Genomic DNA, 347,777 nt, shown 5'->3' on the forward strand with positions numbered 1-347,777 from the left:
TGTTCGGAATCATGTCGTTCATGCGGTTGAGGGTCCGCAGCAGCGTCGACTTGCCGCAGCCGGACGGACCGATGAAGGCGGTGATCGCTTTCTCCGGAATGTCCATGGTGACGCTCTTCAGCGCCTGGAAGTTCCCGTAGTACAGGTTCAATTTATGAATGTCGATCAAGGTTTGCGAAGCGATGGATTGCATACCGTTCTCCTCCGTATCGGTGGTGGACGTTCGTCCTTTAAGACCAAAGGCTGAAGCCGTTTCGCCGCCCGAAGGCGGACGCGTCCGGCGAAGAGGCCGGACTTCCCGTTAATCGTAGCCGCGAATTGTAAATCGCGGATAGTCGTTTTGTTAACGCCATGTAAAAATTCTTGCAAACGCGCAAAGGATCGTTACGAACGGCCCTGCATGTCCCCGATCAGCGCATCGATGCGCTCCGTGACCTGCTGCGCGTGTTCGTAGGCTTCGTTCGACAGCCGGCCGATCTCGGCGGCGCTGCCGCTGTTGCCCGACGCGGCGTGGAACAACTGCTGGAACACGCCGGCCGCTTCGTTGACGTACGTCTGGCTGGATTCGGCTTCCGTACGGCCGAGCCCGACGAGACGGACGGTTTCCTTGACCGCCTCGAGGATGGACCCGATCAGCCGGTTGATGTCGTCCGCGGACGCCTTCGTCTGCGTCGCCAGCTGCCGCACCTCGTTGGCCACGACCGCGAAGCCGCGGCCGTGATCGCCCGCGCGCGCCGCTTCGATCGTCGCGTTCACCGCCAGCAGGTTGCACTGGTCGGCCAGCTCGCGGATCAGCTTCGAGACCGTGCCGATCGAGCCGGCGCGCTCCTGCAGCTCGCCGATTTGATGCTCTTGTATGTTCGTCCGCCGCGACATGCTGTCGATGGCGGCGGAGACTTTGTCGAGTTCGTTCTTGCCTTTCAGCGTCAGGTCCAGCATCTCCCGCGACATCGTTTCGCCCTTGGCCGAGGCGTCGTGCACCTCTTGAACCGAACGGTCGATGTCCCGGATCATGCCCTGCGCGCCTTGCATGATCGCGATCTGCGCCTGCACCGTCCGCTGCTGCAGCAGGCGGGACATCTTCAGCAGGTCGGACATCGTCAGAATGCCCATGAAGCGCCGGTCCTCCGTCACGATGACGCAGTCGTACAGCGTCTTGTCTTCGCGGCCGAGCGCGAGATCGAGCAGCTCCTGCGGCGAAATGTCACGGTCGACGATCAGCGGCTGCTTGTCCATCAGCCTGGCGATCGAACGGCCGTAGTAGATTTCCCGGCCGAAGCGGTGCGTCTGGATGATGGTCAGCCTGTTCTTCATGACGAGTCCCAGGGGCCGGTCGTCCGCATCGCAGACGACGACGCATTCATGGTCCGGTGCCGACGCGAACCGGCCGATCACTTCTTCGCACGTGTGGGCGGTCGCGACGATCGTCGTCTTGCGGACGAACGGCAGCATCAGATCATGATTGTCATCGTGCCGTGCCGGTTTCGCCGCACCTCCAGGCCCGATTCCTTTCGATTCCACCACAGCAACGCTCATGCTCAGCACTCCCTCTCGTCTAGCTATCTATTGTAGCTATACTATAGGACTTAAGCATTATCGCATATGCCGGATATTGTTAGTTGAGTGTTAAAATTCCGGGTATTTAGACATAATCCGACTTGATATCAACGCATCTTGCGCGCGTTCATCCAGAGCGGAACCCGGAACACGATGTTGATCAGCAGGACGATAAACACGAGCACCGCCGCGGATTTCTCGGCGATCAGCTGCGCGTCCGGCACGATCGCTTCGGACTGGACGTACCATAGGTGAACGGCAAGCGTCGCGCCAGGGGACAGCGGATTAAAGTCCCACATGACGCCCGACGACGTCACGCCGCCGGTCAGAATGATGACGGCGCTCTCGCCGAACGCGCGGCCCGCCACGAGGCAGATCCCCGTCACGATGCCGTTCAGCGCGACCGGAATCAGGACGCGGCGAATCGTCTGCAGATGCGTGCTGCCGAGCGCGAACGAAGCGTTCTTCATCTCCGTCGGCACGGCGCGGATCGCTTCCTCGGTCACCCGCGTCAAGACGGGCAAATTCAGGAACGCGAGGCTGACCGCCGCCCCGAGAATCGTCAAGCCCAGATCGAGCGTCTCGACGAAGAGGACGATCCCGAACAAGCCGAAAATGATCGACGGCACGGACGCCAGGCCTTCGACGCAAATGCGGATGAACGCGATAAATTTATTCGCCGGCGCGAATTCCGCGAGATAGATGCCGGAAGCCATGCCGAGCGGAATGGAAATGATCAGCGAGATGATCAGCACGTAAAACGAGTTGAAGAGGAGCGGTCCGATGCCCCCGCCTTCCATGATCTCGCTCGGTTCGCCGTACAGGAAGCCGAGGCTGAGCTTCGGCATCCCCTTCTGGAGAATCGTGAACAGCAGCGCGATGATGAACAGCACGGTGAGGATGCCCACGGCCCAGACGATGCCCGTGAACAGCTTGTCGTTGAACCGGTTCAAGCCGCGGCGGGAGGAAAAGGGACTCGCGGCCGTCGTGGATTTCTCTGCGCTCATGATTTCACTCCTTTGCCTTGAAGCAGACGCACGGCCACGATCATGATGAGGGAGATCACGAGCAGAATGAAGCCCATCATATACAGCGCGTAGTTCCACGTGGAATCGAACGGCACGTTCGGAATTTGCATGACGATGTTGCTCGTCAGCACGGACGTCGGCTTGAACAGCGCGTCGGCCAGCTGCGGCGTGTTGCCGATGACCATGACGACCGCCATCGTTTCGCCGATGGCGCGGGCCATGCCGAGAATGACGGCATACATGATGCCGCTCTTGGCGGCGGGAATAACGACGCGGATAATCGTCTGGAACCGCGTGGAGCCGAGCGCGTAGGACGCGTCGCGGTACTTCTTAGGCACGGCAACGATGGAGTCGTCCGTGATGCGGCTGATCGTCGGTAGCACCATGATCGTAAGCACGATGCCGGCAGCCAATATGCCATCGCCCAGGTTGGTGCCCGTCAGCGAGCGCAGCATCGGAATCAGAACCGTCATGCCCAGAAAGCCATAGACGACGGAAGGAATGCCGACGAGCAGGTCGAGTACGGGACGCAGCGCGTTTTTCAGCCAAGAGGGCGTCATTTCCGATAGGAAGACGGCGATGATCACCGACAACGGCACCGAGATGACCATTGTCAGCAACGTAAGGGCAACCGTGCCGAAAATAAAGACGAACGCGCCGTACTGTTCGTTCTCCGGCACCCAATCCGTGGAAAAGAAGAAGGTTTTCAGCGAGACGGTTTCAAACGTCAATACGCCGGTGCGGCCCATCAAAAGCAAAATCGAAAACAAAATCAAACAGACGAATACCGCGCTCGCGATGCACGCGATCTTGAACGCGCGGTTGTAGAACGACAGCCGCGCTTTGCGGCCGAACGCCTTGCCGGACGAGCTTTCCAGGCTCCGGCCGAGTTCATGCCCTGAGTAAACGGTGCCGGAGTTCGGCACTTCCATCATACTCATATCCAACCCTTCTCCTCTCGTGTCATAAAGAGAAGCCAGCTTCGCGCCGAATGTGCAGAAGCTGGCTTCGCTTGTTCCTCTTATTCAAGCCGTGAAGATGAGGTCGTGCTGCGTTATTTTTTCATTGCCGCGAGCGGGATGAATTTCAATTTTTTCAGGGAGCCGTTTTGGAACTTCGTGCTTTGCACGTAGTCGATGAACGCTTTAACGGCGCCGGTCGGTTGACCTTTCGTCATGTAGTAGCCGTACGACCATACTTTGTACGAGCCGTTGATGACGTTGGCTTCCGTCGGAGCGACGTTGTTGATGCTGACGGCTTTCATTTTGCTGCCCGATACGTAGACAAGGTCGATGTAGCCGATCGCGCCCGGCGTCGTTTCGATGGCCGTTTTCATGTCGCCGCTCGATTTAACTTCTTTGTAGTATTTGCCCTTCGTCATGAAGTCCGTGCCGTTCAGAGCTTTCAGTTGGAAGTTGACGCGCGTGCCGGAACCGAATGCGCGGTTGACCACGACGATGTCCGCGTCTTTGCCGCCGACTTCTTTCCAGTTCGTGATTTTGCCGGAGAAGATACCGGACAGCTGGCTGTTCGTCAGGCTGGATACGCCGACATCGCTGTTCGTAACGGCCGCGAACGGAATAACCGCGACTTTATTGGCTACTTGACCCGTGAATTTGCTGAAGCCCGGCACGTCGGTCGAAGCGTCCCAGTCGCAAGCGCCGATGTCGGCGATGCCTTTGCGCACGGATTGCGGGCCCGTTACGGAGCCTGCCGCCGATGCGGAGATTTTCACTTTCGGATTCAGCTTCTTGAACTCGTTGGCAGCTTGCAGCGTAAGCGGGAGCAGTGCCGAAGAACCGTTGATGACGATGCGGCCGCTCAGTTTGCTTGCCGCGCTTGCGGCGGATACGCTGCCGAACGTAAGGGAAACCGCCATCACGGCGAGACCGACATTTCTAAACCATTTTGCTTTCATTGTTGTTATTCTCCTCTCGATATGGAACGAAAATGGATGTTGGGATTACTTCGAGATGCGCTTCAGGCTGCCGTCTTGCACGACGAACGTTTGGTCGTCGACGATGACCGCTACCGAACCGTTAGGAGCCGCTACGACTTCGGTTACGTTGCCTTCCAGGTTGCCGATTGCCTTTACCGTGCCGGATGCGTCAACCGAGCTCAGCGTCGTTTTGTCGCCTGCGTCCGTCAGGGCGTAGATCGTGTCGCCCGCGATCGTCGCCGCGAGCACGTCTTTGTCGCCGATGACTTTCGCGACGGTTTTGTCCTTCGCGACCGATACCAGCGAAGAAGGCTGGCCGTCCGTGATGCTGACGAAGAATGCCTTGGAGCCGTCTTCCGCCGCGCCCACGAAAATTTTGTCGTCCGTCGACGTCGTCAGCTTCACCGGCGCCGCGTCCTTCACGGATGCGTCGAAGAAGTAGACTTGCGGTTCCGTGCCCGTCGTGTCGATCGCGACGTCGTCTTGGTCGACCGGCTTGTCGGGAGCCGTCACGGCGCCCGGCTTCGTCACGGTGTAGTAGAACTTCGTGCCGTCCTTGGACACGCTCAGGTTCGCTTTGTAGTCGACCTTGTCGTCGAGCACTTTCGCGATCGTGCCGTCCGCGACGTTCAGCTTTTGAATGACCGTGCCTTTGTCGCCTTGCAGGAAGTAGATCGCGCTGCCGTCTGCCGACCATACGAGCTCGGGCTTGATGTTGGCGTCCGCGGATACTTGCTTACTCGTGAACGTCGGGCTCGTCAGGTCGATCACGTTGACGGAGCCGTCTTCGTTCGTGTAAGCCGCTTTCGTGCCGTCCGGGGATACCGTCAGCTCGGAAGCCGTGTCGGAGCTCAGCACTTGCTTGTACGCGCCCGTCTTGGCGTCGACGATATAGTCGATGCGGCCTTCTTCGGTAAGCGACGAAGCGAGCAATTGGTTCGCGTTGATCCATGCGATGCTGTCCGCGTGAATCCGCTGGACGGAGTCGATCCAGATTTGGCCGGCGTCGTCTTGCTCGGCGTCGACGCTGAACAGACCGACGAAGTCCGCGACCGAGATATAGTAAGATCCGTTGACGTTCGCGACCGCTTGCTCCAGTTCAACCGGCTGGCCGTCGACCGTCGCCGCTTTCGAATCGGCGTGCAGCTCGATCGCGTGACCTTGGAAGTAAGCCGTTACGCCGGCTTTCACGTTGACGACGAACAGGGCGCCCGTTGCCGAACCGAGGTCGCGCAGCGATACCAGCGTAGCGCCGTTCGATTGAATCGAGCGAATCGTGATCGATGCGTCGTTCACCATTACGTTAAACGAAGCAGGTGCGGTTACCTGCGTCGTTGCGGCGGAAGCCACGCCGATGACGGACGTGCTGATCGCGGCTGCAAGCGCGGAAATCAAAAGCGTTTTTTTCATGGACATTGACTGTGATCACCCTTCTGGAATAGGTTTTGGCCTTCGTCTTTATGTACAAGACTGATTATAGGAAGGCATTGTTAAACGGCCGTCAATAGAATTCCAAGTATTGTTAAGTGACCGTTAATCTATTATGGAGAGATTGTTAATATTCTCCACATGGCGAGATTGATAGAGCAGCGTTATCTGAATAATCGCGAAATTAGGCACAAAGACGCGCGGATTCGCGGCATAGGTTCCATTGACGGTTCGGACTGCCGTACCGGTCGCCGCCGGCGAAACGAGCGGATTCGCCTATTTTCGCGCCCCGCCGCGCCCGAAACGAAGCGTTCCGTCAGCCGCCTGCGCGCCGTTCCTGATTCCTCGAACACGGGCCGAAAGCATGAAAAAAAGCCCGGCGCCGAGCGCAGGGCTTGGGTCATCGGGCTTATATTCCTCCGCTCGCCCGGTCCCGCTAGGGACGACGGCGTGCGGATCGATTAATGCGACGATGGCGTATAATCCGCGTGTTCCATCTCGCTCAGCTTGGAGCGGCCCATGAAGAAGGCGAAGAACAGGGCGAGCGCGGAAGGAATGATCGCCCACGCGAAGGTGTGGGTAATCGAATCCGACAGGCCGGACGTGATCTTGTCGAGAATGTCCGCCGGAATGTGCTTCCGCATCTCGGGCGCCAGAATCGCGCGCGGATCGCTCAGGTTGACGCCCTGGGGCATCTGGCTCGTCTCCTCGGCCGTGAACAGCGACGCGAATTTGTTCATCATCGTGTGGCTTTGGATGATGCCGAACACGGTGATGCCGATCGTCATGCCGAGCGACCGGAGGAAGTTCAGCGTCGCGCTGGCCGTCCCGCGCTCCTGCGGCGGGAAGGAGAAGATGGCGGCGTTGCTGAGCACGGAGAACGAAGCGCCGATGCCGAGACCGACCAGAATCATGAAGATGACGACCGTATACCTGTGCGACTCCACGCCGAGCGTCGTGAGCAAAATGTTGCCCACCGTCAGCAGCGCGAGCGTCGGAATCATGAGCGAGCGGAACGTCGTCTTCATCATGAGCGCCCCGCCGAAGGAAGCCGTCACGACGGACCCGAGCATCATCGGCAGCAGCACGAGGCCGGAATCGGTGGATTTGCCCCCGAACACGCCTTGAATGTAGATCGGAATGTAGATCGACGCCGTGACGAACGCCGCCCCGCTGAACATCGCGATCGCGTTGCTGCTCCAGTAGAGCCGGTCGCGGAACATGCTGAACTTGATGATCGGCTCCTGCGCGGCGCGCTCGAGGAAGACGAACGCGACGAGGAGCACCGCGAAGCCGGCGAACAAGCCGAGTATCACGGCGGAATCCCAGGCGTACTGCTTGCCGCCGAGCTCGAGCGCGAACATGAGGCAGACGACCCCGCCGACGAGCGTGACCGCGCCGCCCCAGTCGATGCGCTGCTTGCTGTGCTGCACGGACTCTTTATAGAAGAACGCGATCATGATGAAGGCGATCAGGCCGAGCGGCAGATTAATGTAGAAGACCCATTCCCATTGGATATAGTCGGTAATGTAGGCGCCGAGCAGCGGCCCGAAAATGCTCGACATGCCGAAGACGGCGCCGAACAAGCCGCCGAGCTTGCCCCGGCTCTCCGGCGGCACGGCGTCGAACATGATCGTGAAGGCGATCGGCACGAGCGCCCCGCCGCCGATGCCTTGAATCGCGCGGTAAATGCTCAGCTGCACGATCGAATCCGCGGTTCCGCACAGGATCGAACCCAGCATGAAAACCAAAATCCCGAATACGAAAAATTTCTTCCGGCCGTACATGTCGGACAGCTTGCCGAAAATCGGCATGCCCGCCATCTCGGCGACCATGTAAGCCGACGTCACCCAGACGAATTTGTCGAGGCCGCCAAGCTCCCCGACGATCGTGCCCATCGCCGTGGCGACGATCGTGTTGTCCATCGACGCCATCAGGATGCCGAGCAGCAGGCCGGCGACGACGATGCCCACGTTCTTGCGTTGTGCACTCATTGTTTGTTTCCCTCCAACAGGTTCTTTTTAAAGCAGCTGCAAATCTTCGCCCTCCGGCACCGTCATGTGCCACCGCGTCTCGCCGTCCGACCGTTCCGTCAGGACGCCGCCGCGGATGTCCTCCTTGAACGCCAGCAGCCATTGCAGCTCGGCTTCCAGCTGGTGGACGACGAATTCCGACTCCACGACGAAGATGCGCGACAGCCCCTGCGACCTCGCGAGCTCGATGCCCGCGCGCCGTTCGACGATCGTCTTCCGAAGAAAGCCAATGCGCCGTTCGACGAGCTCGGCGGTCTCGAGCGGCGGGATGTGCCCGATGAACGCCAAGGCCGCCGGAAAGCGCGGATACTCCATCGCCGGCTCGTACACGAGCTCGCGGAGCCAGTCGTGGAAGCCCGTCCGGCCCTCCCCGGTCGGCGCGTAGATCGTCCGTTCCGGATGCCGGCCTTCGCGCTGCGTCTCGAGCGGCACGATCCACCCTTGCTTCAGCAGCCCCTCCACGACGGAATACAGCGAGCCGTTGTTCAGCTTGATGACGTCGGGGATGCCCCGCTGCTTCATCGTTGCGGAGATCTCGTACGGATGCATCGGTTTCTCATGGAGCAGCGAAAGGACGGCGAGCGCCAGCATGTTGTTCACTCTTCGTTTGGCCATCGGATCCGGACTCCTTCGAAACGAAATTGACATCGCATAGTCAAGTTCGACTATACGGAATGGAATGAGCGCTGTCATCGGTCTGGAGACGTAACCGTCAAAAGGAGCGCGATCCCCGTCGATGATGCGGCGCGCAAAAAAGGCCTCCGCCGCGGGCGGAAGCCTCGATTGCTGCCGGTCGTTCGTTCACTCGACAAGTTGGCCCGCATGGATCGCCGCAGGCCCGGCGGCATGCGGACGGGTGCCGGCGCGAGGCGAGCGGTCAATCCTTCAGCTTGTAGAACGCCGCCGCATTGCCGCCGTATAGGGCCGCGAGCTGGGCGTCCGTCAGCCCTTCCGGCAGCGCCGACACCAGCACGGTCCGCACGTCCGCGTAGCTGCCGGCCAGCAGGCACACCGGCCAATCGCTGCCGAACAGGACGCGCTCCGTGCCGAAACACGCGACGACATGCCGCACGTACGCGGTGAATTGCTCCGGCCGCCACGACGCATGGTCCGCTTCCGTCAGCATGCCCGATAATTTGCAGTACACGCCGGGATGCGCTTCGGCGATCGCCTGCATCCGGCTCGCCCACGGCTCGAGGACTCCTTCGCCGATCCGCGGCTTCGCGATATGGTCGATGACGGCGTGCAGATCCGGCACGCGCTTCAACAGCTCGATCGTCTCCGGCAGCTGATGCTCCAGCAGGAGCAGGTCGACGGGCAGCCCGATCTCGGCCAAATACCGCAGCGCCTGCAGGCTGTGCGGCTCGAGCGCCTCGGAGGCGTCCTTCATTTCCTGCAGCATGACGCGGATGCCGACGAACTTCGGATGGGCCCGGAAGATGCTCAGCACGTCGCGCCAGTTCGAATCGCGGAAATCCAGCCAGCCCACGACGCCCGCGATCGACGGCGTCCGTTCGGCGAGCTCCAGCATGTACGCGGTCTCCGCATGCGTCCGCGCCGCCTGCACGAGAATCGTCCCGCTCACGCCAGCGCGCGCCAGCTCCGGCTCCAGATCGGCCGGCCCGTAATCGCGGTACAGCACCGGTCCCGCCTCCGGCGTCAGCCATCCGTAGTCGCCGCGGTCCAGCGCCCAATAATGCTGGTGCGCATCGATGATTCGGCTCATAATCGGCACCTCGTTCTTCTAAATTATTAATCGGACTCGAACCGATCCTCGGAGCGTAGTCGACATGTAGAAAAAGCCCGCCGCCGGCATGCATCGGCAGCGGCGGGCGGGCGAATCGAACGGGTGCGCGTCAGACCGTTTCGGCCACGAAGCGGTTCGTCAGCTTGCCCAGCTTCTCGATTTCGATCGTCACTTCGTCACCCGGCTTCAGGTATACCTGCTCCGCTTCGGGCAGCCCGAGCACGACGCCTTCCGGCGTGCCGGTCAGAATAATGTCCCCCGGCACGAGCGTCATGTGCTGCGAGATATAGCTGACGATCTCGTCGCAGCGGAAGATCATGTCGGAGGTGTTCGAATTTTGCCGCACGTCGCCGTTCACGACGGCTTTGATCGCCAGGTCGTTCGGATCGCCGACTTCGTCCGCCGTCACGAGGTAAGGTCCGAGCGGGCTGAAGCCGTCGCACGACTTGCCGAGCAGCCATTGATGCGTGCGCAGCTGCAGGTCGCGGGCCGACAGGTCGTTGACCGCGCAGTAGCCGAAGACGTGGCCGAGCGCGTCTTCCTTCGAGACGTATTTGGCGTCCTTGCCGATGACGATGACGAGCTCGGCCTCGTAATCGAGCTTGGACGTCACTTTCGGCACGGCGATGTCTTTCAGATGACCCGTAAGCGTGTTGTTGAATTTGTTGAACAGGATCGGGAACTGAGGAATCGGCGCGTTCGTCTCTTCCGCGTGTTTGCGGTAGTTGAGGCCGACGCAAATGATCTTGTTCGGCGCCGTCACGCAAGGCGCCCAGTCGATCTCCTCTTCGCTGCGGATGTAGGCGTCGCCGCCCGTCGCGGGCAGCGATTCGATGAAGCCGCGAAGCGTGGAGAGCGCGCTGTCGCCGCCGTTAATGACCGCCATGACGTCGGTCGGAAGAACCGATGCCGCCCGCGAGCCTTCGGCCGCCAGCGCCAGCTCGACGTCGATGACGCCGCGGTCCGTGACGACGCCCAGCGTGCTGCGCCCCTGCTTCGAAATGCTGATCAATTTCATGTCGATAATCCCTCCCGGATAATTGTAAGGCTTAGGATGACGGTGCTTGCTTGCACGACCGCAGCCGGATTCCGGCTGCGATTGCTAGGCGTTCTTGCCGGATACGACGCCGCCGTCCACGTACAGCGGAGCGCCCATGACGAACGTGGATTCGTCGGACGCGAGGAACAGCGCGGCTTTCGCCACGTCCTCCGGCAGGCCTAGCTCTTCGCTCAGCTGACGCTTCTTGAGGCCGGCGATCGCCTCTTCCGGATTGTCGTACGACGTCTTCAGGTAGTTCTCCACGAACGGCGTCATGATCGTGCCCGGCAGCAGCGCGTTGACGCGGATGCGGTACGGCGCGTAATCGACCTGCATCGACTTCGTCAGCGCCAGCACGGCGCCCTTCGTCGCGGCGTACGACGCGCGGCGGGCCAGACCTACCTCCGCGATGCACGACGACATGTTGATGATGGAGCCCTTGCGGCGTTCCATCATGTGCGGAATGACGTACTTGCTCGGCAGGAAGACGCCCCGGATGTTGACGTTCATGACCCGGTCCCACGCTTCCGGCTCGATCTCGTGCAGAACGCCGACGCCGCTGATGCCGGCGTTATTGAACAGGACGTCGATGACGCCGTATTCGGCGATGATCGCGTCGACCATCGCGGACACGTCCGCCGGGTTCGTGACGTCCGCGCGGATGAAGATCGCTTCGCCGCCCGCCGCTTCGATCTCCTGCACCGTCTGGGTGCCGTTCGGCTCGGACAGGTCGTTGACGACCACCTTCGCCCCTTCGCTAGCGAACAGCAGCGCGGTGCTCTTGCCGATGCCGGACCCCGAGCCCGTGATGAGAATGACTTTGTCTTTCAACCGCATCGTATACTCCTCCTCGTTATGAACGCGCTTCGGACAATCGGCGGGCCAGCGCCGTGATCTCCGCCCGCGCGTCTTCGCCTTTCGTTTCCCATTGATGCAGCAGCATGGAACAGCTCACCGCGGCCGGCGCCTGGCCGGCCCCGCCCGGGATGACCGCGGCGACGCACCGGAAGCCCATGACGGACTCCTGGTCGTCGAACGCGCAGCCCTGCGCCCGGATTTCGCGGAGCTGCCGAAACAGCGCCTCGCGGTCCGTGAACGTATGCGGCGTCAGCGCAGGCAGCGCCCGCTCCGGGAACAGCCGCAGCAGCTCGTCCTCGCCGAGCTGCGCGAGCATCGCCTTGCCGAGCGCCGTCGCGTGCGCCGGCAGCAGCATGCCCGGCTCGGACTGCAGCCGGACCGGCGAGACCGCTTCCGCTTTGCCCAAGTACAGCACCTGATTGCCCTCCAGCCTGGCCAGCTGGATCGTCTCCCGCAGGCGGTCCCGCGCGGCTGCCGCTTCCGCCTGGAACGACCGGTTCAGGTCGTAATTCTTCGCGTACGCGGAGCCGTAAGCGGCGAACGCGCTGCCGAGCGCATACGTGTCGCCCTCGCCCCGCTTCACCCACTGCAGCGCTTCCAACGTCGTCAGCAGCGAAAACATCGAGCTCTTGTTGATTTCCAGCCGCTTGGACAAATCGATCAGCTTGTGCCGGGACGGCTCTGCCGCAAGCATCGCAAGCACTTTATCGGCTTTCTCCAGCGCCGGAACCCAATACTTGCGTTCCTCCGGCATGCCGCCAACCTCGCTTTCATTGGTTTCGTATGCTAAACCAACTTTAATATAATAAACCTGCTGATCTAACTATAGCTCGCCCCCGCCGCATTGACAAGACAAAATTGAAGCGCCTTCAACCTCCGGGCTATAATGGGTACAGGCCGCGGCGGCGAAGACGTTCGCCGGCGGCCGGACGCGAAAAGGAGGAAGCCGCCATGAACGAGGAACGGGACAGCTGGCCTTACGTGCATGTCGTCGGGGACATCATCGTCGGCAAAGGCACCACGCTCGGCCCGCGCAGCATCCACGACTACGAGCTCGTCTACTTCCCCGAGGCGACGGGCACCGTCTACGAATGGGAGGGCGTGCCGCACGAACTCGGCTATCCGTGCTTCGTCTTCACGCGGCCCGGCGAAAGCCACCGCTACCTGTTCGATCGCGAGCGGACGACCCGCCACCTGTTCGTCCACTTCGACTACGGCGCGCTGCGCGGTCGCGACGAGCGGTTCGCCGGCATGCTGCAGCCCGGCTTCCACGTCGTGCCCGCCCGGTACGGCAGCCTCGTCGCCGGCATCATGCAGCAGATCATCGTAGCCGCCGGCTATCAGGCGCATCATTGGAAGCGGCGCCTCTCCGCGCTCGTGGCCGCCGCGATGGAAGAGCTCGCCGCGTATGCCGCGAACACGCCCGAATTCGCGTCCGCGAGCTACCCCGTGCAGATCTCGCGGGGCATCGCCTACATCGAGGAGCATCTGACCGAACCGGTCACGATCGAACAGATCGCCCGGCAATCCGGCTGGTCGCACGAGCATTTTACGCGGATGTTCGTCGCCGCCGTCGGGATATCGCCGAAGCGGATGCTGCTCGAGCGGCGCATCAATCTGGCCGAGGAGCTCATGATGATGGGCGGGAGCACGGTGAAGCAGATTGCCTTCCAGTGCGGCTTCGGGGACGAGCATCATTTCTCAAAAATATACAAACGCATCCGCGGCATCACCGCCACGGAATACATGGACCGGTGCAAGGAGCCCGTCTTCCGCTACGCCGCGATCGCCGTGGACCCGGGACGCACCTTCGCCAACCGGCATATCCTCGTCAACCCCGAGATCAAATAAAGACATCGATTATCGTCTTCCATCCATTGAAACCGCTGTCGCGAATCCGCGAAAATAAGAGTATAACGACACGTCAATGGAGGCTTGAAATCATATGGCAACTCACTACACGCCCAAGTCCCGGGCCAGGGATGACCGCTACCTCGTCGGCGTCGAGGATTACGTGCACTACCAGCGCAACGGCTATCTGATCGTCAAAGGCCTGCTGTCAAACGAAGACATCGCCGAGCTTTACGGGCTCGCGGAGCAAACGCGGCTGAAAACGGAGAAGCCCGATCAGTCGTACAAGCCGGGCGAACGGGATCCGTTAAAGGAAGAATTCAAAGCGGCCACCCGCATCCATATGCTGTCCCGCGTCGAGCCCGCCGCGGAGCGCGGCATGCTGCATCCCCGCATCCTCGACGTCACGGAAGCGCTCATCGGCCCCGACGTCTACGCCGTGCAGTCGATGATGTTCCTGAACCCGCCGGGCCGCGGCGGTCAAGGCTGGCACCAAGACTCCTGCTACATTAAGACGCATCCGGACACGCTGATCGGCGCCTGGATCGCGCTCGAGCAGGCCGACGAAGAGAACGGCTGCCTCTGGGTCGTGCCGGGCTCCAACCACGAGCCGGTCTATCCGCCGGCCGAGATCGGCGGCGGCAACGTGCACGCGCTCGACGCCTTCGCCGACTTGAACGGCGTCAGCAACGTCAGCCACCTCGACGACGAGGTGAACACGCTGTCCCGCATGGTCGCCAAGTATCCGCCGCCGATCCCGGTGCCGCTGCAGCCGGGCGACGTGCTGTTCTTCCACTCCCACCTGTTCCACCGGTCGTTCCCGAACAAGACCGCGGACCGGTTCCGCCGCTCGTATGTCTGCCACTACTGCAACGCCCGCTCCTGGGTGCCGTGGGATCATGACGGCTACGAAGGCGATTCCGGCAATTACCGCCAGATCCTGGCCCGCGGCAATACGCATCTGCCCTACGCGGAGCCCGCGTTCGGGACGGAAGTGTACTTGTACGAAGGCGCGGATTCGGACGGCAGCGTCAGCATGATGGGCATGGACAACGGCATGATGATGCCGGTCGTGCAGAAGAAATAAGCGCGGCGGCGAACGGATCGAGCCGGACGCGCATACGGTCCGGCCGCCTCTCGTAACCGAGAGGCGGCCGTTTTTGCATGCGCCGGAACATGCTCGGGAACAACTTTTGCGGATGGTGTTGACAAACGGCCGAACGCCGGTTATGATTATCTTAAATTTAAGATTATCGATTTCAAGATGTCTTCATCGAATTCCAATTGGAGGTGCGGTGTCATGTAGAACACGGCCCGATCGCATGCGGTACGAAGTCGCCCGGCGATCTCGATTATACTCGCTGCAGTCATGAATGATTGTCGTCCTGTCGCTTTCTTTTTAGCTCCAATATCTTAAATTAAAGATTATTAAATTAAAACCATAATTAAAGGAGAATGATACTCATGATGGATTTGGGATTGTTGTTGATTCGCATCGTAATCGGGCTGCTGTTCGTCGGACACGGGGCGCAGAAGCTGTTCGGCTGGTTCGGCGGCTACGGGCCGAAGGGCACCGGCGGCTGGATGGAATCCGTCGGCATCAAGCCGGGCGTCGCGATGGCGGTCGTCTCCGGCCTGATGGAACTGGTTGGCGGCCTGCTGTTCGGCGCCGGCCTGCTGACGACCGTCGGCGCGGTGCTGATCGCGCTCACCATGCTCGGCGCGATCGCGAAGGTGCACGGCAAGAACGGCATCTGGTCCACCGCCAACGGCTATGAATATCCGCTCGTCGTCCTTGTCGTCGTCATCGGCGTTGCCCTTGTCGGCGCCGGCTCGTACTCGATCGGTTAAGCAGCGCCTGACCGCACGGTTGCCAGAGCAGACGTTCCCGCGGTAAAATTTCCCCGGCACGGCCGGGCCACACCAATCCAGGAGGGATTTCACATGACTTATCAAACAGCCGGTATTCACCACATTACGTCTTTCGTTCGCCATCCGCAGGACAACGTCGATTTTTACGCCGGCCTTCTCGGCCTGCGTCTCGTGAAAAAAACGATTAACTTCGATGCGCCGGACGTCTACCATCTGTATTTCGGCAACGAGATCGGCGGACCGGGCACGATCATGACGTTCTTCCCTTCGGAAGGCGCGCGCCTCGGTAAAGTCGGGGGCGGCCAGGTCGGCTATACGACCTTCGCCGTACCGGCGGGAGCGCTGCCGTTCTGGGCGGAGCGCCTGACCCGGTTCGGCGTCGCCTTCGAGCGGACGTCGCGCTTCGGGGAAACGTACCTGCAGTTCAAAGACCGCGACGGCCTGCAGCTGGAGCTCGTCGAACGCGAAGAAGGCGCGCCGAGCAAATGGACGTTCGACGGCATCCCGCTCGATAAAGCGATCAAAGGCTTCGGCGGCGCGATTCTGTACAGCGTCCGTCCGGACCGTACGCGGGATACGCTCGAGAACGTGATGGGACTGACGAAGGTCGCGGAAGAAAACGGCCTCGTCCGCTACCGGGCGGGCGGCGATATCGGCAACGTCATCGACATCAACGCCGATCCGATGCCTTGGGGCGATCCCGGCGCCGGCACCGTGCATCATATCGCTTGGCGCGCGGCAAGCTACGAAGACCATGCGAAATGGCGCGACCACGTCATCGCGAACGGCTTCCACGCGACGGACATCATCGACCGCCAATACTTCAACGCGATCTATTACCGCGAAGCCGGCGGCATCCTGTTCGAAATCGCGACCGACGCGCCCGGCTTCCAGCGCGACGAGCCGTACGAGACGCTCGGCGAGAAGCTGATGCTCCCATCGTGGTACGAGCCGAAACGCGGCCTCATCGAGCAGAACCTGTTCCCGATCCAAGTCCGCGAATTGGAGGCGAACGAACGATGAGACATCTCTACCAACCCGGCACCGATCCGAACGCGCCCGTGCTGCTGCTGCTGCACGGGACGGGCGGCACGGAGCATGACCTGCTTCCGCTCGCGGAGCAGCTCTCCCCTTCCTCGTCCGTGCTGAGCGTGCGGGGGAACGTCTCGGAGAACGGCATGCCCCGCTTCTTCCGCCGGCTCGCCGAAGGCGTGTTCGACGAGGAAGACCTGCGCTTCCGCACGAAGGAGCTCGCCGACTTCTTCGACGAAGCGGCCGCGAAATACGGCTTCCGCCGCGACGGCATCGTCGCGGTCGGCTACTCCAACGGCGCCAACATCGCGGGCAGCCTGCTCTTCCATTACGCCGACGCCTTGAAGGGCGCGGTGCTCCATCACCCGATGGTGCCGCTGCGCGGCATGGCGCTGCCGGATCTGGCCGGCGTGCCGGTCTTCGTCGGCGCCGGGACGAACGACCCGATCTGTTCCGCCTCCGAAACGGAGGAGCTGACGGGGCTGCTGCGGGGCGCGGGCGCCGACGTGACGGTGCATTGGGAGAACAACGGGCACCGGCTGTCAGGAACCGAAGCGCGGCAAGCCGCCGCATGGTTCGCAGCGGCTTTTCCATCCTAACCCCGGAGGGAGGCTGCGACTTATGGTGACCATCGATCCGGCCGCCTTGAGCGAGCGGGACAATTACAAGCTAATGATCGGGAGCATCATCCCGCGCCCGATCGCGTGGGTGACGACGCTGACGCCGTCCGGCACTGTCAACGCCGCGCCGTTCAGCTACTTCAATATCGTGACGGCGAATCCGCCGCTCGTCTCGGTCTCCGTCGGCCGCCGCGACGGCGCGAGGAAGGACACGTCCCGCAACGCGGCGGCGCTCGGCGAGTTCGTCGTGCACATCCCCGACGAGCGGAACGTCGGAGCGATGAACCGGACCGCCGCGACGCTCGGTCCCGAGGAGAGCGAGCTCGAGGCCGCCGGCTTGACGGCGGTGCCGAGCGAGGCGGTCCGCGTGCCGGGCATCGCGGAAGCCGCGGCGCGGCTGGAATGCGTGCTCGAGCGCATCGTGCCGCTCGGCGGTACGGAGGAATCGCCGGCCTGCGATCTCTTGATCGGCCGGATCGTCCGCTACCACTTCCGCGACGACGTGTACGACGCCGGCCATATCGACCCTGCCGCGCTGCGGCCCGTCAGCCGGCTGGCCGGCACGGGCTACGCCAAGCTCGGCGAGATCTTTCACCTGGAACGCCCGTGATGCTTAACGCTTGACCATTCCGCAAGCTGCGCGCGCCGGCCGGGACCGCGCCGGCCGCCGCTACGTTCGCAAGCCCGCGATTTCGCGGGCTTTTTGCGCGTTCAGGTTGCGGTTTGCGTTCATTCGGGGTACTATCGTAACATTGAAACGAATGGGGCTGGTCCCCGATTCCCCCAATGAGAGGAATGGAACGAATCGCCATGATCATTAAACCAAGAACGCGCGGCTTCATCTGCACGACCGCGCACCCGATCGGCTGCGCCGCGCAGGTGCAGGAGCAAATCGACTACATACAGGCGCGCCCGGCCGTCCAAGGCCCGCGCAACGTGCTCGTCATCGGCGCGTCCGCCGGCTACGGGCTCGCGGCCCGCATCGCGGCCGCGTTCGGCGCGAACGCGAACACGGTCGGCGTGTACCGGCCGAGCGAAGGCAAACCCGGCCGTACCGCGTCCGCGGGCTGGTACAACTCCGCCGCGTTCGAGCGCGCCGCCCTGGCGGCCGGCCTGAAATCGTTCAGCGTGACGGGCGACGCCTTCTCGGCCGAGACGAAAGCGAAGGCCGTCGAAGTGATCCGGCGCGAGCTCGGCCAAGTCGATCTCGTCGTCTACAGCGTCGCGTCGGCGCGCCGGACGGATCCCGAGACGGGCGAGACGTACAACTCCGTCTTGAAGCCGCTCGGCGGCGCGTACACGAACAAGACGGTCAACTTCCACACCGGCGAAGTCAGCATGGTCACCCTCGAGCCGGGCAGCGAGCAGGACGTGAAGGAGACGGTCGCCGTCATGGGCGGCGACGACTGGCAGCTGTGGATCGACGCGCTGCGCGCCGGCGGCGTCCTCGCCGATAACGCGACGACGATCTCCTACTCGTACATCGGCTCGCGCATCACGCAGCCGATCTACCGCGAAGGCACGATCGGCCAGGCGAAAGACCACCTCGAGGCGACGGCGAAGCGCTTGAACGGGCAGCTCGGCGAGACCGGCGGCCGCGCGTTCGTCACGGTCAGCAAGGCGCTGGTCACGCAGTCCAGCTCCGCGATTCCCGTCGTGCCGCTGTACATCTCCGCGCTCTATAAGGTGATGAAGGAGAAAGGCATTCACGAGGGCTGCATCGAGCAGACGTACCGCCTGTTCGCGGAGCGCCTCTACGCCGGCGGCGACGTGCCCGTCGACGAGGAAGGCCGCATCCGCATCGACGATTGGGAGATGCGTCCGGACGTCCAGGACGAGGTCGCGCGGCTGTGGGAGGAAGTCACCACCGACAGCATCGCGCAATTGACGGATCTGGAAGGCTACCGCAAGGAATTTTTCCAGCTGTTCGGCTTCGAAACCGATGGCGTCGACTACGAAGCGGACGTCGATCCGATCGTGGACGTGCCGAACGTCAATTAACGGACAGACCGAAGGCCGGATTCCCGTCGAGGGAATCCGGCCTTTTCGTTGAGACCCGCAGCGCATGTGCGTTCAGGATCGGACGGCGTTCAAGCTAGACGGCGTCCCGGCACTTGCGCAGCGCTTCGACCGTATAATCCAGCTCCTCGCGCGTATGCCGGGCGGTCACGATGAACCGGACGCGGCCCTTGTCCGCCGCGACGGTCGGATAGACGATGCCCTGCGCGAACACGCCTTCCGCCAGCAGCAGATCGGAGAAGCGCATCGTCTCCGCCGGGCTGCCCACGATGACCGGCACGATCGGCGTCTCGCTCGCGCCGGTATCGAAGCCGAGCGCCTGCACCCGCGAGCGGAAATACGCCGCGTTCTCCCACAGCTTCGCGATCAGTTCCCCGCTCTGCCCGAGCACCTCGATCGCCGCCAGGCACGAAGCCGCGACGGCCGGCGTCTGCGACGTGCTGAACAGAAACGGGCGCGCCTTGTGGATCAAGTAATCCTTGAGCAGCTGGTCGCACGCCACGTAGCCGCCGACGACGCCGACCGCCTTGGACAGCGTGCCCACTTGAATGTGGACGCGGCCTTGCAGGCCGAAGTGGTCCGTCGTGCCTTTGCCGTTCTTGCCCAGCACCCCGCTCGCGTGGGCATCGTCGACATACACGAACGCGTCGTACCGTTCCGCCAGCTCCACGATGGCCGGCAGCGGCGCGATATCCCCGTCCATGCTGAACACGCCGTCCGTCACGACGACCCGTTTGGCGCAGCCCGCGCTCTCCTTGAGCGCCGTTTCCAGCTGCGCCATGTCCTTATGGGCGTAAATCTTGCGATGCGCCTTCGTCAGCCGGATGCCGTCGATGATGCTGGCATGGTTCAGCTCGTCGCTGATAACGACGTCGTCCGGCCCGAGGATGGAGGACAGAACGCCTTGGTTCGTCGTGAAGCCGGACTGGAAGACGAGCGCCGCCTCCGTCCCTTTGAACCGCGCCAGCTCGCGCTCCAGCCGGTCGTGGATGTCGAGCGTGCCGGTAATCGTCCGCACCGAGCCGCTGCCGGCGCCGTACCGCTCCGTCGCTTCGACGGCCGCCCGAATCAGCGCCGGATGATCCGTCAGGCCGAGATAATTGTTCGAGGACATCTGAAGCAGCGAGCGGCCGTTCAGCTCCATCCGCGTGCCCGATCCCCCGGTCCACACGTTCAGCGGACGATAGCGCCCTTCCCGCTTCAACTGCCGCAATTCTTCACCTAACGCCGTTTCCCACTTCGCCACGGTCGGCACGCTCCTTATCGGTCAGCTCGGATGCAGCCGCATCCTGCGTAAATACGATCTTGCCGCATTGCCCCGACATCATCAGCCCGAACGCTTCCTCGTAATCCCGCAAGGCGAAGCGGTGGGTGATGAGCGGGCTTAAGTCGATGCGCTTCCGGTCGAGCAGCCCTTTCAGCTGGTACCACGTTTGGTACATGCGGCGCCCCGTAATGCCTTCGACGCGCAGTCCTTTGAAGATGATATGGCGGGACAAATCGAGCGACACCTCGCGCGACGGAATGCCCAGCAGCGACACCCGCGCCGCCGGCGCGGCGGCTTCGAAGCCCGCCCGGATCGCGTCGGGATGGCCGGACATTTCGAGCACGACCTCGGCTCCCTCGCCGCCGGTATGCGCCATGATCGCTTCGACCAACGAAGTATCCCGGTTGTTGACGACGATTTCCGCGCCCATCCGCTTCGCCAGCTCGAGCCGGTACGGATTGACGTCGATCGCGATGACGGCGCCGGCTCCGCACGCTTTCGCGACGGCGACGGCCATCAGCCCGATCGGCCCCATGCCGACGATCGCGACGGACTTGCCGACGATATCGCCGGACAGCACCGTCTGCACCGCGTTGCCGAGCGGATCCTGCAGGCAGGCGAGCTCGAACGGCATATCCGGGGGATTCGGGATGACGTTGGACGCCTTCACAAGCGCGTAATCCGCGAAGCAGCCGGGAGCCGAGATGCCGAAGCTGACCGTGTTCGGGCAGACGTGCGCGTTGCCGGTCCGGCACGCCTTGCAGCGTCCGCAGACGATATGCCCTTCCGCCGACACATGATCGCCGACGCGGACGTCCTTCACGTCGCGGCCGACCCGCTCCACGATGCCGGCGAATTCATGCCCGAACACGTTCGGCGTCACGACGGCGCTTTCCGCCCAGGCGTCCCACTTGTAGATATGCACGTCCGTTCCGCAAATCGAAGACGCTTTCACCCGAACCAGCACCTCGTCCGGCCCGCAGACCGGAACGGGCACCTCCCGCAGAACCGCGCCCGCCGCCCGCGTCTCCTTCACCAATCCCATCATCGTCGCCGCCAAGCTTCATCCCACCCGCGTGTAAGATATAATCCATTTGTGCGCTATCTTGTATATGTTATATTATACAGACGTATGCGATGATGTACACCATTTTTTTCTAACGGGCTGTCCGCCGCCGCGATTTTCGTTATAATGAGGAACAGCAACCATCGCGAGGAGGCCCCATGGAGCAGGAACAAATCCATAAGAAAATCGGCAAAAACCTTCAAGCCATCCGCAAAGCGAGAGGGCTAAGCCTCGACCAGGTCGCCGATTTGACCGGCGTCAGCAAGGCGATGCTCGGCCAGATCGAGCGCGGCGACTCCAACCCGACGATCTCGATCATCTGGAAAATCGTCAACGGGCTGCACATCTCCTTCACGTCCCTCATCGAGGAGACCAAGGCAAGCGTCAGCTACATCCGGTTCGCGGAGCTCGAGCCGTTCTCCGAGGAAGACGGCAATTACCGCTCCTATCCGCTCATCCCGTTCGAGCAGGGCAAGAAATTCGAGATTTACACCGTCGAGCTGGAGCCGGGCTGCATGCACGCTTCGGAAGCCCACTACGAGGGCGTCGAGGAGTATATTCTGATGGTGCGGGGAACGCTGCGGCTGACCGTCCGGGACGATGTCTACGAGCTGCAAGCGGGCGACGCGCTGCACTTCAACGCCGATCAGCCCCATTCGTACGAAAACGCGACCGAGGCGAAAATCGTCTATTACACGCTGATTCATTATCCGACCTGAGCAAACCGCCGATTTCGCGGCGCCGGATCGCATGACAAAAGCCCCCTTGGCTCGCTCGCCAAGGGGCTTTTGCATGTTCCGAATCACGATGCGGGCTTGCTCTCCGACTGTTCTCCGCTCGCTACTGGTCGTAAATCTCGAACTCGTAAATAATCGGCGCGTAGCTCGTGCCGGACGTGAAATGGATCCGCGTCTTGCCGCCCGTCACCGCCGGGAACGCGATCGTCTTCGGCACATACGAGGCGCCGATGCTCGAGCCCGTATGCGCCGTCTCCCACGCCGAGCCGTTCCAATATTCGATCCGGTAGCCCGTCGTCCGGCTGCCGGAGACGGGCGTCTACCGCCGTTCGCCGCCGTTCGCCGGCTCGGCCGGCAGCTCGATCCGGAACGCGTACAGCCCGTCCCGGTGCTTCAGGTTCAACGAGCCCCCGTGACGCTCGACGATCTCCTTCGCGATCGACAGCCCGAGACCCGACCCGTCGCTTGCCTGCGCCCGGGCGGCGTCGGCCTTGTAGAACCGGTCGAACAGCTGCTCCTCCTGCTCCGGCGACACCGGCCGGCCGCGATTCTCGATCTCGACGTACAGCGTGCCTTCGCCGCCCGCCCCCGCCCGGACGACGATGTCGCCCGGAACGTCGGAGAATTTCATCGCGTTCATCAGCAAATTATCGACCGCCCGGACGAGCTTCTCGCTGTCCGCCCGCAGCGGCAGGGCGTCCGCGGCGAGCTCCGGCTTGACGGCGAGGCCGCGCTCCTGCGCGATCGGCTCGTACTCCGCGATCAGTTGGCGGAGCAGCTCCGCCAGGTCGAGCGGCTGCAGCCGCAGCTGCGGGTCGCCGGAGGTGAGCCGCGTGTAGTCGAACAGGTCGTCGATCAGCTTCTTCAGCTGCAGCGTCTTGCTGTACGCGTTGCGGACGAACCGGTCGCGCTCCTCGTCGTCCGCGTACGCGCGCTTCTGCAGCAAATCGAGGTAGCCGACGACGCTCGTAAGCGGCGTGCGCAGATCGTGGGACACGCCCGTGATGAGCGCCATTTTGGACCGCTCGAGCTTGCGCTCCTTCGCCAGCTGGCGCTGCAGATTCTCCGCCATCGCGTTGATGTTCTTGGAGACGACGCCGAGCTCGTCCCGGTCCCGCGTGCTCAAGCGGACGTCCAGGTTGCCCTTGGCGATCTCGGCCAGCTGGCGGTCGATGAGCTGGATCTTCTTCGTCTTGCGAGAGGCGAACCAATAGAAGCAGACGATGAAGATGAGCAGGAACAACATGACGTTCTTGGCCGGCTGGTCCCGGATCATGTAGGCGAGCTCGCCTTTCAAGCGGCCTTCGGCGACGAGGTACACCGGCTTCCCCTCCCAGGCGCCGGCCTCGATCCGCGCGTACGGCTTGCCTTCGTAATCCCCGGTCTCGTCGGGACGGGACGCGAAGTAGCCGATAATGTTCAGCTGCGTCTTGTCCGCGCCCGCGGAGCGGAACAGCACGTTGCCGGATTCGTCCGCCACGTAGACGTCCACCTGCCCCCCGTCGCTCGCTTCGTCCACGGCGGCCTGCAGCGAATACCGGTTGACGCGCCCGGGCAGCTCGTCGGCCAAATACGTCAAACGGGCTTCGATCCGGTTTTTGCCGGCTTCGTAGCTGGTGAAAGAAATCTTGAACGCCGAGCGCGTGAACATGTTGAACGCGGCGACGACCAGGATGCTGGCGACGAGGCTGGCGACGATCGTGGCGATCAGCTGCGTGCGGATGGTCAACCAGGGCTTCCTACTCAATTTTGTATCCCACTCCCCATACCGTCTTGATGTAGACCGGCTCGCGCGGATTGGCCTCCAGCTTCTCCCGGAGGTTCCGGATATGCACCATGACGGTGTTGTCGGAGTAGCCGACCTGCTCCTTCCAGACGGTCCGGTAGATCCGGTCGGCGCTGAACACCTGGCCGCGGTTGGCGGCGAGCAGCTTCAGAATCGCGAATTCCAGCGGCGTGAGCGCGACCTCGCCGCCGTTCGCCGTGACCCGGTGCCGGTCCGGCTCGATCGTGAGCTCCCCGATCGCGATGATTGACGATTCCTGCCGCTTCGCGCCGAGCGCGTCCATTCGCCTCAGCTGGGCTTTGACTCTCGCCAGCAGCTCCAGCGGATTGAACGGCTTCGTCACGTAGTCGTCGGCGCCGGTCGTCAGGCCGGTGATTTTGTCCAGATCCTCGCTCTTGGCCGACAGCATGATGATCGGCACGTCCGATCGTTCGCGCACGGCGAGGCAGACGGCCATGCCGTCCATGCCGGGCATCATCACGTCGAGGATGACGAGCCGGATCGCGTCCCCCTCCTCCTTCAGCGCGTCCAGCGCCGCTCGGCCGTTCTCCGCTTCGAGCACGCGATAGCCTTCGTTGCGCAAGTAGATCCGCACGATATGGCGAATATCCGGATCGTCGTCGACGACCAATACGGTTCGTTGGTTCATGGTTCCTCTCCCGTTCTATGCGGCGTTGGAAGTAGTATACAACAATTCAGCCCGCTTGGCGCTTGCGGGATCTGCGTCCCGGCGCCGCCGCGTCCGGCGTATGCGCGCCTTCGCGGGCGGTTCCCCGGCGCGCCGTCAAGCGGCTCTGGATCCGTCCGCAGGCGAAGTAGGCCAGCTCGGCGGTCGCGATGCCGGCGGCGACGTCCGCGATCACGTGCTGCTTCATGAACAAGGTGGAGCACATGATCAGGACGGCCATGATCCGGATGCCGACGCGAAGCGGGAGACGGTAGGACGAAGCCGCGCGAAGCATCAGATAACTCGTCAGGACGTGAATGCTCGGAAAGCAGTTGAACGGCGCGTCGTTCGCGTACACGGCGCGCATGAGCGATTGGAACAATCCGTCTCCGTCGACCGCCGGCCGGTCGACCGTCGTCTGGAAGCAGGCGTAGACCAGGTAGCAGATGACGAGGCCAAGGCACAGCGCGCCCAGCGTCCGATAATACGCGCGGCGATCTTTCAGGAAGAGGCCGACCAGCGTCAGCGCGACGAACGGGTACCAAAGCAGGTACGGCACCGAGAACGCGGGAACGACGGGCAGCGCCCGGTCGAACGCCGTCTCGAGGCGATGCACCTGCCCGCCGGGACGATTGAGCAGCACGTAGAAGAGATTGAGGAACGGAAGGAGCAGCATCCACAGCAAGGGCAGCCACGCCTTCAAACGGCGCCGGGAGGCGCCGGACGCGGAAGATCGGGTCGCGTGATTCATGGACAGGATTCCACCTTTGGCTTCGAATTTCCCGGAACCGCGCGCGGCGCTTCCGGACTGTCCTCATCTTAGCCCGCAAATCTGTAGTCCCCCTCGCGGAAATGCTGAAGATTTTCTGAAGAGGTTCTGAAGAAGAGTCGGAGGAACGCGTTCGGAGGGCGGGGTTCGAAGGGCGAGGTTCGGAGGATGACGTTCGGAAGATGAGGGTCGGAAGCGCTCGGACCATCTCGAAGCCAACCGCGGACAAAAAAAGAACCCGTCCCCCGGGACGGGCTCTTGCGGCGGCGCTACAGCATAATCTTCTGCCCGGTGCGCGCGCTCTCGACGGCGCCGAACACCATGGCCACGCTCTTGATGTTGTCGAGGCAGTCGGTCTCGGCCGGCCGCCCTTCCTCGAGCGCCGCGAACATCTCGTCGAGGCAGCCCCAGTGGCCTTCGCGCCCGTTCCACGACTCCGCGCCTTCGATGCGCGCCAGTTCGCGGATGAAGCCTTCCGCCTTCTCCGGATCGACGACCTCGCCGTACGGCATCGACGCGCCGTCCCAGCGGGCGCCGCCTTTGCTGCCGGTGACGCGCCAATCGGATTCCCACGACGTGTTGAGGCCGTCCGCGCACCACGATCCGCGGTACGAGAAGACCGAGCCGTCGCTCATCTCGTAGATGCAGATCGCGGAGGCGTTGCCCTTGTACCACGATCCCGGCGGGTTGAACTCGTGGCAGTAGACGGAGACGGGATCCGTGCCCGTAATGAAGCGCGCCTGGTCGAACGTATGGATCGCCATGTCGATGATGAGCGGATTATCCATGACGTCGCGGAAGCCGCCGAAATGCGCGCCGAGGAAGAAATCGGCGTGAATCGAGCCCGGCGTGCCGATCGCCCCGGAGGCGACCATGTCGCGGAAGGAGCGGATCTGCTTCAAATAGCGGCGGTTCTGCATGACGGAGTACCGTTTGCCCGTCGCTTGGCTGACGGCGACGATCTCCTGCGCGTCCGCGTACGATTCCGCCATCGGCTTCTCGCCGAACACGTTGCAGCCGGCTTGCATGGCCGTTATCGCGATTTGCTTGTGGCTTGCCGGAATCGTGACGTCGAAGACGAGCGTGGCGCCCGTTGCCGACAGCGCGTCGCTCAAATTCGCGAACGTCGGCACGTTCAGCCCTTTCTTGGCGGCCATCGCTTTCGCGCTTTCCTCGTAAATATCGACCAAGCCGACGATCTCGGCGTTGTCCCGCTGAAGGGCGTAATCCACCCAGGTGTTGGCCATGCCGCCGCAGCCGGCGACGACGATTTTATGCGTCATATCGGTTTATGCTCCTTTTGGGTAAAGTAAAGAAAAGGAAAGCCATTCGAGTTGGAATTTCTTTCGATCAAACACCCGGTTCCGTCCCGGCTTATTCCGCCGGATTCGGCACGAAGTCGCCGCCGCGGCAGCGCTTCAGGTAGTTCAAGGCATGCACCTGGCCCGTCATCTCGAGCTCGCCCTTATAGACAGGATCGTGCCAGCCTTCGATGTCGATGCTGCCGGCATAGCCGCCCTGGCGCAGGATCGAGATGATGTCCGTCCAGTTGGAATCGCCGAAGCCCGGCGTCCGGTGCCAGACGAACTCGCGCGGCCCGTGAATGCCGTGCTCGCGAACGACGTCCCACGCGATCGTCGCGTCCTTGCCGTGCACGTTGAAAATCTTCCCGGTACTCACCCATTTGCGCAGCTGAGGGATCGGATCGATGAGACTGACCATCTGGTGGCAGGGCTCCCACTGCAGGCCGATGCTGTCGCTCGGCACCGCGTTGAACATCAGCTCCCAGGCCGTCGGGTTATGCGCGATGTTCCATTCGCCGCTTCCCCACGTGCCGCCCATGTCGCAATTCTCGAACGCGAGGCGCACGCCGCGCGCTTCCGCCCGCTTGGCGAGCTCGCCGAACACCTCCGCGAAGCGCGGCAGCGATTGGTCGATGCTCCCCGGCATGCGGCCGGTGAAGCCGTTCACGAGATTCGTGCCGAACGCTTCCGCGGCGTCGATGAGCCGCTCCCAGCTGGCCAGCGTGTCGGCATTGTCGCCGGCGCCCGTCAGCGGATTGCCGAAGACGCCGATCGCCGAGATGACGATGTCGCGCCCTTCGACGGCTTCGCGGACGCGCTTCGCGAGCTCGTACAGATCCGCGCCGCGGGTGGATTGCCAGAACGTGAGCGCGAACGACTCGAAGCCGTGGGGAATCAATTGAGGGATGATCTTGTCGGCGTTGCCGCCGCCGACCAGCGTACCGATGCGGATGGATTTCATGAGAACGATGTCATCACCTTTCAGCGCTTTATGGAAACTGACCTAATCGTACTGAAAGATTTTCGTTGAGACTAGCCACGAATTTGTGTTATATTCGTACAATCTTACGTTTATCCGTTGACAGTAAACCGGTATCATCCGCGGAATGAATCCTTTAGGCCGTAATATCGTGCGCAAGCGCGAGAAGGAGGCGCCCATGACCGTCAGCCCGCTGAAAGAAAACACGTTCATTCCCGACCGCACGTTCCCCATCAACGTCTTCGTCGTGACCGGGGAGATCCGGACGCATTGGCACGATCACCTCGAATGGATCTACGTCCGGGACGGACAGGCGCGCATTCAGGTGGACGGCGCCTTCGAGCAGCTCGGCCAGGGCGAGCTCGCCTTCGTCAACGCGAAGCAGCTGCACAGCGCGGTCAAGCTCGCGCCGGAAACGGAGCTGATCTGCATCGTGTTCAACGAAGCGCTCGTGCGCGGCAGCGGGCTCGACATTACGGAACCGCACTACTTCGTCCCGTACCTGAACCGCCGGGTCAAGTGGCCCAGCTGGATGCGGACCGACGCCCCGTTCATCGAAGAGATGAACGCCGCCTTCTCGCGCCTGCTCGTGGAATTCACGGGCAAGCAGGCCGGCTACGAGCTGCTCGTGAAGGCCGAGCTGCTGCGCATCTTCGGCTTGTATTTCCGCTACGCCGAGCAGAACGCGGCCCCGGCCCCGGCGCGCGCGCAGAAGCCGTACGATTTTACGAGCCTGCTTCTGACGCTGAGGGAGCGCTACCAGGAGACGATCAGCGTCGGCGAAGCGGCGCGCCTGGTGAACCTGAGCCCCAACCACTTCTGCAAAATATTCAAAAGCGTCACCGGCAAAACGCTGATCGAATATATGCACGTGCTGCGCGTCCAGGAGGCGGAACGGCTGCTGCTGGACACCGACTATCCCGTAACCGAAATCGCCGGCCTCGTCGGCTTCTCGAACATGACGTATTTCGGCCGGGTATTCAAAAAAGTGCGCAGCAAGGCGCCCTCCGCGATACGCAAAAGCCGTTCCTCTCCGCCGCGGGCGGACGGGCATTGAACGGACCTACCTAGACGAAGAAAGGGGTGATCGCATGCGGCTGCTGTACCGGATAACGGACCGCGACGTGCGCGGCGGCGAGCCGGACCTGCTCCCGCATGTCTCCCGCTCCGCCTCCCGCGGCGTGCTGCTGGACGCCGACGCGAACGTGGCCATGATGTATATCGCGAAGTCGGCGATCTATAAGCTGCCCGGCGGCGGCATCGAGAAGAAGGAAACGCCGGAGCAGGCGTTCCTGCGCGAGGTGCGCGAAGAGACGGGCTACGACGCGGCGATCGTCCGCCGTCTCGGCTATATCGAGGAGCACAAGAAGAAGAACGGCTTCCTGCAGGTCTCCTACTGCTTCGTCGCGACGGCGAAGGAAGCGCACGAGGCCCGGCTGACCGAGCACGAGAAGAAGCTCGGCCTGTCGCTGAAATGGATGTCCATGCCGCAGGCGGTGCGGGCCGTCGAGGCCTCGCTGACGGCGACGGGCGATTACTCCACCGTCTTCATGCTGATGCGGGACAAGCGGATCCTCGAGGAAGCCGCCAAACGGATGCGGATGCCCGTCACCGAATAGCCCCGCGCCGTCAGGCCCTCGAACGGCCGCCTGCCGGATGCCGGCAAACGCGCGCATACGAAAAAGTCCGCAGCCCGCGGCCGCTTCCGCGAAGGAAGACGGCCGCACGGCTGCGGACTTTTTTGCGTGCGTTTCGCTCGCTATTTCACGTAGATCCGCGCGCGCTCCTGCCAGATCTCGCCCGGCGCGAGGCTGAACAGGCCGATCTCGTCGGCCGGCTTGTCCGTGTTCGGCGCGTTGACGAGGCTCACCTGCGGCTCCGGGCAGAAGAAGCCTTCCGTCGCCCCGTTGTTCCAAATCATCCATTCCTTGTACGACGTGCCGGCGTCGTAGACGAGCGTGAGGCCCGCTTTCGTATCCGTCAGCTCCATCCGGTTGCGGCCGTTTTGCGGCACGGCGGTATAATGGTTGTCGAGCGACTCGAAGAACGGATAGACGCCTTCGCCCTTCATCGCTTCCTCGTTCGGCGACAGCGGCTGGAATTCGCCCGTCGGCAGCATCCGCTCGCTCATGTGCCAGCGCTCGCCGATCGTCAGCTTGAGCCGGTAATCCTTCGCCGAGCTGCCCGGTACGAACGGCGCGTTCACGGACGTGTGGAACGCGAATAGGCACGGCATCGTCTCCTCGCCGTCATTGACGACCGTGAACTGCTGCTCCAGCCCGTTCTCGCCGATCGCGTAGCGCAGGCGAAGCGTGAATCGGAACGGCAGGTACTTGTACACCTCGCTGCGCTCGTCGACCTTGAGCGCGGCGACGACGTAGCTTTCGGTCGCGGTCGCGCCGAAATCCTCGACCTCGAACGTCTCGCTGTGCACGAAGCCGTGGAGGTGGTTGCCCGTCGCCGGCTCGTTGACCGGAAATTCCAGCGTGCGGCCGTTCCACGGGAATTTGCCGTCCTCGAACCGGTTCGGCGGGAACAGGACCGGGATGCCGTGAATGAACGGTCTCGCCTTGAAGGCGGGCATTTCCTCCGCCGTCGGCTCGTGCAGGAACGCATAACCGTTCTCGGTATCGCGGAAGGCGATCAGGTTGCCGCCGACCTCGGGAAGCAGGACGGCTTCGTAACGGCCGAACTTCAGCCATACGGCCGGCTCGCCTTGATAGGTGTCTCGATACGCTTGATTGCTGCTCATAGTGGCTCGACGCTCCTTTGGTATGGATAAACGTTAATATGCATTGCGAATCTATAATACCACTGTTCGCCCGCGGGAAGGAACCGCTTTCGGACCCGAACCGACAAAATCCTCCCCCGCCGGGCGGGAGAGGATCGATCCGGCTTGCGCGCGCGGCCTCCGCTTCGCTAGAAGCCGATGCGCTTCAGCCATTCGCCGCAGACCGCCGTCCAGGTGGACACGTGCGGATCGCCTTCGGCGAGGCCCATGCCGTGCGGGCCTTTCTCGTAGACGTGCAGGTCGAACGGCACGCCCGCCCGCCGCAGCGCGGAAGCGAACAACAGCGCGTTCTCGACCGGCACGACGTCGTCGTCCGACGTGTGCCAGAGGAACGCCGGCGGCGTATCCGGCGTCACCTGCAGCTCGGCGCTCAACCGCTCGATCAGCGCCGCTTCGGGCTCGGGGCCGAGCAAATTGGCGCGCGAGCCCGCGTGGCCGTCCGGTCCCATCGAGATGACCGGGTAGCACAGGACCGCGGCGTTCGGCCGGCTCGACTGCCGCTCGGCCGGATCGTCCGCGTCCGGCCGGCCGGCCTCGTGCAGCGTCGCCGCCGACGCCGCGAGATGGCCGCCGGCGGAGAAGCCGAGGATGCCGATTTTCTGCGGATCGATGCCGTATTCCGCGGCATGCAGGCGCACGTAGCGAATCGCCCGTTGCGCGTCCAGCAGCGGACTCGGGTGCTTGTACGGCGCGACCCGGTAGCGCAGGACGAAGGCGGCGATGCCGATGCCGTTCAGCCACCGCGCGATCGGTTCGCCCTCATGCGCGGCGCGCACGCCGTAGCCGCCGCCGGGACAGACGATGACGGCGCTTTTGGCGCCCGCGACGGGATACGGCGTCAGGGCCGGCCGGTCCTCGTCGGCGCCGCCGGCGGCGAACGGCGCGCCTTCCGGCCACAATTCGATCAGCGCGTTCTCAGATCGAGCCATTTGATTTCCTCCGGCGTCAGCGGGATGGTCGTCGCTTCGAGACATGATTTCATCTCCGCCTCGTTGCGCGGGCCGATGATGGCGCCCGTCGGGAACGACTGGTTCAGCACGTAGGCCAGCGCGATCTGAATCGTGGAGAAGCCCTTCTGCTTGCCGAGCTCCTCGGCGCGGCGATAACGCTCCCAATTGTCGTCGTTATAGAAGACGCGCACGAGATCGGCGTCGGAGCGGTCCTCCGGCGTGAAGCGGCCGGTGAAGAAGCCGCGCGCCTGCGAGGACCAGGAGAAGATCGGCAGGCCGGTCTCTTCGTGCCACGCCAAGATCTCGCCGTCCACGCTGATGCAGTCGGCCCAGTACGGCTCCTGCGCTTTCGCGAGGCTCAGGTTCGGGCTGCTGAAGTCGAAGCCGCGCAGGCCGTGGGCCGCCGCGTATTCGTTCGCTTCCTGCAGCCGCGCCGTCGTCCAGTTGGAGCCGCCGAACGCGCGGATGCGTCCCGCTTCGACGTGCCCGTTCAAGATCTCCACGATCTCGCCGACCGGCACGTTCGTGTCGTCGCGGTGCAGCGCGTAGACGTCGATGTAGTCCGTGCGCAGCCGCTCGAGGCTCGTCATCAATTCGTCGTGAATGGCCTGCTTGTTGACCTGCGGCACGCCGTGGTGCGGATGTCCGCCCTTCGTCCAGACGTTGATGGCTTCGCGGTTGCCCCGCTCCTCCAGCCACATGCCGATCGCCTGCTCGCTCTTGCCGCCGGCATAGATGTACGCGGTGTCGATCGTGTTGCCGCCGATGGCGACGAACGCGTCCAGGTTGGCGCTGACGAGCTCGTACACGTCGGGCGAGAAATAATCGGAGCCCATGATCAATTGGGATACGCCTTGCTTTAAGCCGGGAAGCTGAATATGTTTCATAAACGGTTGACTCCCTTCGCGATTGGATTTACAGGGTGACGCGCATGCGGGCGTAGGCGGATTCCAGGCAGGCGTCGATGACGCGCATGTTGGCGACCGCGTCGGACGGCGCGAACCGGACCGGCTGCTCGTTCCAGACGTTGCGGGCGAAGGCGTCGGCTTGCAGCGCGTATTGGTTCAGCTCCGGCTGCTTCACTTCGCGTTTGCCGTCCTTCGAGTGCACGTAATACGTCGCGTCGCCGATGTACGCCGACGGCACCTCGATCCGGCCGTCCGTGCCGAGAATTTCGAGCGTGTTGCGGAACGCCGCCCACATGCCGCAGTCGAACGTCAGCGCGACGCCGTTCGGGAATTCCAGGATGCCGGACGCCATCATGTCGACGTTGTCGTGGTCCGGGGAGATGAGCGCGTGCACCGTGGCCGCTTCGGGCTCGGCGCCGGTAATGAGGCGCGCCGCGCTGAGGGGATAGCAGCCGACGTCGTAGATGGAGCCGCCGCCCCAGTCCCTGCGGTAGCGGACGTTCTTGGCGTCGCCGGCGTTATTGAACGTGAACGTGCCGTGGATGCCGCGGAGTTCGCCGATTTCGCCGGACGCGACGATCTTCGCGATCTCCTCGTAACGCGGGTGATGGCGGTACATGAACGCCTCCGCCAGGTGGACGCCTTGCTTCGCGGCGACGTCGGCCATGCGCTGCGCCTCTTCGGCGTTCATCGCGATCGGCTTCTCGCAAAGCACGTGCTTGCCGGCTTCCATCGCGCGGATCGACCATTCCATGTGCAAATGGTTCGGCAGCGGAACGTAGATCGCGTCGATATCGGGGGCGGCTACGATTTCTTCATAGCTGCCGTAGGCTTTCGGAATGCCGAGCTTGGCCGCCGTCTCTTCGGCTTTGGCGAGGTCTCGGCTTGCAATCGCTGTCAATTCTCCGGTTTCGGAAGCCTGAATGCCCGGGATGACGGAACGAACGGCGATGCCGGCAGTGCCGACGACGCCCCAACGCAATTTTCGGGTCACGAGGATAGCCACCTTTGTCGATAAAATGAATTCGTCCCTAGTATAGTCCATTCCGATATGGGAAGAAATATAAAACAACAACATTTTCATATAACATTCGTGTCGCGCTCGCTTGTCTTCCTTGCGCTCATCGGGTACATTCATATCACTACCTCGGAAAGTAGGCTGCCCCCGTGGAACATGTCCTGGAGCTGCTGATCGCACGCTACGGTTATATCGGCTTGTCGCTCGCCCTGTCGCTCGGCATCGTCGGCGTCCCCGTTCCCGACGAAGCGCTGCTCACGTATGCCGGCTATCTCGTCGGCAACAGCACCCTGCTGGCGCCGCTCGTCGTGCTCGGCGCCTTCGCCGGCGCGGCCGTCGGCATCACGGCCAGCTACGCGATCGGCAACCGGCTCGGCCTGCCGTTCCTGCTGAAGTACGGCCCCCGCCTGCATCTGTCTTCCGCCAAAATCGAACGCGCCCAATGCTGGATGAACCGCTACGGCAAGCTGCTGCTGTTCGTCGGCTTCTTCATTCCCGGCTTCCGCCACGTGACGGCCTACATGGCCGGGATGTCGCGCTTCAAAATCCGCGACTTCCTGCTGTACGCGTACGCGGGCGCGCTCGTCTGGAGCACCACGTTCGTCTACGTCGGGTTCCTGCTCGGCGAGCGCTGGGAGACGGTCAAGCTCTACGTCCGCCACAACGGCCGCACGCTGCTATTCATTGTCTGCTGCCTCGCGTTTTGCGCGATCTGCTATCGCGCGATCGCCGCGGCGCGCAAGGTGAAGGCGTAGCGCCGCCAGCCGCCGCCGAACGCGCCAAAGCCCCGGTTTCCGCGGTAACGGAGGCCGAGGCTTTTTTTGTTGTCCGCATGGCCGGCGGACGCGCCGACTTTATTCCTTGCCCTGCGGCGCCTCCGCCTCCGGGATGTCAATCCCGAAGTACATCTTCAGCGCCGCGGCGTACTCCGCTTTCGTCGGGGGCGTCAGCACCGTCACCTCGCCGCCGCGGAACAGGCGGATTTCCTCGCCCGCGCCGGTATTCCGGCCCTCCGGCGTGCAGATCGCCAGCAGCGCTCCCGCGCGGAACGGCGATTCAGGGGCGTGCTGGCACCAGAAGCTCGCGAACGCGTAATCGTCCTTCAGCTGCGGCTCCTCCGTGAAGGAATAGACCCGTCCCCACTCGCCCCGCTTCCGCTCGCTCAGAAACCAGCCGAACGCCGCGTCCCGGTCGAGCCGGTAGCATTCCCCGCCCTGCTCCTGCTCCAGTCCGTCCTGCAGCAGCGGCGGACGCCGAGGCACCGCCCCGCCGACGCCGACGTCGCACAGGTAGAAGGCGCCTTCCGCTTCCACCTTGAGCACGTGATGGCGCCGCTTCGGCGGCAGCGCCGTCTCGTCGCGCCAAAACCGCGCCACGTAGTCCGTCACGGGGTACCCCAGCTCCCGCAGCAGCCAGCCGAACAGCGCGTTCAGCTCGAAGCAGTAGCCGCCGCGGCGCCGGCGGACGATTTTATCCCACAGCGCCTCGGGATCGAGCGACAGCGGAACTCCGTTCAAAATATCCAAATTCTCGTACGGCACCGCCATCAGATGCGCCCGCTGCAGCCCCGCCAGCGCTTCGGCGCTCCCGTCCAGCGGCCCCTCGTAGCGGATCCGTTTCAAATAAGCCTCGACTTGCGGATGGATCTCCCGGTTCGGCATGACGACCGCTCCCCTTTCTGACTTCGGTTCCTAGTGTTCGCTCATGGACACGCCGGCCGCGCCGTGCCATAATCAGGCTACGCGCAAACCGGACGAAGGATGTGGCCGATCATGACGATGTTCAAAGGCGACGAATTTTTCAAACTGGACGATTTTCCGTTCTATATCGATCGCTACACGATCGAGAAGAACGAGACCATCCCCTCGCATACCCACGACTTCATCGAGCTCGTGTTCGTCGTGGAAGGCAGCGCCGTGCACGAAATGTCCGGCCATACGTACCGCCTGGCGGCCGGCGACGTCTTCGTGATCGAACCGAACGTCTATCACAGCTACGTCTGCGCCGCGGACCGGGAGACGGTCGTCTACAACGTGCTCTTCGACGCCGCGTTCCTTCAGCGCGAGATGGAAGTGCTGCAGCAGATGCCGTCGTTCATCAATTTCTTCTACCTGGTCCCGTTCCTGCGCAAGAACCACGCGTTCGTGCCGTACCATCCCCTCCAGCCCGCGCAGAAGGTGCATATCCAATCGCATCTGCAGGCGGTCTTCGAGGAATTCGCGCAGCGCCGGGACGGCTACCAGCTCGTGATCAAGACCCGGCTCATCGAATGCCTCGTCTGGCTGAGCCGGTATCATCAGGAGAACCGGGAAGCCGGGCAGCGGCCGAGCGTCAGCGACCGCGACTGGATGGACTCCATCGTTCATTTCGTCGACCGGCATTATTACCAGCCGCTGACCCTGCAGCAGCTGAGCCGGCTGAGCGGCATGAGCGTCTCGTCGTTCACCGCCAAATTCAAGGAAGCGGCCGGCATGAGCCTGCTTGATTACAAGCATACCGTCCAAATTCGCCATGCGTCTACCCTCTTGCGGACCACCGACAAAAAAGTGCTCGACATCGCGCATGAAACCGGCTTCGGCGACATCAGCTTCTTCAACCGGGTGTTCCGCAAGCATACCGGCTGCTCGCCGCGGGAATACCGCTCCGGCGCTCATCTGCGCTAGCCGCCCGCGTTCGGTTCCGCTTCGCTACCGCCGGCCGGATTCGCGGAGCCTGTCCGCGCTCATGCGAACGGCCGAGACGAAGTAACCGATCAGAACCGCGATGAACAGATTGTACAGGCTCGGCATCGCCGCGAGGCCCAAGTAAAGGCAGCAGGGCAGCGACCAGACCCATGCCGCCCACATCAGGAACCGGGCGCGAAAGAGCGCGGCGGCCATGCCCAGACATGCGGGCGCGGCGATCATGACGAGCAGGATGCGCACGGTATCCCGCCCGATCGGCGGGTCCGCATGCGCGTTCGAATACAAGAATGCCGCGCATAACGCCGCGCTGCCGGCCGCGGCCAGAAAACCGATCTTTTCCACGTCAACCCCTCCGATTCCCGGCTCGTTCTTTTCCCATTCTCCGATCCGCAAGATGCCCGTCATTCACGTTCTCTCCTATTTCAAGCCGAGACGCGCGAACTCCTGCCATCGGCCGGAAACGAAAGAAAGCCGCCGTGCGTGACGGCAGCTTCGCGTTCGTTTTTTCTGATTCTCGTCGTATTCGTTCGCGTTGCCCGGCGTCGACCGGTCTCGTCAGGAACCCGTGGAGCGGTAATGCCGCACGCCGAACTGCCACACCAGGATGCAAGGCAGGAGGAAGAGGAAGCCCGCTAGGGGCGATAGCATGTAGAGGATGTCGTGGCCGCCCGCCCTGTCCAGGAGATAGAGCAGCGGCAAGTAATTGACGCAGCCGAACGGAATGACGAAGGTGAAGAACATCACGACCCATTTCTGATAGATATGCAGCGGGTACTGCGCCATCTCCCGGCCCCCGTCCGTGAAGATATTCGCGACCTCCAGCCCTTCGATCGTCCAGAAGCACAAGGTTGCGGCCAGCATGAAGATGCCCGTGAATACCGCGATGCCGCTTGCGATCATGAGCAGCAGCGTCGCCGCCTTCATCGCGGTCCACGCGATGGGCAGATGGGCGAGCGCCAGCGCGAGCACGAGGCAGCTTTGGGCCAGCCGGCCGAAACGGGTAAATTCGAACTTCGAGCCAAGCACCTGCAGCGCCGTGGTTCGGGGACGGACGAGCAGCCGGTCGAAATCGCCGCTGCCGACCAGGCTGGAGAAGGCGTCGAAGCCGCGCGAGAAGCATTCGCTGAACGAGAACGACAGATGGATGACGGCGAAGCACAGCGCGACCTCGTAGAAGTTCCAGCCCTGCACCTGGCCGAACCGTTCGAACATGAAGTACAAGCCGGCGAACACCGAGAACGGGATGAAGAATTGGCCCAGGGTCAGCAGCCAGAACGACGTCCGGTACTGCAGCTGCGATTTGAACTGCATGCTCAAGTAGCGATAGTATAAGCGCATCTCGTTAACCTCCCTGCACGACGACTTGACGCAGCGCCCGGTTCAAGGCCCATCTGCCGAATCCGAGCAGCACCGCGAGCCAGCCGAGCTGAATGAGAATCCCCCAGAGCGCTTCGGCCCGCGGAATTTGCTCGGAGTAGACGCGGAACGGGAAATCCGCCGACCACCGGAAAGGAAGCGCGCTCGCGACCTGCTGCAGCCAAGCCGGCATCAGCGGGACCGGAATGACGAGCCCGGCGAAAAACTCGCCGACCACGGCGAAGAGCAGCGTCGATCCGGTAGGCGACATCGTCCAGAACACGGAGATGTAGATCAGCATCGAAATGGACACGATGATCAGGAGGCCTAGGACCAGCGCCGCCAGAAACAGCGCGCCCGTTCCGAGCGAAGGCGGCAGCCGAAGCTGATAAGCCTTGGGAAGCAGGAAGGCGATGAGCAAGATCGGAACGGCGCGCAGCGCCGCGCTGGACACGCGCTGGGCGAGGAGCTTGGCGAACCAGAATTCGTAGATCCCGCATGGCCGGCACAGCTCGTAGGCGATGTTGCCCCCGGTAATCAACTGGAAAATTTCGTTGTCGCGGAACCAGAGCATGATGAATGACAGAAACACCTGCTGCAGCCAAATATAAGAGACGACGTCCTGCAGGGACATGGGCTGGTCCTGCGCGCCGTTCCGATAGAACGCCACGAAGATCATGATGAAGACGAGACCGAAGAACAGCTGGGTCACCATGCCCGCGTACGCGGCGGCGCGGTACTGCAAGCCGGTGATGAAGCGAAGCTTCCAAATCGACAAGTACGCGTTCATACCCGGTGCTCCTTATACAGCTCGACGATCAGTTCGTCGACCGGCTTCGTCTCGATCGCCACGTCCACCAGCTCGACCTGTTCGGATAACCGCGAGATGACTTGCGCCATGAGGACGCGCTCGGTATCTACGCTGAGCACCGCCCGCTCCGGCGACCAGGACAGCAGGGACGCGCCGGGAATCTCCAGCGGGCTCGAATTCGGATGGTAATCGACCGTCACCGTCCGATGGGTGCCGAACCTGCCGCGCAGCTCCGCCAAATTGCCGTCGTAGAGCAGCGTGCCCTTGCCGATCATGAGGATCCGGTCGGCCAGGGCCTCGATATCGCTCATGTCGTGCGTCGTCAGGATGACGGTGACCCCCTTCTCTTTATTGATGGTTTTGATGAATTGCCGGACCGCGATCTTGCTGACCGCGTCCAATCCGATCGTCGGTTCGTCCAGAAACAGGATTTTGGGGCCGTGCAGCAGCGAAGCCGCGATTTCGCAGCGCATCCGCTGCCCGAGGCTCAGCTGCCTGACCGGGGTATGAAGCAAGCCGCCAAGTTCCAGCGTTTCCGTCAGCAGGCTGAGATTCGCGGCGTACAAGCCGCGCGGAATCGCGTAAATGTCGCGCAGGAGCTCGAACGAATCGATGACCGGCACGTCCCACCACAGCTGCGAGCGCTGGCCGAAGACGACGCCGATGTTGCCCACGTACGCCTTGCGTTCCTGCCACGGCGTGTAGCCCATGACGGAGCACGTTCCGCGGTCGGGCACCATAATGCCGCTCATGACCTTGATCGTCGTGGATTTGCCCGCTCCGTTCGGGCCGATATACCCGACGATCTCCCCTTCCCCGATGGTGAACGAGATGTCCCGGAGCGCGTCGACGACGGTATGCTCGCGAACGAACAGCGCTTTCGCGGCCTGCCGCAAGCCCGCGGACCGCTTCGCCACCTTGAACGATTTGCTGATGCCTTCCAGCGTAATCATGGATTTCAACCTCCTCTTTTTAGCCGCCCGAAAAATATATCCAAAATCCAAAAAAAAGTATAGACTTATAAAAAATCATCGTTTATAATACTATTATAGAGGCCAAGGACATCAATTTCGTACCCAAAAATTCAAAAAAATGAAATTTTCAACGAGAGCTTCGTTGATATTCTATTTGAATCGTATATTTAAATAAAAGATAACCTACCAGGCGCCGGTTGCTATTTGCAACCGGCCCTTTTTAATTCTCTTGCTTTCCGGGTCTGACGAACCGTTCGCGCGTTCCGTCGTCCGCGCGAACGAGCGGAGAAGGCCAAGAAGACCCGCAGCCTTAGGCTGCGGGTCTTCTTGCGTCACGCGTTATGGATATCGACGTTGCAGGGTAACGTGTTCCGTACGTCTAGTCGACGACATCCGCTTCGTCCCGTTAATCCTCCTGCCGGAACTGCCCGTACCAGGCGAGGACCGCCTCCCGCAGCTCCCGCGTCTTCTCGGGATAATCCCGGCACCGATTGATCCGTTCGCCGGGGTCCTCCGCCAGATTGGACAAATGCACGTCCTCGGACGCTTCCCGGCCGAAGTCCAGCTTGCCGTTCAGCACCAGCTTCCAGGCGCCGTCGCGGACGGCCAGCTGGTTCTCGTACGCCCAGAACAGGCGGCGCTCCGCCGGCGGCGCATCCGGAGCGCTCCCGCGCAGCAGCAGGCTCGCGGCGCTGCGGCCGTCCAGCTGCCGATCCGCCGGCTCGATGCCGGCCAGCTCCAGGAGGGTCGGGAGCACGTCCGTCATGACGCGCGGCTCGTCCTCCGCCCGGCCGGGGGCCGCCGCGGCCGGAACGCGCCAAATCGCGGGTTCGCGAATCCCGCCGTCGAACAGGCTGCCTTTATGCCCGCGGAAGATCCCCGCCGAGCCCCCGTAATACAGGTCCTCCGTGCCGTCCAAATAATTGCGCGATTCCGTCGACGGCCCGTTGTCGCTGGAGAAGAAGATCACCGTGTTCTCCAGCTGCCCCGTCCGCCGAAGCGCCTCGACGATCTCGCCGACGCCGTCGTCCACCGCGGCGATCATGGCCGCCATGATCCGCTTGTCCGGCGGCAAGTCCGGGAAGCGGTCGAGGTATTCCCGCGGCGCATGCATCGGATAATGCGGCGCGTTGTACGCCACGTACGCGAAGAACGGCTGCTCCCGCTCCGTCTCGATGAAGTCGACGGTCTTCGCCGTGATCAGCTCCGTCAGGTAATCGCCGTTGCTCCACACTTCCCGGTCGTTATGCCAGAGGTCATGAACGGGATTCACGCCTCCGCCCTGCTCCCAATAGAAAATGTGGGAGTAATAATCCACGCAGCCGGCCATGAAGCCGTAAAACTCGTCGAAGCCGTGCGCGTTCGGATTTTGCTCCGGCGTCACGCCCAGATGCCATTTGCCGAACAAGCCCGTCCGGTAGCCGTGCGGCTTCAGCCAAGCCGCGATCGTCCGTTCTTCCCGCGGGAGCCCGGCGGTCCCCCGCTTGCCGCCGAGGATCCGCTCGACGCCCGTCCGGGCCGGATCGCGTCCCGTTAACAGCGATGCCCGGGACGGCGAGCAGACCGGCGAGTTGGAATACCAGTTCGTGAACCGGACGCCCTCTTCCGCAAGCCGGTCGAGATGCGGGGTCCGAATGTCCGGCGAGCCGTAACAACCCAAGTCCCCGTAGCCTAGATCGTCGCAGTAAAAGACGATAAAATTCGGCCGCTGCGGCCGGTTGTTCGTATCTTGCATCGTGACTGCCTCCGTTTCTTGAAGTCGCGCTTCCTTAAGCATGCTTCCTGTCAGGCTGCGTGTTCAGGCGCCGCCTTCCTGCGGCTCGATCGTGACCCGCCGTTTCTCGCGCGCGGACGTCAGGCTGGCTTCGATGACCCGCAGGTTGCGAACGCCGTCCCAAGGGCCGATCGCTTCCGGCTCTCCGAGAAGCACCGCCCGCGCAAACCCGTCCAGCAGCGCCTGCTGCTGGTTGCCGCGCTCGAACGGCTCCGTCCGCGTCTCGCCGTTCGCGGTCACCTGAATGTCGGGGCTTAGATCGCCGCGCAGCGAGAAGGCCGACGGCAGCCGGATCGTGCCGCGCGTGCCCCGAATTTCCAGCGTGTTGGCGAAGTCCGCCCACAAGCCGCACTGGTACGTCAACGCCGCGTCGCCCGGAAATTCCACAAGGCCGGACGCCATCATATCGACGCCGCCATGGTCCGGCGAGAAGAACGCCTGCGCCGTCGCCGCCACCGGTTCCGTCTCCAGCAAGTAGCGGGCCGCGCTGAACAAGTAGCAGCCGATATCGTACAGACTGCCGCCCCCCATCTCCCTTACGAAGCGAATATCGCCCGCCAGGGCGGAACGGTCCGACGTGAAGACGCCGTGCACGCCCCGAATCGTGCCGATCTCGCCGGAACGGAGGATGTCCTTGATCCGGTCGTAGCGCGGATGGCAGCGATACATGACGTTTTCCTGCAGATGCACCCCGAACCGCTCGCAAGCTTCGACCATGGCGGCCGCATCGCTCGCCGTCACCGCCATCGGCTTCTCGACCAGCACGTGCTTGCCTGCCCGGGCGGCTTCGATCGTCCATTCCCGGTGCAGATGGTTGGGCAGCGGAATATAGACCGCGTCGATGTTCGGATCGGTCAGCAGGTCTTGGTAGCTCCCGTAAGCGCCCGGTATGCCGTGCGTATCCGCATACGAGCGGGCTTTCGCTTCGTCGCGGCTGGCAACGGCCGCGATCGCTTGCATGTCCGACACGCGGACGGACGGAATAAACGCCTTCGCGGCGATTTGAGCGCACCCCATAATGCCCCAACGCAGCTTCTTCATCGGCTCTCCTCCTAACGGGTGGTCCGTGAAATCATAAAATTGACGTCAGCGGCCCGAATTGTCTCGGAAATAACGAAATCAGCCGCATTTTCTTTCCTGTTCCCGCGAATGTATACGCTTTAGCAACGCTGAAGTTGCGTCGAACGACCCGCCGGCCGCGAACGAAAAAGGAGCAGCCGCCTCAGGCGCGCCGCTCCAAAACGATTCCGACAAGACAATGGCCTCTTATGTCAGAGCCGAACGCCGTACAATAAACTCCCGTCAAGCAGGTACCATGCCAGCAGCCGGTATTCCCTGCCTTCCTGGCCGGCTGCGACATGCTCCCGGTATTCCAGCTCTCCGGATTCCTGGAAAGCAGCGATCATCTTGCCTGCTTGCGACGCGTACACGTACGTCGTATTTTGATACGCATAGACAATCATGCCGTCCGGCGCCAACTGCTTGATCGCTATCGGCTTGTCTTTCCACGAAGCGCCTTTGGGGCCGGCGTACACGTGCTTGGTCATGCCTTCCGGCGTGCGAACGTCCAAGCGCCATTGCCCGGCGCTCTCGTCATAGGTCCGGTAGGCGATCCATCCGTTCTTGATCCGGTAGGATTGCCTTGGATCCGCCGCATAATCGGCGGCATCGAACGGATAAGCCGCGATCGTCGTCACTCGGCCGTCCGCGCCGCGCAAGCGCAGCGATCGCCTGGCTTGCCCGCCGTTATCTTGGGTTACCGCGTTGTAGAGCAGATCGGTTCCGTCCATCATGACCCCGAAGTACGTGTAGTCGCCGGGCGTTAGACCGATCGTCTTCATCGTACCGTCCGGCAGCGACACGTAGATTTCCGATGGATGCTCGTTCAACGTATACGCGACCGTTCCGTCGGGGCATAAATCAAAACGGATGTGCATATCTCGATAAAATTTGGCATTCGGCAAGGAACGCGATGCGCCTGTCGTTAGATCGACGACGCTATCGCCCACTACCGCGAAGTTTCCGTTCGCATCGTAGAGGTACGTTCCCTCCCAACTCCTTCGAACCGCGCCGTCCTTCCAATACGACGTCTTCCGTCCGTCGGTATATACCACGCCATCCGCGGACAGCTCCGCACGAGTCAAATGGTAAATGCTCTCGGCCTCGGCCACTTTGATTTGGGCGTGAGTCGCACGGTCGTACAACCACAGCAACTCGCCATAGTAAAACAAGACCCGGGTTGCGTCGAAGTCGAGAATCGGTCCGGCCAATCGATAAAGAAGGGTTTCAGGGCTTTGCCGGTCTAATCCTTGAACCTTGACGGGGGTAACACGGTCCGCTGCGCTCCCGTCTCCGAGTTGTCCCCCTCGATTATCCCCCCACCCCCAAGCGGTACCATCGCTTCGGAGCGCCAAGCTATGATTATCTCCGGCGGCCAGCGCGGTCACGCTATCGAGACCTTGCACCTGTGCCGGGGTCAAGCGCCGCGACGTACCCCCGTCGCCAAGCTGACCCGATCGATTGTCTCCCCATGCCCAGACGGTGCCGTCGCCTTCGAGCGCCAAGTTATGATCATCGCCGGCTGACAGACTGACCACGTTGGCAAGGTCGTGGAGCTGAACGGGAACGGAACGAAGCGCCGTGGTTCCATCGCCGAGCTGCCCTTTGTCATTGTGGCCCCACGCCCAGACGGTTCCGTCGCTTTCGAGCGCCAAGCTATGTTGGAGACCGGCTGCCAGTCCGGTCACGCTATCGAGGCCTTTTACCCGAACCGGCGTCGGGCGCGGCGCCAGGTTTTCATCGTCGTCGTAGACGCTCCCCCATTCCCAGACGGTGCCGTCGCTCTTGAGCGCCAAACTAAACGTACCGCCAGCGGCAACGGCAACGACCGAATCCAGCCCGTTCACCTGCGACGGCGAATAATGGTAGTAATAAAAGTCGGACACGGTACCGTCGCCAAGCTGACCCGCATCGTTCCTGCCCCATGCCCAGACGGTTCCGTCTCGCTTGAGCGCCAGATAATGCCCCCTGCCCGCAGAGATGGCGATGACCGAATCGAACGCCAGCCCGGAATCGTCTTTCACTTGAATCGGAGTCGGGCCGGGATACGGATAGGCATCGCTTGCGGAAGGAATGGTAACTCCCCACGTCCACACCGTGCCGTCGCCAAGCAGCGCCATACTGTTGCAATCACGGGCCGCGATGCCGCTTACCTCTTTGAGGCTCTTGACCGGCACCGGCGCGCCATGGGAAGTCGTGGTCCCATCCCCGAGCTCGCCCCAATCATTATCTCCCCACGACCAGACCGTGCCGTCGCTGCGCAGCGCCAAGCTGTGCAGACACCCTCCTGCCAGCGAAACCGCTTTTGCGGCGCCGGGTGTCCGATCCGCCGGCCCCTTGTCAGCCTGAGCCCGAACCGTACCCTCGCTTTCCGAAGAGGCAGCCGCCATTTGGGAAAAGGCTACAAACGCAAACATAACGCAAAAGATGCCCGAAAACCAGCGCAAACGCTTATTCATCGCCAAAGTTCCCTCCCGATCTTCCTTCGTCTCCACTGCCAGGCTATCGTTCCGGGCAGCGGGCCATCGGTTCCATGAATCGTATTGGCTTATCGCGAATCAAGAATTCTCTATTGTGTTTGCCATGAATCGTAATGCATGTTTTCGGCCGAGAACATCACCTCGTTCTTCATGATGTGCACAAGCTTCCATCTCCTAAATTTTACCTAAACCTGTCTGTTCCCATCTATCACTCCAGCGTATGTCTTTTGCTTAGCTAATCGCAGTACGTACGGCTACTACGCTCCCGGCGAATGCCTTCGCTGATCAGCCGTTCGCCGGGAACGTGAACACGAAATAAAGAGCCGCTGCTCCATGGCAGCGGCTCCTTATTTCGTGTTACGATCATCCCTGAAACGCAAGAGGTCCAAGCCCCGCGCGATATCAGACCGTATACGCATGAGTCCCGTATTGACGTTAACGCTTTTCCAATACGGTAAACATGCCCGTCATATGCGAGGCATGGTTCTGAATCCCGAAGGCTTCATAGAAGGCTTCCTTGCCTTCCGATGCGAACAAGCCGACAAACGCGATGCCGTTCTCGTAACGGCGTTTCTCTATATAGGCAAGCAGGCGGTTCATGATTTCCTTCCCCAGTCCATGTCCTTGATAGACAGGAAGAATCGCCACGTCTTGGATGTAAAAATACATGCTGTCGTCGCCGACGATGCGCCCCATGCCCACGGGAGCGTCATCGACCGTCACGACGACCCCGTAAAGGGAGTTTCGCAGCGAGCCTGCCGCCATCTCCGCATCGACGCTTCCCCAGCCGACGGCTTCCCAGAGCAGCCGATGCTCCGCGACGGTCGGAAGGCGATCGTGAATCATGTAGGTCATGTCTGACAAGTGAACCACCGTCTTTCTACTAAAATATGGGGACGGCTAACCTTATACTTGCCGCCAGGCTATCCCTCGTTGACGGGCGCCGCCTTCATTACGGCCTTTCGTCCGATGTCATACACGTTATTCGGCATGTCTCAAGGACACGCCTGCCGGTCTGTTGAATTGCGAATGACTATCTGTCGGACCTTCTTTTACTTCACCGCTTTCCGTTTAACGACTTCCAAAACGTCGATACGGAGTTTCTCCCGTTCATCCAGAAGCGACTTGCTCTCTCCTATCACATTCGGGCCAGGCTGACGCAAACCTGCCAATCGGCGTAAAAAAGAAACGTGCGTACTTCGTATTTACAACAGTAATTCATAGGTTTCTTCCCGGTGCCGAACGCCCCATGCCTCGTTTGCATGCTCGCCGATCTTCGTAAATCCCGCCTTCGTATACATGGCGATCGCCGTACGCTGGTCGTCCGTCGTCGCCAAGACCACGCGCCGAAACCCTTTCTCCCTGCAGTAGCGCAGCGCTTCTTGGAATAGTCTCTTCCCGTAGCCGGCCCCTCTGTACTCCGGACGGAGGATGAACCACCTCAACTGCGCATCGCTTTCGGAAAGTCCGGCAATGGCGATGGCGCCGATCATGCCCTCCTCGGATTCCGCGAACCAGAACCGATCTTTATCCGGGCTGTACTGCCGGAAAAAATCGACGAAGGTCTGGCATACGTACGCTTCGAACGCGTGATTATAGCCGCATTCCTCCGCATACAGCCAGCCGTGCAGATGAATCAGGCTCCCGACGTCTCCGGGTCTGAGCTCGTTGCGGATCCGAACCTCCGGCGGAAATTGCGGATCGTCGCCTGACAGGATCCGTTCGATCGCCGTCATATGCGTCGTGACCCGATGCCGCGCTTGTTCGGCCAACGGCTCCATCATCAGCCGGATCTGTTCGTCGGAGCGCCGGTTCAGGTCCGCGAGCGTTCGCTTCCCGTTCTCGCTCAGGCACAGATAATAAAGCCGTCCGTCTTCGCCGGATTGCTCGCGATGCACGAGATCCAGCTTGGCGAACCGTTTCAGCATGCGGCTTAAGTAACCGGCGTCCAGCCTCAACCGGTCGATGAGCATCGTGGCGGTGCAGCGTTCCGTACTGCCGATCTCAAACAAAACCCGTGCTTCCGACAGCGAAAATTCGCTATCCAGCATATGCCGATCCAGCAGCCCAAGAACGTTCGTATAGAATCGGTTAAACTTCCGGACGACGTTGACGACGGATTCCACATCGCATATCCCCTCTCGCAGACCGATGGCGCGTTCGGCCGATAATTATTGACTAAGTCAACTAATTGCATTATGCTGCAAACAGTTGCTTAAGTCAACTATTGATCCAAGGTTGGTTGCGAGAAACTCTATCTCGCTCATCCGTTCCATTAATCCGCATCCAGAAAGGAAGATCGTCATGGAAGTCATTCGCGTCGCGTCGCCGGAGAATTTGCAGGCTTGCTTGCGCGTGCGGCATCAAGTATTCGTGTTGGAACAACATATCCCGGCAAGCATCGAGGTCGACGGGAAGGACGTCCTCCGAGGAGAGAGCCATCACCTGCTGTTGGCCGACGAGGGAAAACCGGTCGCAACCGGCAGGTGGTATTTTCAGGAAGAGGGGGTCGCGAAATTCCAGCGGATTGCCGTGCTGGAAACGCATCGGAACCGCGGGCTCGGGAAACGAATCATGGACGAGATGGAGCGGCAAGCGATGGAGCTGGGAGCTGCGAGCGTCGTCTTGGACGCGCAGCTATCGGCGAAGCGCTTCTACGACAGACTCGGCTACGCCGCGATTTCCGGGCCGTTCCGTGAGGCGGGAATCGAACATCTGCGCATGAAAAAGCCGCTGTAGCGAATCCGCCCGCGACGCGGGAGCGGAAACCGGCGGAAGCGGACGCAAGCGGGCGCATGCCATCGTGCCTCTGCGTGCCGGCGTTCAAGCCGCGGCGCCGGGACGGCGCAACGGCATGGCGCGCATCGGTGCAAGACGCCCCGCTCAGCGAGCCGCTTCATCGGGCGAAGATCCCCGGTCTCTCGGCGCGAAGCCCGGCTCCAGCGCGATTTCCGCGAACCCGGCCATCGCCTTCGGGTCATAGGCCAACGGATGGGCGCTGCCGGCCAGCAGCATGTTCCGCTGCTCCGACGGCTCCTTCCCCGGCAGCGTGAACGCCATCTTATGCGGGAAGACCTCCGCCAGCGCGGTGTGGATCGCCCGCACGCGTTTGTCCCCCGCTCCCTTGCCCATCAGATTGAGCAGCATTAGGCCCGGCTCGCGGAGCTTGTCCCGCGCCAGCCGCATAAATTCCAGCGTGCTCAGATGATGCGGCGTCCCTTCCTTGGTGAAGGCGTCCAGCACAAGGCTGTCGAGCCGCCCGTCGGCCTGCTCCGCCAGCAGCTGCCGGCCGTCTCCGATCAGGACGTTGTCCCGGCGGTAGCGGAAGTACGTCCGGCTAAGCTCCACGACCTGCCCGTCGATCTCCGCGACGATCACCTCCCGGTCCGCATAGTGCGCCGCAATCGTCCCGATGCCGTGGCCGATCATGAAGAGCCGCCGGAAATGCGGCGCGTTGCGGTCGATCAGATGGATGAGCGCCCGCGGGTACTCGAGCACGATCCGCTCGGGCCGACGCAGGTCGATCGCGCCTTGTACCGCGTCGTCCGCAAACCGCAAATAGCGGAACCGCCCCGTTTCGCCATAGAGCTCGTTGGCCTCGCACACTTCCATCCGCTGCAGGGCGCTCGTCACGTTCGCCAGCTGGATCACGTCTTCGCCTCACCTTCGTCCGCTCCGATGCCGGAAGCACCGATTTTCTAACCCGATTGTACAACCAATTGAGCGGGCAGGAAAGCGATTCGAAGGCGGAACGGTTCGATCGTGCCGCTCCGTTGAGCCGAGCCGCGGTCTTTACCGCTTTTCGAGCGGGCGAGCGGGCGGGCGGACGGGCGCTCGGACGGGCGCTCGGGCGGGCGGCATTAAGCCTCACGTTATTTCCCAAGAAATAATCGCTTATGGCGTAATAACGACCCTGCGTGCCCGGACACGGCATGGACGCGTTAAACGAGCTTGCGAAGCGCGGCCCGGGTCGGACTGCCGTCGGCCAGCGCGAGCGGCAGCGGAAGCGCGGCAAGCTCGTAGCGCCCGGGCTCGACATGATCCAGAACAAGTCCCTCGAGGATGTGGATGCCGTGCGCCGCCAGCGCGTGATGCGCGGGCAGCTCCTTGCTGTCCAGCGGATCGACCGACGGCAGATCGAGCCCGAGCAGGCGAACGCCGCGCACCGCCAGATACGCCGCCAGCTCCGGCTCGACGGGCGGAATCCACGCCGGGAACGCGCGCCGGTCCGGCCAGGCGTCCGTGCGAAGGAGCAGACGGGCCGCCTGCCCCAGTTCGGCCCCGCTCAGGTCGCCGATTCCGATCGCTCGGGCGCCCGGCACATGCACGACGACGGCCTCGCCCAGATAAACGTCCAGCTCCAGGTCGATCGCCTTGGCGCCCGCATCGTCGAAATGGTACGGCGCGTCGATATGCGTGCCCGTATGCAGGCTCATGCGGATCCGCCCGACGTTGACGGACCCGGTGTCTTCCTTCCGCCAGGCACGCTCGTAAACGAACGGCGTGTCTCCCGGCCAGCCGGCCGTCCGCTCGTCGAGCGGCTGGGAGATATCGATCCATTTGTTCGCGTTCACCCCCGCCCGCCTCCCCTTCGCTTCCATGTCCGTCTTCACAGCTTGGTTCGCAGGCTCCACAGCTCCGGGAAGAACGGCTGCTCCAGCACCCGCTTCAAATACGTCACGCCCGACGAGCCGCCCGTCCCCTGCTTATGGCCGATGATGCGCTCGACCGTCGACAGATGGTGGAACCGCCAGGCCTGCTGCTGGCTGCCGATATCGGCCAGCTTCTCCGCCAGTTCGTACAAATCCCAGTACCCCTCCACATCGCGGTAGACGGTCAGCCATGCGTCCTCCACGCTCGCATTGGGCGCGTACGGCTGCGACCAATCCCGGTCCAGCGCCGCTTCGTCGACGGGCAGCCCGCGCGCGGCGAGCGCCCCGATGGCCGCATCGTACAGACTCGGCTCGCGCAGCGCTTCCTGCATGACCGCGTCCAGCTCCGGGCGGTGCCGGAATACCGTCAGCGTCTCGGCCTTCTTCTGGCCCAGCGCGAATTCGATCAGCCGGTTCTGATGGGATTGAAAGCCGGACGCGCTGCCCAGCTTATCGCGGAAGCCCATATATTCGGCCGGCGTCAGCGTCGAGAGAATGGACCACGACTGCGTGAGCTGCTGCTGGATCCGCGAGACGCGCGCCAGCATTTTGAACGAGGGCTCGAGCTCGCCGGCACGGATGCTTCGCATCGCGGCGTTCAGCTCGTGGAGGATGAGCTTCATCCAGAGCTCGCTCGTCTGGTGGATGACGATGAACAGCATCTCGTCATGATGGCCGGAGCGGCGGTTTTGGCTGCCTAGAATCCGGTCGAGCCGGAGATAATCTCCGTACGACATCGAGCCGCTGAAGTCCGTCCGAATGTCTTTTTCCATTCGCGCTGCCCCTCTCCTTGGCGTCTGGCTGCGGCCCCGTGCCCCGCCGGTCCGGCGGAGCCGGCCGCTTCCGCTTAAGCGACGATGTCGCGTTCGTTCGGATAGGCCTTGAACGCTTGCTTCTCCATGATGTCCCGGAGGACCTGAACGACGTCCCAGACCTCCCGATAAGACGTGTACAGCGCGGCGGGAGCCAGACGGATCATGTTCGGCGCGCGGAAGTCCGGGACGTTGCCGCGTTCCTTCAAGGCTTTGCAGATCCGCGCCGCTTCGTCGTGCTCGAGGCCGACATGCCCGCCGCGCCGGGCATCCTCCACCGGGCTGCCGATCCGGAAGCCGAAGCCGGCCAGCTCCTGCCCGATCAGCCCCATCAGGTAACGGGTAAGGCCGAGCGACTTCCGGCGAATCGCCTCGATCCCCGCTTCCCCGACCAGCCCCAACGCCCCGATCAGCGGAGCCAGGCTCAGGACATGCGGCGTGCCGATCTGATACGCGCCCGCCGACTCCGCCGGCGTCAGCGAGGAGGCCATATCGAACTGGCGGTCCTTGCGCGAACCGAACCAGCCCGCCAGCCCGGGGCGCGTCCCGAGATGGCGGCGGTTCACGTACAGGCCGCCGGGGCAGCCGGGCCCGCCGTTCAGATGCTTGTAGCTGCACCAGAACGCGAAATCCACGCCCCAGGCGTCGAACGCATGCGGCACCGCGCCTACGGAATGGCAGCAGTCGAACCCGATCGGAATGCCCCGCCGGCGGGCATCCGCCGTCAACCGTTCCATATCCAGCAGCTGCCCGCTCCGATAGAGGACGGACGGCAGCACGATCAGCGCGATCTCCTCCGTCATCGCCTCGATGATCGCGTCTTCGTCCAGGAACCGCCCGTCCGGGCTCTTCACGCAAACCAGGCTGCCGTCAGGATCGAAGCCGCGGACGGCCAGCTGGCTCTGCAGCGCGTAGAGGTCCGAAGGAAAGTTCAGCTCGTCGGCCAGCAGCTTCGTTCTCGCGCCATGCGGCCGGTAAAACGTCGCGACGAGCTGATGCAGATTGACGGTGGCCGAGCCCGTCACGATCACCTCGTCCGCGTCGGCGCCCACAAGCCCCGCCATCATGCCGCCCAGCCGTTCCGACAGCGCGAACCATGGATGCCGGCCCCGCGTCCAGCCGTCGATTCCGTATTCCTTCCAGTCCTCCAGCGCTTCCAGGAAGGTCCGTTCCGCCGGCTTCGACAGCAGCCCCAGCGAATTCCCGTCCATATAGACCGTGCCCGGCTTCAGATAGAACGCCTCCCGAAACCGCGCCAATCCGTCGGCTCGGTCCTGCCGTTCCGCATAGGCCAAGGTCGGCTCCGCGGCTTCGTCGAACATCGCGCCACCCCCTGCTCAGGAATTGCCTACCGGCTTCTCGCGGCCTGCCCGCTCAGGACTCCGGGCAAAAATAGGCTCTACCCTATGCTATGCGGGTATTCCGCCCCGCTTGCCGAAGATCCGAGGTTCGCGCGGACGGGGCGAATCGGGCATGCAAAAAGCTCGCCTCCGAAGAAGGCGAGCCGAACCGGCACGTTAGCCGAAACAAGGGATTCAAAAACAAGAGCGCAGGAAGCAAGAAAATCAGAACCAAGCGAATCAGAACCAAGAGAATCAGAACCAAGAGAATCAGAACCAAGCGAATCAGAACCAATAGAGTCAAAACAGTTAATCGCAATCAGAATTCCAACCGGAACGCTCAGTCCAACCTGCCCTCGATTGCGGCGATGTCTTTCCCGTATCGCATGCTTGCCATGGCGGCGATCTCGATGGCGTTTACCATGTGTTCCAGGCTCATGCTCGGCGTCGGCGCGCGCCCGATCGTTTGCGCCGGCAAAAAGGGCACGTGAAGGAAGCCGCCCCGGCAGGCCGTAAACTCGGTGGCAATCAGATGCCGAAGCCCGTAGAAGAGATGGTTGCAGACGAACGAGCCCGCGGACAGCGAGACGGAGGCCGGAATGCCGGCTTCGCGGATCCCGGCCGCGATCGCCTTGACCGGCAAGGTGGACCAATAGGCAGCCGGCCCGTCCTCCGAGATGGGCAGATCGAGCGGCTGCTCGCCGTCATTGTCGGGAATGCGGGCATCATCGAGATTGATCGCCACCCGCTCGACCGCGATATCGCTCCGGCCGCCCGCTTGCCCGACGCCGATGACCACGTTTGGCCGGACCTCCAGCATCGCCTGCCGCAGCACGCGGAGCGACGTCCGGAACACGGTCGGCACTTGCCGGACCTCTACCTCGAAGCCCTCATAGCGCCTGCCGCGCAGCCGGGCGACCGCCTCCCACGCGGGATTCGTCGTTTCTCCGCCGAACGGGTCGAACCCGGTCAACAATACTTTTTTCATGCGATGTCCTCCGTTCTATGGCGTCCGATTGGCTTTCGCGTGCTTCAGCTGCGCCACGATGATGACGCTGATGATGACGAGCAGGAACCACGAGCTGATCTTCCCGAAGCTCACCAGCCGCCATGCCTCATGCTGATCGGGATATTTCCAGGCATTGAAGAACGTCGCGATGTTTTCGGCCAGCCAGATGAAGAAACCGACCAGGAAAAAGGCGACCGTCAACGGCATCCGATACGTACGGCTCCGGACCCGATAGACGATCCGCGTCTTCCAAAAGACGAGCACCACCAGCGCCGTCAGCCACCAGCGGACGTCCGGGATGAAATGATGCGTGAAGAAGTTCAAGTAAATGGCGCCGCCCAGCGCCAGCGCGGGAACAAGCCCCGGCCATCCGGTCATGTCCATCCTCAGCCGGCGCCACACCTGGCACATGTAGCTGGCGACGCTCGCGTACATGAATCCGCTGTAGAGCGGCACGCCGAGCAGCTTCGTATACCCCGGCTCCGGGTACGACCACGACCCCATCCCGACCTTGTAGATTTCGAGCAGCAGCCCGATCACGTGGAAGACGCAGATGACTTTGATTTCGTCGAGCGTCTCGAGGCCGCTGCGGTACATCAGGTATTGCACGGCAAGCAGCGCGAGGAGGATCAGATCGTACCGGTGAACGAACGGCGCTTGGACAAGGCTGGACAACGCCAGCGTACCGAAGATCGCCACGGGGAAGATGCAGCTCATCGCCTGATGATACCCGAATACCAAGAGCTGCGCCAGCGGCCGCGCGAACTTGGCTTCACCCCCGCGGCGCCGGGCAACGGGATCGAAGCTACCCATCTTGCGGGCCTTCGTCCGGCCGGTATTCCAGCAGGTCCCCGGGCTGGCAGTCGAGCGCCTTGCAGATCGCTTCCAGCGTCGACAGGCGGATCGCTTTCGCCTTCCCGTTCTTCAGAATCGACAGGTTGGCCATCGTGATGCCGATCCGCTCCGACAGCTCGGTCACGCTCATTTTCCGTTTCGCCAGCATTACGTCAATATGAATAATCATCGCCATGGGATCACCTCAGACCGTGAAATCGAGTTCCGATTTAAAATCGACGGCGGATTTCAGCAGCTGCTGCAGCACCGCGGCGAAGACCGCGATGACCAGCGAAGCGAACGCGATGACCAGGCCGATCACGATGAGCCCCGGAGCGTCGTCCTTCTCCGCCATGAGATACAGGAACGGCAGGCTGGCCGCGTACAAGGCGCAGATGGCGAAGCCGCAATATTTGACGCGCTTCAGCGCCTGCACGGAGCGTTCGGAGAACGCGTGGTTCCGGTCGATGAAACGTAACAGCCGCAAAGCCTGATACAAGGCATAAAAAAACGGAATCGCCGACGCGTACGCGATTATCAAGACGGGCAAGAGCATATACGCCGGAAACGTATCGGCCAAGTCGCCGATGACGAGCGGCAGCCCCCACGCGCAGATCGCCAAGATCGCCAATCCGATCGCGACCACCGTCGCCCTCAGGAAGAAGGTCGTTCCTCGTTCCATTCCATGCACCTCGTTTCGATTGATCGCTTTGAATGTACCATACCATTTATCGTTTTACAATATATTATTACTGTTAGTCATTGAATTATGATGGTTTCGCTTGTTCTTACGGCGCGCGCTGCCCCTTCGCGCGGCTTACACCGATCGCCGGTCGCATTTCGCCGCGGCAAAAAAGGCTGCCGAAGGGTCGGCAGCCTAATAAGAAAAGAAGGAGAGCGTCGATTGAGTCCGTTTGCGCCGAGTATCAGCCGCAGGCGGCTACAGCGACACGCCCAAGAAGCCGCGGGTGAATTGGAAATCCACGTTGCCCTGCCGGTAGAGGCGCGGCGTGAACTCGTGCTGCAAGGTCCGCTTGCTCAGTTCGAGGATGCGCGCACCCCATGTCTCCGGATTTCCGTCCAGGAGCAGATCCAAATCCTGCGCATACGGCAGCGAATCGGCCGATTCCGGCGCGAGCTGCAGCATCGGAATGAACGGATGCGTCTGCATCGGGCGCCGTCCGGCCAGCGCGAGGATCAGCTCGACGCCCGTGCCGCCGAGGCCCGTCGCCGTCTCCACCCAATGCTCGGTCGGCGTCTCCATGACGTGGAAGCCGCGCCGGCGGACTTGCTCGCCGTAGGCCAGGGAAGGCATGACGCCGGAGCCGGCGAACAATCGGCCGCCGTACGCCTCCGAAGCCAGCAGGCCGCTGTTCTGCGGCACGACGACCACGCCGCCCGCGCCGATGATCAGCCGAGTCAGCATCGCCAGCTGCTCGCCCGCTTCTTCCGCGACCGGACCGTCGCTCATGAGGCCGACCCGCAGCCCTTCCAGGCCGACCGTCGCCTTCGCGGCCGGTTCGTCCGCCGCCGCCCGTTCGGCGAACCATTCCTCGACCTTGCGCGTCACGCTCGCGATGCCGCCGTCGAGCTGTATGCTGGCGTAGCCGAGCCGGCTCGCGTCCACGCCGGTCTCCTCCATCCGATGGCGCATGAAGTCGTTATGGGTCTTCTCGCAGCCATGCTCGAGCAGCAGGCAATGCCTCACCATCGGATGCGTCATGTAGCCGATCATCGTGCGCGCGTACAGCTCCTCGGCCTGTCCGCCCGAATTGCCGCAGCCTTCCGTATGCGCCAGCGCCACGTAGCGCGACACCTCGGGCTGGCCGACGCCCGCTTGATTCAGCCGCTGCGCGATCATCTGGGCGACCTGGCCGGCGCACAGGCTCGTCGGCAAGATCAAGCCGATGGCATCGCTGGACGTCCCTTCCGCGCTGCGCGTGAAGTCAAACGTGACGTTAGCGGAAGCCGGCGACGAGGCATCCGCCCGGATGGCGATCGGTTCTCCCGTCGGCGCGGAGGGATGGAGCAGGGCTTCGAGCCGGCTCGCGTCGTTCTGCTGCCAGTTGCGCCAGATCTGCACTTGGGCATGGCCCGCCTGTTCGCCGACGCTGCGCTGCCCGGAAGCGATGCGAACAGTGTGCTCGAACACCTCTTGGCCGAGCTCCTCCATCGGCGTCCCTTCCAAGTAACGGCCCGCGTTCACGTCCATATCGCCCGCCAGCAGCCGGAAGCGGGCCGTCGTCGTGACGACCTTGACCGTCGGCACGTACGGGAAGTTGGTGATCGAGCCGTTGCCCGTCGTGAAGAAAATCAGGTTGCAGCCGGCCGCCACCTGCCCGGCGATGCTCTCGAGGTCGTTGCCGGGGCTGTCCATGAAATAAAAGCCGCCTTCCGTCATCCGCTCCCCGTATTCCGTGGCGAAGTCGAGCCGGGTGACGGGATCCTTTTTGCGGGCCGCGCCGATGGACTTCAGATAAATGTTATATAGGCCGCGGTACATATTGCCCCCGGACGGATTGCCTTCCGCGCTCGCCCCGTGCCAGGACGCGCGCTCCTTGAAGCGGTCCGCGAGCGCCAAAAACTTGCGGGCGGTCTCCACGCTGCTCACCTTCGACAGCACGTACGGTTCCGCTCCGATCAATTCGTCGGTCTCGGCCAAGCTGGCGGCGCCGCCATGGCGCACCAATTCTTCCGAGAGCCAGCCCAGCAGCGGATTGGCGGAAATGCCGGAAAACGCATCCGAGCCGCCGCACTGCAGGCCGATCTTCAAGTGGCGGATGGATTCCGGCGTGCGCTCGGTCGCGTTGACCGCCGGCAGCCAGCCGCGCACGATCTCTTCGCCCGCCGCCAAATCCGCTTCGAACCCGCTCCGGAGCGAAAGGAAACGGTGCGGCACGTCGTCGATCGGATAACGATGCTCCCGCATGTACCGCTCCACCATGGCGTTGGTGACGGGCTCCCGCTCGTAATCCACGACCAGCACCGCGCCGACGTTGGGGTTGACGATAAATCCGGCGAGCGTCCGCAGCAGCACGTCGAGATTGTTCGGGTTCTCGGTGCCGCCCTCCGTATGGGCCGCCGGGACGATGCCGTCGATATGGGGATACGATTTCAGGTCCGCTTGCAGACGGGCGGCGAGCTGCTTCACGAAGCTGCCCGTGCGGGAGGTGGCGCCGAGCAGGACCACGTGGTTGCGCGTGCCCACGCCGCGGGCTTCGCTGCGGCGATAGCCCATGAACGTCCGCGTATCGGGGTAGGACGGCGCCGCCGGAGCGGGCCGGAAGCCGGCTTCGTCCAGCACGTACGGCGCGACGCGGTCCGCGAAATTCGGCGCCGCCGGCAGCGCGAACTTCAGCTGGCGCACGCCAAGCGCCTCCAATACCGTTTCGTTGATGACATATTGGCCGGGCCGAATCGGCAGCAGCGCCGCGCCGAACGGCAATTCCCAAGACAACAGTTCCTCGCCGGCCGCGATCGGCTTCACCGCGAAGCGGTGGCCCTCCATCACCGTATAATCCAAGGTCATGGTCCCGCCTTCGTGCTCCAAGACAGTGCCGGCGTCGAGCCGGCGAATCGCGACGGCGCAGTTGTCCCCGGGCAGAGGAAGTCTCGCGACGTCGTCGAACGCGTACTTGGCATTCATTCCATTCACGCTCCTTGTTGATGACCATTCCGAGATGGCGTTCGGGGTAAGCGTTTGCAATCTTCCGATCGCGATGTCACCGGTCCCCTGTTAGTTCCGATTATATACCAGGTTCACGCGGCGACGATACAGGCATGTCGAGGATTGTTTCCGGCGTCGGCTTGCCAGAACAAATATTCCACTTTTATCCCGCTGAAACGCCGCTCGCCTAAGGATGAAACTTCGAACGGAATGGAATATAAATTCCGATTCTGGATTAGCTGCATGAAAACCCTCCCGCCAAACGCGGAAAGGGACTCCATTCCGTCTGACGACGGAATGGAATCCCCTTTGGATACCCTATGGGAAACGTCCGGCGATTCGCGCCTTAACCGTTACGGTTGGCTTAACCGCGCTTCATGCCTTTGCATGCTCGAACGTTTTGACGACTTCGTACTTGCCGGGCTCGAACGCGGCGATCTTCATCGCTTCCTGCAGGTACGGAAGCGGCTTCGGGTCGTCCCGCATCGCCTGGTAATGCTCTTCGCTCTTCCACTGCGCGTACATGGTTACTTTCGTTCCGTCCAAGCTGCGGTGGAGGCTGCATGAAATAAACCCGTCCGCGTACCGGACCGACACGTCCGTCGCCGAAATGAGCAGTTCGACCAGGCGGTCCTGATTCGCGGGTTCGACCGTGAACACGTTGATTAGCGTAAGCACTTGATTATCCGCGGAGATCTGCGTCATCGATGGAACTCCTTCCCGTTATATCCGGTTTTGTTGTGGTTCGCTTGGCCGTACGGAACTGCCGCTTGGCTTAGGATGGACGTTCCGCCGGCCGAATATGCGCGGCTTCGCCGTTCAAGGCAAGGCTTCATCCTTGTTCGTTGAACTCGTCGTACATGCGCGTTACGGCCGGATCCAGCGTCTTCGCCGCGAAATCGGTCGAACGGCTGAGCGGCTCCCACCGCTTCGTTTCGGCCAATTTGCCCGTATCCACGGCATTCGCGATGTCCACGGCGTCGCTGCCGAGCAGGAGGCGGAGCGGCGGATTCGCTTCGTCCGCGATCGCGAGGATCGCTTGGGCCGCTTTGTCCGGATCGCCGTTCTCCTTGCCGGTCGCGTCGCGCAGATGCTTCAGCAAGCCGCCGACGGTGTCGCGGTACGCTTCGCCGGGCTCGACGTGCCGCATGGAGGTGCCGGCCCAGTCGGTGCGGAAGCCGCCCGGCTCGATCAGCGTTACCTTCAGGCCGAGCGGAGCGACTTCCTTGGCCAGCACCTCGGAGAAGCCTTCCACCGCCCACTTCGCCGCCTGGTAAGGCGCGAGGCCCGGCGCGCCCGTGCGGCCGCCGATGGACGAGAATTGGACGATGTGGCCGAAGCCCTGCTCCCGCAGCGACGGCAGCGCGGCTTTCGTGACGTTCACGACGCCCCATAAGTTCGTCTCCACTTGCGCGCGGAAGTCGTCCAGCGACGTTTCTTCGATGGCGGATACGTTGCCGTAACCGGCGTTATTGACCAGGACGTCCAGGCGTCCGAACGTTTCGAACGCGGCATTGACGGCGGCCTCGGCCTGCTCGTACCGCGTCACGTCCAGCTGCACGACCCGAACCCGGCTGCCGTAGCGTGCCGCCAGGTCGGCGATTTGATCCGTGTTGCGGGCCGTCGCGACGAGCCGGTCGCCTTTCGCCAGCACCGCTTCCGCAAGACTTCGTCCGAAACCGCGCGAGCTTCCCGTAATCAGCCATACCTTCGACATATCATGATGCCTCCTTAAGAATGTTTGGAATGTTTGTTCCATAGTCAGTATAGTCCGGTTCTTATCGAGCGTCAAGCTGTTTCGGAATGTTTATTCCATCCAATCCAAACAAATAGCCCTCCGGGACGAGCGGTTCCCAGAGGGCCTTCTATAATAAAAGTCGCGGTCACTTCGTCTCGATGAACCTGCAGACGTGATTGGGTCCCGTGAGCGGAAGCGGCTCCCGGTTCAGCTTCAGCTCGATCAGGGTCGTCGTGAACGGATAGAAAAACTTGACCTCCCGTTCGCCCAGCAAGCCGGATAGATCCAGCTCGGCCTGCCAGGTTCCTTCGTTCCCTGGCTCCGCCGCCGCCGCGTCCGCGCTCACGTATCCGTAGTACGCGACGAGCGAGGAGCCGGAGGAGGCTATCACCTTCAGCGACAGGCTCTGCAGCGACTCGGGGTCCAGTTCGTCCAGATTGACGTGGAAATTCCGCAGGCTGGCGTCGCCGCCATAGGTATGCACGTCCAAATCGAACGATTCCAACGCTTCGGCCCGCCCTTGCTTGCGCCTGCCCTCCAATTGAATGAAATAATCCCGAATGGGGTCGCCCCGCTCGTCCCGGGCCCGAATGACGAACTGCTGCCATCGGGTCAGCCCGTTCAAGACGTCGCGGGTCCGGCGATCGGCGTCCTTCGTCCAGTCCGCGAGCGCCTGCCCGTCCTCGGCGCCCAAGGCGGCATGCACCATGTCGACCAGCCCTTCCGTCGGCTTGGACAGGATCGAACCGTGATCCAAGCCCGCGACGGGCACCATCGGAATATCTGCGTTGCTCCACGCCGAAAAGGCGATTCGCTGCTCCGGCGCGCTCAAAGTCAGGTCCACTTTGATCTTCCGGACGTTCAGCCCGCAGCCCGCCCGGCGCACGGTTCCGTCCGTCCCCGGCTCGCTGATCAGCTTCTTGATGCCGCCGTATCCCTCGGTCCCGCAGAAAATAAACACGTACAGGGTATCCCCGTGCGGACCATAGTACGGCACGCCGCCGAACAAATCTTTTTCGGCCAGGTCCCAAGTAAACCGGCTTCCCAGCTCAAGGGCATCCAGCACAAGGTCGCCGGCCTCGAGAAAATCAGGCCCCATCTCCTTGCGTCCCTTGAATACGCCGCCCAGCCAGCTTCTGCCCTTATGGGCCAGAGGCGAGCCGAACGTGGCGGGCGCCAGCCCGACCAGATGCTTCAGCCGGTCTCGCCGTGTCGCGTACACCGTCAGCCAAGAACGGAGCACGAGCATCCCCGTGGAATGCACGATCGCGTCGAACGGCTCGTCCGCCTTCAGGCCGATCCGCTCCCGGAGCGCCCGGTCGAACGCCTCGGCAATGTCCGGAATCGTCACCTCGTTGGTCAGCGTCTCGTAGGAACAGACATGCACCGCCTGCCGGTCATAACCGCGCGCGATCAGCTTATCGACCCACGCGCGAAAGGATTCGCCATTCCCCGAATAGCCGTGTATCAAGACGATTGGACGGCGCGCCATAGGTACCCTCCCAAGAGGCTTGCCGCCTCTCAAAATATCTTTCCCGCAGGCTATTCGCGAGTCCCCCTACCATTCCCTTCTTCAAGCATGAGATCCAATTTATGGATTTTGTAAATTCGATGCGACTAGTTTCACTCACGGGGGCGGGGGGATCTATGCTACCCATTCGTAGACGGACTTGGCCAAATAAGGCTTGATGATTGTCCTTCGCTCGTCTACGATCATAGAAGCGGAATACGAATTTTTCCAAAGGCGGGTATGCAATCGTGAAGCTGGAACGCTTGTTATCCATCATCTACAGGCTGCTGAATCACGAGGTGGTGTCGGCGGCGGAATTGGCGGACAGATACGGCGTCTCGCAACGGACGATCTACCGGGACATCGAGGCGATCTGCGCGGCGGGCATTCCCGTCGTCTCCTATCAAGGCGCGAACGGCGGCTACGGGATCATGAAAGAATACAAGATGGACAAGAGTCTGCTCGGCTCCGACGACATCGCCTCCTTGATCACCCTGCTCGACAGCGCGTCGACCGTCTTCCAGGACGAGCGGGCGCAGGAGACGATTCAGCGTCTGAAGACCGTGCAGACCGACAACGGCCGAGCTCCGAGCCTCCGGATGGATCTCGGCAGCTGGAGAGCCTATGTCGCGCTTCTCCGCGCGATTCGCGCTTCCATAAACGCCGGCCGCGTCGTCCGCTTCCGGTATATGAACGCCAAGGACGAGCATCAGGACCGGACCGTCGAACCGGTCAGCCTGGTGATGAAGTACGGCACGTGGTACTTGTACGGCTACTGTCGGACGCGCCGCGACTATCGGGTGTTCAAGCTCACGAGAATGTCGGAGCTGGCCGAGCTGCCCGACGTCTTCGAGCCGCACCCGGAAACCCGCATGGATGAGATGTTCCCCGGCGGCGGGTTCGGGCATGAGCAGGTCGAGCATGCCGTCATCCGCTTCGCGGCCGGGTCGTCCGCCCGGGTGCTGGACGAATTTTACGTGGACGAGAAGACGTTTCACGAAGACGGGACGCTTACGCTCACCATCGTCGAACCGATCGATGCCGAGTGGCTGATCGAGAAGCTGCTCTGCTTCGGCGAGTACGCGGTCGTGCTCGAACCGCCGTCGCTGCGGCAGCGGATGAAAAAGAAAATAGCGGCCATGCTGGGCCGCTACGAGGAAGTATGACACGCTGCTGTCATACTTCTTTTTTTATAATGAATCACGTTCGAACGGCTGTCCGTTCAAGTACGGCGACACGAAAGGAACGTGAGGCGCATGATGAATCATCCCTATTGGCACGAGAAACAGATAGCCTTCAAAAATCGGGAGCTTCGGGAATTCGATAAACACGCGTGGAAATGGACGCAGGCAGCAGCTATACCGAAGAAGCGCTCGTCCTTATTCGCGATCCTCCTGCTCCCGCTGCGGGCGTTAGGCATGGCTCCGCAAGCGAAAGAGCCCCCTTCCGGCGAACAGCGGGCGGCGCGGCGGCCCGAGTAAAGCCACGAACGGAATCGCGGCGCCGCTTGGCTTCAGCTGCCACCTGACCCCGGACCCGACTCCGGACCCGGCTACCGCCGCCACCCGGCATCAGCCGCCGACCGGCAGCCAGATGTCGATTCGCGTGCCTTCGCCGACCTTGCTCCGGTAGGCGATGCGGCCATGATACTGCTTGATGATCTTATGGCTGATCATGAGGCCGAGCCCCGTCCCCTTCTCTTTCAAGCTGTAGAAGGGCTGCCCCAGCCGCTGCAGATGCTCCTCCGGAATGCCGCAGCCTTGATCCTCGATCGAGACGAGGCACTCCCCGTTCTCCTCCAGCCGTAGGCCGATGCGGATGTCTCCGCCGCCCGGCATGGATTCGATCGCGTTCTTCAAGATATTGAGGAACACCTGCTTTAATTGATTCGTCGCGCACGTCACCGGAAAATGCTCCCCCCGGTAATCGCGGATGAACGCGATGTTGTGCAATAGCGTCTGCGGCGTCAAGAATTCGAGCGTTTGCTCGATGACGTCCCTGACGTTCGCGACCGTGTACGCGGCGGCCTGCGGCTTGGCCATCGAGAGCAGCTCGCTCGTAATGATCTCGATGCGTTCCAATTCGTCCCGGAGCAGATCGCCGTATTTCATCGCGGGGTTCTCGAGCTTGTACAGATGAAGAAACCCTTTGATCGTCGTCAGCGGATTGCGGATTTCGTGGGCGATGCCCGCCGCCAGCTCTCCGACGATGGACAGCTTCTCGGACTGCAGCAAGAACGCCTCCGCTTTTTTGCGCTCCGAGATGTCCCGGCTGATAATGACGATATGCTCGATCCGTCCGCCTTTCCCCTCGACCGGCTTGCATAGGGAATCGAACGGGATCAGATGCCCGTCCCGGTGCCGGAACCGGATTTCCATCGACTGCGCCGTCTTCCGCGCCAGGATGCGGCCGACGGTCTGGTTGAACATCTTCGCGTCCTCGGGGTTGATGACCCGGTTGAGCGTCGCGCAATCCTGCGTCAGATCGGGATAGCCCAGCACGAAAGCATGCGAAGGCGAGAGATACCGGATCGCGCGGTCGGGATCCAGCACCATAATAAGATCGGACGTATGCTCGGCAATGAGCCGGTATTGGTACTCGCTCGCGTTCAGCGACGCTTCCATGTCGCTTCGTTCGGCCATGATCCGGCGCAGCCGCTCATGCGATTCGATCAGCACTCCGCCCAGCAGGACGCCTAGGATGACGAACCATAAATACTGCACGTGAAAAAGCGGCTTGTTCACCAAAATCCGGAACGTCGCCACGGTACACAAGTACAGCACGACGTACGCGCCGGACAGGACCAGGCTCCGCTTGAACGGGGCCAGCCGGCGCCGGGACAAGTACGCGTGCAGCAGGGTGAAGACCGTCATGATGAACACCCAGCCGCCGATGGCGGGGAACCAGTTTCCGCTGGTCAGCAATCGGATGGACAAGGCGAACAGCGCGGTAATCAAGCCCGACACCGGGCCGAGATAAGCAAACGTCAAAATGACGGGGGCATAGCGGATATCGTAAACGTAGCCTTGCTGCTTCACGGCCAGCAGAACGAGCACGATTGCGACGGCGCCTCCGTAGAGGCCGATCCATATGTGCGGATGCTTCAGCGGCCTGAGATTGATGAACGAGCGGATCACGAACGGCGCGCTGACCAAGAGCGAAAAAATCGAAAGATTCACGATGTAGTCAAACAGAAACAAAAATGATCACCCACGTCTCTTAGTCTAGCGTCACGCTGCTCTCCACGGCTGCCGCGATTAATTCTTCTGCGTAATTGAATACGAGATTCCGGGTGGAAATCCCTGTCTGTTCCGGGCAAAAGTTTTTATTCTTTTGTTTGTTGACGCTTCTTCGGGCGCAGAAGTTGCGGGGCCTCGGCGTGAACCTCGCATCGCGAACGAACGCGGCGCATCGACGTACGCGGAGCTCCGCCATGACAAAGGGCAGCCGAGGGATGATCGCTCGGCTGCCCTTGTTTCTTGCGTTTCTTGCCCGTCGTTATGAACAAGGCATTACAGGTTCCTTATTCATTTACAAAAGTTCAACGTACCCCTCGGTGCCATGCACGCGGATGCGCTGTCCGTCTGGAATCCGTTTGGTCGCGTTCTCCACGTTGACCACCGCCGGCAAGCCGTATTCGCGCGCGATGACGGCTCCGTGCGTCATCACGCCGCCGACTTCGGTGACGAGGCCTTTAATGGAGACGAACAAGGGCGTCCAGCTCGGATCCGTGAAGGCGGTCACCAGGATGTCGCCTTCCTCCAGGTCGGCCTCTTCCATGCGGAGCAGGACGCGCGCGCGTCCTTCGATAACGCCCGAAGACACGGGCAAGCCCGCGAGCGCGCCGGCCGGGAGGTTAGCGCGTTGGTACGTGCCCGCGATGATTTCGCCGTCGGAGGTCATGACGCGCGGCGGCGTGAGCTTGGCATAGGCTTCGTACTCGTCCTTTCGTCTGCCGATGAGCCCGCGATCGGCTTGCCGGGTACGCACGGCCTCGCGGAGCTCTTCGAACGTCAGGTCGAAAATATCTTCCCGATCCTGAATGACGCCCGCTTGCGCGAGCCGGCCGGCTTCTTCCAGCAGGGCCTGCTTATAGACGTATAGGCGGCTCACCATGCCGTATTTGGGATATTCCCGATACCCGATGAAATTCCGAACGAGCGCGATCATCCGTTTGGTTTCGGCCGCTTTCCGCTCGCCGTCCGGCAGGGTCTTCAAGCGTTCGATCAGCTCTTGCTCTTTATTCGACGCCTCCCGAAGCCCTTGCTCGAATCTCCGCCGGCTCTCATGCGGCTCGAAGTGCTTGACGTTCGCGAGAATCAGCGGGACGAGGGCGAGCGGCTTCTCCCCCCAGCGCGTCCGCGCGATATCGATCTCTCCGGCGCAGCGCATGCCGTAGCGATCCAGGTACGCCTCGATCGCCTCACGGGCTTCCGGCCCGCCTTCGAGCTTCGGCAGCGCCGACAGGAAGCGGTCGTCTTTCGTCTGCCGCAAATAAGCGACGACGTCCGGGTAAGGACGGATCGCGTCGGCGACGTCCAACAGCGCCAAGCCCATCTCCGACGTGATATTGTCGGGGACGGATTGCGAGATCGGATCCGCCGCGTTCTTCTCGCCCAGCCACTTCTCCATGTGCTCGTTGATCCAGAACGACGCGTTCATCGCGGCCATGAACACGGCCGTGCTTTGCGGATCGAACAGAACCCGCTTCAGCTCCCGGATGTCGTCCAAAATAAAGTCCAGCAGCTCCGAACCGGATTTCGCGCGGATGGCTTGCTTAAGCGCTTCGATCGACGTTCGGCTGCGGCTCATCAATTCGGCGACGATGCCCGGATCGTTCTCGAACGGAGGCGGCTGAAACCCTTCCGGCGATTCGCTTTTCGCGCGCGCGCCCGGACCCGGTTCTGTGGCGTCGGCCGGCGGCGACGGAATAAAATCGCCCCGCTCGAGCAGGCTTGTAAGCGCGTCTTTAATCAGCGGATCGGCCTGGCCCCACGTCTTTAAGACCGATTCGCGGGTGGCGGGCGAAGCCAGTATCGGCGTCGCGTCGACGTACAGCCTGCCCGCGGCTTTGCGCATGGGGGCCGGCGTAATGAGCAGGTAGAAAGACAAGCCGAGCGGCTTGATGGGGTCCGTCATCATTTGTTGATGCCCGACGGAGAGATACACGCGATTCGCGCGATCGGACTCTTCGGGAATCGGGAATAACGTCGTGATCGGCCGGCTCTGGACGATATGGAAGGCATCGTCGGCCAGGCACCATTCGATGTCTTGCGGACAGCCGAAGTAAGCTTCGATCTCTCTTCCGAGGCGCGCCAGCCGTACGATCTGATCGTCCGTCAGCACCTGCGTCCCCTGCAGCCCGGGCTCGATCGGCCGGGTCTCCGTGCCGCCTTCCGGTCGTCCATGGATCGCCAGCGCCTTGGTCGCGATTCGTTTGTCGACGATATGGTCGTCCCGTACCGTATACCCGTCGGCGGATACCAACCCGGAGACCAGCGCTTCGCCCAGCCCGAAGCCGGCGTCGATCGATGCCATCTTCCGGTTCGACGTGATCGGATCGGCGGTAAATAAGATCCCGGATGCCTCCGGAAAGACCATCCGCTGCACGACGACGGCCACGTGCACGTGACGGTGGCCGAAGCCGTTTTGAATCCGGTAGATGACCGCGCGGTCCGTGAATAGGGACGCCCAGCATTTGCGAATATGAGCCAGGATCGACTCCGTGCCGATAATATTCAAATACGTATCCTGCTGGCCGGCAAACGAAGCGTGCGGCAAATCTTCGGCCGTCGCGCTGGAACGCACCGCGTACGCGCGCGCCTCCCCGAACCGGGAGAGACGGCGGGCGACGGCCTCCGCGATGTCGGAAGGCATGTCGGCTTCCTGAATGAACTGCCGGAGCTGACGGCTGACGTCGGCGATTCCCTTCCGATCCTCCGCTTTCAGCCCGGTTAGCCGGTCCAGCAAGGCCGCATACGCGTCGCGTCGGGCAACGGCTTGTCGGAACGCAGCCGTCGTGACGCAAAATCCTTCTGGCACCCGGATGCCCGGAAGCGCCGATAATTCCCCCAAATGCAGCCCTTTTCCGCCAACGAGCATCCGCTGGTTTTTGTCCGTTTCCCGGAAATCGAGAACCAAGGCGTTCATTCGACATCTCTCCTCAGCATGAAGAATAGTGAGAAAACAATCGGTTGACAGGAGTTTTAGCGGCATGGTACAATTAACTTGTAAGATGCATGAACTATGACTTTACTTATAAAATCAGTCGTACACTGATTTTATCATTGCGCCTATATACTTGCAATAGGAAGAACCTGGACGGCCGTCCAGGTTCTTTTTTTCATCCTCGGGCAATAAACCTCTCCGGCCCGCCCGCGGTCCTCCATCTCCCCGCCTAACAAAAAAAGCGCCGCATCGGCGCTTATGGATGATTCGCATAGTAAGCGGTCAAGGTCTCCTCGATCGTTTCTTTGCAGGTCGGGCATAGAACGACCGGGTACGTATCGGGACCCATCGATTCGTCGCGTTCCGGACAGGCCGCGAACCGTCTGAGCGTACGGCATACGGGGCAGTAGGCTTCCGCCGGGAGTTTTTGCACGTTCATCCTCCTCTTTTTTTTGAACTTCTATAAGATGCATATGCGGCAAAATTAGTTCGGTATACGATATAAACAAGCGAAAAATTTAATCGCGTCAGCCCGAAATCGCATTCGCCCGCTTGAGCCGAGGCGGTTGCCGATCTTTCGCAAGTCGTTGAACAAGAGTCGCGTGCAGCCAGACGAATTCACATCCGCTCGCCGCCTGCCAAGGGCATAGCCTTGGACCGTCGTTACTTTGTTGTTACTTTCTCGTTACCGATTTGTAACGAACTTCGCGCGCGTCCCGGGTAATATGAGCATGTAAGCAGCGAGATCCTTGTCCGGCAACCGCGAAGACGCGATGATCGCCGGCCGATCCAACATTCGGCGTTAAGACAGCAGGCAGGCAACAAACAAACTTACGATCAAGCGGACCCGATCCGCTCACTATGAGGAGGAATAAATCATGAAACTCTTGACATCCGCGAAAAAAACGGCGATCGCCGCGGTGGCCGCCGGCACGTTGGCACTCTCCGCCGTCGGCGCCGCCCCTTCTTACGCGGCAGCCGGTACCGCCGCGCCGATTGACGCGCATATGAAGGCTTTCGAAACGCTGATGAGCTTCTACAAGCCGGCACTCCAAGGCCAGTTCCCGAACTTCCACAGCTTCACGCTCGGTTCGACCACGCATGAGACGGTCATCAAGACGATCGGCGAAGCCGAATCCCCGGCTACGGACGCCGACGGCTTCGACGTCTATCACGCGGAGATGGGCCACCCCGGCTACGCCATCAACTACAAGCTCGGTAAAATCCGGGAAATGCGCTACTTCGGGACGAACGTCGAGCGCCAGACGAACATCGGCGGCATTACCGTCCGCATGCTGGTCCAGCACTGGGGCGCCCCGAACGCGTCGACCTTGATCAAAGCGGGCAAGACCGTCCAAAAGAAACTCACGTACGTGCGCGGCAAGTACGAGCTGGAATTCATCTTCAACGGCACGAGCGGCACGGGGCTGGACCACATCAACCTCGTGAACAAGCCGGTCAAGTAACGCCCGCTCCGTCCGCGATTTTCTCTTTTCGATGAAGCTTTCATTCAATGATGCTTTCATTCGATGATGCTTCCCCTCGCACGATGAATAAGCCCGACTCGCCGTATGGCGAGCCGGGCTTTTGCTCATGCTATTCCATGCTCCATCTATGCGTCCCGTTGGTAATTGGCATAGATTTGCCTTCCCAGCTCTTTGATCTTGTCCGCGACGGCTGGCGGCTCTACGACTTGTACGTCCGGCCCGTAGCTCAATAGCATGCCGTACATCCAGGAATTGTCCGGATAGCTGGCTCGGACCAGCAGCGTTCCGTCCTCTTGGCGCTCGACCTTGTCCAGCCCGAAAGCCTCCTCGACCCGAACGCGCAGGCGGGAATCGAATCGGAGCGCAAGCTCCACCATGGGGCCGGACTCCTTGCTGCCCCATCGCGCATCCAGCTCCTCCATGCGAACCCCGCGGCTCGCGAAATGCTCCGTCCGTATGCGCAGGCCGCTTATTCTCGAGAGCCGAAAGGTCCGATAGTCGCTTCGCAGCCTGCAGTACGCGTACAAGTACCACGCGTAGCCCTTCCACGCTAATCCGATCGGCTCCGCTTCCCGCTGCTCGACGATGCCGTCCGTATTGGTATAATCGAACGATGCCACGTACCGATTCTTCGCGGCTTGGCGAAGGGCGCCAAGAATGGACTTATCCTTCAATCCGCCGCCGTGCCACAGATTCGTATCGAACATCAGCGTCTCCCCGAGTTCTTCCATACGGTTCCGTTCCGATCTCGCGATCAAGGCCTTGATCTTGGTCAAGAGGCCGTCCATTTCCTTGTCGTCCAACGAGGCCTGCACGCCTCGTAACGCAACCAGTATCGACTGCAGATCTTCGAAGGTCACGATTTGCCGATCGATGCGGAACTGCTCCATAATTTCGTAGCCTCCGTCCGTTCCGGTGAAGGACACGATGGGAATGCCTGCCGTATTGATGGTCTCGACGTCGCGGTAAATCGTCCGCAGGGATACCTCGAACTTATCCGCCAAGGTCTGGGCGTTCACCCGGCGCTGGCTTAATAAGGCCATCGTGATGCCAAGCAGACGCTGTATTTTCAATGCGCCGCGCTCCTTCCGCTGCCGAATGACAGATGTAGAGCTGTCATTTCGAATGATCTTGTTCAACGTCTCCGCGTTCTTGACAGACTGTTGTCAGGAACGGACGGCTACAATAAGGAAGACACCACACATCGTCGCGAGGTGACATTGTATACTGCATACGATGGACCTCCGAAACGAAACGACGGGAGGCTGCGAAATGAGCGCATCGAACGGCACGCGAAACCATCTCTCGGGAGGCGACATCAACACGGGCGAAGTTCTTGATGCCCGCGCCTTGAATCGCGCTTTGCTCGCGCGGCAAATGCTGCTCCGCCGCGAGAAGCTGCCCGTTTTGGAGGCCGTCGAGCGCTTGATCGGCCTGCAAGCGCAAGCGCCGAACGCGCCGTACTTCGCGTTGTGGGCCCGGTTGGAGGACTTTCGGCAGGAAGGGCTGTCGCGGCTCCTCCTGGATAAGAAGGCGGTACGCATGGCGCTTATGCGCGCCACCTTGCACTTGGTTTCCGCTTCCGACGCCATGCCGCTGCGGTCGACGCTGCAAAGCGTTATGGAACGGAGCTTAAAAGGCGCCTTCGGCCGGCAGCTTAAGGGCGCGGATCCGGCGCAGCTGGCAGCGTTCGGCCGCAGCCTGGTGGAGGACCGGCCAAGCACGTTCGGCGAATTGGGGCGGCATATGCGCGAACGCTGGCCCGCCCTTCAGAGTGAAGCGCTGGCGGCCGCCGTTCGGAACTTGGTACCGCTCGTCCAGCTTCCGCCGCGAGGGATATGGGGCGAGAGCGGGCAAGCCGTCCATACCTCGGCCGAACGATGGCTCGGACAATCGCGCAGCGCCGAGCCGGATACGGAGCTGCTGATCCGGCGGTATTTGGCGGCGTTCGGTCCGGCTACGGCGAAAGACGTGCAGGCATGGTCGGGACTGACCGGGCTGAGCAAAGCGATGGAACGGCTTCGCCCCGAACTGGTAACGTTTCGAAATCCGGCGGGCGACGCATTATTCGATCTGCCTGACGCTCCGCGGCCCGACTCGGATACGCCTGCCGAGCCGAGATTTCTCGGCGAATTCGACAATACCCTGTTGTCCCATGCGGACCGCGGCCGAATACTCCCGGACGAATACCGCAGCCAAGTCTGCACGGCGAACGGCATCGTCCGCTCAACGATCCTCATCGACGGATACGTCGCCGGGACCTGGAAGTTAACGCGCGAACGAGGGAAAGCCATCCTGTGCATCGATCCCTTCGCCGCCCTTTCCTCTCCCGATTCCGACGCGTTACGGCTGGAAGGAGCCCGTCTGCTTCAATTTGCCGCGGAGGATCATTCCCATGAAGTCATTATTCGGCAAGGGGGAAGCTAGGAGCGTTGTCGCGGCTTTTTGGCGGTTCTCAAATCAACTGACTGAACAACAGCTTCATCCCCTCGATGCCGAGAAAAGCAATCAGGGCGAAATAAACGGCGGTCAGCACGAAAAACGCATAGGAGAGCGGGATCATCAAGCCGTCGCGCAGCAAGTAGCCGAGGGATATGAAGAAGATGACATAGGCGGGCAGTGAATTCGAGAACGGGATCGGCAACGGCAGGAGCAGCAAAATACCGGTGACGAGCATGAGCACGGCATGAAGCACGCGCAGCCGTTGCGACTCCAGCAGACGGTCATAACGCGGCCTCGACCAACGCTCCAGCTTCCGGAACAAGGCGATCGCTCCCCGAAACAGCACCCTTACGCCCTTCGGGGGCATTTGAAAAGCATGGACGCGCCTCGGAATCGCGACCTCCCGGCTGCCTAGAATGCCAAGCGAGAGCATGGCGATCAGAATGCCGAACGGCGTGCTTACCCCGGGCAGGGCAACCGGTTGAAGGAACGGCACGGACAAGATCGTAAGCATGAAGAACGGTCCTTGATCCTTCAGCGCCGCGAGCAGGTCTCCAAGCTTCAGCTGCTTTCCTTCCAGGCTTACGAGCAATTGCTGCAACACATCGGATATACTGCGATCTTCCATACGCTGCTTCTCAGACAAAGCCATGCTCCTCCAACAAGATAGTTGTCTCCCGACTGGGGCTTGCGGTATCGCTTCAACCCCATCTTATCATACCAAGCTTACGAAAAACCGCCCGTTCTATCGAAGGAAGGCAGCCGATCGCTGGAGACCGGCTGCCTTCCTGTCGGGTTAAACCCTTGCGTGGCGCGAGTACGCCGGACAAAGCACGGTCGACGCTGGCCGAGTCCCTTTTCTTGAAGTTTTTGTTAACCCGGCACCTTTAACTGTCTTGCCGCCATTAGGCCGCTTTCCGATTATAGACGCGCATCGCGAAGAGATAAGCCGCGAGCATGATGCCGACGCACCACGCGAGCGCGATCCAGATTTCATTGCCCGCAGGCTGACCCGACAGCAGCGCGCGGATGGCTTCCACGATTGACGTCACCGGCTGGTTGTCGGCGAAGGCGCGGACGACCTTCGGCATCGAGTCGGTCGGCACGAAGGCCGAGCTGACGAACGGCAGGAAGATCAGCGGATACGAAAACGCGCTTGCGCCTTCCACCGTTTTACCGGTCAACCCGGCAATCGCCGCAACCCACGTCAAAGCCAGCGTAAACAGCACGAGGATACCGATTACGGCAAGCCATGGCAGAACCCCTGCCGACGAGCGAAAGCCCATAAGGAGCGCTACGAGAATGATGACCGCCAGCGATAGGAGGTTGGATGCCAGCGAGGTCAGCACATGCCCCCACAGCAAGGCGGATCGCGCGATCGGCATGGAGTGGAACCGCTCGATAATGCCCCGCTGCTTATCCATAAACAGGCGGTAAGCCGTATAAGAGATGCCGCTTGCAATCGCGATCAGCAGGATGCCGGGCAGCAGATAGTTCACATAGTGATCCGTTCCGGTATGGATGGCGCCGCCTAACACGTAGACGAACAGCAGCATCATCGCGATCGGCGTGATGCAGACCGTGATGATGGTGTCCATGCTGCGGAACACATGACGCATGGACCGTCCGAGCATGACGCGCATATCGCTGAAAAAGTAACGGTGCATGGCTATTTCACCTCCCTGTTACCGATGATGGCGAGGAAAATCTCTTCCAATGAAGGTTGTTTTTCCACATACTCCGTCTTTGCGGGCGGAAACCGCTTCTTCAGGTCCTGCAGCGTGCCGTCGGCAATAATGCGGCCTTCATGCAAAATGGCGATTCGATCGGCAAGTTGTTCGGCCTCTTCCAGGTACTGCGTGGTCAGGAAGACCGTCGTGCCCCCGTCGGCAAGCTCCTTGACGATCCGCCAAGCCTCGATGCGCGCCTCGGGGTCAAGTCCCGTGGTCGGCTCGTCGAGGAAGATGACCTGCGGATTGCCGATCAGGCTCATGGCGATGTCGAGCCTGCGGCGCATGCCCCCCGAATAAGCGGACGCCTTGCGGTCGGCGGCGCCGTGCAAGCCGAAGCGATTCAACAATTCATCCGCCACCCGGCGCGGATGCTCAAGGTGCCGCAGTTTGGCGATCATGAGCAAGTTCTCCCGTCCGGTCAGAATCTCGTCCACGGCGGCAAACTGCCCGGTCAGGCTAATCGATTGACGGACGCGGTCGGGCTTTGACGCGACGTCATGGCCGGTTACGCGGGCGGTGCCTCCGTCCTGCTTGAGCAGCGTGGCGAGGATTCTGACAACCGTCGTCTTGCCCGCGCCGTTGGAGCCGAGCAGGGCGAAAATCTCGCCCCGCTTCACTTCGAAATCGACGCCTTTCAGGACTTCGGCGTCCTTGAAAGATTTGCGCAAGCCTTTCACTTCGATCGCCGCTTCCATCCGGATCCCTCCTTTACTTTGTTTGATCCGTATTCTTGTTCATGGCCTTGTGGCCTTCTTGGACGATGGATGCTTGATAGAGGTCGGCGTACGTCTTGGAATCCTTGATCAGCTCGTCGCAGAACGCCGCCACGTCGCGGCCCGTCACTTCGAGCACGCCTTTCCCCGAAGCGGCGCCCTCCTCGAAGAGATCGACGATCCCCGAGAGCAACCCCGTCCCGGCGGTTAGCTCCACGGGGCCGACTTTGAAGAGATATTTTTGCAGCTCGCGATAGACGATCTGGTAATCCTTCGGGAGCGCTTTGACGCGCGCCACGTGCGCGCGCCACTCTTTTTTGCCTTGGATGATAGCTTGAATGCTCATGTTATCCCTCCGATTGGCCTAATTTTTTGGCGATCGTATTGTTGAGCTGATTGCGCCACTTGTCGCGATAGGACTTTGCCCCTTCTTCGCCGGCCAGCGCCGAACAGAAGCCTTGGATATCGTCGCCCAGTACCTCCCGAACCGTCTGACCGTCCGCGGACGTTTCCTCGAACAGGCCGAGCACGCCGTCAAGAATCGGCATGAGGTTGCGGCCGGTGAAATCCGAGTGCGGCCAAAGACGGGCGTTAATTTCTCCCCATGCCGCCCGATAATCGGCCGGCAGCGTTTTGATTCGCGCTTCAAAGCTTTTCATTTCCTTCGTCATGTCGCTGCCGGTGATTTTTTCCCAAAAGTTCATGATCGCCGCTCCTTTAACTCGCTCATTTTTGAGGATACGAACTCCCATTTCTCCCAGAACCTCCGCAGCTCCTCGCGTCCCGCATCGTTGATCGCGAAGAACTTCCGCGGCGGTCCCATGTCGGAAGGCTTCTTGGTAATCTCCACCAGCTTGTTCTTCTCAAGCCGGATGAGGATCGTGTACACCGTCCCCTCCACAACGTCCGCGAAGCCGAGGGCGTTCAGCCGCCGCGTGATCTCGTAGCCGTAGGTTTCGTTGCGGCTTATAATTTCAAGGACGCTGCCCTCAAGCACCCCTTTAAGCATTTCCGTCAGGTTTTCCAGCACGATCACCTCTCGCTAATCAGTACGACTGGTATCAAGTATCACTTACTACTACTATAAAGTAACACGTAGTAGCCGAGGTGTCAATACGCGCGCGCCAAAATTTTCCTTGTCTTGTCCGCTTGGTTGTGGCGTCGTCGGCGTCCCCGGGCAAATAAAAAAAGCCCAGGTGCCGGGGCTTTCTTCGCGTTAGTAGCGGTCCTGGTCGTCATGCTCGTCCTTCTCGGCTCTTTATACGCTTTTGCCAAGCTTGCTGCAGCGTTTTTGTGCGCGATCAGCGCTGCCCGACGGCACCTGCATGCAACCCTGTTGAATCAAGGCCCCGCGATGATAAAGACAAACACGTCATGCGAGGTTGGGAACTCGGGGATTTCCAGGGTCGCTTCGCTCGACAGGCCCATCGGACTGACCTCGATGCCGGCAACCGTTCCGATTTTCAAACCGGGCCGGTACCTGGAGGTGTCGCCGCCCAACGTTTCGATGACATCCCCCTTCTTGATCAAGGCATCGGGAGGAATTTTTTTTATCGCCAAGCGCTCCGCGTTCGCATCGTATTCGGCGATGCCGAAGGTGGACGCTTTGTTTGTGGCGCGAATCGCGATGCCCTTATTTGTCATGTACGACTCCGTGTTCAGGAGTCCGACCGTCGCGGAATGCTTCTCCACCGCGGTGACCATCCCCACGAAATATTGATCGAGCGAGAGTACGGCGTCGTTCTGCTTCACGCCGTCCAGACTCCCTAAGTCGAGCTGGATCGTGTCCGCGCCGGCGTCGGCAATTCTGGCTACTTTGTAGGCGTAGGTCGCCGGCAATTGTTTCTTCGCCGCTTTGGCTTTGTTCAACTCGGCAATGTCGGTCTCCGTTTGCCACATCCTGATCGCCCGAATACCGGCCTGATTCGCGATTTTCTTCAACTGCTTGTTTTCCTGGTAAGTCGCATACAACGCCGACAGCCCTTGATGCGTGTTCGCGACGTAAGCCATCAACTCCGCGCGATACGCAGCTCCGACAAGCGCCGCGCCGACTACGCCGATCAGGCTCGCCATTACCAGTCTTCTGAGTCTGACGTTTCGAGATCTCATGAAGGTTCCTGCCCCGCTTACCCCTAGTTTAGATACGGCCTTTCAGTGAAAAGACGATTCTGGGCGCGGCAAAGTTACAGGCCTGCGGCTCGGACGGCGCCGGCAATTCGCGTACCGCGACGCCTCGCCGGTAGCTGAGAATGTAAAAGGAGCTATCCGGAACGATGAGTGGTTTGCCGGATCGGGACCAGGGCGGGAGCGCCGCTTGACTATCCTCCCGGTCGTTATCCTGGAGGAAAAAAAGAACCGTCTCCTCGCGCTTGGCGGAGGATTCGGTTCTTCCTAAGTCGTGCTTCGAGATGCGCTTCCTATCAAGCAGCGCGCTAGATCGCAAACCCTTCTTGATTGCCGCTTCCCGGATGTCTGCCCAGCACGCGATTCAACAAGCCGCTCTCGTAGTGGATAAAGCCGCCGTCCTTCTCGCGCGGCCGCGCCAGCGCGATGGCGATGTCCTGCGAGATCGCGCCGTTCTCCACCAGCACGACGCGGTCGGCCAGCGCCACGGCTTCGCTCACGTCGTGGGTCACGAGCACGCCGGTGAACCGCCGCTCCAGCCACAACCGCTCGATGAGCTGCTGCATCTCGATGCGGGTCAACGCGTCGAGCGCGCCGAGCGGCTCGTCGAACAGCAGCAAGCTCGGATCGCTGACGAGCGCCCGTGCCAGCGCGACCCGCTGCCGCTGCCCGCCCGACAGCACGGACGGCCACTCCTTTGCCCGGTCGGCCAAGCCCACAAGCTCCAGCGCCTCCAGCGCCTGGCCGCGGTCACCGCCCTCCGCGCCGATTCGGACGTTGTCGAGCACCGTTTTCCACGGGAGCAGCCGGGCGTCCTGGAACATCACCCGCACGTCGGACCGCAACCCGGCCGCCTCCGACCCGCCGATGGCTACCGTGCCTTTCGACGCCTGCTCCAAGCCGGCCAACAAGCGAAGCAGCGTGCTTTTGCCGCAGCCGCTTCGTCCGACGACCGCCAAAAACTGCCCCGCCGGAACCGTCAGCTCCAGCTCCCGCAGCACGGTCAGATCGCCGAACCGGACGACCGCGTCCCGTACGTCGACCGTCAATCCCCGGGCCGGAGCTTCGTTCGCGGATGCCGCTTGCGGCGTCTGGATTATTTCCCTTGCCGATAATGCGGATGCCATTTCAGCCAACTCCTCTCCATGAGCTTCGCCACCCAATCCGACAGCTTGCCGAGCAGCGCGTAGATAACGATGCTAAGCACGACGACGTCCATTTGGAAGAACTCCCGCGCGTTCATCGCCATATAGCCGATGCCGCTGTTGGCCGAAATCGTCTCCGAGACGATCAGCGTGATCCACATGATGCCGAGCGCAAACCGAAGGCCGACCAGAATCGACGGCAGCGCGCCGGGGAAAATAATCGTCCGGAAGAGGGCGAATCCCCTCAGCCCGTACGTGCGGCCCATCTCGATCAAGCCCGTGTCGACGGACCGGATGCCGTGCAGCGTGTTCAAGTAGATCGGAAACGCGACCCCGAGCGCGACGAGAAAGATTTTGCCCTGCTCGCCGATGCCGAACCACGCGATGATCAGCGGGATCAGCGACAAATGCGGAATCGTGCGAATCATTTGGATCGACGAGTCGGTCAGCTTCTCCGCGAGCGGCAGCAAGCCGTTCAGGATTGCCAGCGCGAAGCCGATGCCGCCGCCGATCGCGAAGCCGATGAGCGCCCGCTCCGTGCTGTCGCCGATATAGCGGAAGAGATCGCCGCTCCGAATCAGCTTGATGCCGGCTTCCACGACGGACGCGGGCGTCGGCAGGATCCGCTCCGAGATCCACCCCATGCTGCCGAACCATTGCCAGAGCGCGACGATCAGAATCGGGATCAGCCATTCAAGTCCGATCGATAACGTGCCGGTTTTCCAGTTACGCGCGAATGGACGCTTCATTCTTGTCTCCTCCTATCGGGCGGCCGCCCGCTCCGCGGGCTTGATCGCATTGGCGATGAGCTCGCCGAACGGGCTCGTCGAGGACGGGCCGCCCGCCGGCCGCACGCCGTTCAGCGGAAGCAGCGGGAAGACGAGATCGGCGAATTGGTACGCTTCTTCCAAGTGCGGATAGCCGGATAAAATAAACGTGTCGATCCCGAGGGCCGCATACTCCTTCATCAGGCCGGCCACCTCCTCGGGATTGCCGACGAGGGCCGTGCCGGCGCCGCCCCGGACGAGGCCGACGCCCGCCCACAGGTTCGGATAGATTTCGAGCTGGCTCCGGTCGCCGCCGTTCAGGTTCGACATCCGCTTCTGCCCTTCCGAATCGTAGCGCGCGAATACCTTCCGGGCCGCCGCGATCGCGGCGTCGTCGACCTTGCTGATCAGCCGGTCCGCTTCCCGCCATGCCGCTTCGGACGTCTCGCGGACGATGACGTGCAGCCGGATGCCGAACCGGACCGTCCTGCCCCGATCGGCCGCCATGCGGCGTACATGGTCGATCTTCTTCGCCACCTCTTGCGGCGGTTCGCCCCAAGTCAGATAGACGTCGATATGGTCCGCCGCCACCTCTTGGCCGGCCGGGGACGATCCTCCGAAATAGAGCGGCGGGTACGGCTTCTGCACCGGCGGGTAGAGCACTTTGCCGTCCTTCACCTTCAAGTGCTTGCCTTCGTAATCGACGTGCTCGCCGCTCAGCTCCCGGCGCCAAATATCGAGAAACTCGCTCGTCAGCTCGTAACGCTCGTCATGCGCGAGGAATACGCCCTCGCTCTCGAGCTCGACCGGGTCTCCTCCGGTGACGACGTTAACGAGCAGCCGCCCGTTCGAGAGGCGGTCGAACGTCGCCGCCATTCTTGCGGACAGCGTCGGCGACATCAGTCCCGGGCGCAGCGCGACCAGAAACTTCAGCCGCTCCGTCACCGGGATGAGCGAAGAAGCCGCAACCCACGCATCCTCGCACGAGGTTCCCGTCGGCAGCAGCACGCCGCCATAGCCGAGGCGGTCGGCCGCCTGCGCGATTTGCTGCATATAGGTAGCATCGACGACGCGCGCGCCTTCGGCGCTGCCCAGATAACGTCCGTCGCCATGCGTCGGTATAAACCAGAATACTTCCATTGTCATACACCCTTCCGTTGTCGGATATTATGGCCCTGCGAGTCGATGCCGAATAACACGCGAGACCCGTTTTATTTTAACGTCGCGTCCTTCACCTGAATGGACTCCGGAATGAGCTTCAGGTTCAAGAACGTATCGGCGATCTTCTGTTGGGCGTCGATGATGGCATCGTCGATCGGCAGCAGCCCGTAGCCTCTGCGCTTGGCCGCCAGCTCCAGCGAAGGCACGTCGATGCCGAGCTGCGGGGACAGCAGCGCCGCGACATCCTTTTGATTCGCCTCGGCCCATTTGTCGATTTTGTCCAGCTCTTCCTTGAAGATATCGATGACCGGCCCGTTCGCTTCGGCGAACTTGCGGGACGCGAGATAGAACTCCACGTTCGACACGAGATCCTTGCCGTCGGTCAGCAGCTTGCCGTCCGTCGCGGTTTGCGCCGCCGCCAGGAACGGATCCCAAATCACCCACGCGTCCACGGTGCCGTTCTCGAAGGCGACCCTGGCGTCGCCCGGAGGCAGGAACACCGTCGTGATGTCGTTGTAGTCGACGCCCGCTTTCTCAAGCGCTTTGACGAGCAAATAGTGGACGTTGGAGCCTTTGTTGAGCGCGATCTTCTTGCCCTTCAGATCGGCAAGCGAGGCAATCTTCGAATCCTTCGGCACGAGGATGCCTTCGCTGTTGGGGCTTGCCGGCTCATGCGCCAGGTAGACAAGCGGCGCTTTGGCCGCCTGCGCGAAGATCGGCGGGGCTTCGCCGGTATGGCCGATGTCGATGCTGCCGACGTTCAATGCCTCCAGCAGCTGCGGTCCTCCGGGAAACTCGGTCCACGTCACGTTGTAGCCTTCCGCTTCCAACCGTTTATCCAGCGTGCCTTTGGCTTTCAGAATATTAACGGTGCCGTACTTCTGGTAGCCGATGCGGATTTCTTTGCCGCCGGCGTCCCCCGAGGTTGGCTTGGCATTCGCGTCCGCGGCCGCGTTCTCCGATGGACCGGCATTCGCCGCGTGATTCGCGTTGTTCGAGCCGCAGCCGGCCAATACAAAGGTCATGCTAAGCAAAGCGATGAGGAACACGGATAAGTTGCGGTAAGCAGGAAATCGTCTCTTCATGATAACCACCCCGATCGAGTAATTCGGACAACGCAAAAACCGGAAGTTTCCCTGTGCAAAGCTCCTTCGTAGGAGAATGAGCAAGAGGAAACTTCCGGCGGTCCGGTAAGTTCATGGAATCTGATGGATTTATCATAAATTGATTATTCCTATAAGTCAACTATGAATTAAAACATTCTCGCGTTCCTCGGCTTCCTATCGCCACCCGAACCTGATCACCGCCATCGTTTTCATTCAAATCGTCAGCTCATTTTCCGACTATCCGAAGGGCATGAAACTCGGAGGGTCGACCTTGAACAAGCCTGCAACAAGGTTCCAGTTCCGGATACGTTCGCCCGTCGTCCCCCGTTACGTCACTGCCTGCAGCAGCGCTCCCGCGAGGCCGCGAAGCGACGTTAACGTACCCGCGTCCGTCACGCTGCCGTCAGCCCCCAGCTTCCTGCTCGCGAACGGGACGGCGAGAATCGCGTTGTCCGGAATCGTCGCGCTCATCATCTTAAGCGTCTGCACTAACGAGCCTAGCGCCGTCGCGCCGCCTTCGGGATGCGGGGATACGCTGATAACCGCCGTCGGCATCGCCATAAACTCACCCGAGGAGACGACCCAATCGAGCGCGTTTTTGAGCGAGCCCGGCACGCCGCGCGCGTATTCCGGCGTACAAATGACGACCGCGTCCGCCGAACGCAGCGTTTGCCGCCATTCCGCCACCGCTTCGGGCGGTTCGGCATCGTCCGGGTCCAGGTCGGGATTGAACGCCGGCAGGCTCGCCACCCCCTCGTACGTCCGAAATGCAGCGCCCGCAGGCAGCATCCCCTCCACGGACGCGAGAATCCGTGAATTCGCCGATAGGCTGCGAAGGCTTCCGGATATTCCCACTACGATCAGAGGCCGCTGATTCATATCGTTCACCAACTCTTCCATTTGATCTCGCAAGTATACCCCCTGACGCCAATGTCAGGGTCAATAGGTCCACATCGGCAACCGGCCGCCGATCAGCCTAAATTAGCTAACACCGAAATGGAATCACGATTGCACCAGCTTGGTCCATCCTTGAAGAGCAGGGCGTATTCCAATGCGGTCACGTTTTCAAAAACCCGGTCCGTTAGCTCGTCCCAGCCTCCTTTCGGATGACGGATCGTTGCCCGGACCTCCGGGTCGGCTCCGCGGTCCAACAGGAATCGCGTCCGTATATCCGTCGGCGATAGGACGGCCGCCACGGCATGAAACAACGGCGTATGTCCCCCATAGCCATCGGTGTCGACAGCCGCGCGCGCGTTGATGTCCGCGCCATGGTCGAGCAGCCAATTCGCGATGTCGAACTCGTCGTATTCCAACGCTAGATGAAGCAGGGTCGTTCCTTCAATGGGCGTCAGGGCCATTGCCATATCGAAGCCCGACTCCGGACGATAGATGTCTTCCGATTGAAAGCGCCGCCGAACAAGATCCGGATCGCAGCGCACGTGTTCTTCCAGCAAATCGATGCGTCCGCGATGAAACGCCATCAATGGCGTGTCCTCGAGCGGCACGCCGGCGTTGAAGAGCACTTCGAGACAGGCGTGTTTATGGCGAGGATTCCGGGCATACGCGCCCAATATGAACCCGAGCGGAGAGTGAAGACGTCCCTGGCTTGTCCGATGCCGAACGTCGGGATCCGCGCCGAGATCGATCATCAATCGGATGCCGTCCGGGTTCAACGCTTCGCAAGCCGCTAAGATCACCGGTCCGTAATCGATGGCCGTATCGGAATACAAGCCGTTCGGATCGGCTCCTTGCTCGACGAGGTATTCGGCTGCCTCGCGATGAGCGCGCATCGAAGCGCGGGATAGCGCTTGCTGAACGTCTCTTGGACCGTAGGGCATAAGCATCTTGACCATGTCCAGATCGTTGCCCTGCGCCGCCAAGCTGAGCGCTGCCCCTCCGTCCACGCCAGGCAAAGACGCATGCAACAATTCCGGACGCTGCGCAAGGATGGACCGGACGGCTCCGGTATCCCGCTTGCGAATCCCTTCGATCAATCGATCCTTCGGCTCCCGCGCGTCGATCTCCATGATTTCACTCCTTCATGAATCGCGAATGATAGATTTCTTCGCGAGAAGAACGCGGAATCCCTTTATCTCCCCGGTCAACCCGCGATTCTGCTCCTAATTCCCGATTCTGCCTCATTGGCGTAAAAAAGGACGATAAGCGAGTCAGGCCTCCGCTCATCGTCCTTCCCTCTAGCCTGCCATTCGACCGATCACCCTTCGCTCGGATACCGAAGTCCCCATGGCTCCCGGACCCGGTCCAGCGTCTCCATGATGCGCACCGTCTCGTCGACGGTCAAGACTTCGCTCTCCTTGCGGCCCGCGCGCAGACATTCCATCGCTTCGATCGCCTGGTAGAAATGGCCGGACGGCTCGAGCTCTTGCTTGAAGGCTACCGGCTCCTCCCCGTTCACGTACAGCGTCGCGGCCTTGGCGAACAAGAAGCCCGGCACTTCGATCCGCCCTTTCGTGCCGTAGATGACGGCCTCGTTGGTCATGAATAGACGGATCGAGCCGTGCAGGGAAGCGGTGCGGCCGCCGTCGTATTCGAACAACAGCGAGAATTGCTCGTCCACGCCCGTCTCGCCGATCACCACGGAGCTCGCGATCTTGGAAGGCTGCTCCCCGCCGTAGATCATCGACGCGAACGATACCGGGTAAATACCGGCGTCAAGCAGCGTGCCGCCGCCCTTTTCCTTGTTCAGCAGCCGGCCTTCGGGATGCCAGCCCGCATCGAAGCCGAATTCGGCCTTCACGATGCGCACCTCGCCGATCGCGCCGCTGTCCAGCCATTCCCGCACCTTGACGATCGCGGGCAAGTACCGCGTCCACATCGCTTCCATGACGAACAGGCCCTTCTCGCGGGCCAGGTCCGCGATCTCCCGCGCCTCGGCCGCGTTGATCGTGAAGGGCTTCTCGCAGAGCACGGACTTGCCGCCGCGCAAGAGCGTCAGCGCGTTCTCCTTGTGGATCGGATGCAGCGTGCCGATGTAGACGATCTCGACGTCCGGATCGGCCGCGAGCTCCTCGCAGCTGCCGTAAGCGCGCGGGATGCCGAATTTCCCGGCGAATGCCTGCGCCTTGTCGAGCGAACGTCCCGCGACGGCGACGAGCTCCGCGCCCGGCGCGTGCGGCAGCTCCGTCGCAAAGTTGTCCGAGATGCCTCCCGGTCCCATAATGCCCCATTTCACAATGCGTTGTTCCGCCATGATCAAGTCTCCTTTACCTCTCGGATAACTCTACCTTAACCCATCTGGAGGCGCTTGCAAAGACCGCTTGGCCGATATTGCCAGAATTCTTGTCCGTGTCCGTTAACGCCATGCAGGCAGGTCCGGCGGAAGCCCGAGCAACGACGGCCCTAACCAACCCTATGCGTTCTTTTCCTCTTTCTCTGAGCCGAAGCGAAACCAAACGCTCCGTCCTGGAGGACGGAGCTCGTTTATCGGTCGCGAATTTACGGCCGCGTCTCCGTCTCATAACCCAACCAATCGAAATACGCCGGCGTTACCGAGCGCGTGCCGCTGCCCGTCGCATACATGGCGATGAACACGCCCGTGAAACCGCCCGCTACTTCCGTGGCCAGCATGCTGCATTCCCCTTGACCGAACCGGACGGGAGCTCTGTCCTCGTTTTCTGCGAAGCCGAAGCGATACGCGTTTGTATCGGCATGGACGCTCAATACGATCGAGTCGGCCGGCCATGGCATCTCGTGCTCCACCTTCCACAGCGTGCCGAGCCTTCTGCGGAAGAGGAGCTTGCGCGCTCCCGCCTGCCGCGCGACCGCGATTTCGTAGTGGAAGCGCTCGTTCATATACACGACGAGTCCCGCTTCTTCGCCGTCCCGCTCGGGCGCAAAGGTTAAGCGCGCGCTTGCCCGAAACGAAAAGTGCTGCTGTCTGCGCCCGACGAAGGCCGCGACGCCCGTGTCGTTCAACGTCGCCTCCGAGCCGAAGAGCGTTAGGCATCCCGGCTTCGCGGTAAGCGACCAATTCCGCGGATCCGGCGAACGCAGGAAATTCCAACAAGGGGCAAGCGCCGCCCGATCGAAGCCTTCCGTTGTCGTCCCCTCCGTCTTCGGCCGCAACGGGAGATTGCCCGCCGGCATCGTCTCTCCGATCGTTCCGTCGTCGCCGATGACGGGCCATCCCTCTTCCGTCCACGTCACGGGAGCCAAGAACGTCTCCCGGCCCAGATGATGGCGAGCGGGATAACCGGCGGGACGGATACCCAGGAACACGGCCCACCAGCTGCCATCCGGTCCCTGAACGAGGTCGGCGTGGCCCGTGGCATGAATCGGCTTCAAGCGGCTGCGATGGGTCAGGATCGGATTATGCGGACAAGCGACGAAGGGACCGTCCGGCCTCGCGCTTCTCGCAACGGTCACCATGTGCCCGTACTCCGTGCCGCCTTCCGAGAGCATGAGATAGTACCAATCGCCGATGCGATAGAGATGCGGGGCCTCGGGATATTGACCGCCGGTTCCCTGCCAAAGCAAGCTGACGCCGGATAATCGCTTCCCCGTCCGGATATCGATTCGGCTCTGATAAGCGCCTTGCCCCTTCGCGTCATGGGACGTCGTATAGTACACGGAACCGTCCTCGTCGAAGAACAGGTCGGGATCGATGCCCGGCTGATCCACGAAGATCGGATCCGACCACTCGCCTCTCGGGTCATCCGCGCAGACGTAGAAATTCCCCCCGCCGGACACGTTGGTCGTGGTCATGTAGAACAAGCCGTTCCGATACCGGATCGTCGGCGCATAGATGCCGCCGGAGCTTCCGGCCCGGCTTAAATCCAGCTGTCCCTCCCGCGTCAAGACATGCCCGATTTGCTCCCAATGCACCAGATCCTTGCTGTGGAATAAGGGCACGCCCGGGAAATATTCAAACGAGCTGGTCACCAGATAATAGTCTTCGCCGACGCGGCAAACGCTGGGATCCGGGTGGAATCCGCTGATAACGGGATTGTGATAATGCATGCGATGATCGCTCTCCTACTCGATTTAGTCCTGACTCCGGCGCCGCGGTCCGGTACTTCTCGTGACGGCTTATTCGTTCCAGAGCTTCACGACATTTTGGACGTACGCCGTAAAACCCTTCTCCATCTTCTCCACGCCCGCATCCAGCAGGGCTTGCTGATACTTGTCCCAGAGCCGGTCGAAGTCTTCCGGCTTCGCCATGACGGCCTGCGGGATTTGCTTCCAGGTGATGTCTTTCATTTTATTGCCGAGAATGGTGACTTCGTCGTCGCCCGGTACGGCGATGTTCCAGGCCGCGCCCCATGCTTTCACCGGGAACTCGTCCTCTTGCGGGAACAGGTCCTTCCACGTCGCGGCGTGATACGCCTTCAGCGTTTCCTTATCGGCGCTCGTATAGGTGCTGACGATTTGTTCGGGGAAATTCTTCGTGTAATAGTTGCCCGTCGCATCCAGCACGCCGTCCCCGTAGTGCGCGCCGAGGTTGGAATAGAAGCCGATGCCGGATTCCTGGCTGAACGCCGTATTATCGTTGATAATGCGGTTCTGAACCTCCTCGGGCACGACGCGCTTACCGTCCTGAACCGTATAATGCTTGCCTTCGATGCCCCAGTTGTCGAGAATCTGGCCTTGCTCCGATGCCAGGTAATCCAGGAACTTGATGGCCCTGACCGGGTCCTTGCAAGCCGTCGTAATCCCGACGCCCCAGCCGGCCATAAAGCCCGTCGACTGAAAGCGGTTGTCCTTGTAGGCATCCGACAGCATGACCGAATAATGCCCGTAGGTTTGGTCCAGCTTGTTGGCCGTCTTCAGCGATTTCTCCCCGTCCGCATACCCCCAGTCGGCGTCGATCAGACCGATGACCCGCCCGGACGCGATCTTGGCCACGTACTGATCATTCTTCTGCACGAAGCTCTCTTTATCCAGCAAACCGCCGTTGTACATATGGTTCAGCCATTTAAAGTACTCCTTCTCGCCTTCCGTGCGATAATGGTAGGTCGCTTCATACGTCTTCGGATCGATCACGTATTCGCCGTCGCCCGACTTGCCGGTCGTTTCCGCCGCCGGGTTCGTGACGGATATAAACATATGCCAGTCGTCCGCGTTGAGCGTGAGTCCGATATTCTTATTGCCGTTCTCGTCCGTCGGATGCTTGTCCAAGTAGGATTGAATTACGCGCTCGTAATCCTGCAGCGTTTTGACCGGAGGATAGCCCGCTTCCTTCACCGCGCGATGCTGCAGCTCGAATCCGCCGCCCGCCACGAGCGTCTTGCCGTCGACGGCCGAATACGTCGGGATGACATAGATCGCGTGATCGTCGTTGCTGTAGCGCAAGCGGTTCAGCTGATCGCCGAACAGCTTCTTCAAATTCGGGGCGTATTGCTCGATCAGATCCGTAGATCGAGCATCGCGCCCGCGTCGACCAATTTGTTCAGATCCCCTTTCGGGCTGATCAGATCGGGATAATCGCCGCCGGTGGCGATAAGCGCGACTTTCTGGGACGGGTCGCCGACCGCGAATTCGGCATCCAGCGTAACGCCCGTTTGCTTCGTGATGGCTTTTCCGACGTCGTCCTGCATGTCCCGCCAGTTCGGGTTCGCGTCTTCGCTGAAGAACGAGAAGGTGATCGGAGACGTATCGCTTCCCGGCTCCTTCCCCGCGTTATCGCTTGCATGGCCGCCGTCATTCCCTCCGCACCCGGCCAGCACGCCTGCCGCGAGCGCGATTACCAAGCCTGCCTTCGGCAGATTCCAACCCTTTCTCATGCGTATATCCCCCCATTGAACTTGAATTCGATTAGCTTTTCACCGCGCCAAGCGTCATTCCGGTGACGAAATACCGTTGAAGAAACGGATAGACCAGCAGAATCGGCACCGTCACGATAACGGTGATCGCCATCTTGACCGATTCCGGGGAGATCCGGTTCATGAGTTGATTCATGTTCATGCCGTTCACCGCTTGACCGCCGCCGCCCGCCTGCGTGCTCTGCAGCACCTTCATGAGCTCGAACTGCAAGGTGGTCAGACGTTCGTTCGAACCGTTGTACAAATACGTATCGAACCACGCATTCCATTGGCCCACCGCCAGGAACAGCGCGACCGTGGCCAGCGCCGGCGTCAATAGCGGCAGGATGACGCGCCGGTAGATCGTAAAATCGTTCGCCCCGTCCAATTTCGCCGATTCTTGCAGGGCATAGGGCAGCCCGTCGATGAAGGATCGAATGACGAATACGTTGAATGCGCTTACGAGCCCGGGCAGCACATAGACCCAGAACGTTCCGATAAGCTGCATGTCGCGCATCAACAAGTACGACGGAATAAGGCCGCCGGATACGTACATCGTCATGGCCAGGAATACGGACAGCCATTTGCGACCGTCAAAGTCGGCCCGGCTTAGCACGTAAGCCAGCATGGACGAGCTCAGGAGACCCGCGATCGTGCCGGCTACCGTCCGCAGCACCGATATTTTGAGCCCGGTCAGCAGTCCTCCGAACGAGAAGATCAGGGAATAATTCTTGAACGTCAGATGACGGGGGTAAATCGTAATGCCTCCCCTTACCGAGTCGGTCGAATCGTTCAGCGAGATCGCCAGCACGTTCAGAAACGGATACAGGGTACAGACCGCCACCAGTAATATGGCCAGGTACACGATCAGATCGAAGAGCCGATCCGACGGCGAAATACGACCTTTCACTTCTCCACGACCTCCTTACAGAATGCTCTCTTTGGTGATTTTCTTGAAAAGTCCGTTCGCCGCGAACAGCAGCACCAGACTGACGACGGAGTTGAAGATGTTAATCGCCGTGCCGAACGAGTAGCGCCCCATGCCGAGGCCGTAATTGAGGGCATATAAGTCCAGCACCTCGGATTTCTCTTGAACGAGATTGTTGCCGAGGAGAAACTGCTTCTCGAAGCCGATGCTGATCAGATGGCCGATGGACATGATCAGCAAAATAATGAGGGTCGTGCGGATCCCCGGCAGCGTGATATGCCAAATTTGCCGCACGCGGCTCGCACCGTCGACGCGGGCCGCTTCGTAAAGCTCCGGACCGATCCCCGCGATGGCGGCCAAGTAGATAATGGCGTTCCAACCCGTTTCTTTCCACATGTCGGCGCTCGTCACCACGTACCAGAACAAATTCTCCTTCGCCATAAACTGAACCGGCGCTTGAAGGAGATGGAGCTTGACCAAGATTTGATTCACGACGCCGTTCTCCGCCGATAGCATCTTCGTCACGATCCCCGCCACGACCACCCAGGAGACGAAATGAGGCAGATAAGATACCGTCTGAACAAACCGCTTCAGAAAGGAAAGACGAACCTCGTTCAACAGCACGGCGAATAGAATCGGGATCGTGAAGCTGGCCAGAAGCCCGAGCACGCTCATCGCCAAGGTATTTCTCAGCGCATGATAGAATTGCTCGTCTTGAAGCAACAGGCGGAAGTTATCGAAGCCGACCCATTTCTGATCCCAGAAGGACTTGCCGACTCTAAATTGCTGAAACGCCATCGTCCAGCCCCATAACGGCAAATAGCTGAAAACCAAAACAAATAGGACGAAAGGGACCGACATGTAATAAAGATATCGCTGCCGGACGATGCGCTGCCACATACTCATGAAGGACAAATCTGTACCACTCCTCTGCCTGTGCGTTTTCGCGTTCATTTAGCATTATAGTGGAAGCCATTCGCCCTTATCCTTGATTTTCGGGTCTAAAACTAGCATGATTAGGACATCCATACCCAGTTGTCTTGTCAGGAGAAGGGAGTCGTATGAGAAGCGTTCATCTGCATTGGTTCACGTCCGACCAGCAATTTCTGTTCTACATCGGGTACGGCGGGCATGACGAAGACATGTATCTCCACGATCACGTGGATTTCTCGGAGCTCGTCATTGTCTTGAACGGGCATGCCACGCATATCGTGAATACGGAGGCTTCGTTCATCAAGAAGGGGGACGTCTTCGTGATCGACGGCGCCACCTCGCATGCATACAAGGATCCGCATGATTTTCGAATCTGCAATATCATGTACCGCCCGGACATCATGACCTCCGCCGGTTCCGACCTCCGAACGTCCATCGGCTATCAGGCGCTGTTCGTGTTGGAACCGTTTTACCGGCACATCCAGCCGTTCAACAGCAAGCTCAGCTTGCCGGTCTCCAGTCTGGAATACGTCGCCTCCTTGGCCGCCATCATGATCGAGGAATATACGGACAAGCTTCAAGGCTATCAGACCATGCTGCGCTCCCGATTCATGGAACTCGTCGTGTATCTGTCGAGGCAGTACCAGAATCAAGACCGTCACGGCATTCAAGGGAATCTCATGCATGTGGCGAAAGCCCTCTCCTTCCTGGAGGATCACTACCTCGAGCCGCTAACGCGGGAACAGATCGCGGGCAAATCCGGCATATCCGAACGCCATTTGAACCGGATATTTCAATCCTATTACCAGACGACGCCCTTCGCTTATCTGCTTCGGCTCCGCTTGGAGCATGCATGCCATTTGCTAAGGACGACGAAGGGGCCGATTACGGAGGTTTCGTATAAAAGCGGCTTTAATGACAGCAATTATTTCACCCGTCAGTTCAACAAAGTATACGGCATGTCCCCTAAGACGTATCGTCAGCAGCTGTAGCAGACCTGAATCGAACCGCTGCTCGGCTCAAATCAAAAACCATCATTCAACATGAATGATGGTTTTTGATGTTCCCGGCGTAACGCCGGCAACCGGTCGTTCTAAAGCCGCCTGTCGGCGAGCTGGTTTTGATCTGATGTGTCCCGATCACTTAATGATTACAACCGATCGGGCAACCCATGAAGATACATCTGTATGCAGTCGTTGTTATTTTTTAACGCATCGAGGGTCCTCCTAAACGTCTTGCGATTCGCAGATCAGATTCATTACAACCCCGCCTTCTACTAAAAGTTGCGTGTTGTCCGACACGGAGTATCGGCTAAGAGGATCATTTCAAGTTCAGCAGAAATTCCCGTGTACCTTGATAGGCATCCTTCCATCCCATCTTCGCATAGAATCGAAGCCCATCGAGTCCCTTGAAATAATAGGCGCCGAGCAACCGCTCCTTGAAATTCGGAAGCGCGATTCCGGCTTTAGCTTGAACATCTTGATACTTCCCAACGACGCCGCTCCTCGGCATATGCCGATCGAGTATGGCGAGGTCCACGAGGAAATCCCCGTACATGCAGTTGCCGTCAATGATGCCGGTAATCCGCGTGCCGTCCGACAAAATATTCCACTGGTGAAAATCCCCGTGGATAAACCCCCTGTACGATTCGTTATAGGGCACATAGTCCATCAATCGGTGATAGATTTCTTCGAATACGTCTTTTTCTAAGCATGACGTGCGATAGAGGTCGTGCCAGTTCTCCCAGAACGTCCCGGTCTGATCTTCCGCATTGAAGGCCACGACAAAATCCTTCCATGAAGCGTAGGCTCCGTTGCCGTCCGGCCCGATCCACCCGTACCCGGATGTTGCCCCGACCTTCACAGCGGCCAGTCTCGTCAAGATGGCCATAAGATCCGGCAATTGACGGGCTTGCTCCTCTTCCGTGCAATCCGCCAGATTGCGCCCTTCGATACGCTCCATGATCGCGTAGGCTAGCCGGCCCGTTTTCCCTAGCGCCAAACATTTCGGAAACGGGATTCCCTGGCCCGAAAGCAAGTCGGAAACATAGCGTTCCGTCTTGTACGCGCCGGCCAGATCGCTGAATTTTACGCAGTACCCTTTTCCTTCGTGGACGAAGGAAAACACGCTGCTCAAATTGCCGCCCGCCATCGGCGTAATCTCGGTTGCGCCTGTTCCGAAGTGTTTCCGTAACACGGCCTCGATTTCGCTCATGGTCAAGCTCGGTTTATCATAGGAAGTCATGGTTCCATCTCCCGTTCATCAAGGTATACTGCCCGATAGCGGAATAGTTAATTTTTTCTATTCCTTTCTTCGGCAGCCCCCAAGGAAAATCCCCCTCATTGATTGTAATTTGTCCTTCGCCGCTCATTCATTCGAGGCAACGAGCTCGAGTCTGGATGGCGACGCAATCTAACTTCCGCATCTTGCCAAGAATTACGCCAAAAACCAATTTCAATCCTTATTCTCAAACAACCCAGCCAGAACAAGCAGCAACCCGACAACGACTAAAACGAGCGCTACCCAGAATGACTGATCCCCTACCCAGTCAAGCCCGTTGGATAGGCCGGCATTGCCGCCTTTGATCGAATCCTTTACAACGAGCATAGACGCAGCAAGCAGTCTACACCCATAGATGATTGAACTGCAAAGAAGTAAAACGGCACCGAGAATTAGTTTCTTCACGCCTCCCCCTCCTTTATCCGCATCTTACCAGACGAACGGAAAAGCACGGTTGTTGCGCGAAGCGCCCGTCCTTGCAGTTAAACCGCCGGCCATTGACAGAGCCGTTCCTGGCTCCTATAATAAAGTCAACTAATTGACTATCGAGGTTGAGGCAATGAACGAGAACAAAAACGAACGACTGGACATTATCGACAACGTTTTCCGGGCCAATGTGCTGTTAGAACGTATCGGCCATAACTTGTCCTCGCAAGTCGGCCTGACCAGCCTGCACCAATGGTTTATTCTTATCGCGCTTGGGCGAGTCGGCGATCAATCCTTCAAGGAATTGGGGAACAACATGCTCGTGACCAAGCAAAATATGACCGGCCTGGTGCAGCGGATGAAACAAAACGGATTCGTCACGACGTACGAGTCGCCGCATGACAGGCGCGTCACCAAAGTCAGCATCACCGAAGCAGGACAAGAAGCGCTGGCCAACGTCAATCAATATTCCGTGGAGAAGATGGAACGTTCGTTTGAAGGATTTTCCGAACAGGAATTGGCATCGTTCGGCGGTTTTCTTGAACGACTGATCGAAAATATGAAAAAAGTGGAGTAACAAAAATTTTTAACTAATTAGTCAACATGTTGATAGTCAATGTATTTATTAAAATGGGGAGCTCCCGGAATAGGCGGAGAAATTACATGGATACAAACCGATTCAAAGCCGATAGCCGCTTGATATTCGGAAGATGGAACTACGACATCGTGAAGGAATTAATGAACGGTCCGAAACGTTATTCGGACATCAAGAGAGCGGTGCCCATAACCGGCACGACCTTGACCGATCGCCTGCGCATGTTCGAAGCCGAGAATCTGATCTTGCGGCACATGCATCCCGAAATCCCCCTGCGCGTGGAATACGCCTTGACGGCTAAAGGGGAAGCACTGCGGCCAATGGTCGAAGCATTCGAACGATGGGTTATCCAATATATGGATTGCAGCGAATGAACGATGCCCGCGACACGTGAAAGGAGGTGAGAACCATGAGCGGAATGGCGGACAACGGTCCTGTTTATTTTAACGGCGATTTCGGAACCGGGGATCCGAGTAAACGTTGGGTTGCCGAAGGAAGTATCGAAAACGAAATCGCGTTTTATCAACGTATATTCAGCGGAGGTTCGGTAATCCGATTCCCTTCTGAAGCAGAAATTCGCAATGCTTATGAGACATTGACGGCAGGAGGCCAAATCCTCAAGCCGATAACGAAGACAGCCGTCGGCGGATTTATTGCGGCCGTCAAAGATCGCAATGGCATCAAATGGACTTTGCAGTATGATAAGGGATGATGCCGGGCAACATAACCGAACTACCTTCAAGGAGCCAGAAGCATCGCGCTTTTTATTGCCTAACAAGAAACCGTGCGTTGACATGTATCTCAAAATCATGTATCTTAAATTTAAGATGTAAAACATTATAGTATCGAGGAGCGATCAATATGAGCAAATTGTTTTTGGAAGCTGTCAAAGCTAGACGTACCTTCTACGGACTTAGCAAGGAAATCGTTGTACCTGCAGACCGGATCAAGGAAATCGTAGGCGAAGCCGTCAATCATACCCCGTCCGCCTTCAATTCGCAAAGCTCGCGCGTGGTCGTTCTTTTCGGAGAACAGTCGGATAAACTGTGGAACATGACGAAAGAAACGCTCCGAAAAATCGTTCCCGCCGATAATTTCGCGGCGACCGAAGAAAGAATCAACGGCTTTGCGAACGGCTATGGTACGATCTTGTTTTTTGAAGACCAAGCTGTCGTGAAAGGCCTGCAAGAGCAATTTGCGTCGTATGCCGACAATTTCCCGATCTGGTCGAACCAGTCTTCGGGCATGCTGCAGCACGTCATTTGGACGGCGCTTGTCGCGGAAGGTCTCGGCGCTTCCTTGCAGCACTACAATCCGCTTATCGATGCTGAAGTCGCGCAAACGTGGCAACTTCCGGCCGAATGGAAGCTGATTGCGCAAATGCCATTCGGAAAACCGACATCGGTACCGGGCGACAAGGCATTCATGCCGCATTCGGATCGCGTGAAATTTTTCTAAGCCACGTACCGAAAATGACGGACTGGGCCTGCTGAATGTAGCGGTTATCCGGTTCAAAGCTCGACAGCTACTGAGGATTAAGGTGTAGACTGCTCCGACGATACGGCGGCGGACTAGGGCGCGGTAATCATGCCCTAGACCGGCCGCTGTTTTGATTTACGACTATCGGTGCCCATTAGCAGAACGAATTTTGCCTGCCCGAAGAGCTTTAGTTAGATAAGGAATTACAGATTTCTTCCAGCTTTAAACCTCTTGAGCCTTTGATTAATACGACATCATTTTTACGCAGTACCCGGATGCAAGCGGATATAAGATCTTCTTTGGAGGTAAAATGCTTCACCATTCCTGTTTGGCTTGTATGGGTAAGCATATCCGATATAATCTTGCTCAAATTGCCAATCGTAAACACGGAATGGATCTTCGTCATATCAATGCACGTTGCTATTTCCTCATGAAATTCGATTTCCTCCTCCCCTAACTCCAACATATCTCCGAGAACCAATAGCTTTCTATCAAAGCCTTCTAGATTTGATATGGTTTCAATCGCCGCTTTCATCGATACTGGACTCGCATTCCATGCATCATTAATGATCATGAATCCTTTCGGGGCACGAATCTTTTCCATTCTCATGCCGGTAATTGCCAAGTTATTTAATCCCGCTTGGATCTCGAACGGTTTGATATGGAAGCAATCAGCCACGGCCATAGCTGCAAGCACGTTGAATACGTTGTGCCGTCCAAGCATTTGAACGGAGAGCTTCTCCTGCGACTTGTTCGTTGTAAAAGATAAACAAGATGCGCTATGACTGATCTCTAGCGGATAGTAATCATTTGCATGAGCCTCGCCAAATCGAATGACCGTCAATGATTCCGGGAGCCTCCTATCGGAGAGCGGCTTAGTAAGCAGCGGTTCATCCCCATTAATAATAAGGACACCGCTCGAATTCAGACCTTCGAGTATTTCAAGCTTAGCCTGGGCAATCCCTTCTCTCGAGCCCAGACTCGCCAAGTGGGACACGCCAATCATTGTAATAATGCCGATATCCGGTTTTGCGATCTCGGATAGGATTTTCATCTCGCCGGCGTTACTCATTCCCATTTCTAACACAACAATATCCGTATCTTCTTCAACTGCCAACAATGTTAAAGGAAGACCATACTCTCCATTGAGGTTCCCATTGGTTTTGTGAACTTTATACGACGAGCTCAAGATGGAACTTATAATATCTTTAACGGTCGTTTTTCCATTACTCCCTGTTACTCCAATGACTTTGCAGTTAAGTTGCCCTCGATAGGATTGAGCGAGATTTTGCAAGGCTTTTAACGTATTCTCTACAATAATTAGCGGTAACCCTTCAGGATACGGAACGTGGTCTGCTTGCCATAAAGAAGCGATAGCTCCATGTTGAAACGCCTGTTCCACGTAATTGTGACCATCATCAATTCGTACGATGGGAACAAATAAGTCTCCCTCGATCAAAGTTCTCGAATCAATGGAAACGCCTTTGACAAGTAGTCCGGGAGAAGTATTGTATGTTTCACTTCCTTCAACCATGATGTATACTTCTTCAATTGAACGTTTGATCGTAATCCCCCCTTTTCACTACTGTAATAGTATGCCACATCACGCTGTGAAATTTCCCCAAGCCTGTCGGCTGCTGACGTGTTCCGAGCGGAGTAATCGTTTTTATTTCACCATTATGAAGACATGTTCAATAGAATCTTTTCCGCCATATTGGCTGTCGATATAAGATATTCCAAGGAAGCTTAGCTTTTGAGCCCATGCTCGTTCTTCTGAACCTGCTTCATAGTTACCATACCGATCGAATATTTGGTTCAGATAGATTATATCTAGAAAAGTTCTGCCATCTCTAAGTCTAAACCATTGTTTAGGCCAGACAACCTCGTCTTTTGACCCCGTTACGTCTTTCAGACAAAACAAAAGCTTTTCACCGTTTCTAACAATAGCAGCGGTTTTTGTGTTATTGTCCCACGTAATTTGGTCTGATGTTCTTCCGAAGAGAAACCGGACTGGAATCCAATTGTCTTTATACGTTTTTTCAGTGTTGGTCTTGTTGTAATTAACCGTCACTTCCGTTGGACGATCGGCTTCAAATTTTTCTTGCGCCCTCTGTTCAAAACGATCTGGACTGGCAGTAGCAAAATGAGCGCAAACCATGCTTAAAAAAACGACAACTATTCCGATTTTGACTCTCAATGCTCTCACCTCCGTCTGCCTTCGCTTAGGTTCTTCGTTGTCAGTTCGCCCAGCTTTGCATGATTGATCATGATTGATCTTTTTGTCCAAGCGCTTTAATGTGCTATGAATAAATTAGGATAAAAGGAAGCGAGATGATCATAGAATGTCTACTCAATTTTTGGATTCTCGTCTATCGTTAAATAATACGACGAGTTCGGGCACGACGCTTTTAACCACGACCCCCGCTTTATTCGGCGATATTGGACTTCAAACGGTTAACGCCATTGGGACCCCAAACGAAAATGATGTTCGTATTCAACTTTGGGGAATGGTGGGGGTTAGTCGAATTGAGCCCAACATCGTCAACATCTTTGTTGAACGCGGAGGTACTGGCGTATTCGGTACAGGGCTTCTCGTCTTTTCTTCCACGATTGAATTAACTCCCGGCCCAGGCTCCCGAGACTTGACATTTGTCACTGGCGATTTCCCTCCTGTAACCGATGTTGTAACGGGGCAGATCAGGTATTCGATGTATCTGTCAATTAATCAACCTACCGCTGTCATTCTTAGAGGTCCAGTCACTTTTACCGGTTCAGCTTCTGCAGGCACATCCTAAATTAGAAACAAGGCAAGTATCCCGCGCACGTTACAGTTTTAGCGGCGTACCTAAAAAACCATCGTGCTGGAACGATGGTTTTTTCGTATGCGGTTCATCCTTGCATGAGATTCTGACACTGGCGGATTGTCGGTATGATCGACATTGGAATCGTAAGCTCGAATCGTCAATCGCATGACGGAAGCAACTCGTCACTCGCATTTACGAATTATTCACGAACCATCTGCGAAACTTTTCCTATTGCGTCACGTTTAACCTCGCTGGAGGTGAAATCATGAAAAATAGACTCGTCAAAAACCTGACTTACACGGCTGTCGTTCTCTCCTTGGTTATTCTTGCAACGGCGTGCGGCAGCGGCAGCAACAATGCCGGGGATAATACCGCGGTGAACGCGTCGACAAACGCCGCTGGCGACAACGCAGTCGACAACTCGGCTGCCGCGAACAACGGTTCGTCCGCAAACGAAACCGTTTCTGAGGAAAACGCTCCTACCGAGGTCTCCGGCGTATTCAACGGAATCAATGCCGACAAGACCGTTGAAATCGAAACCGGCGTAGGCCCGCTAACCTACAAGGTCAGCGCCGAGATTGCCGACAAGGTAGCTACATGGGAAAAAGGCACGAAAATAAAGTATCAGTACAAAGAAGACACCATCACAGCAATCGATAAAGAGTAAGACGGCGGACGATGATGCTTCGCATATCCCTGAGGACGACTTAATCAAGTCGTCCTTAGGGATTTTTTGTTCCGATGGCACATGCAATAATGCCGATCCTCCCGCAAAAAAATAGCATGACGTTTAAGCCTATCCTGTCCGTTAACGCGATGAATCGAACCGATTCGCCGAGCGCTTCGTTAGCTAAAGCGAATGCTATCAAAGGAGTGGTGAAGGTTGACAAGAAATCGATGGGTATCTCTCGCTGCGGTTGTCGGCATGGGCTGCATGCTGCTTCTGGGGTTAGCCGCCTGCGGCCAATCCGGTTCTAACGGTCAAGATGCATCTCCGGCAGCATCCTCCGCGTCCTCCGACGCCGACACCGACGCCGTATTGGTCAAAGCGGAAGCCTCGGATTTCAAATGGACGCTGGATCGAACCGAATTCGAGGCGGGCAAACCGATCAAATTCGAGCTGGCGAGTACAGATGGAACACACGGCTTTTCGATCGTCGACACCGAGGTCAGCCAACAGATCTCCAAGGGGGAATCGGAAGAAGTGGAATGGACGCCTGACAAGCCTGGCGACTATGTGATCAAATGCAATTTCATTTGCGGCTCCGGGCACAGCTCCATGGAAACGCATATTACGGTGAAGTAATTGCGTAGGATGCGTCCACAAATAAAATCCTCATGGAACCCTTATTGACTGGATCTATGGGGATTTTATGTTTGCGTCTTACTGTTGCGACAACAAGTATCGGGCGTCCCGAAGCAAGTAGCCTGCTGCCTGACTTGAAGTCCGCTTTCCGCTCTGCGCCTTAGTCAATGCTCCTTGTTTAGCCATTACAACAGCGCCGCCATGCCGTGCTACATTCACTGAAACATCGATTTGCATTCGCGATTTGTTTCACGGTTTATCCTATCTTATGGCAATGCAACAAATCCGGTTTTAATCCCCCGTCTAAAGCCTGCTCCTTCATAAAATCTTAGCGTTTCTTCTCTCTTAGATCCTGTTTGAAGCATCACCTTGTAACAATTTTTCTTCCAAGCTCTTTCTAATGCATGGGACAAAGCAAGTTTTCCGTAACCTCTTCTTCTATAATCTGAATGCGTTACAACATTCTCAATTAATCCGTAGGAACGTGCATTTCTTGTTAAATTCTTGATTATGACTAAGACACAAGAGGAAACAATCCTACCTTCTACCTCGACTACAATGTAATGCATATTGGGGTCATTATAGATTTCATCCCAGTGGACTTTTAGATTATCATCATAAATCAGTTCAGGGTCATCATGATTCAAATGCTTATATAGTGACAATAATTGGTTTAGTTCGTTGTATTGAATTTTCCTAACTATCGTACGTTCCGCCATACGCTCCACCCTTTGCAATAATTTTGGCAGTCGCCGATTAATGACCTTTACTTGAGTTTCAAGTCAATGGAATATCCCGCACATTCGGGCGGACATGATTACGCTCCTTCGACGGCTCTCTGATTTTCCTCTACATCCAAAGACATGTAAACGTCTATGAGATCCTCACTCTCAACTTTAAAACTAAACCGTTCATAAAGACGTTTAGCAGAGCTTCCTTGTAAGACATTTAAGGTTACACGTTTTCCTTTTACATCATTTTGTTCAAGCAAATTTTTTAATACATGACTACCGATACCTTTGCCTTGGTAATTGGGATGAATATAAAAATGTTCCAATCCATAACCATCTAGCGTTGGTTTAAGAGCCACGCTGCCAACAAAAGAAGAATCCTTCTCAATAATCCAAGTGTGAACGGCGTCAAATGAATTACGGAAGCGTTGACGAACCTTCTCTTCATCAAACCTCCCTAACCTAGTTAAATCATTTCGGAGTACAATTACCCGTAAATCAGCAATGGTCTCCACATCAGAATTTTGGGATTGGCGAAGAGTAATCTGTTTCATCTAACGTATCCGCTCCTTTATTCTATTTCTTATCATGATTGAGCTACCGGTCCCGTATGAGCAAACTCTCCTGCCCGTTCACAGCAACGGCAGCCGATCTTCTGAGGCCGGCTGCCGTCTTGTCAACACTAAGCGATCGTGTCCCGTTAGGTTGACGATTGATGCAATTCGGTAGCATAATCAAGCATTAATTCTTTCATTGCGAGTGGTTCCACCCAGCGCTCCGGCATGGATTCAAGACCATAAAAGGCACCGGCTAGCTGACCGTATACAGCACCCGTCGTGTCTGCGTCGTTACCAAGGTTAACGGCGCTCAATATGCCTCTTTCGAAATTCTCCCCATGGTAAAATGCCCACAACGCTGCTTCCAGCGACTTCACAACATACCCGCTGCCTTGAATGTCCGGAGGCTGCAGCCGTTTATAGGACCCTTTGTAAACCTCACGTATTCTCGGAGCAAGGGGCTCATGCCCCCATAGATGGTCAAAGGCCTCTGGATGGAGTAAATCGGCTTTTGTCATTCCGTTTGCCGCTGCGGCTATCATCGCGCCGAACAACCTGCAAGCATCGACGCACTCTTTGGCTGAATGCGTCGTCCTAGAACTGATACCCGACCATTTCGCAGCCTCGTTGAGATCATGAGCGAAATATAACGGCACCGGAGCAAGCCGCATAATCGAACCGTTCCCTGCCGAGTACGCGTCTTCCGAACCGCTAAACGGCTCACCTGTACGCTCGAACCTTTGAAGCGCATCTGCGGTTGCGTTTCCAATATCAAAGCATGTTCCCGTGGAACTTAGATAGCCCGTGCGATACCATTTTACATACCGCTGCATCTGATCCAGCGGGTCGACTTGCTTTTTGGATATCAGGCTTTCGGCAAGGCATAAGGCCATTGAAGTGTCATCCGTCCAACTGCCTTTCGGTAAATCGAAGACGCCTCCGCCCATCATATCCGTGACCACCGGAAACGTTCCGGCTTCTTGGAACTCAACGGTCGTGCCGATTGCATCACCGATGGCTAAACCAATAAGGCTGCCTTGGATACGATTGAGCATATGGATCCTCCTAACACATGCATGTTGGCATAATTGTAGCATACGAAGCGACTCACATCTGCCCGTTAGCTAAACGAAGGCAGCCGATCGTTGTCTGCCGGCAGCCGTTGTGTTAGAGAACGATTATGTCCCGATAGCGTAGTCATCTAATTTCGATGACGAAGGCAGATGATGTATCACCTTTTGAAAAATCGGCTGATATGCCGTATTTATAAATTCCTTTTTCTTTTGGAGCATGGAAATAACCATCTTGCAAAGAAATTCGTGTTGATTTTCCATCAACATATTGCCGTACGATTAAGCTATTAGGTGCAGGTTTATAATCGAATGAAATTACAATGTCTTCTTTGGGACTTATGGTAATAGGAGTAACGCCTTGTAACATTGTTTCTATATCTGCATAATCAGCACATCCTAAGCTGCCCCAACAATAGGTACTTTGGATAACCGGAATATGTGTTTGTCCCGAAGCAACATTGGGAAGAGGCGGTGATTTTTTTTTGATTTTTATCCCAATGCTTCTGGCGTATCCTTCAAATCTTGTATTCTTTGCAATGTTGCCTGCAAAGGGATTCAAATAAATGAACACTACTAGCAAACCTAAAAATCCAGTAAAAACAATAGGTAATGTTTTTTTGCGCCGCATCTCACTGCCCCCTCCTCTGATTAATTCCTCCCTGTTAGGTAAGCGAAAGCCTTCACACGTCGTTATTGACACAACATCACCTAAATAGCGTAACTCCTACAGCAAAAATCCCCATGCCTGCCATAATGGCCATGAATAAGTACCCGAGTATCCGTAACGGGCGCGGCAGCGTATTCAAGATCATTTTCTTAGGCGGCCCCCCGCCTTCTATATTTTGCATCTGTCTAAGATTTTCATCTACATACCCTTCATCAGAACGGTATTGCAGCGGATTATCGTTCGATTTCGTTTCGTTTAATTTTGAATCCTTCACGTTAATCCCCTCCAAAATATTCTATCTAACACTATTATGCAATTTACCAGTCTAACCTTGGGAATAAGAAAGGCTGCCGTTCATATCGGCAGCCTCGAATTGGTTAAGTCCTTCATCCTGATTGCGACGGTCGTCATACATATCCAACCCCGGTTATTGCACACGTTGACGTTAATAGAAAAGCAGCGGACGATAATTGAGCCTATAGACCTGACAACTTCAGACGGACAGTACCACCGAGAAGCGGCTGCAGCTAATTAGTCCTGAATGCCGGATTCGGGTCCGGCTTTACCAATTCGGCATGACTGGGTTGAATGCCATGGAGATTTTTAAAATAAGATAACGCATCGCTTGGGGTCTTAATCGTTGGTCCGTAGATGACTTTGTTGTTGAACCGGCCATTAAGCTTGAACCATACTCGAAAATGCAAATAGTTGTCCATTCTTCTCCCCCCAATCTGACTATTAAAACTAGTATAGCGTAAGCGCGCCGAATATATTGTCAGAACCTGACAACTGCTCTAGACCTAAATTGTCTCATAACAAAAAGGCCCGCTTCCATTTTTGAAGCGAGCCTTTTTATACGTAATGCCGCATGCAACGATCCTGCCCGTTACTCAGGTCCATTTACTGCGTAGATTTTCAGCCTCTCGAACCATTCGCTGAATGAGCGCCGAGACTGCCGGGATGTCTTGAATCAGACCGACGGCTTGTCCTGCCCACCCGAAACCCTCGTCTTGAACGCCTTCGTAGATCCAGCGCTTGTTCGCTTCCCCAGTCATATAGGGCTTCAGTGCCTCCCAGTCGTTCGTCTCGCGTTCAAGCTCCATCATCTTGTCCATCCAAGGGCTTCGAAGCACTCTTGCGGGAAAACCGATCGAGCGTTTGATGACGGCCGTATCCGCCGAAGACGCCTTGACCAAGGCATTCTTATAGGAAGCAGATGCGTACGCGCATTCCCGGGTGGCGATAAAACGCGTCCCCATTGCAATTCCCTCCGCGCCTAGAGCGTGAGACGCCATCCAGCCTCGGCCGTCGGCAATACCGCCTGAAGCGACAACGGGGATACGGACAGCGTCCACGACCTGGGGAACAAGAACCATCGTTCCCACTTCATCCGGCCCTAGATGCCCTCCTCCCTCATGCCCCACAACGATGACTGCGGATGCGCCAAGCTGCTCGGCTTTTTGAGCCTGGGTACGAGATGAGACCAGTACCAGCGTTGTTAGCGCCGCTGACCGCAGCAAGGGCATGAATGGCGCCGGATTTCCGCCTGTGAGGGTAACGGCCGAAACCCTTTCCTCGATCGCGATCCGAAGCCGCTCCTCCATATCGCCGCGGTGCATGCCGATCGCAAAGTTGATCCCAAAAGGATTGTCCGTCAGCGTGCGAGCGCGCCTGATTTCTTGCCGCAGCGCATGGGCATCCGGAAGGCTCATGGCTGTGATCTGGCCGAATCCGCCCGCATTGGAGACGGCCGCCGCTAGATCGGAATACGCCAAATACGCAAGCCCTCCTTGAACAATCGGATACCTCGTTTGAAGCAGTTCAGTCAAACGCGTCTGCCACTTCATCGTGATTCCTCTCCCGAGCCGTAACATGAACGCCGAATCGCCAGCCGCAAGATTAGCCTCCTTCGGCGATCGTCCTCATGAACCTGGTCATGTGAAAGCATCTATCGCTTCTCCTCCCGCTGCTTCCATGCCGCAAAGAACGCATCCGCTCCGTTAACGGACAGCACGGGCAGCGGCTTCTGCCAATGGGTGATACGAGAACCGTTAACGCCAAAAACTTCGCCTGTCAGATCCGGATCCCGCTGTTTCAGGAGCAAGCTCACGAACCGAGCGACATCGTCCGCTTCTCCAACCTGCCAGAACCCGGGTAACGCTTCGTTGCGTTTCGCGTGTTTTTCCTTCATGTATTCAATAACCGGGCGTGTCATATCCGTTAGGGCAGCAGGAGCAACCGCATTGATCCTGATCCGATTGCGCCGCAGTTCGGCTGCGAGCGTCCATACCATCCCGAGCAATCCGGCTTTAGCCGCGCTGTAATTGACCTGGCCAACGGAGCCCATCAACCCTGCTGTTGAAGTCATCAATAGCATGTCGCCGCCATGAGAAGCCATGAAGGGGAGGACTCGCCGAATACAGTAGAACGCCCCGCTCAAATGAACCTCCAGGACCGACTTCCATTCTTGATCTGTCATCTGCTCGCATTTGCGATCCTGCACATGCCCGGCACAATGAATGAATGCATCCATTGCGCCATAACGCGCCTTAACTGCCTCAACCATCGCCGTCACCGCCGATGGATCCGCAACGTTCGCGCAGTACCCCTCGGCTGCGCCGCCTTCGTGACGAATGGCTTCCACAACGGTGTTAATCCGCTCTTCATGCAGCCCATTGACCGCCACCCGATAGCCGCTGCGCCCGAGCTCCATGGCGATGCTGCGGCCAATTCCCCTGCTTGCTCCGGTAATGAGCGCCGTTTTCACAGTGAGCAGACTCCCTCCCGAACGATGAACGCGCCTTTGGCGATGATTTCCCCAGCTTCATCTTGTTCCCTAATCGTGACTTGAATGCTATCGCCGCATGCTTCATAGACGAAGCATGCCAGCGTATCTTGAACGAGCGGCCGGTGAAACTTCATGTTATACGACGGAATCCAATGTGTCCGATGCTCTTCCAAATAAATAGACTGTGCCACCCCCATCAGATACATCCCGTGTGCGATAGGCGCTTGGTACCCGGCTTGTCTCGCAGCTTCAGCCTGAAGGTGAATAGGCGCCAGATCCCCGGTCAGTTCCGCATATCCCCGAATGGCTGCTGCGGTAATCTGTATTCGCCTCATTTGTCGCCAACCGAAATCAACACCGTTTCCGCGGTCATGATGGATCGGCCGGCGCATGCACAAGTGAGGGAATGGGTATATAAAACCAAATTACCCCGACGTCCGGGCTTTTGCTCGATCTTGGTTAAAGCTAGCAGGCAATCCAGCTCCATCCCTGCCGTCAACGGCGCCTTATAATGAAAGTGTTGCGTTCCATGAAGCAGCGGCTCGGGCATGTCCAGCCAAGGGGCGTCCGTTCGCTTCCAGAACGTAATCGGCATCGTGGACGGTGCGATCAAAGCGCCGTCGATCCGCTGCAAAGGCGCTTTAATGCCATTGGCATAGTGGATGATAGACTCCTCCGCCAGATGAACCTGGAATCGAACGCTGTTCATTCCACCGCCTCCACGAATACGGCAAGCCCCATGCCTCCGCCAATCCCCAATGCAGCGATCCCGCGCCTGAAGGGATTCTGCAGCATCTCCGCGTATAAGCGAGTCATCAGAATGGCGCCGGATGCGCCATAAGGATGCCCGAGCGCCAATGCGCCGCCCCCGGGATTCACCTTGTCCTGCGGAAATTGCAGCTCCTCGAGCGAAGCTAGCACCTGGGAAGCAAAAGCTTCGTTAAATTCCATCCGGTCTATATCGGCGATTCGAAGCCGCTGTCGGCTTAGCAGCCGGTTAACGGCTGAAACCGGCCCGATGCCCAAATAACGGGGATCAACGCCGACGGTCTGCGCATCTACGAAGCGTAACACGGGCTTCAGGTTAAGCTGCTCGCACTTCTCGCGCGACAGGAGCAGGACAAGCGCGGCCCCGTCATTGATGGGACAAGCATTGCCGGCCGTTACGGTGCCTTGTTCCATAAAGACGGGCTTTAACGCTTGCAGCTTCTCGATGCTCGTATCCGGCCTTGGACATTCATCTTCGGCGACCCAACCACCGTTTACTTGAAGAGGCACGATCTCCTGCCCGTACCTCCCTGTTCGTTGCGCGTTGACGGCCTTTTGATGACTCTTCAAGGCGTACAAGTCTTGGGCTTCTCTGGAGATGTTGTATCTCCGAGCCACATTCTCCGCCGCCACCCCCATATCGGGATCGCCATAAGCGCTTGGGGTAAATGGAGCTCGCGTATAAAGTCGCGGCGTACCCGCAAGCAGCTCCGGCCTAAACATTTTCCAAGGTGCCCGGCTCGTGCTCTCCACCCCTCCGGCCAGGTACACCTCCCCGGCCCCGCTTTGAATGAAACGGGCCGCCAGATGAATCGCTTCCAGTCCAGATCCGCACTGGCGGTCGATCGTTAGACCCGGCACCGTAACGGGAAGCCCTGCTTCTAAGGCAGCCACCCGCGCAATATTGCCCCCGGGTCCTACAACATTGCCGATGACGACATCATCAATCCATTCCGGAGGAACGTGTGCCTCCGAAACGATATCACGAATTAACGGTGCAAGCAGGAGCTCAGGCTCAAGCGTGCTAAGTTGACCGCCGATTTTGCCGATAGGCGTACGTTTTGCCATGGCCATTACAACCTCAGTCATTCCGCCCCTTCTTTCACAAAGTCTTTCATTCGCTGACGCGCAATCTTGCCGCTGCTTGTATAGAGGAACCGATCCACGGTGATAAGCTGTTTGGGCGCCTTGTAGCTTGCCAAATAATGACGGCAGTATGCCTTCACTTCGTTCAGACTCAAGCGTTGCTCGCCGCGCCATTGCACAATTGCGGTTACCTTCTCCCCCCATCGCTCATCGGGCATTCCCACGACCATGACCTCCTGAACGGCGGGAAGCTGCTGCATGACCGTTTCCACTTCTTCGGGAAATACATTCAGGCCGCCGGTCACCATCTTATTCATGGAACGCCCGGCCAAGTATAAGTACCCGTCGCGATCGGCTGACATGTAATCCCCGGTCTTCAGCCACCCCTCTTGAAATACCGCCGACGTCTCTTCGCTTAACCGATAATACCCCGAGAAGGTCATGCGGCTTCGAACGTACAGCTGTCCGACCTCTCCGGCAGGAACCTCCCGGCCCTGCTCATCGCGAATGGATAGCTCAACACCGGAAAAAGGCCTTCCCACCGAACCCGGTTTCTTCGCCTCGTCTAGGTCCATATAGCTGATATAACTCGCCTCTGATGAACCATAATATTCATACAGCTTGGACTGCCCGCCGAACGCTTCCCGGCACTGCCGCTTCGACTGCTCCGACCACTTTCCGCCTGAGCTGATCAGGGCTTGAATAGACGCTTTACCGGGGTCAGCCTGCCGGAGCAGCGATTCTATCATCGTAGGCACGACAAACAAGATCATACCGGGAACAGCCGTACATACTTCCATCACCGCATGCGCATCAAATCGCTTGACGAGATGAAACGTCGCGCCGAAGTACAGGCTTTGCAGCAAGGCAAACAACGACAAGGAGTGCACGAGGGGACCCGGGGCCATGCAATGCTTGATATCGAGCTGGAATGCTTCCCGCGTGGCTTCAAAGCTTGTTGCCCAGGAAAGCGGGGTTCGCATGTAGCCCTTCGGAACGCCCGTCGTTCCTGAAGTAAATCCGATAAACAGCAATTCATTGCCCGCGTTTAATTCAGCTTCCGGGGGGAATGCGGCTATCCATTGCTCATAAGCACCTGTATGCTCTTGCGTTAACGCCACGATTTCAACTTGTCCGGCTTGGCCGATTGGCAAACGAATGTGATGGGCATACGATTCCTCCGCAAAAATAATCCCCGGTTCGCATTGCTGGAGTACGGCATGGATTTCAACGGAACTCCACTTCGGATCCAAAGGTACGGGCACATACCCCGCGTAGACAGCCCCTAGAAAAATCTCCGCGAACGCCATCCGATTGCCCATCAAGATCGCTACCCTCCGATGGATATGACCACGTTGCTTCAGACCGTTAGCCACTCGCTGAACCCGCTCCGCCAACGCGGAATAAGTAAGACTGTCCCGGCTGTCGGTGATGGCGACCCGATCCGGCATTCGTGAAGCATGGCTTAGCAGAAAGGTTAGTAGAGTCACTTGGATTTCACCCGCTTATCGAAATTTTCCTTTCGTGGTCGAGTACGTCTTCTCTTCCATAGGGCTGATCGTTCTCAACCGGATTGCCAGCGTTGCTGCCGGTAGAGCTAATCATGTCGCCGTTATATGTTAACTTTGTTATCCTACTTCGGTTAACAATATGAGCATGAACATTCTATCAACCCCAAAATCATCTGTAAAGTCCTATTCCCAAATTTGCAGGCAAAATAGACGGCCTCAGTCCGATGGATTTCAGGACCAAGGCCGCGTAAGTATCTGCATTTTCGCTCGTAGCCAACGCACCGCTGCCTTCGCATCATGCAGCTGCGCGGGATAAGTCGCTTCGTTGCTCAGTCGATAATTGATGCTGACAGCGAAATAGCCGCGGGCTGCGAAGTGCCGAACGAACATGCCGCTCTCCGAAGGCTCCGCCTTATCCCCCCATAACCATGCGCCCCCATGAATGCACAATGCAATCGGAAGCCTGCACCTAAGATAGGGCCTTCATAGACTTAGTTCAACCATTGAACCTACCGATCTTTACAACCGGATCGTTTGTGTCTTCCACATTTTGGCGTTATCATCATAGTAAGCCATTATGAAAGGGTGTGTCGATGATGACCAATCTGCTATCCCCTGAATTTCTTTTGAATCCGTATCCCGTGTACGAGACCTTCAGAAGGAATCAACCGGTCGCTTACATGGAACCGCTTCGGTTGTGGTCGGTCTTTACCTACGATCACGTAAAAACCGTCCTCTCCGATCATTCCCGGTTTTCCTCGCGGCCAAGCGCGCCGCCCAGAGATGCCGATTCCCACAAACAGTCCGAGGGGTTTGGCCTCATCAATATGGATCCTCCGAGGCATAGCGACCTGCGCTCGCTGGTCAACCGCGCATTTACCCCGAAGGCCGTCGCCGCTCTTGAGCCAAGAATCGCGCAGATCGCCGACGAGCTCCTGGACGTCGTCATTCCCGACGGGGAGATCGATCTCATCCGGGATTTTGCTTACCCGCTGCCCGTTATCGTCATCGCCGAACTGATGGGAATCCCCGCCATCGATCGGGAACGCTTCAAAGCTTGGTCGGACGAAATCGTCGCAAGCGCCGATGCCGTCATCGGAGGTCAACCTACGTCCGGGCTGGCCCATATGGAGATGAACGACTATTTTAGGAGCGTTATCGCGCAGCGCCGGCGCGACCCGCAGAACGATTTGATCAGCGCGCTGCTCGCCGCTGAGGAGGGCTCCTCCCACCTGACGGAATCGGAGATCCTGTCCTTCTGCCGCCTGCTGCTGGTCGCCGGCAACGAGACGACCACGAATCTGATCGGGAATGCCGTCCAGACGCTGCTGGAGCATCCGGACGAGTGGAAGAAGCTTCAGACCAACCCGAATTTGTTGGGAAGCGCCATCGAAGAAGTACTTCGCTTTCGTTCGCCGGTGCAAGCGATGTTCCGTTTGACCAAAGAGGACGTGGAGCTTGGAGGACATACGATCCCGCAGGGGACCCGGGTCGTGGCTTGGATCGGCTCGGCCAATCGGGATGAAGCCAAGTTCGACGATTCCGCGCGTTTCGATATCGCCAGAGAATCCAATCAGCACCTGGCCTTCGGCCAAGGCATCCATTTCTGTCTCGGTGCCCCGCTCGCCCGGCTGGAGGCGAAGGTCGCGCTGATGGCGATCATGAACCGGCTGCCCGGACTCGCCAGAAAGAACGACGATCGGCTCGAACCCGCGCGCGGTTTCATCGTCCATGGGGTCAAGAGCTTGCCGCTTCGCTTCGCCGCCCGAGGATAAGTTATTTCCGCCTCCCCGTTAGGACAACGACGGCCGCCGATCGCACTGAGGTCGGCTGCCGCCGTGTCACGATTGAGCTATAGTCTACCGCTCATTCAACAATCACTTTTCCCGTCTTACTTCCGTTTTTCGTTCTTCCAGCCAACCAAACCAATGACGATGATGGGCAACACAACCGAAAGCCCTCGAAAAAATCCCGGCCAGTTCAACCCATGAGGCTCCCCGACCGGTCCGGTTTGCGGACGTAAAGGAAGAAGCAATAAAAGGATTTGTCCGATAAGCAAGACGAAGCTTATTCTCCTTCTCGCTCGGCTTCCCGCATAGAATGAATCGCTAGTTTCCGCCAACGGACAAGCCGGCGCATCCAGGAAAAGGTTAAATACCGCTCGCGGCTGTGCTCTTCTTCTGCGGTTCGTTCACGAATCCTGAGCAGCATCGAAGCGGTCACGATCCCCATCGGACAATGCTGCTCGTCGACCACCGCGAGCAATTGCTCCGGAACCGCCAGCAGCATCGTTAACGCTTCGGACGCCGTCTGCCGGCTCGCGATCGTCGTCAACGGCCACGCGCAATGATCGCCAAGTCTAGCATAGGAGGCGCGCTCGCTGTACACCCATTTCCAAAGCTCGGCATGCTTGATATACCCGATCAATCGGTCATCTGCGGAGACAACGAGGAACCCTTCCGCCGGGGCAGCCTCTCCCGCCTGGCGCCGAATCAGCTCCGAGAAGGTCATCGTCTCCGATACGAGGACAGGCGGTTCTAGCGCAAGTTCCGCCAACGTATACAACGCTAACGGGTCGATGCCGTAATCCCGGGTGATAAGCCGGTTTCGGCGCGCGATTTTTTCCGTCAAGATGGAACGCGAAAGCGCGAGCGCCGATAACCCGTAGGCCAGCATGCACGCGATGGTAAGCGGCAGAAGCATCTGCATGTCGTGCGTAAGCTCCAGCAAGAACAAGATCGCCGTGAACGGAGACCGCGTCACGCCCGCAAATACGGCCGCCATTCCCAGGATCGACCAAACCGCCGGATCCGGGGCGTGAAACAACATCCCCATCGCTTCACCCAAGGTCCCGCCAATAATTAGGACGGGAGCCAAAATGCCCCCGGATGTGCCGGAACCGAGCGCTACGACCCAAATGATCGTTTTGACGAGCAGAATTTTGAGCGCAAGCGCGAGCGCGACATGCCCGACCGCTAACCCTTGTATCGTGTCATACCCTACGCCAAGAACCTGCGGAACGGCAAAACCGCCCAATCCGACCGCCAGCCCTCCGATAGCCGGCCAATACATCCAATGCAAGGGCAGCTTGGCGAACCAATCCTCCGATTTGTAGATTAACTTGGTTAAGAGATACGCAACCGCAGGTCCCACGACGCCGAACAGCAACCCGACGGCCATGCCTTGCGCGTTCAGTAACGGCTGGGCGGCGGAAGGAAAAATCGCTCCCCCGCCCAAGATGTTGATGCGGATAAAACCGGCCGCCCCGCTGGCTAGCGCAATCGGCATGACGCTTCGCGGTCTCATCTCGAAAGCAAGCAGCTCGGTCACGAATAACACGGAGGCTATCGGAGCATTGAACGTGGCGCACATCCCGGCCGCCGCTCCGGCCAGCAGCAGGATTTTGCGTTCCGCCGCGGACAGGTACAGAAACTGACCCATGACCGAGCCGATGGATCCGCCTGTCATAATGATCGGCCCTTCCGCGCCGAACGGACCTCCGCTGCCGATCGAAATGGCCGCGGAGATTGGTTTTAATACGGCAACTTTGGGCGCAATGACGCTCTTGCCGGTCAGAATCGCTTCCATCGCTTCGGGGATGCCATGGCCGCGAATTTTGTCCGAACCGAAGCGCGCCATCAAGCCGATCAGCAGCCCCCCGATTGCCGGGACGACGATGATGCCCCATCCGAGCCCGTTGGGGTAGGCTTTCACGAATTGGAAGGAGACGCGATGATAGATGAAGAGGTTCGTAAACAGGCCGATCATTCGGGTCAGCGCCACCGCCGTCAACGCGCCGGCAGCGCCTACGATTACCGCGAGGAAGGAAAGGTACAATACCCGGGGCGTTATGGTAAAATCGGATAAAGAACAGGAACGCGGCTTATTCAATACGTTTCTCCCCCATGATCATGTTGGCATGATCCCGAAATTTATATCGCATTGAGATATAACTACGCGAAGGAGAATGTCCGTATGCCGAAACAAGCGTTGCCCAAATCCGTGTATGAGCAATTGGCCGAATTTAGATACACGTTGCGCAAATTCATTCGCTTTAGCGAATCCGCGGCCCGCGAGATGGGGCTTACTCCGCAACAGCACCAACTGCTGCTGGCTATTCAAGGCTATCCGGGACGCGATTATGCGACGATCTCCGAGCTGGCCGAGCGGCTTCAAGTCACTCATCATGCCTGCGTGGGTTTGGCGACCCGCTGCGAACAAAGCGAGCTTGTAGCCCGTCGTCCGAATCCGGACGACGCGCGAAGCGTCCATCTGGCGCTGACGCCCAAGGGGCTGGAGCTGCTGGAGCTGCTGTCGGCCGTTCATCTTCGGCAGATTCAGGATCTCCAGCTCATCATGCCGTCGCCGCCGAACCCATAATCGCTGCGGGCGGCCACCTTCGGCGCCCGTCCGCAGCTTGTGCGGCTCGCGCAAGGCGAATTAAAATAAAAGCGTGCTTCCGAAAGACAGATCTCGTGAAGGAGCTGAGCGAATTAATGGCCAAAGAATTCTCCGCGACCCAAGTCCGTGCGCCGTATACGCGGCCGATGACGGCCAAGGACTTCGAACCATCCGATACTACGTCCGTCTGGTGGCTCTCGGGCGCCGGGTTTCTTATCCAGTCCCACGGAACCTTGCTTATGATCGATCCCGTCATTTCCATGCAGGACGGCTCCGACGAGAATTGCGAACTGGGACATCGCTTGTTGGTCCCGCTGCCGATCGAAGCGGCAGACGTCCCGCGGTTAGATGCGATTCTCTACACGCATAGGGATGACGATCACTTGGGCCCGGTTACGGCTTCGGCTTTAATCCGGACCGGGGGATTGTACGCGGGGCCGGCTATCGTCGTGCAGGAATTGGAGCGGTTAGGGGTCCCTTCGAGTCAGGCACGGGCTTTCCGAATCGGCGAGAGCTTCCGTATCGGAGAGATTGAAATCACGCTGACGCGAGCCGATCATGCCTATCCAAGCCAGAATCCCTACGGTCCCGAGGACTGCTGCGGCTTCTTCATCCGCACCCCGGACGGGACGATATGGTGCACGGGTGACACCCGGCTGCTGGCCGAGCATATGCAAATGAGCGGGGTCGACGTCCTGCTGCTCGATGTATCGGACGATCCCTATCATTTCGGCGTCGAGAATGCCGTCAACCTCGCGAATCGCCTTGAGCAGGCGGCTATCATCCCGCACCACTACGGAACCTATCACGGGCCTGAGATGCTGCCGTTCAACGGCGATCCGAATAGACTCGCTCCGCATATTACCCGTTCGGAGAACCGGTATCGCATCTTGGCTCCCGGGGAGCGGTACGTGCTGAAAAAAACGAATGACGTTCAATGATGCCGCAATTGTTTTTTGAGCAGCATGATTTGACCGATATGATACGCGTTATGCAGGCATAAATTAGATACGACGCCCCACCAAGGCGCGTTGAAATAAGAAGCGATCCCGGTCGTGAGTTTCGATTCCCCGCTCTCCTCGAGCGCCGTATCCCAACGCCTGAATACGCGATCCAATCTTTGCAGGGTACGCGTCCATTCGGCATCGTTCATGGTGTTGGGATCCACATAAAACGTATCGTCGTTGTTCATTGAACTTGTCGGTTCAAATTGTTCGCTCTCGAATCTCTCCAGCCATCGCTCATTCCAAAAGATAAGATGATTCACGATTGCCCAGATGGATGAATTGCCGGCATCCTCCCTTGCCGCTTGCTCCGCATTCAGGTCAATCAGGATTTCGCGAAGCGGAATAAACCAGCTTTTATCGTGATAACAAGCGTTGATTTGATCCATGAGCATCGATTTAAAATTCACCCCGGCACCTCGCTTCCCGCCATTTTATATAGGCTCCAATACGTGAGTTGTACTCCATCTGTATTCGCCTTAGGGGTGAATTTCCCTTCATCGCACGATCGCCGCCATTCAGATTCAGACCGCTGAGAGCGCTAACGGAATAGCTGACTCGTGTTGCGAACGCACAAACACCTTCAAGCCGTCCACCGGTTCATTCGACCTGGTGATTTCGCTTGAAGGTGTTTTTTATTTGTGGACGGGTGCGGTATGAAGAACCTTACCGTCAGCGGCGTAACGCCGCCGCTCGCGATTGGGGGGACGATTTACCCGAGAAACGCTTTGAACAGCTTAATGGCGGCCTGCGGGTTCTCCTCCATAATCCAATGTCCGGTTTTCTCCAGCTTCACCGTCTTGGAATTCGGCGCATGCTCGGTTAAGAACTGCTCCAGCATGCCGTAACCGGATACGCCGGCGATGCCGAGCGCGGGCACGGACAGCGGCTTGTACGTTTTAAACGTTTCGATATCTTCCCTAAACGTCTTGTACCATTCGTTCCCGGCGCGAAGCGCGTCGGGCTGGGAATAGGCCGCGAGGTAAACCTCGCGCTCCTTCTTGCTGAGCGCATCCTTGGTGTAGCCCATATAATCGTAGATCCAGTTATAAACGAGATTCAACTGGTTGCCCTGCAGCATCTGCTCCGACAAGCCCGGGATGGTATTGACGGCAAACCACCAGTAGAACTTCGCGCGTTCGGGGTTGCTTTCGTCATACACGCCCGGCGGCGGCAAAATCGGGATTTTCAGAAAGTTCTCGTTCGGATGAGAAGCGTCCATCAGCACGACTTTCTTCGTGGCTTGCGGGTAATTGGCCGCATAGGCGTACGCGATCGTCGCGCCGATGTCATGCCCGGCGATGTTGATGCGCTTGTATCCGAGCAATTTGGCCAATTCATGAATGTCCGTCGCCATCGTCTTCTTGTCATAGCCCGATTGCGGCTTGTCCGAGCTGCCCATGCCGCGGTATTCCACGACATAAACGTGATAGCTCTTGGCCAGCTCCGGCATCAGGTTGCGGAAGGAATACCAAGTAACGGGCCAGCCCGGAAGCAGGAACAGCGGCTCGCCCTTCCCGCCCTCGACGTAGTGAAGCTTGACGCCGTTCGCTTCCTTATAGCCGTTCTTGAAGCCCGGAAGCTCTTTGACCAGCTCCTCGTCGGAGTACGCTTTAGCCGGCATTGGTTTGTCGGCCGCTGACTTGTCGGGCGTTGGCTTGTCGGGCGTTGGCTTGCCTGCAGTGGTTAACGCCACGGTTTTGGGCTGGATTTCGGCGCCGCGCTCCCCGTTTTGCTGATCGCCGGTTTGCGAGCAGGCGGAAAGCAAAAGCAGCATCATGGACGCGAACAGCAATATTGCCGCGTACTTGGCCGGCCGTCTCGATTGGTTTCCAAACATCGCATTCCCTCCTAATAAGGCTTCGTCTCGTGCTTGCACCTTGATCTTACCAAGGATGACGGAATGCCAAATCTGTGAAAGGTCATGAATACGCACCAATAAAAGCATCGCCTTCGGTCATTGCGCATGACCATTTTCATGCGCAATGCCAAAAGTAATGCTTCCGTGCTCCGATCGAACGGCGAAGGCGCCATTGGCACGCAGGACCGTTTCTCAGCGCGGATAGTTTCGGGTTCTGGCGGAGCGTTTCGCCGGCAGCTTCTTTATAGTAACCCTAGATCATGCGAATGCTTCGTACAGCGAAAAAAAGCCTCCGGCAGCACCGCAAACGTTTGCGGTTTCGCCGGAGGCTTTGACTAAGATGATTTCGCTTAAGGAGCGGCAATGACAGCGTTAATATTTTTCTCGAGCTTCTTCAGGTTGTCGACCGGCTGCTTGCCGTCGATGACCGCCTTAAACGTGCTATCGATGAACTTTTGCGCCTTTGCGGACCACGGCTCCATGAAGCGAACCGGCGTCTTCGTCTCGGCTTTAAGCATGTAATCGAGCGTTTCCGCCATTTCCGGATGGCCGGCTTCCTTCAGCTTGTTGTAGTATGGCTGCGCGGACGGCTGGTACGTCGGCGGTGCGACCGGGAATTTCGGCAGCACTTCCTCATACATTTCCGTCGCCACGAATTTAATCAGCTTATAGACGGCTTCCGGATGCTTGATCTTCGCCGGGCTTGCGAAGCCGATGGCATCGTAGGTCGCGACGGGCTTGTCCACGATCGGGCTCGGCACATAGCCCCATTCCAGATCCTTGGCATTGCGGATGAAATCGTCCGCGTACCATTGACCCGCCTGCAGCAGCGGCACTTTGCCTTCTTTGAACAAGTTCGCGTAGTTGTCCGTGTTTTGGCTGAACGGCGCAATGCTGCCGTCGGCAACGCCGTCGCGGTACAGGTTGACGGCTTCTTCGAATTTAGGGCTCACGGTCACCGTCTTGGCATCGGTAATGGAGTCCGCGAAAGGCGTGTCGCCGGCGGAAGCCGCGTAATTGGACAAGCCGAACGGATCGTTCATCTGCTGGAGATAGAGACCGAAGTTCTGTCCCTTTTTCGCGAGCTTCTTCGCATCGTCCAGCATGTCGGCATACGTCCAGCCGACCTTCGGCTCCGCTACGCCGGCATCCTGAAGCAGCTTCTTATTGTAGAACACGCCGTACGTGTTCATCAGGCCGGGGATTCCGTACAGCTTGCCGTTGACCAGCCAGTTCGGGATGATGCCGGGATAGAAGCTGTCAAAAAACGTCTTATCGCTATCCATCATGGATGACCAGTCGTACAGCTGTCCGTTCTTGCCGGAGATCAGTTCGGTGTCGTTGCCGCTCATAAATACATCCGGCGCCTTATCGATCGCAATGAGGGAATTAATCTTCGTCGTGTAATCCGTCAACGGCGTCGGCAGCACTTCGACCTTGATCCCGGGGTTCTCGGATTCGAAGGACTTAAGCGCTTCTTGAATAGCCGCGGTCATTTCCTTGCCTTCCCATGTCATCATGGTCAACTTGACTTCCTCGCCGCCATTGGCCGCGCCTGCGTTCGAACCGTCGTTCGCTCCCGTGCTTCCGCCCGCCGTATTTCCCGATCCGGCGTTCGTTCCGCCGTTGCCGCCGTTGTTGTCGCTGCTGCCGCACCCTGCCAAGACGCCGGCCGCGCATACGACCGTCAGCAGCATTGCCGACCATTTCATGACCTGTTTCATGTTCTCGATGACCTCCTTGAATGTGCAAGTCGTTTTTGTCCACCAAGCGCCTTCACGTTCTGTCTATTGAAAGCGTATACGTTTCTCTCCGTTCGGGCCTATTGCGGCGCCGCCCCTCCCAGACTCGACTCCCCCTTCACCTCCTCCGTTTGATAAACCGGTTATTTCAAGCCCGAATTGTTGAGCGAGCCAAGGCCCTGCATGAAGTATTTCTGAGCGGCAAAAAACAGGATGAGCAAGGGCAGCATGTAGAGCAAATTGACGGCCATGAAGTGATTCCATGTCGTGCCGTAGGAACCGCTGAAGGAAGCCACCGCGACGGATAACGGCCATTTCTTCTGATCCTGGAGGTACACAAGCGGCTGCAAATATTCATTCCAAGACCCTTGAAAGCTGAGGATGATCATGGTCACGACAAGCGGGATGCTCGCCGGTACGATAACCCGCGTCATGATTTGAAAATGGTTCGCCCCGTCGATCTTCGCGGCCTCGTCGTACGAATAAGGGATCGCGCTGTAAAATTGGCGGCAAAGGAAGATGAAGAACGGATTGCCGAAGAACGCCGGAATCAGGATCGGCCACCAGGTATTGAAGAGTCCGATTTTGGCAAATACATAAAAGACCGGAATGAGGCTGACGATCGAAGGCAGCATCATGCTCCCGATAAAGAAGTAAAACCAAAGCTTCCGACCCGGAAACGGAATCCGGGCGATGCCGTAACCGATAAACAGCGAACTGATGACCTGGCCGATGGTGACGGTAACGGAAATCGCGAGACTGTTTAGGAATACGCGGCCAAAATCGATTTCCTTGGCGCCATTGACGAAGTTGTTGAAGTGGAATTCATGCGGAAACCATTCAGGCGGTACCTTGAACATTCCGCCGCTGCCTTCCAGCGCAATGGTGATCATCCATAGGACGGGATAGATCATCGAGACCGACAAGATAAGAAGAAACGCAAACCGAATGATCTGCCCGACTCTTCTCGTGCCTGGGCTGCCCGCGGCCAAATTCGCTCCGCTCATGCTGCTCCCTCCTTATTTCGATTCGTTTTCATAATAAACAAAGCTGCTGGAGGACTTGAAGGCGATGATCGTGAACAGGATGATGAGCACGAACAGCACCCACACTTGCGCGATCGCGTAGCCGAAATCTTGTCCCTGGAACGCGTTTTTGTAAATACTGAAGTTCAGCAGCATCGTGGAGAAATCCGGACCGCCGTCTTTCGTCAGGATGGCTGGCTGCACGAAGGTTTGAAACGAACCGATCATGCCCGTAATGAGCTGCAGGAACAAGGTCGGCGTGATTAACGGAATCGTAACATTGAAGAAGATGCGGAACTTGCTCGCCCCGTCGATCTCGGCCGCCTCGTAGACGTCCGTCGGTACCGACTGCAGCCCCCCGAGGAAAATGATCATGTTCGAGCCGACTCCCCACAGGGCAAGCACGACGAGCGACAACAGGGCCGTATGCGAATCGGTCAGCCATTCGACCGGTTTTAGGCCGAGCGCCTTAAGGACATTGTTCGCAAGCCCGAACTGCGGCTCGTAGACGAACAGCCATAGCGTCGAGGTCGCGACGATCGGCAGCACGACCGGGAGGTAGAACAGCGTGCGGAAAATCTTGATGCCGGGCAAATTCCGGTTCAGCAGCATCGCAAGCCCCAAGCCGAGCGCGAGGCCAAGCGGCACGCTGATGAGCGCGTACAGGATCGTCGCTTTCAGCCCGGGCCAGAAGGTCGGATCCATCGTGAACATGTACTTGTAATTCTGCAGCCCGACGTAAGTCGGCGTATCGAATCCGCTCCACTTGGTCATCGAGAAATAAATCGACGAGAGCAGCGGGTAGGCGACGAAGAACAGGAACCCGAGAATGCCGGGAAGGATGAACAGATACCCTATAAAGCCGTCCCTTTGCCAGATCGAACGTTTCACGCCAGCACCTCCTAATCGATGTTCTGTTCGTTCACCCAATCGGCAAGGAATTGGCCGAATAGGCTATTTGCCCAAGCGAACCATGGGCGCGTATACGTCTCCGGCCGATCAGGGTCGAAGCTCTCATGCATGTAATCGGTGCCCGCCGTCGTCCGGGCCAGCATGTCCACGATGTCGCGCTTCTCGGCCGCATCGGTCGAAGTAAGGCCTTGCACGATCAGCCCGATAGGCCAGACATACCCGAGCGGCGTATGGGGACTGCCGACGCCTCGCGCGAATCGCCCTTCGGCATAATAGGGATTGTCCTTGCTCAGGATGAAGGCGCGCGTCCGCTTGTAGGTTTCGTCGTCCGCCGGGCGGTAGCCTAAATACGGGATGGATAGCAGGCTCGGCACGTTAGCATCGTCCATCAGGTTGTAATTGCCGAAGCCGTCGGTTTCATAAGCATACATGCGTCCATAGCGCGGGTGATCGACAACGCCATAGGTCTCGATGCCGAATTCGACGTCCTTCTTCAACCGCAGCGCGTCCGCCGCAAGCGTCTCGTCGCCGTACGCCGTAATCGCGAACTCGGCGATATGGCCCAGCACGACGGCGGCAAACATATTCGCGGGAATCAGGTAGCCGAATTTGCACGCGTCGTCGCTCGGACGGAACGCGGACCAGATCATTCCGGTGAAATTAACTTTCGTGCCGCGTCCACCGAACGGCAGCGTATCCGACGGTAGCAAGATGTCTTCCCGTTCGAACCGGTACGCCGATAGCTCCTCATGACGCTGCTCGGTCGACATCGTGTCGACGATCCGCCTTAACATCCAATGGAACGCCGGCGTGAAGACGGTGACGTCGCCTGTTGCATCGAAATAGTCTTTACATAGCTGAACGGGGTAGCACAACGAGTCGAGCTCGTATTTGCGCTCCCAAATCCACGGCCCCATCTTGGTGGCATCGCTTTGATGCCCGTTCCCATTCGCTTCGCGATTGAAAGCGTTTGCGTAAGGGTCAATCGCTAGGTAAGCCGCCTGCCGTTCAATCGTTCCTCTGAACATGGCGGCGAGTTCATCGTCTTTCCCGGCCAATCGCGCATAGGGGCGGATTTGCGCCGACGAATCGCGGAGCCACATCGCCGGAATATCCCCCGTGATGATGAACGTCGTATCGTCATGTAATCGTTCGACTGTCGTGTCGAGGGTATTCGGATAGCACTGCTTAAACGTTTGAACCATTTCGGGACGCACCCGAGCCAATTTCGAGGCCGTTTCTTCGATATAGGCGGCCAAAGACGAATTCATGCCGTGTCCTCCTTAGGTGTGCTTGGCAGCCGCTCGGGGTTATGAAACCGAGTTGCATTTGCCGTTCCTTTACTCGTCTAGGAAGTTAACTCTTAACGAAGTATATTATACCAATATAAAGTATGTCAACATTACTTTTATGCCTATATGCCAATTTATTTAAATACTCCATATGGCATATCGTTCTCTTCGATGGTGCGAATCGTTCGTAACACGCGCATAAAAAAAGCGGGTTCCGCGTTTTATCGCAGACCCGCTTACCGTTTGCGTATTCGAATGGCATAAACCATTATACCGCGAGCGTATAGTCGATAATCGTTTGCCGCGGCAGCAATTCCCCCTGCCACAATCTGCTCAGCAGCTCCACGGCCCGTGCGCCCATCACTTCTTCGTTCTGGCGAATATGCGGGAATTGCGGTCCGTCAAAGTCGTCGCTCAGATAGTCGAAGCAGGCAATCTCGTAATCCTCCGGTACCCGTTTTCCCATTCGTTCGATCTCCCGTTTCAATACCCGCGCCAAATTATATTCGCAGGCTACGAACGCCTTCGTCCCCGGATGCGCGGACATGTACGCGCGAAGCTGCTGCTGGTCGACCTGGATATTATCGCTTTCGAATGATTTCGGCAGCGAGCTGAACAAGTTCGTCACGAAGTGATCGGGATTCAATCCGATTCCGCGCTTAATGAAGGCGTTGGAGAACCCCTTCAACCGGTCCTCCAGCGTCGTCGTGTTTTCGGCAGGCGTGGACAACAGCGCAACCTCGCGGTGTCCCTTATCGATTAGATAGTCAGTCAACTCTTCGCATGCTTTCTCATTGTCCGTATGGACGGAGCAGGCCGGGATTCCTCGCATGTAGCGATCTACGAGGACGACGGGGAAGTCATCGATGACGGCCCGCAATAGTTCCGTACTGTAATGCTCGCCATGGACCGGAAACACGATCAGCCCGTCCACGCCTGCGTGAATAAGCGACTGAATCGCCTTTTCTTCCGCCTCCTGCTTGTCGTACGTCAGCTTGATCAGCATATGGCAGCCGAGTTCGGAAGCCTTCTCCTCGATGGCTCGAAACAGTCGAATGCCGTAAGATTCCGAGATGTCCGGCAGCAAGACGCCGATGACCCTCGTTTGCCGGACCGGAGCCGGATTGTCCGCTTCGGGAATAGCCTGCTTTGACTGCGAGTCAGGCCTCGACATCGCGCTTACGAAGGAGCCCTTCCCGCGCATGCGCGTGATCAACCCGTCGTTAGCCAGACCCTCGAGCGCCTTCTTGGTCGTGATTCGGCTCACGTTAAACCGCTCGGCAAGCTCCATTTCCGATGGGACGCGCTCTCCCTCTTTCAGCCTTCCGGACGTTATCTGGTCGTGCACGTAGCCGTAGATCTGTTCGTATAATGGCAGTTGCGACATACCCTGGTTCCCTCCGGGTTTAAATGATATACCAACAGTACCATTTATACCATAATCCCGCAAGCTTAAACGTTATAACGCAGGGTACGGCCGCGAACCTGCGTTTTTACAGGATGAGGCTGATCTTGGCGCTACGAATGTCAATCGGGGACTCCCCGGGCTAAGAGCAATTGATTAATCTCGTTCCAGTTGTAGAGGTTTACTTTTTGGCTTTGCTTCTTTGCGGCTTGTATCATTGCGATTGCAATGTTTTTGCCCTCTATCCCTTTGTAACGATTCATTTTCCCCGCAAACAAGGGATCGATGATCCGCCATACGGCCATGACCGCCTTTTCCGCCGGTCGAAATTCGATTCGGTACCTTTCCGAAATAATAATGACTATGTTCTCACTCATTTATAAATGGAAAAAATAGCACGCCTTATTTGCGTGCAATGGCGCCCCACAACGCCTGCCAACCCAAAGCTTTGTACTGGTCAAGCTTGATTGCGTCATCAAGGGCAGTCTGGAGAACCATATCGGCGAGCGCATTAATCAGGCCGCTCAAAAAAGGGAGGGGCTGCTCTCGGAGAACGCCGGTCTTGAAGCCTTCTTCAATCACGTCATGCAGATTGTCGAACAACGCCTCGCCGACATCCTTATTCGAATCGGTGATTCGCTCCGAAACGCCGAGCTGCCGCAGCGCCTTCCGCTTGTTCGGGTAGGTTGCTCCCCAATCGATAAAACCCGTCCAGAGAGATCTGATTTTTCCCTGAATATCCGCATGAATCGGATAATCTTTCATCAAAAATCCCATCAAATCCGATTTTAACGCCAAAAAAAGCTGATTAAGCAAGTCGTCCTTGGTCGGAAAGTAGACGAATAACGTCCCCTCCGCAACCCCCGCTTTCTTGGCGATCTTAATCGTCGACGCGGCAGCTCCGGACGTTGCCACCTCTTCCGTTGCGGCAGTTAATAATGCCTTTCGTTTCTCTTCGCTAAGGGGACGGGCCATAAGATAACCTCTTTTCAATTCGATGAGTGAGAACATACTCAATATAAACGAAGGTTTTGATCTTGTCAAATTGCTCTGGCTATAAGGAATCGTGCTGCCGGTCCATCATTCATTGCGCTGGACTGGACCGCGAAGTCGGTGCAACCTGCTTCGTGGCAGTCCAGCGGCTATTGGGTTGCGCGAACCGTCTCTCTCCTCTGCGAGCGGTTCGCCCTGTCATCTACGATCTCATCCAACATCTTATCCATTCCTTTCGCGCGCGAGTATGGCTCAGTCCTTCAACTCGACCGTTTTTGTCGCGATCTTCCCGGTGAATTCAATGTCATGTTCCACGAAAATCAGGGTAGGCTGATGTTCAAGCAGCACTTCCTCGATCTGCATCCGGGAGATCACGTCTATGAAGTTCAGCGGTTCATCCCACACATGCAGATGGGCCTCTTCGCATAGGCTTTTGGCGATCAAGACCTTCTTCTTCTGGCCTCCGCTGAACAAAGACATGTCTTTCTCGAACTGCAGGCGGGAGAAATCGAGCTTGCGCAAAATCGCCTTAAACAGGCTTTCATCGATTCCCTGGTCCCGGGCATAGCCGGACAAGTCCCCCCTTAAATGCGACGTATCCTGGGAGACATAGGAGATTCGCAGCCCGCTGCCTTTATGGAAAGCGCCGGTGTACGGAATAGGTTCGCCAAGAATCAGCTTAAGCAGGCTCGATTTTCCCGATCCGTTCGGGCCGGTCAAGGCAATCCGCTCACCCTGGTTAATGGCGAAGCTGACGTCCCGGCACACCGTTTTGCCGTCATAACGTATGGCCACATGGTCCAGCTCAACCAGCTGGGACTTGGGATACGCCAGCTGCGATATTTGCAGGCTCTCTGAAGTTTCGATGTTCTTGAGCAGCTTGGATTTCTCCTCGATCGCGGATTGCTGCCGCTGCTCGATCGACTTCGAGCGTTTCATCATTTTGGCGGCTTTGTGCCCGATATACCCTTTGTCTACCTTGGATCCGGAATTACGCGTTCCGTTCTTGCTTTTCTCCACCTCATGCGACCATTGGCCGGTTCTTTTGGAGGCGTCGGACAGCCGTTTGATGTCTTTGACGAGTTTTTCGTTTTCGTTCAGCTCGAACTGATCCTGCAGGTGTTTGTTTGCCCACCAGCTGGAGAACGTTCCCTTTTGAATGTCGATATTGGTTTTATTGATCGACAGAATATGGTCCACGCAATGGTCGAGGAACGCCCGGTCGTGCGACACCAGAATAAACCCTTTCTTCCCGTTTAAATAGTGGCTGACCAGCTCTCTGGCGTGCACGTCCAAGTGGTTGGTCGGCTCGTCGATCAGCAGGAAGTGATTTTCCTTCAGAAACAAGGCGGCTAGCTGCACCTTCGTTTGCTCTCCGTTTGATAACGTGTTATATGGCCGGTACAGCGCGTCTTCGGCTACTTTGAGCAAGGATAGCTCGCGCTCCAGCCGCCAAAGCTCATAATCCGGGTAAATGTCGCTTACGACCTCCATGGTCAGCTGTTCCGGATCCTTGACGGGGAAAGGGAAGTAATCGAAGCTGACCGGGGTTGAGATGGTTCCGCTGAATTCCAATTGACCGAGGAGCAGCTTCATAAACGTCGTTTTGCCGCGCCCGTTTCGGCCCGTGAACCCCAGTTTCCAATCGGTGTCGATCTGGAAGCTGACCTTCTCGAAAATGTTGTCATAGCTGCCTTCATACGCAAAGGTCAGGTTGGATACTTGAATCGTTGACATGGTTTTCCCTCCTGTCGCTGAAACTAAAATGAGCTGCAAGAAAGTTACCTTTCTCGCAGCTCAAAAATATACGTCAGGACAGCCCTCGCGGAGGGCTGAAGGAGGTATATGAAAGAGTGAAAGAATAAGTAACTTTCCCGCGGCGATAACGAACAAAACAACGCAAAAATCAGCTTTGTTTTATCCCTTAAGACCGGCAAGAAATATTACATTATTCAATCACTCCAATCGTTAAATTTGGTGTCATCATAACACATGGTCCAAGGCGTTTCAATAGCCGTTTAAGGAGAAGCCTTACCCAACGACGTTCGAGATGACCTCGATATTGCCGCGCGTCGCTCGCGCGTAAGGACATACGTTGTGCGCTTCGTCGACGATTTCTTGAGCGACGCTGCGATCGACGCCTTTAATCGTGACATCGAACGCCACGGCCAGCACGTAGCCGTCGTTCGCATCCTTGCCGAGCGTTACGTTCGAAACAATGGAAACCCCTTCGGATTTGATCTTTTTCATTCGCATGATCGTACCCATTGCGCCTTCAAAGCAAGCCGCGAATCCTGCCGCGAACAATTGCTCGGGATTCGTGCCTTCGCCGTTGCCGCCTAATTCCTTCGGATACCGCAAATCCACGTTCAGGTTGTCATCGGTGGACACCGCTTTGCCTTCTCTTCCGCCTTGAACGTTTACCGTGGCTGTATACAGTTTCTTTTCGATTTTATCCATTTTTGCATGCACTCCTCTTCGTCATCGCTAATCCGATTGCGGACATAGCTTTAAGGTTTTCCTTCGCGTTGATTCCTATACTTGGGAAGCGGAATAACTTACTGCGGGGTTACCAGCAGCAATCCAGGTCATATCCGTACTCCTCTACCCATTTCCCATAAGTCTCCACCATTTCTTTCAATCGCGTGTACGAATTCGTCAATCGATCCGTCAAAAAACTGCGCAGCATTGGCACCATATCCCTTCTACACAAGATGGTTGCGGAATTAAACGCCATGAATGAGCTCTTCACGCACGGAACGATGGGTTCCGTTTGTTGTTGCACCTTGATCTTACCAAGGATGACGGCGTGCGAAATCTGTTAAAGGTCATGAATGCACAACAAAAAAAGCATCGCTTTCGATCATTGCGCATGACCATTTTCATGCGCAATGCCAAAAGTAATGCTTCTCTTTACGCGTCCTCGTTCGAGGGCGCTCGTTAGCCGAACACTTCGTACGGCACGGCTATTTCTCCACCTCGTAGCGGGTCGCGATAATGCCCGAGTTGAACGTTCGGCTGGACAGCAGCTTGAGTTTGATTTTCTCGACGCCGCCGTCGAATGCCGATTTTCCGCTGCCCAGGACGACCGGACATATCGTCAGCAGGAATTCGTCGATCAGGCCGAGCTCAAGAAGCGTCTTCGCGGCCCCCGGGCTGCCGAAGATAACGAGATTTTTGCCAGGCTGCTCCTTGAGCGCCTTGATTTCCTCTGCGATATTGTCCTTGATCAGCAGCGTATTGTCCCATTCCGCCTTGTCCATCGTGCCGGAGATCACGATCTTCTTGACAGCCTGCAGCCATTTCGCATGCTCCATCTCGTGCTTCGACGCATTCGGATCCTCCAGCACTGTCGGCCAGTAGCTCTCCATCAGCTGATACGTCTTACGCCCGTATACGGGAGAGCCGACTTCGGCTACGACCTCCTCGGCGTATTGCTCGAATTCCTCGTTGTACGGAATCCAACCCAGACCGCCGTTCGCATCCGACGCATACCCATCCAGCGACACATGCATGAACAATACGAGTTTTCTCATGTCCGTTTCTCCTCCGTTTTCGAATGCAGCTTGGTCGATTTGTTGGCCGTTGCCCTCGGTGTTTTGTCCTGCCGTTACGTCCACTATACATCCTTACGTTACGTAAGGTTCAAGGGGAAATCTGAATGATTGTTTGGCACAAGACAATGTTTCGCAAAACTGTCCGTCAGCACAACGACGGCCACCGTCGAATCATACGGCGCGGTTATCGTCCGAACGCCCACGCCACCATCAGCGGAAACTCCGCTCGCCACATCCTATCGTCGTGCGCCGCGACCCGCTCCCTCATTTCCACGTCCGCACCCGACTCGCGCAGCGCAGCTGCCCATCGGCTCGCGTTATCGAGGAAAAAAGGCTCCTGCGTACCGGCAACGAGGTATGCGCGCGAAACCGAACCCGGCATCACGTCCGGTGGTTGGTAACCTCCGCCCGGCGAGGCGCAGAAGATCGCACCGAAGAGGTCCGGATGCCGAAGGCCGACGGCGAGCGAGAGCTCTCCACCCGCGGACACACCGAACACGGCGGTGCGATCGGCAGGCAGCGCGACTTCGAAACGCGATCGGGCCCATGCGTGAACATCCTCGACGAAGAACTTCTCGTGTGCCGCGAATCGCTCCGGGCTAAAACCCGGCGAGTATTCATGGAGCCGCAGCGTCTCATCGGCCAATCGGTGCACGCCAATAATCATCGTGGGCGGCGCGCCGGCCTCTTCCAGGACTCCGCCCCACTGCGAGATCAACTGACCATCGCCGGCAAACACGAATGCCTGGGGCGGATCCGGAGGGATATACACCGTAACTTGCCGACCGCCGTCATACTCGAGCGTCTCCGTCACGCGTTTTCCCGCGATGAATGACATTGTCATTAGCTCCTCTCATAGCTGCCGCTAGCAGCAGGTTTCAACTGACGGCTTATTTACATGCTTCTGTTCCACTTTGCCCAGGCTTTCCACTGCTGCTGCGGATTGCAAACTACACTGCTTAATGAATTCACTAAGCCCGGTTGATCTCCTCTGGCGAAATCGTATTCGGTCTGATTTATTATTCCGCTGGTAAAAGCTCCTTCAGTTCATCCAAGCGATCCGACTCCATACAAGACTGCGCATATGCCATCACTAAACGCGTTTCCAATCCGGCCGGTGGTACAGCTGTTTTCATGCAGCCCCATTTCGCGGGCGACTTGCGCCACCGTGTTTCCTTCACTCCTGCACCATCATGTCACGAATTATTTCATAGCGTCGTTTTATGTTGGAGCGCAATGAACAATAGAAGACACAACGTATGAATTACGTGCAAATCACAAGATTTATGTAAAATGTCGATACATGCACTTCATGTAAACAACAACTAGGAGGTTCAACATGAAAATCGTCGTTATGGGCGGCAGCGGTCTTATCGGAAAACAGCTGGTGGCGAATCTTCGTGAGCTTCGTCATGAGGTCGTAGCAGCATCGCCTTCCCTGGGAGGAATCAACTCCGTGACCGGCGAGGGACTGACTGAGGCGCTTAGCGGCGCGCAGGTTGTCGTCGACGTGACGAATTCGCCGTCATTCGAAGACATCGCCGTATTGGAATTCTTCGAGACCTCCACCCGAAATCTTCTTGCCGCTGAAGCCGCTGCCGGCGTGGGACATCATGTTGCGCTATCGGTCGTAGGATCCGACGGTCTTCTCGAAAGCGGTTATTTCCGTGCGAAGATGGCCCAGGAAGCATTGATCAAATCTTCCAAGGTCCCCTATACGCTCGTTCACTCCACGCAATTCTTCGAGTACGCCGGCAACATCGCCAATGTAGCCACGGACTGGGAAACCGTCCGGCTCCCGTCCGCTTTCGTTCAGCCGATCTCTTCTCAAGACCTTGCCGCTGCGATCGTCGACTTCGTGGTCGGGGCGCCAAAATACGGCATTGTCGAAGTGGCTGGGCCGGAACGGATGCGAATGGACGAATTCATCGGCCGCTTCTTAAGCGCGAATCAGGACAATCGTCAAGTAATCGTAGATGACAACGGCCACTATTTCGGCGCCAGATTGAACGAGCTGTCTCTCGTACCGGACGACCGCAACGCGCGTATCACTTCAACGCGTTACGAGGATTGGCTCGGCCGTTCTCTGGCGCTTGGTCACTCCTAATTGTATCTTCCATCAGCACCGCAGCTATCAGAAGCGACAATTTGTCTTTTAACTAAAAAGGGCAACTGATGTTCAGATCAGTTGCCCTTTCCTCTTGATCGGAAAAGCCGTAAGCTCTATCAACCGCATTCATTCCGAACGACGTGACGCCGAATTCCTTCTAGATTTGGTTGAGGAGAATGCTGCATAGTTGGCCGGGAGTTGAAAATAACGGTGTATGGTCTGTATCTAGCGTAAAAACTTTCTTACAGGGCGATGCGGTTTGCATACTTCGCTGCGTTTCAATGGTTACAGAGTTATCACGCAGGCATTCAATGTAATACCGAGGGATACGACCAAAGTTGCCTTGTGTCAACTCGAGCGGCGTCAGCAAGGGACGCAGCGCTTCAACCTGCCACCGGGAAACAGCATCTTGTACATCCTCCATATGACAGTTATTGTATAACATATCCTTTACTTTATGTTTAGAAACCGTCATCGTATCACCATCATCAGAAATCTGGACATAGGGATGAGGCGGAATCACATCGATCATATTCTGACCATTCTTGAATAAAAATGCCGATATATAAACAAGCGATTTAATTCGATTGGGTCGATATTCAGCAGCTTGCGATACTGCCATCCCGCCCATGCTATGTCCGACCAGTATCACCTCTTGATCAAGGCCATCAATGACAGTGGCAACACAATTCGCATATGCTTCGAGCGTTAACTCCGATATCGGAGTTTTGTCTTCCCCATGCCCAGGCAAATCAATAGCAATGGCACGATGGCCTGCTGATTCTAATAAAGCAATCATTTTTCCCCAGCACCACGCACCGTGCCACGCGCCGTGGATAAGCAAATAAACCGACACGAAATCACCTCATGGCTTTATTTGTCCACAGGATAAAGGTTGATTATTCGGCCTTTCCTATGCTGTGCTTACCGATAAAAAACGATAACCGCACTATCGACATGCTCACAATAGGCGCCCCCCATGATTCAGGTTTCAAATTGTACGCCTGTCATCTTCTCGCTAAGCTGCCAAAGCCGCGCAGCCAAGATGGGATCGATTGCCCATGCCGTAACGCCCGACTGCCCAGACGAGGTAGCCGGATGTACGATTTTTGCGATATCCACGTCTTCGCAGTACACGCCGCCTTTTCCGTCAAGCTGTGGGCTGGTCGCACACCAAATGGACGTTGCTGCACCTTGTTCAATCGTTTTTAAGTTGCGGTTCTCGCTGCGGCGTCCCTTTTTATCGTGCGCATAAATGGCGAGCATTTCGTCATCCGTCAGGTTGATCGCCAGATCGGTCTCCACTATACCGGGGTGTAACGAGAACGCACGTACGCCGGATGAATATCCGCGCTTGTCCAGTTCGACGGCAAACAGCGAATTGGCGGATTTGGACTGCGCATATGCAAGCCACTTGTCATATTCCTTCCGCTCAAAATGAGGATCGTCGAAATCGACCCCTCCCAAGCTGATTGCTGACGATGAGACTACGACAACTCTGGCTCCTCCCGTCTTTTTTAAAGCGGGCCAGAGCCGCGCGGCAAGTTGAAAGTGTCCCAGATGATTGGTAGCAAACTGGGATTCATACCCTCGGGGATCGCGCTTTAACGGCGGGACCATAATACCCGCGCTAAGGATGAGCATATCAAGCCGGCGACCAGAATCGAGAAATCGCTGCGCAAAGGCGTCGATCGATGCCGGGTTCAGTAGATCCAGTTCCTCCAGTTCCGCATGCGAGATGCCGGCGAGAGAAGCACGGGCCTTATCCAACGTACGCGCCGGCACGATGACCGAAGCGCCTGCTTCCGCCAAAACGCGAACGGTCTCCAGCCCGATTCCCGAATAACCCCCTGTGACAATGGCCGTTTTTCCGGTCAGATCACGTCCGCCAAGCACCTCCTTCGCAGTCGTACCATGTCCGTAGCCTGAGGGTAGCGGTTCTTGCGGCGTAATCCTATATCCATCAGTCGCGCTCAAGTGAATGGCCTCCTTTGGTCAACGGTCCCGTCTGCGACGGGTCGCGGCCCATTAGCTCTTTATAATTCGCAATCTTAAATTTCATCATTTCCAAAGCGGTCAGCATGTCAGCGATCTGATCCTCGATCATGATCCGGTGATCTTGAAGAACGGTCATACATCCTTTGTAATTTTGGGCATGATAGAACATGATATATCGTTCGATTTCCTTCAGCGGCATGTTGGCACGTTTTAGAAAAGCAACAAACGTGAAACAATCGAGATCGGATTGGCTATACGCGCGTCGTCCGTTATCTTTGCGTCGTATCTCCGGCAACAGCCCAATCCTTTCGTAATAGCGAATCGTATCTTGACTGAACCCTGTCCGTTGCACAATGTCTGAGATCGTAAATGTCTCCATACTCGCTCCTATCCACAAGCCGTTTATCCGGTCGTCGGCTTGTTTAATTGCATTCTATAACTTGGAGTATACTCAAGGTCAAGAAGGGGATAATCCCCAACCCTGTCTGCGAGCTCCAATGCTCCTTTACAGCGAGGAGCAGGTGATACAAAAGATGATCCCATGTGAATACAGGGATCATCTTTTTCTATTGACTGTGTGTAAAGCGCAATAAGGATCACCGTTCAGCGTCTTTATTGGCATAAATTATGCGAGTCGAGGCACTGAAGGATTCTCGTGTCCCATTAGTTCAATGGCGCGACTGTGCCTTCGAATCTCCCTTTAACGTACTCCTTAGGAGTTATTTATTTTTTTGAAAAATTTCCGTATTATGGTATACATATGGCAAAAATAAAGATGGGAGTGAGATTTTGTGAGACCACGGTTGATGCTTTTGGTTGTTGGATTTCTCATGCTGACGCAGCTTCTGCCCTTACGGGCAAACGCCTCGGAGGCCGGTTCCTCTTTAGAAGCAGAGCGTTCAAAATCGGGGGTAACAATGGTAGCGGGAGGTCGCGGGCATGGTCTGGCTCTAAAACAGGACGGAACCGTCTGGGCGTGGGGGCTTAACAATTATGGTCAACTCGGTGAATATGGTCAGTCCTACGACCGATATACTCCGATTCAAGTGCAGCGCCTCAGTTCCGTAATCGCGATTGCTGCGGGAAATGAGCATAGTTTGGCTCTTGAAAGTGACGGAACCGTCTGGGCCTGGGGAAATAATTCTAACGGCCAAATCGGCGATGGAAGCGGAAGGCCGGGTTTGGGGCATTCTGCCCCCATTCAAATAAAAAACTTCAGCTCCGTGGTCGCCATCGATTCAGGAGCAAACTATAATTTAGCGCTTAAAAGCAATGGAACCGTCTGGGCGTGGGGAGATAATTCTTTCGGCCAACTAGGTGACGGAACCACGAACGAGCGGCATATCCCCGTTCAGATACAGGGGCTCGACTCGATTGTTGCCATTTCTACGGGCACCGAGCATAGTATGGCACTCAAAACCGACGGCACCGTCTGGGCCTGGGGAAATAACGCTTCGGGTCAGCTGGGCGATGGAAGCACAACCCACCGTTATGCTCCGGTCCAAGTACAGGGCATCCATTCGGCTGTTTCCATCGCTACGGGCGGCAGTCACAGCTTGGCGCTTAAGAGCGACGGAACCGTCTGGGCGTGGGGGAATAATTCTTATGGCCAACTGGGCGACGGAAACACGGCAGAGCAGCATGCCCCCGTTCAAGTGCAGGGTCTCGCGTCGGTAACAGCCATGGCAGCGGGCGTCAGAGGAGGGCATACGCTGGCTGTCAGAAGCGATGGAACCGTCTGGGCGTGGGGAAATAACGCTTCCGGCCAGCTGGGCGATGGAAGCCAAATCAATCGTTCATCCCCCGTTCAAGCAACCCATCTCGACGCCGTGTCCGCCATCGCGTCGGGGACTTCGCATAGTTATGCGGTCAAGAGCGATGGAACCGTTCGGTCATGGGGATTGAATAATTACGGTCAACTCGGCGACGGCAGCAAGACCAGCCGGTTTTCACCTGTCCCTATTGCCGCATTTAATCCGGTACCCTATGCCGAAACGCTGCTATATCGCTTCGACGGAACGATACTCGACTTTGACCAACATTATATGTTATGGAAAAGAACCGGCGATACCATGCTATGGCTGTACAACCGTGCCGATAAAAGCCAAGTCATGGTTTACGATTCCTACGGCTCGGAGGACAAGGTAAGTCAAGCCATGCTATCCGACGATGGCGTCATTTATACCCTCGTATATAATGGAGTGCCCGTCAGCTATTATTGGAAGCAAGGGAAGGTTTTACACCGTTGGGAAGGGCAGACTCAGTACGGCACAAATGAATATCCGGACGGTACCGTAGTGTATACGTTGTACGGTACGACTTATCTATATTCCACCCGTGAGGGCAAACTCTTATATTCCTTCAGCGGATCAGGGAAATTGGAATACCGGGAAGTCGTCTTCAGCGGACCGGGAGAGGAACAATACCCATATGGAGCCTGGTACCGGGTTGACGGCGGTGCATTATATGGAATTCGGATTTGAGCTAAAGGCCTCTTAACACAAGCTGGCCTCCGAGCTATTTTCTGCTTTTTTACTTCATGTACAGTCATCGGTTTACGCGGGCCTTATTGGCTTCATTCGCATGTTCTCCGTTGCGTCATCATCCGTAAGTTGGCTGGTAACGACGGCAGCCGATCATTCCGAGGGCGGCTGCCGTACGCAGTGAAGCTTGTTGGCATGATGGCTCATAAACATGTATGGATTTTTTTTAGAAGTTTAAAGCTCTCTCTCTCTAATTGATATATCTCTTTGACGATTGAGATACATTGCTCTTTTTGCTTAATTTCGCTTTGACGCGGTTCTTCATATGGATACATCTCTTTTAGAATTTTGTATCTCGAAGCAACCTCGTTGTATATTTTTATCCCTTCATCAATCGATTGTTCATTTAAACTTGTAGTTTTTCCTTTCAATTGCCCTTTCAATTGCGTAAGAAATTTCACTGCATGACTTCTTGCTTCGTATAAAATTTCTAAAAAGAGACTGAAAAAATATTTATCAACAGCCTCGTCTTCCAATGCAAGCAACCATTTTTCATAGGACTTTGAACCGACGTAATAAGTTTTTTCTGACCACCTATAATTTCCTTGTTCGTTTAGTCGAATAACAAATCCAAGTGCATGTTTAAGTGTAGTTAATTCATCTACTGGTTCAATTGGAGTGGCCCAGTGTAAAGAAATCAAACCACTTTCCGAGTTAACCGTCTGGTTGTTTGATTTCCGATAATTTACGCAATGGATACATGGACATTGACTTAAGCCCAGTAAGTTCCAAGGAATAACGGCATCGCTGTTCTCATATCCAGAGTGCCAATTTTGCGTATAATAACCGAGATCATCATAAGCATAAATCACTGATGTTTGATTCCCGATATCTATATTTTTTGCGAAAACTGGTTGTTTTGAGTTAATGGCTTGTTTTGCCTTCTCCCATGCTTGTGCCTACAAGTTAATAAAATCTACTCTTTCCGCATAAACATGTAGACCATCTATCTCTAATCCAATATTACGCACAAGATTAAGAACCTCTGGTTCAGGTGGTCCTCCATTAGGTTCCACTAGGTCTTCATCAAGTACATGCAAGAAAGCAAGCCCGGTCATACCAAATATCCATGATGTTGTCAACGGAATCTGATAATAATCAGCAATTGATTTAATCGCACCGACTAAAGAAGCATCGATTCCACTAAACTTATAGTTTTCTAATTGTACTTTATGGGTGTTAATACCAATATGATCTGACATTACGCACCTCCTATTTTATTCTGGATAATTTGACCAAATGTGGAGAATGCTCTCTCAGGTTACTTTCAGGATAATATCTTTTAGTTCGATCAAAGTCTTGATTCGATAGCTGGCTTGTGAGAAGTCATGCGTTTTGGTGAAGTCGTTGTGTACGATGGCGCAGTCGATACCGGCCGCCAGGGCTGAGTTCAACCCCCTGTTTGAATCCTCTACAACGAGGGTCTCTTCTTTGGCAGCTCCGAAGCGCTTTAGGCCGGTCAAATAGGGTTCAGGATGCGGCTTGGTGCGCTCGTAGTCTTCGCGAACGAGGACGAAATCCATGAATCTCCTAATCTGGCGATCTTCATGAATCAGTTGAAAGTCCGCATATTTTGAAGTCGTCACGATTGCCATGCGGACGTACTTGGACAGTTCGGCTAGCGCTTCTACTACGCCTTCAATCTCTATGGCTTCTGTTCTTAGATATTCCTGATAATAGACGTTGCGGACCTCACGCTGCTTGTTGAGGGTTTGTTCATCAATACCTGCCGCCTTAGCTTGCGCCCAAGTGCCCAGTGACTGTGTCATGTCGCGGAGATATTGATCCTTATCCAAGGTAAATCCAATGTCGGCCAGCGCGCGTTCTCCCGCTTTGTAATACCAGAATTCAGTATCAACCAGAACACCGTCGTGATCGAACAGTATATACTTTTTCACTGTTTCGCTCTCCTTCGTCAGTTGGCAACCATGCGTGCCATTACATGCCCCATCGCCATTCAATAGGCAGGAGAAGTTTTAAACGTACTAAACTCATCCCTTTTTCAGGGCTTCGATTATTTTGATGTATTGCAAATCCCCTAGTCCATAGTGAGGAAATAAATGAAATAAGTGCTGCAATAATTCATCCTGAGGCTTACCTATATGCTTCTTAATAAACGTCGTGATTTCATTATCTTCCTTTAGATAGTCTAGATATAAACGAATACCCTGGTACATCACAGGCATGACCTTTACTTCGGGCATACGATGATGAATCAAAACCTGCTCATAAAGATCTTGATAGCCTTCCAGCCTGATCTCCGTTTCTTCCACTTCATAAGTCATTTCGTTAACCATATGGAAGTACACTTTTCCATCGAATCTCGCTTGTTCTAAATACGCCAGTACGGTCAGTAAATTGATTTGACAGAACATGTCATCTCCGAACCATAACACCATGCATTTATAGCTATTCTCAAACAGCGGTTTCAAAGGAATCACGGTAATCTTCTCATACTCCTGCAAGGAAACCCGATGTCCGGAGGCTCTTGTTTGTATAAATGCATCGCTGAAAATCGTAACGGTCGTTTCGTTCGAACACATCGCTTCGTTAAAAGGAACATAATCGCTTTTTTCCATTAACTGATGGTTATAGAACTCTTCATACATCATTTGTCCATTCAAGATATTCAAGATGTCGTGATCAAACTGATTCTGGATCTGATCTTGCAATGCCCCAATCTTCCATTTCTGCGAGATGTCCATCGAGAATCCATCCTCTCTGCGATTGATTTTGAATTTGAGATAGGTTTGCAACGGTTGCGGTTTTTTTCTGAAGGCACTCGGGCTTATGCCAAACGTCCCTTTAAATGCTCGCGTAAACGCCTCTTGAGACAAAAATCCATACTTAAAGGCAAGATCAATCGTTTTTTGTTGGGTTTCTTTCAATTCCATCGAAGCCAGATACATTTTTCGAAGAGATTTATATCTTTTTATGGTGATCCCCGTCATCTGATGAAATTTGAATGAACAGTAATAAGGAGAATACCCCATATCACGGCCTAAACTTGCTAAAGAAAAATCTTCAAAAAGATGATCCTCAATCCAGTCAATCATTTCCTGCATCGTGCGATCCATAAGCACCTCCCCTTACTTGATTATAGAAGAATCGAACCTCTTTTTTTTGATATAAGTTGCGGTTTCTTTTGATGATTTGCTGTCTTTCGCTTCCCGCGCCATTAACCTGCCCCGCGGAATGGAGTATAATGGAATAAGGTTGCGCCCCTGTCGACTCGATGATGGGTTGCTGGAATGAGGTAAACGGGTCGACTAGGTTAGCCTGCACGTAAACGCTTCAGTCTTATAAAACCGGAAGGCGGTGTAGGGTGCATGACATTTAGCGAATATACATACGAGAGACCGAACGTGAAATCGTTCGAGGTGAAATTCAAGGAGCTGCTTGGCGTATTCGCCGCGGCTGACAGCCTCAAGGAGCAGGACTCCGCGATGGCGGACATAAACAAGCTCCGCAGCGAGTTCGACACGATGCAGACGATCGCAAGCATTCGCCACTCCATCGATACGACCGACGAATTCTACAAAGCAGAGCAAGACTTCTTCGACGAAAACAGCCCCGTCGTACAGGAATTCGTGACGGACTACTACCGGGCGCTGGTCGGCTCGAAGTTCCGCCCCGAGTTGGAGGCTAAATGGGGACGGCAGCTATTCCGGCTCGCCGAGCTGTCGCTGAAAACGTTCAGCCCCGAGGTGATCGAGGATCTCCAGCAGGAGAATAAATTAACGACGGAATACACGAAGCTGATCGCTTCCGCGAAAATTCCGTTCGAAGGTGAAGAACGCACGCTCGCGCAGCTCGGTCCGTTCCAACAATCGACCGACCGCGATATGCGCAGACGCGCCGCCGAAGCGTCCTCCGGCTTCATGGCGGAGAACGAAACGACCCTCGACCGCATCTATGATGATTTGGTCAAGGTCCGCACGCGGATCGCGAAGAAACTCGGCTTCGACAACTTCGTCGAGCTCGGCTACGCCCGCATGAGCCGAACCGACTACGACGCCGGCATGGTCGCGAGCTTCCGCAAGCAAGTCCAGGACCATATCGTGCCGGTCGCGACGGCTCTCAAGGAACGTCAACGGAACCGGATCGGGGTCGACAAGCTGCTCTATTACGACGAGAACCTCGCGTTCCTATCCGGCAACGCGACGCCGAAGGGCGACCCGGATTGGATCATCGCCGGCGGCGCGAAGATGTACGCGGAGCTATCGCCGGAGACGGACGCGTTCTTCCGGTTCATGCAAGACAACGATCTGATGGACCTCGTCGCGAAGAAGGGTAAGCAAGGCGGCGGTTACTGCACGTACATTAGCGAGCACAAAGCGCCCTACATTTTCTCCAACTTCAACGGCACCTCCGGCGATATCGACGTGCTGACGCACGAAGCCGGACATGCGTTCCAGGTGTACGAGAGTCGCGGCTACGCGGTGCCGGAATATGCCTTCCCTACCTACGAAGCCTGCGAGATCCATTCCATGAGCATGGAGTTTCTCACTTGGCCTTGGATGGAGCAGTTCTTCAAGGAGGATGCGGACAAATACCGCTTCGACCACCTCGCCAGTTCGCTCATCTTCATTCCATACGGCGTGACCGTGGACGAATTTCAGCATTACGTGTATGCGAATCCGGAAGCGACGCCGACCGAACGGAAGCAGGCGTGGCGCGAGATCGAGAAGAAATATCTCCCGCATCGCGATTACGCGAACAACTCGTACTTGGCGGCAGGCGGTTTCTGGCACAAGCAGGGACATATTTTCAACTCGCCGTTCTACTACATCGACTATACGTTAGCGCAGCTTTGCGCATTTCAATTCTGGAAGAAGTCCCGCGAAGACCGCGAAGCCGCCTGGCATGATTACCTCGGGCTTTGCCGTCTGGGCGGCAGCCTCTCCTTCACGGAGCTTGCAAGCGCGGCCGGCCTGATCTCGCCGTTCCAAGACGGCTGCGTTGCCTCCGTCATCGGCACCATCGAGGCGTGGCTAGATAGCGTGGACGACAAGTCTCTGTAAGGCTGAAGGCTGTTCACGGGAGTCCGTTTTTGCTGTCTTGAGCGTTAGGAACAAATGCGAGTATCAGTCTCTAATCGTAAAACCAGCAGCAGTCTTGGACTGATAAGTCCACGGACTAATGCTGGTTTTTTGCGATGTTGCTTATGTTTGCTTAAACTATCGTGTTCCGTTAGCGCACGCTAGCTAAATAGACGCTTTGAAAAGCATGTTGCTACCACCTATTTGCTTTGCTCCTCAAAGTAAATTGTCTTTCCGAGGTCGAATTGCCCTAACTAGTTGTTTAGAACTTTCCATTCCAGTACGTCACTTCATCTACCTCTAACCTTACGGTTGGGTATCCAGGTTCTTTTGCTTTTCCAACAGCAATCAGTAAACCATCAACAAGATTTTCTGGTATTTTGAACTCGTTACGAAACGCTTCAACGTCATAGCCAATCATAGGTACAGTATCATAACCTCTTGCTTTTGCAGCTAAAATAAATTGCATCGCTGCTAGGCCGCTATCAAGCATCAGCCATTCCCTTTTCATTTGCTCACTTACATGTCCACTAAAATCGTCCATGCTATTATCGATTTTCGCTTTAACTTCTTTTGTCATAAAACCCGCATCGACAGCCTTTTGGTTAATTCTCTCTGAATTCTCTATAGAGTAAGCATTCAAATCACCAAATACAGCAATTACAACAGGAGCCTCAAGTACTTGGCGCTGTCCTAAAGCAATTTTGTGTAACCTTTCTTTAAGGGCAGCCTCCTTAAATACCATAAACCTCCAAGTGTTCAGATTGTGTGCATTTGGAGCAAGAATAGTCTCTCCGATAAGTTCTTTGATTTCTTCATCCGAAACCTTAACTGATGGATCATATTTGCGAACGGATCGGCGCTCATTTATGACATCGTAAAAATTAGCACTTGGCTTTATCTTCTTTTCCATTTTGTTTCCTTGCCTCCGTCATGTATGAGTAGAATTGCTTACCGGGATTATTATGGTATAGTACACATACATTGAAAAGTACGCACTTTTGCGTGATATACACACGGAAAAGTAACAAATGCGTTATGGAGGTCAAAAAAGGGCAAATGGAAAAGATATACAATAACCAAGTCGAAGTCGTGTTAGATATAATTGGGGGAAAGTGGAAGTCGCATATTATCTTACATTTAGGAAATGGACCCGTTAGAACGGGTGAATTAAAACGTTTGGTTACAGGCATTACACAAAAAATGCTAATCGAAAAATTAAAGGAACTTGAACAAGATGGTTTAGTTTCCAGAACCGTTTACAATCAAGTACCACCAAGGGTTGAATATTCCCTCACAACATTCGGTGCTTCATTGAAAGATGTTTTGAAAGTAGTTTGCGACTGGGGAGATGATTACGTCAGGCAAAGGTACCCAAACGACGAAGTTATAATAAAACATGATCTTCACCGTTAAAAAACGGCAGCCACTCAAGAGCGGCTGCCGTTTTATTAGACCAACCTGACCGTTAGCGCAACGACGGCAGCCGATCGTTCTGAGAATATTCCAACACTGTAGCTGCAATAGAATCGTATAATACCCGGCATATTTGCAATGCTGGACAGTAACAATATTTTGCATCTAAGCGTTATAAAGATAACTCCCAAATAATAGGTGAGAGAGAGGCGTAATTGAATGAAAAGATTATTATCCGCTTTTCTTTGTATGGTTTCATTTTTTTGCTTTAGTCAACTCAACAACGTATCCGCGGCTGCTTCTACTAGTACCTCATCATTGCCAACCTACTCCCATGTATATCTAAAAGCCGGACCGTATTATATTCTTTACGCGCATCCCACTGCTCCATTTGTAGATCAGCATAATCGGTTACTTATTCCTGTTCGAGCGTTTGATGAATTGTTCGGTGGAAGTGTCTCCTATCAAGCTAGTAACAAAACTGCGGAAGTTATATGGCAAGGCCATACCTATAAATTTGTAGTGGGTTCTGAGAAAGCCGAAGTGGATGGTAGAACCTTTTCCATGGATACAAAACCCGTAATCAAAGATGGATCAATTTCATTGCCTATACGTTTGTTTTTAAATACGGCGAATCTAAAATATCATTGGGATAATGAGCTTCGAGTACTTGTTTTAGACGATGAACGTATACTTGTGGGAGAGCCTTTTATGGATTTTAAAGGAAATGATCTCTGTCCAGATAATATCGATAATGCTCTTCAGGTTGAGCATTATTCGATAAAAAAACTGAAAGAAGGTAACTTTCAATTAAATATTACAGCTAGAAACAAGTCAGGAAATGACATACCGGCCGGTAAAGCGGATATACATCCACTAGTTTCCTTCGGTAAAGTTTATGGTGGTTTTTCAACTGATTCCTACAGCCGCCCAGTATACCCTGCTTTAGCTGAAGTAAAATCCGGAAAAGAAATCACGGTAACTCAAAACTTCCCATTAGAAGATGTTCAATATATTATTACTGTCGCTAGAATTTTCTCTTAATAAGACTAGAATAAGTGCAACGACTGGCCCCCCCCATAAGGATGGCCTTTTCTATTTGCCCAATGACGGCAGCCGATCGTCGGCTGCCGTCGTGTCATAATTGAACTATCGTGTCCCGTTAATCAATCATCTAAGGCCTTTTGAATCGAAGATATATGTCCAACCATTCAAATAATGATTGTGTATATTGTGGTACCAATTCAGGTTCATGCGTCTTCACCAATTGCGGCAGATCAGAGAATTTACTAAGGAACTCACTTACGCACCATCGAATTGACCAGTGGGGGCTAGCTGCCGTTGACGTTTTTGCATTGGTATTCCTCCACAACTTCTCAACTATGAAATCATGGGACTAACGTGTCCCATTAGTTTAAGCTCCCGAGTTTATCAAGAAATAAGTTCTTTATTTACAATGCCTCCACCAACGGTAATTTGATAGCCGTTGAGATCCCGGAATGTAAACTCGCTCCAATGATTTGTGTAATTCGGATTTCTAATGATGGATATATTTTTATCCATAACTTCTTGAGCGATCAAATCAACGGCATTCGTATAACAATATACATCAAAATATTGTTCCTCGTATCTGGAACTGATTGGGTTCACCTCATCTTCTTGTTTAGCTTCAATAAGAATGAGAGTCAGTTTTCCTCTCGAAACATGGTGGTGAAGTACCTTATCACCGATCGCTTCATATTTGAAGCCTAAATCGGAATAAAACTCAACCGTTTGCTTCAAATTTTTGACTAACAAGACGAAAGAGGAACCCTCGATGATAATCTCTGTCATAGTGAACACTCCCAAATATGGATTTATTCAATCAAAATCGTCTTCACCTTAAACCCATTAAGTTCCTGCTTTTGTATACATTTTTCAACAAAACTGCCCGTTAATTCAACGACGGCAGCCGATCGTCGTTAAGCTTCTTACCTTCCTCAAGATGGCCGATTCGTCTGTCTAATCGGTAAATAACTGGAACGAACAGAACTAGAATTCTGGGCGCTGTAGTCGAAAACGAGCTTGGCGGCGTGGCAGCAATGAACAATCCGCGCTAAGAGCGGATTGCGGTAGATCTATATTATGGTCCTACAACAGTTACATTTCTGGATTATCGTTTGAGCTCCTCTACTCGAGTTACATTTGAGGTCCCAATTGCTTGACTTCCTAACTGGCGGCAGCATGAATAGCAAACAAAGAGCGGTTTACCAGCTTAAACCCACCTATCCCCGTGCTTCTTCACATAATTAGCAAACACATAACGCCAAGGAACGACGAAAGGAAATACTACGACCAATAAGCAAGCACTAACCGTATCCATCGTTGAATCGTTCATACGTCCTGATGTCCAAATTGGCAGGGCAACGATGATTAGCCAGACCGTTTTCCACGCCATTTCCCATATAAGCATAGGCAACAGCTGCAGCGGATACCTCAATCCGAGGACGCATAACGCCCAAAAGGCGAGCAACATGCATTGCACAACCCCCTCCATCAGCTCCCACGATCCAGAACGGTTGATCGCATCCGGCCATACCGTCATACCGAGTCCCACGACGATAAGAAGGTAACCGCCTCTCAACAAATACAGACGCAATACTGAGACCTCGCCTCGCAAACCCTTTTTGGACAGCTCCGTCACGTTCTTCATCCCCCTATCAGTACGCCTTCTTCATCCAATCCTCGATGTGAAGTGCCTCCGATTCATGTAATTCCTCCATATCGGCTGTTTTAAGCAGCGAACCGTCCTTTAACGCAATGAAACCGTCGATTAATGTTTCGATTTCCGCTACCTCATGGCTTGTCATTACCAAAGTCTGCGTATTCAAATCCACGTAAGAGATCATTCCCTTCACGATCGATCCGCGTATCATCGGATCAAGCCCGGATAAGGGTTCATCCATCAGAATGTAGGGGACTTCTTTCGCCAAGGTAAGAACGATTTGCAGGCGGCCGCGATTTCCTTTCGAGAGCGATTTTATTTTCATTTGAGGATCCAAGCGCATAAGGTTCATGATTTCTTCTGCTTTCGCCAGGTTAAACTCGGGAAGTTGCGAAGCCTGAAACCGCATCGCTTCTCTTACTGTAAACATCGGGTAAAAATACCGCGACTCGGAGGCGTAAGAAACGAACTTTCCGGTTCTACGACCGGCCGCCTCTTCGTTAATCATCACGCTGCCGCTTGTTGCCCGCGAAAGGCCGGACATTAGCTTCAATAGGGTCGACTTCCCGCTGCCATTTCCGCCTACGATGCCAATGATTTTACCGATTGGCACCGTCAACGAGATGTCCCGAAGCGCAATCTGATCGGCATATTTCTTCGTCACGTTCGTCATCCGGATCATGTCATTCATCGCCTTTCTTAACGTTGTTCAAATAATCCGTCAGTCCCGTTAGAATCTCCGCCGCGGTGAATCCCAGCTCGTGCATGACGATCACGAATTGCTCGATTTGTTCCCGTTTCAGCTTGTCACGCTGTTGAACGAGGCGATCCTGCCGCTCCGAAACGAACGTGCCTTGACCTCTCTTAGTTTCCAGGATCCCTTCTCGCTCAAGCTCGCTGTACGTTCTTTGAACGGTGTTGGGGTTCATATTGTATTTGATGCCCATATCGCGGATCGAAGGGAGCTTCTCGCCCGCTTTCAATTCTCCGCTTATAACTTGCCGATGTATACGATCCGCCAATTGCAAATAAATCGGCCTTGAAGCATTAAATTCTTCCATCGTTATCCCTCTACTTTGTTGTCCACGATCCACGCGGTTAGTATGAATAGTCCCACCGTAATGATCATGTCGTATACGTAGCCTCCTGCGTAAGTGTGTATAGGCTCGGATAATAGAGCTGGAAAGTGATAGGTTCTGCCTCCCCAATCCGCCACGTGCCGATACAAGGCAGAGGATTTAAACAAAGCATTTCCCCCTCCGGATAGAATGGCCGCCCCAACCACCGCAGCCCAGCTCCAACGCCCGATTCTCTGCTTGAGAGACTGGTATATGGCCCAAAGCGCCATCACCCATACGCTAAGCTCAATGGATAACCAAATCACGTGAGGAATGATGAACCACCCCATCCTCCAAATATCTGTCCAATACGACTCAATCCAGCTGAGCTTATGGACGGTCAGCAGTTCGGTGAACGCATATAACGAAGCGAATGAAATGACGACCATCGCCAAGCCGTTTGATACTTTGCTCATTAACAATTTAAACGCTGGTTGGGGATTGCTCAGCCATAGATGCAAATTGCCCTCCGCCTTTAATCCAATGAACACCATAAGGGGAACGTAGATAACATGAACGGCAATGGCAATCGCTAAGGGAACGAACATAAGCAAGGAATCTGCCTTCTCCATGTATAAGGTCAGGATGGCAACCCATGCATTCAAGACGAGACCGATGAAAAACACAGTTCTTGTTAACTTGAAATCCTTCATGAATAAAGCTGACCATTGCCACATATCCGTTTCACCCTTTTTCCTTTAATCAAACGTATTTAGTGAACTAATGAAATAGTACACTAATTCACCATTACATGTAAATGGGAACAACAAAAAAAGGCAAAAGGGAAATCCCCTTTGCCTTTTCCGATAAGATACCGCAAGTTTGCTGCCGTGGACAGCATCGAGTTTAGCATTGAAGTCGGACATAAGTATATCGATTCACTTTTGACGAGATTGCATCATTGCGATTCCGTCGGAACATTGCTTGCTAGGACTCCGCAAGTACAGAACCAGCTTTCGCTGCTTATCATTTGGTAATGTAGTTTCATGCATTAGTACTTCCATTAGTATGTCTAGCCAAGAACCTGTCCAGGATCTCTGTCATTGATCCGTCTTCCAATGGTCCTCTTAGCTCGTTTCTAACCAGTAGCAATGCAGCTGCGGGAGGCATATCGATCGTCCGTAGCGCTTCAACCAGGGTATTCTCCTCGTCACTGAGACGTTTTATGTATTGTAACTCAATCGGTTTAGGTGTTTTCATCGTTTCACTCTCTTTCGGGAGGGGGATGTCTCTCCAAGCAAAAGGTTTCATTAAATAATCAATTAGTGCCTATTCATGCCACTCGACCGGTTAAATTCGGGAAACTTATGTCACACTGCAATTCTGCGCTATGACATTACCCGTAAAAGATGCAGTGTTTTGTGCCAACTTTTTTATTCAACATAAATTTAGAACTCCTATTCTTAATCATAAAAGGATTTTTGCTTGTTGTGATATTGGTCACAGTCAATACGAATTAATGTGTCCAAGATTCCTGTTTATATTCGTTTTTGAATTTAAGGTTCAAGTGATTGACACCAGATTATTAAAACTATTCTGAAGAAATTTAAGGTAAGAGTAAATGCCAGTCTTTTCGAGTGGCCAGCAGCTGATCGCGACTGCGCACGGTGTACGATTATTAAGATTAGATTAGCAATAACCCACGCTCCGCACAGTCAACCTGTTACTATCCCCTTCAAGTAGACATTCAAAAAAACCTTCATGATAGCATGGGGTGGGTGAAGAAATGGCAAAACGGGGCGCCGTTCGATGAACGGAAAGGCAACGAATCCAACCCGCTGAAAGGGCGTCCTCGTACTGTCTTTAACAGCGTAGAGGAAGAACAAGACTACCTGAAAGCGCAGGTGGATTACTTAAAATAGCGATATCCAAATCTAATAAAGGAGAAGTAGCGAGCCGAACGGCAATTCAACAAGCGGTGAAGGAGTTTATCTATGACAACAACTACCACCGTTTTCAAGCCAAACTCAAATAACGCGCACCAATAGAATATCGATGCGCATTGGCAGCTTATCTTTTTTCAGTTGTCTACTTGACAGGGGGATGACCATGACCATATTTTCGTGGTTTTTCGTTTAGTATTAAGTTTGAACTATGCTCATCGTTCCATTGCTTCAGGCAGCGCCTCTTCATTGATTTTCTCATATTCTTGCGTATAAGCACCCTTAGCCAATACTTTTAAATAGGTCCCTATCGGCAACTGAGTGCTGGCTGTAAATTTAACTTTTTTCTTCATCCCCCCCGCGCTGAAGCCTGTAAGCTCATAAGCAACTCTGCCTTGTGGTTCAGGCTTCCCTTGGTGGTTAATTTGGACAAAGACAAACTCTTTGGTAAGGAAAGGGTTGAAGCGATCCACTACGTCCCTGTACTTCATGACGAACAGAACGGCTAGAATAGTAATAACAAGAACGACTGCGGTTAACGATACTATTTTGGCCTTCTTTTTGGTCTTCATTGGCGTCTTCCTCTCCACGACAAGTTAACTAGTCTATATTTGATTTACATGGCATTGTTTACAATTTTCTTGTAGTACCCCATCGTTAATAAAACGAAGATGAAATAAATCAAGACATACCCGCCCATGGCCGTCGCCGACGGCACAATGATGCTCGAAGGCACCAACACGGAGACGGTCTTGACGGCAAAAGCGGCGTGCGCGATCCCTAACGCGAGCGGAATCGTGAAGACAAACAATTGCTTGCGCATAATGCCCCTGAGAATGTCCTTCGTCTCGAATCCGAGCTGCCTTAGGATGATAAAACTATGCTTCTCCTGCTCCGCTTCCGTCATCTGTTTGAAATACAGCATGCTGCCGGTCGAAATTAGGAAGACGAGTCCCAGAAAGCCGGTTATGAAGATCAACAACCCAAAGCTTTGCAGCTTGTCGCGATATTCGCGCTCGAAGTCGAACGGATGGCTTCCTTCGGGCACGTATGACGCATAGGCTTCAGACGCGTCCTTTCGCTGCGACTTGTCTGGCACTTGAAACGTATCGAACGAGACCGTTGCATAACGGGGATATTCTTCCTTCAGCTCCTGTTCATATTGAGGCAAAGCTATCATTCGAGCCTTAAGCGCTTTGAACGTCGACTCGGACACAACGAGCTGATCGCCGTAGACGTTGTAATTCATCGCGAACCGATTGACGATTTCCGTCAGATGGAGCCTGTCCCCGCTCATGAGCGGATCCAGCTCGATCGTTTTGGGAAAGTGCGACTGCGCTTGGGTTAACTTGTCGATCTTGGCATTCCCGTTATACATCACTGCATCCCGCGGCACGGGCACCGCAACATCCGCTCCCGTCTGCCGAAGCTGCTCGGCGGGCATTACCAGCAACGTCGTCTCTTCGACCGGTGCCTGGCTGGGAAGTTCGCTGATCTTGCCCCGAAGCCGTATGGCTTCCACTCGTTGATGAACGAATCGTATTCCTTTGGCTTCTAAATCCTCGCCAAACTGTTTGGCGGCGTTCGTCTCGCCGTTCTCGATCGCGAAGTCGTACGGCAGCGCGTTGCGGGTGTCCCTTCCCGCGGAGTAATAAAACGAATAAGCCGCGGCGACCATCGTAAGCGTCATGGCCGACAGCACGGTGATCATGGTCAGCGAATTGGCTTGTCCCTTCATCCTGTGCATCAGGGGAGCGAGCGACAAGGCCCGGATCAATCCGAGATGCCCGTTAGCGCCCCTGCGAATTCGGTCAAACAGCCAACCGATCGTGACGCGGAACAGGAGATAGGTACCGGCGATTATCGAGCCCAAAATCGCGAGGCTGTCGAGGAGCAACGTGTTCTCCGAGATCTGCCCTGCGTGCCAATAACCGTATAGAATCAGAGCTATGCCGAGCAAGGCCAAGACTGCATTCACAGCGGATGCAGGCGTTGAAGGATGCTCATGCCGCTTCTCCGCCTGGAACAAGTCGATCAATGTCGTCCGGTACGTTATCCACAGAATCTGAATCGAGGTAAATAAGATTAAAGCGGCAAATACGGCTGCCGTTTGATAGATGGCCGAGAGCGAGAATTTGACGGTTACAGGCCCTTCGAATCCCAACAGGCTGTTGATCAGCAACAGGAATATCCGGTATACCAGCGCGCCACAGACAATGCCTACGACAAGCGCGCCTAAGCCGAGAAGTATGTTTTCGAGCAGCAGAAATCGCGCGACGCCTCTTTTTGTCAGGCCGATCAGCTGGTAGAGCCCGATTTCTTTGCTGCGGCGGTTGAGGAACAGACGGTTCGCATAGATCGTAAACACCGTTACGATGAAAAGCAGCAAGACGCCCGCCGCCAGGAAGGACTGCGAAAAAACCGAACTGCCATTCATTCGATCCGGGATGGAGGCGTCGTGCTGCAAGGTGGCGAACACGAAATAGAGACTCGTGCAAAAAATAAAGACAAAAAAATAAAGATAGTAGTGCTTCATATTCTTTCGCATGCTGCGAAGGACAAGCTCAAATAACGTCAACAGCATCACCTCCCAGGACCGCTTGCACATCCATGATGTCCCTAAAGAAGGCCTGCCTCGACTTGTCGCCACGGTAGACTTCCGAATAAATCATGCCGTCCTTCAAGAAAATAACGCGGCTGCAATAGCTGGATGCGACGGGATCATGCGATACCATCACGATCGTGCCTCGTCTCTCTCGGTTGAGCGTGGCGATGGTTTCTAACAGGGCCGAGGCGGACTTGGAATCCAGCGCCCCAGTCGGTTCGTCGGCGAAGACCAAGGACGGCCGATGGATTAGGGCGCGGCCTGCCGACGTCCGCTGCTTCTGCCCGCCGGACAGCTCATGCGGGTATTTGTCCGCCAGCATTTCGATGCCGAGGGACTGCGCAACGCTCTGGAATGCCTGCTCGGCTTCGGAGCGGTTGCGCCGCCCTAAGGACACGGGAAGCAAGATGTTCTCTTTGACGGTCAAGGTATCCAGCAGGTTATAATCTTGGAAAACAAACCCCAATTTGTTGCGGCGAAAGGCGGACAATTCAGCGTCCTTCATTTTGGAAACGTCGACGTCCTCAATCAGGACTTCACCTTCCGTCGGGCGGCCGATTGTCGCAAGCACGTTCAGCAGCGTCGTCTTCCCCGAGCCCGACGGCCCCATAATCCCTACGAACTCCCCTTCCAAGACTCGTAGAGAGATCCCCTTCAACACTTGCTGCGCGCTTCCTTTCTTTCCGTAAGACTTGCGTATGTTCTTCGCTTGCAACATCGTTTTCTGCGAATAATTCGGATTCATGCTCGGCCCTCCACTTATGCTTTGCTTTATTGTAAACCGTTCACCATGCTGCGTCGTTCGATTTGGATGACAATGCAGTGCCGTAGGTTACATTATTGTCATATTGAGCTCGATTCAAAAAGTAACCGGGTATCGCGCAGTTTTACTTGGATAGCATTCAAATATAGCTGCAAAAAGAATGTTATTCATCCATATTTCTCATGCACGGAGGGGATTTGCAGAACTGAAGTCACTCATCAAGGCATCTATGAAGAACATAAGGACCATTACGGCTTTCGCCGTATTCGTAATGAACTCTTGAGTCACATGAAGGCAAAACGAAAAGGCATGAGTCCGGTACAGTACCGAACTCATGCCGAGCAAGTTGCCTAAACCATATGTCTACCTTTTCGAGGTCACTTTATATTTACGGCTGGCGTCGCTGACTTGGCCAAGCGCGTCTGACCGCATCCTCTCACTCCGGACCGTTTCAAAGCCATTCTTAGCTGTGAATATCACCCGCATCTCCGTGCCTACCGTTCGGCCTGCCTGCGCTTCGAGCGATATCCCGATTTTGTCGGCGACGCTCCGTGCCAAGTACAAGCCCAGCCCCGTCGCCGCGTTGTAGATTCTCCCGTTCCCTCCCGTAAAGCCCTTATCGAAAATCCGGGGCAAATCATGCGCCGAGATGCCCGGTCCTTCGTCCGTTATGCGCAGCATGACATGGCCGGCCGGAAGAACTTCCGCGACGATATGAATCGTTCCGCCTTCGGGGCTGTATTTGACGGCATTCATCAAGAGCTGACGGATGATAAAGCGGCACCATTTCCTATCGGTGACGACATCGGCTTCTTCCCCCTCGAATTCGACTGCAATATTCTTCTCTATGCACCAGGAAGCCAAATCACGCACTTCGTTCATCGCCATCCGACGGACGCCGCACGGCTCCAGCACATAATCCGATTCCAGGGTAGGCAACCGGGTCATGTAGAGCTGCCGGTCGATCAGCAGATAGACGCGCAGCCATTCCGCTTCGATTCTTCGCATGGCCGGGTCGCGGGGACAGCCTTCGATCGTCAGCTTCATGGCGGTAAGCGGGGCCTTAATCTCATGGACCCAGGACGCCATATAATCGTTCTCCATGTACAGCGCCGCATGGGATTCTGCCAGCTTCCGCTTATAAAACCGGTCCACTGCGCGCAACGCCTCACTCACCAGCTCGTCCCGCGCGTAATCGGGCGCGGGCAAGGCTTCGAACCAGTCGTCATGGATGTCTGAGCTGAGTGCACGAAGCGCCCGTAAATAACGAGATTCTCGCCGGAATCGCCATAGGTAGAAAAGTACGGACGATAAGAGATACAACACGTTCAAATATACAATTGACCGGAACTCGACAGCGACTCCTTTGTCCAGCACAAGAAGCGTATCGGTGAGTCCGAGAAGCAGCAACACCATTATCATCCAGCTCTTCATACTAGCCGTATATCCCGGCAACACTTCTCTAGTCCTCCTCCCTGCTAGGGCACGGCCATGTAACCCAGTCCTTTTTTGGTCACAATCGCTTCTTCGAGCCCCAGAACGGCCAGTTTTTGGCGCAGCCGTGTCATGTTTACCGTCAGCGTATTGTCGTTCACGAATTGCTCGTCCTCCCACAGCCTTCGAATCAGTTCCTGGCGAGGTATGATTTCATTCTTCGCCCTGACGAGGGTCGCGAGGATAAAAAATTCATTCTTCGTCAGTTCGATTTCCTTTCCGTCCTTTCGGATAACGCCGCGATTCAGCTGCAGCAGGGCGCCTTTCCATTCGATGACGTCAGCACTCTCTTCGCCGTACGTATAAGTGCGGCGAAGAATGGCTTGCACTTTGGCAAGCAACACGTCTAAATGGAACGGTTTTTGTATATAGTCGTCGGCTCCCATGTTCATGGCCATCACCATGTCCATGGGGTGATCTCGGGAGGATAAGAAAAGAATGGGTACATTCGAGACGCTGCGAATCTCCCGACACCAATGAAAGCCGTCGAACCTTGGCAATTGGATGTCCAGAATGACCAGTTGAGGTTTTTCGTTCAGAAAATCATCCATAATATGATCGAAATCTCGGGGCGTGGAGGCGTGCAAGGACCAGGCCCTGAACCTTTCCCTCAGCAACTCCAGTATGGAGGAATCGTCCTCGACAATGAAAATGTTCATATCCACATTAGATGCACCCCAATTGCTGCATGTTTTTTCTTAAGTGTATGTCCATCTCACCGAACAAGCAAGTTTGCGGACGCCGCGGCTACATACAATCAAGGGAAGCCCTTCATCGAAATGGAAAGTTCGCTTGACATTGTTTATGGTGCACGATATGCTTTCCTCATGGAAAGTCCGCTTTCCATATGGAGGGTGAAGGTATTGAACAACCGTCTAGAAGAAATCCGCAAGCAACACGGAATTAAGCAAGAAGAATTAGCTATGGCTCTTGAAGTGTCCAGGCAAACGATCGGTTCGCTGGAGAACGGACGTTATAATCCATCGATTCTTCTGGCGTTCAAGATAGCTCGTTATTTCGGTATGCGTATCGAAGATATCTTCATTTATGAGGAGGATGAACAGCAATGAATAAAATAATTTGGGCTTATTTCCTTACCCTTTCAGGCGTTGTACTATTCGCAGGCGGTCTGTTCTTCATCAAAACAATCGATGACCCGTATGGGATGCTGCGAGCGCTGCCCTATGTCTGCGTTGGGGTTGGCTGCGTGATTTTCGGCCATGGAATTGGAGAAATCATTCTCCGAAGCGCGATGAAGAATAATCCTGCCGCAGCGAAACAACTAGAGATTGACACGAATGACGAGCGTCATTTGACAATCGCTAATCGGGCAAAAGCGAAAGCCTACGACATGACGGTTTTTGTGTTTGCCGCCTTAATTTTATCATTATCCTTGATGGGGTTAGATTTAAGCGCGATATTGCTATTGATCTTTGCCTATCTGTTTATCCTTGTATACAACTCTTATTACCGGCTCAAGTATTATAAAGAAATGTAATGCAATGACCAGAGGAGTAATGACAATGACAAAATTAACGTATAGCGGTTTAAACCAGAACACACCGCCATTATACTCGTCATTGCTTGGATTGGCGTGCACGGAGATCCCACTTTGCGGGGAGTTTGGGAGCTGCCATAACAAAAGGGGAACGAATACCTATTTGCCGTGCTGTTCGTGTCACAAGTACTGTTATGTAAGGATTAGCGAACAAATGCGAACTCAAAAAAGCTCCTTGGAGAGACGTGTGAATAAGCGAGCATTTGTGAGAAGATTACATCGTACCGAGGGAGCTGTACACGAAGAACGACCAAGTTCCGTCTTCGGATGCCCTTATCTTTCGGTTGCAGAAACCACTGGCAACATCACCGAAAATACGGTTCCCTGAGGGCCAGTCCTCACAACTTCTAATCGTCCTCCATGATCCTGGATAATTTTATGGGATATGGATAACCCTAACCCTGTGCCATGACCTTTTGTGGTAAAAAACGGTTCAAATATCTTCGCTTTTGTGACCTCGGACATCCCAAACCCCGTGTCAGAAACCTCTATAGATACAAAATTATCGTTTCTATTAACTCTAATACCTATCTTTCCCACTTCATCCATGGCATCAACAGCATTTTTCAACACATTTACGAGAACTTGCACGATTTTATCTTTTTCAACATTCACAAAAACAGAATGTTCAGAATAATGGACATGAAGTTCATGACCATTCCTGTCAATCTCCGTCTCCATTATTGAGACTGCCCTCTTAATGCAAGACTCCATCGATTCAATTTTTAATTGGGAAAGATTAGGCTTCGAAAATTGTAGGAACTCAGACGTGAGTTCGGTAACGCGTGTAATCTCATCCATGATCATGGGATGGTATCGTTCAATATTCTCATAATGGTTCTGATGAGCTAATTGAAGAAACCCTTTTATTGTGGTCAATGGGTTACGAATCTCATGGGCCATACCAGCAGCCAGTTCTCCGACAACTTTTAACTTGTCTGCACGAAAAATATGTTCGTCTCTATTCATCCATATTTCTTTCTTTTTTTGAAAAAGTTGATTTTCAACATCGCCAATCGTCTCACTTGAAGAGCGTCCATTAGAGAATGCATGAGCATAAATCATATCTAAATGGGGATAAGCAAGAATGATCGTATCTAGTATTTCTTTCACACGGTCTCTAGGTGTCAGTTCGTTAACAAACTCCATAGCAATCGCGAATTCACTCCCGCCATAACGGGACACAATAGAGGTATTGAAATGGAAATCCAGCTGACTAGCAATCTCCTTCAAACCAGTGTTTGCTTGCTCATACCCATGTTGAAAATTTAGTGATCTTAAATCCTGGCAATGCAAAATGATTAAACAAAATTCACCACGCTCTTTCATCCTGATGAGTTCTTTTTGGAATTCATGGTAATTAAGCAACCCCGTCAGAAGGTCTCTTTTCAATAGGTCATTGTTCTTTTTCTCCAGTTTCTCTTTTTCTCTTTCACTGCTTTTTATTTTCCATACTAGCGTTATGAATACAAGCGAGCTGGCGATATCGGAAAGCGTAACCAGTAGCGCGTACTTATTTATAGTGGAGTAGGAAAAGCGTATAAGACTGTAGATGGTCATTATAAAAAGCATACTGTATATTTCGCGTTTTAAATCTTCATTACGCGAGAGCTGTCGAACGAGCAATATCACATATATCATCAAGCACCAATTTAGCTGGCACAACCAATGAAAAGCGATTAATAAAACCAATTGTAGATACATGAACTCGTGTTTATTCTTATAGACATTAAATGCGAATAGTAACGAAATACCGGTCGCAATCATCAAAATAGGGTGATCTGTCCGCTCTAAATAGATCGATGAAAACGAGATAATCATGATCATAATGGGAAGCAATATTTTATAGAGGACCGTGTTTACCACAGCGCTATCACCTTATTCTTCGTTTCTCTTAGCATTCGGATCGGATAATCTCATTATTCGCTATATTAGCTTCTTATCCCTCCTTCGATTAAAAAATGGGACCTCTAACAGTTAGCCCCAACTATTTCAGGGCGGTTGATTGGCGCTATCCATCTTTCCTCAAACCATTCATTACGGAACATGGTCATTTAAAGCCCTTTACATTTTCCCATCCGTCTTTATCCCGTAGATTTCATTGCCTTCGTAATTTCACTCTGCAACGCCGCATAATTCGTAAAATCAACAAACTTCTTCCCGTTTATAAATAGGGTCGGCGTACCCGTAATGAGCTTTTCCGCCTTCTCGTTCTGCGCAATCACTTCATCTGCAAAGGCTTCCGACTCAATATCCTGCCTCAGCTTGTCATAGTCTACCTGGAGCTTTTCATTCCTAGCCAGTTCCACTAAAAAATCCGGCTTCGCCCATTCCACCCGCTCATCGCCTTGGTTGGTATAGATGGCATTATAAAATTTCCAAAATTCCGCTTGATTCTGATGATAGATGGACTGTCCGGCCATCGCAGCTGCAAAAGAATCTGGTCCGATAATCGTATGATTTATAAAATAGAAGGAGACAATGCCTTGATCGATATAGTCCTGCATGAGCCGTGGCTTAATTTTTTCGCTGAAGTAACGGCATGATGGGCACTTGAAGTCGCCGAACTCTACGATTTTAACCGGCGCATCGGCGGAACCAAGCATCGGGAGGCTTAGATAGTCAAACTGGATAGCCATCCCTGCCCCGGACTCCAGCTTCGGCGAAAGCAAGACTGTTACAACGACCGCTGCCGCTGCAAGGAAGCATGTCAGAAGGACGAGTCCTTGTCTCCTGGCTTGCAGCTTGCGACGCGCAAGTTCTCTCTGTTGCTTCCTTCCCGGCACCTTTGTTCGATCCAGTTTCGCTTCCATCATAAAAACCCAACCTCACTTTCCACGGAAAAATAGACAGGCTGCCTGCCAGTAGCAGCCTGCTCCCCACTTTGAGCTTTCTTATCTTATCTCGGCCAGCGCGTCTGAACAGCCGGCAGCGTCGGAAAAGCCGCATGCGGCTCCGCTTGATACCAGTACGCGACCGACGAAACATCGTCCGTCCGCTCGAACAAAGCACGGCTGTTATGGCCCATCTGCTGGATCGTCACCTTCAGCTCATTCTCGAACCGAATCGGATCCATCAAATGCCAGCGGTACAAGCCATGCATGGGAACGCTGTCCTCACCGAAGATATCACTCCGCGTTGTATCTGTCCTCGAATTATACGGATAGCCCAGGTATGGCGTATTGTAAGGCACCTCGACGATTTTACCGTCTCGCTTCTCATAGAAGCACCAAGCTCCGCCAAAATAATCCTCAGTGCCTGTTCCGCAAATGGTCGGCCACTCCTCGTCTCCGTCCATATAGAATTTAATCTCGCCTTCACCCCACCAGTAACGCTCCAGTGCTGCCCACGCCAAGTAAGTGCCTACATAGTGACCCTTACCTTTCACATGATCAATAAGGGTGAAGTCCTTCGCAGCCGTCGTAATGTTCTCTCTTCGCCACTGCGCATGGAAATAGCCCGCTTCCTCCGGTAGTTCGTCAACAAGCGTATAGTTGAACTGATAGAAGAAACCGCCAATATCTGCTGCATGCTCATTTTCAATTGTGATTTTCGCTGACTTGCGGAATGGCATCGGGAAGTAGCAGTTCATCCCGCCGGTCGGATTAACGGCAATGGGCAAGGAGTTGACTACGCTTCTGGCACCGAATCCGTTGCAGAAGAAATCGCCGAGAGGGACTTCCACGGAAGGCGTCTCTTCGTCATCCCAGTACATGCGAATGACCAAATCACGAAGGACAAAGTAGCCCTTATCCGTCCGATCCGTCACCGTAATCCAAAAGTGCTGAATGACCCCCGGACCATCCACGTCCACGAGCGTGACCGTCTCGCCTTGCTTTAGCGTCATACATGGCCTACCCTTCCTGGCGATGCCAAGATTACTGGCTTCCTTCCCGCCTGCACCGACTTCGCCCTTCGGGTTCTCAGCGCTGATGGATCGTGTCTTGGCGTTCGTCATGAGCGGTGCAGTCGATAATCCAAATCCCAAGCCATGGTTTTGCAGCATGATAGCCAACCTCCAGTTATGATATGTTAGATCTTCAAACGAGACGGATTCCCATCCGCGCTTTCCGGAGAACGATTCTGCGTGCTGACCGTGGGAATTTCATAATTGCTAGGCTTGAAGCACAGCACTTGATGGTCGCTGTTCAGATGAAGCATGCTCGGTTTGGTCGAGCGGCAGATGTCCCTCGCGAAAGCGCACCGCGCGGCGAACTTGCAGCCCGCCATCGCATACTCTTTGCTTTCTAGATCAGGGAGCGCCATCTCCTCCTCCCATTTCTTGCCGACCCGAGGGATCGATTCGAGAAGCAGTTCGGTATACGGGTGTGCGGGATTGCTTAGAATCTCTTTGGCGAGCCCATATTCAATCAAATTGCCTCTATACATCGCCGCAATATAATCGCTGACGTAATAAGCGGTGGACAAGTCGTGCGTGATATAGACGAAGTTGACGTTATACTCGTCTTTAAGCTTCTTGAATAAGTTCACCACGTTCATGCGCAGAGACGCATCGATCATCGCCACCGGTTCGTCCGCGACAATCAGCCTTGGCTTCGGGATAAGCGCGCGCGCGATGGATATCCGCTGCAATTCTCCCCCGGAGAACTGGTTCGGATATTTGCCTGCTACGTTGCTGTACTCGAGCCCCACCGATTTCAGGACCTCGGTGATGACAACTTTCGCTTCCTGTTTGTTCGCGGCGACATCTAGGTTAAGCGCCGTTTCATAAAGATAGGTGTCAACCATTTTGCGGGCGCTGAAGGTCGAGAACGGATTTTGAAAGATCGGCTGCACTTTCTTTAGGAACGCCTTCTGGTTGCGCCGTTTTGCATAAAAGGAAAGCGGTGTGCCATCAATTCGAATTTCGCCGAAGGACGGATCGAGCAATCGCAAAATCATCTTGGCGAGGGTCGTCTTGCCACATCCGGATTCCCCCACGATGCTCATAATTTGCGGCTTTTCCCCCGGTAAAGTAAAGTGAATCCCGTCGACTGCCGTGATCTTGGTTCCAAGCAGCATACCGCCAATCTTGAATTGCTTGGATAAATGGTTGAATTCCAGTAGGTTAGCAGCCACCCGAACACCTCCTTCCAACGCTTCTTGAGGCAAAGAAACTACTATCCCGCACACCGCTACCTACAGCAGCAGGTGACAGCTTGCATCATGGCCCTCTCCGACAGTCACCCGTTCAGGCTCGACAATGCGGCAAACGTCCGTCGCATGCGGGCATCTCGCAGCAAACCGGCAGCCGGAAGGCGGATTTTTGAGGCTCGGAGGCGTTCCCGGGATGCCTTCCTTCTGGCTGTTGTCCCCGATTTTCGGCAGGGCATGGATCAGCATCTTGGTATAGGGATGCTGTGGCGCATGGAAGATCTGTTCTGTCGGACCGACCTCGATCAGTTGTCCGGCATACATAATGCCCATCCGGTTCGTAATTTGGTAATGAACACCCATGTCATGCGACACAATGACCATGGAGTTCTGCAGCTTGCGCTGCACCTGTGACAGCATGGTCAGAATCCCTCTTTGCACGACAACATCGAGCGCCGTGGTCGGCTCATCCGCAAGCACGATGCTTGGGTGGAGGAAGGTCGCTAATGCGATAAGCACCCGCTGCCTCATACCTCCGCTGAGCTGGTGCGGATAGGCTTTTAATACATCCGGCGGCAGATCGAGCTCTTTCAGATAAGCTACAATCTCATGTTCCAACGTGCGCTTATCCTTGACGCCATGGAATTTGCTAATGGTATCGAAGAATTGATGTTTCACGCGAGTTACCGGGTTCATAACATGCATCGCGCCTTGCGGCACATAGGAAATGTCCTTCCACCAGCTTTTATGGATTTCGCCGTTGCGGTAAACGACCGGTTCACCTTTTTTGCCCGTCGTATGAACTTCCACGGAGCCGGATGAAATCTCAAGCGGGTAATCGATCAAGTCGTACATCACTTTGAGCAGCGTCGACTTGCCGCACCCCGACTCGCCCGCAATCCCGAAGATCTCGTTCCTTCGCACTTCGAAGTCGACCTTGTCGACGGCTTTTACATAGCCGGTCAATATGTTATATCGCGCGCTGACCTGATTCAGCTTGAGCATATTACTTCCCTCTCCTTAGCGCGGAATATTGCTGATAGCCCGTCATCACGAGGAACAGCGCAATGAAGAGTAACGCGATCGCAACGACAGGAGAACCGATCCACCACCAGCGCTCCGCAAGCATCGCCTGATGCTGATTCGCCCAATAAATCATCGTCCCAAGGGTTGCTTTCTCATTGCTGGACATTCCGATAACGGCAAGCCCGGATTCGGAGCCGATGGCAACGAGAATCGTATTGACGAAGTTGGCGACCGACCAGCCTGCCACGAAAGGGAAAATTTCTTTCACGATGATCTTCAGCGTGCTCTGACCCGAAAAGAGGGCCGTGCTAATAAAGTCGCGCTCGCTTAGCGAAAGCGCCATCGAGCGCAGCTGCCGCGCCGGCCACGGCCAGTTGAAAATAATGAGCACGAACGAGATCATGTAGAGCGATGCCTTGCCCTGCATCAAGCTTCCGAGCAGAATCAGAATCGGCAGCGACGGAATAACGATAAAGGAATCGGTCAGCACCGTAATCAGACGATCGATAAACCCACCTTTAAAGCCGGCCCACAGTCCAAGCAGTACGCCGATCACTGTTGCAAAAAATGCAACGATAATGCCGATGATAAACGAGTTTTGAATCGACTTTGCAAGCAGCCAGAACGTATCTTGGCCAAGGTTCGTCGTGCCGAAAATATGGTCCTTGCTCGGCTTTAGATTTTTTAGATAGGTGCCCCATTCATTCGGGTTCCTGTGGTAGAAGAACGGCACAATGAAACCGAGTATGACGAAGATAGCAAGCAGCACGACACCGAGCTTCAAGCGAAAATTCCAATGCTTCATATGAACTCACCTCCAACCGCAGTTATGCAGCAACCAGGCTCATGCTCATTTGTAACGAACCCTGGGATCGATGAAGGGATAGATGAAGTCGACGATAAAAGTGGCCCCTGCTACCGCGATGATGGAAAGCGTAATCGTCCCCATGATCAAGTTATAGTCCGCTTGCAGAATACCGGTATAAATAAGTGTTCCGACGCCTGGATAGCCGAACAGAATTTCCGTAATTAGAGCTCCGTTAAAGATCGTGCCCACCTGCAGGGCCAGCATTGTAATCTGTGGCAGCGCAGCATTCGGGAGCACATACTTCGTCATAATTTTGCGTTCGCTCAGCCCCTTCAATCTTGCAAAATGAACGTAATCCTCCTCGGATATTCCGGCGGACAAGGTTTTCATGCTAATCACCCACCAGCCGGTACCGACCAAGATCATGGATAGAGCAGGCAGGATGGAATTATAGACGATGCTCTTGATATGCTCCCAAGAGAGACCATCTCCTTGGAACGTCGCCGATAGCGGGAATATCGGATAGATGTATGAGAGCAGCATGATTAAGATCAGAGCCAAAATGTAGTAGGGAATCGGATAGATGACGATCGAGATCGCTTCCATGATCTTTGCGTAGGTTTTGTCCTTGCGAAAGCCGGCTAGCAAGCCTACGAGATTGCCAATCAGCCATGCAATGATCGTCGATACGAGCAATAGTCCCATCGTCCATGGCAGCGCCTTCGCGATCAGCTCATTGACCGGATTCGGATAATTGGCGAGGGAAGGGCCGAAATCTTGGGTGAAGATAACCCGCTTCACAAAGCCAAGATATTGGTCCCATATCGAGCCTTCGAGACCGAAGGATTCATTCAACGTTTCGCGCAGCGTGATTACGGCTTCCGGATCCATGAAGGCCTGGTTCGCGGTCATCTTCCCGATCATCGCTTCAACAGGATCAGACGGCATAAACCTCGGCACGAAAAAGACCGTTGTAATCCCAATGAATACAACAAGCAAAAAGGTCAGCACCCGCGTCAGCAAGAACTTGTAAAATCCCATAAAGCAGCATCTCCCGCCCATGTGATCTTCTGAACCTTGGCACATACATACCGGGCCCGATTAAATGAAGCAGCCCGATATGTATGCCAAGGAGCTTAAAGCCTTATCTGCCCGTTGGTTTCAAGTGAGGCGTATAGTACTTAAACTCCGACCACCACCACCATGGTCCTTCAAACGCATTCTTCGACGATTGGAAGCCTTCCCAATAATACGTATCGACCGGAACGAACTTGGAGGTGCCGAACATGGGGAGGAACGGAATCCCTTTCACGAATTCCTTATTGATTTCCGTAATGTCCTGTACGACCTTCGGATCATCGCTTTGCAATCCATCCAGTTCGTCAAGCAGCTGGCTCACGCGATCATTGGCCCAGCGGTTGCGGTTGCCTGGCGCTTGCTCGCCAACCGGTACAATATACTTCTCGTGCCAGCCGGTCATATTCGCGGTCGTATCCGGCAGCAGACCGCAAGCCGGCCAGTAAGAACCGACCTCGAACGCGCCCGTAGATTCGCTATCCCAGAAGGATGCGCCCTCCATCTGCTGAACATTTACGTCAATGCCTTGTTTTCTCCAGGTATCCGCGACGGCAAACGCGAGTCTCATCGATTGTACTTCAAAGTTCGCTGGCGCATTAATTGTCATCTTCCACGCCTTGCCGTCCGGCATCAGCCACTTATCTCCGTCTTTCTTAAAGCCGTTCTTCTCCAGCAGCTTGGCAGCTTCAACCGGATCGAACTTCCACCAGCCTACGCCGAAGGTGTCCACGACAGCGCTCTGCTCCGTCGGCAATCCTTCGACGCCTTGCTGCTTCAGCATATCGACAATGCCTGCAGCATAGCTGTCATCGAACGGCTTATAGCCGTCAGCAAGCTCAAAGCTTCTCAGCCAATCTAACATCGGCTTATGGTACGTATCCTGCAGCACTTTAATCGGTGGCAGCTGGATTGGCGACACGCGCAGCATGCCGCCGAAGGTCGCCATGGAGACGTTCTTAATATCCGTCATCAATGCAAGCGCCCAGCGCACGTCCGGATTGTTGTAAGGCTCCTTCGCGGTATTGAAGGACATGCCCCGCTCGCACGGATCGTCCATCGTGGCATACGGGAAGTCGGAATACCACGCTTGTGCGTATTTGTTTTTCTGTCTTAAGACATCCCAGCTCTCGGGGGTAATATCCTGCAGAATATCCATGTCATGCTGAATCATCGCGATAATCCGCTTCTCTTCCGGACCAAAGAACTTGAAGAGAATATACTTGGGACCAGGCTCGCCAACGAGCTTGCCGATGTCGCTCTTCTGCCAATCCTCGCGCTTCTCCCAGAGGAACCAGTTCCCCTGCGGATCGCGGTCTTTCAATTTATAAGGACCCACGCCAATCGGATCCGAGAATTTGAATGTAGCCGGATCTTCCTTCTCCCAAATATGTTTCGGCATGACCCGGAATGAAGTGCCCCAGATCACGACGCCAAGCTTCTGGGCTAGCCTGGTTTCCGGCTTGACGGTTTCGACTTCAATCGTATAGTCGTCGACCGCCTTCATGCTCTTGACCAAGCTTGTGAAATAACCGTTGTAACCGAGCTCCTTCGATTTCGCAATCATATTCGCCGTGAATTCAACGTCCTGCGCGGTAAATGGCTGTCCGTCGCTCCAAGCGAGCCCTTCCTGAAGCTTAAACGTAAACTTGGTATTCGTGGCATCGGTCGCTTCAGGAAACGTAGCAGCGAGATCCGGAATTTGCGTTCCTTTCTGCGTGTCGATCTCCCACAAGTTGGAATACATCAGCTGGTGAACGCCGGCATCCATCGCCACGGCGCCGGGCACGTACGGATTAAACCGATCCGAATCCGGACTGCGTCCGCCTAAGATATCGACGATCAAGGTTTCGCTTCTTGGTGTGCCGACATCGGTCATCTTGCCGCTTCCTTTTCCGGTATCCGAGCCTTTATCCGCATCCTTAGCGGGATTACCATCCCCCGTATCTGCGATATTTCCGCCTTTGTTTGCATTTGTAGCGGAGTTATTGTTGTTTGTACAGGCGGTCGTCATGATCAAAGCGATGGTCATTAGTAGCACTGAAAACCTTTTCAGTTTTAGCATTTACACGCCTCCTTCTATTGGAATAAACCGAGTATAGCGGCTAGAAGGAAATAAAAATTGGAAAAAGATTCGATTTCCTTAAATATCATTGGAACTGTGAGGTGGCCTGAAAAGCTTGCTGATATTCCTTCGGCGTGATGCCTTCAAGATGCTTAAATACGGTGCTGAAGTAAGAAGCATCCTGAAATCCGGCCATCTCCGCCACCTGATACACCTTCAGATCCTTCTGTCTTAGAAACTCCTTGGCGATGCGGATGCGGATTTGATTTAAAAACTCGCTAAAGGAGTAATTCGTATACTTCTTAAATTGCGAGCTAAAATACCAGGCATTTAAATAAACAGCGTTCGCGACCTCTTTGAGCGTCAAGTCTTTCATATAGTTGCGCTCCATGTAGCGGACCGCTGCCTGAATGTAATGCGGATTTTGATTCTCGTCATTCATGCACATAACCGCGGACATGACATAATGCTTCAGCCACCCGAGCACTTCCTTAAACGTGCGAAGTCTATTCAATTCCTGCACATAATCGATATGGCGGCCGATGAAGGACGGCGCTCCCTGCTCTTTCAGCATATGCTCCAAATAAATGAGCTCGCTCAGCATGTCCCGCTTCAGCTGAGCCGGAGACGGCTTTAGTTGAAGACGATGCAGCTGCTGCAGGCTGGTTTCGATATAGTGGCGCAACCTCTTCGCATCCGCTCCGATGTAGTAGGTTCCGAATTTATTTCCACAGAAATAGCTCTTTATCGCGAAGCTTTCTTGCAGCTTCAAATGCTCGGTATACGCCTCGTTATCCATGACCGTGCCGTATTCGTTAAACTCGATGTACTCGATGATGCTCCTGCAGGCTTCAAACGCCTGCGCAACCGACTGGCTATTCAGCCGAAACCGATGAACGGAAGCATAGAGAATGCGATTTTGCTTTCGCATCCGCAGCCTGCACTCATTCAACCGCTCTTTAAGCAGCGTATACTCGATCGCTTCACGAAACAAAACGATAAATCTGCCCTCGAAGACAACGGTTTCCAGTGCCATGCGCTCAAGCTCTCCTTGCTGCAGCTGATGGACGAGAAGCTCTTCCATCTTAGGATCAATCGGTTCTTCTCCGGAGAAGACAGCCACATGGAAATCCGAATCTACTGCCCACGCAACCGGACACTCCGCATTCCGTTGTATCAGATTCTCCAGCAGCCGCTTGTGGGAAAGGAGATACTGCTCTTTCTCTTTCTCCGCTGCTTTTGCTTGAATCTTCAGAAACACCTCAATGACGGTTTGATAGCGGCATGGCTTCAACAAATAATCGAACGCGCCGCAGCGCATCGCTTCTCGAACAAACTCAAATTCGGCATGACCGCTTAGAATGACAATGTAGATATGAGGATATAACCTTCTAATTTCGCGAGAGAGCTCTATCCCGTTCATATCCGGCATCATAATATCGGTGATCACCACATCTACTGCCGTATCGTGAAATAGGTCCAGCGCCTCCTTAGCACTCTGCGCCGTACCGACGATTTCATGTTCCGGGCAATGCTTGGTGAAGATATGACGCAGACCTTTCAGCACCGAGGTTTCATCATCCACGATCACGATGTTCAATTCAGCTCTCCCCTTCCCGCTACGGCGTTAGGCTTGCAGCGCTTCGTCTTTCCATAATTCCGCTTGCTGAATACCTGCATCTCTTCGCAGCTTTAATGTAATGGTTGTACCTTGTCCCATTTCACTCTGGATGGATAGCCCGTATTCCTCGCCAAATAGATACCTTATACGCTGCTGAACAAGCCGAATGCCTAGACCGGATGGCTGGCTCTTATTTTCGAATGTCGCTAGCAGCGCTTCGACCTTCTCACTCGGCATGCCCACCCCATTGTCGACCACTTCAAACAGCAGTTCATCGCCGCTCGCGTAACCGCGAATCGTAATCGTGCCGCCAAGGAGCATTTGCTGAAATGCATACTTGATTGCATTTTCCACCAGCGGCTGAATGAGCAGCTTCGGAATTTTAATATCAACGATTTCAGGATCAATTTGAACCTGATAGGCTAGTTTATTCTCGAACCGCATGCGTTGAATCTTCAAATAATTTTCGAGCTGCTCTATATCTTCGGCCACAGGTACAAATTCGTTCTGATGCGAAATGGAATAACGCAAAATATTCGACAAAGAGATGATCGCGTCTCCGATCTCCTCCTCGTCTTTCACCACCGTCATCCAATAAATCATGTCGAGCGTGTTGTATAAGAAGTGAGGATTGAGCTTCGACTGCAAATTAATGACTTCAGCTTTACGATACGTCAGTTGCTGATAGTAGACGGTTTTAATTAACCGGTTGACTCGCTCAGCCATATCGTTGAAATGGCGGATGATAACGCTGAATTCGTCATGCTTCGATTTGTCCATAATGACATCCAGCCGGCCTTGCTCGATGCTCTCCATCCCGCGCATAATTTGCTTGAGCGGCTTTAAAATCATGCGGAGAATGACCAATGCGAACAGAAAGATGCAAGCGAATACGAATAATTCCATCAGTAAAATAATCTTATTGACTTGATTGACTTGGTTGCGGATTTCGATGCTCGGTACGATTCCGATCAGCTTCCAACCCTGATCGTTTAGCTGGTATGAAGCCACTGTTCCTGATCCTGATAGCCTGTCTAATGCAGACTCATTCCGATTGATCAGCTCTCGGTCCTTAGCAAACAAAATTTGGCCTTGGTTCAAAAGAAAGACGCTCCCCTGCTTGCCGAGTTTTACGTCATCCAATTGGTTCTGGAAGGTATCGTTTAAGTCGATCTGGAGCAGCCCGAGCAGCTCGCTGCCATCATAAATCAACAGCATCATCGAGAGCTGATGCGTCGTGGGTTTCACGGTCCAGATCACGCCGTCCGACCTTGAGTCGCGATTCTCATGGTCGTGAATAAAACGCTGCGTCTCCGGATCGATCTGAAAGATGGCATCCGTATAAAATAGATTCATCGGTGCATAGCCGACAGGGAAAATATAGATGTTCTCCATCTTATCGAGATTAGGCAGCCGGACAATTTGCCGCGCAATTTGGTATTTCGCAATCTGATAGTTTATCGTGTGTTGCTTCAAATCCTTCAAATAGTTTTTGATCACCTGATTATTGCGGATTACGCGTGCATTCGTATCGATGATGGTGTGTTGAAGATCAACCTGCTTCCCGATTTGGCGCACGGTTTCCTGAAAGTAAGCTTCGGATTGTCTTAAGATAATCGCACTGACCCAATGCTGGAAGAAGCCGACCTGCAAAATGATTAAGATGACGGTAATCACGGAGAACACCATAATAATCTTGTGCTTGAGGGAGCGGATTTTGATCCATTTCATCGTAGGCCTCCATCCTAATCGGACACCGATACTCGTAACACATCGCCTTTTTGTGACTGACTCCATCAGGTCGATAGGATAAAACGGTTATGGCATTGCTATTTAGCCTCCTAACGAGCAAAAGATATGTAAATATATTCTGGCAATCCAGCAAACATATCTTCTCGGTGCAAATAGCTGGTCGTAGACCTCAACTCCAACCCTCAGTCCGCCACGCCATCAAAAAAAGACCGCCTCAGCGACGGTCTTCAAACGAGCTCTAACGGATGCCATCCTTTATGGTATGGTCATTGTACGGATAATGGATACGGCAGCATGGCAAATGATTAATCAAGTGTTTAAACGCGAGAAGGCCTTATGTTCAAGGGTTCGCTGCGTTCCAAGTCTCCGAGCAATTCGATCGTCAGCTTCATTTTGATCTCTTGGTATGCTGGGTCATTGAATAAATTACGTCGTTCATCCGCATCCCGCTTCCGATCATAGAGTTCGCCGAACGTTTCTCCGGGATATAGAGCCAATTTCCAATCTTCCGTCACCCAGCATTTATACCGAATGCGATCCGCCTCCTCCTTGTATTCAATTCGCACGCCGCTACGTTCGAGTGGATTGCGAGCTTGAAGCGTCGTCATTAGGCTGATTCCGTCTCGTCGGATAGAATCGTCGATACTCGCGAAACCAAGTAACGTAGGCAACAGGTCGACCAATGAAACGCAGCTATCGATTTGACATGGCTTGAAGCCAGCCGGATAGCGGATGAGTAACGGGATATGAGTAACCCCATTATAGGTTAGCGGCCCCTTCTGACCGATACCGTGATCTCCTAACATCTCGCCATGATCGGACGTGAACACGAGCAGCGTAGTATCCGCAAGCCCCAGATCATCGAGCGCCTGCAAAATAATACCTAGTTGTTCGTCAATCAACTGAATCATGGAGTAATAGTAGGCCCGCGTCATGCGAGCCTTAGTAGAATCGGAGAAATAAGATCCCCATGCGTATCTTCCGTTGCCGGCCATCTCGAAAGTTCCGTTGAATCGGCTGTCAATTAACGTCCCGCTTCGGAAATGAGGGATATGCTCAGGTACGTCACTAGCCGAAAAGGAAACTGTGTCCGGAAGGGACACTTTAAGCGGATCTACACGATTTTCAAAGTCATAAGGCAGCACATGCGGATGATGCGGGTCTTGAAAACCCAAATTCAAGAAAAATGGCTGCGAAGCGGCCTGACTCCCGAGAAAATCGACAGCGCGTTCCGCGAGCCAGCTTCCCGAATGGAACGCCTGGGGCAGCTCCCAATCACCGGTTTCATAATAATCTCGTTCAAACAGCCGGTTTACTTTATACGACATCGGATCGATTCCTTTGTTAAGCAGCCAAGAAGCGTAATGACCCTGCACTCCCCATGTCGCATGGCCTACGGACAGCTCCGCACTTTCAAATCCGGCAAAATCAAGAAACGGCGAACCTGCTTCGTCGGGCTTGCGCGTTTCAGGACTTGGCGCTTCCCATGGATGCCAATGGGCTTTACCGATATGATGCGTTCGGTATCCGCTTTGCCGAAGTATGCTGCTCAGGAACATGGAATAATCCGGAGGCCGGGTTCCAATATTGTAGGAGCCGTGACGAGATAAGTGAAAGCCGGTCATCATCGAAACTCTGGATGGCGTGCACACCGGATTTGGGCAAAATGCGTTTGTGAAAACCGCGCCTTCCCGTCCGATTCGATCCATGTTCGGTGTTCTCATAAATTCGCTCCCGTGAATACCGAGACTGTCGTAACGTTGCTGATCCGTCGTAATCAAGATGATATTGGGTCGTGTCATTTGTTCGCCTCTTTCTCAATAGTCGAAGATGGAACTGCGGAGCTACGCCCCTTGAAGAAAAGTTTTCCGTCTAAAACGGTCGATATCTCAAAGTGGTCCACTACAAGTAATGAAACCTTTCCGGCCGGTAGCAGTCCACCATCCAAGGAAAGGTTTCATCTCAACTTCAACATTTGTCAGACAAGCGTTCACGACCTAGATGCGCCAATCAAAGTTTCAATGGTGCATAAGTTCACGGATTACAGAAAACGCCTAAAAATTAATCAAAACGAAGACGAAGCGTGATCAGTCCCCATGGGTTTACAGGAATCCGAACGGAGCCTTCCGTTCCTAGCGGAAGCTCTTCGACCTCATATTCAAGGAGATCTGTAAGCCATGCTCTGCGAATTGGCCTTCCAGGAAAGGAGAGCGCTGCTTGTTGTACCTCTCCTGAAATATTTTGCAGTCGGACGATGATTCCTTCCCTGTTTCTCGCCCCTTTTATGGTCGTCGCTGCGACTTGAACGGGCTCGATGACCGCCATTGTGCCGCCGCTTGTTTCTTGGTACGGCAGCTGCACCGTGCGCTGCTCTTGAAAACTCATTCGTTGGCCGTATAAGCCGAGCCTTCTGGAATGGCCAAAACGGTAGGCCTCATCGAGCTTAGGTTCGGACGAGCTCGTCAGCGAGTAGGCGAACGTAATCAACCCTCCCTGGGAAGGCTTATAATTGGATTTCCAATAATTATTCAGCACGTAAGAGAACACTTTGCTGCCGGACAGCTTCAATTCCTTCGGCCAACGACCTTTCACCTCTTCGTTCACCGTGAATAGCGGAATATTGGGGGAAGCGATCGTCACGGCGGCTTCGGTGCCGTGCACGACCATGGCGGTTTGCAGAGGCAGCCACTCCTTGCAGGCGCCGGGCAGCTGATCACGATCCCAGTTCACCCAGCCGAGCTGCGAATCAGACAACACCGATGCATTCGTCAGCCGAAGCGGAAACGCAATGTAGACCGCCTCCGTGGCCGTCGTCTCCTGCTTCGCGTATTGATACCGAACATCCAACCGCTTGGCCGCTCTGAACAGTTCCCATTCAATGGTCAGCTCCCCCATCGGCACGACACCTGTTAACGTGACCGCAACCGATACCGCATTCTCCGAACGGCGAACGGTCCGCAGCTCGAAGGAGTCGAGCAGCTCCGCCCCGTCATCTGACTTGTCAGCATGATTCCCTAGCAGCTTCGATCCCTCGCCGCCGCGCGCATAGAGGAACGTGCCGAAGCCGTGCGGGTCACCGGCCTCGACCAACTCCTTTCCCTGCTCCAGGTCCGTCCAGGACAGCATGCACCCTCGCTTCGCATCGATGACCGCACGATAATGCGGACTTTCCAACACGATCGGCGTGTCTCCGTGGATTTCGGCTTGCTCCGAGTTGAGCGGAGCGGGAGCCGGTTGCAGGACGAAACGCCTATAACTCATGCCCGGTACCTCGTCGACCCACAACTTCACGACCGCCTGAGAGCGTGTTTCGCGCAGCAACCGCAACGGTATCGGCTGTCCCGACGACGGGTTGATAACTTGCTCCCCTCGTGCAATTTCGACGATTACTTCAGCACTTAAAGGCCAACTGTTCGGATTATAGACGACCACTTCACGACCGTTATTGTTCCAGCGCAAGCTATGCCGCGTCGCAGCAGCAAGCAGCATTCGCTCCCCCCAGCTTTCCGCCGATTCCGCCATCTGTCGTTTTACTTTCCACTGATCCTCCTGCAGCAAGGCTTCTGGGTCAGAGCCAGCTAAGAACGCACCCCACGTGTGTTCGTCGTACAACAGTACTTCTCGCCAAGCTGCGTTATAATGCTGAAGCGGAAATGCCGATCCATTCCCGTGAATGACTGCCAGCGCGTCCAGTTTTTCGGCAGCGGGCAGCATCACTTGCGCGTGACGAACCTTAATCGACTCTGCGATACTGGATCCGACGCCGTCTTCCCAATAAGCGCCTTGATCGCCTTTGACCGTTCGGAACGTATCGCCATAGTTCGTCTCGACGTAGCGGAAGAACGCGCTCACATCGCATGGAATCAGCTTTGGATAGGCATAGGTATCGTTCCACTCCTTAACGAAGCCGATTGGAAACGGATCGATGTCCGTATTGTCCGCATCCTGTCCATATAACAGTACGGCATCGGGTGCATACTGCTCGTGCTCGAATTCGTCCAACCACACCTGCATCCCCTTGGCAGCCGTCTCTGCCGTCGCGGGCGATCCGCATACCTTTTTAAGCTCGCAATACATTTTGGCCAGCCAAACGAGCACGCGCCCCCCGTTCACGCCCTCCCAGTAAAACGGATTCAAATGATGCAAATTTCCGTTCAACCGAAACGGCCCACGGTCCTGATTATTGGCATGCACCAGGTAGCGTACGCCCATCCCCTCCAGAATGGCGGGGAGCGAACCGCTCGCGGATGCCACGTCGACGATGGCCGCATGGTCGGCGCGTTGTCCAAGCTCGCTCAAATACGTATCGCTGAATTCCCCGTTGCGGATCAGATCCTCCAGCGAGGCAAACTGTGTGAGCAGATCGGTATAGTTGCTGGGTACGCCGATCTCTCCGCGGCGGACAGCCTCCTTCAGCGCAGCCTGCATGCGCTCGTCGCGATAGGCGACGAATTCCTCGAGCGCCCAGGACGAATCGAGCACGTACGTGAACGGAGGGTAGCCCCAACGTTCACTTGTTTCGCGCTCCGTCTGCACGAGTTCGATCGTTTTATCCAGATTACGGCACAACCGCTCGGCGACTTCCCATTGGCGGTGCGTGTAGCCGATATCGGTATGGACATGGGGAGTCGTATAGACCTGCCATTTTCGCCGACGTTTGAACTGTCCTCGCTCGATGACGGGGATTCCGCCCACTTGTCCTTCGAATCGGTAGGATACCAGGCCTTCCCCGTCTTCGATTTCAAGGGAATATGCATGATGACCGAAAATGGCGGCTGGGAAGGCGAGCTCAATGCACGTCTCATGACCATCGGCGTTTGTAAGTGTTAAAAGAAGCGGTTCCCCTGCATACGGACGACCAAGTTCGAGATATACATCGACACGTTCGAACAACGTCTCCCCTACCTGACGGTACAGTACAGAAGGTTTTGCACGAAATCGAACGATGGCCTGTTCTGGCCTATTGGCAAGCGCTTCTAGCTCCATCCAATCGTAGTAAAAGCCCGCAGCATCGGCCATGCGGTCCAATCGCAGCACGGCTTGCGGATTATGCACATGCACGATGGGATCGTCGTCACGCGCTTCCACCGTCAACTCGTTCCATCCCATCCGAAGATGCTCTGCAGGAATAATCATATCCATAGTGCCTTTAGCGAAAATCGTCGTATGCAGCGAATGCTTGGGCTTCATTACACCGTCGGACGAAGGTACGGGATGCAGGAAGCCCTTCCCCTCCATGCCGTTTAGATGAATGACGACATAAGGCGTCCGTGGCGTGGTGACGATAAAATGGAGCGTTAACCGATAAGCAGGCGCAATAGGGTCCTCCAGCCGAAACCGAATCGTGTACGGATGCGGCTTATAGCCGCCGTCCGGATCCGCATTGCTGACGTGGTATAATGGCCATGGATCAGCATCCATAGGCCTGCCATCCTCTCCGATCGTCCATGTCTGCCTGGTAACGGTGTCGGGATCGCGATAATTGTCCTGAAAATTGCGCAAATCGCTGTTCGGTTCACCGACTCGCCATATGAATTGGTTTGCATGATACACGTGCTTCTCATCCTTTCACGATCGCCTAGGTGCTAGCTCGATTGTTTGGTTGTTCATTAGTGTCTTCATTCTCTCCGCCCGGCACGCGATAGGTGCCGAGTTCCTTTTTTCAGATGTGCCAAATAAGACCGAAACTATCTAAGTTCCGGTCTTATTTGATTTTTCTACGCATCATGCGGTCAAGTTTCCATTTAAATTACATCGCACACGATAACCTGCACGCCCAACTTGCGAACTTCAGCCAGAATGATTGGATCTGCGAGCGAGCTAGTGATGAGAATATCCACGTCCTTAAACGCGCTGTAAGCGATCAAGGCTTGTGCTTGAAACTTGGTATGGTCGGCAACGACGACGACCTTCTGGCCTGCCGCTACCATCGCTCGCTTAATCCCCGCCTCGTAGATATCCGAGCTTGTAAATCCTATTCGAAGCGAAATGCCGGTCGTCCCCATAAAGACATAATCGGCGTTATAATGCTGAAGCTCCGCTTCTGCTACGGGTCCGACCAAACTCATGGATTTCTTGATCATTTTTCCGCCGAGCAAGAAGATGTGGGTTGCCTCGTTCTCCATCAGCTCTTCGGCGATGTTAATGCCATTGGTGACGGCGACCAGTCCTTCCCGCGATTTTAGATGACTGGCCACGCACCACGTGGTCGAACCGGAATCGATGATGACGATTTGATTCTCCCCCACAAGCTCGGCCGCCCTGCGCCCGATCACGTTCTTCTCTTCGAAATGCTCGAATTTTCTTTGCTGCACGGGAGGGATAGACACCGATATTTGCTGGATATCGTCTACTAATACGGCTCCGCCATAGCTTTTCTGGATGAGCCCTTCTCGTTCCAGCTGGTTCAAATCCCGGCGTATGGTTTCCTCGGAAACATTGAAGGTTTTCACGAGCTCCGCTACTTTAACGCTTTTTTCCTGCAACAGCTGTTCTTTAATCTTGTTGCGTCTCTGAGCGACGAACACTGTGATCCCTCCCGACAACTTGATCTTCTTCATTCCTATCAGGATCGAATTCGTTTTCCTTGCCCCGTTATCCTGCCGAGCCGATTCATGAATCCCGGCCGTCCTGCTTTTACCATTCGATCATGTTCACTTCGCAAACGGGCACGCTCGCGTCCTTCGAGACCCGGAACGTTTTGATCTCGCACGGACCGAACGTCGTCTTGATCGTGCGTCCCCATTGCGGCAGCGTGATCGTGGCATCCGTCAAGACCTTCGAGGTTTCGTACAGCCGGACGATCAGATCGTCGCCATCCTCGCTGTTCTTCATCGCGCCCACAATGACGTTGTCTTTGTCCACCGACAGGAAGGAGTTGATTTGTGGCAGTGCCCCGTTATGATACGTCTCGATAACCGATACCGGACGCTGGATTAGCTCTTGCGCTTTCTTGACCGTGCCGGCTTCCTCCCAATTGCCTTCATGCGGCATGATCCGGTAATTGAACGTTTGAACTCCTTGATCGATAAACGTATAGTGGCCGTTCTCTTCCGGAACCTTGGGATCGTGATGCGCATAGATCGCGCTGCGAAGCACGGTAATCGCCAATTCCTTATTCATGATGCTGTAGCTATATTTTGCGTCATTCATAATGCTGCATCCGTACACAACGCCCTTGTCGCGCGCGATGCCGCCGTAATCGACCCAGGATTGCCCCGGCTCTTCCTCGCCGTTGTGCTCCCGCTCCTTGAAGCCGTACGGAATTTCATACGTTTGGCGCGTGAAGACGAAGTTCATCGGGAACACCAATTTCAGCATCTTAAACTGTTCGCGCCAGTCCACGGTCACTTTCACGTCGATGTAGTCCAATTCGCGATACATGGTAAAATCCTGTACCAGCCTGGAACTGCCGTAAGCGGAAGTTACGCGGATGACGGACTTGACCGGCCCATGCTCGACGCGCTTCACGCTAGTCGCCGCGAATTCGCCGACCGCCTTGTTGAAATGGAACACGTTATGGCTCCATGTATCGCTCTTATCTTCGATGACGACCGGCTTAGCCGCACCGCCATTCTCCGGGCGAAACACCTCGAAAGCCAGCTTCTTGTCGTGCAAACTGCTGATAAAGCCGGTGGCCGGATCGAATTCAATACGGAAGCGATCATTCTCCATGGTGTAATCGCAGGACTTAATCGGGTTAATCTGAAGCTTGGCTTCCGTCGCTTCGGTACGGAGCTTATACACCCGGTAGCCCAACGGCGGCAAATCGGCGATAAAGCTCAGGCGGTAACGGCCGTTCGCCGTCGCAAGGGACTGTACGCTTTGGAACGCGAGTTGCTTGCCGGTTTCATCGACAAGGATCGTGCCGTCGTTGACGCTGCCGCCCATTTCCAGCTCGATATTCGCCTGGTACGCCCAAGAATGCGGATTGAACACGACAATCGGCTTCATCCCCTGCTCTTCCTCGATCCCGATATTCCACGAGAGCGCTTGGATCGCATAGTTCATATTCCGGTCCGCGATGGTAATGGCTTCGCCATACAAATTGCGTGCGTCCTCATAAGCCGGTTCGATTGACGTGCCGGCCAGAATATCATGGAATTGATTGAACAGCACGCCTTTCCATGCGGTAATGAAGTCCTTGGGGTAAGGCTGATTAGTCGCGCGCTCGGCAATTGCCGAGAACTTCTCGGCCGCAATCAGCATGTTCTCGGATTTGCGGTTGAATTTCTTGATCTCCGAATGTACCGCATAACAACCGCTCGCGTGATGCTGCAGATCGTCGTGAACGACCGGATACTGAACGTCTTTCTGTTCGACGGCCTCAAAGAATCGGTTCGGCGTGCTGAAGACGAGCTCGGGCAGCGCGGGATCCTCGTTCATGCGGCGAATGCTCGCGATGTTCTCCTTTGTCGGTCCGCCGCCGTGGTTCCCGACGCCGTAAAAACACATGAGTTCGTCAATCGGCTCGCGGAGCTCGCCTGCGCAGCGGGCGACATGTAGATCCAGTACTTTTCCCCAGGTACAATACTCAAACATAATGCGGAAGCACAGCACCTGTGAGCCGTCATCCGATTCCCATTGGAACAAACGGCCGGGCAGTCCCTTCTCATTCGGCATCGGGCGCATCATGACGTAATAGTCCATTCCGGATTTCTTCAATATTTGCGGCATCATGCCAAAGTGGCCGAAGCTATCCACGTTATAACCGACCTTAGCGGTAACCCCGAACTTCTCCTTGAAATAACGCTGGGCGTACAAGCCCTGGCGGACAAAGGATTCACCGTTCGGGATGTTGCAATCTGGCTGAATCCACCAGCCACCGACGATTTCCCAGCGGCCTTCCTTGATACGCGAGCGAATTTCTTCGAACATGGCCGGATCATTATTCTCAACCCACTCGTAATAGACGGCGGAGCTAGACGTAAAAAGGAAGTCGTCGTTCTCCTTCATCCGGTCTAGCGCCGAACGGAACGTCGCTTTCACTTCCTGGAAGCCCTCCTGCCATTGCCAGAGCCACACCGGATCCAGATGCGCGTTACCGATCATATGAAGCTTCTTTCTCGTAGACATACCATAGTCTCCTTGTGATGGAATCAAGTGCTGTAAATCGTATTCGTCAATGAGCTCGTTTGCCCGTTCTTAGAACAAGAAGTCGACAGCATGTTCCTTGCTGCCTAGGAAGTTCGAAATCTTATCGAGCACCGTCGCTTCTACGGCTGCCAGACCTGCGTTCAACGCCTCCGGCGAAAGCGCCTTAAGCTCTGCGTTGGTCATCCGCTCTGTCCGCCCGAGCGCTTCCAGCAAGGATAATTCGAGATCCGTCGCAATGTTGACCTTGCTGATCCCTCCTTGCGGCAGCTTAATTGCCTTCTCGATCATCCAAGCCGGAACGCCAGAGCCGCCGTGCAGCACTAGATGCACAGGCGTTAACTGTCGGATGGCCTCCAGACGGGCAAAATCGATCTTCGGCTCCTTTACCATATAGACGCCGTGTGCGGTGCCAACGGAAACCGCCAGGGAATCGACGCCGGTCTCATCGACAAAACGCTTCGCCTCTTGCGGATCCGTATACAATTCTTCGTCATTGTCCGTCTCAATGTAATCCGTCGTACCGATCATGCCAAGCTCCGCTTCCACGGAAACGCCGTTCGCATGAGCGAACTCAACCGCCTCTTTTGAAATGCGGATGTTCTCGTCAAGCGGTTTCTCGGATGCGTCGATCATGACCGAGGTGAAACCCGCTTCTATCGCTTCCCGAATGACGGAGAACGTCTTCGTATGATCCAGATGAAGAACGGCAGGAACCGTAATCTGCTCAGATTTCAGGCGAGCGTAGAATTCATCCGCAAATTCCTTCGGCGTAATGCCGTAACGCTCAAGCTCCTTTTGCGAAATTTGGCAAATAAACGGCGACTGCGCTTTTTGCGCGGCGCGCAATACGGCTTGAATGACCGGCGTGTACCGCGGGGAGAACGAACCGATCGCGTACTGCCCTGTCTCCGCCATGGCGGACGCTTGCTTCAAGGTAACGACATTATGTGGTTTGCTGAGAAGATTCAATGTAAATCACTCCTATGATTAGATAATCGTATTGTAGTAGGATTCCATGATTTCAACACACTTCATCGTATATGCCGAAGTAGACGTCATTGGAGCAAAGCCTCGTCGGCCGAAGCGAGGAGTAAAATAAGGTTTGTTTATCTAGGGATTTTCGAACGTCCAGTCCCTGAAACTCTCTACCCTTTGGTACCAGACGAAATATTCATCCCTTCGATAAAGTAGCGTTGAAAGAAAAAGAAGAGCAAGATGACGGGCGCCAATGCGATCAGCGACGCAGCCATCAAGTAATTCCACTGGGTCAGCTCGGCGCTCCTGAATGCCGTAAGACCGATTTGAATGTTGAACATCGATTCTTTGTTCACGTAGAGCAGCGGACCGAGAAAGTCGTTCCACGCCCCTTGAAACGTCGTGATCGCAATGACGATGACGGCCGGCTTCGCCAGCGGCACCATAATGCGGGACCAAATGTATAAATGATTTGCGCCATCCATCTTGGCCGCTTCGATCAAATCGTTCGGAATGCCCAGGTAGAACTGACGGAGCATGAAGATTTGGAAGGCACTGCCGAAGAAACCCGGAATCGTAAGCGGCAAATAGGTTCCCACCCAATGAAGTTTGGAAAACAAAATATACTGAGGAATCAACGTGCAAAACCCCGGAATCATCATGGTAGCCAGCATCAACGAAAACAGGAAGCTTTTCCCCTTGAATTTGATTTTGGCAAATCCGTAGGCTATAAACGTATTGGACAGGACGTGAGCAAAAACGCCGACGCAGGACAAGAAGAGCGTATTCAACGCATAGCGGCTGAACCGGCCGCTTACCCAAGCATGCGTATAATTGCTCCAGTGGATGGAATGCGGATACTTCGTCGGCGGAAAACTCATGATTTCCTGCATGGACTTGAACGACGTAGACAGCATCCACCAGAATGGCGCAAGACAAACGATCCCTATTACGATCATGATGAAAGCAATGACCGTTTTCGACATTCGCTTGCGCGCTCGCCGGCTTTGGAAATAGTTCCCCGAAGATGAAGCGGAGGACATGCTCATCGTTGTTCCCCTCCTTCATAATGGACCCACAATTTCGACAAGGCCATGTTTATCAAAGTCAAAATAATGACGGCCACGAAGAGGAACCATGCCATTGCTGTCGCATACCCCATTTGGAAGGACTGGAACGCCTTAAGAAACATATGGAGGTTATAGAACAGAAGCGAGTTCATTGGCGAGCCTGGCGTTGACTGATCCTGCACCATGACGTAGCCTTCCTGGAAGATTTGGAACGCGCCGATCAGATTGGTGACAAGCTCAAAGAAGATAACGGGCGTAATCATCGGCACCGTAACGTGCCAGAATCGCCGAAGCGGGCTTGCTCCATCCAACTCGGCTGCCTCATACAGCTGTTCGGGCACACCTTGCAGCGCGGCCAGATACAGCAGCATGCCTCCGCCGGCCCCCCACAGCTTCATCAGAATAACGGCGGGCTTTGTCCAATTCGGATCAGTCATCCACGCAGGACCGTCAATGCCGATCCAACCAAGCGCCATATTGACAAGTCCCGTGCTTGGATTCAGAAGCATCATCCATAGATAAAAAACAGCGACGCCCGCTAGAACGGAAGGCAAATAGAAAACGGTTCGGAAGATCCGCATACCGGGAATTTTCTGATTCATTGTTACGGCCAGAAGCAATGCCGCGAAAGTCGTTAACGGAACGTTAAACACCACGTAAAACAACGTATTGTGCAGCGATTTCCAGAACAAAGAATCATGAGTGAACATATTACGGTAGTTGCGAATACCTACCCAATCCATCTGCGAGGTTATGTCATAGTTCGTGAAGCTCGCATACAACGAGAAGAGCAGCGGCCCAAACGTAAACACCAGGAAACCGATGATCCAAGGCAGGACGAACGAATAGCCCCACATCGCTTCCTTGCGCTCTAGCGACAATCGTCTCCCCTTGGCGGTTCTGTTGATAGTGGACAAGTTAATCACCTTCCTCTTTACAATTGCTTTCATTCCATCTCTGAAGCGGCTGCTTCATGCAAGAAGGAGCGGCTGACAACCAACCACTCCTCCTGCATTGCGGCAATTTTACATTAGCCTCCGTTTTGAGCAATCAAGTCAGAAATGTCGTTTTGTGCTTGTTCGAGTCCCTTTTCTGGCGTAGTTTTCTTTTGCAGAATGGCGTCTACTTGCGGATCAAGCATTTTGAGCATATCCGCGGCAGCTGCTGGACGCGTATACACGCGAGTGTTTGCCAAATTGTCGACGGATGCTTTGTAAACTGGGTCCTTAGACAATTCCGAATCATTAGACGCCTGCACGTTTGCGACGTTGTCGTAGTTCATTTTCGCCCAGTAGGTTTGAGCTTGAACATCGGTCAGGTACTTGATGAATTCCCACGATTCCGCAGGATGCTTCGCGCCGGCCGGAATCTCAACCACGAAGCCGCCGCCCGTACTCCAATGACCGGCACCTTCTTTTGTCTCAGGAATTGGCGCAATGCCTACGTCCATACCTTTGCCGAAATCGCGAAGTTGTGTTTGGAACGTTACCGCATCCGGCCAGATCGCAACTTTGCCAGCAATGAACGGATTCGCTTCCTTACTGCCGAATGTCGCTTTGTACTCGTCAATGTTCTTCTGACCGAGGCGGTCGGTATAACGCTGCACATACTTGAATCCATCGATTTTCGCCGGCGTATTAGCGTTGGCTTGACCATTCTCGTCCAACCACCCCTTGCCGCCGTCGAAATTGACCGCGATGCTCTTCGCGTCGAACCCAGCGAACTGAGGCGCATACCCAATTCGCGTATAGTTGCCGTTTGCGTCTTTCTTATCCAGCTTCATCGCTACTTGCTCCAACTCGTCCCACGTATCCGGGAATTTGTTAGGATCAAGTCCGGCTTCCTTGAACGCGGTTTTGTTATAGAACATCATGCGTGTGTCTGTCGTGAATGGAAGCGCGTAAGGGTCACCTTTATAAAGGACCGTGTTCCAGAGGTCTTCGCGGAAACGATTTTTCACGTCAGGATCTTTGGCGAGAAATTCAGCCAAGTTTGTATTTTGCTTCTTCGCCGCGCGAAGCCCGGTTTCTTCGATAGCGTTTACAATAACGTCCGGAGGATTACCTGCCGCTGTTTGTGCGAGCGATTTTGTCCAGATATCACCGAATGGATAATAGGAGTGCTTAACTTCGATTGTACCTTCGTGGGCCTTGTTGAAATCGTCAATGATCTTCTCAATGAGTGGCCGTCTAGTTTCTGAGCCCCAAAACGTCCAGAAATCCAGCACAACCTTTTCTTTAGGAGTAGCATTGTCTTCCGGTGCAGGTGATGCGGCCGCGTTCTCTTTGCCGTTGCTGCTGCTGTTGTTGCTGTTGCTGTTGCTGTTGCTGTTGCTGTTGCTGCCGCAACCCGTCAAGAGCGCGCCGGCCGTCAAAGTTAAAACAAGTGATGCGATTGCAGCTTTGTTTACTTTCTTCATCCCACAGACCTCCCATTATTTATAAGCCCACACCAAAAACCACACTTAATGCAAAACCCCTATAAACTGAAGCGCTTACATGTGGTATTTAATGCTTATGTGTCAGTTATAAAACTAATCAGTCATAATGTCAACATATTTTTAAGAGTTATTGAAGGGTTTTCATAAAAAATATCGATTTCCTTGCGGCTTTTAATGACTTTCTAATGAATAGAGGCACCAATACGTAAAAAACCGTCGAAATCTTCCTTCGACGGTTTTAAATCTTATTTCTATTTTGCATCTCTCGCGATATACACTAGAAACACGCTCGGACAATAACGCGAGGGACAAGGCTGCCGACGGATCCCTCTAATCAACCGAAAACACTTTTCCAATCCGCATCGCATGCGGAAGCGCCTCTACTTTATCAAGATTCTTCATAGAAAACGACTTCTATCATCCAAAAAACGCTTCCGATCACAAAGGCGTCATATCGTTATCGGAGGCGGTCGCCAAGGCTGTATGGTTGACAAGCCATATGGCTGAGAGCGCCCCTTGGAAGGAATCCGTAATGTTGCTTCTTGCCGCCTTCGCGAACATCGTTACTTTCTTGAGTGATGTCTGCGACGCATGTTTCTCTAGGTATAGATATTTGCAATCGTATTTTTCTAGGGCTGTAGTTCTGCTTGTTCCTGGTTCCGTTTTAGATAGGACATACGATAATTTGAACGCCATGCTGCTCGATTTCATTAAGAACCGCGGGATCGGTAAGTTCACTAGTAATGAGAATATCCACCTCTTGAAAGACGGCATACGATACGAATGCGTTCTTAAGAAACTTGCTGTGATCGGCAACGACAATGACTTTTTGTGCTGCCGAGACCATGGCCCGCTTCACTTGCGCTTCGTAGAGATCAGAGCTCGTAAAGCCTTTACGCAGCGAAATTCCCGATGTGCCGAGGATCGCGTAATGGGCGTCGTACTTCTTGAGTTCTTCCTCGGCTTGCGGTCCGACCAAACACATGGACTTTCGGATTAGCTTCCCTCCGATTAAAAAAATGCTGCACTCCTCGTTCGCGCTACATTCTTCCGCAATGTTGATGCCATTCGTTACAATGGTTAGATCGGAGACCTGCTTAAGATGACGGGCTACGCACCACGTGGTGGAACCCGAGTCCAAAATGACGCTCGAATTATCTTTCACGAGACCCGCAGTCGCTTTCCCAATCGCGTCCTTCTCTTCATAATACTGAAAATTCCGCAGATGCAAGGGCGGCACTATCGACATCGTCTGCTGTAGTTCCTCCGTCAATACAGCGCCACCATAATTTTTTTCCACTATACCTTCTTGTTCCAGTTGGAAGAGGTCTCGGCGGATCGTTTCATCTGACACATTAAAGTGTTTGGCAAGATCGACTACCTTCACGCTCCGCTCTACCATCAACATCTCTTTGATTACATTTCTGCGTTGTGACGCTATCATGGCCTATCCCCCTCGACAAGAATGAGCTCTCTGGAATACATTCGGAGTCACGAGCAATGATTACGCGCTGCTCCCATTCCAACAAGTCCGAACGCCCACTCACGAAAGAATGTGGTTTTTTGTGTGTATTTCCTTATTATATGGATCAAAAAGCACAGAAGTCAACGAAAGGCAGTCTTAAGACTTGGAAAATAAAGTCGTAGACTGCCTCTCGTTATTGAACTTCGATAACAAAAACGGATGATGGATCACCTTTTGAAAAATCTACTGACCCCTCACGCTAGCGTCGACCGAAGACCCGGCCAATGGCGCCACATGTCTAAGAGTGGTGCTTGCCAATCGGTATGACGGTCTTTATGGTCAACCCGAAAATAAGTAGAATAGCGGATTCGCTCCGATAGGTTAATACCACCTGCATGAACCAACTGGTAGTGCGTAATGATCAAATCTCCTGGCTCACCTGTGATCTGCACCGGCTTCGATAACGGAACACTAGCCGAACGATGCATCGTTCGAAACCCTTCATCCCGGAATAATACTTCAGCGCCATGTTCCCTAAAGTAAAGCTCATACGCCTTGTGGGTACCTGGATACACCGTAAAATTCCCATGGTCCGGCTCACTTTGATCACTCAGGATGACGCCGACTAGTGCCGTAAAATTTTGTGCAATGCTGTCTTTTACGTGAAGGACACCATCCAGATGTGCCCCGAGATCATCCGGCGGATTATCTATGTAATCCGGGAATCGCAGTGCGAGTTGCCCCATGCCGATCGGATGGTAGGCATCTTCTCCAACCAGCGAATCGATGATCGTTTTGACCGGTGTGCGGTTAAACAAGTCTGTTACGAGCGGCTTTCTTTCCAACTCCCTACAATAATTCGCGCCGTGATGGCCCTCCGGAATGCCTTTGCCAATGGAATGATTAATTGCCTTCATTGTTTCTCGAATCATAATTTTCGGAACAACGCCCGGGACTTTCACATAGCCTTGATCAATTAAGTGCCGCTTCTGCCGATAGGTTAACTCCATCCTCTATTCCTCCCTCAGTTATCTTCAATTGCGGTCATTGCCGGAAACGAGTGATGTAACTCGGTAAGCCTACATGTTGATCATTATCAGGTATATTCCTTCCGGCTAAAGGCCATGCCCTCATCGCGGAATTGCTGCGGAGTCAATCCGTAATATAAGCGAGCTCATATGCGTTTTTCGCTTTGCTTGATCCAAATTTCCAGAGACGAATATTAGCTCTTTGTCGCTACCTAGCCGCTCACGCATCGTTGAGAGCGCCTCCTGGTATAACTCCCCGATGCGCGCCATTGCGCCACAATGACCGATACGCCTACTTTCAAGTACAGCTTGGCGCTCTCCTGGATTTGTATCGCGAACTGTTCCACCCGTTTCATTTGGAACTCGTTTCCATACCCCATTGTACCATCATCTAACCGGTTCTTCGGCTTCAAGCCCAGTACGAGATGTTCATGCACATCCTTACATGCCCATATGTCAAAGTCATGCTCGCCGAGCTCTTCGGCAATGTTGATAATGGCATACTCCATCAGCGACATGCTTTGAAAGTCGCGTCCCGTGAAATCCTCCTCCACTCTCACTAGCATTAACGAGAACGCATCGCCTTCACGAAAGGAAAGGTTGTACAGTTCCAGCTTCGCCTTCAGAGCCTCGGCGGAATAGTGCTTGCCTTGAAGCAACTCACCCAGCAGATTGCTTTTCAGCTGAGGAAGATCTCTCGGTACCGACTGATTCAAAATCGTACTGAGGGAGTTGAAAGAAGGCAGCCGATCACTAGTGCGCGACCAAATGCACTTACCCCGTTGGCGCGAGCTGCCCGACTATCTAGGGACGCCGTACACCTTCATCTGGAACCCCGGCCGACGACATAACGGGCGCTCTACGATGTCATGAAGGACCCTCCATCTTAATCGACGGGCTCGACGGGGAGAAATGTGAGACACAATTGTGGCTGCCAGTTCGGCAAGCGGAAGATGGACTGATAGCAAACATAAAAGACGGGGATTTATCCCTCGTCTCAGGTTGTATAGAAACCCACGTTTTTCAAAACGTACTATTTCAAAAATGGTAGATTGTGATTGAACGATTTTTGGCTTCAATAGACTTACCCTTAACGAGAGTTCTTCCGAGTAAGCATTGAAATCTTTGCTCACTTAAGACGACTTTCTACCCGATAAGCGGGTTGAAAGTCGTCTTTTGTTCAATCGCTTTTTCAAAACTGAAAGTTCATAAGTTCTTCAGTCCATGCATGCAATATTACAATCAGGGCAGAAGTGACCTTGCCGCCCCGCAAGCGTCCAGGCGAGCACCATTTGGGCGAGGCTCTGCCTACGTGCAGCTGTCACTTTCTTATGATCCGAGCGAAACGACGGGCAACTTAAGCCAACCGGCCTCGCAGTGTTGTAGCGCATGCCACTATAACGTCCTGGCGCGGGCAACAGGTCATGGCTTGCCTCCTAACCTAGCCGATTGGCACACCAGAGCATGCCCCTTCGTAAAATTTCTTGGAAATTCCGATCCTTGTACGCAAAATCGTCATGACCGGACTGGTAGCAGAACACCCGGCTGTTCTTATACTGCCTCGTCCAGGCAATCGCCTTCATGCTGTTCGGATGGTCGGCCGTAATGAGAATTTCATTGTCCGGATTGGGCTCGGCCATCGTGTACGTCTCATCGATCATGGCGAAATTTCGCAGTCCGCGTGTAATCGGATGATCAACTGCAGTCAGGTCGTAGCGCACCGTCTGCTCCCAGTAATATTTGAAGCTGCGGTCGCCGACTCCGGCCACCTTCGTCCACAACTCCCAATTGCGGTAATTCAAGATGGCATGGTGCAGGAGCAGAATACCTTGGCTGCTGCTGCCCAGCTTTTGTTCCAGATAAATTCGTCTGGCGTCGTCCTCAGCGGGAGTTGGATCGCTCAAATTATAATAGACGACCACGTCATACTTGTCATTGTCCTCATCCTTGCAGAAGATATCGAGGGACTGGACATAAACCTCAAATTCGTCGAACTGCCAGAACAGACGATGAAAATGAATCATGTCGACCGGATGCCATTCCGTAATAACGGCCGCTTTCAGCTTGCTGCTCATATCGCTTCACCTGTTTCGTCTAAAGTAAGGGTAGGCTTGATGCCCGCTATGCTGCCTTCGCCAAGAATCTACGAGCGGTAGTGCTCATCGCGCAGCTGCTGCATGTACTGGAGCGTAATGGCGGTCTCGTACTTATAATCGATCTGCTCGGCGCCAGTCGAGCTCATCCATGGGGAGGCTACCGACACCGTACTCGCATAGCCGATCTCATGCAGCAGGTGGAACAATTGATGGTAGAGCGCCGTACGTGGTTCAATGTTTGGCTGCGAGAAGCCATTGCCTTCGCCTGCCATATGCACGTGCAAGCAGTAGCTCGGATCCTTTCGTATTACATCAAGCGGCTCATTCAGCTTAATAAAGTAGTTTAGGTCAGCCATAACTCGGATTGACCGCCGGCCGGTTGCCTTGGCGAATTCGAGCCCTTCGCTGTAGCTGGGAAACAGTGTCTTCAGATCGGCATTGGGCTCTAGAGCGACGAGCATCTCGTATTTCTCGGCCTGATCGGCGATGATGTTGCAGAAGCTGATCGCATCGTCGATCGCCTTAGCTCTGCCGTAGCCTTCGGGCGATTGGAAGAAGCCGCCCCATACGCCGACCACCTTAACGCCGGCCTCGCTCATCCGGCGGAAGGACCGCTCCGCCCAAAAAACATTTTGCTCCCGGTCGAAGGATGGACCGGACGCTACTGTGCCGAGGCCCCCGATATAGTGGCTTGCCACCGGAGTCGGGACGCCCGTCGCCCGGTACATATCGCGATTCTTGTTCCAATTGACTTCGCTTTCCATCGGCACCATATGGATTCCGTTCGGAATTTCGTAATAGTCCCAGCCTTGCGCGATTTGATCGAGGGGAATGGCGTCGGTAACCAGGCCAAGCTGAATTGTTTTTTCCATTTGAATGTTGTCTCCTTTTGGGTTGATGGTAGTGGACCTTGCGTTTTCCCAGCCGCTATTCTCCGCCTTTTTTCTTGACGATCGGGTTCTGCGCCATATAAGCGTTGATATCCTGCTCCGTCTGGGCGGCAAGCGGCTTGTACGTGCCGTCGATAAACTTCTTTAATTCGTCCTCGCTGATATCCCCGTTGACATAACGGGTCTCCAGCGTAGTCAACGTTGCCGTCTGGTCCGGAATCGATGCCTTGAAAGTCGAGAGTTGCTTGATGAACGGTACGTAGTATTCGGTGACGTCCTTCCGTGCCTCCAGTGCCTCTTTGTTAAACTTGTCCCGCTCCTCCTGCGTGTCGCCGCCAACGATGGCCTCTCTTCCGCGGTATGCCTCGGCGAACGCCAGTGAGCTGCTGGTGATCGTCGTCAACTGCTGAATCTGCTCCGGCGTGCGGTCGACGGTGCCATTCTCCGCGTCATAGCTGTTGTAATTCGTGTCCTGCAGGCCAAGCTGGAATAGCTCAAATCCCTCTTGCGAATTCGCCCAATCCAGGAACTTCAGGGCGGCATCGATATTTTTGGAACTGGCCGGAATTTGGAACGCGCCCCAGTTGGACGGCGGCATGTTGTAGATCGCCTCGCCGCTCGCCAAATTTTTCAGCGGAATATGATACGTATAGTCCGCCGGATTCAAGTTGTACTTCTTCAGGAAGACGCCGACGTTACGGTCGGAAATGCCGATGATCCCGGCCTTGCCCGAGGCGAAACGCTCCTCATACTCGGTACCCTTGTACGTGATGAAGTCACGATCGATAATGCCTTCCTTATACATGTCGCGAAGCTTCGTCAGGTAAGGCAGGAAGTCTGGCGATGTTGCGTTTGTATGGAACTTACTGTCGCTCGCCGGCAGCCCCGGATTCAGGCTGAAATTATACGCGGTCGAGAAGAAGTCTGACGTTAGGGTGAAAATATTGCTCTCGTCGGCATTGCCGCCGGTTGTAAAGCCGACCGTATCTTTCTGGCCGTTACCGTCGGGATCATCGTTCGTGAACGCCCTGGCGACATTCATAAAATCGTCGACGGTGGCCGGCGCTTGCAAATGCAGCTTGTCGAGCCACTTCTGGTTGATCAGATAGCCCCAGCGGTCATAAGAGTTGGGTCTCGGCACGCCGTGAATTTTACCGTCCGTCAGCGCCGTCGAATCACCCCATTGGGCCTTCGAGATATTGGCGGTCAAATTCGGGTAACTTGCAATCTTGTCATCAAGCGTCGCAAGCAGCCCCTGTTGGGACCACTTCTCGAAGTCGACGTCCGTGCCGCCCCAGAAGATGTCGGGCAGATCACCTGATGCCATAATGACGCGCAGCCGGTCGAAGTAGCTGTTCTGCGGCGGCGCTTCGATATCGAGCTTGACGTGAGCCAGCTTCTCCGCCTGCTGAATGACCGGATTGTTCTTCAGGTTAATTTCCGGATTTAGGTTGAGCACCAGCTTTAGCGTCGGCACCGGCTCTTCGGTCGCCGATCCGGCAGCCGCGTTATTCGGCGGATCCGCCGCATTGCCGCCCCCAGAGCAAGCGGCCAGCAGACCCACCAGGGAGACGATGCCAAGACTTGCGGCCGCGCCCCCGCGTCCTCTCTTTCCCGCAAATGCCTTCATACAAAACCTCCTTTTGTCATATTGCAATGCTATATTGTTATCACCCGGACCCGTATCGATGAAGGCCCGTGTGCGACAACCGTTCATCGCGTTTTTCGTCAGCCCTTGACCGAGCCGAGCAGCATCCCCTTCACGAAGAAGCGCTGCAGGAACGGGTAGACGACGAGTATCGGCAAGGTGGTGACAACGATGGTGGCCATCTTGAGCGTGAAAGGCTGCGACCGCGCCTCCGACATCATCATCTGCAGCTGCGCGCTCGATCCGAGCATGCCCATATTGTTCTCCACGACCAGCTCCCGCAGGACGACCTGAAGCGGCCAGAGCGCCCGATCGGAGATATACAGGGTAGCGGCAAAATAGCTGTTCCAGTAGCCGACCGCGGAGAAGATCGCGAAGGTGGCGAGCGCCGGGAGCGACAGCGGCAGAATGACTCGAAACAGTACATGAAGCTCGTTCGCCCCGTCGATGATCGCCGCCTCCTCGAGCGCCGCCGGAACGGTCGTCCGGATGAACGTCATCATGAGCAGCAAGTTAAATACACTGATGCAGCCCGGCAGGATGAGCGCCCATACGCTGTCGTAGATACCGAGCCACTTGACCAGCAGATAATTCGGTACAAGCCCGCCGTTGAAGAACATCGTGAAGACGACAAAGGACAGAATGACGTTGCGCCCTTTCAGGCCGGGCTTCGTCAGCGGGTAGGCTGACAGCAGCAGAAGCAGCAGCGTCAGCAGCGTGCCGACGACCGTAATCAGAACGGTGATTTTATAGCCGGAGTAGAACAGGTCGAAATGAAACAGCTGGCGGTATGCCGCAAAATCGAGCCGGCGGGGAATGAGCCGGAACGGATTGGCCAGATAATCCGAATAGTTCATGATCGAATACGACAGCACATAGAGCATCGGCAGTACGCATGAGAGCGAAAATAACGCAATAACCGTGTAACTGATGCCTCCGACCAGCCAGTCATCGAATTGCCTTTTTCCCATGAGGGTCACCTCCCGCTGTTACCATATGCCTTCCTCCCCGAACTTGCGGGATATCCGGTGCGCCGAGTACAGCAGCACCAGGCCGATGACGGAATTGAATAGTCCGACGGTCGTCGCGAACGAGAATCGACCAGACAGCAGCCCAAGGCTGTACGTATACGTCTCGAATACCTCCGATACGGTCTTGTTCGCGCCGTTCTGGAAAATAAACACCTGCTCGAAACCATTGCTCATGATTTGGCCGATCCGCAGAATGAGCAATATGATGATCGTCGAGCGGATCGAGGGCAGCGTAATATGCACAATTCGGTTCAGCCTCCCTGCCCCATCCATGACAGCCGATTCATACAAATCCGGATTAATCGACGCAATGGCCGCCAGATAGATGATCGTGTCCCAGCCGGAATCCTTCCAGATGCTTGTCAGTACGATGAGCGGGCGGAAGTACGCGGTATCGGTCAGGAACGAAACGGGCTGAATACCCAACCTTTCAAAGACGATGTTGATGACGCCCCAGGTCGGGGATAGAAACGTAACGATCAGCCCGCCAACGACGACCCAGGAGACGAAATAAGGCAAATAGATCATCGTCTGGGTTATCCTTTTAAAGGCAATCCGCCTGATTTCGTTCAGCATAAGAGCCAGCAGAATCGGCACCGGGAACGTGAAGATTAGCCGTAGAAGGCTTAAGCACAGCGAATTCCAAAATACCCGATAGAAGTCGTGCAGACCGAACATATAGCGGAAGTTATCCCAGCCGACCCATGGACTGCCGGTAATGCCTTTGACAAAATTGAAATTCTCGAAGGCGATAATAATGCCGTACATGGGTACGTACTGAAACACGATGAAGTAGATGACGCAAGGCAGGAGAAGCAGATATAAATATTTGTGTCGTATCAGGTACGACAGCGCTGGATGGCGTCCCGCCTCCACGAAGACGGCGGCCGGGCTTGCTTTTGACATGGAATACCCCCTTAATTTCCGGATTCGTACGTGCTTGCCGTGCTCGTGTACTCATTATCTTCCGGTGGCCTAGGGGTGTAAATGAAGAGACGAATTGTCATTTTTCCGGCAGCGGCCGGGGAACTAGGCTCATTTTTGAGGACGAAACCACTCTATTGGACAAAAAAATAAAGCGCTCACACATTAGTGCAAGCGCTTTATTTATCAATGGCTCTCCGCCGCCGGATGACCCTAATCTGTGCAGTTGATCTGTGCAACATGAAGGAATCAGTCATGCCATCTGGATGGGTTTGAGCGGTTGTGTAATTATCACGGTTGTTCCGACTCCCGCTTCGCTCGCAATATCGATACCGTACTGGAGGCCCTGAATGAGTCGGATGCGCCGGTCCACGTTGGAAATGCCGTAGCCGCCGTACGTCCGCGATTGTACCTCACCCCGTTGAATGTCGACGAGACGCTCCGGCGATATTCCGGCGCCGTCGTCCGCTACCTCGTATACGAGCTTGTCACCTCTGATGCGGGCGGAGACGACAATATGCAGCACGCGGCCGTCAATGCGCCGCCCATGGAAGATCGCATTCTCCACCATAGGTTGAAGCACCAGGCGGACCGTCGTGTAGGCAAGCGTCTCTTCGTCCGCCTGTACCTGAATGTCGATATCGTCATCGTAGCGCATTTTCTGCAGATAGATATAGGATTGCAGATGCTCAAGCTCCTTGCCGACGGAGATGAAATCGCCTCTGCTGCTAAGTGAAATTCGGAAAAACGAGGACAGCACATCGATTGCCTCTCTCACGTTCAGCATGTCGCGGTTGACGACCATCCGGCGGATGCCCGAGAGCGTATTAAAGATGAAATGCGTGTTGATTTGCGATCGTAATGCATCCATTTCCGCCTTTTGCCGCTGTTCGCCCTCCTCCTTGATCTCATGAATCAGCAGCTTGAGTTCAGCGCGGGTCGCATCCATCGCGGTGCTGAGCATGCTGAACTCGTCCGTCCCCGGAATTGGAATGTCACGGTCGAATTCCCCCTTGCGGATGAGCTGAATCTTCTTGTTCAGCATGACCATCCGCTTGTTTAGCCGGCTCGAGAAAATTACCGTGAGCAGCAGCGCGAGCAGGATTGAGACCAGCGAGATTAGCAGAATGGAGTGATTTACCTCGCGCAGCTCGTCCCGAACCAGCCCGGTCACCTCGACGGCCGCAACGACGGACCAGCCGTTGTCGGTGACGCCCTTGGCGGCAACGTATTCAACGCCATCCATGGCCTTGTATTCCAACCCTTGCTTGATTTGCAAAAACTGCCGCTCCGGCCCGTTTACCGCTGATGTCGGCAGGCCAAGCAGACTCCGGTTCGTGCTGGACATGACGGTACCGTCGTCATTCAGCACATAGATTTGATATTGGGGACCGCCTCTGGAAATTAGACCGAACAGGTCCGTCTCGTAGATACGCAGTTCCAACAGGCTCGCGCCACTCAGCTCGGAAGCAGGGAGCCGGCTGAACAAGGCGAATACCTTCTGCCCGCGATCGTCCTTCCACGTTGGCTTCCATGCGATATTATCCGAATCGAGGCGAAGCGGGTCATAAACTTGCCGCTTCATGTCCTCCTCCATATGGAGGGTGACATCTCCATCCTTGATAAGATTACGGTCTTGGCTGTAGAGGGCAATATGGGCCAGGCTGGCGACATTGCTGTACATCATGGCCGAGATGTAGTTTTTAATGTTCTCGTAGCTGGGCTCCGCTTCGTCCGGGTCGTCGTTTTGCACATCATTCATAAAGTTCTGATCGCTCAGCAGAAACGTCGACATCCTCGTATAATACTGCAGCCGCGTCTCAATGTTGTGCGCCGTCTGCTCGACAATATAATTTAACATACCCGTACTTTGCTTCAGAATGCGGTCGCGCATCGTCATCTGATAGGCGCCGGCCGTTAACGCAATGATCGAAAGCGAGATGAACAAGAAGGAGATAAACAACTGCCAGCGGAATTTCAGTCGGCCGAGCAGCGGGCTTGGGCTCCTTACTCCGCGCATGCATCATCCGGTCCCTTCTCCGTCAGGCGATAGTCGCCCGGCGTCATGCCGGTATGCTTCTTGAACATGCGATGGTAATAGGGAGTGTTCTCGTAGCCGCTCAACTTGGCGACCTCATGAATGCTGAGCGAAGGGTCTCGGAGCAGCCCCATGGATACCGTAATCCGATACTTGTTGATATAGTCATTGAGGCTGATGCTCATCTTCGCCTTAAAGGCAGCACCTAAGTAATTGGGCGTGAAATGCATCGCACCGGCAATCGACTCAACGGAAAGAGGCGTTCCGTAATGCTCGCTCACGATATGCTTAATTTGGGCGATTAACGGATCCTCGACCTCCTGTTTGTCGTTTCTGATCTTGCGTATCAGAAGGCGGACGCGATGATGCAGGTTGTCGCGGATATCGGCGGCGGTCCGCTTCCTCGCCAGATCAGACCAGCACCCGATCTCCTCATCGATACCGGCGAACGGCTCGAAACCCTGGCCTCTTGTCGCGTCGACCAGTACGGAGAGAACCGACAATCCGACCCCGCACACGAAAGACGGATCGCCTGTCCAGTGCTGCTCGTCCAGACACAAGTCGACCAACCCGTCAAGCTCCTGCTCTCCACCCTGTCTCAGTAACCGGGGAGTACCCTCCTTTAGCTGCAATAGTGCCTCGGACACGGCGGTATAGTCACCGCCCGCTGACTCCGAACCGCCTGGATCCGATCCAGTCAGTGAAAGGGAATTCGCTGCACCGCGGCCAACTTGCCGCGACGCATCGAGATAAGCCTCCTCCAGAGTCATCGTCCCTGGATAAATGCGATAGACCGTCTGTAGCTCTAGACCGAGCGATTGCCGAATGTGGTCAACCATTTGGCGAGACGCCTGCGACAGCAGCAGGGAGACGTCGGATGGCAACGCGTGCGAGCGGAACACTACGGCAATTTCGCTAGCCGAGAGCTTGGCGCATACCGCGTTCTTCCATTCCGGGACGATATTATGGAACGCGCTCTTAATCTCCTCGGATCTAATCTTAACCGATCGATCCCAGCTGATTAGAAGCAGACAGATATGTCCTTCGACTTCTAGCAGCCAGTCAAGGCCGATGCCCTGCAGCAGCGACTCGGGCTCCTCGTTAATGCCAAGCAGTGCGCTGCGGACGACGCTCTCCCGCAGAACCGGCCCGCTAAGTGAGAGGTTGTTCCGTAAACGCTCGTAGATCGCGCCCTGCATCCGTTCCTCGATACACTTGTCAGCGGCCTTCTTGACGACGCGCAGCAGCTCTTCGTCGTTAATCGGCTTGAGCACGTAGCCAAAGGCGTTCAGATTGGCCGCCTCGCGGGCATAACCGAATTCCTCATAGGCGCTGCAAAATATGATTTTAATCGCAGGGTCGATTGCACTTACCATTCTGGCCATCTCTACGCCGTCCATAACGGGCATTTTCACATCGGTAATGATGATGTCCGGGCGGGATTGCATCGCCATATCAACTGCCTGTTTACCGTTCCATGCATCGCCGATTACTTCGCTCCCGATAAGGCTCCAATCGACCGACCGGCACAACGCCCGGCGCTCAACCGTTTCATCATCGACAATCAACAGTTTAATCATTCGCTCACCCCTTTAGCTCTCAATATAAGAAACCGCTTACAATAGTTCACTGGGAAGGTCGTGTTTACTAACAACTTTGAATTATTTAAAGAAAATTTGCAAGCGGATTCATAGTTAAGAGCAATGGTAGGATCACATCTGTTCATGGTGCTCTGTTAAAAAATGCTTGAGGGAGCTTTTAAATAAGAGGTTTATAATGAGTATATCTACCTTCAAGAGGGGGAATTGTCATGTGTGGACGGTATACGATCAATGTAACGCTTGAAGAGCTTATGCAGATCTTCTTGGTTGAGCAATCTAATTATCCGCTAAAGCCCAATTATAACGTTGCACCTACTCAAACTGTTCCGGTAATTCTTCAGGAAGAAGGAAAGCGCGTCCTTGAAGGATTTCATTGGGGATTGGTACCTTTTTGGGCGAAGGATAAAAAAGCAGGATTTAAAATGATTAACGCCCGAGCAGAAACCGTTGCTGAAAAGCCAGCTTTCGGACGATTATTGAATAGTCGACGTGTCATTATCCCGGCAGATGGATTTTACGAGTGGAGAAAAGATGGGAAAGAGAAACAGCCGTATAGGTTTCAGCTGAAAGACAAGTCGGCGTTTGGGTTCGCAGGGCTCTGGGATGAATGGACTCAACCGAACGGAGAAAACCTACGGAGCTGCACCATTATTACGACGACCCCAAACGCGCTTGTTGAAGACGTTCATGACCGCATGCCGGTTATTCTTGAACGGGATACAGTGAAGGCTTGGCTTGATCCTAAAACCAACAAAGAGTTTCTGCAAAATTTCCTTGTTCCTTATCCTGCGGATAAAATGATACGCTATCCGGTTTCGAAAGATGTAGGGAATGTCAAGAATAACGGGGCAGGCTTACTCGAAGAGGTTGCATTGAATTCTAAATAAATACTACATTCGCTCCTATCTGGTGGTTACCTGCCGGTTGGTTAATTAATCAACGCCATTCTTACTGGTCTTGTACCTGGTCGTTCGCCCCTTTATGACAACAGCCCATACACGTTGCCCATATCCACATATACTGAGGTGTACCTCTCAATTAAAGGAGCTGACCACAATGGGCTATGGTAACGTTGGTGGCGTAGGTTGTGGACCTGTCGGTGGTTTCGGTGGCGGCAATGTATTAGGCTTTATTCTTGTACTGTTCATTCTGTTAGTCATCATCTCGCGGGGATGCTTTTTTTAAGTAAATGAACTTCATTTATAGACCTGAGTGCGTCAACCTCCCAGTTCATTAGCATTGCATGCGGATAGGGTCTGCTAACCGGACAGTAGGCCTCCCTTTGAAAAGGTAAAAGCCCCAGCGAACAATCGCCGGGGCCTTTGTTTTCTTGCTGGTCGATTTCTATTCCGGTTCACGATTATGACTGCGGCCTCTCAAGCCGATCAAACCGAGCAATTCTAACCAACCCAACCAGTCCCAATTCATACCATTGTCATCATTCGCTGCATTTGCTCGATAGTTGCCGCCCGACGCTTCCTAAGTTGAATGTAATCAGGGCATTTATGGAAGTCACCAGGTACATCTTGATGGTTAAGTCCTAACGAAATTCCCATTAGGACGGTATAATTAGGAATTCGATACGAGCGCCGAAACGTTCCCTTCAGGCCTGTTATTTTGACGCCCATTGACAGTCGAAAAGAGCCCGAGATCTCTCCTCAGGCTCCTTCATAAATAGACCGTTCCTCAAAAGGTGCGATTAAAATTAATAACGAGGGGTTCATGACTGCTGACATGGGTTCTTGCTGTATTAACCGTGAAACAATCATCGTCAAAAAAATAAGCGCTGCTATACTCCCTATCGCAAAACAAAACAGATTCCATTCATGTGCCCAACCAAATGGCATCGTTACGCCGGTAACGGGTACATTTAAAATGGCTACCACGGGAATTAACATTGCAGGGACAGCATGTAGTTGATCCTGTTTAACCCTAAATAATCGAGAAACCAAAACGTAACATAGTAGTATGGTAAGAATTGTTCCTACTATCCATACCGTTTGGCCAAGGAGTTGGCTGTAAGGCAAAATAATGGAGGAAATGAGCAGGATTCCGACGGTTATTGCTCCAAAGAAATTTCCGGCAATTGGATGTGAAAGCTCAGCGTGAACGACTTGCGGGAAATTTATCCACTTTATCATGTAACAAATACTTAGAAACGCAAATATGACGATGGCCATCAAACCAATCCATGCTGAAATTACAGAAGAGGTTCCAAACAAATGATGAGACGACCTCCAGGCAAGCGAAAGGCCCGCTATTCCCATAACCGAACCGTATGTATTCACAGATAGAAATCGAAGTGCAGATTCGTTGGTTTTTCCGATGCTAGATGTTCTCGATGATCCCATGTTATGGCCTCATTTATCTATTGTGATGTACAAAGGAATAGCTGTTCGCTGCCGTAATCAACTGATCGCATTGTCTCTCTTCCTCTTTATCAAGGTCATAACGGCTAACAAGATGGGAAAAGCGACACACGGGATCAAGGAAGAAAGCGGATATATTTTTGTTCCATAGGTAAAATGATCCGCGGTGCGAATAAAACTTTTGCAAGCATGTGCGAAGAAAAGGAGCCCGATTGCCAACACAAACGGCTTCATTTTAGAAATGCCAAAAACATGCCTTGCCACAAGCGTAAATACGTATTGCATGACAACCATGTATACCATCGTCAGGACCGTCCAAAGACCCACTAACAACACTTCAATTCGCTCCAAATATTCGCCTAATTTCACCAATTGGATCGTCGAAAAAAACGGGTACGCCGAAGTGTCAACGAAGTTAAACCCCAGAGAGCTTAAAGTAAGATAAGAAATCATAATCAAATACAAACCCGACAACAAGATTGCAATCATACAGGACGGAAAAATTCTCTTCATGTTTTCCACGCGCGACATGAGAAACCCGAATGTAATCATTTGGGAAAAAGTAAATGTAAATAGATGCATGCTTCCGATTACCCGATTAGGTATCGAGCTCTTGAGTTGCGGCAGAAAAGGATTCGTCTGGATTTCTGGAATGATAAATAGACATGTGATTAGAAATCCAATTAAAAACAGTGGGAGAATGACTAAGTTGCTTCGAGCTAATGTCCCAAGGCCGATATAAACGGCATAGGTTGAACAAGCTGCATAGACCATGATCAGATAATCTGAATGCGTCTTCGGTAAAATCACAGTCGTATAGAACATGGATACCGCCCTGAAACTTCCCGATGCGGACTCCAAGTTATTTAGCAGATAGATGCTTAGCATCACTTTGCTCAGCCACTTTCCAAGCAGCTTATCGCAAATTTCAGTCAGGTTATGATTCGGATACTGACGTTGAACGTACGTAATAATCCCGAGCAAGGCGATTCCGGCTACGATATTGAAAAGGTTAGCGATCCAAACATCCTGTTTCATTAGCTTGGTCTCGGTTAGGAACACACTTTCGAAGCCTGCGATAAATCCGAACAGCAACCAACCCAACTGAAGATGAGTTATTTTCTCCTGCACGTTCATTGACCCACCTTTTCAACTACTCAATAGATGCTTAAAGATGTACCGGGATAGCGGAGAATAGAAGCTGCTGTACATCTTTTCGACTGTCGGCCAAGTATTCCTCAAATAAGGAGCACTATACCCTGCAGTGAATGTGCAAAGAAGCAGCATCGTTACGGCATCGGATATGCTGCCTCGTTTGCGCAGCACTAAAAAATAGGTGATGCCATAGCAAAGAGAGCCGATAAAAAAAACCGTGTTTACCATTTAGGAATTCTCCTTTATAGAAGTGGTCATGCCCGATTTATCAAACATAACGGTAACGTGAACTTGAATTGGAATGGTGGGGTAAAGCTCCTCCCAATCCTTGTGAATGGTTTCCCATGCCTGTGGGTGGTATTGCATATAATATTCAGACAGTCCGAGAACATCGATTTTCAAGTTTTGTTGGAAATGTTTTAAACTCATTTTAATTTTTTTTTCTAAATAGCGTGAGGCTGCTTGTTCCATCTGTAAAATGATCCGTGACTCGCCGACATCGGAATCTTCATTTACATCTTCCACGGACGCGCTGAATTTCAAGGTTACGCTTAATCTTGGGCTGCCATTTTGAATGTCGCCATGGATCTCCGAGACTTTCTCATGGAATAATGCCGAAAACTCCGAACCATCATTCGAATGAATGACTTCATTAAATTCAATGTTTCTCCAAAATTTCTTCTTCGACAATGCGGTTAAGGTTAATACGTCGCTCCCCTCTACCCACCCAGCCAATTTTTGTTTATAGATAACAGCCCCCCCATTCAAAATTAGAAACCCCTTATTGGTTGACTCTCTAAGACTGCCCGACACGAATCCTCGATTAGGATTCTGGAATAAATCCACGAAATCCTTAATCGTTATCGCCACTACTTGGCCTGACAACTTATTATTTCGGACTTGACCTAACAAGTCGTTCGGTAAGATATCGCCGGACTCCGTACCGAGTTCAAGTTTATCCGAAGCTTTTCCTGGCGTGACAATTGGATATGCCGTAAGCCGAAATTCTCTTTTCCTCGATAAATAATCCACCACTTCGTATAGAGAATGTTTTGCGGCGCTTTCACTGATCATAAAAAATTTATTATGCTGGAAAATCAAATTTTTCCCGACACTTGCCCTCAATTTTCTTGCTGCATCCAAAGGCGTTTTACCGTTAGCGCTAGAAACCCATTTGGTGAGCGAAGAAGTCTTTTCTTGGCTTGTATTCGAGGGCATGACACAATACGCGCTGAACGTGTAGTTCTTCGTTTCGGAATCGTAGTCGATCGCCGTCGCCGTTACCAACGCAATATCGCTGATCTCATTGACATCCGGCGAACAACCCACTAACGAGGCTAAGCTGACTCCCACTGAAAGAAGACAAGCGATCTTTTTTAGACTAATCCCATTCCTTCCCATGAAAATAATGAGATTGTCTTTTAGGCTCATGGGATTCATTCCTCTCGCGCTTCAATCTTCCTCTATACCTGACAGGAGGCAAGAAGATTTTCTGTACCGATTTCCGAAACCCTTCCGTTCCGAGTGGATCAAGAAACAAAACACCGCAAAACCGCAAGGAACAGATGTGGAAAATGATTACGAACATCCCTACGGATAATCCAAACATCCCTGTTAAAGCGGTCAAAAACATTAACGGAAAACGCAATAAACGAAGTGCGATAGCCGTACTATAGGTAGGAATCGTAAAGGAGGCAATTCCGGTCATCGCAACGACAATTACCATGGGTCGTGATACAATCCCCGATTGTACCGCTGCTTCCCCTATAATGAGCGCTCCTACAATGCTGACAGATTGTCCCATAATACGAGGCAGACGCAAACTCGCTTCCCGAAGCACCTCGAAAGCGACCTCCATAATTAAGGCTTCTATAAAAGTAGGAAAGGGAATCCCTGCCTTCGCGGAAAGAAACGTCATGAGCAGCGGGGTTGGAATCATTTCGAGATGGAACGTAGTCAATGCAATATAAAATGAGGGACCGCTTAGGGATACAATCAACGTAATGAGGCGGATGATACGCAAGAAATTAGCGAAATAAAACCGCTCGAATTGATCTTCGCTGGGATGAAGCATTTCAAAAAAAGTACTCGGGGCGATAAGGGCGTTAGGCGTTCCATCCGTCATAATGACAATCTTCCCTCGATTCATAGCCGTGACGACTCGATCGGGTCTTTCCGAATTCAAAATTTGAGGGAAAGGCGAGAACGTGCTATCTTGAATCCATTCTTCAATCTGAGTACTGTCCGATAGGAAATCCAATTGAATGGAATCGATGCGGTGGCATAGCTCGTTTAATACATTGGGATCAACCCGATCACCGAGGTACAGAATCATCACTTTAGTCTGACTTTCATCTCCGATTACGAATGACTTCGCTTTCAAGTGGGGCGATTTTATTCGACGTAAAACCATGCCCACGTTTTTTTGCAAGTCCTCCGTGAAGCCTTCTCGCGGTCCGCGGACGTTCAATTCAATCTGCGGTTCGTCTATGGCTCGAGTCTCAAAACCGGGCAACTTCGTGGCATAGGCTTCCGCTTGCCCTTTAAGGAACACTACGAAATGGGCATCTGCTATATGATTGATGATTTCATTAATCTCGGTGAGAATGCTGACTTCGCCCAGCGTAAACAGTGAATTCAATAAAACCTCATTCGTTGGTCCGTTTTCTTTTCGTAGATCTAGATTCATTTTTCGTATTATGTGTTGATTTAATCGTTTTTCATCTACAAGTGAGTTTAAATAAACGATTACAGCTTCATCGTCCGTAACCGATCCATCGAGATTTCGAATAATTAACAGTTCGTTTCCAGCGTAAATGCGTTTCAACTCTTGCAGCAAGTTCGCGCAGGTTGACATATGTAATGGTTCCACCCTAATCCTCCCCTCATTATCACCGTCAGTATGTCCTTAATTTGGAATTTCGATTCGCAATCGATGCCGTTCAAAATAATGGCATAAAAAAACCTGCTCAACGAACGAGCAGGCCATTCCAGCACATCTCCAACTCTTCAGCATGTATCTCCCAAGACTGCATGGCGGATTATGGTCTGCCGTAGCACATCCTTACTTTGCGGACCCATAAGCGTTTCGACTTGATAACCATTCTTAAATAACATGAAGGTCGGTACTCGCTTCACCCCATATTCCATTGCGAGCTCGGTTTCTTGTTCAATATCGATTTTCACAATCGTAGCTTGATGTTTTACCTCATCGGCTAGCTCCTCTGTAATAACAAGCTGTTGTTCGCATTCGGATCCTGACTTACAAAAGTTTACAAGCGTAATACCATGATCAATTTGTTCGCGGAAATGTTCACTTGTTAAAGAAACTACCTTCATCCGCTTCTCCTCCATTAATCAGTCACATGATAACTTCAAGATTCTTCAAGATTAAGTTCTTACTATTCTCTATTTGAATTTTTTTATACAGTCTGTTTTTAACCATCAAATTTTTTAAATACATCTAACAGTTTGCCATTTCATTCATTAGAGTTACATAAATGATTACCGAGCATGACATCCTATTCATAATGGTCAATTGAACCAAATGTTAGAAGTATTTAGTTGTTTAAACCTAACAATTGGCGCTGCCAGTTCCAAATTGCGGATTGTAATCTGGCATCCAGGCCAGGCCTTCCCGTGAATTCCGGATATAATCTGAAGTATTCTCGGATACAAAAACAAAAACTTAAAATGAGGAGTTCTAATGATGAACCAAATCGAACAAAGTGTAATTATAGCTCGTTTTCAATTGAAGCCGGGCTCGGATAAACAAGCCTTTTTTGAGAATCTAAAGCCGTTATTTGACACGATGTCCAAAGAACCTACCTTTGTAAACGGCATTGTTCATGAAAATGTGGATCATCCCGATGAAATTTTATTTTATGAAATTTGGAACTGCTCTAAAGAGAAATGGCTGGCGGAAGAAGAAACAAAAGCTTATCGTCAAGGTCCATATACGAAGGCAGCAGCGTTCTTGCTTGGCCGAGAACTTAGTTTTTATACACCGACAGGCGAATGGGGAACTAAGATCACTGCGGGTAAACATTTTTCTTGATATGCACCAGCTCGAACAACGAAAGAAAATCCCCTTACGGTAAACATGGAAAAGAGTTCATGGGTTAGGATGAAATTAGGTTAGATAATCATTCGCAATGCGAACAACAATAAGGTGCCGCACATGATGCGGATCAGCAAAACACTGCCGATGCGCCGGGAAATGCGCGCGCCGATCCACCCGCCGAGTAATGACCCGGGAGCTAATGATAACACAAGCATCCAGTCCCACTCGCCGCGGATCAAATGCATGCCGCTGCCGAACAGCGCCGAGATGAAAATAACCGCCATCGATGTAGCGGAAGCAATATGAGGTGGGAAACGGAACAGCAGCAGCATGGTTGGGATGAGCAGTATCCCCCCGCCTATGCCGAGTAATCCGGCGATCAAACCGACAGCACCACCGACTAGCAGTGCCGGTAGCGCATTATACCCGTACGCTTGCTTGATACCGTCGACATCCGTGTACGTGCGCACATAACGCCATTTTCCCTGATACGGTTTAATCCGATTGCGGAACAAGAGCAGAATGACCATGAACAACATAAAAAAGCCGAATGCCCTCCGGAAAACTTCCGGGTGGAATAGCGAGGTCAGGCTTGCGCCTAATAATGACATTGGACCGCTCGACAACGAGAAGAACAGCGCACTGCGTAAATCTGCTTTCCTTTCCTTTACAAACGTCAGCGTCGATGTGAACGAAGTGAACACAAGCGCTCCGAGCGATACGCCCACTGCCAATGCCGTGTCGATGTCCATTCCCAGCATGGAAGGGCCAAGCAGGAGCAGTGCCGGCACGATTACAACCCCTCCGCCCAAACCGACAATGGCGCCAAATGTCGAAGCAACTAATCCGAGAATGAACATGACTAGCAGTGAGGTAAAGTCCCATGATGACAGTATTGGATACACGTACCGTTGCACCTCGTGTACTTTTCAATTTTTAAGCTTGTTTATCGTTGTTTAGGACGTTTCCACCTACAGAAATCATTATAGAGAACCCGGTCATGCTTTATACATTAGAGTTCCTCGTATCGGTTTGTTCTTGCTTATGAAGGCAGCCACTACTTAGGGATAGTGACCATTACAATTCCCTGTTAGCTGCATACTTATTTACGCCAAATAGTTAGAAGGCAAATAACAAAAGATTAAATCGTGTTGCCTTATAGGACGGTGTAAGACCTCTTTGCTCCGGCTCAAACCAAAGTTGAAGGCTGACATCTTCGGTCTCGGATGGATTATGTTCGGTATGCACCACTCCAGTACCGGCTGACATTCGTTGTACACCGCCAAAATTCGTAATCATCACATTCCCTAGGTTGTCCTCATGTCGAAGATCTCCTTTAAGAACAATGGATAATATTCCCACATATTAACCAACCCAGATCGAATGAATGCCTTGACTCTGCGGGATATTTATTTAATACGCTCCTTAATAAACCTAAGTGGATAAAGAAGTTGCAACATCGGCTTGACGCAGATGGCTGTACAAAATAAAACTCAGGCAGAGAACTAAGTTAGTTTACTCTGCCTGAGTTAAGAAAAGTGAAGCATTTTGAGTATGTCAGCGAATTAGCATTTACGCAAAGGAATTTAAATTTGAGCCACGCCGCCATCGACGAACAATTCGATGCCATTTACATAGCTGCTATCCTCTGAAGCCAGGAACATCACGGCACTAGCGATCTCTTCCGTTTTGCCTAAACGGCTCAGTGGAACGTTGGTCTTGGCGGATTCAAGGACTTGATCTAACGCTTCGCCAAACAAACCGTCGTAAGCCGGCGTATGGACAAATCCCGGGCTCAGAACATTAATTCGAATGCCGGTGCCTTTCAAATCCAGAATCCAGTTTCTTACCATTTGGCGAAGAGCTGCCTTAGATCCTCCGTAGACGCTAAATCCCGGGTCGCCAACTGAGCCTGCAGTCGAACCCGTCAAAATAATTGAGCCCGTTTGATTTGGAAATAGAGGTAAAGCTTTTTGAATAGTAAACAGCGTACCTTTAACATTCACATCAAAAGTAAGACGGTATTGTTCCTCAGTAATCTGACCCAGGGGTAGAATACTACCAAGACCAGCGTTTGCAAATAAAATATCTAGTCGTCCTTTTTCTTGCTTTACTGTTTCAAAAAGCTTGTCCAAGTCATTAAGATTCGAGATATCCCCTTGTACGCCGGTAACCCTTTCCCCAATCAATTTTACTGCCGCGTCCAATTCACTTTGCCGGCGGCCGGAAATGAATACGTGTGCCCCTTCTTCAACAAGTTTTTGCGCGGTAGTAAGCCCGATGCCGCTTGTTCCTCCCGTAACGACTGCAACCTTGCCCTCGAATTTCTTCATGATTTTTACGCTCCTTTTTATTGGTTAGCACCGAATTTTATAACTATATATCAATCTTTACGCAATCCGTAATTTGACTCACCTGCGGATTCAGTCATCTGATACTCAAATGACGGATGGGGTTTTGCAAATCGATAACCAAAGCATCGGATTTTTCAGTCCGGCTTGGAAATAATAATGAAGTTACATCCTCCTTTGTTAAAAGCAATCTGGGTACCATGGCTCAACGGTTTGTGGCTTTTTCTCTCAGAGGAGATGCATTCATCATAGTCCTTATAAAAAAAATGTTCAGTAATGTAGATTACCTAAACTGACTTCGTCTAATGGTGATTATGCCCACTTCGGGTCTAGCTCAGTTCTTCTGTAAGTTTTTGAATATGAATCATAACCATTTTTCGGCTGGTTATGAGAATACCCTCATTGGTTAATTCTTGCAAAGTCAGTGATACCGCTTCTCTTGTAGCACCGATCATATTGGCCAGTTCTTGGTGAGTCAACGGGATATCAATTTTTCGGTACCCGTTTTCTTCAACACCGAATTTAATAGAAAGTCTGTTGAGAAAGTAAAGAACTTTTCCCCGAAGATCTCTAAAGACCATTTTTTCTACTAATTCATCCTGAATTTTTAGTCTCTTACTCATTTCAGATAAAAATCTTAAGGTTAACTCTGGATGCTTACTTAAAAGCGGTTCGATTTGTTCAGCAGGTATCGAATAAATCAGCGATTCTTCCATCGTTTCCACGTAAGTTCCATCTGTGGCTAATGAAAATGATTCACTTTCGCCAAATACTCCACCTTCGCTTAGAATGCAAACCGTATACTGTTTGCCTGCCGGATTCGTTTTATAAAATCGAAGTTTTCCCGTCATGACGAAAAACAAGCCTTTTCTCTCGCTGCCGGGTGTTTGAATAATGGAGTTTTTAGGTAGCGTAATGATACTCGACTCATTAGATATCTGTTCAAGTTCATGGATAACTTCAGCTGGAAGGGATTCGAATATCTTGATACGTGACAATAAAGTTTTGTTTTTGTCCTGTTTCATTGTGTTTCACTTACTGGTTTTCCGAAGAATGAAGCGTACTTAGAAATTCCCTTATTTGAGTCGGCGTTTTAGCGAATTTACTGTGCAAATGCTCCAATTTCTCCCCATTCTTGAATACAAGCAAGCTTGGGATTCCCTTAACGCCATATTCTTCTGCAAGCATATCGAATTGTTCCGAATCTACAGCGAAGAAGGATTTGTCATGATGCTCGTCGACAATGTCTCCAATAAATCGATCTAAATTTTTGCAATCCGGGCACCAAGTTGCGTCGAATTTCATGATTGTATACCGGTTTTGATTAATTTGCTGTTGAAATTGCTCCTGATTTTCAATTCTGTTCATGGTAACTCCTCCTTTTTAATGGTTCAACCTGTCTGAGCTGATGATTTCATTTTAGAATTCCCCATTACTCCACGCTTATCCAAATAACGAGTCGTTTAGGGTGAACTCTCACATTCCCCCCTTTTTTGCATTCATCATAAACCACCGATTATTCCTTTTCTGTAATCGCGATTACAAAACTTACTCCGACTTTGCTGGGAACTTCGAATAAATACCTTCTTTCTAACTAATAATGATCTAAACTCCTTTCATACTACGTTCTCAGTCAACTATGAACCATCATACAAACCGTTCTGTCTTACGACCTGATCAAAATTTATATACTAAATGGTAATATTTACATTTGTGAAGCAGATTACTGAGCTATAGCGTTTTTGTTACTACAATAGGGGAGCAAGCAAGGAAGAAGCGAGGCGGTCACTGCGTTTCTTCTTTAATAAAATATATTTTCAATGGAGGAACATGAATGTCGACATTTTTGGATGTGATGGGTCCGCGAATCAAGTTATTAACTGATTTAGTGAAGAACCGAGATTATAGTCTTATGGAAGCAGAAGTCCCCGCTGGTGTGGTCGTTCCTGTTCACAGTCATGATGACCGCGAGACCTTTGTTGTTCTTACGGGAGAACTTGAAGCTTTTACCAATGACAGTTGGAAGATCGTTCATGCGGGCGAAACAGTAGACATTCCCGGTAACGTTAAACATGCCTGGAGAAATTCGACGAATGAAACTGTGAAATTATTAGTTGCATCTACTGCGAAAATGGGAGACTTCTTTGTTGAAATCGGCCGGCCAAGTGATTCTGTTCCCCCTGGCCCCCCTTCTCCAGACGTTTTGCACCATTTTGTCGAAGTGGCTATTGCGTATGGGTATTGGCTTGGAACACCTGAAGACAATGCATCGATCGGCATAAAATTAGGTTAATAATTCCTTAATTTAGAAAGGGCATCGCCCCGTCGAGAAATGAGAGCGAATGCCCTCGGAGCTTATGACAAGATCTTAATGTCATAAAATAAAAAAGCTGCGATTTTACGCAGCTTTTTTACTTGTCACCCGACAATTTCGGAATCTTTAATTGTAGGTCCTTCTGCTAAAACCTCTCCCGTGAACGGAATAAGGCGCTGGTTATTTTGCACTTTAATTGGCCAATCGTGATTAGAAAGCGCCATTTTCGCAATAGAGACCAGATCACCGCCATCGCTCAATGCTTGTTCGGCATCTTCAGGTTGAGCAATCCCTCCATTCACAATGACAGGGATTTTGCCGTATTTTTTGGCAAGCGAAGTCAGCGTCGGACCGCTGTCGCCAAAAGCCGGGGCTTTGGCATTATAGTCTGTTACGTGAATGTAATCGGCTCCGGCATTGGCGATCGTTTCAAAAATGACCTTCGCATCCGCTTCGCCTTTTGGCCATTTGAATTCAAAATTGTTCATCTTATATTGCGAAATTTCAACACCTACGATGAAATTCTCGCCTATTTTCGATTTGATAGCTTCTACGGTTTCTACGATGAACCGCAGACGATTTTCCAATGAACCTCCGTATTCATCCGTTCGGTTATTTGTATACTCGGTGAGAAATTGGTCGTGTAAAAAACCCTTCCCGACATGTAGTTCAATACCGTCGGCTCCGGCCTTCTTGGCGTTTGCCGCCGCGTTAGCGAAATTTACGATAAGTTCTTTTATTTCCTCTACCGTGAGAGCCGTGGAAATCGGGTATTCGCCGCCCTGACCATATGCCTGTACTCGTTCTCCGTTTGGCTTCAAGGCCGAAGGGGCGACCGTTATGTCTTGATCCCCAAACCACTGCGATAACGCTCCTGCGTGTGCTAATTGAATGATGATTTTAGAGCCCTTGGCATGGACCGCCTCGATGACGCGTTTCCATCCTTCAATGTGCCATTCGTTTGTGATCCCGGGCATATTTACCGATCCTTTGCTTAACTTATCGTCCATATAGGTAGATTCGGTAATGAGCATCGCAAAGCCTCCTGCAGCAAATCTTGCGTAATAACGCGCCATTCTCTCTGTTGGGTTGCCATTGGGCTCGGCGGAAGCTCTTGTCATCGCGGCTAAAACAACCCGATTTTTAAGCGTAAGATGTCCTAGCTGAAAGGTGGAAAGAAGAGCAGTCGTATTCATGTTGTCGATTCTCCTTCATATTAAGTTTTGAGCTTGTCTTTCCGTATAATGACTTATTTAAATTTCTTCTTACTTTACCAAGCAGTCAAGTAAGAGGCAAAAAAAATTAGGTTTTCATTAAACCGAAAGCTGTTCTTAATATAGGTTCGGTTTGTTGGTTATCTTGCCCGGATTTCTGTAACACTCGAACGCCTTGAAGAGCATTGGCTAAATGCAGAGCAAGCTCGGAGGAAGTATATTGGGTCGTAAATTGTCCGGCTGCTTGTCCTTTTTCAATCACCTCCTCTAAGGCAAGCCGGACATCATTATTCATACCTTCCACCTGTTTAGTTACGTCCGCATCGCTTATCCCGAATTCCAAAGCGGTATTCACCATCAAACATCCCTTTCGGGCATCTTCCCTGTTCTCGCACATTGAAGTGGACAGAATGGCGTCAATTTGATCCTCTGGCGAGCCTTCGCCTGCTATAATCTCCTGTAATTTAAGGAGATTATGTTCACGGTACAGAACCAATGCGCTTAAAAATAAAGCACGCTTATCCTCGAATACCCCGTACAGACTTTGTTTCTTTACTTTGGTCTTATTCGTGATGTCTTCAAAAGAGGTTGATTTAAACCCTTTGGCCCAAAACACTTCCATAGCCTGGAATAGCACCTGATCCACATCGAATTCTCTTGGTCTCGTCATGTAACGAATTGTATGCTTTCTTGACCCGCAAGTCAAGTAAGATAAAATCTATCCCTTGGAGAGATCCTGCGAATAAGCGAGCATTTGTGAGAAACCTGCATCGTACCGAGGGAGCTGAATTATCTTTTCATGTACACGACGATTTTCCCTTTCGCACGGCCTTCTCCATGATAACGCATTGCCTGAGCCGCGTCTCTTAATGGATACTGCCGATCTATGACAGGCACGACCTGACCAGCTTCGACAAGAGCCTTCCAAACCATTTGATCGTCGTGATTCGGCTTATGAACCAAGATAGCTATTTTCTTTCTTTCAAGCCACGCTGACAGCGGTGCCGCCAACAAAGCTTGAAGAATACGATGCAGGGAACCGCCGACCATGACATACGTGCCACCAGACGCAAGCGCGCGCTTCACCGCGGAAACCGAATGGTTTCCGACGACATCGAGGATCAGGTCGTACCGTTGTCCGATTGTGGTGAAGTCATCTTTCGTATAATCCAAAACATAATCAGCCCCAACGGAACGCAGCATATCCAATTTCCCGGCACTGTCAACGCCGGTCACTTCTGCCCCGTGCAATTTGGCATATTGAACCGCGAACGTACCGACTCCGCCACCTGCTCCATTAATTAGAACCCGATGGCCGTTTCGTAAATTTCCTTTATCTCGCATACCTTGCAAGGCTAGAACAGCCGCCTGAGGAATAGCCGCCGCCTGCTCGTAGCTCAGCCCGGCAGGCTTTGGCGTCAAGGCTTCCTCACTGGCGCTTACATATTCCGCAAACCCGCCCCAGCCGCAACCGGAAAGGTCCCCGAATACCTCATCCCCCGGTCGGAATCGTTTGACCTTGGCCCCCGCGGTGATGACTCGCCCCGCGATATCGGCGCCAAGAATTCGGTAACGGGGTTTGCGGAACCCGCCAAGGCGGGTTAAGTATGGTTTCCCGCGGAGAAGATCCCAATCCCAGGAATTCACCGATGCCGCATGGACCTCGATCAACACTTCATGGTCTTCAGGTACAGGGATATCCACCTCTTCAATTCGAAGGACTTCTGGCGATCCATAGGTGTCATATACCATCGCCGTCATCGTGCGTGCTCTTCGTTCGTCGGGGAAGCCTGCAGCTTTAATCTCTACTCCCATTGTCGTCCTCCATACGATAGACTTATGCGAGTACCGGCTAGTCTTACATTTTATTCTTCACGAAAACGCAATTACCTTTATTTGTAATATAACTGCCCGTTAGCGCTTTTCTTGTGCGATACGAATTCGCTGGAGTAAGTCAACATAATCCAAACTGTGGGGTGTTGTCGTGTTGACTCTAAGGACTGTACCACCACTAGCAAGCGGCGTAAGATTTTCGTGTAAGAGTCGTTCCTTGTTTGCTTCTTGTTGAATCCATTCCAGATCCCGATGTCCGATGTGTCGTTCTGTTGTCCCTATACGAGCAAGAAAACGCTCCAAGAGGACTTTTCCATCCACGTTACACATGATTTGAAATGGCTCAAAATCGTAAGCCTCTTTCAATTTATGAAACTCTGCACTTCTTAGTTCCGGTCGACCAAAAAAACCTTCGATGATTAAGGACTTTCCGGCTGATAGTAATGAACTTGCGACTGAGTATAAGAGGGTAAATGACGCAGGCGCTAGCAACGGCGGACACCCGTTCTCTTGACATTCTAAGGCATCGTACAGGGTCTCATATAGACCGTCTCGGGAGAATACCGGAAACCGAACGTCTTTAGAAAGTCGCTTTGCTAACGTTGTCTTTCCTGAGCCAGGAAGCCCATTCACAAGTATTAACAATGGCTTTTCCAAGTAGTTTGACCTCCAAATGATCATTCATGAATTAATACGCCCACACCAAGATATCCGTTGAGGAGCTTACTTGTTTTCGTATGGCTTTCCCCGGTCAATTAAAAGAGCGACGTCTTGCTCTGCAGCCGGAAAAGGAGCCCCCGAGAGGGCCCCTTGCTTCCGATTGCGATTTAAACCTTCAGCCTTTGATGCCCGAAAGCGTTACGCCCTCGATAATATACCGCTGCCCGATGATATAGACGATGAGCACCGGTATAAGCGCGATCGCCGCTCCCGCCATCATCAGGGTCCAATCCGTCGCGTACATGCCCCGGTACAGGTTGAGCATCATCGGAACGGTGAATTTATCCGGGCTGTTGAGGAAAATCAACGGATTAAAGAAGTTGTTCCACATGCCAAGGAAGGTAAATATCCCCAGCGCCGATAAGGCCGGCTTGATCAAAGGCAGCATAATCCGCAAGTAAATCGTCCATCGGTTGGCCCCGTCCACGATAGCCGCCTCTTCCATCTCCTTGGGAATGCCTTTGAAGAACTGGCGGAGCAGAAACACCCCGAAGGCATTCAGCAAAGCAGAAGGAACAATGATCGACAGATGGGAATCCAGCCAGCCGATGTTCTTCATAATGAGATACAACGGAATAATCGTAACCTGTCCGGGAACCATCATGGTGGCCAGAAACATCAGAAACAGCGGTTCGCGCATGGGAAAACGGATCTTGGCGAACGCATAAGCGGCCATGGAACAGGTTAGCAGCTGCGATAGAACGACGATCACATTAATATAGAAGCTGTTGAAGTATGCCCGGCCAAACGGCAGCGCCGTCAGAGAGTCCTTGAAGTTGGACCAGACGAAGGGGCTTGGAATCCACTTCGGCGGCACGATGAATACCTGCGATAAATCCTTCAACGCGCTAAGCACCATCCAGACGAAAGGGAGTGCCATTACGCAAGCCCCCAGAATCAGCACAAGATGGAGCGCCAAGGTGGAAATACGGATGCCTTTTAGCTGCATATCGCTGCTCCTCCTTACCGAATCTATTAGTCCTCGTAATGCACCCAGCGTTTGGATATGCCCATTTGAACCAGTGTCAGCGACAAAATGATCAGAAACAGGATGACCGCCGCCGCCGTGCTTTTGCCAAATGTAAAATCTACAAACGCGGTCTCATAAATATGGAACACAATGGTATAGCTAGCCTTGGCCGGCCCTCCTGAGGTCATGACGAAAGACTGGTCGAATACCTGAAAGGAACCGATGATCGACATGATGGTGACAAAAAAGGTGGTCGGCGAAATCAAAGGAATGGTAATATGGCGCAGCTGCTGCCACTTGCTTGCTCCGTCAATCTGGGAAGCTTCATAATAGCTTGCCGATATGCCCTGCAGACCCGCAAGAAACAGCACCATATTGCCGCCAAGCCCCATCCAGATGCTGAGCATCGCGATGGACGGCATCACAAACCGCGTATCCGTCAGCCACATCGGCCCTTTGATCCCGAACCATTCCTTCAAATACAGATTGATGAGCCCAAAATCCGCGTTGAACAACCACATGAATACGACGGCTACCGCAACCGACATCGTGATGTTCGGCATGAAATAGATCAGCCGGTAGATCACCTTCCCCCTGACCCGGTTCAGCCCGATTGCGACGAGCAGAGCCAGCAAAATGCCGGTCGGCACCGTCAGCAAGGTGTAATAAAGCGTATTGACAATGGCGATCCGGAATTCTTCATCCTTGAATTGGGAGATAAAGTTATCCAATCCGACAAATGACCGCTCTCCGAAGCCATCCCATTTCATCAAACTCAGCACAAAGGCCATAATGAGCGGAAGCAGCGAGAAACAGAGCAGCCCGACGAATTGCGGGAAAATGAAGAAGTATCCCCAGAAGCGGTCCGTTGTCTTGTTGTTCAAGGGCTGCCGTTGCGGGCCGATTTCCGGGCTTAGGGTGCCTGCTGCCTGTGTTTGCCTGGTATTCACATCCATCGTCATCCCAACTTTCTTTTGCTGGCCTTATTTCTTCTTATATTCGTCGATTTTTTTGTTGGCAAGATCCTGAATCTCCTGCATGGCCGTGTCCAGATCCTCATTTTTGAGCCATAACGCTTCAAAGCGGGAGTTAATGTCCGCGCTGAGTCCGGGAATGCCGGCTTCGGCAGGCGTCAGCGCATAGCCGACTTCCCGGGCATCGAGAAACAGCTTCGCATGCTCCGGCAAATTGCCTTCCAGCACCACATCGTCCGCTCCTTTGACGGACGGAACCGCGTTGCCGCCGCCTTGCAGGCGATAGATCTGGCCTTCTTTACTGACGAACTCCGTCAGGAACTTGTAGGATGCTTCTTTTTGCTTGGACGCTTTATTCAACACCATATAAGCAGTGGGGATACCGGCTGGCTCGATTTTGTTGCCCGTATTGGTCGGCCAGGTTACCACGTCATATTCGAGACTGGCATTTTTCTTGAACAGCGGGAGGTACCAGCGTCCGGCGCCGACAAATCCGACCTGGTTGGACATGAACATGGCATCGCCGCCTTGACCTTTAGGAAGCGTACCGGAGAACGTAATATTTTTGGCCTTCACATTGTCATAGAGGAACTGGAAGGCTTCTTTTGCTTTGGGATCGGAGTTGCCGACATAGGCTCCGGACTCGTCATATACTTTACCGCCGTTTGCGGTTACCCAGCTGTGGGTGCTGTTCCAGGAATTATCCAGTACATAGCCGTATTTGCCGGTTGTGCGGATTTTCTCGGTCATCAGCTTGAATGCGTCCCACGTCCATTCGCCCTTCTCCTGAAGATCTGCCGGCATATCCGTGACGCCCGCATCCTTCAGCACCTTCTTGTTGTACCAGAGAACCATGGGATTACAGTCCACCATGATGCCGTAAATTTTATTGTCGCGCTGCGCTGCGCCCCACAGTCCTTCGAAGTAATCCTCCTTCTTCAGCGTGCTGCCCGACACTTCCATCAAGGGTGTCAGCTCTTCAATGCTGCCATTCTCGATCAGCTTCACGATGAAGGCATCACCCGCATAAAAGATATCCGGCGCTTTGCCGCCCGTAAGCTGTGTGAGGATCTTCTGATCGTATTCGCCGGGAATCGGAATGAGTTCGGCTTCAATATCGGGATGCTTGGCGTTGAAATCCTTGGTAAATTCCTGAAATCTTGTCAATTCGCCAGGATTCCCCCATGTCGCCCAGGTAATTTTTACTTTCTCCCCTTTGGACGGCGCTGTATTTCCCCCTTCGGTCTGACCTTCTTCATTGCCTGACGCACAAGCCTGCACTAGAATCGATAGCGTAAGAACAAGAGCCAGCAGCGACCATTTTTGCTTTTTCATTCCGAATTCCTCCTTTAAATTGTCCACCCATGCCCCACCTCTACGAATGGAAGCGCTTTTAGTATAAAATACGAGATTTTTCAACAAAACGGCTTTTGTTCCGATAATGTGTCTTGTTTTCCGCTGTTTGCTTCTCCTCCCGGTTTATGGGGCTGTCCGTGATATTCGCCCGGCGAGAGTCCGACAATTTTCTTGAACTGCTTGCTGAAGTGCTTGACGTCGTTGAAGCCCGACTTTTCCGCGACCTCATAGACCCTCAGCGTTGACTCCGCCAAGAGCTCCTTGGCCCTGTTGACCCGCAGGGCAATCAGATAATCGATAAAGTTCTTCCCCGTCACCTTCTTGAACATTTCGCTGAAATAATTCCGGCTGACATTGACTTCATCCGCCACCTGCTGAAGGGAAATCGCCTCGGTAAAATGCTCCGTCATGAACTGCACCGCCTGCATCACAATCCGCCCGTGAAGCGTGGGGTCCGGAATTCCGGAGTCATCCGGCACCGGCCTGCCGCTAAAGCAAGCCTCCACATGCTCCGCAATATCCGCCGCAAAATCAAGCTTGCTAAGCTTGCGGATATGATGCACCATCGCCGTATTGTTATGCTTGCTTAACGTGAGCAGGCTGAGCATCTGCTCGGCCTCAACAATGACCTGCTGCTTCGTCTTGAATTGGCGGCTCCAATGGCCGGTGATTCGCTTCAGCTGGAGCAAGGCTTCGGAATGATTCTCCCCAGCCAGCGCCTCCTTGAGCAGATGCAACATGTCGCCTTGATCGGGAAGAGGCTCGCACGCCGGCCGAGGCCTTTCCTCCATCATCACGATGCTGCCCGGACCGTAAAAGAAGGTATCCTCAAGCGACTGCTGCGCTTCTGCAAAAGCGGCCTGAAGTTCCCGCAAATCCCCATGCAGCCGGCTGATCCCGGCCGCATACACTTCATCGGCCAGCTCCCCGCTCCGGACGGCTTGGCCGACAACCTCCTCCGCCGGCCCCGCCGACAATACCCGTTCAGGAATAACCGCTACCAGCAGATCCGGGTGGATTGCGGCGGCAGCAGGAGCTTCCAGCCTTTCATACAAAAGGGTCTTCATGGATTCAATCCCCCGCCCCGCCCGGACTTCAGACTCCTGTGCATGCGGCTTGATGCCATGAACCTGAAGAACAGCCATGCCGTAACGATGCGGAGTATCCGTCAGATTCACGATCAGTGAAGCACAGGCCTCTTCATTGCCGTGAACGGCCTCAATCAACAGCTTCTCCAGCTCTTCCTGCTGCTCGGCAAGCTGTTTGTCCCGATACTTCTCAAGCAGCTCCCGATTCGCCTGCTCCTCCCGGAGCTTCACCCTCATCTGGTCGAGAATCGTCTTGAGCGAATTCGCGTTCAATGTCGGTTTCAAGATATAATCGGACGCGCCCAGCCTGATCCCTTCCCGCACATAATCGAAATCGCTATGGCAGCTGAGCAGCAGAACCTTGACCCAAGGACACAGCTCCCGCGCCCGGCGCGTCAGCTCCAGTCCGTCCATTACCGGCATGGCGATATCCGTAATCAGAATATCCACCTCCCCGTTCTCGAGCCACTTCATCGCGCGCATGCCGTTTGCGGCTTCGCCCACCAGCCGGTAGCCGTTTCCCTCCCAATCGAACGTCGCGCGAAGCCCGGCCCTGGCCATGAATTCATCGTCAACGAGCAGCACTCTGCACATATTTGTCCTCCTTTCCCCGCGAGAACGTAATCAGCACCGAAGTGCCTTCCCCTTCTGCGCTGGCCACTTTTACCCCGTAGGCATTACCGTAATACAGCTTGATCGTTTGATCCACATGCCGCAGCCCGATGCTCGTCATCCCCTTCGTCGTACGCTCCTTGCTGCTGATCAGCAGCTGGCTGATCAGCTCCTTGTCCATGCCGACTCCGTCATCCTGGATCCGGATAAGCAGATCCTCTCCCCGCTGCCGAACACGGATGGCGATCGTCCCCTTCTCCTCCTTGGGAGCAATCCCGTGGAAGATGGCATTCTCCACGATCGGCTGCAGCAGCATGCGGGGGATCGGAACGTCGAGCAGTTCTTCCGGACAGTCGGTATACAGCTCAATCTTGTTCTCGTACCGGTATTCCTGGATAATCATATATTTCTCCAGAAGCTCAAGCTCACCGCCGATGGTGCCGAATACGCCTCCCCGTTCCAGGCTCCCTTCCAGCAGCTGAACCAGCGTCGTAACGGCATTATCCACATCATTCGTGCGGTTGAGCTTGGCCATCCAGCGAATGGAGTTCAGCGTATTGTACAAGAAATGGGGATTGATCTGGTAGCGCAGTGCGCGGATTTCAGCCTTCTTCTTCTCCGATTCCTCTTTCGAGATACGCTCGATCAAGAGCGCGATCTGTCCGATCATTTTGTTGAAGCTGCGCCCCAGCTGGCCAATTTCGTTTCGTCCGATGTGACCGCTTCTGACCGTCAGATCCCCGGCTTCGCCCTTCTTCATCAGCCGGCTGAGGTTAACGAGCGGATTGCCGATAATGCGGATTCCGAATACCCCCATGCCGATAGCAAGCACGATGGCGCCCAAAGCGATCCAAAGCGTAAAATTCCGGATGCTAGCGGAGTCCGCGGTCAGCTCCTTCAGCGGTACAACACCGACTACATGCCAGCCGTTATCCAGTTTCTCGGGAATAACCAGCGTTTTCTTCTTATCGCTATTGCTATCCCGCATCTTCTCCGTCAGCTCGATCCTTGAGGCTTGTCCGTATTCCGCCGGATCGGGGTGATAGAAATAACGGTTCTCGTCATTGGTCACATAGATATAGCCGGTATCTCCGAACTGCACGCGATCAAGCTCGTCAATGAGCAGATCGGCCATGATTTCATAGAACATCACGCCGATGATCTCCCCCGTCTCCCAGCTGCGGATGGCGCGGCCCAACCCGAATACGGGAAAACCCATTTCCGTTTTCTTCAGGTACGAGGTTTGCGAAATTCCGAACCAGACCGTATTGCCGTTCGCCTTCAGGATGGCTTCATACCAGTCCGAATCCCATTGATCGGGGACGGACATCAGAGAATCTCCGCTAAACACCGAGTTGTTGCGTTTTACATCGAAGATGTAGATGTCAAGGATTTCCGAGGAATTGATCATAATGGATGTTAGCAGCTCTTTGCTGTTCTTCACCATCTCATTGAGTTCGTAAGGGGTGGTATCCGACTTTTGCTCCAATACCTCCTGAATGAGCTTGCTGTTGAGCACCATCATGGAGGAGTCGTCCAGCTTCTTGAAGAATAGATTCAGTTTATCGCTGACCTGCGTGATGGTAAGGGACGCGACCTTGCTAACCTGCTCCTCCACAATAGCCGAAGATTTGTTATAGGACAGGAAGCCCATCACAAGTACGGGAAGCGTCATGCCGATAAAACAAAACAAAAACAGCTGATTAACGATCGAATGCAGATGCCGAAATCGCATGAGGATTTATCCTTTCCTGCCAGATTTGATGATCCGCTTACAGCTTTGAAACTTGACCTCCCTTCTGTGAAAGCAAGGGTGATTGGGACAACATACATCCCCTCACCACCTCATTGCTAAGGATTGACCCCTTAAATTCGCCAATAGCTGGATTTCCCCCTTCATTGGTTGCCATTTTCAGTCAAATAGGAAGAACGAGCTTCGCCGTCCTGAAGGGGAAGCCCCTCCCCTTCAGCACACTCCAATCCGCGCTGCCTGTGCAGGCGGAGTTGTTCCCTATTCGGTTCGGTAAGTTGGCGATTTTGCTGCAATGGCAAAAGAAAAAACGGCTTTTCGCGTTAGGCGAAAAGCCGTTTTTGCTAAGCTGGCGCGTCTGTTAATTACAACTGCCCGTTAGCGCAACGACGGCAGCCGATGGATCTGAACTGGCTGCCGTCGCGTCATGATTGAACTATCGTGTCCCGTTAGCGGAATGACGAGCTTTCAAGGTTAGTATACAAGAGGCTTAACCAGGTAAGCTAGTTCGGGTTGGACTCTAACCGCTTAATCTCTTCTTCAGTAAATCCTGTTTTGATTTTCCTCATGATGTTCATTCCCCGTATATTTTCGATAGTATGATTAAAACACAAAAAACCGTAAGAGGTCACTTTTTTCAAAGTGTATTTGTTGACTGAATAAGGTTACTAGGTAGGTTAATCTTCGATGCTTATCGAGTAAGCGTCGGCATCCCAATTGACCTCGGCTCCGAGTGTTTCCGAGATTAACCGAAGCGGTACATACACACTGTCATTAACGAAGACCGGATTCTCCGCTCCGGACACGACTTTGCCGTCTATCGTCGTTTGACCTGTCAATGAGCTCAGAATAATCGTCGAGCTAGCATTCGCTGCGATGACCGATCTGGTCTTTACATCCCACCGCACCTTCACGCCCATCTTCTCGAAAATCCCACGCAGCGGCACGTAAGCCGAGTTGTGCACCAGAAGCGGAGGCATCGACAGCTCGGACTGCTGGCCATCCAGATAGACAGTAATGGAATTCTTCACCAGCGTAGGCGTCTTGACTTCAACGTCCAGCGTACCAAGTCCGGTTTGACCGAATTCGTTCGTCCCCCAGGAGAGCACATGACCGTCCTTCAGCAGCGCGTAATGATTGCGTCCCGAGGAAGCAATCGACACGGCACCCGCTACACCTGGCACTTGTTCCGCATACACGCGGCCTTGGGCATCTGCGTCCCACATACTCCACTGCCAGACCGTTCCGTCTGCTTTGACGGCTGCGCCCATGCTGATCGCTACAATGTCTGTCAGCCCCGCTACTTGATACGGCAGCAGCATATGGTGCTCCGGTTGCACCCAAGCCTGATTATTCCACATACAGACGGTTCCGTCGGATCGCAGTGCCGTTCCGTACATTTGATCAATGGCGATGGCCGTGTATTTGCCGTCTCCCGTCAGACGTGTAGGCTTGCGAATCGCTTTATTGGCGCCGGGAGTTTCAAGCCCCCATACCCAAACCTCGCCGCCATTGCCGAGCGCCGCAGATGTATACATGCCCGCCGCAATCGAGACGATTGACGGCAAGCCTTTCACCTGCACCGGATTTAGGGCGTTCTTGCGCGAATCGTCGCCGAGCTGGCCGAATTCATTGCCGCCCCAGCCCCATACCGTCCCGTCGTTCTTCAGTGCCAGACTATGATTATCGCCAGCCGATACCATCTTCATATCGGTCAGCCCTGTCACTTGAATCGGCTGTGTGGCAATGGCTGACGATTGCTGGCCATTGCCAAGCTGGCCGTGCTCGTTGCCGCCGAACGCCCAGACCGAGCCGTCGTCCTGCAAGAGGAGCGAATGCCGGTAACCGCCGGACACTTCCTTCACATGGTTAATATGTACCTGCACAGGAGAATAGGCTGGTGTCGTCGCCCCGTTGCCAATCGAGCCGTAGCCGCCGCCCCATGCCCATAAGCTGCCGTCGCTTTTGACTGCATACACGCTTCGATCCCCTGAATCGATTTGAACCGCATCGGCAAAAAGTTTGCCTGACGCCGTTGACGTCGCTGTTGACTCTATCGTCATGCCCCCGGCCTCGTCTGCAATTGCGCTTGCAGGCAGCATGAGTGCCAATCCAATTGCAGCGCCGACAACCCATTTATGCATGTTCCTGTTAATCATCCATTTGACTCTCCTTCATAGATACGCCCAATTTTAATCCTCTGACGTTCCCGGCAATGAAATAGTTTCATGCCAAGGAGAGGCGAGCGATATTGAACTGATACATTTCTACCACCGGGCTCTTTGGAACGGCATACAGCCGATCTGAGGGGCTTTTATACTTGTCCTTCCAGTATTCGATGTAATACGGAAAAAGACGCCCTTCTGCTTGGCGGCGAAGGCGTCCTATCGTTCAATACATACCGGGCATCCGTATGCCCTTATTCGGTTACGCTCATTTTAGCATGGGCCTAGCAGATAGGCAATACAAATGCCCCTTCTCAACGAGGAGGCTTTTTATGGAACATCATTTTTCATTTGGCTATTAGAACCATTTGTAGGTATCAACTTCTGGACATAAGAAAAGTACAACCTCTTGGATTGTGACTTCGAATCAAGCTTCTCTCTAATTGAACTATCGTTCCCCGTTAGCTTAATCACAAATATACTAATCAGAGATTCTTTTCACGCCTTTTTCCGTGCAATTTTAAACTTGCCGAATACGCAACTCTTGAGAAAAATGGTAATACCAAAATATATAGAAAGGTAGAATGAATAAGAGATGCATCAAAGAAGCAATATGTTATTGCAGACACTAATCCGAACGTAAAGAAAGCAACCATAACCCAGTAAGCAAAACGTAAAAATTTTGCTTTATGTGTATTGTCGTTTTCACACGGTCTCCCATATAACATTATAATCAAATTCAACATCATCATCCTTTTCCCGACATATCTATGGCGACCGATTATCCTCGTTCAATTATTGAACTATCGTGCCCGTTAGCGCAACTAAGAGACGCCAAATTAGAAGCCGTTATTGAGTAGCTTTATTGTAAATAACTGAATTTGAATTGTTGTAAATTAAAACATTCTCCATTTGCATATCCCCATTAATGACCCTTCCATACGGAACAATTAATCCTATGCTTTTGCTAAATTTCTTAGTAACTTTTGTACCATCTCTAAAAGTAACTTCCGCATATGAAGCGCCCTTCATTAATTTTTCATTCAACAAAATAGTAACAAATGGATAGTTGGTTGCAGAACCCGATAAATATACCGGAGAGTTTTCCAAGAGTTCACCCCATACTTTTTTGTCTCGAATGGTGCCACTACCATCTTTATAAAGCATAAAGTAACCGGCAGAGCCTTTATTTTTAAAAATAATAACCGAAATACTTATTTATTTCATTACTTGAAGGAACTGCGTAATCAGTGTTTGAGCACCCCAATACCATCGAGAAAACAACAAACACAATTATTAAAGAGAACTTTTTAACCATCATGTAACTCCTTTCAAAATACTAAGTAAAAAACAGATATAACGCCTTAGTCTGTCCTTTCCTCGACGCCCATCTGTAAATTTATTCCTTTCCACTTTGAATTTAGACGCACAAAGTTGATATTAGGTTGCGCTATCCTGCTTTTACTGGTTCGAAAAGACCTATTTTTTCAATTCCATAGTTGTATTTGTCTAATAATTCAAAAAACCTCTTAGGATACACTTCTGCACCAATATGTTTAATTGAATAAATCTTAATGTAAAACCCCATGTTCCTCCCCCGACCTTTAACTCAGATTATGGGCATCTGTATTTTAACACATATTGGAACTATTCTGCCCGTTAGCGTAACGAAGACAGCCGATCGTTTGTGATCGGCTGCTTTGTGTTATCTTGAATTAACATGTCCAGTTAGCTGGTTGTGAGAAAACTGCATCGTACCGACGGAGTTGAACCTACCTGCGATGGTCTTAATTAAATTTGCACATTAGCATAAAGAAGGGCTGCCAGCTGGCAGCCCCCATTTATATTAACGTAGTCATCCTTTCAGCTAATGTCTTGGAGACAAAAGCACCGACTTCATTATTGTTGGCTTCTTCCGTGAAGTGATCCAACTATCCTGCCCGTTTGTTTAACAAGCTTGGTTTGGAGCAGATCCGTCGGGAATGACATCAAGTACTTGTCTTTGGTTCGTGACAAGAACTTGATGTCATAAATAGCTGCGATATACGCAGCCTTTTATGGGGTTATGTACTTGTCACCCGACGCTTGTCACTCTACAGAAGATGATAAAGTCTGCTGGATGCACGAACAGAGCTGAGCACGCCGGGCTATTCCGCTTTTATGCATAGTCTCCCGGCTGTGTCTTGCTTTTCATAGCTACCCCGAAGTCAGTATAAATCCGCTGGGTCAAATCGATTCCTCTTGCGCCCGCAATATGATGGGCCAAAATCTGGAACGGAATAATAATAATGAACGGGGCCATGAACTCGTCCAGCTTTACCTCCAGACCAATCGTACGGTCATTCTCCGCTTTACCTAACGTAATGATATAGGTGTAGTTCGTAATCCGGCTCTCGTACGCAATCAGCAGCTCCATCCGCTCCTGGACCGGACTTTCTGTTTTAACGAAGAAAATACGGTGCTCCGGATTGACCTCAAGATACGGTCCATGCATGAAGGCTTCCAGATCAATTCCCTGCGACGGCATGCGAACCGTTTCTGAAAATTTCGTTTCAAATTCCTTCACCGTTCCGACGGTAGGGCCGTAACCAACAGCGGTGAATCTGGGCGCGCTCGCCAAATTTTCCTTGTGCTGCTCGAAGAACGCCTCTGTTTTGGCGATCGTTTGCGGTATAGCGGCTACCGCAGCGCGGAAGTTATCGAGATGGGCCTGCTCCTCCCGTTCCGTCAGCGTTTTTTTCGCTGCTGCCGTCTTAAGACCGGCGAGCATCAGCATCAATACCGTAGCGATGAACCCTTTGGTCACGTAGCCGACTCTTTCCTTGCCGCAGCCGAGATCAAGCGTCAAATCAACCGCTTCGGAAATGGCCGTCGTCACATCGCTCGTGAAGGCGACCGTTTTGAGGCCGGTTTGCTTACGAATCCGATTCAGGGCGCCGATCGTCGAAGTGCTCTGGCCGCTTTGCGAAATGCCGATGACCAGATCGCAGTGCGGACTGATTGTATCATAATGCGTGAAATTAAACGGTTCTTTGACGTCAATACGCACATCCGCCACTTTTTCGATATAATATTTGGCGCTTAGCGCGGCATTGATACTTGAACCGGTCGCCAAAATAAGCCATTCCGTCTTATTGTCCGCAGCGAGCTCCGCGAAGGCATCCACATTGCCCGGGTAGCAGCCGAGAATGCCTTCCGTCACCTCTTGCTCTTCTTGAATATAGGTCATCATTGTCGGTTTCATCTAATCTTCCTCCTATGCATGGCTTATGCCGGACTTCACTTTGCTTTTCATGGCAGCCTACCTACTCCTGCCGACACGACTGACCGGCAGATTTCGCTGCCGGTTCAGAATGTCATATTATGGTTTGCTCAAGCCTCGCTCTGCTTGTCGTACGCGTACAAGTCGGAGAGCAGAGACAGCCATTTGCCTGCAAGACCGACCCATACTTCCTTGTAGGTGGCGTTGTTCATTTGCGGCCAGTATGGAATATCCTCGTTCTCAAAGGTTTGTACGCCTACCGGAATTTCACCTACGATTTCTCCGCTAAGCACGCTGTACTGCTGGGCGAAGTTATAGCCTTCGCCGTACATCAGCGATTGACCGAACGGATTCTTGCCTACTACCCACTGCAGCTGGCTCTCGGCAATCGAGATCAGCTCCTGATCCTCAAGCAGCATACCTGTCAGGGACGCGGCCTTGCCTGTAGAAAGAACGATCGCCGTGTTGCCCTTGAACGAGAACCAGACCGGAAACCGCTTCAAGTAATGACAGTCGTTCAGACGGACGCCCTGCCTCAATTGTTCCGTATACCACGCCTTCGCTTCCTCCCCTACCAACAAATGCTGGAGCTCGAAGCTTTCGCGGTCCTCATTCTCATCCACATGGTAGATGCCGCTTGAAATCATGGGATACGGCGCTGTAAAGGCAGTCAGAAACTTGATATATTCCCCGTAGCTTCGGACGGATTCCATCCAGCTGTCACGCTTGGCATGCTCAGGCTGCGTCTTCAGAATTTCGCTGAAAGCCTGCAAATACATATGCTCTCTGGCCTGATGGTTGAAATGCTGAATGACCTTCTTCTCCGGCGTCCGGTAGAAGAAGCCGGCTACGGTCTTGCCGTCATCGGTTTGAATGCCGGCAAGCTCTTGCGAATCGATAACATAGTCTAAGTATTCGACAGCCTTGATTGCATAGGAAGCCTCGCCTGTCAGCTGGTATTGGAGCGATGCCGACCATGAAGCCGTCGCCATGAACAAGCTTTCCGAGCTCATGTAGGTGTGCTCCCAGAAGATAGGCTTCGGCGCAAAGCTTCTGAGCTCGAATTGCTCAACTGCATAGTTGAAATCCTGGTTCGCGCAGGCTGTTAATTTATCCTTCAGTAGATCCCCGTCCTCCATGAACATGGCGATCTGCGCTTCGATGCCGGAGAGGATAAAGTTTTCATACGGGTTGTTGTGCACGCGGGCCGTCATATCGTCCATATTGCCCATGATGCCGTCCGACCAGATTCGGATACCTGCGCTTGTAGCTCGGTAGCCATCGCCGAATCGGGTCTTCAGAATGAAGTCCACCCCCCATTCTCCTTCTTCGACAAGACGAAGGTACAGCGGATAGTTGCGCTCCTTCACCTGATGGGCAATCTCGTAGAGGGCGCTTGCCACCTCCGCCGTTTGCACCAGTTGCTGGGATACATCGCCTGCATCATGCCATCCGCCATTGAAAATGATCGTTCCGCCGTTATGCCGGGCGAGAATATCCTCATGGCAGCTGCCGTGAATGCCGTGCACCGGACAGCCGCAGCGCTCGCAATAAATAAAGTTAATCGATTTCCAGATCGAAGCTTCCCATCGGTCCGCCGCGCCGCCAATTTCAAAGGGTCTTGTCAGCAGATCGCCCACCCGGACGATATACTTCCCTTTCTCCTTAAACGCGGAAAAGTCCACGACGGAGAAGCTGCCGATTGAGGTGCTCATAGGATTAACGGGACCGGTGAACTTCTCCTCTCCCGTCTCATGCTCGATAACCGTGAAAGACGATGTATGCTGCTCCGTCAAAATCATCGTTTTAGGTTGCTCTAGACTGTAGCCGTTATGGGAAAAAATAATATCCTTGCTTCTTGGCTGCCATCCTTTGGATATGTTCGGGTAGGCTACCTTTTCCAGGAAGACGTTGCGAATGCGATAATTCATCGTATCGCCGGTCGCACGGTCTTTGCCGTACATATCATAACAAAACTCAAGCTCGATAATCCCGTCGCGCGGCAAGTCCGGAATTTCCATCGCGCATACATTCCACTGGCGGTTTTTCAAATTGATGACATTGGAGCCTTCACGGTGATAAATATCGGGAATTTTGATCGTGCCGTCATTTTTTATGCCTACTTTAATATGCGGGTTCGACATCCCGCTGCATTCCGGGTAAATTTCGAAAGTGATCCGGTTGAAATGCTCCCAGTTCTCATGATCGAACTCCCGATAGACGCCTACATGCCCGTAAGTGCTGTAATCTCCGTCGCTAGGCGAACCTTCCGGCCATGCATTCCTATCAAACGGAGAAGTCAGCTGCAACAGACCGCCTTCAAGCACGCTTGACGCTCCGAGTCCACGATGCATCCACCGATCGCCGCCAACGGCCTGATCGAGAATGACTACTCGGTCTAATACTTCCTTCTTCAAGCTGTCCGCTTCCAACGACGCACTCTCGTCCACCTGCAGAGGTCTATGAATCAGATTTGACCGTTCAAGTTCACGTTCTATTTTCGATGCCATGATTCCGTCCTCCCCCCGTTTTATGCTTCCAGCTTGGATATCGTTCGCATAGCCAACCATGCAGCGCCCTTTAATCCGATATAGGCCTCGTCGATCACCGTCTTCTTCACGCCGTTCATAACGAAACGCATCGTCTTCGACTGCAGTCGAGGCTGCAGCTTGTCGATAAACCAGCTTCCGCTAACAACACCGCCGCCAAGTACAATCGTGTCCGGGTCGGAGAAGCGGACCATATTCATAATGGTTTCCGCTACAGCCTGCAGCGCAGTATCTACAACCTCTATACAAAGCGGATCACCGTGATCGTAGCCAGCATAAATTTCTTCAACGCCTACGCGGCCTTCATTCGGGATGACAATGGCCGAATCGGGATAGGACGGCTTCAGCGCAACGATTCGATTGTGCATCCCGAGTCCGGAAGCCAACAGCTCGACACAGCCCTTCCTTCCGCATATGCATTGAATGTCGCTGTCACAATCTACGACATGATGCCCAACCTCGCCCGCATTGAAATGCCGGCCGATAATCGGCTCGCCGTTTACTACGCAACGGGCGGCAATCCCAGTACCGATATTCATATAAATAAAATTGTCCGAATAGATGCCGCAGCCCCATTTTTGCTCCGCGAGCGTTGCACAGTAGACATCGTTGCCGACTATACACGGCATCGCGAACAGCTCGCCGATCTTCTGTGCGAGCTCGATCGGCTGGCTTCTGGAAGGATCGATTTCGAGCCAGATGCCCTCGTTCGTATTGACCCGTCCTACTACGCCGATACCGATCGCCGCCGCTTCGCGCCGCAGTCCAACCTGTTTGATATAATCACTGAGGCTTGCCGCTATGGTCTCGAATGCTTGCGCTTGCGATACTACTGTCGATGCATAAGCCTTGCTCCCCAGCACCTCGCCGTCCAACGAAACCTCCCCGATTAAGATTTTGGTTCCTCCCAAATCAACAGCCAGTACAGACTTCTCCATCGTGGTTCCTCCTGATAGCGCTTGCTTTTTTGGCGCAGGAACTGAAGACCAATCATGGTGCGACGAAGACCGATTATTTATGGTCATCCTGAATGAACTCAACGAGCTCGCCGCCCGGCGCGCGAACGTAGGAGAAGCTCAAGCCGACGATTTCGCCCGAGCGGGTCGGAATATTGCTATGACGCGGAACGCCAAGAGGCGTGGCTCCAGCCGCTGCGGCTCTGCGCACCGATTCTTCGATATCCATCGTATGAACTGCGAGATGCTCCCACATCCCATCGGCAAAATCCTTCTTCGTCTCGTAGATTTCCAGGATATCGCCATCGCCCAGATCTACCAGCACTGCATGATCCTCTGCCCCATCCTTGCCCCATTCCACGACAAAGCGCGCTCCAAGGCCTTCTATGTAAAACTTGACCGTGCGTGCGATATCCCGTGTCTTTAGACAAACATGATGGATACCCTGCTTTTTAGTTATCGTATACATTGTCTCACTCGCTTCCTGGAATAGTGATGAGCAGCCGTTCGCACGCCGGTATTAAACCGAGCGCCAATCAAAAATAATGCAGGGTTTCTTCAATGTGCCGTCAGCAATTCCCGCATACACTTCTCCGCATTCGCTTGGCGCGTAGAGATCATAGATATTCTCTACTTGGATCAGCCCGTCGCGAATCCATTCCATTGCTTTTCTGATGCTCCCATGATTGCTGTTAGGATGGAACTCCGAAGACTGCCGCGGAAGGGACCATTCCCAGCCGGAATTAACCTGTACATAGCCATAGAAAATGCTGCGCAGCAAATCATGCGCGAATTTGTCCGTCGAACGGTACCACGGCACGCCGATCAGATACAGTTCTCCGCCCTTGCGCAGGTTAGCAAGCAAGGCATACACCGCCTCTTCTCTCCCGGAGCAATCCATCGCCAATCCCGCATTTCCTCTCAGCATCGGCACCTCATCCGGCGAGGTATAGACATGGCGTAATCCGCAAGAGCGGGCTGTTGCTCTACGTCCCTCGTTCGGATCAAAGGCATAGACCTCATAGCCGCAATGCTGCATCACCTGCGCGCACATGAGGCCCACAACGCCAAGTCCCGTTACCATCACCGATTCTGTGGGGCGGATTCGGGAATGAATCATGGACGTCATCGAGACTGCCGGGAATCGGCCAATTACGGCATGCTCCGGTTTCATTCCCTCCGGGACAGGAATGTAATCATTGAATTTGGCCCGGTTGTATGCCTGATGCGGGGACAATGCGAGCACACGCTCGCCTACGCTCACATTCGTAACCTCTTCACCCACCTCAAGCACCTCGAGAATGGCGGCATAGCCTGTCTCTACCGGATACTTCATTCCCCCGGAATAATCCCGATAGGCGCCCATCTCCGAGCCATTCGAGATGAGCGATACGATCGTTCGCCCTATAATTTCATTGGCTGCAAGCGGCGAAGGGTCCCAATCGCCCTGCACAAGCGATGCTTGCTGCTTGCCTATGAATCTAATCGCCCGATTTGCCTGGATCACAGTAACATCTCCCACTGGTTTAATAACAAAGCCGATGCATTGACAGCAGAACAACGCTTGGATTTTATGCGTTCATTCATCAGCTGCGGCATGTCAAATCTATGCTCTGCTAATCTTCGCTGTCTTGGGCCGGCTGAAGCTGCCTCAGATGCTCCAACAATCCGGCATAACACCGTTCGGCGCCATAGAATTGAGGATACTCCGTCTCCGACTCGTGCTCTACAATCAGCCATTCGGTTCCTGCGCGACTGCATGCTTCAAGAATAGCCGGCCAATCGTTGTCATCGTTCGTGCTGCCAATGTATGTCTCATGGCCAAGCTTACGGGAGAACGGCTTGCAATGCACAAGCTGTACTCGGCTCGATTGATCTGCGATAGCCTGGGCCGGATCGGCCTCCGCTTCAATGCAATTGCCTGTATCCAGCTCCAGTAGGATGCTGGAATGCGTATGTTCGCAAAGAAGCGACCACGGCGTCGACTCTCCAAAATGCGTCTGAAATTCATGCGCATGCGTATGGTAGCCGATGCGGAAATTCCGCTCTTCCGCCAACCTCGCAAGTTCATTGATGCGGAATGCATAGTGCACCCACACATCCGCGCAATCCTCGCTCTGCTGATGTCCAATCTCCCAAGGCCCGCCTAAGGCCGGGATAATAATAGTGGTCGTACCGGCGCGGGCATGGTAGTCCAGCGTTGCGTCGATCGTGTCTGCCTGCAGCAGTTTCCATTCCGTATGCCAGCCGCAGTTAACGAGTCCGATTTCCTCAAGCAGTCCTTTAATCATCTCCGGCTCATGAATGAACGGGCCATAGAATTCTACCCCTTCATAGCCGATTGCCTTGACTCTGCGCAGCGTCGACTCCACGTCGCGCTGGAGCTCCTTGTAGACCGAATACAATCCTAACGCCACTGACATCGAACCCACTGACGCATCGCTCCTTCGTTATGTGCTTGCTCTGGCGAGCAGCCCAGTCCGCGCGCCTTACTTCTCTAATAGCTGTTTCATCCTTTTAGCCCCGCGCACCATTCCGCAGCGCTCTCCATCAGCGGCCGCATCTTAATCAGCATCGGATGGTTATGGCCTGGCGTAAGACAGCACACCCGCCCTGTTCCCACGGTATGCGCCCAGCCTGCAATCTCCGTGCCTGCATCCGAGACACTTACCATTAATGGGGTTACGCGTTCAATATCCACACGGCAGAAATAATGTTCATCCGCCGTCATAAAGGGCGCAATTCCTTCCATGATCGGATGCGTGCAACCCGGGAGCTTCGTACAATACACATCGTAATGAGGTTCCGGATGGCTGGCAAAGCGCCCTTTGGCCAATTCAAAAAACGGCGTAGCATCCTGAATGCAAGCTAAGCCCGCATGTATGAAGAGCATCCCCATTCCGCTCTCTACCATCGCCTTAATATGTTCCTGCTCTTCTAGGCTTAAGCCCGCTTCTCCCTGCGGACAGCCTACCGTAAAATAGATGCACAGGTCCGGTCTACTAGCCATCGATAAGATATCCCTGATTCGATGCGTCTTGGTCACAACCCATTTCTTATTTTCGTCGAAGCTTTTTCTTACCGCTTCCCGGTAATTCGCTTCCGGATGATAGTAATCATCCCAGACAATCAGCATATTCTTTTTCATCCTATTGCTCCTTTACCTGTTCGAGCGAATGCATTTCCTAGTTAAATCGATCGCTCATGGCCATGGCATTTCCTCATCCGATCTCTTAATCCCGCCCCTTCCCTTGCGGGAAAGGACGGGTCTGTTCATAGGCTTTTCTTTACTTTTTGGATGCAAGCCAAGCTTTGACCTGTTTTTCCACTTCTGCCCTAACCTTATCAAGACCTGCAGCCTTGGATTTATCCAGATATTCCTGGTATGCCTTATTCACATCCTTGACAAGACCTGCCTCCAGCGGGTAACCGTATTGGCTATTTACATCATTAAGCGCTGTATACTCCGTCTCGAAGCTGCTCTTATCCAGTACAAAGCCTTCAAAAATATCGGGTACCACCTTTTTATTGATCTTCTCCATCATGGTGTCGTAATTCACCCAAGCATCGCTTTTGCGCTTCTTGAAGTTTGCATTTGCAAACATACCGCTCGGGAAATAGTTGAAGGATGCACCTTCTGCAATGTTTGACGTATCGATCGTTCCATCTGCAGTCAGGTTGTAATTAACGCCCTCTGTACCGTAAGTAATGAGATCCCAGAGATCTTCATGCTGCTGTATATAATCCAAAACCATCAATGCACGCTCGGGATTCTCGGCATTCGCCGTGATTGCCGTCATATTGCCGGTTGTGGAGCCTTGAAGAACGGAGTCCGGATTTCCTTCAAAATACATAAAATAATTCAATTCCCAGCCCTCGGCGCCATGTTCCTTCTCTACCTGCGTCGCATGGTTGTTATACCCTGGCAGCTGTTCGTTGAAGGATGCCGCCGCTACTCCGTTCAGCACCTGCGTTACCCCCCAGTTCGTGCTGGCAAGTACGCTGGAAGACCAAAAGCCTCGGTCAGCCCAATCCTTCATTTTATTCATGAATTCTTTGAATTCCGGTGTCTCGACAACACTGAGCACTTGACCGTTTCTAGGGTCATAAACAAAGTTGAAAAGTCGGTCATGAATTTCATCGATGCCGATATAAGGCGTGGTGTAAATCCAGGAAGTACCATATACCTGACTCTGATAATCATCGCTCGGGATGATTCCCGGCTCCTTGTCCTTGATCCCCTGCAGATAGGTCTCGATATCATCCATGGACTTGATTTCAGGCAAATTGTATTTCTTTCTTAAATCCTCTCTGTATACGAAGGCGGGTGCCGTTACGCCTGTATCCATACCGGGAACGCCGTAGATCTTTCCGTTGACGGACGCTGCATCCCATGTCGTTTTGGAAATATTCTTCCACAGGTAAGGTGCATACTTCGGCAGCAGATTATCAAGCGGCTTAAATGCGTTCTTGGCTGCATAGGTTTGGTAGTCCAACCAGCCGGGAGCCGCCTGCATCAGGTCATATTTTTCACCTGAAGCGATGGCCAGCGCATAGTTGTTTTTGTAATCGTTTCCCGCTGCATAAGTGTAATCAATCGTCGTATTAAGTTCTTTTTTTAATCTGGCATTGAGCTTGTCCCAGTACTGCTTTGCCAGGTCCGTATTACTGGGTGCGTCTGCAATCGCATACATTTTCAACTTCACATAAGGCAAATCACCCGTATAATCCGTGCTCCCGGTACTTTCTGTCGGTGCGTTATTTTCTGTAGGTGCGTTACTTTCTGTCGGTGCGTTACTGCTGCATGCGGTGCTGCCGAGAACCATCGCCGCTGCGATGAACCCTACCGTCAATTGCTTCATGCTTTTTCCCATCTCTCAATTTCCTCCTCTTTTTGATAAGAAATGTTTCTGCTTCTTGTCCCTTGCCCCGATGAAAAGTAGGTTTATATAGTAATTGCTTACTACCGCTTTGGAATTCTCCTGCTTTCTCGCTATATTTGATGGGAGCGCTTCCGTGAACATCTAAGAGCCATTATCCTTTTACCGCTCCGATGGTAATACCTTGGACAAAGTATTTCTGCAGGAAAGGATATAAGAAAATAATCGGTCCGGTTGCCACAATCGCGTTCGCCAGCTTCTGTGTCTCCGTCGGTAGAATTTTGCTGGTATAGTTTTCCGCTCCGGCCTGCGCCATCTTGGAGGCAGCATTCAGAATGTTGTATAACCGGTATTGTAGAGGCCACATATCGGCTTTTGTAATATAAAGGGAAGCCAGGTACCAATCATTCCAGTATGCAAGTGCCAGAAACAAGGCAATGGTGGCCAGGATTGGCGTTGATATCGGCACGACGATTCTTGCCAAGATACGAAACTCCCCTGCTCCATCCAGTCTTGCAGATTCCACAAGGGAATCCGGAATCGTCTTCATAAAATTACGAATGAGCAAGATATAGAATGAGCTGCAGATGGACGGAATAATCAACGCCCAGATGCTGTTCTTAAATCCCAGCTTGGTAACTACGATATACCAGGGTACCAGACCGCCGGAGAAAAGAGTCGTAAAATAAATCATGAAAGCAATGATATTGCGATATTTTAATTCGCTTCTGGAAATCGCATAACCGCAGAAGGTCATGACCACCAGCCCAATGCCGGTTCCCGCACCGGTTACAAAGATACTGACACCGTAGGCTTTGGCGATCTGCATCGGAAACAAGAAAATACTGCGGTAGCCATCCAGTGAAAATCCCCTGGGCAGAATGGAGTAACCGTTTCGCAATATCTGTGCGCTGTCTGAAAGCGAACCGGAAATCACCAGAATAAAGGGCAGTGCGCAGACAATGGACACAATTGAAAGTGCCAGATAGAAAAATATTTTTAATCCGTATTCACTGGTAGATAGTTGATGATTGTTCATCTTTCTCAACGCTCCTTATTTAGAATAAGGTATTTTCCGGACTCGTCTTACGAATGAACCTGTTTACGGTGACTACAAGGATAAATCCGAATACGGACTGGTAAACGCCTGCCGCCGTAGAGGTACCCAGATTGAAATTGACGGTCATCGCTCGGTAAATGTAAGTATCCAGAACATCCGTTACGCTGAATAACTGTCCGTTTCGCTGAATCAGGTTATAGAACAAATCGAACTGTCCTTTCATGATCCCGCCAAGGCTGAACAGTACCAGCATGATAAAGGTTGGTTTTAACAGCGGCAGCGTGATGTACCTGATCTCCTTAAATAGGTTACAACCGTCGATTTTTGCTGCTTCATAAATCTCCCGGTCAAAGCCCGTGATTGCAGCAAGATAAACCACCATGCCAAAGCCGGTACCTTTCCACAGGAAGAAAAACGTGATGATAAACGGCCATATCCATCCAATCATGTACACGCTGATCCCGCTCCCGCCCAAAGCCTTCAGCAGCGAATTGAGTACGCCATAGTTGCTGTTGAAAATGTTATAGGCAATCGTACCCACGATAACGTAGGAAACAAAGTGCGGCAGCAGCATAATAGATTGCGTGACTCGCTTAAAGAACCGTCTGCCGATCGTTGTAATCATGATGGCAAACATACACTGCATGATATTTCCCAGGAAAATAAACACCAAATTATAAAGGATCGTATTCTTGGTCAAATAAACGATCGGAGCATCCCATCCGCCGGAAACGAAATACCGGAAATTTTTCAGTCCCACAAACGGACTGTGAAGAATACCTTTGCCAAAGTCATAATCTACAAAGGCATAATAGACGCCCATCATGGGAATATAGCTGAAAATCAGGAAAAAGCACAACGCCGGAAGCGTCATTGCATATAACGTCCTGTGTCTGTTCAGCTCATAGAATACACCGCCCTTCTTTTGTTTAATCTGCTGGTTCTGCGCTGTCTTTTTTGTCTCCCTGACCTCTCGCATCGCGGCCTCTCCTTTTCTCATCTTCACTATTGGTATCGGTACCAATAACTTATTTCGGGGATTTACTTAGCTGAAAATCTACTATTATTTCATTTTGGTAGCGGTACCAAAATGAAATAAAAAAATAAAACTACCTCCATTTATCATTTTTGTCATTTTTTACTTCCTGATCCGAACTATAAATTAAACGATTATCTTTGTCAACATCAATCTAGCGAAATATTTACAATTTCTGTGGAGTATCTCATTTTGGTACCGGTATCAAAATTGTTCGTTCTAGGTTGACTTTTAATTTTCCCCCATCTACAATGAAGAAAAATATAGGAAATTTCTTGTTTTTCCCTGTTTCTAAACTTATCGTACACACAATATGACATCTTGGTACCGTTTACAATATCATAGGCCGGTGTTTCTGTATAGAATATTATATCGCTGGCAGAGAGGAATTTTTTCATGTCGGATGATCAGAAGAAGCTTACCATTTATAAAATCGCAGAGTTGAGCGGGGTGTCTGTTTCCACCATATCCCGCGTCATTAACAATAGTCCTTTTGTATCCGCAAAGACAAAGGCACGCGTTACTGACATCATTAACCAATACCACTTTTCGCCAAGCTCCGTGGCGCGTGCAATGACCAGTAACCAAACCCAGACGCTGGGAGTTATCATATCGGATATCACAAATCCATACTTTAGCGAACTGTATCTGGAGATCCAGCGCTACGCAGTCGATTTCGGGTATTCCATCCTTTTATGCAATACCTTTTATGGCGGATCTTCCCATGGCGTTTCCGATGCCATACCGGAAAACACCTATTTCCAGATGATGCTGGATAAAAAGGTGGATGGGGTATTGATTTTGGGGGGCGAAATCGACCGGGATACCATTTCCGATTCCTACAAAGAAGCCTTAAACCGTATGGGCGGTCAGATTCCGGTCGTGATTCTGGGACAGTCCGTTTCGGACTGCAGCTGTACCTTCGTGAACCGAAATTTAAGCGGCGGCATATCTGCCCTGATCCATCATCTACTGGCGCTGGGTCGCCGCAGGATAGGCTTTGTTGGAGGCGAGGAGGGGATTCGTGCTACCACAGCCAGACTGGCTGCCTTTAAGCAGACGTTGAAGAATTTGGCGATTTCCTTTGACCCTTCCCTGATCTCATTAAGTAATTATTACGCACCGGACGGCTATCGAGCCATGGCAAAACTACTGGAACGACCGGAAACGACCCCTACCGCAATTATTTGCATCAACGATGCAGTAGCGCAAGGTGCCATCCGGGCGATCGCTGATAAAGGACTGCGCGTACCGGAAGATATCTCTGTCGTCAGCTGCGATCAGTTTCCCTCAGGCGAATATAGCTGCCCCCGCCTGACATCGCTGGACCAGCAGAACAGTTACCTGGGACGCATGTCCATCATGACCTTGATAAGCGCGATCAATAACGATTCCGAATGTATCAACATTTCCCATGAGCCCCGTTTAATCATCCGGGAATCTTGTGGTGCCAGTCTAGGTTTGCAATTCAAACAATAGGCCCTGTGCAATTTTCGGCTGGCGCGGCTTTTAGACTACAAATACAGAAAGGGGATCTTCCTAATGAAACGAAAAATCCATGTCACCATATTTAACGAGCACAATCAGGACCGCAGCGAGCCCGTGAAATCAGTCTATCCCGACGGTATTCATGCTGCTATCGCCCAGGCGTTCCACGGCTATGATGATTTTAATGTGACGATCGCCACGCAGGATATGCCTTCCCATGGACTGTCCGAAGAAGTCCTGGCGGCTACCAATGTTCTTATCTGGTGGAGCCACATCGACAATGCTGCCTTTGATGACACGGTTGCAAGCCGGATCTGCTATCATGTCGTCAACCGCGGAATGGGTTTTATCGCCCTGCATTCCTCCATCTTTTCAAAACCATGGCAGCGAATGCTTGGTATTTATTATGATGCCGGCTTTTGGGGGCGCTTTCGTACCATGCCAAGGGCGAGAAGGAAAAAGTCTGGGTTATCAATCCCGGCCATCCCATCACCTATGGCATAAACGAATGCATCGAAATTCCTGCAGATGAAATGTACGGTGAACCGCAGCTGACTCCCGAGCCGGATCAGACCATCTTTCTGTCCTGGTGGGAGGGCGGCGATGTCTGCCGCAGCGGCAACATTTTTTACCGCGGAAGAGGGAAGCTGTTCCAGTTCACGCCTGGACATGAAACGTTTCCGGTCCTGTATCAGAAAGAAATCCATCAGGTACTGCGCAATGCCGCAAAATGGATGGCTCCGAGTCCCGATATGATTATTCCGACAACGGGTGGCGGACACCTGTGCGGCGATGCACGCGAAAATCTGGATCACAGGCTATAAAAATTAACTCATTCAAGAGATAGCTATATGACACGACTATATGAAAGGTATGGTGATAAAATTATGTATTCAAAGTTAAAACAAAAGGGTATCCATCACGTTTGTCTGCGCGTGCCTGATTTACATACTGCCGCAAACTTTTATCAAAATGCCTTTGATGCTGAACTGGTTGCAGAATGGGGTACAGAAGGGAAAGAGGATCATGCCTTTATTCTGGATCTGGGCACCGGTGATTTCTTAGAAATATTCGGAAGTCCCGAACCGTTTTCCCTTGGCAAATGGCAGCATGTTGCCATTTGGACCGATAATATGGAAGCCGCTTATGAAAGAGCGATTGCCAACGGCGCCACTGTCGGCACCAAGCCTGCCATCTCCCACATTCCTACCCGTTCCGGCCAGGTCGTTCATATGAAGTTTGGCTTTCTTCATGCGCCCGGCGGAGAAACCGTAGAGCTGATTCAGGATGTGGATGCAGATGCCCATATGTAAGCGAAGTAACTATGAACAACCGAAACGAACGGGGCACCCGGCACGTCCTACATCATATCATAATCAGATTTGTTAACGGAATCTGCCCGTTAGCATAACGACCGCAGATACAAGGCCGGCTGCCGTCGCCATAATTGAGCTATCGGCCCCGTTAGCTGAGTTATAACGTGACCTCTAATTGAATGTCCCGAATTTCTCGTTTATAAATAAACTCATTAATCTCTACCGCTTGCACACATCCCATCTTGCGATAAAAATGTTGAGTTTCCACTGATGGGTGCGCCCCAATATACAGTTTTTCCGCACCTAATAATTTTGCAACTTCTTTTGCCTTTAGAAAAAGCTGCTCACCCGCTTTTCGTCCTCGGACGGAACGGGTTACATGAAGAAAAGATAATTCCCGATAGATAGATTCACAGCCGAATGGCACAGCTTCAATAACAGCGAAACCAACCAAATCCGCCCCTTGTTTAGCAATTACAACAGCACCGCCATTCTTAATCGCATCTCTAAAATGCTCGACAATCTGCCGTTTCCTTTGTAAGGTCCAATTATCTTCGAACGAATCCTCGGTCTCGATCCATGTACCCTTATCATTGAAAAGCACCTTTGTTGTGATTTGAAAACGTTCAAATGAATCAAGCATCTCAGTGAATACCTCTTCAATTGGCAAAACTTCCATTGTAAACACGAATCCCCACTCCTACTATGCAAGTTGCAATAGTGCCTGCGCCTAACTTTTTGGCCTCTCCAAATCCGTCTCGTTCATGATCATTAAAAACTCCGTATCCTCATCGCCGCTTTTGGAGGAGCTGCCGAGCTGAGGTGCATCTTTGGCGTAGACGGGAAGATACCCGACATATATTGTGGATGGACGAGAATAAGACTGCGAGAACAGATTATCCATGATAGAAGCGGCAGGCGCCTCGCCTAGCTTCTCGTCCTCGCGCATAAAGTCTGCCCATTCCTCAGGAAACGGCATTGCTCCATACGGCTGCTCCGTTACATTGACGAGCATTTCCATTTGCACGCGCGGTACATAGTAATAGACTCCATTCGACATACCGGCATTTCGATCTCGAATAAGATAGAAGCGGAATGCTTTTACTTTCTCAAGCGGATTATTATTCCATACCACATAACGCTCGGATGGATCGGAATGATCGGTGACTCTTACTTCGGGCCTCCCGCTCATATCCACTCTAGCCACGCCCCACTTCCGCTTCTCCCATTTCAGGAACCCCATCCCGTAACTACCTTGACTAGATATAAATGGGATAAAAACTTGTTGTTCGGTCAGCTTAACATTGTTGAGCACGACTGCCGCGTCTGCTTCAGAGTCGTACTCGTTTAACTCCGCTTTAATTTCGTCCGCACTCGGAAGCGGCCCCGGTTTACCATCATAAGTACGAAAGAAGACGATCACCGCAGCCGCAATTATAACAATGACGACTATTAGCAGTCTTCTTCCTCTCATTCTCTTACCTCCATTCTTAACATCGGCTTCTCAGAACGGTAGTAGTAATACCGATCCTTTGTAGCGAGTAACAATCCCTTTCCATCAGCTTCCAAATAAGCCGAGGCATGGAGACCGCTCCCCCAGCGAGCTACTGCTCCGAGCAATGCATAAGGGAAACGTTCTTGCTGATACCGGGTACTATCCTCTAATTTTGATTCACGGTACCAGTCCAGCGTACCCGACAAATCGGACGCCTTTACCTCTGCCAACGAGCTCGTGAACAGCTCCTTCTCGAAGGTTGCCTTTCTTGCTGACGGATGAATGGCAAGAAGCTTCGCTTTCTCCAAATGGGCCAAGTAAGCGGAAGGGTCATTGCTTTTGTAGAAGGCGCCATGAATGAATCCAGCAAGCAGCGCTGTCACCAGAAGCAAGTAGTTTGCCGTGAAGCCAATCCAAGCAAATTTACGATAGTCCGTCCAGGACCGATTTCGTAAAAAGAAATACGCAACCCAGAGACCAAGCGGCAATAAGGCGATATTTACGCTTTGCCCGAATAAAGGGATTTTGAACGAAAAAGAAAAAAAGCCGGCGAGTGTCACGAGAAGTACCTTCCAGATAGGGCGCTTAGTCTCTTGCTTTTGGCGTTGGTGGATGACCAGACCGAGCACAACGAGCCAACCTAGCAATCCTGCAGCAGCAGCTACCGCATTCCAGGAATAATGCCAGCCTATTCGCATGCCATCACCTCGATTTCTCCAAATGTTGTCGTATAAAAATCAACCCTCCGATCGGACAGCTGATTGAAGGGCTGACCGCTGGAGCAGAAATCGCGTTCGGTTCGATTGCCCCGCGTTACGGGATTTAGGGTGTTCTCAGAAATTGCTATATAGCTATATACTTTTCCTTTGATTGGAAGTTGCGTCAAATGACTATTTTATGCAACCGGCATAGCGTACTCATTAACCATGATTTCCGTTGTGGTCGGCGCCCCGTACTGAGGCCGCCAGTATTTGAGCTATCGTTCCCCTTTAGCCAGGAAAAATTGAATAGATCCAATGCGCTTGTTGCATGTGATCTAAATGATGGGAAGAACTTTATCCTGTTCTAATTCACCATGAATCCTAGCAAAGTGACCAAGACAATTGGTCGCTGCCCCTCTCACGTTTGGATATTGGTCGGCACTGTGGTGAATACAAATAGCCAGTGCCTCTCTCCAATCGTCATTATGAACAGCGTAACGAAAAAACGGAGCAGCTGCCCGCGGCCAACTGCTCCAAACTTAAACTATCGTTCCCATAAGTTATTACTCTTAACCAGGCATCCAATCTTCGTAATTGCTGTTGTCTTCCGGTACGGACACCACGATCGCCGGCGCAATCGAATACGGATCGAAGCCGACGGTCTTAGCAGCTTCCCAAGTTACCTGCCTGGTCCGTTGAACGCTAGCTGACGGCATTCCCGTCCGTCATCCCTTGTCAAGGGCAGCGTCATCGACAATCTTAAGTTCTGATAAGCCGACATTGAGGCCGCTTCCGCCGGATACTTGGAATTTCACCCACGTTATATCCTTGCTCGGGAACGTCACGGAATACGGGCTTCCATTGTTTGGAATACCCGTAACGGCCAATGTACTTCCATCGCTGAACGTGAGCGTTCCGCCAGGTGCCCAGTCCAAATTATTCGTTCTGTCGAAGAAGGTGATCTTATTGACTGTCTGGCTGCTGCTCCAATCCAGCTGCAGCCACGGATTCAGTTCTCCCTGCGAGGCCCATTCGCCGCTGTCATGAACGCCGGTGATGCCGTCTATGGCTTTGGATGCCGCATAGTTGCCGCTAAAGGCGGACGATGCCGTCGCCGTTGCCGTTCTTGCGAGATTGTTGATGACCGTAATGTTGCTGACAGCCTTATGGCTCCCATCTTCCGTCGTCACGGTAATGACCGCGCTGCCTGCAGCGAGGCTCCGTACGACGCCGTTCTCGACCGTTGCGACGCCAGGGTTGCTGGAACTCCAGGTTATATTCTGATTCGTCGCATTGCTCGGCGCAATCGTAGGCGTCAAGTCCAAGATCGTATTCGTATCCATTTCGGCCGAACTTGGGCTTAGGCTAATGCCCGTTACCTGGAGGACCGGCGAATCCGTCGTAAACACTTCCATTTCTGAAAGTCCGACATTGGATCCGGTACCCCCGACCGCCTGAAAGGTGACCGAAGTGACTTTTTTGGGAGCGAAAAAGATCACTTTCCCTCCGTCATCCTGCGGTATCCCAGTAATCCCCGTCATGCTTGTGCCGTCGCTGAAGGCCAGCGTACCGCCATTTACATTATCCGTCGTATTGGCCCGATCATAGAGTACGATTCGGTTGATCGTGACGGCGGATGGCCATGTGAGCTGTATCCGTGGGTTTTGCTCATTCAGAGATGCCCATTCGCCGGTATCCCCTACCAGGCCATCCGTCACCGCAGTAGCCGGGTAGCGGGCGCTTAACTGAGAAGATGCCGTTACGGCAGCATCAGGAGCAATATTTCCGGGCGTTTGCCAGCCTTTGGCCGTTGTAGCATCGACCGCATGACTCGAAGTCGAGAGGTTGCCCGCCTGATCATAGGCCTTAACGGTATAACGATAAGTCATGCCGGGCAAGACGGTTATATCCAGATAACTGTTTAGCGTTGCCGGAACATCCGCAAGCTGGACGCCATCCCGATATACGTTATACCCTTTAACCAGAAGATTGTCCGTTGACGGAGCCCATGAAATGGACGCCCTGTTTCCAAACGCATAATTAAGGCTTAGATTTGAAGGCGCCGTAGGAGCTGAATTATCACGGTTCGTTCCGCTAGCTGCAGTTGCGGCTTCGGATGGCGCCCCCTTCAAACCTCCCCGGACGGCTCGAACCTTATAGTAATACGTTTGGGTCAGCCCATCGACCACTTGTTTGTCATAGTAACGGTTCACCGATGTCGTTCCCATGTAATTGCCTGAACCCGGTTTGAAGTTTTTGTTCGTACTTCTAAACACCTCGTAGGCGGCGAGTTTGGTATCGGATAGATCCCTCCAAGACACGAGCGTACCCGAGGCATCCTTCGTTGCCGTAACCCCTGTCACCTGGGCCGGTGCCGTACCGTACTTAAGCCGGATGGTATAATAACCGTATCCGTTGATCGTAAACGTCACTTTACCGCGAGTAAGCGCCATCGCGCCCCTGTCATTTTCCAGAAGATCGGTTCTCGTGACGGACGAGGGGTTGAAATAGGACAGGTCGACGGTTACTTTCGTGTCGACTCCCGTGGTTTCATTGAATCGCAGAATCGTTCCCTCTCCGTTGGCTTCCGCGGGTTTGGCTGTCGTCATCACGACATTGTCGACGCTGACTTTTACGAATTGGCCTTTTGTTTCATGGAGTCCGGCCCCGGCCTGTGCACCGGCGATTACTTTCGCTTGCAGCGGAGTCGTCGATTGCCAGCCGTATTGATCCGCTCTCCCTGCTTGCCAGTTCTTCCCTGCGTGGGACATTAGCGTATACTTGAAGGTTGTCGGACCCGGTTGCGATTGAATGAAATTGGTACTCCATTTGTTACCGTACACATAGCTAAATATCCAAGGTTTCGGCGTATTGTAATCGACATCGTACAAGCCCGATCTTCTGCTGCCGTACTCCACGACCGGCGCGGATTGCGGGAATAGCGTAATCCCGTAATTGCCTGACGGATTCGAAGCGTCGATCCACCTATGGACGGTGCGATAATCGGTGCTCGATGCATAGTACTGTTCATTTTTCGGATTGTTGATATTAGGATCCACATACGGCCTGAAATCGCCTGAGGGCATCTCGGAACGCAGCGTGAAATCGGGCACGTTCAACGGGAAAGTAAAGAAACCTTCCTCGTCCTCGGTAACTCTATACGACCCGGGCGCGTCAATCTTATTCACGACATTGACGATATCGATTTTTGGCAAAGCATCATACAGGATGACGTTTCTTTGAATCCCGGCTGTCCCATCGCTAAAGCCCGTGGAAGTCATCTGTCCCTGCAGGGCACCGACATCAATCGAGACGGATGCTCCGTAGACCGTGCTTTCCGATTTAAGGGTATGGAAGTCGAGAACGCTCTTATCATAGACGAATTCATTCATTTTGTACGGCGATGTAGGGTCCACCATTTCGGCATTCCCATGCTGCTTGTCAATAATGCTTGAGATTTCCCCTTGTTTGCCGAAAGTAACCTTGAAATACCGGTTTTCCAGCGTATGATCGCTTTTCTTTAACGATGTCGGAAATGTAGGATCATTCGCTCTTGCCGTTACCAGAAAGGTCTTATAACCGAGACCGGGCACGTTCGGCGCAACAAACGCTACGGTCCCATCGCTTAATTTGTCGTATTTCAATCGCGTTGACGTCTCGGTATCCGTGATATCGAAGTGTGCGGGCAGATCGGAGAGGTTGACTTTGACCAGATCCGATCTCGTCCAAGACAACGAATTGAAGACGGAAATGGTCTTGCCTGTCGTAGGAATCAGCGTGCTTAAACTGGCCAAGGAATCGTTCATGATCCTGTCCGAGAGGTTCTTGGCCGTTATGGCGTTATTTCTTTTCCAAATGTGGGTATCATCCACCGCGGAGTCCGAGCTCCCGAAGGTATGCTCGTCGTATAAATTCAAGTTATTATAGGCGTTCCACACGTCTTGGTAAGGATATCTGAAATTCGGGCTGGCCTGATTGGCGAAGGTCGCGAACGTCTCCGCTGCCGGCACATTGTCTTGCGCATCCCTTTGGACGCTTTCGCTGTAAGCATCCGAAGGTATGCCATAGTTCCAATAGTTCTCATAATTTCCTTTGAAGACGGGAATCGATGGACTGAAGTTCGCATCGACGTATTGATAAAAATCCTTCACATTGGAATCGACGAACTTCGGAAAAGCATACGGTCTCCCTGCTGAATCTACCCTGGCATTCATTTCTTTGATCCGATCTTTGACCGATGACAGGAGCGGGCCGTTATCCAACCATGGCGTATTTTTTTCCAACACCGCGTCTCCGACATAGGTCGAGGACTGAAACACATTCATTAACGTATCGCTTACCGCCTGGGTCGTATCCGCGATCGTCGTCGGAGTTGCATTATTTACTCCGGTACCTAGAAATTTCATTTGGTTCTGATTGTACAAAGCGCCTTGGTAGATGAGCACTTTGTTATTCGGTTTCCTGCCTTGGGCATAAAAAATGCGGGGGTACTCCTCGAGCATGACTTTCGGCGTGCCGGCATAGATGTTGAAGCCCAAGAACATATATTTGATGCCCATGTCTGCCATGACGTCGACATTGGACCACGAGAAGCTCGGATTATCATCCATGATCGCCACGCCGCTTGACTCCGTCCCGAGCTTGTCTTTCAGGTGCCGTTCCGAAAAGTAGTAATATCGGATGAGCTCCTCCGTGCTCATGGCCTCGAAGGACGTGTTCACGTAACTTGCCGGATATTGAAGCCGGTCGTGTTTTATATTCGTTTTCAGGGTTTCGATTTGGTCGGCGGTTCGGCTGTTTAACGACCCAAACAGCCTGATGGATTGCTCCATCGGATACCTGAACTGATCATGCTTCGCCCAACTGTCCGTCTGGGCGATATACGTATTCGCATCGTCCGTTTCTTGAGGCCATGTCGAATTGATCAGCGTCTCGGGATAATCCGTATAGCCAATATCCGTGTGCGAATCGTGGGCGACGTATACGGTCCAGTGACGGATTTTTTTCTGTGATACCGTTGTCGATTCGCGGGCAGTATCTGCTCCGGAATCATTGTCGTACACCTCGAAGGTTACGTGATCGCCATCGTTCATAAGTTCAACGACGTGAACCGTTACTGTATTGGAGCCGTTGTCGAGGGTACCTATCGGTTCCATGTACGGAGGTTGACCGTCGGCGGCGATTTTAACCCACGCGTTGTAGGCAGAGCCCGAATTATGAATCGTCAGCTTGGTTTCTGATTTATACGTCCCGGAATCCTCAATAATATACGGGGTTTGCGAAACGGTAATCGTCGACGCAGCCTGCACCTTTTTCAACTCAAAACTACTCACACTAGAAAACATAACAGCAATGATTAAGAGTTGGAGCCATACTTTTCTCACTACCTTACTCGCCTCCTAATGGAAGATTTCGGTTCGCGAACCGTGCTGCCGGCTTGATAAAGCTTCAAACACCTCCTTATAGGCTGGATATAACTTCCATGCCGAGTATATCCTGTTATGCGCAATAAGGGTAGCACGCACTTTGTTCTTACATAGTGCCTAAAAGTATACTAAGCGTTTTTCCCGGCATCCTTCGAAAGCCGCTGATCTACGGGCAGCAGCACCGGGAAAGGCTCGTGCGGCTCTGCTTGATACCAACAAGCGGTAGAGTCTGTAGGGGTCCCAAGCCGCTTCGTTGCCGACCTGCGGGGAGAAGCGGCCTCCGGGGCCGCCGCAGGTTCGTCCGCCGGCTCGCGCCGCCATTGCTGCAAGCGGCCGTGGTAATCGTCAACGCAAATGCCAAAATAAGCTGATATTGCTTTCAAAGTTCGGAAAAGCCCCTCCATAAAAAATGTTTCGGAATTCTATCACTAATTTCATGTTACGGCTTCCTTGGTACCCTCCGAACGAATTAAAACGCAAAAAAACCTCCGCTTCGCTGCGGAGGAACGCTGAGCTTCCGGCTGTATCGTTTATCTTTCCAGTGTTGCTACGGTAGGTAGGCAATAATGTCATCTGCGACTTTCGTTAGCGGTTGAGTAGCATCAATCGGTATCGCACCATCTTCTTCGATTGTACGACGTTGGAAGCCTTCAAATGTCCGTAAGATTTCTTTTAATTCCTCGGGATGCATTCCGTAATCGCCGGCACTGCGGTTTTGAAGGCGATAGGTGAGGGTTTCCGCATCTATGGTCAGCATAAATATTTTTCTGAATACCGGATAAAAGTTTTGCTGATTAGAGGTGGCGCCGGTAATAAATACATCTCTGGGGTTGTTAAGTAGTTCTCTTAGTCGATTACGGTCCCAAACCCAATCTGTTTCAGCGTACTGATCCAACATTTCGGTTATTGGTCGCCCTGTTGAACGGTCTGCGTGATACGTGAGTCCAGGGGTCCTGTCCCCATCATAGGCGATGTACCCCCGCTTATGGAGCTCTATCGCTAGGGTAGATTTCCCCGTACCTGCTTCACCGGTTATAAGATAAGCGGACATCTGAACACTCCTTTCAATGATAAAAAGTTGGCGTAATGAAGGCAGCTCGTGGAGCAGCTGCCGCTGGCATTAGTTTAACCAAAGGCAGCCTCCTCCAAATGCATCCATCTTAGTTACCCTTTTAAGGAAGCAGACTTACTTGGCCTTACACGTCTCTAAAGAACATCACCTTTCTCCTCCAGTCATCTGGTGTACGCATGAAGTACCTCAAGGAGTTGCATACTTGCTCGGATTACTAAAAAAATCATCATAATTGTATCGGCCAATGAGAGTAAAACTTGTCTTCTCATCATCGAACTCAAGCACGAATACTTCTCCATGGAGGCCTGACGTAGTACGATTATCCACGATTGCGATTCTATTATCGCTCAGTTGGACGACTGCTTCACCTGGAGCAGGGGACTGTGGAGCGTTAAAGCTAAATTGCGGTACTGGCTTAAACGCAATAATTATTAGGCAGATGAAGATCCCGAATAAGCTATACGTCTTGGTTTTATCAGCCACGCTTATCACCTCTAAACGTTAAACGCCGGAATGCCCAGGAAGTTCCATAATTCCATAAATTGAAGCGAAAAGGAATCGTAAACGCGCCTTGACCAAAATAAAAAGCCCTGAGTGTACCCTCAGAGCCTCATTGCGATTTATTTTGGAGCAACACGAGCATACCAAGATCCTCGACCATCTAGGGAAAGAAGTAGTTTAATTGACTCTCCGAGGAATTCATTGCGTTTAAGCGGCTTCACGCAGGAAAACGCGATCTGCAGCTGTGCCGGAAGTAACGGCATCATCGATCGAGAACGGCAAGATCGTGGTTTTTGTTCCATCGGCTGAAATCACTTGAAGACGATAATCGGCTGTAATCGCTTCGGTTGAATCAACCGCGCGATCACTGCCATCGACAACCGAAATCGTTTGGACGCCAGCGAGCGATATAATCTCGTCTAGAACATTTCCAACCGTAGTTCCGGCTTTAATATCGATCGCATGGCCTGAAATGGCGTTAATATGCGTGCTTGTATAGGCGATATCCACGGCTTGGTCAGCGACAACGCTCGGGAAAACGTAGGATTGCGATAAATTATCTGGCTTGGAACTATCAAAAGCGGTACTGCCGTTTGCGTCGGGATACACGATCGGCGTTTGGGTTGGATATTGTTTATTGAACGTTGTAATCGCGACATTGCTGAAATGGTAGCTTGAGGTCCCTCTAACTTGTACGGCGCTGCCGATTAACCCGCCTTGCAGAATCGTGAGGTTCCTTAAATCAACGTCCGTTCCGTTATCCACGACAATCGCATATCGGTCATTTCTTAATGAGTCTTCATACTTGATGGCACTGTCTTGAATCGTGACATGATCGACATATTTCAGGAGTATGCCATAGGCAGGGAATGAACTCGCGTTCGAATAGGACGATGTTCGATAGTTCCCCCCGTTTTTAGCTTCGGCGATCACTTCCGTCGTGTTGGATAGAACGGGCTTGGAAGCAGGTTTGGCCGGATTATAGGACGCCGTGAGATCAAGGTTCTTAATCGTGATATTGCGAACGGGATACGTTTCTCCATCTACGATGGTTCCAACCGATCCAACGTCGACTTGGCCCGCGGCTCCGGTGCTTGGAAAACGTTTATAGCCTTGAATCACGATCGGGAACGCTCCGTCTCCTCCGGCGTTCTTGGATAACACCGCCCCATCGACCGTTACGTTGGAAATCGAACCCGGTCTTCGTATTCCAAGCGGCAGCCTCGCTGTTTGAAGACTTCCGTCCTCGTCAAATCCGGCACCTTCAAAACGAGGTGATACGCCGAAAGCAATGCCCCCGGATGTGTTTTCCAAACGCAAATCCGAAAAGGTGACGTTGCTTACGTTTGAACCGTCGTTGACCCAGATGGCCACGCCGGTCTTGTTGGCATTTGTGGTTAGCGATAAATTTTTGGCGGTGATATTCGCCATATCCCCAACTGTTTCCGAGCCTAACTGGAACACGTTTCCGCCTGCGATGTCGCCGGCAACGATTTTTTCGATCGCGATATTAGAAACGTGTCTAATAAATCCTAACGAAAAATCGCTGCCTAATTTGGCGACGTCATTACTGGACTTCAGCGTCGTCACGTTATAAGCGGATGCGTCGTTATCTTGCATAAAGTTGAAGGTGTCTCTTTGACGACCGGAAGTAGAGTCAGGCAGTACGATATTTTGAACCCGAATGTTATCGCAGCCGGTGGTTAGTATCGAGAACCAGCCGCCTTGTTCAATGGTTAACCCATGCTCCTCATCCGCTCCGCCGACCACGATATCTTTCGACAGTTTGAACGAAATGGTTTTCGTTCCGTTACCGGGAACGTAAGGATCGCTATAGCCCGTATATAAATTCATATTGCCGTAAATTTTGGCCGAATTTCCGATAATCTTAATGTTCTCTACGCGAACGCCCCACATAAGCGCGTCTTCCCAGTAACCATGACCGTCGTCCTGCCCCAAAGCGAAAGGATAATTTAAAGGGGCTTCTCTGGCGTCGATCTTGTCCAAGGCGGTCAGCTGAGCGTTCTTGTCAAAATATAAATAGACGTTGCTTCTTAAATGGATGCTGTTCGAAGCAAAATTCGAGTCTCCTCGGAAATAAACCGTTCCGCCGCCATTTTTGCTTGCCGCGACAATCGCTGCATTTATGGCGGCAGCATTATCCGTTCCGGTATAGTGAACAATGTCGCCCGCGCTCTCCGATACGGTTGCGTCGGCCACGGCACCAAAGTTCGTGACATCGTATTTACCTGAATAATAGCTTACCCTGTTGGAGCTTCCATCGGAGTTAACCAGTTTAAAGGAATAGTTGGTCTCCGGCAGCAGGTTCGACAGGATGGCTTGTTGCGATTTGAATTCTGTTCCCGTATTCACCCAAGTTAACCCTTTGTCTAAACTTGCATAGACACTTGCTTGCTTATGGATGGAATCGGCTTCCAGCACGACCGTTGTCGGGGTGTTATAGGAGACGTCGGCAGCTTTTCTGACTAGATGGGTTACAGTCGATGCGACATCGAAGTTTGCCGTTCCCGTTTCCGTATAATCCGCTTCGCGAGGCGTTCCCGAATAAGCCTTGCCGCTAAAAGTCGCGCGGAACGTTCCGCCTCGGTTCGGAATTCGTTTGTTTTTCAGAACAAGCGTAACGTCAACGCCATTGTATGCGCTAAAATCCGTGTCCTTGATGGAAACCGTTTTTCCGCCGTCCGTGATGGCCACTTTTGTTCGTAAATCCTCATTCGAATTTAGATCTCTAACCCAGTTTCTTCCCGAATGGTTATAATCTTTTGCAGAAGCGATAGCCGCATCATTGAGCTGCACGAAACCACGTCCGATTAAATCGAACGTATCCGTTGAGGAAGCCGTTATGCCATCCGGCAAATGAAAGGTTAGCGTTCCGTATAAATATTTTCTTTCCGGCGTGGTTTTATTAATGGAATATTCTAATCGTATATCTTGCGTTTGCCCGGCCGTATATGTCTGCAGGTCGGCTTTCAACGTGGATAGTTGGATCGTAAACGTTTTGGACGTACCATTTTCCGCAACGACGGTTAATTTGTCGTTCGTGACGATTTCATCAGCCGGCTTTTTTTCGGTCCCCGAACGATCCGTAACCGAATAACGTTGAATCGAAGGGTCGGTGGAGTCAATTTCGGCAAGCAAGTGTTCAACATGGGATTGAGGGAGCATATCAATCGTGCGATGCGCGTTGTCGATGTTCGATAGGTGAATGGCGTTATTCAGCGCTCTAAGATCGGTGTTGGAAGAACTTAGCGGCTTGAAGGCAACCTTTTTCAGCGATATCGAAGCATGGCGAATTTGCAGCGTGTAGGATTTTGCACGGTCAACCGCCGGCAAATTCGTAATCGAATACGCGATCCCGTCTATGCCTTGGAGTACGCTGATTTTGGCATCGGACAAATCGATATTGTCGTCTCCGTCACTGATCGAAATATATGGCGGCACACTGCCGCTTGTCAGATTCAATAGATCGTTCGTTGATGAAGTCTTAAACGAAAACGTGTCCGACGCTCTTACGTTAGATGAAAATCCCAATGGCGTTATCTTCTTGGACTGTCCGTGATTATCCTGCTTCACCGGTTTCAAGCTGTCGCCAGGTTGCGGATTAGACGCAGCCCATGCACCGTTAGCGAGACTAAACAACATCGTTAGCGCAATGATCGTGGATATAAACAGCTTATTTTTCAACTTTACTCACGCTTCCTTCTATTCATTTGCATGCAGTACTAGAATAATTCAGTTTTGTTTATGATTGTTCATTAAGAAGTAATGAAAACGTAAATTTGCCCTTCTCATCCATAATTGAGCACAAATGCCTAGGAAGGCAGCCATGCCGCGCGCCTAGGAGACGCATAAAACCGAACCCGAACGTCTACTATCTACAGAAAAGCTGCCGGGCTTTAGCCGGCAGCTTTTCAAGCTTGACGAATGATAGGCAGCTGTTTAGAAGAAGATCCTTTCGGTTAACCACAAGCCGCCTAATACAAAAGCGATCGCCGAACAGATATTGACGACTCGGACTGAAAACTTCCATTTATGAATCACGAAGAGCAGCGGCAGCAGGACGGCGAGAATCCCCAACTGCGCAACCTCGATCCCTAAATTGAAACTAAAAATATTAAAGGCCAGATAGTTTCGGGCCAAATCCATGCCTTTCAACAAATCGGCGAACCCCATTCCGTGGATCAAACCGAATACAAACGTAATCATCCAGCGTCTCTTCACGTCTTTTCTGAATATATTTTCAATGGCAACATAGCAAATGCTAAGCGCAATCGCCGGTTCAACGATACTAGCCGGTACATTGATAATGTCGAGCACCGTCAAGGTCAAGGTTAAGCAGTGCGCAATGGTAAAGGCCGTAATCACCGCGGCATATTGTTTAATCGTTTGCCTTGCGATCAACAGCGAAAAAATAAACAATAAGTGGTCATAACCGGTTAAAATATGTTCCACGCCTAATCTGAAGAACGAAATAAATGCGGAAATCATGGCTGCGAATCCCTCCTAAAATGTGAAAAGCTCCGTCATTTCGCTTTACGTTTTGAATAACCAAAGCTATACATTATATAGATGAATAAACTTGCAATAGCCGAGCTCCACAATAAGATGACGAACGTGGACGTCAAAGGATCTCGATCTGCCTCTATTGCAGTGTTTAGGATGATCTTCCTACCGCTGTAAACCGTCAGGTAATATGCCATGAACGAAGCAGCCGCCATATGCAAAACGCTCACCGAGATGAAAACCGATCTGCCGGTTACGCGCGACAGCGGAGCAAGAAGCTTGATCACGAGTATGGAAAAGATCGATAAGCCCAACAGCCATAAGAAAAACCGCGGGTCCGCTTCCGGCTCCTCTCTGACCTTCAGGATAAGAATAGGGACGAGCGAAACCAGGGCAAGCAGGAAAATAGGCTTGGCAAGTCGCTCGAAGTACGGGCTTCCGCGGAAATCCCACCGAAATTTGGACGGAATCAGCAAGAGGACGACGGCTAGATAATAACCAAGACAACCCATAAAGCCAACCGCCATGTTCCTGTGATTGATGATCTCGTTTTTTTTCACGGCAACATTAAACCGTTCTTCCGGATTCGCCAGCGTCATTGCCTGATCCAGAGCCCTAATGGCCTTAGTATAATGATGCTGCTTCACGAGAATGTCGGCATATAAACGCAGGGCCAAAGCTTGGTCCGCAGGGTCAGTCATCCCGGCCTTGCCAAAGCTGTTGATATCGTTCTCCACATGCTCGCTAGCGGCTTGATAGTCGGCAGCTTCAAAATATTGATTAGCCAAGTAGAGATGCATTTCGGGCGCAATCAATGCGTTTTCATTCTTGGAAAGAATGGCTTCCACTTTCGCCAGCTTGTCTTGATCGGAACGCTTGTCCTCTTCCAACTGAACGCTTCTAAAATCCCGCAAAGCCGGCCATTCAGAGCGCCTCTCCTCGAGATACGTCATTCTGTCCCGAAAGTCAGTGGCGAACGTACCGTTCGGGAAACGGTCAAGATACGTCTGATACAAGGTCAATGCCTGCTCAAAATCAAATAGGTAATCATCGTAGATATGGGTTAATTGCTTGTACACGATCTCATCCTTCAGGTCCGGCTCCTTGGCCAACAGCTCTTCCAGAATCAGCGCCGCCTGCTCATAATTTTTAGCGGCAACGAATTGGTTGGCTTTCGTACGATAAGCTTGTACATCGGCCTCGGAACTGCCAAAAGCCGTGCACGTACCGAAAAGCATCATGAAGACCGCACCTATGACGAAAGCAAAGAAATAAGGCGTTTTATTCTTTTTCATGGCGTTCGCTCTTCCCGCTTTCTTAGAAGGGTACCCATTGCAAATTGAATAGCCGGTCGACGAACCAGAGGAAACCAACCAAGAAAATGGCTGCGGATGCCGCAACGGTTACGGTCCGGGGAGAGAATCTTTTCCTGATCAAGTAAAGCAGGGGCAACGCGACTAATAAGATCGCCAGCTGTCCGAGCTCTACGCCGACGTTAAACGAAACCACCGAGCGAACAAGATTCTCTTTGTCTGCGACATATTCCCGAAGAACGCTGGCAAAGCCGAATCCATGAACCAGGCCGAACATAAACGTGACAAGCCATCGATAATTGACCTGTTTGGAAAACAGGTTTTCCACCGCGATATAACAGATGGAAAGCGCAATGACGCTTTCTACGAATTTCGCGTTCAGATTGACGATATTCATGGCCGCCAGCAGTAACGTTATGCTGTGCGCCACCGTAAACGACGTGATAATTTTTATCGCTTCCCTGACGGATAAGCCGATAACGATTAAAGCAAGCAAGAACGCGATGTGATCATAGCCGGTTAAAATATGCTTGATGCCGAGTACGACAAAAGTAGCGATATCAGTCAAGAATGCCGCGGTTTTATCCGAGAAATTCCATACGGTATGATTGGAGTCGAATATATATTGCAAATTCGGCTGGGTCTTATCGAAGACCGCCTGCACTGCATCGTCATCGGCATCGGTATAATAAACATAGCCAATATTCACATGCTGATTGCTGGTTTCTTCAAATAGAAGATGATACGCAATGCTTACCTGGTTTTCTTGCCAATCGAAATTCAGATCGCTTATTTTCAGCCATATTTTCCACAATGTCCCTTCCCGCTCGAGTTTAACCACCTTTTCCGGGTAGACGCGGTCATTGATGGAAACCGATAGCTTCTCGTCGATATAGGGCTGGATGACTTTGGTTGTCAGGTCACGGAGCTGTTCCTCGGTGAGATGGTCCAGGTCGTACCCCAGCTCCTTGATTCCTTTTATTTGCTCAAATAAACCGGGGTCGAACTCTATCGTGGACAAAATGCGATCCTTGCCAAAGGCCCATTTGGAACTCCCGAGATACAGGTCGTGAGCAAAAACGGGGGTAGCCGCGAAAAGCAATAACGCGATTCCCAAAAACAGTGCCGCTAGTTTCTTGAATCCTTGTCTACGCATACGATGCACTCTCTTCTTCTTCATGTTAGGATGCGGCCCTTGCCTCCTCGCACTGCGCAAACCAGGCTTAATCCATTTTCCGCGTACCTGTCTATTTTAAGAAATCTATGTATGCCGAACGTTAACTTCACATTGACGTCTCGTAAAGCGACTCGCCCGTTACGCTGCAGACAACACATTCCAACAAACGAAATGGCGGCGAAAGGATAGACTCCTAACGCCGCCATTTACGTTTACCTATGTTTCGGGATGAACCGGCTTAGAGACTGCCGTTCTGCTGCAGCAGCTGATAGAGATGATAGATCATTTGCGCGGTTTCCGCCCGGGTTGCCTGCCCCGTCGGGTTCAGCGCCGAATCGCTGCCTTGCACGATGCCGGCTTTGACCATTTGCGCAGCCGCTTCGACCGCATATGGCGCGATTTTCGCGTTGTCCTTGAAGCCGTTCAACTCCGCCGGCGTGCCGCTCAGGTTCAGCTTGCCGGTAACGTCCATCGCCCGGCTCATCAGCACCATCATGTCCTGACGCGAGATGAATTCGCGCGGATTGAACTTGTCATCGCCCGTGCCGTTCGCGATGCCGAGCGCCTTGACGATGCCAAGCGCTTGATAGTAGTAGTCGGTCGCCTTCACGTCGCTGAAGTTGGACGTAACATCCGCCTTCAGGTCCAGCATGCGGACGAGCATTTCCATGAAGTCAGCTCGCGTGATCCGCTTGCCCGGCTCGAAGGTCGTGGCCGACGTACCGTTGATGATGCCCTTGTCGGCCAGCACCGCGATCGCGTCCTTCGCCCAATCGTAATGCGAATCGATGTCTTTGAACGGGTTAGCCGGAATAGCCGGCGTGGCGCCGCCATCGTTTGGCGTGCCGCCGTTACCGTTGTCCGGAGGCGTCGTAGTGCCATTGTCCGGAGGCGTTGTATCGCCGTTGCTCACAGGCGGGATATAACCGCCATTGCCATTACCGTTGCCATTCCCAGTGCCGCCATCGCCGCCGTTGCCCGGATTCGTCGTATCCGCAACCGTGTAGATGACATGGAGTTGCGGAATTTGGTCCGCATGGTCGCCAGCGCCTTCGAAGGACTCGGCAGTTCGGGTGCCCTGCCCGGTCAGAATGAAGCCCAACGTATTCCCTTCATTCCATTCATCCTTGTTTACGATTTCCTGGACCAACGACGCCACGTTAGGCGTTTGCTGGTTTGGACCCGCTTCATGTTCGACTGTCCACTTCGGCGCATCCTTCCAGTTTACGAGATCCTTCGTCTTAATCCGCGACGAAACATTAGGCGGATCCTGCAGCTGCGAGTTCGCAACGTCCTCCGCATAAATATTCACGTCAAACGGATCCACGTTCTTATCGGGCTCGTCCACGGAGAACTGAATATAGGCGTCAAGAATCTTAGCCCCTTTAGGAATAGCCAGCTCGGCGAATCGGAGCAAGATCTGTTGGTTGGAATCTTCCGTGACGATTTCCAAATCGGAACTTTCAAGATCCAACGTTCCATCCGCGCCTTCTTCCGTATCGTCGTATTGGCCTTTGATCGGCGCTACGAGTACCTGGGCATCTTCGCCCGCCGAAGGACCGACAATGATGGACACCTGATCGCTATCGACTGTTATTCCATCGACGGTAACGGCTGCCTGAATCGTTACGGCCGTCGTACGGGCCGGTTCCTTCTTCACGGTTACGGTGCCGTCGGCGGAAATGGACAAGATATCCTCCAGGCTTGTCTTGTAGGCGACGGTAGCCGAAGAGAGATCCATGGCCGCTCCCGCATTGTCCTTCGCCGTCAAGCTCAGCTTAGCCGTAGCGCTGCCGGACAACGAACCGTGATCCGATGTCAACTTCGCTTCAGCCAGCCCGTCCGGATTGTGAATCTTGATGGCTACTTTGTTACTGGTCACCAACTTGCTGCCGTCATAGATCTCGGCCCACACCTGTGCGGATTCATTAAATACAGGTTTGTTCTTCAGCGTCACGGTTCCGTCCGCCGCAATGGAGAGATAATCCGGCTTATCCGTGTAATATTTCACAAGCGCTTTGGAAAGATCCACAGCGGCATCTTTGCTGTCAACCGCAGCCAGACCGAGCTTAATCTTGCTGTCGGGAGAAGCCGTTTCCAGCGTATCTTGGTCTGCCGTCATGGTCAGCTTGGAAATATCCAATTGAACTTGCGTGTTGTGAACCGTGATGGTCTCGATATCCGTGCCGTCGATCCGACGGGAGGTCACGTTCATCGTATCCCCATCCACCTCGAACTCGGTCAGGAAGTACGACTTATCGGCCTTGACGATGTTCGGCCAGGTCGGGTCCACGTCATACGACGGAGCGCCGCCGCCGCCGGAGGTGAGGTACTCGATCCCGTCGACCTCGGCACGGGCATAGTTGTGATTGTGACCGTTCAGATACAACGGTACCCCGAACTGCTTCAGGATGGGATGGATGTATTTTTGGAGATCCGTATTGTTCTCATGCGTACCGGCACCCCAAGCCGGTTGATGGCCCATGACGATTTTCCACGGCTTGGTCGTGGTGGCCAGATCGTTGATCAGCCAATTGTACTGCGGCGAGTCGGGCTTAAAATCCGCATACTCGTCCAGAACGGAGATATGGACCGGACCGTAATCGAAGGACCAGTAGAAGTCGTTCACGTACGGATACGGGAAGTACTTCTCGTAGACCGAGCCTACGCCCTCGTGGTTGCCCCTGGCCCCCATCATCGGCACCTCGGTTTGGAGCGCGTGCAGCTGCGGGTAGGTGGACTCCGGAACGAAGTACTGCGCGGTCCAGTTGCTTTCGGAGTCGCTTGAAGCGATATCGCCGCTGTTCAGGAGAATCGTCTGGTAGTCCGGGTCGGCGGCGTAAGCCTTCCGCGCCAGGTCGGCTACCTTTTCCTGGTAATTCGGTTGTGTACGGCTGTCGCCGTAGGAGAGAAACTTCACCTTGGTCGCGTCATCCGCAGGAGCCGTGACGAACGAACCGGCCTGACCGTCTACCTCGTAATAATACTTGGTAGCCGGCTCCAGCCCGGTGATGTCGAACTTATGCTGGTTGTCGGCACCGTACGTAGCGACGGACTGTTCGCCCAGCGCATACGAAGTGTCTTTCCCCCACTTGATCGTATTCGGCTGTCTGTCGCTCGTCTGCCAAAGGACGCTCATCGAGCTGTTCGATCCTGCGTACAGCAGATACGGCCCCTTAATGATCGTGCTTTCAGCCGATACGTTGTAAATGCCGATGGTGAACAGAACCGTACCTACGAATAGAGCCAAGGTCAAACTTTTCCACTTGGCTTTTAACTTCACCTTCACTTCGTCATCCCCTTCTCTGTCATTAGCAGTCGGCCATGGAACCCCCCAGTTCGGCCACTTCCCCGATCAATCCAAAACGAACGATATCCCCTCCTTACTCCGCTGATATCGACACCAGTAGTCTGCCGGCACGTTTCTTTCGTTCTCTAGGCGCCGCGTAAAGGATTGCGGAAATTACACAATATTCCCGATAACCAACTGCCCTAGCCATTATACTCGCAATCTTCCATTTGAAAATTTAAGATACTTTTAACTTTATATTAAGCTGATTTTAAGCTGCAACGTCGCTTCGCTCCGGCACTAAAGCGGGATACGTTCAGTCGAGTTTGCAATTTCCTAAACTAGCTTTAACATTCCCCTGACGATTCTTCTCTACAATAATCGACATCCTAATCCCGAATGAAAGAGATGGACTGCCGATGAAATCCATGTTCAACGCAAGAGACCTTGCGATTACGCAAGCGAGCGCTGCCGCACTGCTTTTTTTGTCGATCCCGTTGTTTAATCTCATCGGATTCAGCAATCATAAGCTGGAAGCCGTCCTGCACGGCCTAGGCGCGACCATCACCGTCATCATGAGCTGCCAAGTCCTACATTTGACCTATCCCATGCTGCGAGGCAAGAAGGGGGCCGCGGTCACCCTGGAGCGGGTGCTCTGGCTTACCAACATCCTGGTTCTGATTACGATCATCCTCGGCAATTGGCTTTACATTTCTTACCGGGGACCGGACGGTCCCCAGCAGTGGCTGATGTACCGCAGCCCCGAAGCCCATCTGATCGTGATGGAATATAAGGAATTCGTCTCGCTGTACCCGCTCCCCTTGGGAATCGCGGCAGCCGTATTATTGCGCCGGTTTCGCCATGCGCTCGAAGCGGGCTCGGCCGTTAGCGGCCTCATCGCTTTACTGATCACGCTATTCTGGATCTGTTTACTGCTCGGGCTGGCGTTCGGATTCGGTTTGACGAAACTGAAAATGGTATGATCTTCAACATGTTCGATAGGGAGAGAAAACAGGTGAAGGAATCCAAACCACGAAAAACCGGTGAAATCGCCGCCGTTCTGCTTTCCGTATGGCTCGGTATCGCAGCGACGACGCTCTGTCACCTATGGAGCTATTACAATCCGCTCCACGCGAATCCGATTCTGCTGAAATGGGGTTCCTGGATCCCCTCTTGGTGGGCCATCGGTCCCTATACCGGCAAAGAAACGGCGGGACTGGTCGTCTGGTTGGGCACATGGGCGATACTCCACTGGACGCTCGGCCGGGCTGAAGTCAAGCTGAAGCCTTGGACGATCGGATTTGCGGTTGCCTTTATCGCCAATCTGATCATTCTCTGGCCGACCGTCTACCACGCCATTCTGTGGTGGCCTGCCCTGCCGAATACGTTACCGGGAGGAGAGGGGTAAGCTTATGGCGATTCTTTACAAATATAAGCTTTCTTTATCGCTGCTCGCGTTAATCGGCGTGCTGTTCTGTTCCTTCTATTGGACAAGGGTACCCATGGAGGGCTTCAAGTCATCCGCCTCGTCCTCCGCGACGTTTCGGTTCGGCTATTTCAGCCAGCAGGACGGGGAAATCGGAGATTGGATCAAGAACTTCCGGGACATCTCGTATTTTGCCGCGTCCAACCGCTTGTTGGAGAGTCATCCGGAAGCGCGGTCGTTCCAGTTGTACCCCATCTATGACGGTTCGACGACGGAGCAGAAGTTCGACCAAGCGTATCCTCATGTGCCTACCGAGGCGCTTCCGGGTTACGGGAAATCCGTTTACGCGATTAAGCAAGGGAACGCCAAGCTCTTCTTCCTGAACGCCGGTCGGTTACAAGAGCCGGGAGATAACCAATTGGAATGGATCCGCAAGACGATGAACGATAACAAGCAAACCTTCGCCCTTGCCTGGCTAAGCGAAGATCCGAAGCTTCCCGAGGTGTGGAAGGCGCTCCGGACAGCCGGAATAAGCGCGGTTTTCATCCGCGATACCGTCTACGCGCTTCATGTAGGCGTATCCCAAGAGCCTTCCGATTATCGCCCCTCCGATTATGAGGACTGGGACGTCTGGGGCTTGTCCGAAATGAAGGAAAAGCCGTTTATTACGGAAATGGAAGCGAATGAAACCGCCCTGACCATTAAAGCGGAGAACGAAGAAGGACAGCCATTGGATCAGCTGGAACTGAACGCGGATAATCTGGCTTCGTGGGACCTTGCCACGTTGAAGGAAAAAGAAGAAATTCCGTTCGTGGGCATTCAATCCTTATGGCGTTATCACGCCGGCGACGATTCGATCAAATTCGCCATCCCGGATGGCGTGGACTTGGTGGGAGAAGGTCCGATCATCGAGACGTCGCGCACGGAACCGGTTCCCCTGCCGGATTACGATTGGCGCAGTCCGGACTACGACGATTCCGGCTGGAAGACCGGCAGAGCGCCTTTAGGCTATACGAATAACAAGGAACGGAAGAGCTCGATTCAATCGACCCTGGAAACCGTCGCATCCCCGACGTATTATTTTCGCAAGACGTTTGAATGGAACGGCGATCCGGAGAAGCTGTCCGGATTGACGCTGCACATCGCCTTCGAGGACGGTTACGTTGTCTATCTGAACGGTCAGGAAGTCTCGCGAGACGCCATCCTGACCGGGGTCCTAACCGAATCCTCGCTCGCCATTCCGAACGACTTTACCGCTTATCGGAGAATCGATCTCAAGGCCCATCTAAACAAGCTCGTGAAGGGGACCAATGAAATTGCCGTTGAAGTACACCGCGGCCATCCCGGCGCGCCCAATCTGTTCTTCGACCTCGGCCTGTCTGTCGAATCCAATGGAGAGGAACGTCAATAATGCGGACAAACCTGCTGACTTGCATTCGAAAACCCGGCATCAGGGACGCTGCATCCTTCTCGCTGATCGTGTTTCTGGCCATCGTGCTGGCCGGATGCGTCCCTGCTCCGAAGAGCTCGATTCCGATTGCCGACATTTCCGTTACGAACAACCATCTGATTGTCCAAAACGAAACCGGATTCGTCTGGTTCAATGCCAAGCTTACCATTGACGACAAATACACCTATGAAGCGGCGATGATGACCGCCGGCAAATCCAGCGTGCCGCTGGCAAAATTCGTTGACGACCAAGGCCATGCTTACGAACGCGGACGGTGGAGCATCCGCAATCTGACGATCGATATTACGGATACGCTGGGCCGAAAAAAGCACTTTAGCTGGTAACGTCAAACCATGCATCCTTATCAAAATCCAAGTCGGCATCACGCAAAAGCCGTACCCTCATGTTTGAAGGAACAATCCTGAAAGCGCGAAGAAGGAGCTGCCGGCCGGCAGCTCCTTCTTCACGTTTCTTTGTGATTCTCTCGTGTCCCGATACCTTCGCCCCGCATTGCCAAGCTGCGGTATTCCTTTGGGGTAACCCCATATATGGATTGAAACTTCCGATAGAAAAAGGATAAATTGTTGTACCCGATTTCTTTGGAAATGTCCTCCACGGTGTGATTGGTTAGTTTAAGCTGCAACGCCGCATGCATGAATTTTTGTTTTTGTACGAGCGCAGAATAGGTTTTCCCGGTTACGTTCTTAATGATTCGGCCTATATGCTCCGCCGAGTACCCGAAGTGCGCGGCCGTCTGCGCCAATGTCGTGTTTAGATAGTGTTTATGAATGTAGGCGATGATTTCGATGACGGAGAGACCGGATTGGCGTGCTCCGTCGTTTACAAACAATCGGTAGCTTTCGCTTTCTACCAATCGGCTGAAAAGAATGGTCAAATACGCTTTAATAATCTCCCGGTTCGCCGCTTGATGTCCGAACGCCTCGCATAGCAGGTTCTGAATCGTTTGTTTAATTTGCCAATTATTCGACGTATGGATCAATAAAAAGTTCTTCTCTCTCGATGCATCCGCGATAATCGAAGCGATTGTCTGACCGAGCATATGATCCCCGAGGATGTTGTAGATGAAAGCACGATCGAAAAATTCATTCTTCGCCAAAAAGTTGATGAGAATGTCATTTTCACCGCATTTGGCAATGGAATGCTCCACGTTCTTATTGAGGATAATCAAATCTCCTTCTTTCAATTCGAACCGTTCCCCTTGAATATCTTGATAGAAGGTACCGCTGTAGATGTAATTCATCTCGAATAGGTTATGGGTGTGCGCGGGCATTTGCACAAACCGGGTATGCCTGGAGATGGCGAACATTTCGCCCGTGACATGCAATCGAAGCACATCCCCCTCCAACGTGTAATGGTAAATGGAAGGATGAGTGATCGCCATAGCCGGAGCAGGGGCGCCATGAGAATCGTTTTGGACGGAGGGGCTTTTCGCTGACAGGGCACGAGCAAGAATCCGGCTTTTTACGGCGTCGTCCGTAAGATCGGTTTCTTTTAATTTCATCTCCAGATCCGTCAATTCAAATAACATACGATCCAATTCTTCATAATTCATGATACCGCCTCCCCTGGATAGTATATCAGATTTGGTCAGTCAAATAGACAGCAGGAGATATTGGAGAACGGGGTTTCATACGTTACGATAGCCGAAAAGGTTAGTTGCCGATAAGTGCCATGATCAGGATGTACGCATGTCAAACGCGCGGAGGAAATGTTCATGAAACTTGCCGATATTGAAAATGCTGCCTTGTACTCCAACCAAGCAATCAGAAGCATTGTAGAAGAAATTATCATCGAAGGCGAAAGGCTGCTGCGGATTCATACGGCTTGGCAGCTAAAAAACGGCCAAATCTTGCTCTATGAGTATTCGCCAAGAAACAGTCCCCCTAGTAACTTTTGCATCTATGATGGTTTGGAGGATTATAACGAACTCTGCAATGAACTTGATTGGGTGCATGGAAAATAACGAAAAACGGCAGCCGTCGGCTGCCGTTTTTTCAAGAGGCGATTAGGTTGTCTCAGACGAATCCATGCCGTCCGGACCATCAACCATGTCGATTACACCGACGGCAATGATGGATACCGCGGCTGCTTTGCCGAGCTTCTTGGCGCCTTCTTTCATCAACCGCGTATCGTTCTCCTTCATGCCGGTCACAACTTCCTTCCCGCTTTGGACCACGTATTCGATGCCTTGGCCGGCACCTCTGACGGTTGTCGTGACCGCATCTCCAAGATCCTCGAATCCGGTCTTCGCCTGCTGCTTATCCGACGTTATTAACCCGGCGCCAACATCCCATACCCCGCTCGCTGCTCGGCCTGCGAGCTCGCCCGTCTTCGCCGTCACTCGTTCCACGTCGTTACCGATTTCTTTGATGTAGTCACTATGGACAAGCTCCCCGGCAACGCGCACCGTACCGCCAAGTACTCTTCCCGTGAGATCGCCCGCCAGCTTTCCGACGCCCTTCAGCAAATCCATTTGAACACCTCCGTATCTTCCTATATGCTGTATAACGAGGATTGACGCCTTTCGTTTCATCCTTTTTCAACTTAGGCGATCGCGACCCCCGCCCCGGTCATCGTTTCTTTCCGCTTCAAGCAACCGGCCAGTCCACCGGCCTATCCGGAATGACGGCATCCGTCCTCTCCCACCGGCGAAGACTGTTGGCTTGGACTTGAACGACGATGAACAATAAATCCCCGGTACCGATATTGCGGAGCGCGCGTTCTCCATCAGGGCCAACGCGAATCGCGGTTCCTTCCGTGACTTCAAAGATATGCCCGTCCACCTGGAACTGGCCCCGGCCGCCTATGAAAAGGTACAGCTCCTCATTATCGCGATGTCTGTGGTAGAACGGAACCGCTCCTCCCTGCGGCAATTGATTAAGCGACACCTCCATGCCGGTCAGTCCAAGCCTGTCCTTGAGATAATACTTTCCTGGCGGCCCTTCCGGCACATTTAGAAGACCCTCAAACGCTCCCGCATGCATCACCGTAAAATTCGTTCCCGTCATTTGTCGAAATCACCTCTCTGAAAGTAGCGTTTTTTGAATCCCGGACCCGCCGCCGATCCTGGTGGAATACGCTTCGATCTCGCAGGCGGTAATCACACCAATAATGTAGCACACACTTAATTAAGTGTAAACTAAATATATAAGATCGCTGCCGTCTCTCCTAACCTAAACGCCGCTCCTAAAACGCTCTCTGCGGTTCGTGGCGGCTGCATGCCGCAAATTTGAGAAATAGTTAAGAAATCGCGCCTAAAAATTTTAAGAAATTACGCTATCTTCGTCCTAGCGAAGCTCACGCAGGTCATCGATCGCCGCTAAAAGAGGCTTGACCAGGCAGGCTTGCTTCGCCTATCTTTGGTTGCGAAGGATGAAAAAGGGGAACTTATGAGGGTATGATTAGACGAGAAAGCATAATAACGGTCATTTTATATGGCGTATTCATCTGTTACATCGTTTTGTTAATGAAAATCCTGTTCTTCTCGAGAGTTTCGATCTTGGAGCTATTCGATGGCCAGCGGGCTATTGTTCGGTCCATCAATCTCGTTCCTTTATCCAGCATAAGCGACTTCCTATCCGGCAGCTCCGTCAATTTAAAACAATTCGCACTTGCTAACGTGGGCGGCAATATACTTATTTTCATTCCTCTTGGCGTGTATGTGTCCGTATTGCGGAACAATCATAGCGGACGAAGCCATCTATTGCTGATACTCAGCATGAGTTTAGCCGTGGAGGTCATTCAGGGGCTATTGGGCATCGGAACGGCGGATATTGATGATATCCTGTTAAACGGCTTAGGCGGATGGATCGGTATTTTTGCGTGCGCGTCTTTACGATTCCTGTTTCGGGAAGAGAAGAACGTACGCGCGTTCATCGCGGCACTATCTGCTCTCGTAGGAGTACCGGTTATGTTTTATTTATTATTCATGATCAAAATGAGATTCTAAGCGGCGATTCGCTGAACAAGAGGCACCCGTCCTGCCTGGCCGGATGCCTTATTTTCTGATCCCCGTTTCCGTCAATACCACATGAACCTTCAGGCTCACGTTTGCCGCCGGGTATGCTTGCTTCCACGCCGCTTCGCTCCAATGCCGCGTTTTGCTCCGCACGAAATCCCCCAGTCCGAGCGGGTCGATGCCGTCATTTTGGAATTGGCGAATGAGCCCCGTCCCCGTCGTGACGAGCTCCTTCTCCAAACTGTCTTGAAACCTCCGATGCTCAAGGCCGGTTAACCGGATCCCCTTGGAATCGATCACTTCCGCGTTCAAACGAAGGGTGATCAGCAGGCTCGGACGGTTCTTATCCCGACTGACGCGATACTTCACTTTGGACCCGACGTTTTTGACGGCGAAGTAGGTCCCGTCTTGAAGCCGCGCCTCGAGTATGCCGTATTTCGTGTTTTCGCGCAGAAGCTTCACGACTCGCATTTGTTGTTCGTTCAGCGACGAGACGTAGCGGTCATCCTTGAATAACGCTAATCCCGATATCACCGCTTGGTCGCCCCGCAAGCTAAGGATCGGCAAAAAAGGATCCATGCCTTTGCCCAGATACGCGTATTCGAAATCGTTCAGATTAGCCCGGGGGACTAAGCCGGTTCGGACGTTCATATCGAGCAAATCGAACAAATACATCCCTTTCTCGAGATTTGAACTGAAATTGGTTTGCAGCACTTTCTTCGCTTGTCCATCGACAATCGCCACGTACATTTTGCGCGACGAGAGCGCGTCGCGCAGAAGAACGTCCAGCTCATTTGAAATCCCCTTGGCCGCAACGGCCTTCCCGATTAAGACCACCGATATTTTCCCGGTCTTGATCGGCCGATTCAGCTGCATGTTCATGAGTTCGGTGATGCTTCTGCTAGTATGGCCGACCTTCGAAAGCAGCAGATTGGAGACGGTTCTGGATTTGCCCGCTTGAAACTTCGGCGGCGCTAGCGTCAATTCGAGCTGATCCCCGGGCGCTTCGTCGAATGCGCTGACAAACGATATCGTGGTTTTTTCCAAAATATCTTGTTTCACGCAGCCCGTTAACGAAAGACAGAGCAGCAGCAGCAGGATGATCCGAATCATGCCGTTCTTCTCCCTTTCGTTCGGATCAAGACGACCAGATACAAGAACGGAACGTAGGCAAAAATCAGGTAATTACCGACGATGGTCAATAAGGCTTGAACGTCTTCGATCCGGCTGCGGCCGGGAATAAGGCAGACGGCGGCAAAGACCGCCGCGATCAAAAACGGCAGGATCGACGCTTGCCTCATCGCGAACATCACCCGGCCTATTCGGCTTGAAACCCATAGACAGAAGCAGGTGATCGGGATAATCCATAAGATCTGGGAGGCGGCGCCGATATATTCGAAGCGGTCGATAAACGGGAAGTGAATGAACTTGTACTTCGTTAATTGCGGCCATATTTCATTCGACAATTGTTCGGGTTTAAACATCAATAAAGCAAAGAACAGAATGCAGAGATACGAAAAGGTGGTAAGCAAATTCGCCCCGTGCGCCCATTTCTGCGAGGTTTCCGGCGATTTGACGAAGGTGTAGCAGAACAGAATGGCTTCCACGCCCAGGTAGGGAAACGTCAATTGCTTGCCTCCTTGGAAAATCTCCCGGAGAGAATGATCGAGTATCGGCGTCAAATTGTTAAAATGAAAATACATCGCCGGAAAAAACAACGCTAAGATGGTGATATAGCGGAGCATGCTGAACATGCAAATCCCCACGATTACCCGAAAGCCCCCGGCAACGATGTAATACACGAGCAGCAGCAGTACCGCGGCCAGCGGCCAGGTCGTCAGATCCGGAAACAGCCATACTTGAATCACCTCGATAAATAACCGCAATTGAAAACAAGCCACGAGCAGAAAGTAAACGACGCAGGCTAGATTGAGCCCCCCGCCCGCCCACCTGCCGAACAATTGAAGATGAATATGGATCAGGTCCGTACCGCTGTAGTTGAGCACTTGGTACATCATCCATATGATCACGTGGAAGCCGAGCCCGCAGAGGAGGACCGACATCCAGACGTCTTGGCCTGCCCATTGAATCGGCTTGATCGACATGGACAAATACTCGGGTCCGAACTGCATCGCTTGTATCAGCACGAACACGAGGAAAGCCGATATGGTTAGTCGCGGGTGTTCGGTTGTTTTCACCTTTCTTCACTCCCGGAACGGTTCAATCGTCGATGTCTTTTTTGGCCGCTGCCTTCTTCCGCTCGAAACGGACGGGGTTCGGCGACCTAAAAAAGCTGAACCGATGATGGAACTTGGAATATGGCGGCCGAATCGCCGTATCGTACAAGTCGGCCTTGCGGAACGGATAGAGGGGGACCAAGTACGGCATCCCGAGAGACGTTAACCGCAGCAGGTGCGCAACCAGCGCCAAGGTACAGATGAATATCCCCAGCAGCCCCCAGATTTGCGCGGCGAAAATAAAGGGAAACCGAAGCATCCGGATGGTGGCGCTCATTCGAAAAATCGGCGTCGTGAACGAAGCCAAGGCGGATAACGCGACGATGATCAATAAAAAGTTGCTCGTCAGCGCGGCTTCGACGGCAGCCGTACCGAGCACGATGCCTCCGACGATGCCGATCGTCTGTCCGATCTTCGAAGGCAAGCGAGCCCCCGCTTCCCGCAGCAATTCAATGACGAGCTCCATAATGAGCACTTCCACGATCGGAGGAAACGGCACGTTGATTCGCGATGATACGATCGTCGGCAAGAACACGTTCGAGACGCCTTGGCCGTGATACGTGATCACGGCCACGTACAAGGGCGAGGCAAACACGGAAAAAAAGACGGAGAAAAACCGAATCATCCGCAGCAGGGAAGCAATAATCCAGGGCAAATAATAATCCTCGTACGTAATGAAAAAGGACCAGAAGTTGACCGGCGCAAACACCGAAGCGGGGGACCCGTCCTTTAGGATGCAGATTTGGCCCGAAGACAAGGCCCAGGCAACGTAGTCGGGCCTTTCGGTGCCGATCGACTGCGGAAAGATCGAGTTGGAATTATCCTCGATCATTTGCTGAAGCAGCGTGCTGTCCGTAACTTGATCGAAGCGCACGTCTTCAAGCCGCTGCACGCACGTATTCAAATACGCTTCGTTTGCGATGCCCTTGAGGTACACGACCGCGACTCTGGACTTGGAGACGCTCCCGATCGTCATCTCCCGGATGCGCAGCTCCGGGACCGGAACGCGCGTCCGAATCAAATTCAGATTGATGTCCAAGGACTCGACGAAGGCTTCTTTGGGTCCCTCCACGGTAAATTCGACTTCCGGAATCGTAACGCTGCGCCCTTTGGATATCGCGGCGTTAATGAGCATGCAACGATGGCTTTGAAGACCGAATTGAACCGCCACGTAGCCGCGGTAAATGTTGTCTTGAATGATCTTCCAGTCATGGGCGATTTCTTTTTCCGCCACGGGAATGACGGCATACATTTCGTTGAAGCTTAGGCCGGGATGGTCGCTTAGGCAGCTTAGAATCTGACGCTGAACCGTTTCCATGTCCGTTAAGGTTTTGATATACCCGATGAATACCCGTTCCGCGTTCATGAAATGCTCGTAGCATACGAAATCCGCCGATTCCTTCAGTTCCTTCCATAATGGCGGGACTGTATCCACTTCGAATCAATCCTTTCGCTTCTTGATTCTTCCGTTCATTGTCCCCCCGAAGTGGAAAAACATACAAATAGAGCCTGTGGCAGCGACTGACAAACGCGAAAAACCCCCGGTTCGCGTCCGGGGGTTGGGTTAGCGGCCGCAGCCGCTCAATAGGCCAGCGAGAACAAGCCGTCGATGTGCGCCAGATAGCGCACGTCGCTCGCTTTTTTCATCAAGGTTGCCGGCAAGCCTTTCAGTTCGATGCCGTTTTCGCCGATCCAACCGATGCCGTCCTTGCGCCCCAGACTGGCGAGCGAACCGGAATTGACCGGCTCGAACGGCGTCATGTTGGCGCCTTTGAAGTACGCGAACAGGTTCGCCCCGACATGCTCGCCCATTTGCCAGGACAGCTGTGCCGTCGGCGGATAAGGGCGGCCATCCGGTCCCATCACGACGGCGCAGTCGCCCGCAAGGAACACCTCGGGGTGCGAGACGGATTGCAGATATTCGTTCACCGAGGCGCGTCCGCGGTCGACCGCAATTCCGCAATTCGCCACAAGCGGGCTGCCTTTCACCCCGCCGGCCCACAGGACCGTGCCGGCTTCGATCGTCCGGCCGTCGCTCAGGCTGACCGTCGTCCCGTCCAGCCCTGCGATCCTGAGCCCCAGCAGGAAGCGAACGCCGCGCGCCTCGAGGCTGGTTACCGCGCGCCTGATGAGATCCGCGGAGTAGGTCGAAAGAATGGACGGCTTGGATTCGACGAGGTACACGGACACGTCCGAGACGTCGACGCCGTGCGTTCGGCATAGACGCGGAAGCTCGTCCGCCAGCTCGCCGACAAGTTCGACCCCCGTCAAGCCGCCGCCGCCGATGACGAACGTCGCGTCCGCTTTGCGCTTCGATGTCGCGTAAGCGGCGATTTTGTAGTTGACGTGAGCGAAAATCCGCTTCGCGTCCGCCACGGATTTCAGCGTGAAGCTATTCTCCCGCAGGCCCGGCACGCCGAAGAAATCCGATTCGCTGCCGAGCGCAAGCACGAGCGCATCGTACGGGAAGGTGCTTCCGTTCTCCAGCACGACTTGGCGGCCGTCCGGATCGATCGCGGTCACCGTTCCGATTACAAGGCGGATGTCTTTGTCCTTGAACAGATTGGCGAGCGGCAAGGTAACGGCTTTCTCCGCGATATTGCCTACCGCCAAACGATGCAGCTCCGTCACGATCTGGTGCGTATCGTAGCGGTTAATGACCGTAATCGAGGCTTCCTCCGCCGAAAAGCATGCGCGAGCGGAAAGCGCGCTGAGAAGGCCGCCGTAACCGGCGCCCAGAATTAAAATGCGTTTGCTCATGTTCCCGTCCTCCCGAGTCTTCGTTGTCTGGTTTCGCTCGGAATCTCCCGTCTGCCGCCGGATCCCAAGCGCATGCGTTCGGGTTCGCCGTCGCACGTGAAAAACTTCACATTATAAGCCGCAAGCCGCCGCGAGGCTCCGTTAAACGCGGCAAATGAAGGAGTAGGCCGTCTTCTCGTAACCCATCTTGGTTTCATAGAACCGATGGGCATCGAGGTTCGCCAATCCCGAGCCCAGAGCCACGATTCCGCACCCGTGTTCCTTCGCGTACCGATGGACATGCGCGAGCAGCTCGTTTCCGTATCCCTTGGATCGCATGGAAGACTTGGTGACCAAATCGTAGATGAACACGTGCCTCCCGAAATAAAAATTGGTCAGCATGCAGATGCCGGCTAATGCCGCGATTTCGTCCCGTTCATACAAAGCCAGCAGCGTATAGCCTTCTTCCCTCATCGTGCGCAGACAAGCAAGATACGCGTCTTGGCCGAGATGGGTTCGCAATTCATGCATGACCGGATAGCCTTCGAGCCATTCCGTTTCGTTCGCTAATTCCTTGATCATCGCCGTTCCCTCCGCTTCATGAAAGTACGCTCATTCTTATAACGACGAACAGCCTGATTTTGTGAAAGGATAAAAACGGTTCGAAGCTTAGCCCTGCGATTTTCAAAGCGCGCGAAAGCGCGAAAGCCATAAAAAAAAGCCGCGTCACCCGCGGCTTCGTTACGCATATTATGTCCAATTGTCTTGAATGAACCGATCGCGGCCGGACTTCTCGCGGTCTTCGTTATAATGCTTCGGATTCTTCTTGTGGTAATCCTGATGGTACGTTTCGGCTTCATAGAAGGCCGCCGACGGCAATATTTTCGTAACGATCGGTTTATCGAACCGCCCGCTGGCTTCAAGCGCTTGCTTCGATTGAACGGCCAGCTCCATTTGCCGGTCGTTATGGCAGAAGATCGCGGTCGCGTATTGCGTCCCCCGGTCATGGAATTGCCCGAATGCGTCCGTCGGGTCGATTTGCTGCCAGAACAGTTCCAGCAACCGTTCGTAAGGGAACAGCGAAGGGTCGAACGTGATTTGGACCGCCTCGAGGTGCCCGGTCTCGCCGGTCTTTACCTCTTCGTACGTCGGATTCTCCTTGGAACCCCCGGTGTAGCCCGATACGATCCCCAGGATGCCGGGCAGTTCATCGAACGGCGTAACCATGCACCAGAAACACCCGCCGGCAAAGGTTGCTTTTTCCATCTCTCTATCATCCTCCTGCGATGTCGATATTATGCGCGGATTCCACTATGATAGCACATTTTCGCGGTCGTTATCTCGTGGAGTGCCCAAGCAAAAAGCCGCCCCGATCGGCGGCTTCCTGGTCCATCCGTGCGTCCTAGTGCGGATCCGCTACGCTTGTTCCGCAGGCGCGGCGGATTCCGGCAAGTGAGAGACGAATACTTGATAAATCGTGACTTTGTTGCCGATCACGGGGCCGCCTTCGTTCGCTTGCGGCGATCCGCCGCGAGCCTGTCCCGAAGGGGTCTCGCCCGCCGAACGCGCGGACTCCTCGTCCCGGCGGCCATGCGCGCCGCGAAAAGCCTGGCTGCTCGCCCACGCTTGGAACGAATCCTCGTTCTCCCAGGTCGTGCATACCCGAATCTCGTCGTTGCCCGCTTCATTGACGCTGTACAGGACGTCCATGCGAACGAACCCCGGAAACGTATGCACCATTTTCGGCTGACGAAAGCGTTCCATCACGCCTTCACCGAAACCTTTTTTCACTTCAATCCGATTTTCCACGAGAATCATGCCGCTCCGCTCCTTCGCTTCTTCCTATTATAGCTTCCTTCGTTCTTATCGTAACAAGCTTGGCTTGCCTTCGCAAATGCGGCCTTCCGCCGGTTAGGATCGGGCTATGCCGCAAGGCAGATACACCGGTACGCCGTCATCCAGGAAGACCTTCGCTTCGATCCCGAATACGTCCCGGAAGAAGGCAGGCCGGAACACCGCCGCCGGCGCGCCTTCCGCCACGACGGCACCTTGCTTCACGGCAACGATTCGGCTGCAGTAACGCGCCGCTTGATTCAGGTCATGAATGACCATGACGACGGTGATCCCCTTCTCGACGTTTAGTTTGCGAATCAGCTCCATCAGCTCCAACTGATGCGCGATGTCCAGGTAGGTGGTCGGCTCGTCCAGCAGCAGCGTTTCCGGGGTTTGCGCCATGCTCATCGCCAGCCAGGCGCGCTGCCGTTCGCCGCCGGACAACGCCGGCAGCGAACGGTGTTGGAGCCGCTCGAGACCGGTAACCGCGATGGCCCAGTCGACGACCGCTTCATGCGCCCCGCGGCATTCCTCATACCACCGAAGATGCGGATTCCGGCCACGGCGTACCAGCTCCCGGACGGTCATATCCAGCGCGTTCTCCTGCGATTGCGCCAGCATGGTCAGACGCTTGGCGACCGATTTGGGCTGCAGCCGCGCGATGTTCTGCCCCTCCAGCCAGACGGTTCCCCGCTGCGGGGCCAAGAGGCGCGCCAGCATCCGAAGCACGGTGGACTTGCCGGAGCCGTTCGGGCCGACGATGCCGACCCACTCGCCTTTGGCGACCGACAAGTCCAATCCGTTCACGACGGGCTGCGCCTGGTAGCCGTATGCCAAGTCCGATGCCCGCAAGGCTTCCGTCATCGTCTCGCCCCCTTCCGAAGCAAATAAAGAAAGAACGGCGCCCCCAGCACCGCAAGCAGGATGCCCACGGGAAATTCAATGGGATCGAACCAGCTCCGCGCTGCCGTATCCGCGGCCACGACCAGCGCGCCGCCACCGATAGCGGACGCGGGGAGGAAGATCCGGTAGTCGCTGCCGACCAGCAGCCGGGCGACATGCGGAACGACGAGGCCGACGAATCCCACCATGCCGACGATGCTGATCGCCGCGCCCGCCATGAACGTGGCGAGCAGAATGATCCACAGCCGGCTGAGCTCGACGCGAGTGCCAAGCACCTTCGCCGCGTCATCCCCCAGGACGAGCAGGTTCGCCTGCTTCACCAGCAAGACGGAGGCGGCCAAGCCGATCGCCGTATACGGCAGCAGGCTGTCGAAGTGCGGCCAGCTGCGTCCGTTCAAGCTGCCGGACATCCACGGGAGCACCGCCTGCACCTTCTCGCTGTTCAGAATCATGAGTCCCGCCATGACCGCGCCGAGCAGCGAATTGACCGCGACGCCGGCCAGGATGAGCCGGATCGGCGAAGCGCCGCCTTTCCACGCCAGCAGATAGACGACCGCGGCCGCCGCCAGCGCGCCGAGGAAGGCCGAGATCGGCAAGTATGCGATCTGCTCCGGGTACAAAATCATGATGACGACCGCCGCCAAGCCGCCGCCCGACGACACGCCGATGATTCCCGGATCCGCGAGCGGGTTGCGGAACACCCCTTGCAGGAACGCGCCGGCGACGCTCAGGCAGATGCCGGCCAGCATGCCGGTCAGCACGCGGGGAAGCCGAAGATTCCAGACGATCTGGCGCGCTTCCGAATCCGAGGCGCGGAACAAGGCGTTCACGACCTCGCGGGCCGGAATCGCGATCGCGCCGGACATCAAGCCGACTAACAGGGCCAAGAACAGCAGGGCGATGCCGATCATCAGCACCGCGCCGCTTCGGGCTAAGGCCGGGTTCTTCGCCGGCGCGGCGATTGGGTTAGACACCGTGACCGCCATCGCGTCATTTCACCTGCAGCAGGATTTTGTTGATGGCCGATATCGCTTCCGGCGCGCGAAGACCGGGGTTGGCGGCGAACAGATCGGAAGGCAGCACCTCGAACCGGTCGTTCTTCACGGCGCCAAGGCTCTTCCAGGCCGGGTTCGATTCGAACTGTTTCTTGAAGCTGGCCTTGACCTCGGCCGCGTCGCCGTGCGTGATCAGCAGAATCAGGTCGGGATTCGCCGCGACGATGCGCTCCAGGCTCAGCTCGGCGTATTGCGGCATCTCGTCCATTTTCGGAAAGCTCGCGGCAACGTTCTTCCCTCCGGCCAGCGCCAGGAAATTGCCCGGATAGCTCGACGGCAGCGCGACGACGAAGCTGCCCGGCGCTCCGTACACGATGAGCGTTTTCGGAGCGGCCGCGGGTTTGGTCAGGCCGCTTACCTTCGCGTCCATGCCTTTGATCAACTGGTCGGCCCTCGATTCTTTGCCGAGAATCTTGCCGTACAAGCGAACCGAAGCTTGAATTTCGGGATATGTATTGTGGGCGTTGAAGATCACCTGCGCGCCCAATGCCTCGATCGTCGCCTTCTGGGATTGCAGGGCGGGGCTGGCAATGACCAGATCCGGCTTGGCGGCCGCGAGCTTCTCGAACAGAATGCCGTGCGTGCTGCCGATCTCCGGAGCGGACGCGGCTTGAGGCGGATACACGGCGCCGAGCGCGGTCGGGCGCCCCACGACGGAGCTGCCGAGCGCGTAGATGATCTCCGTATCCGACGAAGAAAGCGTCGCGATGCGGCTCGGTTTCTTCTTCAACGTGACCGGACCGGAGCTGGTCGTCACGGCGAGCTCGCTGCGGAGGGCGATCGTGGCGGCCGGTTTGCTGTAGCTGACCCATTTGCCGAAGGTTTCGGAGAGGAAGCGAAGCGGCACGAACATGGTGCCGTTCACGATGGACGGAGCCGCGTCCAGCGGTTGAGTCGCATGGTTGACGACGGCCTTCTTCACGCCCGCCGTCAATTCGACGTTCACGTCCTTGCTCGCGACGGTGACCGTCTTGGTCGACGCGTTCCAAGTCGCCTTGCCGCCCAGCGCCGAGACGATGCTGGCATACGGCACGAGCGTATAATCGTTGACGATGCGCGGCTGCGCGTTCATTGGCACCGCTTTTCCGTCCAGCGTTACTTTGATCGAGCTTCCTGCGGCGGAAACGATCGAGCCGGTGCTTGCCAGCGCCGGCGTCAGCAGCAGCGCGGCGGCCAACATCCCGCGCGTGAATACTTTCCCTACCATGAAATGACCTCCTGAGAATGATTATTAATATCATTTATACTATATTGATAATGATTATCATTGTCAATATAGATTTTTGCAGGATTTACCGTTTTCCGCGCGTTTGATTGCCGCGGTACCAGACGACGCCGGCTCCCGGCTGCGCCGTTTCCCTCTAGTTCAACTCCGGGTCACAACGCTGGTTTAAACTAAAAAAGAGCCGGCGATTACGCGGCTCTTCATGTTCCGTAAGGTTGATGACGACTTTACATTCTCTAGAAATTCCCGAACCGCTTTGGGGGAGTTCAACATAACGTTCCTGTTTTTGAGGCTGCCCAACCGGTTTCGCTGCAATCTTTGGTCTCTCCGCGACTCATAGGATTCAATCGCTCTCTACTCCTCGAACCGTAACGTGAACACGAGCGCCCATTCCGTATTTCTTAACGATTCAGGCGATAAGTCCGCCGTTCGGATGATATTCGTACTCGTAGCTTGCATGCCGAATACGTATACGGGCTGATCGTCCGTGAAAGAACTCGTCCCCGCGCCCTGCATCAGCCCTCTCGCGGTCAGCTTCTCCTCCCACGGAATGGTGAAGGTCGCCAGACTGGAGCCCGAATCATGGATCGTGCAAATTTTGATCGTGCCGAACATGTTCCTCCCATCGCCGGGAGCCGTGTCCGTAGTTACCGAAATAATGAGCTCGGCCTCTTTGCGCTTCTCCGGATTCGGATTATAGAATACATCCTCGATCGAGCCTGCCGAATCCGCCTTTCTCCCGTTCTTCCAAATGTCGATGTCCAAGTCGGCCTTAGGTTTGCTGCCCGTATACCCTAACGTAAAGGCTCCGGTCATCGGACCGAGGAACAGCTTCAACTTGGCGGCATCTCCTTCGAACGCGTCGACGGGCGTCAATGTCAATTCGGCAGGCTCCTGCTTGTCTTCAGGCAGAGGCGCACGGCTTGTCGCGGCGCATCCGGTCAGGAAGACGAACAAGAGGAATAAGGAAAACGTTTTTCGCATCTCAACCCCAACCTCTCCGGTCAAAGCCCTTAGGCATAACCATTCTTTTTATTGTACGCCCCATTTTTTGGCAAGTTTCGGAGGACCTCGTTTTTTAGCTTTACGACACCTCCCCATTCATTCTACAAAGGCGCCGAAAATAGGAAATTCCCCCCGACAAACCTTCTCTTTTATGGGAGGCTCGCGATTAGGTAAAGTGATGGCAGAGGCATGGCCGCATCTGGAAGAGTTGAACCGGATATGGGAAGGGAGCCTGTTGGAATGAACGAAACGAACGAAATGTTGGCGGTCGCGGGTCTGTCTTTTGTGCTGGTCGCGTTCTTGACGCCGCTGCTCATCTGGTGTCTCCGCCGCTTGAAGCTGACGCAGCCTATCCGCGCCGAGCTGCCTCCCGACCATCACGCGAAGAAGGGAACGCCGTTGATGGCCGGCCTCGTCCTGTTGATCGGCGTCGCGGCCTCCCTGGAATTCCGCCCCGCGCCGATGACGACGTTACTGTGCGCGACGTTCCTCTTGTTCGGCATGATCGGGTTCCTCGACGATTTCAAGAAAGCCGCCTGGCAGGATCCCTCCGGCATATCCGGGCGGACGAAGCTGGTGCTGCAATTCGCGTGTACGGGCCTGCTGCTGCTTCTCTTATTCCGCGCGTTTGCGCTGACGAGCGAGATCTCGTTGTTTCATGGCGTTCAGCTCCGCCTGCCCGTTTACGCGTACGTCGTCGTCCTCGCCTTGTTCGTGGTGGGATCCGCGAATGCCATCAATTTTACGGACGGGCTGGACGGCTTATTGATCAACGTCGCCATTCCGACTTACTTTTTCTTTTTCCTCATCTCGGACAAGCCGGAGGTCCGAGCCTTTTCGCTGGTCATGATCGGCTGCTTGATCGGGCTCTTCTTCTACAACATCTTTCCCGCGAAAGCGTTCATGGGAGATACCGGGTCGCTGGCCATCGGGGGCTCGCTCTCCTTCTTGGCGGTCATGGAGAAGGTGGAGGTGCTGATTCCGCTCTTGTTTTCCGTCTATCTGGCTGAACAATGGTCGGTCATGCTGCAGGTGTGGTACTTCAAACGAACGAAGCGGCGTTTATTTCGGATGGCGCCGATTCATTTCCATTTTCGGTTAAAATACGGCTGGAGCGAGAATACCATCGTCATGGCGTTCGGTTTCGCGTCCTGGGCATCCGCGCTCGGAAGCTGGTTGATTTGGAAATTCGCCTTCTAGGCGTTCCGCTGCGCCCGACGATGATGGAAACGTGGAAACGGGGCAGCTTATTCGTCATCCTCGCGGCCGAAATCCGCGGACGAGGAAGGAATCGGCGCGATCGGCGTCGAATAATGGCGTGATCGGCGTTGCAAAAATGTTTACGGGAGTTGACAGGCATGGCAAGAGGTATCAACGGCGTAACGATGGAAATCGACTTTGAAGGCGGCAAGCGCGTGCGGATCCGCGGCGAATACGACCCGGTGAATAATGAGATGGATTTCAAATTCACGGACCGTCATAAACGGCCGCTTCAGCTGGAGCCATGGGAAGCGGAGGAGTGCCGCATGCTGTTCATGGGCCTGGCTCAAATGTTCGGGTCGGCCGCGTCGGGAGCGAACGCGCCGGAGGACAAGCTCCTGGACGCGAACTCGCTTCGCAATCAAGAGCGCTAATCGATCTGCTTGAATAATTGAACAAGCGCAACGGGCCGTTCGATCTGCCGAAGCCATCTCCGGCAACCGCGGATCGGCTCGCGAACGTTAAAAAGGTGCCCGTCTCGGCGGGCACCTTCAGTTTTTATTGCGAATTCAATGGCATTTCCTCGCGTAAGCCGGCTTCGTTATGCTTCGCGTTCCCCGCTTCCTTCGATACCGGATAGCGGATCATTATCTCTGCCGGATAAGGAACGAGGAGGCGCTGCAGACGCTCCGTATCCGACAGATCAGGGTTTAACACCTATCCTGCGATCGGCGGTTCTCGGTTCCCGGGCTAGATCTCAGCCGAAGAAGAGGTCAAGGATGTTGGAGCCGGCCGAGGATTGTTTATTGTAAAATTCCGAATACCCGCAATTCGCGCAGGATACAACAACGAATTGATTGTGCTGAATATCGAACATTTTCGAAAGTCCCGTGCCCGTCATCGCGACTTCTTTTGTTCGCGCGTCCTTGCTTCCGCATTTGACGCATCCCTTTTCGTCCACCGCGTATTCCTCCCTGCCTGTTATCTGTCCCCCAAATAATACCACATCTAGGAGAGGCCCCGCCTATTGGCTTATTTCGCTTTTAATCGATGTGCCCACCCGCCAGCTTAACGGTTAAGCAGCATCACGTAGTGCCCCTCGAATAGAAAAAAGTAAATATAGATCAAGCCGAACGCGGTCGATAGCAGCGTCGCGAGATAATCCTTCGCCCGCTTCGTATAACGCCATTCCCAGAGCGCCTGCGAGCCCCTGACCGCGATAAAGGCCGACAACCAAAACCACTTCATCGTATCGTCGTCCGCCGGATCCAAAACAAAGGCGTACAGGCCGACGGCCAGCAGGACCAAAGCTCCCATTAACCAGTACCCGATGCGCTTGCCGCCGGTATCCGCCGGCTTCCGCGATGCGCCGGGAACGCGAAGCTTTTTAAACGCGATTTCCAGCACTACGAGCAGCAGCGCTAAGTAGGACATGGCGACTTGCATGACTATCCCCTTCTCGTGAATTAGAATCGGCTCGTCGGCAAACGCTTCGTTCGCCTCTTCCTCTATTGACGCTGCCATAACCTGGAAAGTTCCGCGATGCGTAAATAAAAAGCAGCCGAACGCGCTGTCCCGCTGCCGCATGGGTCTTCATGGCCGACTTAATAGGATGGTGTCATAGATGTTCCCGGCGCCATTCAAGGCCTCTACTCGCCAATCCTTCAGCGCGTCGATGTCCAACGGATAATTGAACAGCGACTTGAGCCCGTTGCCATATCTGACAACAAAACGGCAGTCGCGCCGGACGATCGGGCGCAACTCGCGCAAAATGTCCAGCTTCTCCGGCACCAGCGATGCGATGAAGATATGCGTGGCGGAGGCGGCGAATGCAAGGTCGCTCAGATGGCTCTTCGCATAACGGAACGCGTCATCCAACCCCAGATGCCGCGCCAGTTCGATTCCGCAGCGGATCGCTTCCTCGTCGATATCCACGCACAGGACTTCCGCCGACGCGGATTCGGCGATCGTAAAAGCGGAGACCGGAAAAGCGCCGGCGCCGATAAACATCACCTTCGCCTCTCGCGGTTCTCGGAGCCGGTTCCACTCTTCCCGCAAAGAGGCGGACGGCAGCGCCGCGTATCGGCAGTCTGTTTTGTTTTGCGAACAGATAGCGCGCGCCCGTACTTTCTCCAAGGCGCCAAGCGCCATTGCGGAGGAATGCCGCATATACGCTGCCGCGTCTCTCGCCGATTCGTCCTCCGCATGGTCCCAGAACCGTCTGTTGTCTTCTTGGAGAATATACGCGCTCAGGCGATCGAGTTCGGCGCTAAGCCGCTCGCAGCTGCCCGCGTGGCCGTAAGCGCGGGCTCGCAGCCCATTGATGTCGTCCGCCCAGGCGCGTAATGCTTCCGTGACGCACGCCTCGCTTGTGCTCTCCACTTCCCGCCTCCTCTCAAGCGGCAACCGCCGCGTCCGTATTCCTAAGAGGCACGAATGCGATTCGGATCGCGCCGTCACTTCCATTCTATTGAGAATTATTATCACTTAGAAGCGAAAGCCAACCTTGATCCGAGCCTTCTATCGATGCTCGGGGGAGAACATGTGAGGAAGATACAGCACGCACACTTGATTTGCCCCCGTACGCTTCATGACGCGATAGCCATACGCGCTCGCTGTAGCCACGCCCTGATCGTTTGGCGTACAATAACCGTTTTGCACGCATGTCCCGTCATCTCTTACCAACATCTTGCCGATGAGCCCCACGGCAACCCATTCAGGACGTTGTTTTCGGGGAACATACGCACGCTGCGGATCCCACTCCGGATTCATGACGGGCTGGACTTCCGTATGCTCGGGCGTTAGTTCATTGCCCTGCCGATCCATGACTGCGGGTACCCTCACTTCATGATAGGTTCGCCGGCCCCACGCATCCAACCTATAACGTCCATGCCAGCTCAGCTCGGCGCTATTTCCGACGATACTCGGGGTCGCGCTGCTGATTCCGAGGATGTAAGCATCCGATGCCGCGGCGATTCGGATTCGATCCCCTTCCAACGTGACGAAGTACCCCACATCGATGATGGTTTCGTCATGGCTCTGGAACATCTCCGCGTAATCCGCGCCGCCTGTATTGTACGAGGCGCCATCAATGAACATCTCCCCGCTGCTCGCCAGCCATTTGGCTCCCAGCCCTCTGGCATCCCTGGAGCTCCCATTGCCAATGAACCAGGAATGCGCTTGCTCGGCATCGCCAAATCGCCCCATGATATGCGCGTTCTGAAAGCCGGCCGTACTCGTACCTTCTCCTTCGGCATGCGAGTAGTTTCCGGAAGCGATCGTGGCCAGTCCCTCGGCATGCCCGGCTTGGCCGCTCGCGGTGGTGAGCACGCCCTCGGCATGCGTACCCAGACTCGCGGATGTCGTATCCATCCCTTCGGCATGCGAGGCTGTGCCCATGGCGACTGCGTTGATATTTTGAGCATGGGCTCCCAGCCCGATGGCTTGCGTATTAAACCCTTCGGCATGAGCCGCAATGCCGTTCGTCACCGAGAATTGCCCTTCGGCATGCGAAACCGCTCCGTTTGCCGATGTGCCAAAACCCTCTGCATGGGAAAAGTCCCCCATTGCCTTTGTCCCGGGATAAAGGGTTACATTCGCCGTCCCCCCTTCCGCATGAGCCGCAAATCCCGCAGCAAGCGTTCCGGCTCCCTCGGCATGGGAACCGGAGCCATTCGCTTGATTGCGTACAGGACTTCCGTGCGGATCTACGCCTCCTCCTTCCGCATGCGAGGCTCGGCCGCGGGCCGCGTTTCCTTCCCCTTCCGCATGGGAAGCGACGCCTTCCGCCATCGTTCCGAAGCCTTCCGCATGGGAAGCGACTCCGGCCGCTGTCGTTCCGTATCCTTCCGCATGAGCGGTATCCGCGGCGGCAATCGTCAGATAACCTTCCGCATGCGAGGCGGCCCCTGCCGCTTGCGTTGTATTGCCCTCTGCATGAGCGGTATCCGCGTTCGCGATCGTTTGGTAGCCTTCGGCATGCGAGGCTGCGCCGTTGGCGGTTGTCGTTCTGCCTTCGGCATGCGAAGCGTTGGCGTTCGCGATCGTTTGGTCCCCTTCGGCGTGGGAGGCGATCCCGTTCGCCGTCGTATCGATGCCTTCCGCATCCGAGCACTCGCCCGCCGGATTCTGATTACAATCTGGCACGAAACACATCACTCCCTTCAGGTGGGAAGCGAGACGCATCTACTTCCAATATGTAAAATATGAAAAAATTTAACATTAGCTTGGACAAATTTCAGATTATTTGTCTTTGAGGAGCTGAGGAGCGAGAATCGGAAGTCGCTGAATGACTGCCGTTTGCCCGCTTTTTGCCGGATGGTTCTTCTTCTACAAGAAAGGCAGCCGATCCATCGGATCGGCTGCCTTTCTGTCTTGACGAAATCCGTCGCGGGGCGCATTTTACTTCCATCTGCCTGCCCTTGTTGCACGAATGCGCTATCGTGCCATAGGTCCGCCGCCGATTGTTTCGCGTTGATCCTGCCGGTGAAACGCCTTAAAGCGCGTGCCTTGATAGGTGAGCTGTCCATAATCGCCTGCTGCGAGCAAGCCGAATTGTTGGCCTCTGACCTGTAATTCGAGGCGCGAGCCGTCGCTGAATTCAAACGTCGCGAAGTAATCGGTCGTCGAGCTCGAATCCCCGGATCCTCCCCACACATGCGTTCGTTTATCCGCGACCGTTACGGGCCGGGTCGTTACGTCCGCGGCATTGTTGGTCGTCCAGATCGACAACCCCCGAATCAGGACATACGCGAATCCGCCGATGACCACGATGAATAAACCGCCGCCAAACAGCTTAAAAAACAACGGCATCTCTTTCAAAAACCCAAAAAAGCCCGGGTCATTCGGAAAATCGCTCATCCAAGTTTCTCCTTTAGCCAACGTCGTTAGAAAATATTCCCTTCTCCTCTTACGATGCCTGAACTTGGAAGGTTGCGCTTGAAAGCACGCAAGAAGCAGCCGATCCTGCTCGCCGGCTGCCTTCGCGTCGTTATGGAAGGGTCGCGTCCCGTTCGCAGCCGCTTGAACCCGCTACGCCAAGCCGTTTTTTTGCGCAAGCGTTCCGCGGGTCCGTTTCGCCCGAAACAGCTTATACGCCGCTTCCGTCCACAACGCCGCGACGATTGCCATGGCCGCCAACGTCCACAACGCCTCCCGCTTTCGTTCGGGCGCCCGGTCGAAATGCGCGTGCCCCAGCCGCTGCCGCGCTTGCTTCATCAGCGCCAGCTGCAGATCGGGATTATTTTGCATGCCGCCGGCATTGAGACGGAAGCCGTTGCTCTGGGACGGGCGATCCAAGCCGTCCTTAACCGTCAGCGTCACGTCAATGCCTAGCTGCGCGCAAATCGCTAGCAGCGGTTTGGAAAACGCGCCGTAAGGAAACGCCAACACATGGTTCGGAGAGCCAAGCTCCCGCTCCAGAACGGCATTCGCTTTCTCAAGATCGGTCTTTACGCGCAGCTCGTATTCCTGCTCCGTCTCCCGTCTGCCTTTATCGCGCAAATAAATCGGTCCGGACAACGCGGCAATGGCATGCTTGCCCCCGGCGTCCGTTGGCGCGTACAGATGGGAATCGAACGAATGGCTGTAAAACGAAATGCCGTTCCGGTTCATTTCCCTCACCTGATCCCACGTCAGCTTGGGCACCCCGACGCGATGCGGATTGCCCACCGTGTTGACGATCAGGAAACTGGTCGCCGGCGCCTCGTATTTACGCAGGATCGGATAAGCATCCCGGTAAAACGAGGCATACCCGTCGTCGAAGGTCAGCAGCACGGCATTGTCGGGAACCGGGTCACCATGCAGGATGAAGCCCCGGTACTGATCCATCGTGATCCAGTGAAAATTGTTGGCCTTCATCATGCGGAGCTGGCGCTCGAACTTGGCGGTAGACAGCGCGCCGGCATTCTGCGGAGCTTGCACGACCTCGTGGTACATCAGCACGATCACGCGGTCCTTATAATACGTGCCGTGCGGTTCGTCGTGACCGGGCTTCAGCCCGCCGTACAAGGAAGACGCGCCTTCCGGGCTGCCCATGTCGATCACGCTCCCCGCTCCTTGGAACAAGCGTCCCACAATGGGCATGCGGCCATGACTCGCTTGGAGGAGCAGCACGAAACAAAGCGCGCCCAACCCCAGCAGCAAAAATGAAAGAAACCCGATTCTCGTTTTAAGTGACATAAGAACTGCTCCCGTACGGTATTGTAATGGCGATGATGCAAACGTCAGTTAATCGACGAAGGAACGATGCCGGAAGTTGCTGGTTTCCGCAAACTTTGTGAGGGCGTTCGAATTCGCGCATCTTACGTCGGTGACGGCATAAAAAAGCGATCCGGCTGACTGCCGGACCGCCTTTATGGATTGATAACTTCCGTAAATTTTCAGCGCTTAGCGGAACCCCGAAGGCCATGCCTCTCCTTACGGCGGGCAACGTGGAGAACGGCGCCCCAGTGGCGGCGGACCGACTTATCCGAGCGACGATTAAGGCGATCCCGGATTTCATGGAAGAGCTTGTCGCGTTTCCAAGTCTCCATCAAAATGTGCCCGGAGAACGTTTCGAGGAGTTGAATATACGCTTCAACGGCATAAACGCGCTCCCAGTCGAAATGCCGCAGGTGCACCGCTTCGAACAGGCCGCTTTGTTCAATCTCGTACCGGAGCTCGCGAAGCTCGCCCGGCCGCGGCCAATCGTTTTGATCGACCGGTCTCCCTTCGCCAAGCTCATGGTACACCGTTTGAATATCGCGGAAGAACGGATCACCCCCGTCGGGAAAAACGTGTTCCGCGCTCCAAAATGCCAGATGCCCGCCGGGACGAAGAGACTGCCATGCCTTCAAATACCGGACTTCGGGATCCATCCACTTCCAGGCGGTCGCCGCGAATACCAGATCGAATGCATGCTCCGCCTCGGGCTGCCACTCCTCGAAGCTCTGGTTGACGATGTCGACGTCCATGCCGCGAAGGTTTTGACGAGCCGCCGCTGCGAGTTCGGCGCCAAGCTCGATGCACGTGATCTTGAAGCCGCGCTTGGCTAACGGGAGCGTCGCCTTTCCCGTAGCGCAACCTACTTCCAATAAGCGATCCCCCGCATGCAAATTCGCCGCTTGGATCAACTCCTCGTACAATGCCTCCGGGTAATCCGGACGCGCCTGCTGATAGATGGGCGCGGCTTGTTCAAAGGACGCCCGCAATTGTTTGTCCTTATTCTTCAAATCCATGTTACCTCCCCGGACACATTAATTACCTCTACAATTCCGCAGCGCGCTAGAGGTTTCCTGCCGCCGATGTGCGCGCATAGGCAGCTGGCCATCTCTGCATCGGTTGCCTTCTGTTCGATCGTCAGATGACGCGAGCGGCGGCGGTCAAAGCCGCAGCACGGTGATCGACTCGTCGTTGAACGTTTCGCCGTTGTCGCGGAAGCCGAATCGTTCGTATAGTTTTTTGGCAGGGAGATTGGCGTGTTTATATGGAATCCAGCAGCAATCCGCCGGTCCTGCCGGGAAGGTGCGAATGAAGGCCATGATCTCGTTCATGGCTGCCCGGCCGTAGCCCCTGTTCTGGCAAGCCTTATCGATCATCAGGCGCAGGATGCAATAGCTGCGGGCGGCGAACGACGGTTCGTCGTACCCGGTCGTTCCGTACGTCACCAAAACAAATCCGACCGGCTGTTCATCCGCGTAGATCGCAAACGGAAACGGATGCCCGCCGTTCGTTGCCAGCACGTAACACGACGCCACGCTGGAGAGATTGGACGCCACGAATCGGCGTTGATCCTCGGCGACTTCCAGCTTGAAGACGGCACGACGGTTTTCCAGCGTTATTTTACGAAGCGTAACGATACGAATCTTCTCCCTTCGATTGTACGAATGCGCGCCGGCCGCATGAATGATCATACAATCGATGCCAAAAAAGAAATAGACTGTTACGGGATTTTTTTATACACTATTCTGTATCCATGGCTTTTGTAGGGAACAGCGATCCTAGCCGGCCATCTTCAAGCCGCTGCAGGCAGGCATCATACTCGCTCCATAACATAAAGAAAGGCAGCCGATCGTTCCCGATCGGTTGCCTTTTTGCGATGATCTTACCCTCGCGCGCCTGGCCTCGTCACATCCGCCGGTTCGCTTTGAGCGGCACGACGTCCGCCGTTTCCATATAAAACGTCAACAGCCGCTCCTTGAGCGCGGCCAGCACGTCCCGCAATCCGGGATCATCGATCCGGTTATCGGCTTCCATCGGATCGCGCCGCAGATCGTAGAGTTCATCCCGCTCGTAGAAACGCCGCACGTACTTGTAGTCGCGCGTCCGGCACATGACCGCCTTCGTATGCTCCGGCCCTTCCTGCTGCTGCAGGCCGACGCGAGGCCAATACAGGCCGCTCGGCGAGCTCATCGACGTGCTCTCCAGCTCCATCGCTTGCGTCTCGCCATGCAGCCGTCCTCCCTCCGCGAACACCGCGTCCCGGTGCTCGTCCGTCTCGCCGGCCAGCAGCGGCAGCAGCGAGCGTCCGAAGTGGGTGTGGCCGGGCATCAGCCCAAGCAGCGCCTCGACCGTAGCCGGGAAATCGATCAGCTCGACCAGCGCCTCGCTGACGCGCGGCTTCACCGGCACCCCGCGCGGCGGCTTGACGACGAACGGCACGTTGGTCAGGCAATCCTCGAAGGTGTTCTGCGTCTTCTCCACCAGCCCGTAGTCGCCGGTGAAGTCGCCGTGGTCGGAGAAGAAGAACACCGCCGTATCGTCGTAGACGCCCGTTTCCTTCAGCGCGTCCAGCACGAGACCGAACTGATGATCGACGCGCGCGCACATCCCGTAGTAGGTGGCGCGGAGCTCGCGCCAGCGGTCCTCGGTCCAGCCCTGCAGCTTCTGCCGGTCGTAGATGCCTTTCAGCAGGCTCGGCTTCTTCGACCAATCCGGCGCCGGCGTCCTACCGGGCAGCTTGCCGCGATCGATCATGCCGTACCACGGCTCCTCGACGCCGTACGGCGGATGCGGATACAGCAGCGGCAAGTAGATGCACATCGGCCGTTCCTGCGGCGCGCTGCGGATAAAATCGATCGCGCCCCGCACCATCGCCCAGTCCCCGTCGTAATAGGCTTCCTCGTCGGGCGCCTGCTCCAGCTTGCCGGCGTAGAACGAGTAGTAGTTGTCCCCGCCCGGATCGCCGCGCCAGCCGTCGTCGCCGTGCAGGTTCGTCTCCGGCCGCGGCCGCTTCTCCGGCACGTATTTCACGTCGCAATACGCGTCGAAGCCGTTCTCGGCCGGGACGAGATCGTTCTTCCCGCCCCACCATACCGCATACCCTTCGTCCTTGAGCGTCTTGAGCAGCACCGGCTCGTCTTCCTGCATCATGTGGAACATCGTCCGGTGACCGCGGACATGGGGATACCAGCCGCTCATGAACGAGCATCGGCTGGGCGTGCAGACCGGATTCTGGCAGAACGCGGCGCGGAACGATACCGCGTCGGTTTCCGCGAGCCGGTCCAGATTCGGCGTTACCGCCGCCGGATTGCCGAAGTGGCCGATGACGTCCGCGCGCCATTGGTCGGGATTGAAAATCAGGATATGCGGCCTGTTGGACATGCCGTTGCCTCCTCTTTCGTTGTCATCGATGCTGCGCATCCGTTCGGCCGGTATTGCCGATGCCCCGCTCAGCTCGGCCTTGGCGGTTAGCCTTCGGTCGAACCGGAGCGATGCCGTTCCAGCCGTCCCGAACACTTCGACGGGCATCGATTGCAATCCTGCGAGCCGTCCTTCATGATTATGTCTTTGAACGTCCAAGCTCCGCCGGCAGAGTGGAACAAGGGCGAGTGAGCGGATCGAGGACGAGGTTTTAACGCACAAAAAAACCGCGTAGATACGCGGTTTCGTAACGTCATTGAATCCGTTATGACTTGCGCGGGCAATGACCCCGGGTTACAGCGCTTGACCTTCCGGTTTGACTTTATATGCCGGGAGCAAGCTTCGCCGTGTTCGTGCCCTCTATCATTGAATGATCGCATCCTCTTGCGCGCGGTCCAGCTTCGCTTCGATCGAGGCCAGAAGCTGCTTGATCTGCTGCAGCTCGCGGCTGAACTGGTCTTTGTTTCGCACGCCCTCCGCTTCGATGCGGTGCAGGTGGCTTTGAATGTCGTCGATTTCTTGCTCCGCCTTGTAGTTGATGGCGAAATCGATCAACGACTCGTGCTTGTCTCTGGCATTTTGGCGGTTCTGGCTCATCATGATGATGGGCGCCTGGAACGCGGCAAGGAAGGATAAGCACAGGTTCAGCAGAATAAACGGCGGCTCGTCGAAATGCAGCGGCTTGATGAACGGGAGACTGTTCCAGATCATCCACGCCACCAGGGCCGCGCCGAAGTACCCGATGAAGGTCCAGCTGCCGCCCAAGCTCGCGATACGATCGGCAAGCCGCCCGGAAAACGTGGTATTGGTCGTGTACTCTTCGTCTACGCGGCTCAGAATGCTTTTCTCGTAATCGTCGACTAATCCGTCGATGCGCTGCGCGTTTTTCTCGCTGAGCTCGATATCGAAGCCTTGAATGATGGATGCCTCATCAAAACCGGCCGTGTCGATGGCAGACCCCTGGTTCATGTCCCGCTCTCCGTCCTTATGCGCAAGCGCGCATTTTTCCAAGACCCCTATAGGTTTACCTATTCTTGGCCCGTTATGCGACGATCGCCATGCAATAGAGAGCCCTGATCCTCGGGCTCTTTCTCCGTTTGCGCGATGGCGTTCGCCTATCGCCCGGTCAATCGCCTTAACGGCGGGAGGGTCATCGAAGCCGTTACTCCGCCGGCCGGCTCCCCCGTCCGCAAAGCCGAACAATCTCCTGCCAGTCCATGGCGAGGCGAATGCTGTCTTCTTCAAGCAGCTCCGTCCCGATTTGGACGACCAGGTATTCCACCTGCGTAATCGCCCTGACGGCGTGCCCCGCGCCAACCGGTATTTGCAGAATGTCGCCGGTCTGAAAGCCCGTCATGACCGCGTCCAAGACGAACTCGCCGGTACCTGTGATAATCGTCCAAATCTCCTTGCGCCTCTGATGCACGTGGTAGCTTGTATGCTTCCCCGGCAGCAGGTTTACTTTCTTCGTTAACGTTTCCGATTGGGCATCTGACGTTGAATGGTCCAATATCAGATAGGCGCCCCATCGTTTCTCCTCGTACCTCGGCTTCGGGCTGGAGCTCCGTATCGCTTTGATTTGATTGGATTTATCCTTGCTTGCAACCAGAATGCCGTCTGCGCTTGCGGCAACGATCAAGTTCGAGGCGCCGATGACGTGTATCGGCAGCGCGAGTTCATTCACGATATGCGTATGAGCGGAGTCGCTTGATAGCTCCCCGTGTCCGATGACTTGATGGCCAACATAGTCCGGAAGCACGCTCCAATCGCCAAGATCCCGCCACAGACCGTCGTAAGGGATAACGACCGATGGCCGCGTGTTCTCCGATACTTCCACGTCGAAGCTGGCTTCCGGCAAATGCTCGCAGCTGGCCGCCAGCTCATCGTAGGCTTCGGGCAGCCCCGTGTCCTTCAAATGGGACAGCATGAACGCAAGCGAGAACGCGTACACGCCGCAGTTCCACATCGCATGGCTGCTGATCAAAAGGCGTGCGTCATCGGCATTCGGCTTCTCGACGAAACGCGCGATCGGCGTATACCCGGTCGCCGGCCCGCTGCTCGCTTGCTCCGGCACGATATAGCCGAATTGACCGGAAGGATGCGTCGGCGCCGATCCAAGGAGGGCCAGCCTCGCGCCCGACTCCGCCAGAACTTCGGGAAGCTTGCGCAGCACGTCAAAGAAAGCATCGTCCACGAAGAGATCGGCCGGAAGGACGCATACGATCTCTTCCCGATCCGCATTCAGCTCGGTATGCAAATAACTTGCGGCTAGCGCGATCGCCGTGTAGGTTCCCCTCCTATAGGTTTCCGCAATGAAAGGAATGCTGCCGCCCACATGGTTCTGTACGATTTCAGCTTGGTTTCGATGCGCGACAATGGCGGTAGACCCGAGCAATCCCGCCTCATCCAGCTGCCTGCACAGCCGCTGAATCATGGATTCCTTGCCCCCGTCTCCCGCCTTCAGGACCTTTAGAAAGATTTTCGACCTAATTTCATTGGACAGCGGCCAGAGTCTTTTTCCAGACCCGCCGCCGAGCAGAACAATGCGCAAGCGACATTCCTCCCCACGCAAGTTCGGAGCTGGCGTCCCACGTTTTCTTCTCGTCCGAATGGCCATCCGTACCGCCTGTTTCAGCGAACGGCCCGCTCGGTCCCCGTGCCATCCCTGCGACCTGACAGAGAGTCATGGCTCATTCGTCTTTCTCGCATAGCCTTTGCGCTTATGGAAAGAGATCGAGCGGTACCGCCGCGACAGCGTCCGGATCCGTTTCGGCGTCATGTTCGCGATGTTCATGGATAGGCTTTTGTTTAACGCCGAACGGAGAACGAGCCCGCCGGGATTACGGGCGTATAGGAAGTTGCCGTAGGTTTCGAATTCGGAGAAAGCAAACTGCTTCGATTTGTCCATTTTCCTCATGACCGCCGAATACCAGCGCATGCCGTGCTTCTTGGCGATGGTCCGTTTTAGCTGCCTCAGCTTCGATTTGTCAAAGAGCATGTAGTGGGTCACGAAGGATTTCGGCGCGGCGGCTTTCTTGCCGAGCAGCTTCCTGTACGTTCTGAAATATTCAGGCTGGCTCCACGATCTGCAATAAAAATACGTCTTGTTCCCGGTTCGGAACGCATGCGGCCGAATCAGCACGGTGTCGGCATCGATCGCCAGGAAATAGTTCGCGGAGCAGATCTTGTCTCCGCTCATTTTCAGCAGCTGCTGGAACAGCCACCCTGACCGCTCCCATTTTTTCGAGCGGTAACGAATGTTTTTCTTCGTAATGGGAAGCACGGTATTCTCATTGACGAACTTGCATCCTTTTCGTCTGCACAGCTGCCTTATTCGTTTCTGATTCGGCGCCACGATCATGATGCTGCCGATAGGATGCTTCACCTGTTTTCTGATGGCGTCTATGACATAAGGCAGTGTTTGCAGATCCTTTGCGATCGCTGGAATTAGCACATCAATCTTGACCGACATCGCTTCATCTCCATTTTCACGGATTAATGTGATCATGATATGCAGTACGCAGCGGAAGCTCCTCCGCTTTAGCCAGCAGGACGATCGGCCGGAGCCCGGTCGGATCCGCCGGGTTTATCTCCGCTTCGCCGGCTATCGCCGCACGCCAAAAAGGAACGGTTGCCCGTTCCTCCGGATTGGTTTATTTTATGAAAGGGAGCGGCGCGCCGAATCGCCGTAACGGCGACAGGGCAAGCCCGATCATTTCGTTCTGCCGTACTGCCTTCCGTAACGGACGATCGTCCGGTACAAACGCTTGTCGCCAAGCGATTTCAACGCAGAGAAGTTCGGCCGGGTGTTCACCTCGAGAATCCACAGCCGTCCATCGCGGTCCAGCGCCACGTCAAGGCCGAGTTCCTTGAACCGTTTGGCGTGACGGTCGAAGCAGCGGGCCGTTTGCAGGCCCATCGTTTTCAGCCGCTTTTTATAGCGGTCGATCTGCGCGCCCGAATATCCCGAACGCCGCAGGGTCGGTTCGAGGTACGCCAACTTGCCGCCTTGATGGTAGTTCGTGACGACCTTGTTCTTCTTGCCCAGCTTGACGAACATGACGCTCTGCACCCACTTGCCCGCGGCCGTCTTCTGCATCGTGACCCGCAAGTCGAACGGTTTGCCGCGGGACGTCTGCAGGTAGATGCCCTTCTGGAGCAGGTAGCTTCGGCCGCGCGCGATCTTGTTCAAGCGGCCGTATAGGGCAGCCGTAGAGGAGGCCTCGAACGTTCTTCCGTCTTTCTTGACCCGGAACTTCCGGGAGGCTCGCACGATGCGCGCGATTCCGCCGCCTCCCGTCCCGGTGGTCGGCTTGAAATAAACCATCTTGTACCGGCCGGTCATCGCGTTCAGCGACGAACGGGTAAAGCGCTTCGTTTCGGGTACGAGAGGTCTCAGGCGGCGATCCGCCATGAGCCATTTCGTCTTCGTCCATTTGTTCTTAATCGATATGCTGCTGCCGCCTTTGCCGGGCATCCGATCAGCTCCTTCGCGTCAACTCGAGATAGATTATTTTCCCCTTCCGGAAAGGTGACGGCGGATTCCCCCGGAGGCGGCATATTCGAGAAGAAGGGCGGTTCAGGGATAAATCGGCGGCAGACCGCCTGGAATTTCCCGGCTCCCTGCTTCAACCGCCCGCCCGGGAGGGAATAGGTAATGAATCGAACCCTAGGAGGAGATCCCTTGAACATCGCGACGTATCTGTTCGAAGATGACGGACGCATGCCCAACAACCCGGACCTGCCGGCGATCCATTACGCCGGCGCTTTCCGGGACGACCCGCTCGGCGCCGAAGCCAAGCTGAACCGGAACAATTGGCGGAATAGCTGGGTGAACGGCGTGTTCGCGTACCATCACTATCACAGCAACGCGCATGAAGCGCTGGCGGTGCTTAAGGGCTCCGCCCGGCTGTTGATCGGCGGGGAGAACGGTCAAACGCTCGAGGTACAAGCGGGGGATGTCCTGGTGCTGCCGGCCGGAACGGGGCATAAGAAACTCGGCTCGTCCGCCGATTTCTCCGTAGCGGGCGCCTACCCGGACGGCATGCGGTATAATACGCGAACCGGCGAGCCCGGCGAACGGCCGCAAGCGCTGGAAGACATTCGGCGCGTCCCGCTGCCGGACCGGGACCCCGTCTTCGGCGAGGAAGGACCGCTGCTGACCTATTGGAGCCGCAAACGCAGCTAAGGGCGGCCTCTCGGCTGCCCTTTGCTTGTTGCCGGATCTGCCGCTGCCGGCTTTGATCAACCTGCGACGCTCGACGCTGGCGGGTTAACGTCGACGAACGCGCATCCAAGGCGCCAGGATGCAAACCGCCAACGCCGCGCTTGCCAGCAGGAGCGATCTCTGCTCCTCATCGGTCCGCCTCCCGCGGCTCCGGCTTCTCGCCGTCCTGAAGCGAACCGACCACGCCGGTCAACAGCCCCATCAACCCGATCGTAACCCCGTAGCCGACCGACTCGTCGAAGGCCAGCACAAGCACGATTCCGAATAGCGTGAACTGAAGGCCCAACAGCTGCACCTGAACCGCGCGCGGGCGGATGAAGTCTAGGTAGATGCCCGCATAAAAAAGCAGCAGCCCGATGACAATGAGAACGGTCAATATCGTCAATCCCAAACTCGCCATAGCCCCTCCTTCGCGTACCTTCCGGACGGTTATCGGCTGTCGTCAGCCATTGGCCCAACCGCGTCTTCCGCTAGTGTAAAATTTTTGAAGCGAAGATGCCAGCCCTGCTTGTCGACTGAACCTCCGTCCCTTAACCGGACGGCCGGACGAGAGACGCGGAACCGTTACCTCTCACTACCACGTGCACCCCGCGGCGAAATATGCTTTAATATACCAAAGGAGCGTGATTACGTGGACATCCAATCCTTCCTCTACCCCAAGAACGAGGTCGCTTACCTCACGACGTCCTCCACCATGAAAGATGCCTTGGATAAACTGGAGGCCTGCCAGTATACGGCCATCCCGATCCTGGACGCGAACGGCCTTTATTTCGGGACGCTGTCCGAGGGCGATCTGCTGTGGAAAATGAAAGCGACGCCCGGTCTCACTTTCGAGACCATGCATGACATCCCGCTCGCCGCCATCAAAAAACGGATGAAAATCGAATGCGTCGCGATCGGCGCCGATTTGGACCATATGCTTACGCTCGCGGCCGATCAGAACTTCGTTCCGGTCGTCGACGACAATCGCGTGTTTCTCGGAATCATTCGCCGGAAGGATATCATCGAATACTACACCCGGAATATTACGGATTAGTCCCGCAGCGCGTCGATGCATGCCGAAGATAAACCTAACCAAAATCACCCCCGAACGGCGGAATTGCCGTCCGGGGGTGATTTTGCGTTACGGTTGGGTTTGCGACGGCACCTTCGGAGAAGAAGGCGTCTCCTGCCCGCAAATGCGGCTTGCCGCCGCGCCTGCGCCGAATTGCTGCCGGCTGACGTTACTCCGCCGAACCCGGCCGCGTCAAAAAATCATGGAGCCGCTCCAGCATCCCGAGCGTAATGACGTGGTCGGCCCGCGGGAATTCCAGCAGCCGGACCTTCTCCGGCAGCTCGCCGTCCCCGCGCAGGGCGTCGGCGAAATACCGCTGGCTGTCGACCGGCACCGTCGTATCGCCTTCGCAGTGCAGCAGCAGGAGCGGCCGCCCGGGCTGGAGCCGAAGCCGCGGGAACGGATCGTCCCGCTCCAGCCGCGCCCGATCCTCCGCGGCCATCCGCCCGATGCCGAGCCGCGCCCGGTAATGCTCCTCGAACCGCACCCACGCGCAGGAGCCGTTGATGACGGCGGCCGAGCGCAGCCGCGGCTGCGCCGCGAAGGCGCCGGCGGCGATGAAGCCGCCCGTGGAATGGCCGACGACCGCCACGGGCGCGTCCGACCGCCGGGCCAGCTCGTCCGCCAGCGCGCCGGCTTCGCCGACGCCCTGCCGGACGATCGGCCAAAAATGCGCCTGCAGCGCCTCGGCGTCGCCATAATCAAGGCTGCCCCGCTCGCCATGCAGCGGCAGCTCCGGCACGGTCACGCGGAAGCCCCAGCCCGCGACGACCGAGGCGAAGAACCGGTAGCTCGCCATCGTCGAACCCCAGCCGTGGTACAGCAGGACTTGTCCCGCGAACGCTTCGCCCGGGGACAGCTCGAGGCAGGGCACGCCGGCCAGCTCGAGCTTCCGTTCTTGTATCATTCGCGCATCTCCTATTCATCGTCGACGGCTTGATCGGCATGGCGCCGTTCGGCCATTCGCATGTTGGCATATTGACGCGGGACAGCGCCGAACCGTTATACCTCGAAACGTAAGCGATGCGCGGCTACGCGACCGGCGTGCCGTTCGGCACCGGCTCGTCCGGACGCAGCAGGACCACGTCGCCCGCCTCCGGCACGCCCCCGAGCACCAGCACGTCGGACACGAAGCCGGCAATCCGCCGCGGCGGAAAATTGACGACCGCCGCGACCTGACGGCCGACCAGCACCCGCGGATCGTAGCGCCGCGCGATCTGCGCCGAGGAGCGCTTCGTGCCGAGCGCGCCGAAATCGATCTCCAGCTTGACGGCCGGCTTGCGCGCTTCGGGAAATGCCTCCGCGCCGACGATCGTCCCGATGCGAATATCGAGCTTCAGGAAATCCTCGATCGCGGCGATGCCCTCCGCTCCGCCGCTCACAGCGCCCTCGTCATGAACGCGCTGTTCGGGTCTTCTTCATAATCCGCGAACGGCGCGCAGTAGTCGAATCCGAAGCGCTCGTACAGCTTCCGCGCCGGCTCGAATGACGCCATGGAGCCGGTTTCCAGGCTCAGCCGCGTAAAGCCGCGCCGCTTCGCTTCGGCGACGATATGCCTTAGGATGCCCCGCGCGACACCTTTGCGCAAATGCGCGGTCGCCGTCCGCATCGATTTCAGCTCGCCGTGCCCGCCGCCCAGGTCCTTCAGCGCGCCGCAGCCGAGCAGCTCTTTCCCGTCCCACGCGCTCCAGAAGGTGATCTCGGGCCGTCGCAGCCCTTCCAGGTCGAGCGCGTGCATGCTCTCCGGCGGCGATTGGGCCGACATGCTGCGCAGATGCTCGTTCAGCAGCTCGGCCACCTCCGGGCCGGTCAAATCGTCGATGATGATTTCCATTTTCATCTCCATGTCCATCTCCATGTCCATACCCCGTTCCATTCCGTTTCGTGGTGGTTGCGCGCGCCATGCGCCGTCAATTCCCGCGCGAAGCCGACAGCAGCTCGGCAAGCGCGTTCGCGGCCGAGCCGGCCTGCAGCGCCTTGATGTCCTGCAGCGGCGGCCGGCCGAAGAGCCTCCGGTATTCCCGGGTGAACTGCGACAGGCTCTCGTACCCGACCTCGGCCGCGGCATTCGTGGCGTCCGCCGTCCCGCCGAGCATAAGCCGCCTCGCTTCCTGAAGCCGCAGCTGCTTCTGGTACCGCAGCGGCCCCATGCCGGTAACGGCCTTGAATTTATGATGCAATCCCGAGGCGCTCATATTGAACGACTTGGCCAGTTCCTCCACCGCAAAGGGACGCGTGAAATGCGTCTTGATCCAGGCAATGACCGGACCGATGCCCTCCTGCCGGTCGAACAACGCGCGTTGGATGAACAGATGGCCGTCGTCGCCCGTCAGCAAATGATACATCATCTCCCGCTTCAGGAGCGACGCGAGGAACCGGGCTTCCGCCTCCGGCTTCTCGAGATGCAGCCGGAGCAGCCGCGCGAACAGCCGCAGCAGCGCGGCATCCGCCCGGCCGACAAACGCGCCCATGCCCGCCCCGGCGTCCCGCGGCTTGACTTGAATGCCGGCTTCCGCCATCACGGCGGCGATTTCGTCCGTGGTAAAGTCCATCCGCAGACCGATATACGGCGAATCCGGCGTGGCCCCGTCCACCTGCGCGAACCCCGGCAGATCGACCAGCGACGCGAGGAAGCTGCCCGGTCCGGCGTTCATGACGGCTTGTCCGGCCTGGAGCTTCTTGGCCCCTTGCAGGACCAGGCAAAACGCCGGCGCCATGACGACGGGAATCGGCGGCATCGATCCGCTGTACCGCGAGATCGACAGATACGGAATGCGGGTGGCGATGCGCCGGTCTTCCGTCGTAATCCGTTCGGCGAGCGCGATAAGCTCGCCGCGCAGTTCGCCGAGCCCGTCCGGGCCGGTCTCGAATTCCCTTGGCCTCGATTCGGCCGGTTCGCGTTCCAAGCGCGCCCCTCCCTTCTTGCTGTCCGCTACGGCTTACGTTACACCCGATTGCAGCAATAGGCAAGTTTCCGGCAGGAACGGTCAAGCGTCCGGGACGGCGGCTGCGCGATAATGGCGGCAGGGCATCGGAACGTACGATGCGCTTGAAAATCAACGATCCGGAGGGATTCCCATGACATCCATACAACCTGCCCAAACCGTGCTCGTCACCGGCGGAACGGGCTTCGTCGCGGGCTGGTGCATCGCCGGGCTGCTGAAACGCGGCTACGCGGTGCGCGCCACCTTGCGCAGCCCGGCCAAAGCGGATGCGGTCCGGCAAGCCGTCGCCGAGCAAGCCGACCCCGGCGGCCGGCTCTCGTTCGTCGCCGCGGATCTGACCGCGGACGCGGGGTGGGACGAGGCGGCCGTGGGCTGCGACTACGTGCTGCACGTCGCCTCGCCGCTCGGCTACGACCATCCCAAAGACCCGGGCGCGCTGATCGTGCCCGCCCGCGACGGTACGCTCCGCGTGCTGCGGGCCGCGGTCAAAGCCGGTGTCCGCCGCGTCGTCATGACCTCGTCGTGCGCCGCCGTCACGCCGTCCGTCTACCGTCGGGGCGACGTCGTCGACGAGACGCTCTGGTCCGATCCGAACGACCCGAAGCTCGATCCGTACCGCAAATCCAAAACGATCGCCGAGCAGGCGGCTTGGCGTTACATGCGCGAGCACGGCGGCGCCACGACGCTGGCGACGGTTCTGCCCGGCGCGGTCTTCGGTCCCTTGCTCGGCGCGGACGGCCAGGGCTCCGTGCAGGTCATCAACCGGCTGCTGCAGGGGAAGGTGCCGGCCGCTCCGCGCCTCGGCTTCGAAATCGTCGACGTGCGGGACCTTGCCGACCTGCACCTTCGGGCGATGACGGCGGACGCGGCGGCCGGCGAACGGTTCATCGCCGTCGGCGAATTTCAGTGGATGGCCGATGTCGCGCGCGAGCTCCGCGAAGGACTCGGCCAAGCAGCCCGCGGCGTGCCGACGCGCACGATGCCGGACGCGCTCGTCCGGTTCCTCGCCGTGTTCGACCCTTCGCTCCGCGCGCTGACGCCGATGCTCGGCCGCAAGTACCAGCGCACGTCGGCGAAAGCCCGGCGAGTGCTGGGCTGGCAGCCGCGGCCGGCGCGCGAGACCGTGCTCGACTGCGCCAAGAGCCTGATCGCGAACGGCCTCGTCTAACCGCCGCACGCATCGCGCACAACCGACGGCGCTTGCGCGCAGCCGCCGATGGCGCTCGGCCGCGGCTCGCAAGTCCCCCTAGCACGCCAAAGAGCCCGGACGGCTGTCCGGGCTCGATTGCTTTATTTCGCGTCCGCGCTCCACAATTCCACGCGGTCCTTCACGTATTTCTCGTAGCCGTCCTCCATCTTCTCGACGCCGGCTTTCTTGAGCTCTTCCATGTACGCGTCCCACACCTTGTCGAAGTCGGCCGGCTTCGCCAGGATCGCTTCCGGGATCCGCTTCCACGTAATGTCGCGCATCTTCAGGCCGAGAATCGTCACTTCGTCCTCGCCCGGGATGGAGATGTTCCACGCCGCGCCGTACGACTTGACCTTGAACTCGTCTTCTTTCGGGAAGAGATCCTTCCAGGTCGTCGCCTTATAGGCCGCCAGCGTTTCCTTCTCCACGTCGCTGTAGCCGTTCACGAGCTGCTCGGGGAAGTTCTTCGTGTAGTAATTGCCGCTCGGATCCTTCGCGCCGTCGCCGTAGTGCGCCATGATGTTCCAATAGAAGCCGATGCCGGATTCCTTCGTGAACGCCGTGTTATCGTTGTTGATGCGGTCCTGCACTTCCTTCGGCACGACGCGCTTGCCGTTCTCCATCACGTAGTGCTTGCCTTCGATGCCCCAGTTGTTGAGGATTTGGCCTTCGTCGGACGCGAGGAAGTCGAGGAACTTGATCGCTCGGACCGGGTCCTTGCACGTGCTCGAGATCGCGATGCCGTAGCCGCCCATGAAGCCCGTCGGCCAGAACGACGTATCCTTGTAATCCTTTGTCAGCGTCACCGGATAGTGGCCGTACGTCTCGTCGAATTTGCCGGCCGTCTTCAATGCCTGCTGCGCGTCGTTGTAATCCCAGTCTTGGTCGATCAGGCCCAGCACGCGGCCCGTGGCGACTTTCGCCTTGTACTGGTCGTATTTCTGAACGAAGCTTTCTTTATCCAAGAGGCCGATGTCGTTCATATGGTTCAGCCAGCGGAAATATTCCTTCTCTTCCGGACGGCGGAAGTGGTACGTCACTTCGTTCGTCTCCTGGTCGATGTAGTATTCGCCGTCATCCGAGCCGCCCGTCGTCAGGAACGCCGGGTTCGTCACGGAAATGTACATGTGCCAGTCGTCGGCGTTCAGGGAGAGGCCGATGTTCTTGTTGCCGTTCTCGTCGGTCGGGTGCTTCTTCAGATAGTCTTGAATGACCTTCTCGTAATCCTGCACCGTGCGGATCTCCGGATAGCCGGCTTCCTTCACGACGCGGTGCTGCAGCTCGAAGCCGCCGCCGGCCACGAAGCGCTGCTCGTCCGCCGCCGCCCAGGTCGGAATCGCGTAGATTGCCTGGTCGTCGTTCGTATACTTCGCGCGCACCATGTAATCGCCGAGCACCTTCTTGATATTCGGGGCGTATTTGTCGATCAGGTCCGTCAGATCGAGCACGGCGCCGGCATCGACCAGCTTGCCGATATCGCCCTTCGCCGCGATCAGGTCGGGATATTCGCCGCTCGTCGCGATCAGCGCCACCTTCTGCGTCGGATCGCCGACCGCGAATTCCGCGTCCAGCGTCACGCCGGTGCGCTTCGTGATTTCCTTGGACACGTCGTCCTGCATGTTGTTCCAGTTCGGGTTCGGGTCTTCGCTGAAGTAGGAGAACGTGATCGGCGACAAATCCTCGGCCGCGTCCTTGCCGTCGTTCGCATTCGCATTCGCGTTCGTGCTCGTATTCGCATTGCCGTTCGCCGGGGCGTTGCCGTTGTCCGCGGCGTTGTTGCCGGCATTATTGCCGCCGCAGGCCGCCAGCATGCCGCTCAGCAGGACGACGGAAAGCACCGTCGTGGCCTTCTTCGAAATCCCTCGTTGCATATTGCAAACCCTCCCAATTTGAATATCGGTTTGTTTGTATTGTATAAACAGGAATCCTGTCGATACCGATGCGGTGTGCCTTATGTTTCAGAAACTCGCAATCGTTTGCGCAAGCTTTCCGTGCCGCAGGGCTTCAATAGTCGAAGCCCTGCCTTGGGCGTTAGAGCCCGGTAAACATTTGCCCGGAGAGGCGGCATGGAGCCGGAAAAGCGTCAGCGTTCGCCTTTGTAGCCGGAAATCAACCTCTAATCATTTATTCGATCAAGATTTCCGGACTACAACAGCGATTGGAGACCCATGCCGCCCGCAGGGCGAATGTTTACTTTCCGGGCTCAGCTTTTAACGGCGCCCAGCGTCATGCCCTTCACGAAATACCGCTGCAGGAACGGATACACCACGAGGATCGGCACCGTCACGATGATCGTGATCGCCATCTTCACCGACTCCGGCGAGATTTGCGCCATGACCTCCGTCATGTTGCGGCCGCGGAAGCTGTCGGCGTTCGTCGTGGTGCTCTGGATGACCTTCATGAGCTCGTATTGCAGCGTCGTCAGGTTGTCCTTCGACCCGTTGTACAAGTACGTGTCGAACCAGGCGTTCCACTGCCCGACCGCCAGGAAGAGCGCGATCGTGGCCAGCGCCGGCTTCGTCAGCGGCAGGATGACCCGCCAGTAGATCGTGAAGTCGTTGGCGCCGTCGAGCTTGGCGGATTCCTGCAGCGCGTACGGGATGCCGTCGATGAAGGAGCGGATGACGAACACGTTGAACGCGCTTACGAGTCCGGGCAGGATGTACACCGCGAAGGTGCCCATCATGTGCAGGTCCTTGATCAGGATGTACGTCGGAATCAAGCCGCCGGAGACGTACATCGTCAGCGCGAGGAACGTCGAGACGAAGCGCCGTCCCTGGAAGTCGACCCGGCTGAGCGTGAAGGCCAGCATCGAGGCGCTGATCAGGCCGAGCACCGTGCCGATGACGGTGCGCAGCGTCGAGATTTTGAGGCCCGTGATGAGGCCGGAGAACGCGAAAATCGTTTCGTAATTCTTGAACGTGAATTCACGCGGGAAGATCGTGATGCCGCCGCGTACGCTGTCCGTGGAGTCGTTCAGCGAAATCGCGAGCACGTTCAGGAACGGATACAGCGTGACGATGGTGACGAGCGTGATGACGATGTAGACGACGAGATCGAAGACGCGGTCGGACCAGGGCGTGCCGCGCGAGAAGATGCCTGCTTTCATGCCCTACCCTCCCTTAAATGATGCTTTCCTTCGTGATTTTCTTGAAGATGCCGTTGGCCGCGAACAACAGGATGACGCTGACGACGGAGTTGAAAATGTTGATCGCCGTACCGAACGAATACCTTCCCGTGCCAAGCCCGTAGTTAAGCGCGTACAGGTCGAGCGTCTGCGAATAGTCGCGCACCAGGTTGTTGCCGAGCAGGAACTGCTTCTCGAAGCCGATGCTGATGAGATGGCCGATCGAGATGATGACCAGCACGATAATCGTGGAACGGATGCCCGGCAGCGTAATGTGCCATGCCTGCTGCAGCCGGCTGGCGCCGTCGACGCGCGCCGCTTCGTACAGCTCCGGCCCGATGCCGGCGATCGCCGCCAGGTAGATGATCGTGTTCCAGCCGGTTTCTTTCCAAACGTCGGACGCGGTAACGATGCTCCAGAACAGATTGCCTTTGCCCGAGAATTGGATCGGCTCGCTGATCAGATGCAGCCCGACGAGCAGGTCGTTGACCGCGCCGTTGTCCGTCGACAGCATCTTCGTGACGATGCCCGCCGCGACGACCCAGGACACGAAGTGCGGCAAGTACGAGACCGTCTGCACGAACCGCTTCAGGAAGCCGACCCGCACCTCGTTCAGCAGAATCGCGAACACGATCGGAATGATGAAGCCGGCGATCAGTCCCATGACGCTCATCGCGAGCGTGTTGCGCAGCGCCTGGAAGAATTGATCGTCGTGGAACAGTTCCTTGAAGTACTGCAGCCCGACCCACTTCTGGTCCAGGAACGAGCTCTTCGGCTTGAACTTCTGGAACGCCATCGTCCAGCCCCATAGCGGCAAGTAGTTGAACACGAGCACCCAGAGCACGAACGGAATCGACATCATGTACAAGTATTTCTGTTGGAAGAACGTGTGCCAGAATCGGGATTTCGGCCGCGCCGCCGCTTGCGGCTTCAGCGTTGTAACGGCTTTCATAGGGCGATACCTCCTTGCGTATGCCTTCATGATAGCGGAAATGAAGCGCTTCCAATACCTCTACAATTGGGGGTAAAATCATGCGAAAATTGCATCATCCGATCGTGCCATGCGCTATTTTTTCCGGTAGGCGGACGGCGAGACGCCGACGTATTTGCGGAATTTGCCGTGGAAATAGTCGACGTTCGCGTAGCCGACCTTCTCCGCCACCTGGTAGATTTTCAGCCCTTGGTCCAGCAGCTCCTTGGCTTTCCCGATCCGCACCTTGTCGAGGTAGGTGTTGAAATACTCGCCCGTCTCGCTCTTGAACAGCTTGCCGAGGTACGCGCTGTTGTAATTGAATACCTCCGCCAGCGTCTCCAGCTTGAGGTTCTCGTCGTAGCTCCGGTGGATCAGATCGATCATCCGCTTGATCTGCTTGTCGCCGCTGCAGGAGGCCCCGCCCGTCGCCAGTTTCGGCAGCGTCTCGGTCAGGTCGCGTTCCAGCTCGCCGTAGCGGACGTGGCGGTAGATCGCCTTCATGCACGCGGACAGCCGCGCGTTGTCGAGCTTCCGGACGTCGCCGCCGTGGGACAGCTTGCCGGCCGCGGCCGCGACGAGATCCGCGAACGCCGTCTTGACCGCCTCCTCCGAACGCCCGGCGGCGATGAGCCGGCGTCCCAGCCCTTCGACGAGCTGCGCGACCGCGGCGGCGTTGCCGACGTCGATGGCGAGGAACAGCTTGTCCGCGAGCGCGGGAAGGCCGGCCGCGGGGTCCGCTTCGCTGCCGTCCGCGGCGCCGCCCTCCGCCGCGCCGCCGATCGCCGGACCGATGCCGGCTTCCGCCGGATGGAGCGGCGCCGTCGAAGCCGCGATCAGCTCGCCGCCGGCGTAGAAGAACGCCCGGTCGAGCAGCCCCGCCGCTTCCGCGTAGGACCGGCGCACGTCCGCGAGCGACGCGACCGGCGAGCCGGCCGCCGCGGCGATCTGCGCGCACGGCTCCGCGACCAGCCCGGCGATGTCGGCGTAGACGCGCCGCCGCGCCGCTTCCGACGCCAGATCGGCCGGCAGCAGCAGGACGATCGCCGCCTCCATCGTCACGGCGACGCCCTTGTCCTTGTCGTCGTACGCCCGCAGGAACCGGTCGCGAATGGCGGCGAACCGCTCCGGATTCGGCTCCATCCCCTGCAGCTTGACCGCCGCGATGCTATAGCGCTCCCAGCGCAGGCCGAGCGCCTCGAGCTCCTCCGGCTCGGGCAAGCGTTCCTGCCCCGCTTCGCCCCGGGCGAGCAAGGCGTGCAGCAGCTTCTGGCGGTTCCATGCCCGGCGCGCGCCGCTCTCCTCCCGCTCCTTCCGCCTCCGGTCCAGCTCGCCGCGCAGGCGGACCAGCTGCTCCGCCAGCTCGTCCTCGTCGACCGGCTTCAGCAGGTAGCCGTCGATGTTCAGTCCGATCGCCTTCTTGGCGTAATCGAAATCCGCGTATCCGCTCAGGATGAGCACGCGCACCGCGCTGTCCGTTTTGCGGACGGCTTCCACGAGCTCGAGCCCGCTCATGCCCGGCATGCGGATGTCCACGATGAGCAGATCGGGGCGATGCCGCTCGATTTTGCGCAAGGCGTCGCCCCCGTTCGCGGCCGTGTCGACCACCCGGTAGCCGAGCGCCTCCCAGTCGATCAAGGTGCGCAATCCTTCGCGGATCGTCGGTTCGTCGTCGGTAATCAGCACGTTATACATCGTCCTTCGCCTCCATCGGTATCGAAAAGTGTACGCTCGTTCCCACGCCCGCCTCGCTCCGGATCCGCAGTCCGCAATCCTGGCCGTACATGAGCTTCAGCCGCATATGCACGTTGCGAAGCCCGATCCGGTTGCCTTCGCGCTCCTCGCTCTCGTCGAGCGAGCGGTTCAGCTCCTCCAGCTTCTCCCGGGACATGCCCTCCCCGTCGTCCGCGACTTCAATCTCGATCCGGCCGCCGCCGGCCGCCGCGGCGATGCGCACGCAGCCCCCCGCTTCGCGGTTTTCCAAGCCGTGGATGACCGCGTTTTCGACGAGCGGCTGCACGATCAGGGGCAGGATCGGCACGTCCTGGACGTCCGAATCGATCCGCAGCTCGTACCGCAGCCGGTCCTCGTAGCGGAATTTCTGAATGTCGAGGTAGCAGCGCACGAGGTCGATCTCATGGCGCAGCAGGACGGTGCGGCTGCCGGCCTCGAGGTTTTTCCGCATCATTTTGCCGAGCAGCCGGACGACGTTCGAGATGTCGCGCTCGCCCTTCAGATGCGCCTTCATGCGGATCGATTCCAGCGCGTTGAAGAGGAAATGCGGGTTGATCTGGCTCGCCATCATCTTGAACTTGATTTCGTTCTGCCGCGACTGCAGCTCGACCTTCTGCCGGTTGGAATCCTGCAGCTCGACGATAAGGCCGTTGATGCTGGCGACCATGCCGTTGAATTGGCGCGACAGCTGCCCGATCTCGTCCTTGCCGTCGATCTCGAGCGCCACGTCCAGATTGCCGGTTCCGACCTTCGCGATGTATTTGCTAAGGCGCATCATCCGCTTGGAGAGCATGGCGGAGAAGCCGTAGACGAGCATGATCGCCACCGCCAGGCTGACGAGGATGACGGTCAGGGCCAGCCGGATGATCCGGTTCGGCTCCTTCATGATGTCGTCGTAGGAGAAGACCGAGATGATCCGCAGGTCGTTCAGGCTCGATTCCGGCACGAGCGGCTCGATCTGGATTTGCGACGACTTGCCGTCGACCAGCGCTTTGAAGCTGCCGCTCTTGGCCGCGATCACCTTCGGATCGTAGCTGATGCTCGCGAGCGTGCTGCCGATGCGTCCCGGCCGGTTCGCCGCCACGATCCGGTCGTTCCCGTCCACGATCATCGTCTCGAACGGCTCCTGGCTCAGGATGCCGTTCAGCTTGTCCGAGCTGACGTTGATGACGAGGACGCCGCTCGTATGCTGCGTCAGGAAATCGATTTTGCGCACGAGGCTGAGGTAATAACGGTTGTCCCGCTCGTCCTTCATGTAGTACCAGGCGGTAAGGCCGCTGCTCGTCAGCGCCCGCCGGTACCAGTCGGAATCGATGGTCGCCTTCGTCGGCTGCAGAAACTCCCAGTTGTTCAGCAGCGTCCGGTTGTTCACGTACAGCCGAATGTTGGAGATGTCCTTGTAGAGGCGGATGTAATCCTTGATGTCCGGGTATTCCTTGTACGCCTTGACGACCTCGTAGACGGACTCGTAGTGCCGGTTGGCCAGCGTCTCCAGCCGGCTGTCGTTGGACATGCGGTACGAGATGTCGTACGACACGTTGATGACCTCGCCGGTGCGTTTCTTGACCCGATCGACGTTGTTCGCCGTCTGCTCGAGCGCGTTGTCGAGCGCCATGTTCTGCAACTCGCCCGTCAGGAAAGCGCCGACGATCAGAACCGGCACGAACGCCGCGAAAATAAACGAGAGCACCAGCTTCGTGCGAAGCTTCATATCATTGATGCCGCGGATCATGATGTGGATCAGGCGAATACCCCTTTCTGGAGGAGAAAATCGAATTTCTGGCGGAGAGAATCGAAAATTTGTCTGAAAGCGTTTTCAAAATAAAGCAAAACAAAAATGGTCATTGTTCATTGTAAACAAATGACCATTTCGCCGCCACAGGGAAATTTTTCCCTTTTTTCATGTCATAATTAGTGATTTTTCCGCGGAGAGCTGTGCTTTTCCCTGCCGCCCGCGGCGTTCAGGTGGTGCTTGGCAGCATCGGCAGCTGCAATTTGACCGTCTCCGCGCCGTCGCTGAACTTCTGTACCTCTTCCTTCAGCAGCAGCATGCGGCGGTCGAGCATGCCGATCATGTCCGCCGTCGCCTTCAGCTGCTCGCGGATCGTCGCCGGCATGTCGTCGTGGAATTGGTAGTAGATTTTATGCTCGAGGCTGGCCCAGAAATCCATCGCGATCGTCCGCAGCTGAATTTCCACGTTCACGTGCTCGGTCCGGTCCGACAGGAAGATCGGAATCCGGATGATCAGATGCAGGCTCTGGTAGCCGTTCGGCTTCGGATACTTGATGTAATCCTTCACTTCGACGACCTCGACGTCGCCCTGGCTGCGGATCATGTCGTACACCCGGTACACGTCCGTCGTGAACGAACAGATGACGCGGACGCCGGCGATGTCGCGGATATGCTTCGCGGCGTTCTCCTTCGACACCTCGAGCCCTTTGCGCTGCAGCTTCTCGACGATGCCCTCGGGCGACTTGATGCGCGTCTTGACGTGCTCGATCGGGTTGTAGTTTTGAATGAATTGCAGTTCCTCGTTCAGGATCGTCAGCTTGGTGCTGACTTCGTCCAGCGCGAATTTATAGCTCATGAGCATTTTCGCCCATTCCATGACCATTTGTTTGTCCATCATCGTTTATTTCACTCCTGATGCTTAGTCGTACAGAGAGTCGCGGTTCGTCACAAGATCGGAGACAGCAGCCGCACGCACGATTCCCGGAACCGCTCCAGCCGCGAACGCCGCTGATACTGCTCGTACGTCAGCTCCGTGCAATCCAGCATGTCTTCCTCGAAAATCCGCTTCAGCTCCATGGCCGTCTTCGTGTCGTACAGGATGGCGTTGATTTCGAAATTCAGCTTGAAGCTGCGGATGTCCACGTTCGCCGTTCCGACCGAGGCGACGGTGCCGTCGACGACGAGCGCCTTCGCGTGAAGAAACCCTTTCTCGTACAGGTAGCACTTCATGCCTTCCTCGAGCAATTCGCCTAAATAGGAGAAGGTTGCCCAATACACCATTTTATGATCCGGTCTGCTCGGCAGCATGATCCGCACGTCGATGCCCGACAGCACGGCCAGCTTGAGCGCGTTCAGCAGGCTTTCGTCGGGGATGAAATACGGCGTCTGCATGTAAATCGACTGCTTGGCGGAATGAATCATCTTGATGTAGGCGTTCTTGATCTGCTCGAGCGTCTGGTCCGGCCCGCTGGAGACGATCTGAATGCCCGTCGTTCCGGTGTTCGCCGCCGGCGGGAACAAGCCCAGCACCTCGCGGCTGAACGCCGTGTGGCTGGCCAGGTTCCAGTCCATCATGTAATGGGCCTGCATCTGGAGCACGGCGTAGCCGGTAATGCGGAGATGCGTGTCGCGCCAGAAGCCGAAGCGCTTGTTCAAGCCCATGTACTCGTCGCCGACGTTGAAGCCGCCGATGTAGCCGATCTGGCCGTCGATGATGACGAGCTTCCGGTGGTTGCGGTAATTCACGCGGATGTTCAAGTACGGGATCTTGGACGGGAAGAAGTACGCCACTTCCCCGCCGGCCTTGACCAATTCGCCGAAAAACTCCCGCTTCAGCAGCGAGCTGCCGATGTCGTCCACGAGGAAGCGCACCTTGACGCCCTGCTTCGCTTTCTCGGTCAGCGCGTCGACGAGCCGTCTGCCGAGCCCGTCGTTGTGGACGATGTAGTACATCAGGTGAATATGGTGCGTCGCCCGCTCGATATCCGCGAACAGCGCGTCGAACTTGTCGGGGCCGTTCGTGAAAATATCAACGTGGTTGTTCTGCGTGTACAGCGCGAACCCGCTCGTCAAATTCATGCAAATCAGGTCCGAATAACGCTCCGCCGCATCATCATTAAACACAATCCGATGATCGCGAAACTCCCGCCGCTGCTGCTCGATCAAGGCGTTCATCGTTTCCCTCGTCCGCCTGTTCAGCTTGTACAGCTTCTTCTTGCTGAGATTCTGCCCGAAGACCAGGTACACCACGAAGCCGACGGCCGGCAGGAACAGCAGCACCATCAGCCACGCCCAGGTGACCCCGACGTTCCGCCGCTCCAGGAACATGACCGCGATCGCCAGCGGAATATTGATAACGGTAATTATGGTTACGAAGTTGGATAAGAAAAAATCGGTCATGACGTCGGTTCCCCTCGGCTCGGCGTTGCGGTAGTTCGCTTGTCCAGTATAACCCATCAGGGGGGTCGGAGGAAAATCGGGCGGAGGTCGGGGCGGATGAATGAAGGCTACCTCACCGCCTTCTTATGCTGAAACTTTTCATTCGCGCCGGTATGAGGCTATCCCATTATCCTCTTATGGTAAAACCGCCCGCTCCCTCGCCTATGTAGGTTACCTCTTCACCTTCTCGCGCCAATACCGACCGATTCAGGCAACTTGTAGGTGACTCAGTCACCTTCTTGTACGAAAACCGCGCTTGCTGATCGCCATGTAGGTGTCTCCATCACCTTCTGCTGTCAAAACCGCCCTCTCCCTCGCCTATGTAGGTTATCTCTTCACCTTCTCGCGCCAATACCGCTGACTCCGCTTGTATGCAGGCGTCTCCTTTACCTTTACTACTAACAATGCCTGTCCATCCCTACCCGTGAATCAATGCGCACGATGCCCATCGAAGTAGAACGTATATTTCATCGTTCTCCCTGCCTTGGAGAGCCAAGGTTTCACGATTTGCTTTGCCGCAAGCGACTGCAGATTATTTGCCGCCGTATGTCTATCGATGCCTAACAGCGCGGCAGCCTGGCTCGGCGTCGTTTCGCCCCTCTGCTCCTGCATCAGATTAAACAGCGCTCTCTCGTATACGTTTAAGGGATGCGGATTGCCTTGCAGAACACCGCCCCACTTAGCCAAAGCAAGCAGCAGCGTTTGTTGGCAGCGCACCGGCTTCTCTTGAATGTCGTCGAACGCGAAGCGTAGCAACCGCCAGCCGCTAATCAAGAGATGATTTTGTCGTACGAGGTCATCCGCAAATTTCCAACGGCTGACATCGCGCCAATGAGAGCCGTAACCATCGATTTCGATCGCCATTCGAAACGGTTGCGGCGGCAAATACGCGTAATCGACGAATCGCGTTCCACCCTTTAAATCGATGATTTCATATTCCGGATGCAAATCATTCAAGTTCCCGACCGCGGGCCACCACGCGTGCTCGAGAAACATTTTCTCGGCGTTCTCCCTCGAACTCAATCGTCTCTTCCGCTCTTCCGCAGCACTGCGATAGGCTTCCTCCAACATGGAAGCATAGGCTTTCTCGAATTGATAATTTTCTGCAACGCGTCTGTTCATGCGAACGACCTCCGGTCAAAAAAATAAGCTGCCCGCCCGGTTTCGCGCCGGGTTGGCAGCCTGTGCTTCAGGACTGTATTCGTATGGATAAGCGTACCAAACGCAAAGGCGGATTGGCAACCGGCTGGGCTAACTCAGTGAAACCATCAATCCACTTCAACGGTAGAAAACTCGTCCGTTTCATTAGCGCCGGGGAACCATTCCATCAACGTCAGCGTGGTCGGAGACGGAATGCCCCAACAATGGAACCGAACTGCCGCATTATGCATCAGCCTCGCCTTGCCTTGGCTAATTAACCGTTGAAGCGCAATTCTATGTTTTGCTAAGCTCTGTGCGTACGTAAGCCAATCCCAACCCGCCCCGCCCCTCACAGCACGCGCATTAAATCATCCACCACGTGCGCCAGGTGCGCTTTCATGCGCTCGCCGGACTGCGCCGCGTCGCGGGCGGAGACGGCGTCGAAGATGGCGAGATGCTCGCGGTACAGCCGTTCGGCCACGGACCGGTTGGCGTAAATCTCCACGCGCCGAATGTCGCGGATGACCGTCTCGAGCTGGCCGACGATCGACTCGAACAGCCGCAGCATAATGGAGTTGCGCGTCGCCTTCGCCAGCGTCAGATGAAACAGCAGGTCGGTGCGCTCGCCCTCGAGGTCGTCGCCGATCGCCGCCTCCATCTCCTTCATAAGCCCTCTCAGCACCGCGAGGTCGTCCTCCGTCGCCTTCTCCGCCGCGATCGAGGCGTTCGCTACCTCCAACGCATGCCGCGCCTCGAGCAGCTCCAGCAGCGTTTCGCGATTCATGCGCAGCGCCTGCAGCTCGGGCAGCTCCACCTGCGCCGGCGCCGGGGCGGCGCTGATCACGCGGCAGCCGCCGCCTTGGCGAATCTCGATGTAGCCCATCGCCTTCAACGCGCTCAGCGCCTCGCGCGTCGTGGACCGTCCGACGCCGAACTGCTCCGACATCTCCTTCGTCGAAGGCAGCTTGTCGCCGACCTTCCATTTGCCGTCCAGGATCAGCCGCTTCAGCTGCTCGGCAATCTCCTCGTAATGGTTGCGTTTAGACAAACGGGTGATTTCCACGCCGAAGCTCCTCTCCTTCCCGACCGCGCGCCCGTCTCCGGAGCGAACGACAAGCGCGCGGCTGCCTTATCGTGCAAATGGTATCATCTACCGGTACGCGAAAGCAATGCCGGCGGCGGCGGCGGCGGCGGGCGAGACGGAAACGGGAACGCCCGGCATCGGCGGATCCTCCGCGGCGGCGCGGCGTGCCCCGAACTCCGCAACCGAGCGACCGCCAAGCAAGCCGGCGCGACGCTCCTCAGTCGTCCCGCCCAATCGCCCCGCTCGTCCGCGGCCTCCCCTACCCGACGATCAGCGCGTACACGACGCCCGGACCGTGCACGCCGATCGTCAGGTCGTTCTCGATGTCCGCCGAGCGGCTCGGGCCGGAGATGAAATGAATGCCGGCGGGCAGGTTCTCCCGGCCCGCGCGGTCGAAGTTCACGAGTATTTCGCCGAGCCGCGTGTGCAGCCGTTCGACCGGAATGATCGCCATGAGCACCGTCGGGAGCAGGCTGACGGAGCGGCCCTTGTCCTTCGCGGACAGCACCGTGATCGAGCCGGTGTACGCCGCCGCGTAATCCGCGACGACGACGCCGAAGTCCGCTTCCGCCGCGCGCGCCTTCCACTGCTCCTCCGGATCGCTGTTCCAGACGGAGAACGAAGCGCCCGGCATCGCGTCTTCCAGCCCGAGCGCGTTCAGCTCCGGCTGGTTTTGGCGGATGACGTACTTCGCGCCCATCTCCGCCGCCTTGCCGGCGATGAACGCGCGCGCGTCCTCCATCGTCGCGAGCCGCTCCGTATGGCCGCCGGCCGCCTTGAAGTTCGCGCGGAACCGCTCGATCCGCTCCTCGAGCGGCCAGTCGAAGCCGTTCCAAAAGTCCGGCGCGCCGCGGAACGGATGCGCCGGCGGCTCCGTCGCGCGCGGCCGCCGCAGCTTGGCGGAAATGCCGTCGATGAAGCCGCTTTGCTTCGCCCGCGACCGCGCGTCCAGCTCGGCCAGCCACGCCTGGTGTTCGTCCGTTTTAGCCATGATGCCCCTGACCTCCTTTGCCAGCCTTCCGTTCCTGCACGATCCGTTCCATGCGGCTCTTCATCGCCGGGTCCATCTCCTGCAGGCCGTGGCGGATTTCTTCCTCCATCGTCTTCCACTGCTGGCGGAACGACCGCTTCGCCAGGCTCGGCGCGACCCGGTACGCGTTCCAGCCCTTCAGCGGGCCGGCTTTCAGCCGGATCCCGCCGCCCTTCACGACGAGGCGCTGGCCGAGCTGCCCGAGCTTCACCGCCGCGCCGTAGCGCTTCGCGTTCGAGACGACGGCGGCGAAGCCTTTCATCCCGAGCGCCTCGAGCTTGTCGCCCCGGCCGGCCTCGAGCTTGCGGCGGCGCAGGTAGATCAGCATCTCGTGCAGCGGAATCTTCACCGGGCACGCCTCGTAGCAGGCGCCGCACAAGCTCGACGCGTTCGCGATATCGTCCCACTCCGCGACGTTCTTCTGCAGCGCCGGGGTCAGCACCGCGCCGATCGGGCCGCTGTACGTGCCGCCGTAGGCATGGCCGCCGATGTGCCGGTACACCGGGCAGGCGTTCAGGCAAGCGCCGCACCGGATGCAGTTGAGCAGCTCCTGGAATTCGGGATCGCCGAGCTGCAGCGAACGGCCGTTGTCGACGATGATGATGTGCATGTCTTCCGGTCCGTCGGCGTCTTCTTCGCGGCGCGGACCGGTAATGCCGGACATGTAGACCGTCAGCTTCTGTCCGGTGGCCGAACGCGGCAGCAGCGTCGCCATCACTTCGAGGTCCGACCAGGACGGGATGATGCGCTCCATCCCCATAAGGGTAATCTGCGTCTTCGGCACCGTCGACACCATCCGGGCGTTGCCTTCGTTCTCGAACAGCACCATGGAGCCCGTCTCGGCGATCGCGAAATTGCAGCCGGTCATGCCGATGTCCGCTTCGAGGAACTTCTCCCGCAGCTTGCGGCGCACGAAGCCGGCCAGCACCTGCGTGTCCGGGGCCAGCGTCTCGCCCGCGTCGGCCGACAGCAGCTCCGCGATTTGATAGCGGTTCTTGTGAATCGCCGGGATGATGATATGCGACGGCGTCTCGCCCGCCAACTGGATGATGTACTCGCCGAGATCCGTCTCGATCGCCTCGACGCCGATGCCCTCCAGCGCGTGGTTGAGATGCAGCTCCTCGGTCACCATCGACTTCGATTTCACGACCGTCTTCGCTTCCGCGTGCTTCGCGATATCGAGCGAGATGCGGACCGCTTCGGCCGCCGTCTCGGCGAAATGCACGTGCACGCCGTTCGCCCGCGCGTTGTCCGCGAACAAGTTCAGGTAATAATCGAGATGCGCGATCGTATGCAGCCGGATCTGCCGGCCGCGCTCGCGCCATTCGTCCCAGTTGCCGTGCTCGGCCGCCGCGTTCTGCTTGCCGTTCCGCAGCCGCTCCGTCGTGAATTTGACCGCTTTCCGCAGAAACTCGTTGTTCAGCGCCAGCCCCGCGCGTTCCTTGACGGTCGCGCCGCCCGCTTGCGTTCCCGTGCCGCTCATGCGCCCTTCACCCCTTCGTACAGCAATTCGGCCAGATGCATGACGCGCACCGGCTTGTCGCGAAACCGCAAATTGCCCGCGATGTTCATGAGGCACGCCATGTCGAGCCCGACGAGCACCTCGGCTTCCGTCTCCAGCACGTGGTCGGTCTTCTCCGACACCATCGCGCCCGAAATATCGGACATCTTGATCGCGAACGTGCCCCCGAAGCCGCAGCAATCGTTCGCGAACGGCAGCGGCACGAGTTCGAGCCCGTTCACCCGCTCCATCAGGAGCAGCGGCTCTTCCTTCACGCCGAGCAGGCGGCTGCCGTGGCAGGACGGATGGTACGTGACCTTGTGCGGAAAACGCGCCCCGACGTCCGTGACGCCGAGCACCTGCACGAGAAACTGCGTGAATTCGTAGGACTTCTCCTGCAGCTTAAGCGCTTTCTCCAGCATGACGGGATCATGCTCGAACAGCTTCGGATAATGATGGATCATGCCCGTGCAGGAGCCCGAAGGAGAAATGACGAAATCGGCGTCCTCGAACGCGGCGATGATCGTCTGCGCGGCCTCGCGCGCTTCCTTCCAGTAGCCGCTGTTGAACGCCGGCTGCCCGCAGCACGTCTGCACGGACGGGAATTCGAGCGTGACGCCGTAGTTGGCCAGCAGCCGCACCATGGCCTCCCCGACGCGCGGGTACAGCGCATCGCTCAAGCACGTAATGAATAAAGACACTTTCACCTGGGCCGACACCTCGTTTCGATGGTCTATGACGATCATTTTATCAGGTTATCAGACAACTTGACAATAGAAAATGCGGTCCGCCGGCGCCTCTTTTTTGCCTTCCTCGCGGCCGCATCGTCGTTGAAACCCGTCCGTGCCTTAAACTCCGCGCGGTTGCCTCGGCTGCGAGCGGGCAGCCCGCGACTCCGAAGCAGGCCGGCTTAAGAAAAGTACGGCCAGGCCGGTGCGCCGGTAGCGCCGCACCGGCCGCGCCGCACCGCTCCGGTCGCCGCGCCGGTAGTGCCGCACCGGCCGCGCCGCACCGCTCCGGTCGCCGCTCCTGCTCCCCCGCGCCGTTCGCCGGCGCCGTCCCGGCCGTACCGCTCTCCGCCCGGCCGCCCTTAAGGATGCGCCGCCGCATCCCGCCCCATTAAAGGCGAACGCACCAGCAATTTCTTGATGATCCAGCCGTCGTCCCACGTGCCTTCCGCCAGATGCCGGCAGGCCAGCTCGACGAGTCCCGCCCACCACATCGGCGTGAGCAGCTCCCATTCTTCGGGCTCGAGCGGGGATACCTCGTCGTACCCGTACACGACCTCGTCGTACCTCCCGCGCCACGTTAAGGCGAAATCGCCGATCCGATGATCCCGATGCGCAAGCTCGAAATCCAAAATCCCCGTCAGCTTGCCGTCTTGAAAACGCAAATTCCACGGCGTGAAGTCGCCGTGAACGACGATGCCCGGGCGATCCTGAAGCTGCAGCCCGGCCGTGCGCTCGCGCGCTCGCGCGAGATGCCAGCGCAGCATCCGGACCTCCTCCGGGCGGCTGCGCTCCCCCTCGGCCAGCACGCGGTCCAGCGTCTCGTCGCCGAGAATCTCCTCGCATCGCCGCCAGCCGCCGCGCTGCCCGATGCCGTCAAGCGTAGCGAGATCGGCGTGAAAGCGGGCCAGGAGCCGGCCCCGCGCCCGCCGGTCCGAATCGCCGGCATCCTCCGCCGGCGGATTGCCGGGCAGGAAGGGATGCAGGCTCCACATCGCTCCTTGCGCCTCGAACGGTCCTTCGACGATCGGCGCGACCGGCCAGCCGAGCGCGGCGACCCGCCTCAGCAAGCGCGCTTCATAGTCGATATCCTCCCGCGAAGTGCCGGGTGCCCAGCGGCGAAGCACCAGCCGTTCGTGTTGCGCAGCAACCAGCCAATGCAAATTCAGCCGCCCGCCCAGCGGCACGGCCGACCGGACGCCCAAGCGCTCCAGCACCTCTTGGCCGGGCAAAGCCGTTTCAGACGCTTGATCCATCGACTTGCTCCTCTCGCCTATAGCTTCCGGATTTAGTAAGTTCCCCTGCTAAAGCTATGTTCGACTCCCAGGCCGATAATCCTGCCGCCGCCGGGCGAGCGCGTCCGGCCGTTTCGCCGAACGGCGCGCGGCGTCAACGCAAAAACAGCCGATCGCGAGGATCGGCTGCCGCGGTTGCTGGCGCATGGACGTCGTGCCGCGGACGGTTCGCCGTTTGCTTTCGCTGCGAGCTGCGTCTCCCGCACCTCGGCTACCGGGCGCTCACACGGTGCGAACCGCGATCGACCGCTCCGCCAGCGCGGCGAGCGTCTCCGGGGAGACGCGCTTGTCCGTGACGATCGCGTCCACGTCGCCGAGCTCCGCGACCTGCGTGAACGCCTGCACGCCGAACTTGCTGGCATCGGCGAGCAGGACGACTTCGTCGGCCATGCCGAGCATTTTTTGCTTGATGCGCGCCTGCAGCTCGTTGGCTTCGCTGATCCCGCGCTCCAGATGCACGCCCTTGCAGGAGAAAAACGCCTTGTCGACGTGATAGGCGTCGAGCGAACGCTCCGCCAGCGGGCCGACGTAGGAGAGTGAGCGCTGCGCCAGCAGACCGCCCGTCGAGATGACCTCGATGCGCTCCTTGCCGCTCAGCTCCACCGCGACCTTGATGGAATTGGTGAGCACCGTGAGCGGCATGTCCGGCAAGTACGACGCCAAGTACCAAGCGGTCGAGCTGGCGTCCAGCAGAATCCGGTCGTTCGGACGGACCAGCTTTACCGCCTCTTCGGCGATGCGCCGCTTCTCCTCCGCGTGCGCGATCTCGCGCTCCGCGTACGGGATTTCCGGCTGCTGCTGCTGAGGCAGGTCCTTCACGCTGACCGCGCCGCCATGAGAACGGCGAAGCCGGCCGGCCTGCTCCAGCCGGTCCAGGTCGCGGCGGATCGTCTCCTCCGTCACCTGGCACAGCTCGCTCAGCTCCGTCACCCGGATGCTGCCCCGCTCGTTCACCAGCCCAACGATTTTCTCATAGCGTTCCGCAACCAGCATCGTGTATCTCTCCCGCAACTAACGAAATAGTAGTGTGTTCAAACGCATCCCATGGCGCCCTCGCCTGCCCGTTACGCCAAGCCCGCAAGCGCGCGGAACCGCCCGTATGCGTCGTCCCATGCCGCGCCGTCCCTCGGCTCGTAGACCGTCACCGGGAACGAATCGCGGATGACCTTGCGCGCTTCCCAGATATCCGCGAACTCGCCCTGCGCGATCCACTGGACCGCGAGGTTGCCGAGCGCGCTGCCCTCGATCGGCCCGGCCCAAACGGGCTTGCCGATCGCGTTCGCCGACCATTGGCACAGCAGCGCGTTCTGAATGCCGCCGCCGACCATGTGCAGGCCGCCGAACCGCTTGTTCGAGAGCCGCTCCGTTAATTCAAGCACATAACGGTATTTGAGCGCAAGGCTTTCGAGAATGCACCGGACGATCCCGCCAGGCGTCCCGGGCGCCTTCTGGCCCGTATCCGCGCAGTAGCGCGCGATGCGCGCCGGCATGTCGCCGGGATGCAGGAACGCCGGATCGTCGGGATCGATGAACGCCCCGAACGCCGGCGCTTGCTCCGCCAGCCGCACCAGCTCGGGGAAGCCGAGCGTCAGGCCCGCCTTCTCCCACGTCCGCCGGCTCTCCTGCAGGATCCACAGCCCCATGATGTTCTTCAGCAGGCGGAACGTCCCGTTCACGCCGCCTTCGTTGGTGAAATTCAGCTCCCGGGCCAGCTCGCCCATGACCGGGCGGTCGACCTCGGTGCCCATCAGCGACCACGTGCCGCAGCTGAGATAGGCAAAATCGCGCTCCAGCGCCGGTACCGCCGCGACGGCGGAGCCGGTGTCGTGCTCCGCGACCGCGTAGACCGGCACCGCGCCGACGCCGAGCTCTTCCCGCAGCGAATCGCGAATCTCCCCGACCCGCGTGCCCGGGCGCACGACCGGTCCGAACAGCGCCGGCGATACGCCGATCGCCGCGATCAGCTCGGCATCCCAGTCGCCGAGCAGCGGGTTGTACAGCTGCGTCGTCGTCGCGTTCGAGAACTCGCTCCGCATCTCGCCGGTGAGGAAATAACGCAGCAGGTCCGGAATCATCAGCAGATGCTTCGCCTGCTCCAGGAGCGGGGAATCCGCTTCCTTCAAGGCCGCGAGCTGATAGATCGTATTGAAAGGCAGGAACTGAATGCCGCTGCGGCCGAAGATCCGCTCCGGCGTCAGCCGCGCCATCGTCCGCTCCATGACGCCGTCGGTGCGGCGGTCGCGGTAATGATACGGATTGCCGAGCAGCTCGCCGTTCCGGCCGATCAGGCCGAAGTCGACGGCCCATGAATCGATGCCCAGGCTGACCGGCTCTTCGCCGGCATGCTTCGCCTTCAGCAGCCCCTGCTTCAGATCATGGAACAAGCGCAGGATGTCCCATTGCAGGCGGTCGCCCACCGCGACGGGATCGTTGCCGAAGCGGTGAATCTCCTCCACCTCGATGATGCGGTCGTTCAATCGGCCGAGCAGCGCCCTGCCGCTGCTCGCGCCGAGATCGTATGCCAATATGCTCGGCAAGCGGCAACCCTCCCGATGTCAAGCCGAAGCGGGCCGCGGCCCGCTTCGGCGATCTCGCTTCTTCTATAATGGCGATCGTTATCGTCGTCGGCGAAGCCGATCGTTTCCGACTAATTGTTCGCGTTAATTGTTCGCGACTGCCGCCTGCGCGCCGCGCTTCAGCAGCACGTCCTTCTCGTACGCCTTCACCTCGGCGAGCCACGCTTCGCGCACCGGCACGCCCTGCTTCGCGCAGTAGTAGTCCCATACCGCGCCGAACGGATACGACTTGAACTCCTCCTGCAGCGCGAGGCGCGTCGTGAAGTCGAACTCGTTCTCCGCCTTGCGGAGCGCCTCGACGGGATCCAGGAAGCCGCGGAGCAGCGCCTTGATCGTGTTGCGCGTGCCGATGACCCACGCCGCCACGCGGTTGATGCTGGCGTCGAAGAAATCGAGGCCGATGTGCGTCTTGCCGAGCAGATCGCCGCGGACGAGCTCGCGTCCGATTTCAATCAATTCATCATCGAACGCGACGACGTGGTCGCTGTCCCAGCGCATCGGACGGCTGACGTGCAGCAGGATGCCGTCCGCGAAGAGCGACAGCGCGGACAGCTTGTTCGAGATGACCTCGGTCGGATGGAAATGGCCGGCGTCGAGGCAGATCAGCTTGTTGTTGGCGATGCCGTAGCCCATATAGAACTCGTGCGAGCCGACGACGTACGCCTCGGAGCCGAGGCCGAACAGCTTGCTCTCGACGGCGTCGAGGTTATGCGCGGGGTCCAGCTCCTCCGCGAACACCTCGTCGAGCGCGTCCTTCAGCCGCGCGCGCGGCGCCAGGCGGTCGGCCGGCGTATCCTTGAGGCCGTCCGGGACCCAGACGTTCGTGACGCAGGTTTGGCCGAGCTGCTCGCCGAAGTAGGCGCCGACCTTGCGCGCCGCCTTGCAGTGGTCGATCCAGAACCGGCGGACGGCCGGGTCCGGATGGCTCAGCGTGAAGCCGTCGGCCGACTTCTCGTGCGAGAAGCAGGTCGGGTTGAAGTCGAGGCCGAGCCCCTGCTCCCTGGCCCAGTCGACCCAGGACTCGAAATGCTTCGGCTCGATCCGGTCCAGCTCCACCTTCTCGTCGGTGTCCGCGTAAATCGCGTGCAGGCTGACCTTGTGCTTGCCCGGAATGAGAGAAAACGCCTTCTCCAAATCGGCGCGAAGCTCCTGCGGCGTGCCGGCGGCCCCCGGGTAGTTGCCCGTCACGGAGATGCCGCCCGTAAGCGCTTGCGATTTGTTCAAGAAACCGCGGACGTCGTCTCCCTGCCAGCAGTGCATCGAAATTTTGATCTCGGCGAGCTTCTCGAGCGCCGCGTCGACGTCGATGCCGTGCGCTTCGTACAGCGCCTTGGCGGCTTCGTAATTCGCGATAATGCGTTGGTCCATGTTCATTGCTCCTTCGCTTTTATTTGATGGGATGAGCCATGACAGACATAAGCGCGTTGGCCGCCTGCGTGGCGTCCAGCCGGCTGTACTGCACGATGACCGGAACGTCGCTCAGCACCTCGATCGCGTAAGGAACGCCCAGCGGAATGGACGCTCCTTTCGCCGAGAGGGAGGACGTGCGGATATGCTTCGTTCTTCGGCCGGGGACGACCGCCAGGATGTTCTCGAGGGGGTCGCGGTCCTCGAAAAAAATCGTCAAGCGCAGCAGCGCCTCCTCGGAGGAGCAGTTCAGCACGCAGATGGATTCGTGGCTCTCGTACACGCTCCCTTCCGCGCTCGTCGGCGGAATAAAGCCGTCCGGGATGATCCAATGCTTCTCGCCTCTTGCTTGGTACATGCTCCGCACTTCCTCTCGTCACATGAAATGTACTAGAATCAACCTTGCTTGCAATGAACGGATGAATGCATGAATGCATGAATACATGAAAGCCCGAATGCATGAAAGCTGCTCGCAGCGCGGCATCGCGCCGGCATGCCGCGCGAAGGCTTATCGCGTGAACGCCGCCGGCACGCCGCCGTCGATCGTCAGCATGCAGCCCGTCGTCTTGTCCGCCTTCGACGAGGCGAAGAACGCGATGCCTTCGGCGATGTCGCGCGGATAGATGTTGACGAGCAGCGTCGTGCGCTTGCGGTAATACTCTTCCAGCTGGTCGGGCTCGATGCCGTAGGCCGCGGCGCGTTCGTTGCGCCAGTTGCTATTCCAGATCGCGGAGCCCTGCAGGATCGCGTCCGGCAGGATCGTGTTGACGCGGATGCCGAATTCGCCGCCCTCCGCCGCGACGCAGCGCGCCAGATGCGCCTCGAGCGCCTTCGCCGAGCTGTATGCAGACGCGCTCCTGCCGGCGTAAACGGAGTTCTTGGAGCCGATGAACACCATGTTGCCGCCGATCGCCTGCTCCTTCATCAGCTTGAACGCTTCGCGCGCCACGAGGAAGTAGCCGGTTCCGAGCACATTGATGTTCAGGTTCCATTCCTTCAGCGACGTCTGGTCGAACGGGCTCGACGTCGCGAGGCCGGCGTTGTTGACGACGATGTCGAGGCCGCCGTAGGCGAGCGCCGTCTCCGCGATCGCGGCGATGACCGCTTCTTCGCTCGTCACGTCCATCTTCACCGCGAGCGCGCGGCCTTCGCCGTGCTTCTCGTTGATTTCGCCGGCGACCCGCTCCGCTCCTTCCAGATTCAGATCCGCCAGCACGACGTGCGCGCCTTCGGAGACGAGACGGCGCGCCGTTTCGCTGCCGATGCCGCCGGCGCCGCCGGTAATGAACGCGATTTTTCGGGAGAATTCCGCTTCCGCCGGCGCGAGCGACAGTTTGTACAGCTCGAGCGGCCAATACTCGACGTTATAGGATTCGTTTTCGCTCAGGGAGACGAAATTGCCGAGCGCCGTCGCGCCGCGCATGACCGCGATCGCGCGGTGGTAGAGCGCGCCGCTGACCTTGGAGTTGGCCCAGCTCTTGCCCGTGTTGATCATGCCGACCCCCGGAATGAGAATGACGCGCGGCGCGGCCTCGAACATGACGTCTCCCTCGTTCTTGTTGCGCTCGAAGTAGGCCTCGTACTGTTTCTTATACGCCGCGACGCTCTCTTTCAGAATGGCTTTCAGCCCTTCGGCGTCGTTTGCGTCCGGCGTCCAGTCGACGAACAGCGGCACGACCTTCGTGTGCACGAGATGGTCCGGGCAGGCGGCGCCGACCTGCGACAGCGCGGCCGAATCCGCGCCGCCGACGAACGCCAGCACGTCCGCCTCGTCGTCGAACGTCAGGATCATCTTCTTCGCGTCGCTCACGGCGCCGCGAATCGTCGGCATAACCTGCGCGGCGAGGCTTCTGCGGACGTCGGCCGGCAGCGCCGCATGCTTCGCGCCGCCGAACAGCTTGGCTTCGTTCACGCGCGCTTCGATGAACGCTTCCGCTTCGTTGATGATCTTGATCGTTTGCGCGTACGCCTCTTCGCTCGTCTCGCCCCACGTCACGAGGCCGTGCTTCTCCATCAGCACGAGCTCGGCCCGCGGGTTGTCGAGCACGCCCTGCGCGATCATCTTGGACAGCGCGAAGCCGGGACGCACGTACGGCACCCAGACGAAGCGGTCGCCGAAAATCTCTTTCGCCAGCTGCTTGCCGTTATCCGCGCAGCAGAGGCTGATGATGGCGTCCGGATGCGTATGGTCCACGTGCTTGAACGGCAGGAAGGCGTGCAGCAGCGTTTCGATGGACGCGCGCGGATGCTTGGCGTCGATCATGCAGTGCCCGAGGTACGCGACCATCTCTTCGTCGGTCATGGCGTCGCGCTCGAACAGCGGACGGATGTCCTCCAGGCGCAGCCCCGTGAAGTTGCCGGCCTTCATCGTCGCGAGGTCGGAGCCGCTGCCTTTGACGTACATCACTTCGACGTCGCGGCCGCGGAAGTCGGCGACCGTCGTCTTCGCGGACGTATTGCCCCCGCCCCAGTTGCAGACGCGACGGTCCGCGCCGATGATGTTGGAACGGTAGACGAGCTGCGCCAGTCCGTCCCGCTGTTCCGATGCCTTCGCGTGATCCCATAAGCTTTGTACCATTTGTTTCCCTCCGAATGTGTAAGATAATTTGCGGTTGAGCCTAGTTTAGCATGTTTGTTTGTGTTTGAATATATATTTTCAAACAAAAACAAAAACGGATTCGCACCACTCGTCCTAAGTAAAATCGACTTAGATCCGAAATAGAACCGAACTAAAACCGAAACAAAAATAGAACAACGACCTAAACACCCGGCAGCAATCTCAACGAATCCGAAACAAAATCGTATCCCGCCCGCGCAAACTTCCTGTCCATGGAAATTTTTCCATCCGAAACTGATTCGCTGCGCCCACGCGGGTTAATGAAAGATAGGAACGATCGCCGGCCGAACGGAAGCGGTCGCCGAATGCGCAAAGGGAGTGAGAACGTGAGTAGAAGAACCTCTTGGGGCGTGCTGTATACGGCTTTGTTGTGCAGGCTGATCCTGGACGAAGAGAAAGCGAGGATGGTCGGGCGGCGTCCCGACGGCGGATCTCCGGAAGGCGGCGGCGCCGGCCCCGCTTCCGCGGCGGACTCCTCCCGCGCGGGCGGCTGACCGCCTCTGCGGCGCAGGAAAGACGAACAAGCCAAAAACGCACCTGCCGGCCGCTATCGGCTGACGGGTGCGTTTTTGGCTTGCATGGCGTTTTTTGCATGACGGCTTGGCGGCATGGCATCTGGGGCGTGCATCGTCTTAGGCTTGCGTGGCTTCTTGGCGCGCATAGCCTCTTGGCGTACGTAGCCCTTCCTTCATCGCCGCATGCAGCGTCCTTGAACCGCCGCGCGCGCCAACCGGCCGCGCATTCGCGGTGCGCCGCTGCGCACGGACGGCTGTCCTCCAGCCGAATGATTCGGCTTCGTCCGAATTGGTAACACTTTACTCGTACTTTCCTTTACGGAATCGAAAGCTGGTCGGAGGTCGTCATGACGTTTTTAATCGTGTCCATCGTCATCCTGTTCGCCTTGATTTTCCTCGCGCCTCGCAGGCTATCGCGGATCGAGATCCTGACCTCGACGTTGTTCGGGCTTTATTTCGAATCGACCGTCAACATCTTCCTGGATTTGGATTACGACTTGTACGGTTACTTTCATAAAGGCGTCGATGCGATCACGATGGTCGTGCTGCTCGGCGTCTACCCGGCGCTGAACTATTTGCTGCTGAACTTCTATCCCGAAGGCCGGGGCGCGCCCCGCGTCTTCGCGTACCTGTTGGCCTGGGACGCGTTCTCCGTCGCGTACGAGCTCTTGTCCATCCATTACGGCATCTTCTACTACAACGGCTGGCATTGGTGGTATTCGGCGCTCGTCTACGTCCCCCTCTTCCTGAGTCTCCGGTGGCAGATCCTGTTCACGCGGCGCATGCTGAGGCTCGACCGCGGTTAGCGGCGCCAGAACGGGACGCGCCTGATCCCCGCCGGCTCCCGGAGCCGCACCGGTCCTCCCGAATACGCCAAACGCCGGCCGGACGCGCTCCGCGAAGCGCTTCCGGTCCGGCGTCCGCCGAACGTTCCTATTCCGCCGTCAGCCACGCGATGCCGCTCCTCGCGATCGCGTCCGCCCAGCTCTCCGGATGCGGCTCCTCGCAAATGATCGTATCAATGCCGGCCAAATCCGAGATTTTGTACATCGTGCCGTTGCCCAGCTTCGTGCTGTCGGCGAGCACGATGCTCTGCTTGCTGTTCGCCATGAATTTGCGCGCCAGAATCGCCCGGTCCGCGTCGTAGCTCGTAATGCCCTGCTCGGGCATCATGCCGTCGATCGAGATGAACGCCTTGTTGACGAAGATATCGTTCATGAATTTCTCGGCGATCGTTCCGGAGATCCGGAAGTGACGCGAGTCGATTTTCCCGCCGACGAAAATGACGTCTCCGCCGAACATGTCCTTGTTCCGGTAATCGATCAACAAGTTCAAGCCGGAGATGGAATTGGTCACGATGGTCAGATGCTCCTTATAGACGAGAAACGGGATCATCTGCAGGCAGGTGGAGCCGTCGTCGATGACGATGACGTCGTGGTCCTGCACCAGGCCCGCGGCGACCCGGCCGATCCGCCGCTTCTCCTCCGCGCGCAGCACTTCCCGCTTCGTGTGGGACAGCTCCTCGTGCGCCAGCGTCAGCTTCACCGCCCCGCCGTATACCCGCTTCAGCCGGTTCTCGTCCTCCAGCTCCTCCAGATAGCGCCGGATCGATTCGGAGGATACGCCGAGCCGGTTCACGAGATCGCTCGTATGCACCTTGCCCGCGTCGTTCAGCAGCCCGAGAATTTGCCGTTTGCGTTCTTCGCCGATCAGCGACATGGTCGATCGCCCCCCTTTCTTCCTCCGCATGCTTGTTCGGACTACCAGAAACGCAGATCCTCGATGGCTTGCAGCAGCCGGGCGATATCTTCGCGGTACACTTCGCCGATGTTGCCGATGCGGAACGTGTCCGCCGCGCTGATCTTGCCCGGGTAGATGACGAAGCCCGCCTCTTTCAGCCAGTCGTACAGCTGCTGGAAGCTGAAGCCCTCCACGGGCGGATAATAGAACGCGGTGATGAACGGCGACTGCACGTCCTTCTTCAGCAGCGAGCAGAAGCCGAGCATCGTCATCCCGTCGGCCAGCAGCTGCTGATTGCCTTGGTAGCGGCGGTAGCGCGCCTCGACGCCGCCTTCCTGCTCCAGCTCGCGCAGCGCCTGGTCGAACGCCCGCACGACGTGCGTCGGCGACGTGAAGCGCCATTTGCCCCCGCCGGCTTCCATCGCCGCCCATTGGCCGTGCAGGTCCAGCGACAGGGATCGCGCCTGGCCTTCGCAGGCCGCGAGCGCTTCGACGCGGGCGATGACGAAGCCGAAGCCCGGCACGCCCTGGATGCACTTGTTCGCGCTGCTGATCAAGTAATCGATGCGCAGCTCGTGCACGTCCATGGGGATGCCGCCGAAGCTGCTCATGGCGTCCACGATGTACGTTTTGCCGCGGCGCTTGACGATGGCGGAGATTTCCGCGATCGGGTTCAGCATGCCCGTCGTCGTCTCGCAGTGCACGACCGCGACGTGGGTGATGTCCGGCTCCTCGTTCAGGCGCCGCTCGACCGCTTCCGGTTCGACGCGGTCCGTCTCGCCGAAGTCCAGCACGGACAAGGCGATGCCGTAGATGCGGGCCATCTGCGCGATCCGCTGGCCGTACGCGCCGTTGGCCAGCACGAGCAGCTTGCCCTCGCGCGGGACGGCGGTGCCGATCACCGCTTCGACGCTGAAGCTGCCGCTGCCCTGCATCGGGACGGCCGTATACGCATCGGGCGAAGCGGCGGTAGCCAGCCGCACGAGCCGGCCGCGGATGCTTTGCACGAGCGAGTTATAATCCTGATCCCAGGTGCACCAGTCGCGAAGCATCGCTTCCTTGACGGTGTCGGAGGTCGTGAGCGGTCCCGGCGTCAGCAGCAAGTAAGGCCGCTGCGGCGCGCGGCCTTCCTTCGTCCCGGACCGGTCGGCGCCGCTCGCCGGCGCCAAGCCGTGCGTGACATCGCCCATCATGGGCGCTCCCCTTTCGCGATCCGCGCGTTCAGCTCCGGGAAGAGGCCGTCCAGCTCGCCGATCCGGTCGATCACGCAGTGGGCGCCGGCATCCCGCAGCCGCTTCGCGACGGCGTCTTTGCGCGCCTGCAGCTCGCCCGCTTCGCATGCCGCCGCTTCCGCTTCGGTCATCCCGAGCTCGCTGCTGCCGAGGATGACCCCGACGGTCCAGCAGCCCGCGTTCACGCCTTCCTGCATGTCGCTGACCGTATCGCCCGCTTTCACCACCTGATGCATCGGATAGACGCCGAGATGCTCCGCGTTGCGGTAGATCATCCACGGATAGGGCCGGCCCGCCGCGGCTTCGTCCGGCGTCACGAGGTAATCCGGCGCGTAGCCTTGCGCCTCCGCGCTCGGACGGACGACGTCCATCATGGCCCGGGTATAGCCGGTCGTGGAGCCGATCTTGATGCCCTGCGCGCGCAATCTGGCCGCCAGCTCGACCGCGCCCGGCACGGGCGTCGCGTAGTCCTTCAGCGTGCCGAACAGCATCGGCTCGAAGTCCGCGTACAGCGCGTCCACGTCGGCCTCCGACGGCGTCGCGCCGAAGCGGCTTTCCCACAGGCCCGCGATGCGTTCCATCCGGCACATGGCTTGAATATGGTCGCGCTTCAGCATCCCCATCGGTCCGCGCGCTTCCTCCACGGTGACCTCGATGCCTCTGCGGGCGAAGACGTCCACGAATACGTTCAGGGGCGCGAAGCAGCCGAAATCGACCATCGTGCCCGCCCAATCCAGCATGACTGCTTGAATCATCGGCCAATCACTCCTTCATGTTCTCTCGTTTGCCACATTTGCGTGTTTCTCTCCCGAATTCTAGGTCAGTATAAAAGAAAAATGTAAACCTGGAATCAAACCCATATTAAAATATTGTTTTTATTTGATTTTAATTGTTTTATGTTGTTTTATCAAGACAAAAAAATCAAGACAGCCTCTTAGGCGCCCTTTCTTTTTCGCGGCTGCGCCTATCTCCGGCTTTTGGCGGCCGTTGGTTTCATTGGCCTTCCATCGGTCTGATGGCAAAAAGCCTTTGCATCAATGCGCGAAGGCTTGGCTGCGAATCCCTGAAGCCGGTTGTCCAAACAAGACGGCTAGCGGTCGAACGCATCCGGCTCGCCGCCTCGCCGCCCGAGCTCGACGATCCGCAGTCCCGGCACGGGCTCGAACATCCGCGATTCCGCGAAGCCCAGCTTGCGGTACAGCCGCAGCGCCGGCAGATTCGCGGCGCCCGTGGCTACGAGGTAACGGTCCGCTCGCCCGGCGTACAGCGCGAGCACGTGCCGGAGCAGGCTTTCGCCGATGCCCTTGCGGAATTGCGCGGGATGGACGACAAGCCGGTGGATATCGACGGTACCCGCGTCCGTCTTGAACGAAATCGCCCCGGCCAGCGCGCCGGATTCGTAGCGGCCGTAAAACGTTTCGCCGCACGCCGCGAGCGACGCTTCCGTATCGCGCAGTCCCGGGATGCCGTCGAAGCCGATCAGCTCCGCCTCGATTCGATACGCCGCCCGCTGAACGGCGAGCAGCTCCCGGACCGCCGCCGGGTCCAACAACGAAATAGGTTCGATCATGTGCGCCAGTCCCTTCTTCAAGCGGTTGCGGTCTTCCCTTGAGCATGCACGGATCGCCGCCAAAACGCAAACTATAGACGCAACGCTTCTCTCGCACGCAGACCAACGCAGACCAACGCAACCGAAAACGCAACCCAATCCGCGCAACCGGATCCCGTAACCCCGTCAACAAGCGGCCGAAAATGCTTATCGAAACGCCTTCTAACTAACGCAATCCGAACAACGCATTCTAAACGACGCAGCCTAAATAACGCATTTTAAATATCCCAGTTTAAATAACCCAATCTAAATAATTCAATCGAAAAGAGGTTCAACTTCCTAACCCAAAAACGCCGTCCCGGGGGGACGGCGTTCTTGCGCAAGCGCGCAAGCGCGCGCGCGCGTTATTTGGCGTACAGCAGCGGGAAATACTCTTCGCGGTCGAAGCGCATGCCCGGTTCCGGACGCGCGCCCAGCAGGCGGAGATTGTCGTGCTTGAACCGGCCTCCGCGAAAATACGTGTCGCCCGGCATGAGATGCGCGACGACCGACAGCCGAGGCTCGTTCGTCAGGTTCGGACCGGAGCCGTGGAACGTCAGCGCGTGGTGGAAGCTTGCCTGGCCCGCCTTCAAGATGCAGGGCTCTTCGACCCAGTCCTCGCGATTGGCGAACTTCGCTTTCAGCTTGCCCATGTCCTGCTCGAAGAAGGTGTCGCTGCCTTCCACCGCGCCCCATTTATGCGAGCCCAGTATCGTCATCATGCCGCCGTTCGTCAGGTCCGTGTCCTGCAGCGCGATCCAGACCGTTACCATGTTCGTCGTGCTGCTGACGCGCCAATACCCGTAATCCTGATGCCAGCCGACGTTGCCGGCGTTCGTCTCCTGGCCGTTCGTGCCCGGCTTGTAGATGACTTGGTCGTGCCACAGCCGGATGGCATCCTCGTTCAGCAGGGAAGCCGCCATCTCGCCGAGATTGCGGTCGGTCACCACGGCGCGGACCTCGTCGTTGATCCACCAGCCGTTGTCGAACTTGCGAATCGCGTGCGGATTGTCGGACAGCGTGAAGTGATGCATCGGCAGGCCGTAGCCGTCGTACTTCCTGCTCCACACGCGCTCGTGCGCTTCCCGCAGCCGTCCGATCGTCTCGTCGTCCAGCAGCTTCGGGCTGATCCAGTAGCCGTCCTCGTCAAACCGCTTCTTGTCCTCTTCGGTCACCTGATACGGAATTACGCCCATGTTCGTCGTCCCTCTTTCGTTTCGCGGATGGCCTTGCGTCGTTCGTTAGCTTCATTGTAGAAAGAAGCCGGCGCGTTGACTTCCGGAAACCTATCCAATAGGATTAGAAACATCGAGACGATCAGAAACAAAGCAACGCTCAACCAGTTAACCAAGTCACTTGAATCAGACGATCAGAAACAAAGAGCCGCTCAACCAGTTAACCTAGTCACTTGAATCAGACGATCAGAAACAAAGAGCCGCTCAACCAGTTAACCTAGTCACTTGAATCAGACGATCAGAAACAAAGCAACGCTCAACCAGTTAACCAAGTCACTTGAATCAGACGATTAGAAACAACCGACAGGAGCTGATCCGAGATGCCCCGCGGCAAAACCGATTCCGCGCGCTGGGAGCACGAATGGCGCGCTTCGGGCGCGTTCGCCGGCTTCCCCGAGCTCGAGATGATGGGCTACGACCGGCTCACGGAGGCGACGCCGCTCTCCGACCACCGCCACGAGCGCTGCTACGAATTCGTGTACGTCGAGAACCGCCGGGTCACGTGGGAGGTCGGCGACGCGCTGTATCCGTCGCATGCCGGCCAGTTCTTCCACACGAAGCCGGGCGAATGGCACCGGGCCCGGTTCCGCTACATGGAGCCGTCCATCATCTGGTGGATCATCGTCGTCGATCCGGCCGAGCTGCCGGGCTGGCTCGGCTTCGGCGAGGCCGACCGCGCAAGGATCGGCGCCGCGCTGAACGCGCTGCCGCGCATCGTCACCGCGGATCTCCGCGCGCGCGAGCCGTTCGCCAAGCTGCGCGGGGTGCTCGAGCACGGCACGGCGGACGACCTCTTCCGGGCGCGCCACTACCTGCTCGACATCCTGCTGCAGCTGCTCGATCCGCCGGCCGCGCGCCAGCTTCCGCTCGACCTGCGCGAAGCGATGCTGCGCCTCTCCGCCGAGATCGAAGCGGAGCCGGAACGGCGCTGGGCGAACAAGGAGCTGGCCGCGCGGGTCGGCGTGAGCGAGTCGCATTTTTACCGCCTGTTCCAGGAGCTGCACGGCCAATCGCCCGCGAGCTACGTCGACCGGCAGCGCATGGCCCGCGCTTGCGAGCTGCTGCGCCGGGCGGATAGCAGCGTCACCGGCGTGGCGATGGATCTCGGCTACAAGACGAGCCAGCATTTCGCGACCGTGTTCAAAAAATACGTCGGCGCGTCCCCGACCAGGTGGCGGTCGGCGCAGGATGCCGATTTAAATATTTAATTTATCCAACAGTTGTACGCCTTCATGCGCTATAATAGAAGCTTGTCAGCTTGTTCAGCGCATCGGGGGTGCTTCCTTACATGCTCGCCGCTTATCCCAAAGAAATCAAAGTCTTCCTGCTCGCCAGCCTGATCAACGCGATCGGCAGCGCGCTCATGTGGCCGCTCATCTCGATGTTCGTCTTCGACGAGCTCGGGCGCAGCATGGCCGACGCCGGTCTCGTCATTCTCGTCCAATCGCTCGGCGGCATCGCCGGCCAGCTGCTTGGCGGCGCCTTGTACCACCGGATCGGCGTGAAGCGGCTCATCATCGGCTCGCTCGCGCTCAACGCGGCCGGCTTGTTCCTCCTGCCGGCGGTCAGCCACGCCTGGCATGTCTTCATCGTCCTCATGGGCTTGATCGGCTTGTTCAACGCCTTGTCGATGCCGGCCATCCAGGCGTTCGTCGGCTTCCGGTTCGCGGATCGGCGCGGCGAGCTCTATAACGTCATCTACGTCGCCAACAACATCGGCGTGGCGGTCGGCACGGCGCTCAGCGGCTTCCTCGCCGCGGTGTCCTATTCGCTCAGCTTCGTGCTGAACGGCGTGACGGCGGCGGTATTCGCGGTCTTCTTCCTGCTCTATCTCGGCCGCGTCGGCAAGGGCGCAGGCGACAGCGGCCCGCCGAAGAAGCGCGCCGCGGATGCCCGCGTCTGGACGCTGCTGGCCGACGTCCGCCTCTACCTGTTCATGGCGCTCGGCGGCATGCTGATCAACCTCGGCAACAGCATCTGGAACACCGGCGTCTCGCCGTTCATCATCGAGCACGGCATGTCCAAGCAGATGTACGGCTTCCTCTGGACGTTCAACGGCATCCTGATCTTCGTCGCGCAGCCGCTCACGAGCCTGATCAAGCGGCTCGCGGCCGGCACCGTCAAGGCGCAGCTCACGGCGAGCGCGGTCTTCTACCTCGCCGGGTTCGCCGCGATTCTGGCGGCGCACAGCTTCCCGGGCATGGTGCTCGGCATGTTCCTCACCACGCTCGGCGAGATGCTGATCGCGCCCGCGATCCCGGCCTTCCTCAGCGAGAACGGCGGCGCGCACGCCCCGTTCTACCTCGGGCTGGCCGGCGGCATCGGATCCGCGGGCCGGGTCGTCGGCCCCTACGTGATGGGCGGCCTCTACGACGGCGGCGGATTGACGCCGGTCGCCTGGCTCGCGGTCGTCACCGCGGCGATGGCCGTCGGTTCGTTCGTCGCGCACGGCGCCGTCAACCGGCGGAGAGTCATGGCGGCCGGCGCGCGGCCGGGCGAGACGCTGCATACGTAAGCCGGACGCACGACAAAGGCCAGCCTCGACCGATCTGAAGAAGATCGGCCGGGGCTGGCCTTTTTGTTGCCTGTTCTAGTCGAGCCGGTCCGCCGCGGCCATCAGGAACAGCGGCCGGCGCAGCTCGTCGCGCATCGCCGGGCTATTCGCCAGCAGTTCCGCCGCCGGCTGCGGCTCCGACAGCTTCCGGATGCGGAAGCCCGCTTCGATCAGCGCGTTCAGAATCGTCGACACCGTCCGGTGGTACTTGATGACGTCGTTCTCGAGGAACCGCGCTTCCCGCAAGCCTTCCTCGTAATACCGGTCCACCGGCCAATGCAGCTTCTCGCCGCCGGGACCGTAATGCCAATCCTGCGCGGCGCGCGCCGTGAAGACGGGATGCTCCACGGAGAACACGAAGCTGCCGCCCGCGGCGAGCAGCCGGTGCACGGTCCGGCAGACGTCATCGAACCGCTCGATATAATGCAGCGCGAGCGAGCTGACGACGACGTCGAACGCGCCGTCCGGGTAGTCGAGATCTTCGATCGCCAGCCGGCGGTACGCAATCGCCGGGTCGTCCGTCATCTCCCGGGCGCGCGCCAGCATGTTCTCGGAAATGTCGATGCCGACGACCGACGCCGCGCCTTGTTCGCGCGCGTACCGGCAGTGCCAGCCAAAACCGCAGCCGATGTCCAGCACCCGCTTGCCCGCGAGCTCCGGCAGCAACGGGCGGAACGATTGCCATTCCCCCGCGGCTTCGAGCCCGCCGACCGAACGCGCCATTTGGCTGTAGTTCGCGAAGAATCCGGGATCGTCGTATTTGTTTTGCTTCATCACGCGTCCACCTCCTTCCCCCAGTGTACCGGGGATTCCTTCCCAAAATCAACCAAAAGCGCCTTTCCGCTCGGGAAAGGCGCTTTCGCCGGCGCCGGCGCGGCGAACCGCATCGGCATTGACCGCGCCCCCGTTCATCGACGGGGAACGCTAGCCATTCTTCTTACAAATCCAGGTCCTTGCGGACCTTGCTGCGCTTGCCCGTCAGCTCGTAGATGACCGGTACGACGATCAGCGTCAGCAGCGTCGAGGTCGCCAAGCCGCCGATGACGGTGACGGCCAGACCGCCGGAGATCAGGCTGGTCGACGACTTCGACAGCGCGAGCGGCAGGAGCGCGAGAATCGTGGCGCAAGCCGTCATCAGGATCGGACGGAGCCTTGTCTTGGACGCTTCGACGAGCGATTCGCGCAGGTCCATGCCGGCCTTGCGGTTGTTCTCGACGCGGTCCAGGAGCACGACGGCGTTCGTGACGACGATGCCGACCAGCATCAGCATCCCGATCATGGCGCTCATCGACAGCGAGTTGCCCGTGATAAGCAGCGCGCCCAAGGCGCCGCTCGGCACGAAGAGCAGGGACGAGAGGATGATGAGCGGCGTCCGCAGACCGCCGAACGTGACGCTCATGACCAGGAACACGAGGCCGACGGCGGCGCCCATCGCGATGCCGATGCTCTTGAAGCCGCTGTTGATCATCTCGAGGCCGCCGCCGATCTTGACGTCGACGTTGTCCGGCAGCGACAGGCTGTCGATGTCCGACGTGATCGACTTCGTGACGGAAGCCGTCTTGTCCGTGTCCTTGACGTTGCCCTTCACTTCGGCGTACGTCTTGCCTTCTTCATGGTTGATGGCGACCGGCGCCGTCGATTCCGACAGGTCGACGAGATCGCTCAGCTTCTTCACGCCGGCGGCCGTCGGAATGCCGACGTTCTCGAGCTCGGCCTTGGACGTGATCGGCTGCTTGTACGCCATCGTGATGTCCCAGTTCTTGCTGTCGAGCGTGTACGTGCCGACGTCGACGGGACGAAGCTGCTCGCCCACGGCGGCCATGATTTGGAAGGACGAGACGCCGAGGTCCTTCGCGGCCGGCTTCAGCGACATGACCCATTTCGGGGACACGTCCTTCAGGTTGTTTTCGACGTCCTTCATGTCCGGGCTCGCCTTCATCAGGTTTTCGACCTGCACGGCGGCTTTGGACAAGGCGTCGAGATCGTCGGAATACAGGTTGACCGTGACCTCGTTGCCCGTCGGCGGGCCGTTCTGCGCGCCTTCCTTGATGTCGACGGTCGCCTTCGGCGATTCGGCGGTCACGAGCGCGGTCAAGTCCTTGTTCGCCTTGTCGATCAGGGCGTTGGTGTCGATGTCGGCGCCTTCCTTGAACTGCACCTTGAACGTCGCGGTGTTGGTGCTCGGAATTTGCACGAACGGATTGTCCATGCCGCCGACCATCGCTTGGTAGTTATCGATGTCCTTCAAGCCTTTGAGGTAGTTCTCGACTTTCGCGCCGACGGCGTCCGTCTCCGCGAGCGGCGTCTGCGCCGGCATTTTCACGTTGACCGCGATGGACGCCGTCTCGCCGGCCGGCAGGAACGCCACGCCGAGCAGCGGAATCGTGCCGAACGACGCGATCAGGAGCACGATGGCCAGCGCCAGCACCCAGCCCTTGCGCTTCAGCGCGCCGCGGATGAGCCGCTCGTAGCCGCCGATGAATCGGCCGCCTTCCTTATGCGGCTTGATGGAACGGAAGAACTTCGCGCCCAGCACCGGGATCAGCATCATGGCGACGAAGAGCGAGCACAGGATCGAGATGACGACCGCCACGGCGAACGGGCGGAAGAACTCGCCGATGATGCCCGTGACGAACGCCAGCGGCAGGAACACGACGACCGTCGCGATGGTCGAAGAGCCGACCGCGCCGATGACTTCCCGCGTCGCGCGGAACGCCAGCTCTTTGCCGTCCATGTCGCGGCCCTTCTCCTGGCGCCATCTGTAGATGTTCTCAATGACGACGATGCTGTCGTCGACGATCCGGCCGACGGATACGGCGATGCCGCCGAGCGTCATAATATTGAGCGTGTAGCCCATCTGGTTCAGCAGCGCGATCGTCGCGAAGATCGAGATCGGCAGCGACAGGATGGAGATGATCGTCGCGCGGACGTTCCGCAGGAACAGGAAGATGATGATGACGCAGAACAGCGCGCCGTACGACCCTTCCCGGATGAGCGAGGACACGGAATGCTTGATGTCCGCGCCTTGGTCCTGCACGAGGCGGACGTCGAGCGTGCCTTTGTCCTGATACGTCTTCAGCACGTCCTTGACCGCGTCGGACACGTCGGCCGTGTTGGCGTCCTGCGTCTTCACGACGCCGACGATGAAGCTCGGCTGGCCGTTGTACCGCGTGATCTCGTTCTGGGACGAGACGGTGTTCACTTCGGCGATGTCGGACAGCTTGAGCGCCGGAGCGCCCGCCGCCCCTTGAACCTGGCCGCCGGCACCTGCCCCGGCGCCCGCGCCCATGCCTTGGCCGGCGCCGGCTCCCGCGCCCAAGCCCGGGGTCAGCTTCAGGTTCTTGATCGTATCCAGCGACCCGATCTTGCCGACGAGGCGGATCGGAATCGAGTTCTCGCCCTGGCTCACGGAGCCGAGCGGCAGCGCGTAATCGAGCGACTTGATCGCGGATTGGATGGCGCTCAGCGAAATGCCGTATTGCGCGGCCTTATCCTTGTCCACGTCGATGCGCAGCTGCTGCGACACCGAGCCCTTCAGCGACACGGAGCTGACGCCGGCCACCTTCTCGAGCTTCGGCACGACGTCGTTCTCGAGCGTCTTCTGCAGCTCCTCGGAATTTTGCTTGGAGGAGAAGATGGCCGCTTCGTAGATCGGCGCTTCGCCGAACGACAGCCGCTGCACCGTCACCTTCGCGTTCTCCGGCAGCGTCAGCTTGGCGACGGCGGATTCCGCGTCCTTCATTTTATCGTCCATGTTCGTGCCGAACGGATATTGCAGGAAGATGCTGCTGGAATTTTCCGAGCTCGTGCTCGTCAAGGAGTCGTAATTCTTAAGCCCGATCAGGCTTTGCTCGATCGGCTTGGTCACCTCGGACTCGATTTCTTCGGTCGAGGCGCCCGGGTATACGGTCTGGATGAAGACGGCCGGGAACGTCACGTCCGGGAACGTCTGCTGCTTGATCTGGGTCGTCGAATAGAAGCCCAGAATCAGCACGAGCGCGCACAGAATGACGACCGCCACGCTGTTCTTCAGGCTGAAACGCGTTAAACCGTTCATACTTGTTTTCTCTCCTCTTCTCTTTATATAGAGGGATGATACCGGACGATTTTGAACTGAGCATGAACGGGCCGTTACAAAATCAGGCAGAGGCCGCGTCCGGCCGGATCGGCAGCCGGACGGTGAAGCGCGTCTCCACGCCGGGGTCGCTCTCCGCGTCGACGGACCCGCCGTGCATGTCGACGATCGCTTTCGCGATCGACAGGCCGAGGCCGTTGCCCTTGACGGCGAAGTCGCGGGAGCGGTCGGCTTTGTAGAACGGGGTGAAAATATGCTGCAGCTCGTCCCGTTCGATGCCGCGGCCGTTATCGCGCACCTCCGCGACCGCCGCGTCGTCCTCCCGCCGGAGCGAAATGGCGATCCGGCCGCCCGGCTCCGCGAATTTGACGCTATTGCTAATCAAATTATGCCACACCTGCTCCAGACTATCCGCATCGCCGACGACCGTCACGCCGTCCAGCTCGAGCTCCGGCTCGATGCCCTTGGCCCGCCATTGCGGCTCGCTCGCGATGACGCAGCGGCGGATCTGCTCGTCCAGCCGGAAGGCGGCCGGGTTGTGCAGCTCGCGGTCCTGCTGAAGCACCGACAAGCGGAGCAGGTTCGCGCTCAGGCGCGAGAGCCGCTGGCTCTCTTCCTCGATGATCGTCAAGTACCGGCCGCGCGTCTCGTCCGTCAGCGCCTTCGTCCGCAGCGCCTTCGAGAAGCCCGCGATGGACGTCAGCGGCGATTGGATCTCGTGCGCCACGTTGTTCACGAAGTCCGAGCGCAGCTTGTCGAGCATGCGCAGGGAGCCGGCCATCTCGTTGAAGCCGGACGTCAGCACGCCGAGCTCGTCCTTGCGCTTCGACGCCAGCACGACGCCGAAATCGCCCTTCGCCATCCGCTTCGTCGCGTCCGTCAGCCGCTGCACCGGCTTGACGATGTACCGCGCCGCGAGCAGGATGAGCAGGCTGCCGGCGGCCAGCACGTACCCGAGCACCGTCAGCGTGAATTTGCGGAACATGTCGAGCAGGCGGACGATCTCCGGCGTGATGTAGAGCGCGTAGGGCCGGTCGCCCAGCTGGAACGGCAGGCCGATCAGGAACGACGGCCCGGCGTGCTCGTCCTTGCCGTAAGACACCATGCCCCGGTAAATGCCGCCCTGCAGCACGAGCCGCAGCTGGGCCTCCGTAATCGGCGTGCCTTGCTTGCTGCCTCCGCTGCCGTACGCCACGGTGCCTCCGTTCGCGTCCATGATTTTGACGCGCAAACCCGGTACTTCGACCGCGTTCGCCATGACCGCGTCCAGATCCGCCGGCGACGCCTCGGTTAATTCGGCGATGATTTTCTTCCCGTGGGCGATGATCTGGCCCTCCGCCAGCGACTTGACGTTGCTGCTGTACATATGGATGGCGAGCACGAACGCGAAGACCAGGCTGACGATGACGGCCGCGATGAAGACGAGCACCGTCCGGACGTACAGCGACCTAGTCATGCAGCACCTCGAGCCGGTAGCCGAGCCCGCGGAGCGTCGCGATTTTGAATTGGTCCTCATAAGCCGAGAAGCGTTCGCGTAATCTCTTGATATGCACGTCGACGGTCCGCTCGTCGCCCTCGTACTCGAACCCCCAGATCTGCTCGATCAGCGCCGCCCGCGTGAACAGCTGGCCGGGATGGCTGGCGAGCTTGTACATCAGCTCGAATTCCTTGAGCGGAATGGTGACCGCCTCTTCGGTGTCCTTGAAGATTACCTGGTACGCGAGCCGGTCCAGCACGATTCCTCCCACCGTAATCATCTGCGATGCCGAGATCCGGTACCGCTTCAGCACCGCCTTGACGCGCACGACCAGCTCCATCGGATCGAACGGCTTCGTCACGTAATCGTCCGTGCCGAGCTGGAAGCCTTTGATCTTCTCCTCCGACTCGCCCTTCGCCGTAATCATCAGAATCGGCATATCGCCGGTCGCCCGCAGCCTGCGGCACAATTCCCACCCGTCCATGCGCGGCATCATGATGTCCATGATGACCATATCGATCCCGTTCTCGGCTATATACGCCCAAGCCGCTTCGCCGTTTCCGAATTCGACGATCTCGAACCCTTCGTCGCGCAAATAGAGCCCCACCAGCTCGCGGATATGCGCATCGTCGTCCACGACCGCAATTTTTGCCATTGCCGTTATCGCCTCGCGTTTCCGTATGACTTTGGTGCTTGCCCGCACCCCGATATTCTAATATTATTACGAATTGCGAGCAAAGAAGCTAGTCGCCGTCCACGCGAATCGTCAAAGCCGGTTTGCGCGGCTCGCGATTGAAAGGGGAAGTACCGGGTGAAACGTTTTTTGCCGCTGGCCGGCATGCTCGCGTTTCCGCTGCTCGGGTGGCTCTACGCGCTCACGGACGATCCGTCCCGCCATCCGCACCGGCCGATTCACAGCCTGATGACCCATTGGGACCTCGCGTTCCCGCTCGTTAAATTATTCGTTCTGCCATACGCCGTATGGATCGTCTACCTCTATGCCTGCCTGCTCTACTTCTTCTTCAAGGATCCCGCGGTGTACCGCAAGGCGCTCGTGACGTACGTGGCGTGCGCGCTGATCTGCTGCGGCATCTACACGGTCTTTCAGACGACGGTGCCGCGTCCCGCGCTCAGCGGCAGCGATCCCGTCACGCGGCTGCTGATGTTCGTCTATCGCCGCGATCAGCCGTTCAACTGTTTTCCGAGCATCCATTGCTTCTCCAGCTACATGGTCATGAAGGCCCTGTATCACGGCAAATTCCGCACTCGTCTCAATCAAACGCTCATTTACGGGATGTCTTCCCTTATCATCGTCTCGACGTTCTTTATTAAGCAGCATGCGCTGCTCGACGCCGCTTGCGGCATCCTGCTCGCGGACCTCGTCTACCGCGCGCTGCTCCGCCTGGAGCGCGCCGGCCGCCGCAAGCCGGATCGGGCCGCGCGGCAGGTCAACCTGTAACGCGCGGCAAAAAGGGCGATCCCTCCGTCGAATGACGGAAGGATCGCCCTTTTTTGCCGCATGCGGCCGGCCGGCACCCTCGGGCAGCCGGCGCGGCGGCAGCCGATACGCGAGAGGCATGAATCAGATGGCGGGCATGACGTTGCCGCCGCAAACGGGAATATAAGCGCCCGTGATGAATCCGGCGAGATCGGACGCCAGGAAGGCGACCGTATTCGCGATATCTTGGTCCGTGCCCCTGCGCTTCAGCGGCACGCGGCTGTCGTAGCCCTCGCTCCGCTCCGTGCCGTTCGTCCGGTCGCGCTCCGAGATCGTCCATCCCGGCGCGACTTGGTTCACGGTGATCTGATGCGCGCCGACTTCCTTCGCCAGGATGCGGTACACGCCGTCCATCCCGCGCTTGCCCGCGACGTACGCGGACTGCGTCTCGAAATTTTGCATCGCGCATTCCGTGTTGATGCCGATCATCCGTCCGGCGCCGCGCTCGATCATCGCCGGCACGAACGCCTTGGCCAGATGGACGCTCTGCAGGACGCACGATTCGAACTGGCTGCGATAGTCGTCCTCCGACTGCTCCAGCACCGACGTCCATTGGTACTGCACGACGGCGTTGGCGACCACGATATGGACGTGGCCCAGCTCGGCGGTCACGGCGTCGCGCATCGCCAGGATGTCGTCCAGCTTCGTAATGTCGGCCCGCACGACGGCCGCGCGGCGGCCCGCGGCTTGGACCTCCGCCGCCAGCTCGTTCGCTTTCGCCGCGTTGGTGTTGTAATGAATGGCCACGTCCGCCCCGCACGCCGCCAGCGTGCGGACCATGACGCGCCCCAGTTCCCCCGTCGCGCCCGTGACGAGCGCGGTTCTGCCGCTCAAATCGATTCCGATCATCGTTACGCCTCCCCGTCTTCGATATCGTCCGGCAGCGTGTCCGCCGCGGCGTCGATCAGCCTGTCGAACAGTTCGTCGTCGGCCTCGATCGCCGCTTCCACTTCCCCGATCTGCTCTTCCGAGCCGGATTCCTTCGCGAAGCGGAGGCTGTAATCCCACGTCGTTCCGCGCAGGCTGTTCAGCTGCAGCGAGATCTCGTACGGATGCTTGTGTCCCTCCGCCTCGAACTGCACGGTCCCCCGGTAACCGTTCTCCCGGTCATGCGTCATCTCGGCATGGATGATCGTTACCTTCATGTCTGCAAACCTCCACTCGGACAAGTTGAAACAGGGACATTATACCATACTCGGCGCTTCGGCAAAGCGCCTCGTTCCGGCAGCGGCCCTCGCCGTCACGACAGCGCCGAGGGAACGATGAAATCGGTCATGACCCCCTGCGCGCCGTCCGCCATCAGCTCCCGGATCCGGCCGACGTCGTTGATCGTGTTGACGTAGGCGTACGCGCCTTCCCGCTTCAAGGCTTGCACGAAATCGGGCGAATAGCGGTTCTCGTCCATGACGACGATGCGGATGCCGCGCGCCGCGACGTCCCGCAGCACCTGCTCGTCCGAATCCTTGTTCAAATACAAGGTATAGATGTATTGCTTGAACGGATGCACGCTCTTGACGGCCTCGTAGTTGTCCGCCTCGTACAGCTGCGGGACGATCCGGTCGAGCAGCCGCGGATCGACGGATTCGGCTTCCGCCACGATCCGTTTGAACACGGCGGCCGCCTTCGCGGGATCCGGCTCCTTCGTATCCGTGATGAGCAGCATGTCGGGATGATCCGCCATGAACGCGAGCGCGTCCTTGAACGTCGCGGGCGTATAGTGCCCCTGGATCGGCAGCGCGCGGAATTTCGCGAGCGGCATCGGGCGTTCCTTCGCCGGCGGGGTCTGTCCGAGGACGGGGTAGGTACCGGCGTCCCAATCGTGGCGAAGGGCGAGATGGCCGTCGGACGTGACGCTCACGTCCGTCTCGAACACGCGGTAGCCGCAGGCGTAGGCCTGCAGCATCGCTTCGCGGCTGTTCGTGCCCGCGAAGCCGCCGATGCCGCCGAGCGCGTGGGCGATAAGCGGCGTCTGCCGGACCCATCCGTACGGCTCGCTCAGGTCGAGCTTGGCCCCGGGTACGGGAGATTGGCCGCAGTCCGGCGCTTGGGACTGGGTCTCGACCGGCGATAGCAGCAGCGGCGCGGCGCAGAAGATCAGCAGCGTCAGCAAGAGCTGCGGAAGCATGCGTTTGGAAGCTGCGGGAAGCATGGGCTCGCTCCCTCCTCGATGTCCGTCTTTCTAACCTCTTGGACAGACGGGAGGGATCGCGAAACAGCCGGATATTACCGGAGAAGCCGGCGGTAAGGGTCGTAGGCGCCGCGGCGAGCGGACGGACGGAGCGCGGAAGAGGAGCCGGCGCAGCCGACAAATCGCCCGCCGGCGCCGCGGGCTGCGCGGCATGGCGGGCGATGATCGGGCGGCGGCCGCAAGCCCGGCCCGGGCGAATCGATGAGCGGCTGCGCGGCTGCAAATCCGCCAGGCGGCTCGACAGGGGCCGTAAGCCAGCCTAAGCGGCTATGGGCGGCTGCGCCGGGCGATCCCGCTTGCGGTCCGGTCAGTCCGTCGCGGTCAGCACGAGCACCCAGTCCTCGCCGCGGCCGCTCGTCGGCGGCGCGAACGCGGCTTCGCCTTCGTTGGCGAATTCGCCGATCGCATCGTATGCCCCCGTCCGGGGATCGAACCAGGACGCTTTCACGCGATTTCCCGGAAGCTTGCCGAGCGATGCGCGGAACGGGATGCCGTTCGGGCTGTAGAGGAAGGCGTAATCGCCGCCGCGGGTGGCGACCATGTAATTGGCGCCCTCGTAATTATCGGCGATCAGGCTTTGGTCCGGAACGCGGTCCAGGTACGCGTGCGCCTCAATCAAGGCGCGAAGGTGGCGCATCTGCGCCGCGCCGGGGCGGTTAAGCGCTTCCTGCCAGGTCATGATGAAATACGACCCGGGCTCGGTCGTCATCGACCAGATGCTGTGATGGCCGTACGTCGTGCCGAAGCCCCCCGCGAAGACGCCGTAATAGGCGCCGATCCGCACGTCCGCCTGATCGAAGTAGCCGTTCTCCGCCTTGAAATTGACGGGATGGTCCTCGTACGCGGGCTCGCCGTCCACCGTCGGCTTGACCGGCACGCGGTCGTAATCCGCCTTCACATGCTTGTAATTCTCGCGAATCCGCTCATGATGTCCGGATTGAATCATGTTGAAATCCAGCCACGGCTCTTCGTGCATGTGGTGCGAGGACGACGCGTTGCCGCAAGGATGGAACGTAATGAGCTGAGACTCGCCGACGCTCTCCCGCAAGCCCGCGGCGAGGCCGTTGTTCGTCTCGAAATGCCGGCGGACGATCAGCGAACGGTCCCCGCCCAGCACCCAGAGGACGTTGGAGCGTCCGCCGTATCGTTCGCCGAGCCAAGCGCCGTACGCCCGCGCGTTCGCCTCGTCGAAGATTTCGGGTCCCTTCCCGAACGCCCGGTGGTACTTGTCCCCCCAGGTCGGGAGCAGCGCGACGTACAGTCCGTACGATGCGGCCCGGTCGACGATATAATCGACATGCGTCCAGTAGTGGTCGTCCCCGTCCAGATCGGGCAGCGACGGATCGTACTGCCCCCGCGCGTTCCGCTTCAGCGGCTTCCGCCCGTAGGCGTTCGCCCCTTCGATGCCGTCCAGCTCGGCCAGCGCCACCGCCTGCACGACGTTGAAATGCAAGCCGGCCCGATTCCGCAGGTACTCGTCCGCCTCCTCGCGGTTCAGCTTGTGAAACAGCTCCCATGCCGTATCGGCCAGCCAAAAGAACGGCGTTCCGTCCTCCTGAACCAAAAACCGCCGGTTCTCGCTTACGCTTAGCCGTTGCAAACGCTTCGTCGCCATGTTTATCGCTCACGCTCCCGTTTCCCCATGTATGACCGCTTGCCGGCTTGCGCAGGTTGCCGGCTTCGATGCGGCCGTCAGCTTCAGCCTATCATATCGTTTTACAGTACACAATATGTATACAATAAATATATCGGCGTTTACTCGCTGCGCTGAACCGGCCCATGCTAAAAAACGGCCCATGCGCTTGAAGCGCGATGGACCGTTTCGAATGAGAGCGGCAGACCTGCGAGGCATTCATTGCGATACATTCAATGCGAGATCTTCATTGTGCGATAGAGTGACGGAACTTCGATTGAAAAGCGCGAACCTCCGCCCCGCCCTGCGCTGCGGACGTAAACCGGCTCAGCCCGCGAACGCGCTTTGCCACACCACGCTGCCCGTCTTGTCGATATACGCGTCGCGGAATTTCCCGCCGTCTTCCGGCAGCAGCACGCTCGCGAGACCGCCCTGGAAGTCGCCCGCGCGGACGAACCTCGGCGCGACGGCGACGGCGCCGTCCATGTCCGCGTAACCCCAAAGCCCGTCCGCCGACTTGAACGCGATCAGCCCTTGGGAAGCGCGCCCCAGCGATTTATGCGGCGGCAGCTTGACCTTCTTCCCGGCGGCGTCGATCAGCTCGAATACCGCGCCGGCTGGCGTCGCCGTCTGGACCACGGCGTACCCGCCGGAGAACTTGTCCGCTCCGGCGAACCGCGCCGGAATGACCCATCGCCCCGTCTTGTCGATATAGCCGGACTTGCCGTTCAGCACGGCCGCGGCCAAGCCGTTGTCGGCGAAGTCGTCCGCCCACGTCAACGTCGGCGGTATGGCGAAGCGCCCCTTCGTATCGATGAAGCCGATGCGCGCGGTCGGTTGGCCGCCGACCTTGACGCGCATCTCCACCGCGGCGAGGCCGTTCGCGAACGGCCGGGTATGAAGGCTGCCCGGGATGGGCGGAATGACCGTTTTGCCCGTATGGTCGATGTAAAACGTCTTGCCGTCCTGCACGACCTTCGCCAAGCCGTCGGAGAACGGGTACGCCCCGCTGAAGAGCAGCGGAGCCGGGACATAGCCCGAGACGTACAGGTTCACCCCGTCCCGGTTGACGTAGCCGTATTTGACTTGATAGGTTCCCTCCGACACGGGATACAGGTCCTTGTACACGGCCATGCCTTCGCTGAACGCGCCGAGCCGGTAATGCGACGCGGGCACCGCGAGCTTGCCGCTGCGGTCCATGTAGCCTTGTCCGAAGCCGTTCTTGTAATACGGCGTCAGATCCGCGTAGCCGAAGGAATCCGCCCCCGCGTTCGTCGTCGTCAGGACGGTCTCGCCCTTCCCGTTCACGTAGACGGTCTTGCCGTAGCCCGCGTTGGCCGCGGTCCAATACTGCTCGTCCGGCAGCGCCGCCGCGTCCGTGCCGCCCGGCCGAAGCCGGATGGCGGACGGATTGTCGGGCGGTCCCGCAAGGACGCTGTAGCCGATGTCCGTCAGCTCGCCGACGGCGTCCAGCGGGACGAACAGCGTGCCGTGTATATACTGGGGCGGCGCCTGATAGGTTCGTTTGACGGCGCCGTTCAGCAGCGCGCCGCGCTGGCCCGGATACAGCGTCACGCTGCCGATCGCGCCGCCGGCCAGCCGAACCTCCTTCGGCCCGGCCTCGACGATCGCGTACCCGAACCGCTCGGCGACCGGACGCAGCGGAACGAGCCATACGCCGTCCTGATGAATCGGTCCTTCGGGAAAACGCAGATGCTCCCCTTGATCGTAGACGTCCAAGTCGTTTGCCCGCGCGGCCGTCGCGCCGCCGAGCAGCGCGCCTGCGGCCAGCAGCGCCGTCGCGGCCGCGAGGCCGATTCTTCCATTGCGTGGCCTGAATCCTTGCTTCATCGATTTCCTCTTCCTTTCTCTCTGCAACTCGCCATAAACCTAAGACGTCATTACCCGGCCATAGTTGCCGGAAACAGCCCGATTGCGAATCATTCCCTCGGCTGCCAGCGCGCGCCCGCGGCCGCCGCCTTAATCGGCGGGCATCGCGGACGGATCGGCGACGCGGCCCATGAAGGCGAGGACGCCCGTAGTCGCGTTCACGACCGCGAACAGAAACGGCCGGTCGGCGCGGAATTCGAATACGTCCGCGGGGCCTGCCGAGCCGCTGTCGCCCACGATCGCCGTTGCCGCCGCCGCCTTCGTCCCCGTTTCGTCGACTTCGATGAACGCCTTGTGGAGCGCGCGCGAAACGAACAGCTCGGCTTCCTCGCCCGCAATGCCCGAAAAATCGGCTGCCGGGCTCAGCGACCGGACCATGCCGAGCGCGCGAAGCGTTTCCGTCAGGTTCGACGTCGCCGCCATCTTGAACCGCGGCAGCGCCAGCGCCGTTTCGCTTGCCTCGAATCCCTCTGTCCACTCCGCCGGGTCGCGCAGCAGCGCAGCCTCGGCTTCCTTCAACGTCCTGCCGTCGGCGGGCAGCGCGGCGATGAAGCGCCATTGTCCCGACCCGTAAGGAATCTGCACGGCTTTGTACGCGGGCGTCGACTTATGCGGCAGCGTCTCCCGTTTCCCCATCATGGGGACCGTCACGTCGGTGCCGTCCTCCCGGTGAAACGGCTCATCGCGCGTCGCCGACGTCTCGAACGGTTCCGTCCAGCGCCCATGAAAATAAATCGCGTTCACGAGCATCATCGCGGTCTGCCCAGAGATGTCATCCTCGCTGACGAGATCCCGGATCAACCCCTCCGTCCGATCGCTCACCCAGCCGTTGACCGTCTTGGCCGCGGCCGGCTTATCGCCGAAATCGAGCGTGGCGATCTTCGCCGCGTACGCCTGCTTCATCGCCTTCACGTAATCGTCCCGAAGCGGCAGTCCCTTCTGCGCCCAGATCGCGTTGGCGATCCGGACCTCCGTCTTCGGATCGTCATGCTCAATCAGATCCAGCAGCACTTCGTTGCCATGATTGATCGCATCCCGCCCGATGCCCTGCACGGCGAGCAGCTTCAGCAGCTCCTCCCGCGTCTCGCCCCTCGCGCCGTCCAGCATGAGCGACAGCGCGAGCGAGACGCTGAACGGCGAGAATAACGTATTGTTGCGCGCTTCGTCTTCCTTGGTTAGCATCGAAGTGGCAAGCCGCATGGCAAAATCGTTATTCCCAATTACCAACTCCCGGTTCACGTCGGACGCCTGGTACTTCGGCGCTGCGGCGTCCTTCCCGCAGCCTCCGAGCAAGCAGGCCAGCGCGACGGCCGCCGCCGTCAGCCGAAGCGGCCGGCGGAGCTTGGATCGTTCTCTCATCTTGATCCCCCCTGAGCTTCCAGTTACTGGTTTGACGATGCGAGCGCGGAAAAGGTTGCTGGAAAGGTGCGCGCGTGCAGGCGTACTCATGGAAACCGCTATGCAAGCAGCGCCAACAAGATCGGTTAGCCCCTGTGCCGACAATCAAAAAATAACGCGAAGAGGCCGACCGCTCGCGGTCAGCCTCTTGTTGCGATACGAACGGCCGAAATCTTGGCCGCACCTCAACCTAAATTACAATATTTTACAATAATAATGACGATTGCGTGCCGAACGTCCCGATTCATCTCGAACATTTCCCCGGAAATAAACCGGGTTAACTCGTTTTGAGCCGTTCGTCCCAGGGACCTACAAGGAGATCGTCCGATGCTCCGCCGCGCTTTCGTATACGGCGAACGCCAGCCGCAGCGTGACCAGGTTATCTTCGCCGCTCGTCTGGAACGGCTCGCCGCTGTTCAAGCAGCCGATGAAATGCCCCTGCAGGCGGACATGGCTCTCCTCGTGATCCAGCTCCGTCTTCGCTGCGACGATCCGCTCTTCGCCGCCGTTCTTGGACACGATCGCGATCCTGCCGTCCGCGTACAGCTTCAGCGTCCCGTCGCTGCCGTCGACGACGAACCGCTCCAGATGCACCGGCCCGACGCGCTCGCCGAGCGGCTTGTCGAGCTGCTGCCTCGTGGCCCAGCTCATGTCCATGAAGCCGTAGAAATCATTGTGCCCCAGCACCACGATCCCGCTGTCCTCGCCGATAATGTGCTCGCTCGCGCGCGTCAGCTCCGCCGTCAGCCGCTTCGGCGTGCCGAACAGAAACCGCCACGTGTCGAACCAGTGGACGCCCATCTCATAGAAGAGCAGCTTCGGCATCGTCCGGAAGAACGGCTGCGGCAGCTCCGTACCAGGCGCCATCCGCGGCGTGTAATAGTCCGTATGGATGTAGCGCGCCACATGCACCTTGCCGAGCTCGCCGCGGTCCAGCACGCCCTTGATCGTCCGGAACGGCTCCAGCCAGCGCCAGTTCTCGGTGACCATCAGCCGCACGCCGCGCTCGCGCGCCTGAGCGACCATGCGCTCCGCCTCGGCAAGCGACGGCGCGAACGGCTTCTGGCAGAGGATGTGCTTGCCGGCGTCCGCGGCTTGGGCGACAAGCTCCGCATGCGTCTCGGCGCCCGTCACGATGTCCACGATGTCGATGTCCGCCTGCGCCAGCATCTCGTCGAAACGGCCGAACTGCAACTCCTCGGGCACGCCGTACTTCGCGCCCGCCGCCCGGAGCTTGCCCTCGGCACGGTCGCAGAGCGCGACGACCCGCGCGCCCGGGATGCGGCTCCACGCCTGCAAATGCTTGTCGGACCAGAAGCCGGTGCCGACGAGCCCGACGTTCCACGTCTTCTCCGCCATCGCCGTCAGCCCTCCTTCCGGTCGAGATGCAGCATCAAGCGCAGCACTTCGTCGAGCGATTCCTTCGTGAAGACCCGCTTCCAATCCGGACGGAAAATCTTCTCGTAGCCGTACTCGATCGCGATCTTCGCGGCGTCGGAAAACGGATTGACGCCGTTGAACGCGATGGCGAGCGGAATCTGGATATGGCCCAGCATGAAGGCGCGCGCCGCCTCCTCGGGCACGCCCATGCGGACGACCTCGTCCATCGCTTCCTTCATGATGCACGCCGCCGCCGCCGCGACGACCTCCGCCGCCGCCGGCTCCAGCAGCGCCATCTGCTCGACCGTGATCCGGTGGCACCGCGTCACCGGCGCGAACATCGCGCTGCAGATCGTCTCCGCGAGCGCGAGCTTCTCCTCGCTCCCCTGATGCAGCGCGATGACGATATCCTGCTTCGCCGCGACGCCGCCGAACATGTCCTTGCGCGCCTCGGGCGAGTCCTGTTCCTCGAACAGCGCGGGATGGCACGGATGCGTCACGACGAAATGGCAATCGTCCCGCAGCGCGACCTGCCGCGCGTAAGCCGCCGCCGGGTCCAGCAGGACGACCGTCGCGTCCGGCTTCAGCCGCGGCACGACCGTCGCCGACAGCGGGCCGATGGCCGCGTCGGGCACGGCGAAGATCACGACGTCGGCCGCGCCGAGCGCGTCTTCGAGCGGCGTGACGGCCAAGCCCCGTTCCGCCAGCCTCGCCTTGCCGCTGTCCGCCTGCTCCACCAGCAGCAGCCCCTGCTCCGTCTTCACCAGATTGTCCGTAATGCGGCAGCCCATTTTGCCGCCCGCGCCCAATATCGCGATGTTGACCGTTGTGCCTTGGCTCATGCATAATGCCCCTTTGCAATCGATTTCATACGGCCGCCGGGTACCGGGCGGGAAGGCGCGGATGCGGCCGCGGGATGATGCCACTAGCATAACCGATCGAAAAAACATCTTCAATACAAATTGTATACAATTTATGTATAATTCATTGTCCCGCGCTCCGATTCCTGTTATGCTTAACTTATCGCGCGGCGCCAACGGAGCGCCGGTCAGGAGGAATCCGGCATGAAACTCGGGCTCAGCACCTACACGTTAACCTGGTCCGTCGGCGTGCCCGGCTACGATCCGCCGCTCCGGCCGTTGACGGCCGAGGCGCTCGTCGGGCTGACCCGCGAAAGCGGGCTCGGGCTGCTGCAAATCGCGGACAATTTGCCGCTGCATGCGATGACGGACGAAGCGCTGCTTCGGCTCAAGCAAACCGCCGACGCGCATCGCGTCGAGCTGGAGGTCGGCACGCGGGGCACCGACCCCGAGCTGCTGCTGCGCTACCTCGGCATCGCCGGCTTGCTCGGCTCCTCCCTCGTTCGCACCCTTGCGACGACGCCCGACCTGGCGGCGGCCGAAGCGCAGATCAGGCAGGTGCTGCCGGACTTCGAAGCCGCGGGCGTTACGCTCGCGATCGAAAATCACGGCTTGCATACGACGGGACAGCTGGTACAATTATTTCAGAACCTGCGGAGCGCCCGCGTCGGCTGCTGCCTGGACACGGTCAATTCGTTCGGCGCGCTGGAAGCGCCGGATCACGTCATCCGCGCCTTGTCGCCGTATCTCGTCAACCTGCACGTCAAAGATTTCGAGATCAAGCGGGCGGACCATATGATGGGCTTCTCGATCCTCGGCACGGCCGCCGGCGCCGGACGCCTCGATATCCCGGGGCTCAAGGCGATCGCGGGCGCGAGCGGCAAGCCCGGGGTCCATGCGATCCTGGAGCTGTGGACGCCGTATGCCGGCTCCGTCGAAGAGACGATCGCCGTCGAGCGCCGCTGGATGGAAGAGAGCCTCGCGTATTTGCGGCGCGTTCATTTTACGGAAGAAGAGGATAGCCACTATGCCACCGGTAACGTTGAAAGAGAAGGCTTATGAACAGCTGCGCGCCTATTTGCTGGAGGGGACGATCAACGGCAACGAGCAGCTGACGGAAAAATATTTGGTGGACCTGCTGAATATGAGCCGGACGCCGATTCGCGCCGCCCTGGAGAAGCTCGCCGCCGAAGGGCTGCTGAACCTGTCGCCCAACAAGGGGCTGAGCCTGCCGGAGCTGTCGCTGCAGCGGGTCGCGGACTTCTTCGATTTCCGCATCGCGCTCGAGAGCCACATCGTGCAGAAGCTGGCCAGCCGCAAGCTGCCGCCGGACGAGATCGCCTGGTTCCGCGCGAACCTGGAGCTGCAGCGGGAGACGGCCGAGCAGCACGATTACTTGGCGTTCACGCACGCGGACTCGGCGTTCCACCGCCGGCTCGCCCAGGCGTACGAGAACGGCGAAATGGTGCAGATGATGGAGAACCTGCAGGACCGCCTGTTCCAGCTCGCGCTGAAGGTGCTTCGCAAGGACAACGGCCGGATTCTCGCGTCGTACCGCGATCATCTCGAGATCTTCGAGCTCATTCTCGCGGGCAGCGGAGAAGAAGCGAAGCGGCGGATGGTGGAGCATTTGGAATACGGGGCGCGGATTCTGGTGTTGTAGCGGTTCGCGGCCCGGCATAACAAAAAGCGGCAATCGGGATGGTCGCGCCATCCCCGATTGCCGCCTTTTTGCGTTTGCCTGCTCGCGGAACGGTCACGCCCCGCGCATGCGGCTTCATTGCCGCGCCTTCATTGCCCGGCTGCCTCGTCAAGCCCCCGTCCGGCCCACGGCGCCAGCTCTTCCCGGCTCTCGCTGCCCCACACGATCGTCCAGCAGGACGAAGCCCCCGTCCGCCGAAGCGCCTCGTGCCGGTGGTTGCCGTCGCGGATCGACAGCTTCCCGTCCGCCGCTTGGGCGATCAGCGGCGGGTACGCCCAGCCTTCCCGAAGGAGCGCCTCGAGTTCGGCCACGTGCGCATCCCAGCTGTCCGGCGGGCTGCGAAATTCCATCTCCGGTTCCGGCCCGCAGCAGCGCTCCAGCTCCCCGAGCGGCAGCAGCACCGGACCGGCCCAATACCGCTTCTGCAGCTTGAGCCCGTCCGAGAACGGCAGGTTGCCGCCCGCCGTCTTCAAGAACAGATGCACCCATTCCTCCAAGCAGCCCTCCGCCGCGTAAGCCGCCGCTTCTTGCGGCGTAAACGTCATCGGCAGCGCCATCGGTCCATTCCTCCCATGCAGCCATAATCGATGTCATAACCCGCGGGGCCGATCCCCGCGACTATTCCTTCGCGGCCGCGCCGCCGATCTCCTGCGCGCCCAAGCCTGTCACAGATCAAAACGGCTCGTCGTTCTATGTACGAATGACCGGCCGCAAGACAAGCATCGCCTTTGACGTCCCATGTCGTTCTCCGAATCAAAATTCATAAAAAGGACGTGCATTCCTTCATGTTGAGCCATTTAACGCCTTTATTCGCAGCTTCTTCCGCCGCTTCCGGCGCGCCGGGCAAAAAAGTCTTATATATCACCGCCAACCCGAACGGGGTCGAGCAGTCCTACAGCATGGCCGTAGGCAAAGCGTTCATCGACGCGTACCATGCGGTCAACCCGAACGACGTCGTCTACCATATCGATCTGTTCCAAACGGACATCCCGCTGCTGAACGGCGAAGTATTCGGCGCGTGGGGCAAGCTGCAAGCGGGCGCTTCGTTCGATCATTTGACGCCTTCCGAACAAGTCAAGGTGAGCCGTCTGGGCGAGCTGGTCGACGGCTTCGTCGAAGCGGACAAATACGTCTTCGTCAACCCGGTGTGGAACTTCTCGTACCCGCCCGTGCTGAAAGCCTACATCGACGCCTTCTTCGTGGCGGGCAAAACGTTCCGCTACACCGCGGACGGCCCGATCGGCCTGCTGACCGACAAAAAAGCGTTCCAAATCCAAGCCAGCGGCAGCGTGCTGTCCGAAGGCCACTTCGGGGAATTCGAAATGGCGCACCGCCATCTCGGCGCGGTGCTGAAATTCCTGGGCGTGCCGAGCTTCGAAGCCGTCTACGTGGAAGGCATGGCCGCGCAGCCCGATAAAGCCGAAGAGATCAAAACCCAAGCGATCCTGAACGCCCGCGAAGCCGCGAAACGCTTCTAAGCTTCACGCTCGCCGATACCGGCTCTAAGCCGGGACGACTCGAGTTCTTGTCCATCCCCGGACAAGAACTCGATTGCGTTCCCGCGAATTCGGATGACGAATCCCTCCGAATGACTATGATTTGCCTTCCAGCGGCGTTTCCAGCCGCACGCCGATTCGTCCGACTTCGGGGGCAAGCTCCTCATCGTGATGCAGCTTGATGCGGTTCGCTCCCTTCCGCAGCCGGATCTTCACCTCCTTGATGCCGGATATATCCCAGCGAGCCGGCCCCCATCCGCCCGTATTGAAGAGAACGGAACGCATGGAAGGCTCGTCGTTCACCGCAATGAGCAGCGCCCTGTTTTCGCCGGAGTAGTAATCCAGGGTAAGAATGTAGTCGCCGTCCGCTTCCGCCATGACGCCGTCGAACGTGAGCGAACCGCCGCGGCCGATGCCGACGGCCTTGCGCAGCCCGGCGGACGCGTCGACGTGACAGAGCGAAGCGCCCCCCGCAAGCATCCCCTCTTCCGCCGAATAGAACGTGTCCGGATGCGGCGCCCAGCCGATGACGTTCACACGGTCGATGAGCGGCGACGGCTCGTTCGGTCCGGATCGCGCAAGCACGATCGCATTGATCCCTTTCTCGAGCGTGACGACGATGTCGGACGTCCGGACGACTTCGTCGCCGCCCGAGGATTCCAGGCGGAACGCCTGCGGTTCGCCCCCGTTGACGCTGACGTGAAGGCTGCTCGGCCGCGCGGAGAGATAGAACAAGCGAAGGCTGTGCCGGCCCGTACGATCCGCCGCAACGCCGCCGAAGACCAGCTCCCCGCCGCTGCCCAAGGCCACCGCGCTGCCCTCCAAAGCATTCTCGCGGGGAACCCTGTCCGCGGTGCCCCGAAGCTCGGCCGCGGCCGACGAATAGGTGTGCGCATCGGCGTCCATGTAACCGCCGCGCACGCCCGATTTCAGCGGGGGCGCCTCTTCGCCGGCGCTGATATACAGGGCGAAGCCGCCGCTTTCGAGCGCTTGAACGGACAGGCTGTCGCGGTTGGTCAGGAAGCGGACCTCCTTCTTCAGCAGGTCGCCGTTCCGGCCGTCCCGGTAAAGCTCCACCCGGTAGCGGCCGTCGGGCAGGAAGCCGAGCGGCACGGTTACGCTCCGCGAAGCGGTCACGATGCCGCCGACGAACCATTCCCGGCCCGCGCTGCGCATCAGCACCGCGTGATCGCCCGGAAAACCGGACAGCACCCGGACGCCGTCGAATTTGGCCGGCAGTCTGCGCAGCAGCTCCGTGCCGACCCACGGTTCGTACGCATAGATCGCATCGGCGAAATGCTGCACGCCGGATTCGAATACGATGGCGAGCGCCAATTGATGCGCCTGCGTCGTGTTCCGATTCGCGTTGGAGAAGCCGGTAACCGTGTAATCCATCGGCCCGACCACGTTGCGCGTGAACGGAACGGTGCAGTTATGCGCGGCATGCGGCAAGCCGCTCCACTTGTAATGCTCGAGTCCGAGAATCCCCTCGGCCGTCATGATATTCGGGTACGTCCGGCCTTCGCCGGCCGGCTTCGTGCTGCCGTGGAAGTTGATCATGAGCCGATGCGCAGTCATGAGATCCGCGATCATGTTGTACTGCCACATCGTGTGCCGGGAATCGTTCATGAAGAAGTCGACCTTCAGGCCGACGACGCCCCAGGCCGCCCAGCGCGGAATTTTCTCCTGCGCCTTCTCCGGCGTGTCGATCGCCTGCATGTCCGACCAGAGCCAGACGTCCACGTTCCGTTCGCGGGCGTAGTCGCACAGGTCCTTCACCCAGCTGTCGTCCCAGCCCGCGTCGACCGTAATCGCCTCGAACCCCATCGCCGCGGCGAAATCGACGTACCGCTTCTGCTCGCTATACAGCTGCGCGCCGTTCTCGAACGCCCACCACGACCAGATGCTTCTGGCCGGCTTGATCCAGGACGTATCTGCCCGCTCGCAGGGCGGATTGAGGTTGTAGTTGAGCGTGCTGTTCACCAGCTGGTCCAAATCGTCGCAGACCGTGACGATCCGCCACGGCGTCTCGAGCGGCAGCGCGGCCGGCATCGGCTCCAACTGCTCCGGCGCGAACGCGAGCTTCATCCGGCCGTCCGCCTCGGTCTGCAGATGGCTCGAGCAGTAGCTGCCGCCCGTATTCAGAATGCCCGCCTCGGTCAGCATCGCCCAGCGGCCGTCTTCCGCGCTATGCAGCAGCGCCGGCATGCCGTAGTCCCGCGTCCCCGCCGTCTGCCAGCCGCAGCGATTGTACGGGCCCTCGTACGTATTCACCCAGTCCTGCAGCCACAGCTCGCCGAATGTCCCCGGGAACGCGAAATCGGTATATTCCCGATAGACGCGAAACGACGTTTCGCCGCCCGCGCGAACCTCGTACCGGAAGGCCAGGCCGTCCTCGAACAAGCGGAAACGGACGGCGACGGCCAGTTCCGCGGCCTCGAAGCGCAGCGTCAGCTCGTTGGCTTCGTTCTCGTAGACCGCCTTCTTGCCGACGGGCAGCGAGTAGCGCTCCGAGATGCGCGCATCCTCGCGCCGGATGAAGCGATAGCCCGCGAGCAGATCGCCGAGGCTGGTGGCCAGCCCCAGCCGGGACGGCGCCAGAACCGCGCAATCGCCGGCTTCCAGCGAATAATAGAGCCGCTCGTCGGCGTCCTGATAGACGGTCAGCGTCAGTTTCCGGTGAGGCGAATCAAGTGTCCACATGTGCGGATTCTCCGTTTCTATTGTAAGTAGATGGTAGATAAAGTGTAAGTAGATGGTAGATAAAGTAGATCAGTAGATGGCAGATAGCGTGTTTAAGCCTGCGGCGGCGGGCGCGCCTGCGGTCGGGCGCTACCCCTTCACGCTGCCCATGACGATTCCTTCGGCAAAATACTTCTGCAGAAACGGATACACGAGCAGGACGGGCACCATGGCGACGATCACCTGCGCCGCCCGCGACGTCCGGTCGGAGATCATCGACCATTTGGCGACGTCGACGGCCGACATGAGCGTGAGATCGCGGTTCACGATGACGGTCTGCAGATAGCTCTGCAGCGGGTAGCGCTCCGGCCGGTTCATCAGGATCAGCCCCTCGAACCAGGAGTTCCAATGCGTCACGATGCAGAACAGCGTGAGCGTCGCGATGGCCGGGGCGGACAGCGGCACCGCGATGCGCCACAGCGCCTGCCAGCGGCCGGCGCCGTCCATGAGACCCGCTTCCTCGATCTCGTCGGGCAGCGACTTGAAGAAGTTGAGCAGCAGGACGACGTTCATGACCGGCACCGCGCCGGGGAGAATCAGCGCCCAGAAGGAATCGAGGATGCCGGTCATCTTGATCGTCATGTACCACGGGATCAGCCCGCCGCTGAACAGCATCGTCGCGACGAAATACCAGGCATAGAAGCCGCGCCAGCGAAATTGGTTGCGGTCTTTGGACAGCGGATACGCGATCAGGATGGTCAGCAGCATGTTGAGGGGCACGCCGGCCGCGACGCGGAGCAGCGAGACGCCGAACGCGCGCGCGAATTCCGGCTTGCCGAGCACGAAGGCGTACGATTTCAAGTTGAAGCCGACGGGCCACAGTTTGACCTGCCCGGAGCCGACGGCCGCGCTGGTGCTGAAGGACAGCGCCAGCACGTTCGCGATGGGCAGCAGGCAGGCGGCGGCGACGGCGGCCAGCAGCGCATAGTTGAGCGCCGCGAAGATCCGTCTTCCCCAGGAAGAATCGATGTTCATAGCCAACCCACTTTTCCTAAAAGATCCGGTAATTCGTCAGCCGGTACGCCAATCCGTACGACGCGCCGATCAGCGCGAACGAGACGGCCGACTTGAACAGCCCGACGGCCGTGGCGACGCCGTAATTCGCGTTTTCGAGCCCGATCCGGAACACCAGCGTATCGATGATGTCGCCGGTCCGGTAGACTTGCGGGCTGTACAGATTGAAGATCTGCTCGAAGCCCGCGTTCAGGACGTTGCCGAGGCTGAGGACCGACATGAGCACGATCATGGGAAGCAGGCCGGGCAGCGTCACGTGGAGCGTCTGGCGGAGCCTTCCGGCGCCGTCCAAGGCCGCGGCCTCGTAGAGGGCGGGATTGATGCCGGTCAGGGCGGCGAGATAGACGATCGTGCCGTACCCGAACTCCTTCCACGTATCCGAGACGACCATCGTATACGGAAACCAGCGGGCATCGCCGAGGAAGTAGATTTCCTTCGCGCCGATCGCCCCGAGGAACGTATTCGCGAGGCCCGACGACGGCGAGAGAATGTCGATCAGCAGGCCGCTGAGTATGATCCAGGACAGAAAATGCGGGAAATAAATGATCGTCTGCACGCTGCGCTTGAACAGCCGGCCGCGGGCTTCGTTCAGCAGCAGCGCGAAAGTTACGGGGACGACGACCCCGGCGGCCATCTTCATGACGGCGATGAAGACCGTGTTCCAGATCACGCGCGCGATATCGGGCATATGCAGCATGTAATCGAAGTTCTTCCAGCCCACCCAAGGGGAGTGGAACATCCCCTTGGACGGAACGAGCCGTTCGAACGCCATCACGATGCCCGCCATCGGCACGTAACCGTACACGAACACCAGTAGGGCGCCCGGTAAAATCATCAGATGAAAAGGCAGCTCGCCGAACCGTTTGCGCTTCATTCCATCGCCTCTTCCCTTGCCGGCCGCGCCATGTCAGCGGGACGCCTGCCAGGCGTTGACTTCGTCCGTGATCGTTTTGCCGCCGAGGTCGCTCCATTGGCCGGCGAATCGATCGAATTCGTCGACGGACCCGCCCATGATGATCCGCGTGAAGGCTTCCAGCTGCAGCTTGCTCAGAGTGGCGTTGTTATCCGTCATCCCTTGCGTCGGCGCCCCGTAGAATGCGTCGTCCAGGTGCGCGCCGTCCTTCGAGTAGCCCTCGATGACGGCCAGCGAGCCTTCGGGACCGTACATTTTCTCGCTGTCCCAGAAGTTGTCGTCCCCGCCGCGGTACGCGACGATCTTGTCGTAATAGCTCTTCTCCTCCGCGTTGAGCGCGGCGGGGTCGTTCGCGTCCAGCGCCTTGACCACGTCGAGATGGGCGTCGACGTTTTTGCTCGGCGCTTCGCCGTACAACAGGGCGAATTCGAACACCGCGTTGCCGTTCTTGTCGGCGTTATAGACCTCGGGCTCGGCCGTCTTGCCCCACAGCTTCTCCAGGTCGAAGTTCAGCAGCTTGATGGCGGCTTCGGGATGCTCGGCGTCCTTCTTCACGACGTAGTACGTGCTGATGGCGAACGGTACTTGCGCCTGCGCCGGCTGCGCGTCGACCGAAGGCAGCGGAATCGGCTTCCATTCCATGGCCGGGTCCGCCTTCTTGCCGTCGAGCAGCCAGCCGGCGTTCCAGAAGTACCCGTAGAACAGGCCGAGCTTGCCCGCGTTGGCGGCATCTTTCACTTTGGCGGCGTCCTTCGTGCCGAATTCCTTGTCGATCAGGCCGCTCTTGTACATCTCCTGCAGCTTCTGGAGCGCCGCCTTCACCTGCGGCTGCACGCTGCCGTACGCCAGCTTGCCGCTGCCGTCCGCGATCCACAGGTTCGGATAGGCATGATAGCCGTTGAAGAACCCTTCCAACGCGGCGAAGAAGCCGAAAATGTCTTTGTTGACGCCGAGCCCGTACGTATCCGGTTTGCCGTTGCCGTCGGGATCCTGCTTCACGAAGGCTTCGGCGATCTTCCGCACGTCGTCCATCGTCTTCGGCTCGGTCAGGCCGAGCTTCCGCAGCCAATCCGTTCGCAACCAGAGCACGTCGGCCTGCCCGAGGCCGGAGGCCATCTTCGGCAGCCCGTACAACTTCCCGTCGAACGTGCCCGACTTCAGCGCGTTGCCGCCGTCTTCGGCGAGCAGCCGCTTCGTGAGCTCGGAACCGTATCGGTCGTACGCGGCGCTCAGGTCCGCGACCTGGCCGTCGTCGACCATCCGTTTCAATTGGGCCGCGTTCACCGGCATGATGTCCGGCAGGTCGTTCGACGCGATGGCGATGTTGAGCTTCTGGTCGTACTGCGCCGCGGGCGTCGTCCATAGATATTTGACCTTGATGCCCAGCTGGTCCGCGTAGGCGCGCGACCAGACGTTGTCGTCGATCGATTCGCCTTCATTGAACTTCGTGCCTTCCGAGATCGGACGAACCGCGGATACCTCGATCGGCGTCTCGTACTTGCCCAGCGGATCGGCCGCGGCCGCCGCGTTCCCGCCCGCGCCCGGGGCCGCCGCGTTGCCGCCGGCGTTCGCCGCGGCCGGCGCATTCCCGTTGCCGCCGCTATTGCCGCCGTCGCCGCCGCTGCCGTTGTCGCCGTCGTTGCCGCTGCAGGCCGCAAGCGGCAGCACGAGCGCCAGCGCGAGCAGCGTCGCCGAGATTGATGTTCGTTTCATCTGTCTTCCTCCCCTTAGCGTCAATGTCCGTCGTTCAACCAAAGTATAGCAACAGGCGGGGCGCCGGCGTGAGCGACGGAATTCCAAGCGATGTGCGGCTATTTTCCGCACGGGCCGCCCGTCCGCCGAACATCGTCCCACCTCCCGCGGTAAATCGTCGACAGCCGCGCAAAAAAACCAGCGGGAAGGCGGCTGTCGCCGCGCTTCCCGCTGGTCGTTACGTATCGCTTGCCGCCGCATGCCGCTGCCTGTATTCGCTGGGCAGCAGCCCCGTCTGTTCCTTGAACAGCCTGCTGAAATACCGCTGATCCGCGAATCCGCAGCGTTCGGCGATCCAATAGACGGGGTGGTTGGTGGAGCGCAGCAGCTCCTGCGCGGCGCGAACGCTGATCGTTTGCAAATAATGGCTGAACGCCATGCGCGTAATCGCCCGGAAGCTCGTGCTGAAGTAATTTTTGCTCAAGTTGACCCACTGGCTGACCTCGACCTGCTTCACGTGCGCGACGGGCTGCTCCGCGAGCCGGTTCACGGCCCGGACGATCGCTTGGATGATCTCCTCGGAATAGCCGGACCGGCGCAGCCATGCTTGCAGGCGAAGCCGCAGCGCCTTGAGCCGTTCTTCCAGACCGCTCGCGCCGAGCGCGTCCCGGCCGCCGTCCGCTGCCGACTCCCAGTCGAACATCGGGAAGCTCAGCCGCCAGCGGTCCATCGCGAACTGCCAGATGTCCCGGCCTTGCGCGGCGTCCGGCTTCCGGTGCGCGATCGCCTCGAGAAGAGCGTCGAACTTGGCGTCGTCCATGATCCATAGCACGCCG

General features: G+C 55.9%; 318 protein-coding genes and 3 pseudogenes (1 of these 321 only partly in view). 62 read left to right on the forward strand and 259 right to left on the reverse strand.

Annotation, left to right across the window (positions count from 1 at the left end; translation table 11 throughout):
• The 12 genes from pstB to I8J29_RS08725 form a co-directional block, all read right to left on the reverse strand.
• Positions 1–193: the start of a phosphate ABC transporter ATP-binding protein PstB gene (gene pstB / locus I8J29_RS08670; protein ID WP_090641954.1), read on the reverse strand. Its footprint begins 578 nt before the window's first position; 193 of the gene's 771 nt are visible here — the first part of the coding sequence; it begins with the start codon at positions 191–193; its stop codon lies beyond the left edge, outside the window.
• A gap of 191 nt (positions 194–384) precedes the next feature.
• Positions 385–1,536, reverse strand: a complete 1,152-nt coding sequence (locus I8J29_RS08675) for a methyl-accepting chemotaxis protein (RefSeq protein ID WP_208847227.1) — start codon at positions 1,534–1,536, stop codon at positions 385–387.
• A gap of 128 nt (positions 1,537–1,664) precedes the next feature.
• Positions 1,665–2,564: a phosphate ABC transporter permease PstA gene (pstA, locus tag I8J29_RS08680; RefSeq protein ID WP_208847228.1), complete on the reverse strand. Its 900-nt coding sequence runs from the start codon at positions 2,562–2,564 to the stop codon at positions 1,665–1,667.
• Positions 2,561–3,520: a phosphate ABC transporter permease subunit PstC gene (gene pstC / locus I8J29_RS08685; RefSeq protein WP_208847509.1), complete on the reverse strand. Its 960-nt coding sequence runs from the start codon at positions 3,518–3,520 to the stop codon at positions 2,561–2,563. Before pstC ends, pstA begins: the two co-directional genes overlap by 4 nt.
• Before the next feature lie 119 nt (positions 3,521–3,639).
• A complete protein-coding gene (locus tag I8J29_RS08690) occupies positions 3,640–4,503 on the reverse strand; it encodes a phosphate ABC transporter substrate-binding protein (RefSeq protein ID WP_208847229.1) in 864 nt (287 codons plus the stop codon).
• A 45-nt stretch (positions 4,504–4,548) separates the two neighbouring features.
• Positions 4,549–5,940 carry a stalk domain-containing protein gene (locus I8J29_RS08695; protein ID WP_208847230.1) on the reverse strand — a complete coding sequence of 464 codons (1,392 nt, stop codon included), beginning with the start codon at positions 5,938–5,940 and terminating at the stop codon, positions 4,549–4,551.
• 473 nt (positions 5,941–6,413) lie between these two features.
• Entirely contained in the window at positions 6,414–7,946 is a 1,533-nt protein-coding gene (locus I8J29_RS08700; RefSeq protein WP_208847231.1) for an MDR family MFS transporter, read from the reverse strand.
• Between the two features lie 27 nt (positions 7,947–7,973).
• The gene (locus I8J29_RS08705; protein ID WP_208847232.1) at positions 7,974–8,600 is read right to left on the reverse strand and encodes a PadR family transcriptional regulator; all 627 of its coding nucleotides are present in this window, start codon (positions 8,598–8,600) and stop codon (positions 7,974–7,976) included.
• Positions 8,601–8,862: 262 nt separating this feature from the next.
• The gene (locus tag I8J29_RS08710; RefSeq protein ID WP_208847233.1) at positions 8,863–9,711 is read right to left on the reverse strand and encodes an amidohydrolase family protein; all 849 of its coding nucleotides are present in this window, start codon (positions 9,709–9,711) and stop codon (positions 8,863–8,865) included.
• Positions 9,712–9,841: 130 nt separating this feature from the next.
• Complete coding sequence (locus I8J29_RS08715) at positions 9,842–10,750, reverse strand: fumarylacetoacetate hydrolase family protein (RefSeq protein WP_208847234.1); 909 nt, start codon at positions 10,748–10,750, stop codon at positions 9,842–9,844.
• Between the two features lie 84 nt (positions 10,751–10,834).
• The gene (locus I8J29_RS08720) at positions 10,835–11,608 is read right to left on the reverse strand and encodes an SDR family NAD(P)-dependent oxidoreductase (protein WP_208847235.1); all 774 of its coding nucleotides are present in this window, start codon (positions 11,606–11,608) and stop codon (positions 10,835–10,837) included.
• Positions 11,609–11,624: 16 nt separating this feature from the next.
• A complete protein-coding gene (locus I8J29_RS08725; RefSeq protein WP_208847236.1) occupies positions 11,625–12,383 on the reverse strand; it encodes an IclR family transcriptional regulator in 759 nt (252 codons plus the stop codon).
• A gap of 197 nt (positions 12,384–12,580) precedes the next feature.
• Here I8J29_RS08725 and I8J29_RS08730 point away from each other — a divergent pair, with 197 nt between their 5' ends.
• The 7 genes from I8J29_RS08730 (at position 12,581) to fabV (ending at position 19,005) form a co-directional block, all read left to right on the forward strand.
• Positions 12,581–13,480 carry an AraC family transcriptional regulator gene (locus I8J29_RS08730; RefSeq protein WP_208847237.1) on the forward strand — a complete coding sequence of 300 codons (900 nt, stop codon included), beginning with the start codon at positions 12,581–12,583 and terminating at the stop codon, positions 13,478–13,480.
• Between the two features lie 94 nt (positions 13,481–13,574).
• Positions 13,575–14,567 (forward strand): phytanoyl-CoA dioxygenase family protein, encoded by a 993-nt coding sequence (locus I8J29_RS08735; RefSeq protein WP_208847238.1) that lies wholly within the window; start codon positions 13,575–13,577, stop codon positions 14,565–14,567.
• A 377-nt stretch (positions 14,568–14,944) separates the two neighbouring features.
• On the forward strand, positions 14,945–15,331 hold the full coding sequence (locus I8J29_RS08740; protein ID WP_208847239.1) for a DoxX family protein: 387 nt from the start codon (positions 14,945–14,947) through the stop codon (positions 15,329–15,331).
• Positions 15,332–15,424: 93 nt separating this feature from the next.
• Positions 15,425–16,375 carry a ring-cleaving dioxygenase gene (locus I8J29_RS08745; RefSeq protein ID WP_208847240.1) on the forward strand — a complete coding sequence of 317 codons (951 nt, stop codon included), beginning with the start codon at positions 15,425–15,427 and terminating at the stop codon, positions 16,373–16,375.
• On the forward strand, positions 16,372–16,983 hold the full coding sequence (locus I8J29_RS08750) for an alpha/beta hydrolase (RefSeq protein WP_208847241.1): 612 nt from the start codon (positions 16,372–16,374) through the stop codon (positions 16,981–16,983). Before I8J29_RS08745 ends, I8J29_RS08750 begins: the two co-directional genes overlap by 4 nt.
• A gap of 22 nt (positions 16,984–17,005) precedes the next feature.
• Positions 17,006–17,614: a flavin reductase family protein gene (locus I8J29_RS08755; protein WP_208847242.1), complete on the forward strand. Its 609-nt coding sequence runs from the start codon at positions 17,006–17,008 to the stop codon at positions 17,612–17,614.
• 200 nt (positions 17,615–17,814) lie between these two features.
• Positions 17,815–19,005: an enoyl-ACP reductase FabV gene (gene fabV / locus I8J29_RS08760; protein ID WP_208847243.1), complete on the forward strand. Its 1,191-nt coding sequence runs from the start codon at positions 17,815–17,817 to the stop codon at positions 19,003–19,005.
• 94 nt (positions 19,006–19,099) lie between these two features.
• Here fabV and I8J29_RS08765 read toward each other — a convergent pair whose 3' ends face one another.
• Complete coding sequence (locus I8J29_RS08765) at positions 19,100–20,269, reverse strand: glycine C-acetyltransferase (RefSeq protein ID WP_208847244.1); 1,170 nt, start codon at positions 20,267–20,269, stop codon at positions 19,100–19,102.
• Positions 20,241–21,350 (reverse strand): L-threonine 3-dehydrogenase, encoded by a 1,110-nt coding sequence (gene tdh, locus I8J29_RS08770; protein WP_208847245.1) that lies wholly within the window; start codon positions 21,348–21,350, stop codon positions 20,241–20,243. Before tdh ends, I8J29_RS08765 begins: the two co-directional genes overlap by 29 nt.
• Before the next feature lie 164 nt (positions 21,351–21,514).
• Here tdh and I8J29_RS08775 point away from each other — a divergent pair, with 164 nt between their 5' ends.
• Positions 21,515–22,075: a helix-turn-helix domain-containing protein gene (locus tag I8J29_RS08775; RefSeq protein WP_208847246.1), complete on the forward strand. Its 561-nt coding sequence runs from the start codon at positions 21,515–21,517 to the stop codon at positions 22,073–22,075.
• Positions 22,076–22,412: 337 nt separating this feature from the next.
• Here I8J29_RS08775 and I8J29_RS08780 read toward each other — a convergent pair whose 3' ends face one another.
• From I8J29_RS08780 to I8J29_RS08800, 5 genes are all read right to left on the reverse strand, one after another.
• The gene (locus I8J29_RS08780) at positions 22,413–23,822 is read right to left on the reverse strand and encodes a HAMP domain-containing sensor histidine kinase (RefSeq protein ID WP_208847247.1); all 1,410 of its coding nucleotides are present in this window, start codon (positions 23,820–23,822) and stop codon (positions 22,413–22,415) included.
• Positions 23,823–23,832: 10 nt separating this feature from the next.
• A complete protein-coding gene (locus tag I8J29_RS08785) occupies positions 23,833–24,528 on the reverse strand; it encodes a response regulator transcription factor (RefSeq protein WP_208847248.1) in 696 nt (231 codons plus the stop codon).
• A 46-nt stretch (positions 24,529–24,574) separates the two neighbouring features.
• Positions 24,575–25,297 (reverse strand): phosphatase PAP2 family protein, encoded by a 723-nt coding sequence (locus tag I8J29_RS08790; RefSeq protein WP_208847249.1) that lies wholly within the window; start codon positions 25,295–25,297, stop codon positions 24,575–24,577.
• A gap of 287 nt (positions 25,298–25,584) precedes the next feature.
• The gene (locus tag I8J29_RS08795; protein ID WP_208847250.1) at positions 25,585–26,598 is read right to left on the reverse strand and encodes a Gfo/Idh/MocA family protein; all 1,014 of its coding nucleotides are present in this window, start codon (positions 26,596–26,598) and stop codon (positions 25,585–25,587) included.
• A gap of 91 nt (positions 26,599–26,689) precedes the next feature.
• A complete protein-coding gene (locus I8J29_RS08800) occupies positions 26,690–27,580 on the reverse strand; it encodes a sugar phosphate isomerase/epimerase family protein (RefSeq protein ID WP_208847251.1) in 891 nt (296 codons plus the stop codon).
• Positions 27,581–27,776: 196 nt separating this feature from the next.
• Here I8J29_RS08800 and I8J29_RS08805 point away from each other — a divergent pair, with 196 nt between their 5' ends.
• Both I8J29_RS08805 and I8J29_RS08810 read left to right on the forward strand, forming a co-directional pair.
• A complete protein-coding gene (locus I8J29_RS08805; protein ID WP_208847252.1) occupies positions 27,777–28,655 on the forward strand; it encodes a helix-turn-helix domain-containing protein in 879 nt (292 codons plus the stop codon).
• A 34-nt stretch (positions 28,656–28,689) separates the two neighbouring features.
• The gene (locus I8J29_RS08810) at positions 28,690–29,217 is read left to right on the forward strand and encodes an NUDIX hydrolase (protein WP_208847253.1); all 528 of its coding nucleotides are present in this window, start codon (positions 28,690–28,692) and stop codon (positions 29,215–29,217) included.
• A 140-nt stretch (positions 29,218–29,357) separates the two neighbouring features.
• Here I8J29_RS08810 and I8J29_RS08815 read toward each other — a convergent pair whose 3' ends face one another.
• The 4 genes from I8J29_RS08815 to I8J29_RS08830 form a co-directional block, all read right to left on the reverse strand.
• Positions 29,358–30,350, reverse strand: coding sequence for an aldose 1-epimerase (locus I8J29_RS08815; protein WP_208847254.1), 993 nt, complete (start codon positions 30,348–30,350; stop codon positions 29,358–29,360).
• 167 nt (positions 30,351–30,517) lie between these two features.
• The gene (locus tag I8J29_RS08820; protein WP_208847255.1) at positions 30,518–31,318 is read right to left on the reverse strand and encodes an alpha/beta hydrolase; all 801 of its coding nucleotides are present in this window, start codon (positions 31,316–31,318) and stop codon (positions 30,518–30,520) included.
• Positions 31,294–32,226 carry an aldo/keto reductase gene (locus I8J29_RS08825; RefSeq protein WP_090642001.1) on the reverse strand — a complete coding sequence of 311 codons (933 nt, stop codon included), beginning with the start codon at positions 32,224–32,226 and terminating at the stop codon, positions 31,294–31,296. Before I8J29_RS08825 ends, I8J29_RS08820 begins: the two co-directional genes overlap by 25 nt.
• Positions 32,227–32,254: 28 nt before the next feature.
• The gene (locus tag I8J29_RS08830; RefSeq protein WP_338113103.1) at positions 32,255–33,241 is read right to left on the reverse strand and encodes a Gfo/Idh/MocA family protein; all 987 of its coding nucleotides are present in this window, start codon (positions 33,239–33,241) and stop codon (positions 32,255–32,257) included.
• Positions 33,242–33,414: 173 nt separating this feature from the next.
• On the opposite strand from I8J29_RS08830, the gene I8J29_RS08835 reads away from it, so the two are divergent.
• Positions 33,415–34,020 (forward strand): DedA family protein, encoded by a 606-nt coding sequence (locus I8J29_RS08835; protein ID WP_208847256.1) that lies wholly within the window; start codon positions 33,415–33,417, stop codon positions 34,018–34,020.
• Positions 34,021–34,119: 99 nt separating this feature from the next.
• Here I8J29_RS08835 and I8J29_RS08840 read toward each other — a convergent pair whose 3' ends face one another.
• Positions 34,120–34,926 carry an arylamine N-acetyltransferase family protein gene (locus I8J29_RS08840; protein WP_208847257.1) on the reverse strand — a complete coding sequence of 269 codons (807 nt, stop codon included), beginning with the start codon at positions 34,924–34,926 and terminating at the stop codon, positions 34,120–34,122.
• A 111-nt stretch (positions 34,927–35,037) separates the two neighbouring features.
• Between I8J29_RS08840 and I8J29_RS08845 the strand changes: the two genes are divergently transcribed.
• Positions 35,038–35,928 carry an AraC family transcriptional regulator gene (locus I8J29_RS08845; protein WP_208847258.1) on the forward strand — a complete coding sequence of 297 codons (891 nt, stop codon included), beginning with the start codon at positions 35,038–35,040 and terminating at the stop codon, positions 35,926–35,928.
• Positions 35,929–35,952: 24 nt separating this feature from the next.
• On the opposite strand, the gene I8J29_RS08850 is transcribed toward I8J29_RS08845, so the two are convergent.
• The 9 genes from I8J29_RS08850 to I8J29_RS08890 all read right to left on the reverse strand — a co-directional run bounded on the left by I8J29_RS08850 (position 35,953) and on the right by I8J29_RS08890 (position 46,529).
• Positions 35,953–36,354, reverse strand: coding sequence for a hypothetical protein (locus tag I8J29_RS08850; RefSeq protein WP_208847259.1), 402 nt, complete (start codon positions 36,352–36,354; stop codon positions 35,953–35,955).
• 150 nt (positions 36,355–36,504) lie between these two features.
• On the reverse strand, positions 36,505–37,287 hold the full coding sequence (locus I8J29_RS08855; protein WP_208847260.1) for an ABC transporter permease: 783 nt from the start codon (positions 37,285–37,287) through the stop codon (positions 36,505–36,507).
• 4 nt (positions 37,288–37,291) lie between these two features.
• Positions 37,292–38,095, reverse strand: coding sequence for an ABC transporter permease (locus I8J29_RS08860; protein ID WP_208847261.1), 804 nt, complete (start codon positions 38,093–38,095; stop codon positions 37,292–37,294).
• Positions 38,092–39,069, reverse strand: coding sequence for an ABC transporter ATP-binding protein (locus I8J29_RS08865; protein WP_208847262.1), 978 nt, complete (start codon positions 39,067–39,069; stop codon positions 38,092–38,094). The genes I8J29_RS08860 and I8J29_RS08865 overlap by 4 nt, the downstream gene beginning before the upstream one ends.
• Before the next feature lie 427 nt (positions 39,070–39,496).
• A complete protein-coding gene (locus tag I8J29_RS08870) occupies positions 39,497–40,825 on the reverse strand; it encodes a sulfatase-like hydrolase/transferase (protein ID WP_208847263.1) in 1,329 nt (442 codons plus the stop codon).
• A 63-nt stretch (positions 40,826–40,888) separates the two neighbouring features.
• The gene (locus I8J29_RS08875) at positions 40,889–41,905 is read right to left on the reverse strand and encodes a Gfo/Idh/MocA family protein (protein ID WP_208847264.1); all 1,017 of its coding nucleotides are present in this window, start codon (positions 41,903–41,905) and stop codon (positions 40,889–40,891) included.
• A 230-nt stretch (positions 41,906–42,135) separates the two neighbouring features.
• Positions 42,136–44,382, reverse strand: coding sequence for an RCC1 domain-containing protein (locus I8J29_RS08880; protein ID WP_208847265.1), 2,247 nt, complete (start codon positions 44,380–44,382; stop codon positions 42,136–42,138).
• 456 nt (positions 44,383–44,838) lie between these two features.
• Positions 44,839–45,258 (reverse strand): GNAT family N-acetyltransferase, encoded by a 420-nt coding sequence (locus tag I8J29_RS08885; protein WP_208847511.1) that lies wholly within the window; start codon positions 45,256–45,258, stop codon positions 44,839–44,841.
• Positions 45,259–45,608: 350 nt separating this feature from the next.
• Entirely contained in the window at positions 45,609–46,529 is a 921-nt protein-coding gene (locus I8J29_RS08890) for a bifunctional helix-turn-helix transcriptional regulator/GNAT family N-acetyltransferase (protein WP_338113104.1), read from the reverse strand.
• A 178-nt stretch (positions 46,530–46,707) separates the two neighbouring features.
• Here I8J29_RS08890 and I8J29_RS08895 point away from each other — a divergent pair, with 178 nt between their 5' ends.
• Positions 46,708–47,142, forward strand: coding sequence for a GNAT family N-acetyltransferase (locus tag I8J29_RS08895; protein WP_208847266.1), 435 nt, complete (start codon positions 46,708–46,710; stop codon positions 47,140–47,142).
• 144 nt (positions 47,143–47,286) lie between these two features.
• On the opposite strand, the gene I8J29_RS08900 is transcribed toward I8J29_RS08895, so the two are convergent.
• From I8J29_RS08900 to I8J29_RS08955, 12 genes are all read right to left on the reverse strand, one after another.
• Positions 47,287–48,054 carry a spermidine synthase gene (locus I8J29_RS08900; RefSeq protein ID WP_338113105.1) on the reverse strand — a complete coding sequence of 256 codons (768 nt, stop codon included), beginning with the start codon at positions 48,052–48,054 and terminating at the stop codon, positions 47,287–47,289.
• A gap of 290 nt (positions 48,055–48,344) precedes the next feature.
• Positions 48,345–48,977, reverse strand: a complete 633-nt coding sequence (gene kynB / locus I8J29_RS08905; RefSeq protein ID WP_338113106.1) for an arylformamidase — start codon at positions 48,975–48,977, stop codon at positions 48,345–48,347.
• Between the two features lie 35 nt (positions 48,978–49,012).
• Entirely contained in the window at positions 49,013–49,828 is an 816-nt protein-coding gene (gene kynA / locus I8J29_RS08910) for a tryptophan 2,3-dioxygenase (protein WP_208847267.1), read from the reverse strand.
• A 74-nt stretch (positions 49,829–49,902) separates the two neighbouring features.
• Complete coding sequence (kynU, locus tag I8J29_RS08915; RefSeq protein ID WP_208847268.1) at positions 49,903–51,189, reverse strand: kynureninase; 1,287 nt, start codon at positions 51,187–51,189, stop codon at positions 49,903–49,905.
• Between the two features lie 358 nt (positions 51,190–51,547).
• The gene (pcp, locus tag I8J29_RS08920; RefSeq protein ID WP_208847269.1) at positions 51,548–52,195 is read right to left on the reverse strand and encodes a pyroglutamyl-peptidase I; all 648 of its coding nucleotides are present in this window, start codon (positions 52,193–52,195) and stop codon (positions 51,548–51,550) included.
• A gap of 15 nt (positions 52,196–52,210) precedes the next feature.
• Positions 52,211–53,029, reverse strand: coding sequence for a DUF817 domain-containing protein (locus I8J29_RS08925; RefSeq protein WP_208847270.1), 819 nt, complete (start codon positions 53,027–53,029; stop codon positions 52,211–52,213).
• A complete protein-coding gene (locus I8J29_RS08930; protein WP_090642026.1) occupies positions 53,022–53,246 on the reverse strand; it encodes a helix-turn-helix domain-containing protein in 225 nt (74 codons plus the stop codon). The genes I8J29_RS08925 and I8J29_RS08930 overlap by 8 nt, the downstream gene beginning before the upstream one ends.
• A gap of 9 nt (positions 53,247–53,255) precedes the next feature.
• Positions 53,256–53,732, reverse strand: coding sequence for a DUF2975 domain-containing protein (locus I8J29_RS08935; RefSeq protein WP_208847271.1), 477 nt, complete (start codon positions 53,730–53,732; stop codon positions 53,256–53,258).
• Positions 53,733–53,990: 258 nt separating this feature from the next.
• On the reverse strand, positions 53,991–56,696 hold the full coding sequence (locus tag I8J29_RS08940) for a UxaA family hydrolase (RefSeq protein ID WP_208847272.1): 2,706 nt from the start codon (positions 56,694–56,696) through the stop codon (positions 53,991–53,993).
• 396 nt (positions 56,697–57,092) lie between these two features.
• Positions 57,093–57,422, reverse strand: a complete 330-nt coding sequence (locus I8J29_RS08945; RefSeq protein WP_177222183.1) for an antibiotic biosynthesis monooxygenase family protein — start codon at positions 57,420–57,422, stop codon at positions 57,093–57,095.
• 127 nt (positions 57,423–57,549) lie between these two features.
• Positions 57,550–58,434: an oxidoreductase gene (locus I8J29_RS08950; protein ID WP_208847273.1), complete on the reverse strand. Its 885-nt coding sequence runs from the start codon at positions 58,432–58,434 to the stop codon at positions 57,550–57,552.
• A gap of 166 nt (positions 58,435–58,600) precedes the next feature.
• On the reverse strand, positions 58,601–59,947 hold the full coding sequence (locus tag I8J29_RS08955) for an esterase/lipase family protein (RefSeq protein ID WP_208847274.1): 1,347 nt from the start codon (positions 59,945–59,947) through the stop codon (positions 58,601–58,603).
• 266 nt (positions 59,948–60,213) lie between these two features.
• Between I8J29_RS08955 and I8J29_RS08960 the strand changes: the two genes are divergently transcribed.
• The gene (locus tag I8J29_RS08960) at positions 60,214–61,131 is read left to right on the forward strand and encodes a helix-turn-helix transcriptional regulator (protein ID WP_208847275.1); all 918 of its coding nucleotides are present in this window, start codon (positions 60,214–60,216) and stop codon (positions 61,129–61,131) included.
• Between the two features lie 405 nt (positions 61,132–61,536).
• Here I8J29_RS08960 and I8J29_RS08965 read toward each other — a convergent pair whose 3' ends face one another.
• The 3 genes from I8J29_RS08965 to I8J29_RS08975 all read right to left on the reverse strand — a co-directional run bounded on the left by I8J29_RS08965 (position 61,537) and on the right by I8J29_RS08975 (position 66,566).
• A complete protein-coding gene (locus tag I8J29_RS08965) occupies positions 61,537–63,165 on the reverse strand; it encodes an ATP-binding protein (protein WP_208847276.1) in 1,629 nt (542 codons plus the stop codon).
• Positions 63,166–63,496: 331 nt separating this feature from the next.
• Complete coding sequence (ppsA, locus tag I8J29_RS08970) at positions 63,497–66,115, reverse strand: phosphoenolpyruvate synthase (RefSeq protein WP_208847277.1); 2,619 nt, start codon at positions 66,113–66,115, stop codon at positions 63,497–63,499.
• Between the two features lie 274 nt (positions 66,116–66,389).
• Positions 66,390–66,566, reverse strand: coding sequence for a hypothetical protein (locus I8J29_RS08975; RefSeq protein ID WP_208847278.1), 177 nt, complete (start codon positions 66,564–66,566; stop codon positions 66,390–66,392).
• Positions 66,567–67,011: 445 nt separating this feature from the next.
• Between I8J29_RS08975 and I8J29_RS08980 the strand changes: the two genes are divergently transcribed.
• On the forward strand, positions 67,012–67,599 hold the full coding sequence (locus I8J29_RS08980; RefSeq protein ID WP_208847279.1) for a YjgB family protein: 588 nt from the start codon (positions 67,012–67,014) through the stop codon (positions 67,597–67,599).
• A gap of 146 nt (positions 67,600–67,745) precedes the next feature.
• Here I8J29_RS08980 and I8J29_RS08985 read toward each other — a convergent pair whose 3' ends face one another.
• Positions 67,746–68,693, reverse strand: coding sequence for a helix-turn-helix transcriptional regulator (locus tag I8J29_RS08985; protein ID WP_208847280.1), 948 nt, complete (start codon positions 68,691–68,693; stop codon positions 67,746–67,748).
• Positions 68,694–68,892: 199 nt separating this feature from the next.
• On the opposite strand from I8J29_RS08985, the gene I8J29_RS08990 reads away from it, so the two are divergent.
• Positions 68,893–70,047 (forward strand): winged helix DNA-binding domain-containing protein, encoded by a 1,155-nt coding sequence (locus I8J29_RS08990; protein ID WP_208847281.1) that lies wholly within the window; start codon positions 68,893–68,895, stop codon positions 70,045–70,047.
• Positions 70,048–70,075: 28 nt separating this feature from the next.
• Here the strand turns inward: I8J29_RS08990 and I8J29_RS08995 are convergent, their stop codons facing one another.
• The 18 genes and pseudogenes from I8J29_RS08995 to I8J29_RS09080 all read right to left on the reverse strand — a co-directional run bounded on the left by I8J29_RS08995 (position 70,076) and on the right by I8J29_RS09080 (position 87,406).
• A complete protein-coding gene (locus I8J29_RS08995) occupies positions 70,076–70,666 on the reverse strand; it encodes an exopolysaccharide biosynthesis protein (RefSeq protein WP_208847282.1) in 591 nt (196 codons plus the stop codon).
• A gap of 301 nt (positions 70,667–70,967) precedes the next feature.
• The gene (locus I8J29_RS09000) at positions 70,968–71,729 is read right to left on the reverse strand and encodes an ABC transporter permease (RefSeq protein ID WP_208847283.1); all 762 of its coding nucleotides are present in this window, start codon (positions 71,727–71,729) and stop codon (positions 70,968–70,970) included.
• 2 nt (positions 71,730–71,731) lie between these two features.
• Entirely contained in the window at positions 71,732–72,490 is a 759-nt protein-coding gene (locus tag I8J29_RS09005) for an ABC transporter ATP-binding protein (protein ID WP_208847284.1), read from the reverse strand.
• Between the two features lie 13 nt (positions 72,491–72,503).
• Positions 72,504–72,854 carry a DUF1048 domain-containing protein gene (locus I8J29_RS09010; protein ID WP_208847285.1) on the reverse strand — a complete coding sequence of 117 codons (351 nt, stop codon included), beginning with the start codon at positions 72,852–72,854 and terminating at the stop codon, positions 72,504–72,506.
• 1 nt (position 72,855) lies between these two features.
• The gene (locus I8J29_RS09015) at positions 72,856–73,212 is read right to left on the reverse strand and encodes a DUF1048 domain-containing protein (protein WP_208847286.1); all 357 of its coding nucleotides are present in this window, start codon (positions 73,210–73,212) and stop codon (positions 72,856–72,858) included.
• Complete coding sequence (locus tag I8J29_RS09020; protein WP_276316268.1) at positions 73,209–73,517, reverse strand: PadR family transcriptional regulator; 309 nt, start codon at positions 73,515–73,517, stop codon at positions 73,209–73,211. Before I8J29_RS09020 ends, I8J29_RS09015 begins: the two co-directional genes overlap by 4 nt.
• 332 nt (positions 73,518–73,849) lie before the next feature.
• Positions 73,850–74,581 (reverse strand): rod shape-determining protein MreC, encoded by a 732-nt coding sequence (locus I8J29_RS09025; RefSeq protein ID WP_208847287.1) that lies wholly within the window; start codon positions 74,579–74,581, stop codon positions 73,850–73,852.
• 359 nt (positions 74,582–74,940) lie between these two features.
• On the reverse strand, positions 74,941–75,759 hold the full coding sequence (locus I8J29_RS09030) for an ATP-binding cassette domain-containing protein (protein ID WP_208847288.1): 819 nt from the start codon (positions 75,757–75,759) through the stop codon (positions 74,941–74,943).
• Entirely contained in the window at positions 75,729–76,526 is a 798-nt protein-coding gene (gene ssuC, locus I8J29_RS09035) for an aliphatic sulfonate ABC transporter permease SsuC (protein ID WP_208847289.1), read from the reverse strand. Before ssuC ends, I8J29_RS09030 begins: the two co-directional genes overlap by 31 nt.
• A 12-nt stretch (positions 76,527–76,538) precedes the next feature.
• Positions 76,539–77,684, reverse strand: coding sequence for an FMNH2-dependent alkanesulfonate monooxygenase (gene ssuD, locus I8J29_RS09040; protein ID WP_208847290.1), 1,146 nt, complete (start codon positions 77,682–77,684; stop codon positions 76,539–76,541).
• Between the two features lie 71 nt (positions 77,685–77,755).
• Positions 77,756–78,790: a sulfonate ABC transporter substrate-binding protein gene (locus I8J29_RS09045; RefSeq protein ID WP_208847291.1), complete on the reverse strand. Its 1,035-nt coding sequence runs from the start codon at positions 78,788–78,790 to the stop codon at positions 77,756–77,758.
• Positions 78,791–79,138: 348 nt separating this feature from the next.
• Positions 79,139–79,711, reverse strand: coding sequence for an NADPH-dependent FMN reductase (locus I8J29_RS09050; protein WP_338113120.1), 573 nt, complete (start codon positions 79,709–79,711; stop codon positions 79,139–79,141).
• Between the two features lie 71 nt (positions 79,712–79,782).
• Positions 79,783–80,838 (reverse strand): ankyrin repeat domain-containing protein, encoded by a 1,056-nt coding sequence (locus tag I8J29_RS09055; RefSeq protein WP_208847293.1) that lies wholly within the window; start codon positions 80,836–80,838, stop codon positions 79,783–79,785.
• 188 nt (positions 80,839–81,026) lie between these two features.
• Positions 81,027–82,022: a Gfo/Idh/MocA family protein gene (locus tag I8J29_RS09060; RefSeq protein ID WP_208847294.1), complete on the reverse strand. Its 996-nt coding sequence runs from the start codon at positions 82,020–82,022 to the stop codon at positions 81,027–81,029.
• 245 nt (positions 82,023–82,267) lie between these two features.
• Positions 82,268–83,791 (reverse strand): glycoside hydrolase family 43 protein, encoded by a 1,524-nt coding sequence (locus tag I8J29_RS09065; protein ID WP_208847295.1) that lies wholly within the window; start codon positions 83,789–83,791, stop codon positions 82,268–82,270.
• Positions 83,792–83,860: 69 nt separating this feature from the next.
• Positions 83,861–85,554, reverse strand: a pseudogene (locus tag I8J29_RS09070) (ABC transporter substrate-binding protein).
• 31 nt (positions 85,555–85,585) lie between these two features.
• On the reverse strand, positions 85,586–86,482 hold the full coding sequence (locus I8J29_RS09075; RefSeq protein WP_208847296.1) for a carbohydrate ABC transporter permease: 897 nt from the start codon (positions 86,480–86,482) through the stop codon (positions 85,586–85,588).
• 15 nt (positions 86,483–86,497) lie between these two features.
• Complete coding sequence (locus I8J29_RS09080) at positions 86,498–87,406, reverse strand: ABC transporter permease (protein WP_240546054.1); 909 nt, start codon at positions 87,404–87,406, stop codon at positions 86,498–86,500.
• A gap of 155 nt (positions 87,407–87,561) precedes the next feature.
• Here I8J29_RS09080 and I8J29_RS09085 point away from each other — a divergent pair, with 155 nt between their 5' ends.
• Positions 87,562–88,425, forward strand: coding sequence for a helix-turn-helix domain-containing protein (locus I8J29_RS09085; protein ID WP_208847298.1), 864 nt, complete (start codon positions 87,562–87,564; stop codon positions 88,423–88,425).
• 328 nt (positions 88,426–88,753) lie between these two features.
• On the opposite strand, the gene I8J29_RS09090 is transcribed toward I8J29_RS09085, so the two are convergent.
• Both I8J29_RS09090 and I8J29_RS09095 read right to left on the reverse strand, forming a co-directional pair.
• Positions 88,754–89,677, reverse strand: a complete 924-nt coding sequence (locus tag I8J29_RS09090) for a phosphotransferase family protein (RefSeq protein ID WP_208847299.1) — start codon at positions 89,675–89,677, stop codon at positions 88,754–88,756.
• 210 nt (positions 89,678–89,887) lie between these two features.
• Positions 89,888–90,118 carry a hypothetical protein gene (locus I8J29_RS09095; protein ID WP_208847300.1) on the reverse strand — a complete coding sequence of 77 codons (231 nt, stop codon included), beginning with the start codon at positions 90,116–90,118 and terminating at the stop codon, positions 89,888–89,890.
• A gap of 154 nt (positions 90,119–90,272) precedes the next feature.
• Here I8J29_RS09095 and I8J29_RS09100 point away from each other — a divergent pair, with 154 nt between their 5' ends.
• The 4 genes from I8J29_RS09100 to I8J29_RS09115 all read left to right on the forward strand — a co-directional run bounded on the left by I8J29_RS09100 (position 90,273) and on the right by I8J29_RS09115 (position 92,192).
• Positions 90,273–90,716 (forward strand): MarR family winged helix-turn-helix transcriptional regulator, encoded by a 444-nt coding sequence (locus I8J29_RS09100; protein WP_208847301.1) that lies wholly within the window; start codon positions 90,273–90,275, stop codon positions 90,714–90,716.
• Between the two features lie 86 nt (positions 90,717–90,802).
• Positions 90,803–91,108 (forward strand): winged helix-turn-helix transcriptional regulator, encoded by a 306-nt coding sequence (locus tag I8J29_RS09105; protein ID WP_276316267.1) that lies wholly within the window; start codon positions 90,803–90,805, stop codon positions 91,106–91,108.
• A 35-nt stretch (positions 91,109–91,143) separates the two neighbouring features.
• Positions 91,144–91,446 carry a VOC family protein gene (locus tag I8J29_RS09110; RefSeq protein WP_208847303.1) on the forward strand — a complete coding sequence of 101 codons (303 nt, stop codon included), beginning with the start codon at positions 91,144–91,146 and terminating at the stop codon, positions 91,444–91,446.
• A gap of 149 nt (positions 91,447–91,595) precedes the next feature.
• The gene (locus I8J29_RS09115) at positions 91,596–92,192 is read left to right on the forward strand and encodes a nitroreductase family protein (RefSeq protein WP_208847304.1); all 597 of its coding nucleotides are present in this window, start codon (positions 91,596–91,598) and stop codon (positions 92,190–92,192) included.
• Positions 92,193–92,400: 208 nt separating this feature from the next.
• Here I8J29_RS09115 and I8J29_RS09120 read toward each other — a convergent pair whose 3' ends face one another.
• Together I8J29_RS09120 and I8J29_RS09125 are read right to left on the reverse strand one after the other, a co-directional pair.
• Entirely contained in the window at positions 92,401–93,747 is a 1,347-nt protein-coding gene (locus tag I8J29_RS09120; RefSeq protein ID WP_208847305.1) for a UDP-N-acetylmuramoyl-tripeptide--D-alanyl-D-alanine ligase, read from the reverse strand.
• 132 nt (positions 93,748–93,879) lie between these two features.
• Positions 93,880–94,410 (reverse strand): hypothetical protein, encoded by a 531-nt coding sequence (locus tag I8J29_RS09125; RefSeq protein ID WP_208847306.1) that lies wholly within the window; start codon positions 94,408–94,410, stop codon positions 93,880–93,882.
• Between the two features lie 145 nt (positions 94,411–94,555).
• On the opposite strand from I8J29_RS09125, the gene I8J29_RS09130 reads away from it, so the two are divergent.
• The 3 genes from I8J29_RS09130 (at position 94,556) to I8J29_RS09140 (ending at position 96,323) form a co-directional block, all read left to right on the forward strand.
• Positions 94,556–95,008: a hypothetical protein gene (locus I8J29_RS09130; protein WP_208847307.1), complete on the forward strand. Its 453-nt coding sequence runs from the start codon at positions 94,556–94,558 to the stop codon at positions 95,006–95,008.
• Between the two features lie 274 nt (positions 95,009–95,282).
• Positions 95,283–95,684, forward strand: a complete 402-nt coding sequence (locus tag I8J29_RS09135; RefSeq protein WP_208847308.1) for a hypothetical protein — start codon at positions 95,283–95,285, stop codon at positions 95,682–95,684.
• Positions 95,685–95,900: 216 nt separating this feature from the next.
• Positions 95,901–96,323, forward strand: coding sequence for a cupredoxin domain-containing protein (locus I8J29_RS09140; RefSeq protein ID WP_208847309.1), 423 nt, complete (start codon positions 95,901–95,903; stop codon positions 96,321–96,323).
• A 266-nt stretch (positions 96,324–96,589) separates the two neighbouring features.
• Here I8J29_RS09140 and I8J29_RS09145 read toward each other — a convergent pair whose 3' ends face one another.
• The 12 genes from I8J29_RS09145 to I8J29_RS34600 all read right to left on the reverse strand — a co-directional run bounded on the left by I8J29_RS09145 (position 96,590) and on the right by I8J29_RS34600 (position 105,954).
• Complete coding sequence (locus I8J29_RS09145) at positions 96,590–97,042, reverse strand: GNAT family N-acetyltransferase (protein ID WP_208847310.1); 453 nt, start codon at positions 97,040–97,042, stop codon at positions 96,590–96,592.
• Positions 97,043–97,140: 98 nt separating this feature from the next.
• Positions 97,141–97,608: a GNAT family N-acetyltransferase gene (locus I8J29_RS09150; protein WP_208847311.1), complete on the reverse strand. Its 468-nt coding sequence runs from the start codon at positions 97,606–97,608 to the stop codon at positions 97,141–97,143.
• Between the two features lie 146 nt (positions 97,609–97,754).
• Complete coding sequence (locus I8J29_RS09155; protein WP_208847312.1) at positions 97,755–98,666, reverse strand: ADP-ribosylglycohydrolase family protein; 912 nt, start codon at positions 98,664–98,666, stop codon at positions 97,755–97,757.
• 142 nt (positions 98,667–98,808) lie between these two features.
• Positions 98,809–99,312 carry a hypothetical protein gene (locus I8J29_RS09160; RefSeq protein ID WP_208847313.1) on the reverse strand — a complete coding sequence of 168 codons (504 nt, stop codon included), beginning with the start codon at positions 99,310–99,312 and terminating at the stop codon, positions 98,809–98,811.
• Between the two features lie 76 nt (positions 99,313–99,388).
• Positions 99,389–99,625, reverse strand: a complete 237-nt coding sequence (locus I8J29_RS09165) for a hypothetical protein (RefSeq protein ID WP_338113108.1) — start codon at positions 99,623–99,625, stop codon at positions 99,389–99,391.
• 616 nt (positions 99,626–100,241) lie between these two features.
• Positions 100,242–101,198: an NAD(P)H-dependent flavin oxidoreductase gene (locus I8J29_RS09170; RefSeq protein ID WP_208847314.1), complete on the reverse strand. Its 957-nt coding sequence runs from the start codon at positions 101,196–101,198 to the stop codon at positions 100,242–100,244.
• Between the two features lie 101 nt (positions 101,199–101,299).
• On the reverse strand, positions 101,300–102,118 hold the full coding sequence (locus tag I8J29_RS09175; protein ID WP_208847315.1) for an SDR family NAD(P)-dependent oxidoreductase: 819 nt from the start codon (positions 102,116–102,118) through the stop codon (positions 101,300–101,302).
• The gene (locus I8J29_RS34595) at positions 102,115–102,531 is read right to left on the reverse strand and encodes a MaoC family dehydratase (protein WP_420831105.1); all 417 of its coding nucleotides are present in this window, start codon (positions 102,529–102,531) and stop codon (positions 102,115–102,117) included. The genes I8J29_RS09175 and I8J29_RS34595 overlap by 4 nt, the downstream gene beginning before the upstream one ends.
• Positions 102,471–102,848: an FAS1-like dehydratase domain-containing protein gene (locus I8J29_RS09185; protein WP_208847317.1), complete on the reverse strand. Its 378-nt coding sequence runs from the start codon at positions 102,846–102,848 to the stop codon at positions 102,471–102,473. The genes I8J29_RS34595 and I8J29_RS09185 overlap by 61 nt, the downstream gene beginning before the upstream one ends.
• Positions 102,845–103,996: a thiolase family protein gene (locus I8J29_RS09190; RefSeq protein ID WP_208847318.1), complete on the reverse strand. Its 1,152-nt coding sequence runs from the start codon at positions 103,994–103,996 to the stop codon at positions 102,845–102,847. Before I8J29_RS09190 ends, I8J29_RS09185 begins: the two co-directional genes overlap by 4 nt.
• On the reverse strand, positions 103,993–105,444 hold the full coding sequence (locus I8J29_RS09195; protein ID WP_240546022.1) for an AMP-binding protein: 1,452 nt from the start codon (positions 105,442–105,444) through the stop codon (positions 103,993–103,995). The genes I8J29_RS09190 and I8J29_RS09195 overlap by 4 nt, the downstream gene beginning before the upstream one ends.
• Positions 105,445–105,735: 291 nt before the next feature.
• Positions 105,736–105,954, reverse strand: a complete 219-nt coding sequence (locus I8J29_RS34600; RefSeq protein ID WP_208847320.1) for an alpha/beta hydrolase fold domain-containing protein — start codon at positions 105,952–105,954, stop codon at positions 105,736–105,738.
• A 143-nt stretch (positions 105,955–106,097) separates the two neighbouring features.
• On the opposite strand from I8J29_RS34600, the gene I8J29_RS09205 reads away from it, so the two are divergent.
• The gene (locus I8J29_RS09205; protein WP_240546023.1) at positions 106,098–107,279 is read left to right on the forward strand and encodes a cytochrome P450; all 1,182 of its coding nucleotides are present in this window, start codon (positions 106,098–106,100) and stop codon (positions 107,277–107,279) included.
• Positions 107,280–107,571: 292 nt separating this feature from the next.
• Here I8J29_RS09205 and I8J29_RS09210 read toward each other — a convergent pair whose 3' ends face one another.
• The gene (locus I8J29_RS09210) at positions 107,572–109,287 is read right to left on the reverse strand and encodes a chloride channel protein (protein ID WP_338113121.1); all 1,716 of its coding nucleotides are present in this window, start codon (positions 109,285–109,287) and stop codon (positions 107,572–107,574) included.
• Between the two features lie 170 nt (positions 109,288–109,457).
• Positions 109,458–109,553, reverse strand: coding sequence for a hypothetical protein (locus I8J29_RS34715; protein ID WP_476703906.1), 96 nt, complete (start codon positions 109,551–109,553; stop codon positions 109,458–109,460).
• On the opposite strand from I8J29_RS34715, the gene I8J29_RS09215 reads away from it, so the two are divergent.
• Positions 109,540–109,884, forward strand: coding sequence for a MarR family winged helix-turn-helix transcriptional regulator (locus tag I8J29_RS09215; RefSeq protein WP_476703907.1), 345 nt, complete (start codon positions 109,540–109,542; stop codon positions 109,882–109,884). The two genes, I8J29_RS34715 and I8J29_RS09215, sit on opposite strands and share 14 nt — an antisense overlap.
• Before the next feature lie 116 nt (positions 109,885–110,000).
• Positions 110,001–110,846: an MBL fold metallo-hydrolase gene (locus tag I8J29_RS09220; protein WP_208847323.1), complete on the forward strand. Its 846-nt coding sequence runs from the start codon at positions 110,001–110,003 to the stop codon at positions 110,844–110,846.
• On the opposite strand, the gene I8J29_RS09225 is transcribed toward I8J29_RS09220, so the two are convergent.
• The 13 genes from I8J29_RS09225 to I8J29_RS09285 form a co-directional block, all read right to left on the reverse strand.
• Positions 110,840–111,319, reverse strand: coding sequence for a DinB family protein (locus tag I8J29_RS09225; protein WP_208847324.1), 480 nt, complete (start codon positions 111,317–111,319; stop codon positions 110,840–110,842). The genes I8J29_RS09220 and I8J29_RS09225 overlap by 7 nt on opposite strands.
• A gap of 302 nt (positions 111,320–111,621) precedes the next feature.
• On the reverse strand, positions 111,622–112,749 hold the full coding sequence (locus I8J29_RS09230) for an alpha/beta fold hydrolase (protein WP_208847325.1): 1,128 nt from the start codon (positions 112,747–112,749) through the stop codon (positions 111,622–111,624).
• Between the two features lie 371 nt (positions 112,750–113,120).
• Positions 113,121–114,494, reverse strand: coding sequence for an ABC transporter substrate-binding protein (locus tag I8J29_RS09235; protein ID WP_208847326.1), 1,374 nt, complete (start codon positions 114,492–114,494; stop codon positions 113,121–113,123).
• Positions 114,495–114,655: 161 nt separating this feature from the next.
• A complete protein-coding gene (locus tag I8J29_RS09240) occupies positions 114,656–115,519 on the reverse strand; it encodes a carbohydrate ABC transporter permease (protein WP_208847327.1) in 864 nt (287 codons plus the stop codon).
• Between the two features lie 12 nt (positions 115,520–115,531).
• The gene (locus I8J29_RS09245) at positions 115,532–116,428 is read right to left on the reverse strand and encodes a carbohydrate ABC transporter permease (RefSeq protein ID WP_256253123.1); all 897 of its coding nucleotides are present in this window, start codon (positions 116,426–116,428) and stop codon (positions 115,532–115,534) included.
• A gap of 11 nt (positions 116,429–116,439) precedes the next feature.
• Positions 116,440–117,720 (reverse strand): glycoside hydrolase family 125 protein, encoded by a 1,281-nt coding sequence (locus tag I8J29_RS09250; RefSeq protein ID WP_208847328.1) that lies wholly within the window; start codon positions 117,718–117,720, stop codon positions 116,440–116,442.
• 289 nt (positions 117,721–118,009) lie between these two features.
• A complete protein-coding gene (locus tag I8J29_RS09255) occupies positions 118,010–119,128 on the reverse strand; it encodes a GntR family transcriptional regulator (RefSeq protein ID WP_208847329.1) in 1,119 nt (372 codons plus the stop codon).
• Positions 119,129–119,268: 140 nt separating this feature from the next.
• Complete coding sequence (locus I8J29_RS09260; RefSeq protein ID WP_208847330.1) at positions 119,269–119,451, reverse strand: hypothetical protein; 183 nt, start codon at positions 119,449–119,451, stop codon at positions 119,269–119,271.
• Positions 119,452–119,548: 97 nt separating this feature from the next.
• A complete protein-coding gene (locus I8J29_RS09265; protein ID WP_208847331.1) occupies positions 119,549–120,121 on the reverse strand; it encodes a TetR/AcrR family transcriptional regulator in 573 nt (190 codons plus the stop codon).
• 270 nt (positions 120,122–120,391) lie between these two features.
• Positions 120,392–121,876, reverse strand: coding sequence for an Lsa family ABC-F type ribosomal protection protein (locus I8J29_RS09270; RefSeq protein WP_208847518.1), 1,485 nt, complete (start codon positions 121,874–121,876; stop codon positions 120,392–120,394).
• A gap of 294 nt (positions 121,877–122,170) precedes the next feature.
• Positions 122,171–122,599 (reverse strand): organic hydroperoxide resistance protein, encoded by a 429-nt coding sequence (locus I8J29_RS09275; RefSeq protein WP_208847332.1) that lies wholly within the window; start codon positions 122,597–122,599, stop codon positions 122,171–122,173.
• Positions 122,600–123,105: 506 nt separating this feature from the next.
• Positions 123,106–123,675 carry a dihydrofolate reductase family protein gene (locus tag I8J29_RS09280; protein ID WP_208847333.1) on the reverse strand — a complete coding sequence of 190 codons (570 nt, stop codon included), beginning with the start codon at positions 123,673–123,675 and terminating at the stop codon, positions 123,106–123,108.
• A 205-nt stretch (positions 123,676–123,880) separates the two neighbouring features.
• Positions 123,881–124,534, reverse strand: coding sequence for an alpha/beta hydrolase (locus I8J29_RS09285; protein ID WP_208847334.1), 654 nt, complete (start codon positions 124,532–124,534; stop codon positions 123,881–123,883).
• A 501-nt stretch (positions 124,535–125,035) separates the two neighbouring features.
• Here I8J29_RS09285 and I8J29_RS09290 point away from each other — a divergent pair.
• On the forward strand, positions 125,036–125,803 hold the full coding sequence (locus tag I8J29_RS09290; RefSeq protein ID WP_208847335.1) for an SDR family oxidoreductase: 768 nt from the start codon (positions 125,036–125,038) through the stop codon (positions 125,801–125,803).
• A gap of 160 nt (positions 125,804–125,963) precedes the next feature.
• Here the strand turns inward: I8J29_RS09290 and I8J29_RS09295 are convergent, their stop codons facing one another.
• The 3 genes from I8J29_RS09295 to I8J29_RS09305 all read right to left on the reverse strand — a co-directional run bounded on the left by I8J29_RS09295 (position 125,964) and on the right by I8J29_RS09305 (position 128,183).
• A complete protein-coding gene (locus I8J29_RS09295) occupies positions 125,964–126,662 on the reverse strand; it encodes an alpha/beta fold hydrolase (RefSeq protein ID WP_208847336.1) in 699 nt (232 codons plus the stop codon).
• A 128-nt stretch (positions 126,663–126,790) separates the two neighbouring features.
• Positions 126,791–127,783, reverse strand: a complete 993-nt coding sequence (locus I8J29_RS09300) for an SDR family NAD(P)-dependent oxidoreductase (protein ID WP_240546024.1) — start codon at positions 127,781–127,783, stop codon at positions 126,791–126,793.
• Entirely contained in the window at positions 127,770–128,183 is a 414-nt protein-coding gene (locus I8J29_RS09305; RefSeq protein ID WP_208847337.1) for a MerR family transcriptional regulator, read from the reverse strand. Before I8J29_RS09305 ends, I8J29_RS09300 begins: the two co-directional genes overlap by 14 nt.
• A 412-nt stretch (positions 128,184–128,595) precedes the next feature.
• On the opposite strand from I8J29_RS09305, the gene I8J29_RS09310 reads away from it, so the two are divergent.
• Positions 128,596–130,287 carry an RCC1 domain-containing protein gene (locus I8J29_RS09310; RefSeq protein ID WP_208847338.1) on the forward strand — a complete coding sequence of 564 codons (1,692 nt, stop codon included), beginning with the start codon at positions 128,596–128,598 and terminating at the stop codon, positions 130,285–130,287.
• Between the two features lie 203 nt (positions 130,288–130,490).
• Here the strand turns inward: I8J29_RS09310 and I8J29_RS09315 are convergent, their stop codons facing one another.
• The 4 genes from I8J29_RS09315 to I8J29_RS09330 all read right to left on the reverse strand — a co-directional run bounded on the left by I8J29_RS09315 (position 130,491) and on the right by I8J29_RS09330 (position 133,424).
• Positions 130,491–131,159 (reverse strand): hypothetical protein, encoded by a 669-nt coding sequence (locus I8J29_RS09315; RefSeq protein ID WP_208847339.1) that lies wholly within the window; start codon positions 131,157–131,159, stop codon positions 130,491–130,493.
• Between the two features lie 87 nt (positions 131,160–131,246).
• The gene (locus I8J29_RS09320) at positions 131,247–131,549 is read right to left on the reverse strand and encodes a hypothetical protein (RefSeq protein WP_208847340.1); all 303 of its coding nucleotides are present in this window, start codon (positions 131,547–131,549) and stop codon (positions 131,247–131,249) included.
• A 54-nt stretch (positions 131,550–131,603) separates the two neighbouring features.
• The gene (locus I8J29_RS09325; RefSeq protein ID WP_208847341.1) at positions 131,604–132,245 is read right to left on the reverse strand and encodes an HAD family hydrolase; all 642 of its coding nucleotides are present in this window, start codon (positions 132,243–132,245) and stop codon (positions 131,604–131,606) included.
• A gap of 93 nt (positions 132,246–132,338) precedes the next feature.
• Positions 132,339–133,424 (reverse strand): helix-turn-helix transcriptional regulator, encoded by a 1,086-nt coding sequence (locus I8J29_RS09330; RefSeq protein WP_208847342.1) that lies wholly within the window; start codon positions 133,422–133,424, stop codon positions 132,339–132,341.
• 252 nt (positions 133,425–133,676) lie between these two features.
• Between I8J29_RS09330 and I8J29_RS09335 the strand changes: the two genes are divergently transcribed.
• On the forward strand, positions 133,677–135,371 hold the full coding sequence (locus I8J29_RS09335) for a M3 family oligoendopeptidase (protein WP_208847343.1): 1,695 nt from the start codon (positions 133,677–133,679) through the stop codon (positions 135,369–135,371).
• Between the two features lie 280 nt (positions 135,372–135,651).
• On the opposite strand, the gene I8J29_RS09340 is transcribed toward I8J29_RS09335, so the two are convergent.
• Positions 135,652–136,302, reverse strand: a complete 651-nt coding sequence (locus I8J29_RS09340) for a nitroreductase family protein (protein ID WP_208847344.1) — start codon at positions 136,300–136,302, stop codon at positions 135,652–135,654.
• 146 nt (positions 136,303–136,448) lie between these two features.
• Between I8J29_RS09340 and I8J29_RS09345 the strand changes: the two genes are divergently transcribed.
• Both I8J29_RS09345 and I8J29_RS09350 read left to right on the forward strand, forming a co-directional pair.
• Positions 136,449–136,805, forward strand: coding sequence for a winged helix-turn-helix transcriptional regulator (locus I8J29_RS09345; RefSeq protein ID WP_208847345.1), 357 nt, complete (start codon positions 136,449–136,451; stop codon positions 136,803–136,805).
• Positions 136,806–137,024: 219 nt separating this feature from the next.
• A complete protein-coding gene (locus tag I8J29_RS09350) occupies positions 137,025–137,849 on the forward strand; it encodes a copper amine oxidase N-terminal domain-containing protein (RefSeq protein ID WP_208847346.1) in 825 nt (274 codons plus the stop codon).
• Positions 137,850–138,236: 387 nt separating this feature from the next.
• Here I8J29_RS09350 and I8J29_RS09355 read toward each other — a convergent pair whose 3' ends face one another.
• The 5 genes from I8J29_RS09355 to I8J29_RS09375 form a co-directional block, all read right to left on the reverse strand.
• Positions 138,237–138,638 (reverse strand): VOC family protein, encoded by a 402-nt coding sequence (locus I8J29_RS09355; protein WP_208847347.1) that lies wholly within the window; start codon positions 138,636–138,638, stop codon positions 138,237–138,239.
• A 421-nt stretch (positions 138,639–139,059) separates the two neighbouring features.
• A complete protein-coding gene (locus I8J29_RS09360; protein WP_208847348.1) occupies positions 139,060–139,488 on the reverse strand; it encodes a hypothetical protein in 429 nt (142 codons plus the stop codon).
• 16 nt (positions 139,489–139,504) lie between these two features.
• Entirely contained in the window at positions 139,505–140,191 is a 687-nt protein-coding gene (locus tag I8J29_RS09365) for an ATP-binding cassette domain-containing protein (RefSeq protein ID WP_208847349.1), read from the reverse strand.
• A 1-nt stretch (position 140,192) separates the two neighbouring features.
• Positions 140,193–140,570, reverse strand: coding sequence for a GntR family transcriptional regulator (locus I8J29_RS09370; protein WP_208847350.1), 378 nt, complete (start codon positions 140,568–140,570; stop codon positions 140,193–140,195).
• Between the two features lie 2 nt (positions 140,571–140,572).
• Complete coding sequence (locus tag I8J29_RS09375) at positions 140,573–141,304, reverse strand: hypothetical protein (RefSeq protein ID WP_208847351.1); 732 nt, start codon at positions 141,302–141,304, stop codon at positions 140,573–140,575.
• Positions 141,305–142,345: 1,041 nt separating this feature from the next.
• Here I8J29_RS09375 and I8J29_RS09380 point away from each other — a divergent pair.
• Positions 142,346–142,489 (forward strand): hypothetical protein, encoded by a 144-nt coding sequence (locus tag I8J29_RS09380; protein ID WP_208847537.1) that lies wholly within the window; start codon positions 142,346–142,348, stop codon positions 142,487–142,489.
• Positions 142,490–142,725: 236 nt separating this feature from the next.
• Here the strand turns inward: I8J29_RS09380 and I8J29_RS09385 are convergent, their stop codons facing one another.
• From I8J29_RS09385 to I8J29_RS09405, 5 genes are all read right to left on the reverse strand, one after another.
• Complete coding sequence (locus I8J29_RS09385; RefSeq protein ID WP_208847352.1) at positions 142,726–143,082, reverse strand: YxeA family protein; 357 nt, start codon at positions 143,080–143,082, stop codon at positions 142,726–142,728.
• 44 nt (positions 143,083–143,126) lie between these two features.
• Positions 143,127–145,094, reverse strand: a complete 1,968-nt coding sequence (locus tag I8J29_RS09390; RefSeq protein ID WP_240546062.1) for an ABC transporter permease — start codon at positions 145,092–145,094, stop codon at positions 143,127–143,129.
• The gene (locus I8J29_RS09395) at positions 145,075–145,860 is read right to left on the reverse strand and encodes an ABC transporter ATP-binding protein (protein WP_208847354.1); all 786 of its coding nucleotides are present in this window, start codon (positions 145,858–145,860) and stop codon (positions 145,075–145,077) included. The genes I8J29_RS09390 and I8J29_RS09395 overlap by 20 nt, the downstream gene beginning before the upstream one ends.
• A 381-nt stretch (positions 145,861–146,241) precedes the next feature.
• Positions 146,242–147,312 carry a sensor histidine kinase gene (locus tag I8J29_RS09400; protein WP_208847355.1) on the reverse strand — a complete coding sequence of 357 codons (1,071 nt, stop codon included), beginning with the start codon at positions 147,310–147,312 and terminating at the stop codon, positions 146,242–146,244.
• A 44-nt stretch (positions 147,313–147,356) separates the two neighbouring features.
• Positions 147,357–148,031: a response regulator transcription factor gene (locus I8J29_RS09405; RefSeq protein ID WP_208847520.1), complete on the reverse strand. Its 675-nt coding sequence runs from the start codon at positions 148,029–148,031 to the stop codon at positions 147,357–147,359.
• A 204-nt stretch (positions 148,032–148,235) separates the two neighbouring features.
• Between I8J29_RS09405 and I8J29_RS09410 the strand changes: the two genes are divergently transcribed.
• A complete protein-coding gene (locus I8J29_RS09410; protein WP_208847356.1) occupies positions 148,236–148,442 on the forward strand; it encodes a helix-turn-helix transcriptional regulator in 207 nt (68 codons plus the stop codon).
• A complete protein-coding gene (locus I8J29_RS09415) occupies positions 148,439–148,870 on the forward strand; it encodes a hypothetical protein (RefSeq protein WP_208847357.1) in 432 nt (143 codons plus the stop codon). Before I8J29_RS09410 ends, I8J29_RS09415 begins: the two co-directional genes overlap by 4 nt.
• Positions 148,871–149,203: 333 nt before the next feature.
• On the opposite strand, the gene I8J29_RS09420 is transcribed toward I8J29_RS09415, so the two are convergent.
• The 28 genes from I8J29_RS09420 to I8J29_RS09555 all read right to left on the reverse strand — a co-directional run bounded on the left by I8J29_RS09420 (position 149,204) and on the right by I8J29_RS09555 (position 188,651).
• Positions 149,204–150,796, reverse strand: coding sequence for an ATP-binding protein (locus I8J29_RS09420; protein ID WP_208847358.1), 1,593 nt, complete (start codon positions 150,794–150,796; stop codon positions 149,204–149,206).
• Between the two features lie 218 nt (positions 150,797–151,014).
• Positions 151,015–151,746: a DsbA family protein gene (locus I8J29_RS09425; RefSeq protein WP_208847359.1), complete on the reverse strand. Its 732-nt coding sequence runs from the start codon at positions 151,744–151,746 to the stop codon at positions 151,015–151,017.
• 83 nt (positions 151,747–151,829) lie between these two features.
• Entirely contained in the window at positions 151,830–152,936 is a 1,107-nt protein-coding gene (locus I8J29_RS09430; RefSeq protein ID WP_208847360.1) for a glycoside hydrolase family 172 protein, read from the reverse strand.
• A 26-nt stretch (positions 152,937–152,962) separates the two neighbouring features.
• The gene (locus tag I8J29_RS09435; RefSeq protein WP_208847361.1) at positions 152,963–154,009 is read right to left on the reverse strand and encodes an ABC transporter ATP-binding protein; all 1,047 of its coding nucleotides are present in this window, start codon (positions 154,007–154,009) and stop codon (positions 152,963–152,965) included.
• 60 nt (positions 154,010–154,069) lie between these two features.
• Positions 154,070–155,029: an ABC transporter ATP-binding protein gene (locus I8J29_RS09440; RefSeq protein ID WP_208847362.1), complete on the reverse strand. Its 960-nt coding sequence runs from the start codon at positions 155,027–155,029 to the stop codon at positions 154,070–154,072.
• A gap of 1 nt (position 155,030) precedes the next feature.
• Complete coding sequence (locus tag I8J29_RS09445) at positions 155,031–155,855, reverse strand: ABC transporter permease (RefSeq protein ID WP_208847363.1); 825 nt, start codon at positions 155,853–155,855, stop codon at positions 155,031–155,033.
• 45 nt (positions 155,856–155,900) lie between these two features.
• A complete protein-coding gene (locus I8J29_RS09450) occupies positions 155,901–156,899 on the reverse strand; it encodes an ABC transporter permease (protein WP_208847364.1) in 999 nt (332 codons plus the stop codon).
• Between the two features lie 103 nt (positions 156,900–157,002).
• Positions 157,003–158,997, reverse strand: a complete 1,995-nt coding sequence (locus I8J29_RS09455) for an ABC transporter substrate-binding protein (RefSeq protein ID WP_208847365.1) — start codon at positions 158,995–158,997, stop codon at positions 157,003–157,005.
• An 85-nt stretch (positions 158,998–159,082) separates the two neighbouring features.
• Complete coding sequence (locus I8J29_RS09460; protein ID WP_338113122.1) at positions 159,083–160,588, reverse strand: response regulator; 1,506 nt, start codon at positions 160,586–160,588, stop codon at positions 159,083–159,085.
• Between the two features lie 36 nt (positions 160,589–160,624).
• The gene (locus I8J29_RS09465; RefSeq protein ID WP_208847367.1) at positions 160,625–162,349 is read right to left on the reverse strand and encodes a cache domain-containing sensor histidine kinase; all 1,725 of its coding nucleotides are present in this window, start codon (positions 162,347–162,349) and stop codon (positions 160,625–160,627) included.
• Positions 162,350–162,687: 338 nt separating this feature from the next.
• A complete protein-coding gene (locus tag I8J29_RS09470; RefSeq protein WP_208847368.1) occupies positions 162,688–164,172 on the reverse strand; it encodes a sulfatase family protein in 1,485 nt (494 codons plus the stop codon).
• A gap of 259 nt (positions 164,173–164,431) precedes the next feature.
• Entirely contained in the window at positions 164,432–167,923 is a 3,492-nt protein-coding gene (locus I8J29_RS09475) for a glycoside hydrolase family 38 N-terminal domain-containing protein (RefSeq protein ID WP_208847369.1), read from the reverse strand.
• A gap of 191 nt (positions 167,924–168,114) precedes the next feature.
• On the reverse strand, positions 168,115–168,897 hold the full coding sequence (locus I8J29_RS09480) for a DeoR/GlpR family DNA-binding transcription regulator (protein WP_208847370.1): 783 nt from the start codon (positions 168,895–168,897) through the stop codon (positions 168,115–168,117).
• A gap of 109 nt (positions 168,898–169,006) precedes the next feature.
• Positions 169,007–171,445 carry an alpha-mannosidase gene (locus I8J29_RS09485; RefSeq protein ID WP_208847371.1) on the reverse strand — a complete coding sequence of 813 codons (2,439 nt, stop codon included), beginning with the start codon at positions 171,443–171,445 and terminating at the stop codon, positions 169,007–169,009.
• Between the two features lie 69 nt (positions 171,446–171,514).
• Positions 171,515–172,435: a class II fructose-bisphosphate aldolase gene (locus I8J29_RS09490; protein WP_208847372.1), complete on the reverse strand. Its 921-nt coding sequence runs from the start codon at positions 172,433–172,435 to the stop codon at positions 171,515–171,517.
• Positions 172,436–172,611: 176 nt separating this feature from the next.
• The gene (locus I8J29_RS09495) at positions 172,612–173,427 is read right to left on the reverse strand and encodes a carbohydrate ABC transporter permease (RefSeq protein WP_240546026.1); all 816 of its coding nucleotides are present in this window, start codon (positions 173,425–173,427) and stop codon (positions 172,612–172,614) included.
• Between the two features lie 59 nt (positions 173,428–173,486).
• Entirely contained in the window at positions 173,487–174,437 is a 951-nt protein-coding gene (locus tag I8J29_RS09500; RefSeq protein ID WP_420831111.1) for a carbohydrate ABC transporter permease, read from the reverse strand.
• Between the two features lie 104 nt (positions 174,438–174,541).
• On the reverse strand, positions 174,542–175,930 hold the full coding sequence (locus I8J29_RS09505; RefSeq protein ID WP_208847374.1) for an ABC transporter substrate-binding protein: 1,389 nt from the start codon (positions 175,928–175,930) through the stop codon (positions 174,542–174,544).
• A gap of 685 nt (positions 175,931–176,615) precedes the next feature.
• The gene (locus I8J29_RS09510; RefSeq protein WP_208847375.1) at positions 176,616–177,395 is read right to left on the reverse strand and encodes a DeoR/GlpR family DNA-binding transcription regulator; all 780 of its coding nucleotides are present in this window, start codon (positions 177,393–177,395) and stop codon (positions 176,616–176,618) included.
• 275 nt (positions 177,396–177,670) lie between these two features.
• Positions 177,671–178,426, reverse strand: coding sequence for a phytanoyl-CoA dioxygenase family protein (locus I8J29_RS09515; protein ID WP_208847376.1), 756 nt, complete (start codon positions 178,424–178,426; stop codon positions 177,671–177,673).
• Positions 178,427–178,656: 230 nt separating this feature from the next.
• Positions 178,657–179,160, reverse strand: coding sequence for a hypothetical protein (locus tag I8J29_RS09520; protein ID WP_208847377.1), 504 nt, complete (start codon positions 179,158–179,160; stop codon positions 178,657–178,659).
• A 720-nt stretch (positions 179,161–179,880) separates the two neighbouring features.
• Positions 179,881–180,519 carry a ThuA domain-containing protein gene (locus I8J29_RS09525; protein WP_208847378.1) on the reverse strand — a complete coding sequence of 213 codons (639 nt, stop codon included), beginning with the start codon at positions 180,517–180,519 and terminating at the stop codon, positions 179,881–179,883.
• 68 nt (positions 180,520–180,587) lie between these two features.
• Positions 180,588–181,412 carry a sugar phosphate isomerase/epimerase family protein gene (locus I8J29_RS09530; protein WP_208847379.1) on the reverse strand — a complete coding sequence of 275 codons (825 nt, stop codon included), beginning with the start codon at positions 181,410–181,412 and terminating at the stop codon, positions 180,588–180,590.
• A gap of 55 nt (positions 181,413–181,467) precedes the next feature.
• Entirely contained in the window at positions 181,468–183,060 is a 1,593-nt protein-coding gene (locus I8J29_RS09535) for an extracellular solute-binding protein (protein WP_208847380.1), read from the reverse strand.
• A 98-nt stretch (positions 183,061–183,158) separates the two neighbouring features.
• Positions 183,159–184,049 (reverse strand): carbohydrate ABC transporter permease, encoded by an 891-nt coding sequence (locus tag I8J29_RS09540; RefSeq protein ID WP_208847381.1) that lies wholly within the window; start codon positions 184,047–184,049, stop codon positions 183,159–183,161.
• Between the two features lie 18 nt (positions 184,050–184,067).
• Complete coding sequence (locus tag I8J29_RS09545) at positions 184,068–185,015, reverse strand: ABC transporter permease (protein ID WP_208847382.1); 948 nt, start codon at positions 185,013–185,015, stop codon at positions 184,068–184,070.
• Between the two features lie 271 nt (positions 185,016–185,286).
• Complete coding sequence (locus tag I8J29_RS09550; protein WP_208847383.1) at positions 185,287–187,053, reverse strand: sensor histidine kinase; 1,767 nt, start codon at positions 187,051–187,053, stop codon at positions 185,287–185,289.
• Positions 187,041–188,651 (reverse strand): response regulator, encoded by a 1,611-nt coding sequence (locus I8J29_RS09555; RefSeq protein WP_208847384.1) that lies wholly within the window; start codon positions 188,649–188,651, stop codon positions 187,041–187,043. The genes I8J29_RS09550 and I8J29_RS09555 overlap by 13 nt, the downstream gene beginning before the upstream one ends.
• A gap of 230 nt (positions 188,652–188,881) precedes the next feature.
• Here I8J29_RS09555 and I8J29_RS09560 point away from each other — a divergent pair, with 230 nt between their 5' ends.
• Both I8J29_RS09560 and I8J29_RS09565 read left to right on the forward strand, forming a co-directional pair.
• A complete protein-coding gene (locus I8J29_RS09560; RefSeq protein ID WP_208847385.1) occupies positions 188,882–189,559 on the forward strand; it encodes an SOS response-associated peptidase in 678 nt (225 codons plus the stop codon).
• Between the two features lie 169 nt (positions 189,560–189,728).
• Positions 189,729–189,857 carry a sporulation protein YjcZ gene (locus tag I8J29_RS09565; RefSeq protein WP_208847386.1) on the forward strand — a complete coding sequence of 43 codons (129 nt, stop codon included), beginning with the start codon at positions 189,729–189,731 and terminating at the stop codon, positions 189,855–189,857.
• Positions 189,858–190,016: 159 nt separating this feature from the next.
• Here I8J29_RS09565 and I8J29_RS34605 read toward each other — a convergent pair.
• The 6 genes and pseudogenes from I8J29_RS34605 to I8J29_RS09590 form a co-directional block, all read right to left on the reverse strand.
• Positions 190,017–190,124, reverse strand: a pseudogene (locus I8J29_RS34605) (WGxxGxxG family protein); the annotation flags it as partial.
• A 206-nt stretch (positions 190,125–190,330) separates the two neighbouring features.
• On the reverse strand, positions 190,331–191,023 hold the full coding sequence (locus I8J29_RS09570; RefSeq protein WP_208847387.1) for an SLAC1 family transporter: 693 nt from the start codon (positions 191,021–191,023) through the stop codon (positions 190,331–190,333).
• A gap of 57 nt (positions 191,024–191,080) precedes the next feature.
• On the reverse strand, positions 191,081–192,178 hold the full coding sequence (locus tag I8J29_RS09575) for a GerAB/ArcD/ProY family transporter (protein ID WP_208847388.1): 1,098 nt from the start codon (positions 192,176–192,178) through the stop codon (positions 191,081–191,083).
• 246 nt (positions 192,179–192,424) lie between these two features.
• Entirely contained in the window at positions 192,425–193,627 is a 1,203-nt protein-coding gene (locus I8J29_RS09580) for a Ger(x)C family spore germination protein (RefSeq protein ID WP_208847389.1), read from the reverse strand.
• A complete protein-coding gene (locus tag I8J29_RS09585; RefSeq protein ID WP_208847390.1) occupies positions 193,578–195,068 on the reverse strand; it encodes a spore germination protein in 1,491 nt (496 codons plus the stop codon). The genes I8J29_RS09580 and I8J29_RS09585 overlap by 50 nt, the downstream gene beginning before the upstream one ends.
• A gap of 137 nt (positions 195,069–195,205) precedes the next feature.
• Positions 195,206–195,535: a thioredoxin family protein gene (locus tag I8J29_RS09590; protein ID WP_208847391.1), complete on the reverse strand. Its 330-nt coding sequence runs from the start codon at positions 195,533–195,535 to the stop codon at positions 195,206–195,208.
• 367 nt (positions 195,536–195,902) lie between these two features.
• Between I8J29_RS09590 and I8J29_RS09595 the strand changes: the two genes are divergently transcribed.
• On the forward strand, positions 195,903–196,253 hold the full coding sequence (locus tag I8J29_RS09595; protein ID WP_208847392.1) for a putative quinol monooxygenase: 351 nt from the start codon (positions 195,903–195,905) through the stop codon (positions 196,251–196,253).
• 80 nt (positions 196,254–196,333) lie between these two features.
• On the opposite strand, the gene I8J29_RS09600 is transcribed toward I8J29_RS09595, so the two are convergent.
• The 5 genes and pseudogenes from I8J29_RS09600 to I8J29_RS09620 all read right to left on the reverse strand — a co-directional run bounded on the left by I8J29_RS09600 (position 196,334) and on the right by I8J29_RS09620 (position 199,978).
• Positions 196,334–197,119, reverse strand: coding sequence for a sulfite exporter TauE/SafE family protein (locus tag I8J29_RS09600; RefSeq protein WP_208847522.1), 786 nt, complete (start codon positions 197,117–197,119; stop codon positions 196,334–196,336).
• 280 nt (positions 197,120–197,399) lie between these two features.
• A pseudogene (locus I8J29_RS09605) lies at positions 197,400–197,615 on the reverse strand (pirin family protein); the annotation flags it as partial.
• Positions 197,616–197,845: 230 nt separating this feature from the next.
• The gene (locus I8J29_RS09610) at positions 197,846–198,592 is read right to left on the reverse strand and encodes an SDR family NAD(P)-dependent oxidoreductase (RefSeq protein ID WP_208847393.1); all 747 of its coding nucleotides are present in this window, start codon (positions 198,590–198,592) and stop codon (positions 197,846–197,848) included.
• Between the two features lie 347 nt (positions 198,593–198,939).
• On the reverse strand, positions 198,940–199,635 hold the full coding sequence (locus I8J29_RS09615; RefSeq protein ID WP_208847394.1) for a Crp/Fnr family transcriptional regulator: 696 nt from the start codon (positions 199,633–199,635) through the stop codon (positions 198,940–198,942).
• 10 nt (positions 199,636–199,645) lie between these two features.
• Positions 199,646–199,978 carry a thioredoxin family protein gene (locus I8J29_RS09620; RefSeq protein WP_208847395.1) on the reverse strand — a complete coding sequence of 111 codons (333 nt, stop codon included), beginning with the start codon at positions 199,976–199,978 and terminating at the stop codon, positions 199,646–199,648.
• Between the two features lie 466 nt (positions 199,979–200,444).
• Here I8J29_RS09620 and I8J29_RS09625 point away from each other — a divergent pair, with 466 nt between their 5' ends.
• Positions 200,445–200,903, forward strand: a complete 459-nt coding sequence (locus I8J29_RS09625) for a cupin domain-containing protein (protein WP_208847396.1) — start codon at positions 200,445–200,447, stop codon at positions 200,901–200,903.
• 125 nt (positions 200,904–201,028) lie between these two features.
• Here the strand turns inward: I8J29_RS09625 and I8J29_RS09630 are convergent, their stop codons facing one another.
• From I8J29_RS09630 to I8J29_RS09730, 21 genes are all read right to left on the reverse strand, one after another.
• Positions 201,029–202,120 carry an oxidoreductase gene (locus I8J29_RS09630; RefSeq protein ID WP_208847397.1) on the reverse strand — a complete coding sequence of 364 codons (1,092 nt, stop codon included), beginning with the start codon at positions 202,118–202,120 and terminating at the stop codon, positions 201,029–201,031.
• A gap of 106 nt (positions 202,121–202,226) precedes the next feature.
• Entirely contained in the window at positions 202,227–202,784 is a 558-nt protein-coding gene (locus I8J29_RS09635; protein WP_338113112.1) for a TetR/AcrR family transcriptional regulator, read from the reverse strand.
• Positions 202,785–202,927: 143 nt separating this feature from the next.
• Entirely contained in the window at positions 202,928–203,953 is a 1,026-nt protein-coding gene (locus I8J29_RS09640; protein WP_240546028.1) for an NAD(P)-dependent alcohol dehydrogenase, read from the reverse strand.
• Between the two features lie 99 nt (positions 203,954–204,052).
• Entirely contained in the window at positions 204,053–204,628 is a 576-nt protein-coding gene (locus I8J29_RS09645; RefSeq protein WP_208847399.1) for a P-loop nucleotide/nucleoside kinase family protein, read from the reverse strand.
• Between the two features lie 178 nt (positions 204,629–204,806).
• Positions 204,807–205,640, reverse strand: coding sequence for a carbohydrate ABC transporter permease (locus tag I8J29_RS09650; RefSeq protein WP_090649384.1), 834 nt, complete (start codon positions 205,638–205,640; stop codon positions 204,807–204,809).
• 26 nt (positions 205,641–205,666) lie between these two features.
• Positions 205,667–206,623 (reverse strand): carbohydrate ABC transporter permease, encoded by a 957-nt coding sequence (locus I8J29_RS09655; protein ID WP_420831107.1) that lies wholly within the window; start codon positions 206,621–206,623, stop codon positions 205,667–205,669.
• 21 nt (positions 206,624–206,644) lie between these two features.
• The gene (locus tag I8J29_RS09660) at positions 206,645–207,970 is read right to left on the reverse strand and encodes an ABC transporter substrate-binding protein (protein ID WP_208847400.1); all 1,326 of its coding nucleotides are present in this window, start codon (positions 207,968–207,970) and stop codon (positions 206,645–206,647) included.
• A gap of 80 nt (positions 207,971–208,050) precedes the next feature.
• Positions 208,051–209,673 (reverse strand): response regulator, encoded by a 1,623-nt coding sequence (locus tag I8J29_RS09665; protein ID WP_208847401.1) that lies wholly within the window; start codon positions 209,671–209,673, stop codon positions 208,051–208,053.
• On the reverse strand, positions 209,651–211,426 hold the full coding sequence (locus tag I8J29_RS09670) for a sensor histidine kinase (protein WP_208847402.1): 1,776 nt from the start codon (positions 211,424–211,426) through the stop codon (positions 209,651–209,653). Before I8J29_RS09670 ends, I8J29_RS09665 begins: the two co-directional genes overlap by 23 nt.
• A gap of 692 nt (positions 211,427–212,118) precedes the next feature.
• Positions 212,119–213,600 (reverse strand): RCC1 domain-containing protein, encoded by a 1,482-nt coding sequence (locus tag I8J29_RS09675; RefSeq protein WP_208847403.1) that lies wholly within the window; start codon positions 213,598–213,600, stop codon positions 212,119–212,121.
• An 855-nt stretch (positions 213,601–214,455) separates the two neighbouring features.
• Entirely contained in the window at positions 214,456–214,773 is a 318-nt protein-coding gene (locus I8J29_RS09680) for a hypothetical protein (protein ID WP_208847404.1), read from the reverse strand.
• A 991-nt stretch (positions 214,774–215,764) separates the two neighbouring features.
• Positions 215,765–216,850 carry an SIS domain-containing protein gene (locus I8J29_RS09685; RefSeq protein ID WP_208847405.1) on the reverse strand — a complete coding sequence of 362 codons (1,086 nt, stop codon included), beginning with the start codon at positions 216,848–216,850 and terminating at the stop codon, positions 215,765–215,767.
• 128 nt (positions 216,851–216,978) lie between these two features.
• Positions 216,979–219,378: a glycoside hydrolase family 9 protein gene (locus I8J29_RS09690; protein WP_208847406.1), complete on the reverse strand. Its 2,400-nt coding sequence runs from the start codon at positions 219,376–219,378 to the stop codon at positions 216,979–216,981.
• A 20-nt stretch (positions 219,379–219,398) separates the two neighbouring features.
• Entirely contained in the window at positions 219,399–220,355 is a 957-nt protein-coding gene (locus I8J29_RS09695) for an ROK family protein (RefSeq protein WP_208847407.1), read from the reverse strand.
• A gap of 73 nt (positions 220,356–220,428) precedes the next feature.
• A complete protein-coding gene (locus tag I8J29_RS09700; RefSeq protein ID WP_208847408.1) occupies positions 220,429–220,842 on the reverse strand; it encodes a VOC family protein in 414 nt (137 codons plus the stop codon).
• A 51-nt stretch (positions 220,843–220,893) separates the two neighbouring features.
• Entirely contained in the window at positions 220,894–221,880 is a 987-nt protein-coding gene (locus I8J29_RS34440; protein WP_208847409.1) for a zinc-binding dehydrogenase, read from the reverse strand.
• A 109-nt stretch (positions 221,881–221,989) separates the two neighbouring features.
• Positions 221,990–222,745 (reverse strand): sugar phosphate isomerase/epimerase family protein, encoded by a 756-nt coding sequence (locus I8J29_RS09710; protein WP_208847410.1) that lies wholly within the window; start codon positions 222,743–222,745, stop codon positions 221,990–221,992.
• 137 nt (positions 222,746–222,882) lie between these two features.
• The gene (locus tag I8J29_RS09715; RefSeq protein ID WP_208847411.1) at positions 222,883–223,521 is read right to left on the reverse strand and encodes a ThuA domain-containing protein; all 639 of its coding nucleotides are present in this window, start codon (positions 223,519–223,521) and stop codon (positions 222,883–222,885) included.
• A 139-nt stretch (positions 223,522–223,660) separates the two neighbouring features.
• Positions 223,661–225,247 carry a DUF3502 domain-containing protein gene (locus I8J29_RS09720; RefSeq protein WP_208847412.1) on the reverse strand — a complete coding sequence of 529 codons (1,587 nt, stop codon included), beginning with the start codon at positions 225,245–225,247 and terminating at the stop codon, positions 223,661–223,663.
• 160 nt (positions 225,248–225,407) lie between these two features.
• Positions 225,408–226,292 (reverse strand): carbohydrate ABC transporter permease, encoded by an 885-nt coding sequence (locus tag I8J29_RS09725; RefSeq protein WP_208847413.1) that lies wholly within the window; start codon positions 226,290–226,292, stop codon positions 225,408–225,410.
• A gap of 19 nt (positions 226,293–226,311) precedes the next feature.
• Entirely contained in the window at positions 226,312–227,292 is a 981-nt protein-coding gene (locus tag I8J29_RS09730) for an ABC transporter permease (protein ID WP_208847414.1), read from the reverse strand.
• A 453-nt stretch (positions 227,293–227,745) separates the two neighbouring features.
• On the opposite strand from I8J29_RS09730, the gene I8J29_RS09735 reads away from it, so the two are divergent.
• The 4 genes from I8J29_RS09735 to I8J29_RS09750 all read left to right on the forward strand — a co-directional run bounded on the left by I8J29_RS09735 (position 227,746) and on the right by I8J29_RS09750 (position 230,150).
• Positions 227,746–228,828, forward strand: a complete 1,083-nt coding sequence (locus I8J29_RS09735; RefSeq protein ID WP_208847415.1) for a LacI family DNA-binding transcriptional regulator — start codon at positions 227,746–227,748, stop codon at positions 228,826–228,828.
• Positions 228,829–228,891: 63 nt separating this feature from the next.
• Positions 228,892–229,341, forward strand: a complete 450-nt coding sequence (locus I8J29_RS34170) for a ThuA domain-containing protein (RefSeq protein WP_208847416.1) — start codon at positions 228,892–228,894, stop codon at positions 229,339–229,341.
• Positions 229,257–229,661 carry a ThuA domain-containing protein gene (locus I8J29_RS34175; protein WP_208847417.1) on the forward strand — a complete coding sequence of 135 codons (405 nt, stop codon included), beginning with the start codon at positions 229,257–229,259 and terminating at the stop codon, positions 229,659–229,661. Before I8J29_RS34170 ends, I8J29_RS34175 begins: the two co-directional genes overlap by 85 nt.
• 27 nt (positions 229,662–229,688) lie before the next feature.
• A complete protein-coding gene (locus I8J29_RS09750; RefSeq protein ID WP_208847418.1) occupies positions 229,689–230,150 on the forward strand; it encodes a VOC family protein in 462 nt (153 codons plus the stop codon).
• Positions 230,151–230,310: 160 nt separating this feature from the next.
• On the opposite strand, the gene I8J29_RS09755 is transcribed toward I8J29_RS09750, so the two are convergent.
• The 10 genes from I8J29_RS09755 to I8J29_RS09800 form a co-directional block, all read right to left on the reverse strand.
• Positions 230,311–230,832 carry a GNAT family N-acetyltransferase gene (locus I8J29_RS09755; RefSeq protein WP_240546070.1) on the reverse strand — a complete coding sequence of 174 codons (522 nt, stop codon included), beginning with the start codon at positions 230,830–230,832 and terminating at the stop codon, positions 230,311–230,313.
• A 51-nt stretch (positions 230,833–230,883) separates the two neighbouring features.
• Positions 230,884–231,627: a hypothetical protein gene (locus I8J29_RS09760; protein WP_208847420.1), complete on the reverse strand. Its 744-nt coding sequence runs from the start codon at positions 231,625–231,627 to the stop codon at positions 230,884–230,886.
• Positions 231,624–232,346, reverse strand: a complete 723-nt coding sequence (locus I8J29_RS09765) for a hypothetical protein (protein ID WP_208847421.1) — start codon at positions 232,344–232,346, stop codon at positions 231,624–231,626. The genes I8J29_RS09760 and I8J29_RS09765 overlap by 4 nt, the downstream gene beginning before the upstream one ends.
• Positions 232,347–233,074: 728 nt before the next feature.
• Positions 233,075–237,733, reverse strand: coding sequence for a DUF7402 domain-containing protein (locus tag I8J29_RS34445; RefSeq protein WP_208847422.1), 4,659 nt, complete (start codon positions 237,731–237,733; stop codon positions 233,075–233,077).
• Between the two features lie 589 nt (positions 237,734–238,322).
• Positions 238,323–238,826 carry an AAA family ATPase gene (locus I8J29_RS09775; RefSeq protein ID WP_208847423.1) on the reverse strand — a complete coding sequence of 168 codons (504 nt, stop codon included), beginning with the start codon at positions 238,824–238,826 and terminating at the stop codon, positions 238,323–238,325.
• Between the two features lie 729 nt (positions 238,827–239,555).
• On the reverse strand, positions 239,556–243,053 hold the full coding sequence (locus I8J29_RS09780; RefSeq protein ID WP_208847424.1) for a hypothetical protein: 3,498 nt from the start codon (positions 243,051–243,053) through the stop codon (positions 239,556–239,558).
• 255 nt (positions 243,054–243,308) lie between these two features.
• Entirely contained in the window at positions 243,309–243,857 is a 549-nt protein-coding gene (locus tag I8J29_RS09785; RefSeq protein WP_208847425.1) for a HupE/UreJ family protein, read from the reverse strand.
• A gap of 35 nt (positions 243,858–243,892) precedes the next feature.
• Entirely contained in the window at positions 243,893–245,167 is a 1,275-nt protein-coding gene (locus I8J29_RS09790) for a tetratricopeptide repeat protein (RefSeq protein WP_208847426.1), read from the reverse strand.
• Between the two features lie 22 nt (positions 245,168–245,189).
• Positions 245,190–246,365 (reverse strand): HupE/UreJ family protein, encoded by a 1,176-nt coding sequence (locus tag I8J29_RS09795; protein ID WP_208847427.1) that lies wholly within the window; start codon positions 246,363–246,365, stop codon positions 245,190–245,192.
• Positions 246,366–246,600: 235 nt separating this feature from the next.
• Positions 246,601–249,651 (reverse strand): S-layer homology domain-containing protein, encoded by a 3,051-nt coding sequence (locus I8J29_RS09800; RefSeq protein ID WP_208847428.1) that lies wholly within the window; start codon positions 249,649–249,651, stop codon positions 246,601–246,603.
• A 419-nt stretch (positions 249,652–250,070) separates the two neighbouring features.
• On the opposite strand from I8J29_RS09800, the gene I8J29_RS09805 reads away from it, so the two are divergent.
• From I8J29_RS09805 to I8J29_RS09820, 4 genes are read left to right on the forward strand one after another with little or no spacing between them, the layout of a single operon-like run.
• The gene (locus I8J29_RS09805) at positions 250,071–250,634 is read left to right on the forward strand and encodes a hypothetical protein (protein ID WP_208847429.1); all 564 of its coding nucleotides are present in this window, start codon (positions 250,071–250,073) and stop codon (positions 250,632–250,634) included.
• A gap of 32 nt (positions 250,635–250,666) precedes the next feature.
• Positions 250,667–251,059, forward strand: a complete 393-nt coding sequence (locus I8J29_RS09810; protein WP_338113115.1) for a hypothetical protein — start codon at positions 250,667–250,669, stop codon at positions 251,057–251,059.
• 4 nt (positions 251,060–251,063) lie between these two features.
• A complete protein-coding gene (locus I8J29_RS09815; RefSeq protein ID WP_208847430.1) occupies positions 251,064–252,488 on the forward strand; it encodes a hypothetical protein in 1,425 nt (474 codons plus the stop codon).
• On the forward strand, positions 252,488–252,871 hold the full coding sequence (locus I8J29_RS09820) for a hypothetical protein (RefSeq protein WP_208847431.1): 384 nt from the start codon (positions 252,488–252,490) through the stop codon (positions 252,869–252,871). The genes I8J29_RS09815 and I8J29_RS09820 overlap by 1 nt, the downstream gene beginning before the upstream one ends.
• A gap of 119 nt (positions 252,872–252,990) precedes the next feature.
• On the opposite strand, the gene I8J29_RS09825 is transcribed toward I8J29_RS09820, so the two are convergent.
• A complete protein-coding gene (locus I8J29_RS09825) occupies positions 252,991–254,100 on the reverse strand; it encodes an AraC family transcriptional regulator (RefSeq protein WP_208847432.1) in 1,110 nt (369 codons plus the stop codon).
• A gap of 162 nt (positions 254,101–254,262) precedes the next feature.
• Between I8J29_RS09825 and I8J29_RS09830 the strand changes: the two genes are divergently transcribed.
• Positions 254,263–254,511, forward strand: coding sequence for a hypothetical protein (locus I8J29_RS09830; protein ID WP_208847433.1), 249 nt, complete (start codon positions 254,263–254,265; stop codon positions 254,509–254,511).
• A 42-nt stretch (positions 254,512–254,553) separates the two neighbouring features.
• Here I8J29_RS09830 and I8J29_RS09835 read toward each other — a convergent pair whose 3' ends face one another.
• Together I8J29_RS09835 and I8J29_RS09840 are read right to left on the reverse strand one after the other, a co-directional pair.
• Positions 254,554–255,021, reverse strand: a complete 468-nt coding sequence (locus I8J29_RS09835) for a hypothetical protein (RefSeq protein WP_208847434.1) — start codon at positions 255,019–255,021, stop codon at positions 254,554–254,556.
• 115 nt (positions 255,022–255,136) lie between these two features.
• The gene (locus I8J29_RS09840; RefSeq protein ID WP_208847435.1) at positions 255,137–255,556 is read right to left on the reverse strand and encodes a cupin domain-containing protein; all 420 of its coding nucleotides are present in this window, start codon (positions 255,554–255,556) and stop codon (positions 255,137–255,139) included.
• A 491-nt stretch (positions 255,557–256,047) separates the two neighbouring features.
• Between I8J29_RS09840 and I8J29_RS09845 the strand changes: the two genes are divergently transcribed.
• The gene (locus tag I8J29_RS09845; RefSeq protein ID WP_240546029.1) at positions 256,048–256,497 is read left to right on the forward strand and encodes a VanZ family protein; all 450 of its coding nucleotides are present in this window, start codon (positions 256,048–256,050) and stop codon (positions 256,495–256,497) included.
• Between the two features lie 48 nt (positions 256,498–256,545).
• Here I8J29_RS09845 and I8J29_RS09850 read toward each other — a convergent pair whose 3' ends face one another.
• The 11 genes from I8J29_RS09850 to I8J29_RS09900 form a co-directional block, all read right to left on the reverse strand.
• Positions 256,546–257,619 carry a Ger(x)C family spore germination protein gene (locus I8J29_RS09850; RefSeq protein ID WP_208847437.1) on the reverse strand — a complete coding sequence of 358 codons (1,074 nt, stop codon included), beginning with the start codon at positions 257,617–257,619 and terminating at the stop codon, positions 256,546–256,548.
• Positions 257,616–258,704: a GerAB/ArcD/ProY family transporter gene (locus I8J29_RS09855; RefSeq protein WP_208847438.1), complete on the reverse strand. Its 1,089-nt coding sequence runs from the start codon at positions 258,702–258,704 to the stop codon at positions 257,616–257,618. The genes I8J29_RS09850 and I8J29_RS09855 overlap by 4 nt, the downstream gene beginning before the upstream one ends.
• A 22-nt stretch (positions 258,705–258,726) precedes the next feature.
• Positions 258,727–260,178 carry a spore germination protein gene (locus I8J29_RS09860; RefSeq protein ID WP_208847439.1) on the reverse strand — a complete coding sequence of 484 codons (1,452 nt, stop codon included), beginning with the start codon at positions 260,176–260,178 and terminating at the stop codon, positions 258,727–258,729.
• Between the two features lie 146 nt (positions 260,179–260,324).
• Positions 260,325–261,503: an NAD(P)/FAD-dependent oxidoreductase gene (locus I8J29_RS09865; protein ID WP_208847440.1), complete on the reverse strand. Its 1,179-nt coding sequence runs from the start codon at positions 261,501–261,503 to the stop codon at positions 260,325–260,327.
• A 141-nt stretch (positions 261,504–261,644) separates the two neighbouring features.
• Positions 261,645–262,064 (reverse strand): GNAT family N-acetyltransferase, encoded by a 420-nt coding sequence (locus I8J29_RS09870; RefSeq protein WP_208847441.1) that lies wholly within the window; start codon positions 262,062–262,064, stop codon positions 261,645–261,647.
• 168 nt (positions 262,065–262,232) lie between these two features.
• Positions 262,233–262,748 (reverse strand): peptide-methionine (S)-S-oxide reductase MsrA, encoded by a 516-nt coding sequence (msrA, locus tag I8J29_RS09875; RefSeq protein WP_208847442.1) that lies wholly within the window; start codon positions 262,746–262,748, stop codon positions 262,233–262,235.
• Between the two features lie 150 nt (positions 262,749–262,898).
• Positions 262,899–263,300, reverse strand: coding sequence for an antibiotic biosynthesis monooxygenase (locus I8J29_RS09880; protein WP_208847443.1), 402 nt, complete (start codon positions 263,298–263,300; stop codon positions 262,899–262,901).
• A 93-nt stretch (positions 263,301–263,393) separates the two neighbouring features.
• Positions 263,394–264,179, reverse strand: coding sequence for an ABC transporter ATP-binding protein (locus I8J29_RS09885; RefSeq protein WP_208847444.1), 786 nt, complete (start codon positions 264,177–264,179; stop codon positions 263,394–263,396).
• The gene (locus tag I8J29_RS09890; protein ID WP_420831108.1) at positions 264,176–265,204 is read right to left on the reverse strand and encodes a FecCD family ABC transporter permease; all 1,029 of its coding nucleotides are present in this window, start codon (positions 265,202–265,204) and stop codon (positions 264,176–264,178) included. The genes I8J29_RS09885 and I8J29_RS09890 overlap by 4 nt, the downstream gene beginning before the upstream one ends.
• Positions 265,205–265,208: 4 nt before the next feature.
• Complete coding sequence (locus I8J29_RS09895; RefSeq protein ID WP_208847445.1) at positions 265,209–266,480, reverse strand: ABC transporter substrate-binding protein; 1,272 nt, start codon at positions 266,478–266,480, stop codon at positions 265,209–265,211.
• A 372-nt stretch (positions 266,481–266,852) separates the two neighbouring features.
• On the reverse strand, positions 266,853–267,380 hold the full coding sequence (locus I8J29_RS09900; RefSeq protein ID WP_208847446.1) for a hypothetical protein: 528 nt from the start codon (positions 267,378–267,380) through the stop codon (positions 266,853–266,855).
• A gap of 363 nt (positions 267,381–267,743) precedes the next feature.
• Between I8J29_RS09900 and mraY the strand changes: the two genes are divergently transcribed.
• A complete protein-coding gene (gene mraY, locus I8J29_RS09905; RefSeq protein WP_208847447.1) occupies positions 267,744–268,703 on the forward strand; it encodes a phospho-N-acetylmuramoyl-pentapeptide-transferase in 960 nt (319 codons plus the stop codon).
• 158 nt (positions 268,704–268,861) lie between these two features.
• Positions 268,862–269,137, forward strand: a complete 276-nt coding sequence (locus I8J29_RS09910) for a hypothetical protein (protein WP_208847448.1) — start codon at positions 268,862–268,864, stop codon at positions 269,135–269,137.
• Between the two features lie 323 nt (positions 269,138–269,460).
• Here the strand turns inward: I8J29_RS09910 and I8J29_RS09915 are convergent, their stop codons facing one another.
• From I8J29_RS09915 to I8J29_RS09975, 13 genes are all read right to left on the reverse strand, one after another.
• Positions 269,461–269,664, reverse strand: a complete 204-nt coding sequence (locus I8J29_RS09915; protein WP_090645603.1) for a zinc ribbon domain-containing protein — start codon at positions 269,662–269,664, stop codon at positions 269,461–269,463.
• Positions 269,665–269,771: 107 nt separating this feature from the next.
• Positions 269,772–270,227, reverse strand: a complete 456-nt coding sequence (locus tag I8J29_RS09920; RefSeq protein WP_208847449.1) for a DUF4181 domain-containing protein — start codon at positions 270,225–270,227, stop codon at positions 269,772–269,774.
• Between the two features lie 69 nt (positions 270,228–270,296).
• Positions 270,297–271,085: a nicotianamine synthase family protein gene (locus I8J29_RS09925; RefSeq protein ID WP_208847450.1), complete on the reverse strand. Its 789-nt coding sequence runs from the start codon at positions 271,083–271,085 to the stop codon at positions 270,297–270,299.
• 138 nt (positions 271,086–271,223) lie between these two features.
• The gene (locus I8J29_RS34450) at positions 271,224–272,849 is read right to left on the reverse strand and encodes a peptidase G2 autoproteolytic cleavage domain-containing protein (RefSeq protein WP_338113117.1); all 1,626 of its coding nucleotides are present in this window, start codon (positions 272,847–272,849) and stop codon (positions 271,224–271,226) included.
• Positions 272,850–273,140: 291 nt separating this feature from the next.
• Entirely contained in the window at positions 273,141–273,563 is a 423-nt protein-coding gene (locus I8J29_RS09935) for a DUF2500 domain-containing protein (RefSeq protein ID WP_208847452.1), read from the reverse strand.
• Positions 273,564–273,734: 171 nt separating this feature from the next.
• Positions 273,735–274,739 carry a polysaccharide deacetylase family protein gene (locus tag I8J29_RS09940; protein ID WP_240546077.1) on the reverse strand — a complete coding sequence of 335 codons (1,005 nt, stop codon included), beginning with the start codon at positions 274,737–274,739 and terminating at the stop codon, positions 273,735–273,737.
• A gap of 344 nt (positions 274,740–275,083) precedes the next feature.
• Complete coding sequence (locus I8J29_RS09945; protein ID WP_208847454.1) at positions 275,084–275,920, reverse strand: class I SAM-dependent methyltransferase; 837 nt, start codon at positions 275,918–275,920, stop codon at positions 275,084–275,086.
• A 144-nt stretch (positions 275,921–276,064) separates the two neighbouring features.
• The gene (locus I8J29_RS09950) at positions 276,065–276,541 is read right to left on the reverse strand and encodes a GNAT family N-acetyltransferase (RefSeq protein ID WP_208847528.1); all 477 of its coding nucleotides are present in this window, start codon (positions 276,539–276,541) and stop codon (positions 276,065–276,067) included.
• Between the two features lie 268 nt (positions 276,542–276,809).
• Positions 276,810–278,285: a sulfatase family protein gene (locus I8J29_RS09955; protein WP_208847455.1), complete on the reverse strand. Its 1,476-nt coding sequence runs from the start codon at positions 278,283–278,285 to the stop codon at positions 276,810–276,812.
• A 402-nt stretch (positions 278,286–278,687) separates the two neighbouring features.
• Positions 278,688–279,293 carry a DUF1003 domain-containing protein gene (locus I8J29_RS09960; RefSeq protein WP_208847456.1) on the reverse strand — a complete coding sequence of 202 codons (606 nt, stop codon included), beginning with the start codon at positions 279,291–279,293 and terminating at the stop codon, positions 278,688–278,690.
• 193 nt (positions 279,294–279,486) lie between these two features.
• Positions 279,487–280,896: a sugar phosphate nucleotidyltransferase gene (locus tag I8J29_RS09965; protein WP_338113118.1), complete on the reverse strand. Its 1,410-nt coding sequence runs from the start codon at positions 280,894–280,896 to the stop codon at positions 279,487–279,489.
• 111 nt (positions 280,897–281,007) lie between these two features.
• Positions 281,008–281,832: a DUF6492 family protein gene (locus I8J29_RS09970; RefSeq protein WP_240546031.1), complete on the reverse strand. Its 825-nt coding sequence runs from the start codon at positions 281,830–281,832 to the stop codon at positions 281,008–281,010.
• 204 nt (positions 281,833–282,036) lie between these two features.
• Complete coding sequence (locus I8J29_RS09975; protein ID WP_208847458.1) at positions 282,037–282,801, reverse strand: YheC/YheD family protein; 765 nt, start codon at positions 282,799–282,801, stop codon at positions 282,037–282,039.
• A gap of 207 nt (positions 282,802–283,008) precedes the next feature.
• Here I8J29_RS09975 and I8J29_RS09980 point away from each other — a divergent pair, with 207 nt between their 5' ends.
• Positions 283,009–283,512, forward strand: coding sequence for a cupin domain-containing protein (locus I8J29_RS09980; protein WP_240546032.1), 504 nt, complete (start codon positions 283,009–283,011; stop codon positions 283,510–283,512).
• Positions 283,513–283,678: 166 nt separating this feature from the next.
• On the opposite strand, the gene I8J29_RS09985 is transcribed toward I8J29_RS09980, so the two are convergent.
• A complete protein-coding gene (locus I8J29_RS09985) occupies positions 283,679–283,951 on the reverse strand; it encodes a hypothetical protein (protein ID WP_208847460.1) in 273 nt (90 codons plus the stop codon).
• A gap of 231 nt (positions 283,952–284,182) precedes the next feature.
• On the opposite strand from I8J29_RS09985, the gene I8J29_RS09990 reads away from it, so the two are divergent.
• Entirely contained in the window at positions 284,183–284,587 is a 405-nt protein-coding gene (locus I8J29_RS09990; RefSeq protein WP_208847461.1) for a CBS domain-containing protein, read from the forward strand.
• 187 nt (positions 284,588–284,774) lie between these two features.
• On the opposite strand, the gene I8J29_RS09995 is transcribed toward I8J29_RS09990, so the two are convergent.
• The 4 genes from I8J29_RS09995 to I8J29_RS10010 form a co-directional block, all read right to left on the reverse strand.
• The gene (locus tag I8J29_RS09995; protein WP_208847462.1) at positions 284,775–285,512 is read right to left on the reverse strand and encodes an alpha/beta fold hydrolase; all 738 of its coding nucleotides are present in this window, start codon (positions 285,510–285,512) and stop codon (positions 284,775–284,777) included.
• 124 nt (positions 285,513–285,636) lie between these two features.
• Complete coding sequence (gene csaA, locus I8J29_RS10000) at positions 285,637–285,966, reverse strand: chaperone CsaA (RefSeq protein ID WP_208847530.1); 330 nt, start codon at positions 285,964–285,966, stop codon at positions 285,637–285,639.
• 17 nt (positions 285,967–285,983) lie between these two features.
• Complete coding sequence (locus I8J29_RS10005; RefSeq protein WP_208847531.1) at positions 285,984–286,439, reverse strand: GNAT family N-acetyltransferase; 456 nt, start codon at positions 286,437–286,439, stop codon at positions 285,984–285,986.
• A gap of 76 nt (positions 286,440–286,515) precedes the next feature.
• Positions 286,516–287,511: an AraC family transcriptional regulator gene (locus tag I8J29_RS10010; protein ID WP_240546033.1), complete on the reverse strand. Its 996-nt coding sequence runs from the start codon at positions 287,509–287,511 to the stop codon at positions 286,516–286,518.
• A gap of 172 nt (positions 287,512–287,683) precedes the next feature.
• Between I8J29_RS10010 and I8J29_RS10015 the strand changes: the two genes are divergently transcribed.
• On the forward strand, positions 287,684–288,718 hold the full coding sequence (locus I8J29_RS10015) for an SDR family oxidoreductase (protein WP_208847463.1): 1,035 nt from the start codon (positions 287,684–287,686) through the stop codon (positions 288,716–288,718).
• A 122-nt stretch (positions 288,719–288,840) separates the two neighbouring features.
• On the opposite strand, the gene I8J29_RS10020 is transcribed toward I8J29_RS10015, so the two are convergent.
• The 18 genes from I8J29_RS10020 to I8J29_RS10105 all read right to left on the reverse strand — a co-directional run bounded on the left by I8J29_RS10020 (position 288,841) and on the right by I8J29_RS10105 (position 312,080).
• Positions 288,841–290,610: an ABC transporter substrate-binding protein gene (locus I8J29_RS10020; RefSeq protein WP_240546034.1), complete on the reverse strand. Its 1,770-nt coding sequence runs from the start codon at positions 290,608–290,610 to the stop codon at positions 288,841–288,843.
• A gap of 332 nt (positions 290,611–290,942) precedes the next feature.
• Entirely contained in the window at positions 290,943–291,848 is a 906-nt protein-coding gene (locus I8J29_RS10025; protein ID WP_208847464.1) for a carbohydrate ABC transporter permease, read from the reverse strand.
• 13 nt (positions 291,849–291,861) lie between these two features.
• Entirely contained in the window at positions 291,862–292,818 is a 957-nt protein-coding gene (locus I8J29_RS10030) for an ABC transporter permease (RefSeq protein WP_208847465.1), read from the reverse strand.
• Positions 292,819–292,932: 114 nt separating this feature from the next.
• Positions 292,933–294,531, reverse strand: coding sequence for a response regulator transcription factor (locus tag I8J29_RS10035; RefSeq protein WP_208847466.1), 1,599 nt, complete (start codon positions 294,529–294,531; stop codon positions 292,933–292,935).
• Positions 294,524–296,281, reverse strand: a complete 1,758-nt coding sequence (locus tag I8J29_RS10040; protein ID WP_240546035.1) for a sensor histidine kinase — start codon at positions 296,279–296,281, stop codon at positions 294,524–294,526. Before I8J29_RS10040 ends, I8J29_RS10035 begins: the two co-directional genes overlap by 8 nt.
• A 250-nt stretch (positions 296,282–296,531) precedes the next feature.
• A complete protein-coding gene (locus tag I8J29_RS10045; protein WP_240546036.1) occupies positions 296,532–297,200 on the reverse strand; it encodes a GTP pyrophosphokinase in 669 nt (222 codons plus the stop codon).
• 47 nt (positions 297,201–297,247) lie between these two features.
• Positions 297,248–298,702, reverse strand: coding sequence for a cardiolipin synthase (gene cls, locus I8J29_RS10050; RefSeq protein ID WP_208847467.1), 1,455 nt, complete (start codon positions 298,700–298,702; stop codon positions 297,248–297,250).
• Positions 298,703–299,170: 468 nt separating this feature from the next.
• A complete protein-coding gene (locus I8J29_RS10055; RefSeq protein WP_208847468.1) occupies positions 299,171–299,863 on the reverse strand; it encodes a DNA-binding response regulator in 693 nt (230 codons plus the stop codon).
• A 367-nt stretch (positions 299,864–300,230) separates the two neighbouring features.
• Positions 300,231–300,944 carry a FadR/GntR family transcriptional regulator gene (locus I8J29_RS10060; protein WP_208847469.1) on the reverse strand — a complete coding sequence of 238 codons (714 nt, stop codon included), beginning with the start codon at positions 300,942–300,944 and terminating at the stop codon, positions 300,231–300,233.
• Positions 300,945–301,224: 280 nt separating this feature from the next.
• A complete protein-coding gene (locus I8J29_RS10065) occupies positions 301,225–301,956 on the reverse strand; it encodes a LutC/YkgG family protein (protein ID WP_208847470.1) in 732 nt (243 codons plus the stop codon).
• The gene (locus tag I8J29_RS10070; protein WP_208847471.1) at positions 301,949–303,478 is read right to left on the reverse strand and encodes a LutB/LldF family L-lactate oxidation iron-sulfur protein; all 1,530 of its coding nucleotides are present in this window, start codon (positions 303,476–303,478) and stop codon (positions 301,949–301,951) included. The genes I8J29_RS10065 and I8J29_RS10070 overlap by 8 nt, the downstream gene beginning before the upstream one ends.
• Positions 303,475–304,203, reverse strand: coding sequence for a (Fe-S)-binding protein (locus tag I8J29_RS10075; protein ID WP_208847472.1), 729 nt, complete (start codon positions 304,201–304,203; stop codon positions 303,475–303,477). The genes I8J29_RS10070 and I8J29_RS10075 overlap by 4 nt, the downstream gene beginning before the upstream one ends.
• 383 nt (positions 304,204–304,586) lie before the next feature.
• Positions 304,587–305,480, reverse strand: a complete 894-nt coding sequence (locus I8J29_RS10080; RefSeq protein WP_208847473.1) for a phosphotransferase enzyme family protein — start codon at positions 305,478–305,480, stop codon at positions 304,587–304,589.
• A 261-nt stretch (positions 305,481–305,741) separates the two neighbouring features.
• Positions 305,742–306,512, reverse strand: coding sequence for a DeoR/GlpR family DNA-binding transcription regulator (locus I8J29_RS10085; protein ID WP_090646648.1), 771 nt, complete (start codon positions 306,510–306,512; stop codon positions 305,742–305,744).
• 71 nt (positions 306,513–306,583) lie between these two features.
• Positions 306,584–308,056 carry a rhamnulokinase gene (locus I8J29_RS10090; RefSeq protein ID WP_208847474.1) on the reverse strand — a complete coding sequence of 491 codons (1,473 nt, stop codon included), beginning with the start codon at positions 308,054–308,056 and terminating at the stop codon, positions 306,584–306,586.
• Positions 308,057–308,179: 123 nt separating this feature from the next.
• On the reverse strand, positions 308,180–309,463 hold the full coding sequence (gene rhaA, locus I8J29_RS10095) for an L-rhamnose isomerase (RefSeq protein WP_208847475.1): 1,284 nt from the start codon (positions 309,461–309,463) through the stop codon (positions 308,180–308,182).
• Between the two features lie 19 nt (positions 309,464–309,482).
• Positions 309,483–309,860 (reverse strand): sensory rhodopsin transducer, encoded by a 378-nt coding sequence (locus I8J29_RS10100; RefSeq protein WP_208847476.1) that lies wholly within the window; start codon positions 309,858–309,860, stop codon positions 309,483–309,485.
• 150 nt (positions 309,861–310,010) lie between these two features.
• Positions 310,011–312,080 carry a bifunctional aldolase/short-chain dehydrogenase gene (locus I8J29_RS10105; RefSeq protein ID WP_208847477.1) on the reverse strand — a complete coding sequence of 690 codons (2,070 nt, stop codon included), beginning with the start codon at positions 312,078–312,080 and terminating at the stop codon, positions 310,011–310,013.
• Between the two features lie 365 nt (positions 312,081–312,445).
• On the opposite strand from I8J29_RS10105, the gene I8J29_RS10110 reads away from it, so the two are divergent.
• Together I8J29_RS10110 and I8J29_RS10115 are read left to right on the forward strand one after the other, a co-directional pair.
• Complete coding sequence (locus I8J29_RS10110; protein WP_208847478.1) at positions 312,446–312,613, forward strand: hypothetical protein; 168 nt, start codon at positions 312,446–312,448, stop codon at positions 312,611–312,613.
• A 368-nt stretch (positions 312,614–312,981) separates the two neighbouring features.
• Positions 312,982–313,440: a CBO0543 family protein gene (locus I8J29_RS10115; RefSeq protein WP_208847479.1), complete on the forward strand. Its 459-nt coding sequence runs from the start codon at positions 312,982–312,984 to the stop codon at positions 313,438–313,440.
• Between the two features lie 127 nt (positions 313,441–313,567).
• Here I8J29_RS10115 and I8J29_RS10120 read toward each other — a convergent pair whose 3' ends face one another.
• The 5 genes from I8J29_RS10120 to I8J29_RS10140 form a co-directional block, all read right to left on the reverse strand.
• Positions 313,568–314,353, reverse strand: coding sequence for a DeoR/GlpR family DNA-binding transcription regulator (locus I8J29_RS10120; RefSeq protein ID WP_208847480.1), 786 nt, complete (start codon positions 314,351–314,353; stop codon positions 313,568–313,570).
• 41 nt (positions 314,354–314,394) lie between these two features.
• A complete protein-coding gene (phnW, locus tag I8J29_RS10125) occupies positions 314,395–315,564 on the reverse strand; it encodes a 2-aminoethylphosphonate--pyruvate transaminase (RefSeq protein WP_208847535.1) in 1,170 nt (389 codons plus the stop codon).
• Positions 315,564–316,361 (reverse strand): phosphonoacetaldehyde hydrolase, encoded by a 798-nt coding sequence (phnX, locus tag I8J29_RS10130; RefSeq protein ID WP_208847481.1) that lies wholly within the window; start codon positions 316,359–316,361, stop codon positions 315,564–315,566. Before phnX ends, phnW begins: the two co-directional genes overlap by 1 nt.
• A gap of 335 nt (positions 316,362–316,696) precedes the next feature.
• A complete protein-coding gene (locus I8J29_RS10135; RefSeq protein WP_208847482.1) occupies positions 316,697–317,176 on the reverse strand; it encodes a GNAT family N-acetyltransferase in 480 nt (159 codons plus the stop codon).
• A gap of 383 nt (positions 317,177–317,559) precedes the next feature.
• A complete protein-coding gene (locus tag I8J29_RS10140) occupies positions 317,560–318,390 on the reverse strand; it encodes a phytanoyl-CoA dioxygenase family protein (RefSeq protein ID WP_208847483.1) in 831 nt (276 codons plus the stop codon).
• A 359-nt stretch (positions 318,391–318,749) separates the two neighbouring features.
• Between I8J29_RS10140 and I8J29_RS10145 the strand changes: the two genes are divergently transcribed.
• Both I8J29_RS10145 and I8J29_RS10150 read left to right on the forward strand, forming a co-directional pair.
• Positions 318,750–319,637, forward strand: a complete 888-nt coding sequence (locus tag I8J29_RS10145) for a helix-turn-helix transcriptional regulator (RefSeq protein ID WP_208847484.1) — start codon at positions 318,750–318,752, stop codon at positions 319,635–319,637.
• Between the two features lie 80 nt (positions 319,638–319,717).
• Positions 319,718–320,944 (forward strand): MFS transporter, encoded by a 1,227-nt coding sequence (locus I8J29_RS10150; RefSeq protein ID WP_208847536.1) that lies wholly within the window; start codon positions 319,718–319,720, stop codon positions 320,942–320,944.
• Between the two features lie 75 nt (positions 320,945–321,019).
• Here I8J29_RS10150 and I8J29_RS10155 read toward each other — a convergent pair whose 3' ends face one another.
• The 4 genes from I8J29_RS10155 to I8J29_RS10170 form a co-directional block, all read right to left on the reverse strand.
• The gene (locus I8J29_RS10155) at positions 321,020–321,757 is read right to left on the reverse strand and encodes a class I SAM-dependent methyltransferase (RefSeq protein WP_208847485.1); all 738 of its coding nucleotides are present in this window, start codon (positions 321,755–321,757) and stop codon (positions 321,020–321,022) included.
• 163 nt (positions 321,758–321,920) lie between these two features.
• Positions 321,921–325,040 (reverse strand): efflux RND transporter permease subunit, encoded by a 3,120-nt coding sequence (locus I8J29_RS10160; protein ID WP_208847486.1) that lies wholly within the window; start codon positions 325,038–325,040, stop codon positions 321,921–321,923.
• An 82-nt stretch (positions 325,041–325,122) separates the two neighbouring features.
• Positions 325,123–326,514, reverse strand: a complete 1,392-nt coding sequence (locus I8J29_RS10165; RefSeq protein WP_208847487.1) for a sensor histidine kinase — start codon at positions 326,512–326,514, stop codon at positions 325,123–325,125.
• Entirely contained in the window at positions 326,507–327,190 is a 684-nt protein-coding gene (locus I8J29_RS10170; RefSeq protein WP_208847488.1) for a response regulator transcription factor, read from the reverse strand. The genes I8J29_RS10165 and I8J29_RS10170 overlap by 8 nt, the downstream gene beginning before the upstream one ends.
• Before the next feature lie 156 nt (positions 327,191–327,346).
• Here I8J29_RS10170 and I8J29_RS10175 point away from each other — a divergent pair, with 156 nt between their 5' ends.
• Positions 327,347–327,994: a phosphatase PAP2 family protein gene (locus I8J29_RS10175; protein WP_208847489.1), complete on the forward strand. Its 648-nt coding sequence runs from the start codon at positions 327,347–327,349 to the stop codon at positions 327,992–327,994.
• 123 nt (positions 327,995–328,117) lie between these two features.
• On the opposite strand, the gene I8J29_RS10180 is transcribed toward I8J29_RS10175, so the two are convergent.
• The 8 genes from I8J29_RS10180 to I8J29_RS10215 all read right to left on the reverse strand — a co-directional run bounded on the left by I8J29_RS10180 (position 328,118) and on the right by I8J29_RS10215 (position 337,364).
• Positions 328,118–328,882, reverse strand: a complete 765-nt coding sequence (locus I8J29_RS10180) for an SDR family NAD(P)-dependent oxidoreductase (RefSeq protein ID WP_240546038.1) — start codon at positions 328,880–328,882, stop codon at positions 328,118–328,120.
• Positions 328,883–328,884: 2 nt separating this feature from the next.
• Positions 328,885–329,178: a hypothetical protein gene (locus I8J29_RS10185; protein WP_090646696.1), complete on the reverse strand. Its 294-nt coding sequence runs from the start codon at positions 329,176–329,178 to the stop codon at positions 328,885–328,887.
• Positions 329,179–329,273: 95 nt separating this feature from the next.
• A complete protein-coding gene (locus tag I8J29_RS10190; RefSeq protein ID WP_208847490.1) occupies positions 329,274–330,182 on the reverse strand; it encodes a phosphatidylinositol-specific phospholipase C/glycerophosphodiester phosphodiesterase family protein in 909 nt (302 codons plus the stop codon).
• A 346-nt stretch (positions 330,183–330,528) separates the two neighbouring features.
• Complete coding sequence (locus I8J29_RS10195) at positions 330,529–331,836, reverse strand: glycoside hydrolase family 140 protein (protein ID WP_208847491.1); 1,308 nt, start codon at positions 331,834–331,836, stop codon at positions 330,529–330,531.
• A 345-nt stretch (positions 331,837–332,181) separates the two neighbouring features.
• Entirely contained in the window at positions 332,182–333,705 is a 1,524-nt protein-coding gene (locus I8J29_RS10200) for a WG repeat-containing protein (RefSeq protein ID WP_208847492.1), read from the reverse strand.
• Positions 333,706–333,834: 129 nt separating this feature from the next.
• Complete coding sequence (locus I8J29_RS10205; protein WP_208847493.1) at positions 333,835–335,103, reverse strand: serpin family protein; 1,269 nt, start codon at positions 335,101–335,103, stop codon at positions 333,835–333,837.
• 348 nt (positions 335,104–335,451) lie between these two features.
• The gene (locus I8J29_RS10210; RefSeq protein WP_208847494.1) at positions 335,452–336,501 is read right to left on the reverse strand and encodes a Gfo/Idh/MocA family protein; all 1,050 of its coding nucleotides are present in this window, start codon (positions 336,499–336,501) and stop codon (positions 335,452–335,454) included.
• Between the two features lie 5 nt (positions 336,502–336,506).
• A complete protein-coding gene (locus I8J29_RS10215) occupies positions 336,507–337,364 on the reverse strand; it encodes a phosphogluconate dehydrogenase C-terminal domain-containing protein (RefSeq protein ID WP_208847495.1) in 858 nt (285 codons plus the stop codon).
• 222 nt (positions 337,365–337,586) lie between these two features.
• Between I8J29_RS10215 and I8J29_RS10220 the strand changes: the two genes are divergently transcribed.
• Positions 337,587–338,444 carry a sugar phosphate isomerase/epimerase family protein gene (locus I8J29_RS10220; protein WP_208847496.1) on the forward strand — a complete coding sequence of 286 codons (858 nt, stop codon included), beginning with the start codon at positions 337,587–337,589 and terminating at the stop codon, positions 338,442–338,444.
• Entirely contained in the window at positions 338,410–339,045 is a 636-nt protein-coding gene (locus I8J29_RS10225) for a GntR family transcriptional regulator (RefSeq protein ID WP_208847497.1), read from the forward strand. The genes I8J29_RS10220 and I8J29_RS10225 overlap by 35 nt, the downstream gene beginning before the upstream one ends.
• Before the next feature lie 128 nt (positions 339,046–339,173).
• On the opposite strand, the gene I8J29_RS10230 is transcribed toward I8J29_RS10225, so the two are convergent.
• A complete protein-coding gene (locus tag I8J29_RS10230; RefSeq protein ID WP_208847498.1) occupies positions 339,174–339,641 on the reverse strand; it encodes a ParB N-terminal domain-containing protein in 468 nt (155 codons plus the stop codon).
• 228 nt (positions 339,642–339,869) lie between these two features.
• Here I8J29_RS10230 and I8J29_RS10235 point away from each other — a divergent pair, with 228 nt between their 5' ends.
• Entirely contained in the window at positions 339,870–340,562 is a 693-nt protein-coding gene (locus tag I8J29_RS10235) for an NAD(P)H-dependent oxidoreductase (RefSeq protein WP_208847499.1), read from the forward strand.
• A 114-nt stretch (positions 340,563–340,676) separates the two neighbouring features.
• On the opposite strand, the gene I8J29_RS10240 is transcribed toward I8J29_RS10235, so the two are convergent.
• The 5 genes from I8J29_RS10240 to I8J29_RS10260 all read right to left on the reverse strand — a co-directional run.
• Complete coding sequence (locus I8J29_RS10240; RefSeq protein WP_208847500.1) at positions 340,677–343,283, reverse strand: glycoside hydrolase family 97 N-terminal domain-containing protein; 2,607 nt, start codon at positions 343,281–343,283, stop codon at positions 340,677–340,679.
• A 129-nt stretch (positions 343,284–343,412) separates the two neighbouring features.
• Positions 343,413–344,297, reverse strand: a complete 885-nt coding sequence (locus I8J29_RS10245; RefSeq protein WP_208847501.1) for a carbohydrate ABC transporter permease — start codon at positions 344,295–344,297, stop codon at positions 343,413–343,415.
• A gap of 16 nt (positions 344,298–344,313) precedes the next feature.
• Positions 344,314–345,210 carry an ABC transporter permease gene (locus tag I8J29_RS10250; protein ID WP_208847502.1) on the reverse strand — a complete coding sequence of 299 codons (897 nt, stop codon included), beginning with the start codon at positions 345,208–345,210 and terminating at the stop codon, positions 344,314–344,316.
• 33 nt (positions 345,211–345,243) lie between these two features.
• On the reverse strand, positions 345,244–346,962 hold the full coding sequence (locus tag I8J29_RS10255) for an extracellular solute-binding protein (protein WP_208847503.1): 1,719 nt from the start codon (positions 346,960–346,962) through the stop codon (positions 345,244–345,246).
• A gap of 217 nt (positions 346,963–347,179) precedes the next feature.
• On the reverse strand, positions 347,180–347,777 hold a 598-nt coding region (locus I8J29_RS10260; protein ID WP_208847504.1), incomplete at its 5' end, for a helix-turn-helix domain-containing protein.

The sequence above is a fragment of the Paenibacillus artemisiicola genome (assembly GCF_017652985.1).
Classification (GTDB): domain Bacteria; phylum Bacillota; class Bacilli; order Paenibacillales; family Paenibacillaceae; genus Paenibacillus_Z; species Paenibacillus_Z artemisiicola.

What these genes read in the sequence shown, in the direction of transcription:
- I8J29_RS08675 (WP_208847227.1), bottom strand. Translation starts at nt 1,536, where the DNA reads ATGAGCGTTGCTGTGGTGGAATCGAAAGGAATCGGGCCTGGAGGTGCG.
- pstA (WP_208847228.1), bottom strand. Translation starts at nt 2,564, where the DNA reads ATGAGCGCAGAGAAATCCACGACGGCCGCGAGTCCCTTTTCCTCCCGC.
- pstC (WP_208847509.1), bottom strand. Translation starts at nt 3,520, where the DNA reads ATGATGGAAGTGCCGAACTCCGGCACCGTTTACTCAGGGCATGAACTC.
- I8J29_RS08690 (WP_208847229.1), bottom strand. Translation starts at nt 4,503, where the DNA reads ATGAAAGCAAAATGGTTTAGAAATGTCGGTCTCGCCGTGATGGCGGTT.
- I8J29_RS08695 (WP_208847230.1), bottom strand. Translation starts at nt 5,940, where the DNA reads ATGTCCATGAAAAAAACGCTTTTGATTTCCGCGCTTGCAGCCGCGATC.
- I8J29_RS08700 (WP_208847231.1), bottom strand. Translation starts at nt 7,946, where the DNA reads ATGAGTGCACAACGCAAGAACGTGGGCATCGTCGTCGCCGGCCTGCTG.
- I8J29_RS08705 (WP_208847232.1), bottom strand. Translation starts at nt 8,600, where the DNA reads ATGGCCAAACGAAGAGTGAACAACATGCTGGCGCTCGCCGTCCTTTCG.
- I8J29_RS08710 (WP_208847233.1), bottom strand. Translation starts at nt 9,711, where the DNA reads ATGAGCCGAATCATCGATGCGCACCAGCATTATTGGGCGCTGGACCGC.
- I8J29_RS08715 (WP_208847234.1), bottom strand. Translation starts at nt 10,750, where the DNA reads ATGAAATTGATCAGCATTTCGAAGCAGGGGCGCAGCACGCTGGGCGTC.
- I8J29_RS08720 (WP_208847235.1), bottom strand. Translation starts at nt 11,608, where the DNA reads ATGCGGTTGAAAGACAAAGTCATTCTCATCACGGGCTCGGGGTCCGGC.
- I8J29_RS08725 (WP_208847236.1), bottom strand. Translation starts at nt 12,383, where the DNA reads ATGCCGGAGGAACGCAAGTATTGGGTTCCGGCGCTGGAGAAAGCCGAT.
- I8J29_RS08730 (WP_208847237.1), top strand. Translation starts at nt 12,581, where the DNA reads ATGAACGAGGAACGGGACAGCTGGCCTTACGTGCATGTCGTCGGGGAC.
- I8J29_RS08735 (WP_208847238.1), top strand. Translation starts at nt 13,575, where the DNA reads ATGGCAACTCACTACACGCCCAAGTCCCGGGCCAGGGATGACCGCTAC.
- I8J29_RS08740 (WP_208847239.1), top strand. Translation starts at nt 14,945, where the DNA reads ATGATGGATTTGGGATTGTTGTTGATTCGCATCGTAATCGGGCTGCTG.
- I8J29_RS08745 (WP_208847240.1), top strand. Translation starts at nt 15,425, where the DNA reads ATGACTTATCAAACAGCCGGTATTCACCACATTACGTCTTTCGTTCGC.
- I8J29_RS08750 (WP_208847241.1), top strand. Translation starts at nt 16,372, where the DNA reads ATGAGACATCTCTACCAACCCGGCACCGATCCGAACGCGCCCGTGCTG.
- I8J29_RS08755 (WP_208847242.1), top strand. Translation starts at nt 17,006, where the DNA reads ATGGTGACCATCGATCCGGCCGCCTTGAGCGAGCGGGACAATTACAAG.
- fabV (WP_208847243.1), top strand. Translation starts at nt 17,815, where the DNA reads ATGATCATTAAACCAAGAACGCGCGGCTTCATCTGCACGACCGCGCAC.
- I8J29_RS08775 (WP_208847246.1), top strand. Translation starts at nt 21,515, where the DNA reads ATGGAGCAGGAACAAATCCATAAGAAAATCGGCAAAAACCTTCAAGCC.
- I8J29_RS08785 (WP_208847248.1), bottom strand. Translation starts at nt 24,528, where the DNA reads ATGAACCAACGAACCGTATTGGTCGTCGACGACGATCCGGATATTCGC.
- I8J29_RS08790 (WP_208847249.1), bottom strand. Translation starts at nt 25,297, where the DNA reads ATGAATCACGCGACCCGATCTTCCGCGTCCGGCGCCTCCCGGCGCCGT.
- I8J29_RS08795 (WP_208847250.1), bottom strand. Translation starts at nt 26,598, where the DNA reads ATGACGCATAAAATCGTCGTCGCCGGCTGCGGCGGCATGGCCAACACC.
- I8J29_RS08800 (WP_208847251.1), bottom strand. Translation starts at nt 27,580, where the DNA reads ATGAAATCCATCCGCATCGGTACGCTGGTCGGCGGCGGCAACGCCGAC.
- I8J29_RS08805 (WP_208847252.1), top strand. Translation starts at nt 27,777, where the DNA reads ATGACCGTCAGCCCGCTGAAAGAAAACACGTTCATTCCCGACCGCACG.
- I8J29_RS08810 (WP_208847253.1), top strand. Translation starts at nt 28,690, where the DNA reads ATGCGGCTGCTGTACCGGATAACGGACCGCGACGTGCGCGGCGGCGAG.
- I8J29_RS08815 (WP_208847254.1), bottom strand. Translation starts at nt 30,350, where the DNA reads ATGAGCAGCAATCAAGCGTATCGAGACACCTATCAAGGCGAGCCGGCC.
- I8J29_RS08820 (WP_208847255.1), bottom strand. Translation starts at nt 31,318, where the DNA reads ATGGCTCGATCTGAGAACGCGCTGATCGAATTGTGGCCGGAAGGCGCG.
- I8J29_RS08825 (WP_090642001.1), bottom strand. Translation starts at nt 32,226, where the DNA reads ATGAAACATATTCAGCTTCCCGGCTTAAAGCAAGGCGTATCCCAATTG.
- I8J29_RS08840 (WP_208847257.1), bottom strand. Translation starts at nt 34,926, where the DNA reads ATGCCGAACCGGGAGATCCATCCGCAAGTCGAGGCTTATTTGAAACGG.
- I8J29_RS08845 (WP_208847258.1), top strand. Translation starts at nt 35,038, where the DNA reads ATGACGATGTTCAAAGGCGACGAATTTTTCAAACTGGACGATTTTCCG.
- I8J29_RS08850 (WP_208847259.1), bottom strand. Translation starts at nt 36,354, where the DNA reads ATGACGGGCATCTTGCGGATCGGAGAATGGGAAAAGAACGAGCCGGGA.
- I8J29_RS08855 (WP_208847260.1), bottom strand. Translation starts at nt 37,287, where the DNA reads ATGCGCTTATACTATCGCTACTTGAGCATGCAGTTCAAATCGCAGCTG.
- I8J29_RS08860 (WP_208847261.1), bottom strand. Translation starts at nt 38,095, where the DNA reads ATGAACGCGTACTTGTCGATTTGGAAGCTTCGCTTCATCACCGGCTTG.
- I8J29_RS08865 (WP_208847262.1), bottom strand. Translation starts at nt 39,069, where the DNA reads ATGATTACGCTGGAAGGCATCAGCAAATCGTTCAAGGTGGCGAAGCGG.
- I8J29_RS08870 (WP_208847263.1), bottom strand. Translation starts at nt 40,825, where the DNA reads ATGCAAGATACGAACAACCGGCCGCAGCGGCCGAATTTTATCGTCTTT.
- I8J29_RS08875 (WP_208847264.1), bottom strand. Translation starts at nt 41,905, where the DNA reads ATGAAGAAGCTGCGTTGGGGCATTATGGGGTGCGCTCAAATCGCCGCG.
- I8J29_RS08880 (WP_208847265.1), bottom strand. Translation starts at nt 44,382, where the DNA reads ATGAATAAGCGTTTGCGCTGGTTTTCGGGCATCTTTTGCGTTATGTTT.
- I8J29_RS08885 (WP_208847511.1), bottom strand. Translation starts at nt 45,258, where the DNA reads ATGACCTACATGATTCACGATCGCCTTCCGACCGTCGCGGAGCATCGG.
- I8J29_RS08895 (WP_208847266.1), top strand. Translation starts at nt 46,708, where the DNA reads ATGGAAGTCATTCGCGTCGCGTCGCCGGAGAATTTGCAGGCTTGCTTG.
- kynA (WP_208847267.1), bottom strand. Translation starts at nt 49,828, where the DNA reads ATGGAAAAAGACATTCGGACGGACTTCAGCGGCTCGATGTCGTACGGA.
- kynU (WP_208847268.1), bottom strand. Translation starts at nt 51,189, where the DNA reads ATGTTCGACGAAGCCGCGGAGCCGACCTTGGCCTATGCGGAACGGCAG.
- pcp (WP_208847269.1), bottom strand. Translation starts at nt 52,195, where the DNA reads ATGAAAAAAGTATTGTTGACCGGGTTCGACCCGTTCGGCGGAGAAACG.
- I8J29_RS08925 (WP_208847270.1), bottom strand. Translation starts at nt 53,029, where the DNA reads ATGGGTAGCTTCGATCCCGTTGCCCGGCGCCGCGGGGGTGAAGCCAAG.
- I8J29_RS08930 (WP_090642026.1), bottom strand. Translation starts at nt 53,246, where the DNA reads ATGGCGATGATTATTCATATTGACGTAATGCTGGCGAAACGGAAAATG.
- I8J29_RS08935 (WP_208847271.1), bottom strand. Translation starts at nt 53,732, where the DNA reads ATGGAACGAGGAACGACCTTCTTCCTGAGGGCGACGGTGGTCGCGATC.
- I8J29_RS08940 (WP_208847272.1), bottom strand. Translation starts at nt 56,696, where the DNA reads ATGAATGCCAAGTACGCGTTCGACGACGTCGCGAGACTTCCTCTGCCC.
- I8J29_RS08945 (WP_177222183.1), bottom strand. Translation starts at nt 57,422, where the DNA reads ATGACGCAGATCTCCGCGGATAATCAAGTGCTTACGCTAATCAACGTG.
- I8J29_RS08950 (WP_208847273.1), bottom strand. Translation starts at nt 58,434, where the DNA reads ATGTCGAAGGTATGGCTGATTACGGGAAGCTCGCGCGGTTTCGGACGA.
- I8J29_RS08955 (WP_208847274.1), bottom strand. Translation starts at nt 59,947, where the DNA reads ATGGCGCGCCGTCCAATCGTCTTGATACACGGCTATTCGGGGAATGGC.
- ppsA (WP_208847277.1), bottom strand. Translation starts at nt 66,115, where the DNA reads ATGAACGCCTTGGTTCTCGATTTCCGGGAAACGGACAAAAACCAGCGG.
- I8J29_RS08980 (WP_208847279.1), top strand. Translation starts at nt 67,012, where the DNA reads ATGAAACTCTTGACATCCGCGAAAAAAACGGCGATCGCCGCGGTGGCC.
- I8J29_RS08990 (WP_208847281.1), top strand. Translation starts at nt 68,893, where the DNA reads ATGAGCGCATCGAACGGCACGCGAAACCATCTCTCGGGAGGCGACATC.
- I8J29_RS09000 (WP_208847283.1), bottom strand. Translation starts at nt 71,729, where the DNA reads ATGCACCGTTACTTTTTCAGCGATATGCGCGTCATGCTCGGACGGTCC.
- I8J29_RS09005 (WP_208847284.1), bottom strand. Translation starts at nt 72,490, where the DNA reads ATGGAAGCGGCGATCGAAGTGAAAGGCTTGCGCAAATCTTTCAAGGAC.
- I8J29_RS09010 (WP_208847285.1), bottom strand. Translation starts at nt 72,854, where the DNA reads ATGAGCATTCAAGCTATCATCCAAGGCAAAAAAGAGTGGCGCGCGCAC.
- I8J29_RS09015 (WP_208847286.1), bottom strand. Translation starts at nt 73,212, where the DNA reads ATGAACTTTTGGGAAAAAATCACCGGCAGCGACATGACGAAGGAAATG.
- I8J29_RS09020 (WP_276316268.1), bottom strand. Translation starts at nt 73,517, where the DNA reads ATGCTTAAAGGGGTGCTTGAGGGCAGCGTCCTTGAAATTATAAGCCGC.
- I8J29_RS09025 (WP_208847287.1), bottom strand. Translation starts at nt 74,581, where the DNA reads ATGGCGAGCCTGATCGGCGTAGTCGGCGCGGCGCTTGTCGGAGCTGCG.
- I8J29_RS09030 (WP_208847288.1), bottom strand. Translation starts at nt 75,759, where the DNA reads ATGGCATCCGCATTATCGGCAAGGGAAATAATCCAGACGCCGCAAGCG.
- ssuC (WP_208847289.1), bottom strand. Translation starts at nt 76,526, where the DNA reads ATGAAGCGTCCATTCGCGCGTAACTGGAAAACCGGCACGTTATCGATC.
- ssuD (WP_208847290.1), bottom strand. Translation starts at nt 77,684, where the DNA reads ATGGAAGTATTCTGGTTTATACCGACGCATGGCGACGGACGTTATCTG.
- I8J29_RS09045 (WP_208847291.1), bottom strand. Translation starts at nt 78,790, where the DNA reads ATGAAGAGACGATTTCCTGCTTACCGCAACTTATCCGTGTTCCTCATC.
- I8J29_RS09050 (WP_338113120.1), bottom strand. Translation starts at nt 79,711, where the DNA reads ATGGAAGAGTTGGTGAACGATATGAATCAGCGGCCTCTGATCGTAGTG.
- I8J29_RS09055 (WP_208847293.1), bottom strand. Translation starts at nt 80,838, where the DNA reads ATGGAGATCGACGCGCGGGAGCCGAAGGATCGATTGATCGAAGGGATT.
- I8J29_RS09060 (WP_208847294.1), bottom strand. Translation starts at nt 82,022, where the DNA reads ATGGCGGAACAACGCATTGTGAAATGGGGCATTATGGGACCGGGAGGC.
- I8J29_RS09065 (WP_208847295.1), bottom strand. Translation starts at nt 83,791, where the DNA reads ATGCATTATCACAATCCCGTTATCAGCGGATTCCACCCGGATCCCAGC.
- I8J29_RS09080 (WP_240546054.1), bottom strand. Translation starts at nt 87,406, where the DNA reads ATGAGTATGTGGCAGCGCATCGTCCGGCAGCGATATCTTTATTACATG.
- I8J29_RS09085 (WP_208847298.1), top strand. Translation starts at nt 87,562, where the DNA reads ATGAGAAGCGTTCATCTGCATTGGTTCACGTCCGACCAGCAATTTCTG.
- I8J29_RS09090 (WP_208847299.1), bottom strand. Translation starts at nt 89,677, where the DNA reads ATGACTTCCTATGATAAACCGAGCTTGACCATGAGCGAAATCGAGGCC.
- I8J29_RS09100 (WP_208847301.1), top strand. Translation starts at nt 90,273, where the DNA reads ATGAACGAGAACAAAAACGAACGACTGGACATTATCGACAACGTTTTC.
- I8J29_RS09105 (WP_276316267.1), top strand. Translation starts at nt 90,803, where the DNA reads ATGGATACAAACCGATTCAAAGCCGATAGCCGCTTGATATTCGGAAGA.
- I8J29_RS09110 (WP_208847303.1), top strand. Translation starts at nt 91,144, where the DNA reads ATGAGCGGAATGGCGGACAACGGTCCTGTTTATTTTAACGGCGATTTC.
- I8J29_RS09115 (WP_208847304.1), top strand. Translation starts at nt 91,596, where the DNA reads ATGAGCAAATTGTTTTTGGAAGCTGTCAAAGCTAGACGTACCTTCTAC.
- I8J29_RS09120 (WP_208847305.1), bottom strand. Translation starts at nt 93,747, where the DNA reads ATGGTTGAAGGAAGTGAAACATACAATACTTCTCCCGGACTACTTGTC.
- I8J29_RS09130 (WP_208847307.1), top strand. Translation starts at nt 94,556, where the DNA reads ATGTCTACTCAATTTTTGGATTCTCGTCTATCGTTAAATAATACGACG.
- I8J29_RS09135 (WP_208847308.1), top strand. Translation starts at nt 95,283, where the DNA reads ATGAAAAATAGACTCGTCAAAAACCTGACTTACACGGCTGTCGTTCTC.
- I8J29_RS09145 (WP_208847310.1), bottom strand. Translation starts at nt 97,042, where the DNA reads ATGGCGGAACGTACGATAGTTAGGAAAATTCAATACAACGAACTAAAC.
- I8J29_RS09150 (WP_208847311.1), bottom strand. Translation starts at nt 97,608, where the DNA reads ATGAAACAGATTACTCTTCGCCAATCCCAAAATTCTGATGTGGAGACC.
- I8J29_RS09155 (WP_208847312.1), bottom strand. Translation starts at nt 98,666, where the DNA reads ATGCTCAATCGTATCCAAGGCAGCCTTATTGGTTTAGCCATCGGTGAT.
- I8J29_RS09160 (WP_208847313.1), bottom strand. Translation starts at nt 99,312, where the DNA reads ATGCGGCGCAAAAAAACATTACCTATTGTTTTTACTGGATTTTTAGGT.
- I8J29_RS09170 (WP_208847314.1), bottom strand. Translation starts at nt 101,198, where the DNA reads ATGAAGTGGCAGACGCGTTTGACTGAACTGCTTCAAACGAGGTATCCG.
- I8J29_RS34595 (WP_420831105.1), bottom strand. Translation starts at nt 102,531, where the DNA reads ATGCGCCGGCCGATCCATCATGACCGCGGAAACGGTGTTGATTTCGGT.
- I8J29_RS09185 (WP_208847317.1), bottom strand. Translation starts at nt 102,848, where the DNA reads ATGAACAGCGTTCGATTCCAGGTTCATCTGGCGGAGGAGTCTATCATC.
- I8J29_RS09190 (WP_208847318.1), bottom strand. Translation starts at nt 103,996, where the DNA reads ATGACTGAGGTTGTAATGGCCATGGCAAAACGTACGCCTATCGGCAAA.
- I8J29_RS09195 (WP_240546022.1), bottom strand. Translation starts at nt 105,444, where the DNA reads ATGCCGGATCGGGTCGCCATCACCGACAGCCGGGACAGTCTTACTTAT.
- I8J29_RS09205 (WP_240546023.1), top strand. Translation starts at nt 106,098, where the DNA reads ATGATGACCAATCTGCTATCCCCTGAATTTCTTTTGAATCCGTATCCC.
- I8J29_RS34715 (WP_476703906.1), bottom strand. Translation starts at nt 109,553, where the DNA reads ATGAATTTGCGCAACGTGTATCTAAATTCGGCCAATTGCTCATACACG.
- I8J29_RS09220 (WP_208847323.1), top strand. Translation starts at nt 110,001, where the DNA reads ATGGCCAAAGAATTCTCCGCGACCCAAGTCCGTGCGCCGTATACGCGG.
- I8J29_RS09230 (WP_208847325.1), bottom strand. Translation starts at nt 112,749, where the DNA reads ATGTTTGGAAACCAATCGAGACGGCCGGCCAAGTACGCGGCAATATTG.
- I8J29_RS09235 (WP_208847326.1), bottom strand. Translation starts at nt 114,494, where the DNA reads ATGAAACAGGTCATGAAATGGTCGGCAATGCTGCTGACGGTCGTATGC.
- I8J29_RS09240 (WP_208847327.1), bottom strand. Translation starts at nt 115,519, where the DNA reads ATGAGCGGAGCGAATTTGGCCGCGGGCAGCCCAGGCACGAGAAGAGTC.
- I8J29_RS09250 (WP_208847328.1), bottom strand. Translation starts at nt 117,720, where the DNA reads ATGAATTCGTCTTTGGCCGCCTATATCGAAGAAACGGCCTCGAAATTG.
- I8J29_RS09255 (WP_208847329.1), bottom strand. Translation starts at nt 119,128, where the DNA reads ATGTCGCAACTGCCATTATACGAACAGATCTACGGCTACGTGCACGAC.
- I8J29_RS09260 (WP_208847330.1), bottom strand. Translation starts at nt 119,451, where the DNA reads ATGGCCGTATGGCGGATCATCGATCCCTTGTTTGCGGGGAAAATGAAT.
- I8J29_RS09265 (WP_208847331.1), bottom strand. Translation starts at nt 120,121, where the DNA reads ATGGCCCGTCCCCTTAGCGAAGAGAAACGAAAGGCATTATTAACTGCC.
- I8J29_RS09270 (WP_208847518.1), bottom strand. Translation starts at nt 121,876, where the DNA reads ATGTCAACGATTCAAGTATCCAACCTGACCTTTGCGTATGAAGGCAGC.
- I8J29_RS09275 (WP_208847332.1), bottom strand. Translation starts at nt 122,599, where the DNA reads ATGGATAAAATCGAAAAGAAACTGTATACAGCCACGGTAAACGTTCAA.
- I8J29_RS09280 (WP_208847333.1), bottom strand. Translation starts at nt 123,675, where the DNA reads ATGAGAAAACTCGTATTGTTCATGCATGTGTCGCTGGATGGGTATGCG.
- I8J29_RS09285 (WP_208847334.1), bottom strand. Translation starts at nt 124,534, where the DNA reads ATGTCATTCATCGCGGGAAAACGCGTGACGGAGACGCTCGAGTATGAC.
- I8J29_RS09290 (WP_208847335.1), top strand. Translation starts at nt 125,036, where the DNA reads ATGAAAATCGTCGTTATGGGCGGCAGCGGTCTTATCGGAAAACAGCTG.
- I8J29_RS09305 (WP_208847337.1), bottom strand. Translation starts at nt 128,183, where the DNA reads ATGGAGACATTTACGATCTCAGACATTGTGCAACGGACAGGGTTCAGT.
- I8J29_RS09320 (WP_208847340.1), bottom strand. Translation starts at nt 131,549, where the DNA reads ATGTCAGATCATATTGGTATTAACACCCATAAAGTACAATTAGAAAAC.
- I8J29_RS09330 (WP_208847342.1), bottom strand. Translation starts at nt 133,424, where the DNA reads ATGGATCGCACGATGCAGGAAATGATTGACTGGATTGAGGATCATCTT.
- I8J29_RS09335 (WP_208847343.1), top strand. Translation starts at nt 133,677, where the DNA reads ATGACATTTAGCGAATATACATACGAGAGACCGAACGTGAAATCGTTC.
- I8J29_RS09340 (WP_208847344.1), bottom strand. Translation starts at nt 136,302, where the DNA reads ATGGAAAAGAAGATAAAGCCAAGTGCTAATTTTTACGATGTCATAAAT.
- I8J29_RS09345 (WP_208847345.1), top strand. Translation starts at nt 136,449, where the DNA reads ATGGAAAAGATATACAATAACCAAGTCGAAGTCGTGTTAGATATAATT.
- I8J29_RS09350 (WP_208847346.1), top strand. Translation starts at nt 137,025, where the DNA reads ATGAAAAGATTATTATCCGCTTTTCTTTGTATGGTTTCATTTTTTTGC.
- I8J29_RS09355 (WP_208847347.1), bottom strand. Translation starts at nt 138,638, where the DNA reads ATGACAGAGATTATCATCGAGGGTTCCTCTTTCGTCTTGTTAGTCAAA.
- I8J29_RS09365 (WP_208847349.1), bottom strand. Translation starts at nt 140,191, where the DNA reads ATGATCCGGATGACGAACGTGACGAAGAAATATGCCGATCAGATTGCG.
- I8J29_RS09370 (WP_208847350.1), bottom strand. Translation starts at nt 140,570, where the DNA reads ATGGAAGAATTTAATGCTTCAAGGCCGATTTATTTGCAATTGGCGGAT.
- I8J29_RS09375 (WP_208847351.1), bottom strand. Translation starts at nt 141,304, where the DNA reads ATGTGGCAATGGTCAGCTTTATTCATGAAGGATTTCAAGTTAACAAGA.
- I8J29_RS09385 (WP_208847352.1), bottom strand. Translation starts at nt 143,082, where the DNA reads ATGAAGACCAAAAAGAAGGCCAAAATAGTATCGTTAACCGCAGTCGTT.
- I8J29_RS09390 (WP_240546062.1), bottom strand. Translation starts at nt 145,094, where the DNA reads ATGCTGTTGACGTTATTTGAGCTTGTCCTTCGCAGCATGCGAAAGAAT.
- I8J29_RS09395 (WP_208847354.1), bottom strand. Translation starts at nt 145,860, where the DNA reads ATGAATCCGAATTATTCGCAGAAAACGATGTTGCAAGCGAAGAACATA.
- I8J29_RS09400 (WP_208847355.1), bottom strand. Translation starts at nt 147,312, where the DNA reads ATGAAGAGCTGGATGATAATGGTGTTGCTGCTTCTCGGACTCACCGAT.
- I8J29_RS09405 (WP_208847520.1), bottom strand. Translation starts at nt 148,031, where the DNA reads ATGAACATTTTCATTGTCGAGGACGATTCCTCCATACTGGAGTTGCTG.
- I8J29_RS09415 (WP_208847357.1), top strand. Translation starts at nt 148,439, where the DNA reads ATGAATAAAATAATTTGGGCTTATTTCCTTACCCTTTCAGGCGTTGTA.
- I8J29_RS09425 (WP_208847359.1), bottom strand. Translation starts at nt 151,746, where the DNA reads ATGATGGAAGCGAAACTGGATCGAACAAAGGTGCCGGGAAGGAAGCAA.
- I8J29_RS09430 (WP_208847360.1), bottom strand. Translation starts at nt 152,936, where the DNA reads ATGCTGCAAAACCATGGCTTGGGATTTGGATTATCGACTGCACCGCTC.
- I8J29_RS09440 (WP_208847362.1), bottom strand. Translation starts at nt 155,029, where the DNA reads ATGCTCAAGCTGAATCAGGTCAGCGCGCGATATAACATATTGACCGGC.
- I8J29_RS09445 (WP_208847363.1), bottom strand. Translation starts at nt 155,855, where the DNA reads ATGAAGCATTGGAATTTTCGCTTGAAGCTCGGTGTCGTGCTGCTTGCT.
- I8J29_RS09450 (WP_208847364.1), bottom strand. Translation starts at nt 156,899, where the DNA reads ATGGGATTTTACAAGTTCTTGCTGACGCGGGTGCTGACCTTTTTGCTT.
- I8J29_RS09455 (WP_208847365.1), bottom strand. Translation starts at nt 158,997, where the DNA reads ATGCTAAAACTGAAAAGGTTTTCAGTGCTACTAATGACCATCGCTTTG.
- I8J29_RS09465 (WP_208847367.1), bottom strand. Translation starts at nt 162,349, where the DNA reads ATGAAATGGATCAAAATCCGCTCCCTCAAGCACAAGATTATTATGGTG.
- I8J29_RS09470 (WP_208847368.1), bottom strand. Translation starts at nt 164,172, where the DNA reads ATGACACGACCCAATATCATCTTGATTACGACGGATCAGCAACGTTAC.
- I8J29_RS09485 (WP_208847371.1), bottom strand. Translation starts at nt 171,445, where the DNA reads ATGTCTACGAGAAAGAAGCTTCATATGATCGGTAACGCGCATCTGGAT.
- I8J29_RS09495 (WP_240546026.1), bottom strand. Translation starts at nt 173,427, where the DNA reads ATGTCGAAAACGGTCATTGCTTTCATCATGATCGTAATAGGGATCGTT.
- I8J29_RS09505 (WP_208847374.1), bottom strand. Translation starts at nt 175,930, where the DNA reads ATGAAGAAAGTAAACAAAGCTGCAATCGCATCACTTGTTTTAACTTTG.
- I8J29_RS09510 (WP_208847375.1), bottom strand. Translation starts at nt 177,395, where the DNA reads ATGATAGCGTCACAACGCAGAAATGTAATCAAAGAGATGTTGATGGTA.
- I8J29_RS09515 (WP_208847376.1), bottom strand. Translation starts at nt 178,426, where the DNA reads ATGGAGTTAACCTATCGGCAGAAGCGGCACTTAATTGATCAAGGCTAT.
- I8J29_RS09525 (WP_208847378.1), bottom strand. Translation starts at nt 180,519, where the DNA reads ATGAGCAGCAAGCTGAAAGCGGCCGTTATTACGGAATGGCATCCGGTC.
- I8J29_RS09530 (WP_208847379.1), bottom strand. Translation starts at nt 181,412, where the DNA reads ATGGAAAAAACAATTCAGCTTGGCCTGGTTACCGACGCCATTCCCCTC.
- I8J29_RS09535 (WP_208847380.1), bottom strand. Translation starts at nt 183,060, where the DNA reads ATGAAGGCATTTGCGGGAAAGAGAGGACGCGGGGGCGCGGCCGCAAGT.
- I8J29_RS09540 (WP_208847381.1), bottom strand. Translation starts at nt 184,049, where the DNA reads ATGGGAAAAAGGCAATTCGATGACTGGCTGGTCGGAGGCATCAGTTAC.
- I8J29_RS09545 (WP_208847382.1), bottom strand. Translation starts at nt 185,015, where the DNA reads ATGTCAAAAGCAAGCCCGGCCGCCGTCTTCGTGGAGGCGGGACGCCAT.
- I8J29_RS09550 (WP_208847383.1), bottom strand. Translation starts at nt 187,053, where the DNA reads ATGCGCGGAGTAAGGAGCCCAAGCCCGCTGCTCGGCCGACTGAAATTC.
- I8J29_RS09555 (WP_208847384.1), bottom strand. Translation starts at nt 188,651, where the DNA reads ATGATTAAACTGTTGATTGTCGATGATGAAACGGTTGAGCGCCGGGCG.
- I8J29_RS09560 (WP_208847385.1), top strand. Translation starts at nt 188,882, where the DNA reads ATGTGTGGACGGTATACGATCAATGTAACGCTTGAAGAGCTTATGCAG.
- I8J29_RS09565 (WP_208847386.1), top strand. Translation starts at nt 189,729, where the DNA reads ATGGGCTATGGTAACGTTGGTGGCGTAGGTTGTGGACCTGTCGGTGGT.
- I8J29_RS09570 (WP_208847387.1), bottom strand. Translation starts at nt 191,023, where the DNA reads ATGGGATCATCGAGAACATCTAGCATCGGAAAAACCAACGAATCTGCA.
- I8J29_RS09575 (WP_208847388.1), bottom strand. Translation starts at nt 192,178, where the DNA reads ATGAACGTGCAGGAGAAAATAACTCATCTTCAGTTGGGTTGGTTGCTG.
- I8J29_RS09580 (WP_208847389.1), bottom strand. Translation starts at nt 193,627, where the DNA reads ATGAGCCTAAAAGACAATCTCATTATTTTCATGGGAAGGAATGGGATT.
- I8J29_RS09590 (WP_208847391.1), bottom strand. Translation starts at nt 195,535, where the DNA reads ATGAAGGTAGTTTCTTTAACAAGTGAACATTTCCGCGAACAAATTGAT.
- I8J29_RS09595 (WP_208847392.1), top strand. Translation starts at nt 195,903, where the DNA reads ATGATGAACCAAATCGAACAAAGTGTAATTATAGCTCGTTTTCAATTG.
- I8J29_RS09600 (WP_208847522.1), bottom strand. Translation starts at nt 197,119, where the DNA reads ATGTTCATTCTCGGATTAGTTGCTTCGACATTTGGCGCCATTGTCGGT.
- I8J29_RS09610 (WP_208847393.1), bottom strand. Translation starts at nt 198,592, where the DNA reads ATGAAGAAATTCGAGGGCAAGGTTGCAGTCGTTACGGGAGGAACAAGC.
- I8J29_RS09615 (WP_208847394.1), bottom strand. Translation starts at nt 199,635, where the DNA reads ATGAAACAGGACAAAAACAAAACTTTATTGTCACGTATCAAGATATTC.
- I8J29_RS09620 (WP_208847395.1), bottom strand. Translation starts at nt 199,978, where the DNA reads ATGAACAGAATTGAAAATCAGGAGCAATTTCAACAGCAAATTAATCAA.
- I8J29_RS09625 (WP_208847396.1), top strand. Translation starts at nt 200,445, where the DNA reads ATGTCGACATTTTTGGATGTGATGGGTCCGCGAATCAAGTTATTAACT.
- I8J29_RS09630 (WP_208847397.1), bottom strand. Translation starts at nt 202,120, where the DNA reads ATGAATACGACTGCTCTTCTTTCCACCTTTCAGCTAGGACATCTTACG.
- I8J29_RS09640 (WP_240546028.1), bottom strand. Translation starts at nt 203,953, where the DNA reads ATGGGAGTAGAGATTAAAGCTGCAGGCTTCCCCGACGAACGAAGAGCA.
- I8J29_RS09650 (WP_090649384.1), bottom strand. Translation starts at nt 205,640, where the DNA reads ATGCAGCTAAAAGGCATCCGTATTTCCACCTTGGCGCTCCATCTTGTG.
- I8J29_RS09655 (WP_420831107.1), bottom strand. Translation starts at nt 206,623, where the DNA reads ATGACGATGGATGTGAATACCAGGCAAACACAGGCAGCAGGCACCCTA.
- I8J29_RS09660 (WP_208847400.1), bottom strand. Translation starts at nt 207,970, where the DNA reads ATGAAAAAGCAAAAATGGTCGCTGCTGGCTCTTGTTCTTACGCTATCG.
- I8J29_RS09665 (WP_208847401.1), bottom strand. Translation starts at nt 209,673, where the DNA reads ATGTGCAGAGTGCTGCTCGTTGACGATGAATTCATGGCCAGGGCCGGG.
- I8J29_RS09670 (WP_208847402.1), bottom strand. Translation starts at nt 211,426, where the DNA reads ATGCGATTTCGGCATCTGCATTCGATCGTTAATCAGCTGTTTTTGTTT.
- I8J29_RS09675 (WP_208847403.1), bottom strand. Translation starts at nt 213,600, where the DNA reads ATGATTAACAGGAACATGCATAAATGGGTTGTCGGCGCTGCAATTGGA.
- I8J29_RS09680 (WP_208847404.1), bottom strand. Translation starts at nt 214,773, where the DNA reads ATGCTTTATAAAGATGGTAGTGGCACCATTCGAGACAAAAAAGTATGG.
- I8J29_RS09685 (WP_208847405.1), bottom strand. Translation starts at nt 216,850, where the DNA reads ATGAAACCGACAATGATGACCTATATTCAAGAAGAGCAAGAGGTGACG.
- I8J29_RS09690 (WP_208847406.1), bottom strand. Translation starts at nt 219,378, where the DNA reads ATGGCATCGAAAATAGAACGTGAACTTGAACGGTCAAATCTGATTCAT.
- I8J29_RS09695 (WP_208847407.1), bottom strand. Translation starts at nt 220,355, where the DNA reads ATGGAGAAGTCTGTACTGGCTGTTGATTTGGGAGGAACCAAAATCTTA.
- I8J29_RS09700 (WP_208847408.1), bottom strand. Translation starts at nt 220,842, where the DNA reads ATGTATACGATAACTAAAAAGCAGGGTATCCATCATGTTTGTCTAAAG.
- I8J29_RS09715 (WP_208847411.1), bottom strand. Translation starts at nt 223,521, where the DNA reads ATGAAAAAGAATATGCTGATTGTCTGGGATGATTACTATCATCCGGAA.
- I8J29_RS09720 (WP_208847412.1), bottom strand. Translation starts at nt 225,247, where the DNA reads ATGGGAAAAAGCATGAAGCAATTGACGGTAGGGTTCATCGCAGCGGCG.
- I8J29_RS09725 (WP_208847413.1), bottom strand. Translation starts at nt 226,292, where the DNA reads ATGAACAATCATCAACTATCTACCAGTGAATACGGATTAAAAATATTT.
- I8J29_RS09730 (WP_208847414.1), bottom strand. Translation starts at nt 227,292, where the DNA reads ATGCGAGAGGTCAGGGAGACAAAAAAGACAGCGCAGAACCAGCAGATT.
- I8J29_RS09735 (WP_208847415.1), top strand. Translation starts at nt 227,746, where the DNA reads ATGTCGGATGATCAGAAGAAGCTTACCATTTATAAAATCGCAGAGTTG.
- I8J29_RS34170 (WP_208847416.1), top strand. Translation starts at nt 228,892, where the DNA reads ATGAAACGAAAAATCCATGTCACCATATTTAACGAGCACAATCAGGAC.
- I8J29_RS09750 (WP_208847418.1), top strand. Translation starts at nt 229,689, where the DNA reads ATGACACGACTATATGAAAGGTATGGTGATAAAATTATGTATTCAAAG.
- I8J29_RS09755 (WP_240546070.1), bottom strand. Translation starts at nt 230,832, where the DNA reads ATGGAAGTTTTGCCAATTGAAGAGGTATTCACTGAGATGCTTGATTCA.
- I8J29_RS09760 (WP_208847420.1), bottom strand. Translation starts at nt 231,627, where the DNA reads ATGAGAGGAAGAAGACTGCTAATAGTCGTCATTGTTATAATTGCGGCT.
- I8J29_RS09765 (WP_208847421.1), bottom strand. Translation starts at nt 232,346, where the DNA reads ATGCGAATAGGCTGGCATTATTCCTGGAATGCGGTAGCTGCTGCTGCA.
- I8J29_RS09775 (WP_208847423.1), bottom strand. Translation starts at nt 238,826, where the DNA reads ATGTCCGCTTATCTTATAACCGGTGAAGCAGGTACGGGGAAATCTACC.
- I8J29_RS09785 (WP_208847425.1), bottom strand. Translation starts at nt 243,857, where the DNA reads ATGATTTCCGCATTTATTTCGTTCTTCAGATTAGGCGTGGAACATATT.
- I8J29_RS09790 (WP_208847426.1), bottom strand. Translation starts at nt 245,167, where the DNA reads ATGAAAAAGAATAAAACGCCTTATTTCTTTGCTTTCGTCATAGGTGCG.
- I8J29_RS09795 (WP_208847427.1), bottom strand. Translation starts at nt 246,365, where the DNA reads ATGAAGAAGAAGAGAGTGCATCGTATGCGTAGACAAGGATTCAAGAAA.
- I8J29_RS09805 (WP_208847429.1), top strand. Translation starts at nt 250,071, where the DNA reads ATGAAATCCATGTTCAACGCAAGAGACCTTGCGATTACGCAAGCGAGC.
- I8J29_RS09815 (WP_208847430.1), top strand. Translation starts at nt 251,064, where the DNA reads ATGGCGATTCTTTACAAATATAAGCTTTCTTTATCGCTGCTCGCGTTA.
- I8J29_RS09820 (WP_208847431.1), top strand. Translation starts at nt 252,488, where the DNA reads ATGCGGACAAACCTGCTGACTTGCATTCGAAAACCCGGCATCAGGGAC.
- I8J29_RS09825 (WP_208847432.1), bottom strand. Translation starts at nt 254,100, where the DNA reads ATGAATTATGAAGAATTGGATCGTATGTTATTTGAATTGACGGATCTG.
- I8J29_RS09830 (WP_208847433.1), top strand. Translation starts at nt 254,263, where the DNA reads ATGAAACTTGCCGATATTGAAAATGCTGCCTTGTACTCCAACCAAGCA.
- I8J29_RS09835 (WP_208847434.1), bottom strand. Translation starts at nt 255,021, where the DNA reads ATGGATTTGCTGAAGGGCGTCGGAAAGCTGGCGGGCGATCTCACGGGA.
- I8J29_RS09840 (WP_208847435.1), bottom strand. Translation starts at nt 255,556, where the DNA reads ATGACGGGAACGAATTTTACGGTGATGCATGCGGGAGCGTTTGAGGGT.
- I8J29_RS09850 (WP_208847437.1), bottom strand. Translation starts at nt 257,619, where the DNA reads ATGATTCGGATCATCCTGCTGCTGCTGCTCTGTCTTTCGTTAACGGGC.
- I8J29_RS09865 (WP_208847440.1), bottom strand. Translation starts at nt 261,503, where the DNA reads ATGAGCAAACGCATTTTAATTCTGGGCGCCGGTTACGGCGGCCTTCTC.
- I8J29_RS09870 (WP_208847441.1), bottom strand. Translation starts at nt 262,064, where the DNA reads ATGATCAAGGAATTAGCGAACGAAACGGAATGGCTCGAAGGCTATCCG.
- msrA (WP_208847442.1), bottom strand. Translation starts at nt 262,748, where the DNA reads ATGGAAAAAGCAACCTTTGCCGGCGGGTGTTTCTGGTGCATGGTTACG.
- I8J29_RS09880 (WP_208847443.1), bottom strand. Translation starts at nt 263,300, where the DNA reads ATGATTCTCGTGGAAAATCGGATTGAAGTGAAAAAAGGTTTCGGTGAA.
- I8J29_RS09885 (WP_208847444.1), bottom strand. Translation starts at nt 264,179, where the DNA reads ATGACGGAAGCCTTGCGGGCATCGGACTTGGCATACGGCTACCAGGCG.
- I8J29_RS09890 (WP_420831108.1), bottom strand. Translation starts at nt 265,204, where the DNA reads ATGGCGGTCACGGTGTCTAACCCAATCGCCGCGCCGGCGAAGAACCCG.
- I8J29_RS09895 (WP_208847445.1), bottom strand. Translation starts at nt 266,480, where the DNA reads ATGGTAGGGAAAGTATTCACGCGCGGGATGTTGGCCGCCGCGCTGCTG.
- mraY (WP_208847447.1), top strand. Translation starts at nt 267,744, where the DNA reads ATGAACGAAACGAACGAAATGTTGGCGGTCGCGGGTCTGTCTTTTGTG.
- I8J29_RS09910 (WP_208847448.1), top strand. Translation starts at nt 268,862, where the DNA reads ATGGCAAGAGGTATCAACGGCGTAACGATGGAAATCGACTTTGAAGGC.
- I8J29_RS09920 (WP_208847449.1), bottom strand. Translation starts at nt 270,227, where the DNA reads ATGGCAGCGTCAATAGAGGAAGAGGCGAACGAAGCGTTTGCCGACGAG.
- I8J29_RS09935 (WP_208847452.1), bottom strand. Translation starts at nt 273,563, where the DNA reads ATGAGCGATTTTCCGAATGACCCGGGCTTTTTTGGGTTTTTGAAAGAG.
- I8J29_RS09940 (WP_240546077.1), bottom strand. Translation starts at nt 274,739, where the DNA reads ATGGGCAGCCCGGAAGGCGCGTCTTCCTTGTACGGCGGGCTGAAGCCC.
- I8J29_RS09945 (WP_208847454.1), bottom strand. Translation starts at nt 275,920, where the DNA reads ATGGATTTGAAGAATAAGGACAAACAATTGCGGGCGTCCTTTGAACAA.
- I8J29_RS09955 (WP_208847455.1), bottom strand. Translation starts at nt 278,285, where the DNA reads ATGTCCAACAGGCCGCATATCCTGATTTTCAATCCCGACCAATGGCGC.
- I8J29_RS09960 (WP_208847456.1), bottom strand. Translation starts at nt 279,293, where the DNA reads ATGAACCAGGGGTCTGCCATCGACACGGCCGGTTTTGATGAGGCATCC.
- I8J29_RS09970 (WP_240546031.1), bottom strand. Translation starts at nt 281,832, where the DNA reads ATGATCACATTAATCCGTGAAAATGGAGATGAAGCGATGTCGGTCAAG.
- I8J29_RS09975 (WP_208847458.1), bottom strand. Translation starts at nt 282,801, where the DNA reads ATGCCCGGCAAAGGCGGCAGCAGCATATCGATTAAGAACAAATGGACG.
- I8J29_RS09985 (WP_208847460.1), bottom strand. Translation starts at nt 283,951, where the DNA reads ATGGCGAGTTTGGGATTGACGATATTGACCGTTCTCATTGTCATCGGG.
- I8J29_RS09995 (WP_208847462.1), bottom strand. Translation starts at nt 285,512, where the DNA reads ATGATACAAGAACGGAAGCTCGAGCTGGCCGGCGTGCCCTGCCTCGAG.
- I8J29_RS10005 (WP_208847531.1), bottom strand. Translation starts at nt 286,439, where the DNA reads ATGGAAATCATCATCGACGATTTGACCGGCCCGGAGGTGGCCGAGCTG.
- I8J29_RS10015 (WP_208847463.1), top strand. Translation starts at nt 287,684, where the DNA reads ATGACATCCATACAACCTGCCCAAACCGTGCTCGTCACCGGCGGAACG.
- I8J29_RS10020 (WP_240546034.1), bottom strand. Translation starts at nt 290,610, where the DNA reads ATGCAACGAGGGATTTCGAAGAAGGCCACGACGGTGCTTTCCGTCGTC.
- I8J29_RS10025 (WP_208847464.1), bottom strand. Translation starts at nt 291,848, where the DNA reads ATGAAAGCAGGCATCTTCTCGCGCGGCACGCCCTGGTCCGACCGCGTC.
- I8J29_RS10030 (WP_208847465.1), bottom strand. Translation starts at nt 292,818, where the DNA reads ATGAAAGCCGTTACAACGCTGAAGCCGCAAGCGGCGGCGCGGCCGAAA.
- I8J29_RS10035 (WP_208847466.1), bottom strand. Translation starts at nt 294,531, where the DNA reads ATGTATAACGTGCTGATTACCGACGACGAACCGACGATCCGCGAAGGA.
- I8J29_RS10040 (WP_240546035.1), bottom strand. Translation starts at nt 296,281, where the DNA reads ATGAAGCTTCGCACGAAGCTGGTGCTCTCGTTTATTTTCGCGGCGTTC.
- I8J29_RS10045 (WP_240546036.1), bottom strand. Translation starts at nt 297,200, where the DNA reads ATGATGGACAAACAAATGGTCATGGAATGGGCGAAAATGCTCATGAGC.
- cls (WP_208847467.1), bottom strand. Translation starts at nt 298,702, where the DNA reads ATGACCGATTTTTTCTTATCCAACTTCGTAACCATAATTACCGTTATC.
- I8J29_RS10055 (WP_208847468.1), bottom strand. Translation starts at nt 299,863, where the DNA reads ATGAACAGACGCGTTGCAGAAAATTATCAATTCGAGAAAGCCTATGCT.
- I8J29_RS10065 (WP_208847470.1), bottom strand. Translation starts at nt 301,956, where the DNA reads ATGGCTAAAACGGACGAACACCAGGCGTGGCTGGCCGAGCTGGACGCG.
- I8J29_RS10070 (WP_208847471.1), bottom strand. Translation starts at nt 303,478, where the DNA reads ATGAGCGGCACGGGAACGCAAGCGGGCGGCGCGACCGTCAAGGAACGC.
- I8J29_RS10080 (WP_208847473.1), bottom strand. Translation starts at nt 305,480, where the DNA reads ATGGATCAAGCGTCTGAAACGGCTTTGCCCGGCCAAGAGGTGCTGGAG.
- I8J29_RS10085 (WP_090646648.1), bottom strand. Translation starts at nt 306,512, where the DNA reads ATGCTGGTTGCGGAACGCTATGAGAAAATCGTTGGGCTGGTGAACGAG.
- rhaA (WP_208847475.1), bottom strand. Translation starts at nt 309,463, where the DNA reads ATGGACCAACGCATTATCGCGAATTACGAAGCCGCCAAGGCGCTGTAC.
- I8J29_RS10100 (WP_208847476.1), bottom strand. Translation starts at nt 309,860, where the DNA reads ATGTACCAAGCAAGAGGCGAGAAGCATTGGATCATCCCGGACGGCTTT.
- I8J29_RS10105 (WP_208847477.1), bottom strand. Translation starts at nt 312,080, where the DNA reads ATGGTACAAAGCTTATGGGATCACGCGAAGGCATCGGAACAGCGGGAC.
- I8J29_RS10115 (WP_208847479.1), top strand. Translation starts at nt 312,982, where the DNA reads ATGACGTTTTTAATCGTGTCCATCGTCATCCTGTTCGCCTTGATTTTC.
- I8J29_RS10120 (WP_208847480.1), bottom strand. Translation starts at nt 314,353, where the DNA reads ATGTCGCTGATCGGCGAAGAACGCAAACGGCAAATTCTCGGGCTGCTG.
- phnW (WP_208847535.1), bottom strand. Translation starts at nt 315,564, where the DNA reads ATGGGCGATGTCACGCACGGCTTGGCGCCGGCGAGCGGCGCCGACCGG.
- phnX (WP_208847481.1), bottom strand. Translation starts at nt 316,361, where the DNA reads ATGATTCAAGCAGTCATGCTGGATTGGGCGGGCACGATGGTCGATTTC.
- I8J29_RS10135 (WP_208847482.1), bottom strand. Translation starts at nt 317,176, where the DNA reads ATGATCGAACCTATTTCGTTGTTGGACCCGGCGGCGGTCCGGGAGCTG.
- I8J29_RS10140 (WP_208847483.1), bottom strand. Translation starts at nt 318,390, where the DNA reads ATGGGCGTAATTCCGTATCAGGTGACCGAAGAGGACAAGAAGCGGTTT.
- I8J29_RS10145 (WP_208847484.1), top strand. Translation starts at nt 318,750, where the DNA reads ATGCCCCGCGGCAAAACCGATTCCGCGCGCTGGGAGCACGAATGGCGC.
- I8J29_RS10150 (WP_208847536.1), top strand. Translation starts at nt 319,718, where the DNA reads ATGCTCGCCGCTTATCCCAAAGAAATCAAAGTCTTCCTGCTCGCCAGC.
- I8J29_RS10155 (WP_208847485.1), bottom strand. Translation starts at nt 321,757, where the DNA reads ATGAAGCAAAACAAATACGACGATCCCGGATTCTTCGCGAACTACAGC.
- I8J29_RS10160 (WP_208847486.1), bottom strand. Translation starts at nt 325,040, where the DNA reads ATGAACGGTTTAACGCGTTTCAGCCTGAAGAACAGCGTGGCGGTCGTC.
- I8J29_RS10165 (WP_208847487.1), bottom strand. Translation starts at nt 326,514, where the DNA reads ATGACTAGGTCGCTGTACGTCCGGACGGTGCTCGTCTTCATCGCGGCC.
- I8J29_RS10170 (WP_208847488.1), bottom strand. Translation starts at nt 327,190, where the DNA reads ATGGCAAAAATTGCGGTCGTGGACGACGATGCGCATATCCGCGAGCTG.
- I8J29_RS10180 (WP_240546038.1), bottom strand. Translation starts at nt 328,882, where the DNA reads ATGATCGGAATCGATTTGAGCGGCAGAACCGCGCTCGTCACGGGCGCG.
- I8J29_RS10185 (WP_090646696.1), bottom strand. Translation starts at nt 329,178, where the DNA reads ATGAAGGTAACGATCATCCATGCCGAGATGACGCATGACCGGGAGAAC.
- I8J29_RS10190 (WP_208847490.1), bottom strand. Translation starts at nt 330,182, where the DNA reads ATGCTTCCCGCAGCTTCCAAACGCATGCTTCCGCAGCTCTTGCTGACG.
- I8J29_RS10195 (WP_208847491.1), bottom strand. Translation starts at nt 331,836, where the DNA reads ATGGCGACGAAGCGTTTGCAACGGCTAAGCGTAAGCGAGAACCGGCGG.
- I8J29_RS10200 (WP_208847492.1), bottom strand. Translation starts at nt 333,705, where the DNA reads ATGAAGCAAGGATTCAGGCCACGCAATGGAAGAATCGGCCTCGCGGCC.
- I8J29_RS10205 (WP_208847493.1), bottom strand. Translation starts at nt 335,103, where the DNA reads ATGAGAGAACGATCCAAGCTCCGCCGGCCGCTTCGGCTGACGGCGGCG.
- I8J29_RS10210 (WP_208847494.1), bottom strand. Translation starts at nt 336,501, where the DNA reads ATGGCGGAGAAGACGTGGAACGTCGGGCTCGTCGGCACCGGCTTCTGG.
- I8J29_RS10215 (WP_208847495.1), bottom strand. Translation starts at nt 337,364, where the DNA reads ATGAGCCAAGGCACAACGGTCAACATCGCGATATTGGGCGCGGGCGGC.
- I8J29_RS10220 (WP_208847496.1), top strand. Translation starts at nt 337,587, where the DNA reads ATGAAACTCGGGCTCAGCACCTACACGTTAACCTGGTCCGTCGGCGTG.
- I8J29_RS10225 (WP_208847497.1), top strand. Translation starts at nt 338,410, where the DNA reads ATGCCACCGGTAACGTTGAAAGAGAAGGCTTATGAACAGCTGCGCGCC.
- I8J29_RS10230 (WP_208847498.1), bottom strand. Translation starts at nt 339,641, where the DNA reads ATGGCGCTGCCGATGACGTTTACGCCGCAAGAAGCGGCGGCTTACGCG.
- I8J29_RS10235 (WP_208847499.1), top strand. Translation starts at nt 339,870, where the DNA reads ATGTTGAGCCATTTAACGCCTTTATTCGCAGCTTCTTCCGCCGCTTCC.
- I8J29_RS10240 (WP_208847500.1), bottom strand. Translation starts at nt 343,283, where the DNA reads ATGTGGACACTTGATTCGCCTCACCGGAAACTGACGCTGACCGTCTAT.
- I8J29_RS10245 (WP_208847501.1), bottom strand. Translation starts at nt 344,297, where the DNA reads ATGAACATCGATTCTTCCTGGGGAAGACGGATCTTCGCGGCGCTCAAC.
- I8J29_RS10250 (WP_208847502.1), bottom strand. Translation starts at nt 345,210, where the DNA reads ATGAAGCGCAAACGGTTCGGCGAGCTGCCTTTTCATCTGATGATTTTA.
- I8J29_RS10255 (WP_208847503.1), bottom strand. Translation starts at nt 346,962, where the DNA reads ATGAAACGAACATCAATCTCGGCGACGCTGCTCGCGCTGGCGCTCGTG.